We start from the raw sequence: 343,152 nt of genomic DNA, 5'->3' as shown, positions 1-343,152 counted from the left end.
AAAGGCTTATAGAACGATTTAAACATATTCCCCAAGGTGGCTCATTGCTTGATGTCCCAACAGAACATGGACAAAGGCAAAGAAATGGATCAAAATTGGATGAAAAACCTAGGTTCAAAATGAACAATCAAAGTTAGACCCTAAAAATATTTCACAGTGTGTTACAACTCTTTTCAATCAACATTCGTTCACCCCAAAACTTGGACCGAAACTTGACAGCTAGGAGTGGTGCTAGATCAATCGTTTCCTGATACATTTATTTTACTGGGCCGAGAACATTAATGAGTAAAACACTTTTAATTAGAGAGAAAAGAGAAGATGAAATTGGTCTTTCTCAATACAACCAAATTGGTAATGCAGTTCCACCATTGCTTGCAGAGGCTATTGGCAAAGCAATATTAAAAGTAGCTTTAAAATAGAATAAGAATGGAATTAGATGCATTAATTCAAAAATTGTCGTTATTGATAAAGTTACCTCACTGTAGCAACTTAAAGACAAAAGCTTTAAATGAAAACACTAGCAAGGGTAAGAGTGTAATTCTTACTAAAGAAATTGTTACGCATTATTTAAAGTATTATCAAGCAGTTAAGGAAGCTTGATAAAGTTAAAGACCCCAAAAAATGGATTATCGAAGCTTTGAATCATTTTGAAATATATTATGCAGAAATTAAAACTGATAAATTCAGAATATTTAGTCATCAATCAGACTTTCTTTCTTCTTTGCTTCCGGAGTTTCTATATCTGCTATACGACAAGTTTGTAATTAGACAACATAAGGAATTTATTATAGAAACACAAAAGGACTTGAGTTGTTGATTTATCCTTTCTTCCTTATTCCACATCTGCAATAAATTTCAAATCTAAAAGGGTAGATGTTGCAATACTAAAACCATGCTCATTTTCCGTCAATAAAGAAAAGCTAAACGATTTTAATATTGCACTAATAGCAATTGAAGTAAAACAAATCTTGACAAGAATATGATTGGAGGAGTTGAATATTCAGTTCAAAGACTGAAAGAACTTTTCCATTATGTAAATATTACCTAATTTCTGAATTGGCAGACTTTGCTTATGAAAAACAAAACTATGCAGCTTCTGCTATTGACGAAATAGTAATTACGAGAAAAACAAAAAGAAGTGAGGTTAGAAGAGATTCAACTAAACTTAATCCTATTGACGCTAATTTAATGTTCAATCACCTCAAAGAAGTTTTGCATTTCCTTGAAACTGCCATTGAGGCACCAGTTCTTTTGAGTAAGAGATTAAAAAAGGGCAAACTAATAAAATAAGGAAAATGGCAACTAGAAATCATTATAACCATGGTAATCTTCTTAAAAGCAAGTCCAGCACAGACAAAGAAGTAAAATTTATATACGAATCGTATTTGAAATTCATTAAAAATATTTCAACTTTTCAAATTACAGACGACAAATCTATTAGCAAATTTGTTAGTGAGTTCAATTCTTATCGTGAGTCAGTTTTGTATACAATCGAAAACCGCAAAAATTCAGGTCAAGAAAATCTCAGGTCATCAATGCTTGAAGAATTATTTTGTCATTTGTTTTCGGACTTAATTGGTGAACTTCTTCCAAGTTTACCATCTAATTTACTCTTAGGTAAAGCCAACAGCTATATTGACTTAACATTCTCACCTTCTTCATTTCGTGAAATTTTATAAAGCCAAATCCTTATATTCATTCTAAAGACCAAGATTTTGTAATTGGAGTAAATTTAGAATTGAAAATAAAAGCAGATGGAGCGAATGAAATTAAGGAAGACATCATTGTTCCTGTATTAGCGATAGAATGCAAGACGTATATTGAAAGAAACATGTTGGATTCATGTTCAGGAACTGCAAGGAGATTAAAAAGTGCAATGCCATACTGTTTATACATTGTGGCTTCAGAATATATGAAACTAAAAGATGAGCAACCTGAACTAAGTGACATAAATGAAATTTATATTCTATGTAAGGCAAGTGTTTCAGAACGCTTGGATTCAAGGAAACGAGGTATAAAACCTCATATCATTCAAGAAGACTTAATAATTGACCTTTTTAACAAAGTAAAGGGTCATTTAAATAGCATTTGGTGGTCTCCAGACAAAGCTTTGTCAACAGGTAAAATAATTAACAGACCATAAATCACTACCCTTTTGGTGGCACATTTGTATTTTTTTCCAACGCACAGACCAACGCAAAAAAATCCAAAAGAGCCACCAAGCCAACGCACCAAGACACAGCAAATAATGGACAACAGAGCAACGACAGACAGAACGCCAGCACCTAACAGCGGTTTGGCAAAAGTGGCGGTTCAGTGCTCCGCAGACACATTTGTGGTTACAGAAAGTTCAGTTCTCCGCATCAACATTTGTGGTGAAAATCACCACCTTCGCCAAGCCGCAAAACGTTACCGCCAATGGTAAAAACGACCGTACTACCTTGACAATGACGGAGAAAATTAACGGGACAGACCAGTTAACAATATTTCGAGCAGACAGAAAAACAGGCGACACTCAAACCCTACAAAGAAAGATTTAATTTTTGCCCCACCGCACTTAAAAGAAAAAAAAAAACAAGCCGACCCACAATTTTTTGTCACGGTTTTTGTCCCTCGCTTCATTTAGCACATTTGCAGGTTAGTTTTAAAATGCGTAGGAAAAATTACGCATTTTAAAAACTTGCTTCACCACCTGCAAAAGAGCTAAACCCTACCCCACATACAAAAAACACGAGCCAAAAAATTCTGCCATCGCTCAACAAATAAGGATGAAAATCGTAAGTTTCCCAAAAATCCTTACATTTGCACCGTGAAACTCTTTACCCTCATATTCAGTTTTTACCTTCTTGCTTTGGCGGTTATGCCATGCAGCGACATGGAGGACTGTAATTATCCGAGTGCAGACCAATCAACTTTCGCTACGACTGACCATTCAGACCACGACAGCGATACAGAGAATTGCTCACCTTTTTGTATGTGTGCTTGCTGCGGACAATCGATAACCAATATTTTTACCCAACTGCTTTATACAACCCGACACCTGTTGTAAAACAAGACATTCCTATTTACAACGCTTCTTTTATTTCAGAGGTGTATTTGTCTATCTGGCAACCGCCAAACTCAGTTAATGAATTTCTGATGTTCCGCTAATGCGGAACAAAACAAAACTACTTACGGTGCTAACGCACCGCAAGTAATCGTGTATTCATTCATTAAACTGATTAAAATAATGTTAGACAAAATAATTGCGTTCAGCATAAAAATAAATTCATCATCGCATTGATGACACTTGCACTCATTGTTTGGGGGGTGTGGAGTGCAACTAAACTGTCCATAGATGCAGTTCCCGACATCACCAACAATCAGGTGCAAATTATTACGGTTTGCCCCACCCTTGCAGGACAAGAGGTTGAACAGTTGGTAACTTACCTATTGAGCAAAGCATTGCCAACCTTCCTGATTTGGAAGAATTGCGAAGCATTTCCGTTTCGGACTTTCGGTAATTACAGTTGTATTTGCCGACAAAGTGGACATCTATTTTGCCCGACAACTGATTAACGAAAGGTTAAAAAAGCCGAAAGCAAAATTCCAAAGAGTGTTGGCACGCCCGAATTAGCTCCTGTTAGCACAGGTTTGGGAGAAGTGTATCAATACATCATTCACCCCAAAAAGGGAGCGAAAGCAAATACAGGCTATGGACTTGCGGACTATGCAAGACTGGATTGTTGCCCGTCAACTTTATGGAACACCCGGCATTGCAGAGGTGAATAGTTTTGGCGGACAACTCAAACAATATGAAGTTGCGGTAAATCCTGACAGACTTATTGCAATGGGAATTACTATTCCCGAAATTTTTACCGCCTTAGAAAAGAACAACGAAAATACAGGCGGGGCATACATTGACAAAAGCCAAATGCCTATTTTATTCGTGGAGTTGGTTTAATTGGTTCGTTTGACGACATTAAAAACATTGTTGTAAAAACAAATCCCAACGGTATTCCTATTCTCATAAAAGATGTTGCCGAAGTGCATTTAGGTAGTGCCGTGCGATATGGTGCAATGACCTACAACGGTGAAGTAGATGCCGTTGGTGGAGTAGTAATGATGCTGAAAGGTGCAAATAGTGCTGATGTGGTAAGTCGCATTAAAGAGAAAATGCAAACCATTCAAAAATCATTGCCAAATGATGTTGTAATTGAACCCTACTTAGACAGAACAGATTTGGTAAACCGTGCTATCAGCACAGTTGAGAAAAAATCTGATTGAAGGAGCATTAATAGTAATCTTCGTTTTGGTTTTATTCCTTGGAAATTTTCGTGCTGGGCTGATTGTAGCTTCTGCCATTCCTTTATCAATGTTGTTTGCATTGGGCTTAATGAATGTGTTTGGCGTGAGTGCAAACCTGATGAGTTTAGGTGCAATTGACTTTGGTTTAATTGTGGACGGTGCTGTAATTATTGTTGAAGCCACCATGCACCATTTAGGTTTACGAAAAACCATCGGCAGACTTTCACAAAGTGAAATGGACGAAGAAGTTTTAAATCTGCCTCCAAAATCAGAAGCAGTGCTGCCTTTGGCGAAATCATTATTCTGATTGTTTATATTCCTATACTTACTCTGATTGGTATTGAAGGCAAAATGTTTCGCCCGATGGCTCAAACCGTTGGTTTCGCCATTTTCGGAGCTTTGATTTTATCGCTGACTTATATCCCAATGATGTGTGCTGCATTTCTTTCAAAAAATGTCTCACACAAAGAAACATTAGCGATAAGATGATGAATTTTTCCATCGCATCTATGCACCGCTTTTGGAAAAGGCAATCCGATTTAAGAAAATAATTGTAACAGCAACGGTTGCTGTTTTTGTCCTTTCGGTTTTTATCTTTTCAAAAATGGGTGGCGAGTTTATTCCAACCTTGCAGGAAGGCGATTTTGCTTTTCACTGCATTTTACCGCAAGGCACTTCACTTTCTCAAAGTTTGGAAACTTCTATGCAAGCATCACGACTAATCAAAGAATTTGATGAGGTAAAAATGGTAGTTGGAAAAACAGGAGCAGCCGAAGTTCCCACCGACCCAATGCCACCCGAAGCAACAGACATGATGATAATTCTGAAACCACAAAGCGAATGGAAGCGTGATGTTTCTTACGATGAATTAGCCGAAGAATTTGAAGAAAAATTAAGCCAAATCCCAGGTGTTTTCTTTGAAAAAACCAACCTATTCAAATGCGTTTCAACGAACTTATGACAGGTATTCGCCAAGATGTTGCAATTAAAATATTCGGTGAAAATATGGACACACTTTTAAGCTATGCCAATAAGGTAAACGCAATAGTGCAAAGTGTGGACGGTGCAACAGAACCAAGCGTTGAAAGGGTTGCTGGGCTTCCGCAAATCGTTATCAAATACAACCGTTCGCAAATTGCAAACTACGGTTTGAACATTGAAGATATTAACCACATTGTTTCTACATCATTTGCAGGTGGTAGTGCAGGAGTTGTTTTTGAAAACGAACGCAAATTTGACTTAGTAGTTCGCCTTGACAGCACACATCGTAATAATATTGAAGATGTAAGTCATTTATATATTCCTACTGCAAACGGAACACAAATTCCCCTTTCACAAGTTGCGGAAATAAAAATGGAATTGGGTCCTGCACAAATTAGTCGTGAAGATGGCAAACGAAGAATAGTTGTTGGGTTCAACATCAAAGGCAGAGATGTGGCAAGTGTGGTAAAGGATATTCAAAAACAACTTAGCGAAAATGTGAAGTTGCCCGAAGGATATTATTATACTTACGGAGGAACATTTGAAAATTTGCAAGCTGCAAGTAAACGCTTGATGATTGCTTTGCCTGTGGCATTAGCACTCATTTTTATGTTACTCTATTTCACCTTTAGTTCAGTAAAACAAGCAACACTTATTTATACCGCCATTCCTATGAGTGCAATCGGTGGAGTATTTGCTTTGCTCATTCGTGATATGCCTTTCAGCATTTCGGCAGGTATAGGTTTTATTGCATTGTTCGGTGTAGCAGTGCTAAACGGTATTGTGCTAATTGGAACATTTAATCAATTAGAAAAAGACGGTATGAAAGATATTTTGGCACGAATAAAGGAAGGAACAAAAATTCGTTTGCGACCAGTCTTAATGACAGCAACGGTTGCCTCATTAGGATTTTTTACCAATGGCACTTTCATACGGTGCAGGGGCAGAAGTGCAGAAACCTTTGGCAACAGTTGTAATAGGCGGTTTGCTTTCAGCAACATTTTTAACCTTGTTTGTTTTGCCATTGCTCTACCTGATTTTCTCAACTCCTCTCAGGAAAATTAAAGCAAAGGGAACGCCTATTGTTATTGTGTTTTTAATTTTCTTATTTCAAAATACAAATGCTCAAACACCTGTAAAACCCTTGTCAGTTGAAGATGCAGTTTCAGTGGCATTGAAAAACAATTTGGAAATGCAGTCGCAACAATTCAATGTGCAATCATCTACCGCTTTGAAAAAATCGGTGTTTGAACTGCCTAAAACAAATATCAATTTTCAGTTCGGACAATACAACAGCATCAATCAAGACAAGGCTTTTCAAATCAACCAATCCATTCCGTTCCCGACTTATTACTCTGCAAAATCCAATATATACAAAGCCGAATTGCAAAGTAGCGAATTGAAGCAGCAAGCATCTGCAAACGAGATAAAAGCACAGGTGCAATACTGGTTTTATCAGTTGCAATATTTACAAAATGCTAAAAAGCAGTTGCAGTCTTTAGATAGTTTGTACAATGACTTTGTAAGTGCTGCTGCTTTGCGATACAAAACAGGTGAAACCAATTTGTTGGAAAAAACCACAGCCGAAACCAAGCGGGGACAACTTTCGCTTTTACTCAAACAAAACGAAACTGATTTGCTGAATGCATACCAATCATTGAAAGCATTACTCAACAGCAGTGAAGAGTTTACGATTGAAGATAGCGGAAATTTTCAGCCACTTTCATTAAGCAGTTCGTTCGACACAACACTTATAGCTAATAATCCATCGTTAAAGGTATTGTATCAGCAAGTAGTAATTGCGGAGAAAAACAAAAAGTAGAAACTGCTTCAACGCTGCCTGATTTTAATGTTGGCTATTTCAATCAATCGTTAATAGGTACACAAACCGTAAACCGTTCAGATGTATTCTTTGACGGTAGCAAACGCTTTCAGGGCTTGAACGTGGGCATTAGTGTTCCGCTTACTTTTTTCAGCAATGCTTCAAAAATAAAATCGCTTGAATATAAACAACAGGGATTGCAAAAAGAAGCCGAAAACGGAAAATTGATTTTACTAACCCAACTGCAAAATGCGTTTGCACAATACAATCAAAATTTGTCGCAATACAACTATTACAAAACAACGGCTTTGCCCAATGCCGAAACAATAATAAGCACGGCAAAGCTTGGTTTCAAAAGTGGCGATATTGGTTACATTGAATATTTGCAGGCATTACAAACGGCTACCGATGTGCAGTTAGGTTACCTGCTATCGGTTAATCAACTCAATCAAAGCATCATCAACATTAATTTCTTAATCAACAAATAAAATTCAAGACAATGAAAAATATAATCTTCATAGCAGCCCTTGCAACATCATTCGTATTTGCATCCTGCAACAGCAATAAAAAGAAAATCATGGTGAAGAAACCGAACACCATGACGAACACCGAAAACACCAATACGGCAACACTCACAGCAGAACAAATGAAATCAATCAAAATTGAATTGGGCAGCATTGAGAAAAAACAACTTACTGCTTCGCTAAAAGCAAATGGCTTGTTGCGTGTTCCTAACAACAACAAGGCAAACGCCACTGCCATGTTTGGCGGAGTTATCAAATCTATTTTGGTGCAAACAGGCAACAGCGTTACGAAAGGACAAACCATTGCAACCATCTCAAACACTAATTTTATCACTATGCAGGAAGAATTTTTAAGCACTTCTGCTAAAGTTGATTTGGCACAATTGGAATTTGAACGGCAGAAAACGCTAAAAGAAGGAAACGCTGCTTCACTTAAAACATTTCAGCAAGCCGAAGCTGAACTTAAATCGCTGAAAGCAAAAAAAGCAAGTTTACAAAGCCAGTTGGCATTAGCAGGTATCAATACAGCAATACTTACAAGCGAAAACATTCAATCAGTTATTAACATTACCAGTCCGATAAGCGGAACAGTGAGCAACATAACGGTAAACATTGGAACTTTTGCCGATGCCAATACCTCCATTGCTGAAATAGTAGATAACAGCCAACTGCATTTGGATTTGTATGTGTATGAAAAGATTTACAGAAACTAAAAGTCGGGCAAACAATTCATTTTACACTCACCAACAATCCTGGCAAAGAATACGATGCAGATGTTTACGCAATCAGCAACACTTTTGAACAAAACACAAAAGCCGTTGCCGTTCATGCAACAGTTAAAGGCAACAAACAAGGGTTGATTGACGGAATGAGCATTACCGCTTTGGTAAGTTTAGAAAATGCAACTGTTGATGCCGTGCCTACCAATGCCATTGTAAACCATGAAGGGCAAGACTATATTTTTATTGTAACTGATGCCCACAGCGAAGAAGAACATCATAGTGAAACCGAAACTGCCGAACATAAGCACGATGAACACGGGCATGAGCATAGTGAAAAAGAAGAAACCGAACACGGGGAAGGAGGAACAACCTTTGAAAAAATTCCAATTCGCAAAGGCACTACCGATGTAGGTTACAGTGAAATTACTTTGCTAAAAGAAATTCCTGCCAACTGCAAAGTAGTAGTGAACGGAGCTTTCTTCATCTTAGCTAAAATGAATAATAAAGGTGAGGCACATGAACATTAAAATTAAATAAAATGAAACTTATAAAGAATTTAGACAAATTTGGAACAGTAGGTCTGTTTTTAGCGGCACTTCTATCACCCTGTTGCTTTCCGTTATTTGCGTTTGCAGCATCCGCCTTAGGTTTTGGAACTGCTGAACTTTTTGGCGGATGGACGATGTGGGTTTTCAGACTATGGTTTTGATTTCCGTTACAGGTCTCTACATTTCTTATCGTAAGCACAGATGCACTTATCCTTTGCTTGTTGCTATTCCAAGCGGCATCCTTATTTTCTACGGCTACCATTTCAACAACTCCGACAACTGGATTTATTTTCTATATGTAGGAATGTTCGGACTTTTTATTGCTACACTTTGGAATTATAGACGAAACAAACTTCACGGCACTTGCGACACTTGCAAAGTTATTGACGGCAAGACAGTAGAACTTGAAAGTGAAATTACTTGTCCAAACTGCGGACACAAGAAAAAAGAAATCATGCCCACGGATGCCTGTCAGTTTTTCTATGAGTGTGAAAAACTGCAAAAAATTATTAAAACCCCAAACAAGGCGATTGCTGTGTGTATTGCAGCTACGGAACTGTAAAATGTCCATCAATCCAAATAGGAAAAAATTGTTGTTAAAAAATAAATCAATATGAAACTACCATTCAACGATAAAAAATTTCTGTTTCTTCTTTTCGCTATCTCAATAGTGGTGGCGTTAAAGAAGTTTTATCCGTCATCGGCATTCATATACCAATGCCGTATGCTCCTTTATTTTCGCATTCTTTATTTTGGCAATTGGCTACAAAGTAATTTGGAGCGGTGTAAAAGCACTTTTCAAACTCAATTTCAGCAACATCAATTTGCTTATGCTTATTGCTGTCTTTGGTGCATTTATCTCAAAGAATTTCCCGAAGCGGCTGTGCTTGTGGTGTTGTATGTATTGGGTGAACGCTTGGAGGATATTGGAATTGAAAACTCAAAATCTGCATTAGATGAATTAGTCAGCAAAGCACCAAAGACCGCATTTGTAAAATCACAAAATGAATTTGTTCCAATTGATAAAATTGTAGTGGGAACAGTTATTCAGGTAAAAGCAGGTGAAATGATACCGCTTGACGGTAAAATCATTTCAGGAGAAACCGCAGTTGACGAAGCTGCCATCACAGGCGAACCAATTCCCCAAGACAAACACAAGGGCGATAATCTTTTCGCAGGCACGCTCAACAAAATGGTTTCATAGAAATGGAAACTACCAAACTTTCTGTTGACACCACCTTTTCCAAAATTGTCCGGCTCACATTTGAGGCAGCAGCTAATAAAAGTGAAACTCAAAAATTCATTCAGCAGTTTGCAAAATATTATACTCCCATAATGATTATGCTGTCTGTTTTACTTTTTATTATTCCTGTTTTCGTTTTGCACTTAGACCTTAATCATTGGCTACAACAGGCAATTACACTTCTTGTTATTGCTTGTCCTTGTGCATTGGTTATTTCTACACCAGTAGCCATTTACGCAGCCATCGGAAACGCATCAGCAAAAGGAGCGTTGGTAAAGGGAGGAAAATATTTAGAAGCGTTGGCAAACATCAGAGCTATTGCGTTAGACAAAACACGAACCATTACATTCGGAAACCCAATCGTTAGTGATGTGCTTCCACTCAATGGAATAAGCCGTGAAGAACTATTGGCTTGCACCGCAGGAGCTGAAATATTTAGCGAACACCCTTTAGCACAAGCCATTGTTGATGCAAGCCGCAAAGAAGGATTTGAACCGCATAAAACCGAAGCATTCAAAAGCATCATGGGCAAAGGAGCAACCGCAAAATGTTTGGTGTGTGAGGACGAAACAATTTATGTAGGCAAATTAGATTTCATCAAAGAACATCAACATACCGACAGCGAAGCAGAAAAAATTGTTGCGGAACTTTCAGCACAAGGAAAAACAAGCGTAGTGGTAAGTTTCGGAAACGGAGTTGCAGGAATTATCGGTTTAATGGACGAAATAAAACCCGACAGTGTCGAAGCATTAAATGAAATAGAAGCAATGAACATAGAACCCATAATGCTCACAGGCGACAGCGAAAAAGCAGCAAACTATGTAGCCCAACAAGTAGGCATCAAAAAATATTTGGCAATATGTTACCCGAAAATAAAGCTGAAAAAATTAAAGACCTCTTGAAACAATACGGCACGGTGGCAATGGTAGGTGACGGCATAAACGATGCACCAGCGTTAGCACAATCTACGGTAGGAATAGCAATGGGAGCAGCAGGAAGCGACACCGCCATAGAAACTGCAAACATTGCATTGATGAACGATAAACTTTCACTCATTCCGTTTCTCATTCAGTTAAGTAAAAAAACATTGAGAAGAATAAAATTCAACACCATTGGAGCAATAGCAGTTAAACTCATTTTCATAACACTTGCGTTTATTGGTTACAGCAATTTAGTTTTCGCCATAGCCGCAGATGTTGGAGTAACGCTCATTGTAATTTTAACCAGTTTGAAATTAATGAATTACAAAAATTAAAAACAACTAAAGCCAACGCTTCTTTTTGTCATACTTTTTGTGCCATCACACTTTTAGCACATTGCCGTCCTCGTTCCTGCGGGCGGCAAAGAGCTAAGCCAACCCGCAAAACAAAAAGATATGCCAAAAGCAATCACGCAGGAACAGAAAAATTTTCTTCGCTTCGCAAAAATTAAATCTTTCCCGACCGCTCATTGCCGACAGATAAAAACGTTTTTCGGGACAATTAAACGGACAGTAAAATCGCTGAAAGCACGGTAGACACTGACACGAAAGATAGAACCACTGGCGGTAACAGCACCTACCCAAAAGTGGCGGTGAAGTGCTTCGTAGGACAGTTTTGTGTATATTTGAACGGCAGTTCTCCGAATGAAAGTTGGTGCGTAAATCGCCACCTTCGGGTAGCTGCAAAACGTTGGTGGCAAGCAAGACAATAAAACATATTTAGGTTTATTCACTATGCACAAATTAATATTGATTATAGGGATTGCATCTATTTTAACAGGATGTGAATACTCTTATATTGATGAACGTGAAAATGTCATGGGAACCTATAATGGAATTTGTACGAATAATTATTGGGTTGATACGATTGTTGGATTCAAACATGATACGTCCATGGTTACACTTTTTCTGACAAAATCAGCATTAGACTCAATAGTAAATTTAAATTTTAATGAAATAAATGTATCCACGGCAATTATGTTTTATTATTCTGAAGGTAAATTTAAATCAGTACAGGAGTATCACCCACCACAACTAACTCTCGAACAAGATAGTCTATATTATTTTTATAAACAAGGACTGGGTCCTTACTGGCAAGAATGTTTTGCAAAGAGGAACTAATATAACGTAATAACCAAAAATAGATCAATGTAAATTAGCCTGCCACCAACATGGTGCTTACTCAATGCCGGCTTTCCGTTCATTAGAAAATTGTATCTTCACAATCCGGCACTGCGTAAGCACCGACCGTTATAGTCAAGCAGCCAGAGGTTAACAAGACTTGCTCACAGGACTGAAATAAAATACGAACGTGTGTGAGTTTTGAAATCAAATTATAAGTCTATTACATTAGAATTTCAAGAAGTAAGAATAAATTCCAAACATGACTTCTAAGCGCTACTCAAATAAAATAGACAATCCCATAAAATTGGAATGAGTCTATGGTGTGGGTGCGGGTGTAAAGTGTCGAATCGCAATCTGCTCTGCCTATAACACAGCATACACTCCAGCCGCTTCTTTAAGCTTGGATGGTATTTCTCTCGGCTGGCTTGGAAAATAAATTTTTAGGTCTTATTTTTGGCTTATACTCAAGCGGCCGGCGTGTATGCCGGACCGTTATAGTCAAGCAGCCAGAGGTTAACAAGACTTGCTCACAGGACTCAAATTAAATACGAGCGAGTGTGAGTTTTGAAAGCAAATTATAAGTCTATTACATTAGAATTTCAAGAAGTAAGAATAAATTCCATACATGACTTCTAAGCGCTACTCAAATAAAATAGACAATCCCATAAAATTGGAATGAGTCTATTGTGTGGGTGCGGGTGTAAAGTGTCGATTCGCAATCTGCTCTGCCTATAACACAGCATACACTCCAGCCGCTTCTTTAAGCTTGGATGGTATTTCTCACGGCCGGTTTGGAAAATAAAATTTTAGGTCATATTTTTGACTTATACTCAAGCGGCCGGCGTGTATGCCGGACCGTTAGCGGTCAGGCTACAAGCACCAAACCAACTTAATAGTGAAGGAAAAAATGACTACGGATTTAAGGGTGACTTTAAGTAGAAAAAGGAATACAAACAAGAGTAAAAATAATTGGCCTATGAATTTCAAAATTCACACTTCAGCAATCTACAACTGCTCACTCGAAAGGGCATTTAAAGCACCAATACTCTGCGATGTAACCAAAGTGCATACAGGATATGGCTTAATGCCGAAAGTAACCAAAACAACTAATGATGAAAATTGGGGTAAAGTTGGTTCAATTAAAAATGTTTACGCTGGGGAATCACTAACCTTTAAAGGTGGTGAAGTTTCCACAGATGAAGTTATAGAAAGTATTGAAAATAAATATTGGAAAGTAGAGGTGGGAAATTTCAAATCTTGGATGTTGAATATCTGGAAGTTTACTTTTGAATGGACAACAACAGAGCTAGAACCTAATAAAATACAAATAAATTACGATTACACCATTCATGGAAAAGGATATATTTTTATTCCCTTTCAATGGCTCTTTGCAAATGCATTTTACACAAGATATATGAAACAAGTATTAGAAAATGTGCGGAAAATGGCAGAAGGAAATGAACCATTTTTATATGACTAAAACAGCCCGAACCGCTAACAGCACCTACCCAAAAGTGGCGGTTCAGTGGTTCAATCAAGCTTTGTGCTTCTATCAAAGTTTCTGCTTGGTTGACAGTGAAGTGCTTCGAAATCGCCACCTTCGGGTAGCTGCAATACGTTAGCGGTCATGCTTGGGAGACACACAATAGACAACGATAACAAGACAAATATAAATTTGACAGCAATGAAAAACCTAACACTCTTACTGCTGACAATGACAGCGTTTAGTTCTTATGGACAAGACAAGACCAAAGAAAATCCGACTGCACGCTTCAAGAGAGTTCAAATCGGCATCAATGTTTCTCCTGACATTTGTTTTCGGAGACTCAAAAACAATGACGGCAGTTCAACAAGTGACCTTGTTGTAAAACTGAACAATGAGAATGAAACAATTAAGGTTGGCTATACAACTGGTCTTAATGTTTGTTTCAATATAAAAAAGTTTATTGGTATAGAGACAGGTATTCAATATTCTAATAAGGGCTACCAGACAAAGTTTAAAGATTTAATTTTCGGGCAACCTGACCCAAGTGCACCCAACAAAGCAAAATTCATTTACAACTTTCATTGCATTGAGATTCCTGTAAAAGCTAACTTCACAATCGGCAAAAAGAAAGTTCGCTTCTTTACAAGCGTTGGCGTGACGACAAACATTTTTATTAAAGAAACGCAGACAAGCGTTTTGGTTTATTCAGACCACACAACAAGAAAGACAAATCCGACAAGTTACGACTACAAGAGAGTAAATATTTCACCGACAATAAGCGTTGGTATTGACTACGAAATAAATAACAGAATGAACTTGAGAGTTGAGCCGACTTTCAGATACGGTGTTTTAAAAATTATTGATGCCCCCGTTACAGGTTATTTATATAGTGGTGGACTAAATATTAGTTATTACTTTGGACTGTAAAAATGGCTACAAACATTGAACGACAATCCTTCGTAGACAGAATAGCACGAACCGCTAACACGGGTTTTGCGTCAGGCGGGGTGACGTGGAAACTTGGAACTTTGTGCTTCTATTCAAGTTCAGTACATGTTGACAGTTTTGTGCTCCGAATCCCGCCCGAACGCAAAGCCCGAAACCGTTAGCATCGATTTAAAGAAAATCTAAACTATGAAATCTGAAATTCAACAAAAAACTCAGTTAGGGCGGACAAAATCAAGATAGACGCTTAGAGTAATGAGTGACAGAAAGTAGTACCTTAGAGAAGTAATTAATTGGTGTTATCGGCAATTTTTGCCAAGCGATTGAATTTCAAACGTTAACACAGTAATTAAAAGAATATGAAAAAGAATTTGATTTTATTAATCCTTACAATTATTGGATTTTTGAGATTAATGCTCAAATGAATTGGATAGCATCTTATCCTTCGAGTGCGGTATTGGATACGAACGAGTTACTCCAATACCAGAAAATAGTCACCTTCCCTAAATTTTCTTCTGTGAGTATTGTCCAACTAAATTCTTTAATATCAAGTATTAATGAAGGTGGAAACTTGCAGCTTGATCTAACTGGAGATGATTGTGAGGCATTGGAATTTGAACCTAAATCTTCTCGATATATTGACGAACAGAACTATTACTATTATGGTACGCTAAGAGATCCAAATACAGATACATCACTTTGTGTATGCACATGTACCGAAGGTGAAATCATGATTGAATCCAAAGATGGAAGAAAATATGGATACATTGTGGTGGACGAAACTAAATACGAATTATTAGCATTAAGTGAGAGTTATTCCGTTTTGGGAAAGATAAATGCAGAATTCTTCACTTCGAAACAAGAATGTATCGTCTCAACGCCAACTGAAGGCCAAGGATTAAAAGTTCCAGATATTCAATTAACACCTAGGACAGGTGGATGTGCTATCAGAGTATTGTTTTTATTTACACAAGCCGCAGAAGATGCATTTGGCTTGGGCGGAATCAATGATATGGTAAATCTAGCAATAAGTCAAACAAATCAAGCCTTTAGCAACAGTGACATAGATAATACTTGCGTAATCAGAGCAAATGTTAGAGAATGGGTTGGATTTACAGAAGATCCTGGAAACTTTGAAGGAGATTTATTTGACTTGCGAACTTCAAATCAAGTGGCAACTTGGAGAGCAACAGATTTGGCTGATGTAGTTATATTAATTACCGATGCAGACTATAATGGAGGCATTTTGGGTGGTGTACCTATTGAAAATCTCAGCAACCCTCAAGAAGCATTTGCATTTGGAGTTATTGAAGGTAATAGTATAACTGCTAATTTTACCTTTAGCCATGAATTAGGACATATCATAGGATGTCGTCACCAAAGATGCGAGACTTTTCAAAGGGGTGGATGCGATGATTCAGGGCCTTTCGAACATGGATCTGGATGGGGTCATAGACCTTGTTGGTTATGTAGTTGGAAAAATTATAGTACAATTCTTCACCAATTGCGGCAAAATAATCAAAGGTTATTACATTATTCTAATCCCGACATAAGTTTAAAAGGACATCCAACCGGAATTATAGATTCAAGGGATAATGCACGTTGGATAAGAGATGGTCATGCTTGTATAGTTGCTGGCTATAACCCAAATCCCGTTATACCACTGTCCGCAGAAATAAATGGAGACGATATATTATGTCGACCTTTGAGTGGAGAGTACTTTGTAAATGTAAATGGTTCTAATAATCCATTCAGTTATGATTGGCGTATTTCTACAGACGGGGTAAATTGGGGAAATTCAGTGGGATCAGGACTATCAATTTGGGTAAATTCGAATAATTATCCTTTAAAATCCACTGTATTTTTACGAGTGCGAGTTCAGGATGCAATTGGAAACTTTGTATTTGCTTTCTTTCAAATTTCCATACGACAAAAGGGAACACCAGGTTGCAACTTACAGTTATTAAGTGGAGGAGGTAATGGCCCTACTGCAATTGCATATCCTAATCCAGTAGTTGAAGAATTTACAATAGAGTTTTTGATTTCAGAAGACAATACTGAAGCCGAGTTTATTTTGGCAAATTGTAATGGCAATCAGATTTTTTGTCAAACAAGAAATACAACAAGGGTGTACACTCTGAAATATTTGATTTAGGCAACCTTCAAAATGGTATTATTCTATTAAAGTCAACCATAGACAGAACCGTTTCAGTGACTAAAGTTATCAAAATAGGAAGACCATGAAAAGGTTAAATTTTTTAATTTTAATACTTGCGGTTAGTTCTTGTGAAAAGGACGACATATTTGATGATATAGGTTTTTATGGAGAAGGAACAGCATTATTAAACGGTGTTGAATGGAAAGGAAAAACTGGCATATTTCCACTTAATGATCCAAGATTTGTAAATTGTCTGCCTGATACTTGTATATCTATTTTAATTCAGAAATATAATGATATAGGTGAATTAAGAAGCAAAGTGTTATTGAATAAAGTCCCTTTACGTCTTGGCAAATTCCAATTTAACCCAATAGAGCCTTCATTCTTAGACACCATCTATAGGATTACATACAGCGAATTTACTTCAGATGGAGATGTAGTTACAGGAATATATAGTCTTAAAGAAGCTGACTCTTCATACTTTCTAGAAATAATTGAGTTGAATAAACAGTCTGGTGATATACGAGGAAAGTTTCGTGCAAAAGTGGTACGGGATACCGCTTTCATCGGTACATTTCCTGATACTATTAACATTGAAGATGGAAATTTTTACGGGAAAATAAACTGGAAGTAATTAAACCAGATGCTAACACAGTATTTACGGAGATAGCTGCCAAAGAGATGATTTTTTTGAACTTAGATTTGCCAATGTTGAATACAATTAATCTTCGCTTTAGGCAGTTTGTTTGGCGCTACCTCGTAAATACAAACCGTTGTCGGTCATTAAAAATAATACGCATGAAAATAATTAACTCTTTATTATACTTCTTTTTAATTTCTCCGATATGTGGATTATCACAAAATTGGGCCCCAATAGGTACTAAATGGCATTTCTCAAAATTTTATGATTATCATTTGGATATTGAAGAATTCACCTTAATTAAATCAGTTGGGGATACTATTATAAATGGCATCCCGTCAACACATTTAACTATTACAAATAATTGGGCTTGCTCAATCACGGATAATAATGTTTTTATGTATCAGACAATGGAAAATAAAATTTACGCAAAAATTAATAGTGAATCTGGATTTCATATGCTTTACAACTTTTCAGCTGAAATTGGGGATTCTTGGAAATTCCCTATTATGTTTAACTCAATGTATACAGATACACTACAATATACCGTAACTAATATTTATACAACCAACATAAATGGTCAAACAAGGAAAGTTTTATCTTGTAATCTTGAGTTTAAACTTGGAATTTTTTGGTACAGAGTATACACAACTCAATTAATTGAAGGCATTGGAGATGTCCAATACATGTTTCCCTGGCAAGCTCAAATCTGTGATGAAGACTACATTCTTGGATTGAGGTGTTATGAAGATAATGAAATTGGTCTGTACCATTATAACACTGATGTAGAATGTGATTATATTACAGAAACCTTAACTCCCGAATTAGACCAGAACGATGATATAGAGATATTTCCTAATCCAACCTTAAACAGGATTTATTTGAATAATCAAGAATTAAATTATTTGAAACTTGAAGTAATCGATTCACAGGGAAAAAATTTATTCAGAAAAGTTGGCTTTTTAACAGAAATTGAGCTGAATGAATTAGCACCGGGGCTATACTTTTTAAAAATAGTTAATAGCAAAGGAAAAACCATTGTTAAAAAATTAATAAAAAATTGAAACGAACCGACAACATCGGCTATTCGTCCATGCCAGCTAACCAAACGCTCAAAGTCAAATGGCTGGCACGTCGTATAGCCACGCGTTATGCTCGACCATTAGAAAAAAATTACCATACATTTGTTTCTTAATTAGGAAACATGTACATTTGCCTTAAATGTATGCAAAACCTAGATTTACAGTCATATTTCTTCATGAAGCTAAGGAATTCCTTGATAATTTAACCGAAAAGCCCAGGGATAAAATAATTTACAACATCTGGAAATCTCGAAGTATAATAGACGATGAACTATTTAAAAAACTTAGCGGTGAAATTTGGGAATTTAGAACAACATACAACAAGGTTGATTATCGGTTATTTGCATTTTGGGATAGATCAGAAAATAAAATAGTGATCGCAACTCATGGAATTATAAAGAAATCAAACAAAACACCCAAGAAGGAACTAGAAAAGGCAGAGAAAATTCGAATTGAATATTTTAAAATAAAAAAATCATGAAAACATATAGTTTGGATGAATTAACCAATAAATACATTGGTAAAAAAGGGACTCCTAAGCGTGAACAATTCGAACAAGAATTAAGAATGGACTTATTGGGACAAGCAATTAAACAAGCTAGATTAGAGAAAAACTTAACTCAAGAACAATTAGGTGAACTTGTAGGAGTTCAAAAAGCCCAAATATCTAAAATTGAAAACTCAGCTACCGATGCCAGGTTTGAAACCGTACTGAAAGTTTTTAAGGCATTGCATGCGAAAGTAAGCTTTAGTGTTGAAATAAATAAAAAGAAGCTAATGCTAACTGAATAAAATGGCCAGAGCATAACATAGTACTTGCGATCATGCCGCCGAATAAAATTAATTTTCACTTTTGGCTGATGGTGAAATGCTATTTCGTATTTTTGGTTTCTAGGCAAGTGGCGGCACGACGCAAGTACCGGACCGTTATGCTCGACCATTAGAAAAAAATTACCATACATTTGTTTCTTAATTAGGAAACATGTACATTTGCCTTAAATGTATGCAAAACCTAGATTTACAGTCATATTTCTTCATGAAGCTAAGGAATTCCTTGATAATTTAACCGAAAAGCCCAGGGATAAAATAATTTACAACATCTGGAAATCTCGAAGTATAATAGACGATGAACTATTTAAAAAACTTAGCGGTGAAATTTGGGAATTTAGAACAACATACAACAAGGTTGATTATCGGTTATTTGCATTTTGGGATAGATCAGAAAATAAAATAGTGATCGCAACTCATGGAATTATAAAGAAATCAAACAAAACACCCAAGAAGGAACTAGAAAAGGCAGAGAAAATTCGAATTGAATATTTTAAAATAAAAAAATCATGAAAACATATAGTTTGGATGAATTAACCAATAAATACATTGGTAAAAAAGGGACTCCTAAGCGTGAACAATTCGAACAAGAATTAAGAATGGACTTATTGGGACAAGCAATTAAACAAGCTAGATTAGAGAAAAACTTAACTCAAGAACAATTAGGTGAACTTGTAGGAGTTCAAAAAGCCCAAATATCTAAAATTGAAAACTCAGCTACCGATGCCAGGTTTGAAACCGTACTGAAAGTTTTTAAGGCATTGCATGCGAAAGTAAGCTTTAGTGTTGAAATAAATAAAAAAGAAGCTAATGCTAACTGAATAAAATGGCCAGAGCATAACATAGTACTTGCGATCATGCCGCCGAATAAAATTAATTTTCACTTTTGGCTGATGGTGAAATGCTATTTCGTATTTTTGGTTTCTAGGCAAGTGGCGGCACGACGCAAGTACCGGACCGTTATAGTCAAGCAGCCAGAGGTTAACAAGACTTGCTCACAGGACTCAAATTAAATACGAGCGAGTGTGAGTTTTGAAAGCAAATTATAAGTCTATTACATTAGAATTTCAAGAAGTAAGAATAAATTCCATACATGACTTCTAAGCGCTACTCAAATGAAATAGACAATGCCATAAAATTGGAATGAGTCTATTGTGTGGGTGCGGGTGTAAAGTGTCGATTCGCAATCTGCTCTGCCTATAACACAGCATACACTCCAGCCGCTTTTATTGGCTTGGGTGGTATTTTTCTCGGCTGGGTAGGAAAATAAATTTTTAGGTCTTATTTTTGGCTTATACTCAAGCGGCCGGCGTGTATGCCGAACCGTTGGCGGTAATTAAAGGAGACATAGAGCATGAATAGTATAAAAGACTTATATCCATTAATCGGTAAGTGGAAAATTCAAGGAGACGATGTAACTGGAGAACAAGAAATGAAAATATTGGATGGGAACTATTTTTTATTCCAACAATTTGATATTATATATTCAGGTAGACATATAAATGGAATAGAAATTTATGAGTTCGATGAAGGTCTTCAATTATGTGTTAAAAATTTGTATGATAATGAAGGGCATCATTTCACTTACTACATTGACATAGTTGAGTATGATATAATAATTTGGTTTCAGGAAGTGCATAGTGAAAATTCATTTAAAGGGAAGTTTTCGGAAGATTTTCTTTCCTATGCGGGAGCTTGGACTTGGTCAGGAGGTGGTTATTCACTTAAAGCAATAAAATCATGAAACTAATGTTAAATTGCATGAAATAAATTCAGTATTATGAACGATTTTAAAACGGTGGATGCCTATATTACAAGCTTTGAGGGCAAGACCAGAGAATATCTATTGCAACTTCGAGAAATTATACACGAGTGTGTACCAAATACACAAGAACTCATCAATTATAATATTGCTGCGTTCACTTTAATGGAAAACGGAAAAAGAGAAGAGCAATTAATGATTGCAGGATATAAAAACCATGTTGGTTTTTACCCACATCCCTCAACAATGGAAAAATTTTGGAATCAATTGGATGGATTCAAAAAAGCAAAAGGTTCGGTCCAATTCCCTTTGAATAGGCCCTTGCCGAAGGAAATAATAAACGAAATGATTAAATACAGATTAAATTTATTAAATGAGTAAGATAATCTTTGACAGTGCAATATCACTGGATGGCTTTTTTGCAGGTGAAAACAGAAGTCCTAAAAATCCTATGGGTGGTGTTTCAGAAAAACTGCATGGATGGATGTTTAAGCAAAAAGCATTTTGGAAACATGTCAAAATGGAAGGTGGACAAGAGTTTGGTTCAGACAGCAAATTAATAGATGATGTGTTTGACAGAACAGGTTCATATATAATGGGAAAACGCATGTTTATAGAAGGTGAAGTTGTTTGGGCTGAAGACTTATACGAAGCAGATGTTTTCGTACTGACTCATGAGAAACGCGAACCTTGGGTTCAAAAAGGTACGACAACTTTTTATTTCATAAATGATGGAATAGAAAGTGCACTAGAAAAAGCAAGAAAATCTGCAAATGGAAAGGATATTAGAATACAAGGTGGTGCAAATACTATTCAACAATTTCTCAATGCAGGACTTATAGATGAATTTTTTATTCACATCGCACCTATGTTTTTAGGGAGTGGAATTAGATTATTTGATGGAATTGACAAGAATATTTATGACATTGAAATTATGGATGTAATACCGTCTGACTTGACCACCCATTTGAGATATAAGCTGACAAAAAAATAAATAACTACCGCCAACATTTTGTATAAGTAATGGCAGGCGAAGTGCCAAATATCAAGGTTTGTAGCCCGCTTAAACTGCGTAACGGTTTGACAGGAAAGTGCCCCGCAACCTGCCACTACTCATACAATTTACCGTTATGATGTAAAGATATTTTGAGGGTTTGAGCATGACGCTGTTGATGGTGTGGGTGTGAGACAAATTCGATGGGATGCTCTAAGCTAAAATTGGTTTAGGGTGTGCTTGTGACTATGTAATTGGTGCGGGCGCGGATTGCTAAGCGTTTATAAGTGGGATATTACCTAACCATCATAACAATGTACTTGCGATCATGCCGCAGAGGCATTTGGTTTCAACGCTTGGCGGAAAAGTCGGAAATAAGTTTTAAATTTGGCTAGGTGGGTGCTGCACGTCGCAAGCACAGACCGTTATGATGTAAAGATATTTTGAGGGTTTGAGCATGACGCTGTTGATGGTGTGGGTGTGAGACAAATTCGATGGGATGCTCTAAGCTAAAATTGGTTTAGGGTGTGCTTGTGACTATGTAATTGGTGCGGGCACGGATTGCTAAGCGTTTATAAGTGGGATATTACCTAACCATCATAACAATGTACTTGCGATCATGCCGCAGAGGCAATTGGTTTCAACGCTTGGCGGAAAAGTCGGAAATAAGTTTTAAATTTGGCTAGGTGGGTGCGGCACGTCGCAAGCACAGACCGTTATCTGAGATCTTAAATGCTACGTTTAATTATAATTATATTACTTGTTTCTTGTAATTTGAAAAAGAAATACACGTATGACTCTGAATTTGTGAACGAAACTGTAGATAGGATCTATTATTTGAAAAAAATAAAATTAAACCCCTACCTAATTTTGCAGATACAATTTATAAAGCAATTATAATATGTCCAGAAGAAATGCATAGGGTATTTTTTGCTATCAATGCGCATGATGATATCAATGATAATTCAATGTCAAAAGAAAATTATTTTCAATTAAATTTTGATAATATAGCCACCATATTTTTACAAAATTATTTTAAGCAAGATAATTTAAATTCAGATGACTTTAATCTATCATATTTTATTCCAAGCAAATTACTTATACCAATTTATTACCAACACCTAACCAATAAGAATCCGATCTGGAACAAGTTAATATATTATCCTCTAGACTACTTTCATTACAAGAGTGAAATGCCAACCCCGGTGCGATATTGTGATTTAGCTCTGGATGGATTGATATACTCAAAATATTGCTCAAAAATAAATTTTTATCAAAAAATAATACCCTTAGACTCATTGAATTTAAAAATCACTCCAAGAGTAGACAATCGATATGAAACTTATTATAGGTATATTCCAATTATTAAAGCCATTCGAGATAGTATAATTCACGAATTATTGCAAGGAAAAGACCTCAGATAACATGGCATAGACTCTACACCGCCAAGCATCAGAAATCACTCTCATTTAATTTTTTCCGGTAATGAAATATTTAGTTGTTATTTTTGGTTGCTATTGGTATGGCGGCGCAGCGTCTATGCCAGAACCGTTAGGTGCAAGCGTATCGGACGACACAACAACCATCGACAGGCAGACAATTTAAAGAAAAAGTAAACCATTTTGACAAGTGACCAACATACAGACCATATCATAAACGGACAACGAGTAAACCGACACTCCTTGCCGACTCTTCTGTATTTTTTATTTTTTCCCGCCGCACTTTTTTTTAATTCAATTTTACGCCAACCCGCATTGGCACATTTGGCTTTGTCCCGCCCACAAGCCGACACACAGGCAAAGCCAAAAGAACCAATTTTTCCATCGCACCGAATGACATTAGGTCTTTAAATAATTATCTTAGTAACCTGACAAGTATAGGATGGCATTAAGCTGGAATGAAATAAAAGATAGAGCATTAAATTTCTCAAACGAATGAGTTGTCAAAAAGCCAAATCTCCCTCTATAAGAATAAATTTATCTCGGATGTCGAACAATATTATTACTGCCAATTGAGCGTAAATGGTTGCAACAAATAACAGTTTAAATTCCCAGTTGAATTGAAAAGACGAGCCTGGATCGATCTCGGAATTGACCGAATAAACGTTTTTCATCGCCATAAATTATATCTGCACCTAAAGACAGAATAAGATTATTCAATACTTGCCATTTTATTTTGGGACGAACAAATCCATCTCCTTTATTTAGATTTTGCACTAAAATTAAATCTGTTGTAATGGTTTCGTTTTTAAAATTACGGCTCAATAAAAGCGTTGCATTTAATTCAAGTGCTTCACGTCCAAGTAGCGTATAATCTGTTGCAACATAATCGGCAAAAATTTGACCGCTGATAGTTGTATTGCTTATACCAGAATAATCTAAACCAATTACTACCGCTACTTGTTCTGTTTGGAATATTCCCTCTGTAACGTTTGCATCAGTTGTATTGAATGATTTGTTTAATGATACTCCAATTTCTCCTCTTAGCGTTACGCTTTTAAATGAGTTGTTAAAGGTTCCTCCGACCAAATGATAACGTTTGTATGAAGGGTGAATATTGATTACAGGAAACCCAATTGTATCAATCGAAATTGTGCTTTTTGCAACAGGGAAATCATCATAAGCATAAAGATAGTTCAGGGTAATATCCCAACCCTTTAAAAAAGCCGATAGTCTTATGCCTGCATCGCTGTCTTCAATAAATTTATTAGGGCGATTAAGAGGGTGCTGCACCAAGGAAATACCAGAAGGGGGAGAAGGGAAAAATGCAGATGGAAAGAAGGGGGAGTTGCTATCGGGAATATCGTGATAGGTATTATCCGGAATCCAAATCAATTGTGTTTTAATCTTTCCGAAATTCAAATCTGCTTTTACCGACCATAATGGTATTCGAGATTGATCGAAATCGTCTAATAAAAATTCACGAAGATTAATTGGATTAACTACATCTAATATCTTTAACCCATCCGCTTCGCCCCAAACGATTTGTTGTTTTCCAATAGTGAGATAATGCTTTTTTATTTTCCAATCGATATAAAATTCTCTTAATTCAAATTCTAAACGGTCACCGATCAAATATCGTTTAGAATAATCTGATATTTCATCTTGTGTAGGTTCATTGGGTTCCAGAATGTCCAGCCATTCGGAATATGCCCTTGCGCTGGCGAATAAGCGAATATTTTTAGAAAAAGGCATTTCCAATTCCGGTCGAATTATCAGCTCTGATTTAGAGAATTTAGAATTATTAAATTCAAATGCAGTGCGACTATCAATTAAAGCGGTAAGGCGAGTTTCCTTCAGCCATTTTTTCTTTGCCGTTGAATCTGATTGTGCAACTACATTCAAGCCAATAAAGAATAATGTGATTATTAGAACTGTTTGTTTCATTGCAGAATTTATTTGCCTCCTCTCATTAGAGATTCTTCTGTGAATAAGTCGTCTTCTATTTGTGTTTTATAATCAATTGCGCTGAACGTGATTAAGGTTTTATGGCTTGTTTTGTGGTTTTCTGCTTCTAACTTTTTTATTGACCAAATGCCTTCAATTTTTTCGATTGTTTGTGCATTAGTGGTTTTAAGTAAGTTGCCGGCTACATCCCAATACATTGTTTTTCTGACAAACCATATTTGTGCATCCACCCAGTAATGAACTTTCCCATACCCGAGTTCTTTTTTTACTTTTTCGTTTAGTGGAGTACCTTCTAAAAGGTAACATTTGTGGCCGTCTATTGTTTCTTCCTTAACGGTTTTATAAGAATAATTTGTCGTACTTAATTTGCTACCGAGTTTGATGTCTTCATAGGTAAAATCTGTTCCTAAAAAATAATCCCCTCGATTAGACGCTGAAATTCTTCTTGTTTTTTTTAAGGCCGGAAGGTAAAGCCATTGATCATCTTCTTTTGTTTTATCGTTATAATCAAAAGACATAAATCCAGTACCCTTTACATTGGAAGGATTTTTAAATACTATCATGGTTTTACGTTGATCCTTATAATCTTTCCTATAAATAACTGTTTCTCTTGATTGCGTTTGACCGTTTTTGTTGGTAAGCATCATGTTGAAATTCTGTATCACGTGCTCTCCTTCATTTCTACTATTGACACTTTTTACAATTTCGTTTGCAGCCGGGAGAGACTGCGCCTGAATGGTGGAAACACATACAGAAGCAAAAAGTATGCTTAATGAAATGGATTTTATAATTTTCATATTTTATATTTATTTAGTTAAGAATTTTGGTTTGAATATTTTTATCATTGAAGGGAGAAGTGTCATACTTGCCAAAAAGCTACTGGCGACACAAGTAGTTATTAGCGCTCCAAAATCAACAAAAGGAGGTAATTCACTTATCATATTTATTCCGAATCCGAAACAAACAGCAATTGCATTAAACAATAAAGCTCGCCCGGTGGATGTGTACATTTTTTGTAATGCCTCTTCAATACTGAGATTGTCTTGTCTTATTTTTAATTTAAGATGTTCGATAATGTGAATCGAAAAATCTACAGATACTCCAATAGCGATTGCACCGAAAATATTGGTAGCCGTGTTTAATGGAATATTGGCTAAGCCAAGAATGGCATAGAACATTAACATGGCCGTGAATACGGGTAAAACGGTATAGAGACCAGCAGTAAATGATTTAAAATTAAATGCTGTAATAAGCAGAACCAAAATAAGTGCAACTATTACACCGAAGAAGTGGCTGAAAGCAATTCCATCCAACCAATAATAAAACACGTTCATCCACCCTGCAACTTTGGCTTTTACATTTTGATCATTAAAATCATTTTCGATATAAGTGTTCAGCGGTTCAATTACTTTCTTTGCACTTGAATAATGTCCGTCTTTCATAGAAACACTGATGTTTGCCAATCTGTAATCATAATCAATAAACTGTTCCAAATCTGCCGGGTCACCGCCAGATGAATAGAGCAGAAATAATTGAGCAACCATATCTTTATCATTGGGAATTACATAGGCTTCATTTTTGTTTTCGTTTAAAGATTTGTTGAGTTGTTTGATTACATCCACTATAGAAGTGGTTCCGCCAACCTGTGGTAATGATTCGATGTATTGCTGTAATTTCTCAATTTTCTTGAGATTTTCGGGTGTGTAAAGCCCTTCTTTTGATGGTGTTTCAATAAGTACATCAAATGAATTGGAACCATTCATTTTTGAGTTGATGATTCTATCTGCCTTGTAAATATCCGTTTTTGAATCGAAGGCTTCAACACTGGCTTCATCCACTTTTATTTGAAAAGAACCGAACACCCCTAGAATGATAACTATCACAGAGGTGACAATTATTGCCTTTGGCTTTTTAAGAATTGCTACACCAAATTTTTGAGTAAACCTACCGAATGCATCAGGTTTTATTGTTTCACTTACTTTTAGATATGCTTTACTCAATTTGGGTTTGAGCAACATTAAGATAGCCGGAATAGTAAAAAGTGAAATAAACAAAGCGATAAGAACACCAACAGAGGAAAATATTCCTACCATTTGTAAGGGAGGTACGTTTGATGTAAAGCCCATGGCAAGGAAACCAGCAACATTGGTAACACTTGTCATGGTTACCGGTCTCCACATTTCAGTCATTGTAATAAGCGTTGCTTCGCGAGAGGTTATACCGGGTTTTTTGGCAAGCGTTTCATAGTACTCGCCCAGTATATGTATAGCATCTGCAACACCAATGGCAATGAGAATAACCGGAATAATATTGGATGTTAAATACATTGGGACACCCACACCGGCCATTATTCCCATTGTGGCGAGAACGGAACCTATAATTACAATTACGCTGAGATATAAACCTCTGAAAGTACGATAAGCGATAATGAGTACGAGTAAAATAACGCCAAATGCTAATGGCGTCATTTTTTTTGCATCACCATCAATATACGTTGCTTGATAAGCCACAACACCACCTTCACCTGCGACATAACATTTTGTTCCCTGATATTTTGAGTTGTTGAGCTTTTCTTCCGTGATTTTCTTTATATCAAAGTAAGCCTGAGAACCATATTTTTTATTATCGAGCAGTTCGACAACGATTAAGGTTGTTGTAGCATCTTCGCTTACAAGTGTACCTTTATAAAGCGGAAAATTTAGAGCATTATTTTTTATTTTGTCTGCATCTTCTTGCGATTCAATTTTACCTTCGATAAATGATTCAACAACCAAGCCGGTTTCGGTACCGTAGATATTATTTTCGGTAGCAAGGCTGGTAATTTGATCAGGATCTACGCCTTCAATTTTTTTGTAATCTTCGGTTAACTCACTTATCAAGTTCAATAATTCAGGAGAAAATGCTCCGTTTTTTCCATCGTTTGAAATTGCAACTACTACAGGATCGGAAATACCGAAAGTTTTACGGACAAATTCACGATTAATTAATGAAGGGTGATTTGCGGGTATAAAAGCTTCAATGGTAGTATCAATTTGCATTTTCGGAAGCTGACTTCCGGCACCAACAATAATTAGTATGGTGGCTAATATTATTAACCAGGGGCGTTTTATTGCTTTATCAAAGAACTGATAGGACTTGGAATGTTGTTTCATCTTATTTTAGTTTTTAGTGATGTTTATTCTAGGATGTGACCGCCTGAATGATTAATAATTGTACCTGTCATATAACTTGCCATATCACTTGCTGCCAATACAATTACATTTGCAGTTTCATGAGTAGTAGGTAATCTTTTGAGCGCTGTTTTTTGTTGCTCTATGAACCCTTGCATTTCAACTCCGCTTAAACCGATATTACTTCCCATAGCTTTAAAAGTGTAATCTATGGCAGGCGAGTCGGGCATTGCTTCTGAACGAACGCCAAGGACACGAATACCAAGAGGCCCCCATTCTGATGCTAAACTTTTAAGAAGCCCTTCGGTTGCAGCATGTGAACTTGTGAGTGCCGCTGACCAAGGCGATCCTACTTTGGATAGAGAAGAGGTAACAAAAATTATAACACCATTTTTTTGTAAAGACATTACTGATTGAGCAACCTTGGCAGTTATAAACTGACTGGCAGTATTGTTTTTTAATGGAATTAGAAATTGGTCAAGAGAAACTTCGCTTGCCGGTTTGCCGTGATTGTATTCAGCAGGATTGGAACTTGAAAGATTAACAACAATATCGATTGAGATATTTTCACCTTTAAACCAATCAAAATATTGTTGAACCGATTTTTCATTTAAAGTATCCAACTTGCGAATTGGTGCCAGAGAATTTTCCTCGACTTCATTTTTAACGTTTATATCGGATAAATAAATATTTGCACCACTTTCTTTAAACGCTTTTGCTACTGCAGTACCAAGCGCACCCTTTGCTCCAAATATTAGAGCGGTTTTGTTTTGTAATAATTGATTTTTCATGTTTTTATTTGATTTTAATTGTTAGAATGAAATCCAGTTTTGATCTTCATAAATTTATATTTCTGCTTCACCATCCGCAAACTGAGTAATAATGGTTCGAAACTGTTCGTTATCATAAAAATCTTTTACTTGTTGAACGCTTTGAACTTCCCAAAAATCAGTCGCCATAAATTGGGTTGGGTCGGATGCATCGATGTACGCGTGGTGGGAATAATTCCCTGCCATTTTGAAGTTTTTGATGTTTTCCGGATTGAATAAATTATCACTCCATGCCTTTGAATCCGGTAAAGACATTTTTAGTCTCGCTTTTAATGTTACTATGAATTTCATACTTGTGTTTTTTTAAGTGGTTAATTATATTTCATTGCGGGATATCCAAAACCTTTTCTGAGAAGCCCCAGCTGGCCTAATACATAAGATTCTCTATCAATATGAAAAATGATAGCACCGAATTTGGATTTATCATTTACCGGAAAATTGGTTTCTGATATTTCGGTTAATTCTTCTCTATTAGCAGAGACAATTAGCTCCTCAAGAATTTCAGAAATTTTGTTCCAATACGTTAATTGTTCTTGAAGGGTTGGATAATTGACATTGTTTTGAATGGCCTTATTGTTTTTAAACAAGTCGGGAAATGGTTCTTCTATTTTTTTCCCAAGCAAGTCTGCCATCATAAATCTTGCTGATACCATGCTGCCCGCTAACCAGGCAATATGATTTGTGTTGTCTGCAATTTTTCTTGTGTGATCTGACTCATTAATGTCAAGAAGTACATTTTTAAATAATCTTGTATGCAAAATTGTTTGCTCAGAAAGAGCATGCACAGCCTCGTTTTTGATAGTTGTTTCCATTTTTGATTGTGTTAATGTTTAAATAAATCCTATATTTGCAAGTGCTTGTAAAACACAAGCGGTTACAAATATAGATAAAACTACTTGAATAATGCAAGCACTTGCAAAATAAAAGTTAAAAATAAATTATTATGAGATCGAAATGCCCCTTAAATTATGGTCTGGAATTGTTTGGCGACAAATGGACTTTGCTTATTATCAGAGATTTAATGTTTTTTGAAAAGCGTTATTACAGAGAATTCCTGCAATCGGATGAAGGGATATCTACAAATATTCTTGCGGATAGATTGGTTCAACTTGAAAAAGAGGGCTTCATTAACAAACTCGAAGATGATCATCATAAGCAAAAAATAGTTTATTCGCTCACGGAGAAAGGAATTGCTATGATGCCTATAATTATTGAGATTGGTTTATGGTCGGACAAATACGGAGAAGGTTTGGCTGAAGATAGGAACGAACTACTTGGGCCATTTAAGAAAGATAAAGTAAAAGCAGATTTAGAGTGGAGGAAAAAGTTAAGAAAGCTGCATCTTAAGGATTAGTAAATATCAAGGTAAAATAAAAGAGCAGAATCAGAACTGCCCTTTTATAAAAACCTCATTGGCTACTGCATCGAGTGTAGAGCAATTTTATTCCCTTCCGTGTCCGTAATATGAGCCATAAAACCATTGGGGCCAAGTGACGTTTTCGGAAGAATTATTTTTCCGCCAGCCTTTTCCACTTTAGCTAAAGGAACACTTAAATCATCACCTCCATTTAAATAAATTAACGAGCCATTGGTTGCAGGTTCAAACCCCTTACCTTCTACTAAGCCACCTCCAATACCACCATTTTCGATGTCGAATGGAAGCATCCCATACTTTAATTCGGGGTGTGGCATTTCGTTAATGGATGCATCTAAAATTGTTTCATAGAATTTTTTTGCTCTGTCGAATTTTTTTACCGGTATTTCGAACCAATTGATTGCATTTTTCATGTTGTTTTATTTATAAATTGTTATTATTTGGTGAATTATTTTTCCTTTTTTTTAGGTGAAGGAGCTTTCGCTTTTTTATTCCCCTCAATAACTTTATTTAGCCACCATTCAAAATCCTTTTTTGAGCTTGTTCCCTCGGCACTAACAAGCAGCCAGCCTTTCATTGGGCGACCACCCGAAAGATCAAAAACCCGTGCACCTTTCTTTTTTAAAAGCTCGTCCGTTTCTTCCAATTCGCAACGTAACATGATATCATCTTTATCAACTCCGATACACATTTTATCATTGACCATAAAAGCGATTCCGCCAAACATTTTTTTCTCTACCAGGTTTTTTGTTCCCGCCAGAGATTCTCTGATTTTATCAGCTAATTTTTCATTGTAAGGCATGATTAACTATTTTGATTCAACATATTTTTTTAATTCAGAAAACACTTCATTAATAGAAGCATTCATTTTATTTTTCATTACGAAGGTATTTAGTAGTGCTCCAAATGCTCCATATCTAACATTGTATTCCAAATCCTGTTTAACAAGTGTAGCCCCATCCTTTGTTTCAATGGAAGTAGTCCATTTCATATTCTTAACCGGCCATGAGCTTTCATATAATTCCATAGTCATTGAATTTCCGGGATCAATGGCAAGTACTTTTCTTTTGACGGTTGTACCGTCATCCATTGTACATTGACGGCTTGCATTAACTCCTTCGTGATTATCCGACAGACACGTTGCATCAGAAACTTGTGGATTATAATTTTCTACCTCTTCAATGTTATTCAATACCAACCAAACTTTTTCTTTAGGAGCATTAATTAAAACTTCATGGTGAAGTGTTATGGTTTGATAAGATAAAATTTGAAAAACAACGATTATAAGAAGGAGGATAATTCCTGTCCATTTGAATATTTTTTTCATTTTTCAGTAAGCGTTTTTAGATTGTTTAATATTTGTTGTTGTGCTTTACGGATATTCTTTTTGATAACAAGACCACTTAGTATGCGTGCCATAAAGTTTGCAGGGGTAAAATAAGTTTCATTAGTGACCTTGGTTTTATTGTCTCCTAATTTTTCAAGATTGAATACAAACCTTGTATCTTTTAACATTTTACCGAATCCCATATCATCATTTTCTATTGTCCACACCGTTTTCTTTTCAGGAATCATTTCTAAAAGGCGTTCGGTCATTGTTCCTTTTTTGCCCTTATTGTCAATTTCACAAGTGCGTGTTTCTCCTTGCAAATCCATTCTACCAGTGGCTTTTATTATACCTGGATTGACTTTATGTAAAACAGAAATATCTGTGATGGCCGACCAAATGCTACCAATGGGAGCATTTATTATCGCCTCGTTTTGTACTTGAAGTTTGCTCATTTGTATTGTTTTTAGTGTTAATACTTGTTATTTGCAAGTACAAATATAAAACCTTTTACTTGTAATATGCAAGTAATTTTGTAAATTTGCTTGGTGAAAAAGAAAAAAATCGCATATCGTTCTGATTGTCCGATAAGTACAGCTTTGGATATTTTGGGAGACAAATGGTCTTTATTAATCATCAGGGACATGGTTTTTAATGGTATGAGTACTTACGGAGAATTTTTGAATGGCGGGGAAAAGATTGCAACTAATATTTTAGCGGACCGACTTCTCCAATTGGAATCAGGGGGAATTATCAAAAAACAGAAGCATCCTGAAAGTAAGGTAAAGGTGCTTTATACATTAACCGAAAAAGGTATAGATTTAATTCCTGTGTTAGCTGAAGTAATACTGTGGAGTGAAAAATATCATGATGTACATCCGCACGCCAAACTTTTTGCTAAGGCTTTACAAAAAGATAAAAGTGGAATGATTGAAAAATTAAAAGGATCAATTAAGACAACAAAAAAATGAATAAATCCTCCACACACTTGCAAGCACATTGCCAAATCCCTACAAGCCAACGCCACAACCAAAGCTTTGTCAAAGAGCTTACAAGTTTCCTGCACCAAGAAAAATTGAATTAAAAAAATCCCTACGCTTTAAAGAAAATAAAAGATACGCAACTCACATCCGACACTCAATGACACGACAACTCAATAACGATCATGGTTTACAAGCACGGTGGACAGAATCGCCAGCACCTAACAACTAAGTTTTCGTTGCGTATGCATTACGAACAATGAAAACGCTGTTGAACGAAATCTGCGGTAGTTTCGCCCAGGAAGCTAAGCAAGTAAGTAAATCTATGGAGATGTCGAGCCGGGAAGAGGATAGCCCAAAGAGTTTTTTTTTTGCAAGATTTGAGTTTAGAAGATGATCATGATGATCTATTTTTGAATTATAAGATGATTTTATTCTAGTTCATAAATAGAGTGATATGCCTAATTACAGTTTCAATTAAGCCGAGCAGAGTGATGGATACTGTAAGAGAATTGCTTGAGGTGGCCCTCTTGAATCAAAAGTAAGCAGTGTTATCATAGTTCCGGATTTGCAACAAGGACAGATTCTATATTTCGAGTTTGAACTGAGAGATGATAATCGGACATGTAATTTAGATTGTAAGGACTGAAGTTTTCCTCTTTTCCAGGAGCTGCTCAGAATTCCATAATGGCGGATTCTGACAAATCTTTTATCCATGATATGCATGGAGAACCGCCGGATAAATTCTTCGTGGGTAAGCGTCAATTTTTTAACGATACCCTTTTGTCGATAGTCTTTATATCTAAATGTGACATTGGAATCATCGATGTGGCAGATCCGATGATTTGAGATGGCTATTTTGTGTGTGTATCTTGCCAGATATTCAATAACGGCATGCACTGAAGCAAAAGGTCGCTTTGCATAAACTATCCAGGGTTTGCTCCAAAGCGATTTTTGTATGGTGGGACAATTACTTAAACCAGACTGAATAAGGAGTGCCATAAACTTTGCTCTGAAGACCTGACTCAGGGCTTTTACTGGAAATAAATACCTGCCTTTTGATCGGGTGAATTTCCAATTTTCATTATGATCTACTCCACCGGCAGGTATGATACAGTGTAAATGGGGATGCAGACTGAGATTTTGTCCCCATGTATGTAATACGGCAATCATGCCTGACTTTGCACCGAGGTATTTGGGATCCGATGAAAATACCTGAATGGTCTTCCATGCGGAATCAAACAAAATATTATAGATCTCACAGGGTGCCCCAAGGCAAAGCGAATTTAATTCCTGAGGCAATGTAAAAACCACATGATAATAAGGTACCGGAAGTAAATTCCTGGTTTGATTGTGTATCCACTTGTTTGATTTATCTCCGAGGCATTTGGGACAATGTCTGTTTCTGCAAGAATTGTAGCTTAGTTTGGTATATCCACAGTCGGAACAGACATCTATATGACCTCCCAATACCGCCGTCCTACATCTACGGATGGCATCCAGAGTTTTGATTTTCCAGCCATTCAAACCAAGGGAGTGGATTTTGTACAATACCCTGTCAATGACCTGTGAAAGTTCAAATGCGGTCCGCATACAATCTGTCTAAAGGACTGAATGCTTTGACTTTTCCGCTTTGAGCTACATGCAGATATATCATTGTGGTCTCAATGCTTTCATGACCGAGCAAATCTTTGATGGTCATGATATCAAGTCCATATTCCAACAAATGCGTGGCATACGTATGTCTGAGGGTATGTACGTTTACGTTTTTTTGAATTCCGGCTATACGTGCAGCTTGTTTTACTGCCCACTGAATTCCTCGTTGGGAATAGCGGCTGTCAAAATCACCTCCGGCACGACCATTGGGTTGACCATGAAATAAGTAATCCTGCGGCTGTTCTGCGGCAATATACTTTCGAATCCCTCTGATGAGTAGATCGCTGAGCGGTACATATCTTTCCTTATTGCCTTTGCTAACTCTGAAATGAAGCATCTTGCGATCAAAATCAAGATCAGCCAGTCGGATCGATCTGAGTTCCATACAACGCAAACCACAACCATACAAAAGTCCAATTAAAATTCTGTGCTTTAATAATACGGGTGAAATCAGCAATTTCTTAATTTCTGTTTCGCTCAAAACAGTTGGCAAGGATTTGGATTTTTTGATAGGAGGAAGGCCAAGTTCTTTTACTTTTATTCCTTCACATTTACAAAGAAATCGAAGTCCATATACAGTATGTTTAAAATAGGAATCGGAAGGTGTATCGTGCTTTTGCTGAAGCAAGTGAAGATAATCTGTGATTTGATCTTCCTCTAATTCTGTAGGAAGGCACCCGAAGTGAAGTGCCATTTGAGCTATATGTCGGGAATAGTTTTTAAAAGTATTCGGACTTCTCCCAAGGATTGACAATTTTTTCTGGAACCTTATTATCTGTTCTTTAAAACCCTTAACTTTGTTGCAGGCCTGTACCAATAAGGTATGTTGACCTAAATCTTGCGGAAGTTTTTTTTAGTTGCCATGTTTAATTAGTTTAATTGTGAGAAATGATTAATCATAAGCAAATATTTTACCAAAAACTACCGCAGGTTTAGTTCAACATGGTATACACGCAATGCCTAGATAAAGTTAGGTAAAAAAAATAAATATGCAAGAAGCAATGCGTGTATGCCCAACCGTTACCAGCAGGCAATAACTAAAATTAAAATAACAATTAGTATGAATAAATTATTCATTTTGGCTTCATTACTCGGTTTATTAAACCAAACAACAGCCCAGCAAATTAAATTATTACCAATATATTCAATAAGTAGTTATAATAAAGTTCAAAACGGATTTGGATATGGTGTAGGTTATGAGATTAATATCAATTCGAATGATAAACTTGATTTTCTATTTACTAATAGTTTTATCACTACTTCATTTAGCTATATATTCTTTTCAAGTGGAGATGGAAAGGATTATTACAGAAAAGTGAAGCCATCAAATCAAATTATTTCAATTTCATCTTGTTATAAATTTAATCTCTATCGTGGAACTAAATCAGAAATCTACATTGGACCTAAACTAATAATTAACTTCTTTAAAATAAAAGAATCGATTGTTGAAAATGAAGTAAATAATACTCAAACTAGATCATACACTGATATGTATTGGAAAAATAACAAATTCGGATTGGGCTCAACCTTTGAATACGAAAGAAAGATTATTGCTGATAAACTATCATTATCCTTAGCTACTGAACCTCAATTCGTTTTCTTTACAAAATTTGGATTAGAAGGTTCTGACGATCCACCCATTATTACTTTGTGGAGTTTTAATTTCAATATCAAGTATAATTTCGCAAAAAATTAAAGAAAATGATAATATTCAAGCCTGCTGGTAACATGGTGCACAGCGGTATGTCTGCTGACGTCTCCGGTAAAAATTAAAGGTTACAAAACCGGCACAGCGTGTGCACCCGTCCGTTAACGCCAATGCCAGTAAAATATCGTAATAAATAAGTAACTTAGCATTAATAATGAATGAAATCAATACACATATAGATCATATAAAAAAACTTTGCGTTTCCAACAAAGTGAAGACTCTCTTTGCATTTGGTTCAGTTACAACTGACAAATTTAACATAGACAGCGACATTGATTTAGTTGTTGATATTGATGAAAGTGATCCTATTAATTATTCTGACTATTATTTCAGTCTTAAATTACAACTTGAAAATCTGTTCAGAAGACTGAATATCTCAAACTATCCTTGTGGTTCGTACTTTATTCATGTCCAAAATAGATTTGTAAATAAAACGAAGAAATTTGTTAAAATATAAAGCGAAGGCTGGTTGTAACAAAGGCTAAAACGGCAATATCCCCTATGCGGGTCTAATGCGTTTAGCCTAAACCCTTATGCATCAAGCTTGCCGAAAGTGCTAAAAATAAATTTATAACTGGAATAGAGTTCAAAATTCCAGCTTAGAAACTAAACATTGCAAACAAAGAATTAAACTATATTAAAGTGAAATCAATAACACTAAAATCAACTGGTGAAACAATTACCTTTGTAAAGACAGGTAAGGACACCAAAGGTGCTTTCACTGAAATTATTTGCACCATTCCAGCAGGACAAGAGGGACCGCCGCCACATATGCATCCATTGCAAGACGAAATTTTTGAAGTTATAGAGGGAAAACTTGAACTTTTGGCTAAAGGCAAGAAGGTTGTTCTTGAAGAGGGAGAAAGTTTTAATGTTACAGCAAACACAGCACACACCTTTTCAAATCCATTTGATAGAGAGACAAAGTTCAGGGCAACATACAAACCAGCACTCGACATTGACTATGTGTTGGTACAGGGGTTTAACTCATTAAACAGTCAACCTAATCCCAATAAACCGAGTTTACAGATGATAGTTGATTTTGACTACATACTAAAACAAATTCACGGACAATACAAGTTTGCTGGTGCACCTGGAATTATATTCGCATTTTTTGCAGCCATCACAAGATTATTTGTCAAACCTAAAGTGAAGTCGCTTAAAGACCACAATGCTTCGTTCTAAAAGAGTGTATCAATTCTTCAAACAACTTAATGAAAATCCAAATAAGAAGATGCACAACCATTCAAAACAACAGATTCCTTTAATAAATTTACCCGATTTAATATTAAATTTGAACTCTCATAATTTGGTGGCAAACCACTATCTATTCGAGATACATATTTATGGTATGAAACAAGCTATTAAAAATAGATTGATAGTAAGATTAGGTTCATTGGTTTGCTTAATCAGTGGTGCTTTATGGATCATCGGGTGGACACTTGATATTCATCGCGATTCTCTCATTGGAGCGGAGTTAGTTTTAACTGGATATGTACTATCTGTTTTTGCTTTTACTGCGATTGCAGCCGTACATTATCAAAAACTTAGTATGCTTGGACTGCTTGGATACTCCTTAATTATTATGGCCGCAGTATTGTTTGTTCCCTGGGCATTTTTAGATATCGCTCGTTTATCAGGAGTCGCACCGGCAATAGATTGGTATTTTGTTGAAAGAAATGGTCCCACTGGAGCAATTGCCATTTTCGGGGGAGCCGGCTTTGTTTTTGGATATCTTCTATTCGGCATTGATCTGTTGAGAACAAAGGTATTGAATCGCTGGCCAGCAATCCTAATGCTATTGGCAGCTATTCAACCACTGATTTTCCTGTTATCCAAATTGGTAAATTGTTACCAAGGATTGCAGGGCTTTCACTTATCCTTTTTTGCCTATCATTTATGGAAGTACAGTCAATCAAACAAAGATGTTTAATTCTGGAATTTATTTATGTAGGTTGGTAGCATTTTTAAACTTCAACATATTTTTAATATGGATAATCAACTATTAATTTGTTAGGGTTTCATTCTTCTGTTTAATAACAAAATATCCACTTCCCAATCAGGCCTATACTACGTAACAAATATTAATTAAGGGGACTTCTATTTATTAAAAAAGTTCGTTTCATTTGTTCAAATGATATTCATTTAAACTTCAAAGGCTACAATGGAGCTTTTGCAAGCAAGGTTTTTCAACAATTTCGATCCGGTTTTCAACAATTTCGTGAATTTATTTGTGATTTTTCAGTTCCGGGCACACTATGCCCATGCTACTTTTCTTTTTAGTTGGATAATCCGGAATAAATTATATGTTATGTTTGTCAGTCCAATTTGAAAAGAAGATCTTACTTTACCTATGCATCGTAATTTCATTTTTCCAAACATCGTGGTGATACAACCAAATACATGTTCAACTCGTGCACGTGTTCTTGATAAGTTCGTATTTCTGTCTTGCTCCCTGTCGTTTAATGGACGGTTTCTTCTTCCTTTCTGATTTATACAAGGTATCATCCCTTTCTTCCGGATTCGTTCTCGGAAATCCCAGCTTGCCGAATCTCCATATAAGCGTTTTCCTTTATCCCGTTTTTCTATCAATACATCCGTCATTTCACCATCATAAACATTCGCAGGGGTTATTTCATAGTTGGTAATCAGTTTGGTGTTTTTATCGATCTTCACATGATCTTTATAGCCGTAGGCTTTGCGATTATGGTGCTTTACCCAGCGGGCATCGGAATCTTTTTGTCTTCCAATATTTGGGTTGTCCTCCCATTCTTGTGGTATTTGCCCATTCTTTATTAAGTCATTATCCTCTTTACTATTGCGGTTAATTTCGCTTTCTACAATATGAGCATCTACAATACTACCCTTATTTATTATTACCCTATTCTGGTGTAATAGTTGATCCAGTTTTTTGAATAACCTTTTATCCGCCTTCTTTAAACTCAATTCATTCTTGAACGACCAGATTGTTCTTGCGTCAGGAATCTGATCCGTTCCTCGTATTCCTAAAAATAATTTAAAACTTGTCCGGTCTGCTATTTGGAATTCCATTGATTCATCACTTAAATCATATATTCTTTGAACAATTAATAACTTGAACATCATCACTACATCATAAGATGGCCTGCCGGGACCTTCTCCCGTTCTTTTAACAATTTTTTCCAGCTCCTTTCGAAAATATTCAAATCTGATGTAATCGTTAAGCTTAGCTAATGGATCTTTATCAAAAGAACGAAGTTTTTCAACAAGAGCATCCCACTCAAATAGCTCAAGTTGTTGCTTTGGTGTAATGATTTTGGCCATATAGAATTTTTCCCAAAAGATAGGTATTTTTATGAATATTTAGAAGTCCCCTTAATATTAAAAACCAATATTTTGGAAGCAAAATTGATTGAAATGAAGAGCGTGACAGACAATTTGGTGGGCTGGTAACTGCATAGACATTCTTAAAAAAAGATAAAATGAAAAGTAAAATTTATAATCTCCTTTTAGTTATTACTTCGCTTTTTGGATATTTGGAATGGAGCGGGAACAACCGTTTATTTCTTTTTCAGGCGGAAGCTGAAATACTTTCAAAATTATTTACAGACCCTCTTTCTGCGCTTCATCCATTTACGGTTTTGCCTCTGGTAGGGCAAATAATATTATTATTCACTTTATTTCAAAAGAAGCCGTATAAAATTCTAACATACATAAGCATAGCTTGTATAGGTATATTGTTGGTATTTATGTTTATCACCGGGCTACTGAGTTCAAACTATAAAATTATAATCTCGACAATTCCTTTTTTGGTTGTATCGGTTTTGGCAATTTTACATTACAGAAAGACACAATAACCAAAATCCATGGACAAGAAAGCCAAACCAATAAAAGCAGTTTCAGGATATTGGTGATTCAGTAGTTTAATTATGTGAATTAGTTGCGATTTATTCCGATGGAAGTTTCCACACGAAAAAGCCCTGCTCATTTTTTGATGATTAGTTTTCGAACGGCGATGAATTCCTGACCATCCATCAACAGGACATAATACAGACCCGAAGGATATGGATCCAATTCCAATGTATATTCAGATCCGGTAAGATTTTGAGATTGAAAAGTACTTTTCCCAAAGGGTTCAAGATTTGGACCGATAGATGGATTGGCAAATTTTCAAATTTTATAGTGGCAGTTTCAGAACAGGGGTTTGGAAGAATGACTATTTTATCATCAAACTCAGATACATTTCTGGTATTGGTAATTATGGATTTCCCTGTTTTGCGAATTACAAAGGTGCCAAAAACAGGAAATTGCACATTGGGATTTTGGGAAGAGCCAATTATGGATGCTGCTTTTCGATCTAACATAGAAATATTGAGTTCGCCATTGCCGGAAATGGTGTCTATGGTTTTATCATCGTAGTAATTCATGGCATTAATAACTTCGACGACTTCACCTGCCCGGAATTCGCTTGATTTGATCCGTATATTAACTATGGAGCTGCTGTCCCAATTGTAAATTACAAGATGTGCTAAATTTGGATCATATTTATTGGGAAGAATGAAGTATTCAATCCCAGAATAATCAGGTCCCGCATAATAGGAGTTGTTGGGGAAATCTGAGTTTGTAAAACCCCAAAGATAATATCCGTAAGATGGCGGAATTCCTGCACAAATTTTATTTCCTGTTACAGCAGCATCAAACACTGGGGTATTATTATATCCAAGTCTGAGTTGGCCAGTAAAGTAATTGCTGTCCAAAACAAAATTCCTGACCCCGTAATTAAGACCAAATGCATTGACCGGAGGGCGGGGAGTGTTGGTACCGGAAAATGTATAGTTATGTTTAATAGTTGTATTGAGAATTGGATTGCCGGGGGAGTTGGAAACGACAAAGAAATTATGAGTTCTGGAATTGTTTCCCACACCGCCAAGATTCTCGGAAGCCGCTCCGCCATTAAAAATAACATTATGCCGAATATCAAAATTACCAAGAGCAGCAGTCGCTGTTGTTTGCCAGATTTTCATTCCATAACCATACGTATTGAAAATGATGTTGTTGTGAATTTTCTTCATACCAACAGTGTCATTTTGCAAATACATCCCATGTCCATGACCCTCCCAGTTTCCATTGTTGTAGTTGTTATTTCCAATATTGTAAATAATGCATCCATAAATTTCAGTGTTCTTCGCAGATTTCCAAACATCCAGTCCGCTGCCAAGATCGTGTACAAGAAGATTTATGAATTTCATATTTTCTGCAGTGCAATATACATTGCCAGTTCTGTCTGAGTTTGGATGGTCTCTGTCCGCAATGCTTGAATTGGTGATTTCAAGTCCCCAGAGCCAGGTATAACTGCAATTACCCAATGACATGGTAATGGTATATGGAAGTTGGCCATCAATCACGACACGTTCATGGTTATAATTTCTGAATATAATAGGTGTATTTTCCTTTCCATGGGTAAAACAACTGAAGGATGTCTGTGCATTGAATGAATTTGTATACACGCCTTCCCGTAGCCATACCCAGATGGTATCACTGGGGTTATTTAATTCGGGTGGAGCGTTGAATGCTTGCTGTAGCGTCCAGGGAAATAATACACTGCCGTCTCCCTGACCCGAAGCAAATGGCGATACATAATAATGAGAACCAGCAAGACATGAAGAGATCGTTACCGACGCGATGATCAGGGCTAATATTTTTTTCATGGGGTGAGACTCAATTTTACAATGATAAATGAGAATTACCTATGTCAAAAATAAGGCAATTTTCAAGAAAATAATATTTTTTATAAATCGGAACATCTGTGGGATACAATTGCAACCCGGCCAAATCATAAAGTTTATAATGTTCGTATGAGAAAATTATGATGTATAAAAGGAAGAGTGCTATTCAATGTCGTAAAATAGAGGCGCATAAAATTGTGTACACGCTATGCATCCAATTGCTTTTATTTTTTTAATTTTGATTCTCGGTATCGTATAAACCGCTCTTTTGAGCGCAATGACAAATGATGGCCAACACGAGTAAAACACATGCACATTAAATGTTTAAATATATATGGAAAAACAGACTTACAAAAATTGTCAGAGTTGCGGAATACCTTTGCACAAAGACCCACAAGGAGGCGGCACAGAAAAGGACGGAACGAAGAGTTCAAAATATTGCAGCTATTGTTACGGAAACGGAGAATTTAATGGTGGCCAGGTTACCTTAAAGGAATTTTCAGAAATTTCGCGAAAAGGAATGATTGAAGGTGGGCACAACAAATTTTTTGCCTGGCTTTTTTCGAGACCATTTATGTTGGGACATTTGGAACGATGGAAAAATAAATAGGAAATTTTACAACCTGCTTAAAAAGCAAAGACTTTATCTTGTTGACAAACATTTTAAGCTATTTCCAAAGAATTGCGATAGATACTACAGCAAAATTTAATAAAGTAAGGCTTGGAGTAATTGAACAAGGTAGGCATATATGGGAGGTTACTGACGAATTTGAAAACGTGTTACTGAGGTAAGGCTTAAATATATGTTGTTGTTAAGAGCTGTGAGAAATTGGTTAAAGAAACAATTCATGAGAGGCAAGTATAAACTGGAACTCAAAAGGCAGTTACTTGAAATTAGTTCAATTATAAATTTGCACCTGGTGCCAAACCTGAAAAAATAATTTACAATAAACGGCCCATAAAACTCCTGAAAGCAATATACAAACAGATTTGAAAGAAGCAAGTAGTGAGATCGGAAATTTGAAAATGCATATACACATATTCGCTAACAACAAATGAACATTATAGATTGGATAGGATTCATCGGGGTATTTCAGATTTTACTCGCTTATGCACTCAATGCTTTCGATAAATTGGAAAAGGATAGTTTGGTTTTTATTTTATTGAATTTAATCGGGGCACTTTTGGCGTGTTTGGCTTCCGTTCTTATGAATTATGTTCCTTTTATAATTCTTGAAGGCGTTTGGGCTTTGATTTCATTTATTTCCTTAATAAATCTAAAAAAGGGCAAGAGAAACAATTTTAATTAATCTGATAATGAAAATAACTTCCAATTCTTAAGGACGGCGATTATGTTTTTCAATTGTAAGCCTATGAATAAATCATAGAAATCGAATAAAACTAAAATTAACCAAACATGAAATCAACTTGTAAGTTTCTAATCTTTTTTATTTGCTACACGGCATTTTCGACTATGGCAGTTTTCGGACAAATTTCCGAAAAGCAAAAACTATTGTACAAAACCGGGAATCCTGCAGATTGGCCTAAAGATCAGGATGCGGTCGTTTCTGCGCCTAAGAACCATAAAATATTACTGGAGAATGATAAAGTCAGAGTATTGGAGGTCACACTTGCGCCTAAAGAAATTGAACCCGTCCACCATCATCAGTGGCCAAGTGTACTGTATATTATGGAAGCCGGAGATTTTATAGATAAAGATGGTGAAGGGAATGTGATTTTGGATACCCGTAAATTACCGGAACCACTCGTTTTTCCTTTAACTATGTACAAAGAGGCTGAAGCACCCCATTCAGTTGAGAATTTGAGTAGTACAAAAACCAAAAGACTGATTAGAATGGAAATGAAGCCATAGAATTTTATGCGCGGACAATAATTACACAAGCAGAACAGAAGCTATAAGTATTTGCTTTTTTCACTTAACTCTAAGAATCAGCATGGATGATGCAAAATGATTACGCCTTACACATTCAGCCTTACGCCTTTAAGCTAAGAAAATGGCTTCCATTGCATGAATAGGGATAATAGATGCTGGATTATTGAGGTGTGATGTCCAGAAACTTGACTTTGGTACTAAGAAATAAAAACTTTTCGCTTCGAGCTTTGCGCTTTAAGCTTCTTCCGCCTTCCGCCTTACGTCTTCAGCCTTAAATTTAAATATATTACGATAAAAAATACTATGTAAATAAATGTAAAACAATATTTTACATATTTACCCCCATTTGTTAAATTCAAAATTGGTATTATTTTTGTATCTGAAAAGGCAAAGGATACAAAATATGAAGCCCTTAGTAACATTACTCCCATTCCATAAGCTGTTATTGGCGATCTTTTCATTTGTTTTTTTAACGGCTACAAGACCTGTAACCGTGCAGGAAAAATACATCGAGCAATTCAAGTGGGTTGCCATCAGTGAAATGGAGCGAACCGGAATTCCGGCCAGCATCAAAATGGCTCAGGCTCTGCATGAATCCCAATCGGGCCGCAGCGAACTGGCTACCAATGCAAATAACCACTTTGGCATTAAGTGCAAAGCGAATTGGGCGGGCAATACCTATCAGTATAAAGATGACGACAAAGACAGTACTGGAAATTTAATCTTCTCTTGTTTCAGATCGTATTCCTCCGCCATGGATTCTTACCTCGATCATTCTGACTTTATCAGATTCAGACCGCGCTACAGTGAATTGTTTACCCTTCCGGCAAACGATTACAAAGCCTGGGCTTACGGATTGAAAAAATGCGGTTATGCTACTGATCCCAGTTATCCGGAAAAATTGATACGCCTCATTGAAAAATACGATCTCGATTTATTAGATCAAAAGAAAGCTGCCCCGGAAATTGCGGTTGAAAAACAGGCAGATGCCATTTTTGCATCCGAAATAACGGTTGTGCCTGTTCCAATGGAATATTTAGCGAAGCGTATCCTTCCTCTTGAATCGAAAAAGCCGGAAGTGAAAAGTCAATACAAAAAAAGCAGGCAGCCAGCGAAAAAATCAAAAAGAAGATAAAAGTACAGTTGATCAAAGCCTGATCTTCAATTTCTAAAATCCTTTTAACATTCCGAATAAGTTGGAGTTCCTAAGTTGAGACTATTTTTGCAGCCGGCTTTGGAATGATCGAATGGAAAAAATCAGAGAGGGATTGAATTTCAGTTTTGAAAAAATGGATGCTGTCGCGCTAACATAACTCCAGGTATCTTCCTCTGCAAGTACACTTGAACTAAGTTATTTTCTGAATCCATCTGAATGCCAGATCTTCCCCGATTTTTCAGAATGTTTTGTGGTTAAAATTTTATTGGACAAAGCTAAAAGGAAGACGCGTGATTGAAAATTAAAGAAGTAAATCAGTCTATATAACTTTCAAGCAAAAGCTAATTGTTTTATTCTCTTCAGAATCCAGTTTCCGGCAAGTACTATTTACTATACAGGTGTTTTCGTCAATTCTGGAAGTAAATTTTTAGTTAATAAAAAATATTCGTTTTTCTAAAAAACACGAAACAAACACCAACTCAATTGCTTTTTATAAAAATTTATTTCTGGGATGTTAAGCCAGATAATATATTTAAAAATAATATATATAAGGAGTTACAATATTCATCCGATTTCATCTAACTTTGCACTGCCAAAGTTGTCGGATTGAATAAACCAATCTCAACCGAGACGAATGATAATGGAGTGAACTAACCTACTCGCTCATTTCTTCTGATAGCTTTGGCCTTTTCTTCAAAACATTCTCCCGCATTTCTTTATAGCCTTTGCGTTGAAAAACGATCTCTTTGGCCATCAGTATGGCATTGAACATCGAGCCGGGATCGGCTTCATTTTTTCCAGCCAGGTCGAAAGCCGTACCATGATCCGGAGAAGTTCTTACAAAAGGCAGTCCGGCCGTATAATTTACACCTTCCTGATGGGTAATGGTCTTAAATGGAATCAAACCCTGATCGTGATACATCGCCAGGATGCCATCGAATTTATTGAATTGTCCGGTGCCAAAAAAACTATCGGCAGGATAGGGTCCCGAAACAAACATTCCGGCTTTCTTGGCTTCAATAATAGCGGGCCTGATGATCTCTTCGTCTTCGGGTCCGAGCAATCCTTCTTCTCCGGCATGCGGATTGAGTCCCAGTACCGCCAGATGAGGTTTTTCTATGCCGAAGTCGGTGATCAGCGATTGTTCCATGATCTTCAGTTTGCGGAGTATGGAATCTTTTTAATGGCCTGGGCAATTTGCGAAACGGGAAGGTGTTCGGTAACAATGCCTACTTTCAGGCTTTCGGAAACCATAAACATCAAACAGTCTTTGGCTCCTGATTTTTCGAGCAGGTAACCCGTGTGACCCATGTGCTCAAAGCCCGCCATTCGCATCGAATGTTTGTGTATGGGGCCGGTAACCAGGGCATCCAGCTCGTTTTTATTCAAATCCTCAAGGGCTCTGTCCAAGGCCATTTTAGCGTATTTACCGCCATCCGGACTTGGTTTTCCCAAGGAAATGGTCACATTCTCATTCCAGCAATTGACCAGGTTCAGCCGACCCGGCCTTGGTCTTTCACCGGGAGAGATTATATTGAAGCTTAGATTTTCGAGCTGGGCAATGTTTTTATGGTAGGATGCTATTTTTACATTGCAATATAGGATCGGGATGATGTTTTTATAGATCATTTCGTGTTTGAGGGCTTTCAGAATTACCTCAAGACTGATTCCGTTGATGTCGCCGCAACTGATCCCAACTTTAATTTTCTCCATGGTGCTGTTTAAGAACGCGAAGATAAAACGAATTGGCATTAGCTTCAGATGGATGCCTAAATGAAGGCCTCCCGGAGTACCTGATTTTGCGACAATTTTGCAATCTTGTCCAAAATTTACTTGTTTTTCAATCAGTTAGCTAAAAATTTACAATTTTTTTTAAGCTTTGGCATACAGCATATTGGACTTGGGTTTACCTTTGTGCCCGCTTCAAAAAAGCCCTCACTATTAAATTTTAGTAAAAGTGAATACTTTAAGTTTTAAAACTTCCTACTCCAAATCTGCTGAAACCAGCAGAAAATGGCACGTAGTCGATGCTGAAGGTCAGGTGGTCGGCCGTCTGTCTTCACAGGTTGCTCATTTATTAATGGGCAAGCACAAAACAGATTTTGCACCACACATGGATTGTGGCGACAATGTCATTATCGTCAACGCGGCAAAAGTGCGATTCACCGGTAAAAAAATGGACGATAAAGTCTATTTGACCTACAGTGGATATCCGGGAGGACAAAAATCGGCAACACCCAGAGAAGTGTTGGCGAAACATCCCAACAGAATTCTGGAGGTCGCTATCCGCAAAATGCTTCCCAAGAGCAAACTGGGCGATGCCATGTACAGGAAATTATTTATTTACGAAGGCGCTGAGCACCCGCACAGTGCACAAAAACCCGAACCTTATACAATCTAAGATATGGAAAACATCAATGCCATTGGTAGAAGGAAAGCAGCGGTTGCCCGCGTATACCTGAAGAAAGGTACTGCCGGCGCTACTGAAATTACCATCAACGAAAGAAAACTCGAGGAGTACTTTCCAATAAAAGACATTGCTCAAAAAGTAATGGATCCGGTCCTCGTTGTGGCCGGCGATCAGGTGTATGACATCAGTGCCACCGTTGCAGGAGGAGGATTGAAAGGTCAGGCGGAGGCTATTCGCTTGGCTATTTCCAGAGCCTTTTGCAAACTCGATGCAGAAAGCCGCAAGCCCCTCAAGGAAAGAAATTACCTGACCCGCGATGCAAGAGAAGTAGAACGCAAAAAGTTTGGATTGCGCAAAGCACGCCGGAGATCACAATTCAGTAAACGTTAATATTATTTCAAAAGAGCACGAATTATATATCATGGAAAAACCCACCTACCAGCAGTTATTAGAAGCCAATGTACATTTTGGACATTTGCGCAGAAAGTGGAATCCCAAAATGCGCCAATTCATCTTCAAAGAACACAAAGGCGTTCACCTGATAGATCTCAACCGCACAGCGGAGTGCCTGGATAAGGCAGCCAACGCTATGAAGCAGATCGCCAAATCCGGAAAGAAGATCATGTTCGTCGCCACCAAAAAGCAGGCACGTGAGATAGTGGCAGAAGCTGCAAAAAGCGTAAACATGCCTTATGTGACTGAACGTTGGCTTGGAGGCATGATGACCAACTTTGCAACCATCCGCCGGTCCGTTAAAAAGATGAATAACATCGAAAGAATGTTGACCGACAACAACGTTACCAACATCACCAAAAAAGAGCGCCTTACACTGAGCCGTGAAAAAGATAAAATGGAACGCGTACTGGGTGGTGTAGCTACTCTCAACAGATTGCCTTCCGCAGTTTTTATAGTCGATATCCTCAACGAGCATCTCGCTGTAGATGAAGCCGAAAGCCTGGGCATACGTACGTTTGCAATGGTGGATACCAACAGCAACCCCAATCTTGTCGATTTCCCGATACCAGCCAATGACGATTCATCCAAATCCATCGCCCTGATCACTCAATACATGGTTCAGGCTATCCGGGAAGGATTGGAAGAGCGCAATGCCGAGGTGAAAGAAGAAAATGTAGCCAGCTAAACTTACAATCGTTAGTTCATTAAATAAATACTTATGAGTTTTACTTTATCAGCATCAGATGTTAAAAATTTAAGAGATAGTACAGGAGCAGGAATGATGGATTGCAAAGCTGCCCTGACTGAAGCCGAAGGAGATTTTGAAAAAGCCATAGAGATCCTCAGGAAGAAAGGTCAGAAACTATCACTCAAACGTGCAGACCGCGAAGCCAGGGAAGGTGCTGTTATTGCTAAAGTCAACGATGCCAAAAACAAAGGCGTGGTTATTAAACTTAGCAGCGAAACGGATTTCGTTTCAAAAAATGAAGATTTCATCCAAACTGCAAAGCGCATCGCCGATATCGCACTGGATAGCTATCCGGAGAACCTGGAGAGTTTGCTGGCACAGCCTTTTGATGGGTCTGTAAAAATTGGAGATAAAATAACCGATATGGTTGCTGCCATTGGAGAAAAAATAGAATTGACCAACTACGAAAAACTTGAAGCCGCACAAGTCGAAAGTTATATTCATATGGGCAACAAAGCCGGTGTGCTGGTAGGTTTGAACAAAGCTTCTGATGCATATTCCGACGCAGGTAAAGATGTGGCCATGCAAGTTGCTGCCATGAAACCCATCGCACTGGATAAAGGAGATGTGGATCCTACGGTCATCGAAAAAGAGATCGAGATCGGAAAAGAACAGGCACGCGCTGAAGGCAAACCGGAAGCCATGCTCGAGAAAATTGCCATGGGAAAACTCGAGAAATTCTACAAAGAAAGTACCTTATTGCATCAGCAGTTTGTAAAAGACGGAAGCTTGACCATTTCAGCTTACCTTAAAAATATAGATAAAGATTTGACAGTGTCGGGATTCAGACATGTCAAATTAGGATAATCTGGAAAAAAATAAAAAGGGCGGATGATGTTTCATTCGCCTTTTTTTTGGCTGCTTGCTAAATATGAGTTAAAATTGTTATACCGGAATGTTTCGGGATGACAGCAAACTTTCAAATATGACTGCATACAAACGGATTCTATTGAAGTTGAGTGGCGAATCGCTTATGGGCGAACAAGCATATGGTATCGAACCCCGGATGTTGCACTATTATGCACAACAAATCAAGATGGCAGTCGATCACAAGATCCAATTGGCTGTAGTCATCGGGGGTGGAAATATTTTCAGAGGTATGGATGGGGAAGGAAGCGGTATCGAGCGCGTTCAGGGCGACTACATGGGAATGCTGGCCACTTGCATCAACGGGATGGCTTTGCAAAGCGCACTGGAAATGATTGGAGTATACACCCGTCTCATCACAGCCATCGAAATGCGGCAAATTGCAGAGCCGTACATCCGCAGACGAGCCATCAGACATCTCGAAAAAGGACGGGTTATCATTTTTGCTGCGGGAACCGGGAATCCCTATTTTACAACCGACTCCGCCGCTGCTTTACGAGCCAGCGAACTCAATGTGGATGTGATCTTAAAAGGCACCCGCGTAGATGGCATATACACCAAAGATCCACTCAAACACCCGGATGCCACCCGTTTCGAAAAACTCAGTTTCGACGAAGTCATATCCAAAGGCTTGAAGGTTATGGACATGACCGCATTTACCATGTGCAAAGAAAATCACATGCCGATCATTGTATTCGACGTCAATCAACCCGAAAATTTTGGACGCATCATCCGCGGTGAGAATGTGGGGACGATGGTGTCGTGAAAGGCTAAAGGCCTAAGACTGAAGGTTAGAAGGAAGAAGCTTGAATTAAAATTTCTAACAAATGTTAGGTATGGTTGAGTTTATAAAATCAAAGTATGAAAATCAAGAATAACTGAGAAATAATTTTCCTTGCCTTGTGCCATTGATTGCAAGCCTTTTTACCTTCAGCCTTTTTACCTTCAGCCTTTTCACCTTTAGCCTAAGTCATTTATGCTCCCCATGCACATACCACACCCCCCATCAAAGCCATGGTGACAATCCAAAAACCTACATTGATGGCAATGTATTTCCATGACTTTTGCTCGAACATCGCATTGATGGCCAGAATCGGTAAAGCGATGAACAAACCTCCGATGATGCCGTGAATTGCACCGTGTTTAAAGGTGCGGAATTCATTTCCGTATTTGCTTAAAAAATCATTGAAATACTGAGTGACTTCTGTTCCCTCCTGACCAAATCCGGGCACATTCAATAAAGTCGACATCATGTGGATCTGATGGATGGTCATGGATAACATCGACAGCGATAAAAACACGCCCAATAAAAATGTTAATCCAAATACCAGAGCCATGTTGACTTGCCCGGCTTTTTCTTCTGTAAGGCCGGTCATTTGCATCCAGGCTTTGCCGAATACGCTGGGATGGTACCAGATGAATCCAATAATCAGCGGAATGATCCCCGCACCAATGATTACTAACCAATTAATTTCCATGTGAAAAATTTAAAGTTGATAATGTTGTTCGAATTCCAATTCATCATCTTTCGATGAAGAATGGAAATTAAAGGTATAAAAAGGAAAACAAAATAAGGTTCAAAACCAATATTCTGCAGAAGAAAGGACTTTATTCAAGCGCGGATCAGATCTGCTATGTCAAATGTATTTTAAATAATATAATATATAAATCATACATTTAGTAGTTCTTAACTATAAATTATTAATTTTACAGCTCGATTTAGTTACATGATCTATTCCATCCGGGGTAAAATTTTAGAAAGGCATCCCACTTATGCTGTGATCGATACTCATGGTGTCGCCTATCAGATCTTTATCAGTCTGTATACCTATTCACATCTGGCCTCTGCTGGGGAGGTGTGCCTGCTCACTCATCTGATTATCAAAGAGGACGGGCATTACCTATACGGTTTTAATACCGAATCGGAAAGGCAGCTTTTCGTCCAGCTGATCTCCGTGAATGGCGTGGGTCCGAACACAGCCAGGCTGATCCTTTCGTCGCTCGAACCGGATTCAATCAAGGCAGCTATTGCAGGAAAAGACGAGCTGGTGTTCCGAAAGATCAAAGGAGTTGGTCCCAAAACGGCCCAAAGAATACTCATCGATCTGCACGATAAGGTAGCTAAAGACGGAATCACCGATGCTTTGTCGGGAAGCCAGGGATCTGCCCACCGCATCAAGTCCGAGGCATTGTCCGCATTGGTCGCATTGGGTTTTGCCAGGGCAGCAGTCGAACAGGTATTTAAGGATCTTCCCGAATTGAAAGACCCCGAAACAAACCTGGAACATCTTATTAAAGCCGCACTAAAAAAATTAGCCTAATCCCCGTCTTGAAATACCTTAAGCAGTTTTTTATCGTTATATCGAGACGGTTTTTCTTATGAACTATTTTAATGTCTCTATGAATCATTTGGGTAGCTTGCTTTTGCCGATACTGGCCTCTGTTTGTATTGTTATTTCGGTTGCAGCTGAGGGAGGACGTCATATTCCTGATTGGAATGAATTGCCCGTAAAAATGAGCCGGGACACCGTGCCTTTGAAAGATCGTCCGGGTAATTTTGTCGAAAACCGCATTAAAAATCCATTCGACCTCAAAGACCCCAATTCTATCGACCAGGATATTGAATACGATCCGCAAACCAACAGCTTTAAGGTTACAGAAAAAGTGGGCGACGTCGAGTACAGGCCCGGTACGACCCTGACTTTCGACGAATACATGAAGTTTAAAGCGAGACAACAAGACAAAGATTACTATAAAGAACTGGCGGGCATTTCTACTGGAAAAAAATCATACGGTGAACTCATTGACCCCATTACAAAAATCGACCTCAAAAAGAATCTTGCCGATAAATTGTTTGGTGGATTTGGCATTGACATCAAGCCCCAGGGTTCCATAGGCTTTTTTGTAGGTGGTTATTACAATTTTACGGACAATCCGCAATTACAGGATTATCAAAAACGCCAGTGGGGTCCCGATTTCGATACCGACATCCGCATGGATCTTACGGGCAGCATCGGCGACAAACTCAAATTAAACGCCAACTACGATACCAAAGCGGCATTTGATTTTGAAAACAAACTCAAACTCGCGTATGACTCAGAAAAATATTCGGAAGACGACATCATCAAAAAAATCGAAGCAGGAAATGTCAGCCTGCCTTTGCGAACCAAATTGATTCAGGGCAGCCAGAATCTTTTTGGCTTTAAAACCGACTGGCAATTTGGTTATTTGCGGCTTACCGGGTTGATCTCCCAACAAAAATCGAAACAGGAAAACATTCAGGTCAAAGGGGGAGGTGTCATTCAGGAATTTGAAATCAGGCCGGATGGTTACGACGAAAACAGACATTTCTTTTTAAGTCCTTACAACCGGAACACTTACGAATTCGCTCTCGAAAAACTTCCGGAGATCAATAGTCAGTTTAAAGTAAAGGACATCGAAGTCTGGATTACAGAAGATGCACAAAACAGCCGGGAAACCGAATTAAGAGACATCGTAGCGCTGGCAGATTTAGGCGTGTCTGATCCCGAGCAGTTTGACATGGGCGAAATGGCTGCACAATCTTATCTTCCGGGCAGGGCCGTGTCCAAAGACAAAAGCGGCGTGGAAGTACCTTCCAATACTTCCAATACGCTCCTGGATAAAATTTTAGAAAATCCGGAAGCACGCGATCTCAATAAAGTCGTTCGCTATTTGTCGGATCCCAATGGATTGAATCTGAAACAGGGACGCGATTTTGAAAAAGTCCGCGCACGCCGCTTGAATCAAAGTGAATACAGCTACCACGCTGACCTCGGTTTCATTTCACTGCGCCTCAGACCCCGTCCCAATCAAGTGTTGGCAGTTGCTTACCATTATTTGCAAAATGGCAGGGACATCGATCCAAGATCCGGGGCCACCTACAAAGTAGGTGAGTTTACTTCAGAAGTAAAATCCGATTCGCTGAGTTATAAAGTCATTTTTGTGAAGATGTTAAAATCATCTGCACAGCGTACCGATCTACCCTCCTACAGGCAAATGATGAAAAACGTTTATCCTACTGGAGGCTTCAATCTCAATCCGGATGATTTTACCATCGACATTTATTACGAGGACCGCGACGGTAAACCCAAACGATACATTCAGGAAATTGACGGTTATCCATTGTTGAATTTATTCCGCATGGACTTCCTCAATAAAACCAACGATCCTCAACCGGATGGGGTGTTTGATTTTATTTCAGGGCAAACCGTAATTCCAGCCAGTGGTGCAGTGATTTTCCCTGTATTGGAGCCCTTTGGATCTTCGCTTTATAAATTACTGGTCAATGTAGTGCCCAATAAAGACACCATGCTGGCCCGAACCATTTTCGATAAATATAAATATACAGCCCTCTACGATACATCGATTACTTCTGCCAGGCGAGAATTGAAATCCAATCAATTTATCATCCGGGGTTCATACAAATCAGGAAAATCAAATGAAATTTCGCTGAATACATTCAACCTGGACCCCAATGCAAGGGTGGTAGTCAGTGCAGGCTCACGATCGTTAGTTGAGGGGTCTGATTACATCGTCGATCGCAATCTCGGCAAGGTGACGATTCTCAACGAGGCCTTGCTTCAGTCGGGCGTACCCATCAATGTCGATTTTGAAGACAGTGCCTTGTTCAGCTTTCAGACCAAAACCATGATCGGTTTGAGAGCCGAATACTCCAAACGAAAAGACTGGAGTGTGGGAGCTACCTACATGCATTTATTTGAAAAACCATTTACCGAAAAAAGTAAATATAGGCGAGGATCCAATTAATAATCGAATTGTCGGTCTGGATTTTAACGTGGCTAAAAAAGCTCCCTGGATGACCCGCGTTCTCGATAAACTTCCTTTTTATTCAACCAAGGAAGCTTCTTCATGGAAGCTTGAAGCAGAAGGAGCTGCTTTATTACCAGGACACTCCAATACCATCAACCAACAGGGAAGCGAAGGTGGAGTTGTATACATCGACGATTTCGAAGGCGCATCATCCAGGTATCGGACTCGGATTTAATGTTTCACAATGGGTATTGGCCAGTGCACCACAGGGCATCAACGATTTACCATTTCAGGGTTCCGGTATTTACGATAATGTCATCAGCAATGCCAACAGGGCATTACTGTCCTGGTACCGCATTGATGATTTTGCACGCGTGAGTACATTAAATGCCAACAATCATTATACGAGGCTGGTCGACGAAATTGAAATATTTCCCAACAAACAACGGCCCATTGGTTTCAGTACCGAGCTGACTTTTGATATGACTTACTATCCATCGGAAAAGGGTCCTTATAATTTCGACATCAACGGTGGATTGCAAGCTAACGACCCACTTTTTGGAAACGTATTCACTGCAGGGATCGATCGCGACAACAAATTGTTGCAACCCGAAACCCGCTGGGCTGGTTTGATGACCCGTCTCAATACCAATGATTTCGAAGCCAACAATGTGGAATACATCGACTTCTGGATGTTAAATCCATTTCTTCCCAAAGCAAATGGTTCAGAACCCGTAACGGGCGACGGTAAATTGTATGTGCAACTTGGAAATTTCTCAGAGGATATTTTCAAAGATGGCAAACAACAATTCGAACACGGATTACCAACACCTGATCTGAATTTATTGACCGATCCATCCGTATTCGGAAAAGTCAGCCGATTTCCTCCAATCACCAGCAGCTTTGATATCAACAACCGCGAAAGACAGGATCTCGGATTCGATGGATTAAACAGCGTCTCTGATAATTTTGAAAAAGATGAAAATACTTTTCTGTCAGGATACATATCACAACAACAGAACTTTTTAAATCCGACAGCCTTTGCTGAGCTTGCAAAGGACCCGGCCAACGATGATTACATCTCATATCGCTCGAACACTTTTGCGCCCAATATTCCGGTCACCGATAAGTACAAACGCTACAATATGCCCGAAGGCAATGCACAGATCGAAACCGGAAACATTCAATCTACAGCCTACACGGGTTATCCGGATCAGGAAGACATCAATTTTGATAAGTCCCTGAACGAAATTGAATCTTATTACAATTATGAAATTCCAATTCGGAAAACCGCTGACAATAAAATTGACTTTGATCCGGCTTCACTCGATAATTTCATAACGGACACTGTAATCGTTCGGGTACCGGGTCTTCCGGACGATGAAGTATGGTATCGTTTCCGTATTCCGGTGAGATCGTTCACAAACAAGATTGGAGAGATCCAGGATTTCAGATCCATTCAAAGCATGAGGATGTTGTTTTCGGGATTTGACCAAACGGTTACGTTTCGCTTTATCAAATTCCAACTGGGTAGAAATGCATGGAGAAAATTTGAAGATGTTTGCGATGCTCAGGATGCAGGAAATAAAGTACTCATCCTCGATAAAGTTGATATTGAGGAAAATGCAGGGAAAACACCATTCAACTATACCACACCACCGGGAATTCAAAGAGAGCGCTTTTACAGTTCGCAATTCGCCGATATACCTCAGAACGAATCTTCCATTTTGTTAAAGAAAGAAGACCTGAAACCCAACTGTTCGCAATCCGTATACAAGATCATCGATCTCGATATCCGCAAGTACAAAAGATTAAAAATGTTCGTGCACGGTGAATCTCTTAAGTCCAAGGACAATAAAGGACTTTGCGTTTTTATCAGATTGGGAAAAGATTTTACAGACAACTATTACGAATACGAAATCCCGCTGCGATTTTCTGATGAACAACATTTTGATCAGAGGGATTCCATCTGGCTTAAGGACAATGAATTTGATTTTCCGCTCCAGCTGTTGTTGGATCTGAAAACAGAAAGAAACAACGTCGTTCCTGATTTTGGGGCCTATTCAAAACCTGATCCGGAAAAACCAAAAAATACCGTTAAAGTGGTTGGAAACCCAACCATCGGATTGGTCAGAGGGGTACTCATAGGTTTTAGAAATAAAAGTTCCGAAGTCGTAGAAGACCTCGAAGTCTGGTTCAATGAATTGCGTTTATCGGGCCTCGAAGAAAAAGGCGGAGTCGCCGCGACCGTTCGTGCAGAAATGCAATTGGCAGATCTTGGCAATATCAGCGTTGCCGGTAATTATGCATCTGTTGGCTGGGGTGGCATCGATCAAAAACTGGATCAGCGTGCTACCTATGAAACAGTCCAATTGGATGCCGGACTTAACATCTCTTTGGATAAATTTTTACCACAGAGTGTAGGTATAAAAATTCCAATGGCTCTGCAATATTCCAATACGACCCTGACACCCCAATACGATCCCAACGATACGGACATCGAACTCAAGGATAAAGTCAATGCGGCAAGCAACCAGGCTCAAAAAGATTCCATCCGGGATCGCGCCATCGATTTCTCCGAAATAAAAAGTATTGCATTCAATAATGTTCGCAAAGAAAGAAAAGGAAGTGGCAAACCAAAACCATGGGACATTTCAAACTTCTCAGTGAGTTATTCCCATTCAGTGGCCAACAAGCATAATCCCATCATTGCAAAAGACGAACTCAAAACTCAGCAGGGAGGTGTCGATTACAATTATACCCTGACACCAAAATATATCGAACCCTTCAAGAAATTAGTTACAAGTCCGCATCTGAAATTTATCGGCGATTTTAATTTCAATCCGGTTCCGAATTCTTTTTCAGTGAGAAACAATCTCAACAGGAAAGCAGCAACAAGAACATACCGTTTTGCTGATCCCAAATACAGTACCTGGGAAGATCGGAAGTTTGCATGGACCCGGGATTATACGTTGAACTGGGATCTGACCAGATCAATTAAGATTAATTTCAGTGCTAAGAATGAGGCTGCAGTAGATGAAATTACTTTTAATCCGCTTCGCCAAGCTTATGTCAATCCGTTAACTGATCAGGAAGTTCAGGCCAGCGAACGCGGAAGATTTTTGCGAGATAATTTAAAATCTTTTGGCCGAACCAAAGACTACCGTCATAATTTCACCATTTCTTATCAATTGCCAACAAAACTATTTCCGCTATTGGATTTTGTGACCATCCGCACCCAATACACTGCTAATTTCAATTGGGCAGGTGGATCTATTAACTCCATCGATAGTCTTGGTTCAGTTATTTCAAATACCCAGAATATCAGCGTCACGGGTGAATTGAATTTTTCAACCCTGATCAATAAATCTGCATTTCTTAAAAAATACAACAGCGAAGGTCCGGCTTCCGGTAGATTCAGACCATCGGTGCGAAACCAAACCGATCCGAAAAAAGATGAAAAATCCAAGGACCGGAAGAATGCCAAATCAGACAAGCCCAATCCATGGATGAAGGCTGCCCTGACACCGATTACCATGCTCAAGCGCATGCAGATGAGTTATGCTGAAAACAAAGGAACCACCATACCCGGATTTATGGAAAAGCCCGAACTGATGGGTTTGAGCTCGGGCTTTGATGCACCCGGTTTTAGTTTCATCACCGGGGGACAACCGGATTTCAGTGAAGACGGATGGCTCGATAAAGCAGCAGAAAAAGGATGGATCTCTCAAAGTTGTTATTTCAACAAAGAAATGTTGCAGAAGAACTCCAATACCCTGAGTTTTAAATTTAAACTCGAACTAAAGGATTTTAGCATCGATCTGAACGTAGACAGAACCTATACTAAAGATTATTCAGAGACATTTAAGTACGACAGCATCATTGGTACCAATACTTTGGGATTTCAACATTTCACCCCATTTGAAAACGGCCAGTTGAGTTTATCTTACATATCCCTGCAAACCATATTTGCCAGCGACATCAACGATGTGTTTGACCGGTTTAGCGATGCCAGACCGATCATCTCGCAGCGTGTTGCCGATCGTTTGGGGATTAAGAATCTAAGTCCAACCAATCCCGATTACCGGGATGGATTTCAGGGCGATCACATCGATGTTGTAGCTCCCGCATTTTTTGCAGCATACACCGATAAGGACCCCAATAAAGTTGGTCTCGATCTGTTTGAGACTTTACCATTACCCAACTGGATAGTGAGCTACAATGGACTCAGCAAATTGAAAGGACTTAAAGATATTTTCCAGGATTTCAGCATCCGCCATTCGTACAAGAACACATTGACCATAAATAGCTTCAAAAGCAACCTGGATTATCGGAAAGACGCCAATGAGGTTCCGCTTGCAAGAAGAGGAAACGATTCGCGCGCTTCTTATCACGCCCGTTACGAAGTTCCCGAACTAGTGATTGCAGAGCAATTTGCCCCGCTGATCGGAGTAAATATAAAAACTAAAGCCGGGATGGAGCTCGGTTTGGATTACAACAAAAACCGGAATCTGAATTTAAGAAACGGCATCGACGGCCAATTGCTGGAAACTAAGGCTACGACCTATACCATTAAAATGGGATACATCATTAAAGATGTATTTCTGGCCTGGTTGCCCGGAATGAAAGCTTTGAACAAAGATTACAAACCGCCCAAGAAAACCAAAAAGAAGAAAAAGAAAACGAAAGATGGTGAAGAAGAAATAGATCCGGATGCCAACATCAACAATCCGAAAGGAAACGATCTCGAAATCAGTTTCGACTTTGGGATCAATGACAACCGGACAAAAATTCACAGGCTTGATGCAAACGTCAATGCACAGGATAACAGCGGATCCAAACAGATCAGTTTTACCCCGGCGATCAAATACAGCATGAGTAAAAATTTGAACATACGATTGTTTGTAGATTACCGAAAGACAATCCCCTATGTGCAGAGCCAGTATAAAGATGTTCGCATCAATGGGGGGTTGAATGTGCAGTATACTTTGAATTAGTGCGTTCCCGAAAGGCGTATTAAACGATTTCTAATTTGCAGTGTCTAAATTGAAAAAGAAATATGCGCCATCTCCTAATCAGCTCGATGATATTATGCTTCTTGTGGAATTTGTCGGGGCAGGCTTTCCTGAAACCATTTATTGGATTGACCAGCCGACCTCTTTTCAGCGACAGCATTTGTGAGATCCAGAACTACCTGGGTAATTTTGAAAACAGCGGTTATCGCTATCTGGATACTGCCCATGACTTTCAGTTATACGATATCAATGGGGGCTATTTCCGTCTGTCTGAAATGCTCGATAAGGGGAAACCCGTATTGCTCATTTCTTCAAGTTACACCTGCCCGGTCTTTAGAGGCAAGATTCCAGAGATCAACGAGCTCTTCGCCCAATTCAAGGATCAAATCGAAATCGTGGTGGTGTATACAGTAGAGGCTCATCCAGATAAGGACATCAGTCCCTATTTCGGAAGAGTGAATACCGGACAGCAAAATATTGGTGCTGGAATATTATATCGCCAACCAGCAACCTACGGCGAGAGAAAGCGCATTATAGAAGACATGCTTCTGGCACACAAGATAGATGCGAAGATTCTTATTGACGGACCCTGTAACGAATGGTGGTACCATTACGGTCCGGCTCCAAACAACGCCACTTTGGTTGATACCGATGGCCGGATAAAAATCAAACATGCCTGGTTTGACCGCGATCCAGACGATATCTTTTGCGATGTTCAAAAATTTTTGGATCCTCAAAGTGTTTGCGATAGTGTAGGAACAGGAATATCGACGTTTAGCTTTCAAATGAAAACAGACAGCGTCGTCAAAGCGGAAGTGAATGGAGTAAGCTATGTATCCGGAACTTTAAAAAATACAGGGAATAACAAAGTCAGGATCGAAATTCAGAGATTGCTCAACGACTTACCGGCTGGGTGGTCCTCAAGTATGTGTTTGGATGTTTGTTATCCTGCAGATGTAGACAGCACCCAAATCAGCCTGGAGCCGGGACAGGAAATGGAGTTCATCATCGATATTTTTACAGGGCCAGATCCCGGGACAGCCAGACTGCGAATGGGTATGCGGAATGTAGATGATCCAACAAACAGAAGCAGTTTCAGGATCACGGTTCAATCGGAGGAACCTACAGCCTTGGAAGAAGATGTTGTTGCTGATGTAAAAGTGTTTCTGGTTCCGGCGGAAGAGATTTTACGGATCCGGACCAACCAATACGATGCTTACCAATTGCTTAATGACCGGGGACAGATCATCCGAAGTTCGTGGTTTCAGGAAATAGCAACCATAGACCGCAAGGGGCTGAGCAACGGGATGTATATTCTAAAACTTAGCAACCCGAAAGGGCAGCATTATTACAGGAAAGTTATTTTTATATAAATGACGCAGTTGCCGCTGATCATTGGATATAATTGAACCCGACCCCGCGATACATTCACTTCAGTGAATCCATCTCCAGGGATGAAATAAAGATCCATCGCTTTCAGCTTGATAAATTATGGGCTCAATTGGCATTGTCCTCAGCAGTTTCGACATTTTAACATTGTTTTAATGTGTTAAAACTTTCGCCGCAATGAGCTTAATGAACACAATAGATCCTTAAAAAAAGCAAAAAAACAGGCAAAATCCGACCATAAATACATTTGAAAAATATAAAATCCCGGATTCAAGGACGAATTTTCAATTTATATAACATATATAGCATTAAACCGAAATTGAAATTGGATGTTTTATTACCCGAACATGCATAAATTTGCGTTCTGATTAATAAGAATTCCAATAATCATCATTTAAAAACTAGATACATGAAATTATACTTCTTCATTTTTGCTGCATTTCTGGCATTTAACCAAACTGCACAGGCGCAGGCCAGTTCAAAAACAGGGCCTTACAAAGCCACTCACGAAGGATGGTTGGTAAGTCTGGACGAAGCTTATGCCCAGTCCAAAAAAACCGGTAAACCGATCCTGGCAAATTTTACAGGATCCGATTGGTGTGGTTGGTGCAAGCGATTATCAGCGGCTGTATTTGTAAAAGACGAATTCAAGAGCTGGGCTAAAAAGAATGTTATTTTGCTCGAATTGGATTTCCCAAGATCTTTTGCAGTACCCGACAATATCCGCGACCAGAATTACAGTTTGCAGCAATCATTTGGGGTTAGGGGTTATCCCACAGTTTGGTTATTTGACATCGATAAGGACAAGAAAACCAATCAATACAGCTTCAATGCTTTAGGTAAGACAGGTTATACACCAACTTCTAAAGAATTTACAGACGGTGTCGATCAGATGATGTCCAAGCGCAAAAAGACCTGATACCGGTTTTAATAAATCATTTCGAATTATGGAACTGAATACCAGCCCAATTTTGGCAGGATCTTGATTATTTACTGAAGTCGGTATCCGGGTGGCAGGTTGTTTGATGCGCTTTGAAATTATTGACTAATTTCGGGGCTGATCCGGATCATAGAATCTCCACTGGAAACATGTCTCCAAATACAAAAAAGAATTTCAGTTACGCAGATGTTCAGGGATGCCTTATTTACCCACATCGGATTGAAGGAGATCCAACCAACATTTCTTTCAACAAAGCCAGTAATTTAGAGAATAGCGATGACACAAGTTTGATTTGGCTTGGCGCGGCCAAGGTAAAAAATCCACAGGAACTTGCATCATTAAAAGCCAATCTTGTCATTGCACACCAAAGCCTGGAAGACCTTGTTAAAGCAGAAGGAAATCAAACATTTATTTTTACAGAAGCACCCAAAGAAACATTTATCCAAATTCTCCAAAAACTATTTGTTTCGCCTCCGCAAGCGATGATTCATCCTAATGCCATCATTGATCCGGAAGCCAAAATAGACAACAACGTGAGCATTGGAGCATTCTGCCTGATCGGGAAATGCGAGATCGGAGAAGGCAGTATCATACACAGCCACGTCGTGGTTCACGATCAAAGCAAAATCGGAAAAAGAGTTTTGATAAAAAGCCACACTACCATTGGTTCTGACGGATTTGGATATTCAAAAACGCAGGAAGGCCATTATGTTAAATTCCCTCATTTAGGAGGTGTTGTTCTGGAAGACGATGTTGAAGTTGGATCAAATACCTGCATCGACAGAGGCACTTTGGGAAATACAGTGATCGGCCAAAACAGTAAAATCGACAATCTCGTACATGTTGCACACAACGTAAAGTTGGGTAAAAACTGCCTCGTCATCGCGAATGTGCTTATTGGAGGCAGCACCGAATTGGGGGATGATTGTTGGGTGGCTCCATCCGCCACCCTGCGCGACGGACTAAAAATCACTTCCGGCGTAACCATCGGTATGGGAGCGCTGGTCACCAAAGATCTGGATGTACCCGGTGTTTACCTCGGTAGTCCGGCAAAACTTAAAATTTGAATGTCATGACCAAAGCAAGACTGGAAGCCTTCAGCGACGGCGTACTCGCCATCATCATTACCATCATGGTCCTCGAAATGAAAGTTCCTCACGGTTCGTCTTGGAGCGATATATTGCCCTTGTGACCGGTTTTTGTTTCGTATGCCCTGAGTTTCGCCTATATTGGAATTTATTGGGGCAACCACCATCACATGATGCACAGCATGAGTAAGATTACCTCTGGCATCATGCTGGCTAATTTGAATTTGTTGTTTTGGCTATCGCTCATTCCTTTTGCTACAGCTTGGATGGGTGAAAATCATTTTGCAGACAACACCATTGCTTTGTATTGTGCCGTGCTCCTGATGGCAGCCATGGCGTATTACATTTTGCAAACCCTGGTAGTGAAACATCATCTGCATCCCGAAGAATTTACCAAAGCTCACCAGCTCCAAAACCGCAAAGGACAACTTTCTCTGGTTGCTTATATCAGTGCATTGGTTGCGGCCTACGCCTATCCTTTGATTTCAGGGATATTGGTTTTAGGGGTTGCCGTCATCTGGCTGATCCCCGATAAAAATATTGAACGGGTTTATCAATTGAGAGAGAAGAATGGGGGATAGAGGAAGCCTAAAGCAGAAAGCGATAAGCAGAAAGCGAGGATGTTGAAGATTGGAACAGGGTGGATAGAGCAAAGATCAGAAGAAAAGTCTAAATCCCGATAAAATGGTATAATACTTCAAAAAAGAAACAGTTAGCTTTATTTTATCGGGACGAAAAGTCCCCGCTAAAACCGCTTCTTAAATTTAAGCTGTTTAAAATTCCTGATTTATAAATGATGATTACATGAAAGTCATTGGACTGATGTCGGGGACCTCGCTGGATGGTTTGGATATGGCCTTGGTTGAATTCAAAGAAACGGAGAAGCTAAATTTTAAGATACAGGCAAGTCATCACATTGCTTATGATGAAAACTGGAGCAGAAAATTAGCTAATGCTTTCTATCAAAACGACGATGAATTGAAAGCGCTGGATCGAATTTATGGGGAGTGGCTGGGTATTCAGGTCCGGGATTTTTTAGCTCAAAATGGATTGCATGCAGATCTCATCGGTTCGCATGGCCATACCGTTTTTCACCGGCCGAATGAAGGACTAACGCTCCAAATTGGAAGTGGTAAACAGGTAGCCGAGATTACCGGGATTCCCGTAGTTTGTAATTTCAGACAACAGGATGTTGCTCTGGGTGGACAAGGAGCTCCCCTCGTGCCTATTGGTGACGCCACCTTGTTTTCAGATTACGCTTTTTGTCTGAATCTCGGTGGATTTTCGAATGCCTCCTGGGATCATGCCGGTGAGAGACGGGCTTGTGACATCGGACCTTGCAATATGTTGCTCAACGGACTCAGTCAACGATTGGGTTTGAAATATGATCCGGAAGGACAACATTCCAGAAATGGAAAATTAATTCCTGAATTGCTTGAAGAATGCAACCAAATAGCGTTCTACAAAGAGAGTCCGCCTAAAAGTTTGGGAAGAGAGTGGTTTTTAAATAATTTTAAAAACGTACTTTCAAATCAAAACCACACAACAGAGGATTTATTGAGAACTGCGGTTGAACATGCAGCGGTACAAATCGATCAGTTTCTCAAAAGCATTGTGAAATCGCCCGGGATGGATCAAAATAAATCTGCTTCGGTCTTTTGTACCGGAGGTGGTACTTACCATAATTTTCTCATGGATCGATTGAAATGTTTAGGTCTTGAAACATTCGATTACATCATTCCTGCAAAAGAGCTGGTCGACAACAAAGAAGCTCTTGTATTTGCATTACTGGCTTTCCTGAAATGGAAAGGCCGAATTAATGTGCTGAAAACTGTGACAGGAGCAAGCAGAGATCATTCCAGCGGAGAGGTGTGGGGAAGAGACTAAGGAGCAAAGATTATAGAGCAAGGTTGAAAAGCATTTAGGAACTTTAATTTAACCAAAATCCAGCCCCGTAGGGGTGACATCTTAATAGGGAATGGAAATATCATAAAATCCATCCCCGTAGGGGTGACATCTTAATAGGGAATGGAAATATCATAAAATCCAGCCCCGTAGGGGTGACATCTTAATAGAGAACGGAAATATCATAAAATCCAGCCCCGTAGGGGTGACATCTTAATAGGGAATGGAAATATCATAAATCCAGCCCCGTAGGGGTGACATCTTAATAGGGAATGGAAATATCATAAATCCAGCCCCGTAGGGGTGACATCTTAATAGGGAATGGAAATATCATAAAATCCAGCCCCGTAGGGGCGACATCTTAATAGAGAATGGAAATATCATAAATCCAGCCCCGTAGGGGTGACATCTTAATAGGGAATGGAAATATCATAAATCCAGCCCCGTAGGGGCGACATATGAATAGAGAATTTCAAAAAATATATTTAATTTTAATTTAAAGGAACTTTTAGTTCTTACATAAGATTTTCCTAAACGACGAAACGACGAAACGACGAAACGACGAAACGACGAAACGACGAAACGACGAAACGACGAAACGACGAAACGACGAAACGACGAAACGTCAGTCAAATTTTTATCTTTACCGGCAAAATAAATGGTATGATGATTTCAGGAAAAATAGCCTTAGTTACAGGAGGGAGCCGTGGAATTGGTGCTTCCATTGCAGAAGCCCTTGCAAAAAACGGAGCACATGTGGCCATTACCTATGTTTCATCTCCCGACAAAGCACAGGAAGTGGTGGAGCGATGTTTAGCTCATGGAGTTCAGGCGAAAGCTTATATGTCCAATGCAGCCGTGCACGCAGATGCAGAATTATTGATCCAGTCTGTAGTAACAGATCTGGGAGGCCTGGATGTTTTAGTGAACAATGCCGGTATAACCAAAGACAACCTGATCCTGCGCATGACAGAAGAGCAATGGGATCAGGTCATTACGACAAATCTCAAGTCTTGCTTTAATCTTACCAAACACGCAGCGAAGCACATGATGCGCACGCGAAAAGGTTCTATAATCAATATTTCTTCCGTGGTAGGTGTTTTTGGAAATGCCGGACAATCCAATTATGCTGCTTCCAAGGCCGGCATGATCGGCTTCACCAAGAGCATGGCCAAAGAACTGGCCTCGAGAAACATTCGCTGTAATGCATTGGCTCCCGGCTTTATTGAAACCGAAATGACGCATGTTTTGGATGAAAAAACAAAAGAAGCTTTTATGAAGGCAATTCCACTGGGTCGTTTAGCCAAACCGGAAGAAGTTGCCGATGCCGTATTGTTTCTGGCGTCCGACAGGTCCAGTTACATCACAGGTCAGGTCCTTAGCGTTTGCGGTGGTATGAATATGTGAGTTGATAGATGTGAGTTGATAGATGTGAGTTGATAGATGTTAGTTGATAGATGTGAGTTGATAGATGTGAGTTGATAGATGTTAGTTGATAGATGTTAGTTGGTAGATGTGAGTAAACTAACGCTCGTTATCTTTGCTCAAAACGTAAATTTTTACTTTTTTTCTTCTTGTTCCTCCTGTTGCCTTCAGTCTTATGTCTTAAAACTTCAGGCTTGTTCCTTCGATTAACATAAAGATTTAGGTTCCTCTCCTGTGAACAAACACATAAGCAGCGAAAGCATAAACGACGATGATCGCCAGCGAAGTAAATCGTGCTAACCAATCCTTGATCCCAAGGTGGGTATATACCAGTGGCTGACACCAAATTAATAGAACAGCCAACCCCAGCCACAAAGCCATTTTCATCATTTCGTAGGGAATAGGAAATTTCTTTTGTCCCTGGTAATAGGCCATTGCACATATAAATCCATAAGCAACCAGATTTGCATATGCTGCAGAACGATTTCCGAAATATGGAATCCACCAGATATTGAGCACAATCATCAGTAGCATTCCACTGAGACTGACCAATGCCAGCTGATGGTTGTTGTCTGAGAGTTTGTACCAGCTCGATATATTGGAATACAGTCCCATCAGGATGTTGGCAAGCAACAGGATGGAAACAAGTTGCAATTCTCCGCGGAAATTTTTATCGAGTAAAAGTGCTATGTCATTTATAAATAAACAGGTCATCAAATAAATCAAAGAGCAAGCCAGTATAAAATACAGCGATACTTTTGCAAACAGCGGTCTGGCCTGTTCTTGTTTTGATGAACGGAAAAAAAATGGTTCAGCGGCATAATTAAACGCGGTTACAAATAAATTCATAATCACAGCAAGACGAACTGCAGCATTGTACTGACTGCTGGTTTCGAGGTTTTCGATAATCGAACCTGGTAAAAAATATTTTAAAATACTGGTTGATCCGTATTGAATGACAATAAAGGATAAGGTGACCAACAACAAAGGTGAAACGTATTTTAAAAGTTTGTTGGCCATAGACCAATCGGCTTTAGCCAGCGACGCTTTCATTTCAGGGATCAGACACAGCAGGACCCAAATACTTCCTATGAGATTCGCAGCCATGACCCAAAATAATTTTTCACCAGCATCCCCTTGCATGGTGGTTAGAAAAATCAAAACCAGGATCACATTGAACAGCAATCCGCTCAATTTTATCCAGGCATAACGCAGTGGTTTTTTTTCATACCGAATTCTTGCAAATGGCAAGGCACTGATCACATCGAGTGCGGCAATCCATGCAGCCACATAAATCAAATTGCGCAAATCGGGATATTGTAAGATGTTCTCAACGAAATCAATGCCCAGATAGACAAACAACATGAATGCTGCACAACATAGAAGGACCAGCTGACTGGCCAGCGGATAAATTTTGGATGCATATTTTTCGTCGGATGCAAATCGAAAAAAACCGGTTTCCATTCGGAGTCCTAATATTCCCAGAAACAGGGCAATTAGAAAATACAATTCGCTGTAGATGGAAAAATAGGCTTTGTCTTCTGAAAAAACCCGGGTCAGATAAACCGTGACAAGTAAGAAATTGATGACCCTGCCGAGTGAATAACTCAAACCATAGATCAGGGTTTCTTTTGCCAGACTTTTTATTCCTGCCACAGCCGCAAATCTCATAAAAATCAGCTACATACATAGTATCAAAAGGCATATTTAATCAATTAGTCTGCTTGGCTTATTTTTGGCCGGAGATTCAGACATGGCGGAAATCGATTTGCTTCAGGCTATTTGTAAAGCTCCCGGTGCACCGGGTTTTGAACAGCGCATTCGTGCCCTGCTCATGGAGACACTTGAAAAGGATGTGGATGAAATGCGCATCGATGCCATGGGAAATCTCATCACCTTTCACAAAGGACAAGGCCATCAAAAGTTACTGCTCACAGCACACATGGATGAGATAGCTTTTATGGTGCAGCATATTGACGACGAAGGATTTATCCGATTTCTGCCTTTGGGGGGATTCGACCCCAAAACACTCACCGCTCAGCGGGTCATTATTCACGGTAAAAAAGATATTCCCGGGGTTATGGGAAGTAAACCGGTCCACGTAATGAGTGCAGAAGAACGAATGAAAGCACCGTCATTAAAAGATTTTTACATCGATACCGGTTTGTCTAAGCAGGAGCTGGGCGAAGCGGTTCAGCTGGGAGATCCCATCACCCGCGAAAGGGAAATGATCCGGATGGGAAAGTGTCTGAATTGTAAATCGCTGGACAATCGCATTTCTGTTTATGTGCTGGTGCAATTGATGAAGCGCTTAAAGGAAAGGCAAGCTCCTATCAATGTTTATGGCGTTTTTACGGTACAGGAGGAGGTCGGACGAAGAGGAGCTTCGATTGCTGCCAACAGCATTGCTCCGGATTTTGCCATCAATATCGATACGACCATAGCCTACGATGTACCCGGTGCTCAGGCATACGAGTTTATAACCAAACTGGGGCAAGGTGTTGCCATCAAACTTTTCGATAGCAGTGTGATACCCGATTCCCGGATGGTTGCATTTTTGAAATCAGTAGCAGATAAAAATAACATCAGCTGGCAGGCAGAATTGCTCACGGGTGGTGGCACAGACACGGCTTCGGTGCAAAGAGCCGGCAATGGAACGATTGCAGGTGCAATCTCCATTCCTACCAGGCATATTCATCAGGTCATAGAAATGGTACACGAAGACGATGTCGATGCTGCAGTTCACCTGCTTGAATTTGCCGTGAGGGAGTTGAACGATCATTCTTTTAAATTTCATTAAATACCAATAAAACGAAAATATGTGGAAAGAAAGCAGTAACAAATTGAAAGCGATTTTTGAATTTCGCGATTTTGGAGAAGCCTTTGCGTTTATGACGGAGGTTGCATTTCAGGCGGAAAAACTCAACCATCATCCCGACTGGAAAAACTCCTGGAATAAAGTTGAAATTGTTTTGACAACCCACGATGAGGGAGACACGGTGACTGAAAAAGATCGCCGCATGGCGGGCGAGATCGACCGCATTTATAAAAAGTATACCAAGCATTGAGCTTTACTCAATTCAAACTGAATACGCTTTTTTTGGATGAACTTTAATATCCAATCGAAATTACCGCAGGCAGGAATTTCCATTTTTGCGAAGATGACGGCACTGGCACAACAACACCAGGCCATCAATCTGGCGCAGGGATTTCCTGACTTTTCTCCGCCAAAAGAGTTGTTTGATTTTTTAAATGAAGCAGTGTGGTCGGGGTTTAACCAATATGCCCCGATGCCCGGACTGCTGCATTTAAGAGAGCAGATTGCCAAACGAATCCTGGGGAGATACCAGTTTCAGGCCGATACACAAACGGAGATCCTGGTCACGGCCGGGGCCACACAAGCGATTTATACCATCATCAGTGCATTTGTCAGACCCGGCGATAAGGTTTTAATTTTTGAACCGGCTTACGATTCTTATGGTCCGGCTGTAGTGGTCAATGGGGGCATACCGGTTTATCTTAAATTAAACCTACCCGATTTTTCCATCCCCTGGGATCAACTGGAAGATGTCCTGGCGAGGGAATCCATAAAAATGATCCTGATCAACAACCCGCACAATCCGGCAGGCAGGATCCTGCAAGAAAGCGATGTCAAAAATTTTGAAGCGCTGTCTGAAAAATATAAGATCCTGATGGTCTGGGATGAAGTGTATGACATGCTGGTTTTTGACGGGAACAACCACATCAGTGCGTTGAGTTATCCCGGATTGATGGAATCGTCGATAGTGGTGTTTTCAATGGGCAAAACCCTGCACAATACGGGCTGGAAGATCGGCTACACCATTGCGAAACCTCAACTGACCAAAGAAATCAGCAAAGTGCATCAGTTTCTGGTTTTCAGCGTAAATACTCCCGCCCAATATGCCATTGCGAAGTTCATGGAGCTTCAACCCGGGTTTATTAATGCCCTTCCCGGCTTCTATCAGGAAAAACGCGATTATTTTCTGAAATCGATGGCATCAACAGGATTGCAATTCCATCCCTGCGAAGGTTCCTATTTTGCAATCGCACAAATTCCCGAAGACTACAAAGGCAGCGATGTAAAGTATGCAGAAGATCTGGTGCAACATCAAAAAGTTGCAACCATTCCGGTTTCCGCTTTTTACCACGACGGTTACGACCCGGGTTTGATCCGCTTTTGTTTTGCAAAAACGCAGGAAACCATAGATGCTGCTGTAAGTCGACTGATTTAAAGGTGTCTGATGCCTCCGGGATCATGGATTGCGTAGGAATTCATAATGCTGCTATTCTTTATAAATGTGGAAAAAAATTCCCTTGCTTTGCTTGACGTTTCATTTTAGTCACCTCGTTAATTTTCTGAGAACTTTGTAAAAGAGATTTTTAGGTTCCCGGACATTTAAACTTCCCGATAAAAAAATCTTGATAATTTGTTTTCTAAAGGACCAGGTTCCATTTTATAGGGACGATTTTTAGGTCTATCTTTCCTTTTTCCCTCCCGATAAAATGCTCTTGATTAATTCTGTTCAGAAGGATATACTGTTTTTATCGGGAAACCCTTTTTCCCTTTCCCCCTTCAAACCTTCAAACCTTTCCACTTTTAAGCTCAGATCTTCTTATACAAATTTAAAAACTCATCCTTCCTGGCTTCCGAAACCGAAATCGTCGAACTGTCTGTCAGCGTAATGGTGAGTGCCTGATTGCGATTGAGCCGAGTGATGTGTTCTACGTTGACAATGGCGCTGCGGCTGATCCTGAAAAACTTTTGCGGATCGAGCGATTCTTCGAAGATCCGGAGCGTTTTCGCCACTGTCACATTGCGTTTGCTGCGCAAATGGATGGTCGTATAATTGATCTCGGCTTCCAGCCATAGGATGTCGCTGGTTTCGACCATATCGTAGCCGTTCTGATGTGAGATCGCAATGCGGGTATTTCCCTGGTTGAGGTTGTCGATCAGGATCTTATACGCTTCGTTCATCCGGTGGTTGGCATCGATTTTTCTCACTTTAATCACGGCATCTCTCAACTCATCCCGATCGAGAGGTTTAAGCAGGTAATCGACTGCACTGATCTTAAATGCCTGGATGGCGTAATGGTTGTAAGCTGTCGTAAAGATGACCTTGAGGTTAGGATTTAGGTTGTAATTAAACAGTCCGAATCCCGATTCATTGGGCAACTCGATATCGAGAAAAACCAGGTCCACTTCGTGTGACCTCAGATATGGCACAGCCTGAGCTACGGATTCGAAAACGGCAACAACACTTACGTATTCGGTGAGCGAGCCGAGCATTTTAATTAGAGCAACCTGGCTCTGCTTTTCGTCTTCGATGATGATGGCGTTAAGGACTAACATGATTTATAGATTGATGGTGACTTGAGTACCTGCCGATTGTCCTGAGGCATCGTAGAGATCGCGGATCTGCAAACCGATCTTTTGCCGGCCCCGGTCGATGATGGCCAGTCGTTCGCGAATGGTTGCGATGCCGGTCGATTTCCTGCCATTTTTCTTCCAGCGGTTGATTCCACTCGAAGATTCCCGGCCAATCCCGTTGTCCTCGACTGTACAAACCAGTTGCCCATCAGTCATTTCGAGTTTGATTTTGAGATAGCCCTCACTGCCTTTATGCAGCAAGCCATGTTTAAAAGCATTCTCCACAATGGGTTGGATCACCAATGGAGGCAGAAACAACTCTGTAGCTTTTTCTTCCACCGCAGGATCAACAAACAACTGAATATCAACCTTTTCCTTAAATCTCAAACGTTCCAGCTCCAGATAGTTCCGCAAAAATGCCAGCTCGGTCTCCAGGCTTATGCGCTTCTCTCTGGATTGGTCGAAAATCATCCGAATCAGTCGACCGAATTTGGAGAGATAATTCATGGCATTAAAATGATCGTTGTTGGAAAGGAATCCCTGGATAGCATTCAATGCATTAAACATAAAATGCGGGTTCATTTGATTTTGAAGAGCTTCTTCTTTAAGTTGATTCAATTGGTCTTCAAACATTCTTTTCTTTTCCAATTCAATTCTTTTTTTCCGTTGCCGCCAGTACGATAAACTCACGCTAAAAGAACTTAAGCTGAGAACCATGATTAAACTGAACCAAATTGATTTGTACCAGGGAGGTAATATTTCAAATGTTTGCTCAATAATATTTGAATCAATTTTATCTTCGTTTACACTTTTAAATTGCAAATTGTATTTTCCTGCTCCCAGACCAACGAACTCTACTACTTGTGATGGAGTTGATAACCATTGACTGTCCCGGTTTGCGAATCGATAGTATAAATTCATGGACCCTCCTGAAATCAAACTTCTTGATTGAACTACAAACTTTAAATGATTTTGATTGTAAGCCAAAGGTGATTTGAACTTAGATTGTCCTTCTCTGGAGAATAATTTAGCATCTTGAATTTCAATATACGGAATTTCCTGATTCGGATTAATGTTTTCAATCGGAATCGTAAATAATCCTTTCGAAGTTCCTATCCAAAGTAAGTTATTATGACATTTAAGATCATTAATTTCATTGCCTGGTAAACCATCGATGACATCGAGATTATAACCTAACCGTGTATTTTTATTTAACATATATACACCCTGATCTGTTCCAATTGCAAACTGGTTTGGATTAATCGTACAAATGGAAGAAACATTGTCACTTGGTAAACCAGATTGGGTATTAATCGAATCCATGATCTCTGTTCCATCAAATAGGTATAATCCTTGACCATCCGTACATAGCATAAGTATGGAATCGTTTGAATTATAGAGTTGCTTAATAAACACTTCCGTATTTCCGATTTTTTCCCACCCGTTGCTTTTACTTCTCTTGTACAAACCATTGACCGTTCCTGCGTAAAGCACACCCTTAAATTCACTGATACAAAGAGATCTGACATCCAGTTCTCTGTATTTTTCCAAGTCATCAACTTGAGGTTGGTACAGTTTTGAATAGGGAATATTATATACTCCAAGTGAAGTGCATAGAAAAAGTTGATGTTCATTAATGTGGATCCCTGCTTTAATACTGCCTATGTTGAGATCTGCACAGGGAATATGACGGGTATTTGCTTTCTCAATAATTTGCAAACCGACATCAAATCCGAGTATAGTATTCCATTTTTCAATTTCCTGAATAAATCGAACTCTCCCCAAACCTTTATATTCTATTTTGCGGAGTTTCAAATCGTTATTAAAAATGCTCAATTTTCCATTGTGATGTCCGACAAATATTTGATTATGTATGGGCTGAATTACATACGCCTCATCCGATGCAATATCGCTCTTATCCGATGTGTACACCATGGATCCATTGTTCAAATCTAAAAGAAGGCCATGATCTGTCGTGCTTATCCATTTTCGATGATGACAGTCTTCGATCACGGTGTTCATGTACAAGGTGTAATGTGAAATGGATTTCAGTTCTTTATCCTTTAAATCATATAGGTAACTGGATTCATTTGTTCCAATAAACAATTCATTTTCATTGATAAAATTGATATAGTCTATCTTGTTGTTTGTAATGTCCGGAAAATATTGGCTGGACAGAATTTGATTACATGAATCCAAAATCCATATATAGTTTGAAGCGATAATGATCGAATAATTATCGGAATGAACCATGTACCTGTCAATTTCATGAATAAACTTTACCTCATGTTGATTCAGTATTTTTTGAGATGCAATAAGTTCGTTGGAGTCAATCGCATAGAGATCAAACGAACGTTTTCTTTTTTCATAATCATAACCAATCAAGGCACCATCTTTCAATCCGAGAAAAACGTAATTCCTTTCTAAAATCTGCTTTTGATTGAGATCAAAAAGATTGTATTTTATACTTTGAGGAGAATCAGTTTTGGTCCATGAAATATAAATAAAGGGATTTTTTACATAAAACGAATAGATCTCCCCTATAGGCTTTATACCATGTAAATCTAAATAATGTAAAGAATCATTGCGGACATAAAAGACATCGCCAGCCATGTTATAAAACCAGGGAATTCCTTCGTTGTCCATAAATGAAAAAGGAGTATCCTGACTTTTCATACCGCGAATACCATACCTTTTAAATTCCCTACCATCAAACCTGCAAATACCTTTCGGTGTAGCGATCCATAGAAACCCTTTTGGATCCTGTAAAATGCCGTACAGTGTCATACTAGGCAATCCATCGTCATCTGTAAATTGTCGGTAAGCAGGACTTTGACAAATACTGGTACAACACCAAAAAGTAAAACACCAAAATTTAATCAGTCGCTTCACAAAGATCAATATCAATTTTATAGACACTCTCGTACAAATATATACATTCTTGCCCTGCAAGATATCAATGCTTTTAGCATCAAATCCTTCGGATTTTTATTGTTCTTGTTCAATAAACACAATGCTTATTTGAATCATAGGAGTGCCCGTTTTAATAAATAATCCCGTAAAAATTATTTTTCAAAATTTTAGTTCCCAGTGAAGGGTATTCCTGAGGATATTGGTTTTAAGTCCGAAAATATATCTTCCAAGAATGTTGTTACTGTAAATTCTCTCGCTTCTTAAATTTCCATGAGGCTGATATAGCTACTTATACCTAAATTGGATCTGAATTGGCTACATGTTATACCCTATGTTAAAATTATATTTCATCCGGTTGCTCTTGTTTGTCCTGCCCATGACGGGCTGGTCCCAGTATTGCGACTTCGACGCAAAGCATCGCGGGCTGCTGGAGAGCAGTCAGGACTACCGGAAAAAAACGGAAGAGATGGAGAAGGCTATCCATCGCTACAGCCTGGACTATTACCAGAACCGGGTGCAGCCCCGGTCGCGACCCAGTTATACGCTCCCCGTGGTCGTGCATCTGATCGTGCCACCCGGTACAGCCATCGGACAAGGAAACAACCTCAGCGACAGGCAAGTCGAACAGGGGCTGGATTACCTCAATCAGGCATTTGCCAATGCGGGGCCTTTTGCCGCCGCTAACGGCAGCGACATCGGCATCCAGTTCTGCCTGGCCCGCCGCGATCCATCCGGTTTGCCAACCAATGGCATCACACGCACTCCGAGCAACCTGGTCAACGACCCCATGTGTTTGCCCGGCACCAATGCCGCCAGCGATGCAGCACTCAAAGCCCTGGTGGGCTGGGACTGCTCGCGCTACATCAACATTTATCTGGTGACCGACCTGTTTAACAACAACTTCGGCTGCAGTCTGGCCGGATATGCCTATTTTCCGGGTGCTCCCTGTACCGTCGATGGCATCGTTCAAGAAAGCCGCTACTGGAACTCGATCGGGGGTACGGTGGTGACGGCCCACGAAATGGGGCATTTTTTCTCGCTCAACCATACCTTCAACGGAGGTTGCACCAACAACAACTGCCTGCTCGACGGCGACCGGGTCTGCGATACGCCTCCCGACAATTCGGCTTCGTTTGCTCCCTGCAATACCAACTCCTGCGCGACCGATGCTCCCGACCTGCCCGACGACAATACCAACTACATGGACTACTCTTCCTGCGCTCCGGTACACTTCACCGACGGCCAGCGGGTTCGTATGATCGCCGCCCTCGAAACCACCCGCAAATCGCTGATCGCGTCCAACGGCTGTCTGCCTCCGGGCGACTACGATGCCACAGCTTTGGATCTGGTTTTTATCCATTCCGTTTGCACCGATACGCTCTGCCTGCAACTCAACATGCGGAACGACGGGATCCGCCCGTTCTCATCCATACGTATCGACTACCAGATCGACGGCATCCCGCAAACGCCTTACATCTGGAACGGAAACCTCAACCCTACCCAATCGGCTTCGGTGCTTCTGCCCTGTTTGCCAATCAACCCGGGCAATCACAAGGTCGACCTGCAACTGGGGCAGCCCGACAACCAAAACGATTTTTATCCGCAAAACAATAATCTATCTATATCGTTCGACATCTTCGACGAACTCAAACTAACGATCGATAGTTTGCAGCCCACGCACTGCATCAGCGACGGAAAACTCTGGGCGCATGCCACTGGCGGAGGGGGAAGTTACATATACCGGCTCGACAAGAGGGCAGGTTCCCAAACCGATCCGTATTTTCAATTGCTGCTCTCGGGCAATTACACACTGTTTGCAGAAGATGCAAACGGATGTCAGACGAGCATTCCGGTGGTCATCCCCGACAGCTGCGCCGGTATCGGCAATAAAAAATTCATCACCAACGGCAATGCCCGCCAATTAGGCAATGATTGCTACCTGCTCACCGAAGAACGCTACTTTCAGTCGGGCTCGATCTGGTACGAGGACAAGGTCAGCCTGCACCAAAGTTTTGATATTTATTTCGACCTGAGTCTCGGTTGTCTGGATGGACCGGGCGCAGATGGCATCGCCTTTGTTTTTCAACCCATATCGACATCCATTGGTGTGGCAGGCGGCGGATTGGGTTACCAGGGAATTGTGCCCAGTCTTGCGGTGGAGTTCGATTCGTATCAAAACGGAAATTACAACGACCCTCCCTACGACCACATGGCAGTGATGCGCAACGGGAATGTCGATCACGGTTCGGCCGACAACCTCGCGGGACCCACCGGCATCCTCAACGGAAATGCCAATGCAGAAGACTGTATGTTTCATAAGGTGCTCATCCGTTGGAGTGCAAGCAATGCCACCCTGGAAGTGTATGTCGATTGCAATTTAAAATTGAGATATTCGGGAAATATAGTGAGTACGATTTTCAACAGCGATCCGAATGTATTTTTCGGATTCACGGCAGCAACCGGAAGTGCTATCAACGTGCAGCAGATCTGTCTGAATTACATCAGCGGCATCACTACACTGCCCGATCTAACCATCTGCGACGGAGAAGCCATACAGGTTTCTGCAAAACCGAATTTTGCAAAATACAGCTGGAGTCCATCCCGGGGTGTCAGCGATACCAGCATTTTTAATCCCGTCATCCAACCCGATACCACCACGACTTATCGCATACGATACCAGGATGCCTGCGGATTCAGTTATGAAGATTCCATGACCATCTTCGTCAAAAAATACAAACTGCAATACGAATTGCAACTCAGTGATAGTTGCGGATCATTCAGAGGCGCTTTGCTGCGCGTACTTGAAAAACCGGAAGACAGCGCAGCTTTATACAGCAGCGACGGCATTTATTTCTACAAGCAGTTGTATTTTGAAATACCTGAAGAAGGATTTTACACCATCTATACGAAAATCGGAAATTGCATTCTGCCCGAACTGATTGAAGTCACAGCATACCAACACCGCCTGCGCGACAGTCTCATACGGGTTCAGGCCATGAATTGCATCGATTCGGGGCGGATCGTGATCACTGCATTGGAAGGAATTCCGCCTTATGCCTACCGCATCAACGGTGGAGCCTGGCAAAATGACGGTATTTTCAGCGGACTGATTCCCGGAAACTATCTGGTAGAGATCAAAGATGCCACGTCATGTGGGGTGAGCAGAGCTGTCGACGTGGGTTTATTCAGACCACAACTGCAACTGAACCTGGATTCAGCTCAACTGGAGATCAGCTGTTGCCGGCCCCATGCATTTATTGCCGTAAGTGCCGATGGAAGTTTTCCATTTTACTATTATTCATTGGATCAGTCTTCCTGGGAACAAAGCGATTATTTTAACAATCTGAATCCGGGGCCGCATATCTTAATAACACGCGATGAATTTGGTTGCAGCTCAGATACTTTACATTTTGATGTAATTGATCGCAGCGCAACACAACGCGATACGCAGATCTTCAAAATTTGCTCGGGCGAATTTGTGGAAGTCGGAAACAACAGATACACAACCACAGGGACGTATGTCGATGTATTTCAGAATTTGTATTGCTGCGATAGCAGCGTCGTCACGATGCTTACCGTAGAACCGGTATATGACATTTCAAACCCAAAGCGCATTTGCCGTGGCGACAGCATTGCCGTTGGGAGCAAATTTTACAAGAGCAGCGGCAACTACCGCGATACTTTACAAAGCATTCATTCCTGCGACAGCATCATCCAGACCTCATTGGTGGTCGATCCGGTTTACGACATGAAGTTGCAGCCCGTCATCTGCGATGGCGATTCGGTTTTTGTTGGAAACCATGTTTACACGAGCAGTGGTGTGTATATCGACAGCCTGCAAACGCGGTTGGGATGCGACAGCATTATCCGGTCAGAATTGACGGTCAATCCCCGGAATCAATATGTACAAAACATTCAGCTCTGCAAAGGACAATTTGTGCGCGTTGGAAATAAACAGTACAACTCGACCGGTCTTTATACGGATCTGCTGCAGAATCGCTTTGGTTGCGACAGCCTGATCGAAACCCGTTTGTTGGTGGATACGGTGGACGTATCCATTCAACTGGATACCATAAAATGTTTTGGCGACGATGATGCCACTTTGCGGGTGGCACCCGTTTCCGGAATACCTGGATTCAGGTATGCCCTGGACGATACCACTTCGTATCAGAGCAACAATACATTTTCACCGCTGACTCCCGGAAACTACCAACTGTTCGTTCAGGACACGCTCGGTTGTGAAAATAAATATTCCGTAGTAGTATTTGACCCACAGCAACTCCAGGCAGATCTTCCTGTTGAAATCAAATTGACCCTGGGCGATAAAACTCAGCTGTTGCCTTTACTGAATTTCATACCGGCATCTGCATTATGGACGCCTGCAGACGGACTCTCCTGCACAGATTGCGTGGCCCCTTATTTGCAGGCCTTGCAAAATGCAACGTATGAAGTCATCCTCACCAATTCGGCAGGATGTGAAGTTCGCACGAGCATAAAGATCATCGTCGACAATCAGACCGATGTCTATGTGCCCAATGTGTTCAGTCCGAATGGCGATCAGATTAACGACGTCGTCACGGTATTTGGCGGAGCCAGTATTCGCGAGATCGCGATATTTCGAATTTACAACCGATGGGGCAATCTGGTTTTCGAAAACCGGAATTTCCCGGTCAACCAACTGCAATACGGATGGGATGGCCGCTGGAAAGGCGAGCACATGAATCCGGCTGTATTTGTCTATTATTTAAAAGCAGTGAGGTTGGATGGTACGGTGTTGGAGAAAAGCGGGGACGTTAGTTTGGTGAGATGATGGGAGTAAGGAATTGACTGAAGGTCGTAAGGGTTAAATGCCTGTAGGCCTGCAGGCTTTTGGGCATTTAGGCTCTTAGGAATAAAAAAAGGTAAATAAGTATAAAGGTTTACAGTCCTTCATTAATCCAGGCTTACAAGTCTACAATCTTATAGGTTTACAGGTCTATATTCAAAAAACCGAATGCGATGCGTGATGAAGAATGGATTAAGGTGCAAAGTTTATAAAGCAAAAAGGAAAGATCCTATGGATTGCTTTCACGCTAGATTAAATTCTGCGTGAATCAGCGTCATCTGCGGGAAATTTTATGGGAATACTTTTTATAACGGGATCTCAGAAAACAGATTCCAGTCCTTATTTTTAGAAACTAAGAGCATGACTTAAAATATTTTTTTTCAAGATCGGTCACCAATTGCTAATTCAATTCCAAGGCTAAAGAGTTCAATAAGTTCAATAGAAGAATACCTACTCCCTGATTTTAGCTCCTATGATTTAAAAAATTATTAACGAAGATACCTTTATCGATATATTATTTTTGTGAATTCATGAACCAGATTAATGGATTTATCTAAACTCGAATGTATGAAAAAGCTATTTGTTTTTGCAATGATGATATCAGGTATGGTGCAAGCGCAAAAAATGGAGTTTAATGTTTCCGTGAGCAGCGATACCTTGCTGCTGGGCAATTACCTCGAAGTCAAATTTGAAGTGAACAATGGAAAAGGAAGGTTCATGGCCCCTGATTTTCAGGGTTGGACTGTAGTGTCCGGGCCCAATACGTCTTCGAGTTTTTCGATCATCAACGGCGATGTCAAACAGAGCAGTTCTTACAGTTATTATCTGGAAGCAGGTTTTGAAGGGGTTTATACCATCCTTCCTGCACAGCTGGAGACCGACGATGGCGTGTTGAAAACTCCCGAAATTCAGATTATTGTTTTGCCCAATCCGGAAGGGATCCGGCAGCATCCGAAGAACCGGGAAGAAAGCAAATATTTTATGGATGAAGCTCCGGTTAAAACCCCTGCCAAGAAAAAGAGAAAAGCCGTTAAAATTTAATGCAGCGCATTTACATTTTACTTTTTGTTTTATTAAGTCCTCCGGTTTGGTCTCAGGGTTTTGTCGTAGAGACGGATGCAAAAACTGTGTTGCAGGGATCCAGCTTTCGCGTCACGTTTAAGCTTTACAACGCGGAAGGAAGTGCTTTTCAACCACCCGATTTCAGTCCGTTCCAGGTCATTGCCGGTCCGTCGAGATCCATGCATACTTCCATAGTCAATGGACAGAGATCTTCCAGTCAGGGATATGTTTATGAATTGCTTGGACAGAAAGTTGGAAAGTTCAAAATTCCTCCGGCGAGCATCCGCGTTCAGGGTCAGGAATACCGCACCGGTGAATTGTGGATTGAAGTGGTAAAAGCCAATGAGAACCAGGCATCAAACCAGGATATTTTTATTGTTGCCAGTCTGGATAAGAGCAGCGTATTTGTAGGAGAGCAATGCCAGCTGACCTATAAACTCTATACCCGAGTTGCCATCGAAAACATTGAAGCGGCTTCGCGGCCAAATCTGGATGCTTTTTATGAAATGGCCGTCAATATGCTGAATAATCCGGTGCAAAGAGAAGTGTACAAGGGCCAGGAATACATGACCAAAGTGCTTTCCAAGACCGCTTTGTTTCCAATCAAATCGGGCAACATAGCGATCGATCCGGTGGTGTACCGGCTGGTAAGGGGCGACAACGACCCGTTTGGATTTGGGATGCCCTCTTTTTTCAGAAAGCAAATAGAAAATGTAAGTTGCAACAGTCTCGAACTGGAAGTACTATCATTGCCGGCATATTCATCGAGCTCCTTTTCGGGTGCCGTTGGAGAAATGGGGATGAAAGCCGATCCGCCCGGACACCGGTTTTCCTTGAACGACGCCATCCATGTGCATGTCCAGATTCGTGGGAATGGCCATTTTAAAGGCCTGACAGAAAATATGATCGTTGTCGATTCAGCATTTGAAGTCACCGATGTCAAAAAAGGGAATCCGCTCAAGATTACCGACGAGCCCGAGATTATACAAAGCCAGGATTTCGATTTTCTATTGGTACCCAAAATGGCGGGTACTTTTACCATCAGACCTGAATTTGTTTATTTCGATACACAAAAGCAGCAATATCAATCCATCAAAGACAGCTTTGAAATTTTAATTGTGGGCCAGACAGAAAATACAGGAATCGCATCAACGGGGTCAAAGGAACCGGGATTGATGGAATTGCCTGATTTCTATTGGAAATACAAACCCCTGCATCAGAATATTTTTGCGTATTTACTTTTCCTCTTTCCTTTGGCCACTTTTGGATTTTTAAAGTACAGGATCTATAAAACAAATGCCCGGCAAAAGACAGTATCATCGGCATTGGGTCCGGATGCAAACCAACATCCTCTGGAGAAAGAGTTTATGGTTAAAGCGCTTTTGCATTTGCAGATTTCTTCAGGTTCGGCCTCTGTTTTCCAGGTGAAAAACCTGCTGTCGCAACAGACCAATGATCCTAAAAGTATTGCGCTGTTGGGATGGTTGGCATCGTATGAAAAAATGAAATACAGCGGTCAGCTTAATGCGCAACTTGTGGATGAATTGAGAGTGCAACTGAAATCCATGTAAACCCTTTGATTTCGAATCAGTTTTTAGTGTAATGATCCTGGATAAACGCGAACATCTGATTCTCTGTCAATTTAGAGATTGTTAAGCAAGCAGACAATTTTTCCCTGATTTCACGATGCTCCTTCGCCCATTTAGAAAAATGCGTTTTCATTTGGGCCGGACCAAAAACGATAAAGTCCTCGACATCGCTGAGTTCGTGGGCTATTTTCTCAAAATAAGTTTCTTCCTGCTGTTGCCTGCGATTCTCGTGTTTCTTTTCCGGATCTATGTAAACATTTCCAACCCGGGTATATTCTTTACCCTCTCCTTTAAAACGCACATGCGTTTCAATTCCGGATAAGATGTGTTTTACAGACCTTCCGGATTCATTGATATTCAAAATAAATGCTTCGGTGCCATCCATCCAAACACCGGTTTGATTTTGATTCATATAACTCGATTAATAAAAATAGAACAAATTTTTTCAAGGGATTGTTTCTTTGTTGATACAACTGTTCAACGAAATAAGGGTAAATCGCGAAGCTGAAATTTAACCGGAAAGCTTATACCGAAACGCTGAACGTTTTAAATCAGTTTAAGCTCTTCCGGATGAAAGTTATTTCCTTGCTGGCTCCCATGCCGACGCAAGTCTTCAGATTTGTGAAGCCATAAAGCGGGACAAGTCTGAATTGTGCCCACTTCAGAACATGCCTTGGACTTGTTACAAACTAGAGTTTTATTTTGAAGCTTTCTAAAATATTATATTGTTTAATAATATGTAATATCATTAATTTCAATTAAATCTTCCGCCCACTAAAAAACAGTTTTGCCTGAAAATCTTATCTTTGCGCCTCAATAAGAGATATGCGGCGTACGAGACTTTCGGATGTTTTTAGTTTGGAAGCCCGGGGGCAGGAAATCCTGGTCATGGGTTGGGTTAAAGCCTTTCGCAACAACCGTTTTGTGGCATTGAACGATGGTTCCAGACTGGCCAATTTTCAGTTGGTGCTGGATGCCGAACAAACAGATCCGGAATTGCTGAAACGCATAACTATCGGCAGCGCGATTCAGGCGAAAGGTCAACTGGTTGCCTCCCAGGGTGCCGGACAAACCAGGGAATTGCAGGTCGCGGAAATTGTAATCCTGGGAGATTGCGATGCGTCCGTATATCCCCTGCAGCCCAAAAAACACAGCATGGAGTTTTTACGGCAAATCGGCCATCTTCGGTTCCGTACCAATACCTTCAGTGCGATTTTCAGAATCAGGCATGCCTTGGCATATGCCATCCACGACTTTTTCCATAAACAGGGCTTTTATTATTTGCATTCTCCGGTCATCACTGCCTCCGACGCAGAAGGTGCTGGCGAAATGTTTCAGGTCACCACGCTTAATCCATTGAATGTTCCGCTCGACGAGCAGGGTGCTGTCAATTATTCCAAAGATTTTTTTGGCAGAAAAACCCACCTCACCGTTTCCGGGCAACTCGAAGCCGAACTGGCCGCCACCGCTTTAGGTCAGGTTTACACTTTCGGACCCACATTCAGAGCCGAAAATTCAAATACTCCGAGACATCTCGCCGAGTTCTGGATGATCGAACCCGAAGTAGCCTTCAATGATCTGAACGACAATATGGATCTTGCTGAATCTCTTTTAAAAAGCATCATCCGATATGTCATGGAGCATTGCAGCGAAGATCTCGAATTTTTAAATCAACGGGAGCTCGATGAAGAAAAACAGAAACCACAGCAGGAGCGAAGTGAGATGAATCTCATCGAACGACTGAAATTTTGTGTGGAAAATAATTTCGAACGAATTTCTTATACCGAAGCCATTGAAATACTGAAACAATCCGCTCCAAACAAAAAAGGCAAGTTTCAGTATCCCATCCAAAATTGGGGTGCCGATCTGCAATCTGAACACGAACGATACCTGGTGGAAAAACATTTTAAGAAACCCGTCATCCTTTCAGATTATCCGAAAGACATCAAGGCATTTTACATGCGACAAAACGAGGACGGAAAAACCGTTGCGGCCATGGACATTCTTTTTCCGGGTATTGGCGAAATTGTTGGCGGTTCACAGCGGGAAGAAAGACTGGAATTTCTTGAAAGAAGAATGAAGGAAATGCATATTCCTGCTGACGAGATGTATTGGTATCTGGATACCCGTCGTTACGGTACCTGTCCACATGCCGGTTTCGGATTGGGTTTTGAGAGGCTGGTGCTTTTTGTGACCGGGATGGGCAACATCCGGGATGTCATTCCTTTCCCCAGGTTTCCGGGAAATGCCGATTTTTAATACGAACAAACGTTTGTTAGTTATTCGCGATCTTAAATCATTGATGTTATGAAAAATATAAATTGGGTACTACATGGGATCTCAATCCTTGGATTGATCTTTCTTTTTGTACAGAATCAGCAACTCAAATCGGGCAAAAGCACAGGTTCCGGCGCGAACGCTCAAAACACTTCAGGAATGGGTGGAGATATTGCTTTCTTTCAATCGGACAGCCTGCTGCCGAATCTCAATTTTTTTAAACAATCAGAGTCGGATTTTAAAAAGAAACAGGAAGAGATGATGAAAGAATTGCAGGCTAAAGAAAATAACCTGCGCAATGAATTTCAGAAATTGCAAAAAAATGCTGAAAACATGACCCGCAATGAAATGGAGAATGCGCAAAAAAGATTATCCGGTATGGAACGCGAACTCATCGAACGCAAGGAAAAGTTATCGGAGCAGTTTGCTATGGAAACTTCCGAATTCAATGAAGCATTGCATAAAAAAGTAATCGCGTATTTGAAGGAATACAACAGCGATGGAAAGTATCAGTATATTTTCAGTGTAGCCCGCGATGGAAATATTTTTTACTGGGATCCGAATAAGGATATTACACAGGATATGATCAAAGGGCTCAACGAACTTTACAAATGAGTCATGGGTCAACAGGCAGGATCCGTGTCCTGATGTTGCCACACAATGTTTCCTCCGACATGGATTTTCGGGTTGAAGCCCTGAACCGCTTCAGCGATCTGGAGATCAGGGCATATACCACACATGTCAACAAAATGCTGCCGTCCAAACATTGCAGGTATTTGCCAAACGGTTTGGTGAGTCTGAATCCGTTTAAAAGAATATGGGCTTATTTCCGTTATTGGACCATACTGCAAAAAGAACTCCGCTGGGCGGATGTGGTGCATTGGTACTGGGATTTTAATTACATCCCGGTGCTGAATATTCCACTGGAATATTATTTACTCAGAAAATTAAGGAAAAAAGGATTGATCCTCTGGTGTGGATCCGAAATCAGGAATCCGGACATCGATAAGTTTGTCAATCCTTACTATAAAAGAGAAAAGGAAGAAGGAAATTACGAATACACATTCGAATCGCCAAAGCGTTCAAAAAGAACCCAACATTTGTTTCACGAGCTTGGTTTTTTGCCTCTTGAGTTTATTGGAATAGGTCATTACCTCGATAGAAAATTATTTGCTCAAACGCATCGGGTCTTTCAGTTGATTGGACTAAAAAACTATCGCGCTGTTTATCCGAATCCTGGTAATCATTATCCACTGATCGTGCATTCCGCATCAAAGACCGGAGGGAAAGGAACCAAATACGTTTTGCAGGCCATTGAAAATCTCAAGTCGCAATTTCGATTTGAATTCAGGTTGTTGCACGACCTGAGTAAAGAAGAAGCACTGCAATGGGTTGAAAAATGCGATGTATTTATAGACCAGCTCATAACCGGCTCTCATGGTACTGCGGCAGTGGAAGCGATGGCCATGGGTAAACCGGTACTCTGTTACATCAATCCGGTGGTAGGCCGGGACTACCCGGAAGATCTCCCGATTTTGAATGCCAACCCGGATACAATTGAAATGGTGATCCGGGATTTACTCCAACATCCGGAAAAACGGACTGAAACTGGCAAAAGCAGCAGAAAGTATGTCGAAAAATATCACGATGATGAACAAAATGCTGCGGATTTGCATGAACTCTATGTTCAACTCATGTTGAAATAACATTAATTCCGGCCCCGCACCTGGTATTCTAGAAATTGGCAAAGCATTTGCTGTAAAATTCAGATGGTTTCTCAAGAGCTTCCTTCCTTCAAATGGCTCGGCCAAAAGGCTATGCTGCTAGGCTTGTTTTGTTTTTTTATAACAAAATCGTTTGCCCAGGTTTCTGACCGCGATTTTTCTGAAGTTTATAAAAGTATCATTCTGAAGAAATCGAGAATTCAGTGGGCCGCGTTTGATACGAGCACCCGCAAGGAAGATTCGACGCTTATGGAGGAAACCCAGCTGTTGCTTGACGACCTGAATGTGTTTATGGAAGAAGAGCATCGACTGAACGGCAATGGAAAATTTGCATTCAGCGGAAATGAAACAAAATCCGGAAATTTATTTAAAGTAGATGCAGGGATCAGCATGGATAAAGGGATTTATCCGTATGAGCTCGATTTTTCTACCAACTTACAAACCCAATTGAAAGATGGGACATTTCAGGAGAATGTATCCGACATCGATATCTCTTTCGACTTTCATCCCATCGTTCCGGATCCTGGTAAACGCAAAAAGAAATACGAGGAAAAAATCAGGGAACTCAAAACTGAAATGACTCAACCCGGAGTCTATGTAGAAGAATATCAACGCGAGATCAACAAGTACGAATTGAAAATGGAAGAACCGGCTACCGGCAACGGGCTATGGCTGGAAAACTACGTTTACGCAAAAAGATTCAGCGATGATTTCCTGGGCATTGATAACAATTATGCTGTAGGTGGGGGATTTATTTTCAGCCTTTTTTCCAAAGCGCTCACCGATAAGGGTATAAAGAATCGCGATGAAATGAATCGCAAGCCCAGTTATGAATTGCATGGTGGAGACCTGGTCCGCTGTTTGCAAAATTGCACACCCATTCACAATGCACTTAAGTTAAGTGAATCGGAACTGGAAATTATTTCCAAAACGCGAACCCGTTACCTGATTTCAAACCGCAAACAGTACAGCAAATTCAGGTTTTCCTTTTTAATCGGGGCGTTTTACGAATTGGAAAAAACGACCTTAAATCAACTGGTTAATTTCAATCAGGTAGATACGACAATTAGCCATACGTTCTCCCCAACAAATACCATCCGGTGGGAAATTCGTCCCGGATTGGTTTGGAAACCCAAGGACAAGTACAAATTCAAATTATACACCTTTGTCAATTTTCCATTTGATAACTTTGATGAAGTTACAACGGATGGTACTTTGACCGATGTCAGACTGGATTATTTTATGGATATTCAGACCTCTTTTGACATTAAAATCGAAGATCATTTTAATGTGGGTATTTATTACAGGATGATTTACGATAATGCGCCCAACAGTTTAATTCTTACCGAATCTAATGGTTCAAAGTTGTTGGTTCTTGGAGAAAAAAGGCGCGACAGTTTTGGGATTTCACTTAGTTTTGATTTTTGAAATCTAATAGTGAAATGGTTGTTTACAATGTTACCGTAAAATTGAATTCCGGTATTCACGAAGAATGGTTGCAGTGGATGCGTTCTCACCACATTCCAAGGGTACTCAGCACTGGGATTTTCAATAAATGCCGCTTATCCAGGCTCGATGTCGAGGAGACCGATGGAGTTACCTACGTCATCCAGTACGATGCTCCTTCTATGGAAGCGATGAACAAATACATGGCCCAATATGCACCCGCGCTTCAAAAGGAACACATCGACAAATATGCCAATCAGTTTGTGGCATTCCGTACTTATTTAAAGGTCATCGAAGAAATTTATCCGACGGAGCGAAAATCCTGAATTTGCCGATAGAGGATGGGGGGAAGATGATAGATGTTAGGGCTTAGAAAGATAGGTGTTAGAGCATGGATGTTTGTTGTTGGAGTATGTGAAATTATAAATGCGTGGTTGAATTTTGAATAAAACTAACGTTAGTTAGTTTCATGAATACCGCTTAATCAAAACATCAACCATGAATCCCCAAACTTTGGTCTTTAGCTTTTAAGCTTTACACCTTTAAGCTTTACTTCTCTTCCTGCTGACCAAGATCAACCCGAAATATGATGAACATCATGAGACCCGCGCATGGAGAGGCCCATCTTTGACGTTTAAAGCGATCTGACCGGATATGTCTGAAAACAATAAAGGAGAAAAAATCGCACAAGCGACCTTGTGTTATCATTGTGGTACCAAGTGCCCGGATTTAAAGGTCAGGCTGGATGCCAAATATTTTTGTTGTGAAGGCTGTAAACTCGTGTATGAACTTCTGGAAGATCAGGGGTTTTGTAAATATTACGACCTGAACCAGCATCCGGGTTTATCGCAGAAGTTTACTGTTTGGAGGGATAAATTTACATTCCTCGATCTACCCGAAGTAAGAAATGCCATATTGCATTTTTCCGATGGAAACCAGTCTCATGTTCATTTGTACCTGCCGCAAATGCATTGTAGTTCCTGTTTGTGGTTATTGGAGCAAGTCCACAAATTCGATCCGGGAATTATTTATTCGAGAGTTCATTTTACGGATAAAAAGATCCACATTGCCTACGAAGAAAAAAATACCAGTCTTCGCAAAGTAGTCGAGTTGCTGACAACCCTGGGCTATGAACCCCAGATTGATCTCCATACCCGGGGCGGGACGATAAACATTCAAAATTCCAGAAAACGCATTGTTAAAATTGGAGTCGCCGGATTTTGTTTTGCGAATATCATGATGTTGAGTTTGCCTGAATATTTTTCAGGGGGTACGATTGCCGAAACTTCTTTGGGTCATATGTTCTCTCTGGTCATACTCATTCTGTCTTTACCCGTGTTCTTTTATGCTGCCGGGGAGTTCTTTGCAGGTGCATGGAAGGGTATCCGGGCCAGATATGTAAACATCGACCTTCCCATTGCTTTGGCAATTGCGCTGACTTTTGGCAGAAGTCTGTATGAAATGCAGGCTGGTTTGGGGAATGGTTACATGGATAGCATGTCGGGCATTGTATTTTTTATGCTGGTCGGCAGGTTTGTGCAAGATCGCTCAAACCGTTCTATTTCATTCGACCGCAATTACAAGTCATTTTTTCCCATTGCCGTCATGACGTATCGACATCAGGAAATAATTCCCATACCCATCGAAAAATTAAGAATTGGCGATTGCATATATATCCATAATCAGGAAATTGTACCTGTCGATGGAGAATTGATTTCCGGGGAAGCAGAATTGGATTACAGCTTCGTAACCGGTGAAAGCGTCAAAATTCTTGTTGCCAAAGGTGAAAAAGTTTTTGCAGGAGCCCGGCAAACAGGTTCTCAAATTCAGTTAAAAGTCATCAAACCCGTCGAACAGAGTTACCTCACCAGTTTGTGGAATCGAAGTTATGCAGACAAAAATGACCAGGAGCACGAAATAGATAGGATAGGAAAATATTTTACTATGGTCGTGCTTATGTTGGCAGGTATCGCTTCCTGGTATTGGTATCAGCAGGAAAGACCAGATCTGATGTGGAATGCCATGACAACAATATTGATCGTGGCTTGTCCTTGTGCCTTGTTGTTGGCGAGTAATTACACCCATGGAAATGTATTAAAGATCCTTGCCAAAAACAAACTGTACCTCAGACATGCCGATGTTTTAGAGCAATTGGCCGGAATCGGCCATATCGTATTTGATAAAACGGGTACTTTGACGGAAGGGACCTCCCATCATATTCAATTTGTCGGAGATCGTTTGACCAGAGATCAGGCCGAAAGGGTGTATTCTTTGGCCAGGCAATCCAATCACCCTTTGAGTGTAGCCATTTATCAATTTGGAAAATTGCAACAGCCTATAGAAGTTCATCATTTTAAACAATGGGAAGGCAAAGGAATTGAAGCGTGGATCGATGAACACCATTTAAAACTGGGCTCTGCTGAATTTACCGGATTCGGGCAAGTTCTCACCGGCCAGGGGTCAAGCATACACGTTTACGAAGATGGAAAGCATTTAGGTTATTTTCTTGTCAGGCAGGTCTACCGGACCCAACTTGATAAATTGTTTAACAAATTACAAGGCGTCTATGAGTTATCGGTGATTTCAGGCGACCAAAATCACGATCAAAACTATTTATCCGGCATCGTTCGAAAAGAAGAACAGGTCAAGTTCAATTGCATGCCGGAAGATAAATTGCACTACATACAACAACTCCAAAACACCGGCCAAAAAACCTTAATGATTGGAGACGGACTCAACGATGCCGGAGCCCTCAAGCAAAGCAATGTGGGTATAGCTGTGACCGAAAACAAAAATAATTTTTCTCCGGCCTGCGATGCTATTCTCGATGGTACTTCATTTGGTAAATTACCAAACCTGTTAAAATTTGTTCACGATGGACGGCGGGTAGTCTTTATGGTTTTTATTTATTCTTTCCTGTACAATATCATTGGATCTTATTTCGCACTCCAGGGCATCCTTTCTCCTGTGATTGCGGCCATCCTCATGCCTGCAAGCTCAATCAGCATTGTGTTATTGACAAGTGCGATGACCTATGGGTATGCAGTGAAGCGAAATTTAGAGAAATAGGATGCCAGATGGTGGATAATGCATAATGATTCTGCCTTAAGCCTTACGCCTTACGCCTTAAGCCTTACGCCTTACGCCTTACGCCTTACGCCTTAGGCCTTACGCCTTTAAGCTAAGAAACTGGATTCCATTGCATGAATTGGGATGATGGAGAATTGGGCTTAAAGCGGGAAGCTAAAAGCGATAAGCGAAGAGAGCAACGTTGAAAGTGCAATGTTCAAAGAGTAAAAAGTTTGATAAATTTGAGAAGGCTCCAAAAATTTTGATAAGAAAAAGACAACTGCAAAGCAATTGAATTCATTAAGAATATTGCATAAAATAATTCAACTCGCGGGAACTAAAAGCACAGGGATCGACCTTTTCCAAAAGTCGAAAAGTCGAAAAGTCGAAAAGTCGAAAAGTCGAAAAGTCGAAAAGTCTATTTAAAATCCCTTCGAAATATTTTATCAAGAAATCCTAACAGACGTTAGCAACTATTAATAGCCTTCAGTCTCCAGATTTCTAATGATAGATGATAGCTGATAAATTGATATTTAGAATTATTAAAATGTACTCATAAAAACAAATGTTAGTTTTGTTAATTAACTTTTAGCGTCTTCCTTTAGCCTTTTTGCCTTTAGCCTTTTCGGCTTCCCCCCGCTGACCAAAATCATCTTCTTCAATGACCGGAATCTTAACAGAGAAAGACCAGACATAGCCAACTTTACATTTTACTAAAATGAGTGTATTAATCCTTTTAATTATCGTAAGTATCTGTATTGCAGGGGGTTTTCTCATTGCCTTCTTGTGGGGTTCCGGCGACGGACAATTTGACGACGTGTATTCCCCTGCAAGACGTATCCTGTTTGATGATGAATACGAATCCAATCAAAATCCAAACGAATAAATATGCAACTTGAACAATTTCAATACGACAACAAAATTCCCCGGTTATTTGCCATTGCAACCCTGTTTTGGGGTGCTGTAGGTATGTTGCTTGGTGTGATCATTGCTTTTCAGCTGGTTTTTCCCGCTTTGAATTTTGACCTGTCCTTTTTAACCTATGGGCGAATGAGGCCAGTCCATACGAATGCTGTCATTTTTGCTTTTGTAGGCAACGGGATTTTTACAGCAATTTATTATGCACTGCCGCGCCTGTTAAAGACGTCCATGTGGAGTTCAAAATTAAGTAAGATCCACTTTTGGGGTTGGCAATCCATTATTGTTCTGGCAGCAGTGACCTTGTTATCCGGGTTTACAACCGGTAAAGAATATGCTGAACTCGAATGGCCAATTGATATTCTGATTACCCTCATCTGGGTGGTTTTTGGAATCAACATGTTTGGTACGATCCTGACCAGAAGAGAGCGGCATTTGTACGTGGCCATTTGGTTTTTCATTGCTTCCTGGGTCACCGTGGCCATGCTGCATATCGTCAATTCTTTTGAAATGCCTGTAACCTGGTATAAATCCTATTCCTGGTATGCGGGGGTGCAGGATGCCTTGGTTCAATGGTGGTATGGGCATAATGCTGTTGCTTTTTTCCTGACAACACCTTACTTGGGTCTGATGTATTATTTCCTGCCCAAGGCTGCCGACCGACCTGTGTATTCGTATCGATTGAGCATCGTGCATTTTTGGTCGTTAATTTTCCTTTATATCTGGGCCGGCCCGCACCACTTGTTATACACAGCATTGCCCGATTGGGCGCAATCCTTGGGAACCGTTTTTTCAATCATGTTGATCCTTCCAAGTTGGGGAGGTATGCTCAATGGTTTATTTACGCTGCGAGGAGCCTGGGATAAAGTGAGGGAAGATCCGGTTCTTAAATTTTTTGTCGTTGCTGTGACTGCTTACGGTATGTCCACTTTTGAAGGGCCGATGCTATCCTTGAAAAATGTAAATGCCATTTCTCATTACAGCGATTGGACCGTTGCGCACGTGCATATTGGAGCTTTGGGATGGAATGGATTTTTGACTTTTGGGATGCTTTATTGGCTGATCCCCAAATTGTATAATGTAAATCTGTACAGTAAAAAACTGGCATCCACACATTTCTGGATTGGTACTCTGGGCATTATTCTTTATGCCATTCCGATGTACTGGTCGGCATTCCGCTCGTATTTTATGATGAAGACTTTTACTCCGGAGGGGCAGCTGCAGTACCAGTTTATGGATGTAGTACAAACCGTCATGCCTTTCTACTTTTTAAGAGCATTAGGTGGTACCATCTTTTTAATAGGCGTTTTTGTCATGGTTTACAATCTGATCAAAACAGCTAAACAGGGAAAATTTGTTGAATCAGAAACTGCTCAAGCAGCAGCACTTGAAAAAAAATATACAGCTCCCAAATCTTATTTCTGGCACAGCGTGATCGAAAGAAAACCAATCTTGTTATTGGTCTTGAGTTTAGTGGTAGTTGGCATCGGTGGGTTGGTTGAGTTGGTTCCAACTTTTTTGGTTAAATCCAATGTTCCAACAATCAGCAGTGTAAAGCCTTATACTCCGCTGGAACTTCAAGGAAGGGATATTTACATTCGCGAGGGTTGTTACAACTGCCATTCGCAGATGATCCGTCCATTCAGATATGAAGTCACCCGTTATGGCGAATATTCCAAATCAGGTGAATTTGTCTACGACCATCCATTCCAGTGGGGAAGTAAGCGTACCGGTCCGGATCTCGCCAGGGTTGGGGGAAAATATCCCGACAGCTGGCATTTCAATCACATGCTGGATCCCACATCTATCTCTCCGGGATCCAATATGCCTCGTTATCCATGGTTGTTTGAAAATGATCTGAACATCAGCACGACTCCTTCTAAGATTCATGCAATGAGAAAAATGGGGGTTCCTTATGCAGCCAAACTGGAAACGACCGGCAATGAAATTCTAAAAGTGCAGGCCGATCAGATAGCAGCGAATCTTAAAAAAGACAAGATTGAAATTTCATCAGATAAAGAAATCATCGCATTGATTGCATATTTACAAAGATTGGGTAAAGATGTGCGAACTTCGGGAATCAGCAATAAGTAATTGAAAACCGCAAAAAAGAAAAATTTATGAAATTCAGTTATTATTTGGAAAAAATCGCTGGCATAGAAATTTATCCATTGATTTCACTTATACTCTTTGTTGTTTTCTTTATTGGGGTAACCATTCTGGCTTTTTCCAGCAGTAAAGAAACCATTCAGCACCTTGAAAATCTTCCTTTAGATAAAAACGATCAAATCTGAACTTATGAACCGCAAGAATAAATCTGTAAAATTTTTATCGCTGCTTTTAGGTTTATTGTGTCCTTTGTTTTTAAGTGCACAAAACGTTGCAGAAGCAAGTGGAACAACAAAGGATCAAACCGGCTTTGCCTTTGATCTGGATACAGCTTTGTTTGTAATGGCTTTTACATTGGCTGTTGTTATCATTATATTATCTGGATTGGTCCGGTCAGCATTTCAGTATCATTTTAAGAATAAAATGGATTCCGGAAAAATGAAAACCATAGCTATTCTGGTGATGTTGGCTGCGGCAAATCAATCGCTGTTTGCTAAAAGTGCAAATCCTTCTTTCGCAGAAAAATTTATCGACACCATGAATCCACAGTCCTGGATTTTGCTGGTGGTCATAGCAGTGGAGCTGTTTATTCTGCTCTACATGGTCAGATGGATTAAGCAATTCACCGGTTTATATACTTATCAAAGGCCTCAAACCAACACCAAAACGGTAAGCTGGTGGGATCGCATCAACGCTTTCAAACCTATTGAGCAGGAAGCCAATATGGATACCGGTCACAATTACGATGGGATCCGGGAATTGGATAATATTACGCCTCCCTGGTTTACTGCCGGATTTTTAGCCACGATTGTATTTGCAGGAATTTATATGTACCGCTATCATGTGGCATACAGTGCGCCTCTCATGATTGAGGAATACAACCTTGCTATGGATGTTGCAGAAAAAGAAAAACTGGAATTTCTAAAGACAGAGTCCAATCTCGTCGATGAAAACACAGTGACCCTTTTACCTTCCGGACAATTCGAAGAAGGAAAAACCATATTTAAAACAGCCTGCGCGGTCTGCCATGGCGAAGCAGGCCAGGGCACTGTAGGACCCAATATGACCGATGATTATTGGATTCATGGCGGTAGCGTAAAGCAAATATTCAGTGTCATCAAATACGGAGTTATTGAAAAGGGAATGAAATCCTGGAAGGACGATTACTCTGCTAATCAAATTGCACAACTTACCAGTTATATAAAATCACTGAGAGGTACGAATCCTCCGGGAGCAAAAGAGCCTCAGGGCGAATTGTACAAAGAAGAAGAAATGACAGTTGCGAAAGACAGTCTGGCAATAAAAGACAGCGCTGTCACAAAATAAAAGATGAATCCCGAAGATTTGCAACATGCGGACGGTTTTAGAGACCGGGTTAGTTCTGTTACCAGTAGCGGAAAGCGCAAATGGGTTTATGCTCTAAAACCAACCGGAAAATTTTATAAATGGAGAAATTATTCTACACTGGTTTATTTACTGGTGTTTTTCGGATTGCCATTTGTTAAAGTAAACGGAGAACCTTTCATTCTGATCAATGTCGTCAAAGGAAAATTCATAATATTCGGCAACATTTTCTGGCCTCAGGATTTTTTCATTTTTGCAGTCGGCATGATCGCTTTGATCATATTCATTGTATTGTTTACGGTAATTTACGGCAGATTGTTTTGCGGTTGGGCCTGTCCGCAAACGATATTTATGGAAATGGTATTTCGCAAAATTGAATGGTGGATTGAAGGATCACCCAATGCTCAAAAATCCCGCAACGAAAAAAAATGGGATGCCGATACCATGTGGCGAAAAGGATTGAAGCATCTGATATTTTTGTTGATTTCGGCAGTGATTGCCCATACTTTTCTTGCTTATATTCTGAGCATTGATGAAGTTTATAAAATCATCAAAGAGCCCATTTCCCAACATTTGAGTTTATTCAGCGGGTTGGTAGTTTTTACATTATTGTTTTATGGCGTTTTTGCTTTTGTTCGCGACATCGTCTGCACTACTGTTTGTCCTTATGGCAGACTGCAGAGCGTGATGTTTGATAAAGACACGATGCAAATTGCCTATGACTATTCAAGGGGAGAACCCAGAGGTAAGATTGCAAAAAATGCAACTCGCACTGAGGGCGATTGTATCGATTGTAAGAAATGTGTGTTTGTGTGTCCCACCGGAATCGACATACGCGATGGTGTACAAATGGAATGTGTGGGATGTACGGCTTGTATTGATGCCTGTGATGAAGTCATGGACAAAGTCGGATTTCCAAAAGGGCTCATCCGATATGCTTCTGAGAATGAAATTTCAAAAGGTACCAGGTTTCATTTTAATAACCGGATGAAAGCCTATTCGGTTTTATTGGTAATTTTGACTGGCCTGATGACTTTCCTTGTATGGAGTGGAAAAAGTATTGATACCCATATAAAAAGAGCGCAGGGACAACTGTATCAGGAATTGGACGACCAACATTATGGAAATTTGTACGTGGCTAAAATATTGAACAAAACTAATTCAGAACAGCAGCTTGAGTTTAGATTGGAAAATATGGAAGGGGAAATCAGGAGCATCGGGAATAAAGACCAAATCTTGAAACCGGAATCTGTGAATGAATGGGAATTTTTTATAGTACTTGACCGAAATAAAGTAACCAGTCGAAAAACGGAATTGGAATTAGGTGTATATAAGGGACAAAAAAGGATACAGAAAATTAAAACTAATTTTTTAGGACCATTTAAATAAATCTTTATGAGTTGGGCTTACAGGATCGTGTTGGTTTATGCAGCATTTATGGCTATGATCTTTTATTTTCTGTATGTGGCTTCGCAACAGGACAACCAATTGATGGATGATCACTATTACGAGAAAGAGCAGCAATTTATCAATGTAGTAGAAGGAGCTAGAAATCTCGATGCCATTGGTAAGCCTGTTTCTGTAAGTGTTCGCGAAGGAAATGTCCAAATCAGTTTTCCCCTCGAGGCCATTGCTCAATTCAAGGATGGAATCATTGAATTTAAATGCCTGTCCGATCAATCCAAAGATTTAAGATTAAATATGACTCCTGACCAACAGGGTGTATTCATCATCCCGGCAACTTCTTTCATTCGCGCACAATATCAGTTGCGTATGGAATGGATCAGCAATGAAATACCCTATGCATTCAGAGAAAAGTTTTATTACCTCCGGTCATGAGTTTTGAACTCATCTTCTTTACAGGTTTAGTTACGGGTTTGATTGGTGGATTACATTGCGTAGGGATGTGCGGTCCGATCGCATTAAGCCTAGGATATTCCAATCCGGGTTTTTTACAAGCATTAATTTACAACTTCGGGCGGGCCGTATCATACTCTTTTATGGGATTGATTTTTGGTTTTATAGGAAACCACTTGGCATTGACCGGATTGCAGCAAAGTATATCAATTGTAGCAGGGATATTAATTCTGCTCATTTTTGGGATGCAATATATTTTCAAAAACAAACCCTGGCTGATCAGCCATTGGTACAGATCAATTCTACAAACTCTCAAAGATTTTGTTGCCAGACCTAAATCAAAATGGTTTTCATTTGAATTGGGTGTTGTCAATGCCTGGTTACCCTGCGGACTTGTTTATCTGGCGCTCATGACAGCATTGGCCAGTGGCAGCCCTTGGTCCGGCGCAGGGATCATGTTTTTTTTCGGATTAGGCACCATTCCTCTGATGTTGCTATTCATGTTATCGGGACGAAAGGTCCTTAGTATAGCCCGTATAAATTATCAAAAATTCGTTCCTTACTTTATTTTGATGATGGCAGTTTTATTGATATTGCGAGGATTGAATCTGGGTATTCCGTATTTAAGCCCGGGTACCAATGTTGGAGTACAATGTCATTGAAATGGATTTTGATGTTGGAACGCCAAAAGAATCTGACTTAAAGTTTACCGCATGCATTTACCAACAAATGTCATTTCAATGAGTATGTGTTTCCTCTTTGTTATTCATAAGATTTGTTGGGTCAAAGAATGAGGAGAAGGTCTTGACTCATCATTGCTTATTCACATTCTGCGCGATCTGCGGGCTATTCATTTTTTTTAGTATCCCGGATTTACCCATCTGGGTCCATATAAAATTGTAAGTTCAGAAGTGCAGTTCAAGAATAATCTGCGAAATCAGGATTTGATAATTTTCCAGCAGATCTCGCCGTTGACGCGGATCTGTTACAAGCTCACCATAGAAATTAAAAGAATAAGGCCCGGAATTAAAAATTTAAAATAATTGCAAAGTAAAGAACGAACGTTCGTTAATTTCGTTGCGAAATTTTATTTAATATACTAGCCTTTAATAAAGCACTTACAGCATGCTCGATCTTATGAAATTGAAATTGAAAACTACTTTCCACTAATTTTTCAGGAAGCGCATTGCACGAATCGAGCAGCAGACTGCTCATTTCACCCAGTGCCGTTTGCAACAGGATGGAAGGAACGGAAAACACAAGTTTCCACGGATAATGGGCCTTAATCGCATTTATCAATTCCTTGTTGCTAACCGGATTCGGTGCAGTGAGGTTGACAGCGCCTTCTATTTTATATTGGATCAAATGCTCAATAGCGCGTTGATAATCTTCATGGTGTATCCAGCTGTATATTTGATTTCCATTTCCAAAATAGTTTAAAATTCGGAAGGGGAGTGTCATGATGAGCTTTGGCCAGACCCCGCCATCCGGATGAAGATAAAGTCCGGTACGAACAATCGTTAGTGTTTGGGTATATGCCTTCAAAGAATTCGCTTCAGATTCCCACTGACGCGTGGTTTGGCAGAGAAATCCTTCAGAGCCGGGCGATCCGGTTTCTGTCAGCCGTTCTCCGGGTCGGTGGCCATAATATCCTATGGCGGAAGCCTGAATGATCTGAGTGGGCCTTTTTGAGATGCAATCGAGCCCTTCCCTTAAGGTCTGAATGCTTTGTATCCTCGAATTCAGAATGTCGGCTTTTCTTTTTTGGGTCCATCGTCCGGCGGCTATCGGACTACCGGCAAGATTGATGAGCACATCAATTCCATCAAAGGCCTCTTTTTCCAACGTGCCGGAGGCAGGATCCCATAAAAACTGCAGATAATTATTATTCCCTGATTTACGTCTGACCAGCCATTTGATATCATGGCCCTGGAGACTTAAATAGGCCGACAAACTTCTACCTATGAGACCATTGGCACCAGCTATTAAAATATTTGCCATATCTTTACTTATTGAAGAAACATCCTTTTGATTCAATAGTTTAGATTAAAAACTTATGAAACAGTTGATATCGTCAAGCCGAATGCGGTGGTTTTTATTTATATTAATTAATGTCAATTTTTTCATTACCGCATGTAAGAACCCTGAAGATGAGGCCTTTACTCTGCGGATCAGAATCAGGGAAGATGTGGATTGCCTACACCCCATCGTTTCGCAATCGGCTATAGCAACCCAGATCGAAGCACTGATTATGTTGCCGATGATTGAGTACAGTGCTGAGAATCTCGAACTCAGCCCTTTATTGGTTAAGGCAGCTCCTGAAATTTCTTCAAGTAATGACAGTTCTCATATTTATGCACTTGAGATTCTCGAAGATGCAAAATGGGATGATGGACAAAACATCACTGCGGCTGATTACGAATTTACCATCAGAGCAGCTTTAAATCCTTATGTGAAAAATCCAAGCTGGAGAAGTTTTTTAAAAAACATTCTTCACATTCAGTACGACAGCCTTGAACCAAAAAAAATATGGGTGCATGTATCAAAAAATTATATGCTCGGCAAGGAGGTCAGCGGAAACGTGAATTTATATCCGGAGCATATTTACGATCCGGAAAAGCTCATGCGAAATTTTAGAGTTGAGGAGTTGACTACGAAAGACAGCGCGGCCTGGATACCCGAACAACATGCTTTGCTCAAACGATTTGCAGAGCAGTTTGAAAGTGCCGCTTTTTGTAAATCAGCCATCCATGGCGCAGGCCCATACAAATTAAAATCCTGGGACGCAGGTTCACGAATCGTATTGGAGCGTAAAAAAGACTGGTGGGGAACGAAATATGCAGACCGGAATAAAATGCTGGAAGCTCATCCCGATTATATTGAATACGTGATCATGCCGGATGAAGCTGCAGCGGTTTTGGCTGTAAAGGAAGGCAGTGTTGACCTCGTTACGGAAGTGGCCCCCAAAACTTTTATAGATCTCCGGAACGATTCCATGCAAAATTCAAGTTTGCAGTTTTATTCTTCCGGGCATTTTCAGTATTCCATAATTGAATTAAATCTGAGGAATCCGGTGCTTCAGGATGTCAGGGTGCGGAAAGCTCTTGCAAAACTAACAAATGTTAGTTCCTATATTGATCATTTGATGTTTGGATTTGCTGCTCCGGTTTATGGACCCATTCATCCTGTAAAATCCTATTACAACAATAAGCTCCAACCAATTGCCTACGATCCCGCGGCTGCTCATAAATTATTGATTGAATCCGGCTGGACAGATTCGAATAAAAATGGGGTTCTCGATAAAACCATTAATGGAGTTTTACAAGAATTAAGGCTTCGTTTTCTGGCATCCAGCGCAACCAGTAAAAGTATCGCACTATTGTATCAGGAAGAAGCCCGAAAATTGGGAATTGAAATTATTCCCGAAACTAAAGAGGCATCCTTTATTCGGAAAGATTTGAATGACCGGAATTTTGATATGGTTTACGTTACAGTGACCCAACAGGCAACTACTTTGTACGATCCATATCAGGGTTATTTCAGCAGCAATGCCAAACCAGGCGGTGGAAACCGTTGTGGCGTTCAGTCTGAAAAACTGGATTCTTTGATTCTAGGAATCAGGTCGGCTTTGAATGAGGAAGAAAGAACCCGTTATTATCTCGAATTTCAACAGACGCTATACGACCTTCAGCCACAAATTTTTCTATTTAGTCCGTTTGAACGGTTGTTGGCCAACAAAAGGATTCGGATGGAAACGATTAAAAGAAGGCCAGGGTATTTGGAGAATACGTTTCGCCTGGGTTCTAAATAAACACCTCACCCCCAGCCCTATTCAACGTCAGTGGAGAGGGGTTGGGGGTGAGGCCAAGATCCTCGCCTTCACCCTCACCGGAAAGTTCACCGAATTCGAAATAAAACACAATTCGTGTGCTTTTATGTGCAGGGCTTCTGCTTGTTGTACCTTTTCAGCCTCCGTAATACTTACAACGGGATTGAGAGTCACTTCGGTAAAGTGGCCGCCTCCATGGGGCGTTTCCGTCATGTTACCTTCTGCCTGGTCTGTGTAACTCGTTACAATAATTCCTGCATCTGCACACAAATGAAGATACCATAACATATGGCATGAAGAAAGGGAAGCAACCAGAAAATCTTCGGGATTGTGCTTTGTTGGATCTCCACGGAAAGCTGCATCGGAAGAACATTCGAGATCTGGTTTTTTTTCAGAATGGATGATATGGCTTCTGTCATAGGCTCTGTAATCGCTGGTACCCGTACCTCTGTTCCCGGTCCATTGAATGGTCAATTTGTATAGGTGTTGTTTTTCCATATTGTTTTTCTTTTGTGGATTGTTTCCATTATTCCTAAAGCTTAGCTTGAGAATAGCTATTGTTTATGATCTCATTTTAAATCAACTTCATTATTTGTCATTTTTAGACTCCTTCAGCAAAGGGTTTTACATCATCAATTTAGAAGTCTCGCCGGTAATGTTATCATAAATCAACAATGCTTCATGGTCCGGTCCCAACTGATCTGCTAAAATTCCTTTTTCATTCCAAACACCGGAGTTTCCCCCGGCTGTAAAACCTTCGCAAGGACCTACTGCATTGGACATGACGACCGTCATTCCAAATTTTTGAGCTATGAGCGGATAATGAATATACGCTTTTTGGATTCCCTCCGTTGTTTTGGCTACACTTGCCATATAAATAGTTGCATGAGCTTTTTCAGCCTCCTCCGCATGCTGGAACAACATCGATTCATAACAAATTGCAGGAGCGATCACATTCTCGTCAATTTTTAAAAAATGCGGAAACAACCCTATGGAAAAGAATGGAATTTCGTCGGCATGTAGAAATTGTTTTGAATAACAAAGTCTGTTTTGAAAAGGCTGGAAAATGAAGTTTGAAATGTAAATGTGATTATTTGAACAGCTCGGTGCTCCAATTGAAATAGTCATTTTATAATGGTCACTGAGTGCCTGAAAGACGGAAAGTTGCTCATTATCTTCCGACAAAGCATTATTTTTTGCACTCGATGGTTCATATCCGGTCAGCGATAATTCGGGAAAAAAAATCAGATCAACTTGATGTAAACCGGCAAGCTCAATGAAACCGATATGTTTGACGATGTTCTTTTCAATATCAGCCGGGAAGGATTGAAGTTGAGCAATACAGATTTTCATTCCTTTCAGAATTTTAAATACATGATATGGTTTGGGTTGCTGTGAGAATCTGATATTTTGAAGTCATAATGTCCAACGACTACAAAACCCGTTTTTAAATAGAAGTCAACGGCTCTTTTATTTTCGGTCCAGGTATAAAGCCATAATCCCCGTTGTCCTTTTTCTTTTGCTAATTTAATGTTGTGATCCAGGAGTTTCCATCCCAGTTTTAAATTGTAAAACTCTTTGAGCAGATACAATCTGTCGAGTTTGGTGATGTTTTCATCCTGAATACAGGATACAGGGGTATCGGGTACTATTTTAGAATAACCTGCCAATTGATCCTGAGCATAAATAAGCCGGTATATAAAATGTGAATTCAGGAGTTCTGATTGAACCTTATCGATCGCATATACTGTTGAAGTATATGTTTCAATGTCACTGGAGGATGCGCTATGACCGTGTGATTCAATAAAGGTCTTTTTGCCGAGGTCAGAAAGAGCCTGGGTATCTTTAATATTTGGAATTTCAATTCGGGTCATTTGCATTCTGTAGCGATAGTTTTTTATCCGCGCTCTTATAAAGAAATGAATTCTGGTAATTGTGGAGAATTAAAGCCAAGTCAGTATTTATATTTTAATAAATTTATAAGAACCCCGCCATTTGATAATATAACAACCTGACTTCAGATCTGAAATGTTTAAAATGAAATGGTCTTGCTGTGTATTGGAAAATTTTTTAATAGTAACTCCCATTAAATTCTGAATAAGAATTTCATCTAAAGGATATATTTGATCGGAGTTTAATTTTAAATGAAGTTGATCTGATGCGGGATTTGGATAGATTGTAAAAGTATTCAGATGCGATGACTGGTCGGTTTGGCTTACATTTAATGTATCTTCAAATAACCATACCTTGCCGTCCCGTGTAGCCATAAAAACTTTATTGCCATCTGCAGCTAATGATCCCTGGGAAGGACCATCGTTTTGACCAGTAATTCCATCATTAAATAATTTCCAGTTGATCCCATCGCGAGACGTATAAATTCCAATCTGACTACTATTCGTTGAATTTCCTGAGTGAAAAAACATTTGTCCGTTTTCGCTTGTAACAATTTTGGAAACCTGTTGTCCCGTTTGGATGAGATAATCTGGCAATCCTTTTACCTCGTGAACGATTTTGGAGTGGAGGTCTGCGAAGCCTAACTTATTTTTCCATCCCAATTGCCACATATCCGGTCCGGACCAAACGAGTTGTTGTTCTTTGGTAAATCCAATAGCCGCAACATTCCCACTCATGTTGAGAGCTCTCATAATCCTTGAGGTATCTTTTTGAGTTTTTGTACCGGGCAGGCAAGCAAAAAGATCAGCCGGATGCCAGGATTTTCCTTCATCGTCCGAGTAAATTACGCCTGCCGTTTCTGTGCCTGCATAAACTCTTCCGTTTTTATCAATGGAAATACAGAAAATAGCACCATTCAAGTCTGAACCATTGAAACTTGGATAATAACAGGGGTAATCCATTTTAATTAAGCTGCTTTCATCGATGACTTCGAATGTTCTTCCTCCATCTGTAGATTTATAAATATAAGCCCATCTGGTTCCAACATAGATCGTACCGTTGGGGGATGTAGCCATACAGTGGCCTCCAAGTGTAGGAGAACCCGGTGAAGTAGCAGTATCCCAGGCCATTTTTTGATGATCAAATCGAAATAACCAGGGTTGTTGCTGATCGGTCCGGTATATACCTGCCATGACTTCATTCTGATGATTATAACCCAGCGCAACGATATTGTTTTGAATGGTACTGGGTCGTGGAATTTGCGGCAAGGCCTGGAAAATGGGATTCGAATCCTGGGTATTGGCCTTATAAATATATCCCAATTGCACGCCGGTTCCCAAAAGGGTATAAAAGATATCGTGATTGGGAGCAACTACCATTCTTGGGTAAACTCCCGACGGTAATCCTGATGCCCAGAGTTTCCATGTTGGATTTTGTGCTTGCGTACTCCAGAAGCTCAAACAGATGAAAAGTATTAAATGAACGCGCACGGGAAGTTTTTTTCAAAGATAATGCGTTTCATTGTTTTGCAATCCAGAAGTCATTAAAAGCTAAGGCCTTGTTATATTACCCAAGCAACACATTTCCTTTACCATAATTTTTTCAAATCATGCATGAGATGGAAGTTATCTTTATAGATGGTATCTCTGTATAATTTTAGGCAAACTATTCTCAATGGTTGGGATATCAATAGTGGAGGCATTATTTGATTCATAAATGCTAACATACCATTTTGACTGAGGTGGATTTTGTGGAGTGGAATAGCAGGATTCCAATGTAAAGTAACTGCAATGAGTTCGGTAAGATAGAATGTGGCGAAACTCATTAAGGGAGCATTGGAGCCGGCTGAAAGTTATTTTATACATGCAAAAATGACCCAGTCAGTTTGAATTCTTTATCGGTATTCTGACAGAATCTGTTTTTGAAATAGTTGCATTAATTTGAATGCTTTGAACGACATTTCAGTCATGCCAATGGACAAAAATTGGCTTGACTCCATTTAAGACTTTTCATTTATGGAAATCCCCTCAATTCTACCTATTGCGTTTATTGTTGCAGCAAGGATCCCGATTCCAAAGTTTTTACAAGTCCTTCCATATTTTTTTTGTCGTCGGGGCTTGGCGCTTGAGCAAGTGCAATTTTAGCATGTTCCAAGGCTTTTTTCAAATTGCCCAAAGCTGAATAACCGCGCATCATTCCTACGTGAGTAGGCCATACTCCTTTGTGTTTACTAAAGTTTTTTTCAAATAGAGCCATGGCCTCGTTATATTTTTTCTGACTGATCAGTTGTCTGCCGTATTGATGTAAATCAATGGGCCCGCCAAGTTCAACAGCTTCAGCCATCATCTTGTCAGCTTCTTCCTGACGACCGGTTTTTCGGAGTAATCCTGCATGCGTATTAAGGGCTCTGAACGTTCGAACACCCCCTAAATTTGGATTGGTGGCAGAGTTTATCCAGTTTAGCGCTTCTTCAAAGTTTATGTTATTCGTTAAACACCAATTTGCCCCGGCTTCCAAACTCGGTGGATCAAAACCCAGGGCACTGCTGAGCTGTTTTCTGATAGAAGTTAAAACGGTTTTTTGCAAATCGACTTCAACTTTAAATGGTATTTGCCAATGTTCCCACTTTAAAGCAACGTCAATAGAATTATTTGTCTGGTTGGTGAAAACAAATTCCAAACGTTCTGTATTTTCTGGAAGGCCTTTTATTTGACGGGTGGATACCCTTAACACATCTAAATCTTTATTGTAAAAGTAACTTCCCCAGGCTTCAGCATTTTTATTAAAGATAAGTATGCAAGAATCTGGATAGACGGCGATAAAGAATCCATATTTACCTGCAGCTATATTTTTTCCATTGATGCTGACATCTGTCGAAAATGAAATGGTCGTATTCTCATCTGCGCCTGCTCTCCAGGGCGATTCAACATTTGAGCCATAACCTAAAATTGAAAAGCCATAATAAACCAAATCACCCCAAATTTTTCCTTCGCGGCCTTTTACACCAGGAGCATTCCAGCGTATTTCAATGTCCGTTAATCCGATGCTTCTGCCCGCCATGCATTTATAATTGGAACCATTGTCGGGAAGATTTAAAGCCTGAGCCTGAATACCGGGACACGACAATCCTATCATCAAGATTAGAAGACTCGTCAAAGAAAAAACTTTGAAATTATGCATGAACGTATTTTTTATTTAAAAAATAGAAGCCATAAAATTATTAATAATCAGAGGCAAAAATCGTTTTTCTAAAAATTTAACATTTTCATCCGTTCAATCATTTCTACGTTGGGCAATCCATTGATTTTAATAAGAGCTAAGGTTTTAATATTCAACAGGTTTAATTACTTTTAATCCAATCCTACCGGATCCGTGAACAAGTTTCAAAATCGGCTGTTTATGATCGATAAGCCATATATGAAATACGCTGCTGTTTTATTATTCTTTATTTTTATCAATTCACGAAGCCAGGCACAAACGATGCAAAATTTTTATAATTTTAAGGTACAGACGATTGATGGCAAAGAATTTGATTTTGCCCAATTAAAAGGTAAAAAAGTCATGATCGTAAATACTGCATCGGAATGCGGATACACCCCTCAATATGCAGAGCTGGAAGAATTGTACAAGAAATTTGGTGGAGATAAATTTACCATTTTGGGATTTCCAACCAATAATTTTGGAGGGCAGGAACCGGGTACGAATGCAGAGATTCAGCAATTTTGCCAGAAAAATTATGGTGTTAGCTTTCCAATGATGGCCAAAATTTCCGTCAAGGGAGAAGCTATGCATCCATTGTATCAATGGCTTACCCGGCAATCGGAGAATGGAGTTCAGGATGCTGAAGTCAAATGGAATTTTCAAAAATTTCTGATCGACGAAAGTGGAAATTGGGCTCGCGTAATATCCTATAAGGAAAGCCCGATGTCAGACGAAATTCAGGGATGGCTTTCTTCTTCCAGGTAAAGAGTTTGGAAATTCCGGGATATTAACGTACTCATAAAAAAATAATATGTACCAAAATATCCTTTAAGGCTGCTTTAAGAGAACGCGCAGTCAACACTGTCTAATAAAGAAATTTTATTGGAACCTCCGTCCAATAAGTAGGCATTAAATTTCTAACCATTTAAGTATTTATTTTTTAGCCAATAAGTCAATTCAGGATACCCATCTTGAAAATTAGAATGATGGTTTTACCCCATAAGTATGGGATAATTGGATCAACTTCCGGCCGTTGCTCCTGGGAGTCGACACAAAAAGCATGAATTATTTGTATTTTTAAATTTTCTAATGCGCTTCCAATGTCAAAGACCAAAAAGGATGTCATGCTGATCAATGACCTGGCTTCTTTTGAAAAGCTGGTCAACCGGGATCTCCGGCCCTATGATATCAACATGATGGTCATGCCCGGTACACTGGAGGACAAGCATAAAGATGTCGATCCGGAAAAGGGAATAAGGGCCTTGAGACGCAGATTTAACCTGGTCTATTTACTTACAGAAGGTGAACACGATGTGTTACTCGGAGCAGATTATCGCTGGTTGAAACCCAACGACCTGGTGATCGTTCCGGAGAACATGGTCTATGCTTCAAAATTTATCAGGAACTGTAAAGGTTACTGCATCCATTTTAAAACGGAGTTTATTCAGAATTTGTTGAAGGGTCCGCTGTCGGATGAATTTTCATTTTTTGAATTTGATGGAGAGCATATCATCAATTTGAAAGAAGAGGATAGTCTGAATATTCAACAGGCATTCAGGAATATTATTGATGAATACCATTCATTTTCCTACGAAAAGGATTACATCCTTCGCAATTATATACACATTTTACTTTTGCGCATCCGCGAAATTTACAGGCCTTACGTAAACAGATTGGCGGAGAACAGCAGCAGGGCTACAAAAATCGCAACCCGGTTTAAGCATTTGGTCGAACAGAAATTTATAAACAACAGGTCGGTAGCAAAGTATGCGCAGGAACTCAACATCAGTTCCAAGTACCTGGGCGATGTAGTTAAAGCAACTTATGGCAAGACCCCGAGAGATTTTATCAGCGATATGCTCCTTTTGGAAGCGAAAGTCCAGTTGGGTTCGACTCAAAAGTCCATTTCTGAAATTGCCTTTGATCTCGATTTCCAGGATACTTCTCATTTTACACATTTTATCAAACAAAAAACCGGGATGAGTCCGGCTATACTCCGGCAGAAACTCTGAATTCTACAATACATCCGGTGTTTTGTACAATTTTTCAGCCTGGAACTGGCGGATGTTTGCATTGTCAATTTATTTAATCAACAAAAAAAAATGAATTATTATGCAAGCAAGAATTTTATTATTCACAGGCATTTTTGCCTTTAGCTTTTTGAACCTGGTCCTTTCGCAAGCACCACAAAAATCGATGCAGGAAGAAAAGGCAACTAAAGTTAATTTTACCAAGCCCGATGATGTAGCAACCTTTCCATTAGGGAAAGTCGACCTGGCAAGTATCGGTGGTGCGATGATCGGAAAAGCAGTTTTTCAGCCCGGATGGAAATGGTCTGAATCGGTCAAGCCGATCGCAAAAACGGAAAGCTGCCATGCTCCACATTTCCAATACCATGTTTCCGGAGTTTTACGCATAAAAATGGACGATGGTACCGTATTCGACTGTAAGCCAGGCGATGTATCTTATTTACCGAAAGGGCATGATGCATGGGTTGTTGGAAACGAACCTGTCGTCCTGATTGATTTTCAGGGTATGGTGGATTATGCAAAGAGCCAAGGTTCACATAAACATTAATTTGAGCACTGGGGAAGCATTTTAATAGCCCTTCAGGCTGCTTGACTTGTCTAATAAGGTACAGTCCGGTTTGTCGGATTGTACCTTATTTTTTAGTTGATAGTTGTTAGTTCACAGTGGGCAGTTGGCAGTTGATGCAATGATAGATGATAGATGATAGATGATAGATGATAGATGATAGATGATAGATGATAGATGATAGATGATAGATGATAGATGATAGATGATAGATGATAGATGATAGATGATAGATGATAGTTTGCAGAAGTTAGATTGTAAGTTAGTAAAATTAATTTAAATTCCAGGAACTATTTTCTTATAATATGAATTTTTCGAAACGTCGAAACGTCAGTTGACTTAAATCGCAAATAAATTAATTGACCTTATACTTATTAGAATCGGCGACTATTTCGAAGCCACGTTTTTAGATGCGTAAAAAAAGCCAATGACCTGGGTCATTAGCTTTTTTTGCAATTCAGTCGATGGCAGGCATTACCACCATCTTCTGATTTTGATGGCCAGTGTGTTTCCATCGGGCAGCGTCAAGGTTGCATCGTTATTACAGCTACCATCGCCATAATTTATACTGATCATTTCTCCGCTTACAACTACATCAATAACTCCTGCGACAATCCAACGGCAAGCAGTTGGATACAACAAAGCTTTTGATGTGTTAACTGAAAAACTGTTTCCCTCGCGGTTGGTACCGTTGGCAATTCCGGTTATCGACCAAACATCGTCCAGTCTCTGATCCGTATCAAAACCTTCAACCTGAGTCAGTGTTTGTGTGGCATTCCAACCGGACATTTTTCCCGATGGAAAAGTCAGGCTCCGGTCTAATGCTTCCCTTAAAAGCACCAGTTCTCCTGAAGTATTAGTGCCCTGATTGGTAAGTGTTATGGTCCCTTCAATTTGAACCTGATCGATTGAAAAATCTTGATGGTTTAAGGTCCTGACAGCGCCGGAGTTGTTCATTGGAGCTGAGAAATCGATCACCAGTTTGCCTTTGCGTACATGTCCATTTGGACCTGTCACGCCGTTCAGACCGTAATCAATGGTCAGTGTATTTGGATAAGTCCCTTTAGGCTGACTCCAGGTTCTGGTCGGATATCCGCGAGTAGTCAGATTGTTGAGTGCTAATTCCAGTTGTTCGTTGATTTCAGATTCGTTGACTTCCAACAAATACTGCTGTGTGGTCATGTCTTCAGAAGAAGTTGTAAATTGATTGGCAATGCCATCTTGTTCTTTATTACAGGATGGTAAGATTAAAGCGGTCAGTCCTCCGATGAAGGCCATCAGAACTATTCTGTTCATAAATATAAAATTTAGGGATAAATAATAATCGTAACATCAAAATAGACTTGAATCTTTTCGATTGGTTTAAGTTGCATGATCAATTTTTTTTATAAAATTAACCCACAGTCCTTCTTTTGAGTCCTGAAAAATGGATCCGGGGAAGCAGAATCTACGGCAGGCCGGCGAGGTCTGTTATTTTTACAATGGAAAATATTTAGAAAGTTTGTATTTTTGGTTTTTAGTATGGAGTCATCCCCAAACCCCGATTTCCCCATTAAATAATTATTTTTATTTTCACGCATTAAATTTTTTAGATTGAATGAAGAAGCTGAACCAATTAATTTTATTTTGTTGCATCCTGGCAACAAGCGGTATTTCTCAAAATGTTTTTACCGAAGACTTTATGTTTGGGCCTGTAGATAGTATCGAGCAATCAAACAATTGGTATCGAAGCGGAGTTAATTCAACTTTTAATATTGCTTCTGTATCCCCAGGACTTGAGTACAATGGATATGTTGGTTCGGGACGAGGAAATACCTGTATGGTCACAAATGATGGTAACGGCGATTTCGTGCTTAAGCAATTCAGCAATGCCATTACCTCAGGTGCTGCTTATATGTCTTTGATGGTTCGGGTAGACAGCTTGCCAGCTACTGTTACTTTCGGTAATTTAATAGGCTACAACATTGCAGGAGGAGGAACGGGTATTAATACAACGCTCATTTTGAAGAGATTATCCGATAGCACATTTCTTTTTGGAACCAGAAAAACACTGGCTGTGATCAATTATGGTAAAGATACATTTAGTGTAGGTCAAACCTATCTTGCAGTGCTTAAGTATTCCTTTGTTCCGGGAACCATGAACGATTCTTCCATACTTTATATATTCGATCAAAGCCTTCCTTTGGTTGAACCCGATCAACCACATGTTCTTGCAATGGATGGTAACAATGATCATGCAGGCCAACAATCAGTAGCTATCCTCAACAATTATGCAGAAAACGGATTACGAGGATGTAATATTAAATTGGATGGAATAAGAGTTGGTACATCATGGCAGACGAGTGTTTTAGCTATGCTTTCTTCCGTATCCGATCCATATAATCCATCGCAACTTATAATGGAAATAAGCCCTAACCCCAGTCAGGAAATTTCAAAGATCAAATATCAGTTGCCGGAGAAAGGTTTTGTTTCAGTTCAGATTTTCCAACAAAACGGATTGTTATGTGAGACGCTTGTCCATTCTACTCAGGAAAAAGGTATTCATGCGATCGAATGGAATGCTGGGGATTTACCCACCGGAACCTATGTTTGTAAAATTCAGTTTAAGGGACAGGAAACTTGCAAGCAACTTGTTTTAGTCCGATAGCTTAAAGATTTTTTTAGAATGGCTGTTGTCTGATTATTCCGGCCAAGTATTTTTTGGAATAAGCCTGTGCATTAAATTAAATGCGGCATAGCGTCAAATGGTTGGTAGTACAGGGCCATCGCATTTCAGGATTTAATAAATAAAAATAAAGCGGCAATATTCACCAATGAATATTACAGACAGCAAATTATTTATTATCAATTTCCATACATATACTTTTCAAATTGTTGCTTTTTAGATAGCATCAAAGTATATTGAATTTGATGCTTCGGCTTGTATGTTTGCCATCAAAAAAAATGGCAAAAAGAATTTTGTTTTTAGGCTTGTTGCTGAGTAGCTTATTTCTTTCAGCGCAGCAAAGTATTTCTGTAAGGATAGCCAGTAATGATGACGACATCGAAGAATATCTTCCAGGGGCCAATCAGACGAAAACACCAGGCAGCATGGATAATGGGAGTTCTGACCTTGAACTGGGATGTGAAACCAGCGGAAACATCGATCCCCAATACGTTGGTTTAAGATTTGTAAATGTTGGCGTACCCAAGGGCTCTAAAATTACAAGAGCCTATTTGCAGTTTACCGTCGACAATTCCAATAAAAATTTTGATCCCTGCAAATTGTACATTTTCGCAGAAAGAGCATCCAATGCCAATGCGTTTGATGTTGCGGATCCCTTTAATTTGACAAAGCGACCCGTTCTTTTGGATTCTGTTGAATGGAATATCCGGAGTGGTAGTTGGAACATCATTGGTGAAAAAGCTAGCGATCAAAAAAGTGCGGACATCTCCGTCCTCATTCAGCAAATCATCGATCAAAACAACTGGGCATCGGGCAATGCACTTTCACTTTTCATTAAGGGTACGGGACTCCGCGAAGCGGAATCCTATGATGGTTCGAATGCAGATGCACCATTACTCGTGATTGATTTTATACCAACGGTCACTTTAAGTCAGCGCATCAATACGGCGGAAGATGACATTGAAGAATACTTACCGGGTGCTAATCAAACCAAAACGCCCGGTAGTATGGATGTTGGTAGTTCCGATCTGGAATTGGGAATGGAAACCAAGGATAATATCGATCCCCAGTATGTTGGATTGCGTTTTAATTCCATTTCAATTCCAAAGGGTTCACTCATCCAATCAGCACATTTGCAATTTACCGTTGACAATAACAATAAGAATACTGATCCAAGCCAATTAACCATATGGGCAGAAAATTCAGTCAATGCAGCACCCTTCAATACAGGAGATCCATTCAATCTGACCAAACGTCCCGTTTTTTCTGATTCTGTTGTTTGGAATATTCCGATCGGAAGCTGGAATACCATTGGTGAAAAAGGTGCAGATCAGCAATCTTCAAATATTGCCAGCCTGATTCAGCATATCGTAAATCAGGACAACTGGACAACAAACAATTCACTTGCACTTTTCATCAAAGGAAATGGTTTAAAAGAGGCTGAATCTTTTGATGGATCTGCAGCAGACGCTCCACTCCTGGTCATTCAATATATCCCTCTTGGGACATATACTTCCAGCATTAGCAGTTTGGAGGATGACCTCGAAGAATATTTACCCGGGCCCAACCAAACTAAAACACCCGGTAGTATGGATCTGGGTAGTTCAGATCTCGAATTAGGCATGGAGACTAAAGACAATATAGATCCGCAGTATGTGGGAATGCGTTTTACAAATATTCAATTGGCGAAAGGAACCCAAGTGAAAAACGCCTACCTTCAATTTACTGTTGACAATACAAACAAAAACACCGATCCTTCTGCATTGAGTATTTGGGCTGAGAAAACCGGAAATTCTACAGCATTTAATTCCGGAATTCCATTTAACCTTACCAGCCGCCCCGTATTTTCTGATTCCGTGAGCTGGAATATTCCGCCAGGATCGTGGATGACCATTGGAGAAAAAGGTGCAGATCAGCGCTCTGAAAATATTGCTTCTTTGTTGAATTCTATTTTTGCTCAGGATGATTGGAGTTCTGGTAATGCTCTTTCTCTTTTCATTAAAGGGACTGGTCTTCGCGAAGCGGAATCCTATGATGGATCAGCTGCTGATGCACCGAAACTGGTTATTGAATATTTTCAATCATCAAAACCTACCTTACCCGTAACAAAATATCCCTTAAAAAGAAAATCGGACTGGTTGTTTTATGATAAGTCTGATGCACCCTCTGGGAATTGGACAGAATTGGCATTCGATGATTCAGCCTGGGAATTCGGTCCGGCACCATTGGGTTTTGGTGATCCGTTTATTGCTACGAACATTTCCTTTGGTCCGAATCCAAATAACAAATACACCTCAGCCTATTTCAGGAAGAAAATTGAAATTCAGGACACCAGCAATTTAAGTGATTTGGTTCAGTTTAGTTTGAGGGCAGACGATGGTGCAGTAGTATATTTAAATGGCGTTGAGGTGTTTAGAAGCAATATGCCGACTGGGCCTGTAGATTATACTATAAAAGCATTGGAGCGCATAACAGGCAACGATGAGTTGTATTATTATGTGTTTGATGTCCCCAAATCAAACTTTGTATCAGGTGTTAACCAGATCAGTGTGGAAGTTCACCAATGGGGAGGCATGAGTTCTGATTTGAGTTTTGATCTTGAAATCATAAATACTTTATATACTTCAAATTCAAGTGACCTTGGTTGTTTGGATCCAAACGATACACATATAGGATGCTTTCCAAGCTTATTGGCCAGACCACAGGATGAAGTTGTAGAAATTCCAGGCACACATGCCTTTCAAGTTGTTGCAGCAGCCTTCCAATCGTATAAAGGCAGTAATGGATTTGTATCTACCAATTTTGATTTTACAGGTTATGTACCTATCAATGGATCAAGTGAGGTAGGTTATTTATCCATCAATCACGAAACAGCTCCGGGAGGAGTCTCTATTTTTGATTTACATTTAGATAAAACATCCCAGACCTGGCAGGTGGATGCTTCCGGACCTGTTGATTTTAGTCCGGTGGTTTCTACAGCAGCCAATTGCAGCGGAACGGTCACACCCTGGAATACCATCATAACCTGTGAAGAAGTTTACAGTCCTGGTTCTCAGGATGCCAATAATGATGGGTATATTGATTGGGGCTGGAATGTGGAAATGGATCCGACGACCCGAAAAGTTCGCGATTATGGAGCGGGACAAGCTAAATTATGGGCGATGGGTCGGATGAGCCATGAGAATCTCGTGGTATTAAACGATCGGAAAACGGCGTATCAGGGTGAAGATGCTTCGGATGGCTCTGTGTATAAATTTATTGCCAATAAAGAAGGCGATTTGTCGAGTGGTAAACTGTATGTATTAAAACTAGACCAGGGTATGCAAAATGGAGAACCCGTAGCCCCCACTGGTATATGGTTGGAGGTTCCAAATACAACGAAGGATGAACAAAACAATGTAAAACAATGGGCTTTGCAAAATGGTGCAACGGTTTTCCCGGGAGTGGAGGATGTTGAAATTTCTCCATTAGATCAACAGATTTATTTTGCGGTGAAAGGATCTGGAAGAGTGTATAGATTTAAGGACAACGGAAATACAATAAGTGGATTTGAAACTTTTGTCGGCAACAGCGTGTATCGAATGAACTCAAGAGGTCGGGTAGTTGCAGAGGATTGGGCACAGGGTAATGACAATCTTACGTTTGACGACCGCGGTAATCTTTGGGTATTGCAGGATGGTGGCAATAATTTTGTTTGGGTGGTACGCCCCGATCATACACAAGTAAATCCTCGTGTCGAGATATTTATGCATACCCCGTTTGGTTCTGAACCAACAGGTATGACTTTTACGCCGGATTATAAGTATATGTTTATATCCATACAGGAACCAGCTCCGTCGAATCAGGCAGCTATAAAAGATGTCACTGGAAAAGACATTCAATTCAACAGAAGTACGGCTCTGGTCATTGGACGCAAACAATTTTTAGGCCCGCAGGTCAACAATAAGAATCAGGATGTTAAACCATTCCGTTTTGAGATTCATCCGAATCCCTTCAGCAAAGAAGCGAATCTTAAAGTTTATCTAAAGGAAGAGGCTATGTTAAAATACGAAATTATGGACTTAAACGGAAGAATCATCACTTCTTCAAATTTAGCCCGCTATTCTTCCGGAACAAAAAATTTTAAATTAGATCTCCCAATTCCAAATACTTATTTGTTAAAACTCAGTGTAAATGGAGTTGTTCATTCTAAATTAATACGGGGATTGTAAAATACAGATCAAGTTGAACGCGAAAGCTGTCTGAATCAATCAGGCAGCTTTTTTTTTATAATTAATTTGGTCGATCGCTTCCTAAGTGGCGGACCTGTTTGCAGACCTGGCAAGTGTTTGAGGCAAATACCTGGCAGTCGAGTCATCAGGCAATTCAGAAAACAATCCGATTGATATTATTTGAAAAATACGAGGGATTGTGTTTTACTAACGTTCGTTAGATCATTTACATGTTGCTCTTGTAATTGGAAATAGTTTGGTAGTGATTTTTCAATTCGCGGATTCCTTCTTTCCAATCCAGCGCCTTAATGCCATTTTGCTGATGGTGACGACAAATGCGATACATGCAGTGAATATGCCTGAAGATTTCTCTTTGGCCTTTTATATAGCTATGCCTGGGATCATACATGTGTGCCGGTTCGCTCAAGGCACCATTCAGCTCGATGATTTGAAATTTTTGGCCGGCCTCGAATTCTTCCCAGCTGTTGAACTTAATGTCCAGACGTCCGTAGAAAAAGCCCGGGATTTGTGAACAGATGGCATCCAATTGCAAAACCATTTTTTCTGTTATCCGGTGGCTTTGATCTAAAAAAAGTGCACCCCGACAATGGTTTCCATAAGGAGAACAAAGGAATTTTTCATCCTTGGCGGGAATGCTGTTCAAACGACTGGGGTCTTCTTTTTGCAGAGCTTCTATTTGCATCTCCAGACGTGGATCATCTTTCATTAATTGGCGCAAATTGGAATAGCCGTTTCCAGCTACTTCGGGTAAGATCTTTTCAACGATACCGCTAATTTTTCCGAAGGATTGATTAGGCATGCGTATGTAAAACAATCCTATTTCCAATGGATAAGGTATCTCCTCTTGAATAAGATAATCAAAGGTGGCTTCGTCATGGTATTTGATAAGCTCGATGGGACTTTCAATTTTTTTGACCAAAGTTCCACGCAATCCTTTATCTGGTTTTACAAACAGGGGGAATGTAAATTCAACTTCTCTAAAATGAGGTTCCAAGGATTCACCGAATTTAACCAGGTATGTTTTAGGATAATAGTGTTCGGGAATGAGCTTGTAGATTTCCATTTTACTGACATTCATCATACCGCCATTGCGAATGCCGGGATTCACCCGGTTAAAAAAGAAAAAACTACCAGAGCGGATGCTGTAATATATCCAGGGGATGGAAACCGGAAAATAGATCAACCAGGCCGGCCAATATTCCCAATGTCTGAGTTTATGAAAAAACAACTTCACGACTGTTTGAATGTAATTTGAATTTCGTTTTGAAATTGTTCGACGAGGTCGCGATGCAAGACCCGGGCTCCATGCGGGTGAATGACGCACTGGCTTATGTTTTTTGTCAGTAATTTTTCTTCCCGATTCATCAGTAGCCCGTTATGCGGATCGTGTTTACCTGCATTTTGATGGAAGTACAACATTTTTTCCGGGCTTGGATTGGGATTTTCGTGCAGAAATTCTTCAAACCATTGTTTGCGTACGTTGCGTATATCTTTTGAATAGAGCGTTGAGGAAGACCAGATTTGGGCCGAACCACTGTTCAGGAGCAAGTATTCTTTTTCCCGGCCATTCCATCGGAATTGAAACAAATGCCCATTTGTAAAGCAAACCAAAGTAAAAGGTTCGATGTCGGTTAAATTCAAAAGGTCCCATCCATTTTTTAATTCAGGCTGTTCCATCAGGTCAAGCAAAATCAATCCGCGGCTTTTCCGATAGGGTGGCTGGTGTTTGTGTTTTTCTTCCGCGCCATTGAGTAAAATGATGACCCGACCCAAATCATCCACACAAAACCAGCTGCCACCTCCAAGGGGATCCTGAGGATAAAACAGTTGTCTTTCTGCATGTTGAAAGGTCTGCAACGGTTTGGCAGAAGGCCTGTTTATGCTTTCGTCGCGATTGGAAGTAAGGATATGTTGATCGGCAGTTCTTACAAAACTTACTGTGCACATTGATTGCGATAGCTAAGTGTGGATTCTGCAACACCAAAAGGATGGTCTGTAGTCGTTTTATTTAATTCGAGGAGTCCCACTTTGATCAGTGCCTGATGGTGGATACAATGTTCCCAGGCATAAAACAATTCGCGGTGGTAATTCGTAGCGAGCAATTGGTCTTCCGAACAAATGCAGGATTTTAATTGCAAAGTTTTATCGGGAAGTTGGATTTGGCTTGCAATCTGATGAATACAATCTATGGCAACCTGGCGGTTGTTTTGGATCAGCGGGTTTCTTTTCCTGCCATCGTAATGAACGCAGCCCGATTCATAGCCGGATAAGAGTTCCTGAAAGAACTCGATGATGTGCCGCGTATGCTCGCCAATACTGCTGCCACTGAGGGTTTGAATGGCCTGAGCGTATTCCGGATCGCTCAAATTTTGGATATGGATCGAAAGATCGGCTAATGTCTTATGAATAAGGTCGATTTTCATGTCAGATTAGGTTAAACTTGAAGCCCTCAAGGCAAGGTAAGAGATTTGACATGATCAAAATTCCAGGCTACCCGGACTCCATGGCATAAAATTAGGCTTAAATTCTGAAATACGGTTCGCTCTGAAGGCTTTGGAGCCAAACTCAATCGGAATTACGGGCCATCTGTTTCCAAAGTAATTTAAAATCAGTCCGGTGAAGCCAAACCAACAAAGCTGAAAACAAAAAGACCAGCACGGCCAGATAAAACACTTTACCCGAATCGCCCTGCACTTGGATACCCAGCGGACCCAAATGTGAGAAAATCGCTCCTGAAATCACAGCCAGGCTGAGTAAGATTCCGTATAATTTGGTTTGGGGTACCAATAGCAATATAGAAGTTACAAGTTCGGCTATTCCGATACCGATTCTGCCCCAGGGCTCCATTCCCAATTTTGAAAAAATGTAAACCGAATCCGGGTGAGCGGAGAATTTGAAATAGAGGGTTTGAAGGTAAATCAATGCCACCAACAGGCGCAGGACCAATGAAAGATTAAAGACTGAGTGGATATTCATAATGAAAAGTAATGGCGAAAAAAGTATTCAAAATTAATAAGCCTGAAACTAATCTGTTGAATTCTTTAGGTAATTGGTAAATTGTTATAATGAATTTATTAAATTGCTTTGATGGTCAAATTGGATTTAATAAGCAATCATATTAAAAAGCCAACTTTGCCATAAATGTTCCTGTTGGTAGCTTCTATTGTCTTCAAAAATATTGAGGACTCCGATAAAGCTGGTTTCTCCACAAAATTTTTAATAGATTGAATATTCCGGACAAACATATTTATTTGTGCAATTTTGCATTTCATGGTCAACTTTAATGGGCTTATTTCTTTTTATAAAAAAGAATATAAGCTTTTCCATCTTTAATGTGGTAACAAATAAATGTTCCAGTTCCCATTTCTTAAAAACTGCTAATTAGTATGCGTTTGAACCCGAATTTGTTGAATAAATGATTTGTGCATAGAGGTTCGTTGGAGTAAAAATAAAAATCCCCTTATCCTGTCGAATAAGGGGAAATATTCCGCCGGCTGGCGGATTGAGGTCGAGAGCGGATTCGAACAAGTGCCATATTTCAGTATTTACATGACTTCAATTAACCCAGGACATAGGCCAGGACATAGTTTTAGCCAGGATTAATTGGTCCCATCTATTTATTTTGTATCCTTGAGTAACATATTTATAAAATTAGAGTAGGCATTGCTAATGATTAAATAGGCCATTTAAAGTTAAATAAGAAAATCCATATTTAACTTTAATTCGATTAACTTAAATAATGAATTTTATAATTAACTTTACTACGTGATTAAGATTGAGACTTTTAAAGCAGGAAATTTCATTAAAATAATTGATTATAAAGCCTTTAGACCGGAAAATATCAATTCTATTTGGTCTTGGGATGACCGAGAGCTGACCCGACTAATGGAAAAGTCGGCAATTTCCATTGGTCAGTTGGAGGCCTATTCCCATCAGATACCAAACATTGACCATTTTATTAGGATGTATGTTGTCAAAGAAGCTACTGTTTCAAGTCAAATAGAGGGCACTCAAACAAATATGGAAGAGGCATTGCTAAAAGAAAGTGAAATTAATCCTGAAAGAAAAAATGACTGGAAAGAGGTTAATAATTATATCAAGGCGTTGAACTCTTCCATCGATAAATTGGCTGAATTACCGCTTTCTTCAAGAATGCTAAGGGAGGCTCATAGAGAATTACTTAGTGGCGATGTCAGAGGTGAACATAAATTACCAGGCGAATTTCGAAGAAGTCAAAACTGGATTGGTGGGTCATCTTTGCAAAATGCAATATTTATTCCACCCATTTTTCAAGATGTTAATTCTTTAATGAGTGATCTTGAAAATTTTCTACATAACGAGGACACTGGTCTTACAAACCTGATGAAAATTGCTATCGCTCATTATCAGTTTGAAACCATCCATCCCTTTCTTGACGGTAATGGCCGAATAGGTCGACTAATGATTACTCTTTATTTAGTGCAAAAAAATATTCTCAAAAAACCAGTACTTTATCTGTCTGACTTTTTTGAAAAAAATAAACAGTTTTATTATGGCAACTTGACCAGGGTCAGAACGCATAATGATCTGATACGTTGGATAAAGTTTTTCCTGTCGGGAATAATAGAAACCAGTGAAAATTCGAGTCGCACATTAAGAGATATTCTTGAATTAAAAAAAGACTGTGAAGAAAATCGAATATACAAATTAGGTAAAAAGGTAGCCGTCGCTAAAATTCTGCTGGACCACATGTATCAGCAGCCCATTCTTTACGCAGACGATGTTGCTAAAGTAACAAATTTGTCTTTAGTGTCCTCTTATAAATTGATTGAAGATTTTGTGAGGAGTGGAATGTTAAAAGAGATTACCGGACAAAAACGAAATAGGATATTTGTTTTTGAAGAATACTTTTCCATTTTTAAAAAATAATTTTTATTTATAAAGGACGGGCTAATTCATTTTTTTTACTTGTTTACCATAATGGTATTGGTGGTTCAGCGCGTCTTTAAAGGCTCAAAGAAACATGAAGATATTTAACTTATGATAAAGCGTTTTACTTTATAAGCGGATCATTTAAATATGCATACACCCGGATGAAAAATATATATATTATTTTGTCATGTTTTATTTTACTGTTGTGCATGCCGGAACATTGGTTTGGTAAAGAAAATACTGTATTGGATAAATGCAATGATTCCGACATTATATGCACTAATAAAATGGATGTAAACAAGATTGATTATAATTTCCATTCTTATCCGTTGGTCAAGCCATCGGAAAATATAAACAAGCTTTTTGATGAATTACAATTGAAAAATCCCTTTCAACTTTTAGACAGCTGTCCCAGTGGACTGGAAACCGCGGTGTGGTATATGGGTAAACATGGTTTGAATTGGACCAGAGGGTTTCCTGTCGTGGATACCGGTTTTAGTGGCTATGCGGGGGAAGCACATACTTCGATTTGTGACCATTCTGGAAAATTGTTGTTTTATACGAATAACAATGAGATTTATAATTCCATGCATCAAATAATGGACAATGGAAGCATTAACTCTCCATTTGGTTATGCAGGGGCGTCATCCACCATGAATTTAGTTTTACTTCAACCCGGAAGCGATTCATTGTACTGGATCTTTTATCCTGGGCAGATAACCGATTATACCGACACGTTTGCAAAAAAACTAAGATACGCCGTCATCGACATGAGCCTCAACGGGGGGCTTGGAAAAGTAATCCTAAAACACCAGACTATGATAGACACATCTTCAGAGCGGGTGGAAGGCATCAGGCATTGCAACGGAAAAGACTGGTGGATCATCGGTCAAAATGCAATCACACAAGAGTTCACAGTGTGGAATTTGGATCAAACTGGATTGAGCTTAAATGGGAAAATGAACTCTGGGGTAGTTAATAATTTTGATTATAGATATGCTTTAAGAGGGTATCTAAAATCCTCACATTCAGGATCAATAATAGCTGAAGTAACACATGGCGATAGATCTAAACCCAATCCGATTGAAATCCATCGATTTGATCCATCAACTGGTACCATCAGTGGGGGTGTAGTTTTGAACTTAAATTTGATTGGTGAATTTGTTAACGGAGCCGAATTTTCGCCGGACGATACCAAGTTGTACATCACGGGTTCAAAAATCTGGCAAGTGGATTTGAGTGATTGGGATACGGCGGCGATAAACAAAAGTCTGGTGCTGATCTCTGCACAAGCCGGTCGCAACACGGGCGCTCCGGTACTGGGTCCGAATGGTAAAATATACATTACTACATTTTCTTCTATACATACATTTTTGTATACTATAGAAAAACCAAACCTCAAGGGTCTTGCCTGTGATTTTCGTTTGTTTGGATTCAACCTTGGAGCTGGTTCTGGCCTTGGAGCTCCGCATTTTGCACAGGGCATACAATTTCCTTATCGCCTATACACGCGTGGCCCTTATGAATTTTGTGCTGACACTACGGTGCGTTATGTATTGACGGACCCCTGTCCTCATCCAGATTTGGTGTGGCAGCTACCCGATGGGGGCATCATCACCCGACATAATGGAGACACTATCGATGTGTATTTTGCAAAGCCTGGGTATAAACGAGTAATTGCAGCTTACCCCACAGCTTGTGGATATAAAAACGATACCTTGAAAATTAAGGTAAACAATTGCAATTGCACTCCCAACTTTACATGGCTGCTACGAGATAGTTTGATTTGCAGCGGAAGTGAGGCACGATTTAAATTCAGCTCCAATGCTGAAAGTGTTTTCATCAATGGAAATCTGCTTTCTGCAGATAGCTTTAAAATCAATTCATTGTCAAATGATACCTGTCTAAATCTACACATCCATTTTGCTGAGTTTTGTGATAGCACAGCATCAGTTTGCATTTCTACCAAAAAACAAAAAGAAGTTCGCTATGATAGCCTTTGGTTTTGTCGGGGAGATACACTGGTCATCGCAGGTAATACATACAATTCGGATACTTTGTTGTCCATCATCCAGCCAGGACCCTCCGGTTGTGATTCCATTTCTTATCTTCAATTGCTTACTTACCCTGTGGTGAATCAGACGGAACACACCAAGTGGATCTGTCCGGGCGATTCCATCCTCGTCAATTTTCAATGGTATAAAGATTCTGTACAAGTTCAACAAAATTATTCAGACAAGCATGGTTGTGATTCCATGCATACGATTTATATAAAACTTCATCCGGTGCAACAGGTCAATTCGTTTGATCATGTAATGTGCAAAGGAGATTCGGTTTTCTTTTCAGGGGTATGGTTTACAGACAGCCTTCATAAGCAAATTCAATATCAGGATCAAAATGGTTGCGATTCGATCTGGCAGCTAAACATTCAGTATTATCCACAGCAAATACCCGATACCACGGTTTATGAAATTTGTCCGGGAGATTCGGTCCTGGTGCAAGGTAAATGGAGGCATGATACAATTCTTTTGGAATCAGAGTATCAAAATCACTTTGGATGCGATTCAACTCATTGGTCTGTCATTCGACTTAAACACGTCCCTCAGCAACAAAATTTTGAATTTTACCTATGCCCTGGAGATTCCATTTTTATTGCCAATGCTTGGGTCAATACAGAAGCAAGTTGGACATCGCGCAAACAAAACCAAGGAACCTGCGACTCTGTTTTCAATTATGCCGTGAAATGGTACGAGGAGGTTTTGGTAGATGTAGCTTCAGAACATCAAATCGAAGAAGGAGACTCCCTGACACTGGATCCTTATTACTCGTTCAATGTGAGCAAGGTCAGTTGGTCGCCGGACAAAGGCATTGATTGTGTAAATTGTCCAAAGCCAAAGGTAAGCCCGACAGGAGATACCAAATATTATGTGCAAGTCACCGATGAGAATGGCTGCATGTTCACCGATTCCATTTTAATTCGCGTGAATAAAAAAACAAGGGAACCTTATATACCAAACAGCTTCAGTCCCAACGGCGATAACATCAATGATAGATGGATGCCAGTTATGGAGCACGGTAGAGGAACCATAGAACAAATGCAGGTTTTTGACCGATGGGGCAATCAGGTTTTTGAGTGCAAGAACACAAAAGTCAGTACACAAGACTGCAGATCTTGGGATGGTACCGCGCTAGGAAAAAAATGTCAGCCCGGAGTTTATGTTTACCAAATTATTTGGAGAGATACAAAGGGGGTTTTGTATAAAAAAGTGGGAGATGTAAATTTGTTTTTATAGTTCAGAACTTCTTGGTGTGAGTTTTTAAATCAGTAAGTAACAATATTCTGATAAATCATCAATACTTTTCCTTCCTAGCCCTCTTGTTCAACGGGTAGAACGGGATTTTTCGGTTCTTTGGATTGATGTTCGATTCCTCAAAGGGTAACATTTGAGTTCAAATATGTGCATCATGCAGCTCCTTTTCGAACTCTAATTTTATATATTTTATTTAGGTGTTGCTGTAGGTGCTGTTTTTTCTTGATCGATTCTTATCATTCCTTATAAGGAATTCATTGATAATAAGGTGTAATTCATTAATAAATCAATCTAAAATAAAAATCCCCTTATCCGGATGAATAAGGGGAAATTCAGATTATGAGGTCGAGAGCGGATTCGAACCGCTGTACAAGGTTTTGCAGACCTCTGCCTAGCCACTCGGCCACCCGACCTTTAAAGGGAGCGCAAATCTAAGGATATTTATGAATTATTTGAAAACTATTCCAACTTGAAATTCACATAAATATCTGTAATATGTTGAAATTCAATGTTTTAAACGAACATATTTCGCCGATAACTGGGGGGTGGAAAAGTCCATTTCGTCATCTCCGGTGAGAATCACTTTATACCAGAATGTGGCAAATTCAAGTTCAAATTGGATCGAATCTCCCGTGATCACATATTGAAAAGACTGCTCGTCTTCCACAAAATAGATCATGTCGTTTTCAAAACGGAGTTCTGCCGGTCCGCCGGGCTTGCTGGCCCACGACCCCTGGAGGTTCTCAATAGTAAGGGGCTTTTTTGATTTAGCCGCTTCCTGTTTAGAATCGCTTTTACATGAAACCATTAAAATCAAGCTATATAACAATACCTTTATAATTCCCATTTGAATTAATTTAAGGCAAAGTTAATCAACTGAATTTTAGATTTTACCGATCGGCTATTTTTGCCCATCGGACCTTAAAACTTATTTAATAGTGTCTTGTTTTTAAAATTTAATGATCTGGTATGAACCAAACTGCATTTGATTTTAAAAGGGATGTCGTCGATCTCAGTTTTGAAAAACCGGTACTGGTAGATTTCTGGGCACCCTGGTGTGGACCCTGTAAAGTCCTGGGACCTTCATTGGAAGCACTCGAAAAGGAAGATCAGGGCAAATGGGCCTTGGTCAAAATTAATACGGAGGAAGAACAAGACCTTGCGGCCTACTTCAGAATTCAAAGCATCCCACATTGTAAATTAGTTTACGAAGGAAAGATCATCGACGAGTTTACTGGTGCACAATCCAAAGAAACCATACGACAATGGCTCGACAAAATCTTTACTCAGCTGGATCTGCCCGAATTGGTAGAAGCACAGGTAGATGATTTCGATGCCCTGGTTGCAGAGCAAAAGGATTTTCCGGATGCGCACTTCGCAGAAAAACTAGACCTGTTTCTCACCGGCCATCCAGAACACGAAGAAGCGATTCATAATTTAATAAAACACGAGATCTTCTACAATTCCAACAGGGCGATCGAACGATTGAATAACATGCCCTCCGGTTCCAATAAAGGAGAAATTTTAACAGATCTGCAAGCTATCGACGAATGGATGAAATTGGAAGGACCACCGGATTCAAAAAGCCGCGATATTTTGACTAAAGCAAAATCCAAATTGTTTGAAAAAGACCTGGGTCAGGCATTGGAGCTTATCATCGAAGCGGTGCACAAAGAACCTCAGTTCCAAAACGAATTGCCACGACGCACCGGAATTGCATTGTTTCATTTTTTAGGTGCACAGCATCCGATGAGTCTGGAGTACAGGAAGTTGTTTGATATGGCAGTGTATTGAGGAGGCTGAAGGTTAAAAGACTGAAGGCTCAATGAGCGAAGCGCAGAGTACAGGGAACAAAGAGTAAAGAGTAATGTGAAAGAATAAGAAGCTTAAAGCGCAAAGCGAAAAGCTGAAAGCGGGGAGTGATGGTGTCCCGACATGAAATTGCTGAAATAGAAATACATCACCTTTATGTCGGGAAGAAAATTACGATTATATAAAGATTACAGAATCATTAATTTAACCAAAATCCAGCCCCGTAGGGGTGGAATGTCAATAGTGAAAGAATAAGAAGCTTAAAGCGCAAAGCGAAAAGCTGAAAGCGAGGATCTAAAGGTCAAAAGGTCTAAAGGTCGAAAAGTCGAAAAGTCAAAAAGTCAAAAAGTCAAAATCCCGATAAAATTGCATAATATTTTAGTAAAGAAATAATTCTCTAAATTTTATCGGGACAAAAGGTCAAAAAGTCAAAAAGTCAAAAGGTCTAAAGGTCAAAAAGTCGAAAGGTCAAAATCCCGGGACAAAACCTCTCAAATGTCACCAATCTTTCTCCCTCTTCGGTGATTTGCTTTGGGCTTTTTGCAATTTTTGTCTGGTTTTCTGATCCTGTTCACCGATCATCCTGAGTAATTGTTCCATTTGATCTTGGTCCATTTTGGAAGCGGAATTTTCGTTGACTTGATTTTCTTTTTTTTGCTCATTTTTAGAGGAAGGCTGTTGCTGCTGTGATGAATTTTCAGGAGTCGTTTCTTTTTCCTCCTCTTTCTTTTGGTCTTCGTTTTTTTGCTGCTGCTGTTGCTGTTGCTGCTGCTGCTGTTGTTGTTGTTGCAATTGCTGCTTAGCCAGGATCAGATTATTGCGGGCATCGTTATCGGATGGCGTGCGTTTAAGGGCTTCTTTGTATGCATCTACGCTTTTGTCGAATTGCTGATTATGAAAATAAGCATTGCCCAGGTTGTAAAAGGCCTTTGCCTGTTTTTCCTTTTGGGTTTCGGATGGAATGCTGTTTTTATAATATTCAATGGCTTCCTGAGTTCTGCCCTGTTGATACAAACTGTTTCCAATGTTGTAATAACTCTTAAAACCGGGTTTAATGGCATGCGCCTGCCGGTATTGTTCTTCTGCATCTGTAAAACTCGAATCTTTGTAATGTTTATCTGCTTTTAAAAAAAACATGGATGGATCCTGGGCATTGGCAAGCCATGAGGTGATCAGATAAATAAAAGCGAATCCAGTTGATTTCATAATTTTCTTCGAATGACTAAAGTTTCAACAATAAGCAAGAACAGCGCTATCAACAAGAAGTATTGATAAAGCGAATTGTAACTGCTGAACGACTGGTAGGTGATTTCTTTTCTGGCTAAGGCATTAAATTTTTGTTTGAGAAGATCAAATGCCTTTTCACCCGATTGTATTTCAAGCAATTCACCACCTCCCGCGTCGGCCACTTCTTTCAATAATTTTCTGTTGGGTCTGGTAATGATGAGCTGTCCTTCCCGGTCTGTGCGATAATTACTTCCACCCTGATATAAAGACGGTATAGGTCCACCCTGATCGGTACCAACAGGAACTGTAAAAATGGTAATACCTTTATCTTTGGCATTTTTTGCTGCGGCTAAAATCTCACCTTCGTGATCTTCTCCATCGCTCAAAATGATCAGCACTTTGTGAAATCCTTCTTCTTTAGAAAAAGATTTTTCAGCCAGTTTGATCGCTTCAGCAATAGCCGTACCCTGGGTTCCCAGATTTTGAGGAGCAGCGCTGGTGGCAACATGAAATACAGTGGCCAGATCTGTCGTCAATGGAGTATGCAAATATGCACTGCCGGCAAAAGAAATAAAACCTATACGCTCAGATGGAAATCTTTCCAAAAATTGTTTAACCCATAGTTGGGCCCTCGAAAGCCTGTAGGGTTTTATATCCTCACACAACATGCTCTGCGATACATCCATGGCCAGATATACATCGATGTTTTGCGTCTTCGCTTTTTCTTTCTTTTTTCCAAATTGTGGATTGGCTAAACTAACGATTGTAAGTAAAACGACCATAAAAAACAACAAACTTTTCAGCAGGCTGTAATCCTTGCCCAATAACCTGAATTTTTTCAGCAAACCGGGATCCCCCAATTTTTGAAACGCCTTTTTTCTTTCTTTTTCTGCAAACAGATAAAGAACATATAAAACAGGCAAGATCGCTATCAGGTATAAATAATCGCTGTCTTCGAATCTAAACATGTTTGCGTTCTATTTTAATGATTGATGCGAAGCCATGTCTTTCTTAATATCCATTCCAGCATCATCAGAAAAAAACCAGCTACCAGAAAAATCCTGAATTCTTCCGAATACTTTTTAATGTACCGGATTTCTACTTTGGTTTTCTCAAGTTGGTCGATTTCCTGGTATATCTCTGCTAACTTTTCTGCATTGGTAGCCCGGTAATAATTCGCTCCCGTGTACTGACTAATTTGTTTCAACAATTGTTCGTCAATATTGACCGGAGCCATGCCAAATACGTATTCACCATGGGGACTTCTTCCAACAGGGGAATAAGCTTCTCCGTTGGTCCCCACGCCTATGGAATAGATCTTGATCTGATAATTCTTGGCGAGTTCGGCTGCGATGCCAGGTGAAATATCTCCGGCATTGTTTACTCCATCTGTGATCAGTATAGCTATCTTACTTTTGGCCGAATCTTCCCGCAGGCGGTTCACAGCTGAAGCCAATCCCATCCCAATGGCCGTTCCGTCTTCAAGTAAGCCGCATTTTAATTCCATCAACAGGGATTTTAAAGCATCGTGATCTGTAGTCAACGGACATTGCGTGAAGGCCTCCCCGGAAAATGCGGTTAACCCGATGCGGTCATAGGGCCTTTTTGAAATAAAATCAACAGCCAGTTGCTTGCTGACTTCAAGCCTGTTTGGTTGGAAGTCCTGACTCAACATCGACGAAGATAAATCCATGACGAGAAATATGGCTACACCTTCTGCATCGACTTTTTCTTCTTTCAGCATCCAGCGGGGCCGGGCCAGTGCCAAAATAAATAATGCCAGGGCAATCAGTCGCAGATAGGGTAAATATTTTAACGTGCTGATTCTCCAATTGGAGTGCTGAGGCATTCCGGTGAGATCCGGAAAAAAAATTGCATTTGTTGTTCCGGGAGATTTTCTCAACAACAAGTATGCGATATAAGGCAAGAGCAGCAGCAGTAGCAAGTACCAGGGAGATTCCCATTCAAACCGGTCCAGAAAAAAATTCATCCGACAGGAATTTTGCGTAAAACTATTTTATCATTTTTACCGACTGCAAAAATGCCTCTGGCTGTCATGGACTCCTTATTCCACAAACTCACGACGTAAAGCACAGGTGTGAATATGGCGATCACCGGCATGGATATCAAAAACATCAATATTCTGATTAGCCGATTGGTTTCAGAAGAAAATAAATTGTTTTGCCATTTGTAAAATCTTCCGGTATGGCGATGATGCATTGCAATCCAGTTGGCCGGCAATTGATATTTATTTGTAGTAAAAATTCCTGTAAACAAATTTAATTCTTCAAGTTTCTTCTCACTTTCATAGAGTTCCGCTAAAACATCCGGAACGATTTCCATGGGATCCTCAAATTGATTGGCGAGCTTTTCTCCAAGTATGGCCAGAAAATGTTTTCTATGTTCAACTGAAAGTTGCTCGCTTTGTTCCCGATGATTTTTTACAAATGCTTTGGCTGTTTTTAACCACTCTTCATGGGATTCGACTGCGGGAAACTTATTGGCAAACTTGACAAGATCACTGGTGGTTAATAATCTGATGACTTGATCATTTTCTTCACGATCGGTCAATTTTTCATTCAATGCCAAATAAATATCAGAAGTGGTATGTTCGATGGCGGGAATAAACAATCCATCAGACAAAAACTTCCTGACGATGTTGCTTAACCTGTCGTAAAAAAGCTTTATTTCTGCTTTTTGCCAGAGTTGCTCGCGATCCAATGCATCGAGCTCATTCCAGGCAATCTCCCAGGGTTTTGGAACACTGGTGTGTTCTAACTTCAGAACATGGGCTTTGTCGGCCTTGAAAAATTGCCACAATACAAACAGGATCAAGAGAAGAATCAATAAACTCATTAAAATGATCGTGGCCATGCGAGAGCCGGCACTTGTTTCTTCAATGGGTTTGATTAATCTCAACTCGCTTAAACTATCCAAAGGATAATAAACGCGCAAAAACAGAGAAGTTCCCGGACCATCTTCAGAACTGATTTGCAATGGTATTTTGAACACACCGCTGTCAAAAACGGAAAACAGGATTTTTTTGGAGAAATTTTGCCGATCTGATTTCCAGTTCTCTTTTTCGAGTATGCTCAGCCAGGATAATGTGTCGAGTAAGTTGTCAATTTCACGAGTGATCAGACTGTCTTTACAAGATATATATAAATATTGTTGGCCGCCCAACAGCATGTCCGTGGAATCCAGTTTCATCTGGTAATCTGCCATTCCTTGTGTATGGGCAACAGATGCTGAATAAAGCAAGGCCAGAATTCCGATATAAAATGATTTTAATTTCAAATCAACTTCTCTTTTTGAAAAAATTTAAAAGCGTTTTGATATAAGTTTCATCGGGTTGCAATTCGAGATACGAAGCTTTCGATTTCAATAATATCTGTCTGATGCGGGAGAGGTGAGCGTTTTGTTGTTCGCGATATTTTTTTTGCCATTTCAGATCTGTAGTATCGAGCAAAACCTCTTCATCGGTTTCCAAATCTCTGAACTGAAACAATCCGGATGCCGGCATTGCTTTTTCCAAAGGATCTCGCAGCAACAAGCCAATGAGATCGTGTCTTCGGGATACAATCTTAATAGTATTTTCAGGTAAATCATTCTGAAAATCTGTCATCAGAAAACTGATGCATCTTTTATTTTGTACGCGATTCAGATACTGAAGGGGAAAATGATAATTGGTTGCGCCCGACTCCGATCGTTGAACCAGGAGTTCGCGGATGATTCTCAATATATGTCGTCTGCCTTTTTTCGGAGGAATGTAAAGGTGGATTCGGTCGCTGAATAATATCAAACCTACTTTATCCTGATTTTGACTGGCTGCAAAGGCAAGCACAGCAGCAATTTCTGCTGCCCACAGGTATTTTTCTTTATCCTTCGATCCAAATTGCATCGATTTGCTGATATCGATGAGCAACATCAAAGTCAACTCTCTTTCCTCTTCAAAAACTTTCACCTGTGTTTGTCCGGTTCTTGCAGTAACGTTCCAGTCGATATGCCGGATGTCATCCCCTGGAGAATATTCTCTTACTTCTGAAAATGACATTCCCCTTCCTTTGAAGTGGCTGTGGTAAGCACCAGAAAATAAATGCTGGCTCAAACCTTTGGTTTTGATCTCGAGTTGCCTGACTTTCTTAAGGATGTCTTGTGTCAACATGCTCAATACATTTTTCTTAAGGGTCCGGTTTTTCGAATTTTATCCTGGAGCAATGCATAAGGAATGATTATTTTCCGGTTTCCCCAAACCCGGTTAAAGTCTGAACTGAAACAAAACCCTTCGGGTCTTAGCGTCCAGTGACTAAACTTTTCAGTTTGCACATAGAGTTTAAATCTGTTTGAAGTGTTGACGCTCATCATTTCCTGTTTTTTCCAAGCGATGTAATCATCAAAATATTTCTTGTAATCAAATTCCTTTTCAAAGAGTTCATCGATACTGACAATTCTGTTGTTTTTCCGGTCGTAATTAAACGACAGGTTCCGTGTTTCTTCGCTCCAGGGCTCCTCGAATCTGAAAATGCCGGTCACCCAGTCTTTGTGCACCCAATCGATATCGATGTAGGCTGAAAATTCCCGGATTTTTTCAACGGGTGCATTTTGGTAATAATTCACGACCTGATCAGCCCATTTGTCTAAAAAAGCATGCAACCACTGGTCGAATTCGCGGTCATTCAGCTGAAGATACTGGGCATAGATCTTGATACCGGGCAGCACTTTGTTTTTGCAAATGAATTTTTGTTTGGCATTTGCGTTCCAGTGTTCTATTAATTTAAATTTATTTTTAAAATTTTCTTCGGTTTTAAATTGGCTCTCGTTAATCTTCTCTAATCTGAATTCCTTAATTCGTTCTCCAAAATAATCGTGCATGCGCAGGTTCATGATCTTACATTCCTGATCTTCACAATCTCCAGTTACAATATATCCGGTTAATTTTTGCGGAACGCTGAGTGTACCATAAATTCGCTGGTCAATATCGGTTTGCAACTGTACAAAAACCTGATCCTTGTCCATTAATCCGCTGAAGGATTGATACCAATTGTGTGAACTGCACACCGGTGTTGCAAATCCTTCGCGATGTTTTTTCATTAATTCGATAAACATTCCGGATTCTTTACCGGTATCCATCCACCTCGCACGGAGTCCTGTTTCGTAAACTTCAGCCAGAAGAAAGCCCAAATGTGTATAATTACTATCCTGAATGATAAGTTTGAATTGATCTGCATGATAAGGGCCTTCCACAAAAAAACTGTCATTACTTTCCAGTTGCATAAGGATGCCCTTGTATTCTTTTAGATCGTGTCCAAGGACCAAAGAATAAGGATCTCCTTTATGGCTTAGTCCTGCAAAAACCTGAACCCAAAGTCCTTTATTTTTTACTCCGAATAAATCAATGACATGCCTGACTTGTGGTCCGGGATCGACCTGCTGGGCATGTCCATAAAAACATACAAGTGTTAGTATCGAGAAAATCCAGTTCGTTTTCATTTTTGAGGACTAAGGGACTTCAATTTTGGATAAGATTTTCGAAATAATTTCGTCCTGGTTGACATCTTCCGCTTCCGCTTCATAACTCAATCCTATGCGATGGCGAAGGATATCTCTGGAAACATGCTGTACGTCCTCGGGTATGACGAATCCTCTATGTTGCATAAATGCATGTGCTTTACTTGCGTGAGCCAGAAAAATGCTGGCACGCGGAGAGGCACCGTATTCGATGTAGGAGGATAGTTCCTTTAATTGGTAGTTCTCCGGATTTCTCGTCGCAAAGACCAGACTTAACAAGTATTTTTCGATGCGTTCGTCCATATAAACCTTGAGAACGGATTTTCTGGCTTTCAGAATATCATCGGGGTGAACGACCACTTCGGGTTTTTGCAGAACCTGCTCATTGAGATTCCTCCGTACAATTTGTCTTTCTTCTTCAAAAGCCGGGTAGTTTACGACGACCTTCATCATAAACCGGTCGGTTTGAGCTTCCGGCAGAGGGTAAGTCCCTTCTTGCTCAATTGGATTCTGTGTCGCCAGAACCAGGAAGGGTTCTTCCAGTTGAAAGGTTTCTTTGCCAATGGTGACTTGTTTTTCCTGCATGGCTTCCAGTAAAGCCGATTGAACTTTTGCCGGTGCTCGGTTGATCTCATCGGCCAAAATAAAATTGGCAAAAATGGGTCCCTTTCTGACGGAAAACTGGTGATCTGCCGGATTGTAAACCAGGGTACCGAGAATATCCGCGGGCAGGAGGTCGGGAGTAAACTGGATCCTGCTGAAACTGGCATCAATCGACTGGGCCAAAGTTTTGATCGCTAAAGTCTTTGCCAAACCGGGCAATCCCTCCAGTAATATATGGCCTTTTGTGAGCAAGCCCAGCAATAACCTGTCGAGCATGTATTGCTGGCCGACTACAATTTCTTTTTGTTGGTTCTGCAACTTCTCAATGAACGCACTTTCAATGAGGATCTGCTGATTTAAAGACTCGATATCAATATATGAGGACATAATTCACTTATTTTATACCATAGAGGCGGCGAAATGATCAAATTTGCGTTTTCAATTAAACGCGAAAGCATGGCGAAAAACGCAAATTTGGTTTATTCGGGATACATCTGGATGCTGCTTTTATATTTTTTTAACACTTTGTGGCTCTCTGCGCAAAATATACAGGATCCTTTAGCCAATCAAATGGCCATCCGCAATATGAAAACGTCCTCTGTACTGGTTCGTTTGGAGTCATTTGATAAAAAGTTGCAATATATAAAGCAATCAATTCAATCTGAAAAATGCAATGAAGCCTGTAAGGCGAAAAAAAATAAGGAAATTGAAGAAATCCTAAAATCAAGAGATCAATTTAATCGGGCGTTTATTGAAGCATTCCGGAAATATTATCAGTTTAGCAAGGTCTATTTTTATTACGACAAAGATCACCATGAGCTCCGGCAAAATCAATTTGAAGGTACTTTGTTCATCGACGACAGTCTGCAATATTGTTCAGGCGGCCCTTTTCCAACGGATTCAGTATATATCCTGGGAAAAGGAAAAACTCCTGAATCCGAAGCTGAAGGATGGATATTTCAATACCCGGATGGAATTGCAATGCAAAAAGGCTTTCCTTTTATCACCCAGAACAATGCCAAAACACTGATCACCTATTTCTCATCCAGTGACCACCTCAAAAAAAATTGCAACTACATCGTTAAAAAACTCAATAAAGATCTGTTCAGCTATTATCACAAAACGGAAATGAAAAGAATGGAAGGGGAGCGGGCATGGATGGGTGGCCAATGAGAACTTGTAGGAAAAGGCGATTCATGGTAAGAACAAAGATTAGAGAGCAAAGCGTCCCGACATGAAGTTGCTGAAATAGTGCTTTGGAAAAAATATCCATGTTCATCTTATCGGGAAGTCGAAGGCTCTTACATAAATTTTGTTAAACTTTCAGCATACTATCAAGTGTTAGTAACTAAAGTGCCTCGGACTTTTTGCCCCCGATAAAATAAGACTTGTGTTTTTTAGCCAATTTATACTTGTAATTTCACAGGAATAGCTTTGAGGAAATTCTTGCATAGGATGGGATCGGAATTACCATCCACCTATGGGAATAACCAAACTACAACCTGGAAACAGCTTACTGAAAACTATATTCTTCTCGTATAGGTCACCAGCAATTGCTCAATCACATTGATTCTTCTGCCGGTACCTTGGATGCCGCCTACCGCATTGCCGTCGCTGATGTTGTTAATTTTGTCGTGATCGTAGTAGAGGTCTGCTTTGAGGTTGAGATGAAATCCTTTGAAGAGCTCAATACCAATATTGTTCATCCAGACTACATCGATGTGTTGGGGCTGGTCGAGGTAATCGGAAAACAAACTCAGTTCGCTGGCTACGTTCAGTTTATCGAAATATTTATGCGTATAACCGGCTTTGACAAATGCACCCAATGCGAATTTGCTGGTTTCGTATTCCGTTGTACTTCCTTCTTTCAAAGGGGTGCCGTGAACACCCAAATTGGCAATTTTTTGATCGCTGATAAAAAGCAATTGTCCGGCTGCGGGTGAAATAAAAATCTGCCAGTCTTTGCTTTTTGAATATTGAATTCCAGGAGCGAATGTGATCAGTGCCGGTGAGAACAATTTGGATACCAGTTTGGTGTTGTAATTGCCTTCATTTAATTCCTTCATGTAAATCAGCTGCGTTGCTGAATCTACGTAACTGTTGAACAACTGACTTCTCAAACCGAAATCAAATGCATAAGACCAGGCAGATGCCTTCGAAGTTTTAAAAGCAAGATTTGAATTCAATTGCAACATGTCCAGTGCCTTTCTGAAAGGAACTTTTTCATCGGAGCCCGCGCTCACCAGTCCGGAACCGGTTTTTTCAGCTGAAAAATTAAATAAGATATCATTTTTCCAGCTGGTCAGGCCCTTTTTAAGGGCTGCTTTATATTGAAAGGCACCACCTAATCCCAGACGGCTGTTTCCTGCTCCCAAATAAGGATTGATGTTCAACAATTGTCCAAGATCCAGTCCAATGGCAGCTGTGCGGGTCCATCCTTCTTTTTCTTCCAGGTTTGTCGAGCTGCTTAATTGATCCATTCTTGCTTTTTCCTGTGCTGCTTTCTGCTCATCGGTCTGAGCGGATGCAAACAAAGCGAGGCACATCGCCAAAGTGGTAAACATCAGATTTTTCATGCGTAAGTTTTTTAAATTTATTGAAGTCACAAAGATTGCAAATTTTGACCTGGTTTAAAGGACTTCAGCCCCCTTCTTTATCTATGCTTGTGGATGGGGATTACGGGAATTCATACCTTGAATTCACTCTGATCCTTATAATATCCTGGTTAAGAGCTTCATCACCTGCAATTTGTCTGAAATCAGCCCGCAAATGCCATTTTTTACTGCAAAATCGATTTCTTTGTTGAAAATTAATTTTAGGGTTTATTTAATGAACATGAACGTAATGAAATCGATGGGGTTTGGCCGAATAAAGCGGACCCATTTTATAATTTTTTATCTATGCGTTGGATCTTTTAGCTTAACCGGCCAACAAAAATCTGAAGAAGACGATGCCTTCATGATTAAAAGCTTTTTTGAACAGGCTTTGGATGGGCAAATTGCTTACAAATGGCTGCATTATCTATCGGAGCATATAGGTGGGCGGATAGCAGGTTCTCCTCAAAGTCTGGCAGCTGTCGAATTTACGGCACAGGTTATGGACAGTCTAGGGACCGATACCGTGTTCAGGCTGCCCTGTACGGTGAATTACTGGTATCGCGGGGAAAAAGAGAAGGCACGCATTGTAAACCACGCGGCCTTTGGAAGTCTGGAGCTGAAATGTCTGGCATTGGGTGGATCCGGGAGTACCGGACCGGATGGATTGGCTGCCGAAGTGATTGAATTTAAGTCGCTTGATGATTTGCGGGCAGCAGGCGATAAAGTAAAAGGAAAGATCGTATTTCTTAGCCGGGCTTTCGACAACAAACATTTGCGAACTTTTAATGCATACGGATCGGCTGTGGATCAACGCGTGTTTGGCCCCGATCTGGCCTCTAAAATGGGTGCAGCGGCATGCATCATCAGGTCGATGACGGGAAGAACCGACGACTGGCCGCACACCGGGGTCACCATTTTTAAGGATTCTTCCAAAGTAATTCCGGCATTAGCACTGTCTACAAAATCAGCTGATGTATTAAGCCAATGTCTTGCATCCGGTCCCACTCAAGTTTATCTGAAAGCTACCTGCGAAAATCGCGGACCGAAAGAAAGTTATAGTGTTGTCGGTGAGATCAAGGGATCCAAATACCCCGAAGAAATCATACTGGTAGGCGGCCACCTCGATTCCTGGGATGTAGGAGGTGGTGCGCACGACGACGGAGCCGGATGCGTGCACAGCATGGAGGTCATGTATTTATTGAATCGACTGGGTTACAAGCCCTTGCGGACGATTCGATGTGTCCTTTTTCAAAATGAAGAAAACGGACTGGCAGGTGGGCTTTCTTATGCCAAGTTTTCTAATACGAACAAAGAATTTCATCTCGCTGCCATAGAGTCTGACGCCGGTGGATTCACTCCACAAGGATTTGGCTTTGATGGGGAAAGCAAATTATTGGAGCGATTTAAAAAAGTCATACCTCAATGGGAATCGTTGTTGGGCCCATATAACATAACTTTTTCACCGGGTGGAGGCGGAGCCGATATTGGACCGTTAAAAAGCCAGGGGGGAATGTTGATCGGATTAAGACCCGACAGTCAGCGATATTTCGATTACCACCACACCGAACAGGACCGGATTGAAGCCGTACACCCGAGGGAGTTGGCATTGGGTTCTGCGGCCATGGCCAGCCTGGTTTATCTAATCGACAAATATGGAATCCGTTGAGATCGATGGATTGTATTTCGAAAAATTTATCGGCAGCGAGGCTATAAATCAGTGTGTGCAAAGGTTGGCCGGAGAAATCAATCTTTTTTATGGTCGTGAATCCGTTCAATTGATATACCTATTAAAAGGTGCGGAGAAATTCTCCAATCGAATTCAGCCCTTATTTCAATTTCAGACAGAACTGCATGCTCTTGAGATCAAGACATACGAAGGACTGAATTCCAAAAATCAAGTTCGGATACCTGAGGGCTTGCTGCAAAGGCTGGTTCCGGGTCTGCCCATCCTGATCCTGGAGGACATCATCGACAGCGGGAATACCCTTTTTGCATTGTGTCAATTTCTCATGGAAAATGGGTATACCGATTTGAAAATTGCCAGTTTGCTTTTTAAACCCCGATCCCTGAGATTCGGCATCCATCCTGATTTTGTCGGGGTGGAGATCGGACCTGAGTTTGTCGTTGGATTCGGAATGGACTATAATGAAAAGGGCCGTGAACTCGACTGCATCTATAAATTGAAAGAAAGGCAAAACGGCTAACATTTATCAGGATGCCATTTTAATAATATGGTCCATTGATTATCAATTAATTAATGAAAAATTAGATTAGAATTTTTAGAATTACCTCTATTAGAATTCAGGATTCTCATTATTTTTGCAGCCCGTTTAGGACCATTGACCCATGGTGTAACGGTAGCACTACAGATTTTGGTTCTGTCTGTTAAGGTTCGAATCCTTATGGGTCAACAAAAAGAGCTCTGATTTCAGGGCTCTTTTTTTTTCTTTCATTGGCTTCGCGGGACACAGGTCAGGCTTATGTAGCTTTGGCAGATGACGAACTCCGGTTGCTGAAGCATGGTATACGATAGTTCATGGATAATAGTTGGTCGTTTGTATATTTATGGCTTAGAATTGTGGAACTATTAACGAGTGTTAGTTATTGCAAATTTCAAAAATGTCATATTTGAAATGGATCCAGGCAAAATAAAAAATTCGAATAAATTTATTTGAATCCATTTAACAGCCAATCATACAATCTAAACTGCTCATTTTGTGTTGAAATAATAAAAATTTTATTCTATTAACTCTTAGTGATAATATTCAGGAGATGAAATCCAAGAGATAGCGCGAAAGAATTAATTTTTTTTTCCTCATTATTTTACTTCAGAAATACCATGCCTTATCCTTGCCGGTTCGATGAGCCTGTCGATCCAGTCCTGAGTTTGTCGTGCATTGCGAAGCGGCCTGCGGGGCGGCAAGTCCAACAGGATTACATGACTTTCCGTTTCATCATAGTTGTAGAGCAGTTTTAGGGCATTGAAATATATTTCTTTATAAGATTTCTCTTTTTTATTGGCCGGGAAATCCATTTTATAGATGATTGCTTTAACAAGCTCTTCCGAAAAGATACAGATGAGCAGATCTTTAGCGAGTATATTATAACAAGTGTCGGGATGAACCAGCCAGTCCAGTACTGGTTTGTTCAATAAAGGCCACAGACGAAGTAGTTGTTTTCTGCTCTGCCAGTGAAGTTCAAACGAAGAGTGTAATGAGTTGCAATAATATTTGGAAAATTCATTGATGAACCGATTTAAGAATTGCCTCTGTTTGGCATTGGGTAAAAAGCTTTTATTCAATACTCGATCGCCAATGATTTGGGAAATTTTATATAAGTGGAACATTGAGATGTCTTCGAAGAAAAGGGATGGATTGTAATGTCCAATGGTCATAAAGAGCTTAGTATTCAAATAGGATAATTTTTCCAATAGCGATTCATTCGGCCAACTGTTGAAATTTGTGCCATCATCTCCGGGGAAAATATAGCCCTCATACCACAGGGTCGTGTCTTTGCTTGCGAAGTATTCCACTTTTTTGGTGGAGTCGAGGGTTGAGAGGTATTCTTCCTCAGTAGGGGGTTCAAGTTGTTCTTTTAGCATGGCTTCCCGAATGCTGTCATTTCTGATTGCTTTTTCTTTTTCCCATTCTGCATTTTTTATTGAATCCCGAACGATGGCATTGCGCGTGAATTTATGGTCCCAGATGAAGTTATGGAGACTATTTGTTGTGTCTCGATTGTTTTCAAAGTATGACTTTTCAATAATGAATATGCTATCAAGTTGGCTATTTTTCTTTTCAGTGATCAATGAAATAAATGTCCCATAAGTTGGAATTTTTGTTCTCAGAGAAGTCAATACATTGGAATAAAATATTAGCCAATCATCTAAGTTCCGGTCATCGAACATATTTATTAATATACCACTTTTTTCTTCTCTTTCATTAAATAATACTATAATATCCTCGATGGAGAGTTGTTTAGTTAGTATTTTAATCCATCTTCTTTTATCATGCTTCAAAGCAAAGTCTAATTTTGAAACAAAGCTGCTGTCTTTAAAACTAAGAGATAATATATAGTCTTGGTAAATCCCGTTTTTCCTTTTAAGTACTTCATCCATTTCCATTGATACTCCAACAAAAGTGGTTTTACGATCGCGGAACATAATATAATCTTCATTCTGCAGAAAGTAGTGCATCAAAATACTATCGGGTTTAAAAAAATTATTTTGGATGCGTTTAAAAATCTCCATCCACCTGTAAATACATCCAATTTGATAATAATTGGTTTGAATTGGGCAATCAGTTTTATTAAGTTCAATTAATTGGATGATGGTATCTCGGTCAGAAACCTGAGAACGTAAATTCATTTGAAAATAAAATAATGAAAATACTAATAAAATCTTTAGCTTTATTTCCATTGCTTTCCCTGATTTAAAGTGAGTGGATCAAATGACCAGTCATTTTGATTGCAGCAGGATATAGTATTTGAATTTTTTTGATAAACTTCTTCATTTCTGCATCATTGTGCATAGGATCAATTTCCACTTCAATTATCTACTTCAGAAATCCCATGCCTTATCCTTGCCGGTTCGATGAGCCTGTCGATCCAATCCTGCGTTTGTCGTGCATTGCGAAGCGGCCGGCGGGGTGGCAAATCCAACAGAATTACATGACTTTCCGTTTCATCATAGTTGTAGAGCAGTTTTAGGGCATTGAAATATGTTTCTTTATAAGATTTCTCTTTTTTGTTGGCCGGGAAATCCATTTTATAGATGATTGCTTTAACAAGCTCTTCCGAAAAGATACAGATGAGCAGATCTTTAGCGAGTATATTGTAGCAAGTGTCGGGATGAACCAGCCAGTCCAAAACAGGTTCATTCAACAAAGGCCACAGACGAAGCAGCTGTTTTCTGCTTTGCCAATGCAGTTTGCTCGAAAGGTGTAGTGCTGTGCAATAATATTTAGAAAATTCATTGATGAACTGATTCAAGAATTGCCTCTGTTTGGCATTGGGTAAATAGCGCTTATTCAATATCCGATCTCCGATGATTTGCGTAATTATAAAGAGTTGGTTCATTTGCAAGTCCTCGTCTAATTTTAAGTAATTATACATACAGATCGCATAGAAACGCTTTGGATTTAATTTAGTCAATTTTTTAATTAAGGCACTATTTGACCAGGCTTTGAAATCCGTTTCATTGTTTCTAATGATAAGGAAGTCATCATGCCATAAGGTAGTATCTTTCCTAATTAAATATTGCGCTTTATCAGTGGAATCTAAGGTAGACAGATACAGTGCCTCATCAAAAGGCGCATTTTCCAATTCGAGCATTGCATTTCGAATGCTGTCATCACGTCTTTGAACGTTCAGAATCATTTTTATTCTTTCAAGTGAATCGCGGATTTCATCACCTCGATTGAAAACATCTTCCCACAAACTCTTGTCAAATTCATTGTTCAAATCCTTGAGCGTATCAAATCGCTGGTATTCCAAATTTAATAGACTATCACATTCCGGAATTCTGCAGTCCCTCAAAAGTTTAATTACCATTCTGTAGTCTGTTCTGTCAATTAATAATGTGTCAATCAACGCATGGTATACCTCGGGAATTTTCGTCTTACTCAATTTTCTAATAAGACCTCCAAATAAGAACACTCTGTATTCGACATCTGTATGGTTCTTATAGGACTCAGTAATCTGATTGACAGGTAATTTATCGGACAAGTATTTTAAGAGAATATGCGATCGGTAAAGTATGGAGGAGTCCAATTGCATTTGCGAAGGATATTCACTCATTCTGTATGACAATCTGTAGGCTGCTAATTGATCTTCCATATATCTTGCGGATCCAATATAATACCTATAATAAGGTCGGTGTTTTTCCAGGATATACTGAACTGAAGAATCAAAGAAATTTAACAAATTAGAATCATTTGTAAAATAGTAATTATCTAATAAATAACTTGCCAAACTCCATCTTTTAGTACAATTAAGACTTGACTCCGATGATGCAAGTGGACATTCTACTTTGTTTGAATCTATTAATAGTATGATGTTTGCACCTGTGCTGATTTGCGCGCAAGTTTGATGTCCTAAGAAAATGAGCAGGAACAGGATATTATTAATATTCAGTTGTAGCGAAATCATTTTTTCCATTGCTTTCCTTGGTGTTTATTGATGGGATCAAATGACCAGTCATTGTCATCGTGTTTCGTAATAGACCCATTTATTAATAAATTGAATTCCTGTAAGATACAGCTGGATTCTTCATATACATATCCAATTGTCTCTCTTTTTGAATTGTACATGTCTAAGGTATCTATTACTCCGGATTGTCTTACAACAAATTTATCATCATTGTGTTATATTTCCCAAGCTGCCGAATGTAAAGAAAATTCCCCACCTACGACCGGAAACCAAGGATCCTTGTTATAAATTTGACCACCCTCAGTTATAAGAACGTATAAGTAGTTCTGTTGTGACCAGGAAATTTCATCCATACGATGGCCTGCCAAAATGCCCTGGATGTGAAGCGGTCTAAACTCCATGCATTCAGATATGTTTTGATTTTCATAAAGGTCGATGTGATCTACTACATACACTGTAATCGTATAAGTTTCGGAAGCACCTGTAGTGTAATTTGTGATTTGAATGGTATAATCTGTTGTGATTTGAGGTTCGACCGTAACTTGATAGGAATATTTGTACATGTCAGCAACAGGTTGCCACAAATAACAATTCTCCGGATCGTCCATCACCGGTGCAGTTAGTTCGATGACTTTTTCTTTACAGGTTATAATTTTACGGGGATATTCAATTCCTGAAGATGAAAAGGCTTTTTCGAAAATGATGCCTTTAGGGTAAGCAAGGGAATGGAGCATGATATAGGAATTGGCAATACTCTTAGTGAATGTCCAAACAATTAAAGCAAGCCGATTGACCATCGAAATGGTCAATGCACAATTGTGCGATCAATTTATAATGAAAGGAATTTATACAAATGCTTTTGCAGCATTTTAAACAAGAATTTCATCAAAGCTGGCCGTAAAGGTTTATAGCCAGTTTTTCAACTTTTTGAATAATTGTCCTATTCGTCAGGTTAATTTTACATTAGCAGGTGAACAGTATAAGACAATAACCGGCAATAATTTGATAATCCAATTAATTTCATACTGAGCCTTCAATTCCAGCGACCATATATTTTAAGATCCGGATGAATGAATTTGTTTTAAATTTTCTACATCATCCAAATCTTTAAACCTTGCAGAAGCCAGCTTAGCTTCAATTAATTGGTTTAAGTGCAGGACTCTGATATTGACATTTTCAATGGTAACCAAATTGGCTTGATTATAAGCCTCATTAAAATCCAATCCTTTACATGCGGTCATTACATCAATTTTCACAAACCCTCCTCCAAATTGAAACACATCGAATTCAGAGGTATTCAGAAAATTATCCAATTCACCCATTGCACCCATCTGCATTTTAAAATCAACATGAACCTGAATTAATTTTGAATGATTGTCTATAGTGGGCTCAATCCAAATAGCCATATCTCCGGTTGATCTTCTGTATCCATATATATTGACTGCTAAGCCTCCAACTAAAATATACCGGACAGAATATTTATGAAGTAATTCAAGATACTCCAGAAAATCTTCGTTAAAAATTGAATTCAAGGGCGTTTAAAGGCTTTGTTAAAAACTCTTACAAACCGATATGTTTTAGGATTGCAATGGTGATTTAGTAAATGCAGGTATAAGCCTTGAAAAAATCGGTCTTTAAGATTTTGCCGAAGTATTTCTGCAATTTCCAATTTTTGAATGGCTTCAAATTTTCCCGCAACATGTTTGTCTCTATGCAATCTCATTGAAAACAAAGTTAGCGCTTTTTAAGGAAATATCAAGAGTTCTGTATTCATATTTTTTTCTAAACGAGACTTTTGATTTGGTCTATGGGCGCATTAGCTAATAACTAAGTCATTGTTGTTACTTATTTGTGTTTATTGGTTGGATCGAAGGGCCAGTCATTTTGATTGCAGTAGGATATAGTATTTGAATTTTTTTGATAAACTTCTTCTTTTCTGCATAATTGTGCATTGGATCAATTTCCACTTCAATTATCAACTTGAGAAATGCCATGCCTAATTCTTGCCGGTTCAATGAGCCGGTCGATCCAGTTCTGAGTTTGTTGGTGTTTAAAAAATTACCAGGTGGAGTTTTGATTTTTTAACAAACGAACGTAAGTTTATTTGATCATTTCAGATGGAATGGCAATTCACTTAAAATTACCCGGAAACCACCCCCAACATTATTGATTAAAAAGAATATTGAGAAGTAGCCCTTTTTAAAGTTCATTGGATTTTAGTAAACTATTCCGAGCCACCCACCACTTCAAATCCAATTGTCAACATTTTTCCCTGATTGTTCATTAACTGCAAATTTTTGACGATGAGTTTGTCACCGGAATTTAAATTCATCAGAGCGTCCTGGAATTCCAAAGAAAAACTCATGTTTGTCTCCTCAAAATATTTGGGATTCTGATTATTACTTTCAATAGTTGCCTGAAATGATTTTATATTCCATTCCATTCCACTTTGAGCAGGTACGCAGTAAATATTTAAATTTGATGCAGTTCTTAAAATTGCCAGATCTGCAGTTGAACTTCCCAATTCAAGGATCCCCTTCAAATTTGCACAATCAGAAAGCTTCAGGTACATCCCCGAGGTTTTTACAATCATGATTTCTTCGATGTTGTTTTCGGTATCCTTTGTTATTAAGGTATCTATAAACTCCCTGAAAAGAACTTTGTGCGGGGTGGTTGTTGCGCTGATACTGATCCCCTGTGCCTTTGCAAATTGTGTTGTCAGAAAACAAAGAAAAAAAATATAAAAATTTGTATTTCTCATTTTATCAGATTATAGTTTTAACTTTAGATTCGCATGGCAAATATAATTAAATTTGATGTGCAAAGTCCATTTACCGGCTTTATAATTGATCTTTATCCGCATCTATAAAAAGTCCGGCTTCATTAGAACCCAAATGGAAATGGAATGTTCTGTAATATGGCTCAATTTACATCCCTTGACTTCGTTAAAATGAAAAATATTCAAAAGGCTCATATTTTTCTGCTCATTTGCTTCTTTTTATCCATGTTCGCTTCTGGACTCGCGGCACAGTCTGCCAAAGACATCGTCAGAAAAGCCGACGAGCATGCACGTGGAAAAACTTCGATGGCCCATATGACCATTCAAACCATTCGCCCTAAATGGTCGCGCGAAATGACGATGAAAACCTGGGGTAAAGGCAATGATCTGGCTATGATCCTCATCACCGCTCCGGTTAAGGACAAAGGCATTGTTTTTCTCAAGCGAAAAAAGGAAGTGTGGAACTGGATTCCTTCCATCGAGCGGAATATTAAGATGCCTCCATCTATGATGAGCCAGAGTTGGATGGGTACGGATTTTACAAACGACGACCTGGTCAAAGAAGCATCCATCCTGGAAGATTACGAGCATACTCTGGTAAAAGACAGCCTGATTGACGATAGAATCTGTTATAAAATCCATCTTCAACCCAAACCACAGGCGGCTGTGATCTGGGGCGGAATTGATTTGTTCATCGACAAAAAAAATGATGTGATCCTGCACGCCCATTATTTCGATGAAGAAGGCAGGCTGGTCAATACGATGCATGCATCCGGTTTAAAAAATTTGGGAGGACGCCTTCTGCCGGCACGACTGGAGATGATTCCCGCAGATAAAAAAGGACATAAAACCGTTTTGATTTACAATTCACTTACATTTGACAAAGCTATCGAGGATGCCTTTTTTACCAGTCAAAATATGAGCAAGCTTCAATGATTCTCAAACTGATCTGGAGAAATTTGTGGCGCAACAGCAGACGCACGCTCATCACTACGGCATCCATCACCTTTGCAGTTTTGTTTTCCATCCTGATGCAATCGTTTCAGACGGGTGCATTCGATAATTTGATTCGCAACGTGGTGGGTTATTATTCCGGATATATACAGATCCATAAAAACGGATATTGGAATGATCGCATTTTGGACAATGGTTTTTACTGGGAGGATTCATTGCAACAAATTATCGGTCAGTATCCAAGCATCACGGGTATTGCGCCCAGGCTTGAAACTTTTGTACTCGCATCCAATGGGGCTCACACCAAAGGGTGTATGCTGGTCGGCACAGATCCGGACCAGGAAAATAAACTCAGTCATCTCAAAAATAAATTGACCTCTGGTTCTTATTTTTCTGAATCTGAAGAATCCATATTGCTTGCAGAAGGATTGGCAGAGCGGTTTGATATCCAAAGCGGAGATACGCTGGTTCTGTTTGGGCAAGGCTACCACGGTGCACTCGCCGCAGGCAAATACAAAGTGTCGGGCATCGTAAAGCTCGCTTCTCCGGCCATGAACGATGGCTTCATCTATTTACCCTTGAAAACAACACAGTCCTTTTTGAGTGCCGAAAATTTATTGAGTTCGATTTCTTTGCAACTCAGCGATCCCTTAGAAATGAAAACACTGGTGCAAGGTCTTCAATCAAAATTAGGCGAGGAATACGAGACGATGGATTGGGAAACGATGATGCCGGAAATTTCCAATCACATCAAAGCTGATGGCGTTTCCTTTTACGTGTTCTCCGGAGTGTTGTATCTCATCATTGGTTTTGGTTTTTTCGGCACCATCCTCATGATGACTGCAGAGCGGAGAAAAGAATTTGGAATGTTGATTTCCATTGGAATGAAAAAAATGCGACTTGGATTGATGTTGTTCGGAGAAACGCTGCTCATGACTCTGCTTGGCATTCTCATCGGAATGGCCTTAAGTCTTCCCCTGGTCATTTACTTAAATAAACATCCACTCCAATTTACCGGAGAAATGGCCCGGGCTTATGAGGAATTTGGCTTTGAACCCATCATTCCCACAGCCATAGACCCGAATATTTTTTTCACCCAATCGCTGATTGTATTGTGTCTTGCATTTGTTATCGGATTGTATCCCATTTGGCATATTCAAAAAATGGATGGCGTAAAAGCCCTTCGCAATTAATGTTATTCTATGCTCATTAAAATTGCCTGGAGAAATATTTGGAGAAGCAAAAAACGCAGCGTCATTCTGGCTGTTGCCATCAGTCTGGGGCTCTGGACGGGTATTTTTCTGATCGCATTTTACAACGGTATGATCGAACAACGCGTTGATTCAGCCATACGCACTGAAATTTCACATATACAACTGCACCATCCCGATTTCAAAAAAGACTACGATATTCAGTTTACTCTAAAAGATGCATACGCTACCCTCCAAAAATGCAAGATGCAAGACGAGGTTCAATTTGCATCTGCCAGATTGGTATTACAGGGTATGATTGCGTCGACAGCAGGAAGTCATGGGGTCATTATCAATGGCGTCCTTCCACAAGAGGAAAACCTTCTCACCCGACTCGAAAGCAAATTGGTAAAAGGAAATTATTTTGACGATGCAGGCTCCAATGAAATCATCCTAAGTCAAAAACTCCTCCATAAATTAAAATTAAGTCTTCACAAAAAAGCGATCCTCACTTTTCAGGACAAACAAGGAAATCTTGCATCCGCTGCCTTTCGGATCAAAGGCTTGTTTCAAACAAATAATACACCTTACGACGAGACCAATGTATTTGTACAGATACGGGATATCGATTCGCTGGCTGGAGTGCAGGGTGAACTCAATGAAATCGCACTGTTACTCCATTCCAACGACCAATTGAATGCCACAACAGATCAGTTAAAAAAGCAATTCCAAAATGTCGAAATCAAAAACTGGATGGAAATTGCTCCGGAAATTGGATTTACCGTAACGGCCGGCTCGCAAATGGTTTATATCTATATGGGTATTATTTTATTGGCTCTTGCATTTGGAATCATCAACACCATGATGATGTCGGTTTTGGAACGCACCCGCGAGATCGGCATGCTGCTTTCACTGGGCATGAATAAAATGAGAATTTTTAGCATGATACTCTTAGAAACTTTTTTTCTCATTTTGGCAGGTTGTCCCGTAGGCATTCTTCTTGCCTTCATTACCATAAGTGTTACCCGGCAAACCGGTATAGATTTCAGCCATTTTTCAGAAGTCTATTCGAGTTTTGGTTACAGTTCTGTGATTTATCCTTCTTTGAAATCAGAACAATTTTTCACGATACTCTTCATGGTTCTCATCACTGCGTTTTTTTCTTCACTTTTTCCGGCTCAACGCGCTTTAAAATTAAAACCCGCAGCTTCCATTAAAATTTAAGCAACATGAAACAAACCGTCATAGACGCTCACAATCTATCCAAAATATACGATGAAAAAACGGTGCCGGTTTATGCATTGAATAAAGTACACCTCCATTTATCGAGAGGTGAATTTACGGCCATAAAAGGGCCATCGGGCTCCGGAAAAACGACTTTGCTGAATATGATCGGCGGACTCGATCAACCCACTGAAGGATTTGTGGAAATCAACGGAACCAACATCACTGCTTTAAAAGGAAATGAATTGGTCGATTTCCGGCTGCACAATATTGGTTTTGTTTTTCAATCCTACAATCTCATTCCGGTATTAACGGCAAGAGAAAATATTGAGTTTATCATGTTGCTGCAGAAAATACCTCTAAAATTAAGGGAACAACGCGTCATGGAACTTTTAAAACAAGTAGGTCTCGAAAACAAAGCCAATAAAAGGCCCGGGGAATTATCCGGCGGACAACAACAACGGATTGCAGTGGCCAGAGCACTGGCATCGAAACCTCAATTTATTCTTGCAGACGAACCGACAGCCAATCTGGATTCGGTGTCGGCAGGAAATTTGCTGGATATGATGGCCCAACTCAACGAAGAAGAAAACATGACTTTTGTATTTTCAACGCATGATCAAAGAGTCATCAGCCGCGCAAGAAGAGTCATCACACTGGAAGATGGAAAAATTGTGGACGATACAGCACCCGCATCGACAAATTAAAACTGAAGCTAAATAAATTGAAAACCTGTTTACCATTTCTTTTAGTATGTATGGCTTGTATTTGTAAGAACATACATGCTCAGGAGGAGGAGATCAATTATCCACTTTTGGAAATCAATGGATATATAAAAGATCTCCAAACTTCATTTTTTCAGGACAGGATTGAATCCATGAGTACTTTCAATACATTGCACAACAGAATCAACTTCAAATTAAATCTGGATTCTAAATTTTCTTTCAAATTAGAACTGCGCAACCGGATTCTTTGGGGAGAATTCATCAGTGATATTCCTAACTACGGTGAATTTCTCGAAGAAAACAGTGGATTTTTGAATCTTTCCAAATTATGGCTGGATAAAAAAGGCTTCGTCGTACATTCCATGGCAGATCGAATGTATTTTCAATACACAACTCCCGGATGGGATGTAAAGTTGGGCCGTCAACGAATCAATTGGGGCATCAACACGATATGGAATCCGAACGACATTTTCAATGCCTATAATTTTCTGGACTTCGATTATGAAGAACGTCCGGGAAGCGATGCCTTGCGCATACAGAAAAATCTGCACTCGAATGCAACGATGGAGCTTGCTTATAAACCCGGAAAAAATAAAGACCAACACATCGCAGGAATCTTATACAAATGGAATACCTCTGCTTATGATTTCCAAGTGCTCACCGGGTTATTGCATACCGATTATTTTATTGGAGGCGGATGGGCAGGAAGTATCGCGGATGCCGGATTTAAAGGCGAGTTCAGCTCTTTTCATCCAAGGAAAAATGCTGCAGACACGAACAGCGTCTTGACTTTATCGCTTATGTTGGATCGCACATTCAGCAACGAATGGTATCTGTCATTTGCATATTTGTACAACAGTCATCCACATGGGAATCTTTTAGGGAATAGCGGCTTCCTGGATGCACAGTTATCTCCCAAATCATTGTTCCCATATCGCAACAGCTTTTATGCTGGGATGTCTAAAGCTCTTAGTCCCATTCACAACCTCTCTTTATCACTGATCTATGCCCCTGCCAATAACACTCTATTGTGGATACCTACTTATCATTGGAATACAGCATCTAATTTTGATATCGATATAACGATTCAGTCTTCCTTTGCAGAAACCAACAAGGTATACAAGTCGATAGGAAATGTATTTTACATTCGCGGCAAATGGAGTTACTAAAAAAATACCCTTACTCCTTTAACAGGAATAAGGGCATGATCTTTTTTGCGAATGAATTCTTTACTTCGGCCTCCAGGCGCCGATGATCGCTCCCATCACTGTAAACAGCAAAAAGGTATAAAATCCATCGACCATTGAAAGGCTTACGGGATTACCTGCAAAGCGGTTGCCCGTATAAATTCCAAACAGGTGGATCACACCAATCACAGCACCCAGTGTTGCACCGGATTTCAGGTCAAATGAACTGGTTTTGTTGACCAGCCAGTTCATGCAGTAAGCGTAAACGAGCAAGCTGATGATGTTTACAATCATAGGTAGCATGTCCATAGGCATTTCTGCACCGTTTTTCATCATCTTCTCACCGTCCATACTTATGCCGTTTCCCGACATCCAGAGGTCAGTAAACAACATGCCGTACCAAAGCCAGCCCATCCCCATTCCTACAAGGGCCGAAACGACCAACGCAATCCAATTTGTTTTTGTCTCCATTTTGTTTGATTTATGGTTAATTAATAAAATTCAGCGGAAATTGGCAGTCTAAATATAGGAAGAAATTGGAATATGTTGAATGGAGGCATGGAGGCATGGAGGTGGGGAGGCTTGGAGGCTTGTAGGCATGTAGGTGGGGAGGCATGGAGGCTTGTAGGCCTGTAGGTGGGGAGGCATGTAGGCATGTAGTCCCGATAAAATATAGAGAATTATTTCTTTACTAAAATATTATGCAATTTTATCGGGATGTAGGCAAGGAGAAATTTAGGAGCTCTTATTTTGACTGCTTGGCTTCATGACTGCTTGACTGCCAACTTTTGACTTTTGACTACTGACTACTGACTTCATGACTGCCAACTGCCAACTGTTGACTGCAGACTACTGACTACTGACTACTGACCAAAATCTGCCAGCAACAATACAAATGCATAATCGAGGGCGACTTCTTTTAATCGTTCAAAACGACCGGAAGCTCCTCCGTGACCGGCATCGAGATTTGTATGGAAAAGCAGCAAATGATGTTTATCCGTTCGGTGGGTCCGCAATTTAGCGGTCCATTTTGCGGGTTCCCAGTATTGAACCTGACTGTCTGAAAATCCGGTGGTGATCAGCACATTTGTATAATTTTTATTTATGATGTTATCGTAAGGGGAATACGATTTCATATAAAAATATTGTTCTGGAATTTCGGGATTGCCCCATTCATTGTACTCTCCGGTTGTCAATGGAATGTTGGGATCCGACATCGTCGTGATGACATCGACAAAAGGCACATGGGCCAGAATGCCTTTAAACAAATCGGGGCGCAGGTTGAGTACCACTCCCATCAGCAGCCCCCCGGCCGATCCTCCCCTTGCGAACAAACGTTCGTTAGTCGTGTAGTGTTCGCGGATCAGGTATTCTGCACAATCGATGTAATCGTAAAAAGTGTTCATTTTATGAAACATCTTTCCCTTTTCATACCAATGCCAGCCTTTTTCCTTGCCACCGCGAATATGGGCAATGGCTAAAACAAATCCCCGATCGAGTAAGGATAAGGCATTGCTGCTGAAAACGGGATCGTAACTGATGCCGTAACTCCCATATGCATTGAGCAATAACGGAGCTTTGCCGTTTTTTTGAAATCCTTTGCGATACACCAAGGATATGGGAATCATGACGCCATCTCTGGCCGGTGCCTGCAGGTATTCAGAAACATAATTGGATTTATCAAAATCACCCAAAACCTTATGTTCTTTCAATAATTGCAAAGTTCGATTCCGCATATCGTAATCGAAGGTCGAACTGGGCGTGGTGAGTGAAGTATAATGCAAGCGGAGTATTTCCGTATCCAATTCCTTATTTGCTCCCAACCAGCAATCGTAGCTGGCATCCGGAAAGCGGATAAAATGGGGTTCCGCCGATTCATTCCAGGGATGGATGCGGATTTGATTCAATCCATTACTGCGCTCATGAATGACGAGGTAATTTGAGAAGAAATCCATATCCTGAATCAAAATCTCTTCAGAATGCGGAATGAACTCGACCCATTTTTCAAACTGAAATGCTGAAACATTTGCCTTGCTTATTTTAAAGTTTACAGCCTGGTCATTGTGAAGGATGTAAAATTGATGGTCAAAATAATCGACCGAGTAATAAAACCCAGATACCCGTGGTTTAATACATTGAAGCGAAGCAGACTTTTCATTCATGTTTAAAAAATGGCATTCGACATTTTCCGTATATCCGCAATGCATGAATAAATGTGTCCTGTCTTTTGATGCGGATAGACTGACATAGGTGGTTTCATCCGTTTCATGGTAGATCAAAGTATCCTCTTCAAATGCCTGCCCGAGTGTGTGTAACCAGGCCCGATCGGATCGCAGATTCTCTTCATCTTTAGTATTGTAATAAAATGAAAGATTATCGGGTGTCCAAACAAAATCTCCAGCCATGATCCTGTTTATGGTTTCCGTAGTTTCTCCCGTCAACAAATCTATGACAAATGCCTGGTGCAGGTTTCTACCGGTTGTATCGAGACCGTAGACCAATTTGCGTCCATCGGGACTCAGTTTTGGTGGAATCACATGACAAAATTTCTTGCCTTCGGCAAGTTTGTTCACATCCAGGATGATTTCTTCACCGGCCTCTGCATCGGTCCTTTTTTTTCTGCAATAAACCGGATATTCCTTTCCATGCTCGTGCCGGATGTAATAGAGAAAAGCACCCATGGGATAGGGCACGGTCTGATCCTCCTGCTGGATCCGGGCTAACATTTCTTCGAATAATTTTTCGCGCAATGGTTTCGCGGGAGCCAGGATGTTATCAAGGTATTCGTTTTCCTGTTTGAGATAATCGATCACCTCCGGATTTTCGCGTTCATTGAGCCAGTAGTAGGGATCGACTCTCACATCGCCATGAAGTACGAGTTCTTTATCCTGCTTCATTGCAATGGGTTCGGCTGTTTGGCGATTTCTTTCAAATACTTCCTTGACTTTATTTGTATCGATAAGGCTCATCCTGCTTAAAATTAAAACATTTAAAACAGAAACTATGCTGTTTGGTTGAAAGCGATGGAGAATCGAGTAACTTTAGAATACTGAATTTATGAGGTGTTTGCGTGAAGGATATGTATTTTTTATAAAACAAAAGTGTTCCATTTGTAAGTAATAACATAACTTACAATATTGCGATTTAATAATAGATGGTGATGAAAAATCAAAAAATTAGCACTTATATTATTCCCCAGCCGCCATTTTAATTTTCTGAAAATCAATTTTAGAAGCGAAGGCCAGTTCATCCTGTTCGGATGCAAAACCTCTGAGGTTAAACATAATCAACGTTTGGCCTACTGGAATTTGAATCTGGGTGCCACGGATTTTAAGTTGCTGATCGTTGTCGCCATAAAAATCGATTGTTTCGGTTTTAAGCACTCCACGGAGATTTGCTACTCTGATGCTTTTCGCTCCGGGGCCTAAAATAGCCGGATTGTTCATGTATTGTTGCATTGCTGCCATGAGCGGAGAATTCGCCATGATCTGGATGTCGGCATCGTTTTCGGGTTTGGAGGGATTTTTATATTCCCGGGTCAGGGCGAGTCCGCCACCTGCAAATCCTGCATTGTTAAACGCAGCCTGAACGGCTTTTAATCCATTGATTTCATCGGGCAATAAGTTACCTAGTTGTTCTCCCATCAGCCGGTTCAATTCATTCATGGCGTCCTGCAGACTCATTTGTGCTTGTTTGTAATTTTTCTGTTTGTAATATTCCTGTGCTTCTGCAACAAATGTTGGAAAGGGATCCTGTGCATAATTTTGAATACTACACGCGCACAAAACGAATAGGATCATTGCATTTTTCATAGTGAAACTATTAGCTGCATCCAAAGATATTACAAATTTTTTTGAATGCATAAAAATCAGGACCTGGCTTTTTTGTACACCTGGCACTTTTCGCTGTTTTTACACCCAAAAAGCTGCTTTTTTTCGTTCGTCTGCAGCCCTGAAATTCTGTATCTTTGCCACCTCACCTTAAACAGACCATGCCTCAGTTCGTACACTTGCATTGCCACACACAGTTTTCCTTATTGGATGGCGCCACAGACATTGCTGCATTGATGAAAAAAGCTGCAGCGGACGGGCAAAATGCGGTTGCCCTGACCGATCATGGCAATATGTTTGGATGCTTTTCTTTTGTTAAAGAGGCTAAAGCCCATAAGCTCAAACCAATCCTGGGTTGCGAATTCTATCTGGTACCCGACCGGCATAAAAAATCATTCATGAAATCTGCCGGAGAGAAAGACGAGCGTCTGCACCAGTTGTTGCTGGCGAAAAATCAAACCGGATACGAAAACCTTTCGAAACTTTGTTCACTTGGTTATATCGATGGGCTGTATGGAAAATTTCCGCGTATAGACAAGGAACTTTTACTTCAATACCACGAAGGTATCATTGCGACCAGTTGCTGCGTGGGTGCTGAAATTCCTCAAACGATCGTAAAAGGTCGGATCGAAGAAGCTGAGAAAAAACTCAAATGGTGGTTGGATGTTTTTGGAGATGATTTTTACATCGAACTCCAGCGTCACCGGGGCTGTGACGATATTGACGGGTCGGGTGTCAGTCAGGAGAAAATCAATCAGGTTCTTTTGGGTTTTGCAAAAAAATATGAACTCAAGGTAATAGCCACCAATGATGTACACTATCTGGAAGAGGAGGATTACAAACCACATGATGTTCTTCTGTGTGTGAATACCAATTCGAGCGTTGAAGAAACAGACCGATTTCAATTTCCGAGTTCCGATTTTTATTTCAAAACGCAGCAGGAAATGCTGAATACCTTCAGCGACCTTCCGGAGGCGGTGGATCGCACACAGGAGGTTGCCGATAAATGCTTTACACCGAATCTCGAACGGAATGTTTTATTACCGAATTTTCCGGTTCCTGAAAATTTCCCTACTCAGAATGCTTATCTCGAACATTTGGTTTACGAAGGAGCATTAAATCGATATAAACACATCGATGCGCAGCTGAAATCGAGAATTGAATTTGAATTATCCGTTATCGAAAAAATGAATTTCGGAGGATATTTTCTCATTGTGCAAGACTTTATTCGGAAAGCCCGGGAAATGGGAGTAAGTGTTGGACCAGGTCGGGGTTCAGCTGCAGGTTCAGTTGTTGCGTATTGCCTGACGATTACGGATATCGATCCGATAAAATACAACCTGCTATTTGAAAGATTTCTCAATCCCGAGCGGATAAGTTTACCCGATATCGATATTGATTTTGACGACAGAGGCAGACAGAAAGTCATCGATTACGTCGTCGAACAATATGGTCGCAACCAGGTTGCACAAATTGTAACATTTGGTACCATGGCGGCCAAATCATCCATTCGCGATGTGGCACGCGTCAAACAACTTGATTTGGCCTCTGCAGACCGGCTTGCAAAATTGGTTCCAACCCGTCCGGGTATTTCTCTCCGATACATCATGGATGAAACTACGAATCTGAGTGAGGAGTTTCAACCCGATGAGAAAAAACGCATTGAAGATCTTCGCCAGATCCGAAAGCAAACGGGCCTCGAATCCGAAGTTTTGGAAATGGCCATGAAACTCGAAGGATCGGTACGCAACACGGGTGTGCACGCAGCCGGCATCATCATCGCACCGGATGAAATCACGAAATTCATTCCCGTATGCACGGCAAAGGACACCGACCTGCTGGTGACTCAGGTGGAAGGTGGCGTCATCGAAAAAACGGGATTGCTCAAGATGGATTTTCTTGGATTGAATACTTTATCCATCATCAACGATACGCAAACTAATATCGAACGCAAATACGGACCCGAAGCACGCGTCGATCTCCATAAAATATCCTTCGACGATCCTCAAACACTCGAGTTGTTTCAAAGCGGACACACCATCGGCTTGTTTCAATTTGAAAGCGAAGGCATGCGCGGTCATTTAAAAAATCTAAAGCCTAGCGGTATTGAGGACGTCATTGCGATGAATGCACTTTTCCGCCCGGGACCTATGGCATACATAGATGAATTTATTGCGCGCAAACATCAAAGGGTTTACATTGAGTATCCGCATCCCTGGCTGGAAGAAATCTTACGCCCAACCTATGGGATCATGGTTTATCAGGAACAGATCATGCAGACCGCCCAAATAATGGCAGATTATTCGCTTGGAGAAGCCGATGTGTTGAGGAGGGCCATGGGGAAGAAGCAGGTAGATGAAATGGAAAAACAAAGTAAAATCTTTGTTGAGCGTTGCGAGAAAAAGGGTGTGGAACCCAAAAAGGCGCAGGAAATTTTTGACGTGATGATGAAATTCGCAATGTATGGATTCAACCGTTCACATTCTGCAGCATATTCCGTACTGGCTTTTCAAACTGCCTATTTGAAAACGCATTATCCGGAAGAATTTATGGCTGCGGTTTTGACAGCCAACAAAAACAATGTATCGGATCTTAGCATCTATCTGAGAGAATGTCAGCGCATGAAGCTCAATGTTTTAGGACCTGATATCAACGAATCAGAAATTGATTTTACAGTCAATGAAAAAAGTCAGATCCGATTCGGTCTTTCAGCACTCAAAGGAATCGGGGAAGGACCTGTGGAAGAGATCCTCAAAGAGCGGACTGCCAATGGCCCGTTTAAGGATTTTGCCGATCTGATCAAAAGATTAAATTCAAAAGTTTTCAATAAAAAAGTGATTGAAAGTTGTGTATATGGCGGTGCTTTCGATTGTTTTCCAAACATGCATCGCGCCCAATATTTTGCACCCTATGATAAATATCCCAGTTTCATCGAATTCATGATCCGTTGGGGTAACCAATATCAGGCCAGCAAGGACCGCATGCAGGCATCTTTATTCGGCGAAAGTTTTAATGAAGATATACCCATTCCGAAAGCTCCTGAATGTCTTCCATGGACCAATCTCGAAAAACTGGAACGAGAAATTGAGATCGCGGGCATTTATCTGAGTGCCCACCCGTTAGACGATTACAAACTCGAAATTCAACATGCGGCTACCATTACGCTGGATCAGCTGGAAACTTTTAAAGAAGACAACAGAGAAGGTTATCGTCACCGCATTTGCGGGATCATTGCCGATGCGCAACACCGTACCAACAAACGCGGAGAAGGTTTTGGAGTGGTTAAAATCCAGGATTATTACGGCAGCATTCAAATTACTTTATTTAAAGAAAAGTATTTGCAATACAAACCATTCCTCAATAACGGACAAGCTATCATGGTCGACGGAACTTATGGGAAAAGTAGATTTCGCCAGGATAAAAATGACGAGTGGGAATTTCAAGTCAACCACCTCATTATTCTTTCCGAAGCTTTGCAAGCGCTGTATAAAAAATCCATACAGCTTTTTGTAAAGCTGGAAGCCATTAATAATGATTCGGGAGACTCTTTGGAAAAAATCCTAAAGTCGCATAAGGGAAATATACCTGTGAACATACAAGTATTAGATGCAGATAACAAAATCCAACTCTCACTGATCTCTCCAAAAAAAGTACTCATCAGCAGTGATTTGCTGTCCGGATTAGAAACAATGGGTCTCAGTTACAAATTGAATTGATCAAATGAAAAAGTGGCTGCATATAAGTTTTGTATTGATAATTTCTGCTCCAGGCCTGAATGCGCAGAATTTTGATGATTTTACCCTGGACAAAGAAGTCAGTATTTTTATCAAAGAAAATTTCGACGGTCTTAAAAATTTTAGTTTAGGAATTGACTGTCCTCACGAGGAAAATCAATGGTACCTGGATTCTCTGGAATACTCGCCCTGGTATGTTGGAGATTTTAACAAAGACAAAATTTCAGATTTGTTTGTAACAGGAAAACAAAGAAAAGATCAGGTTCACTACCTCATTTTTGGAAAAGATGAACTCGACGAAGAGCCCGGTTGGGAATATCTGCAATTGTATCCCTCTAAAAAAAGAGGAGACCTGGTGATCCCATTTATTGAAGAGACGCGTAAGCAGTTGTACATCGTTTTCAAGCAATTCAAAACTTCTACAACTACGGTAGTTAAGGATGGCCTGGAAGTGCGTTTACCAAAGACATACAAAGATTATTATAAGATGGGTTTGATGAAAAAGGACACCCTGATATACGAATTCGGACACATCGTAGAGTATAATGCGAAGCCGGAAGTAAAACCGATTAAATTTCTTCAAATCCATATATTTTGTCAGTTTGGAGGCTGCCCTGATTTCCGTGTGAAACTTAGCAATGACGGACAAATGATCCTCCACAACATCAATAACACTACTGAAGAAACGGGAATGTACACTGCAGTTTGCGAACCCGATCTGATCGACCGTCTGTTTGCGCTTGCCAACTATTTAAAAATAAATAAGCAACTCGAAAAATTTGGAGATGACAGTGCTGATAAAACCGTAACGATGCTGATCGAATACGAAGATGGGAGTTACAAATCCTGGTATGATTACGAACAAGGCGCCAGTCTGGCGATGGCGCGGTTTTACGAGTTGATGGTGGAAGCGAAAAATACGGCGGAGTGGGAGTTGAAGGGAGGAGAATGATGGAAAATAGATTATGGATTATGGAGCAAGTCGCATCGAGGAAGGCGAATGGAGCAAGTCGCAAAGTTAATGGATGATAGAGAATGGAGGCATTTCGACTTTTTGACTTTCGATAAAATTGTTCCTGACTAGCTCGCTGTTGAAAGGCCTTTTTAATAATATCGGAATGACTGAATTGGAGGCTTGCAGGTATGCAGGCTTTTAAACTTTGAGGCATGTAGGTTGGAAGTCTGTTAGTCAGGAAGTCAGCATAACGCAATAATTTAATAAATAAATTTGCTTATATCGTTTAGGTAAAATAGTGGTTGTTCAAGGTTTATAATTTAGTTTCATTGCGGATAGCTATTTATTAATTTCTCTTTTAGATTTAAAGTTCAATATATTTGTACTAAGCAGATTGATTGCTGATTGAATTTTTCATTGCAATTTTATCCATTGAAGACCATTACTTCCATACTACTTATATTTTATTGTAGTTGGTTGTTCGCCCAGCCTCCTTCATATCGATTATTTACCATGCGAGATGGACTTTCTCAAATGAAAATTTCTGCTTTGCATATTGACCGTCGTGGATACTTATGGATTGGCACGCGAAATGGTTTGAATAAATTCGATGGTGAGAAATTTTCTTCTTATACAGAGGCTGATGGTTTGTTACACAATCGCATTCATGGAATTGATGAGGATACAGAGGGTAATCTCGTCATTTTAACCTACAATGGAATATGCCTTTTCGACGGAGCTGCATTTAATTCCTTTCCAAAACCCTATACAAGTGTGGTATTTGATTTAGCAGTTGATCAGGACAATTCGATTTGGATTTGTGAAAGGTATGCCCATTCAGCACTTTATGTATTGAGAGATGGAAAATATAAAACAATCGTTGAAAAAAAAGGGAGCCTTCGATACCAATTCGACAAATTGAAGAACACAGGATATTTGCTAGCAGAGGGAAACATTTTTTATATTGAGGATGATACAATTTGTGCTCTTTCCAATGGTGGATATTTTTTGTATCCCAGTATGGGAGACTTAGAAGGAACACCATTTGTTATGAAAGACTCTTTTCAAGGAATTCAAAAAAGGGTTTTGTCTTATATAGATGGAAACCAAATCAGTCCTGTAGCAGCCCTCAATTTGCATGAATTAAAACCTGAAATTCAAGACTTGAAGAAAAACAAAATATGGAATTCGACTAGAAATAAGTTGGATCTTCCTGACCTTGGCGGGCAAAGAATCGTTTTCACGCATGAATTTCCTGTAACAAATGATGTGACAAAGGATGAATACCATCAATTTTGGATCGGTTCAGAAAATGGTCTCGGGCATACTTTTAGCCGGGCATTTTATTCTTTCCCCATAGGAGAATTGTCGAATGTATGGACCGTGCTGGAAGATCAAAACCACCAAATTTGGTTCGGCACTTATGGAACAGGTCTTTTTACTTTAGATGCCAAATCGAATGAGCTTAAACAAAATCAGTTGGGACCCTCCTATCATTACTTTTCTGCTTCGGCTAAAGACAAGAATGGACGATTGTATTTTGGTACAGACCAGGGCCTGGAAATAAGAGAGGGAAACCGGATGCGAATGCTTTGGAATAATAAAACCGTATTTTCACTCTACTATGATGTAAGGGGTGATCAAATTGTGTTTGGAGCATTGGAAGGCGTTGTTTTTCTAAAACATCCTGACAGTTTAAAGTATTTTGGCATAAAAGAAGGCATCCATAAAAATCATTACATCCAGAATATCTCACAAGACAAAGACGGATATTTTTGGCTGGGTAGCTACACGGGTGTCAGCAAGCTCGATGTGGAGTCCCAGGCAATAACAAATTATACTTTTGAAAACGGAAGACTTCCCTGCCAGGGAGTTTATTGTAGCTATTTAGATGCAAAAGGCCATTTCTGGTTAGGCGGTGACAGAGGATTAATGCTTTATGATTATGCTAAAGATTCCATTATTCAAATAAGAAGTGAAGTATTGCAAAGCATGGTAAAGGCCATCATTGATTTGGATGATGGCAGGCTTTTAATCTCCACAAAAGATGGACTATATGTTTTAGAAACAGATCATTATTTAGAATCGGGCAAAGTTGAATTTCTGTTATTTAATGCATCGAATGGATATCTGGGCATAGATCCCGGGTTTACCGGCTTGTATAAAGATTCGAAAGGTTATATCTGGATTTGCTCGGCTACCACATTGGATCGCTTGGAGCCCTCGAAATTAATTACAAGAGATCAGCAAATATCCGCATTTATCACACACATCAATGAACAGCGACTTCCTTTTGACCATCACCCAAAATTGGTTCAAATTAAAAATGGGGAGTCAAATGTCGTCATCCGATTTGATGGGATTGGCTTCACCCGCCCGTTGGTGACAAAATATCAATATAGAATCAATGGAGGCGAATGGTCCTTTTGGCAACCGGAAAGCCAGGTTATTTTGAAAAATTTACCTTCCGGAAATTACCGCTTCGAAGTGAGAGCCGGACCAACAGACAAACCTCCTGAAAAGAGCCAGATGGATCGACTGGACTTCGCGATCCGGTTACCTTTTTATCGAGCTGCCTGGTTTCCACCCATTACTATTGGTATGACTGCATTACTTCTCGTCATGAGTTCTGTTTATTTTATAAGACAACGATTGGAAAGAAAGCGTTATGAAGGCCAATTGGAAGAAGCCAAATACCTGCGTTCACAGCTACTGTTGGCTCAGTTAAATCCACATTTCATCTTTAATGTCCTTGCAAGCATTCAGCACAAGGTGCTTTTTGAAAAGAAAGAAGAGGCCAGTCGGAGCATCGTTTCCCTATCAAAACTTTTAAGAAATTTTTTAAGTGCATCCTACAAAGGCAACACCTTAAAAGCGGGAAATGCTGAATATGAAATTTTACTGAGTACGGAAATAGAATTACTCCGATCCTTTATTGAGTTTGAACATTCCAAGAATGAATCACATTTTGACTATCATTTGGTAATTGCTCCGGACTTAAATCCCGAGAATCATTCATTGCCCCCCATGCTATTGCAACCCTTTGTAGAAAATGCTATCAAACATGGTTTGTTATTACAGAAAATAAAAGGAAATTTATGGGTCAAATTCAGTTTGATCAATGGCTCATTATGTTGTGAAATTGAAGATGATGGAGTTGGCATAAAAAGGGCTCAGGAGTTACGGAAAGATGCCTTTTTAACACATGAGTCTCTCGGGTCTAAAATTATTAAGGAACGCATTCAATTGCTCAATGAGTTGGGATACCACATAGAAATTGAAATTCTATCTCGCATTCCACAGGGTACGATTGTTCGAATTCAAATAAAAGACGAGGAATGAATATACATGCCGCCATTATTGAGGACAACAGCGAAATCATTGAAACGCTGAAATACACTCTTGCACAACTCCCATTGCATGTGACCCTCATTGAGGTAGCCCAAACTGCCGAAGATGCATTCCATGCATTGAAAAATGCCGAAGTTGAGCTTGCCTTTCTCGACATTCAGTTGCGGGATGCAAGTATTTTTGAAGTTTTGGAAAAACTATTCAAAGAAGGGTATAAGTTGCCCGAACTCGTTTTTATTACGGCTCATGGAAGTTTTGAAAACGCGTTGAAGGCTATTCAATTTGCCTGTCTGGATTTTGTTACAAAGCCATTTGATACTCCGGATATTGAAGCAGCCGTTCGTCGTTATGCGGAAAAGAAAAATTCACAGCAACAAAATCAACAAACCCAGATTGGATTTTTACTTCAACTCCTGAGAGGAGATCTCCAAACGCTCAAATCGATAGCTATAGCCTTGCCAAAAGGCGTTATCGAGTTGGTCGATTTGCAGCAGATCGTTTATATCCAGGCCGATGAAAATATTTCACATGTTCATTTATCGGACGGAAAGATCCTACACTCTACCAGGCATTTAGGGCATTACCTTGAGCTTTTTAACGGGAACCCTGATTTTATACAAATCAGCAAAAGTTGCCTCGTAAATCTTTGCCACCTGCGCCAATACAACCATCAGGATAAGTCTCTAAAACTCAAAACTAATGAAAGCCTGGTCGTATCCCACCGGTTTAGTCGCATCCTTCATAAGTTCTTATTAAATAGCCAACACAAGCATCTGATTGGCGGCAGTCAGTTTAATTTCCTGAAAAATTTATTCAAATCTTAAGTCGGAACATACGCTTATCCTCAAAATCGTTACGGTTCTTACATTTAAATTGACCTAAACCAGGACATCATCTACTTTTAAACAATGTTTTCAGTGGACCCCTTTTTAATGGGAAACACGGCAAACTATTAAAAGACTAAATTCATTTAACCTTGCGGCATCTTCTCATTTTTATTAGCCTATTTTCCGGCCTGTTTATTTATCTGGGATATAGGAACATGCATACTCCCATTTATCAATGGACCCAAAATCTGGGTTTTGAAAACGAGCTGAGTATTTTGAGGAATTTTGCACAAGGTTTTACTTTGCCTGACTGGTTTATTTATTCAGCGCCTGATGGCCTCTGGATGTTTTCTTTTGTCATGAGTATGCTTTCCATTTGGAATTTTAAGCTTAATAATACTTCGGGCAAATGGATGCTTTCTGCCATTCTAGTTGGCCTTGGCTTTGAACTACTTCAAATCATTTATAGGAAGCTTGGAGTTTTTGACTTCAATGATTTATTCATTATGCTAGTCAGCGCGGCATTTACACTGATGTTCTTCTCAAATAAAAAGACTCCTGATATTCAGGTTGAAACAAACAAATACCAATCAAAACAGACAGAAGTAATAAAAATATAATCACCATGGAAAATAGAATTCCAGTTTCAATAATCAATATGAATAACTGTAAGCTAAAATCGATTTTATCATTTTTTATAATGAGCTTGTTTATTTTCTTTGGCTTTGCCTCCATAGATGAAGGAGATCCGGAAACACAGATTTATAATTGCGACTACTTTAATCCTCATTTTTCAAAAGTTCAGGCTTATGAAATATTTTTGTATGAGCATTCAGGTGATACAGTAAAACCATTGACAGGTCAAATTATCACTTTTTTTATAAAAGATTATGCCAAAACTGGTAAAAACGATCCATGCAGTTTGGAACTCAAAAACGCTTATACTATAACATTGAATTTTGGAAATTCTTTTGCAAAAACACTATTGGTGAATAAAAGCTATACTTCAAAGGATGATTTATTAGTTATAGACTTCACAATTGATCGACCTGGTTATAATAAAAGTCAGTACACCCTACATTTTACACACGATTATGACGCTCATTCAGATTTCTATATTTTATTGAAACAAGAAGAATACCCATGATACATTCAATCTAACATTTGAAAATACACTCTTAACTAAAGAATTAAACCTTAGACCAATAAATATTAGGATATAAATTGTTAAAAATAAATTAAATGATCATTATAAATATAACAGGCTGTGATAAAAAATGTGCTCATCTTATGAATAATTTGAATTGGCGATCCATTTTATCCATTTGCACAATCGGTCTATTTATCTTTTTTGGATTCGCTTCTATTGAAGAAGGTGACCCTACTCCTCTCTGTAATTTTCATAAACCAGAAATTCATAAAACACATAAGGTAACAATTGAAATTTTTAATAAACAAACTGGAATGCCTATTGTAGGTGAAATTATTAATTACACCATTTACAAAACTTATAAAATTGAAGACACAGATGGTTTCTGCGAATTTACAACCTATTTAGTTGGGGCATGGGAGGTCAATTCCGGCCCTTATGGCAAAGCAATATTTACACGAAACGAAGTTTATAGTTCACCAGATGATTATTTAACTATTCTTGTTGGTTTGGTTAATAACAACTATTATCCTGAGAGTAAAGCCATCATTGTAAAAGATTCTGATAACAATATATCATACGACATTTTTTACGTAAGAAGAGAAATATATCCCTGATTTCGGTTTATTATTAAAAGTAAAAAATAAAACATAGTTTATGAATACATATATCTACATATTAGTTTTCACTTTGTTACAGACTGCTATTCTAAATGCTCAATCCTTTAACTATAAAGGTAAAAATCTATTTAGTATGCAGGAATATTATAAGGATTCATTACAAAGATCTACAAGTTTATTGTTTAATGATATGGATAGTGATGGAGACCAGGACCTTATTCTTTCCGGTATTGACTCCCTCAAATTTGATCAATCAGGAAATATCACCTCTTTTTCTCAAATCACCTATTTTATAGCTGTACAAGAAAATATCGGAACCAAATGGAGTCCAAAGTTTGCACCGCGGAAACCATTCATGGATAGTTTTCCATTTCGAAAGGGTTATTTCTTCCCGGCCGCCGGAGATCTCAATGATGATCGCAAATTGGATTTTGTCGTCTCTTCAGGATTGGATTCCAATAAAAATATGGCCACTTTGTTTTATCAACGAAAGGAAACAAGTGGAAAGGACCAATTCAACATCATTTCCGGAGATCAATTGGGACTTGATCCTTTTATTTCCGGTAGCCTTTTTATGCCTTCTTTGGCAGATATGGATAAAGATGGAGATCTGGATCTTTTTATGAGCGGATATTTTCTCGAAAGAACGACGTCTGGTGAGAAAATCCAAAGGCCCGTCTTCTTATATGCCAAAAATATAGGAACGAAATCAAATCCGAAATTCCTTGGATGGTATCAAAACACCAATGGCCTGGAGAAAAGTCTTGGGGAAAATCAATTTATTACCATTGGCGATATCGATAACGATCAAGATAATGACTTCATCTCTTTATCAAGTTCAAACAATATATCGAAGCTGTTATATCTTGAAAACATTGCCCGTTTGGATGGAAAAGCTGATTTTAAATTATCTAAACCGTTAGCTGGAATTCCAAGTACAAAATCCGGTGAAAGATACTATCCACCCGCCTTGGTAGACATAGACAGTGATGGTGATCTCGATTTATTCATGTTACAGGACCTATCCAAAACTGCAACCGGAATTGGATACTATGAAAACAATTTTTGCACTGCTAAAACAACTCAATGGACACATAGCATTTGTGCCGGAGATTCTGTAATAATAGGAAATCAGGTATTTAATCAATCCGGGCAATACGAAATAAAACTAAATGCAAGCAATCAATGCGACAGTATTGTAAAACTGAACTTAACCGTAAGACCTGCCATTACAACAAATCTTTCAAAATCACTTTGTGCGGGGGAAGAGTTCACCATTGGAAATGAAAAATTTACGCAAACAGGAAACTATACAGTAAAATTAAAGGCCATGAATGGTTGCGATAGCATCATTCAAGCCTCCTTGACTTTTATAACACTTTTAAATACTGTAAGCCAAACTCAGAACACACTTAAAGCCGATCTGGGAGGAGTTATGTATCAGTGGTTTGACTGCGATAATGGTTCTGATATACCAGGTGCAACCGGACAAAGTTTCACACCCGTAAAAAATGGCAAATACGGCGTTAAGCTAAGCGATGTCAATGGCTGCAAAAATAGTTCAGCATGTGTAAACTTTGTGATCACTTCGAACGAAGAATTGAATCTATCAAACCAAATTATATTATACCCAAATCCTGCATCCAATGGTCTTAGCATTACAAACGATACCGGATTTGCGCTCCGTGAATTAACAATTATAAATATGGAGGGCAAAATAGTACTCAGCATGCCCATCCTTGAAACTAACTGGATTCCTACCACAACCTTGAATTCAGGCAACTATATTTTGGAGATTCAATGTAATGGAAGGAAAATAAGTAAAAAGTTTGAAGTGGTGAGGGATTGACATTTTCTGGCAGGGGCGGAGGCATGTAGGCTTGGAGGCATTTAGGCATGTAGGCATGTAGGCATGTAGACTTGGAGGCATGTAGGCTTGGAGGCATTTAGGCATTTAGGCATTTAGGCTTGGAGTCCCGATAAAATATAGAGAATTATTTCTTTACTAAAATATTATGCAATTTTATCGGGATGGCTGCTAAGGGCAAGAAAAGATAACGTGTGTTAGTTCAAGGATTCTATACAAAATTTAATATTTTTCTTGGGCTATTAAAAATAAGGAAATGTACTTTGTTCATTCATGCTTTAATGCACAATTCGCTCGCGCATTTGGTGTACGCTGAGGATAGTTCTAATTGGTATTTACCAATCATTTGACTATAATCCATCATTAATTGTCATTCTGCATTCAAAATTTTAATCCTGGATCAATTATCTGTCTATATCTGTACACCCTACACCAGCAACCTTATTTCTTGATCCGATCTTGCCTTTTCGCTTTGGGGTATGCTTCTTTTGCCTCTCCATTTTCGGCAATCAACTTGTGCGCCCTAAAGGGGTAAAAATTGCCCTATTTAATTTTTCAAATGGCACCACGTTCTATAACCCAAATTTTCGCTTCTCATATTAATTTTACACATATATATAAAATTTCCCTATATTCGCCCCAATTACCTAAAACCTGGGCTATTAAGGCAGAATTTTACGCACGAGGCAAAGTCTTGTTGAGTTCGGAGTATTTCGTCCTCTTTGGTGCTAAAGCATTGGCATTGCCATCCCGCTTTGGACAGAAAATGAAAGTCCAGGAATTGAATGGTTCAGAGATCCTTTGGAATTCTTACGACGACAAAGGAAAAAAATGGTTCTCGGCCGAAATCGATCTGCTGGGTTTTGATGTGGTTGAGGCCACTGATCCTCAAACCGGCAAGTATTTAAGAAAAATATTAAAGGCCTGTTGCCAGAACAATTCCGAATTTTTGTCGCACTGGAAAAAATACAAAGTCGATCATTACCTCGAGTTTCCTCTGGATTGGGGGCTTGGATCGAGTTCGACACTGATCTACAACATGGCGCTTTGGGCCGATGTCAATCCCTACCATCTTTATTTTGATGTGGAGTCCGGTTCCGGTTACGATGTGGCTTGCGCTGGAGCCTCAGGCCCTTTACTCTATGCCCTGGGAGACGGCGAAATTGATTTGGAGCAGGTCGACTTCAAACCCAATTTTGGTGACAAATTGTATTTTGTAGTTCTGAATCACAAAACAGACAGTCGGGAAGCGGTAGAGTTTGCCAAGAAAAATAAACCACCCAAAGAAATTTTGCAGAAAGCAAGTGATCTGACTGAAAAACTATTGGATCTAAAAAGCCTTGATCAATTTGAGAACTGGGTACGCGATCATGAAAATTTGCTATCGGACTATCTCAAAATTGAAAAAATAAAAGACGGACTTTTCAGAGATTTTTGGGGCGAAGTAAAATCACTTGGGGCCTGGGGTGGTGATCTGGCCCTGATCACCAGCAACAAATCCAGAGAAGAAACGGAAAGTTATTTTTCTAATAAGGGTTATCAAAAACTCATTCCGTACCGGGATCTCGTTCTTTAACCATTTCGCCAGTCAACTGTTTCTTTATAAAATCCTATGCCTCCCGTTATCTGGCACTCCCTTAGCTTACAACAGATTATTCAGGAAACTCCTGTTACAAATCGATATATTTTTAAAGTTTCAGAAGATACCAAATTGAATCACATCCCGGGACAATTTCTCACCTGCGATCTACCCATTGGTGAAAAGAGATTGCAGCGCTGGAGGAGTTACAGCATTGCCAACCGAAATCAGGGCGACAGAGAAGTTGAATTCTGTATATCTTATAAAAAGGATGGACCTGCGTCTGAATATTTTTTTAGCAAGATTCAGACAGGAGATCAAATTAAAGCCAAAGGTCCGGAGGGAAGTTTTATTTTACCCTCCCAAGAAGGATTGGATTTGATCCTCATCTGTACCGGAACGGGCCTGGTTCCATTCAGGGCTATGCTTCAGCAGATCATGCTAGATGGTCATCATTATAAAACCATTGAGTTGATATTTGGTTGCAGGAATCCTGAAGATATACTTTACCGGAGCGAATGGGAGTCTTGGAAAAATCAAATTCCTAAATTTCATGCAACGATCTGCCTGTCGAGAACGAATGAGTTTCCAATAGCAGATTTTCCAGGCATCCAATTCCGGAATTCATATGTACACGAAGCATATTTGGATCTATTGAACAATAACATCATTTCTCGCGAACACAGTTTATTTATGTTGTGTGGCTGGCAGGAAATGATTGACGAAGCCATTGTCAAACTCTACCTCGAACAGCGAATTCCCCGAGAAAAAATCAAATTCGAGTTGTTTGGTTAAGGGGAGGTAAAAGGCTTGGAGTCCCGATAAAATATAGAGAATTATTTCTTTACTAAAATATTATGCAATTTTATCGGGATGGAGGCTTGTAGTCCCGATAAAATAAAGCTAACTTTTTCTTTACTAAAATATTATGCAATTTTATCGGGATTTAGGTTCGCAGGCTTGTATGAATAAAATTTCAATTTTGTTAGTTTGTTTGGAATTATTTTTTGAATTTTTGTTGTAGCTTTTCATTATTGCGATTCCGCTTGCGCTTCAAAATTCCTGAAGCTGATATTGCGAAGTGTTTTAAAGCCAAGTTTCTCGTAAAGTCCAATGTCCGCCAAATTCACATCCCCAACATGCAGAAAAGGGAGCTTATTCTCTTCGTAAATTTTCACGCTAGTAAATGCAATCAATTGACTGGCATATCCCCGGCTTGTATGACCCGGATGGGTAACCACTGCGCTGACTTCAGTGAGTCCATTTATTTTCATGCGTACGCCAGCAGCGGATTCCAGTATATGGTCTTTGTATATTCAGTAATAAATACCCAAGTCAGATGTTTTAGTTCTAAAATATCAGGGCTGGATTTGATTCACATGAATAAATAAATCAACTAATTGTTCCATAGAATAGAGATGCACAATACACTCTGTAATTTCAAGATTCATTTTTGTTTCGGCAATCATTTGTCTGCAAACCAACCCTTTCACTAGTTTAATGTCATGATTATAAATCGGCTTGTTGCCCTCTACATAAAAATTGTTGGTGAACCTGAAATACAATTGGATTTCTTGCAGTGCACTTCAGTTAGCATTGAATGCGCCCAATGGACAGAATTCCGGTTTGTAAAATTTCATACCCACAAAGTCACAAGCAAATTCCTGCTGCTTCCCGGTCATAACAAACCATACGGGATTTTCCAATTTTTCGCAGGTATTCATTCATAATTTGGAACAGAATTAAAAAAAATCTCAAGTCTTTTTCTTTTCTAATGCGTTTTTTCCAAAATACAAAGAACCTTAAATAAACAGCTGACTTAGAATCTCATCTGATATTCCAGATTGGCAACGAAACTTCGGGTGAGTCCGTCGGGTCTTTCATCTCTGACGACCAGGGGCATACCTACATTCAAGAGCAAAGAGTTTTTTGCAGTGATGGTATATTCCAAATGTGCATTGGCATTGAGGGTGAGTCCGCCGGAACCATCAATTTCCTGCTCAACATCGGAGGCATTGGTGAATTTATCGTTGCTTAAATGATAGATGGGGAGTATTCCAGGTGTCAGATTTAATTTTTCAGATAATTTCAAGGGATAAGAAATGCGTAAGAGAATATCTGCCGCCCGCTTGAAAGACCGGGTTGACTGAAACATTCGAAGTATGTTGGAGGAGTCTAAACTTTCAGCCAGAAAATCATTTTCATTTTGGGACAATGGCATTTGAAGTCCGGCTGACCATTGAATTTTCTTGATCCGACTACTTAGGCCGAAAATCAGGTCGAGCGTACCCAGGCTGGATTGGTAATCCAAAGGCAAACTGAAACCATCCTCCTTTTTATCTGCTTTTGAAAGTGGAAGTTTTACGCCGAGGCTCATGTTGAAGTTATCGTTTATCAGATACTGCGAGGAAAGAAATACATCTGACAGGCCATAAACGGATATATCGTTTCCGTTTTGTCCGATGGAAGTGAGCTTCACATCTAAATTCAAACGATCGCCGAGTTGTCTTCCGTATTCGAAATGGCTACCCAATACAGAAATAGATTCGTCAGCCTGCCCTGTAGAAACTCCGATTTTAATGCGGTTCTTTGAGGCTGAACCTTCTGCCGTCTGCCCGGGTTGAAAACTTTGAAGGGTACAAAATCCTGCATCGCTGCATCCCTGTGCCATACAAATTTTGGTAAAACTAAACAGGAAGACCGGCAATAAAATAATATGTTTAATTGAGTTCATCATTTTGAATTTACAAATTGTTCTCATTAAGTTCGTTTGGATTACATGAATGAAAAGGCTAAAATAGGGAAAATCTATTGATCATTTCGTTAAATATTTCGACCTTTCGACCTTTAGGATGTATATCAAAATAATTGAGTTGGACAAAATGAAGGTAACTTAAACGGGAATTATATTCTGCGAAAATCCCCGTGATCTTCGGGAACATCTCGTGAACAGCTTAAAGTAGGAAGAATGCCAAATCTATAAAGCCTTTGTTTAACTGCAGGAAGTCATAAAAAATGAATTTCCCGCAGATTGCGCAGATTACGCAGAAAAGATTGAAGGCATGAAAGTCATTGAAACGGGAATTACATTCTGCAAAAATCCCCGTGATCTTCGGGAACATCTTGTGAACAGCTTAAAGTAGGAAGAATGCCAAATCTATAAGGCCTTTGTTTAACTGCAGGAAGCCATAAAAAATGAATTTCCCGCAGATTGCGCAGATTACGCAGAAAAGATTGAAGGCATGAAAGTCATTTAAACGAGAATTATATTCTGCGAAAATCCCCGTGATTTTCGGGAACATCTCGTGAACAGCTTAAAGTAGGAAGAATGCCAAATCTATAAAGCCTTTGTTTAACTGCAGGAAGCCATAAAAAATGAATTTCCCGCAGATTGCGCAGATTACGCAGAAAAGATTGAAGGCATGAAAGTCATTGAAACGGGAATTACATTCTGTAAAAATCCCCGTGATCTGCGGGAAGATCTCAAAAACGATTAAAAATTCTTTAGGACAGTAATCGAAATAAATAGAATAGATTTTTCGATGTTTCGAAGTTTGGACTTTTCGAAGTTTCGAAATCCGGAAAAAATTGATTGGAATCATTTCTTAAATGTAATGTCATGAAATTTTATCGGGACGGCATTAGATTCTTCATTTCTAAATTTTGAGATTCCATTGCCTATTTTTAGTCACGAAGGCAACAAGACACGAAAGAGAACAAAAAATTTAGTTTTTGTTAAAATGGAACGGACTATTATTAATATGCATTTTCGTTTGCTTTATGATGATCTTAATTATTTATATTCAACTTAATATATAAGCCTGGATTGCCCTTCATCTCTAAAAATTTGCATCGAACGAAAAACCTAATTTGGACTTCACTACAGTCCGGCAAGATTCTTTAATTTTGCATTACAAAAACTAAAATGATTTTTAAAACCGATGTGTTGATCATAGGAACCGGTATTGCCGGACTTACCTCCGCTATTCAAATTGCCAGGAAAAATCCAAAAATTAAGATAAGCCTGGTAAGCAAGACTTCCAGGGAAGAATGCAACACGCGTTATGCACAAGGTGGTATTGCCGCAGTTTGGGATCGCATTAAAGATGATTTTGAAAAACACCTGCTCGATACCCTGGATGCCGGTGATGGATTGTGTAATGAAGACATCGTAAGGATCGTCGTTGAAGAAGGACCAGCACGCGTACAGGAGTTAATCGACTGGGGTGCGAGATTTGATAAAGTTGATGCCGCACATTACGATCTTGCGCGCGAAGGTGGACATTCTGAAAAAAGGATACTTCATTATCAGGATGTCACCGGTGCTGAAATTGAACGAGCTCTACTCGAAAAGTGTATGCAATTTCCAAATCTTGAAATTCTGGAATACTATTATGCCATCGACGTTTTAACACAACATCATCTCGGATATAATGTGACGCGCATCATGTCCGATATCGAATGTTATGGGGCTTATTTGCTGAATCTTAAAAACCTCGAAGTAGAAACGCATTTGGCAAAAATCACCATTTTGGCCACAGGGGGTGCAGGTCAGATCTACAGGACTACCACCAATCCCATCATCGCCACCGGCGATGGCATTGCCATGATGTACCGTGCCAAAGGGCATGTTGAGAATATGGAGTTTGTTCAATTCCATCCTACTGCATTGTACAGACCAACTTCTGAAAATCCTGCATTTCTGATTTCAGAAGCGGTACGTGGATTTGGAGGCATCCTAAAAACACAGGATGGACAAGAGTTCATGCAGAATTACGATGAGCGTTTGTCTCTGGCTCCCAGGGATATTGTAGCAAGAGCTATTGACAATGAAATGAAAATGCGCGGGGAAGATTTCGTTTGCCTGGATTGTCGCCATCTGGATAAATCGGAATTCATTCAACACTTTCCAAACATTTATGAAAAATGTTTAAGTATTGGAATTGATCCGATGCAACAAATGATTCCGGTCGTCCCAGCCTGTCATTATTTGTGTGGAGGTATTAAAGTGGACTCTCAGGGAAACAGCAGTATTCGTAATTTATATGCCTGCGGAGAATGCACAAGCACAGGATTGCATGGCGCAAACAGGCTTGCCAGCAACTCATTGTTGGAAGCCGCAGTGTTTGGTTATCGGATTGCATCAGATCTTGTAAATAAAATTGATGCTTTGAATTTGCGAACAGACATTCCCGAATGGGATGCCACCGGTACCGCACATCCGAAAGAAATGGTTTTGATCACGCAAAGCATCAAGGAACTTAAAGAAATCATGTCGTATTACGTAGGCATTGTCAGAAGCAATGTGCGTCTCGAAAGGTCCTTAAAGCGACTGCACCTTCTGTATGAAGAAACAGAAGTTTTGTACCACAGCACCACACTTTCAGCAGCCTTATGCGAATTGCGCAATTTAATTACGATTGGATATCTGGTAAGCCGCTCGGCTTCCATGCGAAAAGAAAGCCGGGGATTGCATTTTACAACAGACTATGTTGATAAAAATGATTTTAGACAATCGACCTTGTTGTGAGGGGGGGAGGGGTTTGACTTTTAGGCCTTTTGACTTTTTGACGTTTTGAATTTTAAAAGCTTTCGAGTTTTTTGGGTTTGTGTTGAGCCTCAATTTGAATATTGAACTGCTTAGAAATTTATAACTAAATCTAACTTTTCCATTGAATATTTATATTTCAATATCATTTTTATTCGATTTCTTAATAAACCTCAATAGAGCAGCGAGCAGTTTCTCCACTGTTAAAAATTTTTTATCAATAATTTCGTAAGATTTATTATCAATAAAATGAAGTCTGAAAGCTAAATTTATTTGGTAGTGGGACTCTTTGAGTGAAGAAAAAGCAATTTCTAAAAATCTGCCATATTCCTTTTGACTTTCCCGAAAACTTCCTTCTACAATATTAAAGGTTACTGAACAAATAGACCTTCTGATCTGAGCTGTTAATCCATATATTTCTTCTTTAGGAAAAAATGCAGTGATGCGATAAACACTCAAAACGAGTTCATCAGCTAATTTGAAAGCGTGGAGCCTGGTGTAATCTCTCATAGGAATTTAATATGTTATTAAGAATAAATCAGAAAAATAAAGATACCAAGATCTTCATATAAAATCTATTAATTTTGTTGAAAAGAAGAAATAATTTATTGAGAGTGGTGTTTTTTTTATTAAATAATATTGCCATTTTCTAAAACAAATAATTCTATCTGAATTAAAAACATTGCTGTACTTTTAATAAATCTTGTTTCTTAGAATGCTAAATAGCCCAAAAGTCAAAAAGACAAAAAGTCTAAAGGTCCAAAAACCCAATCACACTCAGTACCAACTCATACTCAAATCCCCTGGCCAATAAGTTCTGTTTCGTCTTTTGGACATCTTCGGATTTTCCGTAAAATTTTCGAATTAAATGCTCCAGCGTTTTCAGATATTCTTCCTCATCAATTTCCTTCAGTGCGATTTGTATCAAAGGTTCTGAAACATTTTTTGATCGGAGTCCGTTGATGATTTTCATTCGTCCCCATTGCTGCATTCGAAATTTTCCACGGGCATAGGATTTTGCAAATCGCTCTTCGTTGAGAAAGCCTTCCTGAATTAAATGCAGAATTACCTCACCGGATTGTTGTTCATTTGCTCCCAGTTTGAATAACTTTTGTTCTACTTCCTGCTGACTCCGGTCCTGATAAGCGCAATAGTGCCGGAGCTTGAGAATCAGATTTTCAGTGCTGTGATACATTATTGAAATTGGGAAAGATAGTCAAGGATTTTATCTTCGATTGCTTGTTCAGCATCATGAAGGCTGGCATGAAATCCACTATCTGATGCAGCCTGAACGTTTTCAGGTTTGTCGTCAATAAATAAAGTTTCACTTCCCAGAATTCCGGAATGAGACATCACAAATTCAAAACATTTTAATTCTGGTTTTCTGAGTCCGATTTCAAAGGAATAATACACTTTGTCGAAATAATGAGATTCAAAATCGTCGATGCCGGTTTGGTTATAAATCATTTTCTTCACGGCTCGTAAATGGGTAATGTTGATATTGCTGAGTAAGAATACGCGGTAGGTTTTTCGGAGATTCATCAACCATTGAAACCGATGTTCGGGCATACCCAAAAGCATAGCATTCCAGGCTTCGTAATAATACGATCCATCTTTGAGGTCTTTTGACCTCCTTTGCAATCTGTTAAAAAAGGCTTCTTCTGAAATTTCGCCGCGCTCAAAGGGATGGAGTACTTTTTCGAAGAGATCGGAAATTTTAGCAGGATCCAGGACCTGCATCAGCTTTTCCTCTGTACGTGCTTCATCCAAATCAAACAGCACATTTCCAAAATCGAACAGGAGGTTTTTAATCATGAATAAATTTTACGCAGAAAAATAGAATAAAGTTTACGCTAAAAATTATGAAAATTAGAATCTCGCTGAAATATGCATATTTAATCCACTAATTTCCAATTTTTATGGTAATCCACTACGAAACTATTTACTTTTGCGCTTGTATGTGGTCCCATAGCGAATCCGGTGTGAGTGTGTGTGTGAGTGTGTGTGTGGAATTTGATCAGGACGAGAAGGTTTCATATTGAAAATAGGCTGCATCACATCAATTAACCCAAATAGTAATAAGCTCCATGTATTTTCGGAAGCACATCTTGGAGCTAACTAAAACAAATATTTCTTTAATTTTGCATCCGCTTTTGGTCCCATAGCGAATCCGGTGTGAGTGTGTGTGTGAGTGTGTGTGTGTGGAATTTGATCAGGGCGAGAAGGTTTCATATTGAAAATAGGCTGCATCACATCAATTAACCCAAATAGTAATAAGCTCCATGTATTTTCGGAAGCACATCTTGGAGCTAACTAAAACAAATATTTCTTTAATTTTGCATCCGCTTTTGGTCCCATAGCTCAGCCGGTTAGAGCATCTGACTCATAATCAGAGGGTCCTTGGTTCGAGCCCAAGTGGGACCACAAATAATAAGTGTTTGTATGATAATGAGCATTGCAAAGGAATCTTTGCAAGGTTCATTTTTTATGTTAGTTATTGATAATTAACGAATTATGAGTTTTTCTGAAAAAATAAATACCGATCTGAAAGAAGCCATGAAAGCTCAGGATCAGGTTGCCCTCAGGGGTATCCGTGCCATTAAGGCTGCAATTTTATTGGCCAATACGGACGGAAGCGGCCAGGAAGTAAATGATGAAAGAGCGATCCAAATTCTTCAGAAACTTGTTAAACAGCGCAGGGAATCGCTGGAGATTTACGAAAAACAGGGGCGAGAAGATCTGGCTCAGGTTGAAAGGGAAGAAATTCAAATTATTGAACGCTATCTCCCTGCTCAGATGTCTCCAGATGAACTCCGCACAGTGTTGGCAGATCTAATTGCGACTTCAGGTGCCCAGGGTCCAAAAGATATGGGCAAAGTGATGGGCCTGGCCAGCAAACAATTAGCCGGAAAGGCCGATGGAAAAAATATATCTGCAATTGTAAAAGAATTGTTAGGCTCTTAACACCCTGGTCAATAGGCACGCACATCATTGTGCTGCATGAAATTGATAAAAGCGGTATTTACCACTTTTACCCCGCCGGGTGTAGGATAATTGCCACTGAAATACCAGTCTCCGGTGTGATTGGGACAGGATTTATGCAAGCCTTCCAAAGTCTGGAAAATAACTTCCACTTCGACATTGCTTCCGGCAGGTTTCAGCATTTGTCCTATTTTTTTAGAGATCATCTGGTAAGGATATTCAGCATATAAATCGATGAGATGGTTCTGCATTTTCTCGGCTGGCCAATCTTGCTGTGCCAGACACTTTTCATAAGTCTCTTCCAGTAAATGTTCTTTATTATGGTCATGCAGCAATTCTACCAGCGCCAGAAATGCAACAAACTTTCCCATCTGCGACATGTCAATTCCATAACAGTCCGGATACCTGATTTGAGGGGCCGAAGAGAGGATGATGATCTTTTTCGGTTTCAGGGTAGATAAAATATGCACAATACTATCCCGCAAGGTTGTTCCCCTCACAATAGAATCATCCAATGCAACCAGGGTATCTGTTCCCGGTCTGATGATTCCATAGGTTACATCGTATACATGGGAAACCAGCTTTCCACGAATATGATCATTTGCGATAAATGTCCGCATTTTATCGTCTTTAACCACCAACTTCTCGATTCTGGGTTTCTGCATGACAATGCTTCGCAATTTTTCCGGTGAAAGACTACCGTTTCCAAGCACAATCGCATCCAGTTTTTCGCGATTCAAATGATCGTGTAATGCTTCTGTAAGCCCTACAAATGCTGATTCTGAGGTATTTGGAATGGAGGTAAACACCGTATTTTCAAAGTCGTTGGAAATAGCCGGCAACAATTCATGCACCAATTCTCTTCCCAGATTTTTACGCTCCTGATAAATATCGATATCATTTCCTCGCGAAAAATAGATCCGCTCGAAAGAACAGGAGGTTTTAATACGGGGCTCAATACAAAGTTCTTCATTGACCTGTCCGTTGAATTTAATGATCAATGCATTGCCCGGTTTGATTTCTTTAATGTCTTCTGCTCCAATTTCCAAAGCGGTTTGCAAAGCAGGTCTTTCAGAGGCCACTGCAACGATGTCTTCATTTTGATAGTAAAAAGCGGGCCGGATACCATTGGGGTCTCTCAACACAAAAGCATCTCCATGTCCGATCATTCCGGCAATGACAAAACCTCCATCAAATTTTTTCGAAGCTTTGTTGAGAACATTGCATATATCGAGATTTTCGAAAATCAATGGATTGATTTGTTGTTGGGTATATCCTTCGGGCTTATACCAATCAAATAATTGTTGCACTTCTTCATCGAGAAAATGTCCTATCTTTTCCAATACAGTGATGGTATCAGATTTTATCTTGGGATATTGACCGAGTGAAACGAGTTTCTGAAAAAGCTCCTCCACATTCGTCATGTTGAAGTTGCCGGCAAGTACAAGGTTTCTGCTGATCCAGTTGTTCTCGCGAATAAAGGGATGAACGGTTTCAATACTGTTGTCGCCATGGGTACCATAGCGCAAATGACCCAGCAAGACTTCACCCATAAATGGCTTGTTCTCTTTAAGCCATTTTCCATTTGTGATTTGAGATTCATCCAGGCCTTCAAAATGCTGCATCACCCCCTCAAATAATGACTGGAGATAATTTGAGGAATTACTCCTTCTCCGGGAAATGTACTTTTTACCAGGTTCGATGTTGAGTTTTATCGTAGCCACACCCGCTCCATCCTGGCCGCGATTCCTCTGTTTTTGCATAAGCAGATGAAGTTTTTGAAGGCCGTAAAAACAGCTCCCATAACGCTCCTGGTAATAATCTAATGGTTTGAGCAGTCTGATCAAAGCCAGACCGCATTCGTGTTTGATGGAATCGCTCATGCGGGCAACTAAGTTGCAAAGATACGCTGTTTTTTGCAAAGCGATGTCAGTGGTTTGCAGGAAGAGCTTCTGTCTGGAATATCAAATTTCTACCTGAAAATAGCTCATCGATTTCGATCTCCAAGTTCACCATTTCTTTTTGAAGTTCAGATTGAAGCTGCTCAAGAGCTCCAGAATGCTCTTTTTGCTGTTTTTGGTGGATAGAAATGGATTTGTACAAACTTTTGACATCATGCCAGTTACCAATTTTTTTATTGAGTTCCCTGACCAAATCCATAAATTTTTGCAACGCTTCGTTTTCTCTGGTATCGCTTATCAAATTGAGGAGTTCGAGTATTCTTCTTATGATAATGCGCCTGGGGTGTAAATCCATTTTATCAGGAGCATGGCCAAGCTGTTTTTGCAGTTTTTTAAATTGAAGTTCCAACACTTTCTGCAATCTTATTAAAAGTCTGGATGACCCGTATTGCTCGGCTTCGAAAATAAAAGCGGTTACGAATTTTAACAGCTGGTTTTTTTCAAGTTGAGAGAGTTTTTTTAGGAATCTGGATCTGGATTGGTCCGAAGTTTTTCTTTTTTCTTCTGCAAATGGCTTCAATTCTTCTTCCATTAGTTCAGAAATGTGCTCCAACTGAAGTTCTGCATTTCGGATTCTACCTGCTATACTGAATGCCTTTATTAAATGTTGAAAGCATGCTTTGTGTTCCTTTTGTTTGTCAGGAAATTTCAAAACCAGCGCATAAGCATTCATTTGCTTAATAACCAATCTGAAAGCATGAATATTTTCTTCATTGGGAATTTTATATGAATCGTTTATCGTTCGCAACCAATGATTCATGTTGCCAGTCATCTTTTTGATCAGGGGCTCCATAACGGCGAAGTTACAAAAAGTTGAAAGCCATTTCTAAAGACCTTTCGACCTTTTGAAAAAAATGATTTAGAAAAATCTGCGCGATCTGCGCGATCTGCGGGAGAAATAAAAAAGTATTTTCGACTTTTCGAAGTTTCGAAGTTTCGACCTTTAGACCTTTCGTCCCGATAAAATAAGGCTAACTATTTCTTTTCTGAAGTATTATGCAATTTTGTCGGGATTTTGACCTTTTGACCTTTCGACCTTTTGAAAAAAATGATTTAGAAAAATCTGCGCGATCTGCGCGATCTGCGGGAGAAATAAAAAAGTATTTTCGACTTTTCGACTTTTCGAAGTTTCGACCTTTCGAAGTTTCGACCTTTCGAAGTTTCGACCTTTCGTCCCGATAAAATAAGGCTAATTATTTCTTTTCTGAAGTATTATGCAATTTTATCGGGATTTCGACCTTTTGACCTTTCGACCTTTTGAAAAAAATGATTTTGAAAAATCTGCGCGATCTGCGCGATCTGCGGGAGAAATAAAAAAGTATTTTCGACTTTTCGAAGTTTCGACCTTTCGACCTTTCGACCTTTCGACCTTTCGACCTTTTAGACTTTTAGAATATCAAACATAGGTTGAAAATTGGAGATTTCGTTGCCTAATTTCTGTCATATAGATAACAAGACTTGAAGGAGCGCGAAGAATTTCGTTGGCGGGTTGATCAACCGAAATAGTTCATAGGCTAAAATGAAAATAGCCGAATTAAATTCCTTTTTGATTGCTCCATTATGAATTTACGGAATTCACTTGTTTTTCTATCTCTACATTCAATCCATCTCTATGAACTATATTTGAATTTTTAATTTTTCAAGGTTCAGAACCTTAGTAATTTGAATTTTGTTAGATTGTAGTCCTGTGAAAACACCTTACCTTACATCCTGTTTTAGATAACATATATGGCTGATATAATCAGACTTTTACCGGATGGAGTGATCAACCAAATTGCAGCAGGAGAAGTGATCCAAAGACCTGCTTCAGTGGTTAAGGAACTCATTGATAATGCACTCGATTCAGGTGCTTCTGATATCAAGCTGCTGATCCGCGATGCCGGCAAAACCCTGATTCAAATTCACGACAATGGATGCGGAATGAGTCCTACTGATGCGAGAATGGCATTTGAGCGGCATGCTACTTCGAAAATTCTCAATGCCGATGATCTTTTTAAAATTCAAACCAAAGGATTCAGAGGAGAAGCTCTGGCATCAATAGCCTCGGTAGCACAAGTTGAATTAAAAACGAAGCCTCACGATCATGTAACCGGTACCCGGATTGTGATCACGGAATCCAAAATAAAAAACCAGGAGCCTTGTGCCTGCAACCCGGGAACTCAGATTCAGGTTAAAAACTTGTTTTTTAATGTGCCCGCAAGACGGAAATTTCTCAAATCGGATTCGATTGAATTAAGACACATCGTCGATGAGTTTATTTATCAGGCTGTTTCATTTCCTGAAATTTCATTCAGTCTCCAGATCAATGATGAAATAAAATACAAACTGACTCCTTCAAATCTGAAACAGCGCATCATTGCAGTTTTTGGAAAAAAATATCAGGAAGCATTGTTGGTGGTGCAACCTCAATCCGATGTTCTGGAAATCAGTGGCTTTATTGGCAAACCTGAAATTGCGCGCAAAACCAGGGGCGAGCAGTACCTTTTTGTAAACCGACGAGCCATCAGGAGTTCATATTTGCAACATGCCGTTCAGGCGGCCTACGATCAGATCCTGCAGGACGATACATATCCGTTTTATGTATTGTTTTTGAATATCGATCCCGAAAAAATCGATATCAATGTCCACCCAACCAAAAATGAAATCAAATTTGAAGAAGATAAACTGGTCTATCAATTTCTAAAAGCGGCAGTGAGGTATAGCTTATCTCAGTACAGTTTTACCCCCATGATCGATTTTGATTCAGCAAATCCGGGAATCGACCGTGCTTTAACCGGCGAATTCCAACATGTGATGGCATCGGGTTTTTCCCCAATTGCAGAGAACTCCAAAAATATCAGATGGGATCAGGTTGCATTTCCATCTGAGGACCCGGAGGCCACGGAACAAACCCAAATTATTGATTCGCGAATGAATTCTGACCCCGGTGTTCAAAACCTGGAGCTGGGCGAAGTCGCATCTTCATTCAAAGCCTATCAGTATTTATCGAGTTACATCATCGTGCAGCTGAATACCGGGATTACCATTATCGACCAGCACCTGGCAAGCGAAAGAATACTATACGAATACTACAAACAGAGAATTCAATCGAAATCCCGCCTGACGCAAAAATTGCTCTTCCCTCAGACTTTGCACCTCACCACTCAGGATGCTGCTTTATTGAATGAAATTCTCGAACCTTTAAGTTATGCCGGTTTTGAAATCGAAGCCTTTGGCAGCAATTCATTTGTGATTCATGGTATTCCTGCGGAAATTAAAATTCCCTCCATCGAGCAATTACTGGTCGAAAATGTAATGGAAGAATACAAACGGAATCAGGAAATACAACTACCATTTACGGATCACATTGCCCAATCCCTGGCTTCCGCGGCAGCACTGAAAAGAAATAAGACTCTGCAAGCAGAAGAAATTGAAAAACTTGTTGAACAGTTGTTTCTTTGTGAAATACCTTATACCAGTCCTTCCGGGAAAAAATGTATCTTTCATTTGAGTATTGAAGAATTACAAAAAAAATTCAGTTAACGCATGTTCCAAATTACAGACGCCGTTAAACATCTTCTGTTTATCAACATTATTTTATTTTTTGCTTCATTGAGTATAATGGCTGACTTCAAGCATCAGCTATATTTGTTTTATCCCGGGACACCGATGTTTCAGCCCTGGCAGGTGATTACACACATGTTTATGCATGGCAGTGCCAATCATTTGCTTTTCAACATGTTGTCCTTATTTTTCATTGGGCCACTCATGGAACAAAGTCTGGGAACTAAAAAATTTACGGCCTATTATCTGGCTTGTGGATTGGGTGGTGCCATCCTGCACATCTTGTCTAAATTTATTATCATTCAATATATGGGTGCAGAATCAGAAGCATATATTCCGGTGGTTGGCGCTTCCGGAGCGATCAATGGTTTGTTTATCGGTCTTGCATATTTGTATCCAAATCTACCCATGAGTCTTTTGTTTATACCCATACCCGTGAAAGCTAAATATCTCGCTATGTTTTTTCTGGCAGGTGATTTGATCTGGGGTTTAAGCGGTTACCATACGGGAATCGCCCACTACGCGCATTTGGGTGGGGCCTTGATGGGATTTATATTGTTGTATTTTTGGCGTGCCCGACCCTGATATGTTTGATTCAATTCTCAAAGACATTCGATATAAACTAAAGACCGGAGGATTCTGGATCCAGTGCATTGCCATTTGTATTGTGGTTTTTTTATTGCTCAATGTTTTAAAGGCCTGGTTCACTTTTAGCAACGGCGGAATAGCAGGCGTAGCTTATTACGATATCATTCATTCAGTAAGTTTGTCTTCGGAGTGGATGGATAATGTCTGGCATATTTGGGTTTGGCTTACCCACATCTTCGTTCACGAGGGATTCTTCCATTTACTTTGGAATATGATGTGGCTTTATTGGTTTGCCGGAATTGTAGAAGATCTGATTGGACACCGGCATTCGAAATATATTTTCTTTGAAGCTGCACTCTTCGGAGCCCTGGTGTTTTTAATTTCGGCACAATTCATCCCCTGGTACAAGCATATTGAAGTACACGCCTACGGTGCATCAGCCGCTGTCAACGGCTTGTTGTTTGCAGCAGCAACCATCTCTCCAACATACAACATCCGACTGTTTATTTTTGGAAATGTCCAGCTTAAATACTTAGCCATGATCATCCTGGTACTGGATATTTTATTTGCAGGACAAAACAGCAATTCCGGCGGACACTTTGCACATCTGGGCGGGGCCTTGTGGGGTTATCTTTACATCGTGTTTCTGCGAAAAGGCATACAGATGGATTTTATCCAACAATTTTCAATCCCAAAATCCACGAAAAAATCAAGGACTGTAAAGTTTCAGAAACGGGAATCCGGCCACGACTCTGAAAAACCTGGTGAAGACCGATTGAATAAAATTCTGGATAAAATACATAAACAGGGAATTCAGGCTTTAAGTGAAGAAGAAAGATCCTTTCTCGATCGAAGGAGTAAAGAGTGAATCATGCTTAGATTTATTTTATCCTTAAATATCGTTTGGTTCTTTGTATGTGTGGTCATATATATCATGGTAGGTCTGGAGCCTTCAGTTTTCTGGATGTTCTCCATATCGAGTTTATTCATTCCTGTTGTTTTTATCATCAATATTTTATTGGCATTATTCTGGTTATTCTTTCATTGGAAAAATATATGGCTGCCAATCCTTACCCTGTTATTGGGATGGAATCCACTTCTGCTGATGTTTAGTTTTGGTGAACCCTCAACGGCCAACAAATGCCAAAAAGAACCCATCAGTCTCATGAGTTACAACGTGTATGGGCTAAAGCAATTAAAAGATACTTCTGCTGCCATTATGCAAATGAAGAAAAACAAATTCATTTCATTCATCCGACAACACGATCCGGATGTGCTTTGCGTACAGGAGGATAATTTTTTTGCGGATGAGATCATTAACAAAGCCGGAATCTACCCTTATTTTCATTATTTGCTGCAGCATGGCGCCGCTATTTATTCAAAATTTCCCATTCTCGACAAAGGCAAAATAGATTTTGGAAAGAAAACTAACAGTTGTTTGTGGGTAGATATTTTATTGCAGGGAAAAACGGTTCGTGTGTATAGTTTACATTTACAAAGTAATCAGATCACTAAAGAAGTTACGGCCATCACAAAAGATCAGGACGAAGGCGATGAAGAAACCATTGGCAATTTGAAAAACATGCTGCGAAAGTACAAGAACAGTGCGATCGTCAGGTCTAAACAGGCTGCGATGGTAAATGAAGATGCATCTTTCTGTGACAAACCCTGTGTAATTGCAGGAGACTTTAACGATACTCCATTTTCACACAGTTATAAAATTCTTGCAGGAGACCGGAATGATAGCTTTTTAGAGTGTGGGTTCGGATTGGGAACCACTTATGCAGGAGCCTTACCCGGGCTTCGAATAGATTATGTTTTAGGTGACCTGAAAGAAATCATTTTTTGTACTCATAAAGTTCTGCATATGCCATATTCAGACCATTATCCCGTTCTGGTGAGGTTTTATGTCAAATAAGGTAAATTTATATCCTCTTATTAAAAAATATTTTAACGAGCTTGAATAATAGTGCTTCACATAAATATAATTAATTTGATGAACGATCTTAATAAAGAATACTGGAACCAAAGATGGCTGAACGGGCAAACCGGATGGGATATTGGTTATGCATCTCCGGCTTTATTGGATTACATGAAAGATTTTACGGACAAAAATCTTAAAATTCTAATTCCGGGATGTGGCAATGCATACGAAGCCGAGGCATTGGTAGAAATGGGATTCACCAACATCAGCCTAATCGATATTTCTCCTGCTGCTGTCGAAATGTTGCATCAGAAGTTTAAGAAATATCCCCGGGTAAATTGCATATGCAATGATTTTTTTGAACACCAGGGTACTTATGATTTCATTCTCGAACAAACATTCTTTTGTGCCTTGCATCCGGATCGCAGACTGGATTACATAGACCATTGTGCGTCTCTGTTGAACGACGGAGGTCAAGTAGCAGGTTTGCTTTTCGCTTCACCATTTAAAGTTGAAGGGCCACCTTTCGGAGGGGATCGCGATGAATACAGGAATTTGTTTGAGAAGCGGTTCAGACTTCTGAAAATGGAAAGTTGCAACAACAGCATTCCTCCTCGTGCCGGAAACGAGTTGTTTTTTATTGCTGAAAAGAAAAACTAAACCAATCGATAAACCCATTTTTGCATTTGGCTTGTGCCAGTTACATACCATTAAAAACTAAAGAAGAACGCTGCAAAAATTTAAAATTGACCGCATTTGAATAGATAAGCCTATTTACAACTTCTGAAAACTTCCTACCACTTTTTGTACAAAAGCTTTTCCGAGAATTTCAGTTGCGCACGGTTCTCCATGAGATAAAAGCAAATGGTGTGGCTCCAAATTCCAGGATGCGCTCCCACAGGAATCTACCATACCATAGCCTTTATTAAATGCATAATATGCAAATGGTATTTTGACAGTGCCCAATGAATTTGAAAACAAATACTTTTCAGAAGTTAATCCCAGTTCATTGAGCATTATTCCCGGCAAGTCTGATTGACTCACTACTGTTTGTATGCTGCTGTCCTTTTGCACAACGCCACCACCCAACCAAAGTGGAATGTGAAACTTTTCTGGTGTATGATATTCAAAATTTCCAGGCAATCTCGCTCCATGATCTGCCACGATGACCACCAAAAGCTCATTCCAGACCGGATCTTTCTGCAACTTATCGAGAAAAAGAGTCAAATATTTATCTGTATAATAAGCAGTATTGAGAAACTGCGTTTCTTCGCTGATTCCCTCCCATTGGGTGGGTTCGGGTACATCATAGGGAGGATGACTGCTCAAACTTAGACAGATTTTGAAAAAACGGGACGTATCTGCAATAACTTCACTATATACTTTTTCAAACAGAATATGATCATGAACTCCCCATTTTGCGTTGTAACTGGAACTTGGAAAATCATTTTTATCTAAAATTTCATCGCAACCAGCATTCAGTAGAAAAGTATTCATGTTTGCGAAACTGACATCACCCCCATAATAAAATGAAGTACGGTATCCTTGTTTTTTTAAATCAGGAATAAGTGAAGGCAATCGTTGTGTTTTATCGGGATAATGCAATATGGAAGAAAATGGTTGCGCAGGAAACCCGCTTAAACTGGCAGCAAGCCCCATTTCTGTCCGGTCGCCTGATGCATATGCATTTTTAAAATAAATGCCTGTTTTAAAATACCGGTTAAGGCCCGGGGTAATTTCTGAACCCCGAAATTCACGAAAGATCAGATTCGAAGTGAAACTCTCCAATATAAACATCAGAATTTTCGGACGCTGCGAACTGATAAATAAAGGTCTGGGTGTGAGTTCCAGGCTCTTATTTGCCTTTAAAATGCGATCTGCTTCTTCTGATTCCATAAACTGAATCTCGTGATCTGATTTTCTTGTTTTATTGATGCTGTATAACAGATTCCACGGAACATTAAGTGCAGCATGGTTTGAAATGGCATGTGTACTGAAATATACTTTACCAGGATTCATGGGTATGATACCGGTTCCACCTCTGATCGGCAAAATCATGGCCGGAAGGAAAACCAAGTTGAATAAATAGATGCTCTTTTTTTGTAATTGACTTGGTTCGATCTTTATTTTTTTAAAAAGAACACAGGCTACATAGAAATATAATCCTATTAATGAAATCCCTATCAATACATTGGAAAACGCAATAAAATTTCCCGCCTCTTTAAAGTTTGCCAGATATATAAAAGCCGTTTTATCCATCCTGTAACCCCACTCCTTGTATAACACTGCATCTGCGCTATAAAGTATTGAAATGATGCCTGAAAAAATCAAGTGATAGTAGAAAATTATCTTTGAATAAGGAATATAATCTTTTACAAAAAAAAGCAACAAAGGGATCAACATCAGATATCCAGCCATAGAAGCATCCATATACATTCCCTGAAATAAAATTTTTACCACTTCACCGGCTTCAATCTGATAATTGAAAAAATATGCGGAAACCAAAAAACATATTCGCATTAAAGAAAACCAGATTAACCAGCTGAATGCAATAGAAAAAAACCACTTCAGATAACTGCTCATACGATTCAATAAAAGCTTGTAAAAATACTAATTTTGCATGGTATGGAACTCAATCCTCTGCAACGATGGAAATTGGTTTTAGGCGATGATTCCGAAGAACCAAAAAACGACGAACAGGAGCATGAATTTAAGGAAGTTGAACAACTTCTGGATGCAGTGTATGGCGGAAAAGGCACATCGGGGTTTGGCAAATCACCGCTGAAAATAAAGAAATGGCTGGATGGCATCCGCTTACATTTTCCATCGGAAGTTGTTCAGATCATGCAACAGGATGCATTAGAACGACAGGGAGTCAAAGAAATGCTGCTGGAACCCGAACTTTTGGAAAAAATCGAACCTTCCGTATCGATGGTTGCCAATATTCTTCAGTTCCAGCATCTGCTGCCCGATAAAACCAGGAATGTAGCAAGGAAGCTTGTTCAGCAAATCGTTGCTGAGATCGAGCAAAAAATAAAAAATAAGTTGATACCAGCCATACAAAAGGCAAAGGTTCCCGTATCTAAACCCTTGTTGCCTGAATCGGGCCAAATCGACTGGAAAAAAACTATCCAAAGGAATTTGAGGCACTATAACAACGAAATTAAATCCATCATACCCGAACAATGGTATGGTTACCGCAAGGGAAATCGGCTTCCAGAAATTTTTATCCTGGTCGACACTTCGGAATCCATGGTGGAAAGCATGATTTATTCTGCAATCATTTCTTCTGTTCTGGCTTCCTTAAAGACCATTGAAACACATCTTATTTTTTTCAATACTGAAGTATCTGATCTCTCGGGAAAATACGATGATCCTGTTAACCTTTTATTCAGTACTGCTTGTGGGGGTGGTACCGATATTGGATTGGCCATGAGCTATACAGCTCAAAAAATCAGAAATCCTTCTGATTGTCTCATCTTTTTAGTCAGCGATCTATTTGAAGGGGGCAGTAAGGACCCTCTTCTCAAACAGATTCAATGGTTGTTGGAAAGAGGTGCAAGTATGTTTTGCCTGTTGAGTTTGTCGGACAATGGCATCCCGGAATACGATATGTCACTTGCCCACAAATTGAATAGTTTTAGAATTCCCTGTTTTGCCTGCTCCCCCGATAAATTCGCTGAATTGCTAACGGACGCTCTTAATCAAAATAAATAAGACCTGGATAGATTCAAATATTAAATTGAGCACCCAGTCCTGTCAATCGTGAATGGAAAACGATTCAACTTTTTGTATACCCATCAGATGCAATTCAATGTGTCTGTCCCTTGCTTTGTTGTGAAAGTCACTAATGATCTCCAGAATGTCATAATCAAGAAAATTACAATCTCTGCCATCGATATTCAGTATGCTGTATTCCGGAATTTCATCCAATACCTTTCGCAAATTCACTTTGTTTAGAAATGTTACATTGGTGTTGAGTTTGACCGTGTATGCATCTATGCCTTCCTGTCTGGTGTGAGACAATTTATATTCCGCTTTAAAATTTTTCTGTACAATATAATAGATCGAAAGTAACAATCCAATGCTCACACCTATTAGTAAGTTGGTCATCAGGATCATAAATATGGTAATTAAAAATGGCAAATACTGATTCGATCCAATTGAAAACATGTTTTTATACAATTTCGGTTTGGTCAGATAATAACCTGTCACCAGCAATATGGCACCAAGAGAAGCATAGGGGATTTTATTGAGAACAATCGGAAACAAAACAACAGCAAGAAGTAATAAAAAGCCATGGGTAATGGCAGACATTTTGGTTCTTGCTCCTGCTTCCATATTTGCCGAACCTCTTACAACTACTGCAGTGAGTGGTATAGCGCCCAGAATTCCGCAGAGTAGATTTCCCACACCTTGTGCAAATAATTCCCGGTTTACAGGCGTGATGCGATTGTGCGGATCCAGTTTATCCATGGCATCAATACAAAGCAGCGTTTCCAGGGAAGCCAACAAGCCAAGGGTCAATCCCGTTTCCCAAATCTCAACCGATGAAAACAGTTTTGAAAAATCCGGAAATACCAGGTCATCAAAAATACGAAGCGGAACTTCAACCATTTGGGTTGGTTTCAGAACCATTCCAAGTTCTAAATTTGATAAAAGAAAAGCGGCGAATATTCCGAAAGCGACGACAAAAAATGGAGCGGGCAGGCTCCTTAACTTTTTGTGGCGCGTATTCCTGAAATAAATTAATATTCCCAAAGAAAAAGCCGTAATGAGAATGGTAGATACACTCAGGTGATCCCAGAAATTTGAAAGATTGCCTAAAAAATTTTTAGATTCAAAAACTTCGAGAAATCCACTCGTCCAAAAATCGGGTTGGTCATATCCGAGAGCTATTGGAATTTGTTTGGATATCAGTAAAATCCCGATCGCTGCCAACATTCCTTTGATCACAGAAGAGGGGAAATAATGAACAAGGACTCCTACTTTGAAAATAGCCAAAAGGATTTGAAATAATCCAGCAATGCAAACGGACAATAAAAATAATCTGAAATCACCCATTCCAATGATAGCGGCTGCAACAACCGTAGTTAACCCGGCCGCAGGACCCGAAACCGCAAACGGCGATTTGCTGATCAGACCAACTACGATCCCACCAATGATACCTGAAAGCACACCGGCATAAGCGGGTGCATTTGAGGCAAGTGCAATCCCCAGGCATAAGGGCAAGGCAATTAAAAACACTGAAATTCCGGCGGACAGATCATGCCGGATCCACATGATCCGGTAATACTTAAACGTCCTCTTCATATCCGTTCAGAACTATCGAATTTTTTAAAAATTAAACGCCGCTTTTCCATCCGGAGTTTATGATTATGCAAGTTAGACCGGAATTTAATCTTGTATGTCAAATGGAATTAAATAGAATGTTAAATGAACAATGCCCGTTTAGATGTGGTTAATAATCAGAATTATGGATCAGTCCAGAGTTTAGCTCCTAATAAATTATTTTTACAAAAACATTGCAAATATGGCCATCATTGAATTAAAGGTACCTCCTATCGGAGAATCCATTACCGAAGTTACCCTTTCCAGGTGGTTGAAACCGGATGGAAGCGTCGTGCAATTGGATGAACCGATTTGTGAATTTGATTCAGATAAAGCCACACTTGAATTTCCTTCAGAAGCTTCAGGAAAATTGGTGCACGTTGCCAGGGAAGGAGAGGATCTGCCGATTGGTGCGCTGGTTGCCCACATCGATACTTCAATGATGACTCCGATTGAAAATCATTCAACGACCATTCGCACTCAAGTTTCTGAACAGGAATCTAAAGTTGATAAAATTGCAGCCCCGTCTGCAGCTAAAATTTTAAGAGAAGCAGAAATTTCTGTATCTAAAATACCTGGTACAGGAAAAGGAGGTCGAATCACAAAACAGGATGCCTTAATGGCATCATCCCATAAATCCATTTCTGAAGATGATACATTCCTGGAATCCGGAAAGGAAATAAAATTGGATGCAGTATTAACTTCAGCAGATCTTCGAAATACCAGACGAGAGAAAATGAGCCGGATGCGTCGAACCATTTCCAAACGCCTGGTAAATGCCCGCAATCAGACCGCTATGCTGACGACCTTTAATGAAGTGGATATGTCAGCATTAATTGAACTCAGAAAGAAATACAACGAAGATTTCGAAAAAAAACACGGCATTAAAATCGGCTTTATGTCGCTTTTTGCAAAAGCCTGTAGCCAGGTACTGATTGAAATGCCCGAAGTCAATGCTTTTATTGAAGGCGAAGAAATCATTTATCACGACTATGTCGATATTGCCATTGCGATTTCCACTCCTCAAGGGCTGGTTGTACCTCCGGTTAAAAACGTCGAACACATGAGCATCTATGAGTTCGAGAAGCAATTGAAAATTCTTGCAGACAAAGCCCGCACGGCTTCGCTGACAATGGATGAAATGTCTGGAGGCACGTTTACAATTACCAATGGAGGCATATTCGGTTCTTTAATGAGTACCCCTATCCTCAACGAGCCGCAATCAGCAATACTTGGAATGCATGCCATAAAAGAAAGGCCAGTCGTAGTCAATGGAACCATTGTGGCCAGGCCTATGATGTATCTGGCGCTCTCTTACGATCATCGCCTCATCGATGGATCTTCTTCTGTCCGTTTCCTGGTCAAAGTGAAGGAATTATTGGAAGATCCGGTACGGATGTTTTTGCAGCTTTGATTTTTAATGTAGATTTTTCGACCTCCCGATTAAATGTTCGCGATTATTTATTTTGTAAAAGAGCTATATCATTTTATCGGGACTCCATCATCCAATATGGATAATCCCAATCTCTGCATTAGAATTGAAAATATATTATATGCATAATGGTTATGCCTTAAGCTAAGAAACTGGATTCCAATGCATGAATTGGGATAATCCATCAACTATAATCTTTTCCCTATCTTCACCCTTCATTTTTGTATATGAAAAAACTATTCCTGCTGGATGGCCATGCCCTCGTTTACCGGGCGCATTATGCCTTTATAACGAGGCCTTTGATCAATTCCAAGGGATTGAATACTTCCGCCATCAACGGATTTACGAGAACGCTTTGGGATATCATCAGTCGCGAAAAACCAACGCATCTGGCAGTAGCTTTTGACTTGTCCGGACCGACTTTCCGGCATAAAGAATTTCCCGAATACAAAGCAAACAGGGAAGCGCAACCGGAAGATATTACCAATGCATTTCCCTATATCGAAGAGCTCATCAAAGCATTTAACATACCGATCGTCACCGTCGAAGCCTACGAAGCAGATGATGTGATTGGAACACTGGCCAAGCAGGCTTCCAAAGAAGGCTTTGAAGTGTATATGGTCACACCGGATAAGGATTACGGTCAGCTGGTAGAAGATCATGTTTTTATGTACAAACCTTCCAGACAAGGCAATGGAGTCGATATTCTGGGCCCTAAGGAAATCACCGAAAGCTGGGGTATCAGGAGAGTTGACCAGGTCATTGATATGCTCGGACTCATGGGCGATGCCGTCGATAATATTCCCGGAATTCCGGGAGTGGGTGAGAAGACCGCAGCGAAACTTCTTGAGGAATTTGATACCATCGAAAATTTATTGCTGAATAAAGACAAAGTGGCCGGTAAACTCAAAGACAAAATCATTGAGCACGAACACCTCGCGCTATTGAGTAAAAAACTCGCAACCATCGATATTCATGCGCCCATCCGCTTCGACGAAAAAATGTACCGGGTTGAAGGATTTGATAAAGCAAGACTGATGGAACTGTTCAAGCTGCTTGAATTCAGAAGTCTTGCAGATACCATACTGGGAGCGGCATTTAAACCTACACAATCCACTTTGTTTGCTGAAGAAGTTGCGCAGGAATCGTCTGCGTCTCAAACCGAGACGAAAGCTTATAAAATAGGCGAGCACGACATTCATTCAACGCCACATACCTATCATTTGGTCCAATCCGATGCAGAGATCCGCAATTTATTGAAAAGCCTCTCAGATGCTGCACTGATTTCGTTTGATACGGAAACCACCGGTATCGATGCCAATCAGGCAGAGCTGGTAGGCATGTCTTTTTGTATAAAAGCAGGAGAGGCCTATTATGTGCCGGTGCCTGCAGAGCAAAGTGAAGCCAGAAAATGCGTTAAACAATTTAAAGATCTGTTGGAAGACACAACAAAAAAATTCATCGGACAAAATATCAAGTACGATATGCTCATGATGAAATGGTATGAAGTGCATCTACCTGTTCCGGAATTCGATACGATGATTGCACATTATCTGATCGAACCCGATCAGCGGCATAAACTGGATTATCTCGCCGAAAGTTATCTCAACTATAAAATGGTTGCTATCGAAGAATTGATCGGGAAGAAAGGCGCGCAGCAAGGGTCCATGCGGGATGTCGAATTGGAAAAGATCAAAGAATATGCAGCGGAAGATGCCGATATGACTTTACAATTGCTTCCGGTTTTAAAAGAAGAAATTCAAAAGAATGAATTGGAAAGCGTTTTGCGCAAAATCGAACTTCCTCTGGTAAAAGTATTATGCGATCTGGAACATGCCGGCGTACGCATCGATGGTGATTTTCTGAATGATTATTCGAAAGTTCTCGAAAAACAAATTTATGCAGCCGAACAATTAATTTACCAAAAAGCAGGCGTGCGGTTTAATATCGCAAGTCCGAAACAAGTGGGCGAGGTGTTGTTTGATAAATTGAAGATTCCCTATAAATGGAAAAAGACAAGTACCAACCAATACAGCACCGATGAAGAAAAGTTAAGCGAATTGGCCGAAGAAAATGAAGTTGTTTACGACATTCTCGAATTCAGGAAATTATCAAAATTAAAATCGACTTACGTAGATGCTTTGCCTTTGATGATCAATCCCAAAACAGGCAGAGTGCATAGTTCGTTCAACCAGGCACGTGCAGCAACGGGCAGGCTCGCCAGCGAAAATCCGAATTTGCAGAATATTCCCATCAAGGACGAAGCGGGGCGGGAGATCCGCAAAGCTTTTATTCCCAGAGATGCAGATCATGTTCTGATTTCAGCTGATTATTCGCAAATAGAACTGAGACTGATTGCGGAAATCGCAAATGAAGAGATGATGCTCGATGCATTTATCAAAGAGCAGGATATCCATCGCGCTACGGCTGCAAAAGTCTATAATGTAGATTACGATCAGGTGACTGCCGATCAACGGCGCAATGCGAAAACGGTCAATTTTTCGATTTTATATGGTGCCGGTTCGACCAATATTTCAAGGCAATTGAACATCAGCCGCACCGATGCCAAAGATCTGATCGATCAATATTTTAAAACTTACAGCGGCTTGAAATCTTACATGGCCAATGTCGTGGAGAATGCAAGAACCCATGGATACGTTGCGACGATGCTCGGGCGCAAAAGAGTCTTGCGCGATATCAATTCTAAAAATGCACTCGCGCGAACCAATGCCGAGCGCGTGGCCATAAATACACCGATTCAGGGCACTGCTGCAGATATGATCAAGTTGGCGATGATACATATTCACGATCGTTTGAGAATAGAAAATCTGGAATCGAAAATGATTCTTCAGGTACACGATGAATTGGTTTTTGATGTTCCAAAAAGTGAATTAGAAAAAATGCAACAAATCATTCAATACGAAATGAAACATGCAATACCCGAATTAAAAGTGCCCATTGAAGTGGGAATCGGATTTGGAAACAATTGGCTGGAAGCACATTAAATTATAGTCTATGCAATTAGCAAAAGCATTATCCGTAAAAGACCTCGCAGAAAGGTTTGGGATGAAAATAATTGGCCAAAGAGACCAGCTCATTTTAGGCATCAATGAAATACATAAAGTGCGCAAGGGTGATCTGACATTTGTGGATGCCGAAAAATATTATGCAAAATCGATACATTCTGCAGCAACGACTATTTTGATCAATAAAGAGACGGATTGTCCGGAAGGAAAAACCCTATTGGTAACCGATCAGCCCTTCGAAGTGTATAATCAGCTGGTCCTTGAATCCAGACCCATTGTCAATCAGCATCAGGCGATTTCAGATTCATCCTGGATACATCCAACGGCACATATCGATGCGAATGTTTTTATCGGGCATCATGCGGTGATTGGAGCATATAGTTATATCGGGGCCAACAGCGTTGTCGGTGAATATACTGTGATTGGTCAACATGTAAACATACAATCCGGAGCACTCATCGGAACGGATGCTTTTTATTTTAAAAAAACAGCTGAGGGATTTCGAAAATGGAGATCCTGTGGTCGCGTAGTGATACACGATCACGTGGATGTAGGTTCAGGAACCACGATCAACAAAGGAGTAAGCGGAGATACAATCATTGGCGAAGGAACAAAGATAGATTGTCAGGTGCATATCGGTCACGGAGTTGTTATCGGTAAACATTGTTTGTTGGCGGCGCAGGTGGGCATCGCAGGAAAAACAATTGTGGGTGATTGGGTAACGATGTATGGACAAGTTGGGGTAGCACAAAATTTAAGAATTGGTGACCGGGTTACACTCCTTGCAAAATCCGGAGTTGGTAAAGACCTCGAATCCGGAAAAACCTATTTCGGAGCGCCCTGCGAAGAAGCCAGGGAAATGATGAAGGAAATGGTCGCGTTGAAAAGAATGGCAAGGGAATACAAACCCAAATAAAAGAAAATTCAGCTCACAGTATCGTGTCTTTATAATATAATTATTGGACTCAGATTTAAAAAACTTTAATTCTGAAAAATTCTTAAGGAATTATTATTTTATTAAATAATAAGTGTTTCTCACTATCTATAACTTTTATCCAATAAACTCCTGGAGGAAAATCAACTAATGAAATCTCTGCCGGTAGATTTTTAACGTGTTTATGGATCAGTGTATGGCCATGAGCATTGCCAATTGCAATGCTAACTGGTGTTAGTAAGTTGATTGCATCTATAGATAAGGTATGTGATTGAGTATAATATTGCCACTGAATGCTAGGTTTTAATTTAGGTAGATCTTGTTCGTTAGAGGTAAAAAGTATGTTGACCTCTTTGCACTGAGTACCCGAACCATTTGCATTGCGCACAGTGAGGCAGATGCGATATACTCCCGGGCTTGAAAAGCGGTGTACAGGATTGGACAGATTTGAATAAATATTCGATCCGCTGGCTTGGTCTCCAAAGTCCCAGGACCATTCGCTGGGATCGTAGTTTGAGAGATCAAAAAAATGAATAGTTTGTAGCTCAGCTGCATTGGCTTCGTATCGCCATCGGGCCAGTGGGATATTGTCGATACCAAGACTGTCGCAAATGCTTTCATCGACCGGTCCCAACCTAAAATGGGGGTAGGATGGAATGGAACTAAAGTTTGGAGCAGGCAACTTTAACCTCCCTTCCTAATATTTACAAGATCTGCCAATGCTATCCGGATATTCGATGCTGTGCATCCAATACGTTGTCGTTGTATTAGTGATGTAAATTTTATGATCTGGCGCAAGAATTAAATATCCTATATGACAGGGTGCCCAGGAGAAGAAACTATCAATCATTCCTTGATATTCTCCAACTAAAGTTCTGGAGCCAGCCACATCAGATTGTTTGGGATAAAATTGATAAATTGTTTTCGTGCTTGCAAAGTAGAGAATTTGAGAGTTGGATGAGAATGCTAAACCGCCACCCCCAAAAGTATCCTGGAAATGGATTGAGTTCATGTTGCTAAACGTCCCACTGCAGCGATCAAAATCAAAAAGTTGCAAATATTGACCTTGCCGAAAATTGTCCTGAGATTGGGCAATGGCGTATTGAGTGCCATCGGGACTGAACTGGGCTTGCCCGATACCGGTTTTGATGTCAAAGGGCAATGCTTCTACATGGTGTCGACGTATACCCGAAGGATCCAACAAATACACCAGTAGTTGTGGGGCATACCTTCTAGGGATGACAACCCACCAGTCCCGGCCATTGGCATGGCGACAAGCTTGCAATTTGCCAAAATCATAACGGTCTGTATCCACCAGGACGTCGTAATCTAAGACCTGGCCCAGACCCTGGTTCAATTGTGCATCAATGGTTGCTTCGTATAGTTTGTTAACTTGAACAAAACTATCGGGTTTCGGCCGATCTTCCCAAAAATAAAATACTTTATAATAGCTGGATGAACCTGGAAGGTTAAGGATTAAAACGGATTGTGCCAGGGAAGATCCGTATTTACTGTAAAAGGCTGTATTTCGATTGATGCGGCCCCCGTTGACCATGGTGTCGAGTTCACGATGGTAAATGGTGTAAGCATTGGACATGGCGATGATTTTCTTGCCATCGGGTGCAGAGATGATAGCATTTCCGTCAGATACCTTATAGGACGAATGCCTGGTAGTGATTTGTAGCTGTTCATTTTCAAAATTAAAGTTCATGGTGTTTGGACCCTGTCCACTATAATACCCCAAGATCCATTGATAGTCCTCAAATTGCGAAAATAAATTGAGACTATTATTATAAAGGAAAAACAATAGAATTATTACTTTTTTCATGATAACAAAATACAATGCGTCTGCCGTGTCTATCTGAATAAAACATGATTAGTATTCAATTGTTGTTGTGATTTGTATGGGCTTTCAGCTTTACGCTTTCAGCTTTACGCTTTCAGCTTCCCGCTTTCAGCTTCCCGCTTTAAGCTTTCTGCCTTCCCTCCCCATCTTATTTTCTGCGCCCAATGATGGCTTGGTTTTTCAATCAGCAGATAAAACAACCACGAAGCAAGAATAGTTATTGCAATACTGATTATCATATTTCGCATCAAATTCGTATTCGGATAACTTCGCTCAATGGCATCCAACAATGTCCATCCCACCTGAATGTGGATCAGATAAAACGAATACGATATTTTTCCAAGAAATACCAGTGGAGATACCATTTTGTTAAAATAAAGAATGAATAAGGCGGATCCCACACTGGCCGATAAATGGTAGATATCAAAACACCATAATGTGATGCCAAAACAAAACAATAAACCAATCCAAACCTGCTTCGTATTCAGATCACCAATGTGGTAATTGAAAAGCACAATACCAGTCACAAAATGACAGCCATAATAAAATACCAATTCATCTGCATCCAACCAGCGTCCCAAGCAAAAGCAAAACAGGACCGCAACAGTTTGCCAGAATTTTCTAAATAAAATAAACGGAAAAATCAATGCCATCAAAAGATAATACTGGACTTCAATAGCCAGACTCCAATAGATCCCTCTCAGCCAAGGAGTCTCCAGAAAATCATTGATGTGGAGCACATGATAAAGCAACGGCTTCCATTCAAAATAGATTTCTTTATCCTTGTAGTGTCTGAAAAACGTGGATACATACTCGATTAAAAAAATCAAGGCAATGCTGCACCAATAGGGAGGCTCAATGCGGATCAACCTTTTGAGCATGAAGTTTCCGGCATGCGAATGTTCATAATGAGATTTGTACATCGTAAAAGGAATGACAAATCCGCTGATGATAAAAAAGATCTCCACTCCCAGATAGCCCCGCGAGAAAATAAATCTGAACACATCATCTTCCGGAAAGAAACCTTCCGTAAAATGATATAAACAAACCAACAGGGCCACCAGGCCCCGCAACATGTCGATAGAATACAGGTGTTTTCCCTGCATAGGGCTCAAAATTAGAAAACCCTTTCACATCCTGTTAAATGAAATCTACGGAATGCATACCTTTATTCCGGTGGTCTGCTGAGCAGATTCAACATTTTCCAATGAAAACAGTTAGTACATTCTTTTGCCTGCTTATCCATTTTATTTCACATAGCACTGCCAGAGTGGACACCGTTCAGATATATAGCACACAAATGAGCCGTTCTTTTCCAGCCCTCATCTTTCAACCAGATGTTACGGAAGGGAGCCATGAAAAATACCCGGTGCTTTATTTGCTCCATGGACACAGCAGCGATTACTCGGGTTGGAATTACGTAGAAATGCAATTGCGGAACTGGGCAGACCAATTTAAAATCATCATTGTTTGCCCGGATGGAAATTATGCGAGCTGGTATGTAAACAGTCCTGTACTTCCCCAGAGCAAATTCGATACCTATATTTCCGAAGAGGTCAGGCTGTATGTCGAACGGCACTATCCAGCCCTTCGGGATAAAAATTTCAGAGGGATAACGGGGGTGAGTATGGGCGGCCATGGGGCTATTTATTTGGCTTTGAAACATCCCGGGCTGTATGGCTTGGCAGGTAGCATCAGCGGGGCTTTGGATATCCTTCCGTTTCCCGGGGAATGGAATCTGGAAGAAGTATTCGGCAGGTTCAGAGGCCGTGAAGACCTCTGGCAAAAATTCAGTTGTCTCTATCTCCTGGATTCCCACTGCCATCCGGATTTAAGATTCAGAATTGACTGCGGTACCGATGATTTTTTTATACAGGCGAATCGTCAGTTTCAATCGAAATTAAAGTCGATGAATTTGAATCACGAATACCACGAAAGTCCGGGTGGCCACGACATTGACTATTGGATTCGCGCCTTTGAAGATCAGCTCCGGTATTTTGCCAGGCAATGGACGATTCGTCCAAGACGATTCACCCATCAGTCATATGGCAAATAAACTATGTATTTATTCCAAAGGCTCAATGATTTGTAAGTCATTTTAGATTCTTTGACTACTTTTGCTGCCGGTATGAATGTCGATGGTCTCAAACGTTTAGCAACTCAGGTCAGAAGAGATATCATTCGCCAAACCAACCGGTGCGCCAGCGGTCACCCGGGAGGTTCTCTGGGTTGTGCTGATTTTTTGACAGCCTTGTATTTCAGGTTTCTCCGAAAATATCTGCCTTTTCAAATGGAAGGCCACGGGGAAGACCTGTTTTTTCTTTCCAACGGACATATCTCCCCTCTTTTTTATTCCATCCTCGCCAGAAGTGGGTATTTCCCTCTAGAGGAATTAAATACATTTAGAAAAATCAACTCGAGATTACAAGGCCACCCAACCACCCATGAAGGACTACCCGGAGTAAGGGTTGCTTCCGGTTCTTTGGGTCAGGGACTCAGTGTGGCGCTCGGAACTGCGCTTGCTAAAAAATTAAACCAGGATCCTCATTTTGTATATGTACTCACTGGAGACGGCGAACTTCAGGAAGGCCAAATCTGGGAAGCAGCTATGGCTGCAGCACATTACAAAGCAGATAATCTGATCGTCACGGTCGATTGGAATGGCCAGCAAATAGATGGTCCAACCCATAAGGTAATGAACCTCGGGGATCTCGAAGCCAAATGGAAAAGTTTCGGCTGGGAAGTGCTGCACATGGATGGAAATGATATGTCGCAAGTTGTAACCGGTCTTGAAACCGCCATTTCAAAAACTAACCAACAAAAACCCATCGTGATTTTAATGAAAACCATCATGGGCTTCGGCGTTGATTTTATGATGGGCACGCACAAATGGCACGGTGTTGCTCCCAACGATGAACAAACAGTCCTTGCTCTGGCACAGCTGGAAGAGACGATGGGGGATTATTGAGAAAGTTGGCAGGGAACAGCTGGCAGTCAACAGTCAGCGGTTATAGTCAATAGTTGGCAGATTGAGGTGGACAGATAAAATAGCTTATAAGTAGTTTTATAAAATTGAATTTAATACAGTACAAATCAATGTTCATTTAATTATAATTTCACTCTTATATTCATTTCAATGATAATAAATGGAAGCCATATAAACTTGTCTATAAAAGATCTTCAAATTATAAACTTTTTACTGCCAACTGCCAACGGCTAACTGCCAACTTCTAACTATGTCCTGGGATACATTTCAATCTTCAAAAAAATCTGCAACGCGTAATGGATTTGGCGAAGGCCTTTTGCAACTGGGCCGTCAAAACGAACAAGTGGTAGCTTTGTGTGCGGACCTCATCGGTTCTTTGAAAATGGATGCTTTTGAAAAAGAATTTCCAGACAGGTTTTTTCAAACAGGAATTGCGGAAGCCAACATGATGGGTATGGCAGCCGGAATGGCAACTGTTGGTAAAATTCCATTTACCGGGACCTTTGCAAATTTCAGTACAGGGCGGGTGTACGACCAGATCAGGCAGTCCATTGCATATTCCGGAAAAAATGTGAAGATTTGTGCATCACATGCCGGACTTACTCTGGGAGAAGACGGAGCAACCCATCAGATTTTAGAAGACATTGGATTAATGAAGATGCTGCCTGGGATGACTGTGGTCGTTCCGGCAGATGCCGAACAAACCAGACAAGCGGTATTGGCTATTGCTGAACACGACGGACCGGTATACCTTCGGTTTGGCAGGCCCGACTGGCCTGTTTTTTTGGAAAACACAAAATTTGAATTTGGCAAAGCGCAGTTGCTTAAGGAAGGATCTGATGTGACCATCATCGCGACCGGCCATTTGGTCTGGCTGGCACTTGAAGCTGCCAGAGAGTTGGAATCCCGTGGAATTGATTGTGAAGTGGTCAATATACATACCATCAAACCCTTAGACGAAGAGGCAATCCTTAGATCCGTTATGAAAACCAAACGGGTAGTTTCCTGCGAAGAGCACCAGCGCAACGGAGGACTGGGAGACTCCATAGCTCAGCTTTTAGTCCAAAAGTTTCCTTGTAAACAGGCCTTTGTCGCAGTCAATGATTCTTTTGGTGAATCTGGTAAACCCCTTGAACTTCTCGATAAATATGGCCTTGGAAAAACAGATATCGTTCATGCAGTATCCGCTTTACTTGCTTAATTTCAAGATCAGCTCCAAAACCATTTGAAACAAGCAGGTGTTTCTTTAAAGTGTTAAAATTTGAAATTGATTCTTTTAAAGAATTAATTTTGTAAACATGAATTTGTAGTATTCAATCTGGCAATAATTATTCTTTAGCCTTCCTTCACGATTAAATTATAGGACTATGAAATCAACAATTACTTTTTTGCGGTCTATTGCATTTTTAATGTTTTTTGTGCATTCGGTTTATGCAGAAAATGGGCAGCTGTTATTTATTGCAGAAATGAATGGCAATAATGAAGTACCCATGGTCCGGACCGATGCCAGCGGCTTATTTACCTTCCTGCTTTCTGAAGACCTCAGCGAAATGGAAATACATGGCGCATTTTCAAACATCACAGGCAATGTTACGGGTTGCCACCTTCACCTGGGTGACAGGGCCACCAACGGTCCTGTGTTTTTGAATCTTACATCATTTATTACCGGTCAAAGGATAAACGCTATAGTGCCTGTTCCTGCCCTGTTTCTGGAATTGGCGACTTCCGGCGGGCTCTATGTTAATCTGCATTCAAGTGTATTCCCTGCTGGCGAGATCAGGGGACAGCTGGATTGGAGAGCAGAATTGATCATGCCTGTGGTTTTACTGGGATCCAGCCAGGTTCCACCCGTGCCTGCTCCAGGTTTGGGTTTAGGTGTATTGAGAGTTTCTCCGAATTTGACGAGAATTGACTATCAAATCATGCCAATCGGTCTTACAGGACTTCCTACTGCCGTCCACATCCACAAGGGCGATGCAAATTCAACCGGTCCGGTGATCGCTGATCTGAATTCAGGAACATTTATCACCGGTGTCATCGATGATCAGTTAACAGTGATTGATGTGATCTTAAACGCTTTTGATACGGGTGTTTATGTCAATATACATACCGCAGCTTTTCCAGATGGAGAAATTAGGGGTCAGGTTCAATCGCCGGCAATATTCAGTGGCAATGCCTTTTTAAACGGGGACCAGGAAACACCACCTGTTACTACCTCAGCAAGAGGGTACGGATACGGTGTCCTGGGCTATCCTGCGTTTGATACCTTGTATTATCTCGTGATTTCAGAAGGATTAGATGCAACCAATGCACATATACACCATGCCGCTGCCGGACAGAGTGGACCGGTTGTGGCGCCACTGACTCCAACACCTTTCCCCGGAGTGTATTCCGGTTCGACTGCTTTAACTCGCGTGCAAACGCTGGCATTTCTGAAGGACGAATTGTATTTTAATATACACACCGCGGCAAACCCGGCTGGAGAAATCCGTGGACAAATTCAGAACAATTTGCTTAATGTATATGCTTTTGATTTGTGTGGCGATCAGGAAGTACCGAAGAAAAATGTTGCAGGGTATGGTGCATCGCATGTTGCGGTGAATAAAGCAGCTACAGAGTTGGAATATACAGTATTTGCCATTGACCTCAATGGGGATGCCCTTTCTGCGCATATTCACGACGCAGGATTTGGAGCCAATGGTTCTGTTTTAATTCCTCTCGAACTCCCGAATCCATATGCTGCAGGAGTCGTCGATATCCAGGGAACTGTAGCAAAGAAAATTGAGAGTGATGGAGCTTATGTGAATGTGCACACCGCTGCCAATCCACCGGGTGAAATTCGCGGTCAGATCAGACGAGGATTATCCTGTGCAGTTAATGTAGGAACCATTCAATCTGAAATTTCTGAAATTAAGCTGAAGACAAACCCTGTGAATTATTCTTTAGACGTAACAATGAATAGTCAGAGAACTTTGAAAGGTCTAATCCAAATCAAAGATATCAGCGGTCAAACTGCAAAATCCTTTAATCTGGATATTCAATCCGGAAGTCAGCAATACAAATTTCCGGTTGATGATTTACACCCGGGATTTTACATTTTGCAAATCAATGAAAAGAGCGGGGGTATGCATTCTATTAAATTTATTAAAATTTAGTAGAAAGATTTATTAACTAACATTTGTTCGTAAGTCAATAAAATCTTCTTACTTCTTGTTGATAATGCATTAAATTTAATAAGCTTAATAGAATGTGGAAATTCAAAGGCATCATATTCTACTTAGCTCTCTTTATTGAAAAAGTATATTATTTTAACCGCTGAGGAAGATGAGCATGCGCAGAGCATGCAGAGAATTACCGTTTCAATTGAAATACCTTTTTATGAAATTGCGTTTTTACTCAACGGGATCCCTCTGCGTTCTCTGCGAAAGACTCTGCGCTCTTTGCGGTTAAATACAAGATATGCCATTCTACTTAGCTCTCTTTATTGAAAATGTACCATTTTGGATCAAGCAAAAGTATCAAAGACCCAACTCCGCTTTCAAATACTGGCCCGTATGAGATTCACTAACAGTCGTTAGTTGTTCGGGAGTTCCATACGCTACGATGTGGCCGCCATGTTTGCCACCTTCGGGGCCTAAATCCAAAACCACGTCTGCGACTTTAATAACATCCAGATTGTGTTCGATCACCATGACTGTGTTTCCACGTTCGACGAGCTTTTGGAGAACTTCAATCAATTGCCGGATGTCTTCGAAATGTAATCCGGTGGTGGGTTCGTCGAGGATGTAAAGTGTATTGCCCGTATCTTTTTTAGAAAGTTCTTCCGCAAGTTTTACGCGTTGCGCCTCGCCTCCAGACAAAGTAGTAGCCTGCTGTCCGAGGGTGATGTAACTCAATCCAACATCTACCAGCGTTTTTAATTTCCTGTAAATCTTGGGAACATTTTCAAAGAAAACAGCAGCATCCTCAACAGTCATTTCCAGGACTTCTCCAATAGATTTTCCCTTGTATAAAATTTCCAGCGTTTCCCGGTTGTATCGTTTCCCGTTGCAGGTTTCACAATGAATATGGACATCCGGAAGAAAATTCATCTCGATGACTTTCATACCGGCACCTTCGCAGGTTTCACAACGTCCCCCTTTGACATTGAAAGAAAATCTTCCCGCTTTGTAACCCCTGATTTTGGCGTCAGGCAATCCCGTGAATAAGTTCCGGATCTCTGTAAAAACACCGGTATATGTAGCCGGGTTGGACCTCGGAGTTCTGCCAATAGGTTCCTGATCGATTTCGATGACCTTATCCAGATGTTCAAGACCTTCAATACTTTCATAGGGCAGAGGCCTTTGCAAACTGTTGTAAAAATGTTCGCGCAATATGGGATACAGCGTTTCGTTGATCAACGAGGATTTACCACTTCCCGAAACCCCCGTGATGCACATGAAAGTTCCTAAAGGAAATTTAATACTCAGGTTTTTTAAGTTGTTTCCCCGCGCTCCTCTTAATACAAGCTGCTTCCCATTGCCTTTTCTTCTTTTGCCAGGCAATTCGATATTTCGGCTTCCCGCCAGATATTCTGCGGTGATGGAGTGCAATTGAATAAAAGCATCCGGTTTTCCTTCGGCGACAATATGTCCACCATGAACACCCGCACCCGGACCCAGGTCGATGATGTAATCCGAAGCCTGCATGATCTCTTTATCGTGTTCTACCACAATGACGGTATTCCCAATGTCAGTCAGTTCCCTCAGCGATTGAATGAGCCTGCGGTTGTCTCGGGGATGCAGACCAATGGAGGGTTCATCGAGAATGTAGGTGATCCCTGTAAGTTGCGAACCAATTTGTGTTGCCAATCGTGTTCGCTGAGATTCACCTCCCGACAAACTAACGGCCGTTCGGTTCAGGGAAAGATAATCAAGGCCAACGTACAAAAGAAATCCGACGCGTGCACGGATTTCTTTTAAAATATCTTTGCCTATGACTTTTTGCCTGTCACTGAGCCGCGATTCCAATCCTTCGAGCCACTGGTGCAGATCGGAAATATCCATCTGTGCCAGCTGACTGATATTCATGTCCGCTATTTTAAAAAACAGGCTCTCGTTTTTAAGCCGGCTTCCCTTACACTCCGGACAATCGGTAACGATCATAAAGTCTTCTGCAAATCGCCTGATCTTTTCAGAACTGGTTTCGCGGTACCACCTCTTCAACATATTGACCAGGCCTTCACTGGCCAGATGAAAACTATCTTCGTACCATCCGTTTGGATTCGGATTTGGGTAACTGTCGTCTCCACCATACAGGATGGTATCCATAGCTTTTTTTGGAATTTTCCGGACAGCAGTGGAGAAAGTAAATTTATGCCGGTCCGCAATTTGCCTGAGCTGTCTGAACAAATAGTTTTCCCTTTGCTCGCCCAGGGGGACAATTCCTCCTTCGGCAATGGTTTTTTCATCGTCGGGAATGACTTGTTTGAGATCGATTTCGAAAACAGAACCCAGTCCTTTGCATTCGGGACATGCTCCATAAGGCGAGTTAAATGAGAAAGTATTCGGAGAGGGCTCATCATAAGAAATACCGGATACGGCATCCATCAGGCGCTTGCTGTAGGGAAAAATTTTCTGTTCTTCGGGCAATAAAATAAACAAAACATCCTGACCTATTTTTAGTGCAGTCTGAACACTGTATTGCAGTCTTTCAGATTTTAAAGGGTTAATCTGAAGTCGGTCAATGAGGACTTCAATATCGTGTATTTTAAACCGATCGACCTGCATGCCTGGGCTGAGCTCAGTCAACACACCGTCGATGCGCACTTTGCTGAAACCTTGTTTTCTGATCTGGTCAAACAACTCCCGGTAATGGCCCTTCCGGGAGCGGACTACAGGTGCCAGTATGCTCACCGTCTGCATTTTAAATTGATCCTGGATCAATTCCAGCATTTGTTCTTCCGTATAGCGAACCATTTTTTCGCCGCTGGCATGGGAATAAGCATCTGCAGCCCTGGCAAAAAGCAATCGAAACAAATCGTAAATTTCGGTGATGGTTCCGACTGTAGATCTGGGATTCCAACCGGTCGTCTTTTGTTCGATGGATATGACCGGACTCAGTCCTTCGATCCGCTCCACTTCGGGGCGTTCGATATTGCCTAAAAACTGACGGGCATAATGGGAAAAAGTCTCCATATACCTACGCTGGCCTTCGGCATAAAGCGTATCAAAGGCAAGTGAGGATTTTCCGCTACCGGAAATACCCGTGATCACCACGAGTTCGTTCCTTGGGATTTTACAGGAAACCTGCTTGAGGTTGTGTTCGGCAGCACCAGTAATGGTGATCCATTCGAGTTCCGGGTATTGATCAATGAATTCCATGAAGGGACGCAAAGTTACGGCCTTTGAAGCCAAAGAAATCATAGCTTTTAAAAATATTGTTTAAACCGAAAACCGATTAAATAATTACCCAAATTCGATATTTCATTAAGTTTGATTTTAAAGAACTGCCTTAATTTTACACAGGAGAAGTCCAGATCTATGTAAAACTTATTTTAAAAATTGTATAAACGCAACATGAAAACCTATCTGAAAGAATTATTCGCATATCACGATGCTGCAAATCATTTGGTGCAGGAGATCCTGTTCCCGGAAAAAGCGGAACTTAATGAATATGCATACAAAATGTTTACGCACATCATCATGACCCAACATGTATGGCAACACAGAATTTTAAAATTACCTTTTGACCATCCCTTTTGGGTCATTCTCCCTTTGGATGACCTTTCCAAACTCATCGTGAAAAATAAAACCGAACTCGAAACCATTCTTAAAGATATGGAGCTGGAACAGATCATCAACTATACAGCCATCAGCAGTCCCGATCCATTTCAGTCCAAACTGCTGGATATATTAACACATGTATCTCATCACTCTTCTTATCACCGGGGTCAAATCGCCAAATCCATCCGCGATGCCGGATTGGAACCACCGCGGACCGATCTGATTTTGTGGAGAAGAGTTTAGGAAGTTGGCAGTTGGCAGTGGGCAGTTGGCAGTAAGCAGTTGGCAGTGAGCAGTTGGCAGTTGGCAGTGGGCAGTTGGCAGTGGGCAGTAAGCAGTGGGCAGTAAGCAGTTGGCAGTAAGCAGTTAGCAGTGAGCAGTTGGCAGTCAGCAGTGAGCAGTAAGCAGTTGGCAGTACCGAATGTCGGGATCAGTTTTAGTTGTTAGTTGATAGAAGTTAGTTGTTAGATGACAGAAGTTTGTTGATAGATGTTAGTTGTTAGTTTTGTTCAGGGTTGGAAAGAAATTGTTTAAACTAACATTAGTTAGTTTTAATTTAGAAATCAAATTCTTCGCTTCAAGCTTTTCACTTTAAGCTTTTCGCTTCAAGATTTTTCGCTGAATTAAATTCCCCCCACCCTAAAAGCCTACAGGCCTACAGGCCTACAAGCCCCCTCCCCCAACATCGCCTCAATAATATCGTAAATCTTCGACGCATTCTGCTCAACCACCCGAAGTACCGATTCCAGACTGGTTTTGTCATAATCCGGATCGTCGGGACAAGAATTTGTAACCAACGATACCGCTAAAATTTTAAGTCCGCATTGATGAGCAACGATGACTTCAGGAACCGTTGACATTCCGACTACATCTGCGCCCAGAATGCGGATCATCCTGTATTCTGCAGGAGTTTCCAAACTGGGACCTTGTAATCCGAAATAAACCACTTTGCGAAAGGGAATGCCTAATTTAACACAACATTGTTCGGCTTTGGAAAGTAAATTCTTATTGTAAACTTCAGACATGTCCGGAAAGCGAACCCCCATTCTGGGTTCGTAATGTCCCCGAAGCGGATTTTCAGGATGAAAATTTATATGATCCCTCAGAAAAACAGCATCCCCGGCATGCAAGTCCGGGTTAACAGATCCACTGGCATTGGTGATCCACAATTGTCTGATCCCGATCTCCTTTAAGACCCTGATGGGGTAAGTGATTTCCTGGGTAGAATAGCCTTCGTAATAATGCAAGCGACCGGACAAAATGAGGACCTGCTTATCATTCCATTCGGCCAGTATGATTTTTCCGGTATGGCTTTCCACAGTGGGAGGCGCAAAATGCGGAATAAGATTGAAAGAAATTTCTTTGAACTTCTTTACACGGTCGGATAATTTGCCCAGGCCTGTACCCAATATAATTCCGGTTTCAGGGATATGGCCGAGTTTCGATTTTAGAAAGGCTACGCTTTCGTCAATTTGCTGAAATAATTCTGACATACCTGGATGTTAATTTACCTGCATGAAGCTGCGATCCAGCTTCTGATCTTCAGTAGAAGGATCCCAGACCAAAGGTTCGTATTCCTGATTCCGGAGTTGCGGTTCAAACCCCGCTTCCCGTATTGCTTTTTGAATTCCGCTGGCAGTGAACCGGAATGCAGCCCCTGCTGCTGAAACGACATTTTCTTCGATCATGATACTTCCAAAATCGTTTGCACCTGCATATAAACAGACCTGGGCCGTGGGTTTCCCCACAGTGAGCCAGGAAGCCTGAATATTGATAATATTAGGCAGCATGATCCTCGAAACAGCGATCATCCGGATGTATTCGTCGGCAGTACATGCATTTCTGGCGCGGTTGAGTTTTCTGAGCATCGTCCCTTCGTCCTGAAACGGCCAGGGAATAAATGCCAGAAACCCTTTAGCGTCTGATGGCTTTTCAGATTGAACCTGCCTTATGGAAACCAGATGTTCCATCCGCTCTTCATGCGTTTCGACATGACCGAACATCATGGTCGCAGAGGTCGTAATTCTAAGTTGATGTGCTGCACGCATGATGTCGAGCCATTCCTGTGAACCGCATTTGCCTTTGGAAACCAATCTTCTCACCCGATCTGACAGAATTTCAGCACCGGCACCGGGTAAACTGTCCAGTCCAGCTTCCTTCAACGCTTTCAGGACTTCGGTGTGACTTGAATTTTCGAGTTTAGTGATATGCGCAATTTCCGGCGGACCGAGTGCGTGCAATTTGAGTGTGGGAAACATGTTTTTGAGATCCCGGAACAATTTGCAATAGTAATCGAGCCCCAGATCCGGATGGTGCCCACCCTGAAGCAGGAGCTGGTGCCCGCCATAGCGGAAGGTTTCCTCTATTTTGTGTCTGTACTCGTTTAGTTTGGTTATGTAGGATTCCCGATGCCCCGGAGGCCTGTAGAAATTACAGAATTTACAGTTGGCGATGCAAACATTGGTGGTATTTGCATTCCGGTCTATGATCCAGCCAACCTTGTTGCCGGGAACTTGCAATTGCCTGATTTTGTGGCCTGTATGCATCAATTCGGCTGTTGGAGCATGCTTAAACAGCCAGAGCCCTTCTTCCGCAGTAAGATATTCCCTGTTGAGGGCTTTGTATAGCAGATCTTTTTGAATGAATGCCATTTATTAAGGAAAGTCCGAATTCACTAACAGACCCCGCAAACATATTGTTTTAGAAATGATTACAGGAATCTAAATTCTTGATAATGCGCCAAAAAAGTATTACCTTTGTGCGGCTTTTAAGAGGAGGGGACGGAAAAGTTCCCTTTTTTTGTTTTAATACCTGAGCTCATGTACACAGAAGAAATTCAGGATCTCCTCGCGAAGAAATTTCAGGAAGAAAGCTTTCGGGATTGTTTTTTGGTGGCGATCGAACAACACGGGAAAACGACAAGAATTTTTGTCGACAGCGATAGTGGAATGAATTTTGAAAAATGTCAGCGTTTGAGCAGATATCTGGAAAAATTCTTCGACGAAAATGGATGGTTCGGACCTGATTATGTGCTGGAAGTTTCTTCGCCAGGTTTAACCAGGCCACTGCTTTATCCAAGGCAATACGTCAAAAATATTGGCAGGGAGTTGCAGGTGAAGTTGGCAGATGGGTCTTCTACACAGGGGACTATTCTCGATGCGGACGACACATTATTGATATTAGGGCGGGAAGAACTTAGAAAAGAGGGAAAAAAAAAGATCAAAGAAAACATAGAAATGCAATTGCCTTATAATGCCATTGCAGAAGCAAAAATTGTCATAAAAATTTAGTGCAATGAAACTTGTAGAAACTTTTGCGGAGTTTAAAGCGGGCAAAAATATCGACAGACCCACAATGATGAGGGTATTGGAGGATGTCTTCCGTTCCATGATCCGTAAGAAATATGCTTCAGATGAAAATTTCAACGTCATCGTCAATACCCAAAAAGGGGATCTCGAGATCTGGCGTATCCGCAAGATCGTACCCGATGGGGAGGTCACAGACGATCTGAAAGAAATCGCGATTTCGGAGGCCATGGCCATTGACGAGGAATATGAAATAGGGCTGGAATGTTACGAACAGCTCGAATTGGATGATTTTGGGCGAAGAGCCATCATGGCAGCGAGACAAACGCTGGTATCCAGAGTTATGGAACTGGAAAAAGACGATGTCTATAAAAGATATTCCGAGCGCGAAGGGGAATTGGTCATCGGCGAGGTGAATCAGGTTTTGAAAAAGGAATTTTTAATCATAGACGATGCAACCAACAACGAATTGATACTTCCAAGAACCGAAACGATTCGCGGAGATCATTTTCGGAAAGGCGATATCGTGAGATCCGTCATTAAAAAAGTAGAACTCAAAAATAACCAGCCGTTTATTACCTTGTCCAGAACAGATCCGAGTTTCCTTCAAAGACTTATGGAACAGGAAGTTCCCGAAATCGAAGACGGACTCATTGTGATCCGCAAAATTGTGCGGCTTCCCGGCGAGCGTGCAAAAGTGGCAGTCGAATCCTTCGACGACCGGATCGACCCGGTAGGTGCCTGTGTTGGTATGAAAGGAAGCAGGATTCACGGAATTGTGCGCGAATTGAGAAATGAAAATATCGATATTGTAAACTTTACCAACAATCTCAATCTCTATATTCAAAGATCGCTTACACCGGCAAAGATCAGCAGCATCGAAATTGATGAGGCCAACAAAAAAGCCAGTGTATATCTGAAAGCAGACCAGTTGTCGCTCGCTATTGGAAAAGGCGGCGCCAATATCAAACTCGCCTCGAGACTGACCGGTTATGAAATCGATGTATATCGCGACCAGGATGAAGGAGAAATTGACGATGTGGATCTGGATGAATTTACCGACGAGATCGAAGAATGGGTTATCGATGCATTTAAAAAGATCGGATGCGATACTGCCAGAAGTGTGTTGACATTGAGTGTTGAAGAACTGGTTCGGCGGACCGATCTCGAAGAAGAAACCGTTATTGAGGTTATAAAAATATTGGAAGAGGAATTAAAAGATTGAGAGCTTGTGCTGTGTTGATACAGGCTGGGTATAGGTAAACGCAAGGAATGAAAGTATTATTTAAAGTAGCAACGGAATTTAACGTCGGGCTGAGCACGGTTGTAGAGGCTTTGCAGAAGAAGGGTTTTGAAATTGAAAACAAACCTACTGCAAAGGTTACCGATGAGATGTATACCGAGCTGCTGAAAGAATTCCAGAAGGATATTCAGGAAAAAGAACAGGCCGACCAGCTTCAAAAGCTGGCTACCCCGGCTGTAGTCAAAGAAAAACCGAAGGTAAGCATCAATCTGTTTGGAGATCCGGCTGTTGCCACTGTGGCCCCAGATGAAAAACCTGCTGCAAAAACACAGGAAGTCATAACTGCCAAAGTCGATGAAGAAGATAAACCCAAACTAACAGTTGTTGGTAAAATTGAACTCGAAAAACCTGAAGCCAAGACCAAGCGGAAAAAGAAAAAAGAAGAAGAAGAACCGGCTGCAGAGGCTCCGGCTCCGGCAGAGGTACCCGCTGTAGTCGCAGAGGAAATAACCCGCATCGAAGCACCCCAGCTGCAAGGTTTAAAGATTCTTGGAAAAATTGATTCCAGCAAATTAAAAGATACCACCAAGAAAAAAGAAGATGCCAAAAAAGCAGCCACACCTCCTGGCGGCGCACCGGTAAAGAAAGAAGAATCAGAAGCTGATAAAAAGAAGCGCAAACGCAAGCGCAAAAAGGTAAACACATCCGATTTTCAACCGGACGAAAGAGGCAACCGTGCAGGTCAGCGCACGCCGGAACAATCTAAAGAAGTATCAACCAAAGAAATCGAAGATCAGATCCGTGCAACCATGGCCAAGTTGCATCAGGGTGGAAAAAATAAAAGGCAAAAGATTCGCCGCGACAAGCGGGAAGAAATGCGGGAGAAGGAAAACATCAGACAATCAGCAGAAGATGCTTCCGCTATTCAGCTTACAGAGTTTGTGACCGTTTCTGAATTGGCCAATCTGATGAATGTACCCGTATCGGATGTTATCATGACCTGTATGAACATGGGTATCATCGTCTCGATCAATCAACGTTTGGACGCAGAGGTCATTGAAATTTTATCAGAAGAATTTGGACATAAGATTGAATTCATCAGCGCGGAAGAAGAGGGCGTTGAAGAAGAAGAAGATATTGTAGATGATCCTGCTGATTTGGTTGAGCGGGCACCCATCGTGACCGTTATGGGACACGTCGACCATGGTAAGACTTCATTACTCGACCACATCCGGAAAGCAAACGTAGCATCCGGCGAAGCCGGTGGAATTACCCAGCACATCGGTGCGTACGAAGTGAAAGTAGGTCCGGATCACAAACCCATTACTTTTCTGGATACCCCGGGTCACGAGGCCTTTACAGCCATGCGTGCGCGAGGTGCAAAAGTTACAGATATCGCTGTGATCATTATTGCTGCAGACGATCACGTGATGCCTCAAACCAAGGAGGCCATTTCTCATGCGCAGGCTGCAGGAGTACCCATGGTCTTTGCGATCAATAAGGTGGATAAAGCCGGAGCAGATGCTGAACGGATAAAAAATGAACTTTCCCAAATGAATTTGCTGGTGGAAGAATGGGGTGGAAAATATCAGTCGCAGGATATTTCTGCAAAATCAGGATTAGGGATCGATTCCCTCCTCGAAAAAATACTACTTGAAGCCGAGGTGTTAAATCTCAAAGCCAATCCGAAGAGACCTGCGAACGGTACCGTTATCGAAGCCTCGTTGGATAAAGGCCGGGGTTATGTCACCAAATTGTTGGTGCAAAATGGAACATTGAAAAATGGAGATTTTATTTTGGCTGGTGAACATGCAGGAAAAGTAAAAGCCATGTTCAACGAAAGGGCTCAAAAATTAACCAAAGCTCCACCGTCAACACCTGTGTTGGTTTTAGGGTTGCCCGGAGCTCCCACCGCCGGTGAGAAATTTAAGGTAATGGAAGATGAAGGTGAAGCAAGGTTGATTGCCGGTCGTCGGGCTCAAATCAACAGAGAACAAGCAAGCCGTGCTGCAAAGCGGATTTCACTTGACGAAATTGGACGCCGTCTTGCATTGGGTAATTTCAAAGAGTTGAAATTAATCGTAAAAGGAGATGTGGATGGCTCTGTTGAAGCGTTGGCGGATTCGTTAATCAAACTTTCTGTAGAAAAAATTCAGGTAAGCGTTATTCATAAAGCAGTAGGACCCATTGCAGAATCAGATGTTTTGCTGGCCTCAGCATCAGATGCAATTGTCATAGGATTTCAGGTAAGGCCTTCTTTAGGGGCAAGAAATCTGGCGGAAAAGGAGGGAGTACAGATCAAGCTGTATTCAATTATTTACGAAGCCATCGATGAGATCAAAGCAGCCATGGAAGGAATGCTCGAGCCCACGAAAGAAGAAAAAATCATCGGACAAATTGAAGTGCGGGAAGTTTTCAAAGTTTCGAAAGTTGGAACGGTCGCAGGATGCATGGTTGTTGAAGGAAAGCTGGCCAGGAACAATCCGGTCAGGATCATCCGGGATGGCATCGTGGTATACCCCAACAGGGAAGGTGCTACAGCCGAAATCGCGTCCCTGAAAAGGTTTAAGGACGATGTGAAAGACGTAAAAGAAAATATGGAGTGCGGAATTTCCATCAAGAATTTTAATGATATCAAAGTAGGAGATATCATTGAAGCATATGAAATTACCGAGGTCAAACAAAAGCTCAGTTGATCTTAGCTAGGCCGGTTGAATAATTAAACCACCGTATTAAATCAATTCTTAACCGGGTTCATTCAATATACCTCAGTTTGCATTAAATTTTATTTGCCCAAGAAGGGCAAAGGTCTATCTTTAGCAAAGATTCAAACTTCCCGACATGCAAAAAATCCTGTTCTATTTTGGAATTGCAATTCTGCTCATGCTGGCTTGCAAGCAAGAACCTAAACCACATGCTGTTTTCATCCTGGACGACACGATTGAGGTCCATTTCGGCAGAAAAATGTCTGTTGAATTGCTTGATTCCATCCGCGCTGCAGTTGGCCTCAAAGGGGTAAGTCTGAGTTACCCGGAAGTCAAGTACGATAATGAATTGCTGACCAAACTTGAAATCAAAGTTGAAATTGGCGGACAAGGAGGATCAGCGGCTACCAATTTTGTGTACAGAGGCAGGCCTTTCGGATTCAGGATCGACCACTTAAAAAGTTTTCAGCCTACTTTGACATTGGGTGAGCTGGAGAGAAAGTGAATGCCGAAAAGAAGCTTTAAGCTTTAAGCGAAAAAATCAATACTAACATTTGTTCGTATGGGAACGTTTGGACTATTAGAAGATTTGACTTTTAGACCATTTGACTTTTAGACTTTTAGACCTTTAGACCTTTAGACCTTTTGATAAAGTCGATACCTTAGCGTATAGTTCACGTGAGTTGAATTGTTTTATGCAATATTCTTAATGAATTCAATTGCTTTGCAGTTGTCCTGTTATGATTAAAAAATTTAGGAGCCTTCTCTGATTTATCAAGCTTTTTACTCTTTGAACATTGAACTTTCCACGTTGCTCTCTTCGCTTATCGCTTTTAGCTTCCCGCTTTAAGCCCAATTCTCCATCAGCCATTCAATTTCTCGTACAATTTAATAAATTCAGCCGGACTTAAGGTTTCTGCTCTGCAGTTAAAAAAATCAGCCTCCAACATTTGTTGTTGAGTAACATAAGATTTTAGATTATTCCGCAAAGTTTTACGCCGGTATTGAAAAGCATGCCGGACCAGCTTTTGGATTTTTCTGAACAAATCCGGATTCATCAATTCTTGTTTTCTGGTCAGGTGGATCACCGATGAAGTAACTTTTGGCGGTGGCTGAAAGGCCCCTGGTGCAATATCAAAACATTTTACAGGATCATAAAGCAATTGTGCAAGCACACTTAACGAACCAAACTCTTTGGTGCCCGGTTTCGCAATGACGCGCAAAGCAACTTCTTTCTGAAACATCCCGATCATATGGGGGATAAAAGCAGAATTGAACAGGGTATGGATCAGAATCTGCGAAGAAATATTGTAGGGAAAATTTCCGCATAGTATAAATTGACGTTCGCTAAAGACTTCTTTGAGAGGAATGTCCAATACATCTCCACAGATAAGTTGTTCTGGTTTCAGAATTCCGGTTCGAAGCAGATATTCCTGCATATCTCTGTCTGCTTCTATGCATTTCAGTTCTTTTCCGAAAACTAACAATTGTTCGGTAAGGGCTCCCGTACCCGGGCCGATCTCCAGAATGGACGGTACATCCAATTTGGCAATGATCTCCCTGATCTTGTCCAGAACATTCCGGTCTTTTAAAAAGTGCTGTCCGAATGATTTTTTAGCGGAAGGATATTTCATTGCGGATGGGTAGCGAAAACGGTGAGCTCGGTGATGAAGCCGCGATCGTGCATTTCCAGCATGGCGAGGATGCTGTGTGCAATCTCGGTGGCCTGAAGTTTGGTTTCGTTAAAGGGCCTGGCGGGCCGGCCGCTGTTGGTTACAAATTCTGTTTGAACTTCACTGGGGTTGATTTGCATCACGCGAATGTTGTGTTTGCGTAGTTCATTTCTCCAGCATTCTGTCAAAGCAGTTAATGCAAATTTGGAAGAACAATATGCACTGCCTCCGGCAAATCCTGTTCGCGCCGCTGTGGAGGCTACGTTGATGATATTTCCGTAGTTCTTTTCAATAAAATATGCTGCAGATTCTTTTGCACAAGAGGCGGCCCCCAATAAATTGGTTTCCAAAAGAGTTCTGAATTCATTCAAGTCCAGATCCTGTAACTGATCAAAGTAACCATATCCTGCATTATTGATCAATACATTATAACCACCGAACTGTTCGATGACCTTCCGGATGAGTTGTTTTACTTCTGCTTCCTTACTGACATCTGCTTGAATAGGGTAAGCACCGCTTATTTGGGCTGCTTCCTGCAATCTTTGTGGGTTGCGCCCGCAAATGGCAACTTGTGCTCCCTTGGCAACCAGGAGTTTTGCAGTTTCGAGTCCGATGCCCTGACTCCCACCCGTAATGAGTACAATTGCTTTTTGTATTTCCATGAATTGATTTTATAGTATCCATAATAACATCCATCTTGAAGGCTTGTTCTCAATAATGTTATAAATACACTTCATTTATTTATTGAAAATAGTCTACAATGCTTTGGAATAAAAGGTCCGGTTGATCTACGTGGATCCAATGTCCGGCATTCTCAATGGTTATAAAACGGGAATGAATAAACGTATTTTTTAAAATTTCAAGGTCTGTTTCTAAAATGTAAGGAGATCGGCTTCCTCTCACAAAACAAATTTCATTTTGAATGGGATGATCTATTTCTATTGCTTTTGAAATTTCCGGATAACATCTGTTCAGGGCTTCCAGATTTAGTTTCCAGCTAAAACGACCACGTTCATTCCGGTCGACATTCTTCAATATAAATTGCCGGATTTCAAATTCTTTAATAAATGCAGAAAGGGCCTGATCTAATTCCTGTCGATTGTTGAGTTCGTTCAGAGGCAATTGAATCATTGCATGGAGGATCTCGTTGTGTACATTGGGGTAAGCTTTTGGGCTTATATCCAGGACCATCGCTTTATGTTGCGTTTGCCATTCCCGTTTGATCAATTCCAAAATGACCTTGCCGCCCATGCTGTGTCCTATGAGATGGCAATCCGGAATCTGGTGTGTTTGAATAAATTCCAAAAGATCGTCTGCCATGACGCGATAATTCATCTCCGGATGATGGAAGGACTTGCCGTGATTGCGCAAATCCAGAGTAATGACCGTAAAATATTCGCTGAGTTTACGGGCCATAGATTGCCAATTATCCAGGCTGCCGAATAAGCCATGGAGAATGATCAGAACATGACCGCTTCCCTGTTGTTTACTATTTAAAATCCCGGCGTTCACTTTCAGGAGTCTGCTTATTTTTGTAGTTCATGTCGTTTCACTTAAGTTCACCTTATCAGCCTACCGGCGACCAACCACAGGCCATTCAACAATTGGTGGCAGGCATTCAAAGTGGAGAACGTGCGCAGGTATTGTTGGGAGTCACCGGTTCAGGCAAGACGTTTACTATGGCTAATGTGATTGCCCAGGTTGAAAAACCAACCCTGGTGATGACCCATAACAAGACTTTAACAGCGCAATTGTACGGAGAATTCAGGGAATTTTTTCCCGACAACGCCGTAGAGTATTTTGTTTCTTATTACGATTATTATCAGCCTGAGGCTTACATATCGGTCACCGACACCTTCATCGAAAAAGATTTACAGATCAATGAGGAAGTGGACCGCCTTCGCTTGAAAGCTACTTCTTCGTTGCTCTCGGGCCGGAGGGATATCATACTGGTGGCAACGGTCTCGTGTATTTTTGGTATGGGCAATCCGGAGGATTACAAAACCGGGATCATCAGATTGCAAAAGGGCCAAAAACTTCCGCGTAATATTTTTCTGTACAAACTTGTGGATAGTCTTTACAGCAGAACCGAATCCAGCCTGAACCGCGGTGAATTCAGGGTTAAGGGCGATACCGTAGATATCTATCTTCCTTATGCAGATTATGGTTACCGGATCCATTTTTTTGGCGATGAAATCGAAAACATCGATCAGATCGAACTCTCCAGCGGGAAGCGAATCACCAGCATGGAATTTGCAGCGATTTTTCCTGCCAATTTGTATGTTGCTCCGAAAGATCGATTGAAACACATCATCCGGTCTATTGAAGATGAATTGGAAGAGCAACGCAAATACTTCGATGAGGAGCGCAAATATTTGGAGTCGAAGAGAATTGTAGAGCGGACACAGTTTGATCTCGAAATGATACGCGAACTGGGTTATTGCAGTGGTATTGAAAATTATTCCAGATTTTTTGATGGTAGAAATCCGGGAACCCGGCCTTTTTGTTTGTTGGATTATTTTCCTGAGGATTATGTACTTATGATTGATGAATCGCATGTAACGATACCGCAGATCCGGGGCATGTGGGGAGGAGACCGGGCCCGCAAACAAAATTTAGTGAATTTTGGATTTCGATTGCCATCGGCATTGGACAACCGGCCTTTGAACTTTGAGGAATTCGAAAAGCAGATCAATCAGGTCGTCTATGTCAGTGCCACCCCGGGTGATTATGAACTTAGCCAGACCGAAGGAGAATTTGTGGAACAGGTGGTCCGTCCTACCGGATTGCTGGATCCGCCCATCGAAGTGCGGCCTTCACTCCATCAGATCGACGACCTGCTCGAAGAGATCAGGATCCGGAAATCCGTTGGCGAACGAGTGTTAGTTACAACCCTCACCAAGCGCATGTCTGAAGAATTGAGTAAATATTTGCAAGGAATGCAGATTTTATGCAAATACATCCATTCGGAAGTCGATACCATGGAGCGCATGGAGATCCTGAGGGATTTGAGGATTGGAGAATTCGATGTTTTAGTGGGAGTCAACTTATTGCGGGAAGGATTGGATCTTCCCGAAGTTTCATTGGTTGCCATATTGGATGCTGACAAAGAAGGATTTTTAAGAAACGACAGATCACTGACACAAACTGCAGGCAGGGCAGCCAGGAATGCAAACGGGAAAGTAATTTTCTATGCAGATAAAATTACCCAATCGATGCAGCGAACCATAGACGAAACGAACAGGAGAAGAAGCAAACAAATTGCTTATAATGAAGAGCACGGAATCACTCCAAAAACATTGAGTAAAAGCCGGGAAGAAATCATGCAAAAGAGTTCCATATTGGATCTGAGAGGCAAGGATCCCAAAGCCTACATCGAAAAAGAGGAGGCATCTGTTGCCGCCGATCCGCTGATTGCCTTTATGAGCAGAACACAGGTTGAAAAACTAATTGAAGAAGCCGAACGAAAAATGAAAGCAGCCGCGAAAGATCTGGACTTTATTCAAGCTGCTGTACACCGCGATGAAATGAATGCATTGAAAAAGAAGCTTAAAGAAATATTGGTTTAAAATGAGAATAAGTTTAATTTTAATTTTTTGCTGTTGGCTCCAATATTTTCATGCTCAGGAAACAAAACCTGCAGTCCTGGTATTAGGAGTTTGTCAGGATGGAGGCTATCCTCACATGGGCTGCCGCAAGGAATGTTGCAGGAAAGCATGGAATCCTGCTCATCCAAAATTACATGTTGTTTCTCTTGCAGTAGTCGACTGGAAATTAAATAAGTGGTGGCTTGTTGAAGCCAGTCCTGATATAGCCTTGCAAATTCAAATGCTCCATGAACAAACGAACGGACAATTGCCCTATATGCCGGATGGCATATTGATCACCCATGCACATATCGGACATTATACAGGCCTGATGCAACTTGGGAGGGAAGTAATGCATACAAATGCCATACCGGTGTATGTGATGCCTAAAATGGCACAATTTCTTGTCCAGAACGGGCCCTGGAGTCAATTGGTGCAATTAAATAATATTTCTATCAGGAGTTTAAATCAAGACAAGGATTTTAGATTGTCTGATGATATTGTTGTTAGTCCGGTTCAGGTTCCACATCGGGACGAATTTTCTGAGACCGTTGGTTTTAAGATCGGTTGTGCAGGCAGGAATTACTTATTTATTCCCGATATAGATAAATGGCAAAAATGGAATCTGGATATTGTAACTCAGGTCAACAAGTGTGATGTCGCTTTTTTGGATGCAACTTTTTATCACGAGGGCGAGTTGAGCAACAGAAGTATTGAAGAAATTCCCCATCCATTGGTCACCGAAACGATAAAGCTTTTTGAAAAAGAGGAAGCAAATGAAAAAAAGAAAATAAATTTCATTCACTTGAATCACACCAATCCCTTATTGTGGTCGGAAGAAATGCAAAAGCATATTCAAACACTTGGATTTCAAATCGCCGTTCAGGGGAATTGGTATTGATAAGAGAAAATTCGACCTTTCGAATATTCGATAAGCTTAAAAGTCTAAAAGTCTAAAAGTCTAAAAGTCTAAAAGTCTAAAAGTCTAAAAGTCTAAAAGTCTAAAAGTCGAAAAGTCAAATAGTCAAATAGTCAAATAGTCATCCCGATAAAATAACATAAAGTTTTCGAAAACAAATAATCACGTAAATTTTATCGGGAAGTCAAAAAGTCAAAAAGTCAAAAAATTATGGACATACTGGAAGCCATCATCATTGCCATCGTCGAAGGACTAACGGAGTTTTTACCGGTTTCATCGACAGGTCATATGATATTAACCTCAGCTTGTCTGGGACTCGAAAATACGGAGTTTTTAAAAACATTTGAAATCTCCATTCAACTGGGAGCGATTTTAGCCATTGCTTATATGTATGCTGGAAAATTTTACAAAAATTTATTCATGTATAAAAAGTTGATGATCGCTTTTGTTCCCACAGCAATTATTGGATTTCTCGCATATGATCTGATCAAAACGCATTTGTTCAGCACCATGGTGGTTTCCATAATGCTTATTGTTGGCGGTATTTTTTTCTTATGGCTCGATAAATACATCGATTCGAAAACAACTTTTTACGATCAACTGGATCGAATCCCTGATAAAAATGCATTCTGGATTGGAGTTATACAGGGAATTTCCGTGGTGCCTGGCGTATCCAGAGCAGGTGCTACCATCGTTGGTGGATTGTTTAACGGATTTAATAAAACTCAAGCAACTGAATTTTCTTTTTTATTGGCTGTACCAACCATGATGGCCGCTACTTCCTATGATCTGTATAAAACGTCAACCTCTTTTTCAGCATACGAAATCAAATTGCTGTGTACCGGACTCGTCGTTGCTTTTGTTTCTGCATGGGTAGCCGTTAAGTTTATGCTGATTTTTGTTGGAAAGTATGGATTCGCTTACTTTGGCTGGTACAGAATTGCCTTGGGAATTTTATTTATAATCCTCATCCAATTGAAGGTAGTATCCTGAATTTTCGTTTGGGTGATCGTTTGGACTTTGCATTTTTTGTAAATACAGTCTGTTATAAGTTAGATTGTTCTAAAATATTTTTGGAGGGAGACACAACTTTTTCGATCTTCAAAAAGAGAACAAGTAAAATTTGAATGTCAAAAAATCTTGCCAGAGTAGAATGGTATAATACCTCGTTCCTTGTGCCGAAATTCGGATACTGGGCTTGCCCCGGGCTGCAGAATAATGATTAAATTTATTGAATTTAATATCTGCGTAAATCTGCGTGATTTGCGGGAAACCAATTTATAATTGCGTAAGGAATGATTCATATATTTTCGGTATTACGAAGTTTTTATATCCCGCAGATTTCGCAGAATTGCGCAGAAAATATATGGTTATAACTAAACGAACGCTTGATCTCTGCTGGATTTTATGAACGAGGCTCAATTATTACAATCCTTTTATAGGAGTAGAAATAAATTTGAATGTCGAACAATCCCGCCAGAGGCGATAGGTATAATACCTCATACCTTGTGACGAAATTTGGGTACTGGGCTTACCCCGGGCTGCAGAACCATGATTAAATTCATTTGAATTTATTATCTGCGTAAATCTGCGTGATTTGCGGGAAACCAATTTATAATTGCGTAAGGAATGATTCATATATTTTCGGTATTACGAAGTTTTTATATCCCGCAGATTTCGCAGAATTGCGCAGAAAATATATGGTTATAACTAAACGAACGCTTGATCTCTGCTGGATTTTATGGACGAGGCTCAATTATTACAATCCTTTTATAGGAGCAGAAATAAAATTTGAAAATCAAACAATCTTGCCAGAGGCGATAGGTATAATACCTAGTTCCTTGTGACGAAATTTGGGTACTGGGCTTGCCCCGGGCTGCAGAACCGTGATGGCAGGCGAGTACCAATCATAACCAATAAGAATTAACTGGCCGAATGATGAAAATCATCCGTTTATCATTTGATAAAGTCTACCATTGCACGATGAATGAAATGAAAAGAATATGAACGACCATAAATTCCATCCCGAAAGTTTAATGATGTCTTATGGTTACCGGCCGGAATGGTCGGAAGGGGCTATTAAATGTCCGATTTTTCAAACCTCGACATTTGTGTTTAAAAATGCCGAAGAAGGAAAAGCCTTTTTTGAGCTGGCATATGGATTGCGGGAGAGAGCCGAAGGAGAGAAAACCGGTTTGATCTATAGCAGGATTAATAATCCGGATTTGGAAATCCTCGAGAATAGATTGTGTTTGTGGGACGAAGCCGAAGATTGCGCAGTTTTTGAAAGTGGAATGTCGGCCATTACAACAGTATTGTTGGAATTTTTAAGGCCCGGTGATCTGTTGTTGTTCAGCACGCCCTTATACGGAGGAACTGATCATTTTATAAGGAAAATTCTAAACCAGTTTGGCGTTCATGTTTTAAGTTTTTCTGTCGGACAATGCAAAGAAGAGGCTATTAAAATTGTCGAGCAAAGTGGATTGAGGGACCGCCTGGCCATGATCTATATCGAGACACCTGCCAATCCAACGAACGATCTGATTGACATCCGATGCTGCAAAGAAATTGCGAAATATTTTTCAAGGCAGGACAAGGAAATTTACCTGGCTGTCGACAATACCTATATGGGGCCGATCTGGCAGCACCCGCTTAAACATGGAGCTGACCTGGTGCTTTATTCTGCTACGAAATATATCGGTGGCCACAGCGATGTGATCGCCGGAGCTTGCCTTGGCAGCAAAGCTTTAATGACGCGCATTAAAGTTTTGCGAACTTTTTTGGGCAATATGGCAGGACCCTGGACCGGCTGGTTATTGTTGCGCAGCCTTGAAACCCTGAAAGCAAGAATGGATACACAGGCAGCCAATGCAGATAAGATTGCTGATTACTTAAACACGCATCCCAAAGTTGAAAAAGTATATTTTTTAGGCAACATCAGGCCATCCCAAACCGAATTGTACGAAATTAAGCAAAGACAATGTTTAAGCAATGGGGCCATGATTTCTTTCGATGTAAGAGGAGGAGAAGCTGAAGCATTCAAGTTCCTCAATGCTTTGAAACTTATCAAACTTGCCGTGAGCCTGGGCAGCACAGAAAGTTTGGCGGAACATCCGGCAACCATGACACATGCGGATGTCGATCCCGCGGAAAAAATAAAATTATCGATCACAGAAAAAATGATCCGGCTCTCTATTGGAGTGGAAAATTACAATGACCTGATTTATGATTTGGAACAGGCATTTGAACAGGTCTAAAACATTTAAACTAATTGCAGTTTTAACATTCTCGGTGAATAGGCTATCCTTTAAAGCCTTTATCTTTGCTCGAAATTTCATTCATGAAACCGTTTGCGATCATATTTCTTATCTTAATTTTTTCAGTATGTAATCATGCTCAAAAACTCAATGAAAATTTTGATTCTATCCTTGCCAAAAAATTCAATGCGGACGACTATGGTATGAAAAACTACACCCTGGTCTTGCTCAAAACAGGTCCGGTAACCATAGAGGATAAAGCCAGAGTCAATGAATTATTTAAAGGGCATTTGTCCAATATCAGCAGATTGGTCGACGAAGGAAAAATGATTGTGGCAGGTCCTTTTGCAAAAAACGATTTGTATCGCGGCTTATTTATTTTGGATACCAGCGATCCTGAGGAAGCTGCAAAACTTATGGATACCGATCCGGCCATCAAAGCACAGTTGCTCGAACCGGTTTACATCAAGTGGTATGGTTCGGCTGCGCTCTCCTCCTATCTGGAGTATGCAAAAAAAGTTGGGAAGTATGGTTTTTGATGATCGGTCTGGTTGGTTGTTAGTTGCTGGTTGTTAGTTGTTAGTTGTTAGTTGTTAGTTGTTAGTTGTTAGGTGAAAGTTGTTAGGTGTTAGTAATCTGTGATGAGTTCTTAAGAAACTAACGATCGTTTATTCGTAAAAATCTCCTCGCTTTAAGCTTCTCTTCGATATCCCTGTCATTTAATCTGGTGATCGGTTGTATTGAATCTAACGATTGTTAGTAACTACTCAATCATTCGCTCGTATTTTCTCGCTTTAAGCTTTTCGCTTCAAACCTCTTCCTTCAGCCTTCAGACTTCAGCCTTTTCCCCAACCTCATGTGCTTGTAAATAAACGCCTTCCATTTCGTAAGGACAAAAAACTTTTTGGCCAGCTTTCCATCGTAATGGGTGACTTGTACAACCTTCTTATAATTCGTAAAATCGGATTTGTATTCAATTTCTTTATTCCTCTCTTCCAATGCTGAAATATATGCGTTTGGCAATAGATAAAAACCCTCGGGATCTTTCATTCTGCCTATCGATTTGACCAGCTGTCTGATGAAATCAATGCAGTTGCGGGCCCGCAGGGAATAAGGCATTTGATCCCATTGCCGGATGAACTGGAGGCATTTTACAAATTCTGATTCCTGGACTTCTATGGCAAAACTATGCTGGTAGTCGGCACCCCAATCATTGCGAATACTTCCATCCATATAGCCCCATACTCCTTCTTTGCGAATTCCGTTTCGGGGATAATAGCCCCAAAATCCAGCCAGTAATTCGCCGGGATTTTTAGGATCTTCCTGGATCATACCTACGTAAATATGTCCGAACGATTGTCGGATGAGTCCGTTGAAAAAACCCTCTTTGGCATAAATGATGAGCCATTGCCTGGAAGAAAGCTCATTCGGACTTAAAATGCAAAAGGCGAAGAGCACTATGACACACAAGCGAATTTGAGCGGGATGTAGCTTGAAATTGAATACTCTCATAACGATACTCAGCTGTTTTACAGGATAAAATTACCAATTATTTGTTTTTAGAACCTGTTGAGTAACAAAATCTTTCTTTTCAAGCGTAGCTTAAAACCTTCATGGACAACGAATAAGCCCAAATTCTTGGCCGATAAACCTTAAATTTGAGCCTTAAACCAGATGTGATGATAACTGAAACGACCTACCAGGCCAAGCACAAAATACGCATACTGACTGCAGCTTCCTTGTTTGACGGGCACGATGCGGCCATCAACATCATGCGAAGGATCATGCAAAGCAGTGGGGTAGAAATCATCCACCTGGGCCATAACCGCTCCGCTCTGGAAATCGTGGAAGCTGCCATCCAGGAAGATGTGCAGGGCATTGCGATCACCTCCTATCAGGGTGGGCACAATGAATTTTTCAAATACATCTACGATTTGCTGAAAGAAAGGCGTTGCGGCCACATCAAGATTTTTGGAGGCGGCGGTGGGACCATACTCCCAACTGAAATTGCCGATTTACATGCCTATGGAATTTCGAGGATCTACAGTCCGGATGATGGTAGAAAAATGGGATTACAGGGCATGATCAACGACCTGATCAGGCAATGCGATTTTTCGACTTACTCTTCACTCAACGGGGAATTAAAAGCCAGTTTTCAGGGAGACATTCCATCCATCGCCCGATTGATCAGTGCTATTGAAAATGATCCCGATCTTGCTGAAGACATCATTAAAGAGGTCAGCGGACAGCAAGCGGATCGAAAAATTCCGGTACTCGGCATCACCGGAACCGGTGGGGCCGGTAAATCCAGCCTGGTTGATGAATTGGTTCGCAGATTTATTCTGGATTTTAAAGATAAACGAATTGCCATACTATCGGTCGACCCCTCCAAGCGCAAAACGGGAGGGGCTTTGCTTGGCGATCGCATCCGTATGAATGCCATACATCCGGAGTTTCATGGCGGAAGAGTTTTCATGCGTTCCCTGGCCACGCGACAAAGCAATCTTGCACTGTCACCTCACATTAAAAATGCAGTGCAGTTGTTAAAATCAGCAAATTTTGACCTGATCATCCTGGAGACCTCCGGCATTGGACAAAGCGATACGGAAATCGTCGATTTCAGCGATGTTTCACTCTACGTCATGACACCGGAATACGGAGCAGCAACCCAGTTGGAAAAAATCGACATGTTGGATTTTGCCGACATCGTATCCATCAATAAATTTGATAAACGCGGAGCCATGGATGCGTTAAGAGATGTACGCAAGCAATTTCAACGCAACCATAAAGCATTTGACAAATCGCCGGATGAGATGCCCGTCATCGGAACCATTGCGTCTCAGTTCAACGATCCGGGCACCAACCTTCTTTATAAAAATCTGATTGCAGTCATTGCAGAAAAAACTGGACTGAACTGGCCATCGGAATTAAAATTACCGTTGGGAGAATCCGAAAAAATTTACATCATTCCCCCTTCAAAGACGCGTTACCTGAGTGAAATTTCAGATAATAACCGCCATTACGACCATTGGGTTGAGAAACAGGCACATGTGGCCAGCCATTTATATGCATTGAACCAAACCAAACTGCTTTTCGAAACCGAAACAGCTGCTAAAAAGGAAATCGAAGAAAAAATACGCGACACCGAATTGCAACTGGAAGGAATAAACAAACAGATGTTAGTTCATTGGGAAGAGAAAAAACGGGCTTATAAAGAAGATGTGTACACCTACAAAGTCCGGAATAAAGAAATCAAAGTTCCAACGTTTACAGAATCGCTTTCCCATTCGAAAATACCTCGGGTGGTTTTACCCAAATACAGAGATTGGGGCGATATTTTAAAATGGAGTTTGCAGGAAAATGTTCCGGGCGAATTTCCGTATACAGCAGGCGTATACCCATTTAAAAGACAGGAGGAAGATCCCACCCGCATGTTTGCAGGAGAGGGTGGGCCCGAGCGCACCAACAGACGTTTTCATTATCTGAGTCTCGACATGCCGGCCAACAGACTGAGTACGGCATTTGATTCAGTGACCTTATATGGCGAAGATCCCGATCATCGCCCCGACATCTACGGGAAAGTAGGCAACAGTGGTGTGAGCATTTGCAGCCTCGACGATGCGAAAAAATTGTACAGCGGATTTGATTTATGCGATCCGAAAACATCGGTCAGCATGACGATCAATGGACCGGCGGCTACCATTTGTGCATTTTTTATGAATGCAGCTATTGATCAGCAATGCGAATTGTATATCCGCGAACACAAACTCGGGCATCTGGTAGAACAAAAACTCAAAGAAAAATTTGACAACCAGGGATTGGATCGACCTACTTACAAGGGTGAACTTCCGCAAGGCAACAATGGATTGGGATTGATGTTGTTGGGACTCAGCGGAGATGAGATTCTCGAAAAAAGTGTTTATGAAAATTTGAAAGCCAAAGCATTGAATTCCGTGAGAGGAACTGTGCAGGCGGATATACTCAAAGAAGACCAGGCGCAAAATACCTGTATTTTTTCGACGGAGTTTTCTTTGAAACTCATGGGGGATGTACAGGAATATTTTATTCAGCACAAGGTCAGGAATTTTTATTCCGTATCTATAAGTGGATATCACATCGCCGAAGCCGGGGCCAATCCGATCTCCCAATTAGCCTTTACGCTTTCCAATGGATTCACTTTTGTTGAATACTATCTTTCGAGAGGCATGCATATCGATGATTTTGCGCCTAACCTTTCCTTCTTTTTTTCGAACGGAGTGGATCCGGAGTATGCTGTCATCGGACGCGTAGCGCGCCGCATCTGGGCAAAAGCGATGAAATACAAATACGGAGCAAACGAAAGAAGTCAGATGTTGAAATACCACATACAGACTTCCGGAAGATCGCTGCATGCGCAGGAAATTTCATTCAACGACATCCGCACCACGCTTCAGGCGCTTTACGCCATTTATGACAATTGTAACTCCTTGCATACGAATGCTTATGACGAAGCGATCACTACACCCACAGAAGAATCGGTGCGCAGAGCGATGGCTATCCAGCTGATCATCAACAACGAACTCGGTCTGGCAAAAAATGAAAATCCACTACAGGGATCTTTCATCATTGAAGAACTGACGGATCTCGTCGAAGAAGCCGTGTTGGCTGAGTTTGATCGCATCACTGAAAGAGGAGGCGTTTTAGGGGCTATGGAAACCATGTATCAGCGCAGCAAGATCCAGGAAGAAAGTTTGTACTACGAAACACTGAAACATACCGGCGAGTATCCGATCATCGGGGTCAATACATTTTTGTCGAAGGATGGATCTCCTACAGTTCTACCACGGGAAGTCATCCGCGCTACCGAATCCGAAAAAAATGATCAGATCGATGCGTTAAACCTATTGAAGAAGGCCAATGCCAAACAATCGGATCAAAGTTTAAGCCAACTGCAGGAAGCGGCGCTGCATAATAGTAACTTGTTTGACTGTCTGATGGAAGCCGTTAAAAAATGTTCACTGGGTCAAATTACTTCTGCGCTTTACGCTGTTGGAGGCAAGTACCGGAGGAATATGTGATGGATGGGTTGGTATGCACTTGTCAGTTGTAGCGAATTAAAAAATGACCATTAAGCCATTAATAGACTACTTTGAAAACTTTCTTCCTTTAGATGAAGAGGAAAAGTCTGTTGTGAGCAATTATTTCAAAGAGCGAAGAATTAAACGAAGGCAATTCATCCTTCAGGAAGGCGATATATGTAAACACAATACTTTCATTGCAGAGGGTTGTTTCAGAATGTATTTGGTTGACGAAAAAGGTAAGGAGCATAACCTGCAATTTGCCATAGAGCATTGGTGGATCGGAGACATAGGAAGCTTCCATTCAGGGGAGCCAAGCAAACTATACATAGAGGCATTGGAGAATTCCATCATCCTTCAAATCAAAAAAGAAGATCAGTTAAAGCTATTTGCAGACTATCCAAAATTTAATCGAATCTTTAGAGTTCTTGCTGAAAATGCTATGGTAAGTCTGCAGCACAGAGTTCTTCAAAACATCAGTTCGACAGCTGAGGGACGCTATCTGGACTTCCTGAACAGATATCCTCACTTCTTTAATCGAATTTCCAATGTTCAAATTGCTTCTTACCTGGGCGTAAGCCCTGAGTTCCTGAGCACCATTCGTAAGAAGATCACAAAATCTTAATCTACATTAATGCTCTTTCTTAAACTACCTTATAGGTGTGTGTGCCAAAACCACCCCATCTTTGTGTTATTGTTAATCACTAAAACAAAATAAAATGGAAAAGAAAATAATTGCCGTTGTGGGTGCAACGGGCTTACAAGGAAAAGGAGTTGTAAATGCTTTAACCCAAGAGGGTTCTTTTAAAGTCAGGGCCATTACACGAAGTCCGGAAAAATATAATGGGCATGCAGATGAAGTGGTACAGGGAGATTTAGCAAACCTTGAATCATTAAGGAATGCCTTCGAAGGTGCGCACGGAGTTTTTGTGGTAACCAATTTTTGGGAAGGTGCGGATGAAATTGCACAGGGAAAAGTTGCTATCCAGGCAGCAAATGACGCCGGAGTAAATCATTTTGTTTGGTCAACATTGCCGGATGTTGAGAAGATAAGCAACGGACAATTTGATGTGCCCCATTTTACAGGCAAAGCCAAAGTAGATGAGATAATTAAAAATGCAGGGTTCGAAAACTACACGTTCGTTCAGCCTCCTTTTTATTTTCAGAATTTTACAGGCATAATGGGGCCTCAACCAAAAGAGGATGGAAGCACCGGATGGATTTTACCAATAGACCCAGGCAAAAAAGTAATTCACATGGCAGACATTAACGATTTGGGTAAAGTTGTAGCAGGAGCCTTTTTAGCTCCAGAAAAAGTAGGTAAAGGAAGCTATCTGTCATTAGCATCTGACTTATACAGTTTTAATGATGTGCTCGCAGCCTACAAGTCAATAGGCAAGCAATATAGCTTCACTCAGGTACCCGGAGAGGTATTTTCCAACTTTTTTCAGGGAGCTGGAGAAATTGCACAAATGCTGGCCTATTTTGAAAAGTACACCTATATGGGACCGGGAGCTGAATCTCAAATTGGATTGGCCAATGCAATATCCATAGGTGAATTCACCCCTTTGAATGAATGGATCAAACAAAATGCGCAGTAAAATGAAAAAAATTGGAATCGCCATATTAGCAATTGTTTTTATGGCTTCATGCAACGAAAACAATCATCAAGAATCAAAAAATTATTCAGCAGGAAATTCAGAGATCGTGGAAAAACAAGAGAAACAAAAAATAGAAGCACTTTTAAGTGAATATGAAAAGTCATTGAACACATCAGATGCTAAATTGGCTCAATCGCTCTACACAAAGGACGGAGTTTTTATGCCAACTGAAGCCCCTTCGGGAATAGGTACGGAAGGTATCTTGAAATCTTACGAATTTGTCTTTTCCCAGATACAGCTCAACATTGAGTTCTTCGTTGAAGAAATTCAGGTGGAAGGAAATATGGCATTTGCAGTAACAAGCTCGAAAGGAACTACTCTTATTCACGCTACCGGAGAAAGTATTCCTGAATCCAATCGAGAACTCTTGGTCTTTGAAAAAGTAAATGAGGAATGGAAAATTGCCCGCTACATGTTTAACAAGACCGAACCTAGAAAATAAAAAACTCGCTACTATATTGTTTAAAACCCATAGCGGACGACAGGATTATTTAGAAGTTTAAGAAATGATGTAAAAGAAGTAGGGGTTTGAAAGTTAAATACTTTCAAACCCCTACTTCTTTTATACAAGACCGTAGATAGGTGTTTGGTATTAGGGATAGATGTTGGGATGGTAGATAACAGATGTTAAGTTTGATTTTAGGTATTAGACGATAGAAGTTGGTTAGCATTGGATCGAAAGCTAACATACGTTAGTATTTATTAAAAATTCCCCTGAGGTTGCTTTTTTTGTAACCAATTCGAACAAATCCAATAGATGCGCGCCAGCATTCATTCCAAAAGTTTAAACTAAAGAAGTTTCGCAGCTGAAAATCACTCAGGGTAAACCCTGATTTTTACGTTTTAATGGAAAATAATTCCAAATAAATTTGGAAATTTAGCAAGCATTCCCCCATAAAAGGGAGAACTGAGTTTCCCATATTTCAATAGGAATGATTCCTCAGTTCCTGTTTGTATTTTTTAATTTCATTAAATAGCCATAAAAAAGAGCAAAGGAAAAACCGGCAAGTAATGCAGCCATCGTAGGCTGAATGCCGGCAAGCCAGTCGTAGACCCCGTGAAGAATGGCGGCAGTTGCAAAACCAATAAAGATCAAAGCAGATTGTTGAGATTTTCTTAGTTGGGCAATCGTTATGAAATAAGCCACAATGCCTGAAAAAACGGCGTGGCAAAATACCAACGACAAAGATCGGAGCATAACAAGAACCATGGCATTTTGTACTCCGGATACCAGTCCGCTGACTCCGTAATCCAAGGTTTTGGCATAGGTATTCCCCACAGCACTTTCTCCATAATGCAGATTTTCAAATGCAGCAAAACCGAGTCCGCTGAAAACGCCGATAGTAATTAAAGACATTTCGTTTAAATCTTTTCTGAACCATCGCAATGCAATAAATATAGGAATGGATTTCACCAGTTCTTCGCAAACTCCAACCTGCAGAACATATCCAATGAGTGAAAGAAACAAATTCGGACTGTCGGCTGCATTCAGATAAAAATCCGGAAGGAAACGATACACAAACAACAACAACCAAATGCCAATGATCCCTGTGAAAAATAAGGATGCCAGAGCAAGCCGGTTGGAACTGTGGTCTTTGAGAATAAATTTCTTAAAGATGACGCCCCAGACAAATGCGAAAAACAAAGCAAACATCGTGAGCTGGGTACCTACGTGATTCACCGTGATGATGAGCAAAGGAATAATTCCCAAAAAGCTGACCGCCCAAAAAATAAAATCTTTCAGCAACAAATTGATGTTGCTGTGATCGATGGGCAGGATCTCTTGTTTCAACGGAATTTGTTGAAGATCCTTCAATAATGCCTGTGCCTGCTTTGAACTTTTTTCAATGAGGTTCTGAAATGATTCATTCAGCGATTGAACGGTTTCCGTATTGTCTGCATCTGTGTCTTTTTCGCCACCGGTTTCGAAAATGGGTATTTGAACCGGATGACCGCATACGGAACAGAATCGTTGCTTTCCTGAAGACTGCTCATCCAGTTCCATTTTAGAATTGCATTCCGGGCAATAGATTTTCAACATGGCAGATTATTTTGGTTTTTCAATTTTCTTTTTTGGGCAGGCAATCCCCCAAATATATATATTCTTATCTGCTTTTTTAAATTCAACGGTTTCTTTATCGATGATTTTTACGGATTTAATTTCTGTCAGGGAGGGGTCAAACAGCGCATGGAGATCCGGCAAGCCATTTTTATCCAGTTTAAACTGCAATTTTATTTTATCTTTTATTTCTGTCCATTTTCCTTTGAAGATATAATTTTTTTCCGGTTTTTCATCCAGGTCTTTAAAATGCAATTCAAATGTCTGATTTTTCAATAGGACCAGTTGAATTCTGGCAATGTCATTGGCGCCGGATTCATAGAGTCCTATTTTGGGGGAACTGCAAGCTACCAGAAAGATGCAAATGAAAAAAATATTGCCTGATCTAAATTTCATGTTATTTCTTTTATAAGAATTAAAGATAAAATAAATCATCAGGAATATGAGACTGGAAGTGTAAAATTTTTATCATACAATAGATTGAATTGCTCGAGCTTTATTTAACTATCGATAAAATCCAAATGGCCTCTCGGATTATGTCCTGCAGAAGACGCAAATTACGCAGATGAATAGGAGATGAATTGATTATTTCTATAGGATATTTTCTGATTTCTTTTCTGCGAAATCTGCGAGATCTGCGGGAGACTTTCCGAAGTTTATGTCCCGCAGAAGACGCAAATTATGCAGATGAATAGGAGATGAACAGAATATTTCTACAGGATATTTTCTGATTTCTTTTCTGCGGAATCTGCGAGATCTGCGGGAGACTTTCCGAAGTTTATGTCCCGCAGAAGACGCAAATTATGCAGATGAATAGGAGATGAACAGAATATTTCTACAGGATATTTTCTGATTTCTTTTCTGCGGAATCTACGAGATCTGCGGGAGACTTTCCGAAGTTTATGTCCCGCAGAAGACGCAAATTACGCAGATGAATAGAAGAAGAATAGAATAATTCTGTAGGATATTTTCTGATTTCTTTTCTGCGGAATCTGCGAGATCTGCGGGAGATTTTCTGAAGTTTATGTCCTGCAGAAGACGCAAATTACGCAGATGAATTTGAGATGAATAGAATAATTCTGTAGGATATTTTCTGATTTCTTTTCTGTGGAATCTGTGAGATCTGCGTGGAGACTTTCCGAAGTTTATGTCCAGCAGAAGACGCAAATTACGCAGATGAATAGGAGATGAATTGATTATTTCTATAGGATATTTTCTGATTTCTTTTTGCGAAATCTGCGAGATCTGCGGGGGACTTTCCGAAGTTTATGTCTCGCAGAAGACGCAAATTGCGCAGATGAATAGAAGATGAATAGAATATTTCTATAGGATATTTTCTGATTTCTTTTCTGCTGAATCTGCGAAATCAGCGGGAACTAAATCGCGAACCTGAAATGGATAACAATTTCCATTTGAATAGGTATTCACCTCAATCACCGAATTTTAAAAGAAGAAATAAGGATATAAATCTTAATGTAAATGTTTAAATTGAATCAATTACTAACGATCGTTAGAAAACGTAAATATCTTTAAAACCACCTAACAACCAGCACCTAACAACCAGCACCTAACAACCAGCACCTAACAATCCTCACAACCTTTGAATTTGTGCTCCTATCGCATTCAGCCTCTGATCTATGTTTTCGTAGCCCCGATCGATTTGATGGATGGAGTGAATTTTACTTTTTCCGTTCGCCGATAAGGCTGCAATCAAAAGGGCCACGCCGGCACGAATGTCTGGCGAAGTCATTTCAATACCTCTCAACGAAAATTTTCGGTTGAGTCCGATGACCGTAGCCCGGTGCGGATCGCATAAGATAATTTGTGCACCCATATCGATGAGTTTATCGACGAAAAACAACCTGGATTCAAACATTTTTTGATGGATCAGGACGCTGCCTTTGGCTTGGATGGCCATGACCAGTAATGCACTCATCAAATCCGGAGTAAAACCGGGCCAGGGCGAGTCATAAATCGTCATGATGGAGCCATCCATGAAGGATTGAATTTCATATTCTTCTATGGCTGGAAGGTAAATATCATCCCCCTGGATCTGCATTTTTGCACCCATGCGTTCGAATACAAATGGTATGATACCCAGATGTTCGACACCTGCATTTTTTATGGTGATATCAGATTGCGTCATCGCTGCGAGACTGATAAAACTCCCCACTTCAATCATGTCGGGTAAAATCCGGTGTTGCGTTCCCGCCAGTTTTTCTACGCCCCGGACCGTCAGCAAATTAGAACCGACACCTTCGATTTGTGCTCCCATGGAGATGAGCATTTTGCACAACTGCTGGATGTATGGTTCGCAGGCTGCATTGTAAATAGTGGTAATGCCATTGGCCAAAACTGAAGCCATCAATACATTGGCGGTTCCCGTCACGGATATTTCATCCATGAGTATGTAGCTCCCTTTCAATCGATCTGCTTTGATGCGATAAGCCCCTGCTGAATCGTCGTAATTAAATTCAGCACCTAATTTTTGCAAACCCAAAAAGTGGGTGTCCAATCTTCTTCGGCCAATTTTATCTCCTCCGGGTTTGGGAAGTACAGCTTTTTTATATCTGGCCAAAAGCGGTGCCAATAACATAACCGAGCCCCGTATTTTTCTGGCATTCGACTGAAAGGCTTCCGTTCCAAAAAACTCGAGGTCCACGTCTCTGGCTTCAAATGTATATTTATGTGAATCGTGTTTATGGACTTTGACCCCAAGTCCGGCTATGAGTTCGATGAGATGGCGGATGTCGAGAATATCAGGCAAATTTTCGATCGTAACCGGCTCTTCTGTGAGTAAAGTGGCACAAAGGATTTGCAAAGCCTCATTCTTAGCTCCCTGAGGATGCAAATCACCTTTTAGCCTATTTCCACCCCTGACTTCAAAACAATCATGACCCATTGCTAATTCTATTTAGCTCCAAAAGTATCAATTTTTCAGAGCAGTAGGTCCGGGATCTCTGTTAGAACTTAAACCGCCAAAATCCGCCGGGGCCCAAATTTGAAGGGATTTACTTCCGGTACGCTTGATATTTAAATTAGTGAGCGAAGAAAATTTCTATCCGCGATTTTATTATAAACTGTTGTTTATCAGCAATTAAAGATTGACCAATCCGGATCTGTGTATTTGTTAATCCCCAAAGCGGTTTTTTTTTTTCATATTTGCTGATAACATTTTAACAGGTTCAAATACTTATCGATATTAGTATGATTTTTGATCCGTTGCTTAACTGACAGGGATCATGCTAATAAAATTAAATGTCCATTTTTTAACTTAAAAATTTTTCTAAAATGAAAACCTTGTATTTCTTTCTTTTTTCTTTCGTTCTTTTCGGATTGACTGAGTCTTTTGCTCAGGGTTCAATGGGTGGCGGAGCAACTCAACCAGGAGGCAATCAAAATGCACCTGCTCCGAATTCAGGCGTTTCCGTCAGTTTAAGGACTTCCAAATCCGGTGCTGCGACAACAGTCAATGCAGATAATTTGAAAGGCTTGACCCGTAAAGGTTTGCGTTTCCAATTATTGGATTCAAATGGTAAAGCTGTTGTAGGTGGAGAAAAGCGCATCAAGTACACAGAGTCTGATGGCAATGTTGTTGTTGATATCGTTGGACTTCCTCCAGCTCCTAGAGGTAAAAACTACAGAATGAAAATCACAGGTGCTGACAATGCAGTCACCAATGTAGATTTGAAGTAATTTTTCGCATTCCGGTAGTAACCGAAATTTAAAAAATAAAGGAGGTAATTTACGTTGCCTCCTTTTTTTATATCCATGAAGAAATTTAATGAATCCCGGAGGCTCGTGTAATTTATATTGGTGGAAATTGGAAAAAGATTCCATCTAAATTGATAATTTTATATTACTAATGATAACCAGGAATCAATCAAAACACTCAGGGATTGCTTTTGAGTTTGTATCCAATTGATAATTATTCTAAATTCATAACATATGAAAACCTTTACTTTAATTTTAATTTCCATTTTCACATGGGCTAAAACAGATTTGGTTGCGTTATCATCGGGAGTAGCAAATCCTGGAGACGACCAAATCACCCAGCAATCTAAATCCAATACTCAATCCCCTGCAAAAGGGATTATTGTCGGTTTCAAGACATCTAAATCAGGGGCTGCGAAAGCAGTGAATACGGATGCTTTTAAAGAAGTGAACAGAAAGGGATTTGCATTTCAATTGTTGGATCCAGACAACAGGATCTTTCCAGGTGGTGAAAAGCGAATTCAATTCACAGAATCTACAGGGCAGGTCATCGTTGATCTGATCGGACTCAATGTTGCCGGGGGAAAACCCTTTAGATTGCGAGTAACTGATGGAACGAAAAATTCAACCATTATAGATCTGAAATAGTTGGCGCTGCATGATGGGGTATGTCTAATTCCCGTTTTTACTTCTTAAGTCTATTGTTTATTATCATCTTCATACAGATTCGAAACTAAGAAATGTAAACCCTCGATAGGGGTTTTAATAGCCTCTGGATTCATCTTAATTATTTTTTAGGATGTGGTTTTTATGAGATTAAAAAACACACATATCCATGGATTATGTTGATCATAATGCAACAAATAACAAATAAAACAAGATCAAATTTGAATCCATTAATTTTAATTATATTTACATTGAATAAAAATAACTTTGGCTGGTTTTCAGTTAGTTAAAGATCTGATAACCAAAGTTAAGTCGGGGTACATCATAATAATGAAAACGGTTAAAACCATTCAGCTCCTGCTGTTGCTGAGTCTGTTTCCAGGTTTCAACCAGGCACAGGTACTTCTGTCAAGAGGGGTGCGTACGGTTGAAAATCAAGCGGATTCGGCGGGCAAAGTGCATGCGCTGATCGTAGGTATTTCTGATTACCAGAATCCCGCGATTCCCGATTTAAAATTTGCCGATAAAGATGCTGTTGCCTTTGCAAAATACCTGATCAGTCCAAATGGAATCGGACTAGACAGTCAGAATGTACAGTTGCTGGTAAATAGTCATGCTTCTGCAGGAAAGGTGATTATGGCTATGTATGCCTTGCTCGATGAAGCCAGGGAAGGTGATCTCGTCATTTTTTATTTTTCAGGCCATGGAGATCTGGAGACCAAATCGATCAGCCAACCCGGGTTTTTGCTTTGCTGGGATGCTCCGCCTGCAGTTTACATGAGCGGCGGAACTTTTGGAATAATATATCTTCAGGAAATCATAACTACCTTATCTGTTCAAAACAAGGCCAAGGTGTTGATGATTACCGATGCTTGCAGATCGGGAAAACTTGCTGGCAATACCATTGGCGGGAGTCAACTGACCGCTACCAATCTTTCCAAGCAGTTTTCGAATGAAATGAAAATTTTATCTTGTCAGCCCGATGAACTTTCTCTGGAAGGAACTGCCTGGGGTGGTGGCCGGGGTGTGTTTTCATATTATTTATTGAAGGGATTACAAGGCCTTGCCGATAAAAATAAAGACCATAAAATAAGCTTGTTCGAAATTGAAAGATATCTGGAAGACGAAGTTTCCAATGCTGTCGCACCTCAGAAACAAATGCCGATGACCGTTGGCAATAAATCTACAACATTGGCCCATATTCGGAACAACGAAATTCAGGATGAATCGACATCCTCAAATCAGACAACTGTCTTTACACAATCCAATGGAATACCGAACGATATTAAAAATCCTAATACCGTTAAATTGCTAAAACAATTTTTTTCGGCAATCCAGGAAAAGCGGATGATTTACCCAAAGGATAATTCAGCATGGGACTTCCTCATTAAACTGGAGAAAGAACCCGAATCGATTGCTTATCTAAATCAATGGAAATATCAGTTAGCTGCTGCTATGGTGGACGAAACCCAACAAGCGATCAATGATTATCTGAGGTCTGATCCTGTCGAACTCAGAAAGCGTTGGTCTTTTAATGAAAAATACGAGCGTTATCCTGAATATCTAGAGAAAGCCTCTTCTTTAGTGGGCAATGAGCATAAAATGTTTTCCGGACTGCAGTCAAAAAAACATTATTACGAAGGATTGAAACTGAGATTAAAAGGCGAACGATTAAAAAATAATATTCTTTATGAGTCCGCCCGAAAGCAGCAGTTGCGATGTATTGAATTGGATCCCGATGCTGCTTTTGCATACAACGAACTGGGTTTGCTTGAAAGGCGCAGAAACCAATCGGATCAGGCCATCCGGTATTTGCAAAAAGCCCTCGCCATAAGTCCCGAATGGGCATTGGCATGGGCAAATCTAAGTGCCTGCTTCAACGACGAAAATAAATACGACAGTGCCATCATCAGTGGTCGGTATGCGGTGTCTATTGACAGTTTGTTTCCTTTGGCCCACTACAACCTTGGACTATCCTATCAATTGGCTGAAAAATACGAATTGGCTGCAAAATATCTGAACAAAGCAACCGAACTCGATACCACATTTGCCAATGCTTTTTTCAATTTGTCATTGGTCTATTACTTTGCGGAAAATTTTCCCTGGGCAAAGCAAGCCATTCAGGCCTATTTAAAACTCGTTCCACAGGACCCGGATGCCCTTATAAATTTGGGCGAGATCGAATTGAAACTCGGAAATCCCAAAGCTGCTTTAAATCACTACCATGAAGTATTGAAAACACATCCGGAATATCCTGCTGCACTTCAAAGTCTTGGGGAGTATTACCGCAACGAAAATGAATTTGTAAAGTCTGATTTGTATTTAAACAAGATCTCAGAAAAAACAGCGATCATTTATTTTTATCTGGGAAGTAACGCTGCTCTCCAGAATCGGGATGAAAAAGCCATTGAATATTTCAAACAATCTTTTGAAAAAGGGTACAACAATACAACAGCCATGCGGTCGGATAAGGGATTTGAAAAGATGATCCAACTCGAATCGTTTAGAAAGTTGGTTGTGGTTTATTTCCCAAATAAAAAATTTTGGTAGGGGAGGAGGCATTTAGGCTTTTAGGCTTTTAGGCTTTTAGTCCCGATAAAATAAAGCTAACTTTTTCTTTACTAAAATATTATGCAATTTTATCGGGATTTAGGCTTTTAGGGTCATGCGAATTTGTGAAAAGGTTTAACTTTATGACCACTATTTTAATTACTAACGTACGTTAGTTACATTAACTAACAACTAACAACTAACAACTAACAACTAACAACTAGCAACTAGCAACTAGCAACTAACAACTAGCAACTAACAACTAACAACTAGCAACTAACAACTAGCAACTAACAACTAGCAACTAACAACTAGCAACTAGCAACTAGCAACTAACATCTACCAACTTGAGACTGCCAACTGCCAACTGCCAACTTCCCACTGCCAACTTCCCACTGCCCACTTCCCCTTACATTTCCCTATGCAAATGGATCTCCGCCTTAGGTCCAACCAGAATCGGCACCAATTCCTCTTCAACATTTGACATTTCCAATCCGAAATCCTCAACGGCGGGTAGGCTGAATTTCTTGAGCATGCGATAAGTGCGGACGACCCATTGTTCGAAGCCCGTGAGTTCTGTGTCTGCGGAAACCCGTGTGTGCAATAGGATAAATTTAAAATCAGAGTCAATATTATGTTTGCGGATTGAAGGATAGGTGCTTTTAATACTTACTTCACCACTCGCTACCATTTGTTCGACGATTTCATGGAACATGGAGTTGACCCGGTGTTGAACCTTAAATCCGAATTTTAAATGGACGAAGAAAATCTGGCCTGGCACAATCGTGTCTACATGAAAACTTTTTGAATAAGGATCATCCACAATGGCCACGTGCACAAACCAATACACATCAGCGCGTTTGGGTTTCTTCCGCAAGATGGAGTACATGATATTCGAATCGATCAGATTTTTGCTCTCAGACATACTGAGGTAAACCAGGTGGCTGGATTCTTTAGAAATCGATTCATCTGCAATCACATCTTTGAGCACCGGTACATAATCGTTCAATGGGACAAATCGGGTATGTTTATTTCTAATTTTTTGTGCGTTGTAATGGACAAAGACAACGATGGCAAAAACGACGGTTAAAATGAGTGTGAACCATCCGCCATGCAGTAGTTTGTCAAAATTAGAGATCAGGAAGGTCGTTTCAAAACATAAATAGAATATCAGCAAGGCAAGGCCCAGCCATGTTTTATGCGATTTGATTTTGTAAAAATAACTCAGCAATAATGTCGTCATCAACATATCGATGGTGATGGCCAAACCGTAAGCAGCCTCCATGGCTTCAGCGGTTTGAAAAATGAGTTGCACAGCGATACAGCCAAACATCAGAAACCAGTTGATCGAAGGTATATAGACCTGGCCTTTGAATTTGGATGGATAGTTTACCCGCATTCTGAACCAAAGGTGCAGTTTCATGGCTTCATTGACCAGTGTAAATACTCCGCTGATCAAAGCTTGACTGGCGATGATCGTTGCCGCTGTAGCGATAGCGATGCCAAATGGAAGAAACCAGCCTGGCATGAGCTCGTAGAAAATGCGCGTGGAAGAGGTGATTTTTTGTCCGTTGAGATTATCCAGCAACCATGCTGCCTGTCCGAAATAATTTAATAGCAGACAAACCAACACAAAAGACCAACTCACCCGAATATTTTGTTTGCCGCAATGTCCCAGATCTGAATATAGGGCCTCAGCTCCCGTTGTACATAGAAATACCGCTCCTAACAACCAAAATCCTTGTGGGTAATGGGTTAAAAGTTCAATGGCATATTTTGGATTGAAAGCTGCTAAAACTTCTGTGTGGCCGAAGATTTGGATGACTCCCAGAGTTCCTAACATGCTGAACCAGATCAGCATAATGGGGCCAAATGCCTTTCCAACAGCTTGCGTTCCAGCCTGCTGAAAGGTGAAAATGGCTATAATGATGCCTATCACAATGGGAACGGTTCGAATGCCCGGAAACATGATGGTGAGTCCTTCCACGGCTGCAGAAATAGAGATGGGTGGGGTGATAAAACCATCTGCAATCAGGGTGGCACACCCAATAATGGCCGGATATATGACCCAACTGGAATTGTAACGCCTTACTTTGGCATAAAGGGCAAAAATTCCACCTTCGCCTTTATTGTCTGCATTAAGTGCCAGATAAATGTATTTGATCGTCGTAAGGATGATAAGGGTCCATAAAACACAGGACACCCCTCCTAAAACGAGTTCGGGAGAAATGACTTTTCCTTTGGTGATGGCTTGCATCACATACAGCGGAGATGTTCCGATGTCTCCAAAAATGATCCCAAGTGTTATAAGTAAACCGCCGAGACTTAATTTGTGGTGGTCATTAGGTGGTGGCATGGATGTTCAGGCTTTATTTCGCGAAACAAAGCGGTAAAAATACAATGATATGTATTTAAAAATGGGGATTTTATTCACCCCAATGCAAATTGTTGAAAGTCAGGATGGAGGGTTTTCACAAAGATTTAACCAAAGGAATGCATGGAGGCACTTAGTTTTGTTGTTCTAAAGGAAAACAACATGAGATCTATATTATTGCTGATCCCAATGGCCTTGCTTTTTCAATCCTGCAATGCCCAATTTGATAAGTTATTTAAAAAAGTTACCGGAATCGATTTGAGTAACGATGACATCGCCTCTGGTCTTAAAGAAGCTTTGACCAAAGGAGCCGTCAATGGCTCCGATTTGCTCTCTCAAAAAGACGGCTATTTTAAAAGTATCTACAAAATCGCATTACCGGAGGATGCCAAGCAGGTCTGCAACAAATTGCGCGTGATACCAGGATTCAATAGCATTGAAGACGATGTCATCGAAAAATTGAATCGCGCGGCTGAAGATGCAGCCATTAAAGCCAAACCCATTTTTATCGATGCCATCAAGCAGATGACGATTGCAGATGCATTGAATATTTTGAAAGGAGAGGACAATGCCGCTACGATGTATTTAAATCGCACTACGCGAACAGCATTATACAACGCCTTCAAACCTGTAATCGATGAATCCATGAGCAAAGTAGGTGCACTGCAATTGTGGAATTCAGCAGTGACCCAGTACAATCAAATTCCTTTCGTCAAAAAAGCCAATCCGGATATGTCGGATCACGTCACCCAAAAAGCACTCGACGGACTCTTCAAAAAAATCGAAGAAGAAGAAAAAGACATACGCCACAATTTATCCGCACGCACATCCGATCTGCTGAAAAAGGTTTTTGCAAAACAGGATAAGTGAGTAGTCAGTAGTCAGTATTCAGTATTCAGTAATCAGTTGGCAGCTGATAGTTGTTCGTTGGTAGATGATGCAACTAATGGACGTTAGTATTGAAAAAGAATGACCTAAAAGTTAAACCTTTTTCGCGCAGTCACATTTCCTCCAAGCCTACCAGCCTACCAGCCTACAAGCCTACAAGCCTCCAAGCCTCCAAGCCTACCAGCCTACCAGCTATTCTCCCAATCCTTCTCCCCATCACCCTTTTACAATTCGATCATAAACAGCCCTCAATTCCGCCTCATTCCATTCTTGTGTTTCCTTACTGCAGATTTCCATAAGCAGATCATCTTGTTTCCTTCCCTGGATCATGGCATCGTAATAGCTGATGTCGGGCCTGAAAGTAACCAAAGCATATTTGGAATAATATTCGGGAAAGGATTTCTCCAGGAGTATTTCCAGTTTGCGTTTGCGTTGAAATACGGGATCTGCAACTTTGTCGCGCATTTCGATGAAATTATCTTCTGCGAGATCTGCAATGGCGTCTCCATTTTGCTTTCTGGCTTTGGAAAAAGCAGAAAACAACTCCAGCCAATCTGTATGTTGCGCTATTAACTGATCTAAAATAAAAACATCTTCGAATCCACAATTCATTCCCTGTCCGTAGAAAGGTATGATTGCATGTGCTGCGTCGCCGATGAGCAGAATTTTATCCTGATAATTCCAGGGAAAGCATTTTACAGTATACAAATACCCCGTAGGGTGTTCAAAAAATTCGCGATTCAGTTCAGGTATGAGTGGTAATGCATCCTGGAAATAAGTGTGGTAAAATGCTAACAACTGTTCGTTTGATTGTAAACGGTCAAAACTCTCGTTTCCATGGTAAGGTAGGAACAAAGTGGCCGTGTAAGTGGCATCTGGATTGGGCAGCGCAATCATCATGAAGTGCCCCCTGGGCCAGATGTGCAATGCATTTTTTTCGATGACAAATTCGCCGTTGGCACCGGGTGGAATGGTCAGTTCTTTGTATCCATAATTTTGGTAACGCTGGCTGTAGTCAAAATGAAAATGCGGAGTCTGGTCCAGCATCCATTTCCTCGCAGCAGAGCCAGCTCCATCAGCTCCGATCAGGATTGAATCTTTTCTGCTGATGATTTCTTTTTGATCGTTTTCGAAAAAATATTCATCGGAGTATTTACCGATGCCAACCAACCTGTGATTGAAATGAATGCAATCCGGCTTTATTTTTTCAATGGCATCCATGATCACGACATTGAGGCTCCGGCGGCTGATTGAATTGATGTGTTCTCCTTTTCTCGTACTGTATTCCTGAAATTGTAAGCTCCCGTCAAGACCATGGATCATTCTGCCGTGCATGGCAATAGCATTGGACATCATTTCAGGTCCCAGTCCACATAGTTCCAGTGCCCGTATACCTCTGTGTGAAAGAGCAAGATTGATCGAGCGGCCTGCACTGATATCCGTTCGACGCATATCTGAACGCGATTCAAAAAGCTCGACATCAAATCCAAGCTGTAGTAAGCGGAGTGCTGTTAAACTGCCTACCAGTCCGCTGCCGGCGATCAGAATTTTATGTTCATCCCTTTTCATACAAAACGCTTTTAAAAATGTCCATAAAACTTGCAACATCGGAATAACTGTTGTAGAGAGCAACCGGAGCGATTCTGATTACATCGGGTTCGCGCCAGTCGGCAATGATTCCTTTATCGCTAATTTTGTTAAAGATAGATTTATCGGCATTCTTCAAACGAATAGACAATTGTGCTCCCCTTTCATCAGAATTTTCCGGAGTCAGAATCTCAATATTGGGATGATTCAATTCGTGTATCCATTGAATAAGAAGAGTCCCCATCGTCAGGTTCTTTTTTCTGATGGACTGCATCCCCGCCTCTTTGAAGATCAGAAGAGATTCCAGCAAACAAGCCATGGGTAAAATAGGCGGATTGCTCAATTGCCAGCCTTCTGCTCCCGGCATGACTTCAAATTTTGGCTGCATCAAAAATCGTTTGGATTTATCGTGACCCCACCAACCCGCAAATCTGGGCAAATTCTGGTCCTGTGCATGCCGCTCGTGGACAAAACAACCGGCCAATGATCCAGGCCCACCGTTCAAATATTTATAGCCGCACCAGACTGCAAAATCCGGTCCGTCGTCGTGCAGATTTAACAATAAATTTCCGGCACCATGCGCCAGGTCAAATCCAATTTTACAACCGTATTGATGCGCCAGGCCGGTTAAGTATTTCAAAGGGTAAGCCTGCCCCGTGTAGTAATTTACAGAACCGATCAGTGCGAGTGCGATTTGTTCGCCGTGTTTTTCGAAAATCCGGGAGATCTGAGTTTGACTCACATAATCTGTTCCTTCTTCGGGTTCCAAGATGATCAAAGATTCTTTAGGGTCATAGCCGTGAAATCTGATCTGCGATTCAACCGCATAACGATCAGAAGGAAAACTGCTGTATTCAATAAGAATTTTGTTTCGTTTTGCATTCGGACGGTAAAAAGAGACCAGCATCAGATGCACATTGACCGTCAGGGTATTCATGACAACGGTCTCAAGAGGTTTTGCCCCAATGATCTCAGCCATGGGTTCCGTCAGGAATTCATGATACCGGTACCAGGGTTGCTTGGCATCGTGGTGGCCGTGAACACCGAATTTCTCCCAATCAGCCAACTCTTGTTCAACGATTCCACGGATTCCTTTCGATTGTAGCCCTAATGAATTGCCACACAAGTAAATGCAATCTTTGCCCTCTATTGTTTTAGGAATGTGAAACCGGTCTCTGAATGCTGCTAAGTTATCTTGAAGATCGAGGTTTTGAGCATATTCGCGATAAGACATTATAAATAAATTATGTTGCTTAAAAGGCAAAAATAAGTCTTTTACATCAGAGCTTGTGGCCAGGATCTCCGGCTTATATTTACCTCATGGATTGGCAATCGGCATTATCGGGCTTTCATCAGTATCTGCAACTCGAAAAATCATTGTCAGGCCATTCTATACAAGCTTATTTGCGGGATGTTGAAAAACTGAAACAGTATTGCGAAGAAAATTTAAATGGGCTTTCTCCATCTCTGATTCAAACCGGGCAAATTGAATTATTTTTAAACTGGATCCATAATTTTGGTTTTACGGAAACCTCTCAAGCCAGAATCCTTTCCGGCATCAAGGCATTTTATAAATACCTGTTGATTGAAAATTGCATCCAGGATGATCCTACCGAACTCATCGAAGGTCCCAAGTGGATCAGAAAGCTGCCTGATGTATTGCGGGTTGAAGAAATCGATAAAATTTTTGCTGTAGTTGATTTAAGCAAAGAATTTGGACACCGCGACAGGGCCATCCTCGAAACGCTTTATGCCTGTGGTTTGCGAGTGAGTGAGTTGACGGATTTGTTGTTATCCAATGTTTACAAGGAAGAAGGATTTGTCAAAGTAATTGGAAAAGGCAATAAGGAAAGACTGGTTCCGATTGGCCTTCAGGCGCTCAAACAAATTGAATATTACACAAACAACGAACGCAATAAAATTGCTATTGCCAGGTCTCATCAGGATTTCCTGTTTCTCAACAGGTTTGGAAAAAAATTATCGAGGGTCAGCATATTTAATATCGTAAAACTCAATGTGGCGCGTGCCGGTATTCAGAAAGATGTGAGTCCGCATACCTTTCGACATTCTTTTGCTACACACCTGGTCGAAGGCGGTGCCAATCTCAGGGCCGTACAAGAAATGCTGGGTCATGAAAGCATTACTACTACAGAAATATATACCCATCTGGATCTGCATTATCTGAGGGAAACGATTTTGCAGTTTCATCCGATGAATAAGCGAAAAGCTTGAAGCTTAAAGCGAAAAGGAAGACGACAAATCGCTGTTAATATAAAATATTTCTATTATAATATAAAGGGGACTTCTATTTATTAAAAAAGTTCGTTTCATTTGTTCAAATGATATTCATTTAAACTTCAAAGGCTACAATGGAGCTTTTGCAAGCAAGGTTTTTCAACAATTTCGATCCGGTTTTCAACAATTTCGTGAATTTATTTGTGATTTTTCAGTTCCGGGCACACTATGCCCATGCTACTTTTCTTTTTAGTTGGATAATCCGGAATAAATTATATGTTATGTTTGTCAGTCCAATTTGAAAAGAAGATCTTACTTTACCTATGCATCGTAATTTCATTTTTCCAAACATCGTGGTGATACAACCAAATACATGTTCAACTCGTGCACGTGTTCTTGATAAGTTCGTATTTCTGTCTTGCTCCCTGTCGTTTAATGGACGGTTTCTTCTTCCTTTCTGATTTATACAAGGTATCATCCCTTTCTTCCGGATTCGTTCTCGGAAATCCCAGCTTGCCGAATCTCCATATAAGCGTTTTCCTTTATCCCGTTTTTCTATCAATACATCCGTCATTTCACCATCATAAACATTCGCAGGGGTTATTTCATAGTTGGTAATCAGTTTGGTGTTTTTATCGATCTTCACATGATCTTTATAGCCGTAGGCTTTGCGATTATGGTGCTTTACCCAGCGGGCATCGGAATCTTTTTGTCTTCCAATATTTGGGTTGTCCTCCCATTCTTGTGGTATTTGCCCATTCTTTATTAAGTCATTATCCTCTTTACTATTGCGGTTAATTTCGCTTTCTACAATATGAGCATCTACAATACTACCCTTATTTATTATTACCCTATTCTGGTGTAATAGTTGATCCAGTTTTTTGAATAACCTTTTATCCGCCTTCTTTAAACTCAATTCATTCTTGAACGACCAGATTGTTCTTGCGTCAGGAATCTGATCCGTTCCTCGTATTCCTAAAAATAATTTAAAACTTGTCCGGTCTGCTATTTGGAATTCCATTGATTCATCACTTAAATCATATATTCTTTGAACAATTAATAACTTGAACATCATCACTACATCATAAGATGGCCTGCCGGGACCTTCTCCCGTTCTTTTAACAATTTTTTCCAGCTCCTTTCGAAAATATTCAAATCTGATGTAATCGTTAAGCTTAGCTAATGGATCTTTATCAAAAGAACGAAGTTTTTCAACAAGCGCATCCCACTCAAATAGCTCAAGTTGTTGCTTTGGTGTAATGATTTTGGCCATATAGAATTTTTCCCAAAAGATAGGTATTTTTATGAATATTTAGAAGTCCCCTAAATATAATAATCAAACTAACAAAAGTTAGTTCAAAGGATACATCAAAATAACTTTTAGCTTTCAGCTTTGTGCTTTAAGCTTTCTCTCCCTTCCTCCTTACAAACGTAAGCACCAGCAAAAATACCGAACCGAATTTTACCCCGTTCAGCATGATAAAAAGAATCAACGAAGGCCTTATGGCATCTTCCGGTTCGCTCCAGTATCTGAAATAGGGAAAAAAGCGGATGGGCATTTCCACTTTTGAACTCAATGGGCCTGAACAACGCAGGTTTTCGGGGATTTTGTGATCGAGACTTTCAATGTATCCGTCATAACGTTGTTGGTAGAGTGTGTAATCCACATAATACTCAAATAAATACACGCGGTCGGGTTTGCAATCGTGCTGGTACATCCAGGCAGTGGCAGGACGCGAAAAAAAGCGCAAAGCCAGGGACCTGAATGGATCTTCTACCTGAAACCAGGGAAGGATGAAAAAACAGGCTATAAAAAAAACAAGAATTCTGAAAAGCCAGACCATAGCATTGAAATATTTGCCAAACATACATAAATTTGGCAGAGCCAAACATGATAGAGTTTAGAAAGAAACTTGGGATGTCCATTCTAGGATTTTACCACAGGTACAAATCCTGGGCCTGGTATACGAAAACATTCTTCTGGGCAGGCCTGGTGGTTGCTGCGCATTGGTTGTACCTATTGATGCTGATCCTCGTTTTTCCACCGGTTACCACCACTCAACTTGCCAGCATTTTTTCCGGACAAGGCTGCCACCGGGATTATGTGAGCTTCAGGAATATTTCGCCTCATGCAGCTCTTGCTGTTATCGGATCCGAAGATCAGATCTTTTTGGAGCACAATGGATTTGATTTTGAAAGCATTGAAAAAGCACTCGAACACAACAAGAAAAAACCAAAGCGCATGAGGGGTGCATCAACCATCTCCCAGCAGGTGGCAAAAAACGTTTTTCTTTGGCAGGGAAGATCCTGGATTCGAAAAGGACTGGAAGTATATTTTACCCTGATGATTGAATTGCTCTGGTCAAAAAAAAGAATCCTCGAAATGTATCTCAACTGTGCTGAAATGGGTAAAGGCGTTTTTGGCATACAGGCGGCATCGCGGGCTTATTTTAATACAGATGCAAAGGACCTGAGCCGCGAACAAGCTGCTATGATTGCAGCAAGTTTACCCAATCCGAAAAGGTATAAGGTCAAACCGCTGTCTAATTATGTTTCTTTCAGGTATCCATGGGTCATGCAACAAATGGATCAGTTGGAACCGGATGAAAATATTCAAAAGTTGTTGAAAAAAGCGTTTACTGAAAAAAGGCGGAAGACCAAAAGATAAAATGCGGATCAGGCTTACAGCCGGAAGCATAAAACTCAAAGCTCAAAGAAGAGAGTTCGTTCAGCTGAAATTTCAAAAAAATTTTAATTTACAGGAACTTTAAGTTTTAACATTGGATTTACCTAAAAGCCTAAAAGCCTAAAAGCCTAAAAGCCTAAAAGCCTAAAAGCCTAAAAGCCTAAAAGCCTAAAAGCCTAAAAGCCTAAAAGCCTAAAAGCCTAAAAGCCTAAAAGCCTAAAAGCCTAAAAGCCTAAAAGCCTAAAAGCCTAAAAGCCTAAAAGCCTAAATCCCGATAAAATTGCATAATATTTTAGTAAAGAAAAAGTTAGCTTTATTTTATCGGGCCTAAAAGCCTAAAAGCCTAAAAGCCTAAATGCCTAAAAGCCTAAAAGTCGCCGCTCCTTCCCAATATCCCTTCTCATCCATTCCCCAAAATTTTCAACAGCGCTTTTAATTTATTTAAATCGAGCGCATCCGGCACGCCTAAATCCAAGACGCTTTCTGTGAAATCACCGGAACTCCTCAACGCACAATGTATTCTCCTGCAACCGCTCTCTTGTAATATTTGCTTTACATTGCCGGCATCTATTTTTCCACCGGCAACCCATTCGATTTGCTGGTTTAGGATCTGGTTCCATTTTTTTAAATTTTCAGATCCTTCAGCAGCTGTATGTTTTCCACCGGAACTAAGCACCCGGTCAAATTGGTAATCTGCCAGCTGAAAAATAATTTCTTCAACATGAGGAGTCGTGTCGATCGCTCTGTGAAAAACCAATGTTGCACCCATGGACGTTCGAACGATTTGTTCCATGAAATTTTGATCGAGGGTACCGTCTTCGCACAAAGCACCTATGACAATGGCATCAACACCGGCATCGAGCCCTCTGGAAATTTCATCGAGCATAAGCGCTTTTTCTAAAGTGCTGTAATGAAAATTTCCTTTGCGAGGGCGGATCAACATGCCCAATTCACCGCTAAATATTCTTCGGGACAGATGAAGCATGGCATTGCTGGGTGTGAGGCCGCCACAATCTAAATCCATACACAATTCAATTGCAGGGATATTGCAGATCTCTGCTGTCTGAACTGCATGAATATCGGCACAGCATAATTCTATGACTGTGCTTTCTTGAATCATATTACTAAAGAAATAATGAATTAACGCAAACGCAGGTAGCGTTTTTCTGCAAATTCCCAATTGACTACATTAAAAAATGCAGCGATAAATTCCGCTCTTCTGTTTTGATACAATAAATAATAGGCATGTTCCCAAACGTCTAATCCAAGTAAGGGATTTCCTCCGCAGCCCGTAGATGGCATTAAAGGGTTATCCTGATTGGGCGTAGAACAAATATCGAGACCACCTCCCGGTAGAACGCAAAGCCAGGCCCAACCAGATCCAAACCGGCTCATTGCAGCTGCTGAGAATTTTTCCTTAAAAGCTTCAAAACTTCCAAAACTCGTTTGAATAGCTGCTGCCAGCTCATCTTTAGGTTCTCCACCGCCGTGCGGAGACAAGCACTCCCAAAACAAGCAATGGTTATAATATCCTCCACCGTTGTTTCTTACCACCATATTGTTCATATCGAGATTTTTCAGGATCTCTTCGATGGTCATTGAATCCAGAGCTGTGTCTTTGATTGCGTTGTTGAGATTGTTGGTATATGCAGCATGGTGTTTGCCATGATGAATTTCCATCGTACGCGTATCAAAATGTGGTTCGAGCGCCTGATGTGGATAAGGAAGATCGGGGAGTGTAAAAGGCATAAATATTTTTTTTGTTGGTTAATAGTTAACGTAAATATACTGTTACGGGTTTACTAAAACTCGATTTTGTTTAATTGGAAACCGGCAAATTTTTAGAACTCAGCTTTTTTTGTAATATGGGGTGTAAAAAAACACTCGAAAGCAAAAGTAAAACACCCAGGTAAAAATACAAATTAAATTCTTTGTGTTCGTTGAAGATCGCTATCGCGAGTACTATTCCATAAACCGGCTCCAGATTGAAAGCCAGCATGGCCGAAAATGCACTTAAATGATGTAATGATTTGAGTGCCAGAACATAAGCCACAACAGTGCATAAAAAAGACAGGATGATCAGATAAAAGAGATCAGAAAAGTCGGGCATGAATTTCAGATTTGGTTGAAAGAAGTATAAAAAAGGGAGTAATATGCTGAGCATCAGCCATACTGCAAACAACTCAAGCCATGAAATCTGGATGGGAGTAGCCAGGGAAATATATTTCTTGTTCAGGCTGGCAAAGATTGCCGAGAAAAATGCGGCAAGGATTCCAACCAAAAAACCTAATCTGTATCCAAGATCTATGTTCTGAACGATCATCCACATAGCCGGAATCGTTATTAATCCGATGAAAAGATCAAGCCGGTCCAGGGGTTTTTTGTTGAAAATACTTTCAAAAACGGCCGTGAATACTGGAATAAATGCCAGACAGATCATTGCAATGGAAGAATTTGAAAGTTTGATGGAGCCATAAAAACACATCCAGTGAATGCAAACCACGATACCAATACCCAGAAAAATGATCAGGCTTCTCCTGCTGAGGGCTTTCAGGCCTCCATCCTGTTTGAGATTCGGCAACATAAATACCCAACTCAACAATGCCCTCCACCAGATCAGGGTTAAAGCGGGAAGCAGGATAATTTTTCCCAGAATGCCCGTAAATCCGAAAAGAAATACGGCCAGATGCAGATTTAATATGGCTTTTTGCCGATCGTTGATATTCATTTTGTAAATTGACACAAATATCTATTTTTGTGCCCGCTTTCACAGCAACACATGCATAGTTTAAGAATTGGCGAAAAAGCACCGGGTTTTACCCTCATTTCCAACGAGAAGAAGGAAGTCCGTTTATCTGATTTTTCAGGAAATAATGTTGTTTTGTTATTTTTTCCTTTTGCTTTTACCGGGACCTGCACAAAAGAATTATGTGAAATAAGGGATCACATGCAATTTTACACACAGTCGAAAGCACAGATCCTGGGGATTTCAGTGGATTCGCCCTATGCATTAAATAAATACAGGGAAGAGTTGAACTTGCCTTTTCTTTTACTCTCCGATTTCAACAAGCATGTTTCCAAAGCTTATGATTGTCTTTACGAGGAGTTTGCATTTGGTTTGAAGGGGGTTTCCAAAAGGGCCGCTTTTGTGATTGACGGGGAAGGAATGCTTCGTTATCAGGAAATTTTGGAAAATGCCGGAAGTTTACCTAACTTCGACGCTGTGAATAAACTATTGAATAATCTCAACTGATTCAATGATGCCACAAACAAATCCGGGTAGCTGGGAAGCCCTAGAAGATGAAGTCCTGTTGGAAGAATATACAGGAGAAGTTGCAGAACTCATCGTGATCAACGATGATGTTAATACCTTCGACTGGGTCATCCAATGTCTGATGGAAGTATGCAAACACAGTTTTGAACAAGCTGAGCAGCTCTCGCTCATTGTTCACTTTAAAGGAAAAGCCGTTGTCAAAACAGCCAGTATTCAAATCCTGTTACCGATGAAAGATGCCTTGTGTGAACGAGGTCTCTCTGCGGTGATTGAGACGATCAAGGTATAGGATGTATTTGCGTCAAGCTTGGAAACAGCTTGAGTGATTTGGCCAATAATTTACTTTTTAATTTAGTTCAATTTTATCAAGCTAACAATTGTTAGTTGTATTATTGTCGTTTGGTTAGCAAATTTTTTTTGGGCAATAATAATGGTAAGGACTTAACCCACTTTGCTCACTCAAGTATTCCAGCCTTACTATACAAGTCCGTCTTGTGCCATCAAAGAATCCATCTATCTTAATAAAGATATCAGGGCTACGCCCCTGATGATTGGCTCGTGATTTGTTTTACGAAGATATCAGGGCTACGCCCCTGATGATTGGTTCGTGATTTGTGTTACAAGATTGAGGGCTCCCCTGTGATGGCTGATGTGTTACGAAGATTAGAGGGCTACGCCCCTGGTGATTGGTTCGTGATTTGTGTTACGAAGATTAGAGGGCTACGCCCCTGATGATTGGTTCTTTATTTGCGTTACGAAGATTAGAGGGCTACGCCCCTGATGATTGGCTCGTGATTTGTGTAACGAAAATACCAGGGCTACGCCCCTGGTGATTGGTTCTTTATTTGTTTTACAAAGATTAGAGGGCTACGCCCCTGATGATTGGTTTGTGATTTGTGTAACGAAGATACCAGGGCTACGCCCCTGGTGATTGGTTCGTGATTTGTGTAACCAAGATACCAGGGCTACGCTCTTGATGATTGGTTCGTGATTTGTGTAACGAAGATACCAGGGCTACGCCCCTGATGATTGGTTCGTGATTTGTTTTACGAAGATTAGAGGGCTACGCCCCTGATGATTGGTTCGTGATTTGTGTTACGAAGATTAGAGGGCTACGCCCCTGATGATTGGTTCGTGATTTGTTTTACGAAGATTAGAGGGCTACGCCCCTGATGATTAGTTCGTGATTTGTTTTACGAAGATTAGAGGGCTACGCCCCTGATGATTGGTTCTTTATTTGTGTTACGAAGATTAGAGGGCTAAGCCCCTGATGATTGGTTCGTGATTTGTTTTACGAAGATTAGAGGGCTACGCCCCTGATGATTAGTTCGTGATTTGTTTTACGAAGATTAGAGGGCTACGCCCCTGATGATTAGTTCGTTATTTGTGTTACGAAGATACCAGGGCTACGCTCTTGATGATTGGTTCGTGATTTGTGTTACGAAGATTAGAGGGCTACGCCCCTGATGATTGGTTCGTGATTTGTGTTACGAAGATATCAGGGCTACGCCCCTGATGATTGGTTCGTGATTTGTTTTACGAAGATTAGAGGGCTACGCCCCTGATGATTAGTTCGTGATTTGTTTTACGAAGATTAGAGGGCTACGCCCCTGATGATTAGTTCGTTATTTGTGTTACGAAGATTAGAGGGCTACGCCGTTTTTTAATTTGTGGCCCAATTTATAATCATTGATTTATGAAAACACGTTTCACAAGTAGCCCAATCCATGAACCTTGGTTGGTTTGATTTCAGGATTGCCTTGATTCCTTAGCATCAACTTTTTAGACATTTTTAAACAACTAAATCAATTGAACAAAAGTAAACACTTGAATCTCAATCTTAAAATAATGGTTTATTTAATGAATCTTAAAAATCACTTTTCCTATACATTGCATTAGAATTGAGATATTGATAATCTGGGATCATTTCAGGGGCGTAGCCCTAAAATCTTTGTAGCAATAATTTAACAACCAATTTTCTGAAGGGGCGTTAGCCCTGACATTTTACTGATGCAACCATTCAAATACATATTTTGGGTTATAATCTACCTCATATTTATCAAGCAGCTTTAAATATTCATCCTTGAATGTTTGCTTTTTATGGTGCGCTGGTTGGTTCAAAATATATTTTACCACGCTGTCAATATGTGATTTGGAATAGGTAAAAGCCCCAAATCCATCTTGCCAACTAAATCTTTTGTGGATTAGGTTTTTATCATTTATCCATTTGGAGGAACCTGATTTAACTTGCTCCATTAATTTTGATGTTGAAATGGTTGGGTGCATGCCCACAAGAATATGGGTATGATCGGGGTTTGCATAGATAGCATAGGTTTTACATTTATAATTGGTGATGATTCCACACATCACTTTTTCCAATTCGTCTCGAAACGATTCAAGAATTAGATTTTCTCGGCCTTTGACCACAAAAACAAATTGAATGTATAATTGGGTATATGTATTTGCCATAATTATATATCAGGGCTACGCCCCTTATTGTTGGTTATTGTATTGTTTTACGAAGATATGAGGGCTACGCCCTTGTTTTTATTTATTATGCATTTTTCTTCTCATAAATTTATGTAAACAGGCTTTTTCTTGATTGAATGCATTTGTCATATTGAAGATACCAGGGCTATGCCCTTTATGATTGGTTCGTGGTTTGCGTTGCGAAGATATCAGGGCTACGCCCCTTATGATTGGTTCGTGATTTGTGTTACGAAGATTAGAGGGCTACGCCCTTTATGATTGGTTCGTGATTTGTGTTACGAAGATATCAGGGCTACGCCCTTTATGATTGGTTCATTATTTGTGTTACGAAGATTAGAGGGCTACGCCCTTTATGATTGGTTCGTGTTTTGTGTTACGAAGATATCAGGGCTACGCCCTTTATGATTGGTTCATTATTTGTGTTACGAAGATATCAGGGCTACGCCCTTTATGATTGGTTCATGATTTGTGTTACGAAGATATCAGGGCTAAGCCCTTTATGATTGGTTCGTGGTTTGTGTTACGAAGATATCAGGGCAACGCCCCTGATGATTGGTTCATTGTTTGTGTTACGAAGATTAGAGGGCTACGCCCCTGATGATTGGCTCGTGATTTGTTTTACGAAGATTAGAGGGCTACGCCCCTGATGATTGGCTCGTGATTTGTTTTACGAAGATTAGAGGGCTACGCCCCTTATGATTGGTTCATGATTTGTTTTACGAAGATATCTGGGCTACGCCCTTTATGATTGGTTCGTGATTTGTGTTACGAAGATATCTGGGCTACGCCCTTTATGATTGGTTCGTGATTTGTGTTACGAAGATATCAGGGCTACGCCCTTTTTTAATTTGTAGCCTTTTTATATTTATTAATTTACGAAAACAAGCCTTGCATGTAGCCCAAATCATGATCTTTGGTTGGTTTGATTGCTGGATCTTGCTTTCATACAAAAATTAGAATTTATTTTGTTGGTTTATCGTTTAAGTTTCCATTTTTGGCACAAATCAAAGACTTTCGCCTGAAGGAGAATAGAATATATTTTTACTTTTGTTTGATAATTAATAAATTAAAGGCATTTGTAAAAACTATCCATAGTTACCAAAAATCTAACATTTATTTTGTGATCCCGTGTGAATACATACTCCACGAAAAAAACTACTTTCTTCCGGAGCTGGGCAGCGGACTGGTTAATGAATTATTATTTATCGGCGGTAGTTTGCAATTCGAGGAAATCCTGGTGCGCTATTCCAATGGCATGTTTCCCTGGTATCATGCGGATGAACCTGTTATGTGGTTTGGACCGGTACCACGCCTGGTTTTGTATCCTGAAAAACTCAAAATTTCAAAAAGTTTATCCTTGCTTATTAAAAAAAATATTTTTCAATACAGCATCGATTGGGCTTTCCTGGATGTGATGCTTCAATGTAAAACGGTACACAGGTCCGGACAATCTGGTGGGAGTTGGATTCATGAGGATATCATCCATGCATATCTGGAATTGCATAACAAGGGGATCGCACATTCAGTGGAAATTTGGAATAATGAACAACTGGTGGGTGGATTGTATGGTTTGGGCATCGGAAAAATGTTTTGTGGCGAATCAATGTTTTTTAAAGAGAGCAATGCTTCAAAAATTGCTTTGACTGGTTTATGTATCGAACTGCTGAATCGAAATTATGAATTCATCGACTGTCAACAGGACACACCTCATCTCACTTCAATGGGAGCAACACTGTTGAGTCTCGATTCTTTTAAGGAATTGTTGAAGAAAAATAAGAATAACCGGATTGAAGGAAGTTCATGGACAAAAGCACCAGGACCTATCCATGCATCCGATCTCCAATTATTCTCCTAATTTTGCCAGGTATTTTAATTTATAGAGCTTATGAGATCATTTTTCGCATTGGTTATATTATCATTTTGGCTTCAAACTGCATTTACACAGGTTAAACCTGAGCCATTATTTGGTGTTATTGATGCCCCGGACTATATTCAGTTGATTCATAAAGAAATCCCAAATGTATTTGAAGTAGAAAAGTCTTACAGGGAATATTTTAAAACACATCCCTTCAAAAAAGACCGCTTTAGCCAATATTACAAAAGGTGGATGTCCTGGGCGAGAGGGCATATGGACAATGAAGGATTTGCAAAAGAAAAATCAGTCATCGAACTCGAACGCGAAGAAAAAATTACAAGACAACTTCGAATGCCATTGGAAAACAGGCTCAGGAACGCCCCCGATTGGAAATTCATGGGCCCTGCCAAAACTTTTCATACTGATGGACAGACCAAAGTGACCTGGCAAACCAATATTTACTGTCTGGATATTTCTAAATCTGATCCGAACATCCTCTATGCCGGAGGTGAGTCAGGCGGAATCTGGAAAACAATTGATAAAGGTTTGAATTGGGCTCTGACTACCCGGGACGTTTTGCATGGTTCCTTTAATGCTATAGTCATTCATCCGGATAATCCCGACACCGTTTTTGCTTCAACTTCCGGTAAGATCATTAAATCTACTGATGGGGGTTTATCCTGGTCGACGGTGTATACTGAAAATGGCTTGAATTGTTATGATTTTGAAATCCACAGCCAAAAACCACAGATCATTTTTGCCGCAGGAAATAAAGGTTTGTTATTTAGTGAAGACGGGGGCAAAACCTGGAATAAAAAATGGACAGAATTATGCTGGACGCTCAAAGTGAATGTTGACAATCCGGATATCTTTTACTGCATTCGTCAAATGGGGAGTTCAACTGAATTCATGACTTCCACTAATGGAGGTTTAAATTGGAATTCCAATACGATCAATTGGTATGTTCCAGCTGCTGGAACACAAGTTACAGGTGCGATCATTGCAATTTGTCCTGATAATTCGCAAAAATTATATGCGTATCTCTGCGGACAAGGAGGCACTCTAAATGGATATGTAGGTGTGTTTGTAAGTGCAGACGGTGGCACTTCATGGAATAATACCAACCCGAACAATGCCATCGGGGGAACATACAGCATTCCTGCCCACACCAATCTGATGGCACACAATGGTACAGACGGATTTGATCAGGGTTTTTACGATATGGCGATCATCGTAAATCCTCAAAACGAAAATGAACTGATAGCCGGGGGCACCTCCTGGTTTAAAAGTATAGACGGTGGAAAAACCTGGACTGCGCTCGGAAGTTATGTGGGAGGATTGTCCTGGAGTCATCCCGATATTCAATGCCTGGAGGCTGTAGGAAATGATTTGTGGATTGGAAGCGATGGCGGCCTTAATTATTCCAGCAATTTTGGCATCAGTATGGAAGCACGAATGGATGGCATTTCAGGTGCAGATTTGTGGGGATTTGATTCGGGTTGGAATGACGATATTCTGGTGGGTGGAAGATATCACAATGGAAATATGGCCTGGAATGAAAATTTTCCATCACAAACATTTTACCGGATGGGAGGCGCGGAATCTCCAACAGGTTACGTGAATCCCGGTCCCGGAAGAAAAACGTATTTTTCAGATATAGGCGGTTATTCCTTAAATGGAAATTTGATGCAGGGTGTCCGTTATTTTCCGGTAGGATTGTTTCCAAATGAATCTTATGCCTATTATGCAAACAGTCAGATGCTCTGGCATCCCAATTGCTGGAACATTATTTTTCTGGGCAACGAGAATAAAATCTGGAAAAGTGAAGATGGTGGCAGTACTTTTCAACTGCTCCATACATTTCCGGGAAATGCAGATCATAAAGTATACGAAATTGAAATTTCCAGAAGTCATCCCTTGGTCATGTATTGCAGCCAATGGGACGGCACCGATGACGCGATGTGGAAAAGTGAAGATGGTGGATTCAGTTGGAAAAAATTAACGGCTTTACCTCTGCCCAATAATAACGATCGCGTCAAGATGTCGCTGAGTGCCGGGGATCCAAAAATATTATGGGTGGCTGTGACCTATGGATCCAATGGTCGAAAAATATATAAGACCACCGATGGCGGAGCATCCTGGATCAATTTGACAACCGCAATTCTAAATGACGTAAGGATTTCAGATGTCTTGCATGCTTCCGGCACAGACGGTGGCATTTATCTCGGAACAAACCGCGGTGTTTTTTATCGCAACAATGCCATGCAGGATTGGCAACCATTTTCTACAGGATTGCCTTTAAGTGCAGAAACCAACCGCTTGAAACCTTTTTACAGAGACGGAAAACTAAGAAACGGATGTTGGGGATTTGGAGTTTGGGAAACTGAATTGTTCGAAAACTCCAGTGTGCTTCCAAAGATCATGGCAGATAAATTGCAATCCAATTGTCTTCGCGATACTTTTTATTTCGATGACCATTCGGTATTACATCATGCCGGTGTTTCATGGAACTGGACTGTTGAAGATGCTGCCTACGCGATCGGGCTGGATACCCGAACCCCTAAGATTGTTTTTAATTCTAAGGGTTATAAAAATGTGATCATGCACATCAAAAGCCCAACAGGAATTTATACAGACAGTTTGACAGTATTTGCCGGCGATGCATGTGAGATGGATAGTCTGCCAGGGAATGCTTTGTTTTTGGATGGTTCTCAAGGGTATGCCCAGGTGCCGTCTTTGGATAAATCTACGAACCGGTTAACGATGATGGCCTGGGTTAAATCTGCGGGAGATCAGAATAATTGGGCAGGCATTCTTTTTTGCAGGAGTAACAGTCAGGCAGCCGGGCTGAGTGTCCTCAACAATGGCGACCTCCGTTACCACTGGAATAGTGGAGGCTACAATTGGAACTCACAGGCCAGACTCATGCCAAACGAATGGACCCATCTTGCTTTGGTTGCCGAACCTACGGGAATTACCATTTATAAAAATGGAGTAGCCTACAGGCACAACGTTTCAATTAACGAACACTCGTTCGTTAGCCCTATTTCAATAGGGGCCGATTTAAATGGAGGAGACCGTTTGTTTAAAGGTTTGATCGATGAAGTATGTATTTACAACCGGGCACTAACTCAAAATGAAATCAGAGAAATTATGCATCTTACCAGGACGCATAGCGGAGACAGCGGATTGATCCATTATTTTCAATTTAATGAAGATCAGGGAAGGATTTTAGATCGGAAGGGAGTTTCGCATGCTTCCTTAAATGCAACCGCCATCAGAGAACTATCGACGGTTCCAGTGGGACCGGGATACAGTCATCGCCTGGACATTCGTGGAGCAGGCATTTATCAATTCGGTAATACCAATTTAAATGTCGAAACGACCGACATCGGAATTTTTCCCAACGGTGAACTTTGCGTTACCCGAATCAATTTTATTCCGGAAATGTATTTTAAGCCCAACAACTATCCGGGCAGTCCCAGTTATTGGATCCTGCATAATTATGGAAGCAACAGCACTTTTACTCCGTTTAAAAACATCGAATTTGATAAGATCGGATGGGTATCTGCGAATTCACCTGCTGCAGATTATCTCTTGTTTAAAAGAGTTCCCAACGCAGACACCAGCCTTTGGGAATTTGTTAATAATGCCAGCGGAATCAATCCTTCTCCAAATGGTTCTGTGAATTTTGAAAATGCCAATGTCCAAACCGAAGCACAGTTTCTGGTGACCAAATCGTGGAATGATACGCTGGTGGTAAATAACAAACAAATTCAACAGGATAGCAGAGATCCTTATGTTTGGATTTATCCCAATCCTGTTCCGGGACATGATCAATGCTTTATTAAAACCAATTTGACAGAGGAGCTGAAGTTAAAATTGGTCGATTCCCATGGACGACTGATAAAATCACTATCATTCCTGCAGCAAACTGAACTGGATCTGTCGGAACTTGTACCGGGAAATTACTTTGTTATATTCGAGACATCCCGTCAAATGTTCTTGAAACAATTGTTTAAAACGAAAGAATAAGTTTGGAAGGATCCAATGAAGTACGGGGAGGCCATACAATACATGTTTGATGCATTGCCGATGTTTCACAGGCAGGGGGCCTCAGCCATCAAGAAGGATCTGACCAACATTCGTGATTTATGTGAAGCGATGGGACATCCCCAGCAGCAATTCAAATCCATCCACATCGCCGGTACCAACGGCAAAGGAAGTGTATCGCATATGTTGGCTGCTGCTTTCCAAACTCATGGCTTTAAAACTGGCTTATACACTTCGCCGCATTATTGCGATTTCAGAGAACGTATAAAAATCAATGGAGTCTTTGTTCCAAAAAAATATGTTGCCAATTTCATTGAAACAAATAGAGATTTGCTCGAACGAATAAAGCCATCATTTTTTGAGATGACGGTCGCCATGGCTTTCTGTTATTTCAGAGATGAGAAAGTTGATATTGCTGTTATTGAAACCGGACTCGGAGGAAGGTTGGATTCGACCAATATCATTCATCCGGAATTGAGTATCATCACCAACATCAGTTGGGATCATAGCGATTTGCTGGGTAACACGATCCAAAAAATTGCAAAAGAGAAGGCAGGTATCATTAAATCCAAAACAGCCGTCCTTGTCGGAAGGAGACAAGAAGAATGCTTCCAGGTCTTTGAAGAAAAAGCAGCTGAAATGAATGCTGGCTTATATTACCCGGATGAACTTGTACCTGAATTCAGTGCTGTATTCGATGGATATGGTTTATCGCAAATCATATTTAATCTGAATAAGCAGCAATACAATATTCAAGCTCCATTAAATGGGATCTACCAGGCAGAGAATATCAGGACTGTATTGGCAGCCCTTCATCTTCTGCATCAGCAACAAGTAATTCAGCTTCAGACGCAGTCCGTTCAGAGAGCATTAGAAGAAGTTAGCCATCTTACCTATATGATAGGCCGTTGGCAAATTCTTTCTGAACATCCACTTGTGGTTTGTGAAAGTGCACACAATGAAGATGGCTTGAATTTTTTAATAAGGCAAGTTAGCCAGATCCCTTATAAAAAATTGCACATCGTGTGTGGCTTTGTAAAAGATAAAGATCTGTCCAGGATCCTGAGGCAGCTGCCGATAGAAGCGCAGTATTATTTTGTGCAGGCTAAAATTCCACGCGCCTTGGATTCTGGGTTGCTCATGAGTAGTGCTAAGGAATATGGTTTATCGGGAAAACATTTCAAATCCGTCAGAAGAGGTTTTGTTCAAGCATCCAAAAATCTTGGGCCCGATGACTTTCTCCTGGTTACAGGAAGTATTTTTGTGGTAGCCGAAATCCTGGAAAAGATACCGGAAATGCAGAACTCAAAAAGAAAATTGGAAGTACAGGATTAAAACAGGCTTATTTCGCACAAATGCTTCCAGGATTGGATACAACCGAAGTTGCAACCAATCTAAAAGACGAATGTTACTAGTGAATAAACAAAATAAGATCAGGTCATGAGGATTGTTATTGGAGTTGGTGGTGCAAGCGGGTCGTTGTATGCTAAAGTCATGTTGCAAAAACTCATGCTTCAAAAAGAACACGAGATACAGCTTGTTTTCACCGGCAATGCAATGCAAAACTGGAGACTTGAAAATCCCGAGGTAGACCCCATGGATTTTACGTTTAAGATATTTGACAACAAAGATTTTTCGGCCGGTTTTGCCTCGGGTTCCGGAAAATTTGATGCCATGATCATTTGTCCCTGTTCAGCTGGATTGATGGGCAGGATCGCAAATGGAGTATCAGACGACCTGATGACGCGCTCGGCCGATGTGATGTTGAAAGAAAGAAAAAAGCTAATCCTCGTTTTGAGGGAAACTCCCCTTCATCTCATTCATATAGAAAACATGAGGCAGCTAACTTTGGCAGGAGCAATTATTTGTCCGGCGATTCCTTCATTTTATTCAAAACCTCAGACTATGGATGAACTCGCGCTAACCGTGAGCAACCGCGCACTGGAATTGGCGGGAATCGATACGGCTTCATTCCAATGGGGCAAAAGCTAATTTCAAGTCAGAATGCCATTAATTGAAAGCAAATGCCCGGAAGGCCAATCGGAATTGTATATCTGGTCCATCGAAGAAGACGATGCTTTTTTTCTGAATGCAATGGATTGGGATGAGCGGTTGATAAAATGGTTGACGACCATTCACCCCCTTCGTAGAATAGAATACCTGGCTTCCCGTTATTTGATATTCAGCTGCACCGGTAAAAACGATGCTCATTTATTTAAGAATGAAACCGGTAAGTTATTTATCAGAGATTCCCAAAAGCATTTGTCCATTTCCCATTCTGCACAGTGGACGGGATTGGCAATGTCTATTCACCCTGTTGGATTTGATCTTCAGGCTTATCGGGATAAAATAACTTCGATCTCAAAACGTTTTTTGTCGGAAGCTGAACAGAAAAAAATTCAGCAAGCTGGAATGATGAATACAAAGGATTTGTGCGCTGCATGGTCGATTAAAGAAGCTGTTTACAAGGCACATGGAAATAAAGGCATCATTTTTTCAGAGCAGATTGAATTGGATGTGGATGCCGAACAGGCTTATTCTAAAAAAGCTTTTTTACATTTATCGGGAATGGTGAAGTCATTTCAAATTTGGTATGAAAAAAATGAAAAATATGTCAGTGCAATGGCTTTGGAAATTTAATCCGGGCATTTTTATTTTATTTGGATTTCTGGTGTTGTGGTCCTGTAAATCCAACACCCATAAAAAACAAGACGGCGGTCTCCAGTTGCCAAATGATTTCGTTGAATTTTACGAAGCGTTTCACAACGATAGTTTATTTCAAATGTCTCATATAAATTTTCCTTTAAAAGGATTGCCTGATGGAGCGGATCCAGAAGAAAAAAACTACGATGATTTTTATTACACTGCAGATCAATGGATCATGCATCGCAAATTCGATCCAAAATTGTATGCGAGTCAGTTTCATCTACTTGCTGATATTTTGATCGAAGAACGGATTACCGAGAAAAAATACCAGCTCATGATGATTCGAAGATTTGCGAAAGGATCCTCGGGATGGAGTTTAATTTATTATGCGGGATTAAATAATTGGACAGGGAAGGAAGGAGGATGATTGAGGGGAGAGGGAGGGGGTTTTTCGGTGTTTCGAAATTTCGACTTTTCGGCGGGACGACTTTTCAAGTGTTCGATTGTAAAACTAACAATCGTTCGTTCATTTTATATCATAATGGAATTAAAATTAAACATTTTTCATGGAGCCGAATTCCCTAAAAGCCTAAAAGCCTAAAAGCCTAAAAGCCTAAAAGCCTAAAAGCCTAAAAGCCTAAAAGCCTAAAAGCCGAAACCTCGAAACCTCGAAACCTCGAAACTTCGAAACTTCGAAACCTCAAACATTCCGTAAGTCGGGATGACTGGATTCGAACCAGCGGCCTCTTCGTCCCGAACGAAGCGCGCTACCAGACTGCGCTACATCCCGAATTCAGCATGGGTGTGGGTGTGAGTGTGGAATCCAGCATGGGTGTGAGTGTGGGTGTGGGTGTGGAATTCAGCATGGGTGTGTGTGTGAGTGTGGGTGTGGAATTCAGCATGGGTGTGTGTGTGAGTGTGGGTGTGGAATTCAGCATGTGTGTGGGTGTGAGTGTGGGTGTGGAATTCAGCATGGGTTTGAGTGTGAGTGTGGAATCCAGCATGGGTTTGAGTGTGAGTGTGAGTGTGGAATCCAGCATGGGTTTGAGTGTGAGTGTGTTTTGTTTGGGGGAGTTGTACAATGTACTTTGAACGGCTTATAAGTTATTATCCTATTTTCAACTCCACAATCCATATATGAGCCACCACGCAGACTCGAAATGCGGACCCAGGCATTACGAATGCGTTGCTCTACCAGCTGAGCTATGATGCCAGATTTCTAACACCTGTTTTTACGACAGGTGGCTGCAAATTTAATGGGAAGTAGGAAATTGTATGGATTGGCTGCACTTAAAATGTAAATAAAAAAAGGCCGCATCGTTGATGCGGCCCCCCTAATCCCTGTGGGAAAACAAATCCCGATTTTAAACGAAGCCTAAAAAACTCTCATTTATATCTTAAACGCGCCAAAAAGCCAAATGGTTTTTGGTTTTCGTTAAGGTTTTCCTAATGATTTTACTGCAGAACAACTGAACGCTCCTCCATCATTTTGCGGATGTTGATGAGTGCATAGCGCATGCGCCCAAGTGCTGTATTGATGCTAACGCGTGTCAATTGCGATATTTCTTTAAAGCTGAGATCCGCATAATGCCTTAAAATGACCACCTCGCGCTGTTCTTCTGGAAGCATATCCACCAGGGACCTGATCCTGGTATGCATTTCAGACCGGATCATCTGATCTTCGCGATTTTCATCGGGAAGTTCAAGTACGTCGAAAATATCGAATTCGTCATTTCCACTCACCTTAGTGCGCCGTTTGTTACGGCGAAACTGGTCTACGCACATGTTATATGCAATACGGATGGCCCATTGTGAAAATTTACCTTCGTGGTTATAACCACCTCGTTTTAAGGTGTCAATGATTTTGATAAAGACATCCTGAAACAGATCTTCGGCCTGCTCGCGGTCTTTTACAAATAAATAAATAGAAGTGTAAATTTTTTGCTGATGCCTGTTGAGTAATTCTGCAAAAGCAGACTCATTGCCTAAAAGATACTGCTCGATCAGCGCCTGATCAGAAAGATTAGTTACTTGCATACCCTTATTATTTAGTTTTTAATAAAGTGTAGAAGTTCTAATCTATAGGCTTTTATTGTTGTTTACAATTGAATTACGGTCTAAAGATACAACAGGAACCCGTTTTGCTGTTTGAAAATTTTCATTTAACGAAATTTTAACCGCTAAATACGCTGTTTCCTAAGTAAAAATATCAAAAAAAGTGCCAATAACAAGGAATTTTATCAATTATTTCTTCAGATCTTGAAAAATCATTCTTTTTGCACTCTCTTACTTCAATGAACACTTTGCATAAAACCCAAAACACGATCGAAATCAAAGGAGCACGCTCCAATAACCTGAGGAATGTAGACGTCTCTTTGGCTAAAAACCGTTTAATTGTGGTTACCGGGGTATCAGGTTCTGGAAAATCATCTCTGATCATAGACACCTTATATGCTGAAGGACAAAGGAGATATGTGGAGAGTTTGTCGGCTTATGCCAGACAGTTTCTCAACCGGATGAAAAAACCCGATGTCGATTACATCAAAGGTCTCTGCCCCGCCATCGCGATTGAACAACGGGTGGGTTCTTCTAATGCCAGATCTACGGTAGGTTCCCTTACGGAAATATACGATTTTCTCAGGCTACTCTATGCCCGCCTTGGGAAAACATATTCTCCCGGTGAGCGGACAGGAGGTTAAAAAACACGAAGTGAGAGATGTGGTCGATGCCATTAAATTACTTCCAGCCGATACCAAAGTATATATATCTTTTTCGCTGCAACAGGAGTACCCGGAAAGAAGTTTTCTACAGGAATTGAACATCCTGCTTCAAAAAGGATTTACCAGGATCTATTTTAAGAAACAGCTCTTGCTTATCGAGGACGCTTTAAAGAGTTTAGATGCCACAATTTTGCGAAAAAAGCTCGACGATAAAACACTGAAAGACTGTTGTGTGGTCGTAGATCGCTTCAAAACCCAGCAAATGGATGAGGATTTTGAAAAACGGGTAGCCGATTCCATTCTCACCGGGTTTGCTGAAAGTCATGGCAATTGTAAACTGATCATCAATGAAGATCAAATTGTTTCCTTTTCAAATCGGTTCGAGCTCGATGGCATTACATTTTTGGAGCCCTCACCGCAGTTTTTCAATTACAACAATCCCTACGGGGCTTGTCCGGTATGCGAGGGTTATGGAAGGATCATCGGGATTGATGAAAATAAGGTTATTCCCAATCAAAATAAAAGCATTTATGAAGATGCTATCGTTTGCTGGAAGGGTGAAAAAAGCAGCGAATGGCTGACTCCCCTATTTAAAATTGCTGAGTCTATTGGTTTTCCCTTACATATTCCCTATAAAAAACTTAAAGCTGCTCAAAAAGAAATTCTTTGGTACGGATCCGCTGCAATTGAGTGATTACGAACGCGAACTGGGAAAAAGATTGCTTCCGGAAATCATCAACAGACTCGAAGTATTAAATCATATTGGATTGTCCTATCTGAATCTGGATAGGCTTGCTTCAACCTTGAGTGGAGGCGAAACCCAGCGAATCCATTTGACAAGAACCCTTGGTTCAAATTTGACTTCATCGCTGTACATACTCGACGAACCCAGTGTTGGATTGCATCCCAGAGATACTTCTAAACTGGTTTCTGCACTTTTACATTTAAAGAACCTGGGAAATACAGTAATCGTCATCGAACACGAAGAAGAAGTAATACGCCGTGCAGATGAAATTCTCGATATTGGGCCCGGTGCTGGTATTCACGGTGGAAATGTCGTTTTCAATGGCACCTACGAACAATTTTTAAAATCCGGTGCTGATCATTTGACATCCGCGTATCTCTGCGGACTCAAAACCATACCTATACCATTACGCAGAAAAATTCCGCAGGACAAAATCAACTTGCGGCAGGTTTCGCTTCACAATCTTCAAGATCTGGATGTCAGTTTTCCTTTGAGAAGTATGATTGGTGTTTCGGGAGTTTCTGGTTCCGGAAAAACTACTTTGATCAAACATGTTCTGCATCCTTTGTTGCAGCATGCAATTCAGGGAGAAGGTCAGGAAAATTTGAGTATTGGTGTCCTTGATGGCGATGTAAAAAGGATCAGTCAGATCGAAATGGTCAATCAGCAGGCATTGGGACGTTCATCCAGAAGCAATCCAGCGACCTATGTCAAAGCATACGACGAGATCAGAGATATTTTCCGCCAGCAAAGTCTTTCCAAACTAAGAGGATACCAACCCAAACATTTTTCGTTCAATGTGGAGGGTGGCCGTTGCGAAACTTGCAAAGGGGAAGGAGAGATCATTGTGGAAATGCAGTTTCTTGCCGATGTGGCATTGTTGTGTGAAGATTGCAATGGAAAAAGATTCACCAATGAGATCCTTGAAGTGAAATACAAGGAGAAGAATATTTTCGAAATACTCGAAATGAGTGTGGAGGAAGCTTTGAGTTTTTTTTCAGACAAAAAGGATATTGTAAAAAAACTTAGGCCCTTGCAGGATGTGGGTCTCAATTATCTGAAATTGGGTCAATCTTCATCTACCCTGTCTGGAGGTGAGGCGCAAAGGCTTAAACTGGCATATTATCTTGGATTAGAAAACACCAGTGAGCATATTTTTTTTATATTTGACGAGCCTACAACTGGACTGCATTTTGATGACATCCGCAAGTTGTTATTTGCATTGCATGCTCTGGTCGAAAAAGGCCATACGGTTTTGGTTATTGAGCACAATATGGATGTTCTTAAAACCGTGGACTGGCTAATCGACCTCGGACCCGGCGGTGGCAAATACGGAGGCAGATTATTGTATCAGGGTCCGCCGGAGGGAATTAATGAAGCAAAAGAATCCATAACGGCGATTTATTTAAAAGGCAAATTGGAAGAAGTACGATAGAGGAGGGATAATGGAGGATGCATGGTAGATGAGTAGTTGATGGATGATAGTTGAGGGAGGTTAGTTGAAGGATGAAGGATGTTGTTAAACTAACATTCGTTAGCTTATAAATTGGAAAGCTTTGAGTTTTTTGCTTTTTGTTCCCCTAATGGCCTAAAAGTCTAAAAATCAAAAAATTAGAAATAGTATTCCTAAGTAAAAGCAATCTATATCATATGAACAAGAAATTCGGATTATTGAAAATGTTTTTTATTCTATTCCTGTATGCTGATTCAGCCTTTGCCCAGGATACCATAACCATCCAGACCCTTACCTGGGATTCTGCTGGCAGAGAAGGTTGGTACCAGTTTCAGGACCTGCAGGGATCAGACATAGAACGAATCAATCTTATCTACAATATCCGGTGTAAAAATGCCCAGGTGGGGAATGGAGGCGTTGGTTGTGGTGAATGGGACTACAGTTGCAATACATTTGTCACAGATACCTTGAGAAAGGATTCAGTTCTGCAAATTCAACGGAGATACGTGATTCCGAATTTCAATGGCTCTGAATTTTATTATGCGAATCAACCCACCAGTAATTGCATTTCTTATTATCAGAAAAAGGGAATTTACAGTGCATTGTCAAATGAAGTGAATGGAACCATAGGTCCAGATGACAAGCTATTGCAATTTAAAAGTGAACCGGGAAAGTTTTACTATTTGTTTACAGCTGCTGAATTGTCTAATGCGAATCTGAAAGCTGGAAAAATTCATGGCTTACGATGGAATTTTGCTAAAACTCCGGGCGAATTGTCTTTTTTAAAAATTAAAATGAAGAACACCAGAGCTGGTTCTATTCGGGCAACGGGATTTGATCTCGATAACATGACCGAAGTTTACTTTCTCAATACTCCTATAACCAATGCGGGGCTGCAAACTCTGATGTTTTACAACAGCTTTACCTGGGATGGCAATTCCAGTTTGCTGGTTGAAGTAAGTTGGAATGCGTCAAATACTACAAGTGAATGGGATCTCAGAGCGCATACTTCACCTGATATGAGTCTTGGCTCGAATATAACAAGCCATAGTTTGTTTCCTTTTGGAAGTCCGGGATATCCAATAGACAATCAGAAATTAAAAACCATTTCAAATGAGGTTACCATAGCATTTTGGGCATACGGAGATGCCGAAATTTTGCCGGTGAACACGACCGTATTGGAAGGAACAGATCAGGCTAATAACAGACAGGTCAATGTGCACTTGCCCTGGGGGAATGGTTCCATTTACTGGGATTGCGGAAATGATGGTAACGGTTACGATCGCATTGAAAAAGCCGCTGCTACCAAAGATTTTGAAGGTCAGTGGACGCATTGGGCTTTTACAAAAAATACAAGCACCGGAGTGATGCAAATATTCAAGAACGGAATTTTATGGCATTCGGGTACAGGGAAAAAGAAAGCGATTTCTATAGATATAATGAAACTGGCTTCCAATATCAACGATCAGACATTTTATTATGGAAGGCTTTCTCATTTTGCAATATGGAACAAAGAACTGGATTCGATGAACATCCGGAATTATATGTTCGATCCATCGAATCCAATGCATCCCCATCTTAGTGCACTTCAATATTATTTTCCCTTGAATGATGCTGATCCCGGTCAAATTCGCGATTTGTCGCCCAATCCTGTTCATATTTCTGGGCAAACCGATTTGAATTGGTATGTCGAGAAGGGACGCAATATCGTTAGCGGATTTCAGGACTTGCCTACAAGACCCGTAACAACTTTTATTCAAGGAACCATTAATAGTTTTCAGGTCGAAACCATTCCTGCTCTTGAAGAATTCAGCACTGTGAAAACTCCGGTGACTGAATACGAGATCGTCAATGGAAAACCTGTCGTAAAGAATAAATTTTTAGTGTATCCAGCAGGAGATTTTATCATCAAAGATGAAAACGGGACTCCCATAGATTTTAAGGTAGTTCCTGAAGATGGGGTGTTCACGATGGAAGACTTGAAATACCAGCGATACAATCCTGCAAAATTTGAATTGCTGTCATTGGTAACGCCATACGGAAACGGATTGGATCTTACCAAAGATGGAAAAACATTTGTTTTTGATATTACCGATTATGCCCCGGTATTGAAAGGTTCGAAAAAAATCAGTGTTGAATTTGGAGCCTGGCAGGAAGAAATGGATCTCAAGTTTCAATTCATCAAAGGAAAACCGGCCCGCGAAGTTTTGGAGATTCAAAACGTTTATGCTTTTCAGCGGGGGTATTTTGGAAATATTCTCAACAATGAAGTTTTTGAACCTCGGAATTTAGTTCTGCATCCTCAGGCAAGTTCTTATAAGATCAGAACTACGGTTACCGGTCATGAGCAAAATGGCGAGTTTGTGAGCCGGAGTCACTTCATCCGTGTTGATGGAAACAAGGCATTCAAAAAATATGATTTTACGGTGTGGAAGGAATGTGCAGACAATCCGATTTACCCACAAGGCGGTACCTGGATTTTCGATCGGGCAGGTTGGTGTCCGGGTGCAGCATCTGATGTGCACCAATTTGATATCACAGCTTTAGGGGATCCCGGAACAACTGCCCGAATCGATTACGGTTTGAATGGAGCACACATGGATGCTGCAAACTACCTGGTATCTTGTCAACTGGTGAGTTATGGAGCGCCAGCGTATTCGGTTGATGCGGGTATTGAATCTGTGATCAGGCCCAATACAGGTCGCGTCGAATTTGAAAGATTTAACCCGGCATGCAGCCGGCCGGCGATACAAGTTAAGAATTTTGGTTCTGTGGACATTCAAAGCATACAAATTCGCTATCAGGTGTTAGGCGGAAGATCTTTGGAATATACATACCAGGGACTCATCAAACCCCTTGAAATCAAAACTATCGATTTGCCTGTGGATCACTACGATTTTTGGACGAATGCAACAACTACATTGTTTGGAGTGGAGCTGATGAAAGTCAATGATATGGACGATGAAAATCCCGGAAACAATGCAATGAACAGCAATTTTAAATTAGTGCGTTCTTTTGATTTTGATCCCATTTTCGAAATCAGAACCAATAACATTGCGGGAGATAATGGTTATCGCATCAAAGACATGAATGGAACTGTATTGGTAGAGAAAAAAAATCTTGCCGCGGCAACGACCTTTCAGGAAAATTTAAATTTACCCAACGGTTGCTATACACTGGAAGTTGATGATGCAGCTCAGGATGGTTTGTCTTTCTGGTATTTTCCGAATTATGGCAGCGGAAATGCTAGTATCAAACGGAGAGTGAATAATAACGTGATTCCCATGGTGAGCTTTAAACCCGACTTTGGTGCCGGATTCAAATACGATTTTATCGTGAACAAAGTGACCGCCACAGAAAATGAGTCGGCTGCATATATCATTAGCATTTACCCAAATCCTTCCAGCGACCAGGTTATTCTCGATGTGACCGGCGGATTCTCGAATCATGGAAGTCTGGTTCTTTATAACGCGTCCGGACAAAAGCTAATGGAGGAAAAAATCGAGCGGACAGACGGAAAAAGTTCACATTCTTTTTCTGTCAGCGGACTCCAAAAGGGTCTTTATTTTGTACACTTGCAATTGGATAATCAGCTCGTCGTGCGTAAATTGATTGTGGATTAATAGTAATTCATTATTCTGATTTCCTTATGAAGAATTCAATCAAAAGGCTCTGCAAACTACTTATTAATAGGGGAAGATGGGCCTTATACATTTGGTTTTGGATTCCCATAACCATACATGGGCAGGAGAAATCAACAGATCCCTGGCTGCTGGAGCAAAGACTTCCCGATTGGGCATTGTCGGTTTATCAAAAGCAATGGGCAACCAGGGATTATATTTTATGCAGCGACATGAATCCCTTTTATCTCGAATCTGATTTTAACGCGGATCGTCAAAGCGATATCGTATTATTTGTCGAACACAAGGGAAGTCGTAAAAAGGGTTTGCTCATTCTGCATGGCTTAAAAAATGAATATTTTTTACTGGGTGCCGGAAAAGAATTCGGCAACGCAGGTGATGACTTTAACTGGATCGATATCTGGAAGGTCCACCGCGTAAAATCAACAGCAAACAAGGCGAATCTTCCAAATACTTCCAACACTGCAATCTGGGTCGAGAAATCCGAATCGGCAAGTGCCCTCATTCAATGGGATGGGAAGAAATACATTTGGAAACAGGCGGGAGACTGAGGGGGAAGTAAGCAGTAAGCAGTAGGCAGTAGGCAGTAGGCAGTTGGCAGTCAGCAGTTGGCAGTGAGCAGTTGGCAGTCAGCAGTCAACAGTAAGCAGTCTGTAAGTCTTATAGTCAAGCAGTCATCCCGATAAAATTGAATAGATCATCAATTGTGAAAAAATTATAATCCATTTTATCGGGAAGTCAAGCAGTCTATCTGTCTGCTTGGAAGAATTACTAACATTTGTTAGTTTCAATTCAGAATGCAAATTCTTCGCTTTAAGCTTTAAGCTTCTCGCTTTAAGCTTCTCGCTTTTTGCTTTTCGCTTTAAGCTTTCCTCGAAACGTATTCTTCCACATCATACTCTCAACCGGTAGATGCGTGCGCTGATTGTATTTAGCATTCGTTTTGCGGTTGTAATAATTGGCAATTTCACCTTCTACGGCAAAATAAATCAATTGTCCGATAGGCATACCTGCATAAATGCGAACGGGTTGAACGCAACTGATCTCCAGGGTCCAGCTGTTGCAAAATCCTACATCGCCTTTGCCGGCTGTTGCATGAATGTCGATACCGAGTCTGCCTACGCTGGACTTGCCTTCGAGAAAAGGGACGGCATGATGGGTTTCGGTGTATTCTTCGGTGACACCGAGGTAAAGGGTGCCGGGCTGCAGCACAAATCCTTCGGCAGGAATTTTGAAATACGAAATGGTATTGTGTGTTTTGGCATCCAACTCGCGCGCATCATAAACGGCAAGGGTTTCTCCGAGGTGCACGTCGTATGAATTGGTACCCAGGTTTTCCGGGCGAAAGGGTTCAATGACGATATCACCGGTTTCTATGGCTTCGAGTATTTTATTGTCGCTTAGGATCATGATTTAGTCAATTTTCCAACAAATTATTTTTTTATCATCACTGGCTGAACAGAGTAAATGATGGCCGGGATACCAAACCAATGCATTCACCGAGTGCTGGTGGGCCGCAAAATTAGGTCTGGAAAGTTCCTTGACCAAATCATATTTTTCGGAATCCCAAATCCTGATGGATTTGTCCCTGCTGGCTGTTGCTAACCAGGATGTTCCGGCGAGTATGCAAATATCATTTATGCAAAACCAATGGGCATCCAGTGCGCGAAAGACGTCTGAAAAGCCATTTGAAATTTTTAGCTGAGCATCGAGTCCGCCTGTAATGAGGCGTTTTTGAGATGCATCCAGGATTTGGGAAAAAACGGCTGACTTGTGTCTTGCGGTCTGTTTTTCAATTTTTTCAAAACCCGGAAGATCGATTGCATACAGATCGCCCGCATGATCTCCGATGTATAATTTTGAAAACTCCTGATCATAACTTATGGATCGCAAACGCGTTGCACTGAGTTGGTACTGATGTAAAAGTTCAATGCGTACGGGATCCCAAATACTGATGATTCCATCACCACCAATACTCGCGATGGATTCTCCTATGGCAATGATTTTGTATATCGAAGCGCGATGCGCTTTCAATCGGCGCGCTGCATCAGGATTTGTCATGGGAATGAAAAACAATTCCCCTTCCATACTTCCTGCGATGATCATATTACTACCTTCCAGGTAATGCAATGAAAAAATCCTCGAATCCGTTTTGGCAAGGAGTTGTCCGTTGTTTGACGTTTCGGGGTCCCAGGAAACAATCCAGCCATCACCCCCCGCACTAAGCAGTGTGCCTTGTGCTCCAGGCGACATCGTATAGATAGCAGACTGGTGTCCTTCAAGTGTATGGATGAGTTGGATAGGCATGAATAATTAAAAAGGAAAACTAGATTCCCGATGTGAACCTACAAATAACCAAATGAAAGGCGAAATAGTTTTTTCAATTCATTTCCACGTTATATTTCCACGATTACACGAGTGAATACCAAGACACATTTTGACTCATGGAATTTATACAACTTTTTAGAAAATTACCCAAGTGGAATTCAATGATTTTGATAACTTTCAAATAAATGGATGGTAAGGTCTGTGAACAGTTTTTATTCGTTTCATTCACAGAAATCTTTTGCCTTCAAGTACCCAAACCCAATTCCATTACAATCCTTAACTTTGCAATTCAAACACGCATCCATTGAAAAAACACAATTTTTACGCCGGTCCCGCCATTTTGCCAAAGATTGTTTTGGAACAAGCTGCAGCAGCCATTCAGGAATTTGCCGGTATGGGTTTATCCTTATTGGAAATATCCCATCGGAGCAAACAATTTGAGGCTGTTATCGACGAAGCCAGTCAACTGACACTCGAATTGATGGGACTCGGAGACGATTATACGGTTCTCTTTTTATCGGGAGGCGCCAGCAGTCAGTTTTACATGGTCCCCATGAATTTTTTGAATGAAGGGGAAACTGCATGTTATGTAAATTCCGGTGTATGGTCGACCAAAGCAATTAAGGAAGCCAAATTATTTGGCAATGTAAATATATTGGCCAGTTCAGAAGCAGATAAATTCACGCATATTCCTAAAAATTTTGAGATACCGAAGGATGCCAACTATCTGCATATTACCTCCAACAATACCATTTACGGAACGCAGTATCACGAATGGCCGGAATCACCCATTCCCTTATTCTGCGACATGTCAAGCGATATTTTCAGCAGAAGACTCGATTTTTCTAAATTTTCATTGATTTACGCAGGCGCACAAAAAATCTGGGACCTGCGGGTGTAACCCTGGTCGTATTGAAAAAGGCCTTGCTGGAAAAGGTAAAACGAAAAATGCCCGCCATGCTGCAGTATAAAATTCATGCAGAAAATGGAAGTATGTTCAATACGCCTCCAGTGTTTCCAATCTACGTGACCATGCTCACCCTGAGATGGGTTAAAGAAATGGGATTGGAGAAGATGGAAAAAAGAAATTCAGAAAAAGCACAAACGCTGTATCGCGAAATCGACCGGAATAGTTGTTTCCATTGTCCGGTAACGACGGAAGATCGGAGTTGGATGAATGTAGTCTTCAAAGTACACAATCCGGAACATGAAAATATGTTTTTGATCTTTGTAAAGCAGCAAGCTGTGTAGGTTTGGCAGGCCATCGCTCTGTAGGCGGCTTTAGGGCATCACTATATAATGCATTGGAACTTGAAAGTGTTCAGGCACTTGTTTTGCTGATGCAGGATTTTGAAAAAACTCATGGCTAAACCTGTTGTAGTAACCGAACTCAAACGAATTTCTTTTCCGGGATTTGAATTGCCACTTGAAATTGTTTATGAACAAAGGCGAAGTGCAAGGGTTTCTTTTGCCAAACACAAGGCTATTTTGCGTTTGCCCCTGTTATCCAATACCAGTCAGAAAGAAGAATTCACGAAATGGGCTCATGATTGGATTTCAAAAAAGCTGAAATCGGATGTCAAACTACGAAGCAAGTACATTCCTAAGGATTACCGCAGCGGACAGCTAATTCAGTTGCGAGGTCGGGAATTTGTTCTCGACGTCAGGGAAGGCATGGAACAAAAATCAGCTTCGGGTCAGCTTAAAGCTTACGTCATTTACATACGATTGCCTTTGGGAGTTGATGCTTTCCAAAAACAAAAACTTTGCAGTAGCATCATCAGCAGGATCCTGGGAAATTACTTTCACAAAGAAATTTCGGAACGCGTACATGAATTGAATCGCAGATTTTTTCAAAAAGAAATTGCAGGCATCAGACTCAAACACAACACAAGTAATTGGGGCAGCTGCAGTTCGAAAAAGAATATCAATCTTTCCACCCGGCTCTTGCTCACTCCCGATTTCATAACTGATTACATCATCATCCACGAATTGGCTCACCTGGTTCATATGGATCATTCCGATCGATTTTGGAAACTGGTTGAAAAAATCATGCCCAACTATAAGATTGCAGAAACATGGCTGACTAAGAATGGGGATGGGTGTACGTTTTGAAACGTGGAGACTTTCCGAAGTTTATTTCCCGCAGAGGACGCAAATTACGCAGATGAATAGGAGATGAATAGAATATTTCTATAGGATAGTTTCTGATTTCTTTTCTGCGAAATCTGCGAGCTCTGCGTGGAGACTTTCCGAAGTTCATTTCCCGCAGAAGACGCAAATTACGCAGATGAATAGGAGATGAATAGAATAATTCTGTAGGATATTTTCTGATTTCTTTTCTGCGGAATCTGCGAGATCTGCGGGGGTTTATTTCCCGCAGAAGACGCAAATTACGCAGATGAATAGGAGATGAATAGAATAATTCTATAGGATAATTTCTGATTTCTTTTCTGCGGAATCTGCGAGATCTGCGGGGGACTTTCCGAAGTTTATTTCCGCAGAAGACAATTGCGTGAATAGGAGATGAATAGAATAATGAGGTAGACTTCTGCGGAATCTGCGAGATCTGCAGGGGACTTTCCGAAGTTTATTTCCGACAGCCACCAGACTGGGAAAATGAAATTCTGGTCGTTCAAGCGGTGATTTGCATAATCTGAAATAACCCAAATAAAGGTTCAGAATCTGGAAGAATTCCATTTAATAAATATCTGACATTGTTAAATATAAAATTTGCGTTAGTCGATAAGTCACGAAATAAAATACAATATTTCCAACTAGTTTTAGGATTCAAATCTAATAAATCTAAAATGCTTATGCATTCTGAAAATGAATTGTCTTATATTATAAGAGGTGCAATTTATAAAGTATTTAGCGCTCTCGGCCCTGGATTACTGGAATCAGTTTATCAAGTTGCTTTGCAATATGAGCTTCAGAAATCCGGGCTAGAAGTTAAACAACAGGTAGCTCTGCCTTTGGTATATGATGGAGTAAAATTGGATATCGGATTTCGAATTGATTTGCTTGTAGAGAATTTGGTTATTATCAAAATTAAGTCAATTGAGTGCCTTTCCCCAGTTCATCACATGCAAGTATTGACTTATTTAAAATTGTCAGCGAAGAAGCTTGCAATATTGGTAAATTTTAACTGTGAAAGAATTGAAAAATCTATTTTCAGAAAAGTGAATAATTTGTAGTATTAAGAATTTTAAATCAAATCCCAATTCGTTAAATTGAATATCAGCAATGCATTTAATAAATTTCAATGGAAATAAATAATTAGTTCTATAAGCGCACTATTAAAAAAAGAAAGAGAATTTTCCGCAGAGGACGCTGATTTTCGCAGAAATTTAATGAACTTCGAAAATTCAGTATCCAAATCTGTGTGATTTGCACAAAAAGTCAAGTGATTTAGGCAATACAATAATAAAATCAAATCAACTTTATTTGTTATTTGTACACTAACACATGTTAGTTAATTTATGGTTATATATAAACTAACATTCTTCCTTGCTTTTAGCTTCAGGCTTTTGGCTTCTAGCTTATCTCCCCCTCAATCATTTCCCCCCATATTGATTTCTATACCCCCCTTCTTTTGATGCCCCTTGATGTTGTAAGAGATGCCCAATAAAAAATAACGGCTCAGGATATTGGTACGCGTAAGGTCCGTGTAATTATACTCAGACCTGGTGGAGATCCCCTTGTTTTTGTTCAAAAGGTCAAAGCAACTCAAACTGACTCTGAGCTTTTTGCTTTTAGTTACATAGGCAGATAAGCTGGCTGTCCATAAAGGGTAACTTATTTTTTCTGAAGAAAACGAAGCTTGGATTAGCATGTAATCCATGGATGATTTCAGGTGGATATATTCATTGAACTGGATTCCTAAAATTGCATAATATGTCTGATCTTCATAAGATTGATTCGTAAATCTATCTGCACGATACTTCGATTCTATTGTGTTGTACTTATATCCAACCAAAACGTCCACCACATCTTTATTCCGGTTTTCCAGTGAAAAATGGTAGCCATATCCTTGTCTGTTGATAACTGAATGGACCTGGTTGATCACCGTGAAGCCCCTGTTGTAATTGCCTTTGAATACAGCCCTAGCTTTTATTTTCAATGGCCTGATGGGAGTTTCGTATTCAATCCGGCCTTGATTGGTAAATTCGTTTTGAATGTTGACCGGCTGGTAGTGTCGAACGAGCGTACTATCCAGGCTCAGACTTTCAGTTATTTTATCAAAGACATAGTTGGATTGTAAACTAATATATAACATGGTAAAATTGAAGGCATCATAACGCATATACGACATGCTGGCTGCATGAAATTTTTCGGGTTTCAGATCTGGATTACCCGTGTATATCGCCAGCGGATTGCTGTTGTTGACTGCGGGTTGTAAACGAATGATGTCTGGTTCATTGAGTTGGCTGAAATAATTAAAATTGAAATGTTCAGACAAACCAAACCGGTATGTAAAAAATGCCTGTGGCAACAAAGCTGAATAATGATTTCTGATTCCAGGAATTTCTTCTTTGACGGTCCCGTCTAAAGTCGAAAATTGATAGTTGCTGCCTACCGTAAAATTGTATTTCTCCCTGCTTACAATGAAACTCAGTCCCAGGTGTCTGCGCGTGAAGTCATTGCGGTAAGCATGAGAAAGCGTGAAATTTTTAAAAGGCTGCGCATTTACCAGATCAAAATAGTCGCTGCTGGTATTATAATTTTGGTTGGATAAAGCCGATTCAATTTCGAGATAGCGTTTTTTATTCAAGGGTTCTGTCCAGGAAGCTTGCACATCGTAAAAGAGTCCGTCGTTGTTCCTCTTTTGATTCTGCAGGAGGGTATCCTGACCGGCGCCAGGGTAAAAGGTTTCATAATAAGAGTTCAGCAAAGCATCGGAATTCGAATTGGAGTAATTCACGGAAGAATTCAAAGTCAGAATTCTTCCTGGTTTACCGGTCTTTCTTTGCCAAAACGCATTGACAGATATTTTTGATAAATTCCCGTGGTTCGAAAATAGATTGTGGTTGCTGTTAAGCATGGTGAGTGTTGTATCCAACGTTTGGTTTTGTTCGTTAGAATTCAAATCGTTGGTACCTAATGAACCATTTGCATTCACGACGACCTGATTTACGGAATCTGGTTTGGTTTTGAATTTTAATGTAAAACTCCCGGAAGCACTTTTTGAAATTTGATCCTCCTCAACATCTGTTATGAATCTGTTTTCCGGCAATAGGTTTTCCCGGAAAGAAAAACGATCCAGTGTGTTTTTAAATTGATTGGCAAAAACAGATGCCTCCAAAGAAGATTTGGAAGAAAAATCTGAAGTCAGGTTCACTCCACCGGCAAATGATTTTTGAATTCCCTGGTTGTTGTTCAAGCCCAAAGGCAATCCGGAATTTTGGTCGAGGTTGATGCTGACTCTGCCACCTCCGTTACCACCCATCAAGGCGCCAATCCCTCCCATAAAATCGATGTAGTCATTGATGGAAAAATTTTGTTCATTGACGTTGTTGGCCAATCCAATGAAGGAAGTCCGGAGGGCTGGTGTAAACCGAGTTTATATTTGCTCTGCCCTTAAAACGGTCATCGCTGCCTCCGGCCAATTCTGCAGTACCAAAATATCCAACTTTCCTGTCTTCTTTAAGTTTTAAGTTAATGGATCGTTCCCGTTGTCCGTCGTCAATTCCGGTGAATGCAGTTTGATCTGATTTTTTGTCAAATACCTGAACTTTATCGATGGCGTCCGCATCGATATTTTTTGTTGCAATTTTGGTGTCTTTTCCAAAAAACTCTTTTCCATCGACCATTACATTTTGAACACGCTCACCCAGTGCTTTCACAGATCCATCCCTTTCCACTTCCACGCCGGGTAATTTTTTTAACAAATCCTCAGCCATATCTCCGGGTTGAACTTTGAATGCAGCGGCATTGTACTGGATGGTATCTTTGCCAAAGCTCATCGGACTTGCATAATCTTTTACTTCGATTACATCCAGTGATTGCGTTCCGGGCTTGAGTTTGAGATCGCCTAGTTGCAATTCTTCATTTGTGTTTTTAATATTTATATGTTGTGTTTCATATCCCAGATAAGTGAGTTGTAAAATGAGGTTGGGATGGTTGGAAAGATTTAATGAAAATGAACCATTTCTGGACGAATTCGCAAATTCCACCATGGTCGAATCGGCTGCATTCATCAGAATAATCGTTGCATATTCAAGCGGAATATTATTTTCATCCAATATTCTGCCCGATAATTTTTGGGCCATGGTAGTACCGCCAAATAAAAATAGCAGAGCAGATACCGTTATGAGCTTATTCATTGACAATCTCAGTAATAAGTGTTTCATATGTTTGTGGTGTAAGCGATTGTCAATTCCTTTCTTCACGGATGATCATTTTTACACCGGGGCCCTTGCCATTTACAGCACCCATTTCTTTCATTTTTCCTCTCTTATTTTTCAAATTCTGATTTGTTGACCACTTTGCCTTTGGATGGTCTGGTAAACACAAACCCTTCCGGCAAGGCATCAACCCGGGTTGCAATCGTCATGCGGTCTCCCTGATCTTGTTCGATACCTAAAATAATCCCGGGAAGTCCCGACAGTCCATTCGGTCCTGTTGATACGGGAATTTGATTGGTGAACCATACGGAAAGATTTTTGGCCGTATCCAATAAAATGGCTTTTTGACAAGTGTAATCTAAAATTTTCTTTTGCTCTCCAGTCATTTTCCATTTTGGGACTTCCGGCTTGTCTTTGATTAAAAATTCTTTTCCCATCAGGTCCTGCGATTGCAGAAATATTCCTTCGGATTTATTCACGTAAACAACAGATTCGGGTACTTTGATGACCAGTTGGAATGAATTTCCATCTTCTTCGTGTTTGACATCGACATCTTTTGGTTTTTCTTCGTTTTTGTAGAGCGATTCAGAGTTCGTAAAATAAAGGACCTTGTCTGCAGATTGAGAAGATGGGATCATTTTTCTGAGTTCAGGATTTTCCTCGCCGAAGTCGAGATTTAGTTTGATGGTTTCTTTGTAAGTGATTTTTCAGGATGTCAGAGGCTGACTGTTGATCGTAAAGAACAGTAATAAGCAAAGAACAGATACGAGATATTTCATATTTTTAAAATTAAAAGGGTTGAATAATGGTGCAAATGTATAAGCGGACATTTTAAATCGAGGTTAATCAAAGTTTATCTAAGGTTAAATAAGGTTAATTTTATCAGGGTAAACCCTGATCTTTTGCTTGAAGTGGAAAAATTAACATAAAAAAACATACAAGCAATCAGAAATAATTATTAGATTTGAATTCCTTACCCGTCACCCATTTTATGTTCGAATCAAGCATTCTTGGAAAAAAGTAATTTGATTATTTTTTCTGAGCGAATTAAATTACAACTGATAAAGATTGATTGCTATTGAAGGAAATTGAAATTTTCAATTTAAGTTTCTGATGATGTCGAATAAATGTTTGATAAGTACTTCTTAATTGTAATATGTGATCACAAAAATTAAGCCAAGTAAAGCAACTGGAATTATTTTATTTCTCATATATTTTATAATTTCCCAGTAGTTAAATATTATATTTGATTGACACTTTATTATTTATTAACACACTAAAATTATTAATGCACATGAAAAAAATTAATTTTTCTCCTAAATTATTTCAATTTGAAATTTTATGTAGTTGTAAATCATATATATATATATATATATGATTTTTGCAATATGTTTTGTTGAAAACCAAAGGTCAGCAGCACAATGTGGCATGCCTGATGATTACATGCCGGTTCACCCTACTCCCCTCCCAAACTGTGAGCTCGGTTCCTCTAAATGCTTAAAAATTAAGTTTCATTGGATTAACAATACCAATGGGCCTATGAATTCGCCATCTAATACTGAGTTCAAAAAATTACTCGACCAAATCAATTTAAATTTTTCCGCGGGCAATATCCAATTTTCATTTAGTAATGAATGTATCCATAAAGCTTCTATACCTGGTGCGGGTGATCACAATCTGGAAGCAGGACTCAACATAGATCCGGGAACCCGTGAAGCTGAAGCCGAAGTAGAGCCTTATTACTTTAAGAAAGAATTTATAAATGTATATTTTTACCAGCAACACCCTGGAAATGGCAAGGATGGATTTTCCTGGGGACAATTTGATTCAAAGAATGAATATGTATTTTCAATTTTTGATGCTCAAGTGTTAACACATGAGTTGGGACACACACTGTCTTTATATCACACCCGTGCAAATACTGCTTTTAATAATAAGGCAACATGGGAATGCAAGGAAGGTTCGGCAACATTAGCTGATATGATAGAAGATACAGGAGGTGATCCATATAATATGGATTTGGATGGAAATCATGTTCCAGATAAAGTTCAGTGGGTCAATGATCTTTGTAATTACAATAACACAGTTCATACTTACCCGGATGAGTGTGGCAATACAGGACCCTGGAATATTCCGATAGATAATTTTATGTTTTGGGATGAACGGCGATCTTGTTGGAACAGATTTACGCCTTGCCAATTTTCTGCAATGCATAATGAAATCTCAGAAAATTTAATGAGTTACACTTTAGACTGTGGAGGCCAAAACAATAATTCACCTTGCGCTGATATAGTAATTGATGATATTATTTCGTGGACAAATGAAGTTAAAAACTTATGTGCTAATCAAAGAATTATCATTACGGCCAATGGTCATTTGACTTTAGTCAACACCACCCTGACAAAAGCAGTAAACAATACAACTTGCCCTGAATTGTCTGGCAACTGGGGAGGCATTTTTATTGAAGGAGGCAACGGCATTAGTTACCCGGGAGGACCAAACAATCCTTCAGGTGGTTCATTAACGGCCACTTCAGGTTCTGTTATTGAATACAGTAATCATGGTATCCAGGCTGAAAAGGGTCATCTTGGTATTTTATTAAGCAATTGTACTTTGAGATTAAACCCTTTAGCCATTCATGCTGGTGGTCCTGGTGGCTTATTTTATGGCGGTTCAATTAATTTAAGCTCTTGCTCGATATCAAACACATCAACAGCGGCTGATCCGAATATGATTCTTGCCAATGGATGCAATGTCAACATAACAGGATCTACTTTGACCAATATGTCATCAACTGAAGTAACAGGTATAAAGGCATATAACAATCGGGTTTCAATCAAAAGCGTCACAACGATTCAAGGATTTAAATACGGAGTAGATAAAGAAATGAGTGGAAATCTTGCTGGTTTATTGGGTCTTCAAATTGAGAATTCTAAATTTTTGGATGGGACAAACATTAATCACATCAGCATTCGAAACAGAGGTGGCAGCATTTCTGCAAAAAGGAATTGGTTTGGTGGTAAGATAGATGTAGCGGGTAAATGTAATGGCAATTGGTATGGCAATAACTTCAGGAAGGATGTTTCCATTTACAATCCTTCCATTGCTCAAAGATTTCTCGAAAATAAATTTTTTGAAAGCAAGATGGATCTCAATCAAGACCATGGTCTGACGGATGCAATGTGTAACATCTTTGAGCAGACTCCCAATCCTGTCAACGGCAAGCTGACTCGCATAAAATCGGAGTGGGGTTCTGTAGAAGTTTCCTCAGGCAATAAGCCTCTGGTTCTTACCTCACAACCGGCAATGGAGGCATATGGCACTTCTGGTAAAATAAACCATTATCATTGGCAGCCTTCTGGTAGTCCAGATCCGTTTTTTTATGGTGGTAAATTTTCTGGTAGCGGTCCAGCTCTAAGTGAAAATATGAATTGCCTTTATAATGTATTTCCCTAGCTCTATTGCAGGAAACGGTGACAGTACCAGTCAATCTTATTCTGATACACAAAATCATGAATGGTGGAGTAATTTGAATGCACAATACCAGGATTTATTGACACAACTTACCCAGACGCCAGTTGACAGTATGCCATACATTCAATCACAATTGGAAAATATTCAAATCGATATGCAATTGGCTGTACTCTTGGCCCTTGAGAATTCCCAAGAATTAGACTCTACTAGTGTTAATATTTGGTTGTCCAGAGCCGATGAAATATTAGAAATTAACGGACAGCTTATTGCCTTATTTAGCAAGGATAGCATTAATCAATTAATCGAGTATGTAAATGGTTTAGTGTTAACTACCGATGATTCGGTGGACAGGGCAAATTTCATTTCTTCCATTAACTGGATACAATCGGCAATTGCCCTAGAGAAAGATATTTATCATTTGGATTCAGCAGATTTAGGTGATTTAATTTCGTTGGCTAGTTTGAGTTTTGGAAATTTTACCACATTGGTCAGGTCATTTCTCAATATTTATTACAATATTCGGATTGATCCTCCTGTTGAACTGAATCAGTATTCTAGAAGCGATACAATCGATAAAAAGCAAACAGAAGTGCAATATATTATCGTCCCCAATCCGGTTTATGATTGCTTTGAAATTATTTCCTCTGTCGGCGAAAAAATCAATTTTGAAGTCAAGATTACAGATTTGAATGGAAAATTAATGCAACAACAAGCAGGCAGAAATGTAAAATTATGTTCTGGGCATCCATTCCCGCCAGGAATTTATTTTGTTCATATTTTCAGTGACGGCGCAAATTTATATAGACCTATTAAAATTATTAAATTCTGAATTGCTTTAAGTGAGCTGCAAGTCCTTTATCTAAAACTTACTTATAATCCTCGACAATGAAGCAAAGATATATCTATGTTGTGCTGTTTTTCTGGACACTAAGCAATGTTTATGGCCAGCAATTCAATTATTTCAACATACTGCCCGATGTTGGTGCAGTGAAGGGTCAATCCCGATTCAGAGGTGTACATGCTGATTCAAATTATATTTATGTCATTGGTGATATGGTTTCTAAACAGGATTCAGATGGTCGGAATATGATCATTGACCCTATGGCCTGGATTTTTGACTATTCCGAAATCTGATCTCCGCAAATAAAATATTGGATTCCTTGATTCCCGGATTACGACCTTATGGAGAAGTGATTTCTTTATATCCCCAAGGTAATGGTATATATGATTTTTTGTTTGACGCACTTCCATTGGATGGGCAATTAAAAGGTACGGGAGGTTATGCCAGGTTGGATATGCGTAGTGGGAAAATTCTAAACGGATGCAAGATGCCCTTTCATTATTTGGAAAACTCTAGGATCGGTGATATTATTTTGAATGAAATTACCTGGGTGAAAGATCGACTGGTTTGGGCGCAGTTGACCTCTGGACCTGGTATCCGTGAGCAACGAATTATGGAAATGGACACTTCATTCGCGTTAGTAAAAATCGTTCTTCTGGAAGATAAATTGACCGACACCCTTGAAAATCATTGCTGGATCAATAAGGATGAGTACGGAAATTATGAAATAGTTTCTGTCGTTTCTTATTTTAAAAACAACTCTCCAACAGGGAAAGTCGGATTAAGTTACAAGAAATATGACACAAATGGTAGCCTTATAAAAAGCAATTTCTAAATTCCTTTGGAAAAATTATTGGCATCTCTGGAAGTCTTGTTTATAATGTAAAAAGAGATCTAGAGGGAAACTTTATGGTATTGGGCAATGAATGGGATCCTGTAATAAATTCTAAAATTTACATCCCCATCGCATTGTATACAAATCCGGAATTTGATACTTTATATAAGCTTACGCCAATGTATCCTTACTCCCTTCCTGGGGAAAAAAAAGTTGATCACTGGACATACTATTTGGAAATGCTCGGAGCTGATCGTGGATTCATTGCCAGCGCCCGAATTGGTACCAGCCTTTTTGTAGAGCCAGATTATGGGGTCCTTTACAAAGTTTCGGCAGTGGGGATTCGCTTTGGACAAGAAAATATCAACCCATAGGCTGGGATAGTGCCCGTGCAGCCTGGATTAAATTTATTCAGGTGAAAGAAACGCCTTACCAATCTTTGGTAGTCAGCGCATACCTGGCCGATGGTGATGAATATGTTGTTCGGGCCTGGTTGCTCCACCTGGACAAAGATGGATGTCTGATTCCAGGTTGTGGTATCTCTGATAACAATAATCAGGAAAATTCAATCGAATCTTTGGGATTTGATATTCATCCTAATCCGATAACGAGTAATTTTTTGTACATGTTGAGCCATGTTACACAAAGTAGATGCCGTCTTTCATTGTGCGATATGTCTGGAAATGTCTTATTGAGCAAATACCAATCTTTGGAAAAGGATGTACAATACCTCATTGATGTTCCATCAACATTTATTAACGGTAGTTATTTTATTAAATTGGAGGTTCAGGGAAAAGTATTTACCAAAGCTTTTCAAATATTGAGATAATTTTATGCAGATTGAGAATTCAATGGTTGCTGCCATCATAATTCTGTTGCCAAACCCTAGACACTGATATATCTGCAATGAAGTTAGTGAAATGTCTTAATCAAGCAAATAGAAAGATGAGGCAGAATTATGAATTGGATGCGTTACTCGTTATGCATTAAGAAAAAGTAACGCTTTTTGAAAATCTACAGTATTTAACATACCCGAGTGTGAATTATAATTATCGAATAAAGTTGATCTAAGGTTAAAAAAGGTTAATTTTATCAGCGTGAACCCTGATTTTATAGTGAAGTGCAACCATCAATTAATCCTAAATGGTGATAATTTAGATACACTTTAATTTTTTTAAATTTAAATGCCATATATTGGGTTTTTTGCAGAGGATCAATAATTTAATTTCAAAATTAGTAATGTATTACATCTAAGGTTAAATAAGGTTAATGCGGCTTTTGTATTCTCTTTATCTTAGTACTTTAGAGCCTGCATTTAAGAGTATGACTTTCAGAAAATCAATGGGGTATCAATATGCACCGATAGCTATCAGTTTGATATTGCTGGCGGCTTTTCTGTCTTTTTATTTGAGATCGGTCTACCAAATGGAGAAGAATGACCTCAGCCGGGAAGTCAAATATCTATTGGAAAATGCCTTTAAGACGGCCGAGAATCAAGTGCTCGACAAAATGATATTCGAATTAAAAGGCAGTTCGTGGTTGCATAAGGATTCGACGGTCAAGAATTTAAGGATTGTCAACCACCAGGCAAGTTTTATGACTTCAGATACCTTTGTTACAAACAAACGAGTGTTAGGCCTTGCCCGAACTTCTGAGGCTTTGGTCTTGAAAACATTAGGCGAAGAAATACCTGGTGACCATTCTTTGAATTTAAAAATTGAATTTCAAAGCGATTCTTTTTGTCTGGACACGAGTTTGACGAGCACACCTTCGGAGGTGATTGGTTTGGTCGAAAATATTTTCAAGGATAATTTAAAGAATTCACAACTTCATATAAATTATGAATTAACTTCCGACTCTTCATTTGATCATCAAAATGAAAAGTCTGTCTATCGGGATAATTTTTCGGGTAAAAAGTATTTTTTGATCCAGGGCAACAACCGAACACACTTAATCAATCAGATGTTACCGGAGATTGTATTATCGATTTTGTTATTTCTTACGGTGTTGTTTGCGTTTTACCATATCATCTCCTCCTATCAGAAGAAACAGGAGTTGTTTGATATGAAGGAGGATTTTATGCGCAACATGACCCACGAACTGAAAACCCCAATTGCCACCATAGGGGTGACCTTGGAAGCTCTGCAGAATTTTCCGGCGGGACAGGATGAATCCGTAAGGCAGGAGTACTTCCGCATAGCAGAAACCGAAAATCAGAAATTGAATGCGCTGGTTGAAAAGTCTTGTCCGTTTCCCAGGGCATGGATGGATCACAATTCTACCTTCAAAAAGTAAACTTACCAGTGCTTGTAGCTGAAGTCATAGATTCTTTCAAACTGAGAGCTGCACAAAGGGGCGTTCAGTTAACTTTGGACAATAAATTGCATTCAGAAACCTTTCTGATAAACCAACAGATTTTTGTAATGGCCTTGCACAACCTCATCGACAATGCAATCAAATATGTAGAGGCAGAAAATCCAAAAGTACTTGTCACTTTAACAGAAAGCGATGCTGACATTAAAATAGCTATAATGGATAATGGCCATCCGTTGGAAACGGAATACAGGGATAAAATTTTTGACAAATTTTACAGAATACCCAGGGGCGATGTCCATGATGTCAAAGGACATGGTTTAGGGCTTTATATCGTTACGCAGCTGATGAAAACGCTTCGGGGTTCCATCACTTTGCATGTAAGCCCGCTAGGCAACGAATTTTTACTCACCTTGCCAAAGACTAATAGCGCATCATGAAAATACTCTACGTTGAAGATGAATTGTCATTAGCAAAAGTTGTCAGGGAATCTTTGCAAAGTCGTGCATACGAGGTATTGCATCTTCAGGATGGCGCTGAACTCATGGTGCATTACGAACAATTCAAACCTGACATCTGTCTTTTTGATGTGATGTTGCCGGTCAAAGACGGTTTTGCATTGGCAAAGGAACTCCGGACGATCAATCCCGATATCCCCATCATTTTCATTACTTCAAAAGTTCAGACACAAGATGTACTTAAAGGTTTTGGTGTAGGCGGCAACGACTATATTAAAAAGCCATTTAGTCTCGAAGAGCTCATTGTCCGGATCAATAACATGTACAATCTAACGAACAGTCGGCAGTCCAATTCAGGTCAGTATGTTGGAATTGGCCAATATGAATTTTGGCCGGACAAATTGGAGTTGATATATAAAAACGAAGTCCGCAGGATTTCTTACAGGGAAGCCCAATTGTTATCGGAGCTTGCACGTGCAAAAAACGAAATTGTGAACAGAAAATATATTCTGGATAAAATATGGGGCGACGATAGTTTTTTTAATTCCAGAAATCTGGATGTCTACATTACCCGGCTTCGCCAGTTTTTTCGCAACGATCCAAATGTGCAGATCATCACCCTGAAAGCCGTGGGGTATAGGTTGGTGGATGGATGATTGATGATGGTTAATGCATAATGATTACGCCTTACGCCTTCAGCCTTAAGCCTTAAGTCTTACGCCTTACGCCTTTAAGCTAAGAAACTGGATTCCATTGCATGAATTGGGTTAATGGATATTGGTTAATGGTAGATGGAGTAAATGAGCTTAAGGCTAGAAGCGAAAAGCTTAAAGCGGATATTCGGCGAATATTAGAAAATTAAATCTTTAATTCACTGAAAATTTACTTTACGTTTGTGTTGATCAAATCATTTAGATCGTCGAAAAATAATTTAAATTCCATAAACCAGGAAAGTAGTTGCCTACTTTTTCTAAAAGCCTAAATCCCGATAAAATTGGATAATATTTTAGTAAAGAAATAATTCTATATATTTTATCGGGACTAAAAGTCAAAATCCCGTTAAACCTAAACATTCCTGTTTACTCATTCCTGTTGAAAAGCTTTCTCCACCTCTGCCCAGCTGTCCCATACCGCTTTGAGCTTTTGTTTGAAGATTGTGGAATCTTCGCCGGATTCAATTTCTTTGAAAAGCAGATGCATTTCGTCCCGTTTATCTGCGTATTTTTCCAGGAATGGGATGAGCGACTCCCAGGCATTTCTGTGGTTGTTAAACGCGCTGGTAAAATTTTCCGGACAATATTTAAAATCTAACGACGCAAGCGCTTTGGAATAATTTGTGATTACGATTGGCAGTGCTTCGGATGTACAGGCTAAATTGCGGATCTGACCAAGTGAATCATCTTTCGCGAGAATGCGCTGCATGCAACCTGTAGGATGTGTGGGAGGCCATTCGATCATCAAACTAATTTGAGAAAAAGACGAAACGGAGAGCCCAAGCAGAATCAAAATTTTCAGGATTTTCATGAAATGCAATAATTTTTATTGGATGTGATTAAGCAAAATTTCGCGCATGCTGGCCAGATGATGATCGTCGTGTTCAGCTACAAAAAATGCCATGTCTACTGGTTTCATCGGCACTTGTAGCCGTGGATGCAAGGATTGAAAGCGCAAGGTTTCATCATCCAATGCACGAAATCTTTGAATAAAATGATGACGAACATTCCGGAATTCTTCCATTAAAGTGGCAAGCATTTTTTCCTGGTGCCCGGCCTGCTTGGTTTTTAAATTTTGCATGTCTGCTGCACGTAATATATTTTTTCTGTTAAGGAAATCTTCTATACGGCCATCGTGCAAGGATTCCAGATCTGTTAAATGGCCGATATGGTCTTTTAAGCTCCACTTTCCCCCCAAGCGATGTGTTGCAAATTGCTCGTCAATACCCTGCATCATGGATTCAATCCGTACATGAGTACCTTCAAGTCTTTCGAGTATATTAAAAATCCATCCTTCAGGCAAATCAAAATGAAAAGTTCTGGAAGTCCATGGTAATCGTTGCATATTGAAGTCTTTAATGCTCAAAATTACAATGGATATGGAATATTCATAACGGGTCTAAGATCGCATTTTATGCTGTAATCCAGCGGTGTCTGGTATCCCTTTTGTTCAAATATCACGGCATTTACGGGCCAAGCTGAGTTCTAATTCAGATAGGTCATCCATCCCGATTAAAAATTTCATAAAATTCTTTGGCTGCTATGCAACGTTTTAGAGAATGCTGCATCTTTATATAAAATCAACAGAAAAAGACCAGATGGAGGAGAGGGTCAAACGGCTGCAAAATAAGGATCCAGAGGCTTTCAGGCAATTGTACGATCAATTCGCCAGGCCGATGTACAACCTTTGTCTGCGGATGACGGGTCACCCGGACGATGCCCATGATGTGTTGCAGGATAGTTTTATGCGGATTTTTGAAAAAATCGGCCAATTGCGTCAGGCGGAAATGTTGCCGGCCTGGATTAAAAGGTCTGCGTCAACACCGCGTTACAGTTTATGAAAAATAGTAAAAATGTCCGGTTTGATGGTTTGGAAAATCATGCTGCGATGCTGAACCTCCAGGAAGAAAGTGACCTGTTGGAACATTCGGAAAAGGAGCGTTTGCTGGAACATATTCACGATTGTATCGGACAACTTCCCGATCGATACCGGATCGTGTTCACACTCCATGCCCTTGAAGATTATACACACGAGGAAATTGCAATAGAATTGGGGATCGTCGCAGGTACCTCGAGAAGTCAGTATCTGAGGGCAAAGCAAAAATTAATTGAACTCATTCAAAAAAAACAAAGCTATGGCGGACAAGTTGAAAGATTTCATTCAGGCTTCTAAGGAACGCCTGGATCGCGAAGAGCCCAGATCAGAATTCCGGGAAGCTCTGTTCCATGAGTTGTACCGCAATCAAAATCAGAAAAGGGCTTTCTGGACTCCGGCGGTGATTAAAAGATTGGCTATTGCAGCCAGCCTTTGTTTGCTTGTTGTTTGTTCGTTGCTATTGAACAGAGAGGCGTACCGCAAACCCGATCACATGAGCTCCCGGTCACCAGGCACATTAAAATATCCTGAACCCGGAAATGCTGTTGACCAAGTTTCACCAACCGACCAGAAAATTTCTCTCCCCGATGAAAGTTACATTGTAGAAAAAAAATCTCTACCTGCTCCTCATTCAAATTTAAATCCGCAAAGTAATCAGGTCATCGAATCAATTCAGGAATCGCCCAATACAGATAACATTCAACAGCCCTCTTTAGCGGTTGCGACACAGGATAGCGTTCGCACGTCCACACAGGAAATCATTGTCGATGGATCAGCCGAATTGAATAAAAATACAGAACCAGTTTCCAGTGTCATGGATACAAGCAATTTGAAATCGAAAGATACCGAACCCATTGTCGCTGACCTGAATGCAAACAAACCTGTGTCTGATCAGGCCGGGTATACGAGTGCAGAACATAAGCCCGCACAGGAAGCTCAGGATGTAGGGAGTTATATCAAGAAGGGCGTCTGGAATTTTATCAAAAAGAAAGCTAAAAAAATCACCAACAATACAATCGACATTCAGTCTGATGTAAAAAATGAAGGTACTGCATTAGCCTTGCATTTTAAATCGGATCTCATTGAAATTCAAAAACCATTCCACTTACCAGCGAACGCGATTGAAATGAATTTATTACAAACTAAAAATTGAAATACATGAAAACAAAATTATTATTTATCGCAATTCTGACTTTTTTCAACTTCCTGGCTTTGAACTCCCAGGATAATCCTGCACCACCACCCGCGCCACCACCTGCACCCCAGGTAAAAGTTCAGCCTCCTATACCACCTGTTCCGCCAATTGCAAAGGAAGATACCACCAAATTGAATCTTGGAAACAAGCAGATCATTATCATTGAAAATAAAGAAAAGGCAAACGCTCCCAAAGAAGAGTGGGAAGAAGAACTGGAAGAGGGACTCGAAGAAATGCGGGAAGGCCTGTTGGAAGCCAGGCGGGAGTTGGAAGAAGCTTTAAAGGAACTTAAAAAATCCGGAAAAGGAAATGAAGAAGTTGAACTGGAGATGAAAAGGGCAGAACAGGAATTACAACGAGCAGAAAAGGAATTACAAAGGTCGGAGAAGTATAAGGAAAAAGATAAAAAGAAGTTGAAACTGGAACTGAAACTGGAAGACCAAAAGGGTGAGAATGTTGCACCAGCACCTGAGGCACCAAAGATAAGCCGGAAAAAACGCAAGGGAGCTACAGTTGGATTCCTGGATATCGATCTTGGCTTAAATTTTATGAAATTTGGAAATCAAGTCAGCTCTGAAATGAAATCAGATCTCAAATTAAAGAACTGGAATTCATTGAGCACCACACTAACTTTTCTTCCAACAAAGATCTATCTGGGTTCGCCGCATTTGATGCTGATGACCGGGCTTTCCTGGCGCATCGGACAGTTTGAATTCAAGGAAAAACTCGTTTTCGAACCCAACCAAACCCTGGTATATACGAAACAGGACAATGTAAAAGAATCACAATTCATGACCCATTATTTGCAGGTTCCACTCAGTTTATACACCGAGAGTAAACGCATCCGGGGCTTAGGGAAGATCGGAATGGGAATAGGAGGCTATGCTGGAGTTTTATTGCATCACGAGCATGAACTCAGTACTTCCGATCCAAATCAATTCATCGAAACTGAAGAAGATTTCGGAATGAAAAATTTCAGATACGGCCTTACTGGAAGGATTGATATTGGTGCGATCAAGTTTTTTGGCAACATGGATCTCAATGATCTTTGGGATAACAATGATATTCGCAACATCGAGTGTGGGATCTGGTTAGATTTTTAACATAATCTGCGAAGGCAATTCCTTTTTCGAATCAAACGAGTCGTTTGACTTTCTTCATAATTTAGTAAGCCTGTATGTCGATGGATGTGCGGGCTGCTTTTTTTGGATTATAAATTATAGAGTCCCGACATGTAGTTGTCGATATAAAAAGGGGTCAGGTAAAATATATGGGGATTAAGTTGAAATGAAGCAATTTTGATATCTGAAATAAATAAAATCAGTATGTCCAATTAGTAAACAGATCTGAAATTCAGATCGGCCTTTTTTCATTTTAGCGTTAAGAAATGAAAACATATATAATAATAACAGGTCAGCCGCTTCGCGGTTCCTTCACTTCGATGTCCTTTGTGGACATCGATACGCCTTACGGCGTAATCGTTCAGTCATGTATCAAGACAAAAAAGAACAATGAATCTTAGGAATAAGTGAAAGTCAATTGGATAATTTTGGGCTTTTTGAATCCGTGAATTTATTTAAAAATTGACGTCAAAGTTGATTTCTCCCCATATTTTTGATTTGATCCATAAAATATTCATCAACCCGATGTCTGAAGGATTATGGAGTATTGTGTATAGTAAGGTCGTGCAATGTGGTCAGTATTCCTTATTAAGAATGAACAACAATTCTTCCGTTATAATTAGCATTTTAAGAAAATGCATCGGGCTCTTCCCGCCTGAACGAGTTGATTTTACTCGAAAAGCAAAACATTTCAGCCGGGTAGTTGAGGAAGACCGCCCAAGTTGTTTTGTTTCGCTCCAAACAGGTTCGATATCTATATTTGCTGGTAATACACAAGTAGATACATTTAGGAATGCAGATTTATCAGCAACAACTTAGTGATTACATACTTCAACTCGGATTTGATCAGGTTGGTTATGCCGCCTTAAGAAGTTTAGACGATGAATCTGCAAGATTACAGGAATGGCTTGACAAAGGCTACCATGGAGAAATGTCGTACATGGATCATTATTTTGAATTCAGGAAAGATCCAAGGAAACTCGTGCCCGGGGCAATTTCAGTAATTGTATTGATCCACAATTATTTTCAGGATATAAGTTATGTCGATGATAAAATTCCAAAAATTGCACGCTATGCATTGGGAAAAGATTATCATAAAATAATCCGGAAAAAACTAAAGCAAATTGAAAGCTGGATCAAATCTAATACTTCCTCCAATGTGTTACGTTCGTTTGTCGACTCAGGCCCGGTTTTGGAAAGGGAATGGGCCAAAGAAACAGGGTTGGTTTGGAATGGAAAAAACACTTTGTCGATCCATCCTAAAATGGGATCTTATTTTTTTCTGGCTTGTATTTTTTCAGACCTAGAATTTGAATATGGAAATCCTATTAAAGATCACTGCGGAACCTGTACCCGATGCATCGACGCCTGCCCAACTCAGGCCATTGATCAGCAGGGATATTTACTGGATGCATCCAAATGCATTTCCTATCTGACCATCGAGAAAAAAACCAAAATAGAGGAGGAGTTTTCCGGTCAATTAGATCATTGGATGTTTGGTTGCGATATTTGCCAGGAAGTATGTCCATGGAACCGGTTTACAAAACCACATACCGAATCTGATTTCAATCCTAAAAAAGATATCCTGAGCAGATCTGCAGAAGATTGGATGAACATGGGCCTTGAGGAATTTGATCGGGATTTTGGGGATTCGCCCTTGAAAAGGAAAGGTCTGGCCGGGATTAAAGAAACAGTCCGTCTGCTTTCGGAAAAATAATTTGCTTTGGACACCCTTGGAACAAACAACGCATTTTTTTTGTTTATATACATGATTTTGAATTAGATATCCCTCGTCACTTCGCCTGATTAAGCTTGTTCATTTTAACAAATATGTAATTTTAACGTTTGCACAGGATTATCCTGATTGGCAACAATAGAATATTTATTATTTTTAAGCTATAAACCATTGAGAATGCGAAGCAGATTCAATTTTTTGAAATTCTCCGGTGGCCTGTTGGTCTTATTATTTACTTCCACGATCTATGCCTTTGGGCCCACAACACTTACCGTGGATTGCCCGAAGCCCATAACTCTGACAGAAGGTTCCAAATACGATACCACGATTACAGGAACACCCAAGATCCTTACCAATACCGGTGGTAAGATCACCATGAGTTATCTGGAGGTCTATCAAAAGGGGGATTGTAAAAACAGGGCTGACTTGGTAACCCGAATTTTTACCATCACAAATGCGGCTGGAGACCAGCAGAGATGCACCCAGTACATCACCATTCAACATTTGGGTATTCATGACATCAGAATTCCTGCAGACACAACCATCGATCATCCCGATAGCCTTTCGACCTTAACAGTTAAACTTTTGCGGATTCCAAAATCATTGGGTTCTGTTCGCATCAATTTTTTTGACACCCGAATTTCTCAGAACTGCAACATTCCCGTGAGTATTCGCAGGCAATGGTCCATTGAAGATATTTGCAACGGACAGGTAAGAACCGGAACCACTTTTATGAATGTCCATAAATACTTCAACAACTTTAAACAGATCATCAACAAATCCGATGTGGTATGTGAAGATGAGGGTTTTATCAATCTGACTCCGGTGGGAGAATTTGCTCCTTACAGTTATAAATGGAATACGGGCGACAGTTTATCTTACTTGTTTAACGTTCGGTCGGGAAGTTATACTTTAACCATTACCGATCGCTTTAACTGCACAGCATCCATGGTTTACGATCTATTATCCATGGCACAGCGGGCAGATATCGGGGGGATCATTCGCAACGATAAAGGAATTAAAGTCACGCCGGATTCCATCATTTTTGAAAATGAAAATCTTATTCGTAAATTTTGCATTTCGGAAAGTGTAGGATTGCATTACGGTTTTACTTTGAAAACCAAAACTCCGGGCCAGTACAATTATCGCATGGTAAAAAATTCACAATCCAGGGACGGCATCAGTACCAAAGATATTGTGATGATCCAAAGACATATTTTAGGAATAGACAGATTCCAGGATACGGCTCAGAATATTGCAGCCGATGTCAATTTTAATTTTCAGATAACAGCATCAGACATAACTGAAATCAGAAGGATTATCCTGGGAATCAAGGAAACATTTAGTATAGCCAAGCCCTGGTATTTCCTGAGACAGGATTGGAGAACTGTAGCCATTCCAAACAGGCCCATTGCCGATATTGAATTCAAAGGAGTCAACATCAGTAATTTCCCAATTACCAATGTCAACATTTTTGCATTAAAAATGGGAGATGTCGATGTGAGTTACTCCGGATTGAGCAATACTTACACAAGCAGAATTGCCGAAGATCCTGCTGTTTATCTCGAAGCCAGGAGACTGAGTCCGGAAAATACTGCTTTGTATCTTCGTCATCCAAAAGAAATTTCGGGATTTCAATTTCATATCCTCGTGAATTCTTTAAATGGTAAAGAAATTATTTATACACAAATTCCCGAAGAGTATTACCACCTAAGCGGACAAGGATTGTATGTAAGTTGGAACGCCGATGGTTTAAACGAAATTGATTTTCAAAAGCCTCTGTTCATTTTCCGGAATGAGCAAAACTTCCCTTTGAATTTGGGACTTGAATTGCAGGCAGAATGTTACGATACTGAATTAAATACTTATCATTTACCCTTGATATGGGATGTATACAATGGTAACACTCTTGAAGCAAACCTTTGGATTTATCCGAACCCGGTACAGGACCATGCAGTATTGGATCTAAATCAGTTTCGCAATGCGGAGCTGAGCATCTACGATGCACAAGGGAAACTACTGCTGTTTAAAAAACTGCAGGAAAGTAAATTACATCCTATTCATTTGGCATCTTTGCCACGTGGGATCCTTTTTTTCAGACTGGAAAGCAGCAATTTGCCGGTTCGCTGGGCAAAGATTATTCGTAATTGAGTACATCTTTTTGTCCTTATGTGCGGCAACCAGGAATTGAAATCAGATCTCTTCTTGAATTCTTTTTCAGTTCTCAAAAAAGATTTAAAATTACATTTATAACTTTCGCTCATGAATGTCGTCATCACCGGAGCCAGTAAGGGTATTGGAAAAGCTATAGCAAAAGAACTTGCAGGATTGTCTTATAATTTGTTTATCACATCCAGGAATGAGGGCGATCTCGATTTGCTGAAACAGGAACTCTTATCCATAAACCCAACTATTAAAGTCTATTATAAATCTTGTGATGTCTCAGACCGGAAACAAATCGCTGAATTGGCTGAAGGGATTCTACGTTTATTCGATCCAGTCGATGTGTTGATAAACAATGCCGGAAGTTTTGAACCCGGAAATATTGTGGACGAACCCGAAGGGAGGCTGGAACTTTTGATGAAGACAAATTTTGAGAGTGCTTATCATTTGACACGGGCACTCTTACCCCATATGATTCATCGCCAATCTGGATTTGTGATCAACATGTGTTCCATCGCAAGTTTACAGGCTTACCCCGGTGGAAGTTCTTATGGCATCAGTAAATTTGCATTATTGGGATTTAGCAAATGTCTTCGGGAAGAACTTAAGAATTCAGGAATCAAGGTTACATCCATACTTCCGGGGGCCACCTGGTCGGATTCATGGAAGGGATCCAATGAGCCCCTGGAGAGGTTGATGATGGCCGAAGACGTTTCGAAAACGGTTGCGTATATTTTATCATTAAGTCCTTCGGCAGTAGTTGAAGAAATAATACTCAGGCCGCAATTGGGCGATTTATAAATTAATCCTGTATGAACGAGGCATCTTTTATCCCATATTTCCCTATGCTTTATGCTCCTGATAAAATGAAAATGCGGGCAGAAAGTTTTTACAATCTGATGGATGGGCGGCGAACGGTCAGAGATTTTTCTTCGAGACCTATACCCGATGAAATCATTGAAAATTTATTAAAAACAGCAGGAACTGCACCATCAGGCGCCAATAAACAACCCTGGACATTTTGCCTGGTCAGGAATAAAGAACTAAAGAAACACATCAGGGAAGCAGCGGAAGCTGAAGAATATGAGAATTATCATGGGCGAATGTCAGAAGAATGGCTGAGGGATTTGGCCCCGTTAGGCACGGATTGGCAAAAACCGTTTCTCGAAATAGCACCCGCTTTGATTGTCGTATTCAAAAAAACTTACGATGTAATCGATGGGAAGAAAAGAAAGAATTATTACGTACAGGAGTCGGTAGGATTGGCTTGTGGTTTGCTCATTGCGGCGATTCACAATGCCGGATTGGTTTGTCTGACCCATACCCCAAGCCCTATGAATTTTTTGCAGGAAATTTTGGAAAGACCCGAAAATGAAAAACCATTTTTACTCATACCGTTTGGATTTCCATCCGATGAAGTTTCGGTTCCGGCTATTCAAAGAAAACAATTGAAGGAGTTTGTTGAATATTATGACTGAATGCGGGTGACTTAAAATTATTCATCCATGTAAGCACATGCCAGCTTGATTATAGTAGTTCAATTCAAAATCGGGTTTCCCATAAACCCTTTTGGTCTGTCAATTTTAAAATGTTCGATTTTTTATTTGTCGGGAAAGCTATGAAAGACTCAGGTGTGAGAGAATTCACAGGTTGCTTCTAATCTCTCATATGAAAATCATTTTCCTTATGAGAACCACTCTGCGACCTTGGCCTAAACCTCTCTGATCTTTGCGGTTCATTCTCGAGACATCGTATTTTTTTTATTCTTTCTGTTCTGGAATTATAAATTTTATATACTTATGCCGTGCGAACGAATTGGTTAATAATTTTTTTAATATCAGTTTGTAAACCTTGAAATTGAATCTTTATATGGTCTTCAGTATGTGAATGGCCCGTTACATTAGAATGATTCTAATAATTGTAAAATTTCAATGCCGGCTTGACCCTAAAGGCTTGTTGAACTTACTCGATTGATCACTTCATCCTTTTTTTTACCCGTTTTGTACATTCTTTAAATGGATTCAAGGAATACTTGATTCTTCATCTGAGTGCCTGTCTACTTTCGTTGTGCGATTTGCACTGAAACAAAACAGCCAGGTTTATATTTTAACTTCCAACCAATGAAAACTAAGACTCAAATAGCAGACTCAAGATCAGTCCCTTTTCTTGACAAAATTCTGTGGTTTAACCGATTCTCCCTATTTGTTGTGTTTTTTTGGTTTGGCTTCCTGAAATTAATCCATCTCTCTCCAGCCGAAACACTCATCGCACATCTCCATCAAGAGACCATTTCGAATTGGGTGACCCTTGAATTTTTTACACCATTTCTTGGATTTATAGAATGTGTGATTGGCTTGCTGTGGTTGTTTCCCAAATTAACGAGGATTGCATTTGGGCTTTTCAGCCTTCAAATGTTTACAACTTTTCTTCCATTGTTTTACTTGCCGACAGATACCTGGCAAGATAGTTTTACCCTGACCCTGACCGGACAATACATTGTAAAAAATCTGGTCCTGATTGCAGCTGCCCTGATCCTTTATGCCTTTCATCAGGCTGAACACAAAGCCTTTGAACCGTCATATTCTTCCAAAACAGCTCAATGGAATTGGCCTTTGGTCAACTTGAAAAAACATACTACGTAATTATTTTCTTCATTTATACAGCCTTTTAATCAATATCAGCCATGAAAAAAAACTTCGACTTATTCAAACGTTCATTGCATTCCTACGTAAGTTTTGCAATGTTGTTTATCCTGTTCATCTTATTCACCGGTATGCAGGTTGCGAATGCACAAGGTTGCGTTGCCATCAGGGGAATGGGATGCAGTGCAACAAATTCAGGAACAACTGTGAGCAAATCCGGTCTTTTGTTTACTTCCAATCTCCGATATTTTCAATCCTACAAACACTTCAGAGGTTCTCATGAAGAAAAGGAGCGGGTTGAAAAAGGAACAGAAGTGATTAATGATTCCTATTTTATGGAATTGGGATTGTCCTATGGTTTATCCGAGAGAGTTTCGGTTTCAGCGAATCTCCCTTTGATCTACTACGACCGCTCTTCTTTGTACGAGCATTATGGAAATTCATTGACCGCAAACCCCGAACAGAAAAGATTCAATACCCAGGCCAGTGGAATTGGCGATATGAGATTGGGAGTCTTGTACACCGTTACCAATCCGCTTGCCCATTCGAAATTTAATTTGAGTGTAGGAGCTGGAATCAAACTCCCTACTGGTAATGAAAATGTTACTGATGATTTTCACAGGAGGAAATCGGATGGCGGAGATTCGACGTTCGTTAGACCTGTTGACCAATCTATTCAATTGGGTGATGGTGGAGTCGGATTTAACCTGGAGATCCAGTCCAATCTTGTACTTCTTAATAATCTTTCACTTTATTTCAATTCGTTTTATTTATTTAATCCGGAAAACACAAACAATACACTCACCCGCGGAACTCTGGCTGGTGCAGATCCCCTCATTGCTTATCATTCTGTTGCCGATCAGTTTGCGGTAAGACTGGGTGCCAATTATATGGTGAATCACCAACTCAACTTTGGGTTGGGATCGCGTTTGGAAGGGATTCCTTCGTCTGATGTTTTTGGAGACAGCGAAGGATTCAGAAGGCCGGGATACGTGATCTCAGTGGAACCTTCTGCTTCTTATCAATTCGGTCAAAACAATCTGGCTCTCACCGTTCCCTTTGCGCTTTACCGGAACAGAACAAAAAGTGTTTACGATCTTGCCGATCCAACCGGACAACGCCATGGTGATGCCGCCTTTGCCGATTACAGCCTGAATCTTACGTATTCGCATAAGTTCTCCTTGTCGAAAGATTGATAACATACTTCAAACTGCAATAAGGAATCCCGTTGCACGTGATAAAACTGGCAATTATCTTAATGCATATGGGTTGAATTCTTCAAAATCATATTAGAGAATAAAGAAACAAACCGATTATTTAATTCAAGTTTTGTTAATTCTTGTTACGTAGCCGGAGGAAGCTCCGGCTTCTTTATTCTACGAAGGTTGGGCAGTTGAAATTCTTGTATTCTTGAATTGCCCTTATATTTGCTCTTGCAGGAAATCATCAACATGCCCAGAATTTCTATTACAGTTAAAAATGCATTCGTATATTTTGTCTTGCTGGTTTTGACCAGTGCGACTTTGGGCTATGCCATTTACAAATTAAGTTCCAACAAGGTGATGGAAAATACCATGATTACCTTGTTGCATAACAATGAAACAGCTGTATTGAAATTTCATTCTTTTTTGGATGATGTGCGCAAGGATGTTTGGTATTTGTCCAATAATCCCTTTTTAAAGGATTTTCAGTCGAATAGTCAGGACAAACGCTTAAAAGAAAAACTGGCTGCAGAATTTTTAGCCTTGCTCCGTGCAAAAAACCAATATGCGCAAATCCGGGTCATTGGTCTCGAAAATAAGGGTCACGAATTGATCAGAGTGGAGCATATTCAGAGCCAGGCTTTTATTGTCGCAGACAGTTTGCTGCAACTTAAAGGAGATCGCGATTATTTCAGAGAAACCATTCAGCTCCCTGAAGATTCTATTTATTTTTCCGAAATCAATTTGAATCAGGAATATGGAAGAATCTTATTTCCCGTTGTTCCAACCTTGAGAGTTGCTACTCCATTATTTTTTCAGGGACACGTGTGGGGTATTGTAATTGTCAATGTGGATTTGACATTTATCTTTAAAGAACTGGAAAAAGTGACGGGTGAAGTCAACCAGTTGAAACTCATCAACCAGGACGGTTATTACCTGATCCATCCCGACACGAATAGCGTGTTTCAATTTGAATTTGACAAAAACCCAAACATAATATTGGAAGATGTAAGAAAAAATTGGATTTCCACTCCCCTGGTTGCCAGTAATTACAGTGGGTTTATCGACAAATCCCGTGGTGAATCCATTATTGAATTCAATTATCCCAGAAAAAATTACCTGCTCTATTTTACGCTCAGTTCGATCGAGGAAAATTTGTTGGGTGTATTCAACAAGTGGAAACTGAGTATTATTTATATCACTTTATTGTTTATTCTGGGATCAGTATTTATTGCCTTGTATTGGACTCGGAGACAGGCCCGGCAATTCAGTGAGATTACCAAAAGTATTTCGGCATTTGGAAATAACCCCAATGTCGTAAACTTAAATATCAACAGGGATGATGAAATTGGTGACCTTGCCAAATCATTTCAGGAGATGTCTTCGCGAATTCATCATTATGTAAACGAGCTTATGTTGGCCAGGGATCAGGCTGATGAAGCCAATAAGGCGAAGCAAGCTTTTATTGAGAATATGAGCCATGAAATGCGAAATCCGTTACAATCTATATTGGGCATGGTCAATATGCTTGAAAAAAATGAACCCAGGCAGGATCAGGATGCTTTTATCCGGAATCTTAAATTCAGCTCCGAACATTTGCTAACGCTTGTTAATGATGTGTTGGATTACCGGAAATTGCTGAATGGCCAGATCCTCTTGCAGTCCCAGGATATAGGTTTAAAGGAATTTCTGGAAAAAATTATAAAAGGCCATTTATTTGAAGCTACGCAAAAAAGAATTCGGGTCAACCTGGAAATGGATCCTGATTTAAACCATGAACATTTTACTGCAGATCCGGTCAGATTAAGTCAGATATTAAATAACCTGCTCAGCAATGCCATCCGTTATTCCAGCGCCGAACAGGAAGTTAAGCTTTTAGTAAAAGGAGCAGAAGCCCATCAACTCTATTTTGAAATACAGGATCTGGGTCCGGGAATGAGTGAAGACAATATTGCAAATGTTTTGAATTTGAAACCGGTAACTGGGAAATCGAGACAGATCCAGAATGTGGGACTCGGATTGCCCATTGTCATCAGGATGCTTGAATTGATGAATACCAAGTTGGAGATAAAAAGAAATTATCCAAAAGGATTGTGTTTTGGTTTTCTTTTGCCAACCCAAATGAGGAGATCTGCTGCCAAAGCAAGCTTTACGGATTCACCACAAGTTCAATTGAAACACTTGATTTCAGCTTGTGCCTGTGTAGATGACGATCCTCAGAACAATTTTTATTATCAGCATATTTTTGAAAAAATTGGAGTGCCTGTAGATCTTTTTAATGATCCTGAAGAATTTTTAATCTCGAATAAACGATATTCATTAGTGATCAGTGACTTTAATTTTGCAGAAAGCCGATTGGAAAATGTCATTGACAGAGTAAAACGGCAACTGGATGAGTATGGTATTTTGATCGTTATTTCTGCAAACGACGACGGCCAGAAATTAGTTAGCGGGATAGACTCATTTTTGCAAAAGCCTGTTTCTCCGGAACAGTTGATTGAGACGGTTTCTAAAGTAATTTATCTGCGCATGTATAGTTTGCCGGTGGCAGCCAATCTGACCCGGCAATATGAAGGGGATACTCAAAGGTCAAACCAAGCTTTGGAACTTATGATTAAGGAATGGACAGATCTTACCCGAAAGCTTCAAGTAGCCATGAAAGAAGGAAATATTTCTGAATACGAAAGAATAGTGCACCGGTTGGCAAACAGCATGCGTCTGTTGGACTTGGTGAAAATGGAACAATCCTTAAACGATTTGAGATTAAAAATGACTGGTGGAAAATCCTTGAACGACACGGATCAGGCCAGAGTAAATTTTGGTTTTCAATATTGCATCCGGTATTTACAAAAACAATTGAATCCTTATTCCTGAATTTTATAATCCTTTAATTGCATTGTAAATCTGGATGTAAAGATTAGTGCCATTTGTTTAAACCAGATATTACAGCCACCTTCGAACCTTTGCCTTATATTTTTGGTAATCGCTCCCGAATACTTTTTGGAGTCTCGGTTCTTCATGTAGAAGAATAAATGCATTGAATAACAGAAAGATGCATAGGGTATAACAACCCAATAGAGAAGAACGAAAATAAAAGCTTTCAGCAATCAACATTGCCATAACTCCGATATACATTGGATTTCTGGAATATGCGTACAAACCCTTTGTGACGAGATGTTTTGTTGGATCCAATGGAGACAGTGTACCTATGCCCTGATGAATAAACCGATACACACAGTGAAGGAGTATGGCAAAACCTGCGATAAACAGGAAAAAAAGTAGGATGGGTAGTGGTTTGATTTCAAAATCCTGAACCGGGATTTCAAATTTTTTATACAATAGATAAGGGATGAGCAAAGTGACTAATCCAGGTTGAACAATAATAAAAAATAAATTTCTGAAGTATAAAGATGTTGACATGGCCTCTTGATTTGGCAAAGTCGGATTTGATATTTAAATATATGAGTTTGAAAACAGGATTGTTCGGATTTTAAAATTTAATTCAAAAATTCAAATTTCTTTTATCCATTTCAGCAAATCTGTTTTGTATTTTTCACCAACGGGAATTTCTTTTCCATGAATGGTAATTTCATCCTGATTGATCATTTGGATCTTTTTCGCATTTACGATATACGAACGGTGAACTCGGATAAATGATTTGGGCAGTCTTGATTCGAGATCTTTCATTGTGATCAGGCTCATATTTTGACCGGCTTCGGTATGAAAATTAGAATAATTGCCCTCAGATTTTATATACAATAATTTGTCGAATTCTATTTTTACCCACTTGGTGCCATCTTTAACAAAAATGAATTCATCCAATTTGGTTTTATCAGATTCATCTGCCGATTGAAGAATTCGTTGTATAGCCTTAAGAAAGCGCTCGTAGCTTAGCGGTTTTACCAGAAAATCAACAACGAGGTCGTATTCATAGCTTTTAGCCGCAAAATCCGATTCACTGGTAACCATGACGACTGGAACCTTGTCAGGCATTCGCTCGAGAAATTCCTGACCCTTCATATCAGGCAGGTGATAATCGAGAAATACCAAATCCATGTTACCGGAGCCTAACAAATTGAGTCCATCCATAGCCGTTGATGCGACCAGGCAAAATTCAATCTGTTCGGTTTTAGAGCAGAAATGTTTGATCAAATCCCCAATCAAAGGATCATCATCGACTACCAGACATTTAAGTGACATAATTTGGCCAAAATTACTCTTTAGCTTTGTTTCCAAAATAATTTTAAATAAAATATCAGCCTATTTATCCATTATATAAAGGGTTTTATGGATTTTTAGCGAATCCGGTAACCAGACATTCTAAATTTGAGCCATCATGAGATTTCATCAGAAGTTGATGAGTCTGAATTCATCGGTTTTGGTTTATCGATTTTCGGAATTTTATCCAGTGATTTCAAATAGTTTTGGAACCCGTCCTCAGTCATCTAAATAATTATATCAAGGTTTTGCATGGGTTTAGATGACTGAGTTTTTTTTTTGGTTCAGTCTTGGTTTAAATTCCGGTTTATAGACATGTCGAGTCATAAGAAAACAAATTAATAAAACATATGAAAATTCGTTTAGCGCTGTTAAGCTTGATTTCTATTTGTCATTTCTCAGTAAGCGGACAAAATGAAAAAGAGAAGGTCTTTAAACCCAGTTTAGCCAATAAATGGCTTGATATTGCATTGGAAGTAACTGCTAATGATGTGGACCGTTATGGTGCCAAGCCTACCATTCAAGCCCGACAGTTAGGCATCGCGATGAATGCCATGTACGATGCATGGGCGTGCTATGATGCCAAAGCTGTAAATAGTCTATACGGTTCAAAATTGAGAAGGCCTGCTTCAGAGAGAACCAAAAAGAACAAGGAAAAGGCGATCAGTTATGCCATGTTGCATGTATTGATTGACCAATTTCCTTTAGATAAAAAGCAGATTTTGGAAGAATTTCAAAAAATGGGTTATGATCCTAAAAATTATACACTTGATAAAACCAAGCCTGAAGGTATAGGTAACCTCATTGCCAGGGAATTGCTAAAAAAACGGCATCAGGATGGTGCCAATCAGCTGGGTAACGAACCCGGTTCAGATGGTAAACCTTATTCGGATTATACGTATTACAGACCAGTAAACACTTATAAAAAGGTCATTGATCCCGACCGTTGGCACCCACTTCCATTTGTAAAAAATAATGGGGACACCTTTTTAGTCAATTTTTTAACGCCTCACTGGTATCGAGTCCAGCCATTTGGACTAAAATCCTCTTCACAGTTTCGTGCGCCTGAATATCCAAAATACGGAAGCGAACAATTGAAGAAGGAGGTGGACGAGTGTATTGATTTTAATGCCAATTTGGATCACACCAGGAAATCAACCATAGAATTTATGCGAGATGGTCCACGTTCGACAGGACAGGCAGGTCATTGGCTCCGATTTGCGCAATTAGTTTCCTTTAGAGATCATAACGATTTGGATCGCGACGTAAAAATGTATTTTGTCGTAGCCTTAACAGCTATGGATGCTTTTATAGCATGTTGGGAAACAAAAAGATTTTACGACAGCTCGCGACCCTGGACCTTAGTTAGACAATACTATAAAGGTCAAACAATAAAAGGCTGGGGTGGACCTGATAAAGGAACGCTGGATATTCCGGCTGAAAGATGGCATCCTTACTCACCGGCAGATTTTGTTTCACCTCCATTTCCGGCTTATGTTTCCGGACACAGCACAGTCAGTGGGGCATGCGCAAAAATATTGGAGTTGTTTACAGGTAGCGATGATTTTGGAGAAACAGAAAACCGAATTTGCGGTATTATCACCGAAACACCCGGAGATCCTGTTTCCCTGCCTTTGCCAACTTTTACGGCAACTGCAGAAATGGCTGGAATCTCAAGGGTTCTGGGAGGTTACCACATTCAGGCCGATAATGTAGAAGGTTTAAAAATGGGCAGAAAAGTCGCACATTTCCTATGGGATGATGTTTTTCAAAAGTATTTTGACGGAACGTATAAGAGGAAAGGTTAAAGGGGAGAAGGGGTGTAGGCTTTTAGGCATGTAGGCTTTTAGGCATGTAGGCTTTTAGGCTTTTAGGCTTTTAGTCCCGATAAAATAAAGCTAACTTTTTCTTTACTAAAATATTATGCAATTTTATCGGGATTTAGGCTTTTAGGCTTTTAGGGTGGGGGAATTGAATTCAGCGAAAAAGCTTGAAGCGAAAAGCCTAAAGATATATTTCGATTCCATTGATAGAACTCTCTTCCCTAAACTAACTAACGTATGTTAGTCCCATCAACTATCAACTGCCAACTGCTGACTGCTCACTGATAACTGCTCACTGCAAACTGCCAACTGCCAACTGCCAACTTCCCCTTACTCCTCCTTGTCCTTCTCCTTGCGTTTGTGTTTGATGACTTTGGCTTCGATGTTAAAAATAATTTCTTCGGCTATATTTTTTGCCTGATCTCCGATGCGTTCAATTTTTCTGACCATTGACAAAACATGTAAGGTTTCTCTTCTGAGTTTTGGATATTTATCCAGACATTCAATTGCCCTGTAACTTGCGACATCGTTTATTTTGTCGAGCATTCGGTCGCGTTTGTATACGGTTCTGGCTTTGAGGGTATTTTCAAGAATATAGGCTTCGCGGAGATTTTTCACCATTTCGATTGCGAGTAAAAGCATTTTGTCTGCCTCCAAATGTTTGATGATCTCGAGATTGAATTCGGTATCCTGATCGGATATAAATTCTGAGATTCCACAGGCGATATCGCCAATGCGCTCCAGATTTGTATTGATTTTTAATGTAGTCAGTACAAACCTCAGATCTGAAGCGACGGGTTGCAAAAGTGCAATAAAGTCTTCACAGATCCTGTCAATGCTGAGCTCGTAGGCATTGATCCTTCTTTCTGCTGCCTGTATAGCTAAAGCAAGATCCCGGTCACCATTTTGGAGGGTCTGTTGCGTTTTTTCAAGTTGATTGATGACCGCATCCCACATATTGATCAACTTGTCTTTTAATTCCTGGATTTCATTTTCAACGTGTAACATGGTATTTTCAATTATTGGGTTTATCCAAATCGGCCTGTAATGTAGTTTTCGGTTTGTTGTTTTTCAGGATTCCTGAAAATTTTCTTGGTTTCATCGAATTCGATCAGCTCACCCAGCAGGAAGAATCCCGTAAAATCACTAACTCTACTTGCCTGTTGCATATTATGGGTAACTATTAAAATGGTAAAATTATTTTTCAACTCGTAGATCAGTTCTTCGATCTTGCCTGTAGAGATCGGATCGAGAGCCGAAGCTGGTTCATCCATTAATAAAATAGATGGTTCGATGGCCATAGCCCTGGCGATACAAAGCCTTTGTTGTTGTCCTCCGGAGAGTTCAAAAGCAGATTTTTTGAGCTTGTCTTTCACTTCTTCCCATAAAGCTGCTTGCTTTAATGCTTTTTCAACCTGTGTTTCAATAAGACTTTTATCTGAAATTCCGTTTACCCGAAGTCCGTAAGCTACATTTTCAAAAATACTTTTAGGGAAGGGATTGGGTTTTTGGAAAACCATACCTACGTTTCTTCTGAGCTTGTCTATTTCAGATACTTGAATGTTGTAAATGTCTTTTCCATCGATCAGAATTTCTCCATCGATTTTAATTCCGTCAATCAGGTCATTCATCCGGTTGAATAATCTGAGGTAGGTTGATTTTCCACATCCTGAGGGACCAATCAATGCGGTAACTGTTTTTTCGGGAATTTGAATACTAATTCCTTTTAATGCATGAAAGTCGCCGTAATGGAGATGCACATTTTTAGTTTCTATTTTATGCGACATAGGCTTACTTCATTTTTACTTTTTTGCTAAAATAATTTCGCAGGTAATTGGCAATCAGATTAACGATTAAAACGATCAGGATTAAAATAACAGCCGTTCCGTAAGCAATAGGTCTGGAAGACTGAATATCTGTTCCGCTTGTAGAAATCACATACAGGTGGTAAGGAAGGGCCATAGCCTGGTCCATGATGGACTGGGGCAACTTCGGTAAAAAATACGCAGCCACTGTAAACAATATAGGAGCTGTTTCGCCCGAGACCCTGCCTATACTTAAAATCAATCCGGTTATGATGTTCGGAAAGGCAATTGGTAAAACCACTTTTCGAATGGTGTATAGTTTACTGGCTCCCAAGGCATAACTGGCATGTCTGAAAGTATCATCCACGGATTTTAAACTTTCTTCGGTTGTTCTGATGATCAGGGGCAGGGCCAGAAGCGCTAAGGTCAGGGAACCGGCAAGAATAGATGCACCAAATCCCAGTTGATTCACAAATAAAGCCATTCCAAACAATCCAAACACAATGGATGGGATTCCTGCCAGGTTGTTGGTCATGACTTTGACAAATCGCTTCAACGAACCATCTTTAGCATATTCGTTTACATATATTCCCGAAAGAACACCCACCGGAAAAGCGATCAACATGCTTAAAAGTACCAAATACAAAGTACCAATAATCGCCGGAAGAATTCCTCCTTTGGTCATGCCATCTAATGGCATTTCTGTCAGAAATTCCCAACTGAGAACTCCAATGCCTCTTTTAAAAATAAAAAACAAGATTAAAAACAAGATGCCAATGATGATCATTGCAATACCCCGGGCTACCCAAAAGGCAATCGATTGCTGAATTCTTTTTGAGCGGTCTACCTGTAACGGAAATTGCAACATAAGCTTAGTTGAGTTTTTGTTTTTTAGATATCCGTTCTACAAGTAAATTGGTGACAAGTGTAATCAGAAAAAGCATACATCCCAAAGCAAACAAGGCTTTAAAGTGCAAGCCTCCAAATGGAGCTTCACCCAATTCTGCGGCAATGGTTGCCGGAATCGTTCGTACAGGTTGTGTCAATGATGTCGGAATCAGCGCCGCATTGCCGGTCACCATAAGTACTGCCATAGTTTCACCAACCGCCCTTCCAATTCCAAGTATTGCTGCCGCCGTAATACCGCTGGAAGCATAAGGAATAATAACTCTGAAAATGGTTTGCCAGTGTGAAGCACCCAGAGCCAGGCTGGCTTCTTTAATCGCAATCGGACATGTTCTGATGGCATCTTCTGAAACTGTAATTATAGTAGGCAAGGCCATGATCGCCAATAATATACTGCCGGCCAATGCAGTCTCTCCAACCGGTAGGTTAAAAAAATCTTGAATGAATGGAACAATGATGACCAATCCAAAAAAGCCATATACAACAGATGGGATCCCTGACAACAACTCAATCACCGGTTTTAAAATTTTCCGTACTCTTTCATCTGCAATCTCTGCCAGATACACGGCTGCGGCGAGTCCGAGAGGAAGTGCTATCAGAATGGCTATCAAACTCACCAATAAAGTACCCAGAATCAATGGAAAGGTGCCCATAATGGCAGCAGGTTTTGCGGTTGGAAACCATTCTTTTCCCGATAAAAATTTCCACAAACTTATTTTGTGAATGGCGACTTGTCTGATACCTGCTGTAAGACTGAGTTGTTTTTCTGAAAAGTAAGCAATCGTTCCCGGAACGGTGTCTATATAATGGTTTATGCAGGCACTCAGGTATTCAAAATTCTTACCCAGTTGTTCTTCTGTAAATAAATCATCAATTTCATCAGCAGAGAGAAGAGTTACTTTCTGATCAAAGGAACCCAGTTCTTTCCAGTTGGTTATCTTTTTATCGAATAAATTTTTAACCTGTACATCGGTCAATTCAACGACGGAATTGTCTTTGTGCACAAAAAGTGCATGGTGGTCTTCCAGTGGAGAAGAATTAATAAACAAGACTCCCTCTCTGAATAAAAAAAATACAATCAATAAAACAATGACTGCGGATATATATCCGCAGCCTTTGATGATGTATTCGATTATTATTTCGAAGAAATGCTTCAAATTATTTTGGTTTAGTTAATTGGAATATATCCGACTTCTTCAACAAGTTTTTGTCCCGCTTCTGATAAAGTATAATCTAAATAGGATTTAACTTTTTCAGAATTTTTAACATCGTAAATATAGTAAAGAGGCCTCGAAATAGGATAAGTTTTATTTTTTGCTGATTCCATGGATGGGCCAACGAAAGTAGTACCTTGATCGTAAGAAACTTCCAATGCTTTAACTTCAGGACTCATGTATGCTAAACCAATATATCCGATTGCTCCGGCTGTTTGACTTATGGATTGAACAATAGCTCCGGTTGCAGGCATGTTCAAAACAGAACTGGCATAATTCTTTTTATCCATGACGTGTTCTTTAAAGAACTCATAAGTCCCCGAGCTATTTTCTCTTGAATAAACCACGATAGCCAGATCTTCACCTCCGAGTTCCTTCCAGTTGGTAATAGTTCCAGTAAAAATTCCTTCCAACTGTTCGCGGGTTAATTTTGAAACGGTATTTTTAGGATTGACCACAACAGCCAGCGCATCGACTGCCAGGGTTACAATTTCAATGTTCATTTGTTTTTCCTGGAATTTTAGTTTTTCATCTGACTTCAGATCCCTGGAAGACATTGCGATGTCTGTATTGCCGTCCATCAAAGCCGTTACACCCGTGCCGCTACCACCACCGACAACTGCGATGGATACATCTTTGTTTACAGCCATAAAGGCTTCCGATGTTTTTTGCCCGAGAGGCAACACCGTATCGCTGCCTTTTAAGGTTATTGATTTGGAGGATTTACTTTCAGAATTCTGGCCTCCACCACAAGCTATCAAAAAGATTGATAATACGAATAGAGAAATAAGAGATTTCATAAAATTCATAATTAATTAAAATTTAAATTGTGTGCGAATAGTAAATACATTGTCTTTTAAATCCGATTGAAATCCATTCAGATTTTCTGATTTTTCATTGGTGATCATGTCGTAATAAAACATGATGTACATATTTTTAAAATAATAGTTAAGCCCTAATCCGAGGGTACTGTATTTGACATCTGCAGCACCTGTTTTAGAAAGTGATGTACCAATTTCATTTTTTTCTACATCGGAATTTGGATCGTACCAATCGTATTTGGCTACGAACATGAAATTGGAAGAACCTATTTTTTGAAGGAAATAGGCACTGAAGGCGTTAAAGTTTCTGCTGTAACTGTCGCCTTGTGGGGCTGTATTTGTTTTAGGACTATCCGTATTGCTTGCTGAACCGGGCTGTTCTCCCTGGACAAATTCTGCTCTTAATGTTGTAGTACCTAAAATGTTGGAAAACTGGTACTGAACATCAGCTCCCAAATATTCTCTTTTGACTTTACTTCCAAAGGCGAAACTGGTCGTATCCATTAAACTAAAAACAGGCTCCGAACCATTTTCTGATATTGAATACCGGTAAGGATTGCCTTGAACGACTCCTCCACTATAAAAGGATAAGCCACCGGAAAGATTTGAAGTATTTAATTTTTTCTGAATCGAAATTCTCGCAACGATATCTTTAAATCCATCGAAGTCAGCTGCTGTTGCTGTTCCGTTATAAACTCCCAATTCGAGTGTAATTGGTTTTAAAGCGGAATAGGTCAGTTTACATCCCAGATCAGCTTCTGCGGGCAATAAGGTTGTCGAAAACCTTACCCGTTCCGGACCTTCGTGATAGGCAGTTGAATAAGATTGTTCAAATCCAAAGGGACGTGGGAAAAGCCCGGCGGTATATTTCAAATGAATTTTTGAAAATGTGTAAGAACCATATACATCGTGGAGAGAGATCCCTCTTTCCGTATTTTCTGTGACCAGAACCCATTCAAAAGGTTTGCCCACATAAGCGACTTTTAACCTTGCGCGCCGCATCGAGAACCGGTTATCGACATTGGATGCAAAATTACCCCCGGGATATTTTATTCCCTGTTCCTCAGCTATTTGATACTGTGCCTGGAGGTAACCGCTCACTTTGATGTTTTTAAGAATTTTGAGATCGTTGTTAATTGCTTTCCATGTAGAATCATTGACCGTATATTCTTGCGCATATACATCAAAGTTCAATAAAGAAAATAGAAATACCAGATGAAGGACTTTCATTTCAAACTTTTTTACGTTAAAAAACACTTTTTACACTGCAAATGTAGATTGAAGCCTTGCCTTCTGTGTGAAGCCAATATTAAGAAATGATTAAATCGCGTGACTAATCTAATGAATTGAATTCGGCCTCGTATTCGAACAGATTTGATGAAGTATCACGAAAACACTAACTTAGCAACAAAACTATAACAGTGAAGAGAAGATCATTCATTTTGCAATCGGGAATATTGGGAGGAATCAGCCTGGCTGCTCCGAAATGGTTATCAGCCCAGACTAAACCCAAAAGAAAGATCAAATCTGCGATTATCCTGGGCGCGGGTTTTGCCGGTCTGGCAGCGGCAAACTATCTCAAGGGCAAAGGCATTAAAATTACTGTTCTCGAAGCAAAGAACAGGATCGGTGGCCGGGTATTTTCCCACCAACCTGAATCGGCAAATCAACTGGTTATCGAATTGGGTGCAGAATGGGTTGGAGCCTCCCACGAACGGGTAATAGCCCTATGTAATCAATTTGGGCTTGAATTGCAAAACAACCAATTTGAAAGCCATCTAACTTTGAATGGATCTTATCAGGCTGCCGGGAAATGGGGTTTCAGCCAGGAATTCGATCAATTCTGGAATAAGAAAACCGAAATCTGGAATGAACTTAGCCCACAACAAAAGAAAAAGCTGGACAAAATGGATTGGTGGAGATATTTATCCAATAAAAAGTTTGAGGAACGCGATCTGTTTTTGAGAGAGTTGCTGGACAGTACGGATTTTGGTGAAAGCATCAGACACACATCGTGTTACGCAGCTTTTGCCGAGTATGCTGAGAGTAGCGAGAAAAATGAAATGGATCTTAAAATCCGGGGAGGGAACAGCAAGCTGGCAGAATCCCTCGGTAATGAAGTGGGTGCTGAATATATTTTACTCCGGCACAAAGCAATCCGGATTACACAGGAAAAACAAACGGGTGTTCGTGTCGATTGTGATAACGGTACATCTTTCACAGCAGATGCTGTTATTTGTACGCTCCCAACAGCTTCCATTCAGCAAATCAAATGGATACCGGGTCTGCCTGCTATTCAAACCGATGCCATCAATGCTTTGCAATATGCCCGTATAGGAAAGTATCCGCTGGTGTTTTCCGAAAGATTCTGGAAAGCGGAAGATTTTGATATGGTGACGGATACACCTGCCCATTATTTTTATCATGCCACAAAAAATCAGGATCATCGCGAAGGAGTTCTGATCTGTTATGCCATCGGAGAAAAATCTGAAGTATTAAATTCCGTAAATGCCGAACAAAGAGAATCCATCATCCTGGATGCCCTCAAACCTGCTTTTGGAGACGTACGTAAGTACCTGAAGCAAAGTCTGAAATATTATTGGGGAGCCGATTCATTTTCTAAAGGGGCTTATGCCTTCTATGGAAAAAACCAATGGTTCGGGATCATGCCTGTGCTCAAACAACCATTTATGAAGGTCCATTTTGCCGGAGAGCATCTTGCCGACTGGCAGGGATTTATGGAGGGCGCTATTGTGAGCGGAGAAGAGGCCGCAGAAAACCTGCTTGGATAAGGTGGATTGATATTTTGATTTTTTGAAAATCGGATGAGTAACTTCAAACATTTTGGGGAAATATCCGAAAAAGAGCTGAAGTTTTTAAAGTGAATTAGACCTTGCTATGAGACACTTCTTAAAGCTTCGAGCTTTCGGCTTTGAGCTTCAAGCGCCTGGCTTCAGAATTGCTTTCATCAAGCATCCTCCCAATTTATAAATTATAGAGATCATTTGTACCTTTACTTATCCTCAATTTAGCCAAAAGTTTAATCAGGCATTCTGATAACGTTTTTGAATTCTAGTAACTATCATTCAGAAAGGCAAATTCACCTTTTAATATATATTTGACTCATGAACAACTGCTTCAAAATCTTATGTTTATCATTGGCCGGCTTGTTTTGGATGGCTCAGGCTTATGGACAGGCAGACCGCAAAAAGGCTTTGTTGATCGGGGTGGGCAAATATCCTGAAGCTGGAGGCTGGAATTCATTAAGTTCAATGAACGATATTGATTTGGTTACCAAGACATTACTGGATCAGGGATTCAAAAAGGAAAATATATTAATCCTTTCTGATGAACAAGCCAACAAACAAAATATACTCAAAACCATTACACAGGATTTTTACAACAAGGTAAGACCGGGTGATATCATCTATTTTCAATTCTCTGGTCATGGTCAGCAGGCTGCAGATCAAAATGGTGACGAAATTGACGGCCTGGATGAGTGCATCGTACCCTACGATTCACCTAAGAAATTCCAGTCTGGTGTCAATGAAGGAGAAAAACTTATCCGCGATGAAGAACTTGGCCAGGCCATGGAGAATCTGCGTGAAAAAGTAGGTCCGACAGGCCATGTTCTGGTTGTGCTGGATGCTTGTCATTCAGGAACAGGGACCAGAGGTTTTTCACAAGCGAGAGGGACCACAGACATTATGGCAAGTCCGGACTACTTAAAAAACAATGGCAAAAAATTATTAGCAAAAGAAAATAACGAAATCAAACCAAAATCAAGAGGAGGAGAAGGAGTTAAACCATTGGCACCGATGGTTTCTTTCTTTGGTTCTGCACAAAACCAATTAAACTACGAGATGACAGATGAAGCAGGCCAAAGTTTTGGTTCGTTATCCTATGCGTTGACACAATCCATTTTCAAGGTTAAAGAAGGAAGTTCTTACCGGGCTTTATTCGATAAAATTCGCAATGAAATGAGCCGTATCGCACCTTTGCAGCAACCGCAGGTAGAAGGCGAACTCGATATGGACGTTTTCAACGGAAAAATGTTGGGGAAAGCCAGCTATTTTAGAGTGCTTAAAGTGCTTTCTGACCATGAAATTACCATCAACGGCGGACAGCTTCATGGTTTGAATAAAGGCGCAATCGTAGGATTGTTTCCTGCAGATACCCGCGATTACCTGAGTGCAACACCAATGGTTACCGGAACTCTGACGAAAGCTTTTGCTACGCAATCCACAATTACATTGGACAGCGCCCTTGGAAAAAATTTATCAGAATTGGCTTGGGTTTATGTACTCGAACAAAGTTTTGGCGATTTGACTATTCCGATTGGATTCAAAATGGGTTTATCGGATTTGGAAATGGATTTAAAATCCTGGTTGCTTGATAAACCGTTCATCAAACACGACCAGCAAGGTGCAAAAATCTGGTTCGAATATCCAGAGACTAAACCTGGCGCAATGCTCAGAATCATCACCAGCGATGGCTATCCCATCGATAGTGTCATCATCGCATCTGATTTGAAAACACCGGTGATCTTCAGAAATAAATTGGTCAAGAAATTGAGACAATATCTTCAGGGACAGTTTATGAAAAAAATGGAGATGGAAGCGGCTGAGATTAAAGTTACTTTTAAGATCGTACCTGTAGATAGTATTCGCGAAGGGATGAGCGTTGATGAATTGCCTGCATTAAATTTTGGTGAGGATGGGGCAAAGAAATTAAAAGTGGGTTCTCTGATCAGGATTTTGGTTCAAAACGAGGGAATCAAGCCTGCTTATTTTAATATGATTGATCTGCAACCTGACAATTTGATCAATCCATTGATTCCCGGCCCTAACGATGTTGTTGAACCAGAAGAATTGAGAATCCTGCCCGGTCAGAAACTCCTGATGTCTCAGACTTTTGAAATCGGGGCGCCCTATGGACAGGAAATGTTCAAATTGATTGCCTCGACCAAGCCGATTGATTTAAGATCAACTTTGGGTACCAGAGGATTCAAACAAACAAGCCCGTTTGAAAAACTTTTCATGGAAACCAAAGACGAAGAAATATATCAAACCCGGGGAGGGAAAGCACTAAGCCTTCCTTCCGGAGATATCAATATTTATTCAGACACATTTATCATTACAGAAAATCAATAGTATGTTCAAGCACATTTTTATTGCACTTGCATTTTTAAGTTGCAACTTTTTGCAGGCACAGGACTTGCATATTTATTACGACGTCCATAACGACAGTCTGTGGTATATGAAGGATGGAAAACAGGTCAAAGAACTAAAAATCAGAAAAGACCGGCAAGTCCATTTTCACCTGGTTGAATTCAACAATTACATTTATTCAGCCTTATTCGATGCAACTAATCACGCGTTGATGCCTGCCGAATATGGAAGCGACAACGGTAGTTTCCGCGGATTCATGCCGCAATTGCTGAACAGTTTTTTTCCAGGCGGTGGGTTGCCTTTTATGAATGTGCCGATTTTTGGAAAAATGCTTGGAGCGGTATCCGGTGCCAATCCGGATGGAAATGCGAGAGGAGACATGGAGGATGTCGTTGAGTTTAAAGAAAAACTCGATGAATTGGCGCTGGAAACAGAAGCGATGAATACGCTCATCACAGATATCAACAAAAGGGAAAAAGCAGCCCGGACTTTAAAAGGCAATATTAACTATATCAACGAATTGTGTAAAACACCCTCGTTGGCACCTTCACTGGTTAAAGAATTGGTGATGGATGTTTTTGAAGATGCATTTATTCTGGAGCAGGGGCAGAAATTTGAGGTTAAAGATGTCGAACAACTTAACGAACGTTTGTTAGAGATCCCTTCATTGCGCGAATTGGCCAGAAAAAGGCTGGAAAATTATGTTGGAAAAATTTCAGACCTTGGCAGAATTGTAACCAAACTTAAATCGGTCGATCACGGTATCGATGATTTATATGGTCTTCTTCAAAAATATGAAACCGATGTACCGCAGATAAAAAGCCTGGTCCAGCGATTAGAAGTCAGTCTTGGAGCTGAAAATTTGGCCGGAGAAAGCAATCAAACCAGCAATGATTATGCACCTTATATTCAAACTTATTTCGTCAAGTATATGGACTTGCTGAATAATGATTTTGCTTATACGCATAACTCAACTGCAGAAGGTCGTTACCTGGTTTACAGTTTAAAACTTTTTAGAAAAGACAGTACGGACCTTAATGTAGAGAACGAGACTGAACTTAAACCGGTAAAAACTATAAAATTAAAAGTCGATACCTATGGCGAATTCAAACTGGGTACTTCATTTGGAGTAAATGGAATCCGATATGGCAATACACCTCAGCGGTTTTTTGTAAAAGACAATGTGATCACTGCGGTAGATGAGGACAGATATGCTCCGATGTTGAGTTCGTTTTTCAATTTGAGTTATACTACCGGTGGTGCGGTGACTCCTGCACTTTCTTTTGGCATGGGCTTGCCTTTATCCAGCGCAGAGAGCACTGAAGGCTTGGCATTCTTCTTCGGACCCGGTTTGTATCTGGGTAGAAAGCAGACAATCATGCTGAGTGGTGGATTCATGTTCTCAAAAGTTGAACGATTGACCAATGGATTGAAAGTTGGAGATTCAGTAATAATTGGTGATGGAATCCTGCCTGTTGAAAAGAAATTTGATACCGGTATCTATTTTGGCCTGGCCTACAGAATGGGTGAATAATTTTATTATTTTCAAGAAACAAGGTATATTTTGCATTTTGATATATGAATAAATAAGCATTTTTTAAAAAATTAAAATTCACCAGCGTGCAAAAAGCAATATATAACGAAATGATAACAGGCCCCGAAGTCATAGAAGCAAAGATTAAAGAATTGTACAAACTGTATTATTTGGATGTCTTGCAATATGTGTGCAATAACAGTGGGCAAGCTGAGGATGCAAGGGATCTGTTTCAGGAGATTGCTTTGAATTTTTTAAAAATACTGCAAAGCGGCACACTTGAAACCATACAAAATGAAAAGTATTATCTTATGGGAATGGCAAGAAATTTATGGTTGAAAAAAGTGCACAAAGAAAAGCACACCGTTTCATATGATGATGTCATTTTCAATGAAAGGGAAGATGAAACCAGTCAAGCGGAAGAAAAAAATACCTTGTTTGAATTGATCTCGGGTAAGCTTTCAGAAATTTCAAAAGAATGCCAACAGATCATTTATCAGGGATTTTATCAAAAGAAATCAAATTCTGAATTGGCCAGCATAATGGGTTATACGGAACAATTTATTAAAGTAAAAAAACACAGATGCCTCCAGGGTTTGAAAAAACTCATCGTGGATTCGCCTGATTACCGCCACCTTAAAAACGCCTTTTAATGGAACCGTCTATAGAAAATTTTGATCTGCAGGAAGAAATTATCCGTTACCTGAATGGGGAAATGGAAGCAGTGGAAAAATCTGATTTTGAAAACAGAATTCAAAAGGATGTCGCATTAGCACAAGAACTTCAAAATTACCGCAATATTATGAATGGAATAGAACACTGGGGAGATATGCAACTGAAAAATTTAATATCTAAAGTGGATATAGAACTGGAAAACCAGAATTTTTTTAAGCAGCATGTGCCAATTTCAAAACCAGGCATCATACAATTCATCAAAACAAATAAAATCTATGCTATTGCGGCTACCGTATTCCTGACTGTAACATCCTTATTTCTCATCAAGTTTTTCAACAGCAATTCAAATATACGGGATCAGTGGTTTGCAGAATATTACCATGCAGATGAATCGACAACCAAATTAGTGATTTCACAACTCGATCCATCCGGATTCATCCCTTCCAGTGTGCCGGCGGATTCTATACAATGGGCTTTACAAAATTATTTGGATGGCAACTATCGCCTTTCTCTTGAATTTTTCAGTCGATGCAGCCTTGAAGAGGGTATAGGCAATCTTTGCAGCTATTATCAGGCATTGAATTACCTGGCACTTTCTGAAACTGAAAAAGCCATACCACTTTTGAGACCGCTCTGCGAAATTAAAAATCAACAGCTTCAAAGCGCCTCCTGTTGGTATCTTGCTCTGGCCTTGATGAAAACCTCAAATGAAACCTCAGAATGGAAATCCTTGCTAAAAAGGGTTAGCGAAGACAAAGAATCTACTTTTTCACAGCAAGCACAAGTGCTGGTTGATAAAATGAAATAAATACCCATGAACCTGAAATCGATTTTCAGAGTTTTTATATGTTTGGCTATATTTCAGTGGCCATGGGAAGCTGGAGGGTTGAATGCACAGAACCAACCACATGCCTGGTCCCAAAGTGTTTTGGATAAATTATACGGGACATTGTCCAATAAGCGCATTCCTAAACCCGGAATTGCAGTTGTAGCCGGAAAGGTGTTTGCTGCCAGATACGTACCGCTCAAACATGAAATTCAGATTGAAAAAGAGATCTTGAATATTTGCAGATCGTTCAAGGAAGATTCATCAGATGCACTATCATTTGTGCTTGCGCATGAACTGAGCCATGCTATGTTTGACCGGGATACCACCCAGCTGCCTTCTTATTTCGTTCAATCACATAAATCTGAAACGACCAAACTTGGGAATGAATTAACTTCTGACATCAACGGATTATTTCTGAGTTTTCTGGCAGGATATAATCCCGAGAAGATCCTGGGCCACTTATTAAAACAGATTTATGGATCTTACCAAATTTCAGAAACCGAAAACGAGAAGTATCCCTCAAAATCTGAACGCATCAATAGCAGTAAATTTTTAGTTCATAAAATGCTGGGGTTTCTTCAGCTTTTTGAAGTTGCAAACGTGCTTACACTTAAGGGATATTATGATTTGGCAGCCGCATGTTACGAGAGAATTCTGGATGTGTATAAAGGAGCTGAGATTTATAACAATTTGGGATGGGTATACGCATTGAAAGCATTGGAAATATTTGATGAGGACTCAGACTACTTTGCTTATTTACTGGAACCTGATTTTAATACCGGATTGAAAAAGTTTAAAAAAGCCAGAGGACCTTTAACTCAGGAAATGAGATTGGCGAGAAGGAATAATTTGAATATGGCCAAAACAAATTTTACGATGGCCATTACCCTGAATAGCGATTACAGTTTGGCCTATTTCAATTTTATCAGCTGCATGTTGTTATCCGGCGAAGCTCCGCAGGCCTTAACTTACATGAATGCTTTAATCAAATCAAAAAACGAATTTCAAAAAAATCCTTCCATGGCATTATTGCTGGGAATCGCAAACGGACTGTTGTCTGATGTTAAAGCAGAATTATTTTTTCAGGAAGTTTTAAAATCCAAAAATGAAAAACTTTCGATGTTTGCAAAACACAATTTGAAAATTGTAAAAGGAGATCGCAGTGCTCTGAAAATGGTCCCGGAGTCTTCTGTCATTTGTGAAGGATGGAAAATTTCCAGGGAACCGGCCCCCGGCGGTAAATCTGTTGTCGTAAACTCCGATACGCTACAGTTGGATTTTGGGAGTGATAAAATTACTTTAAATATTTATCATGATAAAAGTCTGAAAGTATTCTCTGACTTTTCTAGTGGTGGCGAGATTTTTTTATCGGTTCGTTGGAATTCAATAGACTCCGATCATCCCATATATCGCCATAATAGTTACCAGTCATCGAGTCAACTTAAATGGATGGATACTTATCGGGGTATTTTTGTAGAATGTGAAGCTTCTGGTTACTTATATTTGCAAAGTAAAGCCAGGAAACCATGGCTGGGGGTTGAAATAAAAACATACAACTAAGTCCAAGTTTTGAAGGTACAGACATTTTTACATGGGTGCGTCTATTCACTGGGTAGTTTATTGGTGCTCTATATCATTCACCATCTGCCGGTAAATCAGCTCTTTATTGATCCCTTCAGCGAAGCAATTAAAGGGCACGACCTCATGGATATTGCTTTTTCGAAATTTAGAAATCATACAGATCCGTCATTTTACGATGGAAGAATTCTCGTCCTGAATTCCGGGAAAACAGATCGGAAAAAAATTGCACATACCCTTGATTATTTGAACAGGGTAGATGCAAAAGCCATAGGGCTTGATATTCTGCTGGATAGCTTTTACCAATTGCCGGAAGATAGTTTGTTGCAAAAGTCTTTGATGGGCGCGAAACAGACGGTATTGGGTTTTACATTTAATGAGGGTAGATATCACGAAGATTCGAAAATTGGATTTTACCCTCATCCATTCTTTGATCAAGGCAACCGGGTGGGCTATGTAAACATTGCAACAAACGATGGATTTTCGGTGCGTGCATTTGAACCTTTTCACAAGGTGGAGGGCGTTGATAGAAATGCATTTGCAGTTGAACTGGCCGATCTGTTTAATCCGGAATTAACGAGTCAAATCAGAGCCAGAAAAAGCCAATTGGAATGGATCAATTTCAAAAGGGTTCAGCCTGGAGCGGTCAACATGCAATATCCCATCAATTCTTCTCAGGTAATTCATTACGATCTGATAGAAATGGACCAGTTTTTATCCGATACAGCTCAGTATGAAAAGGAACAGCTCGCAAATAAAATAGTCTTGATTGGATTTTGTGGCGAGGATGAAAATGCTTATTCTATGAAAGACAGGCATTACACTCCTCTGAACGAACAGTATACAGGAAGATCCCATCCGGACATGTATGGAGTTATTGTGCATGCCAATATTATTTCTATGATTCTGGATGGCGATTACATCAGGGATATTCCGGAGTCAACGATTTATTATCTGGCGATAATGTTATTTCTATTTAATTTTTTTCTTTTTAAAACCCTGCATCATTTTAATTTTTTCCGGTCTTTGCCCTATATTCGTTTTCTTCAGGTTATTGAATTTTTTATCATTCTTGCCACTTGTATTTTCCTTTTGATTAATCTTAACATAAAACTTGGATTTACTTTCCTAGCCACTTGCGTCATTCTTTCGTTTGAATTTTACGAGATCTATGAGTTAAAGCTCAAAGCTAAAGTCCAGGTTTTTCTCGATGAAATTGGGCTTTGGACTCGTCGAAACCGGCTCATTTCAAAAAGCTGAGTAGAATTAGCTAATCCGCACTTTTTATCATAACTTTGAGCTACCCTGATAACCAAATAACTAAATAAGGACTCTAAATAAACAGATCTTATATGCGCTTATTCTGGATTGTCGGTATTTTCATGTGTTTTACAGCGATGTGCTGTGGTCAGGATATCATGGCTGTTCACATAGAAGGGCAGGTACGCATCTGCAATCAGGGTGAAAACGAATCACATTCCAGGGCATTGAGTTTTGGTCCTGTTTCTTCCAACCAAAAATTAATACTGAGCAAAAATTCCAAAGTGCGATTCATCAAGCAATCCGGCGAACAATGCGAGGTCACTCAAGCAGGTATATACAATATTGGTGCTTTGAATTTTTTAAGAACATCTGAAAGTTCTTTTTTAAATAAATTGGGAGGATTTATTAAGTCTTTTCTAGAAGCCAAGCATTCTTCTGAATCCAAAGATAGTTATAAAAATACTGTTCATGCCATTTCCAGAGGAGATGCAACATTAGCCATTCTGAATTTTCCTTTTTCAGGTGTTGTGCCATCTGAAACATCTGCTCTTCCTTTCAAATGGACACATTTTTGTGATACTTGTACTTATGAATTTGATCTATACGCTCTTGATACCAGATCTAAAATCTATTCCACCAGTACCAGGAATAAAGAATATTCTTTGGATAATTACCTTGAAAGATTGCAGCCTGGAAACGAATATTATTGGACAGTCAGAGTGGCCGGTACTACTGCCGATGTTAATGCATCGACTTTTAGATTGTCAGAACCTGGGGCATATCAGGTTCTGATCGATGAATTGGAACAACAAATTATCCATTCTCAAACGGAATTGCAAGATTTACCTCGTACCGTTTTCATCATGAAATCTCTGGAAGAATTGGGTTTTGTGAATTATGCCATGTTTTATGGTTGGCAAAAATGCTCTAAAAATCCAGAGAATGTGCAATTAACTGATTATGTTCAGTCTTATTATGAATCCTTACTCAAGCTGCAATTAGAGTCTCAGTATTGATTTTAGGATCTTGCCTTAAGTAAAAATAATACGTTTTGAAAAATTAATTTTTTAATAATATTTCTTTTGGCTTTTACTTCAATATTCAAGATTATTCCATACGAAATGTTCTAAAATTTGATTGCTAAGAGAAATCTGATTTTAAATACCCTTTAGGGAATTTTATAAAGGATGTTGATCGTTTTTATAAGTTCAAATTAGAATTTTTTCTATTCTGAATTTATGTAACAGGAGTGAAGTTGGAATATTTCGATACAAATACAACAATAAATTCAATTTTAAAGTTAAATTTGAGTCTAAATTGAGATAATCTGGTATACCATCCAACAGATGGTCCAAAAACCAGAATTGCAATAACGATTGCGGAGATTAAACGTTTCAATGCAAAAGGCTCATTCTTTCCAGAGAATAGTTGAAGATCGGTGGATGATGGATCGTAGAAGATATAAATCGGTTCATGGATGGTTTTGAGAGGAAGAATGCAGATTAAGGGAATGAAACGTAAATAGTGGATTGCATAAAAAATTGCATCTGGCCTTTATATCTTAAAACCTTTTTACCCTTAGCCTGAGGCCTTAGCAAATAAGACAAAGTTTCAAGTTTTCAAAAATCAATAGATTTTAGTGGGGAAATTTATTATTTTAGTTTTATTCATATCGGGGATCAATCTTTCGTTTTCACAAACAAAAGGTGTTGGGGCTATTCCTTCAAGTGGGGCACAAGCCACTAATAAAACTTATGCAATTGTTGTTGGGATTTCCGATTATCAGGACCCTTCCATCCCCGATTTAAAATATGCCGACAAAGACGCAAATGCTTTTGCAGCATACTTAAAGACCCCGGCAGGTGGCGGCCTTGATGAAGATCACCTGAAAATCCTGTTGAACTCAAACGCTACTTTGGGTCAGTTTGCTTCTGCGTTGGATTGGTTGCTGGAAGTATGCAAAGAAGGTGACCGTGCAATTATATATTTTTCAGGGCACGGCGATGTCGAACGCAAAACGGTTTCACAACCAGGTTTTCTCTTGTGTTGGGATGCTCCCGGCCGGGTATATATGTCTGGAGGCGCTTTTGGCTTAGCCTATCTTGAAGAAATCATCAACACGCTATCCACTCAAAACAAATCCAAAGTAGTGATGGTGGCTGATGCATGTCACTCCGGTAAATTATCAGGCAATCAAATAGGAGGTACTCAGGCTACTGCAGCTAATCTGGCCAGACAATATTCAAACGAAATAAAAATACTATCCTGTCAGCCAAATGAATTTTCCCTGGAGGGAGAGCAATGGGGTGGGGGCCGTGGGGTATTTAGTTATCATCTGGTGGATGGATTGATGGGACTTGCCGATAAAAATTCAGATGCCATCATTTCTTTGCACGAAATAAACCGTTACCTGGAAGATCATGTGATTGAGGAAGTAGCTCCGCAAAGTCAGATACCTGTCATTATCGGAAATAAAACCGAACAAATAGGTATCGTTGACAAAAGCGTTTTGGCTCAATTGAAAAAAAGCAAAGAAGGTCAAATTGTAGCATTTGTAAAAACTGAAAGCAGAGGACTGGAAGACGAAATCCTTTCCAAGGTGGATTCGCTTGTAAAATTGAAGTACTACAGATTTAAGGAATGTCTTACACAAAAATCTTTTTTTGCACCGGCATCTGATTGTGCAGACTATTATTACAAAATCCTGGAAAAAGACACCACCCTTGGAAGTTTGTTGAATTCAATGAAAAGAAATTATGCCGCCGCATTACAAGATGATGCCCAACAGGTTTTAAACAGATTCCTGCGGTCTGAATTGGTAGAACTCAGTTTGTCCAAAAGAACAGCTATTGAAAAATACTCAGTGTATCCTTCTTATCTCGAACGCGCTTGGGAATTGCTTGGCCAGAATCATTACATGTATCCGATCCTGAAGGCCAGGAAGTACTTTTTTGAAGCCTATTTGTTACACCTTGAAAATAAAAACAAAAACGAAGAAATTGGCAGGAAAGCTCTGGACAAATTGTATGAATCTTTGAAATATCAGTCCGATATGCCGCACATCTATTGGGCGATGAATTTTGCCTACGGGTTTAATCTCATGCAAATGGATTCTGCTGAATATTTTACGGAAAAGGCCATAGCCCTGAACCCGTCCTGGCAGCTTCCCTATGCAAACCTCGTGTTTATGTTTGCAGATAAATTTAGAAATAAAGAAAAAGCGAAGTATTATCTCGATAAAATCAATGCCATAGATTCAACAACGATGGTTGCCACGTATTCCAATGCGATTTTTTACGATGTCTTGGGTGATTTCAAAAAAGCAGAATATTATTTAATGCAGACCATTGCTATGGATTCAAATCATATGTCAGCACACAATTTATTAGGTAATGTTTATTTATATTCAAATCAGTTAGAACTTGCGAAGACTCATTATCTGAAAGCCATTGCGATGGATGCTGAATATCCAATGGCCCATTCCAATCTTGGGTTTGTCCATTATCTGCAGCAGGATAAAAAAGCTGCCGAAGAGGCATTTAAAAGGGCTTACGAACTTGATCCTTATGGACCTTATTTTAATTACAATCTAGCCTGTTTTTACGCAGGTGAAAACCAATCTGACCTGGCATTCAGATATCTGGAAGCAGCCATACAGAACGGGTGGAATGATTACAAACATCTTTCGGAAGATCAAAGCCTGGAACCATTAAAAGCAGATTCTACTAAGTGGAATTCACTTATGGCCAAATATTTCAGTTCAGAACAAAAAAAATGATGTATTTTTAATTTAATTAGGTTCTGAACTGATAACCAACACGTATTTTTTATACATTTATATAACTAAACGATAAATTTTATTTCAATCATTTAAAAAAAAATTATTTTATGAAAACTATTTTAAGTAAAAGTTTAAGTTTTTTTGCATTTCTGTTTGTATTGACTATTTCCAGCAATTTGGCGGCCCAGAATGCTCCAACAAAATCAACAGCCCCGGTTGCTGATGCAGATTATTCAAAAGTGACTCCTAGTGGCAAGAGAGGAGAAGTGACAAAAGAAACAGATTGTGTTGATCTGATCGTAAGAAAAGGTTGTGTGAAATATGCTGTTTCTGTTCCTGCTGACGCTAAAAAATCTCCTGATATGATTCAGGTATGCGCTCAAGGCAAAGAGCTCACTGATGTGAAAAAGGTCGATATTTGCAGACCGGGAGCAACAAAAATTACGGTTAAGTATGAAAAGATTGATGACGATGCATTAATCGAATTTATACCTCGTAAGCCTACTGTTAAAAAGCATTCTGTGAATAAAACTATGGAAAAACAAAATTAAAATACATCCTTTCGATTATAAAAACCAGTCAGGTAATCCGGACTGGTTTTTTTATTTTTAAGCAAAATCTGAGGCAATTCTACTTTATATTTACGGAGCTTTACCTTTGCAAGTAATATGAAGTACGAACAAATTTTTAAAAACAATCAGAATTGGATCGCTGATAAACTTGGAGCGGACAGCGAATATTTTGAAAAACTTGCTTCGGGCCAGAATCCTGATTATTTATTCATCGGTTGTAGCGACAGCCGCGTAACCGCTGAAGAATTGATGGGGGCTTCGCCAGGAGACGTTTTTATTCACCGGAATGTTGCCAATCTTGTACCTAACAACGACAACAATTCTGCGGCTGTAGTTGAATATGCAATCGCACACTTGAAAGTAAAACATATCATTGTTTGTGGACATTATCTGTGTGGAGGAGTGAAAGCTGCAATGGTCAGTTCTGATTTGGGTATTCTCAATCCTTGGTTGAGAAATATTCGGGATGTATACAGACTACATAAAGAAGAACTCAACTCCATCACCTATGAAAATGCCAGATACGACAGGCTGGTAGAATTGAATGTTCAGGAACAACTCGTTAATATCATTAAAATGGCTCGATGGCAAAAAAGTTATCTGACCACCGGAGGGCCGCTTGTGCATGGTTGGGTTTTTGATGTTAAAAGTGGAAAACTAATTGATTTAAAAATAAATTTTATTAATGTCCTCGAATCTATCAGAGAAATTTACGATTTAGGAACGGATAAATAATTCATTCGATGACCTTTGTTGGAAATTATTCCACGAGCACAAAACCCGCCCATTGATAAGGGTCAAACCCCATTTCTCTTAATGATTTTTGTGCTGTATATAATGCAGTGGAAATGGTCATATTTTCTAATAACCAATTTTTAGTGAATTCCATCATTAAGCGAGTTGTTGATCCATCCGGAACCTCCCACAAACTCATAATGAGATGTTTGACACCTGCAATTCTGAATGCGCGTTGCAATCCGTAGACTCCTTCGCTTCCCCGCAAATCGCCTAATCCAGTTTCACAGGCAGATAAAACTACAAGTTCTGTGTTAGACAAATTCAACTGACTGATTTCGTAGGCGGTCAATATTCCATCGTCCTGGCCTGGCTCCATTTGTTTTCCCCGCCATGAAACATTACCTCCTGCTAATATCAGTCCGGAACGGAACATAGGATCTGAGCTTGTTTTAAAAACAGGCTCTGAATCTTTGGAAGCTGTTGTTTTGGCAATCTCATTTTGATTGGCTGACGACTGGAAAAAATAACCATGTGTGCCGAGGAAGATAACCCGTGGCGATTCACTATGATCCTGACAAATGCTTTTAAAATAAGATTCTGTAGCCTCTTGTCCTTTTTTAATATCGACTTTTAATCCGGCCAGTTGCATGGTCTTGCAAATAGAATCAACTTCTTCTTCTGTGCCTGGAAGAAATGAAAATGCTTCTTCATCGCCAGAATCAGTATTCTGTTGGAAAACCGATATATTTTCAATGACCGGCTGACCTTGTATTGGACCAGAGGGTTGATCAATCGATTGGTTATAATCAATTCCCCCATATAATAGTGCCGTACTGTTCGTGCTATATATTTGTGTGGATGCCGCTAATTGCCGCGTGCTGTTAACATTGATCAATTCAAACTGATCTGCAAGAATTGTTTTGGCCTTTACCGGAATGGCATTTAAATTTAAACGATGCAAGACACCGGTCGGTGAATAATAAATTGTCTTCACGTCATTTAACACAGAATCCAGCGGTTGCCAAATGAGCTCATACAAATCGGGTTTCTTTTTTGTCAATGATTTCGAAGAACCTCTGTGACTGGAATACAAATTTGTTATGATCGATGATTGAAATTCTGAATTCGAAGGCAGCAGGGATATCAGTGCACTTTCTTTAAATAAGGGTATAAATTGTGGTTCTTTGCTGCCGGCTTTGATGATTATTGCAGCGTATTGAATGGAATGGTTGATGGTGTCTGAAATGTCTTTGAAATGTATAAATTCAAGAGCGGCTTCCTGTTCACTTAATACCTGTTGAATTTGTTGCCACCTGATACTTTCATTCGCTTCGGTGTAACCACTAATCATTTTTCTTAATTCTTTTTCGAGTTGATTGGCTCGTTCTTCCAGATTTTTTATTTCTTCAGAATTAGCCAAAGGACTGATATATGATCTACCCAATAGCCTTCTCAGGTTCTTTAATTCCGAATTTAATTTTAACGCTTCCTCCGTAATCGAAGCCTGTTTATTGAGTTGCTTGGCAGAAGTCAATAAAAAGCCTTTATAAAATAAATTATTATTCAATACATAAGTGGACAAATATCCTTGCTCGTTTGGTTGTTGCGATCTCAATATAACATAACTCCCAAGTTTGTCTGAGCGCTCAATGAATGATTGTGTGAAACTTTCCAATTCTCTTTCGGTTAAAAACCCTGTGGCCATGTTCAGCTGCTCCTGATCGCGATCGCTGATTTCTCTGAATAATGGATCTGAAGATCTGTATTTTTTTTGCAATTCATAGAATTCGCCAAGTTGATCAAGACTCGCGATATACAGGTTGTGCTTTCTGCCGAGCACCTGCTTTTTTATTTTAGCAGACTCTATAAAAAGAGGCTCTGCCTCCTTATAATTACCTAAATCAAGGTGCAGAGATGCAAGGTCTTCAATACTTTCAGCATATTTGTAATGATCCTGTCCAAATATATCTTTATATATTTTTGATGCTTCCAGAAAATGTTGTTGAGCTTCATCGCAATGTCCAAGTTGTTTTTCGAGTAATCCCCGCTGACTTAAACTATTAGCATAAAGAGCGTTTGATCTGCCAAAAACAGAATCGCAATACAAGAGGGCGAAGTTATTCATGCCCATTGCCAGATCAAAACTGTCGAGCTTCAAATATATTCCGGTCAGCTTATTCATAGTTTCTACGTACTCTTTTTGATATGTGGGCAGATTGTGGGCTCTTAAATTCAGAAGTTCTTTATAAAGAAGCATGGCCTCGTTGGGTTTATTTATTTCATTGTACGTATTTGCTAAATGATTCAGACCAATACCATATACCGAATGCATTTTTCCGAGCAACCTTTTTCGGCCTTCGTTAACCTGTTTATATAATTCGATGGCTTTGTCTTTATTTCCCATTTCTCTGTACAGTCCAGCGATGTTTTCCAGACTTCCCAGGGTATATACATGGTTCTCTCCGAAAATTTCTCTTCTTAAATTAAAAGCTTCCAAATAATAATCTTCTGCATTTTCATAATTTCCAATTTCTTTATACAAGGAGGCCAAATTCCCAAGTGAAATTGTGTAGATCAGGTTTCTTTTGCCGATGCTTTTTTCACGTATTTTTAACACTTCTTTCAGGCTACTAACTGCTTTTTCAAATTGAGCTGTCTTTTTATAAAGCAATGCTAAATTGTTGAGCGTATTTGAAGCCAATGGATGTATTCGACCAGAGGAGTCGTATAGATTATCATAAGCTTCGGTTAAAATCAACTCTGCTTTAGAAAATTTTTCTAAATCCAAATAGCAAAGGCCCAGACTATTCAGGCATTCAAGGTATGAAGAATCTTTTCTACTTACGGATTCATTTAAATTTTGCTTGAGATCCAGAAAAGCATCAACGGCTTTCTTATATTGATGCATTTCCCGATACATCAGGCCCAACTGATAAATTGAATTCAGATAAAGGGGATGGTATTTTCCCAATGTATTTTCCCAGCTTTCTTTTGACTTGATGAACCATATTTCCGCGCTGTCAAAATCTTTTTTTCTCCGATAGATCCTGGCCCGGTTGAAGCAACAATTTCCCAAAAGTGGAGATGGTAAAGTCATGGAATCCAAAACTAATTTTTCAGCAGAATTTGTCAACGCGTGAGCCTCTTCATATCGTGCGACATTCATACTCTTCAAAGAAGCTTTGATCATTAAATTGAATTGAATTCTGAGCAAAGAATCGTTGGATTGGGAAAAAGCAATGCCAGCTGAAATCAAAAGAAAAGTAAATACGCTTATGTATTTCATGGTTAATCAGATAAAAGGGAGACTTAAAGTTGGATGAAGATACAGAAATTTAACAGGCTTATGCTTCAGGCTAATGACCTTTTGATTTGCTATAATCTCTCCAACACCGCAGCTATGCCTTGTCCTCCTCCTACACATGCGGTTACAAGGCCATATTTTTGTTTTCTTCTTTGCAGTTCATTTAAGGCCGTCATGGCCAGGCGTGCACCGCTGCAGCCCAGAGGATGACCAAGGGCTATAGCACCACCATTTACATTTACTATTGCTGGATTTAATCCGGTTTCCCGGATGACAGCAAGGCATTGTGAAGCAAATGCTTCGTTTAATTCAATAAGATCTAATTCACTTAATTTTAATCCGGCCTGTTCCAGGGCCTTGGGAATGGCGAAGCAGGGGCCTATACCCATATAGAGAGGATCCACAGCAGCAATGCTGCAACTAATCAAACGACCTAACGCCTGTAAGTTTAATTTTTGAAGAAGTTCTTCACTCACAACAAGAAGGAAAGCAGCTCCATCGGTGGTCTGACTGGAATTGCCTGCAGTAACTGAGCCGTTCTTGGCAAATGCCGGTTTTAATGCTGCCAGACTGGCGTGATTCGTGTCTCTTCTGATCCCTTCATCTTTGTCGATTCGTGTTTGTTTTGATGATAATGTTCCCTCTTCAAAAATTTTTTCTTCTACGATTACAGCTTCAATTTCACGATCAAAAATTCCGGCATCCTGCGCTGCAGCTGCATTTGCATGCGATTGCAAGGCAAAGGCATCCTGATCTTCACGACTGATTTTATATTTTTGTGCAACAGCTTCTGCGGTTAAGCCCATTCCAACCAGATAATCGGGGTGTTCCAGAGCCAGTTCGTAATTGGGAGCCAACTTGTATCCTTCCATGGGTATCAGGCTCATGCTTTCCACTCCACCGGCAATATAGCAATGTCCCATTCCGCTTCGAATCTTTGCAGTAGCGATAGCCAAGGCTTCCAAACCCGAAGCGCAATACCTGTTGACGGTCATACCGGGCAGTTTTATGCCGAGTGCTTTCAATGCAATTTGCCTTCCGATTTGTAAGCCCTGCTCTCCTTCAGGGTTAGCACAACCCACAATTAAATCATCTACGTAATTTTCTATTCCCGGGATCTTGTGGATCAGGGATTTTACAATATGAGCAGCAAAGTCATCAGATCGTGTAAATCGAAGACCACCTTTTTTTGCTTTGGTAAAGGCTGATCTGCACATGGCAATGATGAAGGCTTGCTGCATGGGAGGCATAAGTACCAAATAAATTTAATTCAGATAATCTTTCAACTCATCCTCAAAATACTGTAAAGCATTGTAGACAGGAAGTGGAATTCCTCCACCGAGTGCGCATAAAGATCCACGTTTCATGGTATCCAATAAGTCCATTAAGAGTTCGCGGTCAATCTTATAATTTGAATCGGCTTGCGCTTTTTGCAGCATTTCTTTTCCACGGGTCGAACCCAACCTGCATGGGAAACACTTGCCACAACTTTCATGTGCCGTAAAGGCAAAAAGATGTTCGAGGTATGAAACCATTGGAAAGGTATCGGGAACAGAAACAACGGAAGCATGGCCCAACATAAATCCCTGACTTGCGAAAGATTCAAAATCAACAGTCAGGTCGTCAATTTTTGAAATGGGTACCAAGCCACCCAATGGGCCGCCGATGTGCAGCGCTTTAACCTTAGTTTTAAATCCGTTTGCCAACTGATAAACCACCTCTTTCAATGGGGTACCCATGTCTACTTCATAAATTCCGGGTTTGTTGAAATGACCATCCAGTGAGATCAGTTTTGTTCCTGTAGATTTCGTTGTACCAATTGAAGAAAAAGCAGCACCGCCATCTTTCACAACTGCAAATAGATTAGTCAGGGTTTCAACATTGTTGACAACTGTCGGTTTTCTGAACAAGCCTTCCTGCACCGGGAAAGGAGGTCTTACTCTTACTTCTGGTCGTTGCCCTTCTATTGAAGATAATAAAGCCGTTTCTTCTCCACAGATGTAAGCTCCTTGAGCTTTAATGACTTTAAATTCATAACTGAATTCGCTGCCCAATATTTGTTCTCCGGTGAATCGCCAATTTCTGAAAGTTTCTACCGCTTCCTGCATGATTTCAACAGATTCAGGGTATTCTGCCCGGATATAGACTACTCCTCTATCTGCTCCGGCCATGTATCCTGCGGCGATCATCCCGAATAACAATAAATAAGGCTGATTCTCAAGCAGGTAACGGTCGCTATACGAACCTGGATCTCCTTCGTCTGCATTGCATACGATGAATTTTCTGGGACCCGGCATTTTCGAACAGCTGTCCATTTTGATCCACATTGGAAAACCCGCACCCCCGCGGCCTCTCAAACCCGATTGTTTCAATTCTTCGATCCATCTGGTGGCCGGATGGCTGAACAAAACTAACAGTTGTTCGCGTAGGGCATCATGGTCCGGAGGATCTTGCGTCAACAATCCGCGACCGGTCGATTTAATAAGATACCGATCTCTGATTTTTATTTGGTTTTGACGAATTTTTTCTAATTCTGCTTCAGCCTGTCCCGAATAATTAGAGCCTTTGTAGTGAAAGGCTTTGTTTTCATGGCAACGTCCTAAACAACACATTTCTCCAATGGCCGATTTGGGAAAATATTTCTCAATTTCTTCCTCCAATTTTTTTTGAGTACCGGCGGTCAGGCATGCGGAGCCATTGCAAACGTAAATTTCTTTTCCTGCATTCGATGTCCTGGTAAAATCGTAGAAACTCAGACTGCCGAAAAGAGTAGAAGTTCCCAGAAGATACTCTTCTGCCAGGGCTTGAATCTCTTCTTTGCTCAAATTAGGATTCTGGTTGGCCCGGATTCCCAGATCTTCAAACAAATTTTCCTGAAGCTCTTTCCGACCTGATAAATGGCTGATGTTTTTCGACATGATTGAAGGAATTCAGTTGTGAAATTACAAATTAATGTAAACCTGCGGATAATCTCATGTTTCCTTTTGAAAAGACAGGCTTCCCACATGTTAATTGTCAGAATAACGGGGGATGTGGTGAGTGATTTTTGAAAATAAATTGTTAAAAAGACTTAGATTCGCTATGTTAATCTTTTATCACCTTCAAAACTTACAACGATGGATTTGACTTCAATTTTGATCAACACAGTTGCCGGAGCTGGCGGCGGTTATTTAGGTAACATGCTAAAAAAGAACGGCTTAGGTATGATTGGAAACCTCATTGCCGGTGCTGCCGGAGGGAATGTGCTCCCGGTGGTGGTTTCTGCTTTGGGAATGCTGGGAAGTGGTGGCGACGAGGGGGGTTTTAACCTGATTGGCCTGATCATTTCGCTAATCGGTGGTGGTGCCGGATCGTTACTGGGAGGATTAATTAAAAAAGCTCCGGCTCAATAATTGATTCAATTCGTAGAAGAAATCAAAGCTGCCTTGATTCAGGAAAGAGGAGTTGGCAGCTTTTTTTATTTTTTTTATCCAAGCTCCAACATATACTAACTATTTGTTTTAGAATGGGCCAGGTCTGCATATGTCTACCCGGCTTTACGCTGAATCAATATTTGCAATGAATTTTAATTTGATACCTTCAATATTTTGATGCAATCGAATTGGTCATTTTCATGAATTCTGAGATGGTAAATGCCATCCGGTAATAATTGCATATTCAATTGAAATTCACGGACCGTAAAGCGAGTATTGTAGACAACAACACCCAGTGAATTCAGGAGACAGATTTGATATTCTGTTTCTGGAAAATCATTTATACGAATGTTTATAAAGTCTGTTGTTGGATTCGGGTATACAGAGATCTTCTGATCGGATTGATCATCTTCAGTAGCCGTAAGGTTAGCATTCAATTTCGCAATAAAAACATCGACTGTAATTGAAGTACTGTCAAAATTAAAAATTTCTTCCTGGCCACATGCAATGGATTTACTAAAATAATCTCCGGTGATATGGAGCATCCCCTGATCATCCAAGGCCATAGACAAGCCAATGTCATACGCTAATCCACCCATTTCTTTCGCCCATTTGAAATTTCCAAGATCATCCAATTTTAAAAGGAGAACATCGGTGTTGCCTACAGATATTGCTGCATTTGCACTGTTGTTATTGAAGTAGATCGTATTGGAAAAGAAACCAACTACATACAATTGTCCTCCTTTTTTAACCAGAGCAGTGGCATTGGTTTCAGAACCCGTTCCGCCCATCTGACTCGCCCATAAAAAATTTCCATTCTTGTCAAATTTACAGACAACCAAATCTGTTACTCCTACTGATTTAAGATTATAAACCCCCATTCCGGGATCTAAATCTACCGTTCCCCCACCAATCCTTCCTGCGAGATATAATCCTCCATCAATTTGCTGATCAACGACCAGGGCATTTCCTTCGCCGTATCCCATACCTCCCAGATCATTTACCCAGACAAAATCTCCGTTTTGGTTTAGTTTCAAAATATAAATATCGTCGACTCCAGATGCCGTGACCATATGTGTTCCGGTTCCGGGATCAAAATCTACGGTGGTGCGAAACCTTCCTGTCAAATAAATGTGACCACCGTTAATCGTATCTAATGCCAGATGATAAGCTACATCAAAATTATCTCCACCAACGGATCTGGCCCAAACAAAATCACCTTCGCCATTTAATTTTAAAACAAAAATATCGAATGAGCCATTGGAACTCAAATTGAAAACACCGGTTCCGGGATCGAAATCGGCAGTTCCGGTAAACAATCCGGTGACATAAATATTTCCGCTTCCATTTGGGTCAACGGCTAAGAAATTACTTCCGGCGTTGCTGGAACCTCTTATTGCTCGTGCCCAGATATAATTTCCATCCTTGTCGAGTTTAAGAACAAAATTATCATTTGATCCAGCAGAAGATAAATTGGCAATGGCCGCTCCCGGATCAAAGTCAACTGTCCCAATAAAATCGCCGGTAATAAAAATATTTCCATTACCAGAAGGATCGCATACTACTGCTTTAGCCACATCACTCCCAAGATTACCGCCAATGCCTTTTACCCAAACAAAATTTCCACGCCGGTCTAATTTCAAAATAAATAAATCATAGAAACCTTTGGAAACAAGAGTCTCCACACCTGGGCCCGGATCAAAATCTACAGAATTCTGGAATGGTCCGACCACGTAAATACTTCCATCTCCTTCTGTATCGATGGCGATTGAATTTCCTAACTCATTTCCCGATCCTCCAACGCTCTTAGCCCAGATCCAATCGGGAGTTTGAGCGTAGAGCTCGGTAGATAGGAAGATGAATTGCAGACCAATGATCAGCTGAACTGGAAATTTTTTCATAATCGAAATAATTAAAGAATGGATAATCCTTAAAGATAAGCAAATTGACCGGATGGATCAATTTCTAAAATGCACAAATGCCCAAAAGATCGTCCCGATAATATGAAATTGCTCATCATAATAGAAATAATCCTGGACATTTTATCGGGAGGTCGAAATAGAAAAAGTCCTATTTTATAAATCAACATATTCGGCCCAATGCTTTGCCGGTCTGTTTGCAAGATCCTGAATCTGGTGCCTGCAACTGAAGCCATTGGCAATGATGTGGTTATCCGGATTGCTCGTGACGATACCTGGAATCAATACACTTTCAGCAATGGCTTTTGAAAGATCGTAGTGTTTTTTTTCATAACCAAAGGAGCCTGCCATTCCGCAACAGCCTGTTTGCAATTCTTCCAAACGAACGTTCGTTTGTTTCGCGAAAAGTTGATGAACCGATTTGGTGGTGAACATGGCTTTCTGATGGCAATGCCCGTGGAGCAGATAATCACCTGGCCGGATCTTTATTTGATCGATCCATTCCTGACGGGAAGTCAAAAAATCTTCAAGTTGAAATATGTGATCTGCATATTGGATAAACCTGGGATCTGTCGACAGATCCGGAAGATCATCTTTCAAAGCTGTTGCACATGAAGGTTCGCATACAACAAGCGGAATTTGTTTTTTCAAATATGCTTCGAGATCTGTTAAGGTTGCATTACCTTTTTTTCTGGCCTCTTCCAGCAATCCTTTGGATAGTGCAGGCCTTTGACAACATCCTTTGCTGTAAACTGCTACTTTCAGTCCCAGAGAACTTAAAATTTTCAATGCCGCATACCCAATGGAAGGTTCGTGGTATTTGACATACGTATCGGCAAACAGAACTACATCCGGATTTTCGACCTCTGCTAAATTATTCTGAAAAGGCTTTTGGCTGTATTGTGGTAAAATTCGTCGGCTATCGAGTCCTGTAATTTTTTCAAGGATACTTCTAAACGGCTTAGATCGCATCAGCACATTGACTAAGCCCGAAGCATAACCCGTACTCAAATCCCCTAAATGCTGTTGCCACTGAATGAGATAATCGGTAGAAGATTTTCCTTTTCTTTTTTTTGTAGCATGGAGGACTTCGCTTTTGAGTTTTGACATGTCTACATTACTTGGACATTCTGATTTACAGGCCTTGCAGGAAAGACAGAGGTCCATAATTTCTTCGAGCAATGGACTTTCTAATCCGCGATCATCCAATTGACCACTCATGGCCATCCTCAACAGATTGGCCCGTCCTCTGGTGCTGTCTTTTTCTTCGAGAGTCGCACGGTAACTTGGGCACATGGTTCCGCCTTGCAGTTTTCGACATTCACCCACCCCATTGCACAAATGCACTGCTTCCGAAAAACTGCCTTCCGAACGATAGTGGTACATGGAACGGAAATTTTTGTCTTTATAATTTTTTCCGTATCTTAAGTTTTCATCAACCGGAGGTGCCTCTGTGATTTTTCCTGGGTTCATGATGTTCAAAGGATCAAAAAGCTGTTTGATTTCTTTAAAAGCATTATACAAAGTCGATCCAAAAAATGCTTCGTTGTACGGACTCCTTGCCAATCCGTCGCCATGTTCACCGCTCCAACTCCCTTTGTATTTTTTTACCAGTTGAAGGCAGGAAGCCGAGATGTTCTTCATGTGTTCTATATCTTCTGCATCCCGTAGATCCAAAAGAGGTTTTACGTGCAATAAGCCAACACTCGCATGCGCATAAGCCACTACGGGTACTTTTTCCCGATGACAAACATCAAAGACTTCCCGGATATAATGCGGCAAATGCTCGAGCGGAACGGCTGCATCTTCGATAAAAGCGATTGGCTTTCTGTTTCCCTTCACACCCATCAACAAGCCCAGGCCTTTTTTGCGCACCGTGAATACCGATTCCATTTCCTTTGGATCCGAAATCACAGGCCAGGCGTAACCAATTCCCTGATTTTTTAGTTGCATTGCCAATGCTTGTGCTTTTCGCTCCGCGTCCTCTTTGGTTTCACCAAAAAATTCGACGACTTGTACGCCCCCAGGTTCTCCCTGAATAAAGTTGCAATACCTTTTGGTTTCAAGATTTTCACGACTTTTTTCAATCAGCAAATGATCGAGTAATTCAACAGAAGCCGGGTTGAATTCTACCATGCGCTGAATATGAGAGATCGAATCAAAAAAATCTGCAAAATGGACGATGCAAAGAGATTGAAATTTTGGATTGGGAACCAGACGGATCTTGGCTTTCAGGATAATTCCAAGTGTACATTCACTTCCGGTAATTAAGCGGCTAAGATTCCATTTGTTATCCAAAAATTCATCGAGATTATACCCGCCAACGCGCCGCATTACTTTTGGAAATCTGGTTTCAATTTCCTCACGGTGCTCATTTACAATTTCGAAGATAATTTTGTAAAGGCCGGATTCTATGTTTTGTCCTTCAAGCTTGGTTTCGAGTTCTGTTTCTGTCAGGTCGCTGCAATGGATTATACTGCCATCAGCCAGCAATACTTCCAACGCTAACACGTGATCCAATGTTTTTCCGTAAAGGATACTTCTGGTTCCACTGCTGTTGTTGGCAATCATTCCGCCTACAGTTGCCCTGCTTGTCGTTGCCGGATCCGGGGCGAAGTGTAGTTTGTCTGGAAGTAATTTTCGATTGAGTTCATCTCTGACGATGCCGGGTTGCACCCAGGCCCATTGCTCCTCAACATTCAATTCCAGAATTTGATTCATGTATTTGGTGAAATCAACTACCAATCCCTCCCCGACAGTCTGACCCACCAAACTGGTTCCACCTCCTCTAGCTACAATGGGAACACGGTTCTTTGCAGCCCAGCCAACGATTTGCCTTACATCCTCTTCGTCCTTGGGTAATGCCACTGCCTGTGGCTGGATCTGATAATTACTGGCATCCGTCGCGTAAATGGAAGTATTTAATTTATCCGAATGCAATTCACCTTTTAAGCCTGCTGCCAGTTCTTTAAAAATACTATCGTGCTTACTCTTCTCCATTCTTTCTGAAAGGCAAATTTATTGGAAAAGTATGGTTGATTCGTTCAATTTTGTAACTGTTTAGTTTATGACTTTCAAAGTCAGATAGAAAAGCCAGAAAATTTTAGACGATTAGACCTTTTGACCTTTAGGACATTAGACCAGCAGACATGTATTAAAAAATGGAAATTCCGTTGCCTAACTTTTTACAAGAAGACACCAAGACGCTAAGGAACAAGAAGATTTTTTGGTGATTGGAGAAATCAGCACAGATATTTCAGTAGCTAAAATGAAAATGGTTGACGTGAATTCTTGATTTAAGGAGGTGGAATGCTTTTATTGCTTTCATTTTAACGCCAAAATATCAATCAAATCCTCATAGGATCAACATGAGCTGAAAAATCGAGTTCGATTAAAACAGAAAGCAGTCCGTTTGCACAGACTGCCTTCATAACTACACCTTCAAATTTATAGATCTTTGGATCAGCTATCCTGTCCTTTCTGGATCAGGTGAGTGCGGATCAATGTTGGTTTTTGATGATCACAGGCAGAAATCTTTAATTGAATACTTTGTCCATTGATTATCCAGGACGCATTCAGAGGTTTCCCTTCCTGTTGAGCCAATGGTTTTTCGAGCATGAACTCTCCCCCCGGGGTGTTGACAATCAGTCTGCCGGATTGGTCAATTTTAATCTCTCCGGCTCCATCGAGTCTGAAACTGATATCTCCGTGATTAAAACCGGCAGCCACCTGAAAATCCAATTCCAATTGGTCGGCATGATCTGCATACATCAGGTCGATACCGGGATACAGCTGATTGAAGTAAAGCTTGCGGTATTGTTTTTCTTCGCAGTCTTTAGCAGCTTTTGCTTTTCTTCTGTATTTGAATTCTTCAGCACCCACGACTTCCATATTGCTGTTGGCATTATCCCAGCGGAGATTAAAAGACTGCCTATGATCTGTAGTTTTTAATACGGCCATGGAATTTGCATTCAGCGTTTCTGTAGGAAGAATACTCAGTCCATTTTGAAAGAAGAAATATTTAAAATATTCGCCTTGTGCTGTGAAGAGAATATTTCTGTGAAAATCTTTCACGTTGCATTTGAACTCTGAAAATCTGAGTTCGGTGGCTTCTAATGCTTCGGGCATTTGATCTCCGGCAAAAGAAGAAGTTGTTGTTGAAAAAACGAGGAAGAACAAAGCTACCCATGCGTTTTTAAAAATGTTTAATGTTTTCATATGTCCAGTTTTTTTTAATTCGATTAAAAAATGAAGCTCCCACCCTGCCCATTGGCAAGTCGCAATCTTTCTCCATCATTTGCTTGTTCCGGAAGCGTCGGTTTGTTTAAAATCCCAGGTGTTTCAAAAGTCTTCTCTAAAGATGACTACGTAAAGATAACGTTGCACCGGTGAGAATGTTTTTAATAAAAACTTAATTATTATTTTTTATTTTTAAAATATTGTTAAAATAAATTTTTTGATTCACACATTTATTGACTTTAAACAGAATAATATTTTGTATTTACTCTGTCTTCTAAAATCCTTTCCCGCTCCTTTGAGCTGGTCCTGTGTTTTATTCTGATCTGTTTACTTCGCTAAATTCCTTGTTATTGATTTGAGTTTCCAGACTCAATGAACCGGAATAAGTAAGATTTGAATGATCGGAGCAATTAGCCACCAGTTTCTTTGCAACGCTTACCCTGGCTTCGCAAAAATCCTGCATCTCGAGGTTCATCGTTTCGGTGTTGAGTTCTCTTGCTTTCAGTTCGCTATGGTCATCCATGACGATTTCAGTCTGGGTGGCTTGACCCCGGATTTTTAACTGTGAAAAATCATTCAAACGCACATTCAATTGGCTCACGATCAGTTTCATCGAAGCTTCTGCATGATTTTCCATGGTAATCATAAGTTGGTTGGCCATCAGGCTGTCTTTCATTACAAATTCAACAAATCCATGTAAATAGATTTCGGTCAGTGTATCTGAATAGAAGTCAATTCTGATGGCTTCATGAGATCTGTAACTTTGGATGCTGTCCATGATCACTTTTACTTTACTGCTATCCTGTGTTACTTTAACAAAGTCTTTCAGATTTTCTTCTACCCGAATGGTTGCTTTTGGACTTCCTTTGTGCCAATAGACTTCAAAATGTTTCCCTGCATCGATCACGGAATAATTGCTGAGAGGGACGTCAATTTCTATCCAGGCTTTGTTTCCAATAGTCAGGTTTTCAATGTAAGTTTTTGATTCCATTTTAACCTTGATCATGACCACCAGAGTACTTACGACCACCAGGCCAATGGCGGCGATGGCTAATTTATTGCTGAGCTTCATGGCTTTGATTGTTTTTCCATTGTGAATAATAATTTTTCATTTCGTCCCAACTGATGCCAAGTTGGTCCATGGTTCTGAACAATTCCGGCAGAAAATCTTCGGCAAACTGATCTTTGCGATTATCGATGGATTTAAGTTTGGCACCGTTGGCAACAAAGAATCCAATGCCTCTCCTGTTTTCGATGATTCCCTGGTCCTGCAATAATGTATACGTGCGCATAACCGTATTGGGATTGACCTGGATATTAGTTGCGTATTCGCGAACTGAAGGGATCCTGTCCCCTTCTTTCCAGGAGTTGCTGATGATGTTTTCCTGAACTGACATACCGATTTGTTCGAATATTGATAATGATTTTTTGAATTCCATAGTTACACCTCCTTTTCTTTTATTTTTAAATAAGTCATATACCAGAAGAAAGGTGCAGCCAAATATTGAATGAAAAACTTTCCGAATTTAAACATCCAGAAATCCTCGAGGATGAGATCGATGGGCACATTGTGATCGACATCGACACCATGTATGCCATCTCTGAATTCCGGAAACAACAGGTAAGCAAAAATGGTCACCAGCAACATGTAAGCCAATGCTCCTAAGATGGTCCAAAGGATTACTTTATACCAGGAACCCGTGTTGAACATGGCTGCTCCAAAGAAGAAAATACTAAACACAACAATCGTAAAATGAAGTCCTTGTAGATTTTCTTTGGTGAAAATATTGTATCCACCGGTTTCTTTTTTTCATAATCACATCTACGATGAGCTGGTGACCCAGATAAAACATGTAAAACATGATTACGGCACCTATCCAGTAAAGGATATTACCAAACAACCATTTGGTGAATACCTTTTCAAAGGTGGTGGCAGGTAAATTCAGATAATCCGCTCGCGTGGGTAATTTTTTGAGTTCTTCAAACGAATTGACGATATAGATAAATCCGAAGACTACAAAAAATCCTTCAAGTGATACGGTCCCGACATTTCCTGATTCGAAGTAGGCGACAACACTGGTGAGTACCAGGATTCCAACGAGCACAATACCCATGATCCTGAAAAAAGGAAGAAACGATTCGTAAAATTCCTTTTTGGTCAACCAGTTTATTCTGTTCATACTAAATGAGCTGTTCATAATTGTTGATTTTTAGCAGGATTAAATTGATTTTGAAATAATGGCATTGAATAATATTTCAATATCCACTTCGGTTTGAACCTGATGATCCGTATTTGGATTCATGACGACGTGGCCTCCCGGAACTTGTTCTGCGTAAATGTATTTTTCGGGAAGCTGTGATCCCGGTACGAAATCAAAGCGATATGCAGAAGAGATGCTGTAAAGATCTTTGTTGAAGATCACACGGCCACCTTCTACCACCACGATGCGATCCAATAAGTTGGCTACATCTTTCACCTGGTGGGTTGAGATCAAAATGCACTGGTCCTCATTTAAAGAAGCGGAAACTACTTTTCTGAACACCATTTTAGACGGAATATCCAGACCGTTGGTGGGTTCGTCTAAAATCAGGAGTTTACATCCGGTAGCCAATGCGAATGCAATGAGGAATTTTTTCTTCTGGCCAAAAGACAGTTCCTTAAGCTTGCCATCAGAGGGCAGTTCGAATTCGACCAGGATGCTTTCGAATTTTTCCTGGTTCCAGTTGGGATAGAAGTTGGCATACAAATCGACATATCTTTTAATTGTGACTTCGGGAAGAATGTATTCTTCCTGAACATAGTAC

The 343,152-nt window shown here is 40.1% G+C and carries 277 protein-coding genes, 5 tRNA genes and 8 pseudogenes (1 of these 290 cut by a window edge); 180 read left to right on the top strand and 110 right to left on the bottom strand.

Annotated elements, in window-relative coordinates; translation table 11 throughout:
- The first annotated feature begins 281 nt into the window (after positions 1–281).
- The 23 genes and pseudogenes from IPM34_14930 to IPM34_14820 all read left to right on the top strand — a co-directional run bounded on the left by IPM34_14930 (position 282) and on the right by IPM34_14820 (position 22,126).
- Positions 282–419, top strand: coding sequence for a DNA cytosine methyltransferase (locus tag IPM34_14930; GenBank protein MBK8956826.1), 138 nt, complete (start codon positions 282–284; stop codon positions 417–419).
- A gap of 637 nt (positions 420–1,056) precedes the next feature.
- A complete protein-coding gene (locus IPM34_14925; GenBank protein ID MBK8956825.1) occupies positions 1,057–1,290 on the top strand; it encodes a hypothetical protein in 234 nt (77 codons plus the stop codon).
- A gap of 5 nt (positions 1,291–1,295) precedes the next feature.
- Positions 1,296–1,679, top strand: a complete 384-nt coding sequence (locus IPM34_14920) for a hypothetical protein (protein ID MBK8956824.1) — start codon at positions 1,296–1,298, stop codon at positions 1,677–1,679.
- Positions 1,676–2,143, top strand: a complete 468-nt coding sequence (locus IPM34_14915; GenBank protein MBK8956823.1) for a Bpu10I family restriction endonuclease — start codon at positions 1,676–1,678, stop codon at positions 2,141–2,143. Before IPM34_14920 ends, IPM34_14915 begins: the two co-directional genes overlap by 4 nt.
- A gap of 15 nt (positions 2,144–2,158) precedes the next feature.
- Positions 2,159–2,425 (top strand): hypothetical protein, encoded by a 267-nt coding sequence (locus IPM34_14910; protein ID MBK8956822.1) that lies wholly within the window; start codon positions 2,159–2,161, stop codon positions 2,423–2,425.
- 384 nt (positions 2,426–2,809) lie between these two features.
- On the top strand, positions 2,810–3,049 hold the full coding sequence (locus tag IPM34_14905) for a hypothetical protein (protein MBK8956821.1): 240 nt from the start codon (positions 2,810–2,812) through the stop codon (positions 3,047–3,049).
- A gap of 180 nt (positions 3,050–3,229) precedes the next feature.
- Positions 3,230–7,578 (top strand): annotated as a pseudogene (locus IPM34_14900) (CusA/CzcA family heavy metal efflux RND transporter).
- 158 nt (positions 7,579–7,736) lie between these two features.
- A pseudogene (locus IPM34_14895) lies at positions 7,737–8,863 on the top strand (efflux RND transporter periplasmic adaptor subunit).
- Between the two features lie 172 nt (positions 8,864–9,035).
- Positions 9,036–9,484 (top strand): annotated as a pseudogene (locus IPM34_14890) (MerC domain-containing protein).
- A gap of 13 nt (positions 9,485–9,497) precedes the next feature.
- Positions 9,498–11,382, top strand: a pseudogene (locus IPM34_14885) (cation-translocating P-type ATPase).
- Positions 11,383–11,841: 459 nt separating this feature from the next.
- The gene (locus IPM34_14880; protein ID MBK8956820.1) at positions 11,842–12,228 is read left to right on the top strand and encodes a hypothetical protein; all 387 of its coding nucleotides are present in this window, start codon (positions 11,842–11,844) and stop codon (positions 12,226–12,228) included.
- 979 nt (positions 12,229–13,207) lie between these two features.
- Positions 13,208–13,711 (top strand): hypothetical protein, encoded by a 504-nt coding sequence (locus IPM34_14875; GenBank protein MBK8956819.1) that lies wholly within the window; start codon positions 13,208–13,210, stop codon positions 13,709–13,711.
- Between the two features lie 204 nt (positions 13,712–13,915).
- Positions 13,916–14,644, top strand: coding sequence for a PorT family protein (locus IPM34_14870; GenBank protein ID MBK8956818.1), 729 nt, complete (start codon positions 13,916–13,918; stop codon positions 14,642–14,644).
- Positions 14,645–15,083: 439 nt separating this feature from the next.
- On the top strand, positions 15,084–16,817 hold the full coding sequence (locus tag IPM34_14865) for a hypothetical protein (protein ID MBK8956817.1): 1,734 nt from the start codon (positions 15,084–15,086) through the stop codon (positions 16,815–16,817).
- Between the two features lie 85 nt (positions 16,818–16,902).
- Positions 16,903–17,454: a hypothetical protein gene (locus IPM34_14860; protein MBK8956816.1), complete on the top strand. Its 552-nt coding sequence runs from the start codon at positions 16,903–16,905 to the stop codon at positions 17,452–17,454.
- Positions 17,455–17,618: 164 nt separating this feature from the next.
- Positions 17,619–18,524, top strand: a complete 906-nt coding sequence (locus IPM34_14855; GenBank protein MBK8956815.1) for a T9SS type A sorting domain-containing protein — start codon at positions 17,619–17,621, stop codon at positions 18,522–18,524.
- 157 nt (positions 18,525–18,681) lie between these two features.
- Positions 18,682–19,023, top strand: a complete 342-nt coding sequence (locus IPM34_14850; GenBank protein MBK8956814.1) for a type II toxin-antitoxin system RelE/ParE family toxin — start codon at positions 18,682–18,684, stop codon at positions 19,021–19,023.
- Positions 19,020–19,334 (top strand): helix-turn-helix transcriptional regulator, encoded by a 315-nt coding sequence (locus tag IPM34_14845; GenBank protein ID MBK8956813.1) that lies wholly within the window; start codon positions 19,020–19,022, stop codon positions 19,332–19,334. Before IPM34_14850 ends, IPM34_14845 begins: the two co-directional genes overlap by 4 nt.
- A gap of 207 nt (positions 19,335–19,541) precedes the next feature.
- The gene (locus IPM34_14840) at positions 19,542–19,883 is read left to right on the top strand and encodes a type II toxin-antitoxin system RelE/ParE family toxin (GenBank protein ID MBK8956812.1); all 342 of its coding nucleotides are present in this window, start codon (positions 19,542–19,544) and stop codon (positions 19,881–19,883) included.
- The gene (locus IPM34_14835; protein MBK8956811.1) at positions 19,880–20,191 is read left to right on the top strand and encodes a helix-turn-helix transcriptional regulator; all 312 of its coding nucleotides are present in this window, start codon (positions 19,880–19,882) and stop codon (positions 20,189–20,191) included. Before IPM34_14840 ends, IPM34_14835 begins: the two co-directional genes overlap by 4 nt.
- 533 nt (positions 20,192–20,724) lie before the next feature.
- Positions 20,725–21,114: a hypothetical protein gene (locus IPM34_14830; GenBank protein MBK8956810.1), complete on the top strand. Its 390-nt coding sequence runs from the start codon at positions 20,725–20,727 to the stop codon at positions 21,112–21,114.
- A gap of 36 nt (positions 21,115–21,150) precedes the next feature.
- A complete protein-coding gene (locus IPM34_14825; GenBank protein ID MBK8956809.1) occupies positions 21,151–21,513 on the top strand; it encodes a DUF1801 domain-containing protein in 363 nt (120 codons plus the stop codon).
- On the top strand, positions 21,506–22,126 hold the full coding sequence (locus tag IPM34_14820) for a dihydrofolate reductase family protein (GenBank protein MBK8956808.1): 621 nt from the start codon (positions 21,506–21,508) through the stop codon (positions 22,124–22,126). Before IPM34_14825 ends, IPM34_14820 begins: the two co-directional genes overlap by 8 nt.
- A gap of 2,042 nt (positions 22,127–24,168) precedes the next feature.
- On the opposite strand, the gene IPM34_14815 is transcribed toward IPM34_14820, so the two are convergent.
- The 6 genes from IPM34_14815 to IPM34_14790 are packed head-to-tail and all read right to left on the bottom strand — an operon-like array spanning position 24,169 to position 30,345.
- Positions 24,169–25,512, bottom strand: coding sequence for a hypothetical protein (locus tag IPM34_14815; GenBank protein ID MBK8956807.1), 1,344 nt, complete (start codon positions 25,510–25,512; stop codon positions 24,169–24,171).
- Positions 25,513–25,520: 8 nt separating this feature from the next.
- On the bottom strand, positions 25,521–26,330 hold the full coding sequence (locus IPM34_14810) for an outer membrane lipoprotein-sorting protein (protein ID MBK8956806.1): 810 nt from the start codon (positions 26,328–26,330) through the stop codon (positions 25,521–25,523).
- A 9-nt stretch (positions 26,331–26,339) separates the two neighbouring features.
- Positions 26,340–28,685, bottom strand: coding sequence for an MMPL family transporter (locus IPM34_14805; protein ID MBK8956805.1), 2,346 nt, complete (start codon positions 28,683–28,685; stop codon positions 26,340–26,342).
- A 23-nt stretch (positions 28,686–28,708) separates the two neighbouring features.
- Positions 28,709–29,494: an SDR family oxidoreductase gene (locus IPM34_14800; GenBank protein MBK8956804.1), complete on the bottom strand. Its 786-nt coding sequence runs from the start codon at positions 29,492–29,494 to the stop codon at positions 28,709–28,711.
- Between the two features lie 54 nt (positions 29,495–29,548).
- On the bottom strand, positions 29,549–29,824 hold the full coding sequence (locus IPM34_14795; protein ID MBK8956803.1) for a hypothetical protein: 276 nt from the start codon (positions 29,822–29,824) through the stop codon (positions 29,549–29,551).
- A 20-nt stretch (positions 29,825–29,844) separates the two neighbouring features.
- Positions 29,845–30,345, bottom strand: a complete 501-nt coding sequence (locus IPM34_14790) for a DinB family protein (protein MBK8956802.1) — start codon at positions 30,343–30,345, stop codon at positions 29,845–29,847.
- 131 nt (positions 30,346–30,476) lie between these two features.
- Between IPM34_14790 and IPM34_14785 the strand changes: the two genes are divergently transcribed.
- Complete coding sequence (locus tag IPM34_14785; protein ID MBK8956801.1) at positions 30,477–30,887, top strand: helix-turn-helix transcriptional regulator; 411 nt, start codon at positions 30,477–30,479, stop codon at positions 30,885–30,887.
- A gap of 62 nt (positions 30,888–30,949) precedes the next feature.
- Here the strand turns inward: IPM34_14785 and IPM34_14780 are convergent, their stop codons facing one another.
- From IPM34_14780 to IPM34_14765, 4 genes are read right to left on the bottom strand one after another with little or no spacing between them, the layout of a single operon-like run.
- A complete protein-coding gene (locus IPM34_14780) occupies positions 30,950–31,321 on the bottom strand; it encodes a VOC family protein (GenBank protein ID MBK8956800.1) in 372 nt (123 codons plus the stop codon).
- Positions 31,322–31,356: 35 nt separating this feature from the next.
- Positions 31,357–31,710: a TfoX/Sxy family protein gene (locus IPM34_14775; protein ID MBK8956799.1), complete on the bottom strand. Its 354-nt coding sequence runs from the start codon at positions 31,708–31,710 to the stop codon at positions 31,357–31,359.
- A gap of 6 nt (positions 31,711–31,716) precedes the next feature.
- Complete coding sequence (locus tag IPM34_14770) at positions 31,717–32,235, bottom strand: SRPBCC family protein (protein ID MBK8956798.1); 519 nt, start codon at positions 32,233–32,235, stop codon at positions 31,717–31,719.
- Entirely contained in the window at positions 32,232–32,690 is a 459-nt protein-coding gene (locus IPM34_14765; protein MBK8956797.1) for an SRPBCC family protein, read from the bottom strand. The genes IPM34_14770 and IPM34_14765 overlap by 4 nt, the downstream gene beginning before the upstream one ends.
- A gap of 90 nt (positions 32,691–32,780) precedes the next feature.
- Here IPM34_14765 and IPM34_14760 point away from each other — a divergent pair, with 90 nt between their 5' ends.
- Positions 32,781–33,206, top strand: coding sequence for a helix-turn-helix transcriptional regulator (locus tag IPM34_14760; GenBank protein MBK8956796.1), 426 nt, complete (start codon positions 32,781–32,783; stop codon positions 33,204–33,206).
- 486 nt (positions 33,207–33,692) lie between these two features.
- Here the strand turns inward: IPM34_14760 and IPM34_14755 are convergent, their stop codons facing one another.
- Together IPM34_14755 and IPM34_14750 are read right to left on the bottom strand one after the other, a co-directional pair.
- A complete protein-coding gene (locus IPM34_14755; protein ID MBK8956795.1) occupies positions 33,693–34,808 on the bottom strand; it encodes an IS91 family transposase in 1,116 nt (371 codons plus the stop codon).
- Positions 34,792–35,565, bottom strand: a complete 774-nt coding sequence (locus tag IPM34_14750; GenBank protein MBK8956794.1) for a tyrosine-type recombinase/integrase — start codon at positions 35,563–35,565, stop codon at positions 34,792–34,794. Before IPM34_14750 ends, IPM34_14755 begins: the two co-directional genes overlap by 17 nt.
- 366 nt (positions 35,566–35,931) lie before the next feature.
- Between IPM34_14750 and IPM34_14745 the strand changes: the two genes are divergently transcribed.
- The 4 genes from IPM34_14745 to IPM34_14730 all read left to right on the top strand — a co-directional run bounded on the left by IPM34_14745 (position 35,932) and on the right by IPM34_14730 (position 38,512).
- Positions 35,932–36,567, top strand: a complete 636-nt coding sequence (locus IPM34_14745) for a hypothetical protein (protein MBK8956793.1) — start codon at positions 35,932–35,934, stop codon at positions 36,565–36,567.
- Between the two features lie 166 nt (positions 36,568–36,733).
- Positions 36,734–37,036: a nucleotidyltransferase domain-containing protein gene (locus IPM34_14740; protein ID MBK8956792.1), complete on the top strand. Its 303-nt coding sequence runs from the start codon at positions 36,734–36,736 to the stop codon at positions 37,034–37,036.
- A gap of 185 nt (positions 37,037–37,221) precedes the next feature.
- The gene (locus tag IPM34_14735; protein ID MBK8956791.1) at positions 37,222–37,764 is read left to right on the top strand and encodes a cupin domain-containing protein; all 543 of its coding nucleotides are present in this window, start codon (positions 37,222–37,224) and stop codon (positions 37,762–37,764) included.
- Positions 37,751–38,512: a hypothetical protein gene (locus IPM34_14730; protein MBK8956790.1), complete on the top strand. Its 762-nt coding sequence runs from the start codon at positions 37,751–37,753 to the stop codon at positions 38,510–38,512. The genes IPM34_14735 and IPM34_14730 overlap by 14 nt, the downstream gene beginning before the upstream one ends.
- A 323-nt stretch (positions 38,513–38,835) precedes the next feature.
- On the opposite strand, the gene IPM34_14725 is transcribed toward IPM34_14730, so the two are convergent.
- Positions 38,836–39,882 (bottom strand): IS5 family transposase, encoded by a 1,047-nt coding sequence (locus tag IPM34_14725; GenBank protein ID MBK8956789.1) that lies wholly within the window; start codon positions 39,880–39,882, stop codon positions 38,836–38,838.
- 710 nt (positions 39,883–40,592) lie between these two features.
- The gene (locus tag IPM34_14720) at positions 40,593–42,266 is read right to left on the bottom strand and encodes a hypothetical protein (protein MBK8956788.1); all 1,674 of its coding nucleotides are present in this window, start codon (positions 42,264–42,266) and stop codon (positions 40,593–40,595) included.
- A gap of 352 nt (positions 42,267–42,618) precedes the next feature.
- Between IPM34_14720 and IPM34_14715 the strand changes: the two genes are divergently transcribed.
- The 4 genes from IPM34_14715 to IPM34_14700 all read left to right on the top strand — a co-directional run bounded on the left by IPM34_14715 (position 42,619) and on the right by IPM34_14700 (position 45,313).
- Positions 42,619–42,894, top strand: coding sequence for a zinc ribbon domain-containing protein (locus IPM34_14715; GenBank protein MBK8956787.1), 276 nt, complete (start codon positions 42,619–42,621; stop codon positions 42,892–42,894).
- Between the two features lie 445 nt (positions 42,895–43,339).
- Entirely contained in the window at positions 43,340–43,594 is a 255-nt protein-coding gene (locus IPM34_14710) for a hypothetical protein (GenBank protein MBK8956786.1), read from the top strand.
- Positions 43,595–43,701: 107 nt separating this feature from the next.
- On the top strand, positions 43,702–44,157 hold the full coding sequence (locus tag IPM34_14705; GenBank protein MBK8956785.1) for a hypothetical protein: 456 nt from the start codon (positions 43,702–43,704) through the stop codon (positions 44,155–44,157).
- A 424-nt stretch (positions 44,158–44,581) separates the two neighbouring features.
- Positions 44,582–45,313 (top strand): glucosaminidase domain-containing protein, encoded by a 732-nt coding sequence (locus IPM34_14700; GenBank protein MBK8956784.1) that lies wholly within the window; start codon positions 44,582–44,584, stop codon positions 45,311–45,313.
- A 676-nt stretch (positions 45,314–45,989) separates the two neighbouring features.
- Here IPM34_14700 and pdxA read toward each other — a convergent pair.
- Positions 45,990–47,047, bottom strand: a pseudogene (pdxA, locus tag IPM34_14695) (4-hydroxythreonine-4-phosphate dehydrogenase PdxA).
- Between the two features lie 244 nt (positions 47,048–47,291).
- Here pdxA and rplM point away from each other — a divergent pair.
- The 5 genes from rplM to IPM34_14670 all read left to right on the top strand — a co-directional run bounded on the left by rplM (position 47,292) and on the right by IPM34_14670 (position 50,581).
- A complete protein-coding gene (gene rplM / locus IPM34_14690) occupies positions 47,292–47,735 on the top strand; it encodes a 50S ribosomal protein L13 (protein MBK8956783.1) in 444 nt (147 codons plus the stop codon).
- Between the two features lie 3 nt (positions 47,736–47,738).
- Positions 47,739–48,134 carry a 30S ribosomal protein S9 gene (gene rpsI / locus IPM34_14685; GenBank protein MBK8956782.1) on the top strand — a complete coding sequence of 132 codons (396 nt, stop codon included), beginning with the start codon at positions 47,739–47,741 and terminating at the stop codon, positions 48,132–48,134.
- Positions 48,135–48,165: 31 nt separating this feature from the next.
- Positions 48,166–48,885 (top strand): 30S ribosomal protein S2, encoded by a 720-nt coding sequence (gene rpsB / locus IPM34_14680; protein MBK8956781.1) that lies wholly within the window; start codon positions 48,166–48,168, stop codon positions 48,883–48,885.
- Between the two features lie 33 nt (positions 48,886–48,918).
- The gene (locus IPM34_14675) at positions 48,919–49,755 is read left to right on the top strand and encodes an elongation factor Ts (protein MBK8956780.1); all 837 of its coding nucleotides are present in this window, start codon (positions 48,919–48,921) and stop codon (positions 49,753–49,755) included.
- A gap of 118 nt (positions 49,756–49,873) precedes the next feature.
- Positions 49,874–50,581, top strand: coding sequence for a UMP kinase (locus IPM34_14670; protein ID MBK8956779.1), 708 nt, complete (start codon positions 49,874–49,876; stop codon positions 50,579–50,581).
- 208 nt (positions 50,582–50,789) lie between these two features.
- On the opposite strand, the gene IPM34_14665 is transcribed toward IPM34_14670, so the two are convergent.
- On the bottom strand, positions 50,790–51,293 hold the full coding sequence (locus IPM34_14665) for a DUF1761 domain-containing protein (protein ID MBK8956778.1): 504 nt from the start codon (positions 51,291–51,293) through the stop codon (positions 50,790–50,792).
- A 249-nt stretch (positions 51,294–51,542) separates the two neighbouring features.
- Here IPM34_14665 and ruvA point away from each other — a divergent pair, with 249 nt between their 5' ends.
- From ruvA to fabG, 10 genes and pseudogenes are all read left to right on the top strand, one after another.
- On the top strand, positions 51,543–52,136 hold the full coding sequence (gene ruvA / locus IPM34_14660; GenBank protein ID MBK8956777.1) for a Holliday junction branch migration protein RuvA: 594 nt from the start codon (positions 51,543–51,545) through the stop codon (positions 52,134–52,136).
- Between the two features lie 79 nt (positions 52,137–52,215).
- The gene (sprA, locus tag IPM34_14655) at positions 52,216–54,603 is read left to right on the top strand and encodes a cell surface protein SprA (protein ID MBK8956776.1); all 2,388 of its coding nucleotides are present in this window, start codon (positions 52,216–52,218) and stop codon (positions 54,601–54,603) included.
- Positions 54,554–54,841, top strand: a complete 288-nt coding sequence (locus IPM34_14650; GenBank protein MBK8956775.1) for a hypothetical protein — start codon at positions 54,554–54,556, stop codon at positions 54,839–54,841. Before sprA (IPM34_14655) ends, IPM34_14650 begins: the two co-directional genes overlap by 50 nt.
- Complete coding sequence (gene sprA, locus IPM34_14645) at positions 54,780–59,603, top strand: cell surface protein SprA (GenBank protein ID MBK8956774.1); 4,824 nt, start codon at positions 54,780–54,782, stop codon at positions 59,601–59,603. Before IPM34_14650 ends, sprA (IPM34_14645) begins: the two co-directional genes overlap by 62 nt.
- A 62-nt stretch (positions 59,604–59,665) precedes the next feature.
- A complete protein-coding gene (locus IPM34_14640) occupies positions 59,666–60,994 on the top strand; it encodes a T9SS type A sorting domain-containing protein (GenBank protein ID MBK8956773.1) in 1,329 nt (442 codons plus the stop codon).
- 425 nt (positions 60,995–61,419) lie between these two features.
- Positions 61,420–61,929 carry a thioredoxin family protein gene (locus tag IPM34_14635; GenBank protein MBK8956772.1) on the top strand — a complete coding sequence of 170 codons (510 nt, stop codon included), beginning with the start codon at positions 61,420–61,422 and terminating at the stop codon, positions 61,927–61,929.
- 170 nt (positions 61,930–62,099) lie between these two features.
- Complete coding sequence (locus IPM34_14630) at positions 62,100–63,017, top strand: UDP-3-O-(3-hydroxymyristoyl)glucosamine N-acyltransferase (GenBank protein MBK8956771.1); 918 nt, start codon at positions 62,100–62,102, stop codon at positions 63,015–63,017.
- Positions 63,018–63,022: 5 nt separating this feature from the next.
- Positions 63,023–63,619, top strand: a pseudogene (locus tag IPM34_14625) (DUF1211 domain-containing protein).
- A 223-nt stretch (positions 63,620–63,842) separates the two neighbouring features.
- Positions 63,843–64,925, top strand: coding sequence for an anhydro-N-acetylmuramic acid kinase (locus tag IPM34_14620; protein ID MBK8956770.1), 1,083 nt, complete (start codon positions 63,843–63,845; stop codon positions 64,923–64,925).
- 681 nt (positions 64,926–65,606) lie between these two features.
- Positions 65,607–66,350: a 3-oxoacyl-[acyl-carrier-protein] reductase gene (gene fabG / locus IPM34_14615; GenBank protein MBK8956769.1), complete on the top strand. Its 744-nt coding sequence runs from the start codon at positions 65,607–65,609 to the stop codon at positions 66,348–66,350.
- Between the two features lie 237 nt (positions 66,351–66,587).
- On the opposite strand, the gene IPM34_14610 is transcribed toward fabG, so the two are convergent.
- Positions 66,588–68,024 (bottom strand): polysaccharide biosynthesis C-terminal domain-containing protein, encoded by a 1,437-nt coding sequence (locus tag IPM34_14610; GenBank protein MBK8956768.1) that lies wholly within the window; start codon positions 68,022–68,024, stop codon positions 66,588–66,590.
- A gap of 97 nt (positions 68,025–68,121) precedes the next feature.
- Here IPM34_14610 and IPM34_14605 point away from each other — a divergent pair, with 97 nt between their 5' ends.
- From IPM34_14605 to IPM34_14595, 3 genes are read left to right on the top strand one after another with little or no spacing between them, the layout of a single operon-like run.
- The gene (locus tag IPM34_14605) at positions 68,122–69,168 is read left to right on the top strand and encodes a M42 family metallopeptidase (protein ID MBK8956767.1); all 1,047 of its coding nucleotides are present in this window, start codon (positions 68,122–68,124) and stop codon (positions 69,166–69,168) included.
- 19 nt (positions 69,169–69,187) lie between these two features.
- Positions 69,188–69,436, top strand: coding sequence for a 4a-hydroxytetrahydrobiopterin dehydratase (locus tag IPM34_14600; protein MBK8956766.1), 249 nt, complete (start codon positions 69,188–69,190; stop codon positions 69,434–69,436).
- A 36-nt stretch (positions 69,437–69,472) separates the two neighbouring features.
- Entirely contained in the window at positions 69,473–70,621 is a 1,149-nt protein-coding gene (locus IPM34_14595; GenBank protein MBK8956765.1) for an aminotransferase class I/II-fold pyridoxal phosphate-dependent enzyme, read from the top strand.
- A gap of 371 nt (positions 70,622–70,992) precedes the next feature.
- Here the strand turns inward: IPM34_14595 and IPM34_14590 are convergent, their stop codons facing one another.
- Complete coding sequence (locus IPM34_14590; protein ID MBK8956764.1) at positions 70,993–71,739, bottom strand: response regulator transcription factor; 747 nt, start codon at positions 71,737–71,739, stop codon at positions 70,993–70,995.
- Between the two features lie 3 nt (positions 71,740–71,742).
- Entirely contained in the window at positions 71,743–74,649 is a 2,907-nt protein-coding gene (locus IPM34_14585; GenBank protein ID MBK8956763.1) for a histidine kinase, read from the bottom strand.
- Positions 74,650–74,989: 340 nt separating this feature from the next.
- Here IPM34_14585 and IPM34_14580 point away from each other — a divergent pair, with 340 nt between their 5' ends.
- The 3 genes from IPM34_14580 (at position 74,990) to IPM34_14570 (ending at position 82,128) form a co-directional block, all read left to right on the top strand.
- A complete protein-coding gene (locus tag IPM34_14580; protein ID MBK8956762.1) occupies positions 74,990–79,480 on the top strand; it encodes a gliding motility-associated C-terminal domain-containing protein in 4,491 nt (1,496 codons plus the stop codon).
- Between the two features lie 582 nt (positions 79,481–80,062).
- Positions 80,063–80,536, top strand: a complete 474-nt coding sequence (locus IPM34_14575; GenBank protein MBK8956761.1) for a BatD family protein — start codon at positions 80,063–80,065, stop codon at positions 80,534–80,536.
- Positions 80,536–82,128: a protein BatD gene (locus IPM34_14570; GenBank protein MBK8956760.1), complete on the top strand. Its 1,593-nt coding sequence runs from the start codon at positions 80,536–80,538 to the stop codon at positions 82,126–82,128. Before IPM34_14575 ends, IPM34_14570 begins: the two co-directional genes overlap by 1 nt.
- A gap of 16 nt (positions 82,129–82,144) precedes the next feature.
- On the opposite strand, the gene IPM34_14565 is transcribed toward IPM34_14570, so the two are convergent.
- Positions 82,145–82,558 carry a hypothetical protein gene (locus IPM34_14565; GenBank protein MBK8956759.1) on the bottom strand — a complete coding sequence of 138 codons (414 nt, stop codon included), beginning with the start codon at positions 82,556–82,558 and terminating at the stop codon, positions 82,145–82,147.
- A gap of 413 nt (positions 82,559–82,971) precedes the next feature.
- On the opposite strand from IPM34_14565, the gene asnS reads away from it, so the two are divergent.
- The 13 genes from asnS (at position 82,972) to IPM34_14500 (ending at position 97,552) form a co-directional block, all read left to right on the top strand.
- Positions 82,972–84,405, top strand: a complete 1,434-nt coding sequence (gene asnS / locus IPM34_14560) for an asparagine--tRNA ligase (GenBank protein MBK8956758.1) — start codon at positions 82,972–82,974, stop codon at positions 84,403–84,405.
- Positions 84,406–84,453: 48 nt separating this feature from the next.
- A complete protein-coding gene (locus IPM34_14555; protein MBK8956757.1) occupies positions 84,454–85,038 on the top strand; it encodes an OmpH family outer membrane protein in 585 nt (194 codons plus the stop codon).
- Positions 85,035–86,129 carry a glycosyltransferase gene (locus tag IPM34_14550; GenBank protein MBK8956756.1) on the top strand — a complete coding sequence of 365 codons (1,095 nt, stop codon included), beginning with the start codon at positions 85,035–85,037 and terminating at the stop codon, positions 86,127–86,129. The genes IPM34_14555 and IPM34_14550 overlap by 4 nt, the downstream gene beginning before the upstream one ends.
- A gap of 63 nt (positions 86,130–86,192) precedes the next feature.
- Positions 86,193–87,575 (top strand): hypothetical protein, encoded by a 1,383-nt coding sequence (locus tag IPM34_14545; protein ID MBK8956755.1) that lies wholly within the window; start codon positions 86,193–86,195, stop codon positions 87,573–87,575.
- Positions 87,576–87,589: 14 nt separating this feature from the next.
- A complete protein-coding gene (locus IPM34_14540) occupies positions 87,590–87,919 on the top strand; it encodes a DUF4286 family protein (protein MBK8956754.1) in 330 nt (109 codons plus the stop codon).
- Between the two features lie 328 nt (positions 87,920–88,247).
- A complete protein-coding gene (locus tag IPM34_14535; GenBank protein ID MBK8956753.1) occupies positions 88,248–90,662 on the top strand; it encodes a heavy metal translocating P-type ATPase metal-binding domain-containing protein in 2,415 nt (804 codons plus the stop codon).
- A gap of 718 nt (positions 90,663–91,380) precedes the next feature.
- Complete coding sequence (ccoS, locus tag IPM34_14530) at positions 91,381–91,548, top strand: cbb3-type cytochrome oxidase assembly protein CcoS (protein ID MBK8956752.1); 168 nt, start codon at positions 91,381–91,383, stop codon at positions 91,546–91,548.
- Between the two features lie 2 nt (positions 91,549–91,550).
- Positions 91,551–93,674 carry a cytochrome-c oxidase, cbb3-type subunit I gene (gene ccoN / locus IPM34_14525; GenBank protein MBK8956751.1) on the top strand — a complete coding sequence of 708 codons (2,124 nt, stop codon included), beginning with the start codon at positions 91,551–91,553 and terminating at the stop codon, positions 93,672–93,674.
- A gap of 26 nt (positions 93,675–93,700) precedes the next feature.
- The gene (locus tag IPM34_14520; protein ID MBK8956750.1) at positions 93,701–93,874 is read left to right on the top strand and encodes a CcoQ/FixQ family Cbb3-type cytochrome c oxidase assembly chaperone; all 174 of its coding nucleotides are present in this window, start codon (positions 93,701–93,703) and stop codon (positions 93,872–93,874) included.
- Positions 93,875–93,878: 4 nt separating this feature from the next.
- Positions 93,879–95,015, top strand: a complete 1,137-nt coding sequence (locus IPM34_14515) for a c-type cytochrome (protein MBK8956749.1) — start codon at positions 93,879–93,881, stop codon at positions 95,013–95,015.
- Positions 95,016–95,018: 3 nt separating this feature from the next.
- Positions 95,019–96,422 carry a cytochrome c oxidase accessory protein CcoG gene (gene ccoG, locus IPM34_14510; protein MBK8956748.1) on the top strand — a complete coding sequence of 468 codons (1,404 nt, stop codon included), beginning with the start codon at positions 95,019–95,021 and terminating at the stop codon, positions 96,420–96,422.
- A gap of 6 nt (positions 96,423–96,428) precedes the next feature.
- Entirely contained in the window at positions 96,429–96,872 is a 444-nt protein-coding gene (locus IPM34_14505) for a FixH family protein (GenBank protein MBK8956747.1), read from the top strand.
- Positions 96,869–97,552, top strand: coding sequence for a sulfite exporter TauE/SafE family protein (locus IPM34_14500; protein MBK8956746.1), 684 nt, complete (start codon positions 96,869–96,871; stop codon positions 97,550–97,552). The genes IPM34_14505 and IPM34_14500 overlap by 4 nt, the downstream gene beginning before the upstream one ends.
- 406 nt (positions 97,553–97,958) lie before the next feature.
- Here the strand turns inward: IPM34_14500 and IPM34_14495 are convergent, their stop codons facing one another.
- Entirely contained in the window at positions 97,959–98,891 is a 933-nt protein-coding gene (locus tag IPM34_14495) for a TIGR01777 family protein (protein ID MBK8956745.1), read from the bottom strand.
- A 55-nt stretch (positions 98,892–98,946) separates the two neighbouring features.
- Here IPM34_14495 and IPM34_14490 point away from each other — a divergent pair, with 55 nt between their 5' ends.
- Positions 98,947–100,701 (top strand): hypothetical protein, encoded by a 1,755-nt coding sequence (locus IPM34_14490; GenBank protein MBK8956744.1) that lies wholly within the window; start codon positions 98,947–98,949, stop codon positions 100,699–100,701.
- A 27-nt stretch (positions 100,702–100,728) separates the two neighbouring features.
- On the opposite strand, the gene IPM34_14485 is transcribed toward IPM34_14490, so the two are convergent.
- From IPM34_14485 to IPM34_14465, 5 genes are all read right to left on the bottom strand, one after another.
- Positions 100,729–101,217: an OsmC family protein gene (locus IPM34_14485; GenBank protein ID MBK8956743.1), complete on the bottom strand. Its 489-nt coding sequence runs from the start codon at positions 101,215–101,217 to the stop codon at positions 100,729–100,731.
- 126 nt (positions 101,218–101,343) lie between these two features.
- Entirely contained in the window at positions 101,344–102,072 is a 729-nt protein-coding gene (locus tag IPM34_14480; protein ID MBK8956742.1) for a carbon-nitrogen hydrolase family protein, read from the bottom strand.
- A 5-nt stretch (positions 102,073–102,077) separates the two neighbouring features.
- Positions 102,078–102,599, bottom strand: a complete 522-nt coding sequence (locus tag IPM34_14475) for a GNAT family N-acetyltransferase (protein ID MBK8956741.1) — start codon at positions 102,597–102,599, stop codon at positions 102,078–102,080.
- An 81-nt stretch (positions 102,600–102,680) separates the two neighbouring features.
- Positions 102,681–104,102, bottom strand: a complete 1,422-nt coding sequence (locus IPM34_14470) for a T9SS type A sorting domain-containing protein (GenBank protein MBK8956740.1) — start codon at positions 104,100–104,102, stop codon at positions 102,681–102,683.
- 556 nt (positions 104,103–104,658) lie between these two features.
- Positions 104,659–105,792 (bottom strand): DUF2911 domain-containing protein, encoded by a 1,134-nt coding sequence (locus IPM34_14465; GenBank protein ID MBK8956739.1) that lies wholly within the window; start codon positions 105,790–105,792, stop codon positions 104,659–104,661.
- 237 nt (positions 105,793–106,029) lie between these two features.
- On the opposite strand from IPM34_14465, the gene IPM34_14460 reads away from it, so the two are divergent.
- The 3 genes from IPM34_14460 to IPM34_14450 all read left to right on the top strand — a co-directional run bounded on the left by IPM34_14460 (position 106,030) and on the right by IPM34_14450 (position 108,390).
- Positions 106,030–106,578, top strand: a complete 549-nt coding sequence (locus IPM34_14460) for a glutathione peroxidase (protein ID MBK8956738.1) — start codon at positions 106,030–106,032, stop codon at positions 106,576–106,578.
- A gap of 335 nt (positions 106,579–106,913) precedes the next feature.
- A complete protein-coding gene (locus IPM34_14455; protein ID MBK8956737.1) occupies positions 106,914–107,825 on the top strand; it encodes an AraC family transcriptional regulator in 912 nt (303 codons plus the stop codon).
- Between the two features lie 184 nt (positions 107,826–108,009).
- Positions 108,010–108,390: a cupin domain-containing protein gene (locus IPM34_14450; GenBank protein MBK8956736.1), complete on the top strand. Its 381-nt coding sequence runs from the start codon at positions 108,010–108,012 to the stop codon at positions 108,388–108,390.
- Between the two features lie 492 nt (positions 108,391–108,882).
- Here IPM34_14450 and IPM34_14445 read toward each other — a convergent pair whose 3' ends face one another.
- Complete coding sequence (locus IPM34_14445) at positions 108,883–109,704, bottom strand: hypothetical protein (GenBank protein ID MBK8956735.1); 822 nt, start codon at positions 109,702–109,704, stop codon at positions 108,883–108,885.
- 301 nt (positions 109,705–110,005) lie between these two features.
- Here IPM34_14445 and IPM34_14440 point away from each other — a divergent pair, with 301 nt between their 5' ends.
- A complete protein-coding gene (locus IPM34_14440) occupies positions 110,006–111,055 on the top strand; it encodes a hypothetical protein (protein MBK8956734.1) in 1,050 nt (349 codons plus the stop codon).
- 296 nt (positions 111,056–111,351) lie between these two features.
- Complete coding sequence (locus tag IPM34_14435; protein ID MBK8956733.1) at positions 111,352–115,284, top strand: DUF839 domain-containing protein; 3,933 nt, start codon at positions 111,352–111,354, stop codon at positions 115,282–115,284.
- Between the two features lie 226 nt (positions 115,285–115,510).
- On the opposite strand, the gene IPM34_14430 is transcribed toward IPM34_14435, so the two are convergent.
- The 4 genes from IPM34_14430 to IPM34_14415 form a co-directional block, all read right to left on the bottom strand.
- Positions 115,511–116,539 carry a D-alanine--D-alanine ligase gene (locus tag IPM34_14430; protein ID MBK8956732.1) on the bottom strand — a complete coding sequence of 343 codons (1,029 nt, stop codon included), beginning with the start codon at positions 116,537–116,539 and terminating at the stop codon, positions 115,511–115,513.
- On the bottom strand, positions 116,536–117,252 hold the full coding sequence (locus IPM34_14425; protein MBK8956731.1) for an NRDE family protein: 717 nt from the start codon (positions 117,250–117,252) through the stop codon (positions 116,536–116,538). Before IPM34_14425 ends, IPM34_14430 begins: the two co-directional genes overlap by 4 nt.
- Positions 117,240–117,728: a DinB family protein gene (locus IPM34_14420; protein ID MBK8956730.1), complete on the bottom strand. Its 489-nt coding sequence runs from the start codon at positions 117,726–117,728 to the stop codon at positions 117,240–117,242. Before IPM34_14420 ends, IPM34_14425 begins: the two co-directional genes overlap by 13 nt.
- A 142-nt stretch (positions 117,729–117,870) precedes the next feature.
- A complete protein-coding gene (locus tag IPM34_14415; protein ID MBK8956729.1) occupies positions 117,871–118,281 on the bottom strand; it encodes a DoxX family protein in 411 nt (136 codons plus the stop codon).
- A gap of 798 nt (positions 118,282–119,079) precedes the next feature.
- On the opposite strand from IPM34_14415, the gene IPM34_14410 reads away from it, so the two are divergent.
- Positions 119,080–120,213, top strand: a complete 1,134-nt coding sequence (locus tag IPM34_14410) for a Fic family protein (protein MBK8956728.1) — start codon at positions 119,080–119,082, stop codon at positions 120,211–120,213.
- 212 nt (positions 120,214–120,425) lie between these two features.
- Complete coding sequence (locus IPM34_14405; protein ID MBK8956727.1) at positions 120,426–123,509, top strand: gliding motility-associated C-terminal domain-containing protein; 3,084 nt, start codon at positions 120,426–120,428, stop codon at positions 123,507–123,509.
- Between the two features lie 360 nt (positions 123,510–123,869).
- Here IPM34_14405 and IPM34_14400 read toward each other — a convergent pair.
- Positions 123,870–123,940, bottom strand: a tRNA-Cys gene (locus tag IPM34_14400).
- Between the two features lie 92 nt (positions 123,941–124,032).
- The gene (locus tag IPM34_14395) at positions 124,033–124,374 is read right to left on the bottom strand and encodes a hypothetical protein (protein MBK8956726.1); all 342 of its coding nucleotides are present in this window, start codon (positions 124,372–124,374) and stop codon (positions 124,033–124,035) included.
- Positions 124,375–124,496: 122 nt separating this feature from the next.
- Here IPM34_14395 and IPM34_14390 point away from each other — a divergent pair, with 122 nt between their 5' ends.
- Complete coding sequence (locus IPM34_14390) at positions 124,497–125,321, top strand: thioredoxin fold domain-containing protein (protein MBK8956725.1); 825 nt, start codon at positions 124,497–124,499, stop codon at positions 125,319–125,321.
- 516 nt (positions 125,322–125,837) lie between these two features.
- Here IPM34_14390 and IPM34_14385 read toward each other — a convergent pair.
- Genes IPM34_14385 through IPM34_14355 form a run of 7 tightly spaced genes read right to left on the bottom strand, consistent with a single transcriptional unit; the run spans position 125,838 to position 133,064 of the window.
- Positions 125,838–126,545 carry a tetratricopeptide repeat protein gene (locus tag IPM34_14385; GenBank protein ID MBK8956724.1) on the bottom strand — a complete coding sequence of 236 codons (708 nt, stop codon included), beginning with the start codon at positions 126,543–126,545 and terminating at the stop codon, positions 125,838–125,840.
- Positions 126,542–127,534 (bottom strand): VWA domain-containing protein, encoded by a 993-nt coding sequence (locus IPM34_14380; protein MBK8956723.1) that lies wholly within the window; start codon positions 127,532–127,534, stop codon positions 126,542–126,544. Before IPM34_14380 ends, IPM34_14385 begins: the two co-directional genes overlap by 4 nt.
- A gap of 14 nt (positions 127,535–127,548) precedes the next feature.
- A complete protein-coding gene (locus IPM34_14375) occupies positions 127,549–128,556 on the bottom strand; it encodes a VWA domain-containing protein (protein MBK8956722.1) in 1,008 nt (335 codons plus the stop codon).
- Entirely contained in the window at positions 128,553–129,863 is a 1,311-nt protein-coding gene (locus tag IPM34_14370; GenBank protein ID MBK8956721.1) for a hypothetical protein, read from the bottom strand. The genes IPM34_14375 and IPM34_14370 overlap by 4 nt, the downstream gene beginning before the upstream one ends.
- Position 129,864: 1 nt before the next feature.
- Positions 129,865–130,731 carry a DUF58 domain-containing protein gene (locus IPM34_14365; protein MBK8956720.1) on the bottom strand — a complete coding sequence of 289 codons (867 nt, stop codon included), beginning with the start codon at positions 130,729–130,731 and terminating at the stop codon, positions 129,865–129,867.
- Positions 130,732–130,733: 2 nt separating this feature from the next.
- Positions 130,734–132,056, bottom strand: coding sequence for a hypothetical protein (locus IPM34_14360; protein MBK8956719.1), 1,323 nt, complete (start codon positions 132,054–132,056; stop codon positions 130,734–130,736).
- Between the two features lie 9 nt (positions 132,057–132,065).
- Positions 132,066–133,064: an AAA family ATPase gene (locus IPM34_14355; GenBank protein ID MBK8956718.1), complete on the bottom strand. Its 999-nt coding sequence runs from the start codon at positions 133,062–133,064 to the stop codon at positions 132,066–132,068.
- A 69-nt stretch (positions 133,065–133,133) separates the two neighbouring features.
- On the opposite strand from IPM34_14355, the gene IPM34_14350 reads away from it, so the two are divergent.
- Positions 133,134–133,850, top strand: coding sequence for a hypothetical protein (locus tag IPM34_14350; GenBank protein ID MBK8956717.1), 717 nt, complete (start codon positions 133,134–133,136; stop codon positions 133,848–133,850).
- Between the two features lie 350 nt (positions 133,851–134,200).
- Here the strand turns inward: IPM34_14350 and IPM34_14345 are convergent, their stop codons facing one another.
- Entirely contained in the window at positions 134,201–135,253 is a 1,053-nt protein-coding gene (locus tag IPM34_14345; protein ID MBK8956716.1) for a DUF3078 domain-containing protein, read from the bottom strand.
- Positions 135,254–135,530: 277 nt separating this feature from the next.
- On the opposite strand from IPM34_14345, the gene IPM34_14340 reads away from it, so the two are divergent.
- The 3 genes from IPM34_14340 to IPM34_14330 all read left to right on the top strand — a co-directional run bounded on the left by IPM34_14340 (position 135,531) and on the right by IPM34_14330 (position 137,685).
- Positions 135,531–136,940, top strand: coding sequence for a M28 family peptidase (locus IPM34_14340; protein MBK8956715.1), 1,410 nt, complete (start codon positions 135,531–135,533; stop codon positions 136,938–136,940).
- Positions 136,927–137,478 (top strand): hypothetical protein, encoded by a 552-nt coding sequence (locus tag IPM34_14335; GenBank protein MBK8956714.1) that lies wholly within the window; start codon positions 136,927–136,929, stop codon positions 137,476–137,478. Before IPM34_14340 ends, IPM34_14335 begins: the two co-directional genes overlap by 14 nt.
- A gap of 136 nt (positions 137,479–137,614) precedes the next feature.
- Positions 137,615–137,685 (top strand) — tRNA-Gln (locus IPM34_14330).
- Between the two features lie 407 nt (positions 137,686–138,092).
- On the opposite strand, the gene IPM34_14325 is transcribed toward IPM34_14330, so the two are convergent.
- From IPM34_14325 to IPM34_14305, 5 genes are all read right to left on the bottom strand, one after another.
- Entirely contained in the window at positions 138,093–139,640 is a 1,548-nt protein-coding gene (locus tag IPM34_14325) for a hypothetical protein (GenBank protein ID MBK8956713.1), read from the bottom strand.
- A gap of 179 nt (positions 139,641–139,819) precedes the next feature.
- On the bottom strand, positions 139,820–141,430 hold the full coding sequence (locus tag IPM34_14320; GenBank protein ID MBK8956712.1) for a hypothetical protein: 1,611 nt from the start codon (positions 141,428–141,430) through the stop codon (positions 139,820–139,822).
- Positions 141,431–141,636: 206 nt separating this feature from the next.
- Positions 141,637–142,155 (bottom strand): hypothetical protein, encoded by a 519-nt coding sequence (locus tag IPM34_14315; protein MBK8956711.1) that lies wholly within the window; start codon positions 142,153–142,155, stop codon positions 141,637–141,639.
- A 321-nt stretch (positions 142,156–142,476) separates the two neighbouring features.
- Positions 142,477–142,953: a hypothetical protein gene (locus IPM34_14310; GenBank protein ID MBK8956710.1), complete on the bottom strand. Its 477-nt coding sequence runs from the start codon at positions 142,951–142,953 to the stop codon at positions 142,477–142,479.
- Between the two features lie 692 nt (positions 142,954–143,645).
- Positions 143,646–144,182 (bottom strand): hypothetical protein, encoded by a 537-nt coding sequence (locus IPM34_14305; GenBank protein MBK8956709.1) that lies wholly within the window; start codon positions 144,180–144,182, stop codon positions 143,646–143,648.
- Between the two features lie 243 nt (positions 144,183–144,425).
- On the opposite strand from IPM34_14305, the gene IPM34_14300 reads away from it, so the two are divergent.
- From IPM34_14300 to IPM34_14280, 5 genes are read left to right on the top strand one after another with little or no spacing between them, the layout of a single operon-like run.
- Entirely contained in the window at positions 144,426–145,136 is a 711-nt protein-coding gene (locus IPM34_14300) for an outer membrane lipoprotein-sorting protein (protein MBK8956708.1), read from the top strand.
- Positions 145,133–146,347 carry an ABC transporter permease gene (locus IPM34_14295; protein MBK8956707.1) on the top strand — a complete coding sequence of 405 codons (1,215 nt, stop codon included), beginning with the start codon at positions 145,133–145,135 and terminating at the stop codon, positions 146,345–146,347. Before IPM34_14300 ends, IPM34_14295 begins: the two co-directional genes overlap by 4 nt.
- Positions 146,348–146,356: 9 nt before the next feature.
- Entirely contained in the window at positions 146,357–147,568 is a 1,212-nt protein-coding gene (locus tag IPM34_14290; protein MBK8956706.1) for an ABC transporter permease, read from the top strand.
- A 5-nt stretch (positions 147,569–147,573) separates the two neighbouring features.
- Entirely contained in the window at positions 147,574–148,275 is a 702-nt protein-coding gene (locus IPM34_14285) for an ABC transporter ATP-binding protein (protein ID MBK8956705.1), read from the top strand.
- Positions 148,276–148,292: 17 nt separating this feature from the next.
- Entirely contained in the window at positions 148,293–149,462 is a 1,170-nt protein-coding gene (locus tag IPM34_14280) for a hypothetical protein (GenBank protein MBK8956704.1), read from the top strand.
- Between the two features lie 60 nt (positions 149,463–149,522).
- Here IPM34_14280 and IPM34_14275 read toward each other — a convergent pair whose 3' ends face one another.
- The 3 genes from IPM34_14275 to IPM34_14265 form a co-directional block, all read right to left on the bottom strand.
- Positions 149,523–149,951, bottom strand: a complete 429-nt coding sequence (locus IPM34_14275; GenBank protein MBK8956703.1) for a DUF1761 domain-containing protein — start codon at positions 149,949–149,951, stop codon at positions 149,523–149,525.
- Between the two features lie 392 nt (positions 149,952–150,343).
- Entirely contained in the window at positions 150,344–152,377 is a 2,034-nt protein-coding gene (locus IPM34_14270; GenBank protein ID MBK8956702.1) for a S9 family peptidase, read from the bottom strand.
- A gap of 291 nt (positions 152,378–152,668) precedes the next feature.
- Positions 152,669–153,292, bottom strand: coding sequence for a hypothetical protein (locus IPM34_14265; protein ID MBK8956701.1), 624 nt, complete (start codon positions 153,290–153,292; stop codon positions 152,669–152,671).
- A gap of 179 nt (positions 153,293–153,471) precedes the next feature.
- Between IPM34_14265 and dnaE the strand changes: the two genes are divergently transcribed.
- The 10 genes from dnaE (at position 153,472) to IPM34_14215 (ending at position 168,188) form a co-directional block, all read left to right on the top strand.
- Positions 153,472–157,026 carry a DNA polymerase III subunit alpha gene (gene dnaE, locus IPM34_14260; GenBank protein ID MBK8956700.1) on the top strand — a complete coding sequence of 1,185 codons (3,555 nt, stop codon included), beginning with the start codon at positions 153,472–153,474 and terminating at the stop codon, positions 157,024–157,026.
- 4 nt (positions 157,027–157,030) lie between these two features.
- A complete protein-coding gene (locus tag IPM34_14255) occupies positions 157,031–157,996 on the top strand; it encodes a hypothetical protein (protein ID MBK8956699.1) in 966 nt (321 codons plus the stop codon).
- 516 nt (positions 157,997–158,512) lie between these two features.
- Positions 158,513–161,341 carry a histidine kinase gene (locus tag IPM34_14250; GenBank protein MBK8956698.1) on the top strand — a complete coding sequence of 943 codons (2,829 nt, stop codon included), beginning with the start codon at positions 158,513–158,515 and terminating at the stop codon, positions 161,339–161,341.
- Positions 161,338–162,174 carry a response regulator transcription factor gene (locus IPM34_14245; GenBank protein MBK8956697.1) on the top strand — a complete coding sequence of 279 codons (837 nt, stop codon included), beginning with the start codon at positions 161,338–161,340 and terminating at the stop codon, positions 162,172–162,174. The genes IPM34_14250 and IPM34_14245 overlap by 4 nt, the downstream gene beginning before the upstream one ends.
- Before the next feature lie 278 nt (positions 162,175–162,452).
- Entirely contained in the window at positions 162,453–162,797 is a 345-nt protein-coding gene (locus tag IPM34_14240) for a hypothetical protein (GenBank protein MBK8956696.1), read from the top strand.
- Positions 162,798–162,802: 5 nt separating this feature from the next.
- Positions 162,803–163,324 (top strand): hypothetical protein, encoded by a 522-nt coding sequence (locus IPM34_14235; protein ID MBK8956695.1) that lies wholly within the window; start codon positions 162,803–162,805, stop codon positions 163,322–163,324.
- A 95-nt stretch (positions 163,325–163,419) separates the two neighbouring features.
- Positions 163,420–163,944, top strand: a complete 525-nt coding sequence (locus tag IPM34_14230) for a hypothetical protein (protein MBK8956694.1) — start codon at positions 163,420–163,422, stop codon at positions 163,942–163,944.
- Between the two features lie 40 nt (positions 163,945–163,984).
- Positions 163,985–165,796 (top strand): T9SS type A sorting domain-containing protein, encoded by a 1,812-nt coding sequence (locus tag IPM34_14225; protein MBK8956693.1) that lies wholly within the window; start codon positions 163,985–163,987, stop codon positions 165,794–165,796.
- A 577-nt stretch (positions 165,797–166,373) separates the two neighbouring features.
- Positions 166,374–167,390, top strand: coding sequence for a GHMP kinase (locus IPM34_14220; GenBank protein ID MBK8956692.1), 1,017 nt, complete (start codon positions 166,374–166,376; stop codon positions 167,388–167,390).
- A 36-nt stretch (positions 167,391–167,426) separates the two neighbouring features.
- Positions 167,427–168,188: a hypothetical protein gene (locus tag IPM34_14215; protein ID MBK8956691.1), complete on the top strand. Its 762-nt coding sequence runs from the start codon at positions 167,427–167,429 to the stop codon at positions 168,186–168,188.
- 236 nt (positions 168,189–168,424) lie between these two features.
- On the opposite strand, the gene IPM34_14210 is transcribed toward IPM34_14215, so the two are convergent.
- The 3 genes from IPM34_14210 to IPM34_14200 all read right to left on the bottom strand — a co-directional run bounded on the left by IPM34_14210 (position 168,425) and on the right by IPM34_14200 (position 170,064).
- Positions 168,425–168,667 (bottom strand): GNAT family N-acetyltransferase, encoded by a 243-nt coding sequence (locus tag IPM34_14210; GenBank protein MBK8956690.1) that lies wholly within the window; start codon positions 168,665–168,667, stop codon positions 168,425–168,427.
- Positions 168,668–168,979: 312 nt separating this feature from the next.
- Entirely contained in the window at positions 168,980–169,117 is a 138-nt protein-coding gene (locus IPM34_14205) for a hypothetical protein (protein ID MBK8956689.1), read from the bottom strand.
- Between the two features lie 95 nt (positions 169,118–169,212).
- Positions 169,213–170,064, bottom strand: a complete 852-nt coding sequence (locus tag IPM34_14200; GenBank protein ID MBK8956688.1) for a hypothetical protein — start codon at positions 170,062–170,064, stop codon at positions 169,213–169,215.
- Between the two features lie 1,257 nt (positions 170,065–171,321).
- Here IPM34_14200 and nadB point away from each other — a divergent pair.
- Complete coding sequence (gene nadB / locus IPM34_14195) at positions 171,322–172,923, top strand: L-aspartate oxidase (GenBank protein MBK8956687.1); 1,602 nt, start codon at positions 171,322–171,324, stop codon at positions 172,921–172,923.
- A gap of 150 nt (positions 172,924–173,073) precedes the next feature.
- Here nadB and IPM34_14190 read toward each other — a convergent pair whose 3' ends face one another.
- The 3 genes from IPM34_14190 to IPM34_14180 all read right to left on the bottom strand — a co-directional run bounded on the left by IPM34_14190 (position 173,074) and on the right by IPM34_14180 (position 174,756).
- Positions 173,074–173,451 (bottom strand): four helix bundle protein, encoded by a 378-nt coding sequence (locus IPM34_14190; GenBank protein MBK8956686.1) that lies wholly within the window; start codon positions 173,449–173,451, stop codon positions 173,074–173,076.
- A 241-nt stretch (positions 173,452–173,692) separates the two neighbouring features.
- Positions 173,693–174,136, bottom strand: coding sequence for a RecX family transcriptional regulator (locus tag IPM34_14185; GenBank protein MBK8956685.1), 444 nt, complete (start codon positions 174,134–174,136; stop codon positions 173,693–173,695).
- Positions 174,136–174,756, bottom strand: coding sequence for an HAD family phosphatase (locus tag IPM34_14180; protein ID MBK8956684.1), 621 nt, complete (start codon positions 174,754–174,756; stop codon positions 174,136–174,138). The genes IPM34_14185 and IPM34_14180 overlap by 1 nt, the downstream gene beginning before the upstream one ends.
- Positions 174,757–175,291: 535 nt before the next feature.
- On the opposite strand from IPM34_14180, the gene IPM34_14175 reads away from it, so the two are divergent.
- Together IPM34_14175 and IPM34_14170 are read left to right on the top strand one after the other, a co-directional pair.
- A tRNA-Ile gene (locus IPM34_14175) sits at positions 175,292–175,365 on the top strand.
- A 90-nt stretch (positions 175,366–175,455) separates the two neighbouring features.
- Positions 175,456–175,905 (top strand): GatB/YqeY domain-containing protein, encoded by a 450-nt coding sequence (locus IPM34_14170; GenBank protein MBK8956683.1) that lies wholly within the window; start codon positions 175,456–175,458, stop codon positions 175,903–175,905.
- An 8-nt stretch (positions 175,906–175,913) separates the two neighbouring features.
- On the opposite strand, the gene IPM34_14165 is transcribed toward IPM34_14170, so the two are convergent.
- Together IPM34_14165 and IPM34_14160 are read right to left on the bottom strand one after the other, a co-directional pair.
- Entirely contained in the window at positions 175,914–177,806 is a 1,893-nt protein-coding gene (locus tag IPM34_14165) for an amidophosphoribosyltransferase (protein MBK8956682.1), read from the bottom strand.
- Positions 177,807–177,852: 46 nt separating this feature from the next.
- Positions 177,853–178,677: a CHAD domain-containing protein gene (locus IPM34_14160; protein ID MBK8956681.1), complete on the bottom strand. Its 825-nt coding sequence runs from the start codon at positions 178,675–178,677 to the stop codon at positions 177,853–177,855.
- A gap of 935 nt (positions 178,678–179,612) precedes the next feature.
- Here IPM34_14160 and mutL point away from each other — a divergent pair.
- The 5 genes from mutL (at position 179,613) to IPM34_14135 (ending at position 184,599) form a co-directional block, all read left to right on the top strand.
- Positions 179,613–181,406, top strand: coding sequence for a DNA mismatch repair endonuclease MutL (gene mutL / locus IPM34_14155; protein ID MBK8956680.1), 1,794 nt, complete (start codon positions 179,613–179,615; stop codon positions 181,404–181,406).
- Between the two features lie 3 nt (positions 181,407–181,409).
- A complete protein-coding gene (locus IPM34_14150) occupies positions 181,410–182,012 on the top strand; it encodes a rhomboid family intramembrane serine protease (protein ID MBK8956679.1) in 603 nt (200 codons plus the stop codon).
- A 1-nt stretch (position 182,013) separates the two neighbouring features.
- Entirely contained in the window at positions 182,014–182,883 is an 870-nt protein-coding gene (locus IPM34_14145) for a rhomboid family intramembrane serine protease (GenBank protein MBK8956678.1), read from the top strand.
- 3 nt (positions 182,884–182,886) lie between these two features.
- Positions 182,887–183,933: an endonuclease/exonuclease/phosphatase family protein gene (locus tag IPM34_14140; protein MBK8956677.1), complete on the top strand. Its 1,047-nt coding sequence runs from the start codon at positions 182,887–182,889 to the stop codon at positions 183,931–183,933.
- A 78-nt stretch (positions 183,934–184,011) separates the two neighbouring features.
- The gene (locus IPM34_14135) at positions 184,012–184,599 is read left to right on the top strand and encodes a methyltransferase (protein ID MBK8956676.1); all 588 of its coding nucleotides are present in this window, start codon (positions 184,012–184,014) and stop codon (positions 184,597–184,599) included.
- Positions 184,600–184,713: 114 nt separating this feature from the next.
- On the opposite strand, the gene IPM34_14130 is transcribed toward IPM34_14135, so the two are convergent.
- Entirely contained in the window at positions 184,714–186,522 is a 1,809-nt protein-coding gene (locus IPM34_14130) for a sulfatase-like hydrolase/transferase (GenBank protein ID MBK8956675.1), read from the bottom strand.
- Between the two features lie 42 nt (positions 186,523–186,564).
- Between IPM34_14130 and IPM34_14125 the strand changes: the two genes are divergently transcribed.
- Positions 186,565–187,656 carry a VWA domain-containing protein gene (locus tag IPM34_14125; GenBank protein MBK8956674.1) on the top strand — a complete coding sequence of 364 codons (1,092 nt, stop codon included), beginning with the start codon at positions 186,565–186,567 and terminating at the stop codon, positions 187,654–187,656.
- A gap of 42 nt (positions 187,657–187,698) precedes the next feature.
- On the opposite strand, the gene IPM34_14120 is transcribed toward IPM34_14125, so the two are convergent.
- The gene (locus tag IPM34_14120; protein MBK8956673.1) at positions 187,699–189,252 is read right to left on the bottom strand and encodes a SulP family inorganic anion transporter; all 1,554 of its coding nucleotides are present in this window, start codon (positions 189,250–189,252) and stop codon (positions 187,699–187,701) included.
- 220 nt (positions 189,253–189,472) lie between these two features.
- Between IPM34_14120 and odhB the strand changes: the two genes are divergently transcribed.
- The 3 genes from odhB to IPM34_14105 all read left to right on the top strand — a co-directional run bounded on the left by odhB (position 189,473) and on the right by IPM34_14105 (position 194,644).
- Positions 189,473–190,684, top strand: a complete 1,212-nt coding sequence (gene odhB / locus IPM34_14115; protein ID MBK8956672.1) for a 2-oxoglutarate dehydrogenase complex dihydrolipoyllysine-residue succinyltransferase — start codon at positions 189,473–189,475, stop codon at positions 190,682–190,684.
- Between the two features lie 245 nt (positions 190,685–190,929).
- A complete protein-coding gene (gene polA, locus IPM34_14110) occupies positions 190,930–193,707 on the top strand; it encodes a DNA polymerase I (GenBank protein ID MBK8956671.1) in 2,778 nt (925 codons plus the stop codon).
- 10 nt (positions 193,708–193,717) lie between these two features.
- A complete protein-coding gene (locus IPM34_14105) occupies positions 193,718–194,644 on the top strand; it encodes a UDP-3-O-(3-hydroxymyristoyl)glucosamine N-acyltransferase (GenBank protein ID MBK8956670.1) in 927 nt (308 codons plus the stop codon).
- 82 nt (positions 194,645–194,726) lie between these two features.
- Here the strand turns inward: IPM34_14105 and IPM34_14100 are convergent, their stop codons facing one another.
- The 3 genes from IPM34_14100 to IPM34_14090 form a co-directional block, all read right to left on the bottom strand.
- On the bottom strand, positions 194,727–195,344 hold the full coding sequence (locus IPM34_14100; protein MBK8956669.1) for a PKD domain-containing protein: 618 nt from the start codon (positions 195,342–195,344) through the stop codon (positions 194,727–194,729).
- Positions 195,345–195,359: 15 nt separating this feature from the next.
- Entirely contained in the window at positions 195,360–196,490 is a 1,131-nt protein-coding gene (locus IPM34_14095; GenBank protein MBK8956668.1) for a hypothetical protein, read from the bottom strand.
- 104 nt (positions 196,491–196,594) lie between these two features.
- Positions 196,595–197,614, bottom strand: coding sequence for an acyltransferase (locus IPM34_14090; protein ID MBK8956667.1), 1,020 nt, complete (start codon positions 197,612–197,614; stop codon positions 196,595–196,597).
- A 101-nt stretch (positions 197,615–197,715) separates the two neighbouring features.
- Between IPM34_14090 and IPM34_14085 the strand changes: the two genes are divergently transcribed.
- The 4 genes from IPM34_14085 (at position 197,716) to IPM34_14070 (ending at position 202,649) form a co-directional block, all read left to right on the top strand.
- The gene (locus IPM34_14085; protein ID MBK8956666.1) at positions 197,716–198,564 is read left to right on the top strand and encodes an esterase family protein; all 849 of its coding nucleotides are present in this window, start codon (positions 197,716–197,718) and stop codon (positions 198,562–198,564) included.
- 72 nt (positions 198,565–198,636) lie between these two features.
- A complete protein-coding gene (locus IPM34_14080; protein MBK8956665.1) occupies positions 198,637–199,476 on the top strand; it encodes a transketolase in 840 nt (279 codons plus the stop codon).
- Positions 199,477–199,744: 268 nt separating this feature from the next.
- Positions 199,745–200,695, top strand: coding sequence for a transketolase family protein (locus IPM34_14075; GenBank protein MBK8956664.1), 951 nt, complete (start codon positions 199,745–199,747; stop codon positions 200,693–200,695).
- A gap of 166 nt (positions 200,696–200,861) precedes the next feature.
- Positions 200,862–202,649: a CHRD domain-containing protein gene (locus IPM34_14070; protein MBK8956663.1), complete on the top strand. Its 1,788-nt coding sequence runs from the start codon at positions 200,862–200,864 to the stop codon at positions 202,647–202,649.
- A 363-nt stretch (positions 202,650–203,012) separates the two neighbouring features.
- Here the strand turns inward: IPM34_14070 and uvrA are convergent, their stop codons facing one another.
- Positions 203,013–205,856, bottom strand: coding sequence for an excinuclease ABC subunit UvrA (uvrA, locus tag IPM34_14065; GenBank protein MBK8956662.1), 2,844 nt, complete (start codon positions 205,854–205,856; stop codon positions 203,013–203,015).
- 195 nt (positions 205,857–206,051) lie between these two features.
- Between uvrA and IPM34_14060 the strand changes: the two genes are divergently transcribed.
- Both IPM34_14060 and IPM34_14055 read left to right on the top strand, forming a co-directional pair.
- A complete protein-coding gene (locus IPM34_14060) occupies positions 206,052–206,501 on the top strand; it encodes a hypothetical protein (GenBank protein ID MBK8956661.1) in 450 nt (149 codons plus the stop codon).
- 53 nt (positions 206,502–206,554) lie between these two features.
- Positions 206,555–206,620 (top strand): hypothetical protein, encoded by a 66-nt coding sequence (locus tag IPM34_14055; GenBank protein ID MBK8956660.1) that lies wholly within the window; start codon positions 206,555–206,557, stop codon positions 206,618–206,620.
- A gap of 285 nt (positions 206,621–206,905) precedes the next feature.
- Here IPM34_14055 and IPM34_14050 read toward each other — a convergent pair whose 3' ends face one another.
- Together IPM34_14050 and mqnC are read right to left on the bottom strand one after the other, a co-directional pair.
- Complete coding sequence (locus IPM34_14050; protein MBK8956659.1) at positions 206,906–207,751, bottom strand: purine-nucleoside phosphorylase; 846 nt, start codon at positions 207,749–207,751, stop codon at positions 206,906–206,908.
- 9 nt (positions 207,752–207,760) lie between these two features.
- The gene (gene mqnC / locus IPM34_14045; GenBank protein MBK8956658.1) at positions 207,761–208,909 is read right to left on the bottom strand and encodes a dehypoxanthine futalosine cyclase; all 1,149 of its coding nucleotides are present in this window, start codon (positions 208,907–208,909) and stop codon (positions 207,761–207,763) included.
- A 168-nt stretch (positions 208,910–209,077) separates the two neighbouring features.
- Between mqnC and IPM34_14040 the strand changes: the two genes are divergently transcribed.
- The 4 genes from IPM34_14040 (at position 209,078) to IPM34_14025 (ending at position 214,016) form a co-directional block, all read left to right on the top strand.
- Positions 209,078–209,548, top strand: a complete 471-nt coding sequence (locus tag IPM34_14040; protein MBK8956657.1) for a ribosome maturation factor — start codon at positions 209,078–209,080, stop codon at positions 209,546–209,548.
- 4 nt (positions 209,549–209,552) lie between these two features.
- Positions 209,553–210,788, top strand: a complete 1,236-nt coding sequence (nusA, locus tag IPM34_14035; protein ID MBK8956656.1) for a transcription termination/antitermination protein NusA — start codon at positions 209,553–209,555, stop codon at positions 210,786–210,788.
- Positions 210,789–210,835: 47 nt separating this feature from the next.
- On the top strand, positions 210,836–213,502 hold the full coding sequence (gene infB / locus IPM34_14030; GenBank protein ID MBK8956655.1) for a translation initiation factor IF-2: 2,667 nt from the start codon (positions 210,836–210,838) through the stop codon (positions 213,500–213,502).
- Positions 213,503–213,647: 145 nt separating this feature from the next.
- Positions 213,648–214,016 carry a hypothetical protein gene (locus IPM34_14025; protein ID MBK8956654.1) on the top strand — a complete coding sequence of 123 codons (369 nt, stop codon included), beginning with the start codon at positions 213,648–213,650 and terminating at the stop codon, positions 214,014–214,016.
- Positions 214,017–214,374: 358 nt separating this feature from the next.
- On the opposite strand, the gene rsmA is transcribed toward IPM34_14025, so the two are convergent.
- From rsmA to IPM34_14010, 3 genes are all read right to left on the bottom strand, one after another.
- Positions 214,375–215,145, bottom strand: a complete 771-nt coding sequence (gene rsmA / locus IPM34_14020; GenBank protein ID MBK8956653.1) for a ribosomal RNA small subunit methyltransferase A — start codon at positions 215,143–215,145, stop codon at positions 214,375–214,377.
- Complete coding sequence (locus IPM34_14015) at positions 215,142–215,846, bottom strand: SDR family oxidoreductase (GenBank protein ID MBK8956652.1); 705 nt, start codon at positions 215,844–215,846, stop codon at positions 215,142–215,144. Before IPM34_14015 ends, rsmA begins: the two co-directional genes overlap by 4 nt.
- A gap of 79 nt (positions 215,847–215,925) precedes the next feature.
- A complete protein-coding gene (locus IPM34_14010) occupies positions 215,926–216,696 on the bottom strand; it encodes an alpha/beta fold hydrolase (GenBank protein MBK8956651.1) in 771 nt (256 codons plus the stop codon).
- A gap of 29 nt (positions 216,697–216,725) precedes the next feature.
- Between IPM34_14010 and uvrB the strand changes: the two genes are divergently transcribed.
- The 5 genes from uvrB (at position 216,726) to IPM34_13985 (ending at position 223,486) form a co-directional block, all read left to right on the top strand.
- Positions 216,726–218,753: an excinuclease ABC subunit UvrB gene (gene uvrB / locus IPM34_14005; GenBank protein MBK8956650.1), complete on the top strand. Its 2,028-nt coding sequence runs from the start codon at positions 216,726–216,728 to the stop codon at positions 218,751–218,753.
- Position 218,754: 1 nt separating this feature from the next.
- A complete protein-coding gene (locus tag IPM34_14000; protein MBK8956649.1) occupies positions 218,755–219,672 on the top strand; it encodes an MBL fold metallo-hydrolase in 918 nt (305 codons plus the stop codon).
- Between the two features lie 228 nt (positions 219,673–219,900).
- Entirely contained in the window at positions 219,901–220,683 is a 783-nt protein-coding gene (locus IPM34_13995; GenBank protein MBK8956648.1) for an undecaprenyl-diphosphate phosphatase, read from the top strand.
- A 1,010-nt stretch (positions 220,684–221,693) separates the two neighbouring features.
- A complete protein-coding gene (locus IPM34_13990; protein ID MBK8956647.1) occupies positions 221,694–222,947 on the top strand; it encodes a cystathionine gamma-synthase family protein in 1,254 nt (417 codons plus the stop codon).
- Between the two features lie 83 nt (positions 222,948–223,030).
- On the top strand, positions 223,031–223,486 hold the full coding sequence (locus IPM34_13985) for a hypothetical protein (GenBank protein ID MBK8956646.1): 456 nt from the start codon (positions 223,031–223,033) through the stop codon (positions 223,484–223,486).
- A 283-nt stretch (positions 223,487–223,769) separates the two neighbouring features.
- Here IPM34_13985 and IPM34_13980 read toward each other — a convergent pair whose 3' ends face one another.
- Positions 223,770–224,459, bottom strand: a complete 690-nt coding sequence (locus IPM34_13980; protein ID MBK8956645.1) for a hypothetical protein — start codon at positions 224,457–224,459, stop codon at positions 223,770–223,772.
- A gap of 167 nt (positions 224,460–224,626) precedes the next feature.
- Between IPM34_13980 and IPM34_13975 the strand changes: the two genes are divergently transcribed.
- From IPM34_13975 to IPM34_13960, 4 genes are all read left to right on the top strand, one after another.
- The gene (locus IPM34_13975; protein MBK8956644.1) at positions 224,627–228,004 is read left to right on the top strand and encodes a cobalamin-dependent protein; all 3,378 of its coding nucleotides are present in this window, start codon (positions 224,627–224,629) and stop codon (positions 228,002–228,004) included.
- 43 nt (positions 228,005–228,047) lie between these two features.
- Positions 228,048–228,629: a Crp/Fnr family transcriptional regulator gene (locus IPM34_13970; GenBank protein ID MBK8956643.1), complete on the top strand. Its 582-nt coding sequence runs from the start codon at positions 228,048–228,050 to the stop codon at positions 228,627–228,629.
- 94 nt (positions 228,630–228,723) lie between these two features.
- A complete protein-coding gene (locus IPM34_13965) occupies positions 228,724–229,605 on the top strand; it encodes an NmrA/HSCARG family protein (protein MBK8956642.1) in 882 nt (293 codons plus the stop codon).
- 1 nt (position 229,606) lies between these two features.
- Entirely contained in the window at positions 229,607–230,107 is a 501-nt protein-coding gene (locus IPM34_13960) for a nuclear transport factor 2 family protein (GenBank protein MBK8956641.1), read from the top strand.
- A gap of 498 nt (positions 230,108–230,605) precedes the next feature.
- On the opposite strand, the gene IPM34_13955 is transcribed toward IPM34_13960, so the two are convergent.
- The 3 genes from IPM34_13955 to murA form a co-directional block, all read right to left on the bottom strand.
- Positions 230,606–231,706 carry a PrsW family intramembrane metalloprotease gene (locus IPM34_13955; protein ID MBK8956640.1) on the bottom strand — a complete coding sequence of 367 codons (1,101 nt, stop codon included), beginning with the start codon at positions 231,704–231,706 and terminating at the stop codon, positions 230,606–230,608.
- Between the two features lie 6 nt (positions 231,707–231,712).
- Positions 231,713–232,120, bottom strand: coding sequence for a hypothetical protein (locus IPM34_13950; protein ID MBK8956639.1), 408 nt, complete (start codon positions 232,118–232,120; stop codon positions 231,713–231,715).
- Positions 232,121–233,315: 1,195 nt separating this feature from the next.
- The gene (gene murA, locus IPM34_13945) at positions 233,316–234,626 is read right to left on the bottom strand and encodes a UDP-N-acetylglucosamine 1-carboxyvinyltransferase (GenBank protein MBK8956638.1); all 1,311 of its coding nucleotides are present in this window, start codon (positions 234,624–234,626) and stop codon (positions 233,316–233,318) included.
- A 389-nt stretch (positions 234,627–235,015) separates the two neighbouring features.
- Between murA and IPM34_13940 the strand changes: the two genes are divergently transcribed.
- From IPM34_13940 to IPM34_13930, 3 genes are all read left to right on the top strand, one after another.
- Complete coding sequence (locus tag IPM34_13940; protein MBK8956637.1) at positions 235,016–235,420, top strand: hypothetical protein; 405 nt, start codon at positions 235,016–235,018, stop codon at positions 235,418–235,420.
- A gap of 252 nt (positions 235,421–235,672) precedes the next feature.
- Positions 235,673–236,086 (top strand): hypothetical protein, encoded by a 414-nt coding sequence (locus IPM34_13935; protein ID MBK8956636.1) that lies wholly within the window; start codon positions 235,673–235,675, stop codon positions 236,084–236,086.
- Between the two features lie 348 nt (positions 236,087–236,434).
- A complete protein-coding gene (locus IPM34_13930) occupies positions 236,435–238,654 on the top strand; it encodes a tetratricopeptide repeat protein (GenBank protein MBK8956635.1) in 2,220 nt (739 codons plus the stop codon).
- Between the two features lie 409 nt (positions 238,655–239,063).
- Here the strand turns inward: IPM34_13930 and IPM34_13925 are convergent, their stop codons facing one another.
- Positions 239,064–241,010: a KUP/HAK/KT family potassium transporter gene (locus tag IPM34_13925; GenBank protein MBK8956634.1), complete on the bottom strand. Its 1,947-nt coding sequence runs from the start codon at positions 241,008–241,010 to the stop codon at positions 239,064–239,066.
- A 180-nt stretch (positions 241,011–241,190) separates the two neighbouring features.
- On the opposite strand from IPM34_13925, the gene IPM34_13920 reads away from it, so the two are divergent.
- The gene (locus IPM34_13920) at positions 241,191–241,898 is read left to right on the top strand and encodes a DUF4197 domain-containing protein (GenBank protein ID MBK8956633.1); all 708 of its coding nucleotides are present in this window, start codon (positions 241,191–241,193) and stop codon (positions 241,896–241,898) included.
- 234 nt (positions 241,899–242,132) lie between these two features.
- Here the strand turns inward: IPM34_13920 and IPM34_13915 are convergent, their stop codons facing one another.
- Positions 242,133–243,485, bottom strand: a complete 1,353-nt coding sequence (locus IPM34_13915; GenBank protein ID MBK8956632.1) for an FAD-dependent monooxygenase — start codon at positions 243,483–243,485, stop codon at positions 242,133–242,135.
- Positions 243,472–244,737: a kynureninase gene (gene kynU / locus IPM34_13910; GenBank protein MBK8956631.1), complete on the bottom strand. Its 1,266-nt coding sequence runs from the start codon at positions 244,735–244,737 to the stop codon at positions 243,472–243,474. Before kynU ends, IPM34_13915 begins: the two co-directional genes overlap by 14 nt.
- Positions 244,738–244,823: 86 nt before the next feature.
- On the opposite strand from kynU, the gene xerD reads away from it, so the two are divergent.
- A complete protein-coding gene (gene xerD, locus IPM34_13905; GenBank protein ID MBK8956630.1) occupies positions 244,824–245,735 on the top strand; it encodes a site-specific tyrosine recombinase XerD in 912 nt (303 codons plus the stop codon).
- Between the two features lie 229 nt (positions 245,736–245,964).
- On the opposite strand, the gene IPM34_13900 is transcribed toward xerD, so the two are convergent.
- Both IPM34_13900 and IPM34_13895 read right to left on the bottom strand, forming a co-directional pair.
- Entirely contained in the window at positions 245,965–247,011 is a 1,047-nt protein-coding gene (locus IPM34_13900; GenBank protein ID MBK8956629.1) for an IS5 family transposase, read from the bottom strand.
- Between the two features lie 127 nt (positions 247,012–247,138).
- The gene (locus IPM34_13895; protein ID MBK8956628.1) at positions 247,139–247,606 is read right to left on the bottom strand and encodes a hypothetical protein; all 468 of its coding nucleotides are present in this window, start codon (positions 247,604–247,606) and stop codon (positions 247,139–247,141) included.
- A 50-nt stretch (positions 247,607–247,656) separates the two neighbouring features.
- On the opposite strand from IPM34_13895, the gene mtgA reads away from it, so the two are divergent.
- Positions 247,657–248,406 carry a monofunctional biosynthetic peptidoglycan transglycosylase gene (gene mtgA / locus IPM34_13890; GenBank protein ID MBK8956627.1) on the top strand — a complete coding sequence of 250 codons (750 nt, stop codon included), beginning with the start codon at positions 247,657–247,659 and terminating at the stop codon, positions 248,404–248,406.
- A gap of 418 nt (positions 248,407–248,824) precedes the next feature.
- Here the strand turns inward: mtgA and IPM34_13885 are convergent, their stop codons facing one another.
- The 3 genes from IPM34_13885 to IPM34_13875 all read right to left on the bottom strand — a co-directional run bounded on the left by IPM34_13885 (position 248,825) and on the right by IPM34_13875 (position 251,167).
- A complete protein-coding gene (locus tag IPM34_13885) occupies positions 248,825–249,544 on the bottom strand; it encodes a hypothetical protein (protein ID MBK8956626.1) in 720 nt (239 codons plus the stop codon).
- Between the two features lie 20 nt (positions 249,545–249,564).
- Positions 249,565–250,173 (bottom strand): superoxide dismutase, encoded by a 609-nt coding sequence (locus tag IPM34_13880; protein MBK8956625.1) that lies wholly within the window; start codon positions 250,171–250,173, stop codon positions 249,565–249,567.
- Positions 250,174–250,243: 70 nt separating this feature from the next.
- The gene (locus IPM34_13875; GenBank protein MBK8956624.1) at positions 250,244–251,167 is read right to left on the bottom strand and encodes a DMT family transporter; all 924 of its coding nucleotides are present in this window, start codon (positions 251,165–251,167) and stop codon (positions 250,244–250,246) included.
- A gap of 36 nt (positions 251,168–251,203) precedes the next feature.
- Between IPM34_13875 and IPM34_13870 the strand changes: the two genes are divergently transcribed.
- Both IPM34_13870 and IPM34_13865 read left to right on the top strand, forming a co-directional pair.
- Positions 251,204–251,677 carry a redoxin domain-containing protein gene (locus IPM34_13870; protein MBK8956623.1) on the top strand — a complete coding sequence of 158 codons (474 nt, stop codon included), beginning with the start codon at positions 251,204–251,206 and terminating at the stop codon, positions 251,675–251,677.
- A 4-nt stretch (positions 251,678–251,681) separates the two neighbouring features.
- Positions 251,682–251,987 (top strand): ATP-dependent Clp protease adaptor ClpS, encoded by a 306-nt coding sequence (locus IPM34_13865; GenBank protein MBK8956622.1) that lies wholly within the window; start codon positions 251,682–251,684, stop codon positions 251,985–251,987.
- A 1,715-nt stretch (positions 251,988–253,702) separates the two neighbouring features.
- On the opposite strand, the gene tnpA is transcribed toward IPM34_13865, so the two are convergent.
- The gene (tnpA, locus tag IPM34_13860; GenBank protein ID MBK8956621.1) at positions 253,703–254,167 is read right to left on the bottom strand and encodes an IS200/IS605 family transposase; all 465 of its coding nucleotides are present in this window, start codon (positions 254,165–254,167) and stop codon (positions 253,703–253,705) included.
- A 1,141-nt stretch (positions 254,168–255,308) separates the two neighbouring features.
- Here tnpA and IPM34_13855 point away from each other — a divergent pair.
- From IPM34_13855 to IPM34_13830, 6 genes are all read left to right on the top strand, one after another.
- A complete protein-coding gene (locus IPM34_13855) occupies positions 255,309–256,043 on the top strand; it encodes a leucyl/phenylalanyl-tRNA--protein transferase (protein MBK8956620.1) in 735 nt (244 codons plus the stop codon).
- Between the two features lie 30 nt (positions 256,044–256,073).
- On the top strand, positions 256,074–260,078 hold the full coding sequence (locus tag IPM34_13850) for a T9SS type A sorting domain-containing protein (protein ID MBK8956619.1): 4,005 nt from the start codon (positions 256,074–256,076) through the stop codon (positions 260,076–260,078).
- A 15-nt stretch (positions 260,079–260,093) separates the two neighbouring features.
- Positions 260,094–261,431, top strand: coding sequence for a bifunctional folylpolyglutamate synthase/dihydrofolate synthase (locus IPM34_13845; GenBank protein ID MBK8956618.1), 1,338 nt, complete (start codon positions 260,094–260,096; stop codon positions 261,429–261,431).
- A 105-nt stretch (positions 261,432–261,536) separates the two neighbouring features.
- Complete coding sequence (locus IPM34_13840; GenBank protein MBK8956617.1) at positions 261,537–262,088, top strand: UbiX family flavin prenyltransferase; 552 nt, start codon at positions 261,537–261,539, stop codon at positions 262,086–262,088.
- A 12-nt stretch (positions 262,089–262,100) separates the two neighbouring features.
- A complete protein-coding gene (locus IPM34_13835) occupies positions 262,101–262,736 on the top strand; it encodes a 4'-phosphopantetheinyl transferase superfamily protein (protein ID MBK8956616.1) in 636 nt (211 codons plus the stop codon).
- Complete coding sequence (locus IPM34_13830) at positions 262,708–263,169, top strand: DUF4348 domain-containing protein (GenBank protein ID MBK8956615.1); 462 nt, start codon at positions 262,708–262,710, stop codon at positions 263,167–263,169. The genes IPM34_13835 and IPM34_13830 overlap by 29 nt, the downstream gene beginning before the upstream one ends.
- A 289-nt stretch (positions 263,170–263,458) precedes the next feature.
- On the opposite strand, the gene IPM34_13825 is transcribed toward IPM34_13830, so the two are convergent.
- Positions 263,459–263,532: transfer RNA gene (locus IPM34_13825), tRNA-Pro, on the bottom strand.
- Between the two features lie 8 nt (positions 263,533–263,540).
- Here IPM34_13825 and IPM34_13820 point away from each other — a divergent pair.
- Positions 263,541–263,834, top strand: a complete 294-nt coding sequence (locus IPM34_13820; protein MBK8956614.1) for a hypothetical protein — start codon at positions 263,541–263,543, stop codon at positions 263,832–263,834.
- A 48-nt stretch (positions 263,835–263,882) separates the two neighbouring features.
- Here IPM34_13820 and IPM34_13815 read toward each other — a convergent pair.
- Both IPM34_13815 and IPM34_13810 read right to left on the bottom strand, forming a co-directional pair.
- Positions 263,883–263,955, bottom strand: a tRNA-Thr gene (locus tag IPM34_13815).
- A 242-nt stretch (positions 263,956–264,197) separates the two neighbouring features.
- Entirely contained in the window at positions 264,198–264,779 is a 582-nt protein-coding gene (locus IPM34_13810) for a sigma-70 family RNA polymerase sigma factor (GenBank protein ID MBK8956613.1), read from the bottom strand.
- 257 nt (positions 264,780–265,036) lie between these two features.
- Here IPM34_13810 and IPM34_13805 point away from each other — a divergent pair.
- The 3 genes and pseudogenes from IPM34_13805 to IPM34_13795 all read left to right on the top strand — a co-directional run bounded on the left by IPM34_13805 (position 265,037) and on the right by IPM34_13795 (position 271,852).
- A pseudogene (locus IPM34_13805) lies at positions 265,037–267,642 on the top strand (excinuclease ABC subunit UvrA).
- Between the two features lie 215 nt (positions 267,643–267,857).
- Entirely contained in the window at positions 267,858–271,283 is a 3,426-nt protein-coding gene (locus IPM34_13800) for a T9SS type A sorting domain-containing protein (GenBank protein ID MBK8956612.1), read from the top strand.
- Positions 271,284–271,309: 26 nt separating this feature from the next.
- Positions 271,310–271,852: a hypothetical protein gene (locus tag IPM34_13795; GenBank protein MBK8956611.1), complete on the top strand. Its 543-nt coding sequence runs from the start codon at positions 271,310–271,312 to the stop codon at positions 271,850–271,852.
- Positions 271,853–272,135: 283 nt separating this feature from the next.
- Here IPM34_13795 and IPM34_13790 read toward each other — a convergent pair whose 3' ends face one another.
- Positions 272,136–272,711, bottom strand: a complete 576-nt coding sequence (locus IPM34_13790; protein MBK8956610.1) for a dCTP deaminase — start codon at positions 272,709–272,711, stop codon at positions 272,136–272,138.
- 3 nt (positions 272,712–272,714) lie between these two features.
- Positions 272,715–273,608: a hypothetical protein gene (locus tag IPM34_13785; GenBank protein MBK8956609.1), complete on the bottom strand. Its 894-nt coding sequence runs from the start codon at positions 273,606–273,608 to the stop codon at positions 272,715–272,717.
- 325 nt (positions 273,609–273,933) lie between these two features.
- Here IPM34_13785 and serC point away from each other — a divergent pair.
- The 3 genes and pseudogenes from serC to IPM34_13770 all read left to right on the top strand — a co-directional run bounded on the left by serC (position 273,934) and on the right by IPM34_13770 (position 276,826).
- Positions 273,934–274,999, top strand: a pseudogene (gene serC, locus IPM34_13780) (3-phosphoserine/phosphohydroxythreonine transaminase).
- Positions 274,992–275,744 carry a M48 family metallopeptidase gene (locus tag IPM34_13775; GenBank protein ID MBK8956608.1) on the top strand — a complete coding sequence of 251 codons (753 nt, stop codon included), beginning with the start codon at positions 274,992–274,994 and terminating at the stop codon, positions 275,742–275,744. The pseudogene serC and the gene IPM34_13775 overlap by 8 nt, the downstream one beginning before the upstream one ends.
- A gap of 701 nt (positions 275,745–276,445) precedes the next feature.
- Positions 276,446–276,826 (top strand): GxxExxY protein, encoded by a 381-nt coding sequence (locus IPM34_13770; GenBank protein MBK8956607.1) that lies wholly within the window; start codon positions 276,446–276,448, stop codon positions 276,824–276,826.
- Positions 276,827–277,182: 356 nt separating this feature from the next.
- Here the strand turns inward: IPM34_13770 and IPM34_13765 are convergent, their stop codons facing one another.
- The 3 genes from IPM34_13765 to IPM34_13755 all read right to left on the bottom strand — a co-directional run bounded on the left by IPM34_13765 (position 277,183) and on the right by IPM34_13755 (position 280,614).
- The gene (locus IPM34_13765; protein ID MBK8956606.1) at positions 277,183–279,153 is read right to left on the bottom strand and encodes a TonB-dependent receptor; all 1,971 of its coding nucleotides are present in this window, start codon (positions 279,151–279,153) and stop codon (positions 277,183–277,185) included.
- Positions 279,134–279,982 carry a carboxypeptidase-like regulatory domain-containing protein gene (locus IPM34_13760; GenBank protein ID MBK8956605.1) on the bottom strand — a complete coding sequence of 283 codons (849 nt, stop codon included), beginning with the start codon at positions 279,980–279,982 and terminating at the stop codon, positions 279,134–279,136. The genes IPM34_13765 and IPM34_13760 overlap by 20 nt, the downstream gene beginning before the upstream one ends.
- Positions 279,983–280,086: 104 nt before the next feature.
- A complete protein-coding gene (locus IPM34_13755; protein ID MBK8956604.1) occupies positions 280,087–280,614 on the bottom strand; it encodes a GLPGLI family protein in 528 nt (175 codons plus the stop codon).
- A gap of 901 nt (positions 280,615–281,515) precedes the next feature.
- Here IPM34_13755 and IPM34_13750 point away from each other — a divergent pair.
- The 9 genes from IPM34_13750 (at position 281,516) to IPM34_13710 (ending at position 288,553) form a co-directional block, all read left to right on the top strand.
- Positions 281,516–283,432, top strand: a complete 1,917-nt coding sequence (locus IPM34_13750; protein MBK8956603.1) for a hypothetical protein — start codon at positions 281,516–281,518, stop codon at positions 283,430–283,432.
- Positions 283,419–284,279, top strand: a complete 861-nt coding sequence (locus IPM34_13745; protein MBK8956602.1) for a T9SS type A sorting domain-containing protein — start codon at positions 283,419–283,421, stop codon at positions 284,277–284,279. Before IPM34_13750 ends, IPM34_13745 begins: the two co-directional genes overlap by 14 nt.
- 56 nt (positions 284,280–284,335) lie before the next feature.
- Complete coding sequence (locus tag IPM34_13740) at positions 284,336–284,584, top strand: hypothetical protein (GenBank protein ID MBK8956601.1); 249 nt, start codon at positions 284,336–284,338, stop codon at positions 284,582–284,584.
- Between the two features lie 26 nt (positions 284,585–284,610).
- Positions 284,611–285,126 carry a hypothetical protein gene (locus IPM34_13735; GenBank protein MBK8956600.1) on the top strand — a complete coding sequence of 172 codons (516 nt, stop codon included), beginning with the start codon at positions 284,611–284,613 and terminating at the stop codon, positions 285,124–285,126.
- 74 nt (positions 285,127–285,200) lie between these two features.
- Positions 285,201–285,500 (top strand): hypothetical protein, encoded by a 300-nt coding sequence (locus IPM34_13730; protein MBK8956599.1) that lies wholly within the window; start codon positions 285,201–285,203, stop codon positions 285,498–285,500.
- Between the two features lie 41 nt (positions 285,501–285,541).
- The gene (locus IPM34_13725) at positions 285,542–285,955 is read left to right on the top strand and encodes a T9SS type A sorting domain-containing protein (protein ID MBK8956598.1); all 414 of its coding nucleotides are present in this window, start codon (positions 285,542–285,544) and stop codon (positions 285,953–285,955) included.
- A 440-nt stretch (positions 285,956–286,395) separates the two neighbouring features.
- Complete coding sequence (locus IPM34_13720; GenBank protein ID MBK8956597.1) at positions 286,396–287,421, top strand: hypothetical protein; 1,026 nt, start codon at positions 286,396–286,398, stop codon at positions 287,419–287,421.
- Positions 287,388–287,879 (top strand): GHKL domain-containing protein, encoded by a 492-nt coding sequence (locus IPM34_13715; protein ID MBK8956596.1) that lies wholly within the window; start codon positions 287,388–287,390, stop codon positions 287,877–287,879. Before IPM34_13720 ends, IPM34_13715 begins: the two co-directional genes overlap by 34 nt.
- On the top strand, positions 287,876–288,553 hold the full coding sequence (locus IPM34_13710; GenBank protein MBK8956595.1) for a response regulator transcription factor: 678 nt from the start codon (positions 287,876–287,878) through the stop codon (positions 288,551–288,553). Before IPM34_13715 ends, IPM34_13710 begins: the two co-directional genes overlap by 4 nt.
- A gap of 427 nt (positions 288,554–288,980) precedes the next feature.
- Here the strand turns inward: IPM34_13710 and IPM34_13705 are convergent, their stop codons facing one another.
- Both IPM34_13705 and IPM34_13700 read right to left on the bottom strand, forming a co-directional pair.
- A complete protein-coding gene (locus IPM34_13705) occupies positions 288,981–289,421 on the bottom strand; it encodes a hypothetical protein (protein ID MBK8956594.1) in 441 nt (146 codons plus the stop codon).
- A gap of 15 nt (positions 289,422–289,436) precedes the next feature.
- Positions 289,437–289,955 carry a DinB family protein gene (locus tag IPM34_13700; GenBank protein MBK8956593.1) on the bottom strand — a complete coding sequence of 173 codons (519 nt, stop codon included), beginning with the start codon at positions 289,953–289,955 and terminating at the stop codon, positions 289,437–289,439.
- Positions 289,956–290,169: 214 nt separating this feature from the next.
- Here IPM34_13700 and IPM34_13695 point away from each other — a divergent pair, with 214 nt between their 5' ends.
- From IPM34_13695 to IPM34_13645, 11 genes are all read left to right on the top strand, one after another.
- On the top strand, positions 290,170–290,451 hold the full coding sequence (locus IPM34_13695) for a hypothetical protein (protein ID MBK8956592.1): 282 nt from the start codon (positions 290,170–290,172) through the stop codon (positions 290,449–290,451).
- Positions 290,448–290,783: an RNA polymerase sigma factor gene (locus tag IPM34_13690; GenBank protein MBK8956591.1), complete on the top strand. Its 336-nt coding sequence runs from the start codon at positions 290,448–290,450 to the stop codon at positions 290,781–290,783. The genes IPM34_13695 and IPM34_13690 overlap by 4 nt, the downstream gene beginning before the upstream one ends.
- Positions 290,746–291,639, top strand: coding sequence for a hypothetical protein (locus tag IPM34_13685; protein ID MBK8956590.1), 894 nt, complete (start codon positions 290,746–290,748; stop codon positions 291,637–291,639). Before IPM34_13690 ends, IPM34_13685 begins: the two co-directional genes overlap by 38 nt.
- Before the next feature lie 5 nt (positions 291,640–291,644).
- Positions 291,645–292,784 carry a hypothetical protein gene (locus tag IPM34_13680; protein ID MBK8956589.1) on the top strand — a complete coding sequence of 380 codons (1,140 nt, stop codon included), beginning with the start codon at positions 291,645–291,647 and terminating at the stop codon, positions 292,782–292,784.
- A gap of 811 nt (positions 292,785–293,595) precedes the next feature.
- On the top strand, positions 293,596–294,519 hold the full coding sequence (gene queG, locus IPM34_13675; GenBank protein MBK8956588.1) for a tRNA epoxyqueuosine(34) reductase QueG: 924 nt from the start codon (positions 293,596–293,598) through the stop codon (positions 294,517–294,519).
- 195 nt (positions 294,520–294,714) lie between these two features.
- Entirely contained in the window at positions 294,715–296,688 is a 1,974-nt protein-coding gene (locus tag IPM34_13670; protein MBK8956587.1) for a T9SS type A sorting domain-containing protein, read from the top strand.
- A 111-nt stretch (positions 296,689–296,799) separates the two neighbouring features.
- Positions 296,800–297,501, top strand: coding sequence for an SDR family oxidoreductase (locus IPM34_13665; GenBank protein MBK8956586.1), 702 nt, complete (start codon positions 296,800–296,802; stop codon positions 297,499–297,501).
- 11 nt (positions 297,502–297,512) lie between these two features.
- Positions 297,513–298,178 carry a nitroreductase family protein gene (locus tag IPM34_13660; protein MBK8956585.1) on the top strand — a complete coding sequence of 222 codons (666 nt, stop codon included), beginning with the start codon at positions 297,513–297,515 and terminating at the stop codon, positions 298,176–298,178.
- Between the two features lie 642 nt (positions 298,179–298,820).
- A complete protein-coding gene (locus tag IPM34_13655) occupies positions 298,821–299,342 on the top strand; it encodes a hypothetical protein (protein MBK8956584.1) in 522 nt (173 codons plus the stop codon).
- 41 nt (positions 299,343–299,383) lie between these two features.
- Entirely contained in the window at positions 299,384–300,538 is a 1,155-nt protein-coding gene (locus IPM34_13650) for a hypothetical protein (protein ID MBK8956583.1), read from the top strand.
- 255 nt (positions 300,539–300,793) lie between these two features.
- Positions 300,794–303,418, top strand: a complete 2,625-nt coding sequence (locus IPM34_13645; GenBank protein ID MBK8956582.1) for a hypothetical protein — start codon at positions 300,794–300,796, stop codon at positions 303,416–303,418.
- 69 nt (positions 303,419–303,487) lie between these two features.
- Here the strand turns inward: IPM34_13645 and IPM34_13640 are convergent, their stop codons facing one another.
- Together IPM34_13640 and IPM34_13635 are read right to left on the bottom strand one after the other, a co-directional pair.
- Positions 303,488–303,964: an isoprenylcysteine carboxylmethyltransferase family protein gene (locus IPM34_13640; GenBank protein MBK8956581.1), complete on the bottom strand. Its 477-nt coding sequence runs from the start codon at positions 303,962–303,964 to the stop codon at positions 303,488–303,490.
- Between the two features lie 90 nt (positions 303,965–304,054).
- Positions 304,055–304,744: a response regulator transcription factor gene (locus tag IPM34_13635; protein ID MBK8956580.1), complete on the bottom strand. Its 690-nt coding sequence runs from the start codon at positions 304,742–304,744 to the stop codon at positions 304,055–304,057.
- 368 nt (positions 304,745–305,112) lie between these two features.
- Between IPM34_13635 and IPM34_13630 the strand changes: the two genes are divergently transcribed.
- Positions 305,113–306,570, top strand: coding sequence for a vanadium-dependent haloperoxidase (locus tag IPM34_13630; GenBank protein MBK8956579.1), 1,458 nt, complete (start codon positions 305,113–305,115; stop codon positions 306,568–306,570).
- 345 nt (positions 306,571–306,915) lie between these two features.
- Here IPM34_13630 and phoU read toward each other — a convergent pair whose 3' ends face one another.
- The 6 genes from phoU to IPM34_13600 are packed head-to-tail and all read right to left on the bottom strand — an operon-like array spanning position 306,916 to position 312,561.
- Positions 306,916–307,593 (bottom strand): phosphate signaling complex protein PhoU, encoded by a 678-nt coding sequence (phoU, locus tag IPM34_13625; protein MBK8956578.1) that lies wholly within the window; start codon positions 307,591–307,593, stop codon positions 306,916–306,918.
- A gap of 20 nt (positions 307,594–307,613) precedes the next feature.
- A complete protein-coding gene (pstB, locus tag IPM34_13620) occupies positions 307,614–308,372 on the bottom strand; it encodes a phosphate ABC transporter ATP-binding protein (GenBank protein ID MBK8956577.1) in 759 nt (252 codons plus the stop codon).
- Between the two features lie 4 nt (positions 308,373–308,376).
- Positions 308,377–309,258 carry a phosphate ABC transporter permease PstA gene (gene pstA, locus IPM34_13615; GenBank protein MBK8956576.1) on the bottom strand — a complete coding sequence of 294 codons (882 nt, stop codon included), beginning with the start codon at positions 309,256–309,258 and terminating at the stop codon, positions 308,377–308,379.
- Positions 309,259–309,262: 4 nt separating this feature from the next.
- Complete coding sequence (gene pstC / locus IPM34_13610) at positions 309,263–310,453, bottom strand: phosphate ABC transporter permease subunit PstC (protein ID MBK8956575.1); 1,191 nt, start codon at positions 310,451–310,453, stop codon at positions 309,263–309,265.
- 11 nt (positions 310,454–310,464) lie between these two features.
- Complete coding sequence (locus tag IPM34_13605) at positions 310,465–311,310, bottom strand: phosphate ABC transporter substrate-binding protein (protein ID MBK8956574.1); 846 nt, start codon at positions 311,308–311,310, stop codon at positions 310,465–310,467.
- A 15-nt stretch (positions 311,311–311,325) separates the two neighbouring features.
- Positions 311,326–312,561 (bottom strand): hypothetical protein, encoded by a 1,236-nt coding sequence (locus tag IPM34_13600; protein ID MBK8956573.1) that lies wholly within the window; start codon positions 312,559–312,561, stop codon positions 311,326–311,328.
- 191 nt (positions 312,562–312,752) lie between these two features.
- Between IPM34_13600 and IPM34_13595 the strand changes: the two genes are divergently transcribed.
- From IPM34_13595 to IPM34_13545, 11 genes are all read left to right on the top strand, one after another.
- Positions 312,753–314,123: an FAD-dependent oxidoreductase gene (locus IPM34_13595; GenBank protein MBK8956572.1), complete on the top strand. Its 1,371-nt coding sequence runs from the start codon at positions 312,753–312,755 to the stop codon at positions 314,121–314,123.
- Between the two features lie 333 nt (positions 314,124–314,456).
- The gene (locus tag IPM34_13590; protein MBK8956571.1) at positions 314,457–316,484 is read left to right on the top strand and encodes a caspase family protein; all 2,028 of its coding nucleotides are present in this window, start codon (positions 314,457–314,459) and stop codon (positions 316,482–316,484) included.
- Between the two features lies 1 nt (position 316,485).
- A complete protein-coding gene (locus IPM34_13585; protein MBK8956570.1) occupies positions 316,486–318,036 on the top strand; it encodes a hypothetical protein in 1,551 nt (516 codons plus the stop codon).
- Between the two features lie 86 nt (positions 318,037–318,122).
- Positions 318,123–318,689, top strand: a complete 567-nt coding sequence (locus IPM34_13580) for a sigma-70 family RNA polymerase sigma factor (GenBank protein ID MBK8956569.1) — start codon at positions 318,123–318,125, stop codon at positions 318,687–318,689.
- The gene (locus tag IPM34_13575) at positions 318,689–319,519 is read left to right on the top strand and encodes a hypothetical protein (GenBank protein ID MBK8956568.1); all 831 of its coding nucleotides are present in this window, start codon (positions 318,689–318,691) and stop codon (positions 319,517–319,519) included. Before IPM34_13580 ends, IPM34_13575 begins: the two co-directional genes overlap by 1 nt.
- A 6-nt stretch (positions 319,520–319,525) precedes the next feature.
- A complete protein-coding gene (locus IPM34_13570) occupies positions 319,526–321,100 on the top strand; it encodes a hypothetical protein (protein MBK8956567.1) in 1,575 nt (524 codons plus the stop codon).
- Positions 321,101–321,109: 9 nt separating this feature from the next.
- A complete protein-coding gene (locus IPM34_13565) occupies positions 321,110–322,378 on the top strand; it encodes a CHASE2 domain-containing protein (GenBank protein MBK8956566.1) in 1,269 nt (422 codons plus the stop codon).
- Between the two features lie 92 nt (positions 322,379–322,470).
- A complete protein-coding gene (locus IPM34_13560) occupies positions 322,471–323,397 on the top strand; it encodes a hypothetical protein (GenBank protein MBK8956565.1) in 927 nt (308 codons plus the stop codon).
- Between the two features lie 623 nt (positions 323,398–324,020).
- Complete coding sequence (locus IPM34_13555; protein MBK8956564.1) at positions 324,021–326,159, top strand: caspase family protein; 2,139 nt, start codon at positions 324,021–324,023, stop codon at positions 326,157–326,159.
- 110 nt (positions 326,160–326,269) lie between these two features.
- The gene (locus IPM34_13550) at positions 326,270–326,713 is read left to right on the top strand and encodes a hypothetical protein (GenBank protein MBK8956563.1); all 444 of its coding nucleotides are present in this window, start codon (positions 326,270–326,272) and stop codon (positions 326,711–326,713) included.
- A gap of 117 nt (positions 326,714–326,830) precedes the next feature.
- Positions 326,831–327,469 (top strand): carbonic anhydrase, encoded by a 639-nt coding sequence (locus tag IPM34_13545; protein MBK8956562.1) that lies wholly within the window; start codon positions 326,831–326,833, stop codon positions 327,467–327,469.
- A 25-nt stretch (positions 327,470–327,494) separates the two neighbouring features.
- Here IPM34_13545 and IPM34_13540 read toward each other — a convergent pair whose 3' ends face one another.
- The 3 genes from IPM34_13540 to IPM34_13530 form a co-directional block, all read right to left on the bottom strand.
- A complete protein-coding gene (locus IPM34_13540) occupies positions 327,495–330,758 on the bottom strand; it encodes a CHAT domain-containing protein (GenBank protein ID MBK8956561.1) in 3,264 nt (1,087 codons plus the stop codon).
- An 89-nt stretch (positions 330,759–330,847) separates the two neighbouring features.
- Positions 330,848–332,017, bottom strand: a complete 1,170-nt coding sequence (locus IPM34_13535; protein ID MBK8956560.1) for a thiolase family protein — start codon at positions 332,015–332,017, stop codon at positions 330,848–330,850.
- 24 nt (positions 332,018–332,041) lie between these two features.
- Entirely contained in the window at positions 332,042–333,694 is a 1,653-nt protein-coding gene (locus tag IPM34_13530) for an NAD(P)H-dependent oxidoreductase subunit E (protein ID MBK8956559.1), read from the bottom strand.
- A 198-nt stretch (positions 333,695–333,892) separates the two neighbouring features.
- On the opposite strand from IPM34_13530, the gene IPM34_13525 reads away from it, so the two are divergent.
- Positions 333,893–334,168, top strand: coding sequence for a hypothetical protein (locus IPM34_13525; GenBank protein MBK8956558.1), 276 nt, complete (start codon positions 333,893–333,895; stop codon positions 334,166–334,168).
- Positions 334,169–334,341: 173 nt separating this feature from the next.
- Here the strand turns inward: IPM34_13525 and IPM34_13520 are convergent, their stop codons facing one another.
- The 8 genes from IPM34_13520 to IPM34_13485 form a co-directional block, all read right to left on the bottom strand.
- Entirely contained in the window at positions 334,342–336,090 is a 1,749-nt protein-coding gene (locus tag IPM34_13520; GenBank protein MBK8956557.1) for a T9SS type A sorting domain-containing protein, read from the bottom strand.
- A 174-nt stretch (positions 336,091–336,264) separates the two neighbouring features.
- Positions 336,265–339,108 carry an FAD-binding protein gene (locus IPM34_13515; GenBank protein MBK8956556.1) on the bottom strand — a complete coding sequence of 948 codons (2,844 nt, stop codon included), beginning with the start codon at positions 339,106–339,108 and terminating at the stop codon, positions 336,265–336,267.
- Positions 339,109–339,570: 462 nt separating this feature from the next.
- Positions 339,571–340,326, bottom strand: a complete 756-nt coding sequence (locus IPM34_13510; protein MBK8956555.1) for a hypothetical protein — start codon at positions 340,324–340,326, stop codon at positions 339,571–339,573.
- A gap of 334 nt (positions 340,327–340,660) precedes the next feature.
- Positions 340,661–341,419 (bottom strand): DUF2807 domain-containing protein, encoded by a 759-nt coding sequence (locus tag IPM34_13505; GenBank protein ID MBK8956554.1) that lies wholly within the window; start codon positions 341,417–341,419, stop codon positions 340,661–340,663.
- Entirely contained in the window at positions 341,403–341,786 is a 384-nt protein-coding gene (locus tag IPM34_13500) for a GntR family transcriptional regulator (protein MBK8956553.1), read from the bottom strand. Before IPM34_13500 ends, IPM34_13505 begins: the two co-directional genes overlap by 17 nt.
- Positions 341,787–341,788: 2 nt before the next feature.
- Positions 341,789–342,088 carry a hypothetical protein gene (locus IPM34_13495; protein MBK8956552.1) on the bottom strand — a complete coding sequence of 100 codons (300 nt, stop codon included), beginning with the start codon at positions 342,086–342,088 and terminating at the stop codon, positions 341,789–341,791.
- Positions 342,081–342,545 (bottom strand): hypothetical protein, encoded by a 465-nt coding sequence (locus tag IPM34_13490; GenBank protein ID MBK8956551.1) that lies wholly within the window; start codon positions 342,543–342,545, stop codon positions 342,081–342,083. The genes IPM34_13495 and IPM34_13490 overlap by 8 nt, the downstream gene beginning before the upstream one ends.
- Before the next feature lie 21 nt (positions 342,546–342,566).
- On the bottom strand, positions 342,567–343,152 hold the 3' portion of the coding sequence (locus IPM34_13485; GenBank protein ID MBK8956550.1) for an ATP-binding cassette domain-containing protein. Its footprint extends 80 nt past the window's final position; the window shows 586 of its 666 coding nt (coding positions 81–666); its start codon lies off the right edge, out of view; the stop codon is at positions 342,567–342,569.

This window comes from Saprospiraceae bacterium (assembly GCA_016716185.1).
GTDB lineage: Bacteria > Bacteroidota > Bacteroidia > Chitinophagales > Saprospiraceae > Vicinibacter.
This window is presented reverse-complemented; position numbering and strand designations above follow the sequence as displayed.

Excerpts from the sequence above, each read along its gene's own strand:
- IPM34_14325 (MBK8956713.1), bottom strand. The coding sequence starts at position 139,640 with ATGAATTTACGTTCTCAGGTTTCTGACCGAGATACCATCATCCAATTA.
- IPM34_14345 (MBK8956716.1), bottom strand. The coding sequence starts at position 135,253 with ATGAAAAATCTGATGTTTACCACTTTGGCGATGTGCCTCGCTTTGTTT.
- IPM34_14590 (MBK8956764.1), bottom strand. The coding sequence starts at position 71,739 with ATGTTAGTCCTTAACGCCATCATCATCGAAGACGAAAAGCAGAGCCAG.
- IPM34_14810 (MBK8956806.1), bottom strand. The coding sequence starts at position 26,330 with ATGAAAATTATAAAATCCATTTCATTAAGCATACTTTTTGCTTCTGTA.
- IPM34_14150 (MBK8956679.1), top strand. The coding sequence starts at position 181,410 with ATGTTCCAAATTACAGACGCCGTTAAACATCTTCTGTTTATCAACATT.
- IPM34_13585 (MBK8956570.1), top strand. The coding sequence starts at position 316,486 with ATGTTCAAGCACATTTTTATTGCACTTGCATTTTTAAGTTGCAACTTT.
- IPM34_13935 (MBK8956636.1), top strand. The coding sequence starts at position 235,673 with ATGAAAACCTTTACTTTAATTTTAATTTCCATTTTCACATGGGCTAAA.
- IPM34_14075 (MBK8956664.1), top strand. The coding sequence starts at position 199,745 with ATGTCCTGGGATACATTTCAATCTTCAAAAAAATCTGCAACGCGTAAT.
- IPM34_14420 (MBK8956730.1), bottom strand. The coding sequence starts at position 117,728 with ATGAAAATCGACCTTATTCATAAGACATTAGCCGATCTTTCGATCCAT.
- dnaE (MBK8956700.1), top strand. The coding sequence starts at position 153,472 with ATGCCTCAGTTCGTACACTTGCATTGCCACACACAGTTTTCCTTATTG.
- IPM34_14050 (MBK8956659.1), bottom strand. The coding sequence starts at position 207,751 with ATGTCAGAATTATTTCAGCAAATTGACGAAAGCGTAGCCTTTCTAAAA.
- IPM34_14640 (MBK8956773.1), top strand. The coding sequence starts at position 59,666 with ATGCGCCATCTCCTAATCAGCTCGATGATATTATGCTTCTTGTGGAAT.
- IPM34_13530 (MBK8956559.1), bottom strand. The coding sequence starts at position 333,694 with ATGTCGAAAAACATCAGCCATTTATCAGGTCGGAAAGAGCTTCAGGAA.
- IPM34_14250 (MBK8956698.1), top strand. The coding sequence starts at position 158,513 with ATGCGAGATGGACTTTCTCAAATGAAAATTTCTGCTTTGCATATTGAC.
- asnS (MBK8956758.1), top strand. The coding sequence starts at position 82,972 with ATGCGGCGTACGAGACTTTCGGATGTTTTTAGTTTGGAAGCCCGGGGG.
- IPM34_13665 (MBK8956586.1), top strand. The coding sequence starts at position 296,800 with ATGAATGTCGTCATCACCGGAGCCAGTAAGGGTATTGGAAAAGCTATA.
- infB (MBK8956655.1), top strand. The coding sequence starts at position 210,836 with ATGAAAGTATTATTTAAAGTAGCAACGGAATTTAACGTCGGGCTGAGC.
- IPM34_14285 (MBK8956705.1), top strand. The coding sequence starts at position 147,574 with ATGAAACAAACCGTCATAGACGCTCACAATCTATCCAAAATATACGAT.
- IPM34_14605 (MBK8956767.1), top strand. The coding sequence starts at position 68,122 with ATGGCGGAAATCGATTTGCTTCAGGCTATTTGTAAAGCTCCCGGTGCA.
- IPM34_13835 (MBK8956616.1), top strand. The coding sequence starts at position 262,101 with ATGCCATTAATTGAAAGCAAATGCCCGGAAGGCCAATCGGAATTGTAT.
- nusA (MBK8956656.1), top strand. The coding sequence starts at position 209,553 with ATGAAACTTGTAGAAACTTTTGCGGAGTTTAAAGCGGGCAAAAATATC.
- uvrA (MBK8956662.1), bottom strand. The coding sequence starts at position 205,856 with ATGGAATTCATTGATCAATACCCGGAACTCGAATGGATCACCATTACT.
- IPM34_14765 (MBK8956797.1), bottom strand. The coding sequence starts at position 32,690 with ATGAGCAAACTTCAAGTACAAAACGAGGCGATAATAAATGCTCCCATT.
- IPM34_14385 (MBK8956724.1), bottom strand. The coding sequence starts at position 126,545 with ATGAAATCAACTGGATTCGCTTTTATTTATCTGATCACCTCATGGCTT.
- IPM34_14595 (MBK8956765.1), top strand. The coding sequence starts at position 69,473 with ATGAACTTTAATATCCAATCGAAATTACCGCAGGCAGGAATTTCCATT.
- IPM34_14865 (MBK8956817.1), top strand. The coding sequence starts at position 15,084 with ATGAATTGGATAGCATCTTATCCTTCGAGTGCGGTATTGGATACGAAC.
- IPM34_13715 (MBK8956596.1), top strand. The coding sequence starts at position 287,388 with ATGGATGGATCACAATTCTACCTTCAAAAAGTAAACTTACCAGTGCTT.
- IPM34_14305 (MBK8956709.1), bottom strand. The coding sequence starts at position 144,182 with ATGAGAAATACAAATTTTTATATTTTTTTTCTTTGTTTTCTGACAACA.
- IPM34_14815 (MBK8956807.1), bottom strand. The coding sequence starts at position 25,512 with ATGAAACAAACAGTTCTAATAATCACATTATTCTTTATTGGCTTGAAT.
- polA (MBK8956671.1), top strand. The coding sequence starts at position 190,930 with ATGAAAAAACTATTCCTGCTGGATGGCCATGCCCTCGTTTACCGGGCG.
- IPM34_14550 (MBK8956756.1), top strand. The coding sequence starts at position 85,035 with ATGAGTCATGGGTCAACAGGCAGGATCCGTGTCCTGATGTTGCCACAC.
- IPM34_14635 (MBK8956772.1), top strand. The coding sequence starts at position 61,420 with ATGAAATTATACTTCTTCATTTTTGCTGCATTTCTGGCATTTAACCAA.
- IPM34_13845 (MBK8956618.1), top strand. The coding sequence starts at position 260,094 with ATGAAGTACGGGGAGGCCATACAATACATGTTTGATGCATTGCCGATG.
- IPM34_13755 (MBK8956604.1), bottom strand. The coding sequence starts at position 280,614 with ATGATCCCATCTTCTCAATCTGCAGACAAGGTCCTTTATTTTACGAAC.
- IPM34_14435 (MBK8956733.1), top strand. The coding sequence starts at position 111,352 with ATGGCAAAAAGAATTTTGTTTTTAGGCTTGTTGCTGAGTAGCTTATTT.
- IPM34_14135 (MBK8956676.1), top strand. The coding sequence starts at position 184,012 with ATGAACGATCTTAATAAAGAATACTGGAACCAAAGATGGCTGAACGGG.
- IPM34_14000 (MBK8956649.1), top strand. The coding sequence starts at position 218,755 with ATGAGAATAAGTTTAATTTTAATTTTTTGCTGTTGGCTCCAATATTTT.
- IPM34_13525 (MBK8956558.1), top strand. The coding sequence starts at position 333,893 with ATGGATTTGACTTCAATTTTGATCAACACAGTTGCCGGAGCTGGCGGC.
- IPM34_13970 (MBK8956643.1), top strand. The coding sequence starts at position 228,048 with ATGACCATTAAGCCATTAATAGACTACTTTGAAAACTTTCTTCCTTTA.
- IPM34_13995 (MBK8956648.1), top strand. The coding sequence starts at position 219,901 with ATGGACATACTGGAAGCCATCATCATTGCCATCGTCGAAGGACTAACG.
- IPM34_13535 (MBK8956560.1), bottom strand. The coding sequence starts at position 332,017 with ATGCAGCAAGCCTTCATCATTGCCATGTGCAGATCAGCCTTTACCAAA.
- IPM34_14505 (MBK8956747.1), top strand. The coding sequence starts at position 96,429 with ATGAGTTGGGCTTACAGGATCGTGTTGGTTTATGCAGCATTTATGGCT.
- IPM34_14485 (MBK8956743.1), bottom strand. The coding sequence starts at position 101,217 with ATGGAAAAACAACACCTATACAAATTGACCATTCAATGGACCGGGAAC.
- IPM34_13490 (MBK8956551.1), bottom strand. The coding sequence starts at position 342,545 with ATGAACAGCTCATTTAGTATGAACAGAATAAACTGGTTGACCAAAAAG.
- IPM34_13600 (MBK8956573.1), bottom strand. The coding sequence starts at position 312,561 with ATGAAAGTCCTTCATCTGGTATTTCTATTTTCTTTATTGAACTTTGAT.
- IPM34_14350 (MBK8956717.1), top strand. The coding sequence starts at position 133,134 with ATGGCGAAAAACGCAAATTTGGTTTATTCGGGATACATCTGGATGCTG.
- IPM34_14620 (MBK8956770.1), top strand. The coding sequence starts at position 63,843 with ATGAAAGTCATTGGACTGATGTCGGGGACCTCGCTGGATGGTTTGGAT.
- IPM34_14270 (MBK8956702.1), bottom strand. The coding sequence starts at position 152,377 with ATGAAGCAGGATAAAGAACTCGTACTTCATGGCGATGTGAGAGTCGAT.
- IPM34_13770 (MBK8956607.1), top strand. The coding sequence starts at position 276,446 with ATGCATTCTGAAAATGAATTGTCTTATATTATAAGAGGTGCAATTTAT.
- IPM34_13570 (MBK8956567.1), top strand. The coding sequence starts at position 319,526 with ATGAACCTGAAATCGATTTTCAGAGTTTTTATATGTTTGGCTATATTT.
- IPM34_13740 (MBK8956601.1), top strand. The coding sequence starts at position 284,336 with ATGAAGCAAAGATATATCTATGTTGTGCTGTTTTTCTGGACACTAAGC.
- rpsB (MBK8956781.1), top strand. The coding sequence starts at position 48,166 with ATGGAAAAACCCACCTACCAGCAGTTATTAGAAGCCAATGTACATTTT.
- IPM34_14090 (MBK8956667.1), bottom strand. The coding sequence starts at position 197,614 with ATGCAGGGAAAACACCTGTATTCTATCGACATGTTGCGGGGCCTGGTG.
- IPM34_14120 (MBK8956673.1), bottom strand. The coding sequence starts at position 189,252 with ATGAAGAGGACGTTTAAGTATTACCGGATCATGTGGATCCGGCATGAT.
- IPM34_14080 (MBK8956665.1), top strand. The coding sequence starts at position 198,637 with ATGAATGTCGATGGTCTCAAACGTTTAGCAACTCAGGTCAGAAGAGAT.
- IPM34_13790 (MBK8956610.1), bottom strand. The coding sequence starts at position 272,711 with ATGATCCTAAGCGACAATAAAATACTCGAAGCCATAGAAACCGGTGAT.
- IPM34_13720 (MBK8956597.1), top strand. The coding sequence starts at position 286,396 with ATGCGGCTTTTGTATTCTCTTTATCTTAGTACTTTAGAGCCTGCATTT.
- IPM34_14740 (MBK8956792.1), top strand. The coding sequence starts at position 36,734 with ATGAATGAAATCAATACACATATAGATCATATAAAAAAACTTTGCGTT.
- IPM34_14675 (MBK8956780.1), top strand. The coding sequence starts at position 48,919 with ATGAGTTTTACTTTATCAGCATCAGATGTTAAAAATTTAAGAGATAGT.
- IPM34_14750 (MBK8956794.1), bottom strand. The coding sequence starts at position 35,565 with ATGGCACTTCACTTCGGGTGCCTTCCTACAGAATTAGAGGAAGATCAA.
- IPM34_13980 (MBK8956645.1), bottom strand. The coding sequence starts at position 224,459 with ATGAGAGTATTCAATTTCAAGCTACATCCCGCTCAAATTCGCTTGTGT.
- IPM34_14390 (MBK8956725.1), top strand. The coding sequence starts at position 124,497 with ATGAACCAAACTGCATTTGATTTTAAAAGGGATGTCGTCGATCTCAGT.
- IPM34_14500 (MBK8956746.1), top strand. The coding sequence starts at position 96,869 with ATGAGTTTTGAACTCATCTTCTTTACAGGTTTAGTTACGGGTTTGATT.
- IPM34_14515 (MBK8956749.1), top strand. The coding sequence starts at position 93,879 with ATGAACCGCAAGAATAAATCTGTAAAATTTTTATCGCTGCTTTTAGGT.
- IPM34_13745 (MBK8956602.1), top strand. The coding sequence starts at position 283,419 with ATGTATTTCCCTAGCTCTATTGCAGGAAACGGTGACAGTACCAGTCAA.
- IPM34_14845 (MBK8956813.1), top strand. The coding sequence starts at position 19,020 with ATGAAAACATATAGTTTGGATGAATTAACCAATAAATACATTGGTAAA.
- IPM34_14820 (MBK8956808.1), top strand. The coding sequence starts at position 21,506 with ATGAGTAAGATAATCTTTGACAGTGCAATATCACTGGATGGCTTTTTT.
- IPM34_14040 (MBK8956657.1), top strand. The coding sequence starts at position 209,078 with ATGTACACAGAAGAAATTCAGGATCTCCTCGCGAAGAAATTTCAGGAA.
- IPM34_13730 (MBK8956599.1), top strand. The coding sequence starts at position 285,201 with ATGGTATTGGGCAATGAATGGGATCCTGTAATAAATTCTAAAATTTAC.
- IPM34_14465 (MBK8956739.1), bottom strand. The coding sequence starts at position 105,792 with ATGCATAATTTCAAAGTTTTTTCTTTGACGAGTCTTCTAATCTTGATG.
- IPM34_14275 (MBK8956703.1), bottom strand. The coding sequence starts at position 149,951 with ATGGAGACAAAAACAAATTGGATTGCGTTGGTCGTTTCGGCCCTTGTA.
- odhB (MBK8956672.1), top strand. The coding sequence starts at position 189,473 with ATGGCCATCATTGAATTAAAGGTACCTCCTATCGGAGAATCCATTACC.
- IPM34_13635 (MBK8956580.1), bottom strand. The coding sequence starts at position 304,744 with ATGTCACTTAAATGTCTGGTAGTCGATGATGATCCTTTGATTGGGGAT.
- IPM34_13505 (MBK8956554.1), bottom strand. The coding sequence starts at position 341,419 with ATGAAGCTCAGCAATAAATTAGCCATCGCCGCCATTGGCCTGGTGGTC.
- IPM34_14085 (MBK8956666.1), top strand. The coding sequence starts at position 197,716 with ATGAAAACAGTTAGTACATTCTTTTGCCTGCTTATCCATTTTATTTCA.
- IPM34_13925 (MBK8956634.1), bottom strand. The coding sequence starts at position 241,010 with ATGCCACCACCTAATGACCACCACAAATTAAGTCTCGGCGGTTTACTT.
- IPM34_14725 (MBK8956789.1), bottom strand. The coding sequence starts at position 39,882 with ATGGCCAAAATCATTACACCAAAGCAACAACTTGAGCTATTTGAGTGG.
- IPM34_14700 (MBK8956784.1), top strand. The coding sequence starts at position 44,582 with ATGAAGCCCTTAGTAACATTACTCCCATTCCATAAGCTGTTATTGGCG.
- IPM34_14860 (MBK8956816.1), top strand. The coding sequence starts at position 16,903 with ATGAAAAGGTTAAATTTTTTAATTTTAATACTTGCGGTTAGTTCTTGT.
- IPM34_14380 (MBK8956723.1), bottom strand. The coding sequence starts at position 127,534 with ATGTTTAGATTCGAAGACAGCGATTATTTATACCTGATAGCGATCTTG.
- IPM34_14835 (MBK8956811.1), top strand. The coding sequence starts at position 19,880 with ATGAAAACATATAGTTTGGATGAATTAACCAATAAATACATTGGTAAA.
- IPM34_14060 (MBK8956661.1), top strand. The coding sequence starts at position 206,052 with ATGAAAACCTATCTGAAAGAATTATTCGCATATCACGATGCTGCAAAT.
- rsmA (MBK8956653.1), bottom strand. The coding sequence starts at position 215,145 with ATGAAATATCCTTCCGCTAAAAAATCATTCGGACAGCACTTTTTAAAA.
- IPM34_14205 (MBK8956689.1), bottom strand. The coding sequence starts at position 169,117 with ATGAATACCTGCGAAAAATTGGAAAATCCCGTATGGTTTGTTATGACC.
- IPM34_14180 (MBK8956684.1), bottom strand. The coding sequence starts at position 174,756 with ATGATTAAAAACCTCCTGTTCGATTTTGGAAATGTGCTGTTTGATTTG.
- IPM34_14770 (MBK8956798.1), bottom strand. The coding sequence starts at position 32,235 with ATGAAAAAAATATTCAAATGGACAGGAATTATCCTCCTTCTTATAATC.
- IPM34_13820 (MBK8956614.1), top strand. The coding sequence starts at position 263,541 with ATGGGTGTGGGTGTGAGTGTGGAATCCAGCATGGGTGTGAGTGTGGGT.
- IPM34_14255 (MBK8956699.1), top strand. The coding sequence starts at position 157,031 with ATGAAAAAGTGGCTGCATATAAGTTTTGTATTGATAATTTCTGCTCCA.
- ccoS (MBK8956752.1), top strand. The coding sequence starts at position 91,381 with ATGAGTGTATTAATCCTTTTAATTATCGTAAGTATCTGTATTGCAGGG.
- IPM34_14535 (MBK8956753.1), top strand. The coding sequence starts at position 88,248 with ATGTCTGAAAACAATAAAGGAGAAAAAATCGCACAAGCGACCTTGTGT.
- IPM34_13920 (MBK8956633.1), top strand. The coding sequence starts at position 241,191 with ATGAGATCTATATTATTGCTGATCCCAATGGCCTTGCTTTTTCAATCC.
- IPM34_13900 (MBK8956629.1), bottom strand. The coding sequence starts at position 247,011 with ATGGCCAAAATCATTACACCAAAGCAACAACTTGAGCTATTTGAGTGG.
- IPM34_13960 (MBK8956641.1), top strand. The coding sequence starts at position 229,607 with ATGAAAAAAATTGGAATCGCCATATTAGCAATTGTTTTTATGGCTTCA.
- IPM34_13810 (MBK8956613.1), bottom strand. The coding sequence starts at position 264,779 with ATGCAAGTAACTAATCTTTCTGATCAGGCGCTGATCGAGCAGTATCTT.
- IPM34_14580 (MBK8956762.1), top strand. The coding sequence starts at position 74,990 with ATGTTATACCCTATGTTAAAATTATATTTCATCCGGTTGCTCTTGTTT.
- IPM34_14880 (MBK8956820.1), top strand. The coding sequence starts at position 11,842 with ATGCACAAATTAATATTGATTATAGGGATTGCATCTATTTTAACAGGA.
- IPM34_14355 (MBK8956718.1), bottom strand. The coding sequence starts at position 133,064 with ATGTCCTCATATATTGATATCGAGTCTTTAAATCAGCAGATCCTCATT.
- uvrB (MBK8956650.1), top strand. The coding sequence starts at position 216,726 with ATGTCGTTTCACTTAAGTTCACCTTATCAGCCTACCGGCGACCAACCA.
- IPM34_14570 (MBK8956760.1), top strand. The coding sequence starts at position 80,536 with ATGCAGCGCATTTACATTTTACTTTTTGTTTTATTAAGTCCTCCGGTT.
- IPM34_14130 (MBK8956675.1), bottom strand. The coding sequence starts at position 186,522 with ATGAGCAGTTATCTGAAGTGGTTTTTTTCTATTGCATTCAGCTGGTTA.
- IPM34_14710 (MBK8956786.1), top strand. The coding sequence starts at position 43,340 with ATGAACATTATAGATTGGATAGGATTCATCGGGGTATTTCAGATTTTA.
- IPM34_14475 (MBK8956741.1), bottom strand. The coding sequence starts at position 102,599 with ATGCAAATGACCCGAATTGAAATTCCAAATATTAAAGATACCCAGGCT.
- IPM34_13870 (MBK8956623.1), top strand. The coding sequence starts at position 251,204 with ATGCATAGTTTAAGAATTGGCGAAAAAGCACCGGGTTTTACCCTCATT.
- IPM34_14840 (MBK8956812.1), top strand. The coding sequence starts at position 19,542 with ATGTATGCAAAACCTAGATTTACAGTCATATTTCTTCATGAAGCTAAG.
- IPM34_13750 (MBK8956603.1), top strand. The coding sequence starts at position 281,516 with ATGAATTCGCCATCTAATACTGAGTTCAAAAAATTACTCGACCAAATC.
- IPM34_14540 (MBK8956754.1), top strand. The coding sequence starts at position 87,590 with ATGGTTGTTTACAATGTTACCGTAAAATTGAATTCCGGTATTCACGAA.
- IPM34_14170 (MBK8956683.1), top strand. The coding sequence starts at position 175,456 with ATGAGTTTTTCTGAAAAAATAAATACCGATCTGAAAGAAGCCATGAAA.
- ccoG (MBK8956748.1), top strand. The coding sequence starts at position 95,019 with ATGAATCCCGAAGATTTGCAACATGCGGACGGTTTTAGAGACCGGGTT.
- IPM34_14455 (MBK8956737.1), top strand. The coding sequence starts at position 106,914 with ATGTCAAAGACCAAAAAGGATGTCATGCTGATCAATGACCTGGCTTCT.
- IPM34_14720 (MBK8956788.1), bottom strand. The coding sequence starts at position 42,266 with ATGAAAAAAATATTAGCCCTGATCATCGCGTCGGTAACGATCTCTTCA.
- IPM34_13550 (MBK8956563.1), top strand. The coding sequence starts at position 326,270 with ATGAAAACTATTTTAAGTAAAAGTTTAAGTTTTTTTGCATTTCTGTTT.
- pstA (MBK8956576.1), bottom strand. The coding sequence starts at position 309,258 with ATGTTGCAATTTCCGTTACAGGTAGACCGCTCAAAAAGAATTCAGCAA.
- IPM34_13700 (MBK8956593.1), bottom strand. The coding sequence starts at position 289,955 with ATGCAACGATTACCATGGACTTCCAGAACTTTTCATTTTGATTTGCCT.
- IPM34_14295 (MBK8956707.1), top strand. The coding sequence starts at position 145,133 with ATGATTCTCAAACTGATCTGGAGAAATTTGTGGCGCAACAGCAGACGC.
- IPM34_14805 (MBK8956805.1), bottom strand. The coding sequence starts at position 28,685 with ATGAAACAACATTCCAAGTCCTATCAGTTCTTTGATAAAGCAATAAAA.
- IPM34_13660 (MBK8956585.1), top strand. The coding sequence starts at position 297,513 with ATGAACGAGGCATCTTTTATCCCATATTTCCCTATGCTTTATGCTCCT.
- mtgA (MBK8956627.1), top strand. The coding sequence starts at position 247,657 with ATGTCCATTCTAGGATTTTACCACAGGTACAAATCCTGGGCCTGGTAT.
- mqnC (MBK8956658.1), bottom strand. The coding sequence starts at position 208,909 with ATGGCATTCATTCAAAAAGATCTGCTATACAAAGCCCTCAACAGGGAA.
- IPM34_13990 (MBK8956647.1), top strand. The coding sequence starts at position 221,694 with ATGAACGACCATAAATTCCATCCCGAAAGTTTAATGATGTCTTATGGT.
- IPM34_14855 (MBK8956815.1), top strand. The coding sequence starts at position 17,619 with ATGAAAATAATTAACTCTTTATTATACTTCTTTTTAATTTCTCCGATA.
- IPM34_14745 (MBK8956793.1), top strand. The coding sequence starts at position 35,932 with ATGAATAAATTATTCATTTTGGCTTCATTACTCGGTTTATTAAACCAA.
- IPM34_14875 (MBK8956819.1), top strand. The coding sequence starts at position 13,208 with ATGAATTTCAAAATTCACACTTCAGCAATCTACAACTGCTCACTCGAA.
- IPM34_14575 (MBK8956761.1), top strand. The coding sequence starts at position 80,063 with ATGAAAAAGCTATTTGTTTTTGCAATGATGATATCAGGTATGGTGCAA.
- IPM34_14445 (MBK8956735.1), bottom strand. The coding sequence starts at position 109,704 with ATGAACAGAATAGTTCTGATGGCCTTCATCGGAGGACTGACCGCTTTA.
- IPM34_14015 (MBK8956652.1), bottom strand. The coding sequence starts at position 215,846 with ATGGAAATACAAAAAGCAATTGTACTCATTACGGGTGGGAGTCAGGGC.
- IPM34_14360 (MBK8956719.1), bottom strand. The coding sequence starts at position 132,056 with ATGAAAACGAACTGGATTTTCTCGATACTAACACTTGTATGTTTTTAT.
- IPM34_14930 (MBK8956826.1), top strand. The coding sequence starts at position 282 with ATGAGTAAAACACTTTTAATTAGAGAGAAAAGAGAAGATGAAATTGGT.
- IPM34_13630 (MBK8956579.1), top strand. The coding sequence starts at position 305,113 with ATGAAAATTCGTTTAGCGCTGTTAAGCTTGATTTCTATTTGTCATTTC.
- IPM34_13680 (MBK8956589.1), top strand. The coding sequence starts at position 291,645 with ATGAAAACAAAATTATTATTTATCGCAATTCTGACTTTTTTCAACTTC.
- IPM34_13650 (MBK8956583.1), top strand. The coding sequence starts at position 299,384 with ATGAAAAAAAACTTCGACTTATTCAAACGTTCATTGCATTCCTACGTA.
- IPM34_14450 (MBK8956736.1), top strand. The coding sequence starts at position 108,010 with ATGCAGGAAGAAAAGGCAACTAAAGTTAATTTTACCAAGCCCGATGAT.
- IPM34_14480 (MBK8956742.1), bottom strand. The coding sequence starts at position 102,072 with ATGAAAATCTGTATTGCTCAACTTCAATCCTTCCCGGCTGATATTGAA.
- IPM34_14375 (MBK8956722.1), bottom strand. The coding sequence starts at position 128,556 with ATGAATTTTTTTCTGGACCGGTTTGAATGGGAATCTCCCTGGTACTTG.
- IPM34_13880 (MBK8956625.1), bottom strand. The coding sequence starts at position 250,173 with ATGCCTTTTACACTCCCCGATCTTCCTTATCCACATCAGGCGCTCGAA.
- IPM34_13950 (MBK8956639.1), bottom strand. The coding sequence starts at position 232,120 with ATGAAATTTAGATCAGGCAATATTTTTTTCATTTGCATCTTTCTGGTA.
- IPM34_13710 (MBK8956595.1), top strand. The coding sequence starts at position 287,876 with ATGAAAATACTCTACGTTGAAGATGAATTGTCATTAGCAAAAGTTGTC.
- IPM34_13655 (MBK8956584.1), top strand. The coding sequence starts at position 298,821 with ATGAAAACTAAGACTCAAATAGCAGACTCAAGATCAGTCCCTTTTCTT.
- IPM34_14300 (MBK8956708.1), top strand. The coding sequence starts at position 144,426 with ATGTTCGCTTCTGGACTCGCGGCACAGTCTGCCAAAGACATCGTCAGA.
- IPM34_14160 (MBK8956681.1), bottom strand. The coding sequence starts at position 178,677 with ATGGAGCCCCTGATCAAAAAGATGACTGGCAACATGAATCATTGGTTG.
- IPM34_14335 (MBK8956714.1), top strand. The coding sequence starts at position 136,927 with ATGGAATCCGTTGAGATCGATGGATTGTATTTCGAAAAATTTATCGGC.
- IPM34_14230 (MBK8956694.1), top strand. The coding sequence starts at position 163,420 with ATGATCATTATAAATATAACAGGCTGTGATAAAAAATGTGCTCATCTT.
- IPM34_13800 (MBK8956612.1), top strand. The coding sequence starts at position 267,858 with ATGAACAAGAAATTCGGATTATTGAAAATGTTTTTTATTCTATTCCTG.
- IPM34_13895 (MBK8956628.1), bottom strand. The coding sequence starts at position 247,606 with ATGTTTGGCAAATATTTCAATGCTATGGTCTGGCTTTTCAGAATTCTT.
- IPM34_14235 (MBK8956695.1), top strand. The coding sequence starts at position 162,803 with ATGGAAAATAGAATTCCAGTTTCAATAATCAATATGAATAACTGTAAG.
- phoU (MBK8956578.1), bottom strand. The coding sequence starts at position 307,593 with ATGTTACACGTTGAAAATGAAATCCAGGAATTAAAAGACAAGTTGATC.
- IPM34_14145 (MBK8956678.1), top strand. The coding sequence starts at position 182,014 with ATGTTTGATTCAATTCTCAAAGACATTCGATATAAACTAAAGACCGGA.
- IPM34_14850 (MBK8956814.1), top strand. The coding sequence starts at position 18,682 with ATGTATGCAAAACCTAGATTTACAGTCATATTTCTTCATGAAGCTAAG.
- IPM34_14795 (MBK8956803.1), bottom strand. The coding sequence starts at position 29,824 with ATGAAATTCATAGTAACATTAAAAGCGAGACTAAAAATGTCTTTACCG.
- IPM34_13840 (MBK8956617.1), top strand. The coding sequence starts at position 261,537 with ATGAGGATTGTTATTGGAGTTGGTGGTGCAAGCGGGTCGTTGTATGCT.
- IPM34_14395 (MBK8956726.1), bottom strand. The coding sequence starts at position 124,374 with ATGGGAATTATAAAGGTATTGTTATATAGCTTGATTTTAATGGTTTCA.
- pstB (MBK8956577.1), bottom strand. The coding sequence starts at position 308,372 with ATGTCGCATAAAATAGAAACTAAAAATGTGCATCTCCATTACGGCGAC.
- IPM34_13955 (MBK8956640.1), bottom strand. The coding sequence starts at position 231,706 with ATGTTGAAAATCTATTGCCCGGAATGCAATTCTAAAATGGAACTGGAT.
- IPM34_13830 (MBK8956615.1), top strand. The coding sequence starts at position 262,708 with ATGTCAGTGCAATGGCTTTGGAAATTTAATCCGGGCATTTTTATTTTA.
- IPM34_14025 (MBK8956654.1), top strand. The coding sequence starts at position 213,648 with ATGCAAAAAATCCTGTTCTATTTTGGAATTGCAATTCTGCTCATGCTG.
- IPM34_14630 (MBK8956771.1), top strand. The coding sequence starts at position 62,100 with ATGTCTCCAAATACAAAAAAGAATTTCAGTTACGCAGATGTTCAGGGA.
- IPM34_14665 (MBK8956778.1), bottom strand. The coding sequence starts at position 51,293 with ATGGAAATTAATTGGTTAGTAATCATTGGTGCGGGGATCATTCCGCTG.
- IPM34_13605 (MBK8956574.1), bottom strand. The coding sequence starts at position 311,310 with ATGAAATCTCTTATTTCTCTATTCGTATTATCAATCTTTTTGATAGCT.
- IPM34_14785 (MBK8956801.1), top strand. The coding sequence starts at position 30,477 with ATGAGATCGAAATGCCCCTTAAATTATGGTCTGGAATTGTTTGGCGAC.
- IPM34_13760 (MBK8956605.1), bottom strand. The coding sequence starts at position 279,982 with ATGAAACACTTATTACTGAGATTGTCAATGAATAAGCTCATAACGGTA.
- IPM34_13930 (MBK8956635.1), top strand. The coding sequence starts at position 236,435 with ATGAAAACGGTTAAAACCATTCAGCTCCTGCTGTTGCTGAGTCTGTTT.
- IPM34_14245 (MBK8956697.1), top strand. The coding sequence starts at position 161,338 with ATGAATATACATGCCGCCATTATTGAGGACAACAGCGAAATCATTGAA.
- IPM34_13670 (MBK8956587.1), top strand. The coding sequence starts at position 294,715 with ATGCGAAGCAGATTCAATTTTTTGAAATTCTCCGGTGGCCTGTTGGTC.
- IPM34_13775 (MBK8956608.1), top strand. The coding sequence starts at position 274,992 with ATGGCTAAACCTGTTGTAGTAACCGAACTCAAACGAATTTCTTTTCCG.
- IPM34_13795 (MBK8956611.1), top strand. The coding sequence starts at position 271,310 with ATGAAGAATTCAATCAAAAGGCTCTGCAAACTACTTATTAATAGGGGA.
- IPM34_14140 (MBK8956677.1), top strand. The coding sequence starts at position 182,887 with ATGCTTAGATTTATTTTATCCTTAAATATCGTTTGGTTCTTTGTATGT.
- IPM34_14780 (MBK8956800.1), bottom strand. The coding sequence starts at position 31,321 with ATGAAAAATGCAATCAATTGGTTCGAAATACCGGTAAAAAAATTCGAC.
- IPM34_14340 (MBK8956715.1), top strand. The coding sequence starts at position 135,531 with ATGGGGTTTGGCCGAATAAAGCGGACCCATTTTATAATTTTTTATCTA.
- IPM34_13540 (MBK8956561.1), bottom strand. The coding sequence starts at position 330,758 with ATGAAATACATAAGCGTATTTACTTTTCTTTTGATTTCAGCTGGCATT.
- IPM34_14225 (MBK8956693.1), top strand. The coding sequence starts at position 163,985 with ATGAATACATATATCTACATATTAGTTTTCACTTTGTTACAGACTGCT.
- IPM34_14095 (MBK8956668.1), bottom strand. The coding sequence starts at position 196,490 with ATGAAAAAAGTAATAATTCTATTGTTTTTCCTTTATAATAATAGTCTC.
- IPM34_13785 (MBK8956609.1), bottom strand. The coding sequence starts at position 273,608 with ATGCCTATCCAACTCATCCATACACTTGAAGGACACCAGTCTGCTATC.
- IPM34_13965 (MBK8956642.1), top strand. The coding sequence starts at position 228,724 with ATGGAAAAGAAAATAATTGCCGTTGTGGGTGCAACGGGCTTACAAGGA.
- IPM34_14555 (MBK8956757.1), top strand. The coding sequence starts at position 84,454 with ATGAAAAATATAAATTGGGTACTACATGGGATCTCAATCCTTGGATTG.
- mutL (MBK8956680.1), top strand. The coding sequence starts at position 179,613 with ATGGCTGATATAATCAGACTTTTACCGGATGGAGTGATCAACCAAATT.
- IPM34_14790 (MBK8956802.1), bottom strand. The coding sequence starts at position 30,345 with ATGGAAACAACTATCAAAAACGAGGCTGTGCATGCTCTTTCTGAGCAA.
- IPM34_13985 (MBK8956646.1), top strand. The coding sequence starts at position 223,031 with ATGAAACCGTTTGCGATCATATTTCTTATCTTAATTTTTTCAGTATGT.
- IPM34_13640 (MBK8956581.1), bottom strand. The coding sequence starts at position 303,964 with ATGTCAACATCTTTATACTTCAGAAATTTATTTTTTATTATTGTTCAA.
- IPM34_14070 (MBK8956663.1), top strand. The coding sequence starts at position 200,862 with ATGAAATCAACAATTACTTTTTTGCGGTCTATTGCATTTTTAATGTTT.
- IPM34_13690 (MBK8956591.1), top strand. The coding sequence starts at position 290,448 with ATGAAAAATAGTAAAAATGTCCGGTTTGATGGTTTGGAAAATCATGCT.
- IPM34_14490 (MBK8956744.1), top strand. The coding sequence starts at position 98,947 with ATGAAACAGTTGATATCGTCAAGCCGAATGCGGTGGTTTTTATTTATA.
- rpsI (MBK8956782.1), top strand. The coding sequence starts at position 47,739 with ATGGAAAACATCAATGCCATTGGTAGAAGGAAAGCAGCGGTTGCCCGC.
- IPM34_14365 (MBK8956720.1), bottom strand. The coding sequence starts at position 130,731 with ATGTTGACACAAGACATCCTTAAGAAAGTCAGGCAACTCGAGATCAAA.
- IPM34_14190 (MBK8956686.1), bottom strand. The coding sequence starts at position 173,451 with ATGAGAGATTACACCAGGCTCCACGCTTTCAAATTAGCTGATGAACTC.
- IPM34_14800 (MBK8956804.1), bottom strand. The coding sequence starts at position 29,494 with ATGAAAAATCAATTATTACAAAACAAAACCGCTCTAATATTTGGAGCA.
- IPM34_14705 (MBK8956785.1), top strand. The coding sequence starts at position 43,702 with ATGAAATCAACTTGTAAGTTTCTAATCTTTTTTATTTGCTACACGGCA.
- tnpA (MBK8956621.1), bottom strand. The coding sequence starts at position 254,167 with ATGGCAAATACATATACCCAATTATACATTCAATTTGTTTTTGTGGTC.
- IPM34_14460 (MBK8956738.1), top strand. The coding sequence starts at position 106,030 with ATGAAATACGCTGCTGTTTTATTATTCTTTATTTTTATCAATTCACGA.
- IPM34_13575 (MBK8956568.1), top strand. The coding sequence starts at position 318,689 with ATGGAACCGTCTATAGAAAATTTTGATCTGCAGGAAGAAATTATCCGT.
- IPM34_14775 (MBK8956799.1), bottom strand. The coding sequence starts at position 31,710 with ATGCCTTACAATGAAAAATTAGCTGATAAAATCAGAGAATCTCTGGCG.
- IPM34_14265 (MBK8956701.1), bottom strand. The coding sequence starts at position 153,292 with ATGAAAAATGCAATGATCCTATTCGTTTTGTGCGCGTGTAGTATTCAA.
- IPM34_14315 (MBK8956711.1), bottom strand. The coding sequence starts at position 142,155 with ATGCTCCATTCCCTTGCTTACCCTAAAGGCATCATTTTCGAAAAAGCC.
- ccoN (MBK8956751.1), top strand. The coding sequence starts at position 91,551 with ATGCAACTTGAACAATTTCAATACGACAACAAAATTCCCCGGTTATTT.
- IPM34_13695 (MBK8956592.1), top strand. The coding sequence starts at position 290,170 with ATGCTGCATCTTTATATAAAATCAACAGAAAAAGACCAGATGGAGGAG.
- IPM34_14425 (MBK8956731.1), bottom strand. The coding sequence starts at position 117,252 with ATGTGCACAGTAAGTTTTGTAAGAACTGCCGATCAACATATCCTTACT.
- IPM34_14415 (MBK8956729.1), bottom strand. The coding sequence starts at position 118,281 with ATGAATATCCACTCAGTCTTTAATCTTTCATTGGTCCTGCGCCTGTTG.
- kynU (MBK8956631.1), bottom strand. The coding sequence starts at position 244,737 with ATGTCTTATCGCGAATATGCTCAAAACCTCGATCTTCAAGATAACTTA.
- IPM34_14755 (MBK8956795.1), bottom strand. The coding sequence starts at position 34,808 with ATGCGGACCGCATTTGAACTTTCACAGGTCATTGACAGGGTATTGTAC.
- IPM34_14405 (MBK8956727.1), top strand. The coding sequence starts at position 120,426 with ATGCCGGAACATTGGTTTGGTAAAGAAAATACTGTATTGGATAAATGC.
- IPM34_13975 (MBK8956644.1), top strand. The coding sequence starts at position 224,627 with ATGATAACTGAAACGACCTACCAGGCCAAGCACAAAATACGCATACTG.
- IPM34_14565 (MBK8956759.1), bottom strand. The coding sequence starts at position 82,558 with ATGAATCAAAATCAAACCGGTGTTTGGATGGATGGCACCGAAGCATTT.
- IPM34_14600 (MBK8956766.1), top strand. The coding sequence starts at position 69,188 with ATGTGGAAAGAAAGCAGTAACAAATTGAAAGCGATTTTTGAATTTCGC.
- IPM34_13705 (MBK8956594.1), bottom strand. The coding sequence starts at position 289,421 with ATGAAAATCCTGAAAATTTTGATTCTGCTTGGGCTCTCCGTTTCGTCT.
- queG (MBK8956588.1), top strand. The coding sequence starts at position 293,596 with ATGCAGATTTATCAGCAACAACTTAGTGATTACATACTTCAACTCGGA.
- IPM34_14715 (MBK8956787.1), top strand. The coding sequence starts at position 42,619 with ATGGAAAAACAGACTTACAAAAATTGTCAGAGTTGCGGAATACCTTTG.
- IPM34_14545 (MBK8956755.1), top strand. The coding sequence starts at position 86,193 with ATGGTTTCTCAAGAGCTTCCTTCCTTCAAATGGCTCGGCCAAAAGGCT.
- IPM34_14165 (MBK8956682.1), bottom strand. The coding sequence starts at position 177,806 with ATGAGCGATTCCATCAAACACGAATGCGGTCTGGCTTTGATCAGACTG.
- IPM34_14830 (MBK8956810.1), top strand. The coding sequence starts at position 20,725 with ATGAATAGTATAAAAGACTTATATCCATTAATCGGTAAGTGGAAAATT.
- IPM34_14105 (MBK8956670.1), top strand. The coding sequence starts at position 193,718 with ATGCAATTAGCAAAAGCATTATCCGTAAAAGACCTCGCAGAAAGGTTT.
- IPM34_14215 (MBK8956691.1), top strand. The coding sequence starts at position 167,427 with ATGCCTCCCGTTATCTGGCACTCCCTTAGCTTACAACAGATTATTCAG.
- IPM34_14185 (MBK8956685.1), bottom strand. The coding sequence starts at position 174,136 with ATGTATCACAGCACTGAAAATCTGATTCTCAAGCTCCGGCACTATTGC.
- IPM34_13510 (MBK8956555.1), bottom strand. The coding sequence starts at position 340,326 with ATGAAAACATTAAACATTTTTAAAAACGCATGGGTAGCTTTGTTCTTC.
- sprA (MBK8956776.1), top strand. The coding sequence starts at position 52,216 with ATGAATCATTTGGGTAGCTTGCTTTTGCCGATACTGGCCTCTGTTTGT.
- IPM34_13915 (MBK8956632.1), bottom strand. The coding sequence starts at position 243,485 with ATGAAAAGGGATGAACATAAAATTCTGATCGCCGGCAGCGGACTGGTA.
- IPM34_14220 (MBK8956692.1), top strand. The coding sequence starts at position 166,374 with ATGGCACCACGTTCTATAACCCAAATTTTCGCTTCTCATATTAATTTT.
- IPM34_14200 (MBK8956688.1), bottom strand. The coding sequence starts at position 170,064 with ATGGCACAGGGATGCAGCGATGCAGGATTTTGTACCCTTCAAAGTTTT.
- IPM34_14670 (MBK8956779.1), top strand. The coding sequence starts at position 49,874 with ATGACTGCATACAAACGGATTCTATTGAAGTTGAGTGGCGAATCGCTT.
- IPM34_14870 (MBK8956818.1), top strand. The coding sequence starts at position 13,916 with ATGAAAAACCTAACACTCTTACTGCTGACAATGACAGCGTTTAGTTCT.
- IPM34_13500 (MBK8956553.1), bottom strand. The coding sequence starts at position 341,786 with ATGGAATTCAAAAAATCATTATCAATATTCGAACAAATCGGTATGTCA.
- IPM34_13545 (MBK8956562.1), top strand. The coding sequence starts at position 326,831 with ATGAAGTACGAACAAATTTTTAAAAACAATCAGAATTGGATCGCTGAT.
- IPM34_14320 (MBK8956712.1), bottom strand. The coding sequence starts at position 141,430 with ATGGAAAAAATGATTTCGCTACAACTGAATATTAATAATATCCTGTTC.
- IPM34_13645 (MBK8956582.1), top strand. The coding sequence starts at position 300,794 with ATGCCCAGAATTTCTATTACAGTTAAAAATGCATTCGTATATTTTGTC.
- fabG (MBK8956769.1), top strand. The coding sequence starts at position 65,607 with ATGATGATTTCAGGAAAAATAGCCTTAGTTACAGGAGGGAGCCGTGGA.
- IPM34_13865 (MBK8956622.1), top strand. The coding sequence starts at position 251,682 with ATGATGCCACAAACAAATCCGGGTAGCTGGGAAGCCCTAGAAGATGAA.
- IPM34_14730 (MBK8956790.1), top strand. The coding sequence starts at position 37,751 with ATGCTTCGTTCTAAAAGAGTGTATCAATTCTTCAAACAACTTAATGAA.
- IPM34_13940 (MBK8956637.1), top strand. The coding sequence starts at position 235,016 with ATGAAAACCTTGTATTTCTTTCTTTTTTCTTTCGTTCTTTTCGGATTG.
- IPM34_14290 (MBK8956706.1), top strand. The coding sequence starts at position 146,357 with ATGCTCATTAAAATTGCCTGGAGAAATATTTGGAGAAGCAAAAAACGC.
- IPM34_14520 (MBK8956750.1), top strand. The coding sequence starts at position 93,701 with ATGAAATTCAGTTATTATTTGGAAAAAATCGCTGGCATAGAAATTTAT.
- IPM34_13590 (MBK8956571.1), top strand. The coding sequence starts at position 314,457 with ATGAACAACTGCTTCAAAATCTTATGTTTATCATTGGCCGGCTTGTTT.
- IPM34_13685 (MBK8956590.1), top strand. The coding sequence starts at position 290,746 with ATGGCGGACAAGTTGAAAGATTTCATTCAGGCTTCTAAGGAACGCCTG.
- IPM34_14825 (MBK8956809.1), top strand. The coding sequence starts at position 21,151 with ATGAACGATTTTAAAACGGTGGATGCCTATATTACAAGCTTTGAGGGC.
- IPM34_14440 (MBK8956734.1), top strand. The coding sequence starts at position 110,006 with ATGAAGAAGCTGAACCAATTAATTTTATTTTGTTGCATCCTGGCAACA.
- IPM34_14125 (MBK8956674.1), top strand. The coding sequence starts at position 186,565 with ATGGAACTCAATCCTCTGCAACGATGGAAATTGGTTTTAGGCGATGAT.
- IPM34_13520 (MBK8956557.1), bottom strand. The coding sequence starts at position 336,090 with ATGAAAAAATTTCCAGTTCAGCTGATCATTGGTCTGCAATTCATCTTC.
- IPM34_14920 (MBK8956824.1), top strand. The coding sequence starts at position 1,296 with ATGGCAACTAGAAATCATTATAACCATGGTAATCTTCTTAAAAGCAAG.
- IPM34_14210 (MBK8956690.1), bottom strand. The coding sequence starts at position 168,667 with ATGAAAATAAATGGACTCACTGAAGTCAGCGCAGTGGTTACCCATCCG.
- IPM34_13560 (MBK8956565.1), top strand. The coding sequence starts at position 322,471 with ATGCGCTTATTCTGGATTGTCGGTATTTTCATGTGTTTTACAGCGATG.
- IPM34_13885 (MBK8956626.1), bottom strand. The coding sequence starts at position 249,544 with ATGATTCAAGAAAGCACAGTCATAGAATTATGCTGTGCCGATATTCAT.
- IPM34_13850 (MBK8956619.1), top strand. The coding sequence starts at position 256,074 with ATGAGATCATTTTTCGCATTGGTTATATTATCATTTTGGCTTCAAACT.
- IPM34_14495 (MBK8956745.1), bottom strand. The coding sequence starts at position 98,891 with ATGGCAAATATTTTAATAGCTGGTGCCAATGGTCTCATAGGTAGAAGT.
- xerD (MBK8956630.1), top strand. The coding sequence starts at position 244,824 with ATGGATTGGCAATCGGCATTATCGGGCTTTCATCAGTATCTGCAACTC.
- murA (MBK8956638.1), bottom strand. The coding sequence starts at position 234,626 with ATGGGTCATGATTGTTTTGAAGTCAGGGGTGGAAATAGGCTAAAAGGT.
- ruvA (MBK8956777.1), top strand. The coding sequence starts at position 51,543 with ATGATCTATTCCATCCGGGGTAAAATTTTAGAAAGGCATCCCACTTAT.
- IPM34_13515 (MBK8956556.1), bottom strand. The coding sequence starts at position 339,108 with ATGGAGAAGAGTAAGCACGATAGTATTTTTAAAGAACTGGCAGCAGGC.